The organism is Streptomyces sp. SLBN-31 (genome assembly GCF_006715395.1).
GTDB lineage: Bacteria > Actinomycetota > Actinomycetes > Streptomycetales > Streptomycetaceae > Streptomyces.
Genome location: NZ_VFNC01000003.1, coordinates 964,014 through 1,327,760, shown reverse-complemented (window position 1 = coordinate 1,327,760; position 363,747 = coordinate 964,014). Strand labels below are relative to the sequence as shown.

Sequence of the window (363,747 nt, the reverse complement as noted above, 5' to 3'; positions counted from 1 at the left end):
AGCCGCCCTCACCCTGCTGCTGGCCTGCGGGGCCGCCGGAGCACCGCGATGCTCACCCCGAGTTCGTCGAGGCGCGGCGGCGGCGCGGCGTGACCCGGGCGCATCTGCGCGAGCGGGCGCCGGAGCTGCCCGCCGGACTGGAGGCGGTGGCGCGCGGTCCGCTGCTGGTGCTGGAGGACGAGTATCCGGACGCCTGGTGGATGCCGGGCAACCCGGCACAGCTGTCGTCACGACGGGCGCCCTGCACCGGCTGACCGACCACCAACTAGACGCCGTACTGACGCACGAGCAGGACCACGCGCGGGCCCACCACGACTGGCTGCTGCATCTGTCGACGGCGCTGGCCACGGGTTTCCCCCGGGTGCCGTTGTTCGCCCACTTCTGCGACCAGACGCACCGGCTGGTCGAGCTGGCCGCCGACGACACGGCGTCACGGCGGTGCGGGCACCTGACGACCGCGCTGGCGCTGATCGAGCTGAACCAGCACCGGGGCGTACTGTCCTGCTCCTCCAGCCACCGTCTGCTCGGCGAGCGCGTGGACCGGCTGCTGCAGCCGCCGCGCAGGCTGGGCCGCCGCCACCGGGCGCTCACGGCGACCGTCGCCGCGCTGGTGCCGTTGCTGCCGCTGCTGATCGTCTTCGGCCCCGGGCTGACGGCGCTGGCCTGACCCGCGTCGGGCTGCCGTCGCCCTGGCGGGCCGGAGTTGCGCCGACCAGGGCGGGCCGTTCCGCCGGTCCCCGGCGCTGCACCGGTCTCGCGCCGAGGAACCCTGTGACCAGCCCCCGCACCAGGGCGAGGCCCAGCGCGGACCACACCTCGGCTGGCAGGAACGCATTCGCGGCCGCCGCCCCGGCGCGCCGGAGTTCCGCCGTCCCGCGGCGCGACGGGATCCAGCCCCGGCGTGCCCGGTCCGCCCCTACATCCAGTCGTCCGGCTCCGGCTCCTCCTCCATCTCGGGCCAGTCGTCCTCGGCGCTCGGACCGGTGTCCGCCGCGGGCGCCGCGCCGGGCGCCCCGCCCAGCGAGGCCAGCACCGCCAGCACCCCCTCGCCGTACGTCACCAGCTTCTTCTCGCCGACGCCGCTGATGCCGCCCAGCTGTTGCACGGAGGTCGGCCAGGCCGTGGCGATCTCCCGGAGCGTGGCGTCGTGGAAGATGACGTAGGCCGGGACGCCTGCTCCCTGGCCTGCTCGGCCCGCCAGGCGCGCAGCGCCTCGAAGGCCGGCTGGAGGGCCTCGGGAAGCTCGGCCGCGGCAGCCTTGGCCTTGGAGCCCTTCGCGGAGGACGCCGAGCGTGAGGTCACCGGCTTCTTCGGCTCCTTGCGCAGCGGTACCTCCCGCTCGCGCCGCAGCACCGACCCGCTCGCCTCGGTGAGCACGAGCGTGCCGTAGTCGCCCTCGACCGCGAGCAGCCCCTGCGCGAGCAACTGCCTTACGACACCGCGCCACTCGACCTCGGTGAGGTCCTCGCCGATGCCGAACACGGCGAGCTGGTCGTGGGCGAACTGGATGACCTTGGCCGTGCGCCTGCCACAGCGGATGTCGACGATCTGCACGGCGCCGAACTTCTGCCCCCGCTCCCGCTGGCAGCCGCACCCACCGTGGACAGCACCTTCTGCGCGGCGGACCGTGCCGTCCCCAGGTCTCGGCGGGTGCGGCAGGTGTTCGCAGTTGCCGCAGTCCGCCGCATCCGGGTCCTGCCCGAGTAGGCGAGGAGCTGGCCGCGCGCGCACCGGGCGCTCTCGCACAGCGCCAGCATCGCGTCCAGTGGGCGGAGGGCCGCGGCGGCGGAAAACGCCTCGTAGCCCTCGGACGACTGGATCATCTTGCGCTGCTGAGGACGTCGTTGAGTCCGCGTAGCCATCCAGGCCCGTGGAGGTGCAGCCGTCGCGTCCGGCGCGGCCCGTCTCCTGTATAGTAGCCCTCGACCGGACTTGGGCAGGTCGAGGTGGGCGCGAAGAGGAACGTTCCGGCTTGTCGATGCCCATGTCCGAAGGCGATGGTCGCGACCACGACCAGGCCTTCCTCGCGCAGGAACCTGGACTGGTGCGCCGCGCGGGTGCCCCGCGTCAGGCCCGCGTGGTAGGGCACCAGCCTCGATGCCGTTGTCGGTCAGGAACTCCGCCGTCGCCTCCACGACTTGCGGGAGAGGCAGTACACGATGCCCGCGTCGCCGGCGTTGCTCCTCGCGCAGGAACGCCAGCAGCTGCTCTGCTGTCGGGTCGGCCTTCGGCACGATCCGGTACTGGATGTTGGGCCGGTCGAAGCTGGCCACGAAGTGCCGGGCGGTCGGCATGTGCAGCCGCTGGGTGAGCTCCTCGTGCGTGGCGCGGGTGGCCGTCGCCGTGAGCGCGACGCGCGGTACGTCCGGCCAGCGCTCGCCGAGCAGGGACAGGGCGAGATAGTCCGGGCGGAAGTCGTGGCCCACTGGGAGACGCAGTGGGCCTCGTCGATCGCGAAGAGGGCGATCTTGCCGCGGGAGAGCAGGTCCAGGGTGGCGTCCAGCCGCAGCCGCTCGGGGGCGAGGTAGAGCAGATCGAGTTCGCCGGCCAGGAATTCGGCCTCGACCACCCGCCGCTCGTCGAAGTCCTGCGTGGAGTTCATGAAACCCGGCGCGCACGCCCAGCGCCCGGAGCGCGTCGACCTGGTCCTGCATCAGCGCGATGAGCGGGGAGACCACGATTCCCGTGCCGGGTCTGACCAGGGACGGAATCTGGTAGCACAGCGACTTGCCGCCGCCGGTGGGCATGAGGACGACGGCGTCGCCGCCCGCCACCACGTGCTCGATGACCGCTTCCTGCTCGCCGCGGAAGCTGTCGTACCGAAGACGCGGTGGAGCGTGGCCAGTGCCTCGCTGTCGCCGGTGTGCCACAGGCGTGTGTGCCTCGGTCGTCACAACCGTCCCGCCCATCCCGTGCATCGCTCGTCCCCCGTGCGTCGTCCCTCGACCACTGCCTCCACGATAGGGGCCCGGACTGACAGCGCCGGAGTTGTCCACAGGCCGGCGCCGGGCGATCGGCGCTCAGCCCAATGGCCCGCGTCGCGTGACACCGCCGTACCGGCCGGGGACATGCTGCTCGGGCGGGACGGGGGCGGGCCGCGTCTCCCCGGACGGGTGGCCCGCGCGTCCCCCGACCAAGGAGCCGCGTGATGTCCCGTCGGCCCCTCAAGGCCGCCCTCACCGTGGCGGTGGCCGCTGCCTTCTCGCTGGCCGCCGTTCCCGCACAGGCCGCGCCCGACCCCGCCCCCTCCGTGTGGACCGGCGTGGCCGACACCTACGTCGCGACGGCCCGCTACGCCCACGAGGGCTTCGCCAAGGACGGCCGGTACGTCCCCGTCGGCGGGTGCGACGCCGCCGCCGAGGGCGGCGCCGACTACCGCTACGTCAACCTGTCGAATGTCGGTTCACTCGATCCGGGGAAACCGGCGGCTCTGATCTACGCGGACAGGTTCACCGACGAGATCACCGGCATGGACGGCGCCGACGCAGGCCGCAGGCTGGTCGCGGTGAGTGGATCGTCCAGAACACCGGCCGGACCGCGCCGAAGCTGTTCGGCGAGACCCTCCAGAAGGGCCGGCCTCTCCGGCTACTTCACGCTGCGCGCCTGGCTCTACGAGCCCAATGACAACGGGCTGTTCGCCGCGTACAACCCGAGGTGGCCTGCTGGCGCCTGCCCCGCACATGGGCGGGCCCCGGCTCCCTCTCCGGGAACCGGGGCCCGCCGTGACGCGGTGTGCGGATCAGCGCACGAAGACGCTCGCCTGACTCGCGAGGTCCAGAAGTACTGCGGCGCCACACCGAGCACCAGCGTGACCACCACACCGAGCCCGATCGCGGTCATCGTCAGCGGCGACGGAACGGCGACCGTCGGGCCCTCCGGCCTGGGCTCGCTGAAGAACATCAGCACGATCACGCGGATGTAGAAGAAGGCCGCCACCGCGGACGAGATCACACCGATCACGACCAGCGGCGCCGCCCCGCCCTCCGCCGCCGCCTTGAACACGGCGAACTACCGGCGAAGCCGGATGTCAGCGGGATACCGGCGAAGGCCAGCAGGAACACCGCGAACACGGCTCTCGCCACCAGCGGCGAACGACGGCCGAGCCCCGCCCACTTGGACAGGTGTGTCGCCTCGCCGCCCGCGTCGCGCACCAGCGTGACCACCGCGAACGCGCCGATCGTCACGAAGGAGTACGCGCCCAGGTAGAAGAGGACGGACGACACGCCGTCCTTCGACGTGGCGATGACACCCGCGAGGATGAACCCGGCGTGCGCGATCGACGAGTACCCAGCAGCCGCTTGATGTCGGTCTGGGTGATCGCGACATCGCACCGCCCGGCATGTGACGATCGCGACGGCCCACATGACCGGCCGCCAGTCCCAGCGCATGCCCGGCAGGACGACGTACAGCAGGCGCAGCAGCGCGACCGAACGGCCCGCCACCTTCGTCGCCGCCGCCAATGAACCCGGTGACCGGGGTCGGCGCGCCCTGGTAGACGTCCGGCGCCACATGTGGAACGGGACGGCTCCGACCTTGAACAGCAGGCCCATGAGGATCATCGCGCCGCCGATCAGCAGCAGCGCGTCGTTGCCCAATGGTGTCCGCGAGCGCCGGGTCGACTTCGTGGACGGTGCCGGTCGACGACCTGCGCGATCCGCGCGTACGACACCGACCCGGCGTAGCCGTACAGCATGGCGATGCCGAACAGGGTGAACGCCGAGGCGAACGCGCCGAGCAGGAAGTACTTGACCGCGGCCTCCTGCGACATGAGCCGCTTGCGGCGGGCAGCGCGCACATCAGGTAGAGCGGGAGGAGAAGACCTCCAGGGCCACGAACAGGGTCAGCAGGTCGTTTGGCCGACGGGAAGACCAGCATTCCGGAGATCGCGAAGAGCAGCACGGGAACACCTCGGGTGGTGGTAAACACCGGCCTTCACGAGCCGCTTCTCGCTGTCGCTGCCCGGCACGGACGCGGCCTGCGCGGCGAAGGAGTCGACCCGGTTGCCGTGCGCCGCCGGGTCCAGGCGCCGCTCGGCGAAGGTGAACAGGCCGACCAGTCCGGACAGCAGGATCGTGCCCTGCAGGAACAGGGACGGCCCGTCGACCGCGATGGCGCCCATCGCCGCGATGTGCGCCTTGGTGGTGCCGTATCCGTCCGACGCGAGCGCGACGACCGCGGCGAAGGCGGCGACGAGCGCGACGAGGGACACGAACACCTGGGCGTAGTAGCGGGACTTGCGCGGGACGAACGCCTCGACGAGCACCCCGACGATCGCCGCGCCCACGACGATCAGGGTGGGCGACAACTGCGCGTATTCGATCTTCGGTGCGTTGATCTTCGAAATCGGTTCGGCTGCGGTCGCCGCCGTTGTCCACAGGCTGTGGACGGCTGCTGCGCTCACTTGGCCACCGCCTCCACCTCAGGCTTGGGGTCCGTCTTGTGTACGTCGGACAGGGTCGACTTCACGGCCGGGTTGACGATGTCCGTCACCGGCTTCGGGTAGACGCCCAGGAAGATCAACAGAACGATCAACGGGGCGACCACCAGGAGCTCGCGCACCCTGAGGTCGGGCATCGCGGAGACCTCCGGCTTCACCGGGCCCGTCATCGTCCGCTGGTAGAGGACGAGGGCGTACAGCGCGGCGAGAACGATGCCGAAGGTGCCGATGATGCCGATCGCCGGGTAGCGCGTGAACGTGCCGACCAGGACCAGGAACTCGCTCACGAACGGCGCCAGTCCCGGCAGGGACAGCGTGGCCAGCGTGCCGATCAGGAATGTGCCGGCGAGCACCGGGGCGACCTTCTGCACACCGCCGTAGTCGGCGATGAGCCGCGAGCCGCGGCGCGAGATGAGGAACCCGGCGAGCAGCATCCACGCGGCCGTGGAGATCCCGTGGTTGACCATGTAGAGCGTCGCGCCGGACTGGCCCTGGCTGGTCATCGCGAAGATGCCCATGATGATGAAGCCGAAGTGCGAGATCGACGCGTACGCCACCAGCCGCTTGATGTCCCGCTGGCCCACCGCGAGCAGCGCGCCGTAGACGATGCTGATGAGGGCCAGTACGAGGATCACCGGCGTCGCCCACTTGCTGGCCTCCGGGAACAGCTGGAGGCAGAAGCGGAGCATCGCGAAGGTGCCCACCTTGTCGACTACCGCCGTGATGAGCACGGCGACCGGCGCGGTGGACTCCTGCATGGCGTTGGGCAGCCAGGTGTGCAGCGGCCACAGCGGCGCCTTGACGGCAAAGGCGAAGAAGAAGCCGAGGAACAGCCAGCGCTCGGTGCTCGTCGCCATGTGCAGCGAGCCGTTGGCGCGGGCCTGGGCGATCTCCTGGAGGCTGAAGTTCCCGGCGACCACGTACAGACCGATCACCGCGGCCAGCATGATCAGCCCGCCGACCAGGTTGTACAGCAGGAACTTCACGGCCGCGTACGACCGCTGCGTGGACGCCGCCTCCTCGCCGTGCTCGTGGGCACGGTCCCCGAAGCCGCCGATGAGGAAGTACATCGGGATCAGCATCGCTTCGAAGAAGATGTAGAAGAGGAAGACGTCGGTCGCCTCGAAGGAGATGATCACCATCGCCTCGACGGCCAGGATCAGGGCGAAGAAGCCCTGCGTCGGCCGCCAGCGGCGGCTTCCGGTCTCCAGCGGGTCCGCGTCGTGCCAGCCCGCGAGGATGATGAACGGGATCAGCAGGGCGGTCAGCGCGACCAGCGCCACCGCGATGCCGTCCACGCCCAGTTCGTAGCGGACTCCGAAGTCCGCGATCCAGGCGTGCGACTCGGTCAGTTGGTAGCGGCCGCCGTCCGGGTCGAAGCGGACCAGGACGGTGATCGCGAGGGCGAGTGTGGCGAGCGAGACGAGCAGTGCCAGCCATTTCGCGGCGGTGCGCTGCGCGGCCGGCACGGCGGCCGTGGCGATGGCCCCGATCGCGGGGAGCACCGCCGTCGCTGTCAGCAGAGGAAAGGACATCGGTATCAGACCGCCCTCATCAGCAGGGTCGCGGCGACGAGGACCGCCGCACCGCCGAACATCGAGACCGCGTAGGAGCGCGCGAAGCCGTTCTGCAGCTTGCGCATGCGTCCGGACAGGCCCCCGACCGAGGCGGCCGTGCCGTTGACGACACCGTCGACCAGGGTGTGGTCGACGTACACCAGGGAGCGCGTGAGGTGTTCGCCGCCGCGGACCAGGACGACGTGGTTGAAGTCGTCCTGCAGCAGGTCGCGCCGGGCGGCCCGGGTGAGCAGCGAACCGCGCGGGGCGACGGACGGCACCGGGCGGCGGCCGTACATGGCGTAGGCGATGCCGACGCCGATGATCAGGCAGACCATTGTCGCGCCGGTGACGGTCGCCGCGCTCAGCGGGGAGTCGCCCTCGCTGTGCCCGGTGACCGGCTCCAGCCAGTGCAGGAAGCGGTCGCCGATGCTGAAGAACGCGCCGCCGAAGACCGAGCCGATCGCCAGCACGATCATGGGGATCGTCATGACCTTCGGGGACTCGTGCGGGTGCGGCTCGGCGTGCTCGCCCCGGTGCTCGGCGGCGGGCTCCGCGCTCGGGGCCTCCGGGGAGCGGGTGGGCCGGTTCTTCCAGCGCTCCTCTCCGAAGAAGGTCATCAGCATCACGCGCGTCATGTAGAACGCGGTGATGGCCGCGCCCACCAGGGCGCACGCGCCCAGGATCCAGCCCTCGGTGCCGCCCTTCGCGAAGGCCGCCTCGATGATCTTGTCCTTGGAGAAGAAGCCGGACAGGCCCGGGAAGCCGATGATCGCGAGGTAGCCGAGGCCGAAGGTGATGAAGGTGACCGGCATGTACTTCCGCAGGCCGCCGTACTTGCGCATGTCGACCTCGTCGTTCATGCCGTGCATGACCGAACCTGCGCCGAGGAAGAGGCCGGCCTTGAAGAAGCCGTGCGTCACCAGGTGCATGATCGCGAAGACGTAGCCGATGGGACCGAGACCGGCGGCGAGGACCATGTAGCCGATCTGCGACATGGTCGAGCCGGCCAGCGCCTTCTTGATGTCGTCCTTCGCGCAACCGACGATCGCACCGAACAGGAGCGTGACGGCACCGACCACGGTGACCACGAGCTGTGCGTCGGGCGCGGCGTTGAAGATCGCCCCGGAGCGGACGATCAGGTAGACGCCCGCGGTCACCATCGTCGCGGCGTGGATGAGGGCCGAGACCGGGGTCGGGCCCTCCATCGCGTCCCCGAGCCAGGACTGCAGCGGCACCTGGGCGGACTTGCCGCAGGCGGCGAGCAGGAGCATCAGGGCGATGGCGGTGAGCTTGCCCTCGGAGGCGTCGGTCGCGTGACCGAGGACCGGTCCGAAGGCGAAGGTGCCGAACGTCGTGAACATCAGCATGATCGCGATGGACAGGCCCATGTCGCCGACGCGGTTGACCAGGAAGGCCTTCTTCGCCGCCGTCGCCGCGCTGGGCTTGTGCTGCCAGAAGCCGATCAGCAGGTACGAGGCCAGACCGACGCCTTCCCAGCCGACGTACAGCAGCAGGTAGTTGTCGGCGAGGACCAGCAGCAGCATCGCCGCGAGGAACAGGTTCAGGTAGCCGAAGAAGCGGCGGCGGCGCTCGTCGTGCTCCATGTACCCGACCGAGTACAGGTGGATCAGCGATCCGACGCCGGTGATCAGCAGGACGAACGTCATCGACAGCTGGTCGAGGCGGAAGGTGACGTCCGCCTGGAAGCCCGCGACCGGGATCCAGCTGAACAGGTGCTGGGTCAGGGTGCGGTGTTCGGCGTCCTTGCCGAGCAGGTCGGCGAAGAGGATCACACCGAACACGAAGGAGGCCGTCGACATCAGGACGCCGATCCAGTGGCCGACGGCATCGAGCCGCCGGCCGCCGCACAGCAGTACGGCCGCTCCGAGCAGTGGCGCCGCCACCAGCAGCGCAATCAGGTTATCCACGATTCTTTCCGACCCCTCAGAGCTTCATCAGGCTGGCGTCGTCGACCGAGGCCGAGTGGCGGGTGCGGAACAGGGACACGATGATCGCGAGTCCGACCACGACCTCCGCGGCGGCGACGACCATCGTGAAGAACGCGATGATCTGGCCGTCGAGGTTGCCGTGCATCCGGGAGAAGGTGACGAACGCGAGGTTGCACGCGTTCAGCATCAGCTCGATGCACATGAAGACGACGATCGCGTTGCGCCTGATCAGCACGCCGGTGGCGCCGATCGTGAACAACAGGGCCGAGAGATACAGGTAGTTGACGGGGTTCACTTCGACGCCTCCTCCCGCTTGAAGGTGGCCGGTTCGATCGCGGTGCGCTCAAGGCGTTCCTCCGCGCGCTGCTCCAGCGCCTTGAGGTCGTTGAGCGCCTCGGCCGACACGTCGCGGATCTGGCCGCGATCGCGCAGGGTCTTGCTGACCGTGAGCTCCGACGGGGTGCCGTCGGGCAGCAGGCCCGCGATGTCGACCGCGTTGTGCCGGGCGTACACGCCGGGCGCCGGGAGCGGCGGTACGTGCTTGCCCTCGCGGACGCGCTGTTCGGACAGCTCGCGCTGCGTCTTGGCGCGCTCGGTGCGCTCGCGGTGCGTGAGCACCATCGCGCCGACGGCCGCCGTGATCAGCAGCGCGCCGGTGATTTCGAAGGCGAAGACGTACTTGGTGAAGATGAGGGCCGCGAGGCCTTCCACATTGCCGTTGGCGTTCGCCTGGCCGGTGCCGTTGAACTCCTTCAGGGAGGCGTTGCCGATCCCGGCGAACAGCAGGACCCCGAAGCCGACTCCGCAGAGAAGTGCCAGCCAGCGCTGGCCCTTGATCGTCTCCTTCAGCGAGTCCGCGGCCGTCACGCCGACGAGCATCACCACGAAGAGGAACAGCATCATGATCGCGCCGGTGTAGACGACGATCTGCACGATGCCCAGGAAGTAGGCGCCGTTGGCGAGGTAGAAGACCGCCAGGACGATCATGGTGCCGGCGAGTGACAGCGCGCTGTGCACGGCCTTCTTCATGAAGACGGTGGACAGGGCGCCGATCACGGCGACGGTGCCGAGGACCCAGAACTGGAAGGCCTCTCCGGTGGAGGTGGAGTAGGCGGCGAGTTGCGCGCTCATCGGCCGATCACCTTCTCCGACGCGGGCTCTTCCTCGCCGAAGGTCGACGCGGCCTCCTGGACGACCTCGCCCTTGGAGACGGCGGTCTGTTGGACTGTGCCGGGGGCGGCCTCGGTGACCAGGCCCCGGTAGTAGTCCTGCTCGTCCGTCCCCGGGTAGATCGCGTGCGGGGAGTCGACCATGCCCTCTTCGAGGCCGGCGAGCAGCTGCTCCTTGGTGTAGATGAGGTTGGCGCGGCTGGAGTCGGCCAGCTCGAACTCGTTGGTCATCGTCAGCGCGCGCGTGGGGCACGCCTCGATGCACAGGCCGCACAGGATGCAGCGGGCGTAGTTGATCTGGTAGACGCGGCCGTACCGCTCGCCCGGCGAGTAGCGCTCCTCGTCCGTGTTGTCGGCGCCCTCCACATAGATGGCGTCGGCGGGGCAGGCCCAGGCGCACAGCTCGCAGCCGACGCACTTCTCCAGGCCGTCCGGATGGCGGTTGAGCTGGTGCCGTCCGTGGAAACGGGGAGCGGTGGTCTTCTGCTGCTCCGGGTACTGCTCGGTCAGCCGCTTCTTGAACATGGCCTTGAAGGTCACGCCGAAGCCGGCGACGGGGTTCATGAAACCGGGCTTGGTCTCCTTGGGCTCCTCAGCCATCGGACGCCTCCTTTCCATCCGAAGATCCGTCACTGGGAGTATCCGGCCCACCACTGACAATCAGCTCCCGCTCTCGGCGCGAGCTGCGCCTCGGCACCGGCGGGAGCTCCTGTCCGGGCAGCGGCGGCACGTGGGAATCCGCCCGCCATCGGGTCGAATCCGGCGGGCTCCGCGGCCTCCTGCTCGCTCGCCTTGGCCTTCTCGCGGAACATGTCGGCGACGAAGGACAGCAGGAGCAGAGCGAGGACGGCGCCGCCGATGTAGAGGGCGATGTCGGCGAAGTCGTAGTTCTCGTTCCTCAGCGCCCGCACCGTCGCGACCAGCATCAGCCAGACCACGGAGACGGGGATGAGGACCTTCCAGCCGAGCTTCATCAGCTGGTCGTAGCGCCCCCGCGGGAGGGTGCCGCGCAGCCAGATGAAGAAGAACAGCAGCAGCTGGACCTTGATCGTGAACCACAGCAGCGGCCACCAGCCGTGGTTGGCGCCCTCCCAGAAGGTGCTGATCGGCCAGGGGGCGCGCCAACCGCGAGGAAGAGCGTGGTCGACACGGCCGAGACCGTCACCATGTTGACGTACTCGGCGAGCATGAACATCGCGAACTTGATCGACGAGTACTCGGTGTTGAAGCCGCCGACCAGGTCGCCCTCGGACTCCGGCATGTCGAAGGGGGCGCGGTTGGTCTCGCCCACCATGGTGACGATGTAGAGGATGAAGGAGACCGGCAGCAGCAGGATGTACCAGCGGTCGTGCTGCTGCTCGACGATCGTCGACGTCGACATCGACCCGGAGTAGAGGAACACGGAGGCGAACGCCGCGCCCATGGCGATCTCGTACGAGATCATCTGCGCGCAGGAGCGCAGACCGCCCAGGAGCGGGTAGGTCGATCCGGAGCTCCAGCCGGCCAGGACGATGCCGTAGATGCCGACCGAGGCGACCGCGAGGATGAAGAGCATCGCGATCGGCAGGTCGGTGAGCTGCATCGCGGTCCGCGTGCCGAAGATCGAGACCTCGTTGTCGGCCGGCCCGAAGGGGATCACCGCGATCGCCATGAAGGCCGGGATGGCCGCGACGATCGGCGCGAGGACGTACACCACCTTGTCGGCGCGCTTGACGATGAGGTCTTCCTTGAGCATCAGCTTCACACCGTCGGCGAGCGACTGGAGCATGCCCCAGGGGCCGTGCCGGTTGGGGCCGATGCGCAGCTGCATCCAGGCGACGACCTTGCGCTCCCAGACGATGGAGAACAGCACGGTCACCATCAGGAAGGCGAAGCAGAAGACGGCCTTGACGACGACCAGCCACCAGGGGTCGGTGCCGAACATCGAGAGGTCTTCAGCGGCGAAGTACGGGCTCATCCCTCCACCTCCTTCGGGGCCTCGCCGACGGTCGTCGCCGGGCCGATGCGGACGAGGGCGCCGGGCAGCGCCCCGGTGTCGGAGGCGACTCCCCCGCCGACGGAGTTCAGCGGGAGCCAGACCACCCGGTCGGGCATCTCCGCGGTCTGCAGGGGGAGTTCGACGGCTCCCGCGGGTCCGGTCACGGCGAGGAGATCGCCGTCCTTGACGCCCACCTCGGCCGCCGTCGCGGCCGACACGCGCGCGTGGGCGGCGTGCCGGGTGCCGGCGAGCGCCTCGTCGCCCTCCTGCAGGACGCCCCGGTCGAGCAGGAGGCGGTGCCCGGCGAGTACGGCCTCCCCGGCCGCGGGCCTGGGCAACTGGCCCCCGGTCTCCAGAGGTTCGGAGGCGCGCGGCCCGTCCCAGGGACCGAGCCGGTCGATCTCGGAGCGCACGGTGCGCAGGTCCGGCAGACCCAGGTGCACGTCCATGGCGTCGGCCAGCATCTGCAGCACACGCGCGTCGGTCGGCGCGAGGCGGCGGGTCATCTGCTCGGGCTTGAGCGCGGCGTCGAAGAAGCGCACCCTGCCCTCCCAGTTGAGGAAGGTTCCGGCCTTCTCGGCGACCGCGGCGACCGGCAGGACGACGCTGGCGTGTTCGCTGACCTCACTGGGCCGCAGCTCCAGCGACACCACGAACCCGGCCTCGTGAAGTGCTTCACGCGCGCGTGCCGGGTCTGGCAGGTCGGCGATCTCGACGCCCGCGACCACCAGGGCCTGCAGTTCGCCGCTCGCGGCGGCCTCCACGATCTGGCTGGTGTCGCGGCCGTAGCGGTGCGGGAGTTCGGCGACCCCCCAGACCGCGGCCACCTCTTCACGCGCGCGTGGGTCGGTCGCCGGACGGCCGCCCGGCAGCAGGGACGGCAGCGCGCCGGCCTCCACGGCCGCGCGCTCTCCGGCCCGCCGCGGGATCCAGACCAGCTGGGCCCCGGTGGCGGAGGAGGCGCGTACGGCGGCGGTCAGACCTCCCGCCACTGCGGCGAGCCGCTCGCCGACGACGATCACGGCGCCCTCGGCGCGCAGCGCCTCGGCGGCCTTCGCGCCGTCGTCCTCCAGGCCGACCCCGCTCGCGAGCGCGTCGAGCCACTCGGTCTCGGTGCTGGGGGCGGCCGGCAGCAGCGTGCCGCCCGCCTTCTCCAGGCCGCGCGTCGCGTGCGTGGCCAGCGCGAACACCTTCTGCCCGTGCTTGCGCCAGGCCTTGCGCAGCCTCAGGAAGACGCCGGGCGCCTCCTCCTCGGCCTCGAAGCCGACCAGCAGGACGGCGGGCGCCTTCTCCAGGGAGGTGTACGTGACACCCGTACCGTCGAGGTCCCGTCCCCGGCCGGCGACCCGCGCCGCCAGGAAGTCGGCCTCCTCGCCGCTGTGCACGCGCGCGCGGAAGTCGATGTCGTTCGTATCGAGCGCCACGCGCGCGAACTTGCTGTACGCGTAGGCGTCCTCGACGGTGAGCCGGCCGCCGGTCAGGACGCCGGTGCGGCCGCGCGAGGCGAGCAGGCCCTGAGCGGCGATCTGCAGCGCCTCCGGCCAGGAGGCCGGTTCGAGGTCGCCCTCGGCGTTGCGCACCAGGGGGGTGGTGAGCCGGTCGCGCTGCTGTGCGTAGCGGAACGCGAAGCGGCCCTTGTCGCAGATCCACTCCTCGTTGACCTCGGGGTCGTTGGCCGCCAGGCGCCGCATGACCTTGCCGCGCCGGTGGTCGGTGCGGGTCGCGCAGCCGCCGGAGCAGTGCTCGCACACGCTCGGCGAGGAGACCAGGTCGAAGGGACGGGAGCGGAATCGGTACGCCGCCGAGGTGAGCGCGCCCACCGGGCAGATCTGGATGGTGTTGCCGGAGAAGTACGACTCGAAGGGGTCGCCCTCACCGGTGCCGACCTGCTGCAGCGCGCCCCGCTCCAGCAGCTCGATCATCGGATCGCCCGCGACCTGGTTGGAGAAGCGGGTGCAGCGCGCGCACAGCACGCACCGCTCGCGGTCGAGCAGGACCTGTGTGGAGATCGCGACCGGCTTCTCGTACGTCCGCTTCTTGCCGTCGAAGCGGGAGTCGGCCTGGCCGTGCGACATGGCCTGGTTCTGCAGCGGGCACTCGCCGCCCTTGTCGCAGACCGGGCAGTCCAGCGGGTGGTTGATGAGGAGGAACTCCATCACACCGTGCTGGGACTTCTCGGCGACCGGCGAGGTGAGCTGCGTCTTGACGACCATGCCGTCCGTGCACGTGATGGTGCAGGACGCCATCGGCTTGCGCTGGCCCTCGACCTCGACGATGCACTGCCGGCAGGCGCCGACCGGGTCGAGGAGGGGGTGGTCGCAGAAGCGGGGGATCTCGATGCCGAGCTGCTCGGCGGCCCGGATGACCAGGGTGCCCTTGGGCACGCTGATCTCGGCGCCGTCGATGGTCAGCGTGACGAGGTCCTCCGGCGGGACCGCCGCCTCTCCCCCTCCGGAGGGAGCACTGGTGGTCACGGTCATGCGTTCACCTCCGGGCGGTCCGCCCAGGCCGTCGACTTGGCCGGGTCGAAGGGGCAGCCCCGGCCGGTGATGTGCTGCTCGTACTCCTCGCGGAAGTACTTCAGCGAGGAGAAGATCGGCGAGGCGGCGCCGTCGCCGAGGGCGCAGAACGCCTTGCCGTTGATGTTGTCGGCGATGTCGTTCAGCTTGTCGAGGTCGTCCATGGCGCCCTTGCCGGCCTCGATGTCACGCAGCAACTGCACGAGCCAGTAGGTGCCTTCTCGGCACGGCGTGCACTTGCCGCAGGACTCGTGGGCGTAGAACTCGGTCCAGCGGGTGACGGCGCGGACGACGCAGGTCGTCTCGTCGAAGCACTGCAGAGCCTTGGTGCCGAGCATGGAACCGGCGGCGCCGACGCCCTCGTAGTCGAGGGGCACGTCGAGGTGCTCGTCGGTGAACATCGGCGTCGAGGAGCCGCCCGGCGTCCAGAACTTCAGCCGGTGGCCCGGCCGCATGCCGCCGCTCATCTCCAGCAGCTGGCGCAGCGTGATGCCGAGCGGGGCCTCGTACTGGCCGGGGCTCGCGACATGGCCGCTGAGCGAGTACAGCGTGAAGCCGGGGGACTTCTCGCTGCCCATCGACCGGAACCATTCCTTGCCCCGATGGACGATCGCGGGAACCGACGCGATCGACTCGACGTTGTTCACAACAGTCGGGCACGCGTAGAGGCCCGCCACGGCGGGGAAAGGGGGACGGAGCCGCGGTTGACCCCGGCGGCCTTCGAGCGAGTCGAGCAGTGCGGTCTCCTCACCGCAGATGTACGCGCCGGCGCCGGCGTGCACGGTGAGTTCCAGGTTCAGCCCGCTGCCCAGGATGTTCTCGCCGAGGTAGCCCGCCGCGTAGGCCTCGCGCACGGCCTCGTGCAACCGCCGCAGAACGGGGACGACTTCACCCCGCAGATAGATGAAGGCATGCGAAGACCTGATGGCGTAACACGCGATGACGATGCCCTCGATGAGGCTGTGCGGGTTCGCGAAGAGGAGCGGGATGTCCTTGCAGGTTCCCGGCTCCGACTCGTCGGCGTTGACAACTAGATAGTGCGGTTTTCCATCACCCTGCGGAATGAACTGCCATTTCATTCCCGTCGGGAATCCCGCGCCGCCGCGGCCGCGCAGACCGGAGTCCTTGACGTACGCGATCAGGTCGTCCGGCGACATCGCCAGCGCCTTGCGCAGGCCCTCGTACCCCTCGTGCCTCTTGTAGACGTCCAGCGACCAGGACCTGTCCTCGTCCCAGAAGGCCGACAACACGGGTGCGAGCAGCTTCTCCGGGCTGGTGTCCTTCAGTTCGGGTGCCAAGGTCATCACTCCCCCTCCTCGGCGGCGGGCCCTGCCGGGTGGGCTGGGTCGGAGGCCGACGTCTCCTGCGGCGCGTCGTGCGAGCTGAGGTGCTCGGTCGGCGACGGCTCGTGCACTTCCCTGTCCTGCGGCTCGTCGTGCGGGCCGCCGTCCCGCGGATGGACCACGCGCGCGGGTGCGGTCTCTCCCCTTGCCAGGCGGAGGCCCACGAGCGACGCCGGTCCCGCACTGCCGCTCTCCTCGACGGCCCCGGGCCGCTCGTCGGGGAAGCCGGCCAGGATCCGCGCGGTCTCCTTGAAGGTGCAAAGGCGTGCCCCGCGCGTGGGCTCGACGTCGCGTCCGGCGCGCAGGTCGTCGACGAGGCGCTTGGCGCTGGCCGGGGTCTGGTTGTCGAAGAACTCCCAGTTGACCATCACCACCGGCGCGAAGTCGCAGGCCGCGTTGCACTCGATGTGCTCCAGGGTGACCTTGCCGTCGCCGGTGGTCTCGCCGTTGCCGACGCCGAGGTGCTCCTGGAGCTCCTCGAAGATCGCGTCGCCGCCCATCACCGCGCACAGCGTGTTGGTGCAGACGCCGACCTGGTAGTCGCCGCTCGGCTTGCGCCGGTACATGGTGTAGAAGGTCGCGACGGCGGTGACCTCGGCCGTGGTCAGCTCCAGCACGTCCGCGCAGAACTGCATCCCGGTGCGCGTGACATGGCCCTCCTCCGACTGCACGAGGTGCAGCAGTGGCAGCAGGGCCGAGCGGGAGTCGGGGTAGCGGGCGATGATCTCGCGCGCGTCCCTCTCGAGCCGTTCACGGACGTCGGCCGGGTAGGCGGGCGCGGGCAGTTCGGGCATGCCCAGGCTGACGCCGTGCTCCGAAGGACTGGTGGTCACCGGTCGACGCCTCCCATCACGGGGTCGATGGACGCGACGGCCACGATGACGTCGGCGACCTGGCCGCCTTCGCACATCGCCGCCATGGCCTGCAGGTTGGTGAAGGACGGGTCCCGGAAGTGGACCCGGTAGGGGCGGGTGCCGCCGTCGGACACGGCGTGCACCCCGAGTTCGCCCTTGGGCGACTCGACGGCCGCGTAGGCCTGTCCCGGCGGGACGCGGAAGCCCTCGGTGACCAGCTTGAAGTGGTGGATCAGGGCCTCCATGGAGGTGCCCATGATCTTCTTGATGTGGTCGAGGGAGTTGCCGAGCCCGTCCGGTCCCAGGGCGAGCTGGGCGGGCCAGGCGATCTTCTTGTCGGCGACCATGACCGGGCCGGGCTGCAGCCGGTCCAGGCACTGCTCGATGATGCCCAGCGACTGGCGCATCTCCTCCAGGCGGATCAGGAAGCGTCCGTAGGAGTCGCAGGTGTCGGCGGTCGGGATCTCGAAGTCGTAGGTCTCGTAGTCGCAGTAGGGCTGCGCCTTGCGCAGGTCGTGCGGCAGGCCGGTGGAGCGCAGGATCGGTCCCGTCGCGCCGAGGGCCATGCAGCCGGCCAGGTCCAGATAGCCGACGTCCTGCATACGGGCCTTGAAGATGGGGTTCCCGGTGGCGAGCTTGTCGTACTCCGGGAGGTTCTTCTTCATCTTCTTCACGAACTCGCGGATGTGGTCCACCGCGCCGGGCGGCAGGTCCTGGGCGAGTCCGCCGGGCCGGATGTACGCGTGGTTCATGCGCAGGCCCGTGATGAGCTCGTAGATGTCGAGAATCATTTCACGATCACGGAATCCGTAGATCATGATCGTGGTGGCGCCGAGCTCCATGCCGCCGGTGGCGATGCACACCAGGTGGGAGGAGAGCCGGTTCAGCTCCATCAGGAGCACCCGGATGATCTTGGTGCGCTCGGAGATCTGGTCCTCGATGCCGAGGAGCTTCTCGACGGCGAGACAGTAGGCGGTCTCGTTGAAGAAGGACGTCAGGTAGTCCATGCGCGTCACGAACGTGGTGCCCTGCGTCCACGTGCGGAACTCGAGGTTCTTCTCGATGCCGGTGTGGAGGTAGCCGATGCCGCAGCGGGCCTCGGTGACCGTCTCACCGTCGATCTCCAGGATCAGGCGCAGCACTCCGTGGGTGGACGGGTGCTGGGGCCCCATGTTGACGACGATGCGCTCGTCGTCGGCGCGGGCCGCGGACTGGACGACCTCGTCCCAGTCGCCACCGGTGACCGTGTACACGGTGCCCTCGGTGGTCTCGCGGGCCGATGCTGACTGCGTGCTCACGAGTACGACCTCCGCTGGTCCGGAGCCGGGATCTGGGCGCCCTTGTACTCGACGGGGATGCCGCCGAGGGGGTAGTCCTTGCGCTGCGGATGGCCCTGCCAGTCGTCCGGCATCATGATCCGCGTCAGCGCCGGGTGACCGTCGAAGACGATCCCGAAGAAGTCGTAGGTCTCACGCTCGTGCCAGTCGTTGGTCGGGTACACCGACACCAGCGAGGGGATCTTCGGGTCGCTGTCGGGGGCGCTGACCTCGAGGCGGATGAGCCTGTTGTGGGTGATCGAGCGCAGGTGGTAGACGGCGTGCAGCTCGCGGCCCTTGTCGTGCGGGTAGTGGACACCGCTGACGCCGGTGCACAGCTCGAAACGCAGGGCCGGGTCGTCGCGCAGGGTGCGGGCGACGCGCAGCAGGTGCTCACGCTCGATGTGGAAGGTGAGTTCGCCGCGGTCGACGACCGTCTTCTCGATGGCGTTGTCCGGGAGCAGGCCCTGCTCCTCCAGCGCGCCCTCCAGCTCGTCTGCGACCTCGTCGAACCAGCCGCCGTAGGGGCGGGCGGCCGGCCCCGGAAGGCGGACCGAGCGGACGAGGCCGCCGTAGCCGGAGGTGTCGCCGCCGTTGTTGGCGCCGAACATGCCGCGCTGGACGCGGATCTCCTCACCGCCCTCGCCCCGCTGGCCGGGGAGGTTGGAGGCGCCGAGGTCCTTCTCGGGGTTCACGCCGTTCGACGCCCCGTTCGCACCGTTCGCGTCGCTCACCGCAGCAGCCCCTTCATCTCGATCGTGGGCAGGGCCTTGAGCGCCGCCTCCTCCGCCTCGCGAGCCGCCTCCTCGGCGTTCACGCCGAGCTTGGAGGTCTGGATCTTGTGGTGGAGCTTGAGGATGGCGTCCATCAGCATCTCGGGCCGTGGCGGGCAGCCCGGGAGATAGATGTCGACCGGGACGATGTGGTCGACGCCCTGGACGATCGCGTAGTTGTTGAACATGCCGCCCGAGGAGGCGCAGACCCCCATGGAGATCACCCACTTGGGGTTCGGCATCTGGTCGTAGACCTGCCTGAGCACCGGCGCCATCTTCTGGCTGACCCGGCCGGCGACGATCATCAGGTCCGCCTGGCGGGGTGAGCCGCGGAAGACCTCCATGCCGAAGCGCGCCAGGTCGTAGCGGCCGGCGCCGGTGGTCATCATCTCGATGGCGCAGCAGGCCAGGCCGAAGGTCGCCGGGAAGACGGACGCCTTGCGCACCCAGCCCGCGGCCTGCTCGACGGTGGTCAGCAGGAAGCCGCTCGGCAGCTTTTCTTCGAGTCCCATGTCGTTAAAGGCCCCTCAGTCCCATTCCAGGCCGCCCCGCCGCCATACGTACGCGTAGGCGACGAAGACGGTGAGCACGAAGAGCAGCATCTCCACGAGCCCGAAGATCCCCAGGGCGTCGAAGGTGACGGCCCAGGGGTAGAGGAAGACGATCTCGATGTCGAAGACGATGAAGAGCATCGCCGTCAGGTAGTACTTGATGGGGAAACGCCCGCCGCCGGCCGGCGTGGGGGTGGGCTCGATACCGCACTCGTAGGCCTCGAGCTTGGCCCGGTTGTACCGCTTCGGACCGATCAGCGTGGCCATGACCACGGAGAAGATCGCAAAGCCTGCCCCGAGGGCTCCCAGTACGAGGATGGGCGCATACGCGTTCACCGCTCCTCGCTCCTCTCAGTCGGCACTGACTGCTGGCGTTGGTGCCGGACTCACACCGGCCTCCCACGCCCCTCCAACCTCCGTTCGTCCCAACGAAGATCGAGAACATGTGAAGCAGGTCACAAGCCCGACTGCCTCGCATCTTATGCCTGCCGCTCTGTGATCTGCGACACGGGGTATTGCACAACCTTTGTGATCTCCACCACCTGACGAAGGATCATGAAGTCGGATGAGCGGTGATCTTCGTACGCGAAGCGCCAGAGTGATCACCAGAGGTGACATTTTCGCTCGTCGGCGCAGCTCGGAGGGGGCGTCTCCATATCAAGAGAGTTCCGCTGCATGCAAATTGGTGCTGGACCCACCGCCTTGATAGTGGAGCCGGTTCACACCTCGGAGTGAGGTCTGCGGCGCGATGTGAACGCGTGCATCCGTTCACGAGCGAGTCCGCCTCGCGATCCCGGCGCAATCCCTTCGTGATCTACGCGCGTGACGCACGCATTGCCGTGACCGTTGCGTGACCTCCGCCACATCCATGAGAGGCGTCTGAGAACCGGGCTTGGCCAACTGTCCCAACCGATGGTAGGTCGGGGGCAATTCGGGCGTACTGGCGAAAGAGCGTGATCACGGGCTTGATGGGTCGCGTCCGCAATGTCCGTTACGGCGTCAATAAGGAAACCCTGGCGAGGAATTTGGGGGGTCCATTGAGCAACTGTGGCGCACCACACGTTTCTTGAAGGTATGGAGGAGCCCCTGATACCGGTTGTTCTCATGTCCCACACCGCTCACATACGCAGCCACCGGAAACCCCGCCGCAGCGCGACGACGAACCTCGCCGTGCGTGCCGGAGTTGCCGGTGGCGTACTCAGCATGGCGGCGGCGGGTGCGGCCTCGGCGAACGCAGCCGAGACCACTCAGACCCTGCAACTGCCCACCCTGACGGCCGACCTGGCCGCCCAGGTCGCCCAGTCCGCGGACGCCACTCAGCAGGCGGCCGCGAACTACGAGCTGCAGGCCGAGCGTGACGCGGCCGCCGCAAAGGCCGCGAAGCAGGCCAAGGCGGACCTCGCCGAGGCGAAGAAGAAGGCCGAGGCGAAGAAGAAGGCCGAGGAGGCCCGTAAGGCCGCCGCGGAGCGCGCCGCGTCCCGCAGCTCCGAGCGGACCACCCTGTCCGCCTCCGTGGGCTCCAGCGCCTCCACGAGCTCCTCCACGGCCACCGGTTCGGCCGCGGCGGTCATCGCCTTCGTGAAGGCACAGATCGGCGACGCCTACGTCTCCGGCGGCACCGGCCCCAACTCGTGGGACTGCTCCGGCCTCATGCAGACCGCGTTCAAGCAGGTCGGCATCAGCCTGCCGCGCGTCTCGCAGGACCAGTCGACGGCCGGCACCCAGGTCTCGCTGAGCAACCTGCAGCCCGGCGACATCCTGTACTGGGGCAGCGCGGGCAGCGCGTACCACGTGGCGCTGTACGTCGGTGACGGCATGTTCGTCGGCGCGCAGAACCCCTCGACCGGCGTCGTGGAGAAGCCGCTCTCCTACGACCCGCCGACCGGCGCGGTGCGGGTGCTCTGACACCGGGACACATCAGGACACAGAACACGACACGGAAAGGGCCGCTGCCGCTCGGGGGCAGCGGCCCTCCGTCGCACCCACGGCCGGAATCGCACTCAGTGCCCGAATTGTCCCCGGCGGGCAGGGCATTGACGGGGCGTCGCGCACACATCGGCGGCCCGGCGGGACGAATGTCCGTCCCGCCGGGCCGCCGATGCAGCACCCGCGGAGGCTAGGCCTTCGGCGCCACCTTGCTCAGGCCGTTGATGATGCGGTCCATCGCGTCGCCGCCCGTCGGGTCGGTGAGGTTGGCGAGCATCTTCAGGGTGAACTTCATCAGCAGCGGGTGGGTGAGGCCGCGCTGGGTCGCGATCTTCATGACCTTCGGGTTGCCGATGAGCTTCACGAAGGCGCGGCCGAGCGTGTAGTAGCCGCCGTAGGTGTCCTTCAGGACGCGCGGGTAGCGCTGCAGGGCGAGTTCGCGGCTCGCGGGGGTCGGGCGGGCGTGGGCCTGGACGATGACGTCGGCGGCGATCTGGCCGGACTCCATGGCGTAGGCGATGCCCTCGCCGTTGAACGGGTTCACCAGACCGCCGGCGTCGCCCACCAGCAGCAGACCGCGCGTGTAGTGGGGCTGCCGGTTGAAGGCCATGGGCAGGGCGGCGCCACGGATGGGGCCGGTCATGTTCTCCGGCGTGTAGCCCCAGTCCTCCGGCATCGACGCGCACCAGGCCTTCAGCACCTCGCGCCAGTCGAGTTCCTTGAAGGAGTCGGAGGTGTTGAGGACGCCGAGCCCGACGTTCGAGGTGCCGTCGCCCATGCCGAAGATCCAGCCGTAGCCGGGGAGCAGACGGTCCTCGGGGCCGCGGCGGTCCCACAGTTCCAGCCAGGACTCCAGGTAGTCGTCCTCGTGGCGGGGGCTCTCGAAGTACGTCCGGACGGCGACGCCCATGGGGCGGTCCTCGCGGCGGTGCAGGCCCATCGCCAGGGACAGCCGGGTGGAGTTGCCGTCGGCCGCGACGACCAGGGGCGCGTGGAAGGTGACCTCGCGCTTCTCCTCGCCGAGCTTGGCGTGCACGCCGGTGATGCGACCGGTGCGCTCGTCGACGATCGGGGCGCCGACGTTGCAGCGCTCGTACAGCCGCGCGCCCGCCTTCTGCGCCTGACGGGCGAGCTGCTCGTCGAAGTCGTCGCGCTTGCGGACGAGGCCGTAGTCCGGGAAGGAGGCGAGATCCGGCCAGTCGAGCTGCAGGCGGACGCCGCCGCCGATGATGCGCAGGCCCTTGTTGCGCAGCCAGCCGGCCTCCTCGGAGACGTCGATGCCCATGGCCACGAGCTGCTTCACCGCGCGCGGGGTGAGGCCGTCGCCGCAGACCTTCTCGCGCGGGAACTCGGTCTTCTCCAGCAGGAGTACGTCGAGGCCGGCCTTGGCGAGGTGGTACGCGGTCGTGGAGCCGGCTGGCCCCGCGCCGACCACGATCACATCGGCGGTGTTTTCGGAGAGGGGCTCGGTCACGGCGGGATCTCCCCAAGGTTCGGAATATGCGTGCCGACCGGCACTGGACATGGGCAGTCTATTCAGCAGCATTGATCACCCGGCTGAAGGGCTGCCCCGTGAACCGAGCTCTCCCCGTAGTAAGGCTGCGTGTCCCCACCGACGAGGACGCGATCGCCTGGCACCGGGTCTTCGACGACCCGGACGTCATGGAGTTCCACGGCGGCGAGTCGGCGGAGCTGTCGGTCTACGAGGAGCTCACCGCCCGCCAGCGCCGGCACGACGCCGAGCTCGGCTTCTGCCTGTGGACCATGACCGACGAGTCCGGACGGGTCATCGGCTTCACCGGCGCCCAGCCGTGGCCCCGGGACTGGGGTCCCAGGGGCGAGATCGAGATCGGCTGGCGGCTGGGGCGGGCGTTCTGGGGCAAGGGGTACGCGACGGCGGCCGCGCAGCTGACGCTGGAGCGGCTGAGGGCGGCCGGGGTGGGGAGCGTGGTGGCGATGGTCAGACCCGGGAACGAGCGGTCCGTCGCGGTCACCAGGCGCCTCGGCATGGAACTGGAGCGGACCTTCCCGCACCCGCGGTTCGACGAGGAGGCCCTCTGCTTCCGGCTCGACCTCGATCAGTAGTCACTCAGAGTAACTGACTGTTACAGAAAGACACTTGGCGCTTCCGGACGGCACCCCCGGGCGGTTACCCTGCCAGTACCGCTGGGGGTGACATCTGTGCACATAACGCCCAAGACACCCGAAGTACGAGTTCCGAGGCTGGTCGGACTGATGGCCATGGACGCGCGCGAGGCGGCGCAGTCCCGAGGCCTGTTCCTGAACTCGCCCGACCGGCCGGACTTCCACATGGCCGTCGTCGACTACGTCGTACGCCAGTACCCGCAGCCCGGCGCCGAGGTGCCGCGTGACTCGATGGTCTACGTGTGGTTCGACTTCGGCGAGGGAGAGGGCGGCGGGGGCGTGCGTGAGCCCCGCATCCCCCGGCCCCCGACGGGCGGACTGCAGCGTGAGCTGGACCGGCCGAACGACCCGTACGCCGTGGTCAGCTCTGCTTGAAGCCGCGGTGCAGGGCGACCACCCCGCCCGTGAGGTTGCGCCAGGCCACCTTCGACCAGCCCGCCTTCCTCAGGTGCTCGGCGAGGGCCGGCTGGTCGGGCCAGGCACGGATGGACTCGGCGAGGTAGACGTAGGCGTCGGGGTTGGAGGAGACCGCGCGGGCGACCGGCGGCAGGGCACGCATCAGGTACTCGGTGTAGACCGTGCGGAAGGGCGCCCAGGTCGGGTGCGAGAACTCGCAGATCACCACCCGGCCGCCGGGCCTGGTCACCCGGTACATCTCCCGCAGGGCCCCGTCGAAGTCCTGGACGTTGCGCAGCCCGAAGGAGATGGTCACGGCGTCGAAGGTGTCGTCCTTGAACGGCAGCCTCGTCGCGTCGCCCGCGGTCAGCGGCAGCCAGGGGTGCTTCTTCTTGCCGACCTGGAGCATCCCGAGCGAGAAGTCGCACGGGACGACGTACGCGCCCGTGCGCGCGAACGGCAGTGACGAGGTGGCCGTGCCGGCGGCCAGGTCCAGGATCTTCTGCGCGGGCCGGGCGTCGACCGCCCTGGCCACCTCCTTGCGCCACACCCGGTCCTGGCCGAGCGACAGCACGTCGTTGGTCAGGTCGTACCGTTCCGCCACGTCGTCGAACATCGAGGCGACTTCGTGCGGCTGCTTGTTCAGGGAAGCGCGGGTCACGCCCGCCATTCTTGCAGTACGGCCTCCGGGAACCGCTCAGGGGAGGAGCTTCGGGCGCTTCTTGGCCGCCACGTCCTCCACCCAGCCGCACAACAGGACGAACACCGCGATCAGCACCAGGCCCGCCCGAAGGTGTGATAGGTGACGACGCGGATGAGGGCGACGGCCCGGAGGGTGTCGAAGTAGCGGTCCCGTACCGGGCGCCGGGGTTCCGCGGCGGGCTCGGGGAGCGCGTGCTCGGGGGCCGCGGGGAGCGTCGCGTTCCTTCTGTGCGTACGGCAGGGTTCGGGGGCGTTCGGCGAGGCGCTGGCGGGGTGAGTGGAGCTCCGGGGCCTCGCCGGGACGGCTAGCGCCGCCTGTGCACGAGGCGTCCGGCGCACACCGTCGCGATGCAGGTGCCCGTCTCGTCGAACACGGAGACGTCGGCCCGGCCGGACTCGACGAGTGCGCGCGGCTGGGCACCGGACAACACGAGGACGTCGTTCCGCTCGGCCGCCGCACGCAGTTCGGGCGAGTCCACGTACTCCTCGACGACCGCGACCGCGCCCAGCTTCAGCACGGCGTGGACGCGTTCGCGTGGTGACGGGGCGTCCGGAAGGGGGCCCTCGTGGACCCGTCCGGGCCCGAGCACCCCCGGCCAACTGCGCATCCGTGCCCCGGGGAACCGCGCCTCGATCTCCGCCAGCGGACCCACCGCCGCGATCCGGTCGCCCTCGACCACCACGGCACCGTCCCCGAGTGGCGCGGCGTCCCAGCTGGTCCGGACCTCCTGCGCCGCGTGAATCGTCAGCACGGCTACGTCAGTTGGAAGCCAGCAGCTTCAGCTCCGGGTGTGCCGTCCCGCCCTCGATCGCCGTGGACGAGATGTGGGACATCACCCGCTCGTCGACCGGGTCGTTCGCCGGGTCGTCGTGGACGACGAGGTGCTCGTACGTCGTCGAGCGCTGGGCCGGAACCCGCCCCGCCTTGCGGATCAGGTCGATGATCTCCATGCGGTTGGAGCGGTGCTTGGCGCCGGCCGAGGAGACGACGTTCTCCTCCAGCATGATCGAGCCGAGGTCGTCCGCGCCGTAGTGCAGGGAGAGCTGGCCGACCTCCTTGCCCGTCGTCAGCCAGGAGCCCTGGATGTGCTGGACGTTGTCCAGGAACAGCCGGGCGATGGCGATCATCCGCAGGTACTCGAAGAGCGTGGCCTGCGTACGGCCCTTCAGATGGTTGTTCTCGGGCTGGTAGGTGTACGGGATGAACGCCCGGAAGCCGCCCGTGCGGTCCTGGACGTCACGGATCATCCGCAGGTGCTCGATGCGCTCGGCATTGGTCTCACCCGTGCCCATCAGCATGGTCGAGGTGGACTCCACGCCCAGCCGGTGCGCGATCTCCATGATCTCCAGCCAGCGCTCGCCGCTCTCCTTCAGGGGCGCGATGGCCTTGCGGGGCCGCTCCGGCAGCAGTTCGGCACCCGCGCCCGCGAAGGAGTCGAGGCCGGCCGCGTGGATGCGGGTGATGGCCTCGTCGACCGTCACCCCGCTGATCCGGGCCATGTGCTCGACCTCGCTCGCCCCCAGGCTGTGGATGACGAGCTGCGGGAACTCCTTCTTGATGGCGGCGAAGTGCTTCTCGTAGTACTCGACGCCGTAGTCCGGGTGGTGGCCGCCCTGGAACATGATCTGCGTGCCGCCGAGTTCGACCGTCTCGGCGCACCGGCGCAGGATGTCGTCCAGGTCGCGCGTCCAGCCCTTGTCCTTGTCCTTCGGGGCGGCGTAGAAGGCGCAGAACTTGCACGCCGTGACGCACACGTTCGTGTAGTTGATGTTGCGCTCGATGATGTACGTCGCGATGTGCTCGGTACCCGCGTACTTGCGGCGGCGCACGGCGTCGGCGGCGGCGCCGAGCGCGTGCAGCGGGGCGTCGCGGTAGAGGACGAGCGCCTCCTGTGGGGTGATCCGCCCACCGGCGGCGGCACGGTCGAGGACGGCTGTGACATCAATCGAGGTGAGGTCGGCCTTCTCGGTCACCGGGGTCCCCTTCGCAGGCTTCTTCGAGGGTGTGGACGGACTCGGCCAGCCTACGCCAGCCCTCCGACAAGCCCGACGTCAGGCCGCGTAGGCACCCGCGAGCAGCCCCAGGAAGGCTCCGCCGATCAGGAACGGCCCGAAGGCGATGGCCGTCTTCCGCCCGGCCCGCCGCGCCACCACGAGTACGCCGCCGTACAGGGCCCCGAGCAGGAAAGCGGCGAGTGCCCCGAGCATCACCGTCGCCCACCCGTACCACCCGAGCACGGCCCCGAGACCGAGGGCCAGCTTCACGTCCCCGAAGCCCATGCCGCCGGGGTTGATGAGGAACAGCGCGAAGAACCCGGCCCCGAGCGCGAGAGCGCCGTACAGCGCGTGCGGCCAGTCGCCGGCGTGCTCCGGTACGAACGCCACGACGCCCAGCAGCGCCACCGCGAGGCCCGCGAGCGGCAACGTCAGGACGTCCGGCAGCCGTTGCACCCGGAAGTCGACCGCGGCGAGCAGGACGCCGAGGGGTGCGAGCAGCAGCCACACGGCGAGTTCGGGCCGGGTGCCGGTGGCGGCGGCGAGGGCGGCGCAGACGAGGGCGGTGGCGAGGGAGAGGGCGAGGGCACCGGGACCGTACGGCTCCGGCCGCCGCGTCCGTACGGCGGTCCCGCCCGCGTCGCCCGCCGCTTCGGCGCACCCCCCGCAGCGCCCCGGCCCGAGCCAGCCGCCGAGCGGGTGCCCGTCCGGGCACGCGGTACGCCAGTCCTGTTCGGCCGTTACGGAGAACCGGTAGGCCGCACGCGGCAGCAGCGCGCCCGCCACCGCACCCCACAGCGCGGCGACGCCCACGAGCAGCCAGCCCAGCAGGTCCCCCATCGGCTCCCCCTCTTCCCCGCGCCGCCTCCCGTGCCGCGCCCAGTGTCAGACACCGCCGAGCATGGACGCCAGGCCGCGGTCGAGGGCGGGGCCCAGGGGTTCGCCGCCCGGCGCGGCGATCTCGTACGAGCGGAGCAGGAAGCGGCGCAGGGCGGGCGTGTCGAAGAGGACCACGGCGACACCGGCGGGGGTGCGGAACTCGACGTAGGTGCGGGCGGGACCACCTGGGCGGATGTGCACCGAACCGACACCGGCGGGGGCGCCCAGCCCCTCCTCCAGGAGGGCGCGGGCGAAGGTCCAGGTCACCTCCTCGTCGTCGAGCGAGATCCAGGCGGGGAAGACGAGGTGGACGGCCAGCGGGTCGGCGCAGGTGTAGCGCAGGGTGACGGGGACGGCGAGGTCGTCGTCGTCGGGGGTGAGCAGGTGGGCGCCGGTGGGCTGTTCCAGGGTGATGGACACGAGGGTCTCCGATGTCGGGCGGGGCTGATTCCGCCACGTCCTCGTACGCCCGGATGTACGAGGAGCGGCAGCCGCGTCTCGTCCGTATGCCCGCTCGTTCTCCCGGAACGCCTGGGCCGCCGAAGACCTTGTCGCCGAGGCCCACCTCCGGGTGTGGCGGCGGCGCTCGGCGAGGGGTCCGCCTCCTTATCCGACCCGCGACAACCGAGCCGTCGGATTCCCCTCGGCCTCGCTCTCCGCCACGTACCTCAAGTCGTCCCCGGCCCGGGAGAGCCGGACCGTGTGGGGCGTCGGGTCGCAGCCCGCGTGGTTGGAGTCGGCGCCCGCCGAGGTGACGAGGAGTTCCTTCTTCTTCACGGACCTCAGGGTCAGGACGTCGTAGCAGACGCCCCCCAGCGGGTCGGTCTGGCGGAGTCTGCCCAGTTCCGCGCCCACCGCGGCCTGGTGGACGGTCAGCCGGAAGGTGCCGTCAGGGAGGGTGCCGCCCAGGGCTGTGGCCTGCCCCTCCCAGGTGCCGAGGTAGGCCGCGGGCACGTCACCGGCGGTGCCACCCGGCGTCGTACTCGACGCACTGGGCGCACCGGAAGCGGTGGGAGAGCCGGAAGCGGTGGGAGCGCTCGAAGCGCTGCCGCCCACGCTCGGCGCCGGTGAGTACGCGCCGCGGTCACTGCCGCTGGAGGCGGAGTCGTCCTTGCCGTTGCCCGGCAGCAGGTCGAACACGAAGACCGACCCCACCGTCACCGCCGCCAGCGCCCCCGCGACCGCCAGGGCCACGGTGCAGCTCAGCCGCCGCCCGCGCCCGCCGTCCCCGGGGGCGGAGGTCGCCGCCACGGAGACGGACAGCTTGCCGGGCGGTTTCCCTACGGCGTCCGGTGGCGCGTCCCGCGGCTCCGGCCGCGCGTCGTCGACCGGCAGCCGGCCGGGAGCGGAGGGCGGCACCATCACCGGCGCCGGCCCGAACTCCCCCACCGTCGGCTGTCCGGCCCCTTCCCCGCCGGCCGTCACCGCGTCACCGACCGAGGGACTGCTGAACCCCACCGGCCCGGAGGCCACCTCCTGCACATCGAGGTTCAGCAGTTGTACGGCGCTCCGGCTCACCTGCTCCACCAGCGCCCCCGGCAGCCATCCGCCCGTCACCAGCCGCGCCGCCCCCTCCGGAGCGAGCTGCCGGGCGACCTCGCCGGGGGCGGGCCGGGCCGCGGGGTCCTTCGCCAGGCACGCCTGCGCCACCTGGCGCAACTCACCGTCGAGGGAGTCGAGTTCGGGTTCCTCGTGCACGACCTTGTAGAGCAGGGCGGCGGAGGAGTCGCCCGGGAACGGCGCCTGCCCGGTCGCCGCGAACACCAGCACCGCGCCCAGCGAGAAGACGTCGGCCGCGCCCGTCGCGCTCTTGCCGACGATCTGCTCGGGAGACATGTAACCGGGCGAGCCGATGGAGACGCCCGTGGAGGTCAGGGACGCCGTGCCGTCCGTGGCGCGTGCGATGCCGAAGTCGATCAGCAGCGGGCCGTCGAGGGTCAGCAGGACGTTGGAGGGCTTCACATCCCGGTGCACCAGGCCGAGTTCGTGCACGGCGGCCAGCGCCTCCGCCAGCCCCGCGCCCAGCGCCCGTACCGAATGGGCGGGCAGCGGCCCCTGGTCCGCGACCGCCGCCGCCAGCGACGGACCGGCCGCGTACCCCGTCGCCACCCATGGAACCGCCGCTTCCGGGTCGGCGTCGAGCACCGGGGCCGTCCAGGCGCCGCCCACTTTCCGGGCGGCCTCGACCTCGCGCCGGAACCGGGCGCGGAACTCGTCGTCGAGAGCGAAGTGCGGGTGCACGATCTTCACGGCGACCGTGCGTCCGCCCGCGCTGCGGCCCAGGTAGACGCGGCCCATGCCGCCGGAGCCCAGCCGGCCGAGCAGCCGGTAGGGACCCACGGCGGTGGGCTCGTCGGCTCCGAGCGGTTGCATGACGTCCACCCCTCCCCCGCATCCCCCGTAACGACGAGAAAAGGGTAGTGCGCCGTTCCCGCGCCGCTCGGGGTCGTAGCAGACGCTCGGTCCCGGAGCGGACGCTCAGGGCTGGAGCAGGTCGACCTTCACGTCCGCCGGGAAACCGGTGGTCGGCCCGACGCGCCGGGCGAACTCCTCGACCGCCGCCAGCTGCGGGGCGCCGAACCGGAAGTCCAGCGTGGTGAAGTACCGTTCCAGCACCCGCTCGTCGAACTCCTCCCAGCGGGCCGCCTGCTCGGCGACCTTGCCGACCTCCTCCAGGGAGAGGTTGCGGGAGGCGAGGAAGGCCTCGTGGACCTTGCGGGTGATCTCCGGCTCGCGCTCCAGGTAGTCGCGGCGGGCCGCCCACACCGCGAAGACGAACGGCAGCCCGGTCCACTCCTTCCAGAGCGTGCCGAGGTCGTGCACGTCGAGGCCGTAGCGCGGGCCCTCGTGCAGATTGGCCCGCAGCGCCGCGTCCCCGATGAGTACGGCCGCGTCGGCCTCCTGCATCATCAGGCTGAGGTCGGGCGGGCAGGTGTAGTAGTCGGGCTGGACGCCGAAGCGCTCGGCCAGCAGCAGCTGGGCGAGGCGGACGGACGTGCGCGAGGTGGAGCCGAGGGCGACCCGGCGGCCGTCCAGCTGCTCCAGCGGCACCTGCGAGACGATCACGCAGGACATCACAGGGCCGTCGCAGCCGACGGCGATGTCGGGGAAGGCGACCAGGTCGTCCGCGTTCTTGAGGAACTCGACGAGGGTGATGGGCCCGATGTCGAGGTCTCCCTGCACCAGCTGCTCGCTGAGCTTCTCAGGGGTGTCCTTCGTCAGCTCGAAGTCGAGGAGCGTGCCCGTCCTCGCAAGCCCCCAGTAAAGGGGCAGGCAGTTCAGGAACTGGATGTGGCCGACGCGCGGCCGGGTGCGAGAATTGTCCACATCGCGAGGCTAGCCCCTTTGAGGTACGCTCCAGTCTTCGCCCCCTCGGTCAACCGGGTTCCGATCTTCAAACTTCCGGGTGACGTGATCTTGGCCTCTATTGCTTTCGGCTGCCCGCGTGCTAGGCTCGCCGCAAGTTGCAGTTTGGTTTCCCTTGCAGTACAGAGCCTGCGGAGCATGTAACCGCGGGCTCTAACGTTTTCAGACGTATGCAGTGCGGCATTAGCTTTCACATGCAGGTTCTGGAGCAGGGCAACCCTTTGGGCCCAAGGAGGGCTTATGGCTACCGGAACCGTTAAGTGGTTCAACGCCGAAAAGGGCTTTGGCTTCATCGCCCAGGAGGGCGGCGGCCCCGACGTCTTCGTCCACTACTCCGCGATCAACGCGAGCGGCTTCCGTTCGCTGGAGGAGAACCAGCAGGTCTCCTTCGACGTGACCCAGGGTCCGAAGGGCCCGCAGGCGGAGAACGTCACCCCCGTCTGAGGCGAGCCTCGTCTCTGATCCGGACCTGATGCAGTACCCAAGGAGCCCCGCGCCGCAAGGCGGCGGGGCTCCTGCCTTTTGCCGGCGTTCCTACACGTGCTGCATGACCAGGACGAACGTCGTCCCGGGGGCCAGCGCCTCGTAGGAGTGCGGCACGTCGCCGCGGTAGGTCATGTAGTCCCCGGGCGCCAGCTCGACCTCCTCCCCCGCGGGCCCGGCCTTCACCCGCCCCGCGCCGACGATCAGGTGTTCGACCGTGCCCGGGATGTGCGGCTCCGACTCCCGTGCCGCCCCGGGCTCCGCCCGCAGGTGGTAGATGTCCCGCCGGGCGCCGGGCGGGCTGGCGGACAGCAGCGTGGCCACGTAGTCGGCCTTCTCGGAGGCCACGGTGGGTCCCTGACCGGCACGGATCACCTGAACGGCGGGCGCCGGCGGTTCCACCAGCACACTGAACGGCACCCCGAGCGCCACGCCCAGCGCCCACAGCGTCTCCACGCTGGGGTTCCCGCTCGCCCCCTCCAGCTGCGACAGCGTGGACTTCGCGATGCCGGCGCGTTTGGCCAGTTCGGACAGGGAGAGCCCGGCGCGCGTGCGCTCACGGCGCAGGGAGGCCGCGATCCAGTCCAGGGGGAGCCGGGCGGGCGGGGGCGGTGCGTCGGACATACTTGTTCGCTCCATCGGTACGATCGTTCGCCTTGACGAACACGTCGACTGCTGTCCATTGTAGAGAACATGCGTACGGCAGAGCGAACACGGAGCGGGGCGGACAGGACGCGCCATCGGGACCTGGTCCGGGACGCGTCACTCGTCTGGGTGGCCAGCGGTGTCGTCGGGGTGTCCTTCGGCGCGATCGCCGTGACCGGCGGTCTGCCGGTCTGGGTCCCGGTCGTGATGTCCCTGCTGGTCTACGCGGGCTCGGCCCAGTTCAGCGCGGTCGGTGTCCTGCTCGCCGGGGGCGGCCCGCTGGCGGCGGCGGCCACCGGCCTGCTCCTGAACACCCGGACGGCCGCCTTCGGCCTGGCCGTCGCCGACGTCCTCGGCCCGGGGCGCCTGACACGCCTGGCGGGGGCGCACCTGGTGACCGACGAGACGGTCGCCTTCGCCCTCGCCCAGGCCGACCCGGCACGGCGCCGGGCCGCGTTCTGGGTGTCGGGGATCGGCCTGTTCGCCGTGTGGAACCTCGGAGTCCTGGCCGGCGCGCTGGCCGGGGACGCGCTCGGCGACACGGCGCGGTTCGGCCTGGACGCCGCCTTCCCGGCCGTACTGGTCGCGCTGGTTCTGCCGACGCTGCGCGCCGACGCCCGGGTACGGCGGTGCGCGGTGCCCGGCGCGGCGCTCGCCCTCGCCCTCACCCCGGCCGTCCCGGCGGGGGTGCCGGTGCTGGTGGCGCTGGCGGGACTGGCCCCGTACGGCCGCAAGGAGGTACGGGCGTGAACGCGACGGTCGCTATGATCCTGGCCCTCGCGGTCGGGACGTACGCCTTCCGGCTGGTCGGGCCCGCGCTGCACGGGCGTATCGAGCTCCCGGCGCGCGTGCAGGAGCTGCTGTCGGCGGGCGCGGTCGTGCTGCTGACGGCCCTGCTGGCGACGGGGGCGCTGACGGAGGGCGGCGGCTTCGCGGGCTGGGCGCGGCCGGCCGGGGTGCTGGTGGGGGGTGTGCTGGCGTGGCGCCGGGCGCCGTTCGCGGTGGTCGTGCTGGGGGCGGCGGGGACGGCGGCGGTGCTGCGGCTGGCCGGGGCGGCCTGAGGAAGCGGGTCCCGGGTCGTTGTCAGTGGCCGCCGCTACGGTCTCGAGCATGAGCGACATCGAGACCGGGACCGAGATCGACAACGGGTTCGTGACCGGCACACGGCTGTTCTACGACGCCATCGCCGAGGACTACGCGGCCATGTTCGAGGGCTACCTCGTGTCCACGCCCCTGGACCGGGCGATACTCGGCGCGTACGCCGAACTCGTCGGCGGCGAGGGCACGGTGGCGGATCTGGGGTGCGGGCCGGGGCGCGTCACCGCGCACCTCGCCTCGCTCGGCCTGCGGGTCTTCGGCCTCGACCTGTCGGAGTCGATGCTGGCGATCGCCCGCCGGGAGAATCCGGCTCTGCGGTTCGAGCAGGGCTCGATGCTGGACCTGGACATCCCCGACGGGTCCCTCGCGGGTGTCGTCTCCTGGTACTCCACCATCCACACGCCCGCGGACCGGCTGCCCGACGTCTTCGCCGAGTTCCACCGGGTGCTCGCGCCCGGCGGGCACCTGCTGGTCGGCTTCCAGGTGGGTGACCGGCCCCGGCACCACGACCGGCCCTTCGGACACGACGTGTCGCTGGACTTCCTGCGGCGCCGGCCGGACGACATGGCCGAGCTGTTGCGGCGTGCCGGATTCGCGCTCCACTCACGGACGGTGCGGGAGGCGGACGAGGCCCTCGGCGAGCCGACCCCCCAGGCCTTCCTGCTGGCCCGCAAGCCCGACCCCGCCGCCCTGGAGGCCTCCTAGAGCGCCCCGGCGATGTCCAGTGCCGCGATGTAGCCGAACGTCATCGCCGGGCCGATGGTCGATCCGGCGCCCGCGTAACTGTGCCCCATCACCGCGGCGCTGGCGTTCCCGGCGGCGTACAGGCCGGGGATCACCGAGCCGTCGGCGCGCAGCACACGCGCCCGGGCGTCGGTGACCATGCCGCCCTTGGTGCCCAGGTCGCCGGGGACGATGCGGAAGGCGTAGTACGGGGGCAGCCACAGCGGCGCGAGGCAGGAGTTCGGCAGGACGGACGGGTCGGTGTAGTAGTGGTCGTAGGCGCTGTCGCCGCGGTGGAAGTCGGGGTCCTTCCCCTTCAGCGCCTGGGAGTTGAAGCGGTCGACGGTGGCGCGCAGGGCGGCGGCCGGGATGCCCACGGCCGTGGCGAGGGCGTCCAGGGTCCAGGCCTTGCGGACGGCCCCCGAGCCGTACCAGCTGTCGGGGAAGGTGAACGTGGGGGCGACGTCCTTGAAGAGGTAGCGGTTGCGGTAGTTCTGGTCGACGATCAGCCAGGCCGGGATGTCGGGGGCGGTGGGGTCGAGCCGGTACATGGTGTGCACGACGTCGCTGTACGGGCCGGCCTCGTTGACGAAGCGCGCGCCGGCCGCGTTGACGAGGAGACCGCCGGGAAGGGTGCGTTCGGCCAGGCAGAAGTAGGGCTGGTCGGGCAGCGGTATGGCCGGCCCCCACCAGGCGTCGTCCATCAGTCCGAGCGCGGCGCCGGCCCGCTGCCCGGCCCGGATGCCGTCCCCGGTGTTCTCCTTCGCGCCCACGGTCCAGTCCGTGCCGATGGGCTGCTGCTGGTACTGGGAGCGCATGGCGGCGTTGTGCTCGAAGCCGCCGGACCCGACGACGACGGCGCGGCGGGCGCGTACCAGGACGGGTCCGCCGTCGCGCGTGACCACGGCTCCCGTGACGGCGCCGCCCTCGACGTACAGGTCGGTGAGCGGGGTGCCGAGCCAGACCGGGACGCCCGCGTTCATCAGCCCCTTGCGCAGCCCGGCCGCGAGTGACTGCCCCATGGTCAGCGGCTTCTGCCCGAGCGCGGCCGCCTTGGTGCCGCGCGCCAGGCACTCGGCGGCTACGGCGGCGCCCCTGGCGCTGACCGCGGCGAGGGCGAGCCACTTGTAGTCGGCGCTGAAGACGACCATGCCGGTGGGGACCTGCATGTACGGCGGGTTGAGCCGGGCGAGTTCGGCGCCGAGGAGGTTGCCGTCGAGCTGGTCGGGTTCGATGGAGCGGCCGTTCGGCAGGCCGCCCGGGAGCTCGGGGTAGTAGTCGCTGTACCCCTCCATCCAACGGAACCGCAGCGGGCTGTTGGCCATGACGAAGGAGATCATGTCCGGGCCGTGGGCGAGGAAGGCGCTCTGCCGGGCGGCGGGCACGTCGGACCCCACGACGGCCGCGAGGTAGGCGGCGGCCTTGGCGGGGGTGTCCGGTACGCCGGCGGCGAGGATCACGGGGTTGTTGGGGATCCAGACACCGGCCCCGGAGCGGGCGGCGGAACCACCGAAGGTGGCCGCCTTCTCCAGCACGACCGTCGTCAGGCCGTGTTCGGCGGCGGTGAGGGCGGCGGTCATCCCGGCGGCACCGGAGCCGATGACGACGACGTCGTACGTGCCGAGGAGGGGCACGTCGGCGGCGACCGCGGTGCGGGCCCCGGCCGCGAGGGTCAGTCCGGTCGCGGCGGTGGCACCGAGCACCTGTCTCCGCGTGGGGCGCGCATCGATGGGGGTGGTACGTCTTGCGGGTTCCGCGCTCGTGGCCATGGCAGGTCGCTCCAACCGGGCGATGGACGGGGTGGGTTGCGCGGTGCGGAGAGGTGCGGGTACGGGGTGGGGAATGTGGCGCGGGGGTCTTGGTAAGTCAAGAGCCGTGCCGGCCCGAGGCCGGCGTGGCGAGCGAGGCAGTCCTGCCGGGGCCGGTCGCCTTCCCGCCCCGGCGCTTGCTCGGCAGCCGGGTCGTCCGGGCTGAGCGGCTGCGCGGAACGACAGCGTCCGCCGCCCGGGGAGCCGGGGGCGGACGCTGCCGCATGGGGGTCGGACGGGGCAACGGCTCGCGGCAGGCCGTCGCCTCGGCTCAGCGCTGGTACAGCCCTTCGATCTCAGCCGTGAACTCCTTCATCACGGCCTCCCGGCGCAGCTTCATCGAGGGGGTCAGATGGCCGTCCTCCTCGGTGAAGTCCCGGGGCAGGACGGCGAAGCGGCGGATCGACTCGGGCCTCGACACCAGCTTGTTCGCCTCGTCCACCGCCCGCTGCAGGATCGCCAGCAACTCGGGGTCGTCCACCAGGAGTTCCGCGGGCACCGGGTGCTTGCCGTTCATCCGGCGCCAGTGGCTGACGCCGTCCATGTCCAGGGTGACGAGGGCCGCGATGTAGGGGCGGCCGTCCCCGACCACCATGACCTGCGAGATCAGCGGGTGGGCGCGCAGCCAGTTCTCCAGCGGGGCGGGCGCCATGTTCTTGCCGCCCGCGGTGATGAGGATCTCCTTCTTGCGGCCGGTGATGGTGAGGTAGCCCTCGTCGTCCAGGCGGCCGATGTCACCGGTCGCGAACCAGCCGTCCGTCGAGGCCGGGATCACTCCGCCGCCGTGCGGGTCCCAGTAGCCGCGGAACACCTGGCCGCCCTGCAGCAGGATCTCCCCGTCGGCGGCGATGCGGACCTTGGTACCGGGCATGGGCCAGCCGACCGTGCCCAGGCGGGGCTTGAGAGGCGGCGTGACGGTGGCCGCGCCCGTCGACTCGGTCAGCCCGTAGCCCTCGTAGATCTCCATGCCGGCCCCGGCGTAGAAGGCCGCCAGCCGCTGCCCGAGCGGGGATCCGCCGGAGATGAGGTGCCGGACCCGGCCGCCCATGGCGTTGCGGATACGGCGGTAGACCAGCGGGTCGTAGAAGGCGCGGGCCGCTTTGAGGGAGGCGCTCGGGCCCGGGCCGGTGGCCGCCGCGCGGGCCTCCAGCGCCTCGCCGTAGCGGACGGCGACCTTCGCCGCGCGGTCGAAGACGCCGGCCCGGCCGCCGGCCTCCGCCTTGGCCCGGGCGTTGTTGTAGACCTTCTCCAGCATGTACGGGATGCACAGGAGGAAGGTCGGACGGAAGGTGCCCAGGTCGGTCAGGAGGTCCTCGGCCTGGAGGCTGGGCGCGTGTCCCAGGCGGACGCGGGCCCGTATGCAGGCGATCGCCACCATGCGGCCGAAGACGTGCGACATGGGCAGGAAGAGCAGGGTGCAGGGGTCGTCCGACTTGGACTTGAAGATCGGGTAGAGGAGTTCGATCGCGTTGTCGACCTCGGACAGGAAGTTGCCGTGGGTCAGGACGCAGCCCTTGGGCCGGCCGGTGGTGCCGGACGTGTAGATGACGGTGGCGAGCGTGTCGGGCACCAGCATGCCCCGGCGTACGGCGACCTCCTGGTCGGGGACGGGCTGTCCGAGTTCCGCCACCCGCTCCAGGTGCCCCTTCTCCACGATCCACAGGTGGCGCAGGTCCGGGAGCCGGCTGAGCTCCGGGCCCAGCGCGGCGGCCTGTCCGGCCGTCTCCGTCACCAGGGCCACCGCGCCGGAGTCCTGCAGGATCCAGCGGGTCTGGTAGACGGAGGACGTGGGGTAGATGGGGACGGTGACCAGGCCGGCGGCCCACGCGGCGAAGTCCAGGAGCGTCCACTCGTAGATCGTCCGGGCCATGACGGCGATCCGGTCGCCGGGGACCAGACCCTCCTGGATGAGGCCCTTGGCCAGCGACAGGATCTGCTGCGCGAACTCCGCCGCCGAGACGTCCGTCCAGCCGCCGTCCTCCCGGCGGCGGCTGAGGACCCGGGCGTCCGGCGCCGCCTCGGCGTTGTCGAAGGGCAGGTCGGCGAGCGAGCCATGGATGCGCGGCGGTACGAGCGGCGGTACCGACGTCTCGCGCACCTCGCCGTCCAGTCGTCGGATCTCGGGCTCCACCAGCTGGGGGACGCCGTCGTAGTCGGACGCGGACGGGTAGGGCACGGGCACGGACATGGCAGCTCTCCTGGGGCGGGCAGCTCGGTACCGCTCTGCAGTGGTACGTGCGGTGCGTACCGAGTTGTTCACCGGCGGCGGGCGGCTGGGATGTTACCGCGGGTTACAGCAGAAAGGATACGGCGCACGCATGGCGACTTCGTGATGATTCGGGAATGCTCCCGAGCCGGGCCTGTGCAACCTTTACGGCGACGTGCGCCTCTCTCCTCTACGGAACGCTCTGGCGTCCCTAGCCGTAGAGCCGCTCGATCCCTTCCGCGAACTCCTCCGCGATCGCGTCCCGCCGCAGCTTCATCGACGGCGTCAGATGGCCGTCCTCCTCCGTGAAGTCGACGGGGAGGACCGCGAAGCGGCGGATCGACTCGGGCCTCGACACCAGCTTGTTCGCCTCGTCCACCGCCCGTTGCAGGACCGCCAGCAACTCGGGGTCGTCCTGGACGAGTTCGGCGGTGACGGCCGGGTGCCTGCCGTTCATCCGGCGCCAGTGGCCGACGCCCTCCATGTCCAGGGTGACGAGCGCCGCGATGTAGGGGCGGGCGTCACCGACCACCATGACCTGCGAGATCAGCGGGTGCGCCCGCAGCCAGTTCTCCAGCGGGGCCGGGGCCACGCTCTTGCCGCCCGCCGTGATCAGCATCTCCTTCTTGCGGCCGGTGATGTGGAGGTAGCCCTCGTCGTCCAGGCGGCCGATGTCGCCGGTCGCGAGCCAGCCGTCGGTGGTCGCGGGGACGACCCCGCCCGCGTTCGGGTCCCAGTACCCGCGCAGCACATGACCCCCGGACAGCAGGATCTCGCCGTCGGCGGCGATGCGGACCTTGGTGCCGGGCAGGGGCCAGCCCACCGTGCCCAGGCGGGGCTTCAAGGGGGGTGTGACCGTGGCCGCGCCGGTCGTCTCGGTCAGGCCGTAGCCCTCGTAGATCTCGATGCCCGCGCCGGCGTAGAAGGAGGCGAGCCGGCGGCCCAGCGGGGAACCGCCGCAGATCATGTAGCGCACCCGGCCGCCCATGGCGGTGCGGATACGGCGGTAGACCAGCGGGTCGTAGAAGGCGCGGGCCGCTCTCAGCGCGGCGCTCGGGCCCGGGCCCGGGCCCGACTGGCGGGCCTCGCGCGCCTCCCCGTACCGGCGGGCCACGGCGGCCGCGCGGTCGAAGGCGGTGACCCGGCCGCCCGCCTCGGCCTTGGCGCGGGCCACGTTGAAGACCTTCTCCAGCATGTACGGGATGGTGATCAGACAGGTCGGCCGGAAGCTCGCCAGGTCGGGCAGCAGTTCCTCCGACTTCAGGCTCGGGGCGTGGCCCAGGCGTACCCGCGCGCGGATGCAGGCGACCGCCACCATGCGCCCGAAGATGTGCGACATCGGCAGGAAGTGCAGGATCGACGCCTCTTCGCTGGTCCGTGACCGGAACACCGGGTAGAGGAGTTCGACGGCGTTGTCGACCTCGGCGAAGAAGTTGCCGTGGCTGATCGCGCAGCCCTTGGGGCGGCCCGTGGTGCCGGAGGTGTAGACGACGGTGGCGAGGGTGTCGGGGGCCAGCATCCCGCGCCGTACGTCGACCTCGTGGTCCCGTACCTGCGCCCCGCGTTCCGCCAGCCGCTCCACGTGCCCCTTCTCGATGACCCACAGATGCCGCAGGTCCAGCAGCCGACTGAGCTCCGGGCCCAGCGCGGCGGCCTGGGCCGTGGTCTCGGTGACGAGTGCGACGGCACCGGAGTCCTGCAGGATCCAGCGGGTCTGGAAGACGGAGGAGGTGGGGTAGATCGGGACGGTGACCAGGCCGCAGGCCCAGGCGGCGAAGTCCAGCAGCGTCCACTCGTAGATCGTCCGGGCCATGACGGCGATCCGGTCCCCCGGCGTCAGCCCCTCGGTGATGAGGCCCTTCGCCGTGGCGAGCACCTCCTCGGCGAACCGGGCGGCCGTCACATGGGTCCACCCGCCGGACCCGGTGCGGCGGCTGAGGACCTTGTCCTCGGGGGCGACGCGCGCGTTCTCGAAGGGCAGGTCGGCCAGGGAGCCGTAGGTCGTCGGCGGGACGAAGGGCGGTACGGACACCTCGCGAACCTCGCCCTCCAGCCGCCGGACGACGGGCTCCACGAGGACCGGCGTGCCGTCGTAGGCGGTGGCGTGGACCGCCGGACCGGCGGCGGGGCGCGTGCTGGACACGGGCGACTCCAGTGGTCAACGGAGTTGCCCTGCGGGGGAGTTGCCGCAGGTGGGGAGAGGCGATCGTACGGCTCTCGCGTGAGGGCGCGGTGAGGGTTCGGCGATGGTCCGGCGGCGGGGGTGCGTCGGGGATGTGCAGTGTCGTCGCTTTTCTCGCCGATCAGACGTTACCAGGGGGTATGTTGAACAATTTTCACCTCCTGACCTCGCCTTACCTCGGGTAACCTGACTCTGGAGTAAGAAGGCTTTCGCATGGGAGATGGACATGGCCGACCGCTATCTGCGCTTCGCCGACACCGCCGCCGGCCGCTTCCTGACCCGCAGACTCGGACTGCCGCAACCGGCGCCGCTGCTGCGCTGGTCCCCCGAGCGCCCCGCGCTCGAAGGCGGCCTGCTCCACCTCACCGCGGGCCGGTCCGGCCTCGGCCTCGAACCCGTCCTCGCCCGTACGGGACCCACAGCCAGGTTGGCCGACGCCCCGGCCGCCGTCGTCCTCGACGCCTCCGGTGTCCGGGACGTCGACACGCTCGCCGAGGTGCACGCGGCCCTGCACCCCGTGGTGCGGTCCGTCGCGGCGAGCGGCCGGATCGTCGTCCTGGGCGCGCCCCTCGACCCCGCCGACCACCACCAGGCCGCCGCGCAACAGGCGTTGGAGGGGTTCGTGCGCTCGCTCGGCAAGGAGATCGGCCGCGGGCGGACGGTGAACCTGGTGCGCCTGACGGACGCCGCGGCCGCCGAGTCGACGCTGCGTTTCCTGCTCTCCCCCAAGTCCGCCTACGTCAGCGGACAGGTCATCGCCGTCGGGGCCGGCGAGCAGCCGGACGCCGGCCTGGACCGTCCCCTCGCCGGCCGCACCGCCCTGGTCACCGGCGGCGCCCGCGGCATCGGCGAGGCGGTCGCCGAGACGCTGGCCAGGGACGGCGCCCGGGTGGTCGTACTGGACGTGCCGCAGGCCGAGGAGGACGCGGCGCGCGTCGCGGCCCGCCTCGGCGGCAGCGCGCTCGCGCTCGACATCACGGCCGCCGACGCGGGTGAGCGGATCGCCGCCGCACTCCCGGACGGGCTGGACGTCCTCGTCCACAACGCGGGGATCACCCGGGACCGCCGGCTGGTCAACATGGCGGCCGAGAGCTGGAGTTCGGTCCTCGACGTCAATCTGGCGAGCGTGCTGCGCACGACGGACGCCCTGCTGAAGGAGGGGACGCTCAGGGCCGGCGGGCGGATCGTCGCCACCGCGTCCATCGCCGGCCTGGCCGGGAACGCCGGGCAGACCAACTACGGCGCGAGCAAGGCCGGGATCGTCGGGCTGGTCCGCTCGCTGGCGCCGCGCGCCCTCGCCGAGCACGGGGTGACGGTCAACGCGGTGGCGCCCGGGTTCATCGAGACGAAGATGACGGCCGCGGTCCCGCTGTTCATCCGCGAGGCCGGCCGCCGGATGAACTCCCTCGCGCAGGGCGGTCTGCCGGCCGATGTCGCCGAGACCACGGCGTGGCTCGCGCACCCGGGCTCGGGCGCGGTCAACGGCCAGGTCGTACGGGTCTGCGGCCAGAGCCTGCTGGGGGCGTGATGTCCGTCGTCCTCGCCCAGCCCCCCGCCCTCGCCCCGCTGCTGGCCCGCGGCGCCCTGCTCTCCCCCTTCAAACGCCCCCGCCCGGACGCCGACTTCCCCCACGACCGGCTCGTGCTGCCCACCCTGCGCATCGACCTGGCACACCTGGCGGCCTACGAGCGGGTCTGCGGCTTCGCCACCGGCGAGGACGCGCTGCCGCCGACCTATCCGCACATACTGGGCTTCCCGCTGGCCATGCGCCTGATGAGCGACCGGGGCTTCCCGCTGCCGCTGCTCGGCCTCGTCCACACCTCCATCGAGATCACCCGGCACCGCGCGCTGCCCGCGACCGGGGAGTACGAACTCGCCGTGTACGTCGGCGGACTGGAGCCGCACCGGCGCGGCACCGAGGCCACGGTGATCACCGAGGTGCGGGCCGGCGGGGAGCCGGTCTGGGAGTCGCGGAGCACCTATCTGGCCCGGCACCGCACCCAATCGGCCGGTGAGACGCCCAGGGGCGAGCGGGAGGCCCTGCCGGAGGTCGCCGAGTGGCGGCTGGCCGCCGACATCGGACGGCGCTACGGCGCCGCGTCCGGCGACCGCAACCCGATCCACCTGCACCCGCTCACCGCCCGCCTGTTCGGCTTCCCGCGTGCCATCGCCCACGGCATGTGGACGGTGGCCCGCTGCCTCGCCGCGCACGGCGCGCCCCAACGCGTCCGGGTGCGGGCCGAGTTCAGGGCGCCGGTGCTGCTGCCGGGCACGGTGACGTACGCGGCGCGGGACGGGCGTTTCGAACTGATCGGCGACGGCGGCCGGCTGCATGTGAGCGGCGCCGTGGAGGACCTCACGACCGACGGACGCTGACCCCGCCCAGCAGACCCCAGGCGTCGATGCGGACGGTCGGACCGCCCGGTTCGCTCGGGCCGTCGTCCTTCACCCCGCCGAGGCGGATGCCGTGCACCTCGACGCGGACGTCGGGGCGGACCCTGAGGCTGACGCCGCCGATCAGGCTGAGCTTGGTGATGCGCAGTTCGGCGCCGTCCGGGATGTCGACGTCGGTCAGGTCGATGTCGGCGCCGCCGATGAGGGAGGCGGTCAGGGTGCGCTCGTGCAGGGTCTCGCCGCCGAGGCGGTGACCGCCGATGAGGCTCACCTTGACGTCGGTCTTCCGCGGGTCCTCGCCACTGGTCTTCGTCATGCCCACGAAGGTACGGGCGGGGGTTCGCGCTCCCCCAGTGTCCGCCGTCCGCCCTTGGGGATGACAGTTGTCATGCCGGGCGGGGCCCGGCGGCCTCCGGCACCTCCTGCGGGGGCGACCAGGACCGGCCGTCCATGAGGTTGCCGAGGCCGGCCCAGGCGAAGTTCATCAGCGTCGCCGCCGCCTGTCGCGCGCTGACGCCGGGGGTCGCGTTGGCCCAGGCGGCGAGGGACTCGGCGGCCCCGACCAGGGCCTCGGCGAGACCGGCGACCTCGCGCTCGGGCAGGTCGGGATTGCGGTGGGCGTCCCTGGCCGCGACCACGATCAGCTCGGTGACGAACGCGACGATCTCCTCGCGCATCGCCGTCACCTCGGCCGCGAACGGCTCGCGCGTGCGCGCCTGGAGGTGCAGCACCGCCCAGCCGTCCGGGTTGTGGCCGGTGTGCGTGAAGAACGCCCGCAGCCCTTCCCAGAGTTGGCGGTCGGCGGGAAGCCCCGGCCGCACGCCGCCGCGCACCGCCTCGACGAGCGCCTTGGCCTCCCGCCGGATGCAGGCGGTGAAGAGGTCTTCCTTCGAATTCAGGTAGAGGTAGACCAACGGCTTGGACACGCCCGCCAGTTCGGCGATCTCGTCCATCGACGCGGCCATGTATCCGCGCTGCCCGAAGATCCGCACGGCGGCGTCCAGCATCTGCTGTTCCCGAACCGCCCGTGGCATCCGCTTGGTCTTCACCGCACCCATGAGGCACAGACTAAGTTGCGAACGGGCGGCCGTGACCCCTCGCGTGGCCGCCAGGGCGTGAAGCTAGGAAGCCTGGGGAGCCTGGCCCTGCGCGCGGGCGGCGTCGTCGGCCTCGTCCTCCTGGGACGCGTTCGCCTCGAGGTTGGCCTTCATCCGGTCGACCCGCGCGACGACCTTCGCCGAGGCCCGGTCCCGCTCCTTGCGCAGCACGACGAAGCTGATCGGGGCCGAGAGCACCAGGGCGAGCAGGACCATCCAGATGCCGTTGGAGGCGCCGAAGCCGCGCGGGACGATGCCGGTGTAGACGAGGCCCCAGACGACCACGAAGCAGCCCGCGAAGACCCCGAGGCGCATCAGCGTGTAGCGGAGCATCTCAATCCACTCTTCCGTCAACGGTACGAACATTCCCAAAGGGCACCGTCCAGTGAAGCACGTCCGGGTCCCGATCTTGCGGGCGGGGCCTCAGCCGAGCGGCAGCAGCATGATGATGTCGTCGCGGTCGTCGCCGGGCGCCACACGGATCGCGCCGGGGACGCGACCGACCTCCTTGTAGCCGCAGGAGCCGTAGAACCGCTCCAGGCCGAGGCCGCCCCGGCAGGTGAGCCGGATCGCCTCGATGCCGTCGAGCCCGCGGGCCGCGCCCTCGGCGGCGGCGAGCAGGTCGCGGCCGTAGCCCCTGCCCTGGTGGCGGGGGTGCACCATCACCGTGTAGAGCCACAGCCAGTGCGCCATCAGCCGGTGCGTGTTGTGGGTGAGGAAGGCCGTCGCGGCGACCCGCCCGTCCGCGTCGTGCCCGACGAGCAGCCGGGTGCGGCCCTCCGCCATCGCGACCAGGTGCTTGACCAGGTCCGGCCGGATCACCTCCGCCGTCACGGGCGGCACGAACCCGACGGAGCCGCCGGCGTTGGACACGTCCGTCCACAGGCCGAGGATGCCGTCGCGCAGGTCGGGAGTGACAGCGGGGTCGAGAGTGAAAGTAAGGGACACCCCAGCATCGTAGCCCTTACGCCAGGACGCGCGCCGCCACTTTCAGATCGGACAGAAGCCCGTGGTAGGCCGACTCCCGATCGTCCGCGCGCAGCACGGACGACGGGTGAACGGTGGGCACCAGCCGCTCCCTGCGCCCGTGAATCTCCTCCTCCAGCACGGTCCCGCGCACCTGCGTGACCCGGAACGAGGAACCGAGCAGCGCCTTGCCGGCGGTGGCGCCGAGGACCACGATCAGCTCCGGCTCGACGACGGCCAGCTCGGCGGCGAGCCACGGCCCGCACGCCGTCATCTCCCGCAGGGACGGCGCCTTGTGAATGCGCCGTTTGCGCGGCTCGGCCTGCGTGAACTTGAAGTGCTTCACGGCGTTGGTGACATACGCCTCGCCCGGATCGATCCCGGCCTCGGCGAGCGCCCGGTCCAGAAGCTTCCCGGCGGGCCCCACGAAGGGCCTCCCCTGCCGGTCCTCCTGGTCCCCGGGCTGCTCCCCCACGAGCATCACCCGCGCGTGGGCGTCACCCTCCCCGAAGACGGTCTGGGTGGCGTCGCGGTACAGGGGGCAGCCCCGGCATTCAGCGGCGGCCCGCCGGAGGGCCGGCAGCCCACCCCGCTCAGGAACGAAGGGCTCTGCGGTGTACGCATCCTCGGGGGCCTTGTCAGCCATACGGTGCGGGTACCCCCCTCAGGGGCGCGGGGAACTGCGCGACAAGCCCCCACCCACCCGCACCCGCCGCACAACCGGTTCAGACCCGCATCGGCTGCGGCGCTTCCCTCCGCGCCGAGTCGGGACCGTCGTACTCCCGGATGATCTCGTACCGAGTGTTCCGCTCCACCGGCCGGAAGCCCGCGTCCCGGATCAGATCCAGCAGATCCTCACGGGTCAGCTTGTTCGGCGTGCCGTAGTTGTCCGCGTCATGCGTGATCTTGTACTCGACGACCGAGCCGTCCATGTCGTCCGCACCGTGCTGCAACGCCAGCTGCGCGGTCTGCACGCCGTGCATGACCCAGAAGACCTTCACGTGCGGGACGTTGTCGAACAGCAGCCGCGACACCGCGAAGGTCTTCAGGGCCTCCGCGCCCGTGGCCATCTGCGTCCGCGCCTGCAGCCGGTTGCGGATCTTGCCGTCCTGCATGTCCACGAAGTCGTGCTGGTAGCGCAGCGGGATGAAGACCTGGAAACCGCCGGTCTCGTCCTGCAGCTCACGCAGGCGCAGCACGTGGTCCACGCGGTGGCGCGGCTCCTCGATGTGGCCGTAGAGCATGGTGCACGGGGTCTTCAGACCCTTCTCGTGCGCCAGCCGGTGGATGCGGGACCAGTCCTCCCAGTGGGTGCGGTGGTCCACGATGTGCTGCCGGACCTCCCAGTCGAAGATCTCGGCGCCGCCGCCGGTGAGGGACTCCAGACCGGCGTCGATCAGCTCGTCCAGGATCTCGCTCGCGCTCAGCCCGGAGATCGTCTCGAAATGGTGGATCTCCGTGGCCGTGAAGGCCTTCAGCGACACGTTCGGCAGGGCGGCCTTCAGCTCCCGCAGCGAGCGCGGGTAGTAGCGCCACGGCAGGTTCGGGTGCAGACCGTTGACGATGTGCAGCTCGGTGAGGTTCTCGCTCTCCATCGCCTTGGCGAGCTTGACGGCCTCCTCGATGCGCATCGTGTACGCGTCCTTCTCGCCCGGCTTGCGCTGGAACGAGCAGTAGGCGCACGAGGCGGTGCACACGTTCGTCATGTTGAGGTGACGGTTGACGTTGAAATGGACGACGTCGCCGTTCTTGCGCGTGCGCACCTCGTGGGCGAGGCCGCCCAGCCACGCCAGGTCGTCCGACTCGTACAGCGCGATGCCGTCCTCGCGGGTCAGCCGCTCACCGGCCCTGACCTTCTGCTCCAGCTCGCGCTTGAGCCCGACGTCCATGGCAACACCTTTCTCCGACAGCCCGACCAACGGTATCCCTAGACCTCTTCGGGCAGCTCTCCGACCCGGTTCTCCCACTTGGTGGAGAGCACGATCGTGGTCCGGGTCCGGGAGACGCCCTTCGTCCCGGACAGCCGCCGGATGATCTTCTCCAGGCCGTCGACGTCGGTCGCCCGCACCTTGAGCATGTAGGAGTCGTCGCCCGCGATGAACCAGCAGTCCTCGATCTCGGAGAGGTCCTTCAGCCGCCGTGCCACGTCCTCGTGGTCGGCCGCGTCGGACAGCGAGATGCCGATCAGCGCGATGACGCCGAGGCCGAGCGAGGCGGCGTCGACGGTGGCGCGGTAGCCCGTGATGACCCCGGCCGCCTCCAGCCGGTTGATGCGGTCGGTGACGCTGGGCCCCGACAGACCGACGAGGCGCCCCAGCTCCGCGTAGGAGGCCCGGCCGTTCTCCCTCAGGGCCTGGATGAGCTGCCTGTCCACCGCGTCCATGCGATTCGATGCCTTCCGCTGAAGAGTTCCCGAAGTGATGAGAGGTGCCGGGCCGCCGCGGCCCGTTCCCTACCGGTCGGCGCTCGCGCCGCCCAGTTCGCCGTCCCAGCGCCGGTACAGCCGGTGTGCGACGCCCGCCGCGTCCAGCACCCGCCCGGCGACGAAGTCCACCAGGTCCTGGATGTGGGTGGCGCCCGCGTAGAAGCCGGGCGAGGCCGGCACCACGCTGGCGCCCGCGTCGTCCAGCGCGACCAGGTGCCGCAGCGTCTGGCCGTTCAAGGGGGTCTCCCGTACGGCCACGACCAGCGGACGGCGCTCCTTGAGGGTGACGCTCGCCGCCCGCTGCAGCAGGTCCTTGGACAGGCCGAGCGCGACACCGGCCACGCAGGCCGTCGAGGCGGGCACGATCAGCATGCCCTTGTTCGGGTACGACCCCGAGGACGGGCCCGCGCCCAGGTCCCCGGCGGCCCAGTACCGCACCCCGTCCATGTCCGGCGCGAAGGCGCCCGGCTTTCCGTCGGCGCCCCGTCCGAGCCATTCCCGCAGGTCCTCGCGCCAGTGCGCGTCCCTGAAGGAGATGCCCGTCTCGTCCAGCAGGGTGAGCCGCGAGGCCCGGCTGACGACCAGGTCCACGCTCTCGCCGGCGTCGAGAAGTGCGCGCAGCACCGACGCGGCATAAGGCGTGCCCGAAGCGCCGGACACCCCTACGATCCAAGGTGTACGCGGCGTCTCTCCTGGCTTGGCTGGGTTCACGACTCCGAGCCTAGCTGGCGTCGCGGGGTGGGAACCGGCCGAGGGGGCCTGACCGTTCATCACGGTGACGGGCGGACGAGTGGGGGATGCCATGTCGGGTTCGGAGCTTCAGTGGTCGCGCCGGGACCGGGTGAAGGCCGCGGCCACGCTGATGGCGAGCTGGGTCGCGCTGTTGTGGCTGCTGGAAGTGGTCGACGTCGTCAGCGGCCACGCGCTCGACGGACTCGGCATCATGCCCCGCCGGGCCTCCGAGCTGGTCGACGTCGTACCGGCCGCGTTCATCCACTTCGGGTTCGCCCATGTGGCCGCCAACAGCGTGCCGCTGCTGGTGATGGGCTTCCTCGCGGCGCTGGGCGGGCTGCGCAGGTTCGCGGCCCTGTGCCTGGTCATCATCGTGGCCGACGGTCTGGGGGTGTGGCTCGTCGCCCCGGCGCACACCAACACCGCGGGCGCCTCCGGCCTGATCTTCGGCCTGTTCGGCTTCCTGCTGGTCAGCGGCTTCGTGGAGCGCCGCCCGCTGGGTGTCGTGGTCGGTCTGCTGGTGGGCGCCGTCTGGGGCACCTCGATCCTGCTGGGCCTGTCGCCGCTGCATACGGGCGTCAGCTGGCAGGCCCACCTGATCGGTCTGGCGACCGGAGTGGCGACGGCGTTCTGGTTCCGCCGCCGGCCGTCCCGACCTCCCGCTCCCGCGATACGGGCCTGAGGCCGGGCGGCTCGCGGAGCCCGCTCAGACGGTCAGCCCCCGCACCAGCAGGTCGAGCAGCGCGCACACGAAGAGGGCGATGCCGATGAAGCCGTTGACGCTGAAGAACGCCCTGTTCAGGCGGGACAGGTCGTGCGGGCGCACGATGGAGTGCTCGTAGACGAAGGCGCTCGCGACGATCATCAGTCCGACCCAGTAGAAGCCGCCCGCGTCCGTCACCACGCCGTACCACAGAAGCAGGGCCGTGGTCAGCGCGTGGCACACTCGCGCGCCCCGGATGGCCGCCGGGATGCCGAAGCGGGCCGGGACCGACATCACGCCGATCTCCCGGTCGGTCTCCACGTCCTGGCAGGCGTAGATCAGGTCGAAGCCGCCGATCCAGATGCCGACGGCCAGGCCGAGGATCACCGCGTGCCAGTTCCACTCGCCGCTGATGGCGAGCCAGCCGCCGATCGGGCCCATGGCCTGGGCGACGCCCAGGATGGCCTGCGGGAAGTTCGTGAACCGCTTGCCGTAGGGGTAGACGACCATGGGGACGACCGCCACCGGCGCCAGGGCGAGGCAGAGCGGGTTGAGGAGGGCCGCCGAGCCCAGGAAGACCACGACCGCGATCAGCGCGCCGGTCCAGGCGTGCTTCACCGACATCGCGCCGGTGACCAGCTCGCGCTGGGCCGTGCGCGGATTGCGGGCGTCGATCTCGCGGTCGATGATCCGGTTCACGGCCATCGCGAAGGTGCGCAGCCCCACCATGCAGACGGTGACCAGGAGCAGCCGGCCCCAGTGGATGTTCCGGTCCCACTCGTACATCGCGGTCAGCGCGGCGATGTACGCGAAGGGCAGGGCGAAGACCGAGTGCTCGATCATCACCAGCCGCAGGAACGCCTTGGTGCGTCCTGGCTGCGGGATCGCGGCGGAGGCGCTGCTCACAGGCCGTACTCCTTCCAGCGGCGGTCGACCTTGGCCGCCGTCTCGGGGTCGGACAGGACCATCTCGGGCCAGCCGCCGTCCCGGGTGTAGCCCTCCTCGGGCCACTTCCGGGTCGCGTCGATGCCCGCCTTGCCGCCCCAGAACTGCTGGTAGGAGGCGTGATCGAGGTGATCGACAGGTCCCTCGACGACGGTGAGGTCGCGGGAGTAGTCGGTGTTGCCCAGGGCCCGCCAGGCGACCTCGTGCAGGTCGTGGACGTCGCAGTCGGAGTCCACGACCACGATCAGCTTGGTCAGCGACATCATGTGGGCCCCCCAGACGGCGTGCATGACCTTCTGGGCGTGCTTGGGGTACTTCTTGTCGATCGAGACGATCGCGCAGTTGTGGAAGCCGCCGGCCTCGGGCAGGTGGTAGTCCACGATGTCCGGCACGATGATCTTCAGCAGCGGGAGGAAGAACCGCTCCGTGGCGCGCCCCAGCGGCCCGTCCTCCGTCGGGGGGCGGCCCACGACGATCGACTGGAGCAGCGGGCGCTTCCGCATCGTCACGCAGTCGATCTTCAGGGCGGGGAAGGGTTCCTGCGGCGTGTAGAAGCCGGTGTGGTCGCCGAAGGGTCCTTCGGGGAGCATCTCGCCGGGCTCCAGCCAGCCCTCCAGGACGACCTCCGCCTGCGCGGGCACCTGAAGCGGCACGGTCTTGCAGTCGACCATCTCGATCCGCTTGCCGGCGACGAACCCGGCGAACATGTACTCGTCGATGTCGCCGGGGAGCGGCGCCGTGGAGGCGTACGTCACGGCCGGCGGGCAGCCGAAGGCGATCGCGACCGGCAGCCGCTCTCCCCGCCGCGCGGCCACCTGGTAGTGATTGCGGCTGTCCTTGTGGATCTGCCAGTGCATGCCGATGGTGCGCCGGTCGTGGCGCTGGAGGCGGTACAGCCCGAGGTTGCGGATGCCGGACTCGGGGTCCTTGGTGTGCGTCAGACCGAGGTTGAAGAAGGAGCCGCCGTCCTGGGGCCAGGTGAACAGCGCCGGCAGCCGGTCGAGGTCGACGTCGTCCCCGGTCAGCACGACCTCCTGCACCGGCGCACTGTCGGACTTGACCTTCTTCGGCGGTACGTGGGTCATCGCGCCGAGCTTGCCGAAGGCCTCGCGGACGCCGACGAAACCGTGCGGCAGCTCGGGCCGCAGCAGTCCGCCGATCTTGTCGGAGATCTCCGCGTACGACTTCAGGCCGAGCGCCTTCAGCAGCCGCCGGTCGGTGCCGAAGACGTTCATCGCGAGGGGCATGTCGGAGCCCTTCACGTTCTCGAAGAGCAGCGCCGGTCCGCCCGACTTCTGCACCCGGTCGACGATCTCCCCGACCTCCAGGTACGGGTCGACCTCGGCCTTGACGCGCTTGAGGTCGCCCTCGCGTTCCAGTGCCCGGAGCAGGGAGCGAAGATCGTCGTAAGCCATGCGTCCCAGTATCGGCCACCCGCTACCCTGACCCCGTCACCGGGGCCGCACAGCGCCCGTCACCGTCTTCTGGGGGATCCCGCCACGATGTTCAGGTATCTGCCGTTCCTGCTGGTCCTGGCGCTGTGGATCTACGCCTTCATCGACTGTCTGAACACTCCCGAGGAGCAGGTGCGGGGGCTGCCCAAGGTGGTCTGGGTCATCATCATCCTGCTGTTCGGCGAGGTGCTGGTGGGACCGATCGCCTGGCTGGTCGCCGGCAAGCAGCGGGTCGCCCCGGCCGGCGGCTCCACGCCCTCCGAGTGGCACCGCGGCACGGCGGCGCAGTGGGTGGCACCCGACGACAACCCCGAGTTCCTGAAGTCCCTCAAGGAGGAGAACAAGAAGGACGAGGCGTTGCTGAAGGACTGGGAGGCGGACCTGCGCCGCCGCGAGGAGGAGCTGCGGCGGCGCGAGCGGGGCGAGGAGCCCAAGGGGGACTGACCCCGGCATACAGGATGTACGTCGGCGGGCTTCACGGTACGGACATCGCGCCCCTGTGCCGGGACCGGCCCGGACCGGACACTTGGCTCGCATGACGACAGCTCCCGCCGACTCCGCCGGCACCCTCGCCCCCGCGTACGGTGACAAGGTCATCGCCGTCGAGACGGCGGGCTCCGAGCCCATCCCCGACGCCGAACGCCATGGCTCCCCGCTGCAGTTGCTGTGGACCTGGGCCTCCCCGAACAGCCCAGCAGGCGTGCCGCCCGGTCCACGGCCGTCACCTCGCGCGTGCCGTGCACGGAGACGCCCACCAGCCGCGCCCCGGGCCCCGGGCGGAACCCGGCGAGGGCCGAGCGGGCCTCCACCTCGGGCTGGTTGAGGGCCGCCCGGTCGGCGAGGTCGGCCAGCAGGGCCGCCGTGTGGTCGTCGCCCCAGGGCCGTACGACGGCACGGCCCGACAGGCCGCGGGCCACGATCGCGCGGTTGGCCGCCTCGGTGATCCGTACGAAGGGCATGACCCGGTGCAGGGCCAGCAGCGGCAGCCCCAGGCGGCGGGCCTCGTCGACGACCTCGGCCGGCATGTGCGGCAGGGAGCGGCCGATCTCCACCGCCAGCCCGGCCGCACCGCGTGCGGCCAGTTCCCGGACGTAGCGGCGGCGGACCTCCTCGTCTGCGCCGGTCAGCCCGAAGCCGTTGGTCAGCAGCAGTTCGCCGCCGTCGAGGAAGTTGGCGCCCTCGTAGACCTCGCTGGAGTGGACCCAGCGAACCGGGCGGTCCAACCCACGATGTCCGGCCAGGAGTTCGGGTTCGGCGGCCCGTACGGGGTCGAGGTCCAGCACTTCGCGGAGGGTGAGGGCGGCCACGGGCACCTCCTGGGCGTGGACAGTTCGTCCGGCGGCGGGTTGCCGGGAGAGTACTTTCCGCACGTTGCCCTCGTGTTTCGGCCACAGGAGAGTGGGACGTATGGATCAGGCACAGGCACGCACCTGGCTCGCCACCGCCGTCGAGGAGGCCCGCGCAGGGCTCGCCGAGGGCGGCATCCCGATCGGCGCCGCGCTCTACGGCGCCGACGGCACGCTCCTCGGCCGCGGCCACAACCGGCGCGTCCAGGACGGCGACCCCTCGACGCACGCGGAGACGGCGGCGTTCCGGGCGGCGGGACGGCAGCGGTCGTACCGCGGCACGACGATGGTGACCACCCTCTCCCCCTGCTGGTACTGCTCCGGCCTGGTCCGCCAGTTCGGCATCTCGCGGGTTCTCGTCGGTGAGGCGAGGACCTTCCACGGCGGGCACGACTGGCTCGCCGAGCACGGCGTGGAGATCGTGCTGCTGGACGACCCCGAGTGCGTCGGCATGATGCGCGACTTCATCAAGGACAACCCGGCTCTGTGGAATGAGGACATCGGTGAGTGACGCCCCCGCCCCGCGCATCCCGACCATCGATCTGCGGCCCTGGCTGGAGGGTGGCTCGGACGCCCGCGCGGCCATCGCCCGGACCGTCGACGAGGCCCTGCAGACCGCCGGGTTCCTGCTGGTCACCGGGCACGGTGTGGATCCGGTCCTGCGCTCGCGGATCCGGGAGGCGGCACGGTCCTTCTTCACCCTGCCCGTCGCCGTGAAGCAGCCCTACGAGGCGAAGGTCGGCGGCCGCGGCTGGCTCGGGCCGGGCGCCGAGGCCAACGGCTACTCGGAGGGCACCGAGACCCCTCCGGACCTGAAGGAGTCGCTGACCTTCGCGACCCACGAGCCCTTCGAGGACCCGGTGGTCAACGCGGAGTGGTACGCGCCCAACGTGTGGCCCGCGGAGGTGCCGGAGCTGCGGACGCTGTGCGCGGAGTACCTGGAGCGGATGGCGGAGCTGGAGAAGCGGCTGCTGTCGCTGCTCGGCGAGGCGCTGGGCCTGGAACCGGACTTCTTCTCCCGGCACATGGACCACCCGACGTACGGGTTCAACATCAACTGGTACCCGGGGACGGACGTCGTGGGGGACCCGCAGCCGGGCCAGTTCCGTATCGGCCCGCACACCGACTTCGGGACGGTGACGATCCTGGACCGGCAGGCCGGCAAGGGCGGCCTGCAGGTCTGGACGGACGACGGCGGCTGGGAGGACGCGCCCTACGACCCGGACGCCTTCACCATCAACATCGGTGACCTGATGGCCCGCTGGACCGGCGACCGGTGGCGCTCGGGACGGCACCGGGTGCTGCCGCCGCCCGCGGACGCGCCGTCCGAGGAACTGATGTCCCTCGTCTACTTCGGCGAGTGCACACCGGGCACGCTCGTGGAGTCCGTGCCGGCGCCGGTGGGGCGGGTGGCGTACGAGCCGGTCGACTCGCACGTGTACCTGCGGGAGAAGCTGGACTCCATCACGGTCGGCTGACCAGCTTCTCCCGCGACCCCTGCCGCTACACGCCCGCGTAGGAGTGCTTGCCCGAGACGAAGATGTTGACGCCGTAGTAGTTGAAGAGCCAGCAGCCGAAGGCGATCAGGGCCAGGTAGGCGGCCTTGCGGCCCTTCCAGCCGGCCGTGGCGCGGGCGTGCAGGTAGCAGGCGTAGGCGACCCAGGTGATGAACGCCCAGGTCTCCTTGGGGTCCCAGCCCCAGTAGCGGCCCCAGGCCGACTCGGCCCAGATGGCGCCCGCGATGATCGTGAACGTCCACAGCGGGAAGACGGCCGCGTTCAGGCGGTAGGAGAACTTGTCGAGGGACGAGGACGCGGGCAGGCGCTCCAGGAACGAGGTGGCGAAGCGGCCGGGCGTGCCGCCGTTCTCCAGCTTGGTCTCGTAGGAGTCCTTGAAGAGGTACAGCAGTGTGCCGGCCGCGCCGACGTAGAAGACCGCGCCGCACAGGATGGCCGTGGAGACGTGGATGTACAGCCAGTACGAGTGCAGGGCGGGGACGAGCTGGTCGCTGGCGGTGTACAGAACCGTCACGGCGATGCCGAGGTCGAGGAGGACCGTGGTGACCAGGAACAGGCCGAGCCAGCGCACGTTCTTCCGCAGCGCCAGCAGCGTGAGGTATACCGCGACCGCGACGGCGGAGAAGGTGATGTTGAACTCGTACATGTTGCCCCACGGCGCCCGCTCCACCGAGGCCGCGCGGGCGACCACGCCGGCGAGGTGGATCAGGAAGGCGAGCACGGTGAGCGAGATGGCGATGCGCCCGTAGAGGTCGCCCTGCGCGTCCCCGCCGTGCGCCCCGGGCCCGTCGGGCACGTCCCGCGCCCCGGCGGAGGACCGCACGACGACCTTGGGCCGCTCCAGTACGGCGGTCCCGCCGGCCTTGTTGACGGTGACGGCCGGGGCGCCCTTGGCCTTCTGCGTGCCGTTCGTGAGCGCGCTGGCCGTGCGGGCGACCTTGCTGCGGCTGCCGAAGAGCCATTCGGCGATGTAGGCGAAGAAGGCCAGGGTGTAGACGGCCATCGCGGAGTAGATCAGCGTGTTGCTGATGTTCGCGAGGTGTTCGTTGGTCGCGGTGGCCAACTCGGTTCCGGCGGAGAGAATCACTTCTTCTCAGCCCCTTCGGCAGGTACGACGCTGGGGTCGGGGGTGGTGGTGGCGTCTGGGTCGGTGGAGTCCTCGTCGGGCCCGGGGGCGCCCGGCGCCCGGTCGTAGAGGGTTTCGGCGAGGTCGGCGAGTTCCTCGGGGACCTTGGCGGACTCGCTGCGGCCGAGGCCGGCCATCTCGACGACCGTCACGCCGTCGGGGCCGCTCACCGCGCGCACCCAGACGCGACGGCGCTGGATGAACAGGGAGCCGGCGAGGCCGAAGATGGCGACGAGGGAGCCGGCGAGGGCCCAGCCGGTGCCGGGCTGCTGGACGATCTGGAAGTTCGCCCACTCCTTGGTGCCCTCGTAGGTGATGGACCCGGCGCCGCCGGGCAGCCGCATGGTCTGGCCGGGCTTGAGGTTGTCCCTGAGCTGTTGGCCCTTGGCGTCCTTGTAGGCCTTCACATGCGACTTGTCGAGCTGGTACACGCTCTGCGGGATGCCGGAGTCGACACCGAGGTCGCCGTGGTACGGGGCCAGGTTGAGCACGGGGTTGAGGAGCCCCGGGAAGGTGGAGGCCGTCTCGCTGCCCTTGGTGTACGTCGGCAGCAGGAAGGCGGAGATGCCGATCTGCTCGCTGACGCCCTTGGCGTTCTTGTAGCCGTCGAGGACCTTGACCACGCCGGTGGAGGTGACGTTGGAGTCGAGGGGGAGCAGGGGCACGGCGTCGCGGTAGACGACGTTGCCCTTGCCGTCGCGGACGGTGATGACGGGGGCGTAGCCGTGGGCGGTCAGGTAGACCTTGGCGTCGCCGATCTCCAGCGGCTCGTTGACCTTGACGAGGTCCTTCTCGTCCTTGCCGTAGGCGCCCTTGCTGTAGGTGAGGGCCGCCTGGTAGGTGCGTGCGGTGCCCCGGTTGGGGCCGCTGGTCTCGTAGGTGCCGGTGAACTTGTCCAGGTTGAAGCTGAACGGCACCAGGTCGTCGGCGGTGAAGAGGCTGCCGGACTTGAAGTCGTCGTACTGCGTCATCGTGTTGGAGAAGCCGTCGCCCTCGACGACCAGCTTGTTGCCCTCGGACTTGAACAGCTGGCCCCAGGCGAAGGCGATCAGCATCACGATGAGCGCGATGTGGAAGGCGAGGTTGCCGGTCTCGCGCAGGTAGCCCTTCTCGGCGGCGACGGCGTCCCCGGCGACGTGCGCGCGGAAGCGGCGCTTCTTCAGCAGGGCGAGCGCGGCCTCGCGGACCTGCTCCGGCTCGGCCTCGGTCCGCCAGGTGGTGTAGGCGGGCAGTCGGGTCAGCCGCTTGGGGGCGCCCGGCGGGCGGCCGCGCAGCTGGCCGACGAACTGCCAGGTGCGGGGCACGATGCAGCCGATGAGGGAGACGAACAGCAGGATGTAGATCGCGGAGAACCACACCGAGCTGTAGACGTGGAAGAGGCCGAGCCTGTCGTAGATCGGTGCGAGCGTCGTGTGCGTCTTGCGGAAGGTGTCGACCTTGGTGACGTCGATCCCGGACTGCGGGATGAGCGAGCCGGGGATCGCGCCGAGGGAGAGCAGCAGGAGCAGCAGCAGGGCGACCCGCATGGAGGTCAGCTGCCGCCAGAACCAGCGGACCCAGCCGACGACGCCCAGGGAGGGCAGGTTGGGCGGCTCCTCCACGGGAGCGGTGGACAGCTGGGAGCCGGCCGCGCCGAGGTCGTCGTCGGCCCGCTCGGGGGGCGTACCGGTTTCGGTCTTGCTCATCGATCAGATCCCCACGGTGAAGCCGGCGGACCAGGACTGCATGTCCTGTACGAGGGTGTCCCAGACGCCGGTGACGAGCAGCAGACCGGTCACGATCATCATCGTGCCGCCGATCCGCATCACCCAGACATAGTGGCGTTTGACCCAGCCGAAGGCGCCGAGCGCCTTGCGGAAGGCGACGGCGGCGAGCACGAAGGGCACGCCGAGGCCGAGGCAGTAGGCGACGGTCAGGATGGCGCCGCGGCCGGCGCTGCCCTGCTGGGAGGAGAGAGTCAGCACGGAGCCGAGGGTGGGGCCGATGCAGGGGGTCCAGCCGATGCCGAACAGCGCGCCGAGCAGCGGGGCGCCGACCAGTCCGGTGGCGGGCTTCCGGTGGAAGCGGAACTCGCGCTGGGTCATCCAGGGCATCAGGCCCATGAAGAAGACGCCCATGAGGATCATGAGCACGCCGAGCACCTTGGACAGGATGCCCTTGTTCTCCTGGAGGGTGTCGCCGAAGTAGCCGAAGAGGGCGCCGCTGGAGACGAACACGGCGGTGAAGCCGAGCACGAACAGGGAGGCCCCCGCGACCATCCGCCCGCGCCGGGCGTCGGCCAGGTCGGTGCCTGCGACCCCGGTGACGTACGACAGGTAGCCGGGTACGAGCGGCAGGACGCACGGGGAGAAGAAGGAGACGAGGCCGCCGAGGAGCGCGATGGGCAGGGCGAGCAGCAGTGCGCCGTTGAGCACCGTGTCGTTGTAGCCCGTCGCGGCGAGCGTGGTGACTGAGGTCACGTCACTTCTCCGCGAGGACCGGGTCGATCATCGCGCGCAGTTTGTCCTCGCTGAGCGCGGCCAGCGAGCGCGCGGCGATCTTGCCCTGGCGGTCGAGGACGAGGGTGGAGGGGATCGCCTGCGGGTTGAGCGTGCCCTTCTTGAAGCGGAGCATCAGCTTGCCCGTGGGGTCGTAGAGGCTGGGGAAGCTGACACCGTACTGCTTCTCGAAGGCGCGGGCGTTGGCGATCTGGGCGTCGCGGGTGTTGATGCCGACGAACTGGACGTCCTTGGCCTTGAGGTCCCGGGAGACCTTCTCCAGGTTGGGCGCCTCGGCGCGGCACGGGGCGCACCACGAGCCCCAGAGGTTCAGAACGACGACCTTGCCCTTGTAGGAGGCGACGTCGAGCGAGCTGCCGTCGATGGTCTTGCCGGACAGGTCGGGTGCGGCGGACCGCTCCCCCTTCTTGACGGTGGAGATGCCGTCCTTGCCCATGACGAAGTTGGTGTCACCGCCGCCACCCGACGTGCCGCCCGAACTGCACGCGGACAGCGTGAGGGCGGCGGCCGCGGCCGTCGCGGCGAGCAGGGTGGCACGGCTTCGGTTCGAGCGCAGGGGGGTGCGGCTGGTGGCACTCATGTGAAAAGTTTCGCATGCCCGTTCCGGGGATCTTGCGCACCCCCCCAGCGGCTTCGCCGCCCCCCGGAATCCGCACGTCAGGCGGCCTTTCCGGTGGGTGTGGAGGACGCGGTGGAGGTCTCCTGCAAAAACGTCTTCCAGCCGCCGGCCGGCTGCTGTCCGACGTCGAGCGTGCGCAGCTTGGCGAGCACCTCCGGCTTCTGTACGTCCATCCAGTCGACGAACTGCCGGAAGGAGACCAGCCGTACGTCCGCGCCCTTCTCCTTCTCCCGGGCGATGTGCTTGAACGCCTCCTCGACGGCGTCCATGTAGATGCCGCCGTTCCAGTGCTCGAAGTGGTTGCCGACGAAGAAGGGTGCCCGGTTGGACTCGTATGCCCGCTTGAAGCCGGAGATGTAGGCGTTCGCGGACTGGGTGCGCCAGGCCGGGTAGTTGTGGGCGGGCGCCTGGGTCGAGTTGATCGACTGGTTGGCCAGCATGTTGTAGTCCATCGACAGGACCTCGAAGGAGCGGCCCGGGAACGGGATCTGCTGCAGCGGCAGGTCCCAGATGCCCATCTTCTTGTCGGGCCAGACCTGACGGCCGCCGGGCGAGGAGGCGTCGTAGCGCCAGCCGAGCTCCTTGGCCGTGGGCAGCAGGTTGTTCTGGCCGAGCAGACAGGGGGTGCGGCCGCCGACGAGTTCCTTCTCGTAGTCGAAGGGCAGGGAGGGCAGGTCGCTCCAGCCGGTGTTGGTCCGCCACTCCTTCACGAAGGACTTGGCCTGCTGGATCTCGCTGCGCCACTGGGCGGGCGTCCAGTTGCCGACCGTGCCGTAGCCGGAGCAGAAGTGGCCGTTGAAGTGGGTGCCGATCTCGTGCCCTTCGAGCCAGGCGCGGCGGACGTTGGTCAGCGTCGCCTTGACGTGCTCGTCGGTGAGGTAGCCGATGTCGGAGGCGCCGCGCGGGTTGTTCGGCGGGTTGTAGAGCCGCTTCTTCGACTCGGGCAGCAGGTACAGCCCGGACAGGAAGAAGGTCATGGACGCGCCGTGCTGCTTCGCCAGGTCCAGGAAGCGCGGGAAGAGGCCGTTGCCGACCTCGCCGGCGCCGTCCCAGGAGAAGATGACGAACTGGGGCGGGGTCTGGCCGGGCTCCAGCGGCTCGGGCTTCCTCGGCTGGTGGGGCTGCTTGCCGGTGAAGGAGGTCGAGCCGTCGCCGATGGGCCGGGCCGGATGGGACGTACCGCCGGGTTTGCCGCCGCCCTTGGAACCCCCGGCGTGCTTCGGCCCCTCTGACGGTGTGAGGGAGCCGCAGGCCGTGAGTCCGGCGGCGGCCGCGGCGCCCGCGCCGAGACCGAGCATCCCCCTGCGAGAAAGAGCGCGCATTCCATCCCCGATTCGTCATGTACTCCGGTGGTCACCCATTCAGAGGACATGACGAACAGGGAGGTTCCGCTCGATCACAGCGATCTCGCAACAAATGTCACGAGTGTGTATGAGGACCCGTCACGCGCCGAAGGCCTTGGTCTTCCCCGGCGCCGGCTTCGCGCCCGCCCGGAGGTGGGCCGGGACGAGATCGATGGCGGGCTCGCTGTAGCCCACGGACACGATCTTGTCACCCTGGTACGTGAAGCTCGTCAGCGAGGCCAGCGTGCACTGCCGCTTGCGCGGGTCGTGCCACAACCGCCGCCGCTCGACGTACGACCGCACGGTCCAGATCGGCAGTTGGTGGCTGACGAGCACGGCCTCGTGCCCCCGCGCCTGCTCCTTGGCGGACTCCAGCGCCTGCATCATCCGTACGACGATGTCGACGTACGGCTCGCCCCACGACGGCCGGAAGGGGTTGGTCAGGAACTTCCAGTTGGCCGGCTTCCTGAGCGCGCCGTCCCCGACGCCGAAGGTCTTGCCCTGGAAGACGTTGTCGGCCTCGATGAGCCGCTCGTCGGTCGCGAGGTCGAGTCCGTGCGCCTTGGCGACCGGCGTCGCGGTCTCCTGCGCCCGCTCCAGCGGGGAGGAGCACACGTACGCGATGTCGCGGGAGGCCAGGTGCTCGGCGACCCGGTCGGCCATCTGCCGCCCCAGCGCGGACAGGTGGTACCCGGCGAGACGGCCGTAGAGGATGCCGTCCGGGTTCTCGACCTCGCCGTGCCGCACGACGTGCACGACGGTGATGTCCTTGTTGTTCGTCTGCTCGCTCATACCGCCGTGGCCTCCGCCGCCGCTCGGGCCGCCGCCGGGAGGGCGTCGGCGATGCGCTGCACGGCCTGCTCGTCGTGGGCCGTGGACACGAACCAGGACTCGAAGGACGAGGGCGGGAGGTAGACGCCCTGCGCCAGCATCGAGTGGAAGAACGCGGTGAAGCGGAAGGACTCCTGCCGCTTGGCGTCCTCGTAGTCACGGACGTCCCGGTCCGCGAAGAACACGGAGAACATGTTGGAGGCGTTCTGCAGCCGGTGCGCGACGCCCTCCTTGCTCAGCGCCTCCGTCACCAGCCCCTGGATCGTCTCCGACACCGCGTCGACCTTGGCGTAGGCGGCGTCGTCCAGGAGCCGGAGCTGGGCGAGACCGGCGGCGGTGGCGACCGGGTTCCCGGAGAGGGTGCCGGCCTGGTAGACGGGCCCGGCGGGCGCGAGGTGCTCCATGACGTCGGCGCGGCCGCCGAAGGCCGCGGCCGGGAAACCGCCGCCCATGACCTTGCCGAAGGTCATCAGGTCGGGCCGCACCCCGTCGATGCCGAACCACCCTGCCCGGCTGGTGCGGAACCCGGTCATGACCTCGTCGGAGATGAAGAGGGCGCCGTTCTCGGCACAGGCGTCCTTCAGGCCCTGGTTGAAGCCGGGGCGCGGCGGAACGACGCCCATGTTGCCCGGCGACGCCTCGGTGATCACGCAGGCGATCTCACCGGGGTGCCGGTGGAAGGCCTCGTTGACGGCCTCCACGTCGTTGTAGGGCAGGACGATCGTGTCGCCGGCCTGGGCGCCGGTCACACCCGGCGTGTCGGGAAGCGCGAAGGTCGCCACCCCGCTGCCCGCCGCGGCGAGGAGCGAGTCGACGTGACCGTGGTAGCAGCCGGCGAACTTGATCACCTTGCTGCGCCGGGTGAAACCGCGGGCGAGCCGGATGGCGCTCATGGTGGCCTCGGTGCCGCTGCTGACGAGCCGGACCTGCTCGACGGGCTCCACCCGGGCGACGATCTCCTCCGCGAGCGCGACCTCGCCCTCACCCGGAGTGCCGAAGGAGGTACCGCGCGAGACGGCGCCCTGGACGGCGGCGATCACCTCGGGGTGGGAGTGCCCGAGGATCATCGGGCCCCAGGAGCAGACGAGATCGACGTACTCCCGCCCGTCCGCGTCCGTCAGGTACGGGCCCGAACCGGACACCATGAACCGGGGCGTACCGCCCACGGCGCGGAAGGCGCGCACCGGGGAGTTCACGCCGCCGGGCGTGACGGCGGACGCGCGGTCGAACAGCGCCTGCGACACGGGGGCTTCGTAGGAATATGGCAGTTCGCTCATGACCAGCGACTTCTCCGACCTTCTCGGGACTGCTCGGGACCACTCACTTCGGCTCCGGTTGCCTGTGACCTCCTCAGGGTAGGCCAGCGGGTACGGACGGCCGGGAGGGCGCTGCTGACCGGACGGACAGCGGCGCCCCGAGTCGATCTGCGAAACTGGGTCCTGATACACACAGCTCAAACGGCCTTCTCGTACGTATGCATGGACGAAGGCGTGTTCAGGGGCTGCGAAGATCCTGCGGACAGGTGTTTCAGCGCACGTTTCGGCGGGCGGCCGTGGGGGAGGTCACTGACACGATGATCGGGTTGCGCGGCGGGGGCCACGCGTCCTAGAAAAGCAGTCGGGTGGAGATATGCATCGCGGTGGCGGACTGGGCGAGGGGACTGACGACCTGGGTCCTCGACGTGCCCGGCGGGGAAGGCACCGACGCGAGGCGGAGGAAGCTACCGAGACACGTCAGGGTCAGGGTGTACCGAGTGAGCCCGAGCAGTTCGAGCGGCGCGGCGACCGCCGGCTCGACAGCCTGCGGGACGGGAGCAGGAATGGTGGTCGGGTGGGGGTGACGTACAAGTACTTCGGCGCGCCGGACGGTGCGACCGCGGCCCGCGTCCCGATCTCGATGCGCCCCGAGGAACTCGGCGGCGACGAGCTCGGCATGAACGGCATGTTCACCAAGATCAAGCCGGAGACGATGGCGGCGATGGTGCTGACGGGCATCGAAGGCGTGCCCCTGCACAAGGTTCCGCCGCTGGAGCTGGTCGTCCTGCACCCCGACTACGCGGTCGTCAAGCTCCCGATGACGGTGGTCGACCCCCTGCGCGGCATAGGCGAGGAGGCGGTGGGCGCGGCGGCGTTCATCTGGTCGACGGTCCCGGACCGGGGCGGCCCGCGGGACGCCTTCAACGTCTACCAGCTGCTGCACGAGTGGCAGGACTTCAGCCATCGGCTGCATGAGGCGGGGCATCAGCCTTATTGCCTTGTCTGGCCGTGACCTGGGGCTTCTTTTGGTGCGGGCGGGGCTTTCGGGTCCCGCCTTTGTCATGTGCCAGGCCGGTCACCCCTCGTCTTCCGTCCTCGCCGAGGGGATCGGCGGGCCGGCCGTCGACGCGCTCGAGCCAGCCCCTTGCGACCGACCGGGGAGAGCCACCCTTCGTCCCCGCCCTCTGAACCACGAGCCACTCGCCGGTCTCGGCCGACCTGGGGGTGAGGGGCAGGTCACCCGAGACCGCACGTACTCGTCACGGCCAAACGTTGGCCTTTGCCCGGAAAGTGTCGGGATCGCTCTCCACAGGTAGTACGCACAGCAGATGACCGCCAGGAATTCGTAGCACGCGGCACTCCTGCCACCGCGAAACCTGCTCGGCGCCCAGGGCGATCAAGCGCGCGGTCTCCGATTCGACGTCGTCGGTCTCGATGTCGAGGTGGATACGAGGTGCGTCGTCGACCGCCTGGACTGCGGTGATCACCCCTGGCAGGGCCTGGTGGAGCGTGGTGAACTGCGGTGCCGGTGGAAACGGTTGGGCGGTCACACCGAGAGCGGCCGACCAGAAGTCCGCTGCCCGGGCAGCCTCGGCCTGGGGTGCGTCGATCAGTACGGCGTATACGCGGCTTCTGTGCATCGCCGTCACCGCATCACCGGGTCGGCCGGATTGCCGTAGTAGGCGTCGGGGCCGTGCTTGCGGGTGTAGTGGCGGTTCAGGAGGTGAGGAGGTGGTGGTGTCGTCGGTGAGAGGGACATGGTGTGGAGGGCTATGTCGGCGACGGCCTCGCAGATGATCGCGTGTTCCAGGGACTTGCGGGCGGTGGCGCCCCAGGTGAAGGGGCCGTGGCCCGCGACGAGGGCGGCGGGGACCTCGACGGCCCGCTGGTCGTCGCCGTCGAGGAGGTCCACGATGACGTGGCCGGTGTTGTACTCGTAGTCCTTCGCGCACTCCTCCTCGGTGAGGTCGCGGGTGACCGGCACGGGGCCGTTGAAGGTGTCCGCGTGGGTGGTGCCGAGGACGGGGATGTCCCGGTGGGCCTGGGCGAAGGCGACCGCGTGGGTGGAGTGGGTGTGGGTCACGCCGCCGACCGACCCAAATGCCAGGTACAGGCAGCGGTGGGTCTCGGTGTCGGTGGACGGGCGCAGGTGGCCCCCGACCACCGCGCCGTCGGACAGGCGGACCGTCACCAGGTCGTCGATGGTGAGTGCCTCGTAGGGAACCCCGGAGGGCTTGATGACGAACACGCCCGCCTCGCGGTCGATCCCGCTGACGTTTCCCCAGGTGAGAGTCGCCAGGCCGACCTGGGGGATGGCGAGGTTCGCCTCCAGGACCTCCTGGCGCAGGCCCTCCCGGACAACTGTGGTCATCGTGGTCTCCTTCGTCACAGGGCCTGGGCGAGGCGGTGGTAGGCGGCGTTCCAGCGGATCTCCTGGGCGAACCGCGCCGTGGTGGTGTTCTCGTCGATGGTGAGCAGTTCGACGCCGGTCATGGACGCGTAGTCGGTGAGCGTCTCCAGATCGACGGCGGAGCTGAGCACTGTGTGGTGCGGGGCGCCGGCCAGCAGCCAGCTCTCCGCCGATTCCGCCAGGGACGGACGTGGCTTCCATACGGCCCGGGCGACCGGCAGGCGGCGCAGGGGTTCGCTGGGGGCGACGACGTCGACGGCGTTGGCGGTGAGGCGGAAGCGGTCGCCGAGGTCGGAGAGGCCGACGACCACGGCAGGCCCTTCGGAGGCGTTGAAGACCAGGCGGACCGGGTCCTCGCGGCCGCCGATGGACAGGGGGTGGATCTCGCAGCGCGGGCGGTCGGCGGCCACGGAGGGGCAGACCTCCAGCATGTGGGCGCCCAGGACGCGCGGGGTGCCGGGGCCGAGGTGGTAGGTGTAGTCCTCCATGAAGGTGGTGCCGCCGGGGCGTCCGGCGCCCATGACCTTCATCGTGCGCAGCAGCGCGGAGGTCTTCCAGTCGCCCTCGCCGCCGAAACCGTAGCCGTCGGCCATCAGCCGCTGGACGGCGATGCCGGGCAGCTGGCGCAACCCGCCGAGGTCCTCGAAGTTGGTGGTGAAGGCAGTGAAGCCGCCGTCGGTGAGGAAGGCGCGCAGGCCGAGTTCGAGGCGGGCCGCGTACAGCAGCGAGTCGTGGCGGATGCCGCCGGGGCGCAGGGCCGGGACGACGTCGTACGACTCCACGTACTCGTCGGCGAGTTCGGCGGCCGCCTTGTCCTCGACGTCGTCGACCACGGCGACCAGGTCGTTGACGGCATAGGTGTTGACGGAGAAGCCGAACCGCAGCTGGGCCTCCACCTTGTCGCCCTCGGTGACCGCGACGTCGCGCATGTTGTCGCCGAAGCGGGCGAGCCGGAGCGTCCGCGAGGCGTGGCGGCCGACGGCGGCCCGGGCCCAGGCGGCGACGCGCCCGATCACCCTCGGGTCGGTCGCGTGACCGGCGACGATCTTGCGGTCGACGCCGACGCGGGACTCGATGTGCCCGAACTCCCGGTCGCCGTGAGCGGCCTGGTTGAGGTTCATGAAGTCCATGTCGATGCTCGGCCAGGGCAGCGACAGGTTGTACTGGGTGTGCAGATGCAGCAACGGCCGGTCCAGGGCACTGAGTCCGGCGATCCACATCTTCGCCGGGGAGAAGGTGTGCATCCAGACGATCACGCCCACGCAGGCGTCGGAGGCGCTCGCCTCCTGGCACATCCGGCGGATCGACTCGGCATCGGTCAGGACCGGCTTCCACACGATCCTGACCGGGACCTTCCCGGGGCGGCCGAGGATCTCGGAGATGCTGCGGGACTGGTCGGCGACCTGGCGCAGCACATCGTCGCCGTACAGGCCCTGGCTTCCTGTGAGGAACCAGATCTCCTGGCTGTCGTAGGGCCTTTCGGAAGTGGTCATGAGGGTTCCCTTCACAGTGGGTCAGGCGGAGGCTTCGGCGCGGATGCGGCGCAGGCGGTGCATGACGTCGTTGGTGCCGCGGCCGAAGTAGTCGTGCAGCACGTGGTACTCGGAGTAGAGGCGCTCGTAGGCCGCCGCCCGCTGCGGGTCCGGCAGGTAGACCCGGCGGTGCACCTTGCCCATGGCGTGGGCCGCGGCGCGGATGTCGGGGTACGCCCCGGCGGCGACGGCGGCGTGCATCGCGGCGCCGAGGGCCGGACCCTGGGTGGAGCCGATGATGCTCAGGGGGCGGCGGGTGACGTCGGCGTAGATCTGCATGAGCAGGGCGTTCTTCGTCAGGCCACCCGCGATGATCAGTTCCGTCACCGGTACGGCGGCGGACTCGAAGGCGTCGATGATGGTGCGGGTGCCGAAGGCGGTGGCCTCCAGCAGAGCGCGGTAGATGTCCTCCGGGCGGGTGGAGAGCGCCTGGCCGATCAGCAGGCCGCTGAGGTCGTGGTCGACCAGGACGGACCGGTTGCCGCTGTGCCAGTCGAGGGCGATCAGGCCGTGTTCGCCCACCTTCTGCCCGGCCGCGAGGTCGGTCAGGTACTCGTGCGGGGTCTGGCCGGCCGCGGCTGCGCGCTCCGCGTACTCGGCGGGCAGGCCCGTGCGGACGAACCAGCCGAAGATGTCGCCGACGCCGCTCTGCCCGGCCTCGTAGCCCCAGAGCCCGGGGAGGATGCCGCCGTCCACGACCCCGCACATGCCGGGCACGACACCCTGCTGGTCGGAGCTCATGACGTGGCAGGTGGAGGTGCCCATGATGGCGACCATCTGGCCGGGTTCCACGGCGACCGCCGCCGGGGCGCTGACATGGGCGTCCACGTTGCCGACGCAGACGGTGATGCCCTCCGGCAGCCCGGTCCAGGCGGCCGCCTCGGCCGTCAACGCCCCTGCTGCGTCGCCCAGTTGACCAATCGGGTGGTCCAGCTTGTCGGTCACGAAGCCGGCGAAGTCCGGGTGCAGCGCCGCCAGATACCCGGGCGACGGGTAACGGCCGTCCTGATACTGGCCCTTGTAGCCCGCCGTGCAGGCGTTGCGGACGTATGTCCCGCACAGCCGCCACACGATCCAGTCGGCCGCCTCCAGCCACCGCTCGGTGCGCCGGTAGACCTCGGGGTCCTCCTCCAGCACCTGGAGGGCCTTGGCGAACTCCCACTCCGAGGAGATCTTCCCGCCGTACCGCTCGAGCCACGGCTCCTTCGTCTCGGCGGCCAGCGCGTTGATCCTGTCGGCCTGATCCTGGGCGGAGTGGTGGCGCCAGAGCTTGACGTAAGCGTGCGGGCGGTTCTCCAGGCCGGGGAGTTCGCACAGCGGTGTGCCGTCGGCGAGGACCGGCAGGACCGTGCAGGCAGTGAAGTCGGTGCCGATGCCGATGACTTGCTCCGGCCGGACTCCGGCGCGGGCGAGGGCCTCGGGTACGGCGTTGCGGAGTACGTCGATGTAGTCCGAGGGCACCTGGAGGGCCCAGTCGGGGGGCAGCCGAGTGCCGTCGGGCAGGGTCCGGTCGAGGACGGCGTGGGCGTAGACGTGCTCCGCCGACGCCAGTTCCGTGCCGTCGCTGACCCGTACCACCACGGCACGGCCGGACAGGGTGCCGAAGTCGACGCCCACGACACAGGGTTCTTCAGACACAGGCGGCCCACCTTTCTCGTTCGGTATTTCAGTCATCGGTCGGAATGCTGGACAGAAGGACGGGGGCCCGGCCGCGACCGGGCCCCCTGGCGGATCAGTTGACCCGCACGACCTGCCACAGTTCGTCATCGGCGCCGTTGTCCGCCGACTGGACGATCAGCGCGCCGTTCGCGGTGGAGGCGGAGGCGACGTCCGCGACCAGGCCGCTCGCGGAGTTGACGAGCTTGAAGTAGCCGCCTCCCGCGTCCGTGAGCGTCCACTTCTGGGAACTCGCGCTGGAGGACGAGTTCTGGACGACGGCCGCCCCCGACGAGGTCGAGCCGTTGTTGTCCAGGAACAGACCGCTGTTGACGTTCTTCACGGTCCACGCCCCGCCGCTCTGCGACTGGAACGACCACAGCTGACAGTTGTTGGCGGTGTTCACCCACTGGCCCGCCTGCTTGCCCGCCGTGGTGGAGGCGCCGGGGATCTCCAGGAACTTGCCGCTGTTCTTGTTGACCAGCCGGTACTGGCCGGTGGACAGGGTGGGCAGTGCGGTCTGGGTGAGGTTCCAGCGCTGGCAGGCGCAGCCGGTGTCGGACCACTGCCCGGCGGCCGTGCCGACGGTGGTGGAGGCGCTGGGGATCTCCAGGAACTTGCTGCTGATCCGGTTGGTGGCGGTGAAGCCGCCCGCCGGGTTCGGGGCGATGGCCCACTCGTGGTCGAGGGTACCGTTGTCGTCCCACTGCAGGACCTTGGCGCCGTTGGCGGTGGACTGGTTCTGCACGCCCAGGACCTTGCCGCTGGCCACGTTGAAGATCTTGAAGTAGCCGGAGGTCTGCTGGACGAACTTCCACTGCTGGTCGGTGGCGTTGTCGGCGTTCTGCTGGGTGGCGCCCACGCCGTTGGTCGTGGAACCGCCAACGATCGTCAGCATCAGATGGCTGTTGGCGTTGGACATGGTGTACGTGGCGCCGTCCGAAATGCCGCCGCCCAGGTCGATCGTGCCGTAGCTGACCGGGTTGAGGCCGGTGCTGGTGAGGTGGCCACCGCTGAGGACCAGCAGGCTGTGGCCGTCGGCCAGCGGGAGCAGGCCTCGGCTGTAGCCGCCGGGGACGGTGGAGGCGATGCGCGTCCAGGTGTTCGCGGCGCCGTTCTGCGTGTTGAGGAACAGGTCGTCGCTGCTGTTGGCGCTGACCACGAGGGTGCCATTGGCTCCGCCGGTGGGCAGCCAGGTGATGTACGGGGAGCTCTTGGGCTGGGTGCCGTCGGTTGCCTTGAGCGCCATGCCGGTGGCGGAGCGGAACGCCTCAGGGTCGGAGGAGACCTTGTAGTAGACGGCGAAACCGCCCTCGGGGGCGCCCCAGAACTCGTACGTCATCACGTAGTTGCCGTTGGGGAGCTTCGCGACCACCGGCATGCCCGGGCGGTCGCCGTACGTCGAGGTGGCGACGTCGTTCACCACGGAACTCCAGGTCAGGCCGTCCGTGCTGACCTGGTGCACGATCTTCTGGCCGTTGTTGGGGTCACGCTGGTCGGAGTAGTACACGATCAGCTTGGAGCCGGACACCATCAGGAACGGCTCCCACACGGGCGTCTGGCCGTTGGTGGGGTCGGCCTTGCCGCCGGTGGCGATGGTGCTGACGTACGACCAGCTGGTGCCATGGTCGGTGCTGGCGTACAGGTCCAGCTCGGTCGAGGAGAGGTCGCTCGGGATGGAGTTGCCGGCAGCGAGGATCGTGCCGGCCGGGAAGTTGCCGACGGCCGTGGGGAGTTCGTACAGGAACGGCTGGTAGCGCATGCCGAAGCCGTTGTGCGTGTCGGTGATGCTGGAGATCTGCGTCCAGTTGTTGCCGTTGTCGGTGCTGCGGTAGATCGGGAAGACCGGGGTGCCCGAGCTGTACTGCTCGAAGGTGGCGAGCAGGGTGCCGTCGGAGGATCCGCTGTACTGCAGGCGCACGGCGCGCGGGTAGAGCGAGCCGGGGGACGGGGCGTTCGACGGCGGGGTGTACATCGTCTGCGAGGCGCGCGAGATGGCGTGCGCCGGGCCGGCTGCGGGCAGGACGAGGGCGACGGCGGCTGCGAGCAGGGCCAGCAGCAGGGTGATCGCCTGGGTGCGGGGTACGGCGCGGAGTATGGCGCCTTCCCTGGTGGTGGACATGGGCGGCTCCCAAGGAACGTCCGGGAAGAGGGGGTGGTGCGGGGCCCGCCGCTTTCCGGGGAGAACAAGGAGCGGCGGGTGTCCGAGGGGTGGGTCAGCCGGCGCGGCGCAGCCGGATGACGTTCCAGGAGACCGGCGGCAGGCTCGCGGTGAGGCGTCCGTCGGTGACGGAACCGGTGCCGGCGGCGTACGGCCGTACCCGGTCGGGGTCGTCCTGGGTGTTGGCGGCGCGGATGTCGGGGTCGCTCAGCACCGAGTGCTCGACCGGCATGTAGCCGGGAAACGAGCGCAGGTCGAGGGCGAGTTCGACGTTCTCGCTCTGGTGCCGGTTGACGGCGAAGACGGTGAGCTCGTCGGCGCCGTCCGCCTCCGCGAGGTGCGTGGCCACGGCGTCGACGACGGAGACCTCGCCGAAACGTTTCGTCTCATACGTCGGTGCCACCGGCTCCACGCGCAGGACCGTCCCGCGGGCGTGCCGGGCGGCCTGGGCGAAGGGGTGGAAGGTGGTCTGCCGCCAGCTGGGACCGCCGGCCTCACTGCGGATCGGGGCGATGACGTTGACCAGCTGGGCGAGGCAGGCGGCGGTGACGCGGTCGCTGTGCCGCAGCAGGCTGATCAGCAGCCCGCCGACGACGACGGCGTCGGCGACGTTGTACTCGTCCTCGATCACGCGCGGGGCGACGGCCCACTCGGTGGGCTTCTCCGCCGCCTCGAAACGGGTGTTGTACCAGACGTTCCACTCGTCGAAGGAGAGGTTGATCCGCTTCTTGCGGCGCAGCTTGGCCCGGATGTGGTCGGCGGTGGCGACCACCGAGTCGACGAAGTGGTCCATGTCGACTCCGGAGGCCAGGAAGCTGCCGAGGTCGCCGTCCAGTTCCTCGTAGTAGGCGTGACAGGAGATGTAGTCGACCTGGTCGTACGCCTCCTCCAGGACCGTGGCCTCCCAGGCGCCGAAGGTCGGCATGGAGGAGCTGGAGCTGCCGCACGCGACCAGTTCGAGCTTCGGATCGATCATGCGCATGGCCCGGGCGGCCTCGGCGGCGATGCGGCCGTACTCCTGGGCGGTCTTGTGGCCGGTCTGCCAGGGGCCGTCCATCTCGTTGCCCAGGCACCACATGCGGATGCCGAAGGGGTCGGGGGCGCCGTTCTTGATCCGCTGGTCGGACCAGGCGGTGCCGCCCGGGTGGTTGCAGTACTCCAGCAGGTCCAGGGCCTCGGCGACGCCCCGGGTGCCGAGGTTGAGGGCCATCATCGGCTCGACGCCGGCCTTCTCGGCCCAGCGGTGGAACTCGTGCAGGCCAAACGCGTTGGTCTCGGTGCTGTGCCAGGCGAGGTCGAGACGGGTGGGGCGGTCGGCGACCGGGCCGACGCTGTCCTCCCAGCGGAAGCCGGAGACGAAGTTGCCGCCGGGGTAGCGCACGGCGGTCACGCCCAGCTCGCGCACCAGGTCCAGGACGTCACGGCGCAGGCCGTCCTCGTCTGCAAGGGGATGGCCGGGCTCGTAGATGCCGGTGTAGACGCAGCGGCCCATGTGCTCGACGAACGAGCCGAAGGTACGGGGACTCACGTCGGCGACGCGGAAGGCGGGGTCGACGGTCAGGGAGGCGTGCAGCATGAAGGTCGCTCCGGGAGGTGCGCGAGAAGAGGGGGGAACGGGCGGGCCCGTCAGGTCAACAGACGGGCGCGCCGGATCACTTGAGACTTCCGACGGTCAACCCGCCGCGCCAGTACCGCTGAAGGAGCAGGAAGGTGACGATCAGCGGCAGGATCGCCACCAGGGAACCCGCGATGACCAGGGTGAACAGCGCGTTTGCGCCGGACTGGATCATCGCCCCCTCGTACCAGGACTGCAGGCCGACGGTGAGCGGGAACAGCTTGTCGTTGTTGAGCATGACCAGCGGTAGGAAGAAGTTGTTCCAGGTGCCGACCATGGAGAACAGCAGCACGGTGACGAGCGCCGGCTTCAGGGTCGGCAGCGCCACCGACCACAGCACGCGCAGCTCGCCGGCCCCGTCCATGCGGGCCGCCTCCAGCAGCTCGTCCGGCAGGGACTCCTGGACGTAGACCCGTACGAGGTAGACGCCGAAGGGGTTGAGCAGCTGGGGCAGGATGACCGCCCACATGGTGTTGGTCAGCGCCACCTTGCTCAGCAGCAGATAGGTGGGGATGGCCAGCGCGGTGGCGGGCACCATGATGGCGCCGAGGAGGCTGGAGAAGAGCAGGTTGCGGCCGGGGAATCGGTACTTGGCGAAGGCGTAGCCCGCGAGGGTCGCCACGGCGGTGGCACCGACGCCGCTGACACCGGCGTAGACCGCGGTGTTGCCCATCCAGCGCAGGTACTCGCCGTCGTTGTACGTGAACAGCTGCTGGAGGTTGGTGAAGAAGGAGCCCGGCGAGTGGAACCAGAGGGCGGCGGTGGAGAACAGCGCGTCGTTGCCCTTGGTGGCGGCGACGACCAGCCACCAGAACGGCAGCAGGAAGTACAGGATCATCGCCACCATCACCACGTTGACGGTGACGCGTCCACGGGCGGCGGACGGACGACGGCCGGTGGCCGGGGCGGCGGTTACGGCGGGTGCGGCGACGGTGGTCACTTCAGTCCGCTCCTCTTGCGCGTGGCGAACAGGAAGAAGTAGGAGCCGATGAAGACCACCGCTCCGAGGGAGAAGGAGATGGCGGCGGAGTAGTTGAACTCCGAGTACTGGAACGCCAGGTTGTAGGCGTACAGGTTCGGCGTGTAGTCCGGTGTGATCACCGAGGAGGCGCTGTGCTCCAGGACCCGCGGCTCCGTGAAGAACTGCAGGGTGCCGATGATGGTGAACATCAGCGCGAGCACCATCGCCGAGGAGATCATCGGGATCTTGATGCGCAGGGCCGTCTGCACCTGGCCGGCGCCGTCGAGCTTCGCCGCCTCGTAGACCTCGCGGGGCAGGCCCTGCAGGGCGGCGTACAGGACGATCATGTTGTAGCCGGTCCACTGCCAGGTCACGATGTTGCCGAGCGAGGTCAGCATCAGACCGTGCGACAGCAGGTCGACCTTGCCGAGGCCGAGCGAGTTACTGATCGAGTTCACCGGGCCGAAGGTCGGGCTGTAGAGGAAGCCCCACATCAGGGCGCCGATCACCGCGGGAACGGCGTACGGCATGAACAGGGTCATCCGGAAGACCTTGGCGAGCTTGCTGGTGACCTCGTCGATGATCAGCGCGCCCAGCAGGGCGAGGCCGAGCATCAGCGGGATCTGCACCACACCGAAGACGACGACTCTGCGCACGCCGGCCAGGAACTTCGGGTCGGTGAAGGTCTGCTGGTAGTTGGCGAACCAGCTGAAGTGGTCGCCGCCGACCAGGGTGGCGGTCCTCAGGCTGAGCCAGAAGGCGTAGCACAGCGGGGCCACCAGGAAGGCCAGGAAGAGCAGGAGGAACGGGCTGACCAGCAGCAGGCCCATGCCCTTGTGCCGGGTGCGGGCGGACAGCCCGCCGGGGCGCCGGCCCGCCACGGGAGTGCGAAGTCCCCTCGCGGGGACGGCACTTGGCGGTGCCGTCGCGGTGGATCCCTGCTGTCGGAGCAGGCTCATCACTTCTCCTTGCGCGTGGTGCGGGCCCCCGCCGGCGGCGGAGCTGTCGGGCGCGGGCGCGCCGACGGGGGCGGTGGGGAGTCGGGACTCGGGCCGGTTACTTGCTGACCTTGAATCCCTGCTTGCCCGCGTAGGAGGTCACCTGCTGCTGGACGTTGTCGTTGACGGACGACCAGGCGGTCTGGCCCTGGAGGGCCTTGCCCACCTCACTGGTGTCGGTGTTGTAGGCGTAGTCCTGGAACGGGCTCCAGTCGAAGGTCGAGATGCCGTTCGCGGCGGGCACGAACACCGAGTTGATCTGCTGGCCGCCGAAGAAGTCGTACTTCTTGGACTTGAAGTACGCCCCGTTGAGGATCGGGTTGGACAGCGGGAAGAGGTAGGCCTGGTCGATGCCGATCTTCCAGGCTGCCTCGGAGGTGCCGAACAGCTCCCGGGCGACCTCCGTGGCCTCCTTGGGGTGCTTGGTCTGCGAGGTCACCGAGAAGCTCGAACCGCCCCAGTCGCCCTGGGCGCCCGCACCCGCCGTCCACTGCGGCAGCGGGGCGACGCGCCACTTGCCGGAGGTCTTCGCGGCGACGCTGGAGAGGTAGCCCGGGCCCCAGCCGGCCGCGATGTAGGTGGCGTACTTGCCGGTGCCGAGTCCGTTGTAGAAGTCGGTGGTGGCGTACGAGGCGGTGTCGACCAGCTTGTTCTTGACCAGGTCGCCCCAGTAGTCGTACACCTTCTTGGCGTTGTCGTCGTTGAGCTTCACCCCGATGTTCGGCAGCTTGCTCGCCGAGTACTTGTAGGGGCGGGAGCCGGCCTGCCACATCAGGCCCTGGCGCCAGCCGGCGGCCGTCTCGTCGCTGCCGAAGTCGGTCATGTAGGCGCTGGGGTCGGCCTTGTGCAGCTTGGCCGCCTCCTCCTTGTACTCCGCCCAGGTGGTCGGCACCTTCAGGTTGTACTTCTTGAAGAGGTCGGCCCGGTACATCATCGCCATCGGGCCGCCGTCGACCGGGATGGCGTAGACGTGGTCGCCGTCGGAGGCCTGGTTCCAGGCCCAGGACACGTAGTTGCCCTTGTCGGCGTTGGCGCCGTACTTGCCCATGTCGAGCAGGCCCTTGGTGAGCTGGATGGTCGGCAGCTCCTGGAACTCCAGCATGACGACGTCCGGGGCGCCCTGGCCGGCCTTCAGCGCGGTCTTCAGCTTGGTGTACTCGTCCTGGCCGACGCCGGCCTGCACCCAGTCGACCTGGACGTCCTTGTGGGTCTTGTTGAACTGGGCCACGACCTGCTTGAACTGCGGGTACCAGGCCCACACCTTGATGTGCACGGGGCCGCTCTGCGTACCGGTGGAGCTGCCGCCACCGCCGCCGCAGGCCGCGAGGAGCACGCCGGCGAGGGCGGCGGAGGTCGCTGCGAACGCTGTTCGACAGACGGAACGGAGCTGGGGCTTTCTGCTGGACGACATGAGCGATCTCCTGGGTGTGGTGCCCGAGGGCAGGACGGAGGACGGGAGGTGCGGGAGGTGCAAGGAGGCGCGCCGGGCACGCGGAGGACCGGCGTGAAGGCGGTGAGCTCGGGTGAAGGGCAGGCGCTTCGGGCGCAAAGCGCTCAGAGAGTTACCCGCCTACGGATGCCGGCGGGCGGACGTCGGTCGACGCGGGAGGGTGGGTGCGTGACGTCGGTGAGGGGGAGACGGCTCGGTGATCAGCGCGGCGGGCGCGCCGGGCAACGGCTCAGACCGCGGTGAGTAAAGAGTGATGCCCGGTCAGGACGGGTGCGGCTCCCGGCCCGTGAGAGGTTGCTGGTCCCACTGCGGCTCCTACTGTTCATCCCCGTGATCGCTCTCGGGGATCCGGTCCGTGGCGCGGCGACGTCACGGACCCTGGGTACTTGATCCGACCGGACCAAGCCCTTCTGCTACGCTCTGCAGCGCTGCAAAAGTGTTAACCGAGAAGTTGCCGCGCTGCAAGAGGCACAGGGGACCTCTTGGAGGAAAATTTCAGCGCTGAAACCGACATCCGGGATGAAGGTGGCATATGGCAAAGGGCGTCACACTCCGCGACGTCGCGGAGCTCGCCGGCGTCTCCAGCCGGACCGTGTCCAACGTGGTCAACGGCTACGCGCCCGTCGCCGAGGCCACCCGTCTCCGGGTTCAGCAAGCCGTGGACAAGCTCGGCTACCGGCCCAACGTTCTGGCCCGCAACCTCGCCGCAGGCCGCTCGGGTCAGATCGCGGTGGTGGTGCCGTACCTGGACACCCCGTACTTCGCCGAACTGCTGCAGGGCATCATCCGTGCGGCCCGGGTCCAGGGCTACAACGTCCTGATCGACCAGACGGACGGCGACGCCGAGCACGAGAAGCTTTTCCTCAGCCGCGGCTCCCAGCACCTGCTCTTCGACGGCGTCATCTTCAGCCCGCTCGGCCTCGCCCAGTCCGACCTGACCGAACGCGACCCGAGCCTGCCTCTCGTCGTGCTCGGAGAGCGGGTCAGCGACGGCAGCTTCGACCACATCGGCATCGACGACGTCGCCGCCTCGCTGGAGGCGACCGAGCATCTGCTCGGCCTCGGCCGGCGCCATGTCGCCGCGATCGGCGACCAGCCCTACCGCACCGGCGAGGCGGCCCAACTGCGCACCCGGGGCTACTGGTTGGCCCACGAGCGGGCCGGTCTGCCCGTCCGCGAGGAACTCGTCGTCTCCACCCCACGCTTCAACCGCGCCGACGGCGCGACGGCCATGGCCCACCTGCTCGACCTGGAGGAACCGCCCGACGCGGTCTTCTGCTACAGCGACCTGGTCGCCCTGGGTGCTCTGCACACCCTGGCCTCCCGTGGACTGCGCGTCCCCGAGGACGTCGCCGTCGTCGGTTACGACGACATCGAGGACGGCCGCTACTCCAATCCGTCCGTCACCACGGTCTCCCCGGACAAGAAGGTGATCGCGGAGACGGCGGTGGAACGACTGCTCAAGCGGATCGGCAGCTCGACCCCCGTCCCGGGCATGGAGATCCGGGCGCCGCACCGGCTGATTCCACGAGCCAGCACCATCGGGCGACAGGCGGCGGCAGCTGACGGGTCGTGAGCATGGGGGCGTATGCGGAGGCCGGTACCTCGCGCCCCGGCCCCCGTCGGCGACTGCGCCTACGACCGCGCATGACAGCGCCAGGAAATACTGAGAGGCCGCGAGGGCACATTCAGGGCACATGAGCCTGGGAAGCGGCGTTGACCCGCGAGAACCACCGAGAGGAGTTTTCCCGGGTCAACTCGCATTCCACGGACAAATCCCAGGTCAGCGCCCTCCCGCCCCCCAATCGCTGCACGAGTGGCAGGACTTCAGCCACCGCTTGCACGAGGCGGGGCACCAGCCGTACTGCCTGGTGTGGCCCTGAGCCCTCCCTGGTCGACCCCTTCTTGATCACTTCGTCGGGCGGGTCCCGGGGTAGGGGCTCAGGGGGACCGTCCACTCGACGTGGGTTCCGGTCGGGGCGCGGGGGGTGATGGCGAGGCTGCCGTCCAGTTCCTCGGCGCGGGTGCGCATGTTGGTCAGGCCGCTGCTGCGGGTGACGTCCGGGCCGATGCCGCCTCCGTTGTCGGCGACGGTCAGGCGCAGGACTCCCTCGGCCGCCGCGACGGCGATCTCCACCGCGGTGGCGTGGGCGTGCCGGGCGGCGTTGGACAGCGCCTCGCGCAGCACGGCCAGCAGGTGGTCCGCGTGCCACGGGGACACGTCGGTGTCGATCAGGCCCGTCATGCGCAGGGCCGGCGGGAAGCCGAGCGTCGTGGTGGCCTCGTCGACCAGCGCGGTGAGCCGGGAGCGCAGCCCGCTCCCGCGGCTGGGCCGGTCCCGGTGCTGGAGACCGAAGATGGTCGAGCGGATGACCTTGATGGTGTCGTCCAGGTCGTCCACGACCCGTTGCAGCCGCTCGGTGGCCTCCGGCCGGCCGCTGACGCGGACGAGGACGGACTGCAGGGTGAGCGCGTCGGCGAACAGCCGCTGGATGACGAGGTCGTGCAGGTCACGGGCGATGCGGTCCCGGTCGCCCAGCAGGGCGAGCTGTTCGGCGTCCCGGCGGTGCTCGGCGATCTCCAGGGCCAGGGCGGCCTGGTCGGCGAAGGACTTCACCATGTCCACCACGGCCTCGTTGAACTGCCCGCCGCCCGGTTCGTTGGCGACCTGCAGCACCCCGCGCACCCGTTCCCTGCCTCCGACCGGCACGAAGAAGCCCGGTCCCAGCGGCACGACGGAGGCGCTGCCGCCGGTGGACCGGGGATCGTCGCTGAGGCCGTCGCTGCTGATGGTCTGCCCGGTCGCGTAGACCTTGGACGCCAGCGAGGTGGCCGTCAGGGCCAGGCCCAGCACGTCCTCGGCCCTGCGCCCGGCGGCCGTCTCCACCACCAGCTCCTCACCGTCCCCGACCGGCAGGGCCAGCGTCACCAGATCCGCCCGGGTCATCTCCCGCACCGTGTCGGCCAGTGACCGCAGGATCCGCGTGGGAGGCTCCCCGGACAGCAGGGCGCGGGTGAGATCGGCGCCGGCGGCCAGCTGCCGCTCGCGGTGCCGGCTCTCGTCGTACAGGCGTGCGTTGTCGATGGCCACCCCCGCGGCGGCCGCCAGGCTGCGCAGCACCGCCTCGTCCTCGGCGTCGAACTGCCGTCCGTCCCGCTTGTCGGTCAGGTACAGATTGCCGAAGACCCTGTCCCGCACCTGCACGGGAGCGCCGAGGAAGGTCCGCATGGGCGGGTGTCCCGAGGGGAATCCGACGGCGTCCGGATGGGCGCCGAGCTCCTCCAGCCGCAGCGAGTGCGGTTCGCGGATCAGCAGGCCGAGGATGCCGTGCCCTTCCGGGTAGTGCCCGATCCGCGCGATCGTCTCCTCGTCCATCCCCACGGTGATGAACTGCCGGATGCGCCCTTCCTCGCCCAGCACGCCCAGCGCGCCGTACTCGGCGTCCACCAGCTCCACGGCGGACTGCACGATCCGCCGCAGCAGGTCCCCGAGTTCCAGGTCGCTGCCGATCGCCACGACGGCGTCCAGCAGGGTCTGCATCTGGTCCCGGCTGTCGCGCACCCGCTGGACATGCTCCTGCAGCTCGGACAGGAGTACGTCCATTCTCAGCCCGGGCGCCGAGCCGTCACCGCCTCTGCCCGTTCGGTCGTTCACCGCGCCGCCCTTCACACCCACACCGGCATACGCCTCCAGCATGCCCGTATCTCCCTACGCTCGCCCAATACCACCCATGCCGGCTCGCCAACCGTCGGCGCGAAGCGCCCGGTTTCCCGTGCCCCGCCATCGGCACGAAGTGCCCGGCTCTCCGCTCCCCCCATCGGCACCAAGCACCCGGATGTCGCACGAAGCGCCCGGATGTCCGCGCCCCCGCCGTCGGCACGAAGCGCCCGGATGCCCGCTCCCCGCCATCGGCGCAAAGTGCCCGGATGCCCGCTCCCCGCCATCGGCGCGAAGTGCCCGGGTTTCCGCTCCCCCGCCGTCGGCGCGGAGCGCCCGGGTTTCCCGTGCCCCGCCATCGGCGCGAAGTGCCCGGCTCTCCGCGCCCCCTCCATCGACACCAAGCACCCGGATGTCGCACGAAGCCCCCGGATGTCCGCGCCCCCGCCATCGGCGCGGAGCGCCCGGGTTTCCCGTGCCCCGCCATCGGCGCGAAGTGCCCGGCTCTCCGCTCCCCCGCCGTCGGCGCGGAGCGCCCGGATGCCCGCTCCCCGCCGTCGGCACCAAGCACCCGGGTTTCCCTTGCCCCGCCGGGGCAACCCGAGGGGGAACCGTACGGACGGCGCCGGCCCCGGGGTGCCGCCGTTCCGCCTGGGGTGGGGAGAAGGTCATGAAGGCGCTCGCGTACCACGGCTTTGGGCAGTGCTGCCGGGAGGACGTCTCCGCCGGGCGACCTCCCGGTCCCCGCGAGGTCGATGCCGGCGTCCGGTGACCGGCCCGTGTTCGCGCTCGCGCTCGCGACACCGGTCGTCCTGCTGGGCATGTTGATGGGGATGTCCGCCTTCGAGGACTGGCTCTTCCCCCGGTCGCCGGGCCGCACCGCGCCTCCGGCGCCCGCCGCGGCGGGAGGCGCCGCGTCGGACCGGCGGTCACCGCATGCCGCGGGGCCCGTGCCCGCGCCCCGCGTCGGGGACGTACAGCACGCCCCCGTCGCCAACCCGCCTCGTGACCGGGCCCCCCGTCACCGCGCCGGAGGCCGGCGGCGCCGGACTCTTCCCGCGCGGGCGGCCATGTCCGGCGGTGGGCACCGACGCCTCCTGCGGCGACCGCCCCGGCCCGAGACGGCCGGGCGTCCGATCCCGTCGTAGACCAGAACAGCGTCATGGCACCCGCGACTGCGCGGAAGCCTCCGCCTGCTTCAGCGGTGCGGCGTCGGCGCCGAGGCCCGATCGCGAGGTCGACCGCGGCCGCGTCGACGCACGTCAGCCGGGCTGCCTCCGCCGGGGACGCCCGCGGGGCCCGCCCGGGCGGTGTCAGCTCTTGCTGAGCCGTGGCCCGCTGTCGTCCGTGCCGTGCAGCACGGCCAGGCGGTGACGGTACTCGTCCTCGTCGATCTCGCCCCGCGCGAACCGCTCGGCGAGCAGCTGCTCGGCGGTGGACCTCGCCGGGCCGCGTGGCGGGGTCCCGGTGGACGTCGGGGAGTCGTCCGACCGGGCCAGGGCGCGGAAGAGCAGGACGCCGAGCGCGATGAGCACGGCCCAGAAGAGGATCATGCCGACCGACATCGTGAACCAGCCCCACCCGCTGACTTGGTGGTCATACCAGAACATCACGGCACTCACCCTCTCGCGGCCGGACCGCCACGGACCGGACACCCGCGACCGCTGCCCGACGTCTCATCCCCACCATCCCGCCCACCCGGGGCACCGGGATGGGCCGGTGGGGACAGCGCCCCGGGCCGATGGGCCCTCCCGCGCGGTCCGGCGGTCTCAGCCGGACAGGGGGACGTCGTCGTCGCCGATGCACTTCCCGTGCTGCGTGACCGGGTCGACCACCCGGCTCATCGCCACCAGCACCTCGTCCGTGCCGGCGAACCGGCCGGAGATCGTGACCTCGACGGCGGGGTCGCGGCCGTAGGTGACGAGGACCCTGCGGGTGCTTCCGGGCCTTGCCGGGCGCCACACCCAGTCCACGCCGTCGACACTCAGGCAGGCGTCCGTCGTCGGGGCGGGTGGCTCGACGCCGCACCGTGCGGTGACCTCGCCGCCGCCCCATACGCCGACGCCGGGCAGCGAGGTGCCGTCCCGGCGCCGCCCGCCGACGCCGTCCGGGTACGCCCGCGCGATCCGCGCGCACTGCGGTGTGCCGCCCGCGGAGGCGGCCTCGATGCCGAAGTCCGGCGCGCTCACCTCACGCGCCACGAGCACACCCCCGACGACGACCCCGATCCCGCCCACCACAGCGGCCACCCGCCGCCCACCCCGCAAGCCCCTCACAACCCCGATCCTCCCCCACGGCCGACCCACCGCGCCGAACAGGAAGTCTCCCACCGGCACCGTCCCCGCCCCTCACCGCCGTGTCTCCGCACGCGTGCGAGGAACCGCCGTCCCGAGTCCTCGCCTCGGCCCACCGGGTCCCGTCCCCGCCCCTCACCGCCGTGTCTCCGCACGCGTGCGAGGAACCGCCGTCCCGAGTCCTCGCCTCGGCCCACCGGGTCCCGTCGCCCCCCAACGTCCGGAGCGCCGCCGACCCGGCGCCCCACTTCGGCCACCGGCCCTCCCTCTCACCCTCCGTCGCGCACCCCACCGGTGGGAATGCCGCCGACGGTGAAGCCGATCACCGCGCCGCCTCCGTCGCGTTGCAGGGCGAAGGGGGCGCCGCCGTGGGCCATGGCGACCTCGCGGACGATCGACAGGCCCAGTCCGGAGCCCGGCAGGGACCTCGCGTCGGCGGCCCGGTAGAAGCGGTCGAAGATGCGGATGAGGTCGGGGCCGGCGACGCCGGGGCCGCGGTCGAGGACCTCGACGCGGACGGTGCCGGGGCGGGCGGGGCCGTGGACGGCGATCTCGATGGGGCCCTTGCCCTCCCGGTCGAACTTGGCCGCGTTCTCGACGAGGTTGGACAGCGCGCGGGTCAGCATGCCGGGCCGGCCGTCGGTCGTGGTGTCGCCGCTCGCGCGGACGGTGATGTCGCGGCCGGTGCGGCGCCGCGCCAGCCCGGCGACGTCCTCGGCGATGTCGGCGAGGTCCACCCGCTGGGGCGGCTCGGTGTCCGACTGGCCGGCCGCCAGGTCCACCAACTCGTTGACCAGGTCGGTCAGTTCGCGGGCCTCCTGGCCGAGGTCGGCGACGAGTTCCTCGCGGGTGGCGGGCGGCAGCTCGTCGATGCGGCGCAGCAGGGAGATGTTGGTGCGCAGCGAGGTCAGGGGGGTGCGCAGCTCGTGGCCCGCGTCCTGGACCAGCCGGCGCTGGTCCTCCTCGGACTGGGCCAGCCTCCCCAGCATGCGGTCGAAGGCGCGGCCGAGGCGGCCCACCTCGTCGTAGCCGGCGACCGGTACCTCGATGCCGAGCTGCCGGGTGCGGGCGACGTCCTCCGCGGCCGAGGTCAGGATGATCAGGCGGCGGGTGATGCGCCGGGCCAGCCACCAGCCGAACAGACCGGCGGCCGTGACGACCGCGCCCATGAGGATGAGCGTGCGCTGCTGCAGGGCCCGCAGCAGGTCCTCGGTGTCGCTGAACTCCTGCGCGACCTGCACCGCGCCCCGCCCGGTGCCGAGGGAGACGGTCGCGATGCGGTAGACGTCCGCGTCGACGTTGACGTCCTTGTGCTCGATCATCTTCCCGGCCGCCCGGGCGGCCGCGATCCGGCGGTCCTTGGCGATGACCGGCAGCCCCGGGCTCCCGGAGTCGACGACCTTCCCGTCCGGCCCCAGCACCTGCACGTCCGTCCGTGCCGGACGGACGATGTCGTGTCCCGGCGCCGAGGAGGAGAAGTCGTCCGGGGTCATCCGGTGCTGGCGCACCTCGTCGCGCAGGTCCTGCACCACCTGGTCGAAGACGGACTCCTGGTCGACCCGGACCAGCCGCGCGGCGGCGTTGTACGACAGCACGCCGACCAGCACGGTGACGGCCGCGGTGACCGTCGCGAACGACACGGCGAACGTGGTGCGCAGGGAGACCAGCCCGGGCCGCCGTCTGGCCAGCAGCCGCCTGAGCCGGCCCACTCAGTCCTCCCGCAGCACGTAACCCACGCCACGGACCGTGTGGATGAGCTGTGGTGCGCCGGGCTCGTCGAGCTTGCGGCGGAGGTAGCCGACGTAGACGGCGAGGTTCTTGGAGCCGGGGCCGAAGTCGTAGCCCCAGATACGGTCGTAGATCGTCGAGTGGTCGAGGACTATGCCCGCGTTGCGTACGAGCAGTTCCAGCAGCTCGAACTCGGTGCGGGTGAGCTCCAGCTCGCGTTCCCCGCGCCAGGCGCGCCGCGCCTGCACGTCCATGCGCAGTCCGGCCGCCTCGATCTGCCGGTCGACGGAGGCGGGCGGGACCTCCTTCGGTACGTCGGCGACGGCGCCGTTGTCGGGGGCCGTCCGGCGCAGCAGGGCGCGCAGCCGGGCGAAGACCTCCTCGACGTCGAAGGGCTTGACGACGTAGTCGTCGGCGCCCGCGTCCAGGCCGGCGATGCGGTCCGCGGTCTCGACGAGCGCGGTGAGCATCAGGATGGGGGTGCGGTCCCCCTCGGCGCGCAGCACCCGGCAGACCTGGAGGCCGTCGATGCCGGGCATCATCACGTCGAGGAGGAGCACGTCGGGTGGGGTGCGGTGGGCCTGCGCCAGCGCCTCGACGCCGTCGGCGACCGCGGTGACCTGGTAGCCCTCCAGGGTCAGGGCGCGTTCCAGGGCGTGACGGATGGCGCGGTCGTCTTCGGCGAGCAGCACAGTTTGGGGCACGGGACCAGTTTGCCAAGCACGGCCGCTGTTCAGCCGGGTGAGCTGCGCTACCATCGGCCTTTTTTACCGCGCTCTCACCGTCACAGAGGCAACCGCGACCCTACGCCTACCGTCTTCTCACCGTAGGTCGCGGGCCGCCCCGGCCTCACACGGCGGACGGGCCGGCCGGCTGCAGCGCCGCCAGTTGCTGCGCGAACGGCACCACCTCGAGGTCGTCCTTGGCGGGCCGTGCCGCCGACAGCCCCGTCATCAGCGCGGCCAGTTCGCCCGCCGCCCGCTCGACGCGTCCCTCCAGCCCTTCCGCGCCCCAGTCCTCGGACGCGGCGTAGACCCCGGTGGGCACGACCACGGCCCGCAGGTAGGCGAACAGCGGGCGCAGCGCGTGTTCCAGCACCAGCGAGTGCCGGGCCGTACCGCCGGTCGCCGCGATCAGTACCGGCATGCCCTCCAGCGCGTCCTTGTCGAGGACGTCGAAGAAGGACTTGAACAGCCCGCTGTAGGAGGCGGAGAACACCGGGGTGACGACGATCAGTCCGTCGGCGCTCGTCACGGCGTCCTGCGCGGCGGACAGGGCGCGGCCCGGGAACCCGTTGGTGAGGTTGTGCGCGATCTCCACGGCGAAGTCGCGCAGCTCGACGACCTCGACCTCGACCGGGGTGCGCCGGTCGACGGCCGCGGCCAGCCGGTCGGCCAGCAGCCGGGTGGACGAGGGCACGCTCAGCCCCGCCGAGACGACGACGAGCTTCATACGGTGGTCTCCTTCCGTGCGGCGGCGAGCAGGGACGTGTGCGTGGGCGCCTCGGGCGCGTCGGCCGGGCGGCCGACCGCGAACTCCTTGCGCAGTACCGGCACGACCTCTTCGCCAAGCATGTCGATCTGCTCCAGGACGGTCTTCAGCGGCAGCCCGGCGTGGTCGACGAGGAACAGCTGGCGCTGGTAGTCACCGGCGTACTCCCGGAAGGCCAGCGTCTTCTCGATCACCTGCTGCGGGGAGCCGACGGTCAGCGGGGTCTGGTCGGTGAAGTCCTCCAGGGAGGGCCCGTGGCCGTAGACCGGGGCGACGTCGAAGTAGGGGCGGAACTCGCGCACCGCGTCCTGGGAGTTCTTCCGCATGAACACCTGGCCGCCGAGGCCGACGATCGCCTGTTCGGGCGTGCCGTGGCCGTAGTGCGCGTACCGGGTCCGGTACAGCTCGACCATGCGCTTGGTGTGGTCGGCGGGCCAGAAGATGTTGTTGTGGAAGAAGCCGTCGCCGTAGTAGGCGGCCTGCTCGGCGATCTCCGGCGAGCGGATGGAGCCGTGCCAGACGAAGGGCGGTACGCCGTCCAGCGGACGCGGGGTGGAGGTGAAGCCCTGCAGCGGGGTGCGGAACTTGCCCTCCCAGTCGACGACGTCCTCGCGCCACAGGCGGCGCAGCAGCGCGTAGTTCTCTATCGCGAGGTTGATGCCCTGGCGGATGTCCTGCCCGAACCAGGGGTAGACCGGGCCGGTGTTGCCGCGGCCCATCATCAGGTCCACCCGGCCGTCGGCCAGGTGCTGGAGCATCGCGAAGTCCTCGGCGATCTTCACCGGGTCGTTGGTGGTGATGAGGGTGGTGGAGGTGGAGAGGATCAGCTTCTCCGTCTGGGCCGCGATGTAGCCGAGCATGGTCGTCGGGGACGAGGGGACGAACGGCGGGTTGTGGTGCTCGCCGGTCGCGAAGACCTCCAGGCCCGCTTCCTCGGCCTTCAGCGCGATGGCGACCATGGCCTTGATCCGCTCGCGCTCGGTCGGCGTACGGCCCGTCGTCGGGTCCGGCGTGACATCGCCGACGCTGAAGATCCCGAACTGCATGGTCGCTCAACCTCCAAGTTGTTGACCGTTAAACTATACCGTCGAACGAGGGCCGGGCTCCCGGTATTCCGCGCGTTGTCAGTGCCCCGTCCTACGATCCGGACATGGCCGCCCCACGCCGTGACACCCGAGGCATCGTCGGCGCCGCGGACTTCCTCGCGCGCGTGGACTTCCGCCGCCCGGACGCCGCCGAGCCGCTGAGCAGGTACGTCGAGCACTACTGGCTGATCGACTGGGACCTGCCCGAGCCGTACGTCTCGCACGTGGTCCCGCACCCGGCCGTCCACGTCGTCTTCCAGCGGTTCGAGGGGCAGGAGCCCTTCGTGGAGGTCGCCGGTGTCCAGCACGGCCTGTTCACCCAGAAGCTGGAGGGGCGGGGCCGGGTCTGCGGCGTCAAGTTCCGCCCGGGCGCCTTCCGTCCCTTCGCACCGGACAGGCCGGTGAGCGAGTGGACGGGCCGCCGGGTCCGCTCCCCCGCGGTCTTCCCGGACGCCGACCTCGCGGCGGTCCTGGCTCCCGACGACGAGACGGCCCGCGTCGCCGCCCTCGACGCCTTCCTCCTCGCCCTGGACCCACGGCCCGACCCTCAGGCCGATCTCGCCACGGCCCTGGTCGAGCGGGCGCGCACCGACCGCGGCATCCGCCGGGTCACCGAGCTGGCCCGGACCGAGGGCATGTCCGTACGACTCCTGCAGCGCCTGTTCGCCGGGTACGTCGGCGTGGGCCCGAAGTGGGTCATCCTGCGCTACCGCATCCACGAGGCCCTGGAGCGCGCCGAGACGGCGGACCGCATCGACTGGGCGTCACTCGCCGCCGACCTCGGCTACGCCGACCAGGCCCACCTGGTACGGGACTTCACGGCAACGGTGGGCGTGCCGCCGGCGGCATACGCAGCACAGGGCCTGCACTGACCCGCAGCCGCCGAACGCGCTCGACGGCCTCGGCCGACCCCGCACCCGCGCGACAGCGCTCCCCCACCCCGCCCGGCCCAGCACCCACCGACTGCCCTTGACCGCCGCAGCCGACCTCGCCCCGCCCAAGCGCTGGACCAGCCCGAAGGGCCCTCCGCCGCGTCATGCGGCCCGGCGCACTCCTCTGCGCTCACTGCGCTCGGCCGAACCGGTCGTCCCTTCCCCGCGTAAACCGCTTGACCGTCCCGGCTCGTCGCTCGCTATTTTAGCTGCGTGACACAGATTCTTCGTAACGCAGTTAATGGCCCGCCGCTGACCTCCCGCGCCCGCTGGGCCGTCCTCGCGGTGGTCCTCGCCGCAGACGTCCTCGACCTCCTTGACGCGACCATCACCAACATCGCCGCACCGACGATCACCCGGGACCTGGGCGGGGGCGCCGGCCTCGTGCAGTGGCTCGGCGCCTCCTACGCGCTCGCCCTCGGCGTGCTGCTCGTGCCCGGCGGACGGCTCGGCGACCGGTACGGACGCCGCCGGCTCTTCCTGACCGGACTCGCCGGCTTCGTCGCGGCCTCCCTGGCCTGCGGGCTGGCCCCCGGCCCGGCGGCGCTGGTCGTCGCCCGGCTCGTGCAGGGCGCCTTCGGGGCGCTCGTCATCCCGCAGGGTTTCGGCATCCTCGGCGCGACCTGGCCCCGCGACCGGATCGGAACGGCGTTCAGCCTCTTCGGGCCGGTCATGGGCCTGTCCGCCGTCGGCGGGCCGATCCTCGCCGGGTTCCTGGTCGACGCCGACCTCGCCGGTCTCGGGTGGCGCCCCATGTTCCTGATCAACCTGCTCCTGGGTGGCGGCGCCCTCATCGCCGCCGCCCGTCTGCTCCCCCGGGACCGCGGCGACGCGTCCGTCGCCGTCGACGGTCCCGGCTCCGCCCTCCTCGCGGGCGCCATGCTGGGCCTGCTCGGCGGGCTGATCGACGGCTCGGACGGCGGCTGGGGAACCCGGCCCCTCGCCCTGCTCCTCGCCGGCCTCGCCCTGTTCGCCGCCTTCTGCCGGCGCCAGCGCACGGCCCCCGAACCACTGATCCGGCCGAGCCTGCTGCACAACCGCGGCTTCACCTCGGGCCTGGTCCTCGGTGTCCTCGCCTTCGCCGCGGTCGCGGGCCTGCTCTACACCGTCTCCCTCTACCTCCAGCGCGGCCTCGGCCGCTCCCCCGCGGGCACCGCGCTCGGCCTGATCCCCCTGTCAGCCGGGATCGTCGTCGCGTCCATCGCCTGCTACCGCCTGATCCACCGCCACGGCCGCCGACTGGTCGTCGTGGGGCTGCTGTCGATCCTCGCCGGCTGCGGCTGGCTGGCCCTGGCCGCCGAGGGGTCCGCGTGGGCCCTCGTCCCGCCGCTCCTGCTCGTCGGCCTCGGCATGGGCACCTGCTTCGGCACCGTCTACGACGTCACCATCGGCGACATCGCCCCCGAGGAGGCGGGCAGCGCGAGCGGCTCGCTCAACGCCGTGCAGCAACTCGCCAACGCCGTCGGGGCGGCGGCCGTCACCACGGTCTACTTCCACACCGTCGGCGGCGGCGAGACCCACGCCCTGTACGCGAGCCTCACCGCCGTCGCCGCGTCCCTCATCCTGTGCCTGCCCCTCGTACGCCTGCTGCCCCGCAAGGCCCCGGCCGAGCAGCACCACTAGGGGACCAGCACCAGCCGCCCCCGGAAGCCGCCCTCCGCGAGGCGGGCGTGGGCCTTGGCCACGTCGTCCAGGGGGTAGGTCTCCGCGACCCGGAGGGTCAGCACGCCCTGGTCCACCAGCGCCGCGAGCTCGGCCAGGCGGGCGCCGTCGGGGCGGACCGCGACGGACGTCGTCCGCACCCCGCGCACCGAGGCCGGCTCCCCGCCGGGCCGTACACCGACGTAGGCGCCGCCGTCCCGCACCCACTCCAGGGCCGCCTCCCCGAGCACCGCGGCGTCCAGCACGGCGTCGACGGTGCCCGCTCCGACGGGACCGGAGGTGAAGTGCGCGGCGCCCAAGGACCGTACGAGCTCCTCGTCGCCCGCCCTGGCCTGCGCGGTCACCGACACCCCCCGGCGGGCGGCGAGTTGGACGGCGAAGCCGCCGACCGCGCCCGCCGCGCCGGTGACCAGCAGGGACTGTCCCTCGCTCAACTCCAGCAGGTCCAGGGCCTGTGCGGCGGTCAGGGCGTTCAGGGGCAGCGTCGAGGCATGCACGGCGTCGACCGTGACGGGCGCCTTCGCGACCGCGTCCGTGTCGACGACGACGTACTCCGCGTGCGTGCCCACCGGCCGCACCATGCCGGGATCGAGGGCCACCACCCGGTCGCCTGCGCTCCACGCCGTGGCCACGCCCGTCGTGTCCACCGTCCCGGCGACGTCCCAGCCGAACCCGATCTGCTTGCCCGCGCCTCCGAAGAACCCCTCCCGCACGCCGGCGTCCACCGGGTTCAGCGTGGCCGCCGCGACCTTGATCCGTATCTGCCGCGCCCCCGGCTCGGGCAGTTCGGTCTCGACGACCTCGACGGCCTCGGGCCCGCCGAACGTCTGCACCACTGCTGCACGCATCTCAACTCTCCCCTGTTGATGGGTATTTGCGTTGCTTTCTTTCCGACAGCGACAACCCTAGGAAGAGGCACTATCCTTTCGGAAGTAGTTACCTGAGAGTGCCTATGTCCCCCGGAGGGAAGCCATGGCGACCACGACCGCAGCCCAGCGGCGCGAGCAGGCACGCGTCGAGTACGACGCCTTCATCAAGGCCTGCCCCACCAACGAGCTGCTCGGCCGCCTCAGCGACAAGTGGGTCAGCCTGGTCGTCGCGGCCCTCTCCCGCGGCCCCATGCGCTACAGCGACCTCAGCCGCAAGATCGCCGGGGTCAGCCCCAAGATGCTCACCCAGACCCTGCGCACCCTCGAACGCGACGGCATCCTCTCCCGGACCGTCACCCCGTCGGTCCCGGTCCGCGTCGACTACGAACTCACCCAGCTGGGCGGCAGCCTCGCCCTCCTGCTGACCGCCGTGAAGGACTGGGCGGAGACCCACATCGAGGAAGTCCACGAGGCCCGGGGCCGCTACGACACGCAGAACGCCTAGCGGCGCCCGGAGGTCGGGAGTTGCCGGGCGCTGATCCCCTCCCCTACTCCCGCCCCTGTTCCGCCACCTGTTCCGGCACCTTCGGGCTCGACGGCGCCGGATCACGGCGGCCGTCCGCCGGACGAGGCACGGTCGCGAGCCCGGACACCCGCCCGGGTGCCGGTGCCGGCAGGTCGTCACGCCGGGCCGCGCGCCGCAGGAGGTGCGCCAGGAACAGGTAGAAGCGGTCGGGAAGGAACACGGCGTCCGCGATGATCATCGTGGCCGAGAACAGCGGCAGCCCCAGGACCACCGCGATGGCGAGGTGCATGCCCAGCAGTGCGGCGAGAACGGGGTACTTGAGCCTGCCGAAGAGCACGAACGGGAAAGCGACCTGGGTGAGCACGGTCAGGTAGCCGACGACCGCCAGCACGAGCGGGTACTGGTCCACGACATGGGACAGCTCGGGCCATGGCCGGAAGAGGTCGAGGTTCAGCACGTAGTGGAGAGCGGTCCCGTCGTCCCAGAAGGATCCCTGGACCTTGTAGAGGCCGGCCGATCCGTACAGGAAGCAGACCTGCGCCGCGATGACGAAGACGCCGCAGTTGTGCACCACCGTGGCCAACGTGCGCCGCGCTTCCCTGAGCTGCTGAGCGGCGCGGCCCCCCGCCCGCCGCGGCGCGCCGTCCGCACGTGCCGCCCTGATCCGCTCTCGGCGCGCGTCGAGGGACCAGCGGCGACCGCACGCGGTGAGTACGAGGTAGAGGGCCATGAGCAGGACGAGGTTGTCGCCCCCGTCCGTCATGAAGATCGCTCTGGCGTGGAAGGAGGCGACCACTGCGGCGAAGAGCACGGACGTGGCCCGGGTCCGCCAGCCCATCATGAACAGCGTGGACGTCACGAGGGCCAGCGCGTAGCACAGCTCGAAGTACACGCGGCTGTCCGACAGGATCAGGAAGCTGTACCAGCCCGTCTGGTCGAAGAGCTGTGCGGCCAACGCGGGGGTCCACGGGGAGTCGGGGCCCCAGATCTCGTCGCGGTGCGGGAACTCGCGCAGGAGGAAGACCAGGTAGAGCAGCCCGTAACCGATGCGCAGTACCGCCGTGGCGTACAGGGACACCGGCCGGCCGGTGACGAGTGCCCAGAAGGCGTCGGCCCGGGTCAGGAGCCAACGGTGGACCGGGCCCGGGGCCCAGGCTCTGCGGCCCGCGGACCGATCCGGTGCGACCGCCGGGGCGGGGATTTCGCGGATTCGCTCATCTCCCATGAGGGCTCACCTTCCACCAGGGCAGGAGCCGGTTCTCCACCGGCGTCGGCGGCCGGTGCCCGGTCGCCGTACCGGGCGCGGCGATGGGCAGAGTGATGACCCGCAGCTGGATGAACTCGAACGGGCCGCGGTGCTGACCGGCGACGCGGTCGGCGGTGATGTTGGCCAGGTACTTCTGCATCATCACGGCCCGGGACGAGCGTGCCGTGTCGTCCTCGCCGTGCGTGTCGACGTAGGAGGCCCAGGCACGGCGCAGCAGGTTCTGAGCGGTGTGACTCGGAAACGGATCGTGCTCGACGGCGGCGCGGTCCAGGGCGGTCAGGTCGATCCACCGGCTGACCCGCGTCGAGCCGTCGGACGCCGTGTGCGCGGTTCTCGCCAGAACCTGCCGGTTGACGTTGTCGGGGTTGGGGGCGAAGAGCCGCCAGTTCTGTTCGAAGAGGGGATACACCCAGGCGTCGACCTGCCGGCTGTACCGCTTGGAGACGGGGTTGGGCGGCGCCACGTGCAGAAAGACGGCACCGACATGGACCAGCGCCGTCGCCAGACACAGGAGGACGGCGGCGTGCAGCCCCGCTCTCAGGGGCGCGGCAGCCGCAGGCTGCCTGCCGGGTGGAGCCGCGTCGTCCTGCCGCTCCCCGGGAAGCGGACCGGCATCGGACCGCCCGGTTTCCGTCACGCGCGCTGAATCAATTCCGCTCGACACCGCCCACCTTGCTTTCTCGTATCCGCTGTCCGGCGTCTGAGGTCTCTGTGGACCGGCACCGGCGGCGCGCGGCGGAATCCAGAGGATTCCGCCGCGCGCCGCCATTCGGTGCGGAGATCTCTCACCGCTGTGCGGAGATCTCTCACGGCTGCCGACTAGCCTTCGTGGCCTTCCTTGACGTCCTGGCCCTCGGGCTTCGGAGCGTTGCCGTAGCCGTAGCCGTAGCCGCCGTAGCCACCTTGGCCTTTGTGCTCCTCGGGCTTACCGGCGTAGCCGTGGCCGTTGTGCTCTTCGGGCTTGCCGCCTTGGCCGTGGCCGTTGTGCTCCTCGGGCTTACCGCCTTGGCCGTGGCCCGGCTTGCCGTGCGCACCCTGGTGCTCATGGCCCGGCCCGCCGTGGTGGCCAGGGCCGCCATGGCCCGGGCCGCCGGGTTGGCCACCCTGCTGACCTGCGACGTTTCCGGCGGTGTTGCCCGCCGTGTTCCCGGAGGTGACGTTGTTCCCCGCGGTGTTGCCCGAGGTGTTTCCGACGGTGCCGCCACCGGTCGTGACGCTGGCGATGGGGCCGCCCAGGAGACCACCGCTGACCAGGCCTCCACCGGTCACCCCGAGGGTGGTGCCGGTCGTCGTTCCGGTCGTGGTGCCGGTCGTGGTGCCGGTCGTGGTGCCGGTCGTGGTGCCGGTCGTCGTGCCACCGGTCGTACCGGTCGAGCACGAGTTGAGGAAGATCCTGTTGGTGTCGAGGGTCACGGCGCCATTGCGGGCCAGCGCACGGCCCTCGATGTTCGTCCCCGTGGTCACGTGGATGTCCGTCAGCGCCATGATGGTGCCGACGAAGGTGGAGTTGGTGCCCAGCGTGGCCGAACTACCGATCTGCCAGTACACGTTGCACGGCGACGCGCCGTTCGTCAGGAGCACTCGGCTGGAGGAAGCCGTCGTCAGGGCTGCCGGAATCTGGAACACCCAGACGGAGTTCGGGTTTCCACCGGCGTCCAGGATCAGGTCGCCGGTGAGTCCGACACCGGAGGAAGCGGTGTAGACGCCCGGGAGCAGCGTGGTGCCGTTGCCGATTCCCGCCGCGAGTGCGAAGTCCGTCGCCTGGCCGGCGGCGTTGTTGTACGCCGTGACCAGGTCGGACTTGGCCTGGAGCGCGACGGCGTCGGCGGCGTGCACGGCGCCGAGCACCTGGCCGGGCGGGAAACCGGTGATGGCCGGGTTCGGGTGCGTCCCGAGGTCGTGGCTGATGACCGTGGCACCGGTGTTGGTGACTCCCGCACCTGCCAGAACCGAGAAGCTCGCAGCGGTGGCCAGCGGTACGGGGGTGGCGATGGCGAGTGCCTGCGAGGGGGTCAGGACGACCATCGCGGCGGCAACCGTTGCGGCGAGAGCCGAGGCCAGCAGGCCCGGCAAGGTGCGGGGGCGAGCCCGCTGAGGGATCTTCAGCTTCATCGAGAAGAGGCCATTTTCTGTGGGGGCCGCGGCAAACCGGGCCTAATCAATCGCCCGGGGAGCCTTGATCTGGTCGTGCATATTACGGAGTAATCGTCAGGCGGCAACGAAAAACGGCGAAGAGTCTAAATCCCGAGAATTAAGCCCTCGAATGCGCGGTGAATATTTAGAAATTACTATTTCCGGCTTTCCGAGGTCCGCCCACCCGGAGGTGGACAGAGAAGCGGAAATGACAACGTCACAGTCCGTTTCGCCGATCCCGCGCCACGACGGCATGGCGCATGATCAACGAGCCATGTCCCGTGGGAGCCTTCGGACTTGACACGGGTGACGTGGTGACGTGGAACCGGAGGTACACACCGCGAGATGGCGGCGGACATCAATCCCACAGTGAGGCGACGTCGTCTGGGCGCCGAACTGCGCAGGCTCCGCAAGGACAGCGGGCTGACGAGCTCGCAGGCGGCCGAACGGCCCTCGGTAACGGTCGAGCAGGCCACCAGACACCTCAAGGTGCGCCTGCGCCGTCAGCACCGGATCTACGATCCGGCCTCCCCGCTGCGTCTGTGGGTCGTCCTGGACGAATCGGCACTGCACCGTGTCGTCGGCAGTCCCGAGATCATGCGCGAGCAGTTGGAGCACCTCAACGCACTCGCCGCCGAGCCTCACATCACCGTGCGGGTACTCCCGTACGCGGCGGGCGCCCACCCGGGACTCGCGGGACAGTTCTCCCTCCTGCGCTTCGCCGACGGCCCCCAGACAGAGGTCGTGTACCTGAAGCGCTTCACCAGCGACCTCCACCTGGAAAGAGAATCGGACCTGCAGCGCTTCGGCATGATGTACGACCGCCTCCAGGCCGGGGCCCTCAGCCCCGACGGCACCCGCGACCTCATCACCCGAGCCGTGAAGTGCCACATCGACGCGGCGTCGGGCCCCCGAGCCCACGAGGCAGGACGTCAGGGCCCTTCGTGACACCCGGGCGCCACGACTCGCTCGGCCGGGACCCCGGCCGCCGCGGTGGACGTGACGCTCGCCGGCCGGGCAAAAGGCCAGAGGGCCAAAGGGCCAGAAGACCAGAGGGTCAGAGGGCCAAATGGCTAGACGGCGCCGGTGCGCAGGCGCGCCACCTGGCGGCCGCTGAAGTCCGCCGTCCGCCTCATGTGCCCGACGATCACCTCGAGCTGGGTGTCGTCCAGGTCGTCGAAGAGGGCGAACCAGCCGCCGCTGAGCCGCTGCCACATCCGCCCGAACTCGGCGACCTTCTCCGGCACGGTCGCCACCAGCACCTTGCGCCGGTCGGCCGCGTCCCGCTCCCGGACGACGTACCCCGCCTTCTCCAGCCGGTCCACCAGCCGCGTCGCCGACCCGGTCGTCAGCCCCGTCAGCTCGGCGATCCGGCCCGTCGTCACCGGCGCGCCCTCCAGCGTGAGCAGATTCAGGCACTGCAGGTCGGTCGGGTGCAGACCGATGTGGTCGGCGACGGCCTGGTTGAACAGAGCGTACGAGGCCATGTAGCGCCGCGAGATGGTGGACAGCTCGTCCAGCAGCCGCTCCCGTGCCGTTTCCGTCATGCCTCGCTCCTTCGTCCGTCTGCGCCGCACAGAAAGCGTACGGCGCAGACACCGCCCGCGGTCGGCGTGCGGCGGCCGTCGGGCCGGCGGTCTAGAAGTAGTACTCGTCGCCCGTGTCCAGCACCAGCACCCGCTGCCGGTCGTTTTGCGGGTTGTGGTCGACCGTGCCACCGCTCCACACCGTGTCCAGCACCAGCAGCACCTCCGACGGCGCCTCCCGCAGCCGTACCCGCAGAGCCATCTGCTCCCCCAGGCCGTCCGCCGGCAGCGCCCCCACCCGGCACAGCACCACCCGCGGCCCCGACCGCGCACAGCCCTCCGGCAGCTCCTGCCGGTCCGCCAGCGCGGCCGACCAGCGCAGCCGCACCGTCACGTCCGGCGCGTCCGACGGCCCGTGGTTGCGCGGCGTGAACCGCACGCCGACCGTGCCGTCCGCCATGGACACGGCACCGTGATAGGCGAGATCGGCCTCAGGCCCGCCCGCCCCGACGGCACCGGCCGGAACCGCCGCCCCACAGACCGCCGCCAGCACCGCGAACCCCGCGAGAACCTTCCGCATACCCACTCCTCACTCCACCGTGGTCCTACGCATGTATCCCCCGCGAGACGCGGCGCAGGCGCCGTCCATCAGGTGACAGCGGGCATGCGAGGCTGCCCGCATGCTCGTCGTCCGCTCCGCCGCCCTGTTCGTCCTCGCCGCCCTGCTGGAGATCGGCGGCGCCTGGCTGATCTGGCAGGGCCTGCGCGAACACCGCGGCTGGCTGTGGATCACCGGCGGCGTCCTCGCCCTCGGCGCCTACGGCTTCGTCGCCACCTTCCAGCCCGACGCCCACTTCGGCCGCGTCCTCGCCGCGTACGGAGGCGTCTTCGTGGCCGGGTCGATCCTGTGGGGCGTGATCGCGGACGGCTACCGGCCCGACCGGTGGGACATCACCGGGGCGCTGATCTGCCTGGCCGGAATGGCCGTCATCATGTGGGCGCCGCGGAACGGCGGCTGACCCTCACCTACGCTGGACGGCAGCCGACCGCAGACCGACCCCAGGAGCCCCGCATGGCCACCGCACCGTCCGCCGCCTCCCGCATCGCCGTCGTGACCGGTGCGAGCAGCGGAATCGGCGCCGCCACGGCCCGGCAGCTCGCCGCGGCCGGCTACCGCGTCGTCCTCACCGCCCGCCGGGAGGACCGCATCGAGGCGCTGGCCAAGGAGATCAACGAGGCGGGCCACCAGGCCACCGCGTACCGGCTGGACGTCACCGACCGCGCGGCCGTCGACGAGTTCGCCACAGCGTTCAAGACCATCGGCGTCCTGGTCAACAACGCCGGCGGCGCCCTCGGCGCCGACCCCGTCGCCACCGGCGACCCCGCCGACTGGCGCACCATGTACGAGACGAACGTCATCGGCACCCTCAACCTCACCCAGGCCCTCCTGCCCAAGCTGATCGCGAGCGGCGACGGCACGGTGGTCGTGGTCTCCTCGACGGCCGGCCATGGCACCTACGAGGGCGGCGGCGGCTACGTCGCCGCCAAGCACGGCGCCCACGTCCTCGCCGAGACCCTGCGCCTGGAGATCGTCGGACAGCCCGTCCGCGTGATCGAGATCGCGCCCGGCATGGTCAGGACGGACGAGTTCGCCCTCACCCGCTTCGGCGGCGACGCGCAGAAGGCGGCGAAGGTCTACGAGGGCGTCGCCGAACCCCTGACCGCCGACGACGTGGCGCAGACCATCGCCTGGGCGGTGACCCGCCCCTCCCACGTCAACGTCGACCTCCTGGTGCTGCGCCCCCGCGCCCAGGCATCGAACACCAAGGTCCACCGGGAGTCACAGTGACCGACGACGCCGAGCGGCAGCGCCTCGCCCTGGAGAAGAAACGCGAACGCTACGTCTGGTACTACCTCGGGTACTTCCTCTTCGGCATCCACATCGTGGCGTTCGTGATGATCTACGCCGTGCTGCACGCGAAGTAGGCATAGAGTCACAGCCCGTGGACCGACACATACCTTTCGAGGCGCTGCACAACTTCCGCGACCTGGGCGGCTATGCGACGCCCGACGGCCACCGCGTCCGCCCCGGCCGCCTGTACCGCGCGGACTCCCTGGGCAAGCTCGCGGAAGGCACCGGGGACTGGACGCGCTTCCTGGCCCTCGGCGTCGGCACGGTGATCGACCTGCGCCACCCCTGGGAGATCGAGCGCCGGGGCCGCGTCCCGGCCCACCCCTCCCTCACCTACCACAACCTCAGCATCGAGCACCGCCCGTACGACCAGGCGGCGTTGGCCGCGGACGTCGACCCGGGCCCGTACCTGGCCGAGCGCTACATGGAGGTCGCCGGGGACGGGGTCAAGGAGATCCGCCGGGCCCTGGAAGTGGTGACGGAGGCGGCCGAGTCCGGCACGCCCCTGGTCTTCCACTGCGCCTCCGGCAAGGACCGCACCGGCCAACTGGCCGCACTCGTCCTGGGATTGCTGGGCATCCCCGACGACACCGTCGTCGAGGACTTCAGCCTCACCGAACTGGCGGCACCGGCACTGCTGGCGGACTGGCGGGCGCGGGAGGGCCGCGATCCGAACTGGCTGGGCTTCGGACGGGCGCCGCAAGGGGTGATGCGCCTGTTCCTGGCGGCCCTGAGACAGCGTTACGGCAGCCTCGACGCCTACGTCACGCAGGCCCTGTCCCTCGACGCCGAGGCCCTGCGCGCCACCCTCCGCACCCACCTCCTGGAACCCGGCCCGACCAGTTGGCCGCCCCTGACCTACCGCAGGGCGACCCCGGCCGACGCCACCACGCTGGTCCGCCTGCGCGACACGGCGGCCCTGTGGCAGCTGGCCCGCGGCATCGACCAGTGGAAGCCGGGCGAGAAGGACGAGACCCACTTCACCACCCGCATGAACGAGGGCGAGGTCTGGCTGGCCCACTCCGGCGGCCACCTGGCGGGCGCCTGGGAGCTGTGGTGGAACGACGAGGCGGCCTGGGGCCCCCGCCCCGCCGACGCCGGCTACATCCACCGCCTGATGACCACCCCGCACACGGCCCCACCGGGCACGGGCGGCCGCATGCTGGCGGAGGCGGAATCCCGCATCGCCGCAACGGGCCGCCCCTACGCCCGCCTGGACTGCCTCTCCACCAACCCCCGGCTCCGCGCGTACTACGAGTCGGCGGGCTACCGGGTGGTCGGAGAACAACCGGCCAAGACGGACGGCTCCGGCAGCCCGTACGCGGTGACCCTGCTGGAGAAGCGGCTGAGCTGACTCAGCCCTTCACACAGACGAACTGCTTCAGCTTCGCCACGACCTCGACCAGGTCCCGCTGCTGGTCGATGACCTGCTCGATCGGCTTGTAGGCACCCGGGATCTCGTCGACGACGCCGGAGTCCTTGCGGCACTCCACGCCCCGCGTCTGCTCCTCCAGATCCTTCGTCGAGAACCGGCGCTTGGCGGCGTTGCGGCTCATGCGCCGACCCGCGCCGTGGGACGCCGAGTTGAAGGCCTTCTCGTTGCCGAGGCCCTTCACGATGTACGACCCCGTGCCCATGGAGCCGGGGATGATCCCGTACTCGCCGGAGCCCGCGCGGATTGCGCCCTTGCGGGTGACGAGCAGATCCATGCCCTCGTAGCGCTCCTCGGCGACGTAGTTGTGGTGGGCGCTGATCTCGGGCTCGAACGTCGGCTTCGCCTTGCGGAACTCCTTGCGGATCACGTCCTTCAGGAGCGCCATCATGATCGTGCGGTTGTACTTCGCGTACTCCTGCGCCCAGAACAGGTCGTGGCGGTACGCCGCCATCTGCGGGGTGTCCGCGACGAAGACGGCGAGATCGCGGTCGACCAGGCCCTGGTTGTGCGGGAGCTTCTGGGCCACGCCGATGTGGTGCTCGGCGAGTTCCTTGCCGATGTTGCGCGAACCGGAGTGGAGCATCAGCCACACAGAGCCTGCCGTATCGGTGCATACCTCCACAAAGTGGTTGCCCGCTCCCAGGGTGCCCATCTGCTTCTCCGCCCGCTCATGACGGAACTTCACCGCCTCCGCCACCCCGCCGAAGCGCCCCCAGAAGTCGTCCCACCCGGCGGTGGCGAAGCCGTGCATGCGGGAGGGGTCGACCGGGTCGTCGTGCATGCCGCGGCCCACCGGGATGGCCTGCTCGATCTTCGAGCGGAGCCGCGACAGGTCGCCGGGAAGGTCGTTCGCCGTCAGCGACGTCTTCACCGCCGACATCCCGCACCCGATGTCCACCCCCACCGCCGCGGGACACACCGCCCCCCGCATCGCGATGACGGAGCCGACCGTCGCGCCCTTTCCGTAGTGGACGTCCGGCATCACCGCCAGGCCCTTGATCCACGGCAGGGTCGCGACGTTGCGCAGCTGCTGCAGGGCGACGTCCTCGACCGACGCCGGGTCGGTCCACAAGCGGATGGGAACCTTGGCGCCCGGTATCTCCACGTACGACATAACGTCCTCTTCCCCCGAAAACATGACAGAAGTTCTGAATCGCAAAAGCCTCGCCATGATCAACGAAAGGGACATCGGACCGGCGTCGGCGGTGTTGCGTGCGATACACATTGTCTGCAGGGGGCGCCCCTGCGCGGCAAGCGAATAACCAGCGGGGACACTGGTAGTGATCGCCCGGACCCCACCGTCGAAGGGAGCCCGACCGTGCAGCGGAAGGCCTACGTAACCGGCGTCGCCGCGCTGCTCGCGGCGCTGTTGGCCGGCTGCACCGGCGGCTCCGGCGACACCGGAAGCACCGACGACGCGAACCCGGGCAGCGCCGGCACGGCGACCGCGGTGGCCCAGCCGGGCAAGTACGACACGCTGCCGGAGCCGTGCGCCGCGCCCGGCCACAGCACGCTCGACTCGCTGCTGCCGGGCATCAAGCAGATCACGGACACCGAGCAGCGGGACAAGGCGTACGAGGGCGAGGCGACGCTCACGTACGACACCGACCGCAAGGCGGGCTGCCGTTGGAAGGTGGAGTCGGCCGACGCCACCGACCATCTCTTCGTCGACCTCGAGCGGGTGGTGTCGTACGACAACGCGGTGAGCGACGACGCCCAGGCGCAGGAGCTGTTCGCGAAGAAGCAGGAGGCGGCGGACCTTCCCGAGCCGTCGGCGTCGGCCGACGCCTCGGCGACCGCGGACTTCAGCAGCTCCCCCACCGCCTCGGCCAGCGCGTCGCCGTCCTCGTCGTCCTCGCCGTCCTCGTCGTCCTCCGCCTCCGCGTCCTCGTCCGCGACCCCGAGCAGTCTCCTGCCGCGGACCCTGTCGGATCTCGGCGACGAGGCGTTCGTGAACGACGTGCTGAGCGGGTCCGGTTCGACGGTCCAGCAGCGCACGGTGACTGTGGCGTTCCGCACGTCCAACGTGATCGTGACCATCGAGTACGAGGAGCAGCCGGCCACGGTCGGCACGGTCCCGGACAGCAAGGAAATGCAGGACAGGGCCCGGAATCTGGCCTCCAAGCTGGCGGACGCCCTGGCGGGTTAGCCGGTGTTCGACGCTGCCTCGCACCTCTGCGCAAAGCCCGCGAAACAAAACCGCACAGGTTCCTCACCGCGTACCGTGGCCCCTCGGACCTGAACGCCGACCGCAGGAATCACGAGCGTCATGAGTGAAGGAACCATGCAGCGAGCAGCAGAGCGAGATCAGCGGAGCCAGCGAGCGAAGGGGCGTGGCCGCGTCCTTGTGTGCGCGGCGGCGGTGCCGGTGGTACTGCTGGTGGCCGGATGTTCCTCGGACTCCGGTTCCGGTGACAAGAGCGCCGACAAGGGGTCCTCGGGTGGTGACACCGCGGCGTCCGCGGGCGTGAGCGCGTCTCCGACCGTGCAGGCGGCCGCGTACGCGAAGTTGCCGGACTCGTGTGGGGTGTTGTCGAAGAAGACGTTGACCTCGCTGGTGCCGAAGGCGGCCAAGTCGGGCAAGAAGGGCACGTCGAGCGACGCGGGGACGCGAGCGAGCTGTTCCTGGAGCAGCCTGGACAACAACGGTGTGAAGGGCTCGCAGTTCCGTTGGCTGAACGTCTCGTTGCTGCGCTTCGAGTCGGACGCCGCGCGCGGTGAGGGCAACCAGCTGGCGCACGAGTACTTCACGAAGCAGGTCAAGGACGCCCAGGCGGTCGAGGGCGCGAAGAACGCCAAGTGGCAGACGGTCGCCGGGACGGGCGACGAGGCGACGCTGGTGCATTACGACCTGAAGAAGAAGGAGGGGTCCTTCAAGCAGCAGACGGTCGTGGCGCGGGTGGAGAACGTGGTCGTGACCGTCGACTACAACGGCGCGGGTCTGGCGGGTGAGAAGACCCCGGACCCGAAGGCCCTCGCGAAGCTCGCCGAGCAGGCGACGAAGGAGGCGGTGGCCTCGGTGTCGGCGGCGAACGGCGCCGGCGGCGCGGGTTCGGGCACGGGTGCGGGCACGGCGAGCCCTTCGCCGTCGAAGTCGGCGTCGAAGTCCCCGTCGCCGTCCGCGTCGGCCTCGAAGGCCGCGAAGTCGGCTTCGGCTTCTCCTTCCTCCTCAGCGTCGAAGAAGAGCTGACCGTCACATCAGGACGTCAACCAGCAGCTCAGACGCGCTGTACGACGGAGCCCGGTCCTCTGCGGGGGTCGGGCTCCTGCCGTACCGACCACACGTGCGGCGCACACATGTGCCACCCTGTTGCGCGCAACAACACGCAATGGGAGGGGAGTACGGGTGGCAGCGCCACTGCAGCTGACTCGGATGCACCGCGTTCTCATCGGCGTGGTCGTGACCGGCGCCGTGATCATCGCCGGCATCGGCTTCACCGGTTCGTACGCGGCCGTCCGCGAGTTGGCCCTCAAGAAGGGCTTCGGGAACTTCGCGTACGTGTTCCCGATCGGCATCGACGCCGGTATCTGCGTCCTGCTCGCCCTGGACCTCCTCCTGACCTGGATCCGCATTCCGTTCCCGCTGCTGCGCCAGACGGCGTGGCTGCTGACGGCGGCGACGATCGCGTTCAACGGCGCGGCCGCCTGGCCGGACCCGCTGGGCGTGGGTATGCACGGTGTGATCCCGGTGCTGTTCATCGTGGCGGTGGAGGCGGCCCGGCACGCGATCGGCCGGATCGCGGACATCACGGCGGACAAGCACATGGAGGGCGTCCGCCTGACCCGCTGGCTGCTCTCGCCGGTGCCGACGTTCCTTTTGTGGCGGCGGATGAAGCTGTGGGAGCTGCGCTCCTACGAGCAGGTGATCAAGCTGGAGCAGGAGCGGCTGGTGTACCGGGCGCGTCTGCACTCGCGGTTCGGCCGGGCCTGGCGCCGCAAGGCTCCGGTGGAGTCGCTGATGCCGTTGCGGCTGGCCCGGTACGGCGTTCCACTGGCGGAGACGGCTCCGGCGGGGCTGGCCGCGGCGGGCATCGAGCCTGTCCTGCTCCCGCCGGCGCCCCGGGTCGAGGCCCCTGCGGCCGCGGAAGGCCGTGCCGCCGTGGCGGCGCCGGTTCCGCAGCGCGCGGCGGGGCCGGGCGGGCAGCGCCAGGAACTGGCCGGGCCGCCCGTCGCCGAGCAGCCGCCCTTCGAGCCGGAGCCGGAGGTGAGTCCGTGGCTGCACGCGCGGCCTCCGCAGCAGATCGAGTATCACGGCGGCTACGACCCGACCTACGACCCCTCGGACCAGTACGCCCAGTGGTACGAGGAGCAGCAGCAGGCGGACCAGTACCGCGAGCAGTTCGAGGAGGAGCCCCCGCTGCCCGGCCAGGAGCCCTCTCCGGAGGAGACCGGCACCTTCCCGATCCCGGTGGGCCCGAACCGGACCCGCGAGCTGGGGGAGGGCGGCGGCACCCCGGAGCCGGCGGCGCCGACGGAGGAGGACTTCTACCTGGTCTTCAAGAAGTCGATAGACGGCAGCTATCCGACGGCCGGCCAGCTGCGCGGTGACGTCGAGGCGACGTACGGCGTCGCTCTGCCGCAGCGTGAGGCGGAGCGCATGGTCAACCGTTTCACCAACCGCCACACGGCGGAACTGCAGGAAGACCACATCGCCTAGGACACGCGAGAGGGGGCGTCCGGTGCCTGGCACCGGACGCCCCCTCTCGCGTGTGTCGCGGCCTACTCGCCGAGCAGGCGCCGCACCCGGTCCTGGCCGACCGCGAGCAGCAGCGTGGGCAGGCGCGGGCCGGTGTCCCGGCCGACCAGCAGGTGGTAGAGCAGGGCGAAGAAGGTCCGCTGGGCGGTCTTGATCTCCGCGGGCAGCTCCTTGGGCGTGGCGTCGGCCGGGAAGCCGGCCTGCACCTTGGGCACGCCGTAGACGAGGTGGGTGAGCCCGTCGAGCGACCAGTGCTCGGCGAGGCCGTCGAGCAGCAGCCGTACGGACTGCTGGGAGGCCTCGTCGAGGGACTTCAGCAGCTCGGCGTCCGGCTCCTCGCGCACGATGGTCCGCTGGTCGGCGGGGACGTGCGTGTTGATCCAGGCCTCGGCCTTGTCGTAGCGCGGCCGGGCCTCGTCGAGGGAGCCGAGCGGGTTGGCGGGGTCCAGGTCGCTCAGGATGCGCAGCGCCTGGTCCTCGTGTCCGGCGGTGATGTCGGCGACGGAGGCCAGGGTCCGGTACGGCAGGGGGCGCGGGGTCCTCGGCAGCTCGCCGGCGGCCGTGCCCACGGCACGGGCGTGCGCGGCGACGTCGGCCGGGAGGGCGGTGCCGTCGGCGACCTTGGCGTCCAGCTTGTCCCACTCGTCGTAGAGGCGCTGGATCTCCTGGTCGAAGGCGATCTTGAAGGACTGGTTGGGGCGGCGGCGGGCGTAGAGCCAGCGCAGCAGCTGCGGCTCCATGATCTTCAGGGCGTCGGCGGGGGTCGGCACTCCGCCCCGCGAGGAGGACATCTTCGCCATGCCGCTGATGCCCACGAAGGCGTACATGGGGCCGATGGGCTGCTTGCCGCCGAAGATCCCGACGATCTGTCCGCCGACCTGGAAGCTGGAGCCCGGCGAGGAGTGGTCGACACCGCTGGGCTCGAAGATGACGCCCTCGTACGCCCACCGCATCGGCCAGTCGACCTTCCAGACCAGCTTGCCGCGGTTGAACTCGTTCAGCCGGACGGTCTCGGAGAAGCCGCAGACGGTGCAGGAGTAGGTCAGTTCGGTGGTGTCGTCGTCGTACGAGGTGACCGTGGTGAGGTCCTTCTCGCAGTTGGCGCAGTACGGCTTGTACGGGAAGTACCCGGCGGAGCCGCCGCTGCCGTCGTCCTCGCCGGCCGCGCCGGAGCCCTCCGCGGCCTCCAGCTCGGCCTCGTCGACGGGCTTCTGCTGCTGCTTGGCGGGCGCCTTCTTCGTGCGGTACTGGTCGAGGATGGCGTCGATGTCGCCGCGGTGCCGCATGGCGTGCAGGATCTGGTCGCGGTACACGCCGGAGGTGTACTGCGCGGTCTGGCTGATCCCGTCGAACTCCACGCCGAGCTCGGCCAGCGACTCGGTCATCGCGGCCTTGAAGTGCTCGGCCCAGTTCGGGTACGCCGACCCCTTGGGCGCCGGGACGGAGGTCAGGGGCTTGCCGATGTGCTCGGCCCAGGCCTCCTCGTCGACCCCGGCGATGCCCTTGGGCACCTTGCGGTAGCGGTCGTAGTCGTCCCAGGAGATGAGGTGGCGCACCTGGTGCCCGCGGCGGCGGATCTCGTCGGCGACGAGGTGCGGGGTCATGACCTCGCGCAGGTTGCCGAGGTGGATGGGGCCGGAGGGGGAGAGTCCGGACGCGACGACGACCGGTTTGCCCGGGGCCCGACGCTCCGACTCCTCGATGACCTCATCCGCGAAACGGGAGACCCAGTCGGTGGTCTCGGTGCTCTGAGCCACGATCGGCACGTCCTTCTTTCTGAACGGGTGACGCTCCATTGTCACAGACGGTCGTGCGACCGGGAAAACCGCTTTACCCCCCATGGGATACTGGCTGGGTATATCCATTCCCACGAGGAGAACGGCACCCCTTCCTATGGCCTCGGTCACGTCCCTCAGCGACTCCGTCCAGCAGCAGCTCGCGTCCGCCCTCTCGGCCACCCTGCCGGAGGCCGCCGGTGCGGACCCGCTGCTGCGACGCAGTGACCGGGCCGACTTCCAGGCCAACGGCATCCTGGCGCTCGCCAAGAAGGCGAAGGCGAACCCGCGGGAGCTGGCGACGCAGGTCGTCTCCCGGGTGGCGACCGGCGACGAGCTGATCAAGGACGTCGAGGTGTCCGGCCCCGGCTTCCTGAACCTCACGATCGCCGACCGGGCGATCACCGAGAACCTCGCCGCCCGGTACGCGGACGGCGACCGGCTCGGTGTGCCGCTGAAGGAGAACGCGGGCATCACGGTCATCGACTACGCCCAGCCGAACGTGGCGAAGGAGATGCACGTCGGTCACCTGCGCTCCGCGGTCATCGGCGACGCGCTGCGCGGCATGCTCGACTTCACCGGCGAGAAGACGATCGGCCGGCATCACATCGGCGACTGGGGCACCCAGTTCGGCATGCTCATCCAGTACCTGTTCGAGAATCCCGGCGAGCTGGCCCCGGCGGCCGACGTCGACGGCGAGCAGGCGATGAGCAACCTCAACCGGGTGTACAAGGCCTCGCGTGCCGTCTTCGACGCGGACGAGGAGTTCAAGGAGCGGGCGAGGAAGCGGGTCGTCGCCCTGCAGTCCGGCGACAAGGAGACCCTGGAACTCTGGCAGCAGTTCGTGGACGAGTCGAAGGTCTACTTCTACTCCGTCTTCGAGAAGCTGGACATGGAGATCCGCGACGACGAGATCGTCGGCGAGTCTGCGTACAACGACGGCATGCCGGAGACCGCCCGCCTCCTGGAGGAGATGGGTGTCGCGGTGCGCTCCGAGGGCGCGCTCGTCGTGTTCTTCGACGACATCCGCGGCAAGGACGACCAGCCGGTGCCGCTGATCGTGCAGAAGGCGGACGGCGGCTTCGGCTACGCGGCCTCCGACCTGACGGCGATCCGCAACCGGGTGTCCGACCTGCACGCCACCTCGCTGATCTACGTCGTGGACGTACGCCAGTCGCTGCACTTCAAGATGGTCTTCGAGGCGGCCCGGCGGGCCGGCTGGCTGACCGACGACGTCACCGCGCACAACATGGGCTACGGCACGGTGCTCGGCGCGGACGGCAAGCCGTTCAAGACGCGTGAGGGTGAGACGGTCCGGCTGGAGGACCTGCTGGACGAGGCGGTGCAGCGGGCCGCCGAGGTCGTCCGGGAGAAGGCGCAGGACCTCACCGAGGACGAGATCCAGGAGCGGGCCGCGCAGGTCGGCATCGGCGCCGTGAAGTACGCGGACCTGTCCACGTCCCCCAACCGGGACTACAAGTTCGACCTGGACCAGATGGTCTCGCTGAACGGCGACACGTCCGTCTACCTCCAGTACGCGTACGCCCGTATCCAGTCGATCCTGCGCAAGGCGGGCGAGACGAAGCCGGCCGCGCACCCGGAGCTGGAACTGGCGTCGGCGGAGCGGGCGTTGGGTCTGCACCTGGACGCGTTCGGCGACACGGTCTTCGAGGCGGCGGCGGAGTACGCCCCGCACAAGCTGGCGGCGTACCTGTACCAACTGGCGTCCCACTACACGTCGTTCTACGACAAATGCCCGGTCCTCAAGGCCGAGACCCCGGCGCAGGTGGAGAACCGTCTGTTCCTGTGCGACATGACGGCCCGCACCCTGCACCAGGGCATGGCCCTGCTGGGCATCAGGACGCCCGAGCGGCTCTGACCTCTCGGATCAGGACTGGGACTGGGGGAGTTCAGGGGACGGCAACGTCTTCATGAGCTCCTCCAGCGCGGCGATCCGGGCCTCGGCGCGGCCCTTGGCCGTCGTCAACCGGTCGTAGTGCCGGTCGACCTGTTCGCGGTCGTACCCCTTGCGCACCACCGCGAAGAGGTCGGAGGCGGTGGGCGGCGCCTCGGATGCCGGTCGCCGGAAGAATTTCAGGTCGGCCTCGCCGCGGGCGGTGGCGATGTAGCGCAGAGCCTCGTCCCGCGCTGCCTCGACGGTGGCGGGCAGGCTGTAGTCGCTGGTCGTCGCCTCGACGTACCGGTCGGCGAACTGCTCCTCCAGCCAGGTGGCCTCGGACTCCGCACCGCGGCGTCCGACGATCAGCCGGAGAATGTGTTCGTCGACGATGTTGCGGTCGTAGCCCTGCCGCACCACCTTGAAACGGACGGGCTCGGCCGGTGCGTCCTGGCTTCGCGGCCGGGGTACGGCAGCGTCGTCGCTCGTGGCCAGGGCGAGGGACTGCGCGTCGGGCTCGATGTCGGGCCACTCGTCCTGCGCCTGCTGCACCTCGTCCACCGCGTGCGCGGGTCCGGTCTCGGCGTCGGCGCCGGTCTCGGGGAGGAGCCGCAGATAGGGCATCGATGCGGGGGGCGCGGGCCACTCGAACCACTCGGGCGCATCCGTCCCGGCCTCGGAACGTTCGACGGGTTCGGGCCGGGCGGGTGTAACTCCGTGAGCTTCTTCGCGCGCCGCCGCGAGGATCCGGTCGGCTTCGGCCCGGGCGTCGGCGACGATCCGCCGGGCGGCTGCGCCGGCCTCCGCGGCCTGCTCGCCCGCCCGCCGGTGACTGAGCAGGGCACGGGCGGCGGCGGCCATGCGGGCTCTGGCAGCCGTCGTCCTGGCCGCCTCGGTGATCCTCTCCGCCTCCGCACGGGCCTCGGCCAGGGTCCGCTCGCCCTCGGCCCGTGAGGTGTCGGCCAGCCGACGCGCTCGCGCCTCGGCGGCCTCCTGGCGTGCTGCCAGATCGTGTTCCGCACGCGCGCGCAGGCGGATGATCTCGTCCGTGGTCGCCGCCAGGAGACGGTCCGCCTTCAGCATGGCCGCCTTCAGCAGTCGCCCGGGGAGGGCCGCGTCCCGTCCGAGCTGGGCCGCGTCGAGGGTTTCGCCGCCGGACGACGTCAGCGCGTGCTCGACCAGGACCGTGACCAGCGTCTCGTGCACGGTCGCGGCGTCGGGCGGCCGCTCCTCGGGGCGCTTGGCGAGGAGGTTCAGGATGAGGTGGTTCAGGCGGTCCGGTATCCCGCCGACCCGTTCGGCGGGCGCGACCGGCGCCTCGTCGATCTGCATGCGCAGCACGGCCCACGGGGTCGCGCTGGTGAACGGCGGCGTGCCGGTGACCGCGTGGTAGAGGAGACAGCCCAGCGAGTACAGGTCGCTGCGATGATCGATCTCCCGGTCGCCCAGGGCCTGTTCCGGCGACATGTACATCGGGGAGCCCAACGGTTCGCCGGTGACCGTGAGTTCACGGGCCCCGATGGTCTCCCCCATGAACTTCGCCACCCCGAAGTCGAGGACCTTCACGGTCCCGTCGGGAGTGAGCAGGGCATTGGCGGGCTTGATGTCCCGGTGGACGACACCGTGGCCGTGCGCGGCCTCCAGCGCCAGGGTGATCTGCGCGGCCCAGCCGACGGCGAGCGGCCACGGCACGGGGACGATGTCTTTGAGCCGCCTCCCCAGGGAGACGCCCCGCACCAGCTCCATGACCAGGTAGAGGGTCCTGCGCCGGCCGTCGACCAGGACCTCACCCCAGTCGTGCACGGTGACGATGTTCTGGTGGGCGAGTCGGCCGGCCAGCTGCACCTCGCGCCGGAACCGGGCCTGTGTCTCGAATTCGCCCACGCCGTACTGCGGATGGACGACCTTGATGGCGACGTCCCGCCGCATCCGCTCGTCCTCGGCGGCCCAGACCTGCCCCATCCCGCCGGAGCCCAGCAGACCGGTGATCCGGAACCGCCCGGCGAGCACCTCGTTCAGCACCGGTCATCTCCCCCGTCGGCGACCTGGCTGGCAGTTTCCTTCCGAGTATGCGCCTCAGTACCCGTGCGAGTCCCCCGAGCTGCCGTACGACCCGCCCGCCGCCCGGCGCAACCGTCGTACCTCCTCCTCCACTCGGCGGGTGACGTCACCGATGCCGGTGCTCTCCTCCAGGCCCGTGGCGCGGAGTTGGGCGGCGAGGGTGGTGAAGTAGTGGGCCGCGGCGAGGAGGTGGTCGTCCACGTCGATGCCCACGGACGCGGCGGCGCCCGCGGGGATGCGGTCGACCTCGTCCAGGACACGGTTGATCTCGCGGGTGAGCTCGTCGCGGACGTCCTGTGTGAGCCCGACCGCCCGCCCCACCTGGGCGAGGATCGAGTGGCAGGAGCGCGCGAGCTGCATGAGGAGCCGGTCGTCGCGGTTGAGGGAGGACGAACCCGGCGTGCCGGGGCCGAGACTGCCCGTCGCGATGCGCGCGCCCGCGACCTGCGGTTCGTAGCGGCGCAGGTCGAAGGCGGTCGTCGCGCCGAGCGCGGCCCGGAAGCAGGGGTGGACCTGGAACTCCGTCTCGTGCGGCTGGACCGCCAGCCCGTCGTCTCCGGCGTACACCACGTCGTTGCCGCGCCGCACTCCGAGGAAGCCCACCCCGTACAGCACGTCGATGACTCCCTGGAGGGTCAGCGCGTTGGCGTAGGCGGGGAAGTCGTGGTGGAGCGTGTCGACGGCCGCCTCGAAACGGCGGGTGAGGGCCGCGCGTGTGACGACGTACCCGGTGTTCTGGAAGAGCGGGAACAGCTGGCGCAGGAAGGGGTGCGCGACCAGGTACTCCGAGGTCAGGTCCTTGAGCTTCCACTCGGAGAACTGCCGGCCCGCCAGCGTCACGTCCCCCTCGGTGATCCGCTCCCGCTCATGGTCCAGCCAGGCCTTCTCCTGGCACAGGTTGAGGAACTGGATGGCGTCGCGCGGCCGGGGCAGACAGCGGCCGAAGAGATGGGCGGTGATCTCCTCCCCGGCCACGGTCTGCGGGAACAGTTCCTTCCACAGCCGCTCCTCGGTCAGCTCCTCCCCCACGGAGGCCCGCGCCCGGGCCAACGCCAGGTCCCGCAGAGCCTGTTCGGTCCAGGCGATCCTCAGCTCGTCGCCGTGGAACTTGTCGCCCTCACCGAAGGACAGCGAGTCGTAGATGTCGGCGCGCAGGAACAGCAGGAACCGCACCGAACGGCCGTACAGGCCCGCCGCGTGCTTGGCCGCCAGCAGCAGCCCGATCACCATGGAGTTGCTGTCCGGCTCGGCCGACCACACCTGTTCCAACTGGTCGACCATGAGGAGGAACGGCGGGTGTACGACGCCGTCGCACCCCAGATCACCGAAAGCCGCGGCCACACCCTGCTCGACGATCTCCAACTGCCGTGCCGCACGCGCCCCTTCGGACGGGGACTGGGCGAGTTCCACGCCCGCCTTGATCCCGAAGGCCTCCAGGGACAGCGAGGTCTGCAACCCCCGGGCGCCCTGGGCCAGCCGCTCCACCAGACGGCCGCCGCCGGGCGCCTCGCCGTTCTGCTTGAGGAACCGCCCGAGCGCCTTCACCGAGTCGGCCTTGTGGCACCCCGGATGCGCGCCCTTGGCGTGGTCGACGAGATACCGGGCCGCGTGCACCGCGAACACGTACCGCCAGATCAACGCCTTGGCCGAATCCCCCGGCAACCCCTGCAGCTCGAACCGCCGGATCTCCTCCCCCGCGGCCTCGTCGGGTGTGACGAGCACCTTCCCGCCCGGGTGCCCGCCCTCGCCGTCGGACATCAGCCGCATGCAGATGGCGCTCTTCCCGGACCCCTTGCGCCCGATGATCAGCATCTTGTGCCCGCTGAGCGCACCCCGGTACGCGGCGTTCGACAGGAAGGCCCCGCGCAGCAGCAGCCCCTCGGTCACATCCCGCTCGGCGTCCTCCCGCCCGAAGCGCAACCGCGCGAGCACCGGCTGGTCGGCCATCTCGTCCCCCTAGGTCCTCCTGACCCCCACGGTATCGACAACCACCGACAGGGACGACGACCCGGCCGCGCGCTACGGCAACCCGAACTCGCACCACACCGCCTTGCCCAACTCCCGCTCCCGCACCCCCCACTTGTCGCTCAGCGCCGAGACCAGCAGCAGCCCACGGCCGCCCTCGTCCGCGTCGTGCACGACATGCGGCACGCCGGGCCCGCTGTCGTGCACCTCCACGACCAGCACCCGCCCCTCGTTCCGCAGCAGCAGCCTCAACTGGCGTCCCGGCGGCACCCCATGGATCACGGCGTTGGTCACCAGTTCGCTCACGCAGAGCAGTACGTCGTCGGCGCGGTCCGTCCCGGCGAGGTCCCAGCCGGTGAGGGTCTCGGCCGTGAACCGCCGCGCGGCCTGCACGGATCGGCGCTCGCGGCGCAGGAACCGCTCGCGCAGGCAGGGGAGTTGAGTCCTGTCGTTCACGAGACGAGAGTCGCGGAGAGTGACTAGCGTTGATCACTCGGTGAACCCGTACAGATTTTTTGTACGGGCTCGCACCGGGTGACGTACGCGTGACGAGGGGGATGGAGACCTGCATGAGCGCCAGGAGGCCGCCGCGGCCGAAGAACCTCACGTCCATGAAGATGCTGGGCAAGCAGCTCGGCGCCGCGCGTCGCGCCGCGGGTCTCACCCAGAGCGCCCTCGCCGAACTCGTCAGGGTCGACGAGGAGACGATCGCGTCCATCGAACAGGGCAGACGGGCCCTGAAGCCGGACCTGGCCACCGCGCTGGACGAGATCCTCCAGACCAAGGGGACGCTGCCGGCGGGCGTGGCCAACCTGCCGGAGATCGACCAGTTCCCGATGTGGGCGGAGCTGTACATGGAGCATGAGCGGGAGGCGATCGCGCTGTCCTGGTACGACAACGCGGTCGTTCCCGGCCTGTTGCAGACCGAGGCCTACGTCCGCGCCGTCCTGCGCAACCGCGTCCCCGCGTACGACGAGGACGAGATCGAGACGAGCACGGCGGCCCGCCTGAAGCGCCAGGAGATCCTGCACCGCAGGAACCCGCCCACCCTGAGCTTCATCGTCTGGGAGCCGGTGCTCCACATGCGCATCGGCGAGCCGGAAGTGCGGCGAGAACAGCTGCGCCATCTGCGGTCCGTCGCCGAACTGCCGTGCGTGGCATTGCAGTTCCTGCCGCTGAGCAGCCCGTCTCACGCGGGGATGAACGGCCCCTTCACCCTCCTCGAAACACCGGACCACCAGCACCTCGCGTACACCGAATCGCAGCGCGGCAGCCAGTGGGTTTCTGACGCGGATGAGGTGTCCAGGCTGGCGCGCAAGTATGCGATGCTGCGGACACAGGCCCTGACCACACAGGACTCCGGGGACCTGCTCGACCGCCTGCTAGGAGAGCAATGAGCGCCGAAGCACTTCAGTGGTTCAAGTCGTCCTACAGCGGCGACGAAGGCGGCCAGTGCCTCGAAGTCGCCACCACCCCCCACACCATCCACATCCGCGACTCCAAGAACCCCGCGGACACCGGCCCCACCCTCCGCGTCACCCCGGCCGCCTGGGCCGCCTTCACCGCGAGCAGGTGACGAGCGCCAGCGTCGCGTAGGGCATCGTGACCGTGCCGCCGCGGGCGTCGATGGCGGCGCCCACCGCGTCCAGGATCTCGGCGAGCTGATCGGGGCGGAGGCGGGTGAAGGCGCCCTGGCTGGGCAGGACGTCCAGCCAGGCGTCGCGGGTGTACGTGAACTCCCAGTCGTAACGCCACTGTTCGGGCTCACCGAACGCACCGTTGGCTGCCCTGATGGCGTCGGCGGCCCGGGTGAGGAAGGTCTGGTAGCCGTCGACCATGGACCGGCCGAGCATCGCCCGGAAGTCGAACGGGGAGTCCGGCATGACGCGTTCGGCGGCGTCGGCGACGGCTTCCGCGAGGTCGGGCGGGGTCTCGGCGACGTTCCAGAACGGGACCAGCAGGCCGCCCGGCCGCAGCACCCGTGCCGCCTTGGCCGCGCCCGCTGCGAGGTCGACCCAGTGCCAGGCGGTCGCGGCGGCGACGACGTCGAAGCGCCGCTCACCGGGCTCCCAGTCCTCGAACGTCGCCACCTCCGTGTCCGTGCCGAGCCGTCGCGCCAACTCCGCCATCCGCGCGTCGGGTTCGACGCCCAGAACCTTGCAGCCGGCCGCCTGGAACTGCCGGGCGGCGATGCCGGTTCCGCAGCCGACGTCGAGGAGGTCTGGGCCCGGGGCGGAGGCGGCGATGCGCCGGATCAGGGCCGTGGGGTAGCGGGGGCGGGCCCGGTCGTAGCGCTCGGGGTCCGTGCCGAAGGACTCGGCGATGTCGCGGCTGCGGTGGGGCTCGGGTGCGCCCTCGGAGGACGGTAAAGTGGGCATGCGCCCACTATGGGTGGGCAGTCGCCCACTGGTCAATGGGCGCCCGCCCACTCGCCCGCGCACTCGCTTCGTACGGGAAGGACCGCATGCCGACCGGAGTGGCCATCCGCGACCCCCGCCAGCAGCTCTTCGACGCCGCCGAGCGCATCCTGCTGCGGGACGGCCCCCAAGCGCTGACCAGCAGGGCGGTGACCGCGGAGGCGGGGTGCGCGAAGGGGGTGCTGCACCGGCACTTCGCGGACTTCGACGCGTTCCTGGCGGAGCTGGTGCTCGGGCGGATCGGGCGGCTCGACGCGGTGTCCGAGGGCCTGCGGGCCGCCGCCGGGACCGGCGCCGTCACGGACCACCTGACCGGCGCCCTGGCCGCGGTGTTCGACGCGGTCGGGGTGGCCGTCGTGAGCCTGGTCATCGCCCGTGACGAGCTGCGCGCCCGGCTGCGTGCGGCCGGCTGCGCGGCCGGTATCCCGCTGCTGACGGAGGCGGCGGCGACGCTGGCCGCCTACCTCGCCGCCGAACGCGACCTCGGCCGTGTCGCGCCCGGCGCCGACCCGGCCGTACTCGCTTCCACGCTGCTCGGCGCGGCGCACCTGCTGTACGCGGACCGGGAGAGCCCCGCGCCGGACGCCTCGGCCGTCCGCGCGGTGGTGAAGACCGTCATGGCCTCCGCGCTGCGCTGACGGCTCGGCAGGCGGTCGGTGAGGCCGTTGTCAGTGGCCGCCCCTACAGTCTCCGGCATGGCGACACTCCCCAACCCGCTCCCCCGGCTCGACGCCCTCGGCCTCGAACTCCCGCCCGGCCGGCTGGTCGACGAGACCGACGAGGGGCCCTGGCACGAACCCCTGCTGTGGCTCGCGGCCGAGCAGGCGGTGCCCGGCGCTTGGGACGCGCTGCGGCGCACCGCGCCGGCGGCCGGTCTGCTGCCCGTCCTCGTCGAGGCCGGTGGTGACCTCGGGGGGCCGTGGGACTGGGAGTTGGCGCCCGGCGAGGTCTCGTACCCCGGGGACCACGACCCGGTGGACGTGCTGGCGGAGCACTGGGAGGAGTGCGCGGCGGACGGCGAGGAGTGGCCGGGCCCGGCACCCGCCGCGGACGTCACCGCTCCCGAGGCCGCCGCCTCAGCCCTCGCGGAGGCCGTGGTCGCGGGCGGCACCGGCTCGTTCAAGGAGCCCCGGCTCGCCCTCGTCCCGGCCCGCCGCAGCGCGGACATCCCCGCGGCGATCGGCTGGACGGGCCCGGCGAACCACGACGACGACGTGGCCCGGCTCTGCGCGGTGCTCCGCTCCTGGGAGGACCGCTACGGCATACGGGTCGTCGCCCTCGGCTTCGCCCACCTGCTGGTCTCCGTCGCCGCGCCGCCCGCCACGCTCGCCGAGGCGCGGGCCCTGGCCGCCGAACACTTCGCCTTCTGCCCGGACACCGTCATCCAGGGCCCCGGCACGCTCACCGAGTACGCCGAACAGCAGCTCCTCGGCAAGCCGTCCTGGCACTTCTGGTGGGACTGACCGGCCGGCTCACCCGAACAGCGCGCTCCCGTCGGGCACGACGATCCCGAACTCCTCCTCCAGCAGCCGCCGGGCCTCACCCTCGTCCGTCAACTCCCGCTCGCGCACAGCGCCGTCGGTTCGCGTCTCGGTCAGCGTCCGTCCGTGCAGCAGGAGATGCCGGTCGGCGTTCACGCTCTGCACGTACAGCCGCTGGGTGAACGGCGAGCGCGGGTTGGTGCCGATGTGCCAGTTGACCACCTCGAAGTCGGCGTGCTCGAACGGCTCCAGGGTGAACGCGTACTGCGCCTGCCAGGGACCGTCGGACGCGACGCCGCCCTTCTCCTCGCCGTACGCCTGAAGCACCCACAGCTCCAGCGGCCCCGGATGCTCCACGGTCACCAGCCGGTGCCGCCGCCCGGCGCCCTCGAACTCCGCACCGGCGACCAGCGGAACCGGCTCCAGCAACGCCCCGATCGCCCCGAACCCCACGTCCGCCAGATACGGCCCCGGCTCCCCCGGCACCTCCACCAGCAGCGCCATATGGGTACGCGGCCGGCTCTCGACCCGATCCGCCCCCACGACCACCCGCGCCGCCAGCCGGGTCACCCGAAAACCCAACGCCTCCAACGCGGCCGCGAACAGGGTGTTGTGCTCGTAGCAGTAACCCCCACGCGGACCGTCCACCAACTTGGCCACCAGATCCCCGAGTTCCAGCGAGGGCGCCACTCGCCGCAGGGCATCGAGATTCTCGAACGGAATCCCCCGCAGATGCGCCAGATGCACCCCGCGCAAGGTCCCCGGATCGGCCCGCGGCTCCCCCTCCCATCCGATCCTCCGAAGGTAACCGTCCAGATCGAACTTCCCCGTACGCACCATGCCCCGACTCTACGAACCCACTAGGGTGCAGAAGAACGTTTCTTCCGTACGGGGTGAGTACCGGGCGACCGGTTCTGGAGGAGTCGGCGAGATGAGCCAAGCAGTGGATCCGAGGCTGGCCTATGCCCAGGGTCCGGCACCTGCCGTGACCACCGCGGCGCCGAGCGAGCCCGAGCCGCAGCCATCGCCCTCGCCCAACCCATCGCCCACGCCTCCGTCACCTCAGCCACCGGTCTGGGGCGGTAACCCGGATGTCGGCGTCAGCTCGTCGTTCCTCCGGGGCCGGGCCGACGACTGCGACACGACCTCCCGACTGATCCGCGGGACCAGGGGCGCGGCCGAGGACGCGGACAGTGACCTCGCGAAGGCGGCACCCGGTTGGGCGTTCGCCGGCAGTCTCGCCGACATGCAGAGCCGCTGGGAGCTCCTGCTCACCTTCGTCACGGGGCGTCTGGACACGGCCGCGCAGAACTTCCGCGACAGCGCGGACGCCTACGACCGCACCGAGATCGCGACCGCCTCGCAGTTCGCCGGCCCGCACACCCCGCATTCGTTCCGCTGAGCCGGAGGAGCAGCATCGTGGTCACCTTCCACCAGCTCATGGAGCTCGACGTCAACGCCCTGGAGACGTTCAGCGACAACTGGGACGCCATTCACCGGAAGATCAAGGACGCGCGCACGGAGTTCCACGACGGCGTGGTCCAGCCACTGCACCGCGACCACTGGCAGGGCAAGGCGGGCGAGCGGGCACAGGCGTTCTGCGACCTGATACAGGTGGACATCGACGCCCTGGACAAGGAGGTCCGGGCGCTGCGCGACTACATCGACGCCGAGGCCGACGGCGGCCGGGGCACCGGTGGCACCAAGGGCCTGCGCGAGCACCAGCTCAAGGCCCAGGACATCCAACGGCAGGCGCTGGAGCACGGCATGACGATCAGCGCCGACGGCGCGATCGAGTTCTGCGTCGTCGACGACCCCGACGATCCGGACGTGCACAGCAACTACGAGCAGCACCAGCGCGTCGCCGACGGCCTGCAGAAGCAGCTCACCGAGGTGCTCGACCGGGCGACCGAGGACGACGAGTGGCTGGCCCGGCGGCTGCGCATAGCCTTCGGCACGATCCACAACTTCGAGAGCGAGAACCGCAGGTTCGACATCGCGGAGCCGGACCCCGGGGACCACGAGATCCGCAACAAGCTCAACAACGTGGGCGCGGCCTTCGCCAGCCCCTACTACGACTACCCGAACGCCGCCGGCCTGATCCAGCACTATCTGGACGCCAGCGGCACCGACGTCGAGGTCGACCCGCAGACCCTGATGGACCAGGTCCCGGCCTTCCAGAAGGATGTCGACCAGACCCTGCGAAGGGACGTCCACGGCCGCCCGGACGGCCCCTTCACCACGGAGTGGGGCAGCACCGCGCCCGATCCCGCGGACGGTCACAGCAGTGCGGACTGGTACTACGCGTTGAACCACTTCCAGTACCGGCTCACCGGCTACGTCCACGACGGGGAGGTCACCTACCGGGTCGAGGTCCGCAAGCGCTACGACTGGGGCGTCCCCAGCGAGCACCGGTCGAACGTCGGGGGAGGCGGCCAGGAGATGGAGCAGGCCGACATCGCCCACCTCAACACCGTCGGTCTGGCCCAGGACTTCAACGTCCGCGGCACCTCCGACGAGATCACGTCGTGCGCATGAAGGGCCAGCACACCCCCGGCAACGTCGGCCGCCGGCCTGTGCCCCGGACCGGGGACGAGCCGCACCGGGGTCGAAGCCGCGCGGCGAGGACGAGGCTTCGTGTCGTGCTGGTGCTGGTGGGGCTCGTCGGGGCCGCGCTTCTGTTCTTGCTCGTACGGGACCTCATGGCGTTCGACGACGCCGTGCGTCACCCCCAGGACGGCTTCTCCGACTGGCAGTGCGCGAGTCGGTCCGGCACCTGCGGTCCCTGAGCCCTCAGAGGATGCGCAGGCCCTCGCCCAGTCTCCTCAGGCCCTCGCCGATCTCCTGTGGGGTCTGGGTCACGAAGCACAGGCGGAGGGTCGAGGGGTCGGGGGTGCCGGCGTAGAAGGGGGCTCCGGGCACGTAGGCGACATCGTGGCGTACCACCTGGGGCAGCAGGGCCGTCGTGTCGTACGGCTCCGGGAGCCGGGCCCACAGGAACATGCCGCCCTCGGGGCGGGACCACGTCGAGCCGGCGGGCAGCGCGTCAGCCAGGCCCGCGAGCATCGCGTCCCGCCGCTCGCGGTAGACCCCGGCGACCCGGGCGACGTGCGCGTCCAGGTCCCGCTCGGCCAAGTAGCGTGCCGCGGCGAGCTGGTTGACGGTCGGGGTGTGCAGGTCGGCCGCCTGCTTGGCGACCGCGCAGGCCCGGCGCAGCCCGGCGGGCGCCCGCAGCCAGCCCAGACGCAGGCCGGGAGCCATGACCTTGGAGAAGGAGCCCAGCAGCACGACCCGCTCGGCGGCCCCCTCGTGGGAGGCGATCCACGGCACCCGCTCACCCTCGAAGCGGAGTTCGCCGTACGGGTCGTCCTCGACGATCCACAGCCCGCACCGCTCCGCCACCTCGGCGATCGCGGCCCGGCGGCCGGCGGGCACGGTGCGGCCGGTCGGATTCTGGAACGTGGGGACGGTGTAGAGCAGCTTCGGGCGTTCGCGCAGGACCAGTTCCTCAAGCGCCACCGGGTCCAGGCCCTGCTCATCGCCGGGCACCGGCACGATCCGGGCACCGGCGAGGCCGAAGGCCTGAAGTGCCGCGAGATAGCAGGGACTTTCGACCAGGACCGTGTCGCCGGGCTCCAGCAGGGCCGCCGCGAGCAGGGACAGCGCCTGCTGGGAGCCCGTGGTGACGAGGACGTCGTCGGTGTCCGTGGGCAGCCCGCGCGCCGACATGCGGCCGGCCAACGCCGCCCGCAGCACCGGCTCCCCCTCGGTGGTGGAGTACTGCAGCGCCCGCCCGGCGTCCTCGGCAAGCACCGCCCGGAACGCCTCCGCGATCCCCTCGGCGTCGAACAGCTCCGGCGCCGGCAGCCCGCCCGCGAAGTTGATCACCTCGGGGCGGGCGGTCACGGCGAGGATGTCCCGTACCGGCGAACCGCCGACCGTCCGGGCCCGCGCGGCGAGCGGCGGAAGCGGGACAGGGACGGAGACGGGTGGGACGACGGTCATGGTGCGGCTCCCTCTGCCAAGGCTCGTGGCCGCAGCTTAGAAAGAAAGATGCCCTCTACACCCGGCATTCCGCGATCCGGACGCCCGGCCGGCTAGGGACGTCCGACTCAGGCCTTCCGGCCGCTCGCCCCGTACACGTTGATGTCGTCGTCCGTCACGTCGTTGATGTCGCGGTAGCGGATCTTCTCGATGTCGTCGAGGGAGTCGAAGTACGCCTCCTCCACGGCCGGCGGAGCGGGCGCCGGGCCCGGGTGCCAGTGGTGGACGGGGACGACACCCGGCTCGTCCAGGACGACCCCCGGGGTCTCGCCGAAGAACCGCTCGACCTCGGCCCTGGAGCGGAACACGAACGTGAACCCCCGCTCGGTGTAGGTGCGTTGGACCGCCCGCGCCGGCTCGGGGTGCATCTCGTCGGTGAGGTGGCTGAGCACCAGGTGACTGCCGGCCGGCAAGGCCTCCATCAGCTCGCGCACCAGCGGGTAGGCCTCCGCGTCCTCGACGAAGTGCAGGATCGCCACCAGCAGCAGCGCGACCGGCTCACCGAAGTCGAGGATCTTGGCGGCCTGTTCGAGGATCTCGTCCGGCCGGCGCAGGTCCGCGTCGACGTAGTCGGTACGGCCCTCGGGGCTGCTGGTGAGCAGGGCGCGGGCGTGCGCCAGGACCACCGGGTCGTTGTCGACGTACACGATCCGGGACTCGGGGGCGATGTCCTGGGCGATCTGGTGGACGTTCTCCGCGGTGGGCAGCCCGGTGCCGATGTCGAGGAACTGCCGGATGCCCTGCTCGCCCGCCAGCCGGGTCACCGCGCGGCGCATGAAGTCGCGGTTGTGCCGTACGTCGAGGTAGCCGCGCGGGTTGGCCGCGAGGGCGGCGGCGGCCGCGGCGCGGTCGACCGGGTAGTTGTCCTTGCCGCCGAGGAAGACGTCGTAGACCCGGGCGGGATGCGCCTTGGTGGTGTCGATACGTCCTCTGAGCAGCGCGGGGTCCTGACTCAACGCGTCACCGGGCACGGGCGTCTCCCTGAAGAGTAGGGGCGGTCGTCAACAAGCTAACTCCCGAGCGGAGTTGATGGTGCCCGACCGCACGACTCACGGCAACGGGTCGCGGGACGAGCCGGGTGAAGGCCCGGAAGACGTCCCACGACACCCCTGCGGGACGCAGCGTCCCCGCAGGTCAGAGGCGATCCCACGGGATCGCCGTCCCGAATCCCGCGCGAGGTGTGGCGCCGCATGGAGATCACCGCCCAGGCTGGACACCGCCGGCCCCGGCACCCCCAGCACCCCCACGGAAAGGCCCGCACCGCCATGTCCGCCCGAGCCCCCCGCATCCGCCGTCTGCTCGCCGCCACCGTCCTCACGCTCGTCGCGCTCACGGTGACGGGATGCAAGGACGGCACAGGGGTGCGCGACGAGGGCCCGGCGACCGGTCACGCGCAGCCGCTGCGGCATCCGGCCCCCGAGCACGCGAAGAGGCCGTCCGGTCGGGAACACCGACCGGACGGCCTCGGGGCGCGGTGATCAGCCCGCGTACGCGACAGGCGCTTCCTTCGGGTTCGGGCCGTACTGGTTCGGGCCCGGCTGGCTGTCGAGGCAGGTGAAGACCAGCAGCACGATGCCGCCGACGGCCGGGACAAGCCCGATCAGCAGCCACCAGCCGGAGCGGCCCGTGTCGTGCAGACGACGGACGCTGACGGCGAGGCTGGGCAGCAGGATGCCGAGGTAGAAGATGCCGAGGAGGACGAAGAGGGCCGGGGTCTTCGACGCGGCGGCGATGATGGCCAGAACCACGTAGATGATGCCGACGAACAGAGCGTACATCCAGTATTCCTTGCGGCGCGAGCGACCGCTGAACACGGCGTACTTCTTCAGTGCCTCGATGAACCAGCTCACTTGTGTCCCCCAGGGATCGACGTTCGGACCATCCGGAACGGATCAGGCCAGGCGCAGAAGGTAGGGACACTGACGAGAACTCGTCAATTCGGTGAGCGTACGCACCGGTTGAGCACTTTTCGGACAGATCCACTGCGGGTCGGTTCCAAAACCCGTACAGATCAGGGGAAAACGCGGGAAGGGGGACGCCAGTTCACGAATCCGAGTTGTTTCCGTTGCCGAACCGATCGCGTTCCGATGCCGGTCGGTGGCCGATTCGAGGCCTGACGTATCCCCATCCGTAGCCCGGATCAGCGCAACCTTTGCGCCACTTCGGTCGCCCAGTACGTGAGGATGTTCTGCGCGCCGGCCCGCTTGATGCCGGTGAGGGCCTCCAGGATGGCCCGCTCCCGGTCGATCCAGCCCTTCTCGGCGGCGGCCTCGATCATCGAGTACTCGCCGGAGATCTGGTACGCGGCCACCGGCACGTCCACGCAGTCCGCGACCCGCGCCAGGATGTCCAGGTAGGGCCCGGCGGGCTTGACCATCACCATGTCGGCGCCCTCCTGAAGGTCCAGCGCCAGCTCCCGCAGCGACTCCCGCGCGTTGGCGGGGTCCTGCTGGTACGTCTTGCGGTCGCCCCGCAGCGAGGAGCCGACGGCCTCGCGGAAGGGTCCGTAGAACGCGGAGGCGTACTTGGCGGTGTAGGCGAGGATCGCCACGTCCTCCCGCCCGATCTGGTCGAGCGCGTCCCGGACGACCCCGATCTGCCCGTCCATCATCCCGCTGGGGCCCACGACATGGGCACCGGCGTCCGCCTGGACCTGGGCCATCTCGGCGTACCGCTCGAGCGTCGCGTCGTTGTCCACGCGCCCCTGCTCGTCGAGCACCCCGCAGTGACCGTGGTCCGTCGTCTCGTCGAGGCACAGGTCGGACATGACGAGCAGGTCGTCACCGACCTCGGCCCGCACGTCCCGGATGGCGACCTGCAGAATTCCGTCGGGGTCGGTGCCCGGCGTGCCGACGGCGTCCTTCTTCGACTCCTCCGGCACCCCGAAGAGCATGATCCCCGAGATCCCGGCCTCCACGGCCTCGGCCGCCGCCTTCTTCAGACTGTCCCGGGTGTGCTGCACGACCCCGGGCATCGCCGCGATCGGCACGGGCTCGCTCACGCCCTCGCGCACGAACGCCGGGAGGATGAAGTCCGCCGGGTGCAGCCGCGTCTCGGCGACCATACGGCGCATGACGGGGGTGGTGCGCAGCCGCCGGGGACGCGTACCGGGAAAGGATCCGTACTTCGTCATACCACTACGCTACGCCCGGCCCAGGCGCCCCTTTGCCGACGGAACGTCGGCGCCACTACGCCCAGCCTGCGGGCAGTCGTGGCGCCCAGGGCCGGCACCCGGCCCACGGAGAGGCGGCACCCCGTCACGCCGGGCTGCGGACCCACCCCCACCAACCTCACGTCGTCGTCCGCCGCCGCCGCGCCCCCGGCCTGCGCTCACTCGGCCGAGTCACCGCGTCCCCGCTTTCCAGCGCCGCAGCCCGCCGCCGCAACCCGAAGTCGGCCAGCGCCTCCGCCAGCTTGTGCACGGACGGCTCGGGAGCCATCACGTCCACCCGCAGCCCGTGCTCCTCGGCGGTCTTCGCCGTGGCGGGCCCGATGCACGCGATGACGGTCACGTTGTGCGGCTTCCCGGCGATCCCCACCAGGTTCCGCACGGTCGAGGACGAGGTGAACAGAACGGCGTCGAAGCCACCGCCCTTGATCGCCTCCCGGGTCTCCGCCGGCGGCGGCGAGGCCCGCACGGTCCGGTAGGCCGTGACGTCGTCGACCTCCCAGCCCAGCTCGATGAGCCCGGCCACGAGGGTCTCCGTGGCGATGTCCGCCCGCGGCAGGAACACCCGGTCGATCGGGTCGAAGACCGGGTCGTACGGCGGCCAGTCCTCGAGCAGACCCGCGGCGGACTGCTCCCCCGACGGCACCAGGTCGGGCTTCACGCCGAAGGCGATGAGCGCCCTGGCGGTCTGCTCGCCCACCGCGGCGACCTTGATCCCCGCGAAGGCGCGCGCGTCGAGCCCGTACTCCTCGAACTTCTCCCGCACGGCCTTGACCGCGTTGACCGACGTGAAGGCGATCCACTCGTACCGGCCGGTGACGAGCCCCTTCACCGCCCGCTCCATCTGCTGGGGCGTGCGCGGCGGTTCGACGGCGATCGTCGGGACCTCGTGCGGCACGGCCCCGTAGGACCGCAGCTGGTCGGAGAGCGACGCCGCCTGCTCCTTCGTACGCGGCACGAGGACCTTCCAGCCGAACAGCGGCTTGTTCTCGAACCACGACAACTGGTCGCGCTGGGCGGCGGCGGAACGCTCGCCGACCACGACTATCACCGGCCGGCCGCCGTCCGGCGAGGGCAGCACCTTCGCCTGCTTCAGCGTCTGCGCGATGGTGCCCAGGGTCGCCGTCCAGGTCCGCTGCCGGGTGGTGGTACCGGCCACCGTCACGGTCATCGGGGTGTCGGGCTTGCGTCCGGCGGACACCAGTTCGCCGGCGGCCGCGCCCACGGAGTCCAGCGTCGTCGAGACGACCACCGTCCCGTCGGAGGCACCGACCTCGCTCCAGCACCGGTCGGAGGCGGTACGGGCGTCCACGAACCGCACGTCCGCGCCCTCGGCGTCGCGCAGCGGCACACCGGCGTACGCCGGCACGCCCACGGCCGCGGCGACACCCGGCACGACCTCGAAGGGCACACCGGCGCGGGCGCAGGCGAGCATCTCCTCGGCGGCGTAAGCGTCCAGGCCAGGGTCCCCGGACACCGCACGGACGACCCGCCTGCCGCCCCGTGCGGCCTCCATGACAAGATGTGCGGCATCCCGTACCGCGGGGACCCCAGCGGTTGTTGACGCACCGTCAACAACCGCAAGCTGAGGTGTGCCCGTGCCCGGAACGGGGTCCGACGAAGGACCCGCGTCCGTGTACACCTCGGCGACGCCGTGTCTGGCGTGCTGACGCACCACGTCGAGCACGTCGCCCTCGGCGACGAGGACGTCCGCGGTCGCGAGCGCCTCCACGGCGCGCAGAGTCAGCAGTCCCGGATCCCCGGGTCCGGCGCCCAGGAAGGTGACGTGCCCGTGATCGAGGCCGGTGGGAAGGGTGGTGGGGCTCACTGTGCTCGCTCCCCCATCAGACCGGCCGCGCCCTGGGCAAGCATCTCGGCAGCGAGTTCGCGACCGAGCGCCATTGCCTGGTCGTACGTCTCGGGCACGGGACCGGTGGTGGACAACTGCACCGTGCGCGAGCCGTCGGTCGTGCCGACTGTCCCGCGCAGGCGCATTTCCTTGACGATCTGCCCGTCGGCCAGAAGGTCGGCCAGCGCGCCCACCGGGGCGCTGCAGCCGGCCTCCAGGGCGGCGAGCAGTGACCGCTCCGCGGTGACGGCGGCCCGGGTGAACGGGTCGTCGAGCGCGCCGAGCGCGGCGATCAGGTCCGCGTTGTCCGCGGCGCACTCGATCGCCAGTGCCCCCTGGCCGGGGGCGGGCAGAACCGTGTCGACCGACAGGAAGTCGGTCACCTCGTCGATCCGGCCGATGCGGTTGAGTCCGGCGGCGGCCAGCACGACGGCGTCCAGTTCACCGTCCCGCACGTATCCGATGCGGGTGTCGACGTTCCCGCGTATCGGCACGGTCTGTATGTCGAGCCCGTGGCTGCGCGCGTACGAGTTCAACTGGGCCATCCGCCGCGGCGAGCCGGTCCCGATCCGCGCCCCGCGGGGCAGGTCGGTGAACTTCAGCGCGTCCCGGGCCACGATGACGTCCCTGGGGTCCTCGCGCTCCGGTACGGCGGCGAGCGTCAGCCCCTCGGGCTGCGCGGTGGGCAGGTCCTTGAGCGAATGAACCGCGAAGTCGACCTCACCCCTGAGCAGCGCGTCCCGCAGCGCGGTGACGAAGACGCCCGTGCCGCCGATCTGCGCGAGGTGCTCGCGCGAGGTGTCGCCGTAGGTGGTGATCTCGACGAGCTCGACGGGCCGGCCGGTCACCTGGCTCACGGCGTCCGCGACTTGCCCGGACTGGGCCATGGCGAGTCTGCTCCGCCTGGTCCCGAGCCTCAGTGCCTTGCTACTCATGCTGGCCCTCGGTTCTTGCTGTTCTCAGAGTCGTTGTCGGCCCGGGAGACGGCGGCCACCGTCTCCTGGTCGAGGTCGAACAGGGTGCGCAGGGCATCCGCGTACCCTGCGCCGCCCGGTTCAGCGGCGAGTTGCTTGACGCGCACGGTCGGCGCGTGGAGCAGCTTGTCCACGACGCGTTTGACGGTCTGCGTGATCTCGGCGCGGTGCTTGTCGTCGAGGCCGGGCAGCCGCCCCTCCAGCCGCGCGATCTCACCGGCCACCACGTCGGCGGCCATGGTCCGCAGGGCCACGACGGTGGGCGTGATGTGCGCGGCCCTGAGCGCCGCCCCGAAGGCGGCGACCTCGTCGGCCACGATCTGCCGCACCTGGTCGACGTCGGCGGCCATCGGCGCGTCCGCGGAGGCCTCGGCGAGGGACTCGATGTCGACCAGCCGTACCCCGGTCAGGCGGTGCGCGGCCGCGTCGACGTCCCGCGGCATGGCGAGGTCGAGCACGAAGAGCACGGGCGCGGGCCGCGGGGCCTCCACGACGGGCTCGGGCTTACGGCGCTCGGGGATGCGGCCGACGGTGGCGGCGAGGGCGGCGAGCGCGGCGATGGCCTCGGCCTCCTCGGCGGGGTCGAGCACGGTGGCCGGCCCGGCCCCCTGCGGCCCCGGCGCGTTGTCCACCCAGGCCGCGTGCTGCTCCAGCTCGGCGGCGGGCATGCCGGCGACGGCAGCCTCACCGAGCACGGAGAAACCGGGGGCGGCCTGCACGGCGGGGAGGTCGAGCGGACAGTTCTCGTCGGCGGCCGCGCCCGTCAGTCCACGGGCGTTCGTGCCGGCCGGGGCGGCTCCCGCCCCACGCAGAGGCGGCACCTCGGCGGCGGGTCGCTCGTGCGGCCCCAGGTCGGCGGCGACGTCGTACGCGCCGTCGGCGACGCGGCCCCGCAGCGCCTTGGCCACGACCTCCGCGGTCAGCACCAGCCCCGTGGCCCCCGTACAGGAGACGACGACGTCGGCACGTGTCAGCTCGCCCGGCACCGCGTCCATCGGTACCGCCCGGGCCAGCACGTCCGTGTCGTCGCCGTCGGCGAGTATCTGCGCGAGCCGCTCCGCCCGCTCCCCGGTCCGGTTGGCGACCACGACCTCGGCCACGCCGGCCCGCGCCAGCGTCGCCGCGGCCAGCGAGGACATCGAACCGGCCCCGATGACCAGAGCCTTCTTGCCCCGCGCCCACTCCAGGACGTCGGCGCCGAGGGCCAGCTGCTCCAGCCCGAAGGTGACCAGCGACTGCCCGGCCCGGTCGATCCCGGTCTCGGAGTGGGCCCGCTTGCCGACCCGCAGGGCCTGCTGGAAGAGGTCGTTCAGCAGCCGCCCGGCGGTGTGCAGGTCCTGCGCCTTGGCCAGCGAGTCCTTGATCTGCCCGAGGATCTGCCCCTCGCCGACGACCATGGAGTCGAGCCCGCAGGCCACGGAGAACAGGTGGTGAACCGCCCGGTCCTCGTAGTGGACGTACAGATAGGGCGTGAGCTCCTCCAGCCCCACCCCGCTGTGCTGGGCGAGCAGCGTGGACAGCTCGGCGACACCGGCGTGGAACTTGTCGACGTCGGCGTACAGCTCGATGCGGTTGCAGGTGGCGAGCACCGCGGCCTCGGTGGCCGGTTCGGCGGCGACCGTGTCCTGCAACAGCTTGACCTGGGCGTCCGCGTGCAGCGCAGCCCGCTCCAGGACGCTGACCGGCGCACTGCGGTGGCTCAGCCCGACGACGAGGAGACTCATGCCGGCATCACGGCGGGGACGTCCCCGTCGGGCCCCTGGTCGGCGGACTCCTTGCGGGCGGCGGCGGCCGGGTGCGCGCCGTCGGCGGACGCGCTCTCCTCACCGGCCTTGCGCTGCTCGTGGAAGGCGAGGATCTGCAGCTCGATCGACAGATCCACCTTGCGTACGTCGACGCCGTCCGGGACGGACAGCACGGTCGGCGCGAAGTTCAGGATGGAGGTGACGCCGGCGGCGACGAGCCGGTCACAGACCTGCTGGGCGGCACCGGCGGGGGTGGCGATCACACCGATGCTCACGCCGTTGTCCTCGATGATCTTCTCGAGGTCGTCGGTGTGCTGCACGGAGATGCCCGCGACCGGCTTGCCGGCCATGGCCGGGTCGGCGTCGATGAGGGCGGCCACCCGGAAGCCGCGGGAGGCGAACCCGCCGTAGTTGGCGAGGGCGGCGCCGAGGTTACCGATACCGACGATGACGACGGGCCAGTCCTGTGTGAGCCCCAGCTCGCGCGAGATCTGGTAGACGAGGTACTCGACGTCGTAGCCGACGCCCCTGGTGCCGTAGGACCCCAGGTAGGAGAAGTCCTTGCGCAGCTTGGCGGAGTTGACCCCCGCGGCGGCCGCGAGCTCCTCGGAGGAGACCGTGGGTACCGAGCGCTCCGACAGTGCGGTCAGCGCGCGGAGGTACAGCGGAAGCCTGGCGACGGTGGCCTCGGGAATCCCTCGGCTACGGGTCGCCGGTCGGTGAGTTCGGCCAGTTGCCACGGTGCTCCTGCGGGTAGAGCGGGGCTGCAGGCGGTCACACGTTCCTGGACCGCCCCGTCGAATGCAGGCTATGTCTTTGTGAACGCGTGCACAAAGATGGTGTCCGATTTGCCCGGCCAACGTGACCGGGGTCACGCGCCCCCCACGCCCCGGCGCGGAACCGGCGCACGGACACAGCCGTTCCTCATTTCTTGGGGGCAAGACCGCACACGCTCCTCTTCGGATCCCCGCCCCCGAGACCGGACGCCTTCGATCCTAAGCGAGCGCCTTGCGCAGCCGCGCCTCGTCGACGCGCCAGAAGGTGTGCTGCGCACCGTCGATCAGGACGACCGGAATCTGCTCCCAGTACTGGTCATGGAGTTGTGGATCGAGCGCGATGTCCTTCTCCTCCCACGGCACACCGAGCTCACCGCACACCTTCTCCACCACAACTTGTGCGTCATCACACAGATGACAGCCCTGCTTCCGGACCAGAGTGACCAGTCGCTCCTGCGGGTCCGGCGCCTTCCGCCGAAAAATGGGACTCATACGAGCCATTGTGGCCGCGCCGCACCGCTTGTTTAACGGCCGGGCCGCGCAGAGTTCACAACCTCCAAACCTCTCGACTCCGAAGTCACCGAACAAACTGGCTATGCTCACGGTCATGGCCGCTCTCGGATGGCTCACTCCCCGTAGGCGCTCCGCCACGGCGCGGAGCGTGTTGGCAGGCGAGGCCTCGGCTGAGGCCGCCCGCAAGTCGTCGCAGGACTCGGAGACCCCCGACCTCACCGTCGAGGAACCCCAGTTCCCGGTGCTGGGCGACGACAAGGCAGCCGCCTTCTTCGACCTGGACAACACCGTCATGCAGGGTGCCGCCCTCTTCCACTTCGGCCGCGGTCTGTACAAGCGCAAGTTCTTCGAGACCCGCGACCTCGCCAAGTTCGCCTGGCAGCAGGCGTGGTTCAGGCTGGCCGGCGTCGAGGACCCCGAACACATGCAGGAGGCCCGCGACTCGGCGCTGTCGATCGTCAAGGGCCACCGCGTCGCCGAACTGCAGTCCATCGGCGAGGAGATCTACGACGAGTACATGGCCGAGCGCATCTGGCCGGGCACCCGCGCCCTCGCGCAGGCCCACCTGGACGCGGGCCAGAAGGTCTGGCTGGTCACGGCCGCCCCGGTGGAGATCGCGCAGGTGATCGCCCGCCGGCTGGGCCTGACCGGCGCGCTCGGCACGGTCGCCGAGTCGGTCGACGGCGTCTACACGGGCAAGCTGGTCGGCGAACCCCTGCACGGCCCGGCGAAGGCGGAGGCGGTCCGCGCGCTGGCGGCGGCGGAGGGCCTGGACCTCTCCCGCTGCGCGGCCTACAGCGACAGCCACAACGACATCCCGATGCTGTCCCTGGTGGGCCACCCCTACGCCATCAACCCCGACACCAAGCTCCGCAAGCACGCCCGCAGTCTGGACTGGCGGCTGCGGGACTACCGCACGGGCCGCAAGGCCGCCAAGGTGGGCATCCCGGCGGCGGCGGGCGTGGGCGCGGTGGCCGGCGGCACCGCGGCGGCGATCGCCATCAGCCGACGGCGCCGCTGAGTCCACCCGCACCACTTCCGAAAGAGGGGCGTCGCATCCGCGACGCCCCTCTTTCGTTTTCCGGACCGTCCGCACAAACAAGCCAATCCGCAGGTCATACCCCCGCACGCCGCTGTCCAGTCACATTGGCTGCACACGGCCACAACACGCCCTGTTCCCACCCGTAAGCCGAACCTTTTCGATCAACAAACGGTCACTCTCTTGTACTTGATCGGGCGCCAATTGGTTACAGAAGCGACGTAATCGATGATTTGAGCAACTCGGTGTAGCAGCGCCTGTACGAAGCGTTATTCTCCTCAGACGCAATCCGGTACCCCTCCGTCGCTACGACGGGTGAACGGTCCCGTACTGCACGTGATGGAAGCTCTGCCTCTGGGAGTCCCGTGTACCCACACGTCGGGGTTGACGCCTCGGGCCTGGCTACGCTGCGCGCAACGGTCCACAACCTGTTGCGCGACTTCGTCCCCACCGCGTACGCCGTCCCCGCCCTCGCGGGCGCCGCCGCCGCGCCCGTCGGTCCGTGCTACGCACTGGCCGACGGCAGCGCCGCGGTCGGCAGACGAGGCCGGTCGGCCGCCGGCACCACCGCCCGCCGCCCCGCCGCGGACAGCGACAGCGCCCGGATGATGGACCTGGTCGAGCGCGCCCAGGCCGGCGAGGCCGACGCCTTCGGACGCCTCTACGACCAGTACAGCGACACCGTCTACCGGTACATCTATTACCGCGTGGGCGGGAAGGCCACCGCCGAGGACCTCACCAGCGAGACGTTCCTGCGCGCCCTGCGCCGCATCGGCACGTTCACCTGGCAGGGCCGCGACTTCGGCGCCTGGCTGGTCACGATCGCCCGCAACCTGGTCGCCGACCACTTCAAGTCGAGCCGCTTCCGGCTGGAGGTGACCACCGGCGAGATGCTCGACGCCAACGAGGTCGAGCGCTCCCCGGAGGACTCCGTCCTGGAGTCCCTCTCGAACGCCGCCCTGCTGGAGGCCGTGCGCCGACTCAACCCGCAGCAGCAGGAGTGCGTGACCCTGCGCTTCCTCCAGGGACTCTCGGTCGCCGAGACGGCCCGTGTGATGGGCAAGAACGAGGGCGCGATCAAGACCCTGCAGTACCGGGCCGTGCGGACCCTCGCCCGGCTCCTGCCGGACGACGCCCGCTGAGCCCCGACACGCTCCGCGACACCCAACTCACGTTCAGTGAAAGTCCGTTGACTTCCCGATCCGATCATCCGTCGTCCGTAACCCAAGTGCCGCGCCGCTCGTTGTGCGGGATGCAGGCTCCCTGTGGTCACTCCCTGGCCGACTCCGATCACTCGATCGTGTGCTTGTTGTCGGGGCGTGCAACCCTCAGGACCCCCTGGGGAGTCGACCGTCATGACGAGAGGAGGTGCCGCCAGTGATCGCGAACGTATCGGCGCACCGGCGGGCGAACGCCTTCGCCCAGGCCCTGGACGAGCAGCCCGACCGGGACACGGCGGCTCAGCAGTCCGATCCACCCCCACCGGCGGCGGCACGGACGGCGCATGCCGAGCTGCTGGCCCTGGTGGTCGACCTCGGCGAGCTGCCCAAGCCGGAGCTGGACCCCGAAGTCAAGGTCGTCCAGCGGGCCCAGCTGGTGGCCGCGTTCGAGGCCATGCTGCAGGAGGGCGCTGGTGGCGAGGCGGCAGATCCTTCGGTGCCCGAGCAGCGCTCGCATCGCTCCCGGGGCACGCACCGGGCGAGCGGGCTGGGCAAACTGCGCCCCCGGTCCAGACTGACCAAGGGGCTCGCCGCGGGCGGGCTCAGCGTCGGCGTCGCCGCGGGAGCCTTCGGCGGAGTCGCCGCGGCCAGCTCGGACGCCCTGCCCGGTGACTCGCTCTACGGCCTCAAGCGCGGCATCGAGGACTTCAAGCTCAACTACCTCACCGAGGGCGCCGACCAGCAGGGCCAGGCCTATCTCGACCTCGCCTCGACCCGGCTGAACGAGGCACGCAGGCTGATGGACCGCGGCCGCGGCGGCCACCTCGACCACGAGTCCGTCGGCGAGGTCCGTCGCGCCCTGTCCGGCATGCAGCACGACGCCTCCGAAGGCCACCGCCTGCTGCACGAGGCGTACGAGCGCGACCCGCATTCCCTCGACCCCATCCAGGCCCTCTCCGTCTTCTCCCGCTCGCACCGCGAGGTCTGGGGCGCACTGCGCGACAAGCTCCCGGTCCAGCTCGGCGACGTCAGCGACGAGGTGTCGTCGGTCTTCGACGCCATAGACGAAGAGGTCGCCCCGCTGCAGTCCCTGCTCCCCCAGTCGCCCGCCCAGGGCGGCGGCGAGGGCAGGCGCAACGGTTCGGGTACGGCGTCCACGGGCACCTCGGGCCCCGGCCGCGGCTCGACCTCGCCGGGCGCCGGGAAGGGCTCCGCCGACGGGAGCCACTCCAGCAGCCCCAGCGGCTCGGCCACCACCGGCAGCGACGGCCTGATCGGCGGCAACACCGGCGGTCTGCTCGACCCGCCCAACTCCAGCGGCACCGCGTCCCCGTCGGCGACCGGCTCTCCCAGCGCCAACCCGGACGTGACCATCCCACCCCTCCTCCCAGGCCTCCTACCGGGCCTCGGCATCGAGGGCGACAACAGCAACTCCTAGGCGGTACGGCGGTGGGGGCGCCCTTCTGGGGAAGGGCGCCCCCACCGCCGTACCGGAGCACTCAGAAGAACACCGACCGGCGCTGTACCAGCAGCTTGTAGAGGGTGTGCTGGATCTGTTCCCTGACCTGGTCGGTCAGGTTGAACATCAGCATCGGATCCTCGGCGGCCTCCGGCGGATAGCCGTCCGTCGGGATCGGCTCGCCGAACTGGATCGTCCACTTGGTGGGCAGCGGGATCGCGCCCAGCGGGCCCAGCCAGGGGAAGGTCGGCGTCAGCGGGAAGTACGGGAAGCCCAGCACACGGGCCAGCGTCTTCGCGTTGCCGATCATCGGGTAGATCTCCTCCGCGCCCACGATCGAGCACGGGATGATCGGGGCGCCCTGGCGCAGGGCCGTCGAGACGAACCCGCCGCGCCCGAAGCGCTGGAGCTTGTAGCGCTCGGAGAAGGGCTTGCCGACGCCCTTGAAGCCCTCCGGCATCACACCGACCAACTCTCCCTGGCCGAGGAGGCGTTCGGCGTCCTCCGCGCAGGCCAGGGTGTGACCGAGCTTGCGGGCCAGCTCGTTGACGACCGGCAGCATGAAGACCAGGTCGGCGGCGAGCAGGCGCAGGTGTCGGCCGGCGGGATGGTTGTCGTGGACGGCGACCTGGAGCATCAGGCCGTCCATCGGCAGCGTGCCCGAGTGGTTGGCGACGATCAGCGCGCCACCGTCCTTCGGGATGTTCTCGACGCCCTTCACCTCGACCCGGAAGTACTTCTCGTACACCGGCCGCAGCAGGGACATCAGGACCTGGTCGGTCAACTCCTCGTCGTACCCGAAGTCGTCGACCTCGTAGTCGCCGGTGAGCCGGCGGCGCAGGAAGGCCAGCCCGTGCGCGATGCGCCGCTCCAGGCCGCCCTCGTCCCGCGGCCTCTCGGGCTGCTGTTCCTCACGCGTCACGGGAACATCATCCTGCGCCGGAGCCCTGCCGGGCAGGGGCTGGACCTCTCCGACCTGCGCGGGTTCCGCGGTCTTGCGCCGGCTCCCCGCGCCCCGGCGGCGCGGGGGCCGCTGTACGGCGCTCCCGCGGGACCGGTCGTCGTCGAACGGAATGACCTTGGCGTCCGCCATCGTTGATGCGCTCCTCAGTTGGCGCTTTGCGTCGGGGGGTGGCCACCGCCCGGGAGGGGCAGTGCGGCGATCCGGTCGACGGCCCCCGCGAGGGCCTCCGGCGGCAGGAGTCCGGGTCCGTGGCTGCGGGCGAAGTCGGCGAAGGTCTCCGCCGTCGTGTACTTCGGCCGGAACCCCAGCGTCTCCCGCATCTGGTCCGTGGCCACGACCCTGCCGTGCGTCAGCAGCCGGATCTGCTCGGGCGAGAAGTCGGTCACTCCCAGGGTACGCACCAGCGAGCCGGCCCAGGTGACGGCCGGCAGCAGCAGGGGCACGGTGGGCTTGCCGAGCCGCCGCGAGCACTGCGACAGCAGCAGGACGCCGTCGCCGGCGATGTTGAAAGTGCCGCTGTTGAGCGTGCCCCGCTCCGGCTCGTGCGAGGCGATGCGGAGCACCTCCATCACGTCGTCCTCGTGCACGAACTGCAGCCGCGGGTCGTAGCCGAACACGGTCGGCAGCACCGGCAGCGCGAAGTACGAGGCGAGCGGGGTGTCGGCGGCCGGGCCGAGGATGTTGGCGAAGCGCAGCACGCAGACGGCCACGTCGGGCCGCCGGCGGGCGAAGCCCCGGACGTATCCCTCGACCTCGACCGTGTCCTTCGCGAACCCGCCGGAGGGCAGGGACTTGGGCGGGGTCGTCTCGGTGAAGACGGCGGGGTCGCGGGGCGCGGAGCCGTACACGTTCGTACTGGACTTCACCACCAGCCGTTTGACCGTCGGCGACTTCTGGCAGGCACCGAGCAGCTGCATGGTGCCGATGACGTTGGTCTCCTTGACCGTGGCCCGACTGCCGCTGCCCAGCGCCATGGCCGTCACATCCAGGTGTACGACCGTGTCGGCGCCCGTCTCGGCGAGCACCCGCGCGATGGTGGGCTGCCGGATGTCGGCCTGGATGAAGTCGGCGCCCCCGAGATGGTGCTCGGGGGGGACGGCGTCCACGGCGACGACCCGGTCCACCCGCGGGTCACGCTGGATCCGTCGGACGAACCGACCCCCCAGCCTGCGGGCCACTCCGGTCACGAGCACGACCTTGCCCAAGATCAGCGCCTTCCTTCCAGCACATCCGGTAGTCGTAGCCTGCCGCGTTCCCCGTGTGCGGCCAACTTAGCGGGTCGGTGTTGCGCTGTGATGACCGCCCAATGCATGAAGTAACCACATCCACAGCACATACGACCGGACCCGGCCATGTGAACGTCCGTGAACCGAGAACGCATGTGGCCCCCCACCGGATGCGGTGGGGGGCCACATGAACACGCTGCTTGTCGCCGCGTCGCCTTACTTCTTGTTGCGACGCTGAACGCGCGTGCGCTTGAGCAGCTTGCGGTGCTTCTTCTTGGCCATCCGCTTGCGCCGCTTCTTGATAACAGAGCCCACGACTACCCTCGCTCACTTCTCATCACTCGGTGTTTGGGCGCCATGGGCCCACACGACCTACGAGGGGCTAGCCTACCCGCCCGAGCGCTGAGGTCGTAATCGAGGTGCCATCGAGGGGTCCGGGGAGATCCCTGAGTGCCCTGAGGATCCCCCTCGAACCCGTCGTCGTCAGGCGGTTTCCACCCCCACGTAGCTCTCGCGGAGGTACTCGTGAACCGCGTTCTCGGGGACGCGGAAGGACCGCCCCACCCTGATCGCGGGCAGATGACCGCTGTGCACCAAGCGGTACACGGTCATCTTCGACACTCGCATCACCGAGGCGACTTCCGCCACGGTAAGGAACTGAACCTCGCTCAGAGGCCTCTGCTCAGCAGCCATGACACACCTGAACCTTCCGCACTCGACGGCCACCGGCTTCCCCTTCCGGTGACTCTTCGTCGCTGCGTGCTCACTCCCCAATGTAGGGGCGGGTGATGCGAGTGGGGAAGAGGTGCACCCATCGGCGGCCTACTGTGACAGACACGCTCGATTGAGTACGTAGCGGGTAAGCGGCCGGTAGTAATCAGACCGCACAGCGTCATCAAGTGGAACGACGACGGACACGACCCCCTCAGCCTCCCCCACAAAGAGCGCGGGGTCATCCGTATCTGCCAGACCAATGGCCTCAAACCCCAGCTGACCTGCCCCGCAGACCCAGCCGTGGTCGCCGATGACGAGCTCGGGCAGCGGCCCGCCGACCTCGGCGGCCGCGGCCAGGGCGAGGCGAACCGGCAGCGGTGAATGCGTGTGTGCGCCGGTCGCACAACCGGGGCGGGGCGTCCCGGGTTCGCGGACGAACGCGACTCGCCGTACGTACTCAAGGTTGTACGTGCGTAGACCGAACCGGGTCGTTATGTCGACACGGCGACCATGCGCCGGTGTGAGGACGATACATCCCGCCGCCGACAGCGCGTCCGCCAAGGCGGCGTAGAACCCGAGCAGCCGGTGCGGGTGTCCGGTGCCGAGGAGCACAGGTGCCCTGCGCTGGGCCGCAGCCGCCAGACGCTCCGCGAACGCCTCCAGACCAGTCAGTGTCAGCTCAGGATCGATCAGATCATGGCCTGAGACATGATGCGGATCGGCCGAAACACCGCACTTCTGCGCCATCAACTCAATCACATCACGCTGTCTCCATGTCCATTCGGGATCGAGCCCGATCAGCACCCGGGGGTCGCGTGCCGCGAAGAGCCGGTAGCTCCGCAGACTCTCCTCGCGCGAGGTGGCCACCGGTCCGGCGAGGCGGGCAGCCAGCAGATGAGCGCGCAGGACTCCGGTGCTCAACACGCTTGCGATGGTGGCGGACCGGCCCGCCCGCGGCCACCCGAACAGGGAAACACCCCACAGTCGGCGTAATGGCCCTCACGACAGGGCCTAGGCCAGCAGGCCCCGCAGCGGGAACACCGCCCGCCGGGTCGCGAGCACCGCCTGGTCGAGCCGGTCCGCGGGGTCGTATCCCGCTTCCCACTCGGCCCAGGACACCGGCCACCGCCCGTCCGTCATCCGCCCCGGCGCCAACTGCCGGGTCCGCGCGAAGACTTCCTGCCGCCAGCTCTCGGGGATCACCGTCTCCGGCGCGATCTCACGCCCCGCCGCGATCCCCACCAGGTGCGTCCAGGACCGCGGCACGACCTCGACCACCGCGTATCCGCCGCCGCCCAGCGCGACCCACCTGCCGTCGGCGTACCGGTGCGCCAGGTCGTGACAGGCGACCTGCACCGCCCGCTGCGCGTCCAGCGACACGGCGAGGTGCGCCAGCGGATCCTCGAAGTGCGTGTCGGCCCCGTGCTGCGTCACCAGCACCTGCGGCCGGAAGTCCGCGATCAGCTCCGGCACCACGGCGTGGAACGCCCGCAGCCACCCCGCGTCCCCGGTCCCGGCCGGCAGCGCCACGTTCACCGCCGACCCCTCCGCCGAGTCGGCCCCCGTCTCCTCCGGCCACCCGGTCTGCGGGAACAGCGTCCGCGGATGCTCGTGCAAGGAGATCGTCAGAACCCGCGGGTCCTCCCAGAAGGCCGCCTGCACACCGTCCCCGTGATGCACGTCCACGTCGACGTACGCGACCCGCTCGGCGCCCAGCTCCAGCAGCCGCGCGATCGCGAGCGAGGCGTCGTTGTAGATGCAGAACCCGGAGGCACCGCCCGGCATCGCGTGGTGCAGCCCGCCGGTGAAGTTCACGGCGTGCAGCGCCTCCCCGCGCCACACCGCCTCGGCCGCCCCCACCGACTGCCCGGCGATCGTCGCGGACACCTCGTGCATGCCGGCGAAGGCGGGATCGTCCATGGTCCCGATCCCGTACGCCCCGTCCGCCGCGCCGGGGTCCGCCGAGGCCGCCTTCACAGCGTCGATGTAGTCCTCCCGGTGGACGAGCCGCAGCGTCGACTCCCCGGCGGGCTTCGCCGTCACCACCTCGACGTCCTTGTCCAGCCCGAAGGCATCGACGAGACGCCTGGTCAGGGCGAGCCGGACCGGATCCATCGGATGGTCCGGACCGAAGTCATAGCCCGTTACTGCCTCGTCCCACATCAGCTGTGCGCGGCCGCTCATGCTCGCCACCGTATCGGTCCGGCGGAGGTGCGAACGAGCGGGCGTACACGAGGGTCACCAGCACCAACACCATCGGTACGAGCATCGCCCCGCGGTAGCTCCACGCGTCGCCCAGCGCCCCCACCAACGGCGAGCCGACCAGGAACCCGACGTAGTTGAAGACGTTGAGCCGCGCCACCGCCGCGTCCGAGGCCCCCGGGAACAGCCGCCCGGCCGCCGCGAACGTCTGCGGCACCAGCACGCACAGTCCGAGCCCCACCAGCGTGAACCCGAGCATCCCGAGCCACGCACCCGGCGCCACGGCCACCACGGCGAACCCCGCGGCCGCCACCACCGCCCCCAGCCGCACCACCGCGACGGCCCCGAACCGCCGCACCCCCGCGTCCCCCAGCGCCCGGCCCAGCAGCGTGGTCACCATGTAGACGTTGTAGGGCACGGTCGACAGCTGCTCCGAGCTCCCGAGCACGTCTTTCAGGTACTTCGCGCTCCAGTTGGAGACGGTCGAGTCCCCGATGTACGCGAAGGTCATCACCAGGCACAGCGGCAGCAGCAGCTTGAAGACCAGGGACTGCGTCTCGCCGCCCTCCACGGCCACCGCATCGGAACCGGCACCCGCGTCGACGTACCACCGGCTCCCCACCAGCACGGCGGGCAGCAGCACCACGACGACCGGCAGATACGACACCCACAGCGCGAGATGCCAGTGCGCCCCCACCCAGGCCAGCGAGGCCCCCACGATCCCGCCCAGGCTGAACGCGGCGTGGAAACTGAGCATGATGCTGCGCCCGTACGACCGTTGCAGGCTCACCCCGAGCATGTTCATCGAGGCGTCCAGCCCGCCCACGGCCAGCCCGAAGGCCGCCAGCGCGATCCCCAGCTCGGCCAGCCGGTCTCCCGACCCGACGCCGATCAGCGCCAGCATCACCACCGGCTGCAGCCACCGCAGCAGCAGACTGGGCCGTATTCGCTTCACCAGCTGCTCGGTCGTCACGCTTCCGACGCCGGCCAGGATGGGCACGGCGGCCAGGAAGGCGGGCAGCAGCGCGTCGGAGACGCCGTACCGGTCCTGAATGGCCGGGATACGGGTCACCAGAAGGGCGAAGGTGGCGCCCTGCACGAAGAAGCTGAACGCCAAAGAGGCCCTGCCGCGCCGCAGCACATCTGTCATGGCGGCGAGCGTAGGGCCCCTGGCTACCTGTGGGTAGATCCAGCCAAAGATGAATTTTCCTCAGCTTTATCGGTCGGGCCGTCAGGCGGCGATCGCGATCTCGCCCCGGACCGTCTCCGCGGTCGCGTTCACCTCGGCGGTGAGCATCCGCGCCATGGGCTCGGCAGCGGCCTTGCGGCTGACGAAGAGTGCCAGGGTGATCGCACCGGCGAGGATGACCGATCCGAGCCAGACCATGGTGTCGACGGGCACGGTGTAGGCCCCCACGATCCGCGCCGCGCACTCCGCGAGCAGCGCCACACCCCACACCGCGGAGAAGACCCCCTCCAGCCGCCGGAACGCGGCCGACCCGACCGCCAGCCGCTCCCAGGCGGCCTCCCTCGCCGCGTCACCCCGCGTCAGGAAGGGCTTGAACGCCTCCGTCATCATCGGCCGGCCCATCACCACGGACACCAGAACGGCGATCCCGATCACGCTGCTGACCCCGCTGTCCTTGGCGAGCATCAGCCGCGGATCGCCCGAGAGGAAACTCAGCGCCAACGACACCGCGTTGACCACGAGGATGAGCCCGGCGAGCGAGTTCGCCTTCCGCTCCTTCAAGGCGCTCCACACGGTCCGCACGGCCGGCACCACGCTGCTCAGTGCCAGGGCGGTGAAGGTGCCGGCCCCGAAGGCCTCCTTGAAGAGGTAGTAGGACCCGACGGGCACCGCCACGTCCATGATCAGCGGCCGGAAGGAGTTCTGCTTGCTCGTCTTCGTCGTCATGCGTTCAGCTTCGCGGACGGCACCCGCACGGCAGTAGAAACGATCGTCCGGGGCTCGGCATGACATTTGTCAGCCGAGCAGACCTGCCAACTCACACATGTCGTCGAAGAGTTGGGTGGCCTGGGCGAGCTTGCCGACCGGCGTCATCGCGGTGAACCCGTACACGTCCATGCCGGCCGCGACGGCCGCCCGCACACCCAGGGGACTGTCCTCCACGACCACGCACCGCTCGGGTGCGACGCCCATCCGCTCGGCGGCGTACAGAAAGAGATCCGGCGCCGGCTTCCCCCGCCCCACGTCCTCGGAGCTGAAGATCCGCTCCTCCCCGAACCACCGGTCCAGCCCGGTCGTCCGGTGCCCCACCCGGATCCGCGCATGACTCCCGGACGAGGCCACGCAGTACGGCACTCCGTCCGCCGTGAGTTTCTCCAGCACCTCGCCCACGCCCGCCACGGGCTTCAACTCCCGCTCGAAGGCGGCGAAGACGCGGGCATGGAACACGTCGTCGAAGTCCCCGGGCAGCACCTGCCCCGTCCGCTCCAGGACCAGCTCGTGAACCCGGTGCATGGCCGACCCCATGTAGTCCCGTATGGAGTCCTCGTACGACGTCGGGTGCCCCAGCTCGGTCAGGTAGGCGGCCAGGAGCCGGTTGGAAATCGGCTCACTGTCGACGAGCACGCCGTCGTTGTCGAAGATGACGAGGTCATAGCGCATGGAGCCACTGTAAACGCAAAAAACCCCGCACCTGAAAGGTGCGGGGTTTTCCCAAAATTTGTTCGGCGGCGTCCTACTCTCCCACAGGGTCCCCCCTGCAGTACCATCGGCGCTGTAAGGCTTAGCTTCCGGGTTCGGAATGTAACCGGGCGTTTCCCTCACGCTATAACCACCGAAACACTATGAAGTTAGACCGGAAAAAACACGGTCGTTGCCTCAGAACTAACACAGTGGACGCGAGCAACTGAGGACAAGCCCTCGGCCTATTAGTACCGGTCACCTCCACACGTTACCGTGCTTCCAGATCCGGCCTATCAACCCAGTCGTCTACTGGGAGCCTTACCCCATCAAGTGGGTGGGAGTCCTCATCTCGAAGCAGGCTTCCCGCTTAGATGCTTTCAGCGGTTATCCCTCCCGAACGTAGCCAACCAGCCATGCCCTTGGCAGAACAACTGGCACACCAGAGGTTCGTCCGTCCCGGTCCTCTCGTACTAGGGACAGCCCTTCTCAAGACTCCTACGCGCACAGCGGATAGGGACCGAACTGTCTCACGACGTTCTAAACCCAGCTCGCGTACCGCTTTAATGGGCGAACAGCCCAACCCTTGGGACCGACTCCAGCCCCAGGATGCGACGAGCCGACATCGAGGTGCCAAACCATCCCGTCGATATGGACTCTTGGGGAAGATCAGCCTGTTATCCCCGGGGTACCTTTTATCCGTTGAGCGACGGCGCTTCCACAAGCCACCGCCGGATCACTAGTCCCGACTTTCGTCCCTGCTCGACCCGTCGGTCTCACAGTCAAGCTCCCTTGTGCACTTACACTCAACACCTGATTGCCAACCAGGCTGAGGGAACCTTTGGGCGCCTCCGTTACTCTTTAGGAGGCAACCGCCCCAGTTAAACTACCCATCAGACACTGTCCCTGATCCGGATCACGGACCCAGGTTAGACATCCAGCACGACCAGACTGGTATTTCAACGACGACTCCCCCTGAACTGGCGTCCAGAGTTCACAGTCTCCCAGCTATCCTACACAAGCCGAACCGAACACCAATATCAAACTGTAGTAAAGGTCCCGGGGTCTTTCCGTCCTGCTGCGCGAAACGAGCATCTTTACTCGTAGTGCAATTTCACCGGGCCTATGGTTGAGACAGTCGAGAAGTCGTTACGCCATTCGTGCAGGTCGGAACTTACCCGACAAGGAATTTCGCTACCTTAGGATGGTTATAGTTACCACCGCCGTTTACTGGCGCTTAAGTTCTCAGCTTCGCCACACCGAAATGTGACTAACCGGTCCCCTTAACGTTCCAGCACCGGGCAGGCGTCAGTCCGTATACATCGCCTTACGGCTTCGCACGGACCTGTGTTTTTAGTAAACAGTCGCTTCTCGCTGGTCTCTGCGGCCACCCCCAGCTCGAGGAGCAAGTCCTCTCACCAAGCGTGGCCCCCCTTCTCCCGAAGTTACGGGGGCATTTTGCCGAGTTCCTTAACCATAGTTCACCCGAACGCCTCGGTATTCTCTACCTGACCACCTGAGTCGGTTTAGGGTACGGGCCGCCATGAAACTCGCTAGAGGCTTTTCTCGACAGCATAGGATCATCCACTTCACCACAATCGGCTCGGCATCAGGTCTCAGACACATGAGCGGCGGATTTGCCTACCACTCGTCCTACACCCTTACCCCGGGACAACCACCGCCCGGGATGGACTACCTTCCTGCGTCACCCCATCACTCACCTACTAACCGCTTGGTTCGGCGGCTCCACCACTCCCCTTTGCCCGAAGGCTCCGGGGCGGCTTCACGGCCTTAGCATCACGATGCTCGATGTTTGACGCTTCACAGCGGGTACCGGAATATCAACCGGTTATCCATCGACTACGCCTGTCGGCCTCGCCTTAGGTCCCGACTTACCCTGGGCAGATCAGCTTGACCCAGGAACCCTTAGTCAATCGGCGCACACGTTTCCCACGTGTGAATCGCTACTCATGCCTGCATTCTCACTCGTCAACCGTCCACAACTCGCTTACGCGGCTGCTTCACCCGGCAGACGACGCTCCCCTACCCATCACAGCGGGCGTTGGCCCTCATGCTGCAATGACACGACTTCGGCGGTACGCTTGAGCCCCGCTACATTGTCGGCGCGGAATCACTAGACCAGTGAGCTATTACGCACTCTTTCAAGGGTGGCTGCTTCTAAGCCAACCTCCTGGTTGTCTCTGCGACTCCACATCCTTTCCCACTTAGCGTACGCTTAGGGGCCTTAGTCGATGCTCTGGGCTGTTTCCCTCTCGACCATGGAGCTTATCCCCCACAGTCTCACTGCCGCGCTCTCACTTACCGGCATTCGGAGTTTGGCTAAGGTCAGTAACCCGGTAGGGCCCATCGCCTATCCAGTGCTCTACCTCCGGCAAGAAACACACGACGCTGCACCTAAATGCATTTCGGGGAGAACCAGCTATCACGGAGTTTGATTGGCCTTTCACCCCTAACCACAGGTCATCCCCCAGGTTTTCAACCCTGGTGGGTTCGGTCCTCCACGAAGTCTTACCTCCGCTTCAACCTGCCCATGGCTAGATCACTCCGCTTCGGGTCTTGAGCGTGCTACTAAAATCGCCCTGTTCGGACTCGCTTTCGCTACGGCTTCCCCACCCGGGTTAACCTCGCAACACACCGCAAACTCGCAGGCTCATTCTTCAAAAGGCACGCAGTCACGAGAATGAAGACAAGTCTTCATTCCGACGCTCCCACGGCTTGTAGGCACACGGTTTCAGGTACTATTTCACTCCGCTCCCGCGGTACTTTTCACCATTCCCTCACGGTACTATCCGCTATCGGTCACCAGGGAATATTTAGGCTTAGCGGGTGGTCCCGCCAGATTCACACGGGATTTCTCGGGCCCCGTGCTACTTGGGTGTCTCTCAAACGAGCCGCTGACGTTTCGACTACGGGGGTCTTACCCTCTACGCCGGACCTTTCGCATGTCCTTCGCCTACATCAACGGTTTCTGACTCGTCCTGTTGCCGGCAGACAACAGAAGAGAGATCCCACAACCCCGCATGCGCAACCCCTGCCGGGTCTCACACGCATACGGTTTGGCCTCATCCGGTTTCGCTCGCCACTACTCCCGGAATCACGGTTGTTTTCTCTTCCTGCGGGTACTGAGATGTTTCACTTCCCCGCGTTCCCTCCACTTGCCCTATGTGTTCAGGCAAGGGTGACAGCCCATGACGACTGCCGGGTTTCCCCATTCGGACACCCCCGGATCAAAGCCTGGTTGACGACTCCCCGGGGCCTATCGTGGCCTCCCACGTCCTTCATCGGTTCCTGGTGCCAAGGCATCCACCGTGCGCCCTTAAAAACTTGGCCACAGATGCTCGCGTCCACTGTGCAGTTCTCAAACAACGACCAGCCACCCATCACCCTGCTCCGAAGAACAAGTTCACTGGGGCCGGCGACTGAGGAAAACCATTCCCTCAGACACCCAACAGCGTGCCCGGCCGGCAACCGTCCGGAGATCATGCGTTCCACGCTCTTGCGAGCAGTACTAGCAGCCTCCGACCCAGAAACCCGGCCGAGTAGTCAACGTTCCACCCATGAGCAACCAGTGCGGGACGTTCGCCCGCATGCTGGCCTCTGACCGAGCGAGCTCGGTAAGAAGTGCTCCTTAGAAAGGAGGTGATCCAGCCGCACCTTCCGGTACGGCTACCTTGTTACGACTTCGTCCCAATCGCCAGTCCCACCTTCGACAGCTCCCTCCCACAAGGGGTTGGGCCACCGGCTTCGGGTGTTACCGACTTTCGTGACGTGACGGGCGGTGTGTACAAGGCCCGGGAACGTATTCACCGCAGCAATGCTGATCTGCGATTACTAGCGACTCCGACTTCATGGGGTCGAGTTGCAGACCCCAATCCGAACTGAGACCGGCTTTTTGAGATTCGCTCCACCTCACGGTATCGCAGCTCATTGTACCGGCCATTGTAGCACGTGTGCAGCCCAAGACATAAGGGGCATGATGACTTGACGTCGTCCCCACCTTCCTCCGAGTTGACCCCGGCGGTCTCCTGTGAGTCCCCATCACCCCGAAGGGCATGCTGGCAACACAGAACAAGGGTTGCGCTCGTTGCGGGACTTAACCCAACATCTCACGACACGAGCTGACGACAGCCATGCACCACCTGTACACCGACCACAAGGGGGGCACTATCTCTAATGCTTTCCGGTGTATGTCAAGCCTTGGTAAGGTTCTTCGCGTTGCGTCGAATTAAGCCACATGCTCCGCCGCTTGTGCGGGCCCCCGTCAATTCCTTTGAGTTTTAGCCTTGCGGCCGTACTCCCCAGGCGGGGAACTTAATGCGTTAGCTGCGGCACCGACGACGTGGAATGTCGCCAACACCTAGTTCCCACCGTTTACGGCGTGGACTACCAGGGTATCTAATCCTGTTCGCTCCCCACGCTTTCGCTCCTCAGCGTCAGTAATGGCCCAGAGATCCGCCTTCGCCACCGGTGTTCCTCCTGATATCTGCGCATTTCACCGCTACACCAGGAATTCCGATCTCCCCTACCACACTCTAGCTAGCCCGTATCGACTGCAGACCCGAGGTTAAGCCTCGGGCTTTCACAATCGACGTGACAAGCCGCCTACGAGCTCTTTACGCCCAATAATTCCGGACAACGCTTGCGCCCTACGTATTACCGCGGCTGCTGGCACGTAGTTAGCCGGCGCTTCTTCTGCAGGTACCGTCACTTTCGCTTCTTCCCTGCTGAAAGAGGTTTACAACCCGAAGGCCGTCATCCCTCACGCGGCGTCGCTGCATCAGGCTTTCGCCCATTGTGCAATATTCCCCACTGCTGCCTCCCGTAGGAGTCTGGGCCGTGTCTCAGTCCCAGTGTGGCCGGTCGCCCTCTCAGGCCGGCTACCCGTCGTCGCCTTGGTGAGCCATTACCTCACCAACAAGCTGATAGGCCGCGGGCTCATCCTTCACCGCCGGAGCTTTTAACCCTCACAGATGCCTGCGAGAGTGTTATCCGGTATTAGACCCCGTTTCCAGGGCTTGTCCCAGAGTGAAGGGCAGATTGCCCACGTGTTACTCACCCGTTCGCCACTAATCCCCACCGAAGTGGTTCATCGTTCGACTTGCATGTGTTAAGCACGCCGCCAGCGTTCGTCCTGAGCCAGGATCAAACTCTCCGTGAATGTTTTCCCGTAATCGGGATGAACACCACGAGAGCGGAACAGTCAGGCGGAATGAGCCCGACCGTTCACAGCGTCCTCGCTGTGTTTTCTTCAAAGGAACCTCGCCACCAGGAAATCCCGGTGTCGGGGTATCAACATATCTGGCGTTGACTTTTGGCACGCTGTTGAGTTCTCAAGGAACGGTCGCTTCCTTCGTACTCACCCTCTCGGGCTTTCCTCCGGGCGCTTCCCTTCGGTCTTGCGTTTCCGACTCTATCAGATCCTTTCGGCGTCTGATTCCCAGTCAGAGGGGTTTGTCTTCCCGGCTGTTGGGCCGTTCCGACGAGTGAGACTTTAGCGGATTCCCGGCCCCCGCGCTAATCGGCGGCCTGCGTCCTTCGAACGCGGATTCCTCATTTCGCGAATACACATGCCAATAAAGCGACGGCAGCCTGATCGACAGCAGTCGAGTAGTGGTTGGTACCTGCGGAATGGCTGTCCGGGGACCGACCGGAGTCGGCTCTCACGTCGGACAACTCGAAGAACCCTACGGACCCGCCCGGGGCGTGTCAACTTGCGGACAGACGGCATCCCGGAGGCGTACGCTCGTTGCCATGACTACGCGTACGTGCACCCAGCAGTGGTGGGCCGCCTGACGGCGGCCGTACTCACGTATGCACAACGGCCGCCGCTTCGGCGGCCGTTCTTGTTTCTCCCTCCAGGGCTCCGGAGGGCCGGCCGCAGCAGCGGCGGCCCGACCGGAGAAGGAGTGGAGAGATGGCACGGGTCTTCAGCGGGATCCAACCGACCGGGCACCTGACCCTGGGGAACTACCTGGGGGCCATGCGGCGGTGGGCCGAGGTCGATCAGCATCAGGCCGACGCGCTGTTCTGTGTGGTCGATCTGCACGCGCTGACCATGGACCACGATCCGGCGCGGGTGCGCAGGCTCAGTCGGCAGGCCGCGACGCTGCTGCTGGCGTCGGGGCTGGATCCCGAGCTGTGCACGCTCTTCGTACAGAGTCATGTGGACGAGCACGCGCGGCTGTCGTACGTGCTGGAGTGCGTGGCGAGCGACGGTGAGATGCGGCGGATGATCCAGTACAAGGAGAAGGCCGCGAAGGAGGCCGCCCGGGGCAGAAGCGTGCGGGTGTCGCTCCTGACGTATCCGGTGCTGATGGCGGCGGACATCCTCGCGTACGGGACGGACGACGTGCCGGTGGGTGAGGACCAGGCGCAGCACGTGGAGCTGGCGCGGGATCTGGCGGTGCGGTTCAACCAGCGCTACGGACACACGTTCACGGTGCCGCGGGCGACGCTGCCGGCGGTGGCGGCGCGGGTGATGAACCTGCAGGAGCCGACGCGGAAGATGGGGAAGTCGGACGAGTCGGGGCTGGGGGTCGTCTACCTGCTCGACGAGCCGGACGTCGTACGCAAGAAGGTCATGCGGGCCGTGACCGACAGTGGGCGGGAGGTCGTCTACGACCGGGAGGAGCGGCCGGGGCTCGCGAACCTGCTGGAGATCCTCGCCGCTTGCACGGGCCGGGACCCGGAGGCCCTGAGCGATGCGTACGAGTCGTACGGCGCCTTGAAGAAGGACACCGCGGAGGCCGTCGTCGAGGTGCTGCGGCCCGTGCAGGACAGGCATCGTGAGCTGTGCGCCGATCCCGGGTACCTGGAGGGGGTGCTGCGGGCCGGTGCCGGACGGGCTCGGGCGATGGCCCGGCCGACCGTGGATGCCGCCTATCGCGCGATCGGGTTGCTGCCCGCCGTCCCCGAGGCGGGTGCGGAGGCGGATGCCGGTGGGGTGCTGAACGCGGTGCGGTAGGCACGCGGGCTGGTGGCGAGGCGCGACGCGAAGTGCTGGCGCATCGTGACCTCGCTGCCGAAGCCGGCGCGGCGGGCGACCTCGGGCATGGGCAGGTCGGTTTGTTCGAGGAGTTTCTGGGCGGCGGCGATGCGCTGGTCGAGGAGCCAGCGCAGCGGGGTCGTCCCCGTCTCCGCGGTGAAGTGGCGGGCGAAGCTGCGGGGGGACATGCCCGCGTGGGCGGCCAGGTCGGCGACCGTGAGCGGTTCGTGGAGGTGGCGCAGGGCGTGTTCGCGTACGGCGGCGAGGGTGTCGGCGTCGCGGTCGACGCGGGGTGTGGGGTGCTCGATGAACTGCGCCTGGGTTCCGGTGCGGAAGGGGGCGGTGACCATCGAGCGGGCGATGGTGGCCGCCGCTTCGGCGCCGTGGGAGCGGCGGACGAGGTGCAGGCAGAGGTCGATGCCGGCCGCGGTGCCTGCGGCGGTCCAGATGTTGTCGTCCTCGATGAAGAGGGCGTCGGGGACGACGGTCACGTGGGGGTGGTGGGCGTGCAGCAGGTCGACGAGGTTCCAGTGGGTGATGGCGCGGCGGCCGTCGAGGAGTCCCGCCTGGGCGAGGGTGAAGGCTCCGCCGCAGAGGGCGGCGATGGTGGTGCCGCGGGCGTGGGCGTGGCGGAGGGCGTCGAGGACCGGGGCGGGTGCGGGGGTGAGGTGGTCGTCGAGGCCGGGGACGACGATCAGGTCGGCTTCGGGCAGCCAGGCGAGGGTGCGGTCGGGAAGGAGGGACATGCCGCCGCGCATCGGGATGGGGGTGGTGCTGTCGGTGGCGACGCGGCGCAGGTCGAAGACGGGGGCGCCGCGGTCGGTGCGGTCGGTTCCCCAGACCTCGGTGATGACGGAGACGTCGAAGGCGCGGATGCCGGGGAAGGCTAGGAGTGCGACACGGTGGGCGGGGGCGCCCGGAGCACAGGCCATGCCTGGCAGTAAACCATCGATCGCTGTCTTTTCACCTGCTGGGGCGTGGAGGCCGACGGCGGCAGGATCGTGGGCATGGAGATCGCGGAGAACGCAGCACTGGTGGTCGTGGACGTGCAGAAGGGCTTCGAGGAGGCCGGCTTCTGGGGGCCCCGGAACAACCCGGGGGCCGATGACAACATCGCGGCGCTGATCGACGTATGGCAGTCGACGGGGCGGCCGGTGGTGTTCGTGCGGCATGACTCGTCGAAGCCGGAGTCGCCGTTGCGGCCCGGCTACGAGGGCAATGAGCTGAAGGAGTACGTCGAGGAGAGGAGGGGGAAGGGGGCCGGGCCCGAGCTGTTCCTGACGAAGAGCGTGAACTCGGCGTTCCTCGGGACGCCGGATCTGGGGGCCTGGCTGCGGGAGGCGGGGATCTCGCAGTTCGTGCTCGCCGGGATCCAGACGAACATGTGCGTGGAGACGACCGCTCGGATGGGCGGGAACCTCGGGTACGAGGTGGTGGTCGCGTACGACGCGACGTACACCTTCGATCTGGAGGGGCCGTTCGGCTGGCGGATGGGCGCGGACGAGGTGGCGCGGGCGTCCGCGGTGTCGCTGCACGGGGGCGGCTTCGCTCGGGTGGTGACCACGGAGGAGCTGGTGGACGCGGCGGGCGCGTGAGCGCCGCCCCCGGCGGGCGGGGGTCAGTCCTTCTTGCCGGTGGCGAGTTCGCGGCTGCGGTCGCGGGCGGCTTCGAGGGCGGCGATGAGCGCGGCGCGGACGCCGTGGTTCTCGAGTTCGCGGATGGCGTTGATGGTCGTGCCCGCGGGTGAGGTGACGTTCTCGCGGAGTTTGACCGGGTGTTCGCCGCTGTCGCGGAGCATGGTCGCGGCGCCGATCGCGGACTGCACGATCAGGTCGTGGGCCTTGTCGCGGGGCAGGCCGAGCAGGATGCCGGCGTCCGTCATGGCCTCGACCAGGTAGAAGAAGTAGGCCGGGCCGGAGCCGGAGAGGGCGGTGCAGGCGTCCTGCTGGGACTCGGGGACGCGCAGGGTCTTGCCGACGGCACCGAAGATCTCCTCGGCGTGGGCGAGGTGTTCGGCGGTGGCGTGGGTGCCGCCGGAGATGACGGACATGGCCTCGTCGACGAGGGCGGGGGTGTTCGTCATGACACGGACGACGGGGGTCCCGGCGGCCAGCCTCTCCTCGAAGAACGAGGTGGGGATGCCGGCGGCGCCGCTGATGATGAGGCGGTCGGCGGGGACGTGCGGGGCGAGTTCGTCGAGGAGCGTGCCCATGTCCTGCGGCTTGACGGTGAGGATCAGGGTGTCGGCGGTCTTGGCGGCTTCGGGGTTGGTGACCGGGGTGACTCCGTAGCGGGCGCGGAGTTCTTCGGCCCGCTCCTGGCGGCGGGCGGTGACCAGGAGGTCGGCCGGGGCCCAGCCGCCGCGGATCATCCCGCTGAGCAGAGCTTCGCCGATCTTGCCGGTGCCGAGGACTGCGACTTTCTGGCTCATGGGGTCATCCTCGCACCGGCGGTGCGGGGCCGGGGCGGCTGTCCGGCTGGCGGAACGCCGCCGCGCGGCCCGCTATGCCGTGCGCCTCCTGAGGGTGGCGGCGCCGAGGCCCAGGACGAGCAGGGCGCATCCGGCGACGATGAGGGCGTCGCGTACGAAGGCGGTCGTCATGTCGGTGTGGCGGAGGACCTCGTTCATGCCGTCGACGGCGTAGGACATGGGCAGGACGTTCGAGATGCCCTCCAGGACGGGCTGCATCTTCTCGCGCGGGGTGAGCAGGCCGCAGAGGACGAGCTGGGGGAAGATCACGGCCGGCATGAACTGGACCGCCTGGAACTCGGAGGCGGCGAAGGCCGAGACGAACAGGCCGAGGGCGGTGCCGAGGAGGGCGTCGAGGAGGGCCACCAGGAGCAGCAGCCATGGCGAGCCGATGACGTCCAGGCCGAGGAACCACAGGGCGAGGCCGGTGGCGATGGCGGACTGGACGATGGCGAGGGCGCCGAAGGCGAGGGCGTAGCCGGCGATGAGGTCGCCCTTGGCCAGGGGCATCGCCAGGAGGCGTTCGAGGGTGCCGGAGGTGCGCTCGCGCAGGGTGGCGATGGAGGTCACCAGGAACATGGTGATCAGCGGGAAGATGCCGAGCAGCGAGGCGCCGATGTTGTCGAAGACCTGCGGGCTGCCGTCGTAGACGAAGCGGAGCAGGAACAGCATCAGGCAGGGGACCACGAGGAGCAGGGCGATGGTCCGGGGGTCGTGGCGCAGCTGGCGCAGGACGCGGGCGGCCGTGGCGAGGGTGCGGGAGGCGTTCATCGGACGGTCTCCTTGCGGGTGCCGGTCGCGGCCGCCTGGTCGACGAGGTGGAGGAAGGCGGCTTCGACGGTGTCGGTACGGGTGCTGCCGCGCAGGGCCTCGGGGGTGTCGTCGGCGAGGATCTCGCCGTCGCGCATCAGCAGCAGGCGGTGGCAGCGCTCGGCCTCGTCCATGACGTGGGAGGAGACGAGGAGGGTGGCGCCGCGCTCGTCGGCGATGCGGTGGAAGAGGTTCCACAGGTCGCGGCGCAGTACCGGGTCGAGTCCGACGGTCGGTTCGTCGAGGACCAGGAGTTCCGGGGTGCCGAGCAGGGCCACGGCGAGGGAGACGCGGCTGCGCTGGCCGCCGGAGAGGTTGCCGGCGAGGGCGTCGGCGTGCGAGGTGAGGTCGACGTCGGCGATGGCGCGGGTGACGTTGTCGTGGCGGCGCTCGGCGGCGGCACGGCCGGGGTCGAGGATCGCCGCGAAGTAGTGGAGGTTCTGCCGGATCGTCAGGTCGTCGTAGACGGAGGGGTCCTGGGTGACGTAGCCGATGCGGGAGCGGAGGGCGGCATCGCCGGCCGGCCGGCCGAGGACTTCCAGGGTGCCGGTGACCTTGGCCTGGGTGCCGACGATCGAGCGCATCAGGGTGGTCTTGCCGCAGCCGGAGGGGCCGAGCAGGCCGGTGATCTGGCCGTGCGGCACGGTGAAGCAGAGGTCGCGGAGGACCTGGCGGCCGCCGCGGACGACGTTCAGGGCGTCGGCCCGGACGGCGGGTTCTTCCCGGGTGGTCCCCGGGGGCTCGGTGCGCGTGGACTCGTAATTCATCATGCGCTGAATAATCCTCTCGGCCGCGTTTCGGCGTCAAGGGCTGAAGGGGCCATGGCTCACGAGGGCCTGACCGAGCCGGGATCAGAAGGCGGCGACGATCAACAGGACGTCGTACGTCTCCTCGACCGTGCCGTCGGGGAAGGACCGCAGCAGGTGCTCGCGCTCCTCGGCGAGGAAGGCGGTCGTCGCCTCCGCGCCCTGCACCAGGAAGATCGAGTGGCTGCCGATGTTGGCCAGATGGGTGTCGACGGGGACCGTGCGGCTCCAGCGCACGACGCGGTGGCCGTGGGCGGGTATCTCGTGGACGCCCTCGAAGGCGAGGGCCGTGCGGACGGTGGCCGCGCCCTGTTTGTTGCCGTACTCGCCGCGGAAGTGGTGCCGGATGCGGTCGCCCTGCTCGGCGATCCACGGAACGTCGAACGCGTCCTGGTTCCACCACATCGCCAGCGCCCCGCCGGGCCGCAGCACGCGCCGTGCCTCGGCCAGCGAGCGGGCCGGCCGCGTCCAGTGCCATGCCTGGGCGTAGGTGACGAGGTCGACCGAGTCGTCCGCGAGCGGGAGGGCGTCGCCGTCGCCGAGGACGAGCGGCACGCCGGGCAGTGCGCGACGGAACTCGGCCGCCATCCCCTCGCCGGGCTCCACCGCGATCACCTCGGCCCCGCGGGCCCGCAGCAGGCCGGTCGCGATACCGGTCCCGGCGCCTACGTCCGCGACCCGGGCGCCCGCGAGGGAGCGGCCCGCCAGGTCTTCGATCGCGTCGAAGAGGGCGGGTGGATAGGAGGGACGGTTGGCGGCGTACTGGGCCGCGGCGGCATCGAAGGAGCGGGCGCGGGTGGTGCGGGAGGGAGCCGTCATACGGCCATGGTGGCCCTGGTGGGGCGCGGGGGCGCCGGGTTTCCGGTGTCGGGATCTTCGGGCCTTCGGGCTTACGGGCTTACGGGCTTACGGGCTTCCCTATGCGGGCCATCGGCGTACGGGGCTTCGGTGCACGGGCCTTCGGTGCACGGGGCTTCGGTGCACGGGGCTTCGGTGCACGGGGCTTCGGTGCACGGGGCTTCGGTGCACGGGGCTTCGGTGCACGGGCCTTCGGTGCACGGGCCTTGCTGCGGCCGGCGCTTGCGGTGGCCGGGGCTTTCGCCAGCCGGGGCTTGCGGCGGCCGGGGCCGTCAGGAGCGGCGGCGCCTCTTGGACGGGTTGCCGGTGCGGCGGGTGCCGCGCTTGTCGTGCCGCTCGCGTGCCGCCTCGTACTCCTGCCGGTGGAGTTTCTCGCCGGGGGCCTCGGTGAGGGAGCGGAAGAAGTAGGCGAGGAGCGAGCCGACGAAGCCGATCGCCAGCAGGCCGCGCAGGGAGGCCTGGCGGTCGGGGTCGGGGCGCCGGGAGAAGGAGTCCCAGGTGTTGCGGAAGGCCAGCGCGCTGCACACGGCGAACATCACGACGACCAGGACGGCCACGAAGGCGCCGGTGTCGGCGATCCGCAGGCCCTCGTAGGCGAAGCGCAGCACCAGGCAGGAGGCGACGGCGGCGACGAGCGAGCCGACGGCCACGGCGGCGCGGCGCAGGGCGTAGCCGTTGTCGTGCTCCACCCAGGTGGTGCCGAAGAAGCGCAGGGGCTCGGGCCGAGGGCCTCCGGTGGAGCCCGCCTTGTCCTGGGTGCCGGGTTCGTCGCTCACGGGACGATTATGGCGGTGGGGTGGGGGCGGGCTCCGGCGGGGCTCTAGGAACCGCAGCGGGGGCGGATGTAACCGTCGCTGCCGGTCTTCACGTAGGTGTCCGAGATGAACTCGTCACTGCCGATGCAGTCCCAGATGTTCGAGGTGCCGTAGTACCCCGAGACTGTGGTGCCCGGGCTCTGACAGAGGATGGCGACGTAGGACCCTTCGGGCAGGACCCTGACGATGGGATAGCTGGTGCCGGGGCCACTGCGGACGTTCAACTTGAGGCCCGGGGCGATCGGGTAGGTGGTCGCGGCCGAGGCGCTGGTCGCCGTGCCCATCACCGTGAGAAGGGCGCCCGTCATGCCCGCGAGCACGACGGATCTGCGTCTCCTGGACGCCATGAGTTCTCCTCCTGCTTCGTTCGGATCAGGAGCAGCGAGGCGCCACGTAACCGTCGGTGCCGGTGTTCACGTACGCGTCGGAGACGTACTCGCCGCTGTCGATGTTGTCCCAGATGCTCGAGGTGCCGTAGTAGCCCGCGACGCTGGTGCCGGGGCGCTGGCAGAAGATCGGTACCGATGCGCCCTCGGGCAGGACGCGGACGATGGAGTAACCGGTGCCGGGTCCACTGCGGACGTTGAGACGGACGCCCGGGGCCACCGAGTAGTAGCGGACGGTCGTGGCTGCCGTGACGGCCGCCTTCTCGTTGCCGCCCTCGATCTCTTCCACGTGGTCAACAGACATGAAAAACCTCCCCCGTTGCTCCCCATGACATCCATGGGGCCCCATTGATTCCCCTGAATCGCGCCATGAAACACACGTACGCGAATCGCACGCGGAAGCTAGCACGCCGCCTCTGTCTCGTACGAGCCATCGACTAGGCTCCGTGCGTCGCGCGCGCGGACGTACAGCACGGGGGTGGTTCCATGGCGCCACAGCACAACACCGGAGCGGGCGCGGAAGCGGAACTTCCCGAATACGCCGGTCACTACCGCCTGGAGTCCTGCCTCGGCTCGGGCGGCATGGGTGTGGTGCACCTGGCGCGGAGCACTTCCGGCATGAAGCTGGCGGTGAAGGTCGTCCACGCCGAGTTCGCCAAGGACCCCGAGTTCAGGGGGCGTTTCCGGCAGGAGGTGGCCGCGGCTCGGCGAGTCAGCGGGGCCTTCACCGCACCTGTGGTCGACGCCGATCCGGAGGCCGAACGGCCCTGGATGGCCACCCTGTTCATCCCCGGGTCCACGCTCTCCGATCATGTGAAGCGGAACGGGCCGATGGACGCCGCTCAGTTGCGCCGGCTGATGGCGGGGCTGGCCGAGGCCCTGCGGGACATCCACCGGGTGGGCGTCGTGCACCGGGACCTGAAGCCGAGCAACGTGCTGCTCGCCGACGACGGGCCGAAGGTCATCGACTTCGGCATTTCTCGGCCAAAGGACAGCGAACTGCGGACCGAGACAGGGAAGTTGATCGGGACGCCGCCGTTCATGGCGCCCGAGCAGTTCCGGCGTCCGCGGGAGGTGGGGCCGGCGGCGGACGTCTTCGCGCTGGGGTCGGTGATGGTGCACGCGGCGACGGGGCGCGGGCCGTTCGACTCCGACAGCCCGTACATCGTCGCCTACCAGGTGGTGCACGACGAGCCGGACCTGGCCGGCGTCCCGGCGAATCTCGCGCCCCTGGTGCTGCGGTGCCTCGCCAAGGAACCCGAGGACCGGCCCACACCCGACGAATTGATGCGGGAACTGCGCTCGGTGGCGGCCTCGTACGACACCCAGGCGTTCATACCGGCACAGCGGTCGCTGGAGCCGACCGAGCCGGACAGGGCCCCCGAGGAGCCGCCGGCGCGGCCCCGCCCGAGACGCGTCGGCAGACGGGCGGCTCTGGCGGCACTCGCCGGGGTGCTCCTGGCGGCGGCAGGGCTGGCCGCCGTGAAGCTGCTTCCGGAGGGCGAGGCGGCGCCGCGGACGGGGAGTTCGGTCTCGTCGTCCGCGTTGGGCGCGTTCAAGCCCTGGGCGGTGAAGCCGGCAGGCGCGACGAACGGCATGCCCAAGTGCTCGTACGGGGACCACGAACTCCTGTGTGTCCAGTCGGGGCTGGCCAGCGCCCTCGACCCGGCCGACGGCAGGGTGTTGTGGCGGCATCCCATCGCAAAGGGCCAGGCAGCCGACGAGGCGCCGGTGTTCTCGGGCGGGCTGGCCCACGTCGTCACCCGGCAGGGCAGGCGTCTGGAGGCGTTGGATCCCTCGACGGGCGAGCCGCGGTGGACGCTGGACCTGGCCGCCTACCGCAGCTTCGGATACGCGGGCGGGATGCTCGTACTCGTCGGCGCCGACGGCAAGTTCACCGGTGTGGACAGCTCCTCGGGCGCGACGAAGTGGAAACGGTCGGCAGCGGGGCTGCGGGAGACGTCCCTGGACTCGTTCGCCGGCAGTCCTTGGGTTCTGGCCACGAGCACGTCATACGACGGCTCGCACACCCGGGTCGTCGCCCTGGACCCGGGCACGGGAGAGGCGCGGTGGGACGCCCGGCTCAGCGGTGCCCTGTCTCCCGTCGGCGTCTCGAAGGGCAGGGTCTTCTTCGTCTCCGGCGACGACGCCCAGGGAGTGACCGACGCGGTGGTCCGTTACGACCCGGCTTCGAAGGCGGTCCGTCGCGTTTCCTTGCGGGTTCCGCTCACGCAGGCGCACGCGGGAGTGCGAGGGAACCTCGTCTTCCTGATCGGCACGGGCGGTTCGCTCGTCGCCGTCGACACGGCGGCGGGGCGGCGGCTGTGGTCCCTGGAAACCTCCGTCAGCCGCGGCTCGTCGCCGGTCGTGGACGGCGGCCACGTGTATCTGACGGCCGCTGACGGGCGGCTGCTGTCCATCGACGTCGCCCACGGCAGGCTCGTCGGGCAGACGCCGTCACGACTGGGCACGGACGAGGTGGTGGCCGCTCTTCCCGCCCCCCAGCTCTCCACCCCCCACATCTACGCCTCCGCCCCCGACGGCACCGTCTTCTCCGTCGACTCCCGTAACCCCGCCGCCTGGTAGCCCGGTCGCGCCGGAATGCGAAGGGGCCGCCCCCGTGAAGGAGGCGGCCCCGTGCTCGGGATGTCGTCAGCCCAGCTTCGACACGTCCCGGACCGCGCCCTTGTCCGCGCTGGTCGCCATCGCCGCGTAGGCGCGCAGCGCCGCCGACACCTTGCGCTCGCGCGACTTGGGCGCGTACGTGCCGCCCAGGGCCGCTTCCCGGCGCGCGAGTTCGGCCTCGTCGACGAGGAGCTCGATCGTGCGGTTCGGGATGTCGATGCGGATGCGGTCGCCGTCCTCGACGAGCGCGATCGTGCCGCCGGACGCGGCCTCCGGGGAGGCGTGGCCGATGGACAGGCCCGACGTGCCGCCCGAGAAACGGCCGTCGGTGATCAGCGCGCAGGTCTTGCCGAGGCCGCGGCCCTTGAGGAACGACGTCGGGTAGAGCATCTCCTGCATGCCGGGGCCGCCCTTGGGGCCCTCGTAGCGGATGACGACCACGTCGCCGTGCGTGACCTGCTTGTTGAGGATCTTCTCGACGGCTTCCTCCTGCGACTCGCAGACGACCGCCGGGCCCTCGAAGGTCCAGATCGACTCGTCGACGCCGGCCGTCTTGACCACGCAGCCGTCCACCGCGAGGTTGCCCTTGAGGACCGCGAGGCCGCCGTCCTTGGAGTAGGCGTGCTCGACGGAGCGGATGCAGCCCTCCGCCGCGTCCTCGTCGAGGGCCTCCCAGCGCTCGGACTGGGAGAAGGCCTCGGCGGAGCGGACACAGCCCGGGGCCGCGTGCCACAGTTCCACCGCCTCGGGCGAGGGGGAGCCGCCGCGCACGTCCCAGGTCTTCAGCCAGTCCGCGAGGGAGGGGCTGTGGACCGAGTGGACGTCCTCGTTGAGCAGGCCGGCGCGGTGCAGTTCGCCGAGCAGGGCCGGGATGCCGCCCGCGCGGTGCACGTCCTCCATGTAGTACGTGCGGTTCTTCGCGACGTTCGGGGCGACCTTGGCGAGGCACGGCACGCGGCGCGAGACCTCGTTGATCTCCTCCAGGCCGAACGGGACGCCCGCCTCCTGGGCCGCGGCCAGCAGGTGCAGGATGGTGTTGGTCGAGCCGCCCATGGCGATGTCCAGCGCCATCGCGTTCTCGAAGGCGGAGAAGGTCGCGATCGAGCGGGGCAGGACCGTGTCGTCGTCCTGCTCGTAGTAGCGGCGGGTGATGTCCATGACCGTCCGCGCGGCGGCGACGTAGAGCTGCTTGCGCGCGGTGTGGGTGGCGAGGACCGAGCCGTTGCCGGGCAGGGAGAGGCCGATGGCCTCCGTCAGGCAGTTCATCGAGTTGGCGGTGAACATGCCGGAACAGCTGCCGCAGGTCGGACAGGCGTTCTCCTCGATACGGAGGATGTCCTCGTCCGAGATCTTGTCGTTCACGGCGTCGGAGATCGCGTCGACCAGGTCGAGGGTGCGGACCGTGCCGTCGACGAGGGTCGCGCGACCGGACTCCATGGGGCCGCCGGAGACGAACACCGTCGGGATGTTCAGGCGCAGGGCCGCGTTCAGCATGCCAGGCGTGATCTTGTCGCAGTTGGAGATGCAGACCAGGGCGTCGGCGCAGTGCGCCTCGACCATGTACTCGACGGAGTCCGCGATCAGGTCCCGGGAGGGCAGCGAGTACAGCATGCCGCCGTGGCCCATCGCGATGCCGTCGTCGACGGCGATGGTGTTGAACTCGCGCGGGATGCCGCCCGCCTCGACGATCGCCTCGCTGACGATCCGTCCGACCGGCTGCAGATGGGTGTGGCCGGGGACGAACTCGGTGAAGGAGTTGGCGACGGCGATGATCGGCTTGCGGCCGATGTCCGCACCGGGTACACCGGAGGCGCGCATAAGGGCGCGGGCGCCCGCCATGTTGCGGCCGTGGGTGACTGTGCGGGACCTCAGCTCGGGCATCGTCGCTCGCTCCTTCAGACAGGTAGGGCTGCTACCGAGCCTACGCCGGTCATCCAGGGGTCGGGACGCGGTGTCCGGAATGCGGGACGATCGTCTCGTACGGCCCTGCCGTCGTCGTAGGGGTTCAGCAGCCGGTGGGGCTCAGCGCCCGGTGAGGTGCCCCTGCACCACCGGCGCCACCCGCGCGATGATCTGCTCGACGTCCGCCGAGGCCAGCGGCTCCAGCTTGATCACGTACCGCATCATGGCGCACCCCACCAGCTGCGCGGCCGCCAGCTCGGCGCGCAGCTCCGCGTCCGGCGCGTCCAGCTGGGCGGCTACGCGGCGCATCAGCTGGGAGGAGATCAGACGGCGGAAGACGGTGGCGGCGGTCTCGTTGTTGACGGCGGAACGCAGGATCGCCAGCAGGGGCGTACGGGTGGCGGGGTTCTCCCAGACGCCGAAGATGAAGCGGGTCAGACGCTCGCCGACGCCGTCCAGCGGACCGTCGGCAACCGCCTCCGGCGCGTTCAGCGCGGGTGCGAAGGCGACCTCGATGGCCGCCGCGAAGATCTGTTCCTTGGTGCCGAAGTAGTGGTGCACCAGCGCCGAGTCCACACCGGCCGCCTTCGCGATGCCCCGTACGGACGTCTTGTCGTATCCGCGTTCGGAGAACTCCTGGCGGGCCACGGTCAGGATGCGGTCGCGGGTGCCGGCGGACTCCGTACGGGTACGCCGGCCCCGGCGCCGGGAGGTGACCTCGGGCCCGGTCACGGCCGGGGCACCCGCACCGCGGACGCGAGGTGCAGGCGTGTGAAGGCCAGGGCCTCCGCCAGGTCGGCCTCGCGTTCGGCGCCGGACATCGCACGGCGGGTGTTGACCTCGATGACGACATGGCCGTCGAAGCCCGTCCGGGCGAGACGTTCCAGCAGCTCGGCGCAGGGCTGGGAGCCGCGGCCGGGCACGAGGTGCTCGTCCTTGGCCGAGCCCTTGCCGTCCGCCAGGTGCACATGGCCGAGGCGGTCGCCCATCCGGTCGACCATCTGCAGCGCGTCGGAACGGGCCGTCGCGCTGTGGCTGAGGTCGATCGTGAAGTGGCGGTAGTCCTCCTTGGTCACGTCCCAGTCGGGGGCGTACGCCAGCATCTCGCGGTCGCGGTAGCGCCAGGGGTACATGTTCTCGACGGCGAACCGCACGTCCGTCTCGTTCGCCATGCGCCAGATCCCGGTGACGAAGTCACGGGCGTACTGGCGCTGCCAGCGGAAGGGCGGGTGGACGACGACCGTGCTCGCGCCGAGCTTCTCCGCCGCCGCCTGGGCGCGCTGGAGCTTGACCCAGGGGTCGGTGGACCAGACGCGCTGTGTGATGAGCAGACAGGGGGCGTGCACCGCCAGGATCGGGATCTGGTGGTAGTCGCTGAGTCTGCGCAGCGCCTCCATGTCCTGGCTGACCGGGTCGGTCCAGACCATGACCTCGACACCGTCGTACCCGAGGCGCGCGGCGATCTCGAAGGCCGTCGCCGTGGACTCCGGGTACACGGAGGCCGTGGACAGCGCGACCTTCGCATCCGGGATGCACACTGGCTCCGCCATGCCGACAGATTACGGGGTGCGGTGGGCCGGGTGCGGGGCCCCTATTCGCCGTTGTGGGATTCACCACGGGCGCGTGCGGGTGTTTTGTGGCGTGTCGCGCCGTTCCCCGCGCCCCGGGTCGCTACGCCGACCCCATGTGATCGAGTCGGCGCAGGATCACGCCCTCGCGCAGCGCCCAGGGGCAGATCTCCAGGCTGTCCACGCCGAACAGGTCCATCGCACCCTCGGCGACCAGGGCGCCCGCCAGCAACTGCCCCGCCCGGCCCTCCGAGACGCCGGGGAGTTCGGCCCGCCGGGCCGTCGTCATTTCCGCCAGTTTCGGGACCCAGGCCTCCAGGGACTCCCGCTTGAGCTCACGCTGGACGTACAGACCCTCCGTCGACCTGGCCGCGCCCGCGAGCCGGGCGAGCTGCTTGAAGGTCTTCGACGTCCCCACGACGTGGTCGGGGGTGCCGAAGCGGCTGAACTCGCCGACGGTCCGGGCGATCTGGGCGCGCACATGGCGGCGCAGGGCCCTTATCGGCTCCGGGCCGGGCGGGTCGCCGGGCAGCCAGGCCGCGGTGAGGCGGCCGGCGCCCAGGGGGAGGGAGACGGCGGCGTCCGGTTCCTCGTCCATGCCGTAGGCGATCTCCAGGGAGCCGCCGCCGATGTCGAGGACGAGCAGCTTGCCCGCGGACCAGCCGAACCAGCGGCGGACGGCGAGGAAGGTGAGCCGGGCCTCCTCCGCGCCGGTGAGAACCTGCAGCTCGACGCCGGTCTCGTCCTTCACGCGCGCGAGGACGTCGTCGGCGTTGCCGGCCTCGCGGACGGCGGAGGTGGCGAAGGGGAGCAGGTCCTCGACGCCCTTGTCCTCGGCGGCCTGCAGGCACTCGTGGATCACGGCGACCAGCTTCTCGACGCCCTCGGGGCCGATCGCTCCGCTGTCGTCGAGGAGTTGGGCGAGGCGCAGCTCCGCCTTGTGCGAGTGCGCGGGCAGCGGGCACGCGCCGGGGTGTGCATCCACCACCAGTAGATGCACCGTGTTCGAACCCACGTCGAGGACACCGAGTCTCATGTACGGAACGCTACTGCCCGCTGGCCCGTACTCCGTCCTCGGTGGGGTCGGGGGAGCCTTAGGCTGGTCCTGTGCCAAAGACGAAAAAGGCAAAGGACGACAAGTCGGCGGCGGCAGCCACAGCCGCCGAGGGTCCTTTGCGGGCGAAGTCACAGAAGCCGTCGAAGACTCCGAAGCAGGTGAGGATGTCGAAGAAGGCCCGGGAGGCCGACGAGAAGGGCCTCGACTTCGCGCGCGCGTGGGTGGAGTTCCCTGATCCGGCGGACGACGAACAGGTCTTCCGGTGCGATCTGACATGGCTGACCTCTCGTTGGAACTGCATCTTCGGCAGCGGCTGCCAGGGCATCCAGGCGGGCCGCGCCGACGACGGCTGCTGCACGCTGGGCGCCCACTTCTCCGACGAGGACGACGAGAAGCGCGTCGCCGAGCACGTGGCGAGGCTCACACCGGACATCTGGCAGCACCACGCCGAGGGCACGGCGCACGGCTGGGTCTCCGAGGACGAGGACGGCGACCGCCAGACCCGCCCGTACCAGGGCTCCTGCATCTTCCAGAACCGGCCCGGGTTCGCGGGCGGCGCGGGCTGCTCGCTGCACATCCTGGCGCTGCGGGAGGGCCGCGAGCCGCTGGAGACCAAGCCGGACGTCTGCTGGCAGCTTCCGGTCCGGCGCACCTACGACTGGATCGACCGCCCCGACGACACCCGGGTCCTGCAGGTCTCCATCGGTGAGTACGACCGCCGGGGCTGGGGTCCCGGCGGTCACGACCTGCACTGGTGGTGCACGTCGGCGACCTCGGCGCACGGCGCGGGCGAGCCCGTGTACGTGTCCTACCGGGCGGAGCTGACCGAGCTGATGGGCAAGGCCGGCTACGACCGCCTCGCGGAACTCTGCGAGCAGCGACTGGCCGCCCAGCTCCCGTTGCTGGCTCCACACCCGGCCGACCCGACGAGCTGAGAAGCCGGATCGGCGGGCCGGTCGGACGGACCGGCGGGCTGAGAAGCCGGATCGGCAGGCCGGTCGGACGGACCCGCGGGCTGAAAAGCCGGATCCGCGGGCCGATCGGACGGACCGGCGGGCTGAGAAGTCCGCTGGACACGCCAGGCCAACGGGCCGGCAGGGTGAGAAGCCCGTCCGGCGGGTCGGGGCGACGGCGGGCGCCAGCGGCACAGCCCGCCGGGCAGCCGCCGGGGGCGACGGCGACGCATGCGCGATTGGCCAGGCGGCCGCCTCGGGCGACGGCAAGGGCGAGAGGCTGCGCCGGCCGGCCACCGCGCGCGGCGGCGACGGCAGGATGACCAGCGGGACGGCCACGGCAGGAAACCGCGACGCATGCACGGTCCCCCCGGGCCGCCACCGCGGACGACGGCAATGGCGGAAGGCTGCGCCGGAGGGCCACCGCGGGCGGCGACGGTCGTCGGTTGTCTCGCCGGGTGGCCACCGCGGGCTGCTACGTCGACGGGCTCGGGGTGCTGCTGTCGCCCGGGGGTGGTGTCGAGCCCGCCGGGTCGGAGGGGGCGGAGTCGGTGGGGGTGGGGTCGGGGGACGACGGCGGGTCGGTCGGGGTCGACGGTGCCGAGCTCGTCGGGTCCGGGTCGGACGGGGGCGGCGGGTCGGCCGGGGCGGTGGGGCCGGGGCCGGTCGGGTCCGAGGGGCTGGGCGCGGTGCCGTAGCCGTCGATGGTGACGACGGCGCCGGCCGGTGCGATCGCCACCCGTGCGCTCCAGTGGCCGGAAGGCTCGCGCAGATGGTCGACGTACACCTTGATCGTGAACGTCTCGCCCGGTGCGAGGGTTCCCGAGGACTTGCTGAAGTAGAGCCAGGAGGCGCCGGTGGTCGCGGACCAGCTCACCGGCGCGGAACCGATCGCGGTGAGGGTGACGAGGGTGGTGTCGCCGCTGTTGCCGGCCGACACGCGCAGATCGCCCGCGCCCTTCCCCCCTGCACCGGCGACCCCGATGACCTCGACGGAGACGTCCGTCCCGGCGCCCTTGCCGAAGCGTCCGTCGGGCTTGGCGCTGGCGTTCCCGGCGTTCTCGTAGCCGCCGGCCGCCTCGCCGTCGAGGGTGTCGACACCGTGCGCCTCGCTGGCGCTGGCGGAACGGCCGTCCGCGCCCTCCCCGGCCGGGGCGGCCCGGTAGGCGGCCCACAGCGCCAGCACCGGGGCCGCCACGACGGTGGCCACGACCGTCGTCGTCACGGCACGCGCCCGCAGCCGGTCGCGGCGGGCGGCCCGGTCCTTGGGGCCCATGGGGAAGCCGCGCCGGTCGAACCGGGGCACAGTCGCGCCACGCGTGCGTGCGTGATGCGCCAGCGCGACGTGCAGGGCCGCGCGGGGCGCCTCCAGCACCGGCAGTTCGGCCGGGGTGACCGTCGCGCCGGGCCACCGCCCCGGGATCGCGCGCTCGGCGGCGCGCCGGCAGACCGGGCAGTCGTCGACGTGCCGGACGAGTTCCTTGCGCACCGCCGAGCTGAGCACCAGCTGGTGGTCGCCGGCGAGCCGGGCGACGGCCGGGCAGCCGCCGGTCTCCACGACCGCGAGGGCCGCGCGCGTGCGCTCCACCTCACAGGCGGCGGAGGCGAGCAGTTCACGGGCGGCGGCGAGGTCCTGGCCGAGGACGGCGGCGACCTCGTGGGCGGCGAGGTGGTGGCGCACGGCGAGTTCGAGGGCCTCGCGCTGCTCCGGGGTGGTGCCGGCCGCCTCCGGCCAGGCGAGCTGGGCGAGTTGGCTCCGACGCTGCTCCTGGACCTCCTCGGAGACGGGCGGCCCCGGGGGTGCCTTCTCGCCGCCGTGTCTGCCCGCCGCGTGCGTGCCCTGACGTTTCTGCCTGGCCTCGGCGAGCTTGCGCAGGCACGCCCAGCGGGCCAGGGCGTACAGCCAGGCCCGGCGGTCACCGGCCGCCTCCGGGCCGCGGCGCTTCTCGGCGAGCGCGAGGACGTCGCCGAGGGCCTCGGTGGCGCTGTCGTGGTCGCACAGGACGGACAGGCAATAGGTGAACAGCCCGTCCAGATGCGGCTCGTAGCGCGCGGGCGGTCGCTGCGCCAAGGTACGCGCGGCGGCGCGGTCACGCGCCTCTCGGCGCGCCCGGTGTGCGCCGGTGATGCGGGTCGAGGTCTCCGGACTGCTGCTCATCATCCGTGGAAGGTAGGCGCCGGAGAGCAGGCCCTTCTGCCAACTTGAGCACATTTACTCCGTACGGGTGAAACGATCCCTCAATCGAGTACAGGAACCTTTCGCTCCATGGCCGGTTCGAGGCTGAGTGGCCGATTCACGTGGGGCGCCTTCCGCACCGCCGGCCGTGCTCCGGGGACGCGCCCCCACGCGTTGTCAGTGCCGCCGGTTACGGTTCTCGGCATGGCTGCCCGTACCAGGACCACCAAGGACCGGCCCTCCTACCGCTGCACCGAGTGCGGCTGGCAGACGGCCAAGTGGCTCGGTCGCTGCCCCGAGTGCCAGGCCTGGGGGACGATCGAGGAGTACGGCGCGCCCGCGGTCCGTACGACGACACCCGGCCGCGTCACCACCTCCGCCGTGCCCATCGGCCAGGTCGACGGCCGCCAGGCCACCGCCCGCTCCACCGGCGTGCCGGAGCTGGACCGCGTGCTCGGCGGCGGCCTGGTGCCCGGCGCCGTCGTCCTGCTCGCGGGCGAGCCCGGAGTGGGCAAGTCGACGCTCCTGCTGGACGTGGCGGCCAAGTCGGCGAGCGACGAGCACCGCACCCTCTACGTCACGGGCGAGGAGTCGGCGAGCCAGGTCCGGCTGCGCGCCGACCGCATCAAGGCGATCGACGACCACCTCTACCTCGCCGCCGAGACCGATCTGGCAGCCGTTCTCGGCCACTTGGACGCCGTCAAGCCGTCCCTCCTCATCCTCGACTCCGTGCAGACGGTCGCCTCCCCCGAGATCGACGGCGCCCCCGGCGGCATGGCGCAGGTCCGCGAGGTCGCGGGCGCCCTCATCCGCGCCTCGAAGGAGCGCGGCATGTCCACACTCCTGGTGGGCCATGTCACCAAGGACGGCGCGATCGCCGGCCCCCGCCTGCTGGAACACCTCGTGGACGTCGTCCTCTCCTTCGAGGGCGACCGCCACGCCCGCCTCCGCCTGGTCCGGGGTGTCAAGAACCGCTACGGCGCCACCGACGAGGTCGGCTGCTTCGAACTGCACGACGAGGGCATCACAGGCCTCGCCGACCCAAGCGGACTTTTCCTGACACGACGTGACGAACCGGTCCCCGGCACCTGCCTGACGGTGACCCTGGAGGGCCGCCGCCCCCTGGTGGCCGAAGTGCAGGCGCTCACGGTCGACTCGCAGATCCCCTCGCCCCGCCGCACCACCTCCGGTCTCGAGACGTCCCGCGTCTCGATGATGCTGGCGGTCCTGGAGCAGCGCGGCCGCATCAGCGCGCTCGGCAAGCGGGACATCTACTCGGCGACCGTCGGCGGCGTGAAGCTCTCCGAGCCCGCCGCAGACCTCGCCATCGCCCTCGCCCTGGCCTCCGCCGCCAGCGACACCCCGCTGCCGAAGAACCTGGTCGCGATCGGTGAAGTGGGCCTCGCGGGCGAGGTCAGACGGGTCACGGGCGTCCAGCGCCGGCTCTCCGAGGCACACCGTCTGGGCTTCACGCACGCGCTCGTACCGGGCGATCCCGGCAAGATCCCTCCGGGCATGAAGGTCCTGGAAGTCGCCGACATAGGAGACGCTCTGCGGGTCCTTCCGCGCTCGCGTCGCCGAGAGGCCCCACGGGAGGAGGAGGACCGCCGGTAGACTTTGCCCAGGTCTCGCCCGTCCGTACGACCAAATGTGCGACACGGGGGCGCCCCAGAACCTGCGACCGGAGGAGTGCAGTGGCAGCCAACGACCGGGCAGCAGCTCCCGGAAAGTCCGGCGGGAGTTCCGGTGCCGATGGCCTGATGCGCGCCTCTCTGAGCGCCGTGGCACCCGGCACGGCGATGCGCGACGGGCTGGAGCGCGTGCTCCGCGGCAACACCGGCGGACTCATCGTGCTCGGCTTCGACAAGACCGTCGAGGCCATGTCCACGGGCGGTTTCGTCCTGGACGTCGAGTTCACGGCCACGCGCCTGCGCGAGCTGTGCAAGCTGGACGGCGGCATCGTGCTCTCCTCCGACCTGTCGAAGATCCTCAGGGCGGGCGTCCAGTTCGTGCCGGACGCGACGATCCCCACGGAGGAGACGGGCACCCGTCACCGCACCGCGGACCGCGTCTCCAAGCAGGTCGGCTTCCCGGTGGTCTCGGTCTCCCAGTCGATGCGCCTGATCGCCCTCTACGTGGACGGCCAGCGCCGCGTGCTGGAGGACTCGGCGGCGATCCTCTCCCGCGCCAACCAGGCCCTGGCGACCCTGGAGCGCTACAAGCTCCGCCTGGACGAGGTGGCCGGCACCCTCTCCGCGCTGGAAATCGAAGACCTCGTCACGGTCCGGGACGTCTCCGCGGTGGCCCAGCGTCTGGAGATGGTCCGCCGCATCGCCACCGAAATCGCCGAATACGTGGTCGAACTGGGCACCGACGGCCGTCTCCTCGCCCTCCAGCTGGACGAGTTGATCGCCGGCGTCGAGCCCGAGCGTGAGCTGGTGGTCCGCGACTACGTCCCCGAACCGACCGCCAAGCGCTCCCGCACCGTAGACGAGGCCCTCTACGAACTCGACGCCCTCACCCACGCCGAGCTCCTCGAACTCACCACGGTGGCAAGGGCGATGGGCTACACGGGCTCCCCGGAGGCGCTGGACTCGGCGGTCTCCCCGCGCGGCTTCCGCCTCCTGGCCAAGGTGCCCCGCCTCCCCGGCGCGATCATCGACCGGCTGGTGGAGCACTTCGGCGGCCTGCAGAAGCTGCTCGCCGCGAGCGTGGACGACCTCCAGACGGTGGACGGCGTGGGCGAGGCCCGCGCCCGGAGCGTTCGCGAGGGCCTGTCCCGCCTGGCCGAGAGCTCGATCCTGGAACGCTACGTCTGACCGGGTCCTTCGCTAGTCGTTGTCCAGCACGAAGGACGTCTGCGTCTTCCCGTACCCCGACGCGGCCAGCTCCACGAGGTAGGTCCCGGCCCCGGCCGAGCCCGCCGGAGGCGTCGCGCACTGCGGAGCGCTCGGCTTGCGGTCCCACTTCACGGTGTAGGTGATGCTGGACCCGGCGGGGGCCCGGAACAGCAGGCTGCCCGCGGTCTTCGGGCAGTCCGCGGAGGACCAGTAGTCATCGGCACTGTCGGTCGACTTGGAGATCGTCAACACCGCGCGCTTGGGCCCGAGATCGACCTTGCAGTCGCCGCCGGAGGAGTTCTTCGCGGTCACCAGCAGCGTGACGGTGTCACCGGGACTGTAGGTGTTGTGCAGACTCCGCACGCTCAACTTCACCGCACCGGCGGTGCAGTTGGGCAACGTGGACCCGGCGGGCACGGTGTCCCCCTGCCCGACCCCACTACCGGCGCCCCCACCGCTCGTACCGCCCGCGCCCGAGGAGCCGCCCGCCCCCGCGCCGGAACCACTTCCGTCACCGCCGGAGCCCGAACTCCCCGCGGAGCCCGTCCCCCCGGCATCCGAACCGGAGCCACCGCCACTCGACTCGTCACGCCCGCCCGGGGCTTGACTGATCGCGGGCCCCGAACTGGACGGTCCCGCACTGATGGTGGGCGCGGGAGTCTTGCCGTTCGCCCCGTCGTCCTTCTTGCCGCCCCCGCCGCTCGAGGTCACGATCCACGTGATCAGCAACGCCAACAGGGCCAGTACGGACAGCAGTACGACCCTCCGGCGCCAGTAGATGGTGGAGGGAAGCGGCCCGACAGGATTGCGCAGAGATCCCACGGCGCAAACTGTACGAGAGATCGAGGCTTTCGCTTGCCGTACCCGCCGCCCGCAGCGCAACTTTTCCGGATCATCATCCCGGAGGAGACGACCAGGCGCACCCGCGCACGCACCGGAGCGGGTCGTGACGGTGGGGCGCACCCCGTCGCGCACGCCTCCCGCGCACGTTCCACTACTTCAGCGGGAAGGCGCCCCGTCGGCGGCGGGCTCCCCGCACCGCCACGACCCCGACCCCGACCCACCACACGCCCCTGGCGCCACACCGGCCAAACCGCCACAGGCCATGGCAGGATCGGAAAGCCATGACTGCGCTCACGAACCCCTCCACGGCCACCGCCGAGCCCCCCACCCCCGAGACCGTCCCGCAGATCGCCACCCCGGAGACGGCCGCCGCCCCCACGGCGCTGCACTCCCCCGTCATCGACTGGTTCACCGAGAACGCCCGCGACCTGCCCTGGCGCCGCCCCGAGGCCGGCCCCTGGGGCGTGATGGTCAGCGAGTTCATGCTCCAGCAGACCCCGGTCAGCCGCGTCCTGCCGGTCTACCAACAGTGGCTGTCCCGCTGGCCCCGCCCCGCCGACCTCGCCGAGGAGCCCCCGGGCGAGGCCGTCCGCGCCTGGGGCCGCCTGGGCTACCCGCGCCGCGCCCTGCGGCTGCACGGCGCGGCGGTGGCCATAGCGGAACGCCACGGCGGCGACGTACCCACCGACCACGCCCAGCTCCTCGCCCTGCCCGGCATCGGCGAGTACACGGCCGCGGCGGTCGCCTCCTTCGCGTACGGCCAGCGCCACCCGGTCCTCGACACCAACGTCCGCCGGGTCTTCGCCCGGGCCGTCACCGGCGTGCAGTACCCGCCGAACGCCACCACCGCCGCCGAACGCAGGCTCGCCCGCGCCCTTCTGCCCGACGACGAGCACACCGCCTCGCGCTGGGCGGCGGCCTCCATGGAACTCGGCGCACTCGTCTGCACCGCCAAGAACGAGTCCTGCCACCGCTGCCCCATCGCCGCGCAGTGCGCCTGGCGCCTGGCGGGCAAGCCCGAGCACGACGGTCCCCCGCGCCGCGGCCAGACCTACGCCGGCACCGACCGCCAGGTCCGCGGCAAACTCCTCGCCGTACTCCGGGAAGCCCACGCACCCGTCCCGCAGTCGACGCTGGACCGGGTGTGGCACGAGCCGGTGCAGCGGGCGCGCGCGCTGGACGGACTCGTCGCGGACGGACTCGTGGAGCCCCTTCCCGGTGGTTTGTATCGGCTGCCGTTGACGTAGAGCGCCGAAACATCACAGCCACCACAGAGCCGAATCACCCCAAACAGCCGCCAACTGGTGTGCTGCTTTACCCCGTTCCTACGTCCGTTACACAACCGACGTACAGCCGATTGCCAGCCGAGGGCTGCCGCGCACAGCGCCGTGACAACGCCTCCGTAGCTTCATTCCCACGGAACGGACCGACGGCGAGGGGCCGACGGAAACGGGGATCAGGAGGCGGTTCGACATGGCGCAGGGCGAGGTGCTCGAGTTCGAGGAGTATGTCCGCACCCGGCAGGACGCGCTGCTGCGCAGCGCGCGCCGGCTGGTCCCGGACCCGACGGACGCCCAGGACCTCCTCCAGACGGCGCTGGTGCGGACGTACGGCCGCTGGGACGGCATCGCGGACAAGCGCCTCGCGGACGCCTATCTGCGCCGCGTGATGATCAACACGCGGACCGAGTGGTGGCGGGCGCGCAAGCTGGAGGAGGTCCCGACCGAGCAGCTGCCGGACGCGAGCGTCGACGACTCCACCGAGCAGCACGCCGACCGCGCGCTCCTGATGGACATCATGAAAGTTCTGGCACCGAAGCAGCGCAGCGTCGTGGTGCTGCGACACTGGGAGCAGATGTCCACGGAGGAGACGGCCGCCGCCCTCGGCATGTCGGCCGGCACGGTCAAGAGCACGCTGCACCGGGCGCTCGCCCGGCTCCGCGAGGAGCTGGAGAGCCGCGACCTGGACGCACGCGCGCTGGAGCATGAGGAGCGGGAGCGTTGCGCGGTCTGACCCCCGCCGGGCCCGAACCGGGCCGGGGGAACCTTCGGGCGGCGTGCACGGCGGTGGCCGTGCTCGCCGCCGTCGGGCTTTTGGCGTCCGCCTGCGCAACGGGCGGCACCGGCGCCCGTGACGAGGGTCCGGCGCACGCGGACTCGGTCGCGGGCGCCGCCGCCACGCCCTCGTCCAGCAGCCCTGCCCCGTCGAAGGCCGCCAAGCGGGTGGACGCGGTCAAGCTCGTCAAGGACGACCCCACGGTCTCGGCGGAGGTCAAGCGCGAGCTGAAGCCGTGCGTGGCCGACGAGTACCCGGTCGACGTGTCGTACGGGGATCTCACCGGAGGAGCGGCCGACGACGTCGTCGTCAATGTGCTGACCTGCGGGGACGCGGTGGGCGTGGGCTCGTACGTGTATCGCCGGCAGGGCGGCCGGTACGAGAATGTGTTCCAGGCCGAGGAACCCCCGGTCTACGCGGAGATCGACCGCGGCGACCTGGTGGTGACCAAGCAGGTGTACGAGAAGGGTGACCCGGTGTCGAGCCCGTCCGGCGAGATCGTGACGACGTACAGCTGGTCATCGGGCCGCTTCACCGAGCGGTTCCACACGCGCAACGACTACAGCAACGCGGTCGGAGGCGGCGCGTCGCCCTCGTCGTAGGGTCGGCCTCGCCGCGAGGACGAGTGAACCGATCGGCCCCCGCGGAACGATTCATCTGCAGCAGGCCGTACACCTCCACCACGACCGAGACAAGAACTGAGAGCACCGGGATGGCAGACCAGACCCACGTCCTGTTCGTCGAGGACGACGACGTCATCCGCGAGGCCACCCAGCTCGCCCTGGAGCGGGACGGCTTCGCGGTCACCGCGATGCCCGACGGCCTGTCGGGGCTGGAGGCGTTCCGGGCGAACCGCCCGGACATCGCGCTGCTCGACGTCATGGTGCCCGGACTCGACGGGGTCAGCCTGTGCCGTCGTATCCGCGACGAGTCGACCGTGCCGGTGATCATGCTGTCGGCGCGCGCCGACTCGATCGACGTGGTCCTCGGCCTGGAGGCGGGCGCCGACGACTACGTGACCAAGCCGTTCGACGGCGCCGTGCTGGTCGCCCGGATCCGCGCGGTGTTGCGGCGCTTCGGTCACGCCGGCGGCGGCGAGAAGCCCGACGAGGGCGCCGACGGGATGTCCGGCGGGGTGCTGACCTTCGGCGAACTGGAGATCGACACCGAGGGCATGGAGGTGCGCCGGGCCGGGCAGCCGGTGGCGCTCACCCCGACCGAGATGCGGCTGCTCCTGGAGTTCTCCTCGGCGCCGGGCACGGTCCTCTCCCGCGACAAGCTGCTGGAGCGCGTATGGGACTACGGCTGGGGCGGGGACACGCGCGTGGTCGACGTCCATGTACAGCGGCTGCGTACGAAGATCGGCCAGGACCGGATCGAGACGGTCCGCGGCTTCGGCTACAAGTTGAAGGCCTGAACGGGGACGGCGACGGACATGCGGGGGACCTTCCGGAGCCCGGGGACACGTGAGGCGGGCGGTATCCGTACCGGCCTGCGCTGGAAGCTCAGCGCCGCCATCGCGCTGGTCGGTGCGCTGATCGCGATCACGCTCAGCCTGGTCGTGCACAACGCGGCCCGGGTGTCGATGCTGGACAACGCGCGCGACCTCGCCGACGAGCGGCTGCAGATCGCCCAGCGCAACTACGAACTGTCCGGCCGGCTGAACTTCCCGAACCTCCAGCGGGACGACCCCGATCTGCCGAGGGCGCTGCGGGAGAAGGTCGACGAGGGCCGGCGGGCCACGTACGTCACCGAGCGGCACAGCGGCGTGCCGGACATCTGGGCCGCCGTCCCCGTCAAGGACGGCCATGTGCTGTCCCTGCACACGGGGTTCACCGACCGCAGCACGGACATCCTCAAGGACCTCGACCAGGCGCTGGTCATCGGGTCCATCGCGGTCGTCCTCGGCGGCAGCGCGCTCGGCGTGCTCATCGGCGGCCAGTTCTCGCGCCGGCTGCGCAAGGCGGCGGCCGCCGCGAACCAGGTCGCCAAGGGCGAGACGGACGTGCGCGTGCGGGCCGCGATCGGCGGTGTGGTCCGGGACGAGACCGACGACCTGGCCAGCGCCGTGGACGCCATGGCGGACGCGCTGCAGCAGCGCCTGGAGGCGGAGCGCCGGGTCACGGCGGACATCGCGCACGAACTGCGCACGCCGGTGACGGGTCTGCTGACGGCGGCCGAGCTGCTGCCGCCCGGCCGCCCCACCGAGCTGGTCCTGGACCGCGCCAAGGCGATGCGCACCCTCGTCGAGGACGTCCTGGAGGTGGCCCGGCTGGACGGGGCCTCCGAGCGGGCCGAGCTGCAGGACCTCCTGCTGGGCGAGTTCGTCACCCGGCGGGTGGCGGCGAAGGACCCGGACATCGAGGTGCGGGTGGTGCACGAGTCGATGGTCACGACCGACCCGCGCCGCCTGGAGCGCGTCCTGTTCAACCTGCTCGCCAACGCCGCCCGGCACGGCAAGCCGCCGATCCAGGTCACCGTCGAGGGCCGGGTGATCCGCGTCCGCGACCACGGGCCCGGCTTCCCCGCCGACCTGCTGGCCGACGGCCCGAGCCGCTTCCGCACCGGCAGCAGCGACCGGTCGGGCCACGGGCACGGTCTCGGCCTGACGATCGCGGCCGGCCAGGCGCGGGTGCTGGGCGCCCGGCTGACCTTCCGCAACGTCCGCCCGGCCGGATCCCCGGACCATGTGCCGGCGGAGGGCGCGGTGGCGGTCCTGTGGCTCCCGGAACACGCGCCGACCAACACGGGCAGCTACCCGATGCTGCCGTAGCCGCTGCCGTACCGCCGTCAGACCGTGGCGACGAGCAGCTCTTCCCCGCGTGAGGGCCGCAGGCCGTCCGTGCGCTCGGTGAAGTACCGCTTCTCCAGGTCCGCCGCCGACACATGGCGGGCCTGGTGGAAGCCCGCCTCGCGGGCCAGGGCGAGTATCCGTGCGGGCCGGTAGAAGCTGAGGAAGGGGGTGCCCGCCGCGCGGGCGCCCTCCATCGCCACCCGCAGCTGCGCCTGCTGCTCCGGCTCCACGTCCTCGACGGGCCGCAGGAAGGTCGTGACGAACGTCGAGCCCGGGGCCAGCCCGGCGACCAGCCGGAAGGTGGCCGTGACCGCGTCCTGGCTGAGGTACATCGTGACCCCCGCGGAGGCCACGACCGCGGGCCGTGCGGGATCGAGTCCCGCCTCGCTCAGCCGCCCCCACCAGTCGCCCTCGAAGTCGACGGGCACGAACCGCAGCCATTCCGGTATCTCCAGGCCGAGGCCGGCCAGCCGTCGCCGCTTCCAGGCCTGCGGGCCCGGCCGGTCGACCTCGAAGACCCGCAGGCCCAGCCGCTCGGCGTCCGCCGCCCGCCGCTGGGCGAACGTGTCCAGCCCGGCGCCGAGGACCACGTACTGCCCCACCCCGTGCTCTGCCAGCTCCCCCACCAGGTCCTCGACGAACCGGGCGCGGGCGACGATGGACGCCCGGGTTCGGCGCGTGGCGTCGACGTCCATGTCGGGCCGCTCCCGCCATCCCTCCCCCGGGTCCGCGATCCGCAGCCCGACCTCGTCCTCGATGACGTGCGGCGGCGCGTCGGCCCGCAGGTGCAGGGCCCGCCACAGGGCGACCCGCACGGCGGTGTGCTCCGGTGCGATCTTCTCCCCGACGCTCACCCGAAGTCCTTGGAGAAGTCCAGCTCCTCGCTGCGCTCGGTCAGCGAGTACCAGTTGCCGTTGTCGTCACGGAAGATCGCCTCGATGCCGTACGGCCGTTCCTGCGGGGCCTGCAGGAACTCCACCCCGCGCGCCCTGAAGGTCTCGTAGTCGCCGCGGCAGTCGTCGGTACGGAACGCGCCGGCCCCCAGCACCCCCTTGCTGACGAGTTTCTTCAGCGCCGCGGCGGACTCGGGATCGAGTCCGGGCCCGTCGAGGCTCATCAGGGTGAGTTCCAGGTCGGGCTGGTCCTTCGCCGCGACCGTGACCCACTTCATCTCTCCCATGGAGACCTCGTTGCGGACCTCGAAGTCCAGTTTCTCGGTGAAGAAGGCCTTGGTGCGCTGCTGGTCGAAGGTCCACACGGTGCTGATGCCGAGACCGAGGATCATGACTGTGCTCTCCCTGTTCGGTGCCGTCGTCCTGTCCGCCACCGTAGGCAGGGCGGGGTTCAGGGCGCTTCTTCGGAGTTGCTCTGCCTGCGCGGGAACCCGCCGGCCCACAGCATCGCGTAGCAGCCGGGTATGAGCGCGGCTCCCCTGCCGACGTGCTCGGTGCGGTACTCGCTCGGTGTCAGGCCGGTGCGGGTCTTGAAGCGGGCCGAGAACGTCCCGAGGCTGCTGAAGCCGACGAGGTGGCAGATCTCGGTGACGCTCAGGTCCGCGCTGCGCAGCATCTCCTCGGCGCGCTCGATCCGGCGGTGCGTCAGGTACTGCCGGGGCGTCTCGCCGTAGGCCTCCTTGAAGGCCCGCAGGAAGTGGAAGCGGGAGTACCCGGCATGCGCGGCGACGGCGTCGAGGTCCAGCCCGGGATCGGCCCAGTCCCGGTCCATGGCGTCCTTCGCCAGCCTCAGCTGCCGCATCTTGTCCATACCGTGATGGTGGCACGCGGCACTGACAACGACCCGTGGCGTGCGGGGGACGCGGCGACCGACGGCGGCCCGTGCCCGGCCCTCGGGTCCTGGACATGACGAAGGCCCCCGGGGCGGACACCTGCCGGGGGCCTTCGGGTCACTGCGGGATCAGACGGCCTCGACGACCGGCGGCTGCACCGCCGCGTCCTCGGTCGAGCCCTCGCTCTTCGGTCCGGTGCCGCGCAGCGCGACCTCCTTGACGAACACCGCCGCGATCAGGGCGACCACGGCCACCACCGAGCCGAGCAGGAACGCCGAGTGGACACCCGCGGACACCGCGTGCTGGTATGCCTCGCGCGCCGCCGCCGGCAGCTTGGCCAGGCTCTTGGCGTCCAGCGACGCCGACTTCTCGGTGATCTTCGAGCCCAGTGCTCCGGCCCGCTCGGCCATCACGTGCTGGACGCGGTTGTTGAACAGGGCACCCATGATCGCGACGCCGAAGGAGGAGCCGAGCGTACGGAACAGGGTGGTCGAGGAGGACGCGACGCCCATGTCCTTCATCTCGACGCTGTTCTGCGCGACCAGCATGGTGATCTGCATCAGGCAGCCCATGCCCAGGCCGACGACCGCCATGAAGACGCCGGAGGTGAACCGCGTGGTGCCGGTGTCCATGGTGGACAGCAGGTACAGCCCGACGATCATCAGGACGCTGCCGACGACCGGAAACAGCTTGTAGCGTCCGGTGTTCGTGGTCACCCGGCCGGCGACCATCGAGGTCACGAGCATGGCGCCCAGCATCGGCAGCAGCAGCAGACCGGAGTTCGTGGCGGAGGCGCCCTGCACGGACTGCTGGTACAGCGGCAGGTAGAGCGTGGCGCCGAACATCACGAAGCCCGTGATGAAGCCGATGATCGACATCAGGGTGAAGTTGCGGCTGCGGAAGATGTGCAGCGGCACGACCGGCTCGGCGGCCTTGGTCTGCCAGAACACGAACCCGATCAGCGCGGCCACGCCGATGCCGATCAGCTCCATGATCCGCGCGGAGGTCCAGGCGTACTGCGAGCCGCCCCAGGTGGTGACCAGGACGATCGAGGTGATGCCGACGGTCAGCAGGATCACGCCGAGGTAGTCGATGCCGGCCTTGGCCCGCTTCTTGGGCAGGTGCAGCACCGCGCTGATCAGGCCGAGGGAGACCACGCCGAGCGGCAGGTTGATGTAGAACGCCCAGCGCCAGCCCCAGTTGTCGGTGATGGTGCCGCCGACCAGCGGTCCGCCGATCATCGCGATGGCCATGACGCCGGCCATCATGCCCTGGTACTTGCCCCGCTCCCGGGGCGGGATCAGGTCACCGATGATCGCCATGACGCCGACCATCAGACCACCGGCGCCGAGGCCCTGCACGGCCCGGAAGCCGATCAGCTGGCCCATGTCCTGGGCCATGCCGCTGAGCGCCGAGCCGATCAGGAAGATCACGATCGAGGTCATGAACGTCGTCTTGCGGCCGAACATGTCACCGAGCTTGCCCCAGACCGGGGTGGCCGCCGCGGTGGCCAGCGTGTACGCCGTCACCACCCACGACAGGTGCTCGAGGCCGCCGAGCTCGCCCACGATCGTCGGCATCGCGGTGCCCACGATCATGTTGTCCAGCATCGCGAGCATCATGGTGATCATGAGCGCGAGCAGGACGACGCGCACACTCTTCGGCTGTTTGTCCGGCTTGGTCTCTACCGTCTCTGTGTCCGCCATCGATCCCACTCCCCTACAGTCCTGCACACTTCCTCCCGGGCGGGCACTTACTTGCCGCCCGGCTAGTTGACTACACTGAGGAAAGTAGACCCGTAACTAGCCGGGCGTCAAGTAAGTTTTCTAGTCGGGCGACAAGTAAGTTCGCAGGGGGCGTGAGGAGCGCGACAATGGGCGGCACGATGGACGGCACCAAGCGGCAGCGCCGCGGCAACACTCGCCAGCGCATCCAGGACGTGGCGCTCGAACTCTTCGCGGAACAGGGCTACGAGAAGACCTCGCTGCGCGAGATCGCCGAGAGCCTGGACGTCACCAAGGCGGCGCTCTACTACCACTTCAAGACGAAGGAAGAGATCCTCGTCAGCATCTTCGAGGACCTGTCCGAGCCGATCGAGGAGCTGATCGAGTGGGGAAAGCTCCAGCCGCACACGCTGGAGACCAAGCAGGAGATCATCCGCCGCTACAACGAGGCCCTGTCCCAGGCCCTGCCGCTCTTCCGCTTCATGCAGGAGAACCAGGCGACGGTGAAGGAACTGCGCATCGGCGAGATGTTCCGCAACCGCATGATGGGCATGCGCGACATCCTCATCGACCCGGACGCCGCGCTCGTCGACCAGGTCCGCTGCATCAGCGCGGTGTTCGCGATGCACGCCGGGATGTTCGCCCTCAACGACCTGCCGGGCACCGACGAGGAGAAGCGCGAGGCGGTCCTGGAGGTGGCGACGGCCCTGGTGGTTCAGGCCCACCAGGGCACGCACGCCGAGGACTGACGGCTCAGACGCCCAGGCCCTTGGAGCGCAGGAAGGCCACCGGGTCGATCGCCGACCCGTAGTTGGCGGTCCTGCGGATCTCGAAGTGCAGGTGCGGTCCGCTGGAGTTGCCGGTGTTGCCGGACAGGGCGATGTGCTGGCCCGTCCGGACGACCTGGCCGACCCTGACGTCGATCCGCGAGAGGTGGGCGTACTGCGAGTACGTGCCGTTGCCGTGCCGGATGACGATGGCGTTGCCGTACGCCGGGCCGTCACCGGCGCCGTTCGAGCCGGCCTTGACCACGGTGCCGCCGTGCGCGGCGACGACCTCGGTGCCGCTGGCCACGGCGAAGTCCTGGCCACTGTGGGTGGACTGCCACATGCCGCCGGCCTGGGCGAACTTGGCGGAGAGCGTGTACTTCCGGACCGGGTGGACCCAGGAGGCGGCCCTCTTCGCGGCGGCCTTGGCAGCCGCCTTCTTCTTCGCGGCGGCCTTCCTGGCGGCCGCCTTCTTCGCGGCCTCGGCCTTCTTGGCGGCCGCCTTCTTCGCTGCCGCGGCCTTGGCCTTCGCGGCCGCGGCGGCCTTGGCGGCCTTGGCCTGGGCCGCCGCCTGCGCCTCGACGGCGCTCGCCACGCCGGAGACGGAGGCGGAGGCGGAGTTGGTCGCCGAGGTGGTGTCGGCGGCGACCGCGACCCCGGCACCCAGCACGGCCGACATACCGAAGCCGGCGGCCAGGACGGCCGCACGGGTGCGCAGGGCGGACGTACGGGAAGAACGGGACGTGACACGCGGGGACATCGAGACCTCAGGGGATCGGGAGCAGAAAAGAACCACCCGGTGCGCAAGCAGCCGCCGGATGGGCAGATCCTTGGTAACCCGAGCCCACATCAATCCCAAAATGGGACATCTACGACGCACTCTAGTAATTGAGCGCGAAACTTGATGTTCTACGACGAAAAAGGCCCTGCCGCAGCACTATCGGCCGTAGTACCGGCCCGATCCCCTGTGCGGCATGTCACCGGCTCCGAAAGTATCGGTGGCCCCATGTGACGTACATCTCTGGTCACTTACCCGTCGGTAACCCTACGGTTCCCCTCGCGCCACCCTTGCCCTCGAACATGCACAGGACAACGACATACGGACGCGAGAGGACCCCCCATGACAAGCCGACGCCCCTGGGCTCGCCGCACAGCCGTCATCACCGTCTCCGCCTCGGCCCTGGTGGCGCTGGCCGCCCCCGCGAACGCGGCGACGAGCACCGCAAGCGTCGACTACGCCACCTGGCAGAAGGACTGCCAGGGCGTGATGGACCAGGCCCTCCCGTACGTCAAGGAGCGCATCGCCGCCGCCGGGGCGGGCGAGAAGCAGGCCATCGTCCTCGACATCGACAACACCGCCCTGGAGACCGACTTCGGCTTCAGCTGGCCGCAGCCGGCCAACAAGCCCGTCCTGAGCGTCGCCCAGTACGCCCAGCAGCACGGCGTCTCCCTGTTCTTCGTCACCGCCCGCCCCGGCATCATCTATCTGCCCACCGAGTACAACCTGGAGCACGACGGCTACCAGGTGTCCGGCCTCTACGTCCGCGGCCTCGTCGACCTCTTCAAGGACGTCGCCGCCTACAAGACCGCCCAGCGCGTCGCCATCGAGAACAAGGGCTACGACATCATCGCCAACATCGGCAACAGCGCGACCGACCTCTCGGGCGGCCACGCCGACAAGGCCTTCAAACTGCCGGACTACGACGGTCAGTTGTCCTAGCCCGCCGAGCCGCGGGCATGCGAAAGGGGCCGGTGCCCGAAAGCACCGGCCCCTTCTGGCGTCGCCGTGAGGCTTACGCCTCCTTGCTCAGGTTCGGGCCCGCTCCGCCGGCCGCCTGCTCGATCGGCGGGACGTCCGGCAGGGCCGACTTCTCCTCGCCGCGGAAGGTGAAGGTCTTGGTCTCGCCCTCGCCCTCCGTGTCGACGACCACGATGTGGCCGGGACGCAGCTCGCCGAAGAGGATCTTCTCCGAGAGGGTGTCCTCGATCTCGCGCTGGATGGTCCGGCGCAGCGGCCGGGCGCCCAGCACGGGGTCGTAACCCTTCTGGGAGAGCAGCTCCTTGGCGGACTGGGAGAGCTCGATGCCCATGTCCCGGTCCTTCAGGCGCTCGTCCACCTTGCTGATCATCAGGTCGACGATCGCGAGGATGTCCTCCTGCGTCAGCTGCGGGAAGACGACGACGTCGTCGACGCGGTTGAGGAACTCGGGGCGGAAGTGCTGCTTGAGCTCGTCCGACACCTTGTTCTTCATGCGCTCGTAGTTGGACTTCGTGTCGCCCGAGGCCGCGAAGCCCAGGTTGAAGCCCTTCGAGATGTCCCGCGTGCCGAGGTTGGTCGTCATGATGATGACCGTGTTCTTGAAGTCCACGACCCGGCCCTGGGAGTCGGTCAGGCGACCGTCCTCCAGGATCTGCAGCAGCGAGTTGAAGATGTCCGGGTGGGCCTTCTCGACCTCGTCGAACAGGACGACGGAGAACGGCTTGCGGCGGACCTTCTCGGTCAGCTGGCCGCCCTCTTCGTAGCCCACGTAGCCGGGGGGCGAACCGAAGAGCCGGGAGACCGTGTGCTTCTCACTGAACTCCGACATGTCGAGGGAGATCAGCGCGTCCTCGTCACCGAAGAGGAACTCGGCGAGCGCCTTGGACAGCTCGGTCTTACCGACACCGGACGGGCCGGCGAAGATGAACGAGCCACCCGGACGCTTCGGGTCCTTCAGACCGGCACGCGTACGGCGGATCGCCTTCGACAGCGCCTTGACGGCGTCCTTCTGACCGATGACCCGCTTGTGGAGCTCGTCCTCCATGCGCAGCAGACGCGAGGACTCCTCCTCGGTCAGCTTGAAGACCGGGATGCCGGTGGCGGTCGCGAGGACCTCGGCGATCAGCTCGCCGTCGACCTCGGCGACGACGTCCATGTCGCCGGCCTTCCACTCCTTCTCGCGCTTGGCCTTGGCGGCGAGGAGCTGCTTCTCCTTGTCGCGCAGGGAGGCGGCCTTCTCGAAGTCCTGCGAGTCGATCGCGGACTCCTTGTCGCGGCGCACGCCCGCGATCTTCTCGTCGAACTCGCGCAGGTCCGGCGGAGCCGTCATCCGGCGGATGCGCATCCGGGAACCGGCCTCGTCGATCAGGTCGATCGCCTTGTCCGGCAGGAAGCGGTCCGAGATGTAGCGGTCGGCCAGGGTGGCCGCCTGGACCAGCGCCTCGTCCGTGATGGAGACGCGGTGGTGGGCCTCGTACCGGTCGCGCAGACCCTTGAGGATCTCGATCGTGTGCGGCAGGGACGGCTCCGCGACCTGGATGGGCTGGAAGCGGCGCTCCAGGGCCGCGTCCTTCTCCAGGTGCTTGCGGTACTCGTCCAGCGTGGTCGCACCGATGGTCTGCAGCTCACCGCGGGCCAGCATCGGCTTCAGGATCGAAGCGGCGTCGATGGCGCCCTCGGCGGCACCCGCACCGACCAGCGTGTGCAGCTCGTCGATGAACAGGATGATGTCGCCGCGGGTGCGGATCTCCTTGAGCACCTTCTTCAGGCGCTCCTCGAAGTCACCGCGGTAGCGGGAGCCGGCGACCAGCGCGCCGAGGTCCAGGGTGTAGAGGTGCTTGTCCTTGAGGGTCTCGGGCACCTCGCCCTTGACAATGGCCTGGGCGAGGCCCTCGACGACGGCGGTCTTGCCGACGCCGGGCTCACCGATGAGCACCGGGTTGTTCTTGGTGCGGCGGGACAGCACCTGCATGACCCGCTCGATCTCCTTCTCGCGCCCGATGACCGGGTCGAGCTTGGACTCACGAGCGGCCTGGGTGAGGTTCCGGCCGAACTGGTCGAGGACCAGGGACGTCGAGGGCGTGCCCTCGGCAGGTCCGCCGGCGGTGGCGGTCTCCTTGCCCTGGTAACCGGAGAGCAGCTGGATCACCTGCTGCCGCACCCGGTTGAGGTCTGCGCCCAGCTTGACCAGGACCTGGGCGGCGACGCCCTCGCCCTCACGGATCAGGCCGAGCAGGATGTGCTCCGTGCCGATGTAGTTGTGGCCCAGCTGAAGGGCCTCGCGGAGCGACAGCTCCAGGACCTTCTTGGCACGGGGGGTGAAGGGGATGTGCCCGGACGGGGCCTGCTGGCCCTGGCCGATGATCTCCTCCACCTGCTGGCGGACCGCCTCGAGCGAAATCCCGAGGCTCTCAAGGGCCTTGGCGGCGACACCCTCACCCTCGTGGATCAGGCCCAGGAGGATGTGCTCGGTGCCGATGTAGTTGTGGTTGAGCATCCGGGCTTCTTCCTGAGCCAGGACGACAACCCGCCGCGCGCGGTCGGTGAACCTCTCGAACATCGTTAATCGCTCCTCAGAGCGGTCAGGCAGTGGGGGGAACTTCCCCTCCCTGTCCTTCCGCAGCTTAGTCCCGCAAGCGGGGACCGCTCATTCCAACTGCCGACACCGTCGATGGCCTCCTGACCCCGAACGCCGACATCTGCTCCAACCCGATGGTGCGAGACGATGTTCCCGCAGGCCAGGCAGTTACCCCACTCGCCAGTACGCCGATGGCGAACGTGAGACCACCTTGCCTGCGTGTCGCCCCCTCCCACTAGGGATGTCTTACCCGCTGGGACTGACACTCCATGCCGCGCGCCCCCCGTCCCTCCGCTATGGGCGAACAACCTTGCGCCTCCCCGCACCCCCGCACGCCCCATTTTCCAAACTCTGCGCATTCGCAAGAACACCCAGCGTAACTCGACGGCACTTCTCGCGGTTGCAATTGGCATGGTTGGCAGCGACCCCCCGGTCATCTCGGATCTCACGGTCCCACTCCCCCGCCGGCCTCTCGAGGCGGGTTCGCGAATCCGCGACTGGTACGAGAACGAATTGGAGTGGCCGACGGTGCCCGCGCGGCCGGGTGCTCCGCTGCGGCTTTCCGTGGGCGAGCGCTTCGACGTCCTGGACGTGCCGGCGGAAGCGGGCCGGGCGGGCCTGCGCCATCTCGCGCCGTACTCTCCGGTGGCCCTCCAGGGCGAGCGGATGCGGCTGCTGGTGGCGGCGGGCAGCGCGGAGGAGCTGCCGGGGCTGCTGGACTGGCTGGAGTGGGGAAGCCTGGTGCCCGATCTGAGGGCGATCGGCGAGGGCGGCGTCATGGACGCGCCGTCACCACCGGACCGCGGGGACACCCTGCAGGGGGCCGCCGTATGGCTGCGGCCCCCCGAACCGGGGCGCGCGGTCGAGGCCTCGCTGCCGACGCTGTCGGCCGCGGGGGGCGTCGGTGGCGCCCCCGATCTCGTACGTCTCGTGGGCACGGTGGCAGCGCACTGCCACCGGTCGTGGCTGCGGCGCGCGTGCGCCCAGCCTCCGGCCGATGCTGCGGCCAGTGATCAGGCGTTGGCCTTCTCGTAGGCCTCGCGGATGGACGCGGGAACACGGCCGCGGTCGTTGACCTCGTAACCGTTCTCCTTCGCCCATGCCCGGATCTGCGCGGTGTCCTGGCTGCCACCGGAAGCGGCGCGCGCCTTTCCACGCCCACCCGAAGCACGGCCTCCGGTGCGACGACCGCCCTTCACGTAAGGGTCGAGAAGGCCGCGGAGCTTGTCCGCATTCGCGGTCGTGAGATCGATCTCGTACGTCTTGCCGTCCAACGCGAACGTAACGGTCTCGTCCGCCTCGCCGCCGTCGAGGTCGTCGACAAGAAGGACCTGAACCTTCTGTGCCACCGGATTTCCTTTCATCCATAACTTGAGGGCCTGGGGTCTGCGGCGTCCGCCGTTTCGCCGTCCCCTGTTATATGCAGTACTGCAGTACGTCGGAAAGCAAACCGCTTTTCCGGGAAAAACACAAACCCCTCGACAGCGGGACTGCCGGTCAGGCACAGTCAGGGAGGATGCGCGTTTCGGACATAGGGAACGTGGGCAAGGTGAGCGGCCGAATACTTCCGGTGATCGGTGATCACAGATGCAGAAGCATCCGGCTGTTGCCCAAGGTGTTGGGTTTCACCCGTTCGAGACCGAGGAACTCCGCGACGCCCTCGTCATAGGAACGCAGCAGCTCCGCGTAGACATCCGTGTCCACGGGCGTCTCACCGATCTCGACGAAGCCGTGCTTGGCGAAGAAGTCGACTTCGAAGGTGAGGCAGAAAACACGGCGAACACCCAGCCAGCGCGCTGTGTGCAGCAACTTCTCCAGCAACTGGTGTCCGACACCGGCGCCCTTCAGGCCCGGCTTCACCGCGAGAGTACGAACTTCCGCGAGGTCTTCCCACATGACGTGCAGGGCACCGCAGCCGACGACCTCCGCGTTGTCGTCTCGTTCGGCGACCCAGAACTCCTGGATGTCCTCGTAAAGCGTGACCGTCGCTTTGTCGAGCAGGATGCGGCCACGCACGTACGTGTCGAGGAGACGACGCACGGCCGTGACATCGCCGGTACGTGCCCGGCGGACGGTGATGGCTTTAGCGCTGACTTCCGGACCTTCGAGACCTTCGGGGCTCTCTGCTGACATGAGCGGACGCTATCGCCCGCCGTCGTCGGGCGCGGAGCCGGGGTTCTCCTGTTCGGCCGTCTCTTCCGGTCCTTGGACGATCCGTACCGCGTCTCGCAGGGCCTGTCGCTGTTCGTCGCTCATCATCCCGAAGAACGCGACGAGAGCGGCCGCGGGGTTGTCACTCTGGGACCACGCGTCGTTCATCAGCGCGGCCGCGTACGCGGCCCGTGTGGACACGGCCTCATATCGATAGGCCCGGCCTTCCGCTTCGCGGCGCACCCAGCCCTTCTGATGGAGATTGTCCAAAACGGTCATCACCGTGGTGTACGCGATGGACCGTTCCTGCTGAAGGTCTTCCAGGACTTCTCGAACGGTGACCGGGCGGTTCCACTTCCACACCCGCGTCATGACCGCGTCTTCGAGTTCTCCCAATGGGCGAGGCACAGCTCGCACAATAGTGGCAGAACTCGACATTCGCGTGCCGGACGGGCAGTTTTCCTGGCAAACGGGGACAAAAAGGGCGTACGACTCGGATGTCGAGCCGTACGCCGGTGCCTGACGCCGGAGAGCGGGGCCGCGTTCAGCCGTCGGTCTTCGCGGCCTCCTGCCGCACTCCCTCGGTGCGTGCGAGGGCGGCGTCGACGACCGCGTCCTCCTTGGCCTTGTTGGCCCCGCCCTGGGTCTTCACGATCACCCTGATCACGCCGATGAAGAACACGGCCATGACGACCGGGGGCACGAGCGCGGAGACGTAGTCCATGCCTCCAGGGTAGCCAGGGGGCGACGGACGGCCGGGGCGGGGGCGGGTGCGGCCGAGCGCGGGCCGGGAGCGGGCCGGGAGCGGGCCGGGAGCGCCTTCCCGTCTCAGCCCGCGACGAGCTGCGGGGGCGGGGTCGCCGAGGTGGGGGGCGGGGTCGGCCGGCGGCGCGGGAAGACCTCGCCGGGGGTGGGGATCGGGCGGCCCGGCTTGGGCTCGGCCGGGGCGGGAGCGGGGGCGGGCTTGGGAGGCGCCGGCTTCTCCGCGGGCTTCTTCTCGGGCTCGCGCGTGGGGTCCGGGCCCGCTCGGCCGCCGGAGTCCGTCCCAGCGCCCTCCAGGGCGCCCGAGAGGCCTCCTCGGAGCGCCGTCAGGCGGGTGCGGGAGGCGGGGACGGCCGGGGTCGTCGTACGGGCCGTGGCGCGCGTCAGGCGGGTTCGCACGTCCTGCTCCGCGAGCACCTGGCAGCGTCCCAGCAGAGCGGCGGCGACCGGGTTGCCCCGCAGCGCCCTGAGCGCGGCGAGGTCGTCGGGGCCCGGCCGGTACCCGGTCCCCAGCGTCTCCTCCAGCAGTGCCAGATAGCCGACGGCGGTTCCGGGCAGGGCGGCGCGGTAGCGGGCGAGGTCGGCCACCAGGAAGGCCCGCAGCCGGGCACCCTCGCGCATCGCCTCGTCGAGGGACTCGGCGAGGCGGAGGCAGTCCTGGACCTCCTCGGCCGAGGCGGGGCTGGGGTGGAGGGCGAGGGCGAGGGCGCGGCGGAGCACACGCAGCTCCTCCACGCCGAACGCCATGCCGCCTCGGGATCCGTATGGCGTGGGCATGCGGCGACGATACGCGCTAATCAGACAAATTCGACATACGGGACCGGTGTGGCGCACGAGAGCCACCCGGTTGCCGTGCGGGGCCGCTCGACCCGGCGGCGGGCGCCGGGCCGCACGGCGCGCAGGTCGTGCAGGCGCGCACCGAGAAATTCGCCGCCAAGGTCAAGACACTCGAAGTCGGCGACCCGAGCGACCCGCAGACCGTCATCGGCCCGGTCATCGACTCCTCGCGGCCGGAGACCCTCACGGGTGCCGTTTCCCGGTCGGCGCACCGGCCGCCCTGCGCGACCGCCTCACACCACCGGGGTGCGCCCGCCGAGCCACCGACCGACCTGGCGCACACGCCGGGTCCGACCGCGCCCTCGCCCGGCCGGACCCGTCCGTCCTCACATCCGCGACACGTTCCGCTCGTACACCAGGCGCAGTCCGATCAGGGTCAGCCACGGCTCGTGCTCATCGATCACGGACGACTCCCCGAGCACCATCGGCGCCAGTCCGCCCGTCGCGATCACCGTCACCTCGTCCGGGTCGTCCGCGAGCTCGCGCGCCATCCGGCTCACCACTCCGTCGACCTGGCCCGCGAACCCGTAGATGATGCCGGACTGCATCGCCTCGACCGTGTTCTTGCCGATCACGCTGCGGGGCCGCGCCACCTCGATCTTGCGCAGCTGCGCGCCCCGCACGCCGAGCGCCTCGACGGAGATCTCGATACCGGGGGCGATGACCCCGCCGACGTACTCCCCGCGCGCGGAGACCGCGTCGAAGGTCGTCGCCGTACCGAAGTCGACGACGATCGCGGGGCCGCCGTAGAGCTCGACGGCCGCTACCGAGTTGATGATCCGGTCGGCGCCGACCTCCTTGGGGTTGTCGGTGAGGATCGGCACCCCGGTCTTGACGCCGGGCTCGACGAGCACGGCGGGCACGTCCCCGTAGTAGCGCCGGGTCACCTCGCGCAGTTCATGCAGCACGGAGGGGACGGTCGCGCAGATGGCGATGCCGTCGATGCCGTCGCCCAGCTCGTCGCCGAGCAGCGGGTGCATCCCCATCAGGCCCTGCAGCAGCACCGCCAGTTCGTCCGCCGTGCGGCGCGCGTCCGTGGAGATGCGCCAGTGCTCGACGATGTCCTCCCCGTCGAAGAGGCCCAGGACGGTGTGGGTGTTGCCCACGTCGATCGTCAGCAGCATGGCCCGTACCTACTCCGCCGCTCGCAGGTCGAGACCGATGTCCAGGATCGGGGAGGAGTGGGTGAGTGCTCCTACGGCGAGGTAGTCCACGCCGGTGTCGGCGTACGCGCAAGCGTTGTCCAGGGTGAGCCGTCCCGAGGCCTCCAGGGCGGCCCGTCCGTGCACCAGGGCGACGGCCTCCTCGCACTCGCCGGGCGTGAAGTTGTCCAGCAGGATCAGGTCGGCTCCCGCGTCGACGACCTCGCGCAGCTGGTGCAGCGTGTCGACCTCGACCTCGATCGGCAGGTCCGGGAAGGCCTCCCGCACGGCCTTGAAGGCGTGCGCGACACCGCCTGCGGCGACCACGTGGTTGTCCTTGACCAGTGCCGCGTCGGACAGCGACATCCGGTGGTTGACACCGCCTCCGCAGCGGACGGCGAACTTCTCCAGGGACCTGAGACCCGGCGTCGTCTTGCGGGTGTCGCGGACCCGGGTCTTCGTGCCCTCCAGCGCGTCCGCCCACGCGCGCGTGGCGGTCGCGATACCGGACATGCGGCACAGGAGGTTGAGCGCGCTGCGCTCGGCGGTGAGGAGGTCACGCGTGCGCGTGGTGACCGACAGCAGCTTCTGCCCCGCCTCCACCCGCTCGCCGTCCTCCACGTGCCGCTCGACCTCGAACTCGTCCGTGCACACCACGGACAGCACCGCTTCGGCGACCCTGAGGCCGGCCGCGACGCCCGCCTCGCGCGCGGTGAAGTCACCGGTGGCGACGGCGTCCTCGGGGATGGTCGCGACGGTGGTCACGTCCACGCCGTGGTCGAGGTCCTCCTGAATGGCGACGTTGGCGATGTCCTCGACCTCGACGGGGTCGAGGCCGGCGTCGGCCAGGAGCTGGGCGAGCGCGGGGTCGAGCCCGCACTCCAGGTATTCCGCGTCGGCGTCGGCGCCACCACAGGCGCAGCCGTCGCCGCAGCCGCCGTTCGAGGCGAGGGGGAGTTCGGGGGTGCTCACTTCTGTCACTGCTCCTGAAGGGGCTGCCGGGGCTGCCGAGTCGGCCGGGTCGGGGGGAAGTCTGGGCTATCGGTGGTGTGTACGGCGAGTGTGCGGTCCGGATTCAGCCGTACGACGATGTGGCGGCGCCATGCCGCGTCGTCGCGCTCGGCGTGGTCCTCGCGCCAGTGGCAGCCGCGCGTCTCCTCGCGCAGGCGGGCCGCGGCGACCAGGACGCGGGCCACGCACAGGAGGTTGGTGGCCTCCCAGGTGTCGACGCCCGGCTCGGAGGTCTTGCCGTTCTCGTCGAGGGCGTCGCGGGCGTCCGCGTGCAGCCGCTGGAGCTGGTCGGCAGCCTTCTCCAGGGACTGGGCCGAGCGCAGGACCCCCGCTCCGTCGGCCATGATCCGCTGGATCGTGAAACGGTCCTCGGGGGCGAGGAGCGGGTGCGCGGGCCTGTCCTGGTGCTCGACCGGTTCGGGCACGCGCGCGTGGAGGCCGTCGGCTGCGTGCGCCGCCGCGATGTCGGACGCGATGCGCTCGGCGTAGACGAGGCCCTCCAACAGGGAGTTGGAAGCCAGCCGGTTGGCGCCGTGCACGCCGGTGCAGGCGACCTCGCCGCACGCGTACAGGCCCGGGACGGTGGTGCGGCCGTGGGAGTCCGTGCGGACGCCTCCGGAGGCGTAGTGGGCGGCCGGGGCGATCGGGATGGGCTCGGTGACCGGGTCGATGCCGTTCGCGCGGCAGGCGGCCAGGATCGTCGGGAAGCGGTGCTCCCACATGTCGGCGCCGAAGTGCCGGGCGTCGAGGAACATGTGCTCGGCGTCCTGCTCCTGCATGCGGCGCATGATGCCCTTGGCGACGATGTCCCGGGGCGCGAGCTCGGCCAGTTCGTGCTGTCCGACCATGAACCGCACGCCGTCGGCGTCGACCAGGTGGGCGCCCTCGCCGCGGACGGCCTCGGAGACCAGCGGCTGCTGGCCCTCGGCGTCGGGGCCGAGGAACAGCACGGTCGGGTGGAACTGCACGAACTCCAGGTCGGAGACCTCCGCGCCGGCGCGCAGGGCGAGCGCCACGCCGTCACCGGTGGACACCGAGGGGTTGGTGGTGGCGGAGAAGACCTGCCCCATTCCGCCGGTCGCGAGGACGACCGCGGGGGCGTGCACGGCGCCCACGCCGTCGTGCTGTCCCTCGCCCATGACGTGCAGGCTCACGCCCGCGGTACGGCCGTCGGCGTCCGTCAGCAGGTCCAGCACGAGCGCGTTCTCGATCGTGCGCAGCCCACGCGCGCGTACCGCCTCCACGAGCGCCCGGGAGATCTCCGCGCCGGTCGCGTCACCGCCCGCGTGCGCGATACGGCGGCGGTGGTGGCCGCCCTCACGGGTGAGCTGCAGATCGCCCTCTTCGGACTCGTCGAAGTGCGCGCCGGTCGCGATGAGGCGTCGTACGGCGTCGGGGCCCTCGGTGACGAGGATGCGCACGGCCTCCTGGTCGCACAGGCCGGCGCCCGCCACCAGGGTGTCGTCCAGGTGCTGTTCGGGGGTGTCGCCCTCACCGAGGGCCGCGGCGACGCCGCCCTGCGCCCAGCGGGTGGAGCCGTCGTCGAGGCGGGCCTTGGTGACCACGACCGTGTTCAGACCGGCGGCCTCGCAGCGCAGCGCGGCGGTCAGGCCGGCGACCCCGGAGCCGACGACCACGACGTCGGCGGAGATGGCCCAGCCGGGTGCGGGCGCGTGCAGTTTTATGCCTGTGCTGGTCACGAGGCGGCTCCGAAGGTGAGAGGAAGGTTGTCGATCAGCCGGGTCGTCCCGACCCGGGCGGCGACGGCGAGCACGGCCTCGCCGGTGAAGTCGTCCCCGATGTCGGTGAAGTCGGCGGGGTCGACCAGGGCGAGGTAGTCCAGCTGGAGCGGCGGCGAGAGGCGCGCGGCGTCGTCGAGGACCTGCCGGGCCGCGGCACGTACGGCGGAGGGGGCGCCGTGGAAGGTGCCGCGCGAGGCGTCCTCGCCGAGGGCGGTGGCGGGACGGGACTTGGCGACGGCGTGCGCGTCGGCGGCCGCGCGGGACTCCCCGATCGCGCTGAGCGCTTCGGCCCGCGCGTGCGTGGCGGGCGCCGCCAGCGCCCGCGCGCGCAGCGCCTCCTGGGCCGCGTGCCGGTCGCGGCCGGCGAACAGCGCGCGGGAGAGGTTGAGCGCCGTGCGCCGTTCCGCGGGCGAGAGGTAGCGGTTGCGGCTGGAGAGGGCGAGGCCGTCCTCCTCGCGCACCGTGGGAACGCCGACGATCTCGACGCCGAAGTTCAGGTCGCGTGCCATGCGGCGGATCAGGGCGAGTTGCTGGGCGTCCTTCTGCCCGTACAGGGCGACGTCCGGGCGGGTGAGGTGCAGCAGCTTGGCGACGACGGTGAGCATGCCGTCGAAGTGGCCGGGGCGGGAGGCGCCCTCCAGGCGCTCCCCCATCGGGCCGGCGCTGATGCGCACCTGGGGCTCGCCGCCCGGGTAGACCTCGTCCACGGAGGGCGCGAACACGGCGTCCGCGCCGGACAGCCCGGCGAGCTTCACGTCGGCGTCCAGGGTGCGCGGATAGCGGTCCAGGTCCTCGCCCGCGCCGAACTGCAGCGGGTTGACGAAGACGGTGACGACGACCTCGCCGTCCGGACCGGCGATCTCCCGGGCGGTGCGGATCAGGGTGGCGTGCCCCTCGTGCAGGGCGCCCATGGTCATCACGACGGCGCGACGGCCGGTACGCGTGCGTGCGTGGAGTTCTTCGGCGGTGCGCAGCAGGGTGGTGGTCATCGGGCGTCTCCCTCGGCGCCGTCGGTGCCGGTGGCGAGTACCCCGAGGAGGTCCTCGGCGAGCTCCGGCTTGAGCAGGCCGTGGGCGAGTGCCCGGTCGGCGGTCGCGCGGGCCATCGCCAGATAGCCGGCGACGGTCTGCGGGGCGTACTTGCGCAGCTCCGTGACATGGGCGGCGACCGTGCCGGCGTCCCCGCGCGCGACCGGGCCGGTCAGGGCAGCGTCGCCGGAGCGCAGGGCGTTGTCGAGGGCGGCGCCGAGCAGCGGGCCGAGCATCCGGTCGGGGGCCGAGACCCCTGCCTCGCGCAGCAGTTCCATGGACTGCGCGACCAGTGTGACCAGGTGGTTGGCGCCGAGGGCGAGCGCCGCGTGGTACAGCGGGCGCATCTCCTCGGCGATCCACTCGGGTTCGCCGCCCATCTCGATGACGAGGGCCTCGGCGGCCAGTCGCAGCTCCTCCGGCGCGGTGACCCCGAAGGAGCAACCGGCGAGCCGCTGTACGTCCACGGGGGTGCCGGTGAACGTCATCGCCGGGTGCAGGGCCAGCGGCAGCGCGCCCGCGCGCAGGGCGGGGTCCAGCACCTTCGCGCCGTAGCGCCCGGAGGTGTGCACGAGCAGCTGCCCGGGCCGCACGGCCCCGGTCTCGGCGAGGCCCTCGACCAGGCCGGGCAGGGCGTCGTCCGGCACGGTCAGCAGGACCAGGTCGGCGCGCTGCAGCACCTCGGCGGGCGGGACGAGGGGGACGTCGGGCAGCATCTCGGCGGCGCGCCTGCGAGAGGCGTCGGAGACTCCGGAGACGGCGACCGGGCGGTGTCCGGCGAGCTGGAGGGACGCGGCGAGTGCGGGGCCCACACGACCGGCGCCGACGACGCCGACGGTGAGCCGCGCGGGGCGGTCCCTGGGGTCTGGCTGTTGGCTTGTACTCACGCGACGGCGGCCTTCCCGTTCCAGTCCGCTCCGGGTACCGGACGATTTCTCGTCATGTTAACGCGATCGGTTCGAGGGGCGTCCGCTTGTCCACAGGCTGTGGGTTATCGCACGTTGTTCGCACGGCCCGAACGCCTGTGGAAATCCGGGTGCTCGCGCGGAGCGGGGACGGGCATGATCCGGGCCATGAGCGATGCGGTGGAGCAGGACGGGCAGGCAGGGGAGCCGGTGTCCGAGGAAGAACGGGTGTCCGAGAGGGAGCCGGCCAAGCCGGCCTCCGAGGAGGAGCGGGCCAGGCGTCGGCGCCTACGGCGCGTCAGCGCTCTGCGGGGCGCGCGGCGCGTGCTCGGGCGCCCCGGTCACCTGAACACGCTCCGGGAGCGCCTTGCGCTGCTGGACGGGGTGGGCGACGTCCACGATCTCGACCAGCCGTCGGACATCTACGGCGACGGCGTCGTCGAGGCCCTGGAGACGAAGGTCGCCGGGCTGCTCGGCATGGAGGCCGCCGCGTTCTTCCCTACGGGCACGATGGCCCAGCAGGTGGCCCTGCGCTGCTGGGCGGGCCGCACCGGCGACCCCACGGTCGCCCTGCACGCCCTCGCCCATCCCGAGGTGCACGAACGCGACGCGTTCAGCCGGGTCAGCGGACTGCGCCCGGTGCGGGTGACGAGCGAGCCGCGGCTGCCCACCGCCGACGAGGTGCGCGACTTCGAGGAGCCCTTCGGAGCGCTGATGCTCGAACTGCCCCTGCGGGACGCCGGTTTCGTGCTGCCCTCCTGGGAGGAACTCACCGCGGTCGTGGACGCCGCGCGCGAGCGCGACGCGGTGGTGCACTTCGACGGCGCGCGCCTGTGGGAGACCACCGCGCACCTCGGCCGCCCCCTGCAGGAGATCGCGTCCCTGGCCGACAGCGTCTACGTGTCGTTCTACAAGTCCCTCGGGGGCTACGGCGGTGCCGCCCTCACCGGCCCGAAGCCACTCATCGACGAGGCGAAGGCCTGGCGGCACCGCTACGGCGGCCAGATCTTCCAGCAGTTCCCGACCGTGCTGTCGGCCCTCGCCGGACTGGAGCGCGAGCTGCCCCGGCTGCCCGAGTACGTCGCCCACGCGCGCGTGGTGGCCGCCGCGCTCCGCGAGGGGTTCGCGGCGGCCGGCCTTCCGTGGGCGCGCGTGCACCCCGGGACGCCGCACACGCACGAGTTCCAGGTCTGGCTGCCGTACGACGCCGACGTGCTCTCGGAGGCGGCGATCCGGCAGGGCGAGGAGACGAGGACCGTTCTCTTCGCCAACGCCTGGGCCGAGAAGGGTCCTGGCCTCGCCGCAACCGAGGTGAGCGTCCGCGCCGAGGCCCTGGAGTGGACGGCCGACGACGTGCGGGCGGCGGTCGCGGAGTTCGCCTCCCGCCTCACCGAGGAGACCGGCGAGGCGGGAACGGCCGGCACGACCGAAAGCGTCAGCGGGTAGAGCGCTGCCGCCGAAGCAGCCACCGGCCCAGTGCGAGCCGCGTCCGCCCGTGGGCCGGGCGGCCGGCGACGAGCGCGCGGAATTCGCGCTCGTCGCGCCACTCGCGCACGACCTGCCAGTCGTTCGCGCCCGGCGCGGGCGGGGCGGGCTCGCCGGCCTGCCGGGCACGGTAGGCGTCGAGGAAGTACTGCTGCGTGATGCTCATGGCCGATGGCCCTCTCGGGACGTGGAGACGGGAATGCGTGGGCTCCGCGGCTGCCCCGGAGTCCCAGGCTGCGCCGCGCCGGCCGGGAAGTCGTGCCGATTGACGGGCGCCGTCAATCGGGGTCGGCGTTGTCAGTGGCGGGGTGCACCATGAGGTCATGAGCGTGCGCATCGACATCGCGGGGCTGCGGCCGGAGAGGGTCGCCGTCGTCCCCTCACCCCTGGCCGAGCTCTGCATGGCGCTGCACGCGCTGTCCGAGCCGGGCCACCACCCCGGGCTGCAGGGCTGGGTGACCGGCGTGACCGCCCGGCTGGACTCGCACCTGGCCGACCGGTTGTGCGAGGCCGACTTCCTGTGGCGGACGACGTTCTCGGACCTCTTCCTGCCGTACGCGGGCATTCCGGGCGCGCTGCCCGGCGCGACCCTCGCCGAGGAACTGGACCTGCTGGACAAGCTGTCGGACGAGCAGTTCGTTGACGCGGCCCTGGAATTCTCCTGCGCCCTCCCGTACGGCCTGCCGGGCCCCGGCCCGCTCTCCGACGCGGATCTGCGCCGCCGCGCTCTGGAGCTGGCCGCCGCGCGGGGACCGCAGCAACTGCGGTTCGGCGAAAGGCTGCTGACCGACCCGCCCCGCATCCGGGCCTGGCTCAGGCAGTTCCTGCAAGACTGCGACGAGGCGTTCTTCGCGGAGACCTGGTCCCGGCTGCGCCACCAACTCGCGGCCGACGCACGCCACAAGACGGATCTGCTGCGCCGCAGAGGTCTCACCGAGGCACTGGCCTCGGTCTCCCCGGCCGTGACGGTGGACGAGACGGCCGGTCTGATCACGATCGACAAACTGGGCAGCGGCCGTACGGCCACGGCGGGCCGCGATCTGCTCCTGGTGCCGACGAGCCTGGGCTGGCCGCACCTGATGGTCCTGCACCGGTACGGCTGGCAGCCGGTGCTCCACTACCCGGTCGGCTCCCCCGAGCTCGCCGCCCCGCCCTCGGTGGAGCAGCTCACCCTGCGGATGACCGCGCTGTCCCACCCCGTGCGGATGAGACTGTGCCGCAGCCTTGCCCGTAGCGCGTTCACGACGAGCGAGCTGGCCCAGATACACGGCATGACGGCCCCCGAGATATCCCGGCACCTGGGCGTCCTGAAGAAGGCGGGCCTGATCACCACCCGCCGCCGCGGACGGTACGTCCAGCACCAGCTGGACGTGACGGTGGTGGCCCGTCTGGGCAGCGACTTCCTGGAAGGCGTACTCAGGTAGTCCACGGGGCGGACGCTCCCCGCGCAGCCCGTCAGTCGAACCGGATGTGCCGGACGCCCACCCCGGCCTGCCGCAGCCTCGTGCGCAACGCGCCCTCGTTGTTGGGCCGCAGCGTCAGCCCGGCGAGCACGGCGATACGGTCCGCCGTCTTCGGGACGGTCGACCGGTCCGTCCACAGGTGCTCGGCGAACTGAGGTTCCCGCAGCCGCTCCAGACAGTGGTCGAGCTGCCGCACGGCCCAGGTCTCCCGGCCCAGACCGGCGTTCTTCCCGCCGACGAACGCAAGGAGGTGCCCCAGGCCGCGCTCACGCAGCCGCTTGATGACGGTCTCGCGCTGGGCCAGCAGCGTGAAGTGGCGTACGTCGTGGCCGAGTTCGCGCAACCGGCCCACGGTCTCCTCGAAGTAGCCGGAGTCCGTGACCGTCATGGGAGCGATGACGACCCCCTCGTGCTTGGTGAGGGCGAGGTCCAGCACCTCCACCACGCCCTGCCGCCAGGCCGTCAAGTCCTGGAAATCGCCGCGCAGTTCGGGCGGCAGCATCCGGCGCAGACCGAAACCGGCGTGCTCGGGGTCGCAGATGACGCTGCCCGGCAGGCGCCGCTGGATCTCGTGCGCCGTCTGGGTCTTGCCGCCCCCGAAAGGGCCGTTGATCCACAGGAGCATGCGCAGACCCTAGTGGCCGCCGGTCACGCGGGCATCACGCTCGCGTGGATCATCCGTGCCCGCCGGCGCGCACCAGCCCCGTCTCGTACGCCAGCACCACCACCTGCACCCGGTCCCGCAGCCCCAACTTGGTCAGGATGCGGCCGACATGGGTCTTCACCGTCGCCTCGGACAGTACGAGCCGGGCCGCGATCTCACCGTTCGACAGCCCCTGCGCGACCAGCACCATCACCTCGCGCTCGCGCTCTGTGAGCCGCTCCAGTTCCTTGTGCTGGGGCTCCTTGCCGGCGCTCGGCAGCATCGGCGCGAACCGGTCGAGCAGCCGGCGCGTGGTCGACGGCGCCACCACCGCGTCGCCGCTGTGCACGGCACGGATGGCGTGCAGGAGCTCACCGGGCGGCACGTCCTTGAGCATGAACCCGGAGGCGCCCGCCTTCAGCCCGGAGAAGGCGTACTCGTCGAGGTCGAAGGTCGTCAGGATCAGCACCTTCGGCGGGTTCTCCTCCTGGCAGATGCGGCGGGTGGTCTCCACTCCGTCGAGCTTGGGCATCCGGACGTCCATCAGGACGACGTCCACGGACGTCGAACGCAGCACCTGGAGCGCCTCGACCCCGTCGCCCGCCTCCGCGACGACCTCCATGTCCGGCTGCGCGGCGAGCACCATCCGGAACCCGGTGCGCAGCAGCACCTGGTCGTCGACGAGCATCACGCGGATCGTCATCGGGGCCTCTTCCGTTCGCGTCGGCTGGGTCGTTCCACGGGCGTTACAGGTGTCACCGGCGTGCGTACGCGCATGTCAGTGCGCGGATTTCAGCGGCAGGAGCGCACTGATGCGGAACCCACCGCCTGGGCGCGGGCCCGCGTCCAGGGTGCCGCCGACCATACCGACCCGCTCGCGCATCCCGATCAGGCCGTGCCCCTGTCCGTCGGCGCCGCCCTCCTCGTACAGCTCGTGCGGGGCGCCCTTGCCGTCGTCCTCGACGAGCAGTCCCAGGCCGTCGTCGAAGTACACCAGCCGCACGCTCGCGCCCGCGTTGGGCCCGCCGTGCTTACGGGTGTTGGTCAGCGCCTCCTGGACAATGCGGTACGCGGTCAGCTCGACACCGCTGGGCAGCGGGCGCGGAGTGCCCTCCACCTTGAAGTCGACGGGCAGGCCGGAGGTGCGGCACTGCTCGATCAGCTCGTCGATCTGCTCGACGTCGGGCTGCGGGACGTATTCGCCGACCTCCTTGTGCTCGCCGGTGCGCAGCACGCCCAGCAGGCGGCGCATCTCAGCGAGCGCCTGGCGACCGGTGGAGGAGATGGTCTCCAGGGCCTTCTTCGCCTGGTCGGGGGCGGTGTCGAGGACGTAGGCGGCGCCGTCGGCCTGCACCACCATCACCGACACGTTGTGCGCGACCACGTCGTGCAGCTCGCGCGCGATCCGGGCGCGTTCGGCCGCCACCGCGACCTTGGCCTGCGCCTCGCGCTCCTTTTCCAGCCGGGCGTTGCGCTCCTCGAGCTGCGCGAAGTAGGCACGCCGGGTACGGATCGAGTCGCCGAGCACCCAGGCCAGCGCGAACGGCACCGTCTGGAAGATCACCACCGCGACATGGCCCACGGTGCTCGAGTGCTCCACCGGCCAGCGGATCTCCGCCGCGGTCGCGGCGCACAAGCCCACGGCCAGCCCGACTCGGGAGGCCCAGCGGGTGCCCATCACCGCCACCGTGTAGACGATCACCAGCATGGCGAAGTCGGCGGGCATCGTCGCCACGTCCAGCGCGAGCTGTGCCACGCCGAGGCCGATGGTCAGCAGAAGCATCTTCTCCGGCAAGCGCCGCCGCAGGGCGATCACCAGGCACAGCAGCAGCGAGATCGGAACGATCAGGGCCGGAGAGAGCGTGCCCCGGGTGTCCCCATGGCCGGCCTCGCTGACCAGCGAGATCCCGAACAGGATGACGGCCCAGAAGGTGTCGACCCCGGTCGGGTGTCTGCGGAGGAAGTCATAGAGGCGCTGCACGTAACCCAGCGTAGGGAAGGGAGATGCGTGCAGGGGTCAACCGGAGGGCCGATCCGCGTCGGGCGCGCATACTCCGCAAGGTGGAGGCTCCGTTCGCCTGTGCGCTTAGCCTGGGCCGGTGACGGAAGTGGCGGCGGGCGAGTGGCACGGCTGGCGGGCGGCGACGCGGGCGGCCCTGTACGGGCCGGAGGGCTTCTACCGCAGGCCCGAGGGACCGGCCGGGCACTTCCGTACGTCCGTCCACGCCTCGCCGCTGTTCGCCGAAGCCGTGGCGAGGTTGCTGTGCCGGGTCGACGAGGCTCTGGGCCGGCCCGCCCGGCTGGACTTCGTCGACATGGCGGCGGGACGCGGCGAACTGGCCGTCGGCGCCCTGACCGCCCTGCCCGCCGACGTGGCCGCACGCACGTGCGTGTACGCCGTCGAAGTCGCCGACCGCCCCGCCGGTCTGGACGAACGCGTGCAGTGGCTGTCCGAGCCGCCGCACGGCGTCACCGGCCTGCTGTTCGCCAACGAGTGGCTCGACAATGTGCCGCTCGACATCGCCGAGGTGGACGCCGACGGCGTGCCCCGCCGGGTCCTCGTACTCCGGGACGGCACCGAGCGTCTCGGCGAGAGGGTCGACGGGGCGGAGGCGGAGTGGCTGGCCCGGTGGTGGCCGCTGAGCGGTGGGGCGGGGACGCCGGGGGACGGCGAGGCCGGGTCCTCGGGTGGCGAGGAAGGGCTGCGGGCCGAGATTGGGCTTCCACGGGACGAGGCCTGGGCCGGGGCGGTCGCCTCGGTCGACCGGGGGCTCGCGGTCGCCGTGGACTACGCGCACACCGTGGCCGCGCGCCCCCTGTTCGGGACGCTCACCGGGTTTCGCGCGGGGCGCGAGACGGCACCCGTGCCGGACGGGTCGTGCGACATCACGGCGCACGTCGCACTGGACGCGTGCGCGGCGCGCGGGGAGGCGACGGTGGGGGCGCGCACGGCGCGCGAAAGGGAAGACCGAGTGGCGCACGAGGCGCACTCAGCGGCGCACACCACCCCCCGCGCGCTCCTCATGCGTCAGCGCGACGCGCTGCGCGCCCTCGGCATCACCGGCGCTCGCCCCCCGCTCGCACTGGCGTCCACGCAACCCGCGGCCTACGTACGCGCCCTCGCGAGCGCCGGCGAGGCCGCCGAACTCACCGCTCCGGGCGGCCTCGGCGACTTCGGCTGGCTGCTGCAACCGGTGGGAATCCCGGCCGCGCCGATCGACTGACGGCCCGCCCCAAGAGGAGCCGGACCAACCGACGACCGGCAGGGCACACGACCGTCCCGCCCCGCGACCGCTACTTGTCGATGTCCCCGACCACGAAGAACAGCGACCCCAGGATCGCCACCATGTCCGCGACCAGCGTCCCCGGCAGCAGCTCCACGAGGGCCTGGATGTTGTTGTACGACGCGGAGCGGAGCTTCAGCCGGTACGGGGTCTTCTCGCCCTTGCTGACGAGGTAGTAGCCGTTGATGCCGAGGGGGTTCTCGGTCCAGGCGTAGGTGTGGCCCTCGGGCGCCTTGAGGACCTTCGGGAGCCGCTGGTTGATCGGCCCGGGCGGGAGGTCGGCGAGCCGGTCGAGGCAGGCGTCGGCGAGGTCGAGGGCGTTGTGGGTCTGCTCCAGGAGCACCTCGAAGCGGGCGAGGCAGTCGCCCTCCTGCCGGGTGACGACCCTCAGGGTGTCCTGCAGTTCCCCGTAGGCGAGGTACGGCTCGTCGCGGCGCAGGTCGAAGTCCACGCCCGAGGCGCGCGCGATCGGCCCGCTCACCCCGTAGGCGTGCACCGCGTCGGGCGTGAGCGGCCCGACGCCGCGCGTGCGCCCACGGAAGATCTCGTTGCCGAGCACCAGGTCGTCGAAGCGGTCCATGCGCGAGCGCACGTCGGCGACGGCGGCACGCGCGCGTGCGGCCCAGCCCGCCGGCAGGTCCTCCTTCAGACCGCCGACGCGGTTGAACATGTAGTGCATCCGGCCGCCGGAGACCTCCTCCATGACGTTCTGGAGGACCTCGCGCTCCCGGAACGCGTAGAAGACCGGGGTGATGCCGCCGAGCTCCAGCGGATAGGAGCCGAGGAACATCAGGTGGTTGAGCACCCGGTTCAGCTCCGCGAGCAGGGTGCGCGTCCACACCGCGCGCGTGGGCACCTCCATGCCGAGCATGCGCTCGACGGCGAGGACGACGCCCAGCTCGTTCGAGAAGGCCGACAGCCAGTCGTGGCGGTTGGCGAGCATGATGATCTGGCGGTAGTCGCGCGCCTCGAAGAGCTTCTCCGCGCCGCGGTGCATGTAGCCGATCACCGGCTCCGCGTGCGTGATCCGCTCGCCGTCCAGCACCAGCCGCAGACGCAGCACGCCGTGCGTGGACGGGTGCTGCGGTCCGATGTTGAGCACCATGTCGGTGCTCTCCGCGGCGCCGCCGATTCCGACCATGGTCTCCGTCGTGGGAGTCATGGACACAGTCTCTCCTACGTACGCTGGCGGTATGGAGACGGGGAGCCCGCAGGACGCGGGCACGCGGGGGGACGGGACGACGGAGCCGGTGTGGCGCGGACTGCCGCCCGGCCTGCTGCGGATGCGGCGCCTGCTGCTGGTGGTGTGGCTGGGGCTGATCGCCCTCGTCCTGGGAGTGCTGCTGTACCTGTTCGCCGGGCCGGCCTGGGCGGCCCTCGCCGTGCTGCCGCTCGCACTGACGGCCTGGGGCTGGGTGCTCCTCGGCCGCAACTGGCGCTCCTGGCGGTACGCCGAACGCGCCGACGACCTGCTGATCAGCCGGGGCGTGCTGTGGCGCGAGGAGACCGTCGTGCCCTACGGGCGCATGCAGCTGGTGGAGGTGACCTCCGGGCCGGTCGAGCGGCACTTCGGGCTGGCCAGCGTGCAGCTGCACACGGCGGCCGCGGCGACCGACGCGACCATCCCGGGCCTCGAACCGGCGGAGGCGGAACGCCTGCGCGACCGGCTCACCGAGCTCGGCGAGGCCCGATCGGCGGGCCTGTGACCACGCAGGACGTCGACGACGCCGTACGGGAGAAGAAGCCGGTCGCCGAGCGGCGGCTGCATCCCGTGACGCCCCTCAGACGGGCCTGGGCCCCGGTCGCGGTGGTCATCGGGTGGGCGCTGCACGATCCCGACCAGGCGCAGCACCAGCTGACCAGGCTGACGACCACGGCCCTGCTGATCGCGCTCGCCGTCCTGGTGCCGACCGCCGCCCTGTACGGCTTCCTCAGCTGGTGGTTCACGCACTTCGCGGTGACGGAGAGCGAACTGCGCATAAGGACGGGGCTGTTGTTCCGGCGCACCGCGCACATCCGGCTCGAGCGCGTCCAGGCCATCGACGTCACCCAGCCGCTCCTGGCGCGCGTGGCGGGCGTCGCGAAGCTGAAGCTCGACGTCATAGGGGCCGACAAGAAGGACGAACTCGCTTTTCTCGGGGAGCGCGAGGCGCGTGCGCTCCGCGCGGAACTCCTGGCGCGCGCCGCCGGTTTCGCCCCCGAGACGGCGCACGAGGTCGGAGAAGCGCCGGCGCGCGAGCTGCTGCGCACTCCCCCGCTCCAGCTCGCGATCTCCCTCGTGCTGACGGGCTCCACCTGGGGCGCCCTCGCCGCCGCCCTCGTCGTACCGCCCGTGCTGTGGCTGGCCACCCACAGCGTGTGGACGGTCCTCGCGACCGGCGTGCCCCTGCTCGGCGCGGCCGCCACGAGCAGCGTGGGGCGCTTCGTCGGCGAGTACGACTGGACGGTGGGCGAGTCGCCGGACGGACTGCGCATCGACCACGGACTGCTGGACCGTACGCACGAGACGGTGCCGCCCGGGCGCGTGCAGGCCGTGCGGATCGTGGAGCCGCTGCTGTGGCGGCGGCGCGGCTGGGTCCGGGTGGAACTCGACGTGGCCGGGTCGTCGAACTCCGTGCTCGTGCCGGTCGCTCCGCGCGAGATGGCCGAGGACGTCGTCGCGCGCGTGCTGCCCGGGGTGAGCGTGCCCGCGGCCGCGGCGCTGTCGCGGCCGCCGCGCCGGGCCCGGCGATGCGTGCCGGTGTGGTGGCGCGGCCACGGACTGGCCGTCACCGAGGCGGTGTTCGCCTCCCGGCACGGCCTGCTGCGCCGGCGCCTGACGCTCGTACCGCATGCGAAGGTGCAGAGCGTGCGGCTGACGCAAGGGCCCTGGAAGCGGCTGTGGCGGCTCGCGGACGTGCACGTGGACACAGGGGCCAACAAGTCCGTCACGGCCCGGCTGAGGGACGCCCAGGAGGCTGCGGAGCTGCTGCGGGCTCAGGCGGAGCGGTCACGGACGGGACGACGCGACGCCCTGCCGGATCGGTGGATGGCCTGACCGGCGCCCGGGCGGCCCGATCCCCGCCCGGGCACCGCCGCGGGGCCGAGCGGCTAGGAAACCGCGCTGCGTACGCCCCGCAGCCCCTGAAGGTCGATCTGTTCCGTCTCGTCGTGCGCCGTCAGGTCGATCACCTGACCCACACCGCGCGACTCCTCGTCGGCGGGCTTGAAGTCCGCCTCGGCCTCGGCCTTGTGGAGGGCGAGGGCCTCCTGGCCGACCACGTCGGCGAGGTCCTCGTTCTGCACGGACTCCAGGTCGCCGGACGACGACTCGTTCTTGGTGCCGAAGAAGTCGAACCCGCCCTCGACCGAGGGGCGCCGCACGGGCGCGGCCGGCACGACGGCCACCGCGGTCGGCTCGACGAAGTGCCCGGTGGGCTGCTGAGCGGAGGGCGCGGGCGTCCGGGCCGGAGTGGTGGCGGTCGCGCGCTCATGCCCGTCGACCGCCTCGGGCTGCCCCTGCGCCTCGTCCTCCCGCGCCGCGGCCTCCGTGTCGTCCTCGGCGGCCCCGGTCACCGTGGCGACCGGCTCGGCGGCGCCCTTCGCGGCGGTCTCGGCCGCGTGGGCCTCGGCACCGTCCTTCGCCCGCACCGGCCCGCCCTTCGCGCCTTTGGTCCTCCCCGGACCGTCACCCTTCCCGGGGCCGTCCCCCTTCGGCGAACCGTCGCCCTTCGGGGAACCGTCGTCCTCGGGGCCGGTGCCGTCCTCCGCACTCACCCCGTCGTGACCCTCCGGAGAACCGTCACCGTCCTCCTCGAGGTCCTCGTCGTCCTCGAAGTCCACTTCGAAGCCGTCCTCGAAGTCGCCCTCGAGGTCGTCTTCAAGGTCGTCCTCGGAGTCCTCGTCGAACTTCTCCAGCGCAGCCTTCGCCCGAAGGAACAGCTGCGACCCCTCGGGCGAGAAGACGGCGGGAGTCTCCGCCGTACCGTCCGCCGTGACGTCCGCCTCGCCGTCCGCCCCGCCGGACGCGGCCTCGCCCCTGGCCACCGAGGCAGCCACAGCCTCGGCGTCCGTCGGAGACTTCGTCCCCTGCGCCGGCACCGGCGGCAACGCGCGCGCGGGGGTGGGTTCCCCCGCCTCTATCTCGAGCAGCCGGCGGCCCTCCAGGGCGCTCGCGCGCTCGGTCTCGGCGGTGGCGTACCGCCGCAGCAGGGCCGCGTGTTCGTTGCGCAGGCCCGCCAGTTCCGCCCGCTTGGCCCGCAGCCGCTGTTCCAGCTTGGTGCGCAGCTCGCGGGACTCGTCGAGGTCGGCCTCCAGTTCCGCGACCCGCTCCTCGTGCCGCCACTCGTCGCTCGCACGCGCGCGCGTGAGGTCGGCCACCTGTTTGCCGGCCTGCGCGTCCCAGCGGCGCATGACGGCCGCGCCGACGACGGCCGTGGCGGCGGCGAACGCGGCGACGACACGGAGCGCGGCCGTAGAGGAGAAGACCCAGGGACCGAAGGCGCAGACAAGGGAGACGCCTGCTATCGCCGACGGAGGCAACAGCCTGTGCAGAGGCGGGGAATGGCGGTGACGTCCACGTGGCATGGCCAGAAACTTACCGCGCGTAGGCGACCCATGGCGCCCCGCCCCGCAAAAACACAGCCATAACGAAACGTTCACAGGGCATCAGGAAATGGCTCCCGCCAATTCGGCAAGATCATCATCTGCCGAACCCGGCGAATCCCCTCTCACCGGTCGCTCAGCCGCCCGCTGATCCACTGGAGAGTCGCGGGAATCTCGCGCCGCCAGGTGTTGAAGTTGTGACCTCCGCTGTCGAGGATGATCGACGAGATCCGCGTCAAGCGGGTGGCCCGCACACGCTCTATGAACTTCAGGGTGTCCTTGTAGTTGGATTCCCCGATCCGGCTGCTGGTGACGAGCAGTGAAGTGTCGGGCGCGGGAAGGTGCTTGAGGCTCCACCACAGATCCGCCCGTTCGCGCAGATTCCTGTCACCGCGGAAGAGATCGCCCGTGGTCGGGTCCAGGGGCGCCTTGTAGTACGGCGACAGCCCCGCCCCGGCCGCGTAGGAGCCGGGATGGTGCATGGCGAGTTTCAGCGCGCAGTAGCCGCCCGTGGAGTCGCCGATGATCCCCCAGCCACCGGGTTTTCTGCCCACCCTGTAGTGCGCGATTACGGCATCCGGCAGATCCTTGGCGAAAAACGTCTCCGTCTGCGGGCCGCCCGGGATGTCCACGCACTCCGTGTCCCTCGGCGGCGCGACCGTCGGCCGCAGCATCACCAGGATCATCGGTTGCATACGGCCGTTCTTCGCGAGCGTCTGCGCGGTGCTCGGATAGCGCAGTTTGTCCACGAGCGCCTGCGCCGTACCCGGATATCCGGTGAGAACGACGGTCGCGGGAAACGTACGGGTCCGGTACCGCGGCTGGAAGTACTCCGGCGGCAGATACACGTACGCGGGCGTGGCGATGTGGGTGCGGCGGCCGACGATGTCGACCTTCTGGATCTGCCCGCCGGACTGCGGCGGTGCTCCGGCGGCCCCACGCACGTGTGCCGTGTCGATCACCTCCAGCGGGCCGCCCGAACCGCCGAGCGCCGTGTGGTTGACCACCACGCCCTGGTCCTTCTCCTGACCGAGCAGGTCGGCCCAGCTGGCGTAGAAACCGAAGGCCTGGTTGGCGGCGAGGCCCAGGGAGGCGAAGAGGGCCAACTGGGTGCCGAGCAGCAGGCACACGCGCCCGCTGACGGCCCGCCAGTCCCGTCTCGCCAGACGTGGCCACAGCCACACCGTGCCGACGAACAGCAGCACGGCGAACGCGACCGCCAGCCACAGCACCTTGTTGCTCGTAAGACCCATGACCTGCTTCCTGCCTGCGGTTCTCAACCGGCTCCCCCGCGCCTTCGCAAGGGCTTGTCCGGGACTTTCCATGGCCTTTGGACCGGCTTTGAGGAGAGGCTGGAACCTGGCTCCCCGAGACACCGTCCTAGAGGGCGCAATGTCGCCGGATGCCCCGATCGGCACCGGATTCAAGGTCTCTCGCAGAACTACGGGATGCGATGTCTGTCAGGACAGATGAGGAAATGTCGGGCGGGGTTCCCTCTCGATCACGCAACGCTCGGCGCGTACTGCGAGGTCCGCGCCCCGAGGCCGTCCCCGTCCTCGTCGCCAGAGCCTGTGCGCTCGTGGGCGTCCTGGACATCGCCGCGGGCGTCTTCCCGCGCTTCCGGCACAGCCGTATGCACACCATCGCCGAAGTGCTGCCGGGAGCGTTCGGGCCGTTCGCGGCCGCGCTCTCGCTCTGCGCCGGCGTGCTGCTGCTGCTGCTCGCGCACGGACTCAAGCGAGGCAAGCGGCGGGCGTGGCGGGCCGCGGTGGCGCTGCTGCCGGCAGGTGCCGTCGCGCAGTTCACGTACCGCCACTCCCTGATCGGAGTGGTCATCTCGCTGGCACTGCTCGCTCCGCTGCTGCGCCACCGCGACCAGTTCAACGCGCTGCCCGACCCGCGCAGCCGGTGGCGCGCGCTCGCCAACTTCGTCCTCATGGGCGCCGGATCCCTCGTTCTCGGGTTGATCATCGTCAGCGTCCACCCGAATCGCATGGTCGGCGACCCGAGCCTGGCCGATCGCATTACGCACGTCCTCTACGGTCTGTTCGGCTTCGAGGGCCCGGTCGACTACCAGGGCAACACCTCCTGGACCGTCGGTTTCTCCCTGGGCGCTCTGGGTCTGCTCACCGCGGTGACGACGATCTACCTGGCGTTCCGCCCCGAGCACCCCGCGGCCCGCCTGACCCCGGAGGACGAGGCACGTCTGCGCTGCCTGCTGGAGAAGCACGGCCGGCGCGACTCCCTCGGCCACTTCGCCCTGCGGCGCGACAAGGCCGTCGTCTTCTCCCCCAGCGGCAAGGCGGCGGTGACGTACCGCGTCGTCTCCGGTGTGATGCTCGCCAGTGGCGACCCCATCGGCGACGTCGAGGCCTGGCCAGGCGCCATCGAGCGCTTCATGGACGAGGCCAAGGCCCACTCCTGGACGCCCGCCGTGATGGGCTGTTCGGAGACGGGCGGTGAGGTGTGGACCCGCGAGACCGGCCTCGACGCCCTGGAGCTGGGCGACGAGGCGGTGGTGGACGTCGCGGATTTCTCTCTCGCCGGCCGCGCGATGCGCAACGTGCGCCAGATGGTCAAGCGCATCGAGCGCGCCGGTTACGAAACCCGGGTACGACGTGTACGTGACCTCGGCGACACCGAGCTGGCACGGATCCGGCAGGCCGCCGAGGACTGGCGCGGCACCGACACCGAACGCGGCTTCTCCATGGCCCTGGGCCGTATCGGCGATGCCGCCGACGGCGACTGCCTGATCGCCACCGCCCACAAGGCCGACGACCAGCCGGGCGAGTACGGCGACCTGAAGGCGATCCTGCACTTCGTCCCCTGGGGCGATGACGGCGTCTCCCTCGACCTGATGCGTCGCGACCGCTCGGCCGACCCGGGCATGAACGAACTCCTCATCGTCGCCGCCCTCCAGGCGGCCCCGAAGTTCGGCATCACGCGCGTGTCGCTCAACTTCGCGATGTTCCGCTCGGCACTCGCGCGGGGCGAGAAGATCGGCGCCGGCCCGGTGCTGCGGGCCTGGCGCGGACTGCTGGTCTTCCTCTCTCGCTGGTTCCAGATCGAGTCGCTGTACAAGTTCAACGCGAAGTTCCAGCCCCGCTGGGAGCCACGCTTCGTGGTCTACCGCGCTTCGGCAGACCTGCCCCGCATCGGCTTCGCCGCCATGCAGGCGGAGGGCTTCGTCAACCTCGCCCTGCCGCTGCCGCGCTTCCTGCGCCGCCGCAGGTCCGCGCCGGGCGTGTGCACCCACTCCGTCGCGGAGCGCGACGTACGCGCCGCGTGAGGGACCCCGAGCGCGTGGCGTGAGCGCCGGCCGGACGGGACGACCGGACGGCCGTACGCCGCGAAGGACAGGCCCGGACGGAAGCCCCGCCCCTCCAGCCCGAGGGGCTTCCGTCCGGGCCGTCGCGTTCCAGGGCCGACCGTGGCGTCTTACGGCCCGGTCCGGGGCCTACGCTGAACGTATGAGCAAGCAGAGCGGACGCGGGCGCGTCGCGGGCCTTCCCGAGTGGGACCGCTGCGCGGTCATGGGAGTCGTGAACGTCACCCCCGATTCCTTCTCCGACGGCGGCCGCTTCTTCGACACCACGGCCGCCGTCAAACACGGTCTCGAGCTGGTCGCCGAGGGCGCGGACATGGTCGACGTCGGCGGCGAGTCCACCCGCCCGGGCGCCACCCGCGTCGACGAGGCCGAGGAACTCAGGCGCGTCATCCCCGTGGTGCGCGGACTCGCCTCCGAGGGCGTCACCGTCTCCGTCGACACCATGCGCGCGTCCGTCGCCGAGCAGGCGCTCGCCGCCGGCGCCCGCCTCGTCAACGACGTCAGCGGCGGGCTCGCGGACCCCGCGATGATCCCCGTCGTCGCCGCTTCCGGCGCCCCCTTCGTCGTCATGCACTGGCGCGGACTCCTGGAGGGCGCCAACGTCAGGGGCGCGTACGACGACGTCGTCACCGAGGTCGTCGACGAACTCCGCGCGCGCGTGGAGGCCGTCCTGGCCGGCGGCATCGCCCCGGACCGCGTCGTCGTCGACCCGGGCCTCGGCTTCTCCAAGGACGCCGGACACGACCTCACTCTCCTGGCCCACCTCGACCGCCTGCTCGTGCTCGGCCACCCGCTCCTCGTCGCCGCCTCCCGCAAGCGGTTCCTCGGCCGCGTCCTCGCAGGGCCGGAGGGCGCGCCGCCGCCCGCGCGCGAGCGCGACGCCGCGACGGCCGCCGTCTCCGCGCTCGCGGCGCACGCCGGCGCGTGGGCGGTGCGCGTGCACGAGGTGCGCGCCACGGCGGACGCGGTACGGGTCGCGCGCGCCGTGGAGGAGGCGCGCACCGCCGAGCACGCGCCCCGCCCGGCCGCCCCCGGCGCAGAGGGAGCCCGGTGAGCGCCCCCCACACGGACGTCGAGCAGGTCGAGGCAGCCAACACCGCCTTCTACGAGGCCCTGGAGCGCGGCGACTTCGAGGAACTGTCCTCCCTCTGGCTCACCCCCGCCGACCTGGGCATCGACGAGGAGTACCACGACCCGGCGGACGCCGGCGTGGTCTCCTGCGTGCACCCCGGCTGGCCGGTGCTGACCGGCCGCGGCGAGGTCCTGCGGTCGTACGCCCTGATCATGGCGAACACCGACTACATCCAGTTCTTCCTCACCGACGTGCACGTCTCCGTCACCGGCGACACCGCACTGGTCACCTGCACGGAGAACATCCTCAGCGGCGGCCCCGCGCCCGAGGGCGGCGAGGAGCTCGGCCCGCTCGTCGGGCAGCTGGTGGTCGCCACGAACGTGTTCCGCCGCACACCCGACGGCTGGAAGATGTGGTCGCACCACGCCTCCCCGGTTCTGTCCGAAAACGACGAGGCCGAGGACGAGGACACCCCCACCTGACGGGGTAGGCGACCCTCCGAGAAGACCCGCAGGCACCCTCGCGGGCCACATCGGCACCCGCCGGGGGCAAGAAGTGGTTGGAATCACCACGTGCTGGGTAGGGGCGGCTACCAACCCGTGAGCCGCCGGGTTCCCCAGGGGAAACACACGACGAAACCTCCTGGTCCCGGCACTGGCCCGCCCCCGTGGCCGGGGCCTGTCAGTGTCCGCGGGTAGATTCGTTCGAGGCCGGTGTGCCGCCCGCACACGGCAGTGACCGGCCGTCACCGACGATTGCAGGAGTGATTCGCGTGGATCGTGTCGCGCTGCGCGGCCTGAAGGCCCGCGGGCACCACGGTGTGTTCCCCAAGGAACGCGAGGAGGGCCAGACCTTCATCGTGGACCTCGTCCTCGGGCTGGACACCCGGCCGGCCGCGGCCGACGACGACCTGGCGAAGACCGTGCACTACGGCATCGTGGCGGAGGAGGTCGTGGCCGTCGTCGAGGGCGAGCCCGTCAATCTCATCGAGACGCTCGCCGAGCGCATCGCCCAGGCCTGTCTGAAGCACGACGGGGTCCAGGAGGTCGAAGTGTGCGTCCACAAGCCGGACGCGCCGATCACGGTCCCCTTCGACGACGTGACCGTCACCATCACCCGGAGCCGAGTATGACCGCGTTCTTCACCGAAGGTCACAGCGACCCGACCGTACAGCCGGTGCCCGCCTCCGTCGTGCAGCAGGTGGACGCCGCCGACACCACCCTGCACAACCCGAAACGGGCCGTCATCTCCCTCGGCTCGAATCTCGGCAACCGCCTGGAGACCCTCCAGGGCGCCATCGACGCCCTGGAGGACACCCCGGGTGTCCGGGTCAAGGCCGTGTCGCGGGTGTACGAGACGGAGCCGTGGGGCGTAGAGCCGGGCAGCCAGCCCTCGTACTTCAACGCGGTGGTGCTGCTGAAGACGACCCTGCCCCCGTCCTCGCTCCTGGAGCGGGCGCACGCGGTCGAGGAGGCTTTCCACCGCGTACGGGACGAGCGCTGGGGCGCGCGCACCCTCGACGTCGACATCGTCGCGTACGACGGTGTCCTCTCCGACGACCCGTTGCTGACCCTTCCGCACCCCCGCGCCCACGAACGCGCCTTCGTCCTCGCCCCCTGGCACGACGTCGACCCCGACGCCCAGCTCCCCGGCCGCGGTCCGGTCGCCGGCCTCCTGGACACCGTCACCCGGCACGGCGTGGAGCCTCGCGGGGACCTGGAACTCCACCTGCCCGAGTAGTCGTTAAGGTCAAGACGACAAAGCCGGGACGAACACGTCCGCGGGCGTGGGACGACCCGGTCCACGGGTAGGGCCCGTCAACCGGGGGAGCTGAAGGGACACCGTGAGAGAGCTGCGCATCAGGGTGCTGGCAGGCGTGTTCGTCGTGGCCGGAGTCCTGTCCTGGGCGGGCGCCCGCCTGTGGAACTCGATCGGGACGCTCCCCAGTGTCCCCCTGGCCGCCCCCATCGTCCTCGCCCTGATCGCCGTGGTCCTGCTGGCCACGGCGCTCTCGATCCGCGGCCGCCTCAAGGCCCAGCGCGAGCGCCGGCCCGAGGCCAAGGGCGTCGACCCCCTGATGGCGGCCCGCGCGGTCGTCTTCGGCCAGGCCAGCGCGCTGGTCGCGGCGCTGGTCGCCGGCATGTACGGCGGCACCGGTGTCTTCCTGCTGGAGCTCCTGGACATCCCGGCCCGCCGCGACCAGGCCATCTACGCCGGCTTCTCGGTCGTGGCGGGCATCGCGGTGATAGCGGCGGCCGTGTTCCTGGAGCGCGTGTGCAAGCTCCCGGACGACGACGAGACCGACAACGGCGCAGCCTCTCCGGCCTGACGGCCAGGACACCGACACAGCCACACCGACGCCGGGGCATCGACACCGCGGCACCGACACTGGGGCCGAGGCCCCGGCGGGCCCTACTTCGCCATGATCAGGCTCATGGCCTCGTTGCGGGTCGCGGGATCGCGCAGCTGCCCGCGCACCGCCGACGTTATGGTCTTGGCGCCCGGCTTGCGGACACCGCGCATGGACATGCACATGTGCTCGCACTCGACGACCACGATCACGCCGCGCGGCTCCAGGATCTTCATCAGCGAGTCGGCGATCTGCGTGGTGAGACGTTCCTGCACCTGCGGACGGCGGGCGTAGACGTCCACCAGCCGGGCCAGCTTCGACAGTCCCGTGATCTTGCCGTCCGCCGACGGGATGTACCCGACGTGGGCGACGCCGACGAACGGCACGAGGTGGTGCTCGCACGAGCTGAGCACCTCGATGTCCTTCACCAGGACCATCTCGTCGTGCCCCAGGTCGAACGTCGTCGTCAGCACGTCCTCGGGCTTCTGCCACAGTCCCGCGAAGATCTCCTTGTACGCCCGCGCCACCCGCGCCGGCGTCTCCTTGAGACCCTCTCGGTCCGGGTCCTCCCCGACCGCGATCAGCAGCTCACGGACGGCGTTCTCGGCACGCTTCTCGTCGAACTCGCCGATGCTGCCTTCGCCGTCCAGCGTCACGGGGTCGGTCATGTGGATTCTCGTTCCTTTGCGGGTCACGCGTGCGGGCCACGCGCCTCGTCTGCGGCCTGGCTGAAAACGCCGCGCCCCCCAGGCTAAAACCTGGGGGGCGCGTACAGCCATTCCGGTCCCGACGGACGGAAGGACGAGGTCAGCTCTCCGGGCGGTCCTCCGGGATCGCCTCGGTCGCCGGGGCGTGCTCCGTCGCCGTCGACTTGGCGGTGGAGATCGCCGGGGTCGCGCCGTTGGCACCGTTGGTCAGTGCGAGCTCCCTGGGGGAGAGCACCGGCGGGCGGGTGGACGGCGTGCGCCGCGAGGAACCGGTCCAGGCGGGCCGGGGCGGGCGCTTGACGATGGGGGCGAAGATCTCGGCGATCTCCTCCTTGTTCAGCGTCTCCTTCTCCAGCAGTTGCAGGACGAGGTTGTCGAGGACGTCGCGGTTCTCGACCAGGATCTCCCAGGCCTCGTTGTGCGCGTTCTCGATGAGCTTCTTGACTTCCTCGTCCACCAGCGCGGCGACCTCTTCCGAGTAGTCGCGCTGGTGAGCCATCTCACGTCCGAGGAACGGCTCGGTGTTGTCGCCGCCGAACTTGATGGCGCCGAGCCGCTCGGTCATCCCGTACTGGGTGACCATCGCGCGGGCCGTGGTGGTGGCCTTCTCGATGTCGTTCGCCGCGCCCGTGGTCGGGTCGTGGAAGACCAGTTCCTCGGCCGCCCGGCCGCCCAGCATGTAGGCGAGCTGGTCGAGCATCTCGTTGCGGGTGGTCGAGTACTTGTCCTCGTCCGGGAGCACCATCGTGTAGCCCAGCGCACGGCCGCGGCTCAGGATGGTGATCTTGTGGACCGGGTCGGAGTTCGGGGAAGCCGCCGCGACCAGGGCGTGTCCGCCCTCGTGGTACGCGGTGATCTTCTTCTCCTTGTCCGACATGATCCGGGTCCGCTTCTGCGGGCCCGCCACCACACGGTCGATGGCCTCGTCGAGCATCGAGTTGTCGATGAGCTTGCGGTCGCTGCGGGCCGTGAGCAGAGCCGCCTCGTTGAGGACGTTGCTCAGGTCCGCACCGGTGAAGCCCGGAGTACGGCGGGCGACCGCCGCGAGGTCGACGTCGGGCGCGACCGGCTTGCCCTTCTGGTGGACCTTGAGGATCTCCAGACGGCCCTGCAGGTCCGGCGGGTCGACCGCGATCTGGCGGTCGAAGCGGCCCGGGCGCAGCAGCGCCGGGTCGAGGATGTCCGGACGGTTGGTGGCCGCGATGAGAATCACACCACCCTTGACGTCGAAGCCGTCCATCTCGACGAGCAGCTGGTTCAGCGTCTGCTCGCGCTCGTCGTGACCGCCGCCGAGGCCGGCGCCGCGGTGGCGGCCGACCGCGTCGATCTCGTCGACGAAGACGATCGCCGGGGCGTTCGCCTTGGCCTGCTCGAACAGGTCACGGACCCGGGAGGCACCGACACCGACGAACATCTCGACGAAGTCGGAACCGGAGATCGAGTAGAACGGGACCCCCGCCTCACCGGCGACGGCACGCGCGAGCAGCGTCTTGCCGGTGCCGGGGCGGCCGTAGAGCAGCACGCCCTTGGGGATCTTGGCGCCGACGGCCTGGAACTTCGCCGGCTCCTGCAGGAACTCCTTGATCTCGTGGAGTTCCTCGACAGCCTCGTCGCAGCCCGCGACGTCGGCGAACGTCGTCTTCGGCGTGTCCTTGGTGATCAGCTTGGCCTTGGACTTCCCGAAGTTCATGACCCGGGAGCCGCCGCCCTGCATCTGGTTCATCAGGAACAGGAAGACGACCACGATCAGAACGAAGGGAAGCAGCGAGAGCAGGATGCCCAGGAAGGGGTTCTGCTTGGACGGCGACACGGTGTAGCCGTCCGGGATCTGCTTGTCCTGGTATTTGGTCTGCAGCGTGTTGGCGATGGCCACGCCCTGGTCGCCGATGTAGCTCGCCTGGATCTTCGAGCTGCCCTCGACCTTTTCGCCAGACTTGAGCTGGACCTTGATGGTCTGCTCGTCACCGGTGGTCAGCTTGGCCTGTTCCACCTTGTTGTCGTTGATCGCTGCGACGACCTGGCCTGTGTCCACCGTCTTGTAGCCGCCGGACGAACCGACGACCTGCATCAACACGACCACGGCAAGGACGGCCAGCACGATCCACATGACCGGCCCACGGAAGTATCGCTTCACGTCCATCCACACGGAGCGGTGCCGCCCCGTCCCTCCTGCCATAGTGAGTTTGATAAGACAGTTCTTCTGACGGTACCCCAGCATTGTCGCCCGAAGCCGCACGGCCGGGCTGGCTGACCCGTCTGCATGCTCCAACGGCGCGAAACCCGCTGGGGTTCCCGATCGTCCTACAAAGACGGCCCTCTTGGCCCCGAGGGTGGCCCCAGGGGCTGGTCAGCCGCCGTAGACGTGGGGCGCGAGCGTACCGACGAACGGGAGGTTGCGGTACTTCTCGGCGTAGTCGAGGCCGTAGCCGACGACGAATTCGTTCGGAATGTCGAAGCCCACCCACTCGACGTCGATGGCCACCTTGGCGGCGTCCGGCTTGCGCAGCAGGGTGCAGATCTTCAGGGACTCGGGCTCGCGGGAGCCGAGGTTGTTGATCAGCCAGGACAGCGTCAGCCCGGAGTCGATGATGTCCTCGACGATCAGGACGTGCTTGCCCTTGATGTCGGTGTCGAGGTCCTTGAGGATCCGCACCACTCCGGAGGACTGGGTGCCCGCGCCGTACGACGACACGGCCATCCAGTCCATGGTGACGGGGGTGGACAGCGCCCGCGCGAGGTCGGCCATGACCATCACCGCGCCCTTGAGGACACCGACGATGAGCAGGTCCTTGCCCGCGTACTCCGCGTCGATCTTCGCGGCCAGCTCGGCCAGCTTCGCGTCGATCTCTTCCTTGGTGATGAGCACCTGCTGGAGGTCGGCACCCATGTCTTTCGCGTCCACCCGCATCACTTTCGGTCGTCCCACCGGCTGCCCGGGCCCCGGGAGGGGTCCGGCCCCCACAAAAGGGATGAGATTCAGCCTTGCCGAATCACCAGTCTGCCACCCTGGCGCTGGGCGACGACTTTGCCGGGCAGGTTGATGGCCCCCTGGCCGCGCCAGCCGGTGATCAGCCGGTCGACTTCCTCGATGTGCCGGGCGAACAGGGAACCCGCGGGGGCGCCGGCCTCGATGGCGGCCTGGCGCAGGATGCGGCGGCGCACGGCGGGCGGCAGGGCGTAGAGCTTGGCGCACTCCAGCAGACCGGCGGCGTCCCGTACGGAGGCCTCGGCCTGGCGCGCCCAGGTGTCGAGGGCGTCCGCGTCGTCGCGGGAGAGCTGAGCCGTCCGGGCGAGAGCCTCGACGACGCCCTTGCCGAGCGCCTTCTCCAGGGCGGGCAGGCCCTCGTGGCGCAGCCGGGAGCGGGTGTAGGCGGGGTCGGCGTTGTGGGGGTCGTCCCAGACGGGCAGGGACTGGACCATGCAGGCCTTGCGGGCGGTCTGTCGGTCGAGCTGGAGGAAGGGGCGGCGGTAACGGCCGCCGGCCCCCGAGACCGCGGCCATTCCGGACAGGGAGCGGATGCCGGAGCCGCGGGCGAGGCCGAGCAGGACGGTCTCGGCCTGGTCGTCGCGGGTGTGGCCGAGCAGGATCGCGTCGGCGCCGTGGCGGGCGGCGGCGGCGTCGAGGGCGGCGTAGCGGGCGTCGCGTGCGGCGGCTTCCGGGCCGCCTTCGCGGCCGACGGTCACGGTGATGGAGTCGACGGGGTCGAGGCCCAACTCGCGCAGGCGCAGGGCGACTTCCTCGGCGCGCAGGTCGGAGCCGGGCTGCAGGCCGTGGTCGACGGTGACGCCACCGGCGCGGATGCCGAGCTTGGGGGCCTCGAAGGCGAGGGCCGAGGCGAGGGCGATCGAGTCGGCGCCGCCGGAGCATGCCACGAGCACGAGCGGCGAGGACCGGCGCTCGTGCGGGCGCTGCTCGGCGACCACGGTCCGCCCGGAAGCAGCGGAGGACCCGGAGACAGCGGAAGATCCGGAGGCCGCGGGCGGCTCGGAGCTCAAGTCGTTGAGGATGTCGTGCAGGACGCGGCGGACCGCCAGGCGTATCGCCGCGACCGCAGGATGGGGACCCATGTCCGGTTCCCTTCATGAAGTTTTCGGGGGGTGAACCCGAGGCCGGTCACTCAGAGTGTGTAGATGGTGACAGAACCGGGGCGTTCCCCGAGCATCGCACGCCTACCCATGGCTCACGGTCCCTCGGACGGGTGATTGAAGGGGCGTTCGCCTGCCGTCGGCCGGATTCGTTTCACGACCTTCCCAGGACGCTCACGACTCGCTCTTGCGGTGCACCCGCGCGACCCAGTCCGCCGGTTTGGCGATCTCCGCCTTCGTGGGGAGGGTGTTGGGGGACGTCCACACGCGGTTGAAGCCGTCCATGCCGACCTCCTCGACGACGGCCCGTACGAACCGCTCGCCGTCGCGGTACTGCCTGAGCTTGGCGTCCAGGCCGAGCAGCTTGCGCAGGGCGATGTCCAGCCGCGAGGCGCCCTTCGCGCGACGCTGCTGGAACTTCTCGCGGATCTCGGAGACGCTCGGCACGACGGCCGGTCCCACCCCGTCCATCACGAAGTCGGCGTGGCCCTCCAGCAGGGACATCACGGCGGTGAGCCGCCCGAGGATCTCCCGCTGGGCGGGCGTCTGCACGATCTCCACGAAGGAGCGGCCTCCGTCGTCCTCCTCGCCCTCCGGGCGTCCCCCGGCGAGCGACTGGGCGGCCTCCCGGACGCGCTCCAGGACGGTCATCGGGTCGACGTCCGTCTCGGCGAGAAAAGACTGGATCTCGCCCTCGAGGTGGTCGCGCAGCCAGGGCACCGCGGTGAACTGCGTGCGGTGGGTCTCCTCGTGCAGGCAGACCCACAGGCGGAAGTCGTGGGGCTGGACGTCGAGTTCGCGCTCCACGTGCACGATGTTGGGCGCCACCAGGAGCAGCCGGCCGCCGCCGTTCTCGCCGGCCGGGAGGTCGCGGGTGGACGGGGCGAAGGTCTCGTACTGGCCGAGGACGCGGGAGGCCAGGAACGACAGCAGCATGCCCAGTTCGACACCGGTGACCTTGCCGCCGACCGCGCCGAGGACCGCTCCGCCCGGCGTGTTGCTGCGCCGCTCCTGCATCTTCTCCAGCAGCGGCTTGAGGATCTCCCGGAAGCCGGCGACGTTCGCCCTCACCCAGCCGGGGCGGTCGACGACGAGGACCGGGGTGTCGTGCGTCTCCTCCGTCCCCAGACGGGTGAAACCGCGGACGTGTTCCTCCGAGGCCTTGGCATGCCGACGCAGTTCCGCGACGACCTCTCGGGCCTCGTCGCGGCTCACGTCGGGGCCCGGCCGTACGAGCCGGGTCGCGGTCGCGACCGCGAGATTCCAGTCGACCATCTCGGCACCACCGATGCTCGTCATGCGTCAACCGTACGTGAGCGTTCCCTCTTGGGGCAGGGCGTGACGGTCGGCCGGGTGGCCCGTGCTGATGAGTTGACCGGCGGTGCGGCCGGAGTGCGTGGGTTCACGCCGTCAGCGGCAGCCGCACGCCGCCAGCGCCGTGGCGGTCCGGTCCAGCGCCGACTGCGCCGCCGCCGGGCTGGTGGTGTCCGACGCCAGGAACGCGAACGCCAGCAGCCGGCCGTCCTGGTCGACGACCGTCCCCGCCAGGGTGTTCACGCCGGTCAGCGTGCCCGTCTTCGCCCGTACGACGCCTGCCGCGCCGTCCGTGTAGCGGCCGGTCAGGGTGCCGGTGAAGCCGGCCACCGGGAGACCGGTGAGGATCGGGCGGAGTTCGGGGTGGGCGGGGGCGCCCGCCTTCGCCAGCAGGGCCGTCAGGAGGTTTGCCGTGAGCCGGTCGTCACGGTTCAGGCCGCTGCCGTCGTGGAACCGGGCGCCGCGCAACGGCAGTCCGAGCTTCTTCAGTTCGGCGGCGATCGCGTCGGCGCCGCCGTCGAAGCTCGCCCGGCCGCCCGTCGCCACCGCCGTCTGGCGGGCCAGAGCCTCGGCGATGTCGTTGTCGGAGTTGGTCAGCATGCGCTCGACCAGCGCCGAGAGCGGGGGTGAGGAGACCGCGGCCAGCGACTGCGCGCGCGTGGTCGCCTTGGACGGTCCAGGAGACGTCATTCGGATGCCCCGGGCGCCCAGGAAGCCGGCGAACTTCGCCGCCGCGTCCGCCGCCGGGTCCGCCACGCGCGTGGCCGGGCCGCTGACGGAGTCGTCCGTGCGGCCCTCGTCGGCCATGAGGGCGCTGACGGGCGCGAGGTTGTCGTTGACGCCGATGGGGTGCAGGCCGGGGCCGGTGTAGAGGGTGGTGTCGTAGGAGAGGGTGACCTTGGACAGGCCGCGCTTCTTCAGAGCCTTCGCGGTGGCGACGGCCAGGTCGCGCAGGCTCGCCCAGCCCTGCGCGTCCTTGTGGGCCGTCAGGGTGGGGTCGCCGCCGCCGACCAGGACGAGTTCCCCGGTGTCGGGCTCCAGGGCGGTGCGGGTGGTGAGGCGGTGGTCGCCGCCCATCGCCGACAGGGCCGCGACGGCCGTGGCGATCTTCGTCGTGGAGGCGGGGGTCAGGGCGTCGTCGGCTCCGGTGCCGTACAGGCGCCTGCCGGTGGCGACGTCGACGACGGCGGCGGTGCGGTGGCCCGCGAGGGCCGGGTCCCCGAGGAGCGGCCCGAGGACGTCGGCGAGGGCCGGCCCGTTCGGGGCCGACTTCACGGTGTTCGTGGAGCCGCCGAGACCCACCAGGACCGAGGCCGCGCTCGGCGCCGGACGGGGCGCCCCCGCCGTCGTGTCGGACGATCCGGATGTATCGGCATTACGGCCGTGATCTGCGCCACCCGTGCGTTCCAGGGCGACCGCGCGGTCGCGCTCGGCCGTACGCTGACCGTTGGCGTCCCAGGGGCCGGCGACGGTCACCACCCCACTGGCCAGCACCAGCCCGAGGGTCGTCGCGCCTGCTGTGTACTGCCAGGTCCTGACCGACCGCGGACGCGGAGCCCGCAGCGCCGCGAGTCGTGGACCCACGGCCCGTCGCGCTCGCGCGAGTCGCGGCCTCGCGACGGCCAGGGCTCGTTGCAGACGCGGCCGTGCGGCGTTCGCGGCTCGTTCGAGCGGTGGGCGTACGGTCCCGGCGGCCCGTGCCAGAAGCGGTCGTACGGCGTTCGCGGCCCGCGCCACGTGCGGTCTCGCGGCCCGCCAAGGCCTCAGTTCAGGCACGACCACCAGCCCCTTTCGCGATCACACACCTGCGTGAGGGACACTTAACCACCAGAACTATGTGTTGATCATGGAGGAGCCACCGGTGGAGTTCGACGTCACGATCGAGATCCCGAAGGGTTCGCGGAACAAGTACGAGGTGGACCACGAGACCGGTCGGATCCGCCTGGACCGTCGACTCTTCACTTCGACCGCCTACCCGACCGACTACGGCTTCGTCGAGAACACCCTCGGCGAGGACGGCGACCCGCTGGACGCACTCGTCATCCTGGACGAGCCGACGTTCCCGGGCTGTCTGATCCGCTGCCGCGCGATCGGCATGTTCCGGATGACGGACGAGGCCGGCGGCGACGACAAGCTGCTGTGCGTCCCGTCGACGGACCCGCGCGTGGAGCACCTGCGTGACATTCACCACGTGTCGGAGTTCGACCGTCTGGAGATCCAGCACTTCTTCGAGGTCTACAAGGACCTGGAGCCCGGCAAGTCCGTAGAGGGCGCCGACTGGGTGGGCCGCACGGACGCCGAGGCCGAGATCGAGCGTTCCTACAAGCGCTTCAAGGACCAGGGCGGCCACTGAGCCCTCAGCATGACAAACGGGCCGCACGCGTACGCGTGCGGCCCGTTTGTCATGCTGTGCGCATACTGGCCATTGCCGTACGCGTCGTACAGGGAGCGTTACTCACGTGACGGAGGCGGAGGACCGCAAGCCGCAGTCGGACGAGGCCAGGGGCACGTTCGATCCGGAGATCACATCCGAGTTCGCGATTCCCGCGGGACTCGTCGCCCCCGGAGTCGCGGTCGAACCGGAGACGACCTCGGAGTTCGCCGTACCGGACGGGCTGGCGGTCCCGCAGTCGGCGGGTGCGGACTCCGAGGGGTCGGCGTTCAGCAGGCCGAGCACCTACAGCTCCAAGCAGGCGCCCGTCGCCTTCACACCGGCGACCGGCGTGCCGGTCGTCAGCCTGACCAAGGACGTGCCCTGGCAGGACCGGATGCGCACCATGCTGCGCATGCCGGTGGCCGAGCGGCCCGCGCCGGAGCCGCCGCCCAAGGCGGAGGACGGTGGCCCCGCCGTCCCGCGCGTGCTCGACCTGACCCTGCGTATCGGCGAGCTGCTGCTGGCGGGCGGCGAGGGCGCGGAGGACGTCGAGGCCGCGATGTTCGCGGTGTGCCGGTCCTACGGGCTGGACCGCTGCGAGCCGAACGTCACCTTCACCCTGCTGTCGATCTCCTACCAGCCCTCCCTGGTCGACGACCCGGTGACCGCGTCGCGGACCGTGCGGCGCCGGGCCACCGACTACACGCGGCTGGCGGCCGTCTACCGGCTCGTGGACGACCTCAGCGACCAGGAGACCCACATCTCCCTGGAGGAGGCCTACCGCCGGCTGGCGGAGATCCGCCGCAACCGGCACCCCTACCCCACCTGGGTGCTCACCGGGGCGAGCGGGCTGCTCGCCGGGGCGGCCTCCGTGCTCGTCGGCGGTGACCTGGTCGTGTTCCTCGCGGCGATGCTGGGCGCGATGCTCGGCGACCGGCTCGCGTGGCTGTGCGCGGGGCGCGGGCTGCCGGAGTTCTACCAGTTCACCGTCGCCGCGATGCCGCCGGCCGCGATAGGGGTCGCGCTGACCGTCGCCCATGTGGACGTCAAGGCGTCCGCGGTCATCACAGGTGGGCTGTTCGCGCTGCTGCCGGGGCGGGCCCTGGTGGCGGGCGTGCAGGACGGGCTGACCGGGTTCTACATCACCGCGTCGGCGCGCCTGCTGGAGGTCGTCTACCTGTTCGTCGGCATCGTCACGGGCGTGCTGGTCGTCCTGTACTTCGGGGTGAACCTGGGCGCCAAGCTCAACCCGGACGCGGCCCTGCGGATCGCCGAGCGGCCGCTGTGGCAGATCGCCGCGTCGATGCTGCTGTCGCTGACGTTCGCGGTGCTGTTGCAGCAGGAGCGCTCGACGGTGGCGTGGGTGACGCTGAACGGCGGCGTGGCGTGGTGCGTGTACGGCGCGCTGCACTATCCCGGGGGGCTGTCGCCGGTCGCCTCGACGGCCGTGGCGGCAGGGCTCGTCGGGCTGTTCGGGCAGCTGCTGTCGCGCTACCGGTTCGCGTCCGCCCTGCCGTACACGACGGCGGCGATCGGGCCGCTGCTGCCGGGTTCCGCGACGTACTTCGGGCTGTTGTCGATCGCGCAGAACGACGTCGACAAGGGGCTGGTGTCGTTGGCCACGGCCGCCTCGCTCGCCATGGCCATCGCCATCGGGGTCAACCTCGGCTCGGAGATCTCGCGGCTGTTCCTGCGGATCGGCTCCGCGGAGAAGCGGCGGGCCGCGAAGCGGACGCGAGGTTTCTGAGCTTCCGTTGCGCCGGCTCAGTAGCCCTGGTTCTGGTTGTCGTACGGGTACTGCCCACCGTCGTACTGCTGCTGGGGGTACTGCTGCTGGGGGTACTGCTGCTGCGGGTAGCGCTGGTCCGGGTAGCGCTGGTCCGGGTACTGGGGCTGCGCGTACTGCTGGTTCGGGTCGTACGGCTGCTGGTACTGCTGGGAGTGGTCCTGGTCCGCCGGCGGGATGCGGCGCAGCTGGGTCGTCGCGTCGTCCATGACCACCGGGAAGGGCTGCGTCTGCTCCTGGACCGGCTCCTGGACCGGCTCGGACGCCTCCCGTCCGGCCTTCCGGTTCTTGGAGCGGGCCCGCAGGAACTCGATGATGATCGGGACCACCGAGACGAGGACGATCAGGATCAGGATCGCCTCGATGTTGTTCTTGACGAAGTCGATCTTGCCGAGCCAGGAGCCGAGCAGGGTGACGCCGGCGCCCCACAGGACGCCACCGATGACGTTGAAGGTCAGGAACGAGCGGTACTTCATGCCGCTGACGCCGGCGATGATCGGCGTGAACGTGCGCACGATGGGCACGAAACGGGCCAGGACCAGGGACTTGGGGCCGTATTTCTCGAAGAACTCGTGCGCCTTGACCACGTTCTCCTGCTTGAACAGGCGGGAGTCCGGACGGTTAAACAGGGACGGGCCGACCTTCTTGCCGAACATGTAGCCCGCCTGGTCGCCGAGGATCGCCGCGACGCAGATCAGCGCGATCGCTCCCCACAGGGGGAAGTTCAGCTGGTTCGAGGTGATCAGCAGACCGCAGGTGAACAGGAGCGAGTCACCGGGCAGGAAGAAACCGATGAGCAGGCCGGACTCGGCGAAGACGATGAGGAGCAGGCCCCAGATGCCGAACGTGTCGAGGAGGTAGTTCGGATCCAGCCAGCTCGGGCCGAGGGCAAGCGTCGTCACGGTTCCGGGCTCCTGAGGGGTGGGGAAAGATGCGGCGTCCTTCTGCGGGCGCTCAAAGCTATCAACGTTGTGTGTCCGCCCCAGGTTCCACCGGTGCCTCCAGGATGCACTGTGCGCCGATCCGGAGAAAGCTGTGAGGTCATGGGAATCGATGAATACGGCGGCGGCCAGGAGCCCCGCCCGGACGTACTGGTCGTCACGACGAACGACGTGCCCGGTCACCGGGTCGTGGAGGTGCTCGGCGAGGTCTTCGGGCTGACGGTCCGGTCCCGGCACGTGGGCAGCCAGATCGGTGCGGGACTGAAGTCGATGGTCGGCGGTGAGCTGCGGGGGCTGACCAAGACGCTCGTGGAGACCCGGAACCAGGCCATGGAGCGGTTGGTGGAGCAGGCACGCGCGCGTGGCGCGAACGCGGTGCTGATGTTCCGCTTCGACGTCAGCGAGGCGGCGGGCGTGGGCACGGAGGTGTGCGCGTACGGCACGGCGGTCGTCCTGGCCCGGGAGTGATCCCCCGGGCCGGAACGAGGGTCACGCCTCGTGGCGGGCGGCGTTCGCGATGATCGCGTCCCTGAGGTGCTCGGCGAGGCCGGGGTGCATGGCGTCGTAGTACGCCTTGAAGCGCTCGTCGGAGACGTACATCTCCGCGAAGCACTGGTGCATGTCGTACGACACCTCGAAGAACCAGCGGCTGACGTGCTGCCGGTGTTCCTCGGCCAGGTCCATCGCCGGCTCCCCGGTGGCCGGGGCGCCGGCGGTGACCAGGGCCGCGTACCGCTCGCTCCAGTCGTCGACCTCGGCCTGCAGGCGCTTCCAGTCCTCCTTGCCGTACGACGCGGCCCGGCGCTGGGACTCCGCGTACGCGTCGGTGCCGCCCCAGCGTGCCTCGGCCTCCTCCGCGTACTGTTCGGGGTCCTTGTCGCCGAAGACCTCGAAGCGCTCCTCGGGGGTGAGGTTGATGCCCATCTTGCGTGCCTCCATGGCGTGCTCCACGGCCTCGGCCATCTTCTGCAGCTTCTCGATCCGGGCGGTCAGCAGCTCGTGCTGGCGGCGCAGGTGCGCGCGCGGGTCCGTCTCCGGGTCGTCGAGCAGGGCCGCGACCTCCTCGAGCGGGAAGCCGAGCTCCCGGTAGAACAGGATCTGCTGCAGCCGGTCGAGGTCGGCCTCGCTGTAGCGCCGGTGGCCCGCGTGGCTGCGCTCGCTCGGGACGAGCAGCCCGATGGCGTCGTAGTGGTGCAGCGTGCGCACCGTGACGCCGGCGAAGCCCGCGACCTGTCCTACGGAGTAGTCCACTTCCTCCCGCTCCCTTCTGGGTACGCACTCCACGGTGGCTCCTCACGTCGCGTGAGGTGCAAGCCCGATTCTCCCGGGACGTTCGGGCGCGGAGGCCCGCCCGGGGTGAGCGTGGGAACTCGGATCCGGCGGCACTCGTTGATCGGCTGACGCGAGGAGACACTGCCATGCCGCTCCACAAAGGTCCCGACCAGCCCGACGAGCGCGCGCTGTCCGTCAACCCCTTCTTCGGCGAGGCGAATCCGGTCGGCGGCATGACCGAGGCCCCGCCCCGGCACCGGCTGCCCGACGCCCCCATGGCGCCGTCGTCGGCCTACCAGCTGGTGCACGACGAGCTGATGCTGGACGGCAACTCCCGGCTGAACCTGGCCACTTTCGTCACCACCTGGATGGAGCCGCAGGCCGGCGTCCTGATGGCGGAGTGCCGGGACAAGAACATGATCGACAAGGACGAGTACCCGCGCACGGCCGAACTGGAGCGGCGCTGCGTGGCGATGCTGGCCGATCTGTGGAACGCACCGGACCCGTCGGCCGCCGTGGGCTGTTCGACGACCGGTTCGAGCGAGGCGTGCATGCTCGCCGGCATGGCGCTCAAGCGCCGCTGGAGCCGCCGGAATCCGGCGCCGGGCGCCCGGCCCAACCTGGTCATGGGCGTCAACGTCCAGGTCTGCTGGGAGAAGTTCTGCAACTTCTGGGAGGTGGAGGCCCGCCAGGTCCCCATGGAGGGCGACCGGTTCCACCTCGACCCGCAGGCCGCGGCCGAGCTGTGCGACGAGAACACCATCGGTGTCGTCGGCATCCTCGGCTCCACCTTCGACGGCTCCTACGAGCCCGTCGCCGACCTCTGCGCGGCCCTCGACGCCCTCCAGGAGCGCACCGGCCTGGACATCCCGGTGCACGTCGACGCCGCCTCCGGCGGCATGATCGCGCCCTTCCTCGACGAGGACCTGGTGTGGGACTTCCGCCTCCCGCGGGTGGCGTCCATCAACACCTCGGGGCACAAGTACGGCCTGGTCTACCCGGGTGTCGGCTGGGCGCTGTGGCGCGACAAGGAGGCGCTGCCCGAGGAGCTCGTCTTCCGGGTCAACTACCTGGGCGGCGACATGCCGACCTTCGCCCTGAACTTCTCCCGGCCCGGCGCCCAGGTGGTCGCCCAGTACTACACCTTCCTGCGGCTCGGGCGGGAGGGCTACCGCGCCGTGCAGCAGACGACGCGCGACGTGGCCCGCTCCATCGCCGAGAGGGTGGGGGAGCTCGGCGACTTCCGGCTGCTGACGCGGGGCGACGAGCTGCCGGTCCTCGCCTTCACGACGGCGCCGGGCGTTCAGGCGTACGACGTCTTCGACGTCTCCCGGCGGCTACGGGAGAGCGGCTGGCTGGTGCCCGCGTACACCTTTCCGCCCCACCGCGAGGATTTGTCGGTGCTGCGGATCGTGTGCCGCAACGGCTTCTCCGCGGACCTGGCCGACCTGTTCGTGGAGGACCTGACCCGCCTGCTGCCGGAACTGCGCCAGCAGCCGCACCCGTTCACCCGGGACAAGGACGCGGCGACGGGCTTCCACCACTAGACAGGGCCTAGGGTCCGGCGGTCCGCTCCCCCGTCGCATACGGGTTCTCCTGCCCGTCCAAGAGGATGCCGACGAACGGCTCGCCCTCCCCGGCGAAGGTGTGGGCGCCCCCCTCGATCCGGCCGATCAGCCCCTGGGTCCACTCTGCCTCGCCGTCGGCCGTGTGGATCCAGAGGTTCATGATCTCGCCGATGTGGCCGAGCTGTTCGGGGCCGCCCTCGGGCAGGTAGTGCTCGGTGACGGCCGCGCGCCACTCCTCGATGCGCCGGACGCGCTCCTTCAGCAGGGACACCACCTCGGCGCGCGGCAGGTCGACCATGAAGCCGATGGCCGCAGACTTCACGTCCATCTTCTGGTCGTAGGCGGTCAGTGCCTCGCGCAGCAGCCGGAGGAACTCCTCGGTGCCCAGGTCGGTGATCTCGTACTCCGTGCGCGGCGGACCGCCGGCCGTGGACGGGGCGATCTCGTGCGCGTGCAGAAGCCCCTGCTTCGCCATCTGCTTCAGCGCGTGGTAGATCGAGCCGGGCTTGGCGTTGGACCACTCGTGCGCGCCCCAGTACTCCAGGTCGTTGCGCACCTGGTAGCCGTGGGCCCGCCCGTGCTGGCGGACCGCGCCGAGCACCAGGAGACGGATCGCTGACATGGGGCCAGCGTAGGACCCGGGAAGGTCACCCCCAGCTCTTGCCCTGCTCCAGGGCGACCAGCTCGAACGCCGTCCTGCCGTCCAGCGACTCCCGGATGATGTCGGCGTGGCCCGCGTGCCGGGCGGTCTCCCGGATGAGGTGCAGGCACAGCCAGCGCACGGAGACCCGGGCGTCCGGCGGGAACCAGGGGTCGTTCGGGAGGGGGAAGGTGTCGTCCAGGCTCGGGACGGAGCGGACGTAGGCCTCGGTCTCGGCGGCGATCTTCTCCCAGAGGGCGAGCTGGGACTCGACGCTCTCGCCGTCCATCAGCCGGAAGGTCTCGTGCCAGTTGGACTGGTCGCGCTGGATCGCCGGCGGCTCCTGCTTGGCGCGGGCGATCCAGCCCTGCTCGACCTCGGCGACGTGCTTGAGCAGACCGGACAGCGACAGTTCGCTCGCGCTGGGGCGGGACGCCGCCTGCTCCTCGCTCAGCCCCAGCAGCGCCCGGCGGATGCCGCCGCGCTGCTCCTCGATGAACGCGAGGAGCGCTCCCCGCTCGTCGCCTCGTGCCTCCGCGGGAACGTGAGTGACCATGAGGGCCGCCTTTCGCCGGTGGCAGGAGGTCCGTCCCCCTGCCGACACCGACGAAGCTACGGGCCATCGAGGACAGCTTCTGTCCTCGATGGCCCGCTGCGCGGAAACCGGCCGGGTCTAGAAGGGGAAACCGCTCCGTCCATGCTGCACCGAGATCCACTTCAGCGTGGTGAAGGAGTCGATCGTGGTCTCGCCGTTCAGACGGCCGACGCCGGAGCTCTTCTCGCCGCCGAACGGCACCAGCGGCTCGTCATGGACCGTGCCGTCGTTCACGTGGAACATGCCGGTGTCGATCTGCTTGGCGAAGTTCACGCCGCGCTCGATGTCACCGGTGTGCACGGCGCCGCTCAGGCCGTACGGCGTGTCGTTGACGATGCGCACCGCCTCCTCCTCGCCGTCGAAGGGGATGAGGAAGGCGACCGGGCCGAAGACCTCCTGGCGCAGCAGGGCCGAGTCGGCGGGGACGCCGGTCAGCACGGACGGCTCGACCAGGTTCTCGGTGGTCGTGCCGCGCAGCAGTACCGTCGCGCCCTCGGCGATGGCCTGCTCGACGGTGCCCGTGAGGGCCTCCGCCTGCGAGGAGTTGATGACCGGGCCGATGACGGTCTGCGGGTCGCTCGGGTCGCCGACCTTGAGCGTCTTGACCTTGGCGACGAACTTCTCGGTGAACGCGTCGGCGATCGAGCGGTCCACCAGCACGCGGTTGGCGGCCATGCAGACCTGCCCCTGGTGGACGTAGCGGCTGAAGACGGCCGCGTCGACCGCGTAGTCGAGGTCGGCGTCGTCGAGGACCACGATGGCGCTGTTGCCGCCGAGTTCGAGGACCGAGCGCTTGAAGTGCGAGGCGCAGACGGTGGCCACGTGGCGGCCGACCTTGTCGGAGCCGGTGAAGGAGATGACCTTCGGCACCGGGTGCTCGATGAAGGCGTCGCCGATCTCGGCGATGTCGGTGATGACGACGTTGAGGAGCCCGCCCGGCAGACCCGCGTCATCGAAGATCTTCGCGACCAGGGAGCCGCCGGTGATCGGGGTGTTCTGGTGGGGCTTGAGGACCACGGCGTTGCCGAGCGCCAGGGCGGGGGCGACCGACTTGATCGACAGCAGGAAGGGGAAGTTGAAGGGGCTGATCACACCGACCACGCCGACCGGGACCCGGTAGAGGCGGTTCTCCTTGCCGTCCACCGGCGAAGGAAGGATCCTGCCCTCGGGACGCAGCGCCCACTGGATCGACTCGCGCAGGAACTCCTTGGCGAGGTGGAGCTCGAAGCCGGCCTTCAGGTGCGTGCCGCCGAGCTCGGCGATGATCACCTCGGTGATCTCCTGCTCGCGATCCTCGATCAGGCGCAGCGCCTTCTCGAAGACGGCGCGGCGGGCGTACGGATTGGTCGCGGCCCACTTCTTCTGCGCGCGGGCGGCCGCCCGGTAGGCCTCATCCACCTCGTCGACCGTGGCTATGGTGATGGACGCCAGCTTCTCGCCGTCGTACGGGTTGAAGTCGATGATGTCCCAGGAGCCCGTGCCCGGGCGCCACTCACCGTCGATGTACTGCTGAGCCAGGTCGGTGAAGTACGACGACATGTGATCCCCAAATCACTCGCAGACACACGATCAACGTCACGGTCTGATCTGGTGTCATCGTACTTGTGACACAAGTGAGTTGGGGACACTGAGCGAAGTTCTGGGGAGGACCCGGGAAGAACCCGGGCGGATCCCTAGGAAAGCTGGAGGAGACCCCGGAGAAGGTCGCGGCTCTCGTCCGGTCCCGGGCTGTCCTGCTGGAGCTCCTTGAGGGCCTTCTCGTACTGGGCGACGTCCTCGTGTTTGTCCAGGTAGAGCGCGCTGGTGAGCTGCTCCAGGTAGACGACGTCCGTCAGGTCCGACTCCGTGAAGGACAGGATCGTGAACGCGCCGCTCTCGCCGGAGTGGCCGCCGAAGCTGAACGGCATGATCTGCAACCGCACGTTGGGATGCTCGGAGACGTCGATCAGGTGCTGGAGCTGACCGCGCATCACCTCCCGGTCGCCGTACGGGCGTCGCAGGGCGGCCTCGTCGAGCACGATGTGGAAGTCGGGCGCGTTCTCGGAGACGAGGTACTTCTGCCGCTCCAGGCGCACCGCCACCCGCTTCTCGACCTCGGCCTCGCTCGCCCCCTTCATGCCGCGGCGGACGACCGCACGTGCGTACGCCTCGGTCTGCAGCAGCCCGTGCACGAACTGCACCTCGTAGGCGCGGATGAGGGAGGCGGCGCCCTCCAGGCCCACATAGGTGGGGAACCAGCTCGGCAGGACGTCGGAGTAGCTGTGCCACCAACCCGCCACGTTGGCCTCCCGGGCGAGGGAGATGAGCTGGGTTCGCTCCGCCTCGTCGGTGATGCCGTACAGCGTCAACAGGTCTTCCACGTCACGCGTCTTGAAGCTCACCCGGCCCAGCTCCATCCGGCTGATCTTCGACTCCGAGGCGCGGATCGAGTAACCCGCGGCCTCGCGCGTGATCCCCCGCGCCTCGCGCAGTCGCCTCAGTTGCGAGCCGAGCAGCATGCGCCGCACCACCGATCCGGGCTCTCCCACGCTCACGTTCGCCAGCCTCCCCAACCGCCTTCAGGGGCCGCAGTCTGCCACTAAATCACTCCGAGCAGTACTCGTCCGATTACAGAGAAGCAAAGAACCCAAAGATTCTGCACAGGAAGAGAGAGGGAGTTGGCAAGTACGGGGAGAGAAGATGGCGGAAAAAATGGCCAACAAGCGGTACGGGAACGTCCAATTCGGTCACGTGCACGTGCATCTGCACCTTGCATCTGCACCACACATCCGAAACCATGGTCTCGCGCAACCGCTGCATCGTGCACGCTTGGACCGCGAATTCCCGGGAGTGCCTCGCATGGGGACGAATGGATCGACCATGCTCGAGCCGTTACGGCAGGGCCTTCCGCCGCTGGACATCGCGGCCGTGTCCAACGCCGCCTCCTGTGCCCTTCCCGCCCGCTACGAAGCGGTGCGCGAGGCGAGGGGCTTCACCCGCAGAACACTGGACCAGTGGGAGACAGGCGACCGCTTCGACGACGTCTGCCTGGTGGTCTCCGAGCTCGTCACCAACGCGCTGCGGCACGCCCTGCCGGCCGGCGCGGTGCGTTCCGCGGAGCCGACCCCGTGCGTACGGCTGCATCTGCTGCGCTGGACCGAGCGGCTGGTGTGCGCGGTGCGCGACCCCAGCCAGGACAGCCCGGTCGAGCGCGAGACGGAGGACTTCTCGGCGGAGTCCGGGCGCGGACTGTTCCTGGTCGACTCCTTCGCCGACGGCTGGGGCTGGCACCCGCTCGCGGGCGCACTCGGCGGCAAGGTGGTCTGGGCGCTGTTCCAACTGCCCGAGCCTCACTCGGAGTTGGCCGAGTGAGGCACCGCGGCGTTTTCTGAGGCCACTGTTCTACGCGCGTCACGGACCCGGCCCCGACCGTCACCGACGGTCGGCGTCAGCCCACGAGGTGGTCGAACTCGCCGTCCTTGATGCCCAGGAGCATTGCCTCGATCTCCGCTCGCGTGTAGACGAGCGCGGGCCCGTCGGGAAAGCGGGAGTTGCGCACGGCCACGTCGCCGCCGGGCAGCCGGGCGAACTCCACGCAGGAACCCTGCGAGTTGCTGTGCCGACTCTTCTGCCAGGCCACCCCGTTCAGCTCCGTGGCTGCCATGCCGTTGTACACGTCGCGGTCCACAGGTCGCTCCCCGGTGGTGCGGTGGCCCTGGGGCCATTGATGCAATGGTCAACTGCTTGGGATCATAGCCCTGTTCATGTGCAGATGCATGAGCAGATGCACGTGCACGCGGGGTGTTCCTGTGGTTACGGATGTGAACTGCGAGGTGCTACATCCGTTCCAGCGCTTGCCCCAGGCTCGGCATCACATGCGCCCTCCAGCCCCCGCCCATGATCGAGCGGGCCATCAGCTGGACGGGATCGTCGGGATCGAATCCCTCGTGCACAAGGAAGAGACGCGTTCCGCGGCCTTCCTGTTCCAGTGTCCACGTGACGGTCCAGTCGGCCGGGTTGGCCGGATCGGCGTCCGCCCAGCGCAGCGAGAGCATCCGCTCGACGTCGTACCCGAGAACCATCACGTCGACGATGCCGGAGAAGTTCACGTTGGGCCGGGGTACGGCGGTCAGGCGGTAGCGGTGACCGACCTCCAGCCGGAAGTCCTCGCTGCCCTGCATCTGCCACTGCACGAGCAGGGCGGGGTCGGTCAGGGCCCGCCAGACCTTGGCCGGCGGGTGCGGGAAGAAGCGGTCGACGCGGACGACGGTGAGGTCGTCGTCGGGCTCAGGCTCGGGGCCGGTCATGCCGGATCACCGTCGGGCATGCGGTCCAGGAGGTCGCCGAGGTCGTTCAGGCGGTCGCGCCAGAAGCGCTCGTAGGGGTGGAGCCAGTCCTGCACGTCGGCGAGCGGGGCCGCCTCCAGGCGGTAGATGCGGTTGCGCCCCGAGCGCTGCTCGGAGACCAGGCCGGCCTCGCGCAGCACCCTGAGGTGCTCCGACAGGCTCGGGCGGCGCATGTCGAAGTGCTCGGCCAGTGTTTGCACCGGCTGCGGTCCGCCCTCTCGGAGGAGCCGCAGCACCTCGCGGCGGGTGGCGTTGGCGAGCGCGGCGAAGACGCGGTCCGCGTCCGCCTCGACGGCCCCGGCTGCAGTCATCCCGGCCTTCCTAGTGGTGTGCCTCCGTCAACAGCATCAGACCGTTGCCGTCGGGGTCCGCGAAGGAAGCCATCCGGCCCCACGGCCGGCCCTCGGGCCCGGTGACCGCGATCCCGGCCTCCGTGAGCCTGGCGCAGTCCGCGTCGACATCGGTCGTCACCAACATGATCCCCCGCGCCGAGCCGGGCTCGAAGCCACCCATGCCGGGCCCGGCGAGCGTGAAGACGGTCTGGGCGCCCTTGGGGGCCACCTGGAGCCACCGCCCCTGCGGCAGGTCCAGGTCGGCGGTGACCTCGAAGCCTAGGACGTCCGCGTAGAAGCGCAGGGCGCGGTCCTGGTCGGAGACGGGCAGGGTCACGAAGGAGGCGTGGGTGATGTTCATGGCAGCACAATAGGTAGGAGATTCCCTACGCGTCAACCGTAGGGAATCTCCTACCTATGCCACTTCACCAGCGGGCTTACCGGGCCGCGGAGGGCAGCAGCGCCATCTCCCGGGCGTTCTTGATCGCACGGGCCAGCAGGCGCTGCTGCTGGGCGGTGACGTGAGTGACCCGACGGCTGCGGATCTTGCCGTGAACGGGTGAGGAAGGCGTGGCCGGCGGCGCGGTCGCGGAAGACGACGGGACCGTAGGCGGGGTGGATTCCCTTGCGCATGGCGGTGGTTCAGCGCTCCTCTCGGAAGTCGACGTGGCGGCCGGCGACCGGGTCGTACTTGCGCAGGGTCATGCGATCCGGGTCGTTGCGGCGGTTCTTGCGGGTCACGTACGTGAAGCCGGTGCCCGCCGTGGAGCGGAGCCTGATGACCGGGCGGAGTTCGTTGCGAGCCATGCTGATACCTTACTGAAAATGAATTCCATTAGCGACAATGCTTCGGCTGTCGCTTCAGGAGAGGTATGTCACCCATGTCCGCGCACTGCATGCTGACCGGGGCCCGGCCGGGCTTCGGCAACCGCGTCTCCCACTCCCACCGGCGCACCTCGCGCCGCTTCGACCCCAACGTCCAGAGCAAGCGGTACTGGCTGCCGAGCGAGGGCCGATACGTACGGCTGCGGCTGAGCGTGCGCGGGATCAGGACCGTCGACGCGACCGGCGTCGAGGCGGCCGTGGCCCGGATCCGGGCGCGCGGGGTGCGGGTCTGATGGCGAAGAAGAGCAAGATCGCGAAGAACGACAGGCGGCGACGGATCGTCGCCCGCTACGCCGAGCGCCGGGCCGAGCTCAAGGCGGTCCTCCGCCAACCCTCGTCGACCGAGGAGGAACGGCTCGCCGCCCGGCGGGAGTTGGGGCGCCAGCCTAGAGACGCGAGCGCGACGCGCGTACGCAACCGGGACCAGGTCGACGGGCGGCCACGCGGATATTTCCGGGCGTTCGGGCTGTCCCGGGTGAGCTTGCGGGAGCAGGCGCACGCCGGGTTCCTGCCGGGGGTGCGCAAGTCGTCCTGGTAGGTGTCACGGCGGGCCCGTGAGAGGTCCGGCGAATCTCACAGCCGCTCCCCATGGGACGGACGGAGGTCCCTGATAGCTTGCTGCGGGCGTCGCGGCCACTCGGCCGGACGTCCGGCCACCGCCCGCTACAGCCAGGGAGCTACCAGTGACTTCGGCGACCTTCACGCGTCCCGCCCGTACGCTGTCGCGCCGGCGGCTGCGGATCGCGGCCGCGGCCGCGGGGCTGACGGGCGCGCTCGTGCTGACCGCGTGCAGCGGCGGCGACTCCGGGGACTCCTCCTCGTCGAGTCCCAGCGCGTCGGCCTCCTCGGCCACGGGCTCGGCCACGGGCGGCGGGAGCGGTGCCGCGACGGACTCCTCCGACGAGCTGCAGGGCAGCTGGCTCGCCACCAAGGGCGGCAAGGCCGTGGCCCTGGTGATCACGGGCAAGCAGGCCGGCCTCTTCTCGACCGGCGGTTCCGTGTGCAGTGGTACCGCGGGCAAGGAGGCCGGCATGGAGATGATCCATCTGACGTGCACGGACGGCAGCAAGGAGCGGGCGACCGGGATGGTCGACTCCGCTTCGAAGAACTCGCTGCACATCACGTGGTCGGGCAGCCTGGGCAAGGAGACCTACACCAAGGCGGAAGGTGGCAAGCTGCCGTCCGGGCTGCCGACGGCCGCTCTGGGGCAGTAGGTTCGGCGGCACCACTCCCCTGAGCACCAGAGGAACCACATGCGCACCACCCCGCTCGCCGTCGCCGCCCTCGCGGCGGCTCTGCTCCTGACCGCCTGTGACAGCAACGGCGGTGACGACGGCGACAAGAACAAGGCCGATGCCGGGTGCACGCTCGGCGTGGACGTCGCAGCCAGTGCGGCCCCGGCCGCCGGGGACACCGGCAACGTCACCGTCACGCTCACCAACCGCGACGCCAAGTGCGTCCTGAACGGGTTCCCGGCCGTCGACCTCCTCGCGGGCGGCGACACGAAGACCGTCCCCGCCGACAAGTCCGCCAAGCCCCGGAAGCTGACCCTGGCCAAGGACGCGACCGCCTCCTTCACGATCACCTACACACGCGGTGGCACGGGCGGGAAGCAGAGCCTGCCGGTGAAGTCCGCGAAGTTCACCCTGCCCGGCTCCACCGCGGGTCACAGCTTCACGTGGTCGTACGGCGAGGTCGCCCTCCAGGGGAACACGCCGAACGCCTCCGTCACGCCCTTCACCCAGGCGGGCGACTGACACGCCGTCTCACGGCAGCCGCGGCCGGGACGCGATCCGCGCCCGGTCGGCGGCCTCCGCTCCCTCCGTCCAGCCCTGGGCGTCACTCACTCCGCGCATCCGGGTCGTGGTCGTGCTCGGGAACATGCGGTCCGTGTGCGCCGTGACGGCGACCTCCCGCGAGGCCAGGACCGGCAGCAGGTCGTCGGTCACCTGGGTCTCGGCGGCGGCCGCCAGACGTATGCCCATCCGGTGGGCGTAGGCCGCGAGGAAGGACTGCCGGAAGGTCTTGGTGCGCTTGCGGCCGCCCGCCCTCTGCGCCGTCTCGGCCGTCGTCATCGCGTGCGTGGCCTGCACCAGCAGCGAGGTGTACAGCAGCTCGACCACCTCGAGGTCGGCCTCGAATCCGACGACCGTGGAGAAGCCCCACGCTTCGTTCCACACGGCCCGGCAGTGGTTGGCGGTGGCCACCACGTCCAGCAGGACCGCCTTGGCCTGCTCGTACGGCGCCTCCACACCGATCCGGCAGGCACCCGGGGTGTCCGCGGCCGGCGCGCGGGCCGCGAGCAGCGCCTCGTCGATGCTGTAACGGGCGGTCAGCTCCTGCGCCTTGGCGGTCAGCGCCTCCGCCTCCTCGGGGAATCCGGTCGCCTCCGCCTTGGCGAGCAGCGCGCGGATCCGGGCGAGCATGCGGGACTCGGGGCCGCCGCGGTGGGCGGTCGCGGAGCCGTGCTCGCGGTCTTCGAGGGGTTCCAGCGTCGGCAGGCGCAACAGCAGGCGGTACAGCTCCAGAACCGTGGTCGCGTGCGTGAACCGGTCGGTGCGGGCCGGGGCGTCCGTCGTGAGGTCGTCCAGCTGTGCCGTCCAGCGGGGGCCGCGCGGGCGGTCGTCCGGCACCTGCTCCCGGATCAGCGCCGACACCAGGCGGACGTGCACGTCGTCCAGTTCGCGCCGCACGACCCGGACCAGGTCGGCCGGCTGCCAGCCGCGCTGCCACGCCGACGCCACGAACTCCCGGCCGCGCCGCGCCAGTTCCCCGTCCACCGCGGGGTCGGCCGCGAGGAGGGACGCGCCGGTGTCGAGGGCGGAGTCGGACTCGGCGTAGAGGGCGGCGGTGAAGGCACGGTCGACGGTGCCGGTGTTGGACGTGGTGCTCACTCTTCGATCGTGACATGCGGGTCCGACAAGCGGGCGCCGCCCTGGTGGTACGTGAGACCCGGGAGCCTGTCGCCGCCGAGGGACCGCACGTCGGCGGCGACCAGGTGGCCGAGCTCCTCGACGCCCCCCACGTCGTACGCCCCCTCCGCCAGCCGTCGGCGCAGCAGCACCGCGAGCCGTTCGGCGACGTCCGCGAAGGCGTCGTGCTCGGCGAGGAGGCGGACCGTCTCGTCGACGAGCCCGCGAACGTCCGCGAGGGAGAGGGAGGCCGGGGCCGCGGTGGGGGTGGGGCCCGTTGCCGAACGCGCGGTGGACGTGGTCACGGAAGGTGAGTCAATCACCGTTTCGCGCGCACCACATGGCGTCGGCCGGACTCGTCCCGTCTCACTCCTCGAAACTCGCTCGCCCCCGGGGAGGGCGGTTTCGAGCATGGCCGCATGGTGGACATGTCTTCGTACGCGGCCTTCCTGGTCGCCGCCTTCGCCCTGTGCGTCACTCCCGGCCCCGACATGATGTTCATCGTGGCGATGGGCGGCCGCGGCGGCCCACGGACCGGCGTGCTGGCCGCGGCCGGTGTGGCCTGCGCGATGTTCGTGCACACGGTGGCCGCCGCGCTCGGGCTTTCGGCGCTGTTCCTGTCGCTTCCGGCGCTCTATCACGCGCTGCGCTGGGCGGGCGCGGCCTACTTGCTGTACCTGGCGGTGAAGGCGTTCCGGGACCGGGGAACGGCGGTCGAGGAGGGTGGAGCGGCGGGACCCGGGCGGCGGCGCGCCTTCTGGCAGGGGACCGTCACCAATCTGCTCAACCCCAAGGTGATCCTCTTCAACGTCGCCTTCCTGCCGCAGTTCGTGGACCCAGGCCTCGGCCATGTGCGCGAGCAGTTCCTGGTCCTCGGGCTGACGATCACGGTCATGGGGTTCGTGGTGGACGGCTCGGTCGGACTGCTGTCCGGCAAGCTCTCGTCCCTGCTGCGCCGCAGTCGGAGGGTGGCGCGCGGGCTGAACATCTTCACCGGGACGGTCTTCACGGGCCTCGCCGTCCGACTGTCAACTCAGGGTTGACGCCATGCGGGTGTCAACCTACGGTTGACACATGTCGACGAATCCCACCGTCACGTCATCCGTACGTCTCGACGACCTCATCGCGGCGATCAAGAGGGTCCACTCGGAGCCCCTCGACCAGCTCCAGGACGCGGTGATCGCCGCCGACCACCTCGGCGAGGTGGCCGACCACCTGATCGGCCACTTCGTGGACCAGGCCCGGCGCTCCGGCGCCTCCTGGACGGACATCGGCCAGAGCATGGGCGTCACCCGGCAGGCCGCGCAGAAGCGGTTCGTGCCGAAGGAGTCGACCGACCTCGACCCCAACCAGGGCTTCGGCCGCTACACCCTGCGGGCCCGCAACGTGGTGATGAGCGCGCACAACGAGGCCAAGGCCGCGCCGCACACCGAGGTCGTGCCCGCCCACCTGGTCCTCGGCCTGCTCGCGGAGCCGGAAGGACTGGGCGCCAAGGCGATCGCCGCCCAGGGCGTCACCCTCGACTCGGTGCGAGAGGCCGCGACCGCCGCCCTGCCGCCCGCCGCCGAGGCGGCACCCGAGCTCGTCCCCTACGCCTCCGACGCCAAGAAGGTCCTGGAGCTCACCTTCCGCGAGGCCCTCCGCCTCGGCCACAACTACATCGGCACCGAACACATCCTGCTGGCCCTGCTGGAGTTCGAGAACGGCACCGGGGTCCTGTCCGGACTCGGCATCGGCAAGACCGCGGTGGAGGCCGAGCTGGCCAAGGCCCTGGAGAAATACCTGCAGGCCCCGCCCGAGTCGAGCTGAGGCCGTTGTCGGACCCTCCTGCGAGACTCGGTGGCATGACCGACCGCTGGGCACTCGCCCCGGCCGAGGACGGTGGCGCCGAGATCGCCCCCCTCGGCCCGGACGGGCTGCTCACCGGACCTGTCCTGTGGGAACCCGACCTCGCCACAGCCGTGCGGGCCCGGCCCGAGGTCGCGCGCTGGGTCTGGCGGTCCACGGCCGAGGTGTATCCGCGCCTGCTCGCCGCGGGGGTGCGAGTGGAGCGGTGCTACGACGTCGAGGACGCCGAGACCCTGCTCCTCGGGCACGAGGGGCGGCACGGCGAACCACGGTCGGCGGCCGCCGCCCTGGCCCGGCTGCGCGGCGGCCCCGTACCACCCGACCCGCCCCAGCGCGCCGCCGTACCGGGCTCGCAGTCCTCGCTCTTCGAACCCCGCGCCGTCCATGTGCCGCTGCCCGACCTCGTCGAGGTCTACGCCGACCAGCAGCGCAGGCACGAGGCGACCGCCCACCCGGAGCGGATGCGGCTGCTGACCGCGGCCGAGTCGGCGGGCATGCTGGTCGCCGCCGAGATGAACCGCGCCGGACTGCCGTGGAGCGCCGAGGTCCACCGCCGCGTGCTGCACGAACTGCTCGGCGAGCGGTACGCGGGCGGCGGCGAGCCCCGGCGGCTGGCCGAGCTCGCGGACGAGGTGTCGGCCGCCTTCGGCCGCCGGGTGCGACCCGACCTGCCCGCCGATGTCGTCAAGGCCTTCGCGCAGGCCGGCATCAAGGTGCGCTCCACCCGGCGGTGGGAGATCCAGTCCATCGACCATCCGGCCGTGAAACCACTGGTCGAGTACAAGAAGCTGTACCGCATCTGGGTCGCGCACGGCTGGTCGTGGCTGCAGGACTGGGTGCGGGACGGGCGGTTCCGGCCGGAGTTCCAGGCGGGCGGGACGGTCACGGGCAGGTGGGTCACCAACGGCGGGGGCGCCCTGCAGATCCCCAAGGTGATCCGGCGCGCGGTCGTCGCCGACCCGGGCTGGCGGCTGGTCGTCGCGGACGCCGACCAGATGGAGCCGCGGGTACTGGCGGCCATCTCCCGCGACCCCGGGCTGATGGAGGTGGCGGGACGGGAGACGGACCTCTACCAGTCCGTCTCCGACCGGGCCTTCTCCGGCAACCGCGACCAGGCCAAGCTCGCGGTGCTCGGCGCGGTGTACGGGCAGACCTCCGGCGACGGCCTGAAGAACCTCGCCGCCCTCAGACGCCGCTTCCCCAAGGCCGTCGCGTACGTCGACGACGCCGCGCGCGCCGGCGAGGAGGGCCGGCTCGTGCGGACCTGGCTGGGGCGGACCTGCCCGCCCGCGGCACGACCGGGCGAGGACGCGGCGGAGGAGGCGGGCATCCCGCAGGACGACCCCGCCGAGACCGGCGCGAGCTCGGGCTCCGAGTGGGTGCCGGGGTACGCCTCGACCAACGCCCGCGCCCGCGGCCGGTTCGCCCGCAACTTCGTCGTGCAGGGCAGCGCGGCCGACTGGGCCCTGCTGCTGCTCGCCGGGCTGCGGCAGGCCTGCGCGGGCATGGCCGCCGAGCTCGTCTTCTTCCAGCACGACGAGGTGATCGTGCACTGTCCCGAGGAGGAGGCTCAGACGGTCGTGGCGGCGATCCGGGAGGCGGCCGAGACGGCGGGACGGCTGACCTTCGGGCAGACGCCGGTCCGGTTCCCGTTCACCACGGCGGTCGTCGAGTGCTACGCGGACGCCAAGTGAGCGGACGCCGGCCGAGTGGTCACCGGTGCAGCAGCTCCCGCAGTTCCGCCGCCACCGTCTGCTCGTCGGTGCCGTTCAGGGCGTCGAGGGCCACGCGCCACTCGGCCCGTGCCTCCTCGGCACGGCCCCGTTCGCGCAGCAGGAGCCCGTACTGGTGGCGGGCGAGACCGCCGGAGTAGCGGTCGGCGCGGGCGTCGGCCCGGCGCAGCAGTTCGGCGCACTCGTGCTCGGCCCGTTCGGTACGGCCCAGCAGGCGCAGCGCGCGCACCAGCCCGAGCCGGGTCTGGGACTCGCCGTGCCAGTCGCCGTGGCCGCCGAGGATGCGCAGGCTCTCCTCGAAGTGCGGCAGGGCGGCGGCCGGTTCGCCGAGGGTGAGATGCGCGTAACCGATGTTGCAGTGCGCGGAGTGCTGCACGATCACGGCACCGATCTCCTCGCCGATCACGAGGGAGCGCCGGTGCTGCTCGATGGCGGCCCGCGGGTCGGTGTGCTCGTAGAGGTTGCCGAGGTGGCTGTGGGTCACGGCCTCGCCGTAGGGGTCGTTCAACTGCCTTGAGTACTCGAGGCTCCGGCGCAGTGCCCGCTCGGACTCCGTGTACCGGCCGAGGCCTTCCAGCAGCAGGCCCCGGTTGTTGAGGCAGCGGCGCACCCAGGAGATCCGGCCGAGCCGGCGCCAGATCGTCAGGGCGCGGTCGTTGAGGGCGAGGGCCTCGCTCTGGCGGCCCGTCAGGAAATGCACGCCGCCCAGATCGCCCAGCGCGTACGCCTCGGCCGCCTCGTCACCGAGCCGCCGGGCCAGCCTGAGGGCGGTACGGCCGAGGACCTCCATCTCGGCGACCCGACCGCTGCGCTGGACGTAGGGGAAGAGCAGGCGGATCAGGCAGGAGATGCGGGCGATCAGCCGCTCGTCGGCGTCCGCCGCCGCGTCGGCGTACCGCTCCACCAGGGTCACCACGTTCTCCAGCTCCATGTCGCCCCAGGCGAAGGCCTGTTCACCGGACTCGAAGGGAGGCAGTGCGGCAAGCTCGATCGCGTGGTCCGGGGGCTGGACGGCGGTCGGGCGGCGGCGGTCGTCGCGGTCGAGGCCGGGTTCGACGATCGCGGTCAGGGCGAGTTCGGCGACGGCCGCGTACCAGCGCAGGGCGATGTCGGCGGCGGCCGCGGTCGGAGGGCCGGAGGGCGCGGTCGGAAGGGTGCCGGACGCATTCGAAGGGACGCCGGACGCGTCCGGGGACTCTTCTGCGGCCTCGGCGAGTTCGCGGGCGAAGGCGCGGACCAGGTCGTGCGGTGTGTACCGGCCGTACGCCGTCTCCTCCAGGAGGGCCACGTCGATGAGCCGGTCCAGGGCGGCCTCGGCGCGGTGCGCGTCGATGCCGGCGAGGCGGGCGAGCAGGGGTGCGCCGTACGCGGGCAGGTCGAGCGCGCCGATGCCGCGCAGCACTAGGGCGGCGTCGCGGTCGGCCTCCCGGTCCGACGCGGCGAGCGCGTCGTGGGCGACGGCGAGCGAACGGCGCACGCTCAGGTCGTCGTACTCCAGGTGATGCAACCGCCCCTCGGTGGCGGCCAGTTGGTGAGCCAGCACGTCCGGGGTGAGCGCGCGGCGGGCGGCGAGGCGGGCCGCGACGATGCGCAGGGCGAGCGGGAGACGGCCGGTGAGTTCGACGAGGGGGTGGGCCGCGTCGAGGCCGTCCCGGCCGGAGACCACCCGCAGCAGCGCCGCGCTCTCCTCCCGGGTCAGAGGGGTGAGCGGGTGGCGGCGGGCTCCGTCGAGGACGGTGAGGGACGAACGGCTGGTGACGATCACCGCGCACCCGGCGCCGGCCGGCAGCAACGGCCGCACCTGCGCGGCGCTCGCGGCGTCGTCCAGCACCATCAGGGTGCGCGTCGGGGCGAGCAGGGAGCGGAGCAACGCGGCCGCCGCGTCGGGGTGTTCGGGGATGTGACGCGGCTCGGTGCCCAGGTCGCGCAGCAGGGCGGCGAGGGCCTGGGCGGCGGTGAGGGGTGTCATGCCGGGCGTGGCGCCGTGCAGATTGACGTAGAGCTGCCCGTCGGGGAAACGTTCCCGCAGCTCATGGGCGACGTGCAGGGCGAGAGCGCTCTTGCCGACGCCGGGCATGCCGCTGATGACGGCGACGGCGGGGGCGTCACCGGCGCCGAGGGTGCCACGCAGGTCGTCCAGGACGGCGGAGCGGCCGGTGAAGTGAGGTGGGGGCGGCGGAAGTTGGGCGGGGAGAGGGAAGGGAGAGGGATGGGGATGGGCGGGGCGGGGGGCCGGGGGCGGAGGGGGCGATGCGGTGTCTTCTTCGCGCGTAGCGGCGGGGGTGGGCGGGGGCGGGGCGGCTTGGCTGGGGGTGCCGGAGTCGGCATCGGTACCGGCGTCGGTGCTGGTACCAGCATGGGTACCAGCACCAGGGTCGACGTGGAGCGCACCATTGCCCGCACCGGGGGAATCACCAGCACCCGCACTCGCACCTACACCTACACCCGCACCCGCGACCTCACCCCCCGCATCCGCCCGCCGCAGCACCTCCACATGGGCCTCCCGCACCAGCGGGCCGGGTTCCACGCCGAGTTCCTCGACGAGGCGGGTGCGCAGGTCGCGGTGGACGGCGAGGGCCTCGGCGCGGCGGCCGGTGCGGTGGAGGGCGAGCATGAGCTGGCGGTGATAGGACTCACGCAGCGGATGCTCGGCGGCGAGCGCCGCCAACTCGGGCAGGAGCCGGTCGAGGCGGGCGCCGCCGAGGGCGAGCTCGGCGTCGTAACGCCACTCCAGGAGGAGCAGCCGGGCCTCGGCCAGGCGCTGTACGTAGGCGTAGCCGCCCAGGTCGGACGGCAGGCCGTCGAGCGGGGTGCCGCGCCACAGGGCGAGCGCGGAGGCGCACTCGCGCACCACCCGCTCCCAGTTGCGCGCGGCGTGCGCTCCCCGGGCCGCCGCGACGTGGCGCTCGAAGATCTGGACGTCCAACTCGCCCTGCTCGACGCGCAGGACGTACCCGGGCGGCACGGTCCGCAGGCGTTCGGGGTCGTCCAGCAGCCGTCGTAGCCGGGCGACGTGGTTGTGGAGTGAGGCGTGCGCGGAGGCGGGCGGCGCGAGGCCCCACAGCGCGTCCTTGAGCGAGTCGACGGAGACGACCCGGCCCGCCTCCAGGAGCAGCGCGGCCAGCAGGGTGCGGACCTTGGGGCTGCCGATCGCCGTGACGCCGACGTCGTCGGCGGGCCGGATCCCGTCGGCGCCGGACTCGGCGGCGGCGCCCTGGACGTCGTAGAGGACCGGTGGTCCCAGCAGCCCGAACCGCAGCTCGTGCCGACTCACGCCGCCCACCGCCCACCGTTCTTGGCGGAAATCCGCCCTCTTCCCGGCGGTTTCCCGCCACCCGTTCCGCGACCGGTCCCGGTCGGAATCCGCTGCGGTTCCGCCGCCGTGCCCCTGACGGCCGGCCGCTTCGCGCCAGTCGGCCGAGGACGGCACGGAGGACCGTTGGCCACATGTTAGCGATCCGTTGGTGCGACCTGATGTGATCATTTCATCGGAACCGGCCCGGGGGTGCGCGCGTAGGACGCGTTGCTCGGGGGAGTGTCGCCGCCGCGGCCGGGTCCGGGGGACGTCAGAGGGTCCCGGTCGGCGGAGGTGAACGACCGGGGCCCTCGTCCCCTCCCTCTAGGACCTCAGATCACCGGCGGGCGCCCCAGGCGCGACAGGCGCCACACCGTCCGCCATCGCATGGGCCGTCGTTCGCCCGCCGGTTCGCGTACGCCTTCCAGGAAGCCGCCGAACCAGGCGCGCAGGCCGGCCCGCGACCGGGTGCGCAGGAGGGTGAGGAGCACCCAGACGCCCAGGTGGACGGGGATGAGCGGCAGCGGCAGCCGACGGCGCGCGAGCCACACCCTGTTGCGGGCGTTCACGCGGTAGTAGATGGCGTGCCGGGCGGGCGAGGTCTTCGGGTGCTGGAGCAGCAGTTCGGGGGCGTACAGGATGCGCCAGCCCGCGTCGGCGGCCCGCCAGGCCAGGTCGGTCTCCTCGTGGGCGAAGAAGAACGCCGCGGGCCAGTGGCCGATCTCGTCGAGCATGGCCGTACGGAAGGCGTGGCCGCCGCCGAGGAACCCGGTGACGTATCCGCCGCGCATCGGGTCGGATGCGCCGACCCTCGGCACATGCCGCTGCTGGGTCTCGCCGTGCTCGTCCGCGATGCGGAAGCCGACGATGCCGAGCCGGGGGTCGGCGGTGAACAACTCCCCCACGCGCCGCAGCACATCGGCGTCGACGAGCAGCCCGTCGTCGTCCAGTTCGACGACGACGTCCACGTCCCCGAACTCCCGCAGGCTCTCCAGCGCGGCGTTGCGGCCGCCGGGGCAGCCGAGGTTCTCGTCGAGTTCGAGGAGGGTGACCTCGCCGGGCAGCGAGAGCCGCCCGGCGAAGTCGGGCAGCGGGCAGCCGTTGCCGACGATCACGATCCGCGTCGGGGCGAGGTCCTGCTTGGCCACGGACTCCAGCAGCGCGTCCACCTCGGCGGGCCGATTACCCATGGTCACGACGGCGACGGCGATCCGCGGCGCTTCCCTGTCCCGCATGCCCTCACCCCGTCCGGTGGTCGCCGATATCGGCCGCGATGCTAGCCGTTCACGGTGAGGACTTCCTGAGTACGCCGTTTCGTATGCCAAGTCTTGGCACGACTCGCGCCCCTGTGCACCCGTTCATACGTCGGCGGACGCCTACGGCGACCAGACACACGGACGACTACGCCTTCGTACGACGGTTCTCCCTGCGTCGCACGAACTTCAGCCCCGACCAGTCGTCCCCCAGCGCGGCCACCTTCACGTCGACCACGCCGAGCGGGAGGAACAGCTCCCGCAGGTCGTTCTCGGCGATGTCGCTGACGTGCCCGGCGGCTTTGCGCGGCCAGGCGATCCAGAGCATGGCGTCGTCGGCGAGGTGCCCTACGAGCGCCGGGGCCTCCGCCGCCAGCGCGCGGTGCTCCCGGTAGAAGGCGACCGTGACGTCGGCCCCGCGCGGACCCGCTGCGACGAGCTCGACGCCGTCGGGCAGACCGGGGATGTAGAAGGCGTCCGGTGCGTGCCGGAGGGCGAGGCGATGACCGGCCTTGACGCCGAGCTTCCTGGCGAGGGGGGTGCCGGAGTAGCCACCGGCCGCAGCACCCGTTCCGTCCATGTCCGCCCTCCAGCCGACCTCGGCGCACGTACCTGTCCGCAAATGCCGAAAACCCCAGGTCGAAAGCCTCTGACCTGGGGTTCCAATGGAGCCGCCTTCGGGATTCGAACCCGAGACCTACGCATTACGAGTGCGTTGCTCTGGCCATCTGAGCTAAGGCGGCGCGCCGTCCGCACTATGGTGCGATCAGCAACGTCGGTAAGTCTACACAGTTTCCGGGGGTGCTCCGACCACGCCCCGGGGGCGGGGGTTCCGGGCGCGGGCCAGGGGCTATGAGCAGCGTTTCGCCTTGGCCGGCGGGGTTCCGCGGAGCAGGTAGGTGTCGATCGCGGAGTCGATGCAGTCGCTGCCGCGGCCGTACGCGGTGTGGCCGTCGCCCTGGTAGGTGAGGAGGCGGCCGGAGGTGAGCTGGGCGGCCAGGGACCGTGCCCAGCGGTACGGGGTCGCCGGGTCGCGGGTGGTGCCGACCACGACGATGGGGGCCGCGCCCTTCGCCTCGATGCGGTGCGGCTCGCCCGTGGCCTTCACCGGCCAGTACGCGCAGTTCAGGGATGCCCAGGCGAGGCCCTCGCCGAAGACGGGGGACGCCTTCTCGAAGGACGGCAGCGCCTTCTCCACCTGCTCGGGCGAGGAGAACGCGGCCGGCAGGTCCAGGCAGTTCACAGCGGCGTTGGCGAACATCAGGTTCGAGTAGCGGCCCTGGCCGTCGCGCTCGTAGTAGCTGTCGGACAGCACCAGCAGGCCCGCCCCGTCGCCCTCCTTCATCGCCGACGTCAGCGCCTCCCGCAGCTGCGCCCACGAGGCCTCGTCGTACATCGCCGCGATCACACCGGTGGTCGCGAGGGCCTCGCCGAGCTTGCGGCCGTCCGCGTCGCCGGTGGCGAGGGGGTGGGCGTCCAGCTTCCTGAAGAAGGCGCTGAGGTTGCGGCCCACCTGGTCGGGAGTGGTCCCCTTGCGGCCGAGCGGGCAGTCCGGCTGCCGTACGCAATCCTGCGCGAAGGACTGGAACGCCGTCTCGAAGCCCGCCGTCTGGTCGAGGTTCAGCCGGCGCGCGGGCAGCGTGGGGTCCATCGCGCCGTCCAGCACCAGCCGGCCCACCCGCTCCGGGAACAGCCCGGCGTACGTCGCCCCGAGGAACGTCCCGTACGACGCCCCCACGTACGTCAGCTTCCGGTCCCCGAGCGCGGCCCGCAGGACGTCCATGTCCCGGGCGGCCTCGACGGTCGAGACGTGCCGCAGCAATCCCGCCGAGTGTGCCCCGCAGCCCTCCGCGAACTTCTTGTAGGCGCTGACGAGTTCGCTGGTCTCCCGGCGGTCGTCGGGTGTCGTGTCGGTCTGCGTGAACGCGTCCATCTGACGGCCGTCGAGGCATTCGACGGGCTCGCTGCGGGCGACTCCGCGCGGGTCGACCGCGACCATGTCGTAGCGGGCGCGCACCTCTGCCGGGTAGCCGATGCCCGCGTACTGCTGCAGGTAGCCGATCGCCGAGCCGCCCGGCCCGCCGGGGTTCACCAGCAGCGACCCCAGCGGCTTGCCCTTGCCCGTGGCCTTCTTGCGGGCGACGGCCAGCTTCACGTCCCCGCCGCCCGGGTGGGCGTAATCGAGCGGCGCCCTCATCGTGGCGCACTGGAAGCCGGGGACACCGCAGTCGTGCCAGTTCAGCTTCTGTGTGTAGTACGGGGTCAGCGCGGACGGTGTCGACCGGGGCAGCGCGGCCAGCACCGCCTCCGCCGCGCCGCCGGCGGAGCTGGCCGGGCCCGAGGTGGAGCAGGCGGAGACGAGCATGGCGGCGGTGGCGAGGAGGAGGGCGGCGTTTCGGGGCCGACCTGGACGAATGCTGCGCCTGATGTGCATCAGGCGAGCGTAACCGTGCGCAGCGACTCGGATGCGGTGCGTGTGGAGCGTGGCTCGTACGAATGACCCGGTCAACCTCCCGTTGATGAGTCAGGCTCGGAAGTGGGCTCCTCAGCCGGCTCTGAGCGCCATCGTCATCGCCTCCACCGCGAGCAGCGGGGCCACATTGCGGTCGAGGGCATCGCGGCAGGCGGCGATCGCCTCGATGCGGCGGAGCGTGGACTCGGGTCTGCTTCCGCGGGCGATGCGCTCCAGTGCGTCCTCGGAGTCCGCGTTCGCGATGGCGACACGCGAGCCGAACTGGAGGGCGAGGACGTCCCGGTAGAACGCGGTGAGGTCGGTCAGCGCGAGGTCGAGGCTGTCGCGCTGGGTGCGGGTCCGGCGGCGCTTCTGCTTGTCCTCCAGGTCCTTCATGACGCCGGCCGTACCGCGCGGCATCCGACCGCCCTGGACCGCGCCCAGCGCCGCCTTCAGCTCCTCGGTCTCCTTGCCGTCCATCTCCTCGGCGAGCTGCTTTGCGTCCTCGGCGGCCGCGTCGACGAGCTCCTGGGCGGCCCTGAGCGCGCCGCCGACGTCCTCGACCCGCAGCGGCAGCTTCAGGACGGCGGCGCGGCGCTCACGCGCGGCCGGGTCGCTCGCCAGGCGGCGGGCCCGGTCGACATGCCCCTGGGTGGCGCGGGCCACGGCGGCGGCGACAGCCGGTTCGATCCCCTCACGGCGTACGAGCATGTCGGCCACGGCGTCCACCGACGGCGTCAGCAGGTTCAGGTGGCGGCAGCGGGAGCGGATGGTGGGCAGGACGTCCTCGACGGAGGGAGCGCACAGCAGCCAGACCGTGCGTGGGGCGGGCTCCTCCACGGCCTTGAGCACGGCGTTGGCCGACTTCTCGTTCAGCCGCTCGGCGTCCTCGACGAGGATGATCTGCCAGCGGCCGTTCGCCGGGGACGTGAACGACTTCCGTACGGTGTCCCGCATGTCCTCGGCGAGGATCTGCGTGCCGACGGCGGCGACGGTGGTGACGTCGGCGTGCGTGCCGACCAGGGCCGTGTGGCAGCCGTCGCAGAACCCGCAGCCGGGGGACCCGCCGAGCGCGCGGTCGGGCGACACGCACTGCAGGGCGGCGGCGAAGGCCCGCGCCGTCTGGTTGCGTCCGGCGCCGGGCGGGCCGGTGAACAGCCAGGCGTGCGTCATCCTGGACGCCTCGGGAAGCGGCGTGTCGGCGGCGACGGCGGTGACGAGGGCGTCGGCGTCCCGCGCGGCCGCGTCCAGCTGCGCGGCCACCTTCTCCTGGCCGACGAGGTCGTCCCAGACGGTCATACGTCGTCCCCCCGCCCTTTCGTCACGGTTCGTGTTGCGGGTTCCATTGTGCGGGGTGGCACTGCCAACGGGGCCGACGGCGCCGTAGGGACGGCCGCCACGAAGGTCGGCCGCCCCTGGCGGTGCCTCGGCTCTCTGGGTGCCTCAGCGCCCCCGCCCGCGACGCCGGCCCCGGCCCGCGTCGTCGTCGTGGCCGTCCTGGTGCGGTCCGAGCAGTTCGTCCGCCAGCGAGGGCAGGTCGTCCAGCGGGGTCTCCTCGGCCCAGTCGGAGCGGGCCCTGCGCCGCGGCGCACCCTCGGCGTCGACCTGGGGCATCTCGCGGGTACGGTCCTCGGTCCCGTCCGGCCGGGCAGGCCCCGCCGGCTCGTCCCGGAAGTACCCCGGCGGCACCCGGTCCGACGGGTCCTCACCGCGCACGGGAGGCAGCACGGCCGTCTCGTCGGCCGCACCCGGGGCAACCGGCGGCAGCACGGCCGTCTCATCGGCGGCGCCCGAAGGAACGGGCGGCAGCACAGCCGTCTCGTCCGCGGCACCCGGCACCACCGGCGGCAGCACGGCGGTCTCGTCCGCCGCGCCCGAAGGAACCGGCGGCTGCGGGAGCTGGGCCGTCACCTCGGAGTCGGACTCGCCCCCACGGCGTGCTCCCCGCGGCTCCTCGTCCCGCACCGGCCGCAGCACCGCCGTGTCCTCGACAGGTCCGCCCGAGGCGTTCGTCGGCGTCACCACCGGCGTCGGCCTGGTCGGCGCCTCCGGCGGCACCGCGGGCGCGGCCGGCTGCTTGGGACCGGCCTCCGCGGCGGCCGCGGCCTGCTCGGCGAGCCGGCGGGCCTCCTCGGCGCGCAGCAGGGCCTCCTCGGCCTTGCGCTGCTTCTCCAGCCGCCGCGCGTCCGCCTCGGCCTGCAGCCGGGCCTCCTCCTCGGCCTGCCTGCGCCGGCGCTCCTCCTCGGCCTTGCGGCGGGCCTCCTCCTCGGCGCGCGCCTTCTCCTCGGCGAGCAGCCGCTGACGCTCCTCCTCGGCGCGCCGGGCGGCCTCCTCGGCACGGCGCCGGGCCTCCTCGGCCTGCCGTTCGGCCTCGCGCCGCTGCGCCTCCTCCAGCTCGCGCCGCTTGCGCTCCTCCTCCTCGGCACGCAGCTTGGCGAGCTGCTCCTGGCGCTCGCGCTCCAGCCGCTCCTCCTCGGCCTTGCGGGCGGCCTCCTCCTCGGCCTTGCGGCGGGCTTCCTCCTCGGCCTTCCTCCGCGCCTCCTCCTGCTCCCGGATCTCCTGCTCGGACAGCGGCAGCAGCTGGTCGAGCCGGTGGCGTACGACGGTGGTGACGGCCTCGGGCTCCTGGCCGGCGTCCACCACCAGGTACCGCCCGGGGTCGGCCGCGGCGAGCGTGAGGAATCCGGAGCGCACGCGTGCGTGGAACTCGGCCGGCTCCGACTCCAGCCGGTCCGGCGCCTCCGTGAACCGTTCGCGGGCGCTCTCCGGGGAGATGTCCAGCAGGACGGTGAGGTGGGGTACGAGGCCGTTCGTCGCCCACCGGTTGATGCGTGCGATCTCCGTCGGGGACAGGTCGCGGCCCGCGCCCTGATAGGCAACCGACGAGTCGATGTACCGGTCGGAGATCACGACGGCGCCCCGTTCCAGGGCGGGCCGCACCACCGTGTCCACGTGCTCCGCGCGGTCCGCCGCGTACAGCAGGGCCTCGGCCCGGTGGGACAGGCCGGCGCTGGAGACGTCCAGCAGGATCGACCGCAGCCGCTTGCCGACCGGGGTCGCGCCCGGCTCACGGGTCACCACGACCTCGTGGCCCTTGGCCCGGATCCACTCGGCGAGCGCTTCGGCCTGCGTGGACTTGCCGGCGCCGTCGCCGCCCTCCAGGGCGATGAAGAAGCCGCCGGCGGCGGGCGCGGTCTCCGGGTCGTCGCCGCCCAGCAGGGCGTCGCGCAGGTCGTGCCGCAGCGGCACGCCGGAGCGGTCGTCGACCTTGGCCAGCACCAGCGCGGCCACCGGCAGCAGCAGCGCGCCGACCAGCATGAGGGTGAAGGCGGCGCCGCCGTGGGCGAAGACGAACTTGCCGTTCTCCAGCCGGTGCGGGCCGATCCCGGCGGCCACGACCGGCGCGATCACGGCGCCGAGGGCCACGGTGACCCGGACGACGGCGTGCAGGTGCTCGGTGGTGCGCGCGCGCCGGTGGTCCTCGGCCTCCTGGTCGAGGAGGGTGTGCCCGGTGTTGGCGGCGACGCCCGCGCCCATGCCGGCGAGCGTGACGATCAGCAGGACGGTGGTGACGTCCGGGACGAGCCCGGCGGCCAGCAGCGCGATGCCGGTGAAGGCGATGGTCAGCGCGAGCAGGCGGCGACGCGAGAGCGACACCAGGATCTTCGGCGCCGTACGGATGCCGACGACGACGCCGCCGGTCAGTCCGAGGACGAGGAGGCCGTAGGTCACCGGGCCGCCGTGCAGGTCCTTGGCGTGCAGCACGCACACCGCGACGGCGGCGGCGATCGCGCCCGCGACGGCGGCGCCGGAGAGCACCAGCAGCGGGATGGCTCCCGTGCGGCCCTTGTCGACGCCCGTGGCCGTCTTGGGCCGGCGCAGTCCCTCGAGCGGCGAACGCGCGCGCGGGGTGCGCGTGTCGGGCAGTTCGAGGAAGGTCACGACGGACAGGGAGGCGGCGAAGAGCCCCGCCGCCACGTACGAGGCGAGGGCGGCCTGGTGCTGGGCGAACCAGTCGAGGCCGGCGCCCAGCAGGTTGTTGAGCAGCCCCGCGACGACAAGCGCGGCGGCGGCGAGCGGGATCGCCACGAAGGTCGTGCGCAGCGACAGGCGGCGCAGGGCGTCCATGTGGTCCGGCAGGGGTCGTACCGTCGCGCCCTCCGGCGGCGGGGCCGGCAGCAGCGCGGGCGCCGCGCTCTCACGGCAGACCGTCCAGAAGCGCTCGGCCACGCCGGTCACGAAGGCGGTCACCAGCACGATCGCCAGCGCGTCGTCGGGCGTCCAGTCGATCCACAGCGGGGCGACGATGAGCGCGAGGACCCGCACGGCGTCGGCGCCGACCATCGTCCAACGGCGGTCCAGCGGGCCGTCGTGGGAGGTGAGCGAGGTGAGCGGGCCGAGGAGGACGGCGCCGAAGAGCAGCGTCGCGAGGATGCGTACCGCGAAGACGGTCGCCACTGCGAACGCCACGCCCCGGTAGCTGCCGCCGAACGAGCCTTCACTGATGGCCGCTTGGAGGGCCAGGAGCACCAGCACGAGGAGGGCTAGGGTGTCGCCGATCGACCCCACGAGCTGTGCGCTCCACAACCGCCTCAGCTGCGGACGGCGCAGCAGGGCGCGGACGGCGCGCTCGCGGGAGTCCGCGACAAGGGCGTCGTCGGGGGCCGGATTAGGGGCCGTTGGCTGCTCGGCTCGCGTCATGCTTTCAGCCTATCGGGACCGACCGACAACCCACCGGGCGCGCCCGAACGTGCGCACGCCCCGACACCAAAGCGATATCGGGGCGTTCGTTTTGCGAAGTCTCCGTGGGGAATGCCCCCGTGAGTCGGTCGCCGTTCAGTCGTCCGACGGCGTCTTCGAAGCCGCCGTCGTCTTCTTGGCGGCCGTCTTCTTCGCCGCCGTCGTGGTCTTCTTCGCGGCGGTCTTCTTGGCGGCCGTCGCCTTCTTGGCCGGGGCCTTCTTGGCGGGAGCCTTCTTCGCCGTCTTCTTGGCGGGCGCCTTCGCCCGCTTCTCGGCGAGGAGTTCGAAGCCGCGCTCCGGGGTGATCGTCTCGACGCTGTCGCCGGAGCGCAGGGTCGCGTTGGTCTCCCCGTCGGTCACGTACGGTCCGAAACGGCCGTCCTTGACCACGACCGGCTTCTCGCTGACCGGGTCGGTGCCCAGCTCCTTCAGCGGCGGCTTGGCGGCCGCGCGTCCGCGCTGCTTGGGCTGCGAGTAGATCTGCAGCGCCTCTTCGAGGGTGATCGTGAAGAGCTGCTCCTCGGTCTGCAGCGAGCGCGAGTCCGTGCCCTTCTTCAGGTACGGGCCGTAGCGGCCGTTCTGCGCGGTGATCTCCTGGCCCTCGGCGTCGGTGCCGACGACGCGCGGCAGCGACATCAGCTTGAGGGCGTCCGCGAGGGTCACCGTGTCCAGCGACATCGACTTGAACAACGAGGCCGTACGCGGCTTGACGGCGTTCTTGCCGGTCTTCGGGGTGCCCTCGGGGAGCACCTCGGTGACGTACGGGCCGTAGCGGCCGTCCCGGGCGATGATCTGGTGGCCCGTCGCGGGGTCGGCGCCGAGCTCGAAGTCGCCGCTGGGCTTGGCCAGCAGCTCCTCCGCGAGTTCGACGGACAGCTCGTCCGGGGCGAGGTCCTCGGGCACGTCCGCCCGCTGGTGGCCCTCGGAGTCCTTCTCGCCGCGCTCGATGTACGGGCCGTAGCGGCCGACCCGCAGCACAATGCCGTTGCCCACCGGGAACGACGACACCTCGCGCGCGTCGATCGCGCCCAGGTCGGTCACCAGTTCCTTGAGGCCGCCGAGGTGGTCCCCGTCGCCGTTGCCGGCCTCGGCCGCGCCGCCGATGCCGTTGGCCTCGCCGAAGTAGAACCGCTTCAGCCACGGCACGGCCTGCGCCTCGCCGCGCGCGATGCGGTCGAGGTCGTCCTCCATCCTGGCGGTGAAGTCGTAGTCGACGAGCCGCCCGAAGTGCTTCTCCAGGAGGTTGACCACGGCGAAGGACAGGAAGGACGGGACGAGCGCCGTGCCCTTCTTGAAGACGTAGCCGCGGTCGAGGATCGTGCCGATGATCGACGCGTACGTCGACGGGCGGCCGATCTCGCGCTCTTCGAGCTCCTTGACGAGGCTGGCCTCGGTGTAGCGGGCCGGAGGCTTGGTGGCGTGCCCGTCGACCGTGATCTCCTCGGCGGACAGCGGGTCGCCCTCGCTGACCTGGGGCAGCCGGCGCTCGCGGTCGTCCAGCTCGGCGTTCGGGTCGTCGGCGCCCTCGACGTAGGCCTTCAGGAAGCCGTGGAAAGTGATCGTCTTGCCGGAGGCGGTGAACTCGACGTCCCGGCCGTCGGCGGCGGTGCCACCGATCTTCACGGTGACGGAGTTGCCGGTGGCGTCCTTCATCTGGGAGGCGACCGTGCGCTTCCAGATCAGCTCGTACAGCTTGAACTGGTCGCCGGTCAGGCCGGTCTCGGCCGGGGTGCGGAAACGATCACCCGAGGGGCGGATCGCCTCGTGCGCCTCCTGGGCGTTCTTGACCTTGCCGACGTATGTCCGCGGGGCCGACGGCAGGTAGTCGGCGCCGTAGAGCTGCGTCACCTGGGCGCGGGCGGCGGCCACGGCGGTGTCGCTGAGGGTCGTGGAGTCTGTACGCATGTAGGTGATGAAGCCGTTCTCGTACAGCTTCTGGGCCACCTGCATGGTCGCCTTGGCGCCGAAGCCGAGCTTGCGGCTCGCCTCCTGCTGCAGCGTCGTCGTACGGAACGGGGCGTACGGCGAGCGGCGGTACGGCTTCGACTCGACGGAGCGGACCGCGAACCGCGTCTGCTCCAGGGCGGCGGCCAGGGCGCGGGCGTTCGCCTCGTCGAGGTGGAGGACCTGCTCGCTCTTGAGTTGTCCCAGGGAGTCGAAGTCGCGGCCCTGCGCGACCCGCCTGCCGTCGACGGTCTGCAGGCGGGCGACCAGCGACGACGGGTCCGAAGGATCACCCGCGCGGCCGGTCGCGAAGGTGCCCGTCAGGTCCCAGTACTCGGCAGAACGAAAAGCGATGCGCTCGCGTTCCCGCTCCACGACGAGACGGGTGGCCACGGACTGGACGCGGCCGGCCGACAGCCGCGGCATGACCTTCTTCCACAGGACCGGCGAGACCTCGTAGCCGTAGAGACGGTCGAGGATGCGGCGGGTCTCCTGGGCGTCGACCATGCGCTGGTTGAGATCGCGGGGGTTGGCGACGGCCGCGCGGATCGCGTCCTTGGTGATCTCGTGGAAGACCATCCGCTTGACCGGGACCTTGGGCTTGAGCACCTCCAGCAGGTGCCAGGCGATGGCCTCGCCCTCGCGGTCCTCATCGGTGGCGAGGAAGAGCTCGTCGGAGTCCTTCAGCAGGTCCTTGAGCTTCTTGACCTGCGCCCTCTTGTCGGCGTTGACCACATAGATGGGCTGGAAGTCATGGTCGACGTCCACACCGAGGCGGCGGACCTCGCCGGTGTACTTCTCCGGCACCTCCGCGGCGCCGTTGGGAAGGTCGCGGATGTGCCCGACGCTCGCCTCGACGGTGTAGCCGGGGCCGAGGTAGCCCTTGATCGTCTTCGCCTTGGCAGGCGACTCGACGATGACGAGTCGGCGGCCGCCGTGTGCGGTCTCGCTGGTCGGGGACAACTTCGCTCTTCTCTCCGGTCGATGCTGGGGCCTCCCCAGGCGTTCTTCCCGGGGCCGTGTCATGGTGACGCTGCGGAGTGTGACGGTACATCCCGCCCCCGTGTCAAACGGGAAAAGCCCGCAACGGCCACTCGAACGGTAACCCGAGTCGCGCCATTCCTGCCGCCCGGAGTGCTCAGCCGTCTTTTCGAGGCGAACCGGAGGATCACCTCCCGATTACCTCGTCCGCAGCTCCGGGGCCGCTTTCAGACTCGGGTGAGGCACCGGGCCGCGAGGGTCAGCGCGATCACCGACGCCAGGCTCGCGAGAGCCGCCGATGCGACCGGGTTCACACCGTGCGCGACGGGCTCGCCGTGCCGCACCCGGGCTACGGTCCACACCAGCAGCGCTCCGCCGAACAGCGCGAACACCACTCCAGCGAAGATCGCCGGTCCGCTCTCCATGGCTCCCCGTGCCCCTTTTCCACCAGTCCGCGCGTGCCCCGTCCGGGGAGACTGGCACGCGCGGGAGACGGCCGGGCGAACCCGAGGTGAACGCGGAGCCGACACGCCTGGGGATCACCGCCCGCCGTCGCGCCGACCCGGACCGGCCCGGACGCGCACGCCTCCGCGGCCGTCGGTCCCGGCACCGCGGCTCCCGGCGCGCGGGCCGTCCCGAATTCGGCGCAATGATCTCTGCCGGCGTGGCCAGCGGCCCTTCTCCCCGCTCAATTCGGCAGGGGTCTCCAACGCCCATGACCTGGTGAGCGGGCGTTTTCTCACGGCTTCCGAACGGATCTTTCCCGTCTTTCCCGCCCGGTGCGCGAACCGGTCGACGCACCCGGCGGAAGGGGAATCCGCCGATGCGTCGGTCCATAGGAAAATCTTGGCCTGTTTTCATATGCCAGTGGGGAATGCCGCCATGGACGCGCGGCGCGTCGCTCAGGCCGGCTCCAGGAACCCCTGCTCCACCAGCAGCCTGATCTGGGCCGGCGTCCGGTCGCGCAGCAACACCGGGTCCTCGCCGACCAGTTGCGCGATGGCGTCCAGGATGCGGCCCGCGCTCAGCGAGCCGTCGCACACGCCGGCGAAGCCCGCGCCGACCGTGTCGACCTTCGTGGCCCGGCGCATGCCGCGGTGCTGGCGCAGCACCACGTGCTCCGGGTCCTCGGCGCCGGGCAGCCCGACCTGTTCCTGGACGACCTCGGCGACGAGCCTGAAGTGCCCCTCCAGCAGGGCCGCGTCGTCGTGCGCGCGCAGGTAGTCCACCCGTTCGAAGTGCGCGCGGACCGCGTCGCCGAGGGGCTGCTCGACCGAGTGCGGCCACTCCTCCACGGTGATCGACGGCTCGGCGGCGGTCGTCCGGCGCAGGGTGATCCAGCCGAAGCCGACGGCCTTCACCTTGCGCGCCTCGAACTCGTCCAGCCAGGTGTCGTACCGCGCCTGGTACTCGACCGGGTCCCCGCGGTGGTCACCGGCGTCCCTGAGCCACAACTCGGCGTACTGCGTGACGTCCTGGACCTCGCGCTGCACGATCCAGGCGTCGCACCCGCGCGGCACCCACGACCTGAGCCTGTCCTGCCAGTCCTCCCCTTCCACGTGCTGCCAGTTGGCGAGGAACTGCGCGAAACCGCCCTCCCGCAGCCGTTCCCCCGACTGCTGAACGAGCGAGCGGCACAGATCGTCCCCGCCCATTCCACCGTCGCGGTACGTCAGCCGGGCGCCGGGCGAGATGACGAAGGGCGGGTTGGAGACGATCAGGTCGAAGGTCTCGTCGTCCCGGACCGGTTCGAAGAGCGAGCCCTCGCGCAGGTCGGCCGCCGGCGCGCCGGACAGGGCCAGCGTGAGCGCGGTGATGTGCAGGGCGCGCGGGTTGAGGTCGGTCGCCGTCACGCGCGTGGCGTGCTGGGCGGCGTGCAACGCCTGGATGCCGGAGCCGGTGCCCAGGTCGAGGGCCGACGCCACGGGCGTACGGACAGTGATGCCGGCGAGAGTGGTCGAGGCGCCGCCGACGCCGAGGACGACGCCCTCGTCCCGGTGGCCGATCCCACCGGCCCCGCCGACCGCGCAGCCCAGGTCGGACACGATGAACCAGTCCTCACCGTCGGACCCGCCGTACGGCCGTACGTCCACGGTCGCGGCGACCTCGTCGGCCCCGGCCGGCACCAGCCACCCGCTCTCCAGGCAGGCGTCCAGCGGCAGAACGCCCGCCACGCGCGCGTGCGGCACCGGCTGCTGCAGCAGGAACAGCCGGACGAGCAGTTCCAGCGGTGTGTCCCCGCGGGTCGCGCGGAGCGCGGGGACGATCTCGCTGCGGGCCAGCGCCGCGTACGCGGGGGCGCCGAGCAGGTCGAGCAGCCCGTCGGCGGTGAAGGACTGCGCGAGCAGGGCGTCCCGCAGCCGGGCGGCCACGTCGAGGCGGTCGGAGGCGGGCAGGGCGGGGAGGCTGGAGGTACTCACGCCCCCATTGTGGCCGGGACGAGCGGCCGCCCGCAGCTCCGCGTCAGCCCACGGCGAGGGGGCCGTGAGGGACAACGCCCCCGCAGCGCCTAGCCGGCCCACCGCCGACCGGGCCGTGATGGCTGCCGCCCCCCCGTTTCTCCTCAGCCCACCGTCGACAAGGCCGTGGCGGACGCCAACCCCGCGCTCCGCGTCAGCTCGCCGTCGACGAGGCCGTGGCCGACGCCGACTTGCAGCTGGTCTGCTTCGCCATCGCCTTGCCGACCTCGCCCTCCTCCAGGGTCTTCAGCGCGTCGTTCCCGCTCTGGCTCAGCTTGTCCAGCGAGGTCGCGATGTCCTTGAGTCCGTCGGCGAACTTCGCCTGGTCCTTGGTGTCGAGCTTGTCGACCTGCGTCTTCAGCGTGGCGTAGGACGTGCCGATGCCGTTGAGCTCCTTGACCGCGTCCTGCTGCTTCTTCGCACCGTTGTCGACGTCGGGCGCCCCGGCCTTCCGCACGGCGGCACCGATCGCCGTGTACGCGTCGGACATGTCCTGGAAGGCCTGCGCGTCGGTCTTGCGCACCTCTTCCGGCGTGCTGTTGTCCGAGGTCTCCTTCTGGATCGCGGCGTTGGCGGCCTCGATCTTCTTGGCCTGCGGCTGTACGGCGTCGCAGACCTGCTTGGCCCAGGCATCCAGCTTGTCGTTGCCCTTGTCGCTGCTGCTGCAACCCGACAGCGCCACTACCAGTACCGCACCGCCGGACAGTGCGGCAGCGAGCTTCTTGTTCACCGGATTGGTCCCTTCCATGGCTCTCGGCCCCGGAACATACACGCCGTACCGACGACACCCCCATTCCGGACGCCCGCTTAAGTGCCCTTTAGGGCCATTTGCACCAGGCGAGAGAAGGCTCACCGTGAGGCTGCACACATACGACGGGCACAGCCGGGCACACGGGGCGCACACATGCGAAGACGGGCGGGCGACGCGTCAACACGCGCCTCCCGCCCGCCCCTTGGAACCGGGCCTCGTAAGACCGTCTACGAAACCACCGCCGGGTCGGTGGGCTTGGCCACCTGCTCGGACTTGCCCTCCTCGTCGCCCATGGCGATCCCGCGCCGCTTGGAGACGTAGACCGCCCCGACGATGACGACGAACGCCAGGACCGCGATCCCGATCCGGACCCCGAGGCTCTTGTCACTGCCGTAGGAGAACTTGATCACCGCGGGCGCGATGAGCAGCGACACCAGGTTCATCACCTTCAGCAGCGGGTTGATCGCGGGACCCGCGGTGTCCTTGAAGGGGTCGCCGACCGTGTCGCCGATCACGGTGGCGGCGTGGGCCTCACTGCCCTTGCCGCCGTAGTGGCCGTCCTCGACGAGCTTCTTGGCGTTGTCCCAGGCGCCACCGGAGTTGGCGAGGAACACCGCCATCAGCGTGCCCGCGCCGATCGCGCCGGCGAGGTACGAGCCGAGCGCGCCGACGCCGAGCGTGAACCCGATGAAGATGGGCGCCATCACGGCGAGCAGACCTGGCGTGGCCAGCTCCCTGAGGGCGTCCTTGGTGCAGATGTCGACGACGCGTCCGTACTCGGGCTTCTCGGTGTAGTCCATGATCCCGGGGTGCTCGCGGAACTGCCGCCGCACCTCGAAGACCACCGCGCCGGCCGAACGCGACACCGCGTTGATCGCCAGCCCCGAGAAGAGGAAGACGACCGCGGCGCCGGCGATGAGGCCGACCAGGTTGTTCGGCTGCGAGATGTCCATCGACAGGGTCAGCGGGGCTCCCTTGCCGGTCAGCTTCTCGCCCACGTCCGCGACGTTCGTGGTGATCGCGTCCCGGTACGACCCGAAGAGCGCCGACGCCGCCAGGACGGCGGTGGCGATGGCGATGCCCTTGGTGATGGCCTTGGTCGTGTTGCCGACGGCGTCCAGGTTGGTGAGCACCTGGGCGCCGGCGCCCTCGACGTCGCCGGACATCTCGGCGATGCCCTGCGCGTTGTCGGAGACCGGTCCGAAGGTGTCCATGGCGACGATCACGCCGACCGTGGTGAGCAGCCCGGTGCCGGCCAGCGCCACCGCGAACAGCGCGAGCATGATCGACGTACCGCCGAGCAGGAAGGCGCCGTAGACGCTCAGGGCGATCAGCAGGGCGGTGTAGACCGCCGACTCCAGACCCACCGAGATGCCGGCGAGGACGACGGTGGCCGGGCCGGTCAGCGAGGTCTTGCCGATGTCCCGGACCGGGCGGCGGGTGGTCTCGGTGAAGTAGCCGGTCAGCTGCTGGATGACGGCTGCCAGCAGGATGCCGATCGCCACCGCGACGAGCGCGAGGATCCGCGGATCGCCGTCCTTGACCTTGATGGCGGCATCGGTGACGCCCTTGAGGTCGGAGTACTTGGACGGGAGGTAGATGTAGACGGCCGCCGCCACGAGCACGAGCGAGATCACCGCGGAGATGAAGAAGCCGCGGTTGATGGCCGACATCCCGCTGCGGTCCGCGCGGCGCGGGGCCACGGCGAAGATGCCGATCATGGCGGTGATCACGCCGATCGCGGGCACGATCAGCGGGAAGGCCAGTCCGGAGTCGCCGAAGGCCGCCTTGCCGAGGATCAGCGCGGCGACCAGGGTCACGGCGTACGACTCGAACAGGTCGGCCGCCATGCCCGCGCAGTCGCCGACGTTGTCGCCCACGTTGTCGGCGATGGTCGCGGCATTGCGCGGGTCGTCCTCCGGAATGCCCTTCTCGACCTTTCCGACCAGGTCGGCGCCGACGTCGGCGGCCTTGGTGAAGATGCCGCCGCCGACACGCATGAACATGGCGATCAGCGCCGCACCGAGGCCGAAGCCCTCGAGCACTTTGGGCGCGTCGGCCGCGTACACCAGCACCACACAGGAGGCGCCCAGCAGACCGAGCCCCACTGTGAACATGCCGACGACGCCGCCCGTGCGGAAAGCGATCTTCATGGCTTTGTGCGAGACGGCGGTGAGGTCCTTTTCGGGCTCACCTTCCGCCGGGGTCGCCTCCCGGGCCGCCGCGGCCACGCGCACATTGCTGCGTACCGCCAGCCACATGCCGATATAGCCGGTGGCCGCCGAGAACGCGGCGCCGATCAAGAAGAACACCGATCGGCCCGCGCGCTGATTCCAGTCGTCCGCGGGCAGCAGCATGAGCAGGAAGAACACGACCACGGCGAATACGCCGAGCGTGCGCAGCTGGCGCCCCAGGTAGGCGTTGGCGCCTTCCTGGACCGCTTCCGCGATCTTCTTCATGCTGTCGGTGCCCTCGCCCGCGGCCAGCACCTGGCGTACCAGGATGCCCGCGACCACCAGCGCGGCCAGCGCGACGACCCCGATGACCATCACGATGATCCGGTTGTCGTGGGTCAGGACTGCGGCTGCGAAGGTTGTGGGGTGGTCAAGCTGATGAGGGGTAGAAAGCCCCGCCATTCGTCCTCCTTGACGCTTGGGCTGAGCTCAAGATGTGGACGGATTCTAGGTACCCGCACCTGATCAAAACAGAGCACGGGAAACGGAATTAGCCTTCACATGCTCTTCAGCAAATGATCGACATCACGCCATGGAACCCGAAAGTGGTAACGCCCCAAAGGCATTGACGCCGCCATTTACTTGATCGAATTATCTCCTGATTGATCGTGAAGGAATTCACGAAATACATCTTGCCTGACCACTGTAGGCACGATCACCGGTCGCCGACATGCCGAAGGGCCCTACGCCGTAGGGCCCTTCGGTACAGAAACGGTGGGACGGGACTCAGGGGAGCACAGCGACCGGTGGTGTGGTCGGCCAGGTCATCCGGATCGACCCGCCGTGCTCCCCGGCGCTCACCTCGACGTCGTCGACGAGGCCGCTGATGACCGCGAGGCCCATCTCGTCCTCCTCGGTCTCCACGTCGTCGCCCACGCCGCCGGACGCCCGGTCTCCCGGGGTCGCCCGCGGCGCCTCGTCGCCGACCTCGATGGAGAACTGCTTCTCCTCCTCGACCAGCTTCACCTGCACCGGCGAGGTGATGCCGGCGCTCTGGTGCAGTCCGACGGCTCGGCTGCAGGCCTCGCCGACGGCGAGCCTGACCTCGTCGAGGACGGCCTCGTCCACTCCGGCCCTGCGCGCCACCGCTGCCGCCACCAGTCGGGCGGTCCTGACGTGCTCGGGCAGCGCGCTGAAACGGAGTTCAACGGTGGCCATGCATCCCCCTCGGAACTACGGGCGTGCGGTCGGGGGGCCGGGCCGCCGAAAGCCCGGACCCCCTGATGGATCTCGGTCCGCCTGGGAGCGGTCACTTCCCGCCCCATGGGGCGGTGGTCAGTCGGTCGCCGCCACTGCTTCCTCGACCGAGGTGTGGATCGGGAACACCTTGGTGAGGCCGGTGATCCGGAAGATCTTCAGAATGCGCTCCTGGTTGCAGACCAGGCGCAGCGAGCCCTCATGGGCTCGTACCCGCTTCAGGCCGCCGACCAGCACGCCGAGCCCGGTGGAGTCGAGGAAGTCGACGCCCTCCATGTCAACGACGAGGTGGAAACTCCCGTCGTTCACCAGCTCGACCAGCTGCTCGCGCAGCTTGGGCGCGGTATATACGTCGATTTCGCCACCGACCTCGACGACCGTACGATCGCCGACGGTACGGGTCGACAGGGACAGGTCCACGGATCCTCCAGCACCTTGCTATCGAGCGGTCGCCCCTCGGGACGTTCGGCTTCAGCCCCCGGACGGTTCGCCAGCCGCGATGGCATTCAATCACTTACCGGCAGGCGTGCACGACGCCTTGGTCCCATTGTCCGTCACGCCAGTGACACACTCGGTGCCGATGGCCAAGAATCACCGATCCGATAGATCCCCGACGGACACCGTCTCCCGGCCCGCGCCGGGCACGGTCCTGGACCGGCTCGCCTCCGGGCCGAGCCGGGCTTCGCGCATCACTCATACGGAGCACTTGCCCCCGCGCGAGGGTCGCCATGCCGTCTGGCCTGACCGGATTCGTTCGGAGGTGATCGCCGCCGTCCAGGCCTGTGGCATCGAGCACCCCTGGGCCCACCAGGCACTCGCCGCCGAGCACGCCCTGGACGGCGACTCGGTGGTCGTCGCCACCGGTACGGCGTCCGGCAAGTCCCTGGCGTACCTCGCGCCCGTCCTGTCCACGCTCCTGGACGGCTCCGAGGCCCCGAACGGCCGCGGCACCACCGCCCTCTACCTGGCCCCCACGAAAGCTCTTGCGGCCGATCAGTGCCGATCCGTGAAGGAACTTTCACAACCGCTGGGAAATGCCGTACGTCCCGCGCTCTACGACGGCGACACCCCGTTCGAGGAACGCGAGTGGGTGCGCCAGTACGCCAACTACGTCCTGACCAACCCGGACATGCTGCACCGCGGCATACTCCCGTCCCACCCGCGCTGGTCCTCCTTCCTGAAGTCGCTGAGGTACGTCGTCATCGACGAGTGCCACACCTACCGGGGCGTCTTCGGCTCCCACGTCGCCCAGGTCCTTCGGCGCCTGCGCCGCCTGTGCGCCCGCTACGGCTCCTCCCCCGTCTTCCTCCTGGCCTCCGCGACCGCCGCCGAGCCCGCCGTCGCCGCCCGCCGCCTGACCGGCCTGCCGGTCGTCGAGGTGGCCGACGACGCCTCACCCCGCGGTGAACTGGTGTTCGCCCTGTGGGAGCCCCCGCTCACCGAGCTGCAGGGCGAGAAGGGCGCCCCGGTCCGCCGTACCGCCACCGCCGAGACGGCCGACCTGCTGACGGACCTGGCCGTGCAGGGCGTCCGCTCGGTCGCCTTCATCCGCTCCCGGCGCGGCGCCGAACTGATCTCCGTCATCGCCCAGGAACGCCTCGCCGAGGTCGACCGGTCACTGGCCAGACGCGTGGCGGCATACCGGGGCGGCTACCTCCCGGAGGAGCGCCGCGCCCTGGAGCAGGCCCTGCACTCGGGCGAGCTGCTGGGCCTGGCCGCGACGACGGCCCTGGAACTCGGCATCGACGTCTCGGGCCTGGACGCCGTCGTGATCGCCGGCTATCCGGGCACCCGCGCTTCCCTGTGGCAGCAGGCGGGCCGCGCCGGGCGCGCCGGGCAGGGGGCGCTGGCCGTCCTGGTCGCCCGCGACGACCCCCTGGACACCTTCCTCGTCCACCACCCCGAGGCCCTCTTCAACCGGCCCGTGGAGTCCACGGTTCTCGACCCCGACAACCCCTACGTCCTCGCCCCGCACCTGTGCGCGGCCGCCGCGGAGATCCCCCTCACCGACGAGGACATGGACCTCTTCGGCCCCGAGGCCGAGGGCCTGCTGCCCCAGCTGGAGGCCGCGAAGCTCCTGCGCCGCCGTACCAAGGCCTGGCACTGGACCCGCCGGGAGCGGGCCGCCGACCTCACCGACATCCGCGGCGGGGGCGGCCGGCCGGTGCAGGTCGTCGAGGCCGGAACGGGCCGCCTGCTCGGCACGGTCGACGAGGGCGCCGCCCACTCGAGCGTCCACGAGGGCGCGGTCCACCTCCACCAGGGCCGCACGTACCTGGTCCGCTCCCTGAACCTGGAGGACTCGGTGGCGCTCGTCACCGAGGCGAACCCCCCGTACTCGACGGTCGCCCGGGACACGACGTCCATCTCCGTCCTGGAGACGGACACCGAGATCCCCTGGGGCGAGGGCCGCCTGTGCTACGGCTCCGTCGAGGTCACCAACCAGGTCGTCTCCTTCCTGCGCCGCCGCGTCATCACCGGCGAAGTGCTCGGCGAGACCAAACTCGACCTCCCTCCCCGTACGCTGCGCACCCGCGCCGTGTGGTGGACGGTCACCGAGGACCAGCTCGACGAGGCCCGCGTCAACCCCGAGATCCTCGGCGGAGCCCTGCACGCCGCCGAGCACGCGTCGATCGGCATGCTGCCCCTGTTCGCGACCTGCGACCGCTGGGACATCGGCGGGGTCTCGATCCCGCTGCACCCGGACACCCTGCTGCCCACGGTCTTCGTCTACGACGGCCATCCCGGCGGCGCGGGCTTCGCCGAGCGCGCCTTCCACACCGCCCGCGCCTGGCTCACCGCCACCCGCGAGGCAATCGCCTCCTGCGAGTGCGAGGCCGGCTGCCCGTCCTGCATCCAGTCCCCCAAGTGCGGCAACGGCAACGACCCCCTGCACAAACGGGGCGCGGTCCGGCTCCTCACGGTGCTGCTGCGGGGGGCGCCGGAGGAGAAGCCGGGAGATCGAGAGAGGGAGCCGGCGGTCCAGGACGGGGAGAGGCCGAAGGCGCGGGAAGAGAAGCCCGGAGACCGGGAGGAGAAGCCGGAGGCGCGAGGAGAGGCGCCGTCGGCACCGGTTCCGCGGGTCCCGCCCGCGCCCTGACCTCCGCCGCGAACGGCCCTCTTCCCGAGGCCGCCGTCACGTCCGAGATCTGGCCCACGACCACGCACCGCACAAGCCGCGCGCCCTCCGCCCGGGCCACCCGGTCGGCCCGGGCACAGGCCGCCGCGGTGCCGTCCGCCCACCGGTCCGCCGCCGCGAGCGCCGCCAGGTCCGCCCCGCCGGCCGCCCGGTGCCGGACCACGACGGCCTGCCCCAGAGCCAGTACGACACCGAACACCACGCACAGCGCGGCGATGGCCCCGAGGCTCCAGACGGTGGCCGAGCCGCGGTCGGAACGCCACGCCGTCCTCAGTCTCATCGCCCGTCCCCCACCGTCTCCTCGGCCACCGCCACGGCCTCCTCCCGTACCTCGAAGGGCAGCCCCCGCAGGGCCGGCGGCTTCGCCACGACGACGACCCTCACCTGGTCTCCCTCCCGGCCCACCGTGACCCGCGCACCGCGCGGCGCCGCCTCCCGGGCCACCCGTAGGACCGCGTCGGCCGGATCCTGGCGGGCCGCGGCACGCGCCCCGGTCCGCGCCGCGTCCACGCACTGGATCTGCGCGGCGACCACCAGCAGCCCCCAGACCAGTGCCATCGCGAACATCACCAGTACGGGCAGCACGACGGCCGACTCCGCCGTCACAAACCCCCCGTCGGCCCTCCGCCTACATCCGCGCATCGAGCGCCCGCTTCACGATGCCCTGCAGCTCCGCGCTGACGGCCCCGCTCGTCACCACCTTGTAGAGCACCGCCGCGAACGCCACCGCCGCCACGATGCCCATCGCGTACTCGGAAGTGACCATCCCCGCGTCCCTCCGCGCCGCCCGTGCCCTGCACACCAGGGCGCGCAGCCGCGCCCGAACCACCTTGCACATCTCAACCCCCGTAAGGATCCGTTCCGTTGATCAGCGACCTGCCGGTCAGCGACCGCTTCGTCGCCACCGCCTCGTCCTCACTCCACCCGCTTCACCCGGCACCACCTCCTCCCAGCACCCCACCCGCGAGCCCGATCACCACGGGCAGTACGCCGATCGCGATGAACGCGGGCAGGAAACACAGGCCCACCGGCGCGGTCACCATCACGGCCGCCCGCCGGGCCCGGCCCGTCGCGGCACGCGCCCGTTCCGCACGGACCTCCCCGGCCAGGCGGGCCACCGGTCCGGCCGCCGGCAGCCCGGACACATCGGCCCGTTCCAGCAACCGGGCCAGGGCACCCGCGCCCGGCAGCGCCGCGAGCCTCAGCCAGGCGTCGGACGGTTCCCCACCGAGCCGTACCTCCGCCGCGCCGCGCGCCAGCGCATCCCCGACGGGACCGCCCAGGGCCTCGCCCACGGCCTGCGCCGCGACCACCGGACCGGCGCCGGCCGCGATGCAGGCGGCCAACAGGTCCGCGGCGAGAGGCAGTTGTCGTGCCGCCTCGACGGGGTCGAAGTCCTCGCTGGTGGCGGTCCCCGCCTGCCTACGGCGCCACCACCACAGCCCGGCCGCCACAGCCATCCCCACCACGACGCCGGCGGCCCCGCCCACCAGCACCCACCCGGCGCACACCGCCCCCGCCAGAGGCCCCCATCCCCGAACGGCCTCCCGCACGTCGAACCGGGGCCCGGCAGTCGCCACCTCCACGGCGGGCACCAGCCCGGCCAGCCTCCGCAGCACTCTCCGCTCCCGCCGCACCGACTCCAGCCACCGCAGCGCCCACACGATGACCGGCACGATCCCCACGATCACCAACAGCCTGTGGAAAACTTCCGAACTCATCGCTTCCGCCTCCTCGTTCCGGTCCCGCTCCCCGTCTTCACGCCGCCTCGGCTCCCCGCACGATCCGCATCGCCCACCACATCCCCAGGCCCTCCAGCACGCCTCCGACCAGGAGACAGCCCAGGCCGGCCCCGGTGTGCAGAAGTACGCGCAGGGGATCGGCCCCCAGTACGGAGCCCAGGGCGAGCCCCAGGACCGGCAGTCCCGCGAGCATCAGTGCCGTGGACCGGGCGCCCGCCAACTGGGCGCGCAAGTCGGCACGTTGGTCCCGTTCCGCTCGCAAGGCCGCTTCGAGCCGGTCGAGTCCGGCGGCGAGGCCGGCTCCCTGGTCCACGGCGACCCGCCAGCACGCGGCGAGCCCCAGCAGTCCCTCGGCCCCCGGTTGCCGTGCTGCGACCGCCAGCGCTCCCGGTACGTCACCGCCGAACCGCGCCGCCGCCAGCACCGTCGCCTGCGCGTCCCCGAGGCCGCCGGAGTCACGGGCGGCGTGCGGCAGTGCTTCTCCCGGCTGCCGTCCGGCCCGCACTTCCCCGGCGAGCGCCCCGCACAGCCCGATCACCGCGTTCCCGCGGCCCTCGCGTGCCCGTCGGTCCCGGCCCGCCAGCCGCACCCGTCGCAGCAACGGCACCCCGGCCGCCCCCGCGACGACCGGTACCACCGACGCGCCCACCACGGCCAGCACCAGCCCAACGGCCAGCGCCCACCACTCGGCCCCCAGCCGCCCGCGGACACGCCGCAGTCGGCCGGTCATCGCCCGCCACGACGGCGGTCCCGTGCCCACCACCCCACCACCGGCGAACAACAGCTGCGCCCGCCGCGCCCCGGAGTGCCATCGGCCCAGCAACAGGGCCATCACCCCGAGGCACAACACGGCCGCCCCCATCGCAAACACACCCGCTCCCATCAGCACGTCCTCCCGCTGCCGTCCTCGCCCTCACCCGTCACCACGTCCTCCCGCTCCCGTCCTCGCCCTCACCCGTTCGACCGCCCTCACGGCCGCCGAGCAGTTCCCGCAGCCGCACCCAGCCCCGCTCGCGCACGAACTCCTCAGCGCCCCATCGCAGCGCCGGCACCGTCCGCACCAGACCCGACCCGTCCCGTTCCAGGACGTGCACCTCGGCGATGCGCCGCCGGCCGGTCCGGTCCCGTACGAGGTGCAGGACCACCGACAGCGCGGCCGCCAACTGGCTGTGCAGCGCGGCCCGGTCGAGTCCGGCCGCCGTACCGAGGGCCTCCAGCCGGGCGGGGACGTCGCCGGCGGCGTTCGCGTGGACGGTGCCGCAGCCGCCCTCGTGCCCGGTGTTCAACGCGGCCAGCAGATGCACCACTTCAGGGCCGCGCACCTCCCCCACGACGAGCCGGTCCGGGCGCATCCGCAGTGCCTGCCGCACCAGGTCCTCGAGGGCGACCAGTCCCGCGCCCTCCTGGTTGGCGGGTCTGGTCTCCAGCCGTACGACGTGCGGATGGTCCGGTCTGAGCTCCGCCGAGTCCTCGGCGAGCACGATCCGCTCACCGGTCCCGACGAGGCCGAGCAGCGCGCTCAGCAGTGTCGTCTTGCCGCTTCCGGTGCCCCCGCTGACGAGGAAGGACAGCCGTGCCTCGACCAGGGCCCGCAGCACCCGCTCCCCGCCCGGCGGCACCGTGCCCGCCGCGACCAGTTCGTCCAGCGTGAACGCGCGCGGCCGTACCACCCGCAGCGACAGACAGGTGCAGCCGACGGCCACCGGTGGCAGCACCGCGTGCAACCGGGTCCCGTCGGGCAGGCGGGCGTCGACCCACGGCCGGGCGTCGTCGAGGCGCCGCCCGGCCACCGCGGCCAGTCGCTGCGCCAGCCGTCGTACGGCCGCGGGGTCGGCGAAGGAGACCGACGTCAGTTCCAGTCCGCCGCCCCGATCCACCCAGACCCGGTCGGGGGCCGACACCAGCACGTCGGTCACCGACGGATCGGCGAGCAGCGGCTCCAGCGGTCCGCTGCCGACCAGTTCGGAGCGCAGTCGCTCGGCCGCCCCGAGGACCTCGGCGTCCCCGAGGACCCGCCCCTGCTCCCGCAGTGCCTGCGCCACGTGCGCGGGCGTCGGCTCGGCCCCGCTCTCGACCAGCCACTGCCGTACGCCGTCGAGCAGCCCCGGTGCCGCGGTCATGTCGCACCCGCCTCGACGAGCGCCCGCTCCCAGAACTGTCGGCAGAACCGGGCGAGGGGGCCGCGCCCGCCGGCGCCGGGCGGCGCCTTGCCCTCGCCGGGGCGTACCAGGCCGGCCTCGACCGGTACCTCGCCCGCCAGGGGCAGACCGAGCAGCCGGGCCACTTCGCGGTCGTCGAGGCCGGGCGCGTACGGTCCGCGGACCGCCACGCGCAGGTCGCGCAGGATCATGCCCGCCGCGGAGGCCACCCGTCCGGCCGCGGCGACCGCCCGCAGTTCCGCCGGAACGACGAGGAGTCCCAGGTCAAGCTGGGAGAGTGCCTCGGCGACCCCGTCGTCGACCCGGCGCGGGAGGTCGACGACGACCGCGCCGCCGCGGCGCCGGGCGGCGGCGAGCACCGCCCGTATGGCCTGCGCCGGGACGGCCACGCAGTCGCCGCGGTCCCAGCTGAGCACCCTCAGGGAGTGCAGCTGCGGCAGCGACTCCTCCAGCGCGCCGCCGCCGACCCGGCCGCGGGAGGCGGCGAAGGCGGGCCAGCGCAGCCCCTCCGCTGTCTCGCCGCCGAGGAGTACGTCGAGTCCGCCGCCGAGCGGATCGGCGTCCACGAGGAGGGTGCGCAGCCCCTCGCGCGCGGAGGTGACGGCGAGGGCGCACGCGAGCGTGGAGGCTCCGGCCCCGCCACGGCCGCCGATGACACCCACGGTGAGGGCGGGCCTGCCGATCCCCTCGGCGACGTCGGCGATGCGGTCGACGAGCCACTGTTCGCCGTCGGGCAGCATCAGCACGTGGTCGGCGCCGATCTCGACGGCCCGGCGCCAGACACCGGAGTCGTCCTGGTCGCGGCCGACGAGCACCACCCCTCGTCGGCGGGCGGCCCCGCGCACCCGGCGGGCCGCGTCGTCGCCGACCAGCACCAGGGGCGCGGCCTCCCAGCCGCCCGCGCGTTCCGGCACGCAGTGGTGGACCTCCGGTGTCGCCCCGGCCGCGGCGCACAACCGCAGCAGGTCGTCCAGCAGGTCGACGTCCTCCGTGACGATCAGTGGTCCGGCCTGCCGCCCCGAGGCTGCGGGCGGCGGTTCGTGAGTGACGGCTCCGGCCACGGTCTCCATCCCCTTTCGCTGCTTCTCTCGCGCGGCCCCTGTGGCCCCGCGATTCCCAAACGTGTGAAGGACCGGCAACCGGTCCCCATATGAACGGCCGACAGAAACCGGCCGAAGCCGCCCGACAAACCGGAACCGGTCATGAACTCGGTCCGAGCGGGACACGCTGGAATCACGGTGCAGCGATGCGGGAAATCGTGTGGATCTTGGTCGATAACTGTGGACAACTCAGCGGTTGTGAATATCGCCATCCCCCAAACCGGTGAGTCCGGTACCGACTCCCGCGATTTCCCCAGAGGAGCCCCACGGCTACACAGAGTGACGGATCATGGGCATGCGGAAGAGGCGGTCGCGACCGCCTGGACACGGCGGTACAACCACCTCAAGAAAGGAAAAACCCACCCGGACATGCGACGACCCCCGCCGGGGGGGAGAGCGGGGGTCGTCTCCACGGCCGACTCGGGGGGGGAGGAGCCGGACCGGGTTAGCACGGTCGCGAACGATCCGTGACTTCCATGGTGTACCCGAGAGCCCTCTCAGGCAAACCCACACGCCCACCTTACGCCGAATGGGCTCCCCCTATGCTCAGAGTTGTGGAAAACCAGTCGTGGCCCCGCACAGCGGCCTTCTTTGACCTGGACAAGACGGTCATTGCGAAGTCGAGCACGCTCACGTTCGGCAAGTCCTTCTACCAAGGCGGTCTGATCAACCGCCGCGCCGCCTTGCGCACCGCATATGCCCAGTTCGTCTTCCTCCTGGGCGGCGCCGACCACGACCAGATGGAGCGCATGCGGGAGTACCTCTCCGCCATGTGCCGCGGCTGGAACGTCCAGCAGGTCAGGGAGATCGTCGCCGAGACCCTGCACGACCTGATCGACCCGATCATCTACGACGAGGCGGCCTCCCTCATCGAGGAGCACCACACCGCCGGCCGCGATGTCGTCATCGTGTCGACCTCGGGCGCCGAAGTCGTCGAGCCCATCGGCGAGTTGCTCGGCGCGGACCGCGTGGTCGCGACCCGCATGATCGTGGGGGACGACGGCTGCTACACGGGCGAGGTGGAGTACTACGCGTACGGCCCCACCAAGGCGGAGGCGGTGAAGGAGCTGGCCGCGTCCGAGGGGTACGACCTGGAGCGCTGCTACGCCTACAGCGACTCGGCGACCGACCTGCCGATGCTGCAGTCGGTCGGCAACCCGCACGCCGTGAACCCGGACCGCACACTGCGCCGCGAGGCCCTCGCGCGCGGGTGGCCGATTCTCGACTTCCACCGTCCGGTCCGGCTGAAGCAGCGGATCCCCACGTTCTCCGTGCCGCCCCGTCCGGCCCTCGTCGCGGCCGCCGCCATAGGTGCGGCGGCCGCGACCGCCGGCCTCGTCTGGTACGCGAACAGACGCCGAACGACCGCCATGTGACCCATTTGTTCCTGTTTGCGAGCAAAAGTAAAGAAGCGCAGGCAGGGGTTTCGCTTCCTCCGGTCCTGGAGTACAAAGGGGTTAACGGCCCGCGAGACCAAGGACATCCGAGAGGATCACCTTAATAACGCATTTGGCCCCACGGACCGAGCATGAACACCGAGCACCCACGCGACGTCGACCCGTCGATTACGGGCCAGCCGCACCAGGGACGGGCAAAGTTCCCGACCTGATGGGCAACATATCGAGGACGCTTGGTAACCCGGTGGACATGCCAGCGGCGGTACGAATTTCTTCGTACCGCCGCAACCCTTTTCCGGAAGTCCCGGCGCTTTTTCTAAGCCGCTCCGCGCTGCAGCGCCTCGCACACGGCCGTCGACTCCCGGGCGCCCAGTCCGACCGCCTTGCCGCAGTGCGCGATCCAGGCGGCCATGCCGTCCGGGGTGCCCGAGACATAGCCGTCGAGCGCCGCCAGGTAGGCCGCACGGCCCAGTTCGGCGTGGCCGACCTCGGCGGGGCAGACGGACTTCGGGTCGAGACCGCTGCCCACCAGCACGATGCGCTCGGCCGTGCGCCCGACGAGGCCGTTGTGGGACGCGAAGGGGCGCAGCGCGAGGAGTTCGCCATGGACGACGGCGGCCGTCACCAGGGCCGGGGCGGAACTGCCCGCGATGACGAGCTCGGCAAGGCCCTCCAGCCGGCCGTGGACCTCGTCCGCGCCCGGCAGCGGCAGCTCGATCAGCGGCTCGTCGACGGGCTCGCCCGCCTGCCGCGGACGTCCGACCTGCTCGCCATTGGTCGCCGCGGCCACCATGTGCAGCCGGGCGAGCACCCGCAGGGGTGACTGCCGCCAGATGGACAGCAGCTGTCCCGCCTCGGCGGTGAGCCTGAGCGCCGCGCCCATCACGCGCGCGTCGTCGTCACCGCTGAAGTCGGTCCGTCGGCGCACCTCCTCCAGAGCCCAGTCGGCGCCGGACAGCGCCGCCGAGCCGCGGGCGCCGCGCAGGGCCGCCTCGGAGGTGATCTCGTTGCTGCGGCGCCGCATGACCCGGTGCCCGTAGACCCGGTCCACGGCCTTGCGCACGGACTCCACTGACTCGGGCACACCGGGCAGCGAACCCAGGGCGGCGAGCGGATCGACGGTAGCGCCTGTCGTACTCATGAGTACGACACTAGCCATTCCGGGGGCGAACCCCACGAACGAGTGGTCTTCTTCACGTACGCATGCCACTTACAGTTATCGGATGACTACGCTTCGTGAACATGAAAATTGCTTTCGTCGGGAAGGGCGGCAGCGGCAAGACGACGCTGTCCTCCCTGTTCATCCGCCACCTCGCGGCGGCCGGCGCGCCCGTCCTCTCGGTCGACGCCGACATCAACCAGCACCTGGGCGCCGCGCTCGGCCTCGACGAGGCGGAGGCCGCCGCGCTTCCCGCGATGGGCGACCGGCTGCCGCTGATCAAGGAGTACCTGCGCGGCTCCAACCCGCGTATCGCCTCCGCCGAGACGATGATCAAGACCACCCCGCCCGGCGAGGGCTCACGGCTGCTGCGGGTGTGCGAGGACAACCCGGTCTACGACGCCTGTGCCCGGCCGGTGGAACTCGACGGCGGCGCCGTCCGTTTGATGGTCACCGGTTCCTTCACCGAAGCCGATCTCGGGGTCGCCTGCTACCACTCCAAGACGGGAGCGGTGGAGCTGTGCCTGAACCACCTGGTGGACGGGCGCGGCGAGTACGTCGTGGTGGACATGACGGCGGGCTCGGACTCCTTCGCCTCCGGCATGTTCACCCGCTTCGACATCACGTTCCTCGTCGCCGAACCGACCCGGAAGGGAGTCTCCGTCTACCGCCAGTACAAGGAGTACGCCCGGGACTACGGCGTCGTCCTGAAGGTCGTCGGCAACAAGGTGCAGGGCCAGGACGACCTCGACTTCCTGCGCGCCGAGGTGGGGGACGACCTGCTGGGGACCTTCGGACACTCCGACTGGGTGCGCGCCATGGAGAAGGGCCGCCCGCCCCGGTTCGAGCTCCTGGAGGACGCCAATCGCCGCGCCCTGCGGGTCCTGCGGGTCGCCGCGGACGCGACGTACGAGCTGCGCGACGCAGAGCGCTACACACGCCAGATGGTGCACTTCCATCTGAAGAACGCCGACGCGTGGGGCAACGCCCGCACGGGGGCCGACCTGGCGGCGCAGGTCGACCCCGCGTTCGTGCTGGGCGAGGGCGCCGTCGCCCCCGTGTGACGGGGGGCTACCGCTTGGCGGCCGGCGCCCCCGGCACGCCCTTCGGTGCCGGGGCCGGGCGGCCCTCCAGGAAGGACGCCCAGCCCTGCTTCGGGGCCTCGCCGACGTTCAGGGTGCGCAGCTTCGCCAGGACCTGCGGGTCCTGCGCGTCCAGCCAGTCGGCCAATTGGTGGAAGGACACGCAGCGCACCTCGGGCTTGTTGCACACCTGCTCGACGACGTCGTCGACGGCCCGCATGTAGGTGCCGCCGTTCCAGGACTCGAAGTGGTTGCCGATGACCAGGGGCGCGCGGTTGCCGTCGTAGGCCCGGTGGAAGCCGGCGAGCAGGCCCTCACGCATCTGGTCGCCCCAGTACTCGAACTTGGCGGGATCGCCCTGGGTGCGGGTGCCGGACTGGTTGACCATGAAGTTGTAGTCCATGGTGAGTTGTTCATAGCGGTGACCGGGGAACGGCACGAGCTGCATGGACAGGTCCCACAGGCCGTAGCGCTTGTTCGGCCAGACCTGGTTGTCGACCCCGCTGGTGTCGTAGCGGAAGCCGAGCTGGCTCGCGGCCTTCATGAAGTTCTGCTGGCCCTCGAGACAGGGGGTGCGCGCCCCGATGAGTTCCTTGTCGTAGTCGAAGGGCAGCGAGGCCGCCTTCTTCATCCCCGCGTTCGTCTTCCAGGACTTCACGAACTGCTTCGCCTGGGCGATCTCGTCCTTCCACTCGTCGACCGACCACTCGCCGACGCCACCGTTCTTGCCGCAGAAGTGACCGTTGAAGTGGGTGCCGATCTCGTTGCCCTCCAGCCACGCCAGGCGCAGCTGCTTCACGGTGTCGGCGATCCCCTTCTCGTCGTTGAAGCCGATGTCGGAGCGGCCCGGCGAGTGCTGCGGCGGCCGGTAGAGGTCCCGCTTGTCCTCCGGCAGCATGTACACGCCGCTGAGGAAGTACGTCATCGTCGCGTGGTTGGCCTTGGACAGCTCGCGGAAGTGGGAGAACAGTTTCTGGCTGTCCTCGCCCGCCCCGTCCCAGGAGAAGACGACGAACTGCGGCGGCTTCTGGCCCGGCTTGAGACGTTCGGGTCTCGGCAGGTGCGGCTGGGCTCCGGTGTAAGCGGTGGAGCCGTCGCCGATCAGGCGGAAGACCTGCTTGGGGGCGGCCTGGCGGCCCGGCTTGAGCTTCTGCGGGCCGGCGGCACCTTCCTTGGAACCGTTGGAGCCGATCGCGCAACCGGCGAGTGAGGTGGCGCACGCCGCGGCGATCACGGCGCACGCGGCGATCCTCTGGGTGGCGGCCATCTTCCGCCCACCTTCTTCCTTCTCTCAGGCCAACGCCGACGGGGCGTTCTCTGGTGGTGTGCCGGGCAGGCCCGACAGCGCCGCCAAGGTCGCACGGACCCGAGAAGGAATTAGTACGACAAGCCGCTGAAATAGCCGCTTCACCCATTCAAGTGATTGAATGCTCTATTTGCCAGAAAAGTCTATGCCTTACCTTTACTCTGAATTACGATTCGTTTACCGAGCGTTGAATCATCCCGCCGCTGTACGCCGTGACCCACGGCCGCGACCCGAGCCCCGCCATCGACGGGGACCACCTGATCCGCGACCGCTGCCCCGGAGGAGACGGGAAACATGTCAGCCTGCACACCCACCCGCGCCACCGACCCCACTCGGCCCGAGCGCACGAACCAGTCCCACAGCCCACCGACGCCCCCGCACCGCCGCTTCCACATCGACGGTGCCGATGTGTCCGCGTCCGTCGCGGTCTTCCTGATCGCTCTCCCCCTGTCCCTGGGCATCGCCCTCGCCACCGGCGCGCCGCTCCAGGCCGGCCTGGTCGCCGCCGCCGTCGGCGGACTCGTCGCCGGCCGGCTCGGCGGCTCCCCACTCCAGGTCAGCGGCCCCGCCGCCGGACTCACGGTGGTCACCGCCGACCTCATCCACCGCTACGGCTGGCGTACGACCTGCGCCATCACGGTCCTGGCGGGTCTCGCCCAACTGGGCCTCGGCTGCCTGCGCGTGGCCCGCGGCGCCCTCGCCGTCAGCCCGGCCATCGTGCACGGCATGCTCGCCGGCATCGGCGTCACCATCGCCGTGGCCCAGTTGCACATCGTCCTCGGCGGCACCCCGCAGAGCTCCGTCCTCGCCAACGTCCGCGCACTGCCCGCCCAGCTGGCGAACGTGCACCCGGCCGCGGTGACCGTCAGCGTGCTCACCCTCGCCCTGCTCCTGCTCTGGCCCCGGATCCCCGGCAGAGCGGGACGACACCTGCGCCGCGTCCCGGCCGCGCTGATCGCCGTCACCGGCGCCACCACGGCCGCCTCCCTCACCGGCCTGCACCTGCCCAGGGTGGATCTGCCGTCCTGGAGCAGCCACGCCCTGGCCGGACTTCCCCAGGGCCCGGCGCTCGGCCTGGCGACCGCCGTGCTCACCACCACCCTCGTCTGCAGCGTGCAGTCACTGCTCGGCGCCGTCGCCGTCGACAAGCTCGCCGCCGCCCGGCCGGGACCGACGCCCCGGGCCGGACGCTCCGACCTCAACCGCGAGCTGCTCGGGCAGGGGGCCGCCAACATCGTCTCCGGCGCGCTCGGCGGACTGCCGGTGGCCGGAGTGGCGGTGCGGAGCTCGGCGAATGTGAACGCGGGTGCCGTGAGCCGGAACTCCACGATGCTGCACGGCGTTCTCGTAGTGATCGCCGCGCTGCTGCTGGTCCCGCTTCTGCAGCTCATCCCGCTGGCATCGCTCGCCGCCCTGGTGATGGCCGTCGGCATCCAGATGGTGTCCCTGCACCACATCCGCACGGTGACCCGCCACCGAGAGGTGCTGGTGTACGCCGTCACCACACTCGGCGTGGTCGTTTTCGGCGTCCTCCAAGGCGTGCTGCTCGGGATCGCCATGGCCGTCGCCGTCTCCATGCACCGCCTCGCCCGCACCCGCATCACCCACGACGAGCAGGAGGGAGTCCACCATGTACGCGTCCGGGGCCAGTTGACGTTCCTCGCGGTGCCCCGGCTCAGCCGGGCCCTGCATCTCGTCCCCCGAGGCGCCCACGCCGTCGTGGAGTTGGACGGTTCGTTCATGGACCACGCGGCGTACGAGTCGTTGCAGGACTGGCGCAACACGCACACGGCCCAGGGCGGCACGGTGGAACTGACCGGCCGTCGGACCGGCCTGAACACCGGCGGGCCCGACCCCGGGGCCGACCCCGGGGCCGACCGCGCCGCCGAGCCCGGGACCACCACGGCCGCCGGTGATGCGACCGCCTCCGTCGGCTGCCGCTGCCACCCCTGGACACCGTGGCGCAACCACCAGTGCCAGCACCCCCGGCCCGCCCCGGCCGACGCTCACCAGGCTCCGGCGGCCGGCCGCAGTGGGCACCAACTGGCGCGCGGCATCAGCGCGTTCCAGCACAAGACCGCACCGCTCGTGCGGGGCGAGCTGGCCAGGCTCGCCCGGGAAGGGCAGCGCCCCTCTCAGCTCTTCCTCACCTGCGCGGACTCCCGGCTGGTCACGTCGATGATCACCTCCAGCGGTCCGGGAGACCTGTTCGTGGTGCGCAATGTCGGCAACCTCGTGCCGCCGCCGGGCGAGGGGAGCGGCGACGACTCGGTGGCGGCGGCCATCGAGTACGCGGTGGACGTGCTGAAGGTGCGGTCCGTCACCGTGTGCGGGCACTCCGGGTGCGGGGCGATGCAGGCGCTGCTCGACGCCGAGCCCGGGCGCGCGCGGACGCCGCTCGAGCGATGGCTGCGCAACGGACTGCCGAGCCTGGAGCGCATGGCCGACTCCGACCGGCCCTGGGCCCGGCTGGCGGGCCGGACACCCGCCGACGCGGTGGAGCAGCTGTGCCTGACCAACGTGGTACAGCAGTTGGAGCACCTGCGGGCGCACGAGTCGGTGGCGCGAGCCCTTGAGGAGGGGACGCTGGAGCTGCACGGGATGTACTTCCACGTGGGCGAGGCACAGGCATATCTGCTGACGGGGGCGCGGGAGGAGCAGGTGTTCGGCCATGTGGGGGTGGCCGATGTGACCTCGTGACCGCGGCGACGGCGACGACCGGACCGGTGTGAAGGGCGTTACACCGCTGAACCCCGCCCGGTCGGCCTCCGTGGGTACGAATGACCCCAGGCCACGGCAACCGAACCGACCCGACCGGCACCCCATGACAGGTCTAAACCAATTATCGGTCGACCCTTGTCATCGGCCCCTCGGGTCTGATGAGCTGTGGCCTGGGACACAACGGACACCCTGGGAAAGGCAGATGCCGTGAGCAACGAGAGCCTGGCCAACCTGCTCAAGGAAGAGCGCAGGTTCGAGCCCCCCGCCGACCTGGCAGCCAACGCCAACGTCACGGCGGAGGCGTACGAACAGGCCAAGGCTGACAGGCTCGGCTTCTGGGCCGAGCAGGCCCGCCGGCTGGCCTGGGCCAAGGAGCCGACCGAGACGCTGGACTGGTCGAACCCGCCGTTCGCCAAGTGGTTCAAGGACGGCGCGCTCAACGTCGCCTACAACTGCGTCGACCGCCATGTCGAGGCCGGCAACGGCGACCGGGTCGCCATCCACTTCGAGGGCGAGCCGGGCGACGGCCGCGCCATCACCTACGCCGAGCTCAAGGACGAGGTGAGCAAGGCCGCCAACGCCCTGCTGGAGCTGGGAGTCCAGGCCGGCGACCGGGTCGCCATCTACATGCCGATGATCCCCGAGACGGCGGTCGCGATGCTGGCGTGCGCCCGGATCGGCGCCGCCCACTCCGTGGTCTTCGGCGGCTTCTCCGCCGACGCCCTCGCCACCCGCATCCAGGACGCCGACGCGCGCGTCGTCATCACCTCCGACGGCGGCTACCGGCGCGGCAAGCCGTCGGCGCTGAAGCCGGCCGTGGACGAGGCGGTCGGCAAGGCGGGCAACGTCGAGCACGTCCTCGTGGTCCGCCGTACCGGGCAGGAGGTCGCCTGGAGCGAGGGCCGGGACGTGTGGTGGCACGAGATCGTCGACCGCCAGTCGGCCGAGCACACGCCGGAGCCCTTCGACGCCGAGCACCCGCTGTTCATCCTGTACACGTCCGGTACGACGGGTAAGCCGAAGGGCATCCTGCACACCTCCGGCGGCTACCTGACCCAGACGGCGTACACCCACCACGCCGTCTTCGACCTCAAGCCGGAGACGGACGTGTACTGGTGCACGGCCGACGTCGGCTGGGTCACCGGGCACTCCTACATCGTCTACGGGCCGCTTGCCAATGGTGCCACGCAGGTCATGTACGAGGGCACCCCGGACACCCCGCACCAGGGCCGCTTCTGGGAGATCGTGCAGAAGTACGGCGTGACGATCCTGTACACGGCGCCGACCGCGATCCGGACGTTCATGAAGTGGGGCGACGACATCCCCGCGAAGTTCGACCTGTCCAGCCTGCGGGTCCTGGGGTCCGTCGGTGAGCCGATCAACCCCGAGGCCTGGATCTGGTACCGGAAGAACATCGGCGCCGACGCCACGCCGGTCGTGGACACCTGGTGGCAGACCGAGACCGGCGCGATGATGATCTCGCCGCTGCCCGGCGTCACGGCCGCCAAGCCCGGCTCCGCGCAGACCCCGCTGCCCGGCATCTCCGCCACCGTCGTCGACGACGAGGCGAACGAGGTGCCGAACGGCGGCGGTGGCTACCTGGTGCTGACCGAGCCGTGGCCGTCGATGCTGCGCACCATCTGGGGCGACGACGAGCGCTTCATCGACACGTACTGGTCCCGCTTCGAGGGCAAGTACTTCGCCGGCGACGGCGCGAAGAAGGACGACGACGGCGACATCTGGCTGCTGGGCCGGGTCGACGACGTGATGCTCGTGTCCGGGCACAACATCTCCACCACCGAGGTGGAGTCGGCGCTGGTGTCCCACCCGTCGGTCGCCGAGGCGGCCGTCGTCGGCGCGACGGACGAGACCACCGGACAGGCGATCGTTGCCTTCGTCATCCTGCGCGGCACCGCCGCCGAGACCGAGGACCTGATCGCCGAGCTGCGCAACCACGTCGGTGCCACGCTCGGCCCGATCGCCAAGCCCAAGCGGATCCTGCCGGTGGCCGAACTGCCCAAGACCCGCTCCGGCAAGATCATGCGCCGCCTGCTGCGCGACGTCGCCGAGAACCGCCAGCTCGGTGACGTCACCACGCTGACGGACTCCACCGTCATGGACCTCATCCAGTCGAAGCTGCCGGCGGCGTCCAGCGAGGACTGAGGGCCTTCGTCCCGTGGGGGCGTCCGGCACAGCGCGCCGGACGCCCCCATTAGGTAAACTAAACAAAGCAAACGTGATCCTCCAGGTGTGCCGGGAAGTCTGGTCGGCGAAGAGCACTGCCCTGCCCACCGACCGGAGGTCTCCCCGTGTCCCCCGCCCGCAGCAGCACCCCCCGCAAGGTCCTCGGACGCCTCTCCCTGCCCGAACGGACCTACGTCGCGGACGCGCTGCGCACCGAGACCGTCGGTGGCGTACTGCTGCTCGCGGCCGCGGTCACGGCACTGATCTGGGCGAACATCCCCGCGCTGCACGACAGTTACGAGAGCGTCAGCCACTTCCGCTTCGGCCCGGCTGCCCTCGGACTGCACCTCTCGGTCGCCCACTGGGCCGCCGACGGCCTGCTCGCGGTCTTCTTCTTCGTGGCCGGCATCGAGCTGAAACGCGAGCTCGTCGCCGGTGACCTGCGCGACCCCAAGGCCGCCGTCCTGCCGGTCGTCGCGGCCCTGTGCGGCATGGCCGTACCGGCGCTCGTGTACACCCTCACCAACATCACCGGCGCCGGCTCCCTCCGGGGCTGGGCGGTACCGACCGCCACCGACATCGCCTTCGCGCTCGCCGTGCTCGCCGTCATCGGCACATCCCTGCCGAGCGCCCTGCGCGCCTTCCTGCTCACCCTCGCCGTCGTCGACGACCTCTTCGCGATCCTGATCATCGCCGTCTTCTTCACCGGCTCCATCGACTTCGCCGCGCTCGGCGGCGCCGTCGTGGGGCTCGCGGTCTTCTGGCTGCTTCTGAGGAAGGGCGTGCGCGGCTGGTACGTGTACGCCCCCCTCGCGCTCGTCATCTGGGGGCTGATGTACAACAGCGGGGTCCACGCGACCATCGCGGGCGTCGCCATGGGTCTGATGCTGCGCTGCCACCGCCACGAGGGCGAGGCACACTCCCCCGGGGAGCAGATCGAACACCTGGTGCGCCCCCTGTCGGCGGGTCTCGCCGTTCCCCTGTTCGCGCTGTTCAGCGCGGGTGTCGCCGTCTCGGGCGGGGCGCTGGGCGATGTGTTCACCAAGCCGGAGACGCTGGGCGTGGTGCTGGGGCTCGTGGTCGGCAAGGCGGTCGGGATCTTCGGCGGCACCTGGCTGACGGCACGTTTCACCAGGGCCTCGCTCAGCGGGGATCTCGAGTGGGCGGACGTGTTCGCGGTGGCCACGCTGGCCGGCATCGGCTTCACGGTGTCGCTGCTCATCGGGGAGCTGGCCTTCGACGGCGACGCCGTACTGACCGACGAGGTCAAGGCCGCCGTACTGACCGGGTCCCTCATCGCCGCGACCCTGGCGACCGTGCTGCTTAAGATCCGCAACGCCAAGTACCGCAGGCTGTGCGAGGCCGAGGAGCGGGACGAGGACGCCGACGGCATCCCGGACATCTACGAGGAGGACGACCCGGCGTACCACCTGCGGATGGCGGCGATCCACGAGAAGAAGGCCGCCGAGCACCGCCGGATCGCCGAGGAGAAGGCCGCCGAGCGAGGCGCGGTTGCCCAAGTGCCGGGCGGGGCAGGCGATGATGACAGCCGTCCGGCATGATCTGACGGGACGGTACAAAAGTTCCGTGGGAACGACGTACAAAAGTTCCGTGGGAACACAGACGGTAGGCAGAAGAGGGAGATCGCGATGAGCGCACCCGACGGCAGCCCGGTCGGCGCCGAACGCAGCATCGGCCAGTTGTTCGCCTCGGCGACGACCGAATTGTCGGCGCTGGTGCACGACGAGATCGCGCTGGCCAAGGCGCAGCTCAAGCAGGACGTCAAGCGCGGCGCGACGAGCGGCGGCGCGTTCACCGGGGCCGGCGCGGTCCTGGTGTTCTCGCTGCCGATGCTGAACTTCGCGCTGGCCTACGGGATCCGCACCTGGAGCGACTGGAACCTGGCGATCTGCTTCCTGCTGTCGTTCGCGGCGAACGTGCTGGTCGCGGCCGTGCTCGCGCTCATCGGCATGTCCTTCGCCAAGAAGGCGAAGAAGAGCCAGGGCCCGCAGAAGGTCGCCGCGTCCATGAAGGAGACCGCGGGCGTCCTGCAGAAGGCCAAGCCGCACCCGCGGCCGGAGCATCCGGCGATCGAGGACCGCGCCCCCGCGGCCATCGAGGCTGTGGCACGCTCGTCCTCATGACGGATCCCGCCACACCATCGGCGCAACCCACCTCGGTCGTACGGCCGGACGCCCTCCCCGACGGGACGAAGGTGACGCATCGCGACGTCGCCGCGAACGGCGCCCGCTTCCACATCGCCGAGGCCGGCGACGGCCCGCTGGTGCTGCTGCTGCACGGCTTCCCGCAGTTCTGGTGGACCTGGCGGCACCAGCTGACCGCGCTGGCCGACGCGGGCTTCCGGGCCGTCGCCATGGACCTGCGGGGCGTCGGCGGCAGCGACCGCACCCCGCGCGGGTACGACCCGACGAACCTCGTCCTCGACATCACCGGCGTCGTCCGCTCCCTCGGTGAGCCGGACGCCGCGCTGGTCGGCCACGACCTGGGCGGATACCTGGCGTGGACGGCCGCGGTGATGCGCCCGAAGCTGGTACGGCGGCTCGCCGTCACGTCCATGCCGCATCCGCGGCGCTGGCGCTCGGCGATGGTCACCGACGTCAAGCAGACGCGCGCCGGTTCCTACATCTGGGGGTTCCAGCGCCCCTGGATCCCCGAGCGGCAGCTCACCGCCGACGACGGGGCGCAGGTGGCCGAGCTGATCCGGGAGTGGTCCGGCCCCCGCCAGCCGGACGACGAGACGCTGGACACCTACCGGCGCGCGATGTGCATCCCGTCCACGGCCCACTGCTCGGTGGAGCCGTACCGGTGGATGGTGCGCTCCCTGGCCCGGCCGGACGGCATCCAGTTCAACCGGCGGATGAAGCGGCCGCTGCGGGTTCCGACCCTGCACCTGCACGGCTCCCTGGACCCCGTGATGCGCACCCGCAGCGCGGCCGGCTCCGGCGAGTACGTCGAAGCGCCCTACCGCTGGCGGCTGTTCGACGGGCTCGGGCACTTCCCGCACGAGGAGGATCCGGCCGCCTTCTCGGCCGAACTGATCAACTGGCTCAAGGATCCCGAGCCCGATCGGTGATCGTTCCGTCGCGCCCAGTATCCGGAACTGAACACCTGTCCTACGAACAGCCAATTGCCTGACGCATAGGCCAATTGGGGGCCGTGGGGGCGGTTATCGACCTTGGGGCAGGGGCAGACGTCCGGGTATGGGCTGGACGCACGACTACAGTGACGCAGTTCGCAATCGCCGCTCGGCCACCGGCCTGAGCCCCCACCAGCGAGGAGGCACCCCGCAGATGCAGGGTACGGACCTCCGGGTGGGCATTCCGCGCATCCTGCGCCGCCGGGCCCGATGGGTCTCGGTACGCCTGCGTCACCCGCGCGGCTGACGCCCCTTCATTCACCGGGTTCCCGTACGACGTCTACAGCGCGCAACTGTCGCTGTCGACCTGCTGGTTCGCGCTGCGCCCCTGGGCGATGTCCTCCTGGATCTCGTCCGCGGTGAGCGCGTAGCCGGTGTCGGCGTCGTCGAGGGACTTGGCGAACACCACGCCGTACACCTCCCCCTGGGGGGTGAGCAGCGGTCCGCCGGAGTTGCCCTGGCGGACGGTCGCGTACAGCGAGTACACGTCCCGGCGCACGGTGCCGCGATGGTAGATGTCCGGGCCGTTGGCCGGGATGCGGCCACGCACGCGTGCGGCGCGGACGTCGTACGAGCCGTTCTCGGGGAAGCCCGCGATGATCGCGCCGTCGCCGCTCCTGGCGTCGGTCGCCGAGAACTTCAGGGCGGGCGCCTTGAGGTCGGGCACGTCGAGGACGGCGATGTCGCGGTGCCAGTCGTAGAGGACGACCGTGGCGTCGTACTTCCTGCCCTCGCCGCCTATCTGGACGGTGGGCTCGTCGACGCCGCCGACCACGTGCGCGTTGGTCATGACGCGGCGGTCGCCGAAGACGAAGCCGGAGCCCTCCAGGACCTTGCCGCAGCTCGTGGCGGTGCCCATGACCTTGACGATGGACTTCTTCGCGCGCGTGGCCACGGGACTGTTGGCGAGGGCCGGGTCCGGGGGCCGGACGTCGGTGATCGGCTCGTTCGAAAACGGGCTGAAGACCTGCGGGAAGCCGTTCTGCGCGAGGACCGAGGAGAAGTCGGCGAACCAGGTGTCGGCCTGGTTGGGCAGCGCCCGGGAGACTCCGAGGAGCACCTTGGAGCTGCGCACCTCCTTGCCGAGCGTCGGCAGGGTCGTGCCGGCGAGGGCGGAGCCGATCAGCCAGGCCACCAGGAGCATCGCGACGACGTTGACGAGGGCGCCGCCGGTGGCGTCCAGGGCGCGGGCCGGGGACCAGGTGATGTACCGGCGCAGCTTGTTGCCGAGGTGGGTGGTGAGGGCCTGCCCCACGGAGGCGCAGACGATCACGACGACGACCGCGACCACGGCGGCTGTGGTGCTCACCTCCGCGTTGTCGGTCAGCGCGTCCCAGACGACGGGCAGTGTGTAGACCGCTACGAGACCGCCGCCCAGGAAGCCGATCACCGACAGGATGCCGACGACGAAGCCCTGGCGATAGCCGACGATCGCGAACCACACGGCGGCGACCAGCAACAGGATGTCCAGCACATTCACGGTGGACACCCTGTCATGACCGCCAGTCGAGCGGGACCTGCTTCTCCCGGTCCCAGGGGCGCTCCCAGCCGGAGTAGTGCAGCAGACGGTCGATGATCCCGGCCGTGAACCCCCATACGAGGGCCGATTCGACCAGGAATGCCGGACCTCGGTGCCCGCTGGGGTGCACCGTGGTGGCGCGGTTGGCCGGGTCCGTGAGATCCGCCACGGGGACGGTGAAGACCCTCGCCGTCTCGTTCGGATCGACCGCGGCGACCGGGCTCGGCTCGCGCCACCACCCCATCACCGGTGTCACCACGAAGCCGCTGACCGGGATGTACAGCTTGGGCAGCACGCCGAAGAGCTGCACGCCGGACGGGTCGAGTCCGGTCTCCTCCTCGGCCTCGCGCAGAGCGGCCCGCAGGGGCCCGTCGGTGTGCGGGTCGCCGTCCTCGGGGTCGAGGGCGCCGCCGGGGAAGGACGGCTGTCCCGCGTGCGACCTGAGGGAGCCCGCCCGCTCCATGAGCAGCAGTTCGGGACCGCGTTCACCCTCGCCGAACAGGACGAGCACGGCCGACTGCCGGCCCGCGCCGTCCTCGGGCGGCAGGAAGCGGCTCAGCTGAAGCGGCTGCACCGTCTCCACGGCCCGCACCACCGGGCCGAGCCAGTCGGGCAGGCCCTCCTTGCTGAGTGTCACCGGCCCGCCCTGCGTATCGCTCGCTCGTGTCATCGCCACCCCCGTCGTCCTGCCCGTTCCAACGCCCGGCAGGCCCTTGATCGTTCCTCGCGCCGGCGTGTCCGGTCCGTCATCCGGCGCCCAGCGGCGGCGCCGCCCTGCCGCCGGCGTCCAGGTAGGCCTGCGGCGGGTTGAGGCGCTGGCCCGGGAAGCCGCCCTTCTCGTACTTCAGGAGCTTCTTGGCCTTCTCGGGGTCCGTCTCGCCCTCGCCGTAGGCCGGGCAGAGCGGGGCGATGGGGCAGGCGCCGCAGGCGGGCTTGCGGGCGTGGCAGATGCGGCGGCCGTGCCAGATGACGTGGTGCGAGAGGTCGGTCCAGTCGCTCTTCGGGAAGAGCGCTGCCACGGCGGCCTCGATCTTGTCGGGATCGGTCTCCGCGGTCCACTGCCAGCGCCGCACGAGCCGCTGGAAGTGGGTGTCCACGGTGATGCCGGGGCGGCCGAAGGCGTTGCCGAGCACGACGAAGGCGGTCTTGCGGCCGACGCCGGGCAACTTGACGAGGTCCTCCAGCCTGCCGGGCACCTCACCGCCGAACTGCTCCACGAGCGCCTTCGAAAGCCCTGTCACCGACTTGGTCTTGGCCCGGAAGAAGCCGGTCGGGCGGAGGATCTCCTCGACCTCCTCGGGGTTGGCGGCGGCCAGGTCCTCGGGGGTGGGGTACTTGGCGAAGAGCGCCGGGGTCGTCTGATTGACCCTCAGGTCGGTTGTCTGGGCGGACAGAACGGTGGCGACGACGAGCTGGAAGGGGTTCTCGAAGTCCAACTCCGGGTGGGCGTACGGGTAGACCTCGGCGAGTTCGCGGTTGATGCGGCGGGCGCGGCGCACGAGCACGGTCTGCGACTCGCCCTTGGGCGGCGCCGCGACGGGCTTGGCCGCGGGGGCGCCCTTGACGGCGGCGGAGGCCTTCTTCGGGGCGACGGTCGCCTTCTTGACGGCTGCGGTCTTCTTCACGGCCGTCTGGTTCCCCGTCGTCTTTTTCGCAGCCGCCTTCTTCGTAACCGTCTTTTTCGCAGTCGTCTTCTTCGCGGTCGTCTTCTCCGCGGTCGTCTTCTTCGCGGTCGTCTTCTCCGCGGTCACCTTCTTCGCCACAGCCTTACCGCCCGCCACACTCCCTGTCCCTTTTGCCGGTTTCCTTCCGCCGCCGGAGTCTTGTTCGCCCACAGCGGAATCACGACGTGCAGCCACCCGTCCAGCCCCCTTGGCCTGTGCTCTCACCGGCGATTTGGACACCCGGCCAGCCTAGAGCCCGTCACTGACATCCGCCCCGGACCCAAAGGATCGGCCCCCAATTGGACCCCTGCCGCTTACCTCGGGACACCAGTGCGGCATCCTTGTGACAGATCACACTGTTTGGACCGTCCGGCAAGATGGGGAACACGGTCCCCTGGTACCAAGGGGGAGCAAGATCCCCTGAGCAGGTCGACAAGGAGAGAACTCGTGGACGACGTTCTGCGGCGGAACCCGCTCTTCGCGGCGCTCGACGACGAGCAGGCCGCGGAGCTCCGCGCCTCCATGAGTGAGGTGACCCTCGCGCGCGGCGACTCGCTCTTCCACGAGGGCGACCCCGGTGACCGGCTCTACGTGGTCACCGAGGGCAAGGTCAAGCTGCACCGCACCTCCCCCGACGGCCGCGAGAACATGCTCGCCGTCGTCGGCCCCGGCGAACTGATCGGCGAGCTGTCGCTGTTCGACCCGGGCCCGCGCACCGCCACGGCCACCGCGCTGACCGAGGTCAAGCTGCTCGGTCTCGGCCACGGCGACCTCCAGCCCTGGCTGAACGTCCGCCCCGAGGTGGCCGGCGCCCTGCTGCGCGCCGTCGCGCGGCGTCTGCGCAAGACCAACGACCAGATGTCCGACCTGGTCTTCTCGGACGTTCCCGGCCGTGTCGCCCGCGCCCTGCTGGACCTCTCGCGCCGCTTCGGCGTGCAGTCCGAGGAGGGCATCCACGTCGTCCACGACCTCACCCAGGAGGAGCTGGCCCAGCTGGTCGGCGCGTCCCGGGAGACGGTCAACAAGGCGCTGGCCGACTTCGCGCAGCGGGGCTGGCTCCGCCTGGAGGCGCGTGCGGTGATCCTGCTGGACGTCGAGCGGCTGGCGAAGCGGTCCCGCTGACGCTCGGACCCGGCCGGGTCGGCCGGGGGCTCCGCCCACGGACCCCCGTTCGGCCCGGGTGGCCTCGTCCTCGAACGCCGGACGGGCTGCTTCAGTACCCCCATGGCCGAAAAGGTGCTCTCCAAGGGGCTCGACCCGCAGGGCTACATCGAGCGTGAAGGCTCCCTGGGCCGCGTTCCGCACGCCTTCCGCCCCGTCGTCGCCGCGGCCCGCGACCGGCTGCTGCACGTCTTCGGCGCCCTGCTGCACAGCGCGTACCTCTACGGGTCGATTCCGCGCGGCACCGCGCGCGTGGGGCGCAGCGACCTGGATCTGCTGGTCGCCCTGCGCGAGGAGCCGTCCGACGCGGACCGGGACGCCGTACGGGCTCTGGGTGAAGCGCTCGACGCGGAGTTCCCGCAGATCGACGGGGTCGGCACGCTCCTCTTCGGCCGGGCGCGGCTGCTCAGCGACGCCGAGACGTACGACCTCGGGTGGTTCGTGGCCTGTCTGTGCACCCCGCTGCTCGGGGAGGACCTCGCCGAGTACCTGCCGCGCTACCGGCCCGACTCCCGGCTCGCCCGCGAGACCAACGGCGACCTGGCGCTGCTCCTTCCCCGCTGGCGCGAGCGCGTCGCGGCCGCCGACGCCACCGAGACGGCCCTGCGGCCCCTGGTGCGCTTCCTGTCGCGCCATCTCGTCCGCACCGGGTTCACGCTGGTCATGCCCCGCTGGAACGGCTGGACGAGCGATCTGACGGAGATGGCGGAGATCTTCGGCGCGTACTACCCGGAGCGGTCCGAGCAGATGCGCGCGGCCGCCGTACGCGGCCGTGAACCGACCGGCGACCTCGCCGTGCTGCGCTCCTACGTCGACGACCTCGGACCGTGGCTCGCCGACGAGTACACGCGCGTGCACGGCGTGAAATCCCCCCGGCCGGACTAGGCAGGGCCTAGATCAGCCCGTGCTCCTCCAGGTAGTCCATCTGCGCCCGCACCGACAGTTCGGCCGCCGGCCACAGGGAGCGGTCCACGTCCGCGTAGACGTGCGCGACGACCTGGGAGGGGGTGCGGTAGCCGTCCTCGACCGCCGTCTCGACCTGGGCGAGGCGGTGGGCGCGGTGGGCCAGGTAGAACTCGACGGCGCCCTGGGCGTCCTCCAGGACGGGACCGTGGCCCGGCAGGACGGTGTGGACGCCGTCGTCGACCGTCAGCGAGCGCAGCCGGCGCAGCGAGTCCAGGTAGTCGCCCAGCCGGCCGTCGGGGTGCGCCACGACCGTCGTACCGCGCCCAAGGACGGTGTCGCCGGTCAGGACGGCCCGGTCGGCCGGCAGGTGGAAGCACAGGGAGTCCGAGGTGTGGCCCGGAGTGGGGACGACCCTGAGCTCCAGTCCGCCGACGGCTATCACGTCACCGGCCGCGAGGCCCTCGTCGCCCAGCCGCAGCGCCGGGTCCAGGGCACGCACGCGCGTGGCGGTCAGCTCGGCGAAACGGGCGGCGCCCTCAGCGTGGTCGGGGTGGCCGTGGGTGAGGAGGGTGAGGGCGATGCGCTTGCCGGCCTGCTCGGCCGTGTCGACGACCGTGCGCAGGTGGCCCTCGTCCAGCGGGCCGGGATCGACGACGACGGCCAGGTCGGAGTCGGGTTCGGAGAGGATCCAGGTGTTGGTGCCGTCGAGGGTCATCGGCGAGGCGTTCGGGGCCAGGACGTTGACGGCCCGGGGCGTGGCGGGGCCGGTCAGGACCCCGCCCCTGGGCCGGCCGGGGAGGGTGCTCGCGTCGGTCATGCTCAGGCTCCACCGGTCGGAAGGTCGGTCGGGATGCGCTTGGTGAACTCGTCGTGACCGGGCCAGGTCAGCACGATCCGGCCGTCCTCCAGACGGGCCTGTGCCAGTACGGCGGTCATGTCCTGCGCGGGGGCGGCGGCGAGCGCGTCGGCGGCCGAGCCGTACGGGGCGAGGCGGCGCAGCGTGGCGATGGTGGGCGGCATCATCAGCAGCTCGCCCTTGTCGTAGCCCTCGGCCGCGTCCCCGGGCCGGATCCACACCGTGCGGTCGGCCTCCGTGGAGGCGTTGCGGGTGCGCTGGCCGTGCGGCAGGGCGGCAACGAAGAAGAAGGTGTCGTAGCGGCGGGACTCGAACTCCGGGGTGATCCAGCGCGCCCAGGCGCCGAGCAGGTCCGAGCGCAGCACCAGGCCGCGGCGGTCGAGGAACTCGGCGAAGGAGAAGTCGCGGGCGACCAGGGCGGCGCGGTCGGCCTCCCAGTCCTCGCCCGTGGTGTCGCCGACCACGGAGTCGGCGGAGGGCCCGGCGAGCAGGACGCCCGCCTCCTCGTACGTCTCGCGGACGGCCGCGCAGACGATGGCCTGGGCCGTGCGCTCGTCGACGCCGAGCCGCTCGGCCCACCACGCGCGCGTGGGGCCCGCCCAGCGGACGTGGTGCTCGTCGTCGCGCGGGTCGACGCCGCCGCCCGGATACGCGTACGCGCCTCCGGCGAAGGCCATGGAGGCGCGTCTGCGCAGCATGTGGACGACGGGACCGCCGTCGGTGTCCTTCAGGAGCATGACGGTGGCCGCGCGCTTGGGGACCACCGGAGTGAGCGTGCCCTCCGCGAGCGCGCGGATGCGCTCCGGCCAGTCCTGCGGAAACCACTGCCCATTCGCCATGGCCGGAGGCTATCCCGTGGTGCGCGAATGTTCGAGAGGTCCCCGAGGTCAGAGCGGTGGCTACGGAACCAGCTCGACCTGGACCTCGACCTCCACGGGCGCGTCCAGCGGCAGCACCGCCACGCCGACGGCGCTGCGGGCGTGCACACCCTTGTCGCCGAGGACCGCGCCGAGCAGCTCGCTGGCGCCGTTGATCACGCCGGGCTGGCCGGTGAAGTCGGCCGCCGAGGCGACGAAGCCGACGACCTTCACCACGCGCGCGATGCGGTCCAGGTCGCCGGCGACCGACTTGACGGCGGCCAGGGCGTTCAGGGCGCAGGTGCGGGCCAGGTCCTTGGCCTCCTCGGCCGTGACCTCGGCACCGACCTTGCCGGTGACCGGAAGCTTGCCCTCGACCATCGGGAGCTGGCCGGAGGTGTAGACGTACACACCCGACTGAACGGCCGGCTGGTAGGCGGCGAGCGGCGGGACGACCTCCGGCAGCGTGAGACCGAGTTCGGCCAGCCGGGCCTCGACGGCGCCCATTACGGCTTCTCCCGCTTCAGGTAGGCCACCAGCTGCTCGGGGTTGTTCGGCCCGGGCACGACCTGGACGAGCTCCCAGCCGTCCTCGCCCCAGGTGTCCAGGATCTGCTTCGTGGCATGGACGAGCAGAGGCACGGTTGCGTATTCCCACTTGGTCATGTGGCCGACTCTAGCCGTTGCCCGGCCACCATCCGTCGTCGAGTTGTCCACAGGCCGTCGCGTGATCCGTACGGCGACTGGTTAGGCTCGAATACGTGAGCAGGCTCCAGGTCGTCAGCGGCAAGGGCGGGACCGGAAAGACCACGGTCGCCGCCGCTCTCGCGCTGGCCCTCGCGACCGAGGGGAAGCGGACGCTTCTCGTCGAGGTCGAGGGGCGCCAGGGCATCGCGCAGCTCTTCGAGACCGAAGCGCTGCCCTACGAGGAGCGGAAGATCGCCGTCGCTCCAGGGGGCGGGGAGGTGTATGCCCTCGCCATCGATCCAGAACTGGCCCTTTTGGACTACCTCCAGATGTTCTACAAACTCGGAGGCGCCGGAAGAGCGTTGAAGAAACTCGGCGCGATCGACTTCGCCACCACCATCGCGCCGGGCGTCAGGGACGTGCTCCTGACCGGCAAGGCCTGCGAGGCGGTGCGCAGGCGGGACAAGAGCGGCCGGTTCGTCTACGACTACATCGTCATGGACGCGCCGCCCACAGGCCGCATCACCCGTTTCCTGAACGTCAACGACGAGGTGGCGGGCCTGGCGAGGATCGGGCCGATACACAACCAGGCGCAGGCCGTGATGCGGGTGCTGAAGTCGGCGGAGACGGCCGTGCACCTGGTGACGCTGCTGGAGGAGATGCCCGTCCAGGAGACCGTGGACGGGATCGCCGAACTACGCGCCGCCAGGCTCCCGGTGGGCCGGATCATCGTCAACATGGTGCGGCCCGAGGTGTTGGACGGGACGGAGCTGGAACTCGTACGCAGCGTGCCGCGTTCCACTGTCGCGAAGGCACTGTCGGCGGCGGGGCTGGGCGGCGCGCGACGGGGCGGGAACGCCGAGAAGCTGGTGGACCCGCTGCTGCAGCAGGCCGAGGAGTACGCCGAGCGGTACGCGCTGGAGCACGAGCAGCGCTCGGTGCTCGCCGAGACGGCCCTGCCGCTGCACGAACTGCCGCTGCTCGCCGAGGGCATGGACCTCGCGGGGCTGTACGAGCTGGCCGCCGAGCTGCGCGGGCAGGGCCTGTCATGAGCCGGAGCACGACGCGCGAGCGCAACAGCCGGAGCACGATCGGGAAGCAGGGGATGTCATGAGTCCGGACCCGGCAGGCGCCCAGGACAGCGCGCGCCAGCACCGCCTCTCCGCCGCGCGCGTCCTCGACGTCGACCCGTTGCTCGACGACCCGAAGACGCGGATCGTGGTGTGCTGCGGCTCGGGCGGCGTGGGCAAGACCACGACGGCCGCCGCGCTGGGCCTGCGGGCCGCCGAACGCGGCCGGAAGGTGGTCGTCCTGACCATCGACCCGGCCCGCCGGCTCGCCCAGTCCATGGGCATCGACTCGCTGGACAACACCCCGCGCCGGGTGAAGGGCGTCGAGGGCGACGGCGAACTGCACGCCATGATGCTGGACATGAAGCGCACCTTCGACGAGATCGTCGAGGCGCACGCGGACGGGGAGCGGGCGGCCGCGATCCTGTCGAACCCCTTCTACCAGTCGCTCTCCGCGGGCTTCGCCGGCACGCAGGAGTACATGGCGATGGAGAAGCTGGGGCAGTTGCGGGCGCGCGACGAGTGGGACCTGATCGTCGTCGACACCCCGCCCTCCCGGTCGGCGCTGGACTTCCTGGACGCCCCGAAGCGGCTCGGGTCCTTCCTGGACGGCAAGTTGATCCGGGTCCTGCTCGCGCCGGCCAAGGTGGGCGGCCGGGCGGGGATGAAGTTCCTGAACGTCGGGATGTCGATGATGACCGGCGCGCTGGGCAAGGTGCTCGGCGGTCAGCTGCTGAAGGACGTCCAGACGTTCGTGGCGGCCATGGACTCGATGTTCGGCGGCTTCCGTACGCGCGCGGACGCCACGTACAAGCTGCTGCAGGCGCCCGGCACGGCGTTCCTGGTGGTGGCGGCCCCGGAGCGGGACGCACTGCGCGAGGCCGCCTACTTCGTGGAACGGCTGGCGGCCGAGGACATGCCGCTCGCCGGTCTGGTGCTCAACCGGGTCCACGGCAGCGGCGCCGACCGGTTGTCGGCCGAGCGCGCTCTCGCCGCCGCGGAAAATCTTGTGGAGTCCCGCATTGTCGATCAGGACGGCGGGAAAGCTGGACTTCGTAACTCTCCCGACACGTACGGCAGTTCAGAATCTCCCGCATCCGAGCCCGCCGAGTCCGAGGCGTCCGGGGCCAACTCCCCCGGTCCGGACGATGAGGACCAGGGTGTCGACCGTCTCGCCGCGGGCCTGCTGAGGCTGCACGCGGAACGTATGCAACTGCTCTCCCGCGAGCAGCGCACGCGTGACCGCTTCACGGCGCTCCACCCCGAGGTCGCGGTGGCCGAAGTGGCCGCGCTGCCCGGCGATGTGCACGACCTCGTGGGCCTGCGGGACATCGGCGACCGGCTCGCGGCCAACCGGCCGGAGCTGCCCGACTCCGTCGTCGACTGAGTCGAGGCGCGCCCTCCTGAGGGGTGGCCTCCCGGTCGCCCTCCTGAGCGGTGCCCTCCCGAGGCGTGCTTTCCCGAGGCGTGCCCTCAGCTCACCGCCGCGTAGTTCTCGTACACCTCGTCGTCGTCGAGCGGCAGGATGCCCACCCCCCGCTCGTACTCCACCCGCGCCGTCTCCAGGAGCCGGCGCCAGGAGGTCACGGTGGGCCGCCTGCGCAGCAGTGCGCGGCGCTCCCGCTCCGTCATGCCTCCCCACACGCCGAACTCGACGCGGTTGTCCAGCGCGTCGGCCAGGCATTCAGTGCGTACCGGACATCCGGTGCACACCGCCTTGGCCCTGTTCTGCGCTGCTCCCTGAACGAACAGTTCATCCGGATCGGTAGTGCGGCAGGCGGCCTGCGCACTCCAGTCGGTTACCCAGCCCATACCGGCGCCGTCCTCTCCCGAATCGAGGCTCCCCCACGGCGGCAGCGGCATATTCACCGCCGCCAGTTGAGGACGTTACGGAAGGTGGGCACAGCGCAACACCCCCTTCGGGCCCAATCTTGAATGGCCCGAACGGACTATGCGTAAGCGGCAGATCACCCGGGGGAGTGAGCTGGTAACATGCGTGACCTTCCCGGCAAAGCGGGACAGTTCCGCTGAGTCACAACGGACGCCAGGTGACACAGAAGGCGGATTCGGACACGCCCCCACCAGAAAGTCGGGGAACTTCCGGAACGATTCGGGGTCGCCGGACGTATTGATACGTGGCCCTACTGCTGTGACAGTTGAGAGCAGCTTAGGCCAAGGCCTATACGCGTGTCCGGCGATTGAGAACGTAGGCTGCCCCCATGCCAAAGAAGCGCTCGGGCGGTGGCCTGTCCCCCACGCAGCAGGCCGCCAAGTTCCTCGGTGTCAGTGTGCTGGCCGGTGCCGTGATGGCCGGTATCGCGCTGCCCGCCGTAGGCGCGCTCGGACTCGCGGCCAAGGGATCGGTGGAGAGCTTCGACGAGCTCCCGGCCAACCTCAAGACCCCGCCGCTGAGCCAGCGCACCACGATCCTCGACGCCGACGGCGGCCAGATCGCCACGGTGTACTCGCGCGACCGTACGGTGGTCGCCCTCAAGGACATCTCGCCGTACATGCAGAAGGCGATCGTCGCGATCGAGGACTCGCGCTACTACCAGCACGGCGCGGTCGACCTGAAGGGCATCCTGCGCGCGCTGAACAAGAACGCGCAGAGCGGCGGCGTCTCCGAGGGCGCCTCCACGCTCACCCAGCAGTACGTGAAGAACGTGTTCATCGAGGAAGCCGGCGACGACCCGACGAAGGTCGCCGAGGCCACCCAGCAGACGCTCGGCCGCAAGATCAAGGAGCTGAAGTACGCGATCCAGGTCGAGGAGGAGCTCGGCAAGAAGAAGATCCTCGAGAACTACCTGAACATCACGTTCTTCGGCGAGCAGGCCTACGGCGTCGAGGCCGCCTCCCAGCGCTACTTCTCCAAGCACGCCAAGGACCTCAACGTCCAGCAGGCGGCGCTGCTCGCGGGCATCGTGCAGTCCCCGAGCCGCTACGACCCGGTCAACGACGAGACGGAGGCCACCAAGCGCCGCAACACCGTGCTGCAGCGCATGGCCGAGCTCGGTGACATCTCGCAGGCCGAGGCCGACAAGGCCAAGAAATCCCCGCTGGGCCTCGACCCCAGCCAGCCGAAGAACGGCTGCATCACCGCCGTGAAGGGCGCGGGCTTCTTCTGCGACTACGTCCGCGAGGTCTTCCTCAACGACCCGATCTTCGGCCGGACCAAGGAGGCCCGGGCCAAGGTCTGGAACCAGGGCGGTCTGACGATCCGCACCACCCTCGACCCGCAGGCCCAGAAGTCGGTGCAGTCGTCGATCAAGGACCACGTCTACAAGAGCGACGACGTGGCCACCGCCGCCACCCTGGTGGAGCCCGGCACCGGCAAGATCCTGGCGATGGGCCAGTCGCGGCCGTACGGCTTCGGCAAGCACGAGACGCAGATCAACCTGTCGGTGAACCAGTCCATGGGCGGCGGCGCGGGCTACCAGCCCGGCTCGACGTTCAAGCCGATCGTGGCCGCGGCCGCCATCGAGGGCGGCACGCCGGCGACGCAGTCGTACTCCTCGCCGTACGAGATGGACTACCCGAGCCCGGTGTCCATCTGCAACGGCCAGCAGTGGCGGGACGATCCGAACAACCCGACCAAGCTGACCAACGAGAGCGAGTCGGAGCACGGCCCGTACAGCATGAAGCAGGCGACCGCGAAGTCGGTCAACACCTACTACGTGCAGCTGATCAGCGACATCGGCATCTGCCCGGTCGTCGACATGGCCAAGAAGATGGGCGTGCAGCGCGCGGACGGCGCCAAGATGCGGCAGGCCCCCTCGATCGCGCTCGGCACCCAGGAGATGTCGCCGCTGACGATGGCGAACGCGTACGCCACCTTCGCCTCGCGCGGCATGTACTGCACGCCGATCTCCATCGAGTCCATCAGCCAGCGGGTCGGCGACAAGACGAAGTCGCTGCAGGTGCCCAAGTCGACCTGCTCGCGGGCGATGTCGGAGAAGACCGCCGACACCGTGACGACGCTGCTGAAGGGCGTGGTCGAGGACGGTACGGGTCAGCAGGCCGGCCTCAGCGACCGCCCGAGCGCCGGTAAGACCGGTACGACCGACAACCGCTACGCGGCCTGGTTCGTGGGGTTCACCCCGAACATGGCGGGCGCGGTCTGGGTCGGCGACCCCACCCACAAGCGCCAGATGAAGCAGATCACCATCGGCGGCGTTTACCACAGCCTGGTCTACGGCGCCGACACACCCGGCCCGATCTGGAAGGACGCCATGACCGGCGCCCTGGAGGGCAAGCCCGTCGAGTCCTTCAACCTCGTCGACATCCCCGACGGAAAAAAGGACAAGGGGAACGGTGACGGGAAGAACGGCGGCAACGACAACGGCGGAAACGGCAACGGCGGGAACAACAACGGCGGCACGGACGGCGGGACCACCTTCCCCACGCCCACCTTCTCCATCCCGGACAACCTGTTCCAGGGCACGACCAACGGGAACGGCAACGGGGGGCGACGCGGCTGACGCGGGAGCCCCAAGGAGCATGCAGGGCTGACGCAGGAGCATGCAGGGCTGACGCGGGAGCCGTAGCACCACGCAGGGCGGCCCCTGTCCCACCTCACCGGTGGGACAGGGGCCGCCCTGCGTTCGCGTACGGTCCTCAGCCGGCCAGCAGCTTCTTCACCACGGCGGCGACCCGGCCGCCCTCGGCCTGGCCCGCGACCTTCGGGTTGACGATCTTCATCACGGCGCCCATGGCACGCGGCCCCTCGGCACCCGCGGCCTTCGCCTCCGCGACGGCCGCGGCGACGATCTCGTGCAGCTCCTCGTCGCCGAGCTGCTTGGGCAGGTACGCGGCGAGCACCTCGCCCTCCGCCTTCTCCCGCTCGGCCGACTCGGTACGACCACCCTGCGCGAAGGCGTCGGCCGCCTCACGACGCTTCTTCGCCTCCTTGGTGATCACCTTGAGGACCTCGTCGTCGGAGAGCTCTCGCTTCTCCTTGCCCGCAACCTCCTCCTTGGTGATCGCGGTGAGCGTCAGCCGGAGCGTCGAGGAGCGGAGCTCGTCGCGCTCCTTGATCGCGGCGTTGAGGTCTTCCTGCAGCTTCGACTTGAGCGTGGTGGTCATGGGTTTGATTGTCGCAGGTACGGAACTCCCGACGCCCGCCCATTTAAGGGGAGGCAGGAACGGGGCGGCTCAAGTCACCTCGCCGGTCTGACACGATGGAGGTATGCGCGCTCGATACGGAGTACCTCTGGGGATCGCGGCGGTCGGGGCCGCCGGTGTGGCCTACGCGGCGGGCTTCGAGGCCCGCTCGTTCCGTCTGCGGAGGGTGACCGTCCCCGTCCTGCCCGCCGGGATGCGCCCGCTGCGGCTGCTGCAGGTCTCCGACATCCACATGGTCGGCGGCCAGCGCAAGAAGCAGCGCTGGCTGCGCTCCCTGGCCGGTCTGCGCCCCGACTTCGTGATCAACACGGGCGACAACCTGTCGGACCCCGAGGGCGTGCCGGAGGTCCTGGACGCGCTGGGCCCGTTGATGGAGTTCCCGGGCGCGTACGTCTTCGGCTCGAACGACTACTACGGCCCCAAGCCGCGCAACCCCGCCCGCTACCTGCTCGAGAAGGTCCAGGGCCGGCACGGTCTGAACGGCAACCCGCCGGTCGTCGGTGCGATCCACAACCCGTGGGAGGACCTGCGGGACGCCTTCGACTCGGCGGGCTGGCTGAACCTGACCAACACCCGCGGCACCCTGAAGGTCGACGGCATGGCGCTGGAGCTGACGGGCCTGGACGACCCGCACATCAAGCGCGACCGGTACGCCCAGGTGGCGGGCGGCCCGTCGGACACGGCGGACTTCTCCATGGGCGTGGTGCACGCGCCGTACCTGCGCGTGCTGGACGCCTTCACGGCCGACGCGTACCCCCTGATCCTGGCGGGCCACACGCACGGCGGCCAGCTCTGCATCCCCTTCTACGGCGCCCTCGTCACCAACTGCGACCTGGACACCGACCGGGTCAAGGGCCTGTCGCGGCATGTGTCGGAGGGGCGTACGTCGTATCTGCACGTGTCGGCGGGCTGCGGGACGAACCGGTACACACCGGTACGCTTCGCCTGCCCGCCGGAGGCGACGCTGCTGACGTTGGTGGAGCGGGCGTAGAGGGATCCCGCAGGCGCGGGACGGGGGGCCTGTCCGGGGCACAGAACGGACGGTTAACCCGCACGGCCCGCCCGCATCGCCGCAAATGCCCCCTTTGCCTAGCTTGGGGGCATGACCGCCCCGATACCCAGGGACATCCCGGACCTCCCCACGATCCCGGGCGTACCCGCGCTGCTGCCCTCCTCGGTCCCCGCCACAGCGGTGATGCCCCCCGTACGCCATCCCCTGACCGCGCTCTACCGCCTCCTGGTCGCCCTCGCGGCGGCCGGAGCGGTGACGATCGAGCTGCTCCTCGGCAGCCCGGTCCGGATCCTGAGCTACTTCACCATCCAGAGCAACATCCTGCTGGCCGTCGTCCTGACCCTGGCGGCTCGCCGAGCGTGGACGGCACGCCGCCCGCTCCCCTCGGCGCTGACCGGAGCGACACTCCTCTACATCACGATCACGGGCCTGGTGTACCACCTGCTGCTGGCCAGGGCGTCGAGCCCGTTCGCGATGACCGGCGAGACGGCCCCGCCGACCGGCTGGCACTGGGTCACCGACCAGATCCTCCATACGGCGACCCCGGTCGCGGCGGCCCTGGACTGGCTGCTGCTGACCGCCCCCGGCCGCCTCCACCTCCGCCAGGCGGCGACCTGGCTCCTGTACCCCCTCGCCTACCTGACGCTCTCCCTCATCAGGGGCGAGCTCATCCTCCCCGGCACGCCGGGCCGCTATCTCTACCCCTTCCTCGACGTCGACCTGCACGGATACAAGAGCGTCCTCGGCAACGCCCTCCTCCTCGGCCTCGCCTTCTTCGCCCTCGCCGTCCTCCTGGTCGCGCTCGACCACGCCCGCCCGAACCCCGTCCGCCGCCGCGCGAAAACCGGATTTCGTCTACAGCCACCGGTGGGCTAAAGTAAACGACGTCGCCGCGACAGCAGGACAGCAGCGACATCGGGGTGTAGCGCAGCTTGGCAGCGCGCTTCGTTCGGGACGAAGAGGTCGTGGGTTCAAATCCCGCCACCCCGACGCAGGTCAGAGGGCCATTCGCATGATCGCGAATGGCCCTCTGTCACGCCCGGGGGCCAAACAGGGGGCCAAAGCAAGCTGATCTAGCCCAGCGGCCGACGTTGGTCAGCTTTACTGCTGCTGTGGATCAGGGCATAGCAGGTCTAGCGGGGGCAGCAGTCGGGGGCCTGATCGGCGTCGTTGGCACTCTGGGGGCCGCCCGTCTAACCGGAAGAGATCAGAAACAGACTCAACACGAGCACTGGCGGCGACAGCAGCGGCGAGACGCCTACAGCCAGCTCGTGAGTCAGGCGTCTGAAGCCATTCGGCTAGGCAGTGACGCCCTAGATGCTTACGAAGGCCACCATCCGTCCTGCAGTGGGCTTGCCGAACAGTTCAGCGAGGCAGTCAGCAGGTTGAACACCGCTGAGATTCTGATCTCCCTCGAAGGTCCGGAGGAAGCAGCCGGTGAAGCTGGGGAGATGGTCACGACGTTGTGCAATTGGGAAGGCTGTCTAGAGAGGGCTATTGCCATACGGGAGGGGCATTTCGCCCCTCCCGGGCCGGAGTGGTCGGTGAGCCTACGGGAGCTCATGGAACATAGAGAGAGAGGGTATGAAGCCTTGTCCGCGTTCACCGAGGTTTGTCGATGCGTGCTGGATAGATGATTAAACTCAGGACCGGGTTGCCCCAGCTTCGCCTGGGAACGAGGGCGCGACCTCCCGACGTGTGGTTTAGCTGTCGGCGAAGATGTCGTCCATGGCTTCGGCGCCCTTCGTGATCACGGGCCTGAGTTGTTTGCGGTAGACCGCTTCGGTCGTCGCCTGGCTGCTGTGGCCGACCAGCAGAGCGATCGTCTCCAGCGGGATGCCGTGGTCGGAGAGCAGCGACACGAAGCTGTGCCGGAGCTCCCGCGGGGTCCACTCCGGCTTCAGTCCGGCCTTCTTCACGATGGCCTTGAAGTCACGCCGGACGTTGGCCGCGTCGAGCGGCTCGCCGCTCCGGGTGGTGAAGACGCGGCCGGTCGGGCTCCACTCCATCCCTCTCGATGCCCGCTCCTGCTTCTGCCATCGCATTTGCTCTTCGAGGACTTCGACCACCTGCTTCGGTAGAGCGATGGTCCGGCGGCTCTTCCTTGTCTTGGTCTCACCGTGCTTGCGCACCGAACGCCACACCGCAACGTGAGGCGGGATGCCGCCCGTCGTCTCCAGAAAGACGTGATCCCAGGTGAGGGGCCGCGCCTCTTCCGTGCGCACGCCGCTGAGGAGCGAGAGCACGAGGTAGGCGTACAGCCGTGACGGGCGCGCTGCGATGAGCACGGCTTTCGCCTGCTCCAAGTTGAGTGCCTTGCTCGGACGGCCCGGGCGCCCCTCCGGTGCGGTGACGAGTAGGGCGACGTTCCGTGCGGCCTTGTCCCTGCGCTGAGCGTGCGCGATGGAGCGGCGCAGGATGGCGAGCAGGTCACGCAGGCTTCGCGTCGCGAGGAATTCGGCCCTGTCGTCCAACCAGTCGTCGACGTCGTCCGCGCTGAGTTCCTTCAACTTGGCCTTGCCGATGAAGGGCATCAGGTGCTTGTTCGCCATCGAGCGGTTCTTGCCGATGGTGCCCTTCTCGTCGCGCCCCTTCAGCCCGCGCTCCAACCAGTCGTTCACCGCGTCGGCCACGGTGTAGTTGGCCGGCGCCTTGACACCGGTCTGCATCTCCTTCTTCAAGTCGCGGATCTTCTGGCGTACTTCGGTCTTCGTCTTGCCGTACACCTTCGGCCGACGGCGCTTGCCGTTCGGGGCGTATCCCAGGGAGACGGCTCCGACGTAGCTCTTCTTTACGGGGTCCCAATAGATGGTGTCCGCGCCGTGGCCAGCCTTTGGGGTGCGCTTCGGGGTCTCGCTCATCTTCTGTTGTGCCTCCATAGGGCAGGGCCGCGCCCTGACGGGCGCGGCCCGGCGAATCTGGGGTGATGGGGGAGTTCAGGCGGCGGCCTCTGCCTCGCGCTTGAGGAGTTCGACGTACTGCGCGATGTACTCCGGCGGCACGAGTCGGCGACGGCCGATGCGGACGGTCTGAAGGCGTCCGAGGCGTATCTCCTCGTAGACCATCGAGCGTCCGATCCTGAGGGCCTTGGCCGCCTCTTCGGGGCGGTAAAGGAGCTGTTCGGCGGGTTCAGCAACCGTGGTCATGCGGCGGTGCCTCCTCGGCAGGGTTCCGGGGGCGGTGGCCCCCTTCCTGTCAGGTCCGCTACTTCCGCTACCTCCGCTACCGCCCTGGTCAGGGGCATGATCGAGGTAGCGCATAGGGCTGCGGGTAGCGGATGGAGCCGCTACCGCCCCCGGGTTCGTGGCCGCGGGGCGGGTAGCGGATGGGGTGTTGCGGTAGCGGATGCGGAGCGGCTTGCCGCTACCCGGAAACCGCCTCTGAGCTGCCCGGTAGCGGAGGTAGCGGAAGTAGCGCACTTTCCGCGGGGGGTGGGCAGTAGCGCTGCCACGCGTCGTGCAGATCGCTCGCGTAGTAGCCCTTCATGACGCTTCCGCCTGCCTTGATGTTGCGGGCCGCGATGGGGGTGTTGTCCGCGGTCATGTACTCCCGCAGCATCCGTGACAGCCCACGGGCATCGAGCGGCTTGCCGCTCATGTCCGCCCATGGCGCCTCTTCGAGGCTGTGCAGCCTGTCGAGGATGGCGACGGTGGGTAGGCGGTCGATGCCGTTGAACACGTAGTCGCGCAGGTCAGTGAGCAGGCGGATGCCGATGCTGCCCTTGTCGCTGGTCTTGGCCGCGTTCACCAGCTCGATGCAGGCGGCGCGGGCCCGCTCCGGCCACGCGCCGCCCGCCGCGTCGGCCACGGCGAGCAGTGGTTCCCACACGTCCGCGGGCCGGTCGCTGATGCCCTCTGGGAGCTCCGGGAACACCCCGTCGACCAGGTGACGGACGGACTGTGCCCAGGTGGCGAGCCGGTCGCGCAGCGCGTGGCCTTCCTTCTCGTGGATGCGCTGCCGGAACGGTTCTACCTGCTCGTTCGGGGCACGGCGGCGCATGCGGACGATGACCGAGCGGGTGAGGATCGTGTCCGGCAGTGAGCCGAGCCCGGCGACCGCCACCCCGCAGAACGACGGGAACTCCTGTACTTGCTGGTTGGAGCCGTCGCCCACGCAGCGCCACATGACGCCGGAGCGGCGGTGGCCTGCGTTGAGGAAGCCTCGGAGCTGTTCGTTCTCTCCAGCCTTGGGGCCGAAAACGGTGTCGATTTCGTCGAACAGGATGGTGGGCCGTCCCTCCATCCCCGAGACCGCCCGGAAGAGCGCGGAGGCGGATGCATTGACCGCGACCATCGGTTGCGGCACGAGGGTTTCCACGATCTCCAGCGCGCGGGACTTGCCCGAACCCGGCTCCGGCGACAGGAACGCGAGCCGCGGTGTGGAGTCGAAGCAGTCGAGCAGGTGCGCGTGCGCGTCCCACAGCGTCACAGCGACGTACGCGGCTTCGAGGGGGAAGATGTTGAAGCGGCGGTGGAAGGCTTCCACCTCATCGAGCAGTGCGGAGCCGTCCATGGCGGGTGCCGGCGGATTGGCGCTCATGCCGCCTGCCTCCCTTCCTGGTTGGTGCGGAGCGGGCATACGTCGCGGTGGGCGGTGTGGTCGTCGATCAGGGCGAGCACCTTCCGGTGGCCAACGGCGCTCCGATCCCTGCCGCACAGGCATTTCGAGGTGGCCGTAGGCACGGCGCCGCGCGGTGCGCAGATGCACAGCCACGCGACCGGGAACCGTCCGTCGCCCGGGTGCGGGTCAGGACGAAGAGCAGAAGGGACGCCCTTACGGGCGGCGCCTTTCAGCTCGCCCACGGCGGGACCGGGCACGGCCAGTGCGGCGGCGCGCGGGCCGGTCGGGGTGGCGGGAAGGCTCTTCAGTGGGAGGCGGGGAGGGGTGCTCATGCCGCCCTCCGCTGACCGTTGCGGGCAATCGACCAGTTCAGACCGCTGCGAATGGTCGCCTCACATGATCGCGGCGACAGACCGGCCTGCTCCCCCGCCCACTGAAGAGCCTCCTCAACCTGCTCCCTGGGGAGGTCGCCCCACGCGATGAACCGCCCCAGGGCTCGCGCCGCCCGGAGCAAGGTGGCGTTGCGCTCGCCCTCCGGGGCCGTTCGAACGCTCGCGGTTTCCGCGTGCAAGCCCGCTGCGGCGTAGCGAGAGGCTTGAACCGCCGACGGTGCAGCCATCAGTGCCCGTGACGACTGACGGGCCGTCAGGCGGGCGCACAGCCATTCCGGCAGCGGCGCGGGCGGCGCGTCGTTGACGAGCGCGTAGGCGCCGGTGGGGGTGATGCTGCCGGGGGCGACGACGTAGCCGCCCCACGCGCGGGTGTCGATGCGCTTGCCGAGCCGTCCGGCCGTGTTGCCGAGCCGGACGCCGTGCGGGGCACTGAAGTACAGGTGGACCCCGCCGCTCGCGGTCCGCACCGTGCGGGTGGTGGGCACGGCCTGCCCGGCGCGCTCGCAGAGCGCCGTGAAGGTCGTCACGCCGTTAGGCGTGTCCGCACTGCTCTTCCGCTTGGGCATGTCGAGGTCGACAACGACCAGCCCGGACGGGCCGGTCGCGATCCCGACGTTGAACGGCAGATCGCCCCACGCGCGGCGGATGCGGTCTGGGTCGATGGTGGCGCGCTCTTCCCACTTGCGGTGACCGCCCGCGCAGTCCCCGATGCCGGGGCAGACGTCCTCACCGTGCAGGGCCGGACGCTTGTCGCCGGGACGGAGCGGGAGGACGGCCCATCCCCGCTCCGCGGCGTCCAGCGCGGCGAACAGGAGGTGACGGTTCATGCCGTCACCCCCGGCACGCTCGAAGGGGTGGCGTGGACCAAACGGCCCTCGCCGAATGACGCTCGTTGGGTCATGCTGGATGTCTCCTGCTCTCTTGGAGGGACTGGAGAACCGGGGCGGGCGCAGGCTTGTGGTGAGACGGCGCCCGCCTCGGGCGTAGCTAGCCGTGGAAGTGGTTGCGCTTGAAGACGGCCTTGCGGATGTTGACCGTGGTCCCCCTGCGGTGGCCGCTCGCGCTGAACACCTGCACGGCCACCCAGCCGCCGAAGATCACGGCAGCGAGGGTGATGAGCTGGGTGATGAGCGCGGTCAGGGCGGTGATGAAGGCGGTCAGCAGGAACAGCCCGCCGCACACCGCGGCGAACCCGATGCCCCCGAGGGCGATGTTCACCGCGGCGCGGGAGACGGGCGGCTTGGTCACGACCGGCTCGGGCTTGGCGGGTTCGAGGGTGTAGCCGGTGACGACGCGGCCGTCCGGCAGGACGATGCTCGTCACCGCCGGGATCGTGCCCGGCTGCACCGGTACCACCGGCGTCGAAGGCACCGGGGCGAGCGGAGTAGGCCGGTGGACTTCCACGGTCGCCTCACGACGGCCGGTCACGAGAGGCTTGGCGGGTTCGTTCATCACGGGTCTCCTGTCAGTTGCCGAGGGCGGACAGGGCATCGGCGGACGCCTGCACGAGGTTGTGGATGGGCTCATACGCGCCAGTCCCGGCGACGAAGAACCCGAACAGGAACAGCACCAGGGCGGCACCGCCCCCGGCAGACCGGGTCTTGACGGCGAAGAACGAACCGGCGCCGAACAGCAGCACGGCGGAGATGTTCAGGATCATCGTGAGCCTTCCGGTCAGGGGGTGTCCGTGCCCGCGCGGTAGATGCGGGCCCAGCGGTTGTAGAGCCAGCGGCCGACGCGTATGCGCTTGCCGGTGGCCTTGCAGCGGCGGCAGTCCTTGCCGCGCTTCATGCGGCCCTTGCGGTCGGTTTTCATCTGGAAGCCCCAGCCGTTGCACTTGCGGCAGTTGCCGAACGGCGAGGCAGCGCACACGGCGACGTAACACAGCGTTACGCCTAGAATCAGGGTGATAGCGAGCAGGACAGGGGTCATCACGGGCCCTTCCAGGCGGGTTTCGGGGGTTTCCGCAGGTGGGCCGCTATCCGCTAGCGGCCTGATCAGAGCGGGTTTGAGGCGCTAGCGGGGCCGCTAACGTTAGCGGTGTATGCCGCTAGCGATAGCGGCCCCGGAGTCTCAGCCCGCGTCCCGCTTTCCGTCACGCTCCGCAATCGCGGCGACGATGTGGGAGCGGTCGATGCCGCGCCGGTTGACAACCTTGCCCTTGACCCGGCGGCCCACCTGGATGGTGGAGACGCCGTGCGGCTTCAGGGCCGCGGCCAGTCCCTCGGGGTCCCAGCCGTCGTAGACCTCCTCGCGCAGCTCTGCGAGCCGGGCGACGACGGTCTCGGACCACACCTTGGGCTCATCGGCCGGCACAACCGCGAGGATGTCGCGCAGCAAGTCATACGCGCTGGTGACCGGCTCGGGTGCCTCCCCGAGCGCGTGCCCGGACAGCGTGCCCGCCTCCTCGCGCAGGCGGCGTGCGCGGGCGCCGATCGCGTCGGCGTCGCGACCGTCGACGTAGATGGCGCGCACGATCCGGGCGTCCGAGCCTTCACCGACGAAGTAGTGAATGCCCTTGTCACCCCAGGCGAACATGGTCGCCCGCACGCCGCGCTTGTAGGCGGACGTGCCGAGCACCATGTCGTTTTCGAGCTGGCCCATGACCTTCAGGCACCACCGGGCCGACGCGTTCGCGCTGATGCCGGTGGGCAGCGCCTTGGCGTCCGGCCGCTGGGTGGCGAGCAGCAGCACGATGCCAGTGGCCGGACCGCGCTTGACCAGGTCGGTTGCGATCTCCTCGAACTCCTTGGCGTGCTCGGGGTGCTCGAACAGCACCTGGCACTCATCCACTCCGATCACGATCGGGTGCAGACCCAGGGAGCGCTTGTCGGCAAGGGCGCTGGTCACCTTCGACTCCGGGCAGACATCCCGCGGAAGTGAGCGGATCACCTTGGTGCGGCGTCGCAGTTCCTCGCGCAGTGCCCGGAAGTCGTTCAGGCAGTACTCGATGGACTCGTCGTCGTCGCCCGCGGCATGGCGGTGAGAGACGGCGTCGCCGACCGGGTCGAGGTCGCCCGTGCCCTTCATGTCGTAGGTGTGCAGCTCCGCCCGCGGGTCCAGCGCGGCGATGAGCAGCAGCAGCCTGAGCAGGAAGGTCTTGCCCATGCGCGGGATGGCGCCGATGACGCCCGCGATGTACATCAGCGTCGCTTCGACCCAGCGTCCGCGCTGGTCGGTGCCGTAGGCGACCGGCTTGAACAGGTCGACCGAACCCGACTTGAGCAGCGGCCACTTGGGCTGCTTGGCGCGAGACATGTCCTGGTCGCCGACCCAGAGCACGAGGTGACCGGTGTGCTCGTCCGGCACCGCCTCGGGCCACACGCAGCCGAGCGGGCGGCGCAGGCCGGATGCGAGCCGGTCGCGGCGCTCGATGACGTCGGTCACCGTGACGCCGTACGGGAGGTTGCCCTCCGCGCGCCAGCCGGGGCCGTCGCGAGTGATGGGCGCGGTGAACTCGAACCCGTCGCGGCCCTTGGCCTGCGCCTGGTTGATGGCGGGGATGCCGAGCGCTCCGAGCGCACGCAGCACGATGTCACTGGTGAGCTTGGTGGCCTTGGGCAGCTCCACAGCCCTGTGGATGACCGGGTCATCGGCCTTGCGTCCGGCGAACCCGAGCGCCATCACGACCGCGCTCACCGACACCGCCTGAAGCCAGTCAGGGGCGAGCACGTACATCGCAAGCGCGGCGCCCAGTCCGACGAACATCGCGAGCACCGCCACGAGGGTGCGCAGTCGGACGCGTCCGTCGCGCTGTCGCGAAAGCTTCAGGTACTCCGCGGCGTCCTCACGGCGGACCGCGGCGAGTCGGACCGGCTCGCCCTCGCGGTCGGCCACCCACCGCATGGTGCCGCCCACGAACTTCGCGGCGCCCGCGGGGGCCTGGAGGGTGAGGCGGGCGGCGTAGACCGGGGCACGCAGCGCGTGATACCCGGCGGCGTGGGCGTAGTGGCGGGCCACCCACGCCGCGGCGGTCCGCAGTTCCGCCACCGACCGCAGCCACTCGGGAACGACCGCACGGCGGTGTGCTCCCGCGAGCCGACCGAGGTACCCCGGGCCGGTCGCCCGCGGGGTCGACTGGTCGACCATCACGGGTACCGTCGGGTCGGCCGACTCGGCACCCGACCGCGCGGCGTCGGAGTCGGCCGACGGGTCGGAGTCGGGTCGGGTAGTCGGGTCGGCCGACTCGGTACGGGCCGACCGCGCCTTGTCGAGGTCGACCACGCGTGAGTCGAGGTCGCGGAACGCGTCGAGGTCACGGCCGTTGTCGACGACATGGATTTCGTCGGCCGTCATCTCGGCTTCGAGCCGGTTGAACAGTTCGTTGTCGTCGTCGGGGTGCTTCACTGAGGGTCCCTTCCAGTGGGAGGAAAGGCGGGGCCGGTCCGTCGCTGTAGGAGGTGAGCGGACGGGCCCCGCCGGATCGTGGTGCGGTGTGTTCAGGCGGCGCGCTGTTCCTCGGGGTAGGCGCAGGGCACGCACATGCCGAGCGAGGTGGGGATGACGTATCCGGCGTCCTGTCGGCACACCGGGCAGGTGCGGCGGGCGCGGTTCGCCTTGGCGAGCGCGGCCCACTTGCCCGGCGTCATCGGCCGGACGGGCTTGGCGCGGTCGACGCGGTAGAGGTAGGCGACCAGCGGGCCGCGCCGATGGCGCGGTCGCATGATCTGCGCCGCGATGGACTGCCCACCGGGGCGTAAGCCGCGGGCCCGTAACTGCCGTTTGGTGGCGAGTCCGTCGGGGGCGCAGCGCCACGGATAGGTGGCCAGTCCGTGCCTCGCGCCGGTCGGGTCGAAGCATTTGGCGAACATCAGGCAGCCTCAGCCGTCGTGTCGTAGCCCTCCGAGTCGTCCACGGAGTGCAGCGGACGGCCATCGGCGCGCTCTGCCTTCAACTGCTCCCGCAGCTTGCGGGCGTTGGCCTGCGAGACGTGCACGGCGGTGCGGATGCGGTCCGCGGTCAGTTCCGCCTCGGTCCACTCCGCGGTGGCCGCGCGCGCGTCGGTCAGCAGCTCCTCGAAGGTGCGCTGTGTCTTGGCCTTGCCCTTGGGTTTGGGCTGTCGGCGCGGGCGCGGCTTGGCGTCGACCAGAGGCGCCGGCGGATTCTCCGCCGGGGGCCTTTCGGATGTCTCCTGCTCGGCAGCGGGGGCCAGTTCGCCCATGCGCAGCATCACGCGCTCGCGCCGCGGCGTCTTTGAGCGCCACTTGCGGCCGTAGCGCTCGCGCAGGTCCGCGCGCGCCAACTGCCGTTCCTTCTCCCGTGCCAGCGCCTCGGAGTAGGAGGTGACTTCCCACAGCGTCATGCGGCGCCAAAGCGCGAAGGTGGAGGGGAAGGCGAGCAGCCAGCGAGAGAACCGGATCTTCTCCATGCGGCGACCGGTGACGGCGCCGATCCGCACGGCGTAGATGTGCGCGCCGATCTCGGAGAACACCACCCACAGCAGCGGCATCGTGCCGTGCGCGACCTTGGCCGACAGGGAGTGTCCGGCCGCGATGTTGAGCCCGCAGGTGATCAACGTGAGCGCCCAGGGAACGAACCGCACCCACGCGAGCGCCATATCCATGCGGATCAACAGCAGGTTGGCCACGGTGAACACGGGAATGGCCACGTCGATACCGACTGGCAGCATCCACGGCTCTCCGAAGCCCCAGCGGGCCGCAGCAGCGGAGACCGCGTCGAAGGAGGAGATCAGACCGAGCGCGCCGACTCCAGCTGCAGCGAGAGCGCCGACTCCAGCAAGGCCCATCTCCGGCTTCGTCAGTGGCGGCACTGCCGGACGTACGACGGTCTGTGTCGCATCGGCGGTGGTCATGCCGCCGCTCCCTTCCGGGAGGACCGACGGCGACCGGCCGGGCGGGCCAGCGGGACGACGTTAAACAGCTCCGGGGCGTGCGCCTCGATCACCTCGGCGGCGATGCGGGCCACGTCGTCCGGGAGCTCCGGGTTGTCGGCGAGGATGTCGCGCGCGGCGTCCAGCCGGGCCGCACGCTCTTCTTCGGTCTCGCCCTCTTCCCCGAGCCACAGCTCAGGCGGGGTTCCGAGGGCCAGTTCGATGAAGTCGTTGACGGAGACGGCCTGATGACCGCCGATGTACGTGCGCATGGGGGCTCCTGAGTCGGAGGGACTGGAATCCGAAGCAGCCGCAGGCGTGTGGTGAGACGGCGACTGTTCCGAAGTCCCCTGCTGCAAGCGCGGCAGGGAGAAGGGCCCCGGGCCGGATTCGATCCGGCGCCCTCGTGGCGGGATGCCGGGGCGGTGCTACTAGCGGCCGTTGACTTCGCGAATCTTGACGTTCTCGGCGTATCCGTCACGGAGGCGGACGAGCGTGAAGGAGCTACCGCCGACATCCGTGATCAGGTGCGGCTCGCCCTTGTACTGAATCTGCGTGCCGACCTGGTTGACGTTGGGGTGACGAGGGTTGGTGATCCGGCGCATGGCTTCTCCTGGGAGGTGAAGGGGGTTCCGGCTCCCCTCGGCCCCGCTCGTACGAGACGAGCGGGGGAGGCAACCGGCCGCAGCGTTGCGGAGAGGTCGAAAGAGTGCGCGGGTCGTGCTCCGCGCGGACCGCCTTCTTGTCGCTGAGGACAGGCGGTAGATCCTCGGTCCACTGTTGAGTTCTCAAGGTGCGATTAGCGCGGGGCCCGCGGCGTGCGGCAGATGCCGCCTTCCGACTGCCGCAAGCGGCAGCAATACGGGCAATCCCGAGCCATTCGTGCAGCTCAAGCGCTTGTCATCCCAAGGTTCGGGGTGACCGGCTTACTAACTAGCTTGCACTAGTCTGCTGTGGTGCACGACCCTCGTGCAGTGATGCGCTCTAGTTCGCTGTGGTGGGTAAGCTCAGAGCATGACTGTCACAGGAGGGCCGAAGCCGAAAGCGGTGCAGGTCGCGGACGCGCTACGCGACGACATCAAGAAGATGAAGCCGGGGGACAAGCTCCCGTCGCAGCGAGAGTTGATGGACCGATTCGGGTTCGCGAGCCAGACCATCCAGAACGGGTTGGCCGCACTCCGAGCCGAAGGGCTCATCGTCTCGGCCGGGAACCTCGGTAACTTCGTCGGCGACGGGTCGGCCCCCACCGGCGACGTACGCGACGACATCAAGGAAATCCGCTCCCAGATTCAGGCGTTGGCTGAACGGGTCGCAGCGCTCGAAGAACGCTCCGCCCCGGGTGGTGCGTGATCTGCAACCAGCATGCAAGGAACGGGAGTTGTGAGGTAAGTGACAGCCAGGGGACGACGAAGTGGAGGTGGGGACATGTCCAGTGACACCCCTCTGTCCCCTTCCCTGTCCCCCCTGCTCGCGCGCGAGACTCGGAGTAGGCACTCAGAGGAGGGCGCATGACCGACGACAGGCCTGCATGGGCGCGGCGTATCGCTGCCGAACGAATGGCGCGCGACTGGTCGCAGCGTCAGGCAGTCAGGGCACTGCGAGCGCACGCTCCCACAGAGCTGCCCGCGGAAGACAGCATGATTCGCCAGTGGAAGCGCTGGGAGTCAGGCCAGATGCCGAACGACTTCTACCAACCGATCATCGCGGCCCTCTTCGGCACCGTGACGCACGCGCTCTTCCCGGCGCCCGCACGGCGGGACGGGGACAAGGAGATCTTGACGGCGTCCGGCATGGAGACGCTGGAGATCGTGAGCCGTCTCAACCGGTCGGACGTCGACAACGCCACGCTTGATGCTCTGCGGATCACGGCTGATCGGCTTGCCTCGGAGTACCCGTTCATGCCGAGCGAGCAACTTCTCATCGAGGGGCGGCAGTGGCTTCGCCGTGTCGTCGAGCTTCACACGAAGAGCCTCACCCTTGCGCAGCACCGCGAAGTGCTCGCACTGTCTGGTTGGCTCGCCCTACTGGTCGGCTGCGTCGAGTACGACACGGGCGCACGCCACGCGGCTGAGTCGACGCGACAGGCGGCGCTCTCGCTCGCGACCGAGGCTGACCATGCAGAGGTCGCCGGGTGGGCACACGAGATGCGGGCATGGTTCGCCCTCACGACCGGCGACTACCGCGGCGTCATCGCGGCAGCGCAGGCCGGAGCCGAGACGGCACAGCATCACGGCGTGGCCGTGCAGCTCGCAGCGCAGGAAGCCAAGGCGTGGGCACGGATCGGGGACCGCCGGCAAGTCGAGGTCGCCTTGGACAAGGGGCGGCGGTTGCTCGAAGGGATGCCGTACCCCGAGAACCTTGACAACCACTTTGTGGTTGACCCTGCCAAGTTCGACTTCTACGCGATGGACTGCTACCGCTTGGTCGGCGAAGACAAGCTTGCGCGCACGCTCGCCGAAGAGGTGCTGAGGGCGGGAACGGACTTCGACGGCACCGAGCGCTCGCCGATGCGCAACGCGGAAGCGCGGGTCACACTTGGAGTCACGGCGGCGCGTGATGGTGACTTGGAACAGGCACTCACCATGGGGGAGCGCGCCCTCGAAGGGGACCGTCAATCAGTACCGTCCCTGATCATGACCAGCCGCGAACTTGCTGCCGAGATGCGGCGCCGGTACAGCTCCGAGCCAGCAGCGCAGGACTACCTTGCACGGCTTCACGTACTCGCCGAACAGAAGCCCGGATTTATGCCTCGATGAATTTCAGGTTAGACCGCGACGCCTGCATGGCATCCAAGGAGCTGACGGCTTAGGCATGCGCTCAGCAACCCACTAAGCAAAGTATCGGAGCGGGCTACGCGTCGCAGCCCCGTCATTCTTCGCTGTTCAGATGCTCATCAATCCAATGGTCGACAATTCGTTCCGCCAGTTCAGACGGTTCCAACCCTTCCGACGCCCCCCGGCGCAGCATCACATCAAATTGATCAAATCGGAGCCGAACAAAGCACTGAGACGCAAAGAAGTCTCGAGTGAACAGAGCCCAATGGAACGCAGCAGACTCGTCCACTGAGTGTCCGGCGGGATTTCCTTCCATGACGCTTTTAACCATCCTCCAATCAGCTAGGAGCATCTCCTGCAGTTGAAGGTCGAGCGTCCCATCCTCCTGCAGGAAAGACTCCGGATCTCCAGGGCCAGGAACATGGCGCATCGCAAACAAAATCCTTGCCATCATTTTTAGGAAGTCATCCCAAGCCATACCGCTGGCCGCACTGACACTTACCACTCCCAAAAAGAACGACGGATCGACAATTCCCGACCAGCCTTGTCCACCTTTCCGGACGAACGATCTGACGAACTGTTCCTCATCAGCCTGCAACACAGCGTCAATCTCATCCATGCTCATCCGAGAGCGACCAGTCACTAGACTGAGGGGAAACCGAGCAAATACCTCTACGCCATACGGCAAATTAAACCCCCTCCAAAGGCCGATAGAGATCGCGATCACCGCAATAGTGGAGAAAACGCCGGCATTCAGCGAGTAGGAGTAGATGGATGCCAGGAAGGCTACGGCAAGTACAGTCAAGCCACTGACTGCAATCGTGAGCACAAATACCCATAGGCGACGCTCATACACCCAAACAATATCCCTAAGCGATCTCCTAGGCAGCCGAAAGCTCTCGCCAAGTAGCAGGAGCAATCGCTCGACAAGCGAGCCGTCCTTCACTTCAAGCACCTTTCCAGATCTCGATCGCGAGACTTACAAAGTCTTTTACCACATAGACAACTAGAAGGGCCAGTGTGCCAGCAGTGAACAACCATTTGAGAGCGTCAACGATTAGACCCTCCAGGCCGTGCAGGCTACCCAACCACTTAAAGCCACCCTCAGCCATTTGATGTACCCATACCCAGGCCAAAATGAAGGATAGGTCAATGGCCACACACAGAAGAGTGAACCCGAAGATTTTCAGCCTTCTCCACAAATTACGACCTGGGCTCCATTTGCTGGTTGCCCCCTTCGCATGACTCGAAGGTCCAGTCATCAGGTAAGTCCTTAACGTATCTCGCGTGAGACGCTCCACCATCGCTACTTACACTCTGCTGGACAGTGAAGGATTGTCTTGGGGAGCTGCGCCGACTGGCCTAAACGCACCTGGCACCCGTTGGTGAGCGCACTTGGCTGCGCCCTCCACCTCGCCGTGTGATCAGGTCCGCCTCGCTAGAGCAGGGCGTCAGTGAGGAAACGGCCGGGGCCAAACGGGGGGCCAAACGAGGCAGCAGCACCCGGACTGTCTAGGACGACCGTGGACGATGCCAGACCCGAACGGGCAGGTCAGCTTCCCGTAGGCAAGGTCACCAAGGGCCCGATCGCGTTCGAGAGCATGCGGTCCAGGAGTAAAGCGGGGCTCTCCTGCACCCTCCGTCATGGAGGGCCAACATGTCGCAGGGCCCCGTGGGGGGTGCCCTGCGACATGAATGCGCGGGACAGTGGCGGCAGAGCGCGAGCATCATGTCGGGGTACCACCGCGGCTGAGCGTCGCTTGCCGCTCATGACGTAGCCGACTGTGAGAGACCGCACGCTGACTTTGAACGCTGGCCTGGCGCCTCCTTGCGTACAGAACACACATGCGGCTCAAGATCTGTGAAGATCCTCGCAATCGGCTCTCTTCTGGTGTGAGATACCCCTGAAGAGCCAGCAGTGAACAGAGGACAGATGACAGATACTCCCGCCGACGGCAGCCCAGGCGAGAAGCCCCCCACGGTGGATAGCCCCGCCTTGATCCTTGCCAGGGCCCAGTCAGGAGCGAGGCTAGACAAGGCGCGAATCGACCGTAACAAGAACACTTGGCGGGACCTGTTAGTCGGCATTCCCATCACGCTTGCATTTTTCGGCACCGGCGTGGTGATCCTTATCAATTGGTCTGATTACGATCCGTTCGGCGGTGGCCCAAAGCCAATGCACTGGGGTTGGGGGGCGGCATCCATCGGTTTCGCGGTGATGGCAGCAATTATTCTGTCGGTGCGCGCCGCGAGTCAAAATGCCGTGTTGGAGGAGATTGAAACGGAGGAACGAGTCTTCCTAAGGGCGGCAGAACTGGAGCATGCGCCAGAAGTCGATGCTCCATTGAAAGTGAATCGCACTCTACTGCAAGAATATCACCGATTGTCCACCAGTCAGGCCCGGTCAGCTTTTCGGCTTGCTCAGTGGGTGATGGTGGCAGCGGCCCTGCTTGTGCTGGGTGGCGCTACAGCAGTCGTATGGGCACGTAACACCACTACAGCGGTTACTGTCGCTACACTGACTGGTCTGATATCCGCTTTGGGCAGCTACATCTCAACTACGTTGCTTGCGACATACCGAGTATCTGTGGAGCAGGCGCGTTTCTACTTCCGTGAGCCTCTTGCTGGCGGCTATTTGCTTGCTGCCGAAAATCTCGCGCAAAGACTTGATACCGGCGAGCGTACCGCAGCGCTGGGGCGCGTAGTCGATGGTTTTATCCAGGCAGCCATTCAGGTCCCTCAGGCAGTCACTCCGACAACGGATACGGGCCAACAAACCAACCCCGCGCAAAAGTCTGAAGAAGCCACTCCTAGCTGACGTCCAGAGGAAGCTATCAAACCGTCACTATCGACGGGACGCGCCCCACGTCCAACGAGCACTCTCAGGGCGTGATGGCCGTTGCATCGGCCAATCGCTCTGCGTTCTGCCCGGCACTCCATCCCGGGGGCCAAACGGGGGGCCAAACGGCATGACCGACTGAAGACGGTACTGGACGTCCACGGACGGTGCCCACAACGAACTCCCTGGCCAGCAAGATGGTTACGGAGGCCAAGACGGCTGCTGATGGCGTTCGGGACGAAGAGGTCGTGGGTTCAAATCCCGCCACCCCGACAATGAAACACCAGGTCAGACCCGTCGTTGAGGGATCAGCGGCGGGTCTGACCTGCTTTGGGGGCCTGTATTGGGAGCCATTCGGCTGCCGGTGGGGGGAGTGCAACCTCTGGCTGCATCGACAGACCCGGACCGGGCCCTTGTACCGCCGACGGCTCGTAGGGGCTGCGTCTCCTGGTCATGTAAGGGCCTTCGCCAGCGCGTTCCCTTCAGCGCTGTCACCGGCGCAGGCTGCCCCAGTCGGCGTGTCAGGAAGCGGGGGTGGCGGTTGAGGCGGGTTTCTTGCCCGGCTTGGTCGGCTGGTGCGTGAAGACCACCAGGTGCCACCTGCCCTTTCGCCGCGTCACGGTGAAGGTGTCCCGCAGCGGTTTACCCTCCTTGTCCTCGGCCACAAGGCGGGCCGAGCCGGTGTCCGGGCCCATGTCGTGCTCGATCTGCACGCCCTTGATCTTCCATCCCCGCCCGCCCCGGTCCGCGAGGATCTGCGTCGCCTCCTGCCTCGACCACTTCGCGTCCTCGACACCACCGGCGGCGATCAGGTCGGTGACACTGCGGGAGTTCAGTGCGGCCACGTAGGCTTCGACCGCTCCGCGCGCCCCATCGGCGGATGCCGAACTCGAAGGGCTTGAGGACGCGGACTTGTCGTCAGGGGACGAGCAGCCGGATGCGACGGCCAGGGCGGCCAGCACGGCCAGGAGTCGTCGACGTTCCACAGCGCACTCCTTGGTTGTTCCTGTGAGGGGGTCGGCAGCCTGTCAGGTGCGGTGTGCGTACCACCAGGTGCGCGGATGGTCGGAGAGCAGCTTGTTCAGGCTTTTGTTGTGGGTGTCGCCGGTGTGGTACGTCAGGTACGGCGTGCCCTGGTATTTCTTCGTGACGATCATCGTGTGGTCGATGTTGTCGTTGCGGTCCCAGTCGGCTTGCAGCACATCCGACTTGGCCAGCTTCCACACGTTGTCCAGGATCTTGGTTCGCTTCGAGTGCTTCTTCGCGAACCAGTACCAGTTCTCGGCGCCGGCCCAGGTGTAGCTGGTGGTGAACTTCGTCGGTCCGTAGAACCAGTACTTGTTGCTGGTCCGCTGGATGATGGCGCCGCCCTTGGGACCCCATCCGCCCTCCAGCATCGCCTGCGAGATGAAGTTGGTGCAGTCGTTGCCGTACGTGCGGAAGGCGCCGTTGTGGTGGTCCCAGTACTTGTCGGCGTAAGCCACCATCTTGTTGTAGCTGTAGCCGGCGGCAACCGACGGCTTGACGAGGTCGTCGACCGTGGCGTCGGGCAGCGGGGTCGTGTCGGAGGGGGCGTCCTTGCCTCCCTCGTCCTCGTCCGCCTTACCGCCCCCGTCGTCCGCGCCGGCGCCGGCGTCCACGTCCGAGACCTGTGTCGTCGGCGTCGGGCCACCCTCCGTATCGGCTTTGTCGGACGACAGCAGCCACGTGCCGTCGGTTCCCTGGGCGTACTGCACCGTGTGGGGCAGCGACAGTTCCTCGTACTCCGGCGCTCCCTTCTCGACCTCCTGGGCCGTGAACGGCGGGTAGAGGCGTGTGTGCTCGGTGAGTTGCAGTGTCGCTGTCCGACCGGAGACGGTGGTGTCGGTGACGTTCACGTCGACCCGCGCCTTTGTGTAGCCGCCGTCGACTTCCCTGTACCTCTTGCCCTTCTCCGCGAGGGCGGCGAGATCGTCCTGTGTGCGAGCGGCCATGGCGCGCGTGGCCTTTACGTGGACGACGGCGGCCCTCACCGGCGGACGGGACGTCGTCAGCATGTCGGCGCGCTGCTGCAGATAGCCCTCGGCGAGCTGAGCGAGTGCCGTGGTGTCGGCGTTCGCCGCCGTCGGAGCGGCCAGGTCGGCGGGCTGGGCGCTCGCGGGTACGTCGACGAGCGCGAGTATCGCCGCGGCCGTGGTCACGGCTGCGGCGAGGACCCGTCTGTGCTGCGCGACGCGCATGAATCCCCCTTGATCACGGCCGACTGGTCGGGTCAGCCTGTCGATCAGGAGGGCCGATTCGAACGGCACGTTCCCGTGAAGCGCATTCCCGATCCCGGAATGTCTGATTCCTGGTCAGGAAAGGAGTGAGAGACGCCAAGGGTTCGTCTCTAGGCGGAGGATGTCGGAGAGGGTCGCGGGGAGACCTGGGTGGCGCGTGTGTGTTGCTGTTTCAAGGCCGTCCACCTGGACGACTGCTGCGGGGTCTGTGCGCCCTGGAGTTCCGCGAGTTTCAGGAGGTTGGCCTCTGTGGCTGTCGGGAGGGTTTGGGCCTCGGTGCGGTAGTGGTCGGTTATCACCGCGGTCAGTTCAGCGGTGTTCATCGTCGGGTGGACGCGTTGGGCGATCTTGTTCAGGTTGCGGTAGGAGCCCTGGAGTTGGAAGGGGGGCTCGGTGCGGGTTGCGGGTGACTGGGCCGCCGAGGCCATGTAGGCGCGGTTGACGGCCAGGACCGTCTCGCGGGCCGTGAGGAGGTGGCGGAGGACCGTCAGGATCTGGTCCAGTTCGGCCGGGGCGCAGGGGTGGGTGAGGTGGGACGGGTGGGCCGTCGGGTCCTGTGACGCCAGGCGGAGGAGGAGGTCCAGGTCGGTTCGGGGGCGACCCGCCAGGGCGGTGAGGGTCGGGTTCGACGTCAGGGCGTTTTCTATGAAGCTCAGCTCGAAGACCGCTTCCTTGCCGGTCACCACGTCTCCGAGGTTCCACACGTCGGCGCGGTTGGCCAGCATGTCGGGGACGTGGAAGCGGGTGCCGGACTCGGTGTAGGGGTTGCCGGCCAGGCAGACGGCGAAGCGTTTGCCGCGCAGGTCGTAGGTGCGCGGCTCGCCGTCCCACACTCCCTCGACGCGGCGCGTGCTGTCGCACAACGGCACGAACTTCTGGAGGAGTTCGGGGGACGTGTGCTGGATGTCGTCCACGTGGAGCAGGGTGTTGTTGCCGGCCGCGAGGGCGAAGTTGATCTTCTCGACCTCCTGGCGGGCCGTGGCGTTCGGCGCCTCGGCCGGGTCGAGGGAGGTGACGCGATGGCCGAGTGCCGGACCGTTCACCTTCACCAGGACCAGGCCGAGGCGCTCCGCCACGTACTCCATGAGCGTCGTCTTGCCGTACCCGGGCGGGGAGACCAGTAGCAGGAGGCCGCCCGTGCCGGGGCCGGCCGTCGTGCCCAGCTGTTTGGCCAGGCTGTCGCCCAGGAGGGGGAGGTAGACCTCGTCGATCAGGCGGTTGCGGACGAAGGTCGTCATCACGCGCGGGCGGTGGTCGTCGACGCGGATGCGGGTGCGTTCCGCGGTCAGCAGGGCGGTCCGCCGGCGCAGGTAGTCGCGGTGGGCCGGGACCTCCGTCGTCCTGAACTTCGTTGTGCGGGACATGAATTCGTCGATACGGAGGGTCAGGGTGCCGGTCGCGGTGATGCGGGGGTGGGTGCCCAGCAGGCCGTCCACGGTCGCCGTCAGCGGGGCGTCCGACTCGTAGCGCGGCAGGGCGGGGCAGAGTTCCGCCGCGATCGCCTCGGCCAGGTCGGCGGAGGGCAGGTCGGCGTACCCGCTCGTCCTGGCGTACGCCGACAGCCAGGCCTCGACCAGCTGGCGGCGGGCGGGCAGGTCGTCGAGGGCGGTCAGGTCCTCGTCGTAGGCCGAAGTGCCGACCGTGCGGCGGAACTTGTCGAGGAACTCGCGGGCGCCGGCGCTCATCACGAACCCGTCGGGGCCTGTGGTGAGTTCTTCGAAGAGGTACGCCGCCGCCTCCGCGTCACCCACCGCCGCACCCAGCTCCGAGCAGAAGTCCGCGATCGCCGGGGCCGGTCCGAACGTCTCCCTCGCGCGGGCGAGTGAGCGTGCGCGTCTCGTCCACGTGTCACGGGCCTCGGGGGTGGTGTCGTGCGTCCAGAACAGGTGGGCTGCCGCCCGGGCGGTGGGCAGGTGGCGCAACAGGCCCGCCTCCGTGTGCAGTTGGAGGAGCGAGGTGAGGATCGCCGTCGCGTCGTGGTCGTGTATGCCGCGTTCGTGGCCTTCGTCGTACGACTCCTGTGCCGTGCGGCGGACAAGGGCGGCCAGGTCGGTCCCGGCGAGGGCGGTCGGGCCGTGTTCGGCGAGCAGGCGGGCGGCGAGGTGCTCGGCGCGGTAGACCTCGGGGGACTCCGAGGGCAGGGGGCGGTTCCAGTAGGGGCGGGTGGCGGCGAAGCCGGGGTCGGTCACCGGGGAGCGGTAGTCCGTGCCGGTGAGGGCGAAGGCCAGGCCGTCGGGGCCGTGCGGGACCAGCGCGAGGTCGAGGGGTTCGGTGTTGACGGCGAACCGGTGGCGGCCCAGGCGCAGAGTGCGGCCGTCGTCGGCGTACAGGTCGGCGCGGTCGCGCAGGGCGCGGCCGGCCTCCTGGTGGGCGGCGGTGAGGCGGCCCGCCAGTTCGTCCGCGCGCGCCCGGTCGCCGAGGGCGCGCAGGTCGTCGGCGGTGCGGCGGACCTTGGCGACCATCGGGTCGGAGGCGAAGTACGCCCCGATGGCCTCGGCGTCGGGGAGGGCGGTCGCCCGGCGGTTCACCGTCTCCAGGAGGCGTTCGGCGGAGGCGGTGAGCTGTTCGGCGCGGCGGGCGCGGTCGTCGGCGAGGGTCTGTTTGCGGGCGGCGAAGGTCTCGTGGATCTCGGTGCGTTTGTCCGCGAGTTCGGTGAGGAAGTCGTCGTGGTCGGTGAAGCGGGCCTCCAGGTTCTCCAACCGGACCAGCAGCAGTGACAGTTGGGTGTCGCAGGCCTGCGGGTCGGTTGCGGCGGCCAGGGCACCGGTGATCGACTGGGCGAGCAGGGCCAGTTCGGCGGCGAACTGGGCGCGGCCCTCCCGGTCCCGCAGTGCGCGGCGGCGGGCCTCCAGGACGGCTCGGGCCCGGTTGGTCCCGCCCAGCACCTCGGCCACCCGCTCCAGGACGGACGTACGGACCGTGGCGTCGGCGATGTCGAGGCCGGCCACCACCTCGGTGACCGTCCGCAGCCGCTCGGCCAGTTCGTCCAGCCGGGCGGTCAGCGGTGCCGCCTCGGCGGCCGTGGCGAGCGCGCCGGCCTCGGCCACCAGGGCCGCGATGTCCCGGTGGTGGCCGGCGAAGGCGTCCTCGCGGGCCAGCGCCGCCACCGCCCGCTGGCCGAACGACGCCAGGTCCGTCTCGGCCTCCGCCGCGAGGGCGTCGACGCGGGCGGTGTCCGCGTACCGGAGGTCCTTCAGCGTCAGCAACCGGCCCTGGGCGCGGCGCAGTTCGGTGAGGCCGTCGATCCAGGAGGCGGCGTCGCGCGGTGGCTCGCCGCGCAGGCGCCGTACGAGAGCGGTGGTGTCCTCGGACGCCTGCTCGATGGCGTCGGACGCCTGGCGGGTGAGGGTTCGGACCGTCTCGAACTCGGTCAGCACCTGCTCGGCGGTGGCGTGGAGGGCGTCCAACGGGGTGCGCAGGTCGCCCAGTTCGGGGTCGCCGAGCCAGTGGTGGGTGTCCGTGACCCGGACACAGGCGGCGGCCAGGGCCTCGTACACCTCGGTCGTCGGCGTCGTGCCGGCCGCGGTCGCGGTGACGGAGAGGCAGTCGGAGATGCCCCGGACGAGGTCGGCGTTGCCGACGCGGGCGAGCGGGCCGGTGCCGGCGGGGCGGGTGGCCGCGTGGGTGTCGCAGACGTAGGGCGAGGTCCACCGCTGCACGGGGTGGACGCGGGCGGGCTCGCCGGTGTGCGGGCGCAGCACGGTCAGCGCGCCGTCCTCGAACAGGGCCCAGCCGTCGCAGGTCAGCGGGGTGGCGACCTGCTTGCGGACCAGGTTGTACGACAGCAGGAGGCTGCGGCCGGTGGCGCGCGCGTGGTAGGCGAACAGGACGTCCTCACCGTTCGGTGAGCGCACCGTCCGCTCGAGTTCTAGGCCGTCGGTGTCGACGCCGTCGAAGGTCTTGTACGCCCCCGTGGCCAGGCAGTACCCGCCGGGGAAGACGATGCCCTGGTCCTCGGGGAGGCGGCGGCAGGACCGGCCGATGCCGTCGAGGCGGACGACGGTCCTGGTGAGGGTGTTGAAGACCAGGTGGCGGTGGGTCTCCTCCTTGTAGGGCAGGACGTCCAGGAGGATCAGCGGGCCCACGCGCGCGTACGCGATCTCCGCGTCGGCGAGGGACTGCAGCGGTTCGGCGACCGGTTCGCTGTGGATGCCGTCGGCGGTCTCGGTGTCGTCGTCGGTCCTGACGGTGAGGGCGCCGCCGACCGTGGTGACGAACACCTCGCCGTCGACGCAGACATGGGGGTGGCGGCCGAGGACGTGGTCGTCGCGGGTGGTCCGGGTCCAGGTGAAGTCGTGGGCCGGCGGGAAGACGTGGTCGCGTTCGCCGCGCGCGTCGAGGAAGGAGATCCGTCCGTCGGTCGCCACGCTCCAGCGCAGCACACGGATGTCGTCGGTCAGCTCGCCCGTCTGGAAGACGGCCAGCAACCTGTCGTCCAGGCGGCGGAGTTGGAGGAGGCGGGCGTCGCGGAAGTAGCGGTGGAGTTCGGCGAACTCGCGGACGAAGGCAGGATCGTCGAGGAGACCGGGGACCGCGTCCTCGGGCAGGGGGTTCAGGTCGCGGTCGTGGAGGGTGAGGACGTCGGCGACCGTGGGCGGGCGTCCCGGGTCGGAGGGCGCGGTGCTGCCTGTGGGCGGGCGTCCCGGGACCGGTGCTGCGGTGCTGCCTGTGGGCGGGCGTCCCGGGACCGGTGCCGCGGTGCTGCCGAGGAGCAGCGCGTCGCCGACGGCGACCAGGTCGCGGGGGACGCGGTTGTGTGGGGTGCGCAGGCTTCCGCTGCCGGTGAGCTCCAGCCCGGTGGAGCCGAACTCCTCGACGCGTCGGGCGTTGAGGAGTTCGGCGCGGCGGGCGAGTTCGGCGGCCTGGGCGGTGAGGCGGTCGCGCAGCACCTCGTAGGCGCCGTCGCCGTGGGCCTCGTACGAGCCCTCACGCGGGGTGTCCGGGCCGGTGGTCATGGTTGCCTCTCCACATGCTCAACAGATCGGTGCATCACTGTTCCGGAGCCGCCGTCCCCTCGTGCGGCGGCTCCGGAACGGTTCAGGGGGTGGCGCGGTGGGTCGTCTGCGGCGCCGTCGTGGCTAGTCGCGCAGTTCCCCGCGCCCCTTGGGGGCGGTGCCGTTCACGGACGCCAAGGGCGTGTCCGCGACGCCCAGTTCGCCCGCCCTGTCGAGGAGTTGGCGCAGCGCGACCGAATCCGCGCCGCCCGTGTTCATCAGCTTCAGCAGCAGCGCCGAGACGGTGAGGTTCTGTACGTCGGCGGTGGAGACCGAGCCCAGCACGCGGCTCACGTCCTCGGTGAAGCTCGCCGTGCCGTCGAGCCAGGGCTTCGCCAGCGCCTGCGCGGTGTCCGAGTTCTGGACGAAGCCGTCGACGCCCTTGCCCAGCGAGATCGCCGACATCAGCCGGTCGAAGAAGACGGACTCGCCGCCGACGATGTCGATGTCGGCGTTCTCCAGGCCGGTCGCCAGGACCGTTGCCTGCGCCTCGGCGACCTGCCGCTGCATGTCGAGGCCGGCCAGGCGGATCTCCTTCTCCGCGGCCAGCCGCAGCCGGTACTCCTCGTGCCCGCGGGAGGCGTCGTCCAGGGCGGCCATCGCGACCGCCTTCTGGCTCAGGCCCTCGGCCTCGGCCTTGAGCTTCTCGCCGATGCCGGTGGCCTCCGCGAGCGCCTTGGCCCGCGTGCCCTCGGCCTCGGCCCGCAGCCGCGCCTCGGCGCCCTCGGCCTCCGCGAGCGTCCTCGCCCGCGTGCCCTCCGCCTCCGCCCGCAGCCGGGCCTCCGTGGCCACGGCCTCCGCGCGGCCGGCCTTCTCGGTGACCTCGGCCTCCTTGTCGCGGACCTGCACGGCGGCCAGTCCCGCGGCCGCCTCCTCCGCCTGCACGCCTTCCGCGAGCCGCAGCTTGGCCCGCGCGTCGAGGTCGGCGGACTTCAGCCGCGCCTCGGCGAGGGTGAGCTGTTCGGCCGCCCGGTGCCTGGCCGCGGACTCGGCCGCCTCGGCGGCCTTGATGTCCTTGACCAGCTTCTCCTGCGCTTCGGCCTCCGCGGCGATGATCACCGACTGGCGTTCGCGCTCGGCCTCCTCGACGACGCGCAGCTTCTTGATGGCCTCCTCCTGCTCGGCGACCGTGCGGTCGACGGCGATCCGCTCCCGGATCACGTCCGCGACCGTCCGGCGCTCGGCCTCGACCTCCTTGTCCTTGGCGATCCCCGACAGGGCGGTCTCCCGTTCCCGTGCGATGACCTCCAGCAGGCGGTCCTTCTCGATGCGCTCGTTCTCCACGGCGATGACCCGCTCGCGGTTCTTCTGCGCCACCGCGATCTCGCGGGCCTGGTTCTCGCGCTGGACGCCGAGCTGTTCCTCGGTGCGCAGGAAGGCGGTCTGGGCGCCGAGCCGTTCCTCCTCCTGCACCTTCGCGGTGACGGCCTCCTCCTTGGCGCGCAGGGTCTCCACCTCGCGCCGCTGCCTGATCTCCGCCTCGGCCTGGCGGCGCTCGAGCTCCAGGATGGTCTCCCGGGCCTCGACGTTCTGCCGGGTGATCTCCTTCTGCTCGGTGCGCTCGTACTCGTTCGTGCGCACGTGCTCGACGGTGGTCAGCTCGGTGATCTTCCGGATGCCCTGGGCGTCGAGGATGTTCGCCGCGTCCAGCTGGGTCATCGGGGTCTGCTCGAGGAAGTCGATGGCCGCGTCGTCGAGGTGGTAGCCGTTGAGGTCGGTGCCGATGACCTGGATGATCCGGTCCCGGAACTCCTCGCGCTTGGTGTAGAGGTCGACGAAGTCCAGCTGCTTGCCGACGGTCTTGAGGGCCTCGGAGAACTTCGCGGCGAAGAAGTCCTGGATCGCCGCCGGGTCGCTGGCGGTGTGCGTGCCGATGGCCTGGGCGACCTTGATGACGTCCTCGACGGTCTTGTTGACCCGTACGAAGAAGCTGATGTGAATGTCGGCGCGGATGTTGTCCCGGCAGATCAGCCCCTCGCGGCCGGTACGGCGGATCTCGATGGTCTTCACCGAGATGTCCATGTACTCGGCCTTGTGCAGCACCGGCAGGACGACGGCCCCGGTGAAGGTGACGTCGACCTTCTTCGTCTTGGAGATGATCAGCGCCCGGCCCTGCTCCACCTTGCGGAACAGCCGGCCGACCACCAGCAGCAGGGTGAGCGCGATGAGCAGCACGACGGCGACGAGCACGCCGACGCCCACGGTGATGGCGTTCATGACATGAGTCCTCGAAGGATGAAGTGGGTGGGTGAGCCGAAGTCAGACGGAAGGGTGACGCCGGGGGTCGAGCGCGCTGTCGTAGGGCGCGACCCAGAAGAACTCGCCGGTCTCGTCGTACGCGTACAGAAGTCCGGTGCTGCCGCTGCGCAGGGCGTCGTCGCCCGACTGGCGCACCTGGACCAGCGCGCTGGAGCCGTCGGCCGGCCTGACCTCGGCCTGTCCGAAGCCGCCGTCCACCCGGCCGGTGCGGATGGTGCAGGTCAGACCGACGAAGTCGTACCGGGAGGGGCCGGGGGCGTCCGGGAGGAGGTGACGCAGGGGACGCACGAGCAGCCGGGTCGTCCGCCAGGCGACCAGCAGCGCGACCGCCAGGACCGCGACCCGGAACGCGGCCCGGGCGAGCCCGAACGGCATCAACGGGTCCAGCAACACCGTCGTACTGAGGCTGACGAACCAGGCGACCGCGGTGAGCAGGGAGAACGCGACCGTCACCGGCACCCCGCCCATCCCCCACGCCTCGAAGTGCTGGTGCCCGTGGAAGCCGTGGTGGTCGGCCGCGCCGACGGCGGTCAGCAGCCAGAAGACGACGACCACGACGAGAGCCGAGCTGAACAGGATGGTGGGAAACCCCGCGGCGGCCGCGAGAAACGCCCCCATGGTCCCCGACCCCCGTTTCCTCGTCTCCCTGGGTCCCGATGCCGGAAACCGGCATCGGGACCGACCGTGGTGCTCCCCGCGGCCCATGGTGCGCGCCCTGCGCACGCCCGCGCATTGCCGGTTTCCGGCAGTGTTCACTAGGGTTTCGATGCCGGAGCCGCGTCAAGGAACCGTCACCGGCGCGTCAGGAAACGGGGGACGGGGTGGCGGAGCGTGAGACGCCCGGCCAGTATCTGGACGGGTATGCCCAACTGCTGGCGGACGTGTCGGCGACCGGCCGGCGGCTGACCCGCGACGAGATAGCGGCCCGGCGCGCGCTGGGCGAGCAGGCCGCGGAGGCCGGTCACGGGCTGCGCGCCCTGATCGTGGCCCACCTCACCGCCACCCGGGCCGCCTGGCCGGCCACGCCCGGCTCCGCCGACAGCACGCTCGCCGCCATGACGCAGGTCGTCGACGCCTTCGCCGAGGGCTACGAGCACGCCCAACTGGTCGCCGTGCGCCGGGAGGAGGCCGCGCGCCGGGAGTTCATCGACGACCTCCTCTACGGCCGCAGCGACCTCGGGCGCCTCGCCGAACGCGCCGAACGCTTCGGCCTGCGCCTCTCGCACGCCCACGCCGTCGCGGTCGCGCAGGGCCCGACGGCCTACGACGAGGGCGCGCCGGTCCCCCGCCGGGTGGAGCACGCCCTCATCGCCCGCTTCGGCGAGCGCAACATCCTGCTCACCACCAAGGACGGGCGGCTGCTGTGCGTCGCGCCCGGTGACCAGGACGAGGTGCTCGCCCACTTCGCCAAGCACGCGTACGCCGCCACGGACGGCTGCCGCGTCGCCATCGGCCGGCCGCAGCAGGGTCCCGGCGGGGTCGTCCAGTCCTACGAGGAGGCCGTCAACACCCTCGAACTGGCCGAGCGGCTCGGGCTGGAGGGGCCCGTACTGCGCGCCGCCGACCTGCTGGTGTATCCCGTCCTCACCCGGGACCGGCAGGCCATGGCCGACCTGGTGCGGGACGCGCTGGGTCCGCTGACCGCGGCGCGCGGCGGTGCGGAGCCGCTGCTGGAGACGCTGAGCGTGTACTTCGAGTGCGGGTGCATCGCCGCGGAGGCCGCGCGGCGGCTGGCGTTGAGCGTGCGGGCGCTGACGTACCGGCTGGCGCGGATCCACCAGCTGACCGGGGCCGATCCGTGCGATCCCGGCCACCGGTACACGCTGCAGACGGCCGTCATCGGGGCGCGGCTGCTGGACTGGCCGGCGAAGGCGCTCTGACTACAGGGCGCTCCAGTCCAGCGTCCGGCTCGTCAGCCGGGCCACGTCCGACAGCAGGGACAGTCGCGCCGTGCGGATGCCCAGGTCGAGGTCCATGACCAGCACCTCGTTGAAGAAGGCGTCGATCGCCTCGACCAGCGGCGCGGACGCGCCCACCAGCGCGGTGAGATCGTCCTCCCGGCCCTGAAGGACACCGCGGACCGCCTCCGTCGCCTCGGCCAGGCGCAGTTCGGCCGGTGCCGTGAGCAACGAGCGGTCGGCGTCCTTGAGTTCGTCGGCGGGCAGGATGCGCACCACCCGCTGCAGCGCCGCCACCAACGCCCCGAACTCGGCGCTCTCGACGTGTTGTTCCAGTGCCGCCAGTACGCGGTCCCCGGTGGCCGGGCGGTCCGCCCAGACCAGTACCGCCTGCAGCAGACGGTGTTCGTGGCCCGCGTCGGTGAGCTGCTGCTCGTAGCGGCGGGCGATCAACTCGGCCGCCTCGGTGAGGCGGTCGGCGGGAACCTCGATGCCCTGGGCGGTGTAGCGGGCGGCCGCCGCGCGCAGGCCGTCGCTCACACCGACCGCGGCCGTCGCCGGCACCGCGCGCAGGACGTTGACCAGGCCGATGGCGGCCCGGCGCACGCCGTACGGGTCGGAGCTGCCCGTCGGCACCGCGCCGATCACGAACATGCCGGTCACCAGGTCGAAGCGGTCGGCGAGGGAGAGCACGGCGCCCGCGTCGGAGGCGGGCAGGGCGCCGCCGGCCGAGCGCGGCAGCTCCATCTCGGCCAGCGCCCGCGCGACCTCCTCCGGCTCGCCGGCACGGCGGGCGTACTCCTCCGCCATCACCCCGGCCAGCCCGGAGAACTCCACGACCATCTGCGAGGCGAGGTCGAACTTGGCCAGCTCACCGGCGCGCCGGACGATCGCCGTGGTGTCCTCGGGAAGCCCTGCGCGGCCCGCGAGTTCGAGGGCGAGGGCGGCGATACGGGTGGCGCGGTCGGCGACCGTGCCGAGGCGGTCCTCGAAGGTCAGCTGGTCCAGGCGGGCACGGAAATCGGCGGGCGCCACCTTCAGGTCGGCCCGCCAGAAGAACGCCGCGTCCTCGTAACGGGCGCGCAGCACGGCCTCGTTGCCCGCCCGCACCACGTCGTCGTCGCAGGCGCCGTTGGCGAAGGTGACGAAGTACGGCATCAGGCGGTCGCCGTCCAGCACCGGCAGATAGCGCTGGTGCTTGCGCATCACGGTGGTCAGCACGCTCGCCGGAAGGTCGAGGTAGCGCTCCTCGAAGGAACCGCGCACCGGGTGCGGGAACTCCAGGATGTCGGTGATCTCGTCGATCAGCCCGGCCTGCCCCGCGGCGTCGATCCGGCCGCCGACCTCGGCCGCCAGCCGCTCGGCGCCGCGCACGACGGCGTCGTAGCGGACCTCGCGCTCCAGGACGATGCCGTGCATCTTCAAAAAGTGCGAGTAGCCCTCGGCGGTCGTCACCTGGACGACCGGGTCGGCAGCGGTGCGGTGGACGCGGGTGGTGGTGCCGGAGGCCAGCGCGGAGACCGTCACGGGCAGCGGGGTGCGGCCGAGCAGGGCCAGCAGCCAGCGGACCGGGCGGGAGAAGGAGAGCGCGGGATCGTTCCAGCGCATGTTGCGGGAGGCGCGCAGCCCGGAGACGACCTCGCGGAGCAGGTCGCTGAGCACCTCGGTGGCCGGGCGGCCGGGCTCCTCGCGGGTGACGGCGACGTAGTCGGTGCCCTTGACGGTGACCGTCCGGACGGCGTCGGGCGCGACGCCCTGGCTGCGGGCGAAGCCCAGCAGGGCCTGCGTCGGGGCGCCGTCCTTGTAGGCGGCCGCCGCCTTCGGCCCGCGCACGGTCTTCTCGGTGTCCGCCTCGCGCGGCTCCACCCGCTCGACGGTGACGACGACCCGGCGCGGGGTGGCCATCACGGTGATCTGGCCGTGCCTCAGGCGGGTCGCGGCCAGCTTGGCGGTGACCGACTCGCGCACCGCGTCGGTGGTGGCGACGACGTCGGCGTACGGCAGTTCCTCCAGGCCGATCTCGAACAGCAGCGTCTCGGTGCCGGGCACGGTGGGCAGCGGGGCGCGCACGGCCGGGGCGCGCTCGGGGGTGATGCCGAGCGGGTGGCCGAGGGCGGTGCGGCGGGCGGCCCACAGCTTGGCCGACTCATGCGTCAGGCCGCGCATCAGGGAGAACGCCTTGGCGCGCTCGGTGGTGCTGATCGCGCCGCGCGCGTCGAGGACGTTGAAGGTGTGGCTGCACTTGAGGACGTACAGGTACGCCGGGACCGGCAGTTCCAGGTCGAGCAGGCGCCGGGCCTCGGCCGCGTACGCCTCGAACAGCCGGTGGTTGGTGTCCACGTCGGCGTCGTCGAGGTAGTAGCGGCTCATCTCGTACTCGTTCTGGCCGAACACCTCGCCGTAGGTGATGCCCGGCGCGTACGCGATGTCCTTGAAGTGGGAGACGCCCTGGAGGTTCATCAGGATGCGTTCCAGGCCGTAGGTGATCTCCACCGACACCGGGTTGAGGGAGACGCCGCCCACCTGCTGGAAGTAGGTGAACTGGGTGATCTCCATGCCGTCCAGCCAGACCTCCCAGCCCAGCCCCCAGGCGCCGAGCGCGGGCGAGGCCCAGTTGTCCTCGACGAACCGGATGTCGTGCGCGGTCAGGTCGACACCGAGCGCTTCGAGGCTGCCGAGGTAGAGCTCCTGCGGGTTGCCCGGGTCGGGCTTGAGGATCACCTGGAACTGGGTGTGCGTCTGCAGACGGTTGGGGTTCTCGCCGTAGCGGGAGTCGTCCGGGCGCACGCTGGGCTCGACGTAGGCGACGCTCCACGGCTCCGGGCCGATGACCCGGAGCGCCGTCGACGGGTTGGCCGTACCCGCGCCGACCTCCGTGTTCAACGGCTGCGTGATCATGCAGCCGTTGGCGCTCCAGTAGTTCTGGAGGGTGAGGATGGCGTCCTGCATCGTCAGCGGGGTCTGGCCGGTCGTCATGGGGCGCATGATGTCACAGGGCCGAATTCCGTGACCTGCTGTTTCTCGGTGCGGACGACTCGGTGGCGAGCCGCGTCAGTTGTTCCAGCTCTCGTCGTACGGGTCCTTCGGCGTCGCCACCGGGGTGGCGGAGGTGACCTTCAGATAGGGGACGGGGCCTTCGTTCACCGGGTCCCTGGTCTGCCGGGCGGTGTAACTCCCCGTGATCTCAAGCCACTTGTCGGGTTGCAGCACCGGAGGGAGCTTGCCGGTGAGGGCGATCTTCACCGGCTGGGCGTCGGCGGCGCAGCAGTTGAGGGCCATGCGGACGAGGTAGGGGGCGCCGGAGCGGTCGAGGGCGACGAAGCCGGTGACCTTGATCTCACGGCCCTTGAGGTTTCGGCCGTGGTCGTAGACGGCGCGGGTGGCGTAGTCGACGACGTTGAGGTCGAGCGGGCCGGTGGCGGGCAGCTTGTCGTAGCCGTACGGCTGCTGCAGGGCCGTACCGGTGCGCATCGCGCTGTAGGAGCCGAGGGCGGGCGGGGCGACCAGGATGAGCGCGAGCAGGGGCAGGACGAGCAGCCAGGAGATGCGGGGCTCGCGATGGGCGTGCCCGTGGTCGTCGTGGAGGTCCTCCGCCTGCCGCCCTTGGTCGTCGTGGACGACAGCCGCGTGCTGCCCGTGGCCGTCGTGCGCGTCCTCCGCATGGCTACCGCGGCCCCGCCACTCGTACCAGACCGTCGCCAGCGCCGCCACGACCAGCACCGCGCCGGAGGCCAGCAGCAGCGGCTGCAGTCCCGCCTTCACATAGCGCAGGTAGAGGTTGGTGAAGCCGGCGTGCAGCAGGGCCACGCCGGTCAGGAACAGGATCGCCGCCTGCGCCTGCCGGTTCACAGCAGCACCGCCCCGGTCAGCACCGCGCCCGCGATCGCGACGACGAAGGTGGCGGGCGCGAAGCGCAGGGCAAAGCCGCGGCCGAAGGTGCCCGCCTGCATGGCGAACAGCTTGAGGTCGATCATCGGACCCACCACCAGGAACGCCAATTTGGCCGTGAGCGAGAACTGCGTCAGCGACGCGGCCACGAACGCGTCCGCCTCCGAGCAGATCGACAGCAGGACCGCCAGGACGGCGAGCGCGAGGATCGCCACCAGCGGGTTCTCAGCCGCCGTGCGCAGCCAGCTCGCCGGGGCCACCGCCTTGAGCGTCGCGGCGGCCATCGCGCCCACCACCAGGAAGCCGCCCGCGTGCATCACGTCGTGCCGGACCGAGTTCCAGAACGCGGCGCCCTTGCTCGGGCCCTCGTAATGGGAGCGCTGCGGGGTGCGCAGCCAGTCCGTGCGGCCGAGGCGCTGCCACAGCCAGCCCATCACGCACGACACGAGCAGACCGGCGACGAGCCGGCCCACGACCATCTCGGGGTCGCGGGGGAAGGCCACCGCGGTCGCCGTCAGCACGATCGGGTTGATCGCCGGGGCGGACAGCAGGAAGGCGAGCGCCGCGGCGGGGGTCACGCCGCGCCGCACCAGCGCCCCGGCCACCGGCACGGACGCGCACTCGCAGCCCGGCAGCATCGCCCCCGCCATTCCGGCGACCGGCACCGCGAGGGCGGGCCGGCTGGGCAGCGCCCGCGCGAAGAACGCCGGCGGCACGAACACCGCGATGGCCGCCGAAAGCAGGACGCCGAGCACGAGGAAGGGCAGCGCCTGCACGAGCACGGCGACGAACACCGTCATCCAGCTCTGCATCACGGGTGCGTTCAGGGCGCCGCGGATGGGGCCCTGCAGCAGCACCAGCGTCAGCAGGAGCATGGTGAGCACCAGCGGCGACCTGGACTCCGACCCGGACCTGGGCGTCGGCCGCTGTGCAACAGGCGGTTCGGGGGCGGCGGCGCGCGTCGGCTCGTGGGTGTCCGGGCCCGTCGGGGCTGGTCTGGTGATGGCCACGGGCGAGGTACCTCCGGTGCTGCGCTGCGGCGGTGCGCTGGTCCTGCTCCCCCTCAGTACGGCGGGAGCGCCGTGGACGTTCAGTGACCGTACGGGTTCTTCGCTGGAACCACCCGTCCCGGTGGGGCAGTCTTTCCCCTCGTGGCGAGCGTTCCGAATCAAGGTCAGCCCGCCGGTGGCGGGTCCGCGCACATGGTGGTCTGCGGTGACGACGGACTGGCCCACCGGCTGGCCGCCGAACTGCGCGGTGTCTACGGCGAACAGGTCACCCTCGTCGTCCCGCCCTCCGAGCGCGGTGTCCGGCTGCCGGTGGTGGGCCGGGCCCGCGCGACGACGACGGCACTGCTCGACCGGGTGACCGCGGCCGTCGGCCGGGCGGGCGGGGCGGGCATCGCCGAACCCGTCGGCGCCCAGCAGGTCCTCGAGGCCACCGAGGCCACCGAGACCGTGCTCGCCGACGCCGGCGTGGAACGGGCCGCCGCGCTCGCCCTCGTGTACGACGACGACGAGACCAACATCCGCGCCGCCCTCACCGCCCGCCGCCTCAACCCCCGGCTGCGGCTCGTGCTGCGCCTGTACAACCGGCGGCTCGGCCAGCACATCGAGGAACTCCTGGACCAGGCCTCCGCGTTGGCCGCGGGCGGCTCCGACGCCACCGGCTTCGACGTCTCCACCACCGTGCTGTCCGACGCCGACACGGCCGCGCCGGCGCTGGCCGCCACCGCCGTCGCCGGCACCAGCAAGGTCGTGCAGACCGACGGGCTGCTGCTGCGCGCGGTGGAGCGCACGCCGCGCCCCGGTCAGCTCCCGGCGCCGGGTCTGGCCACGCTGGCGGTGCTCTCCAGCAACGACCCGGCCGGGGGCGACGGCGTCGGACTCGGCGCCGACCAGGAGCCGCTGCTGCTGCCCGACGCGGCGGCGGTGCGGGGTGCGACCGGGCGCGGGACGGTGGTGCTGGAGCAGGTGTCGTACTCCGGGCCCGCGCTGCCGCCGGCCCGCGGTGCCGTGCCGTTCGCGTCGCTGTTCTCGCGGCGGCTGCGGTGGTCGCTGGCGGGCATGGCGGCGTGCGTGATCGCGCTCGCCATCGCCCTGTCGGCGGTGACCCGGATGCACCCGCTGCGGGCCTTCTACCTGACCCTGCTCGACCTCTTCGCCATCGACGACCCCGCCATCGGACAGCCCATCGGCCGCCAGATCCTCCAACTCCTGTCCGGACTGGTGGGGTTGCTGCTGCTGCCGGTGCTGCTGGCGGCGGTCCTGGAGGCGCTGGGCACCTTTCGCACGGCCTCCGCGCTGCGCAAGCCGCCCCGCGGGCTGAGCGGGCATGTCGTCCTCCTCGGGCTGGGCAAGATCGGCACACGGGTGCTGACCCGGCTGCGGGAACTGCAGATCCCGGTGGTGTGCGTCGAGTCCGACCCCGACGCTCGGGGCCTGGCCACGGCCCGGCGGCTGCGGGTGCCCGTCGTCCTCGGCGACGTCACCCAGGAGGGCGTCCTGGAGGCCGCCAAGATCCACCGGGCGGAGGCGCTGCTCGCGGTGACCAGCGCGGACACGACCAACCTGGAAGCCGCGCTGTACGCCCGCTCCGTGCGGCCCGATCTACGGGTGGTGCTGCGGCTGTACGACGACGACTTCGCGACCGCCGTGTACCGGACGCTGCGGGCCGCCCATCCGCGGGCGTCCACCCGGAGCCGGAGCGTGTCCCATCTGGCCGCTCCCGCTTTCGCCGGGGCGATGATGGGGCGGCAGATCCTGGGGGCGATCCCCGTGGAGCGGCGGGTGCTGCTCTTCGCCGCGGTGGATGTGGACGGGCATCCGCAACTGGAGGGGAAGACGGTCGCGCAGGCGTTCCGGGCGGGGTCGTGGCGGGTGCTGGCGTTGGAGCGGGGGGTGTCGGCGGGCGGTCGGCAGGAGCCGGCCGCGGAGGAGGCGTACGAGGATGGTGGTCGGGGCGTCGCGGGGGCGGGGCTGGTGTGGGATCTGGACGAGGCGTATGTGCTGCGGAAGTCGGATCGGGTGGTGATGGCGGCGACGCGGGTGGGGCTGGCGGTGTTGCTCGGGCGGCGGCGGTGGGAGCCGGCGGGGGCCTGACCTGCCGGCTTGTGCTGAGGGCGGCGTCGGGGTGGCCGGGGTCTGGCCTGGCGCCCGGCGTTGTGGTCGGCCGGGGTGGGTTTCGCTGGCCCGCGCTTGCGGGGTGCCGCCGCGCCCACCCGTGCCGCCCCAGCGGCACGACTGCCCGCGGCTGGGGCGGCACTGCTGCCCGCGGCTGGGGCGGCACGACTGGCCGCGGCTATGCGCCTGCCAGGTGGCGTTCCGCGAACTCCAGTTCCAGGCGTACCTGCTTGATGCGTTCGTCCACCACCAGGGAGCCGTGGCCCGCGTCGTAGCGGTACACCTCGTGGACCGCGCCCCTGGCCTCCAGCCGCTTGACATAGTTCTCGATCTGGCGGATCGGGCAGCGGGGGTCGTTGACGCCGGCCGAGATGTAGACCGGGGCCGTGACCTTGTCCACGTAGGTCAGGGGCGAGGACGCCTCGAAGCGCTCGGGGACCTCCTCCGGGGTGCCGCCCAGCAGGGTGCGGTCCATGGCCTTCAGGGCCTCCATCTCGTCGTGGTAGGCCGTGACATAGTCGGCGACCGGGACCGCGGCGATGCCCAGGGTCCAGGCGTCCGGCTGGGTGCCGAGGCCGAGGAGGGTGAGGTAGCCGCCCCAGGACCCGCCGGTGAGGACGAGCCGGTCGGGATCGGCGAGGCCGGAGGCCACCGCCCAGTCGCGGACCGCCGCGACGTCCTCCAGCTCGATCAGGCCGACACGGTGCTTGAGGGCGTCGGTCCAGGCGCGGCCGTAGCCCGTGGAGCCGCGGTAGTTGACGCGGACCACCGCGTAGCCGTGGTCGACCCAGGCCGCCGGGCCCGCCGCGAAGGCGTCGCTGTCGTGCCAGGTGGGTCCGCCGTGGATGTCGAACACGGTCGGCAGCGGGCCGGTGGCACCGGCCGGCTTCTGCACCAGGGCGTGGATGCGGCCGCCGGGGCCGTCCACCCACACGTCCTCCACCGGGACCGAGCCCGGGGACCTCAGGCCGGGCGGGTCGAGGACGACCTCGCCGGTCGTGGAGCGCACCGCCGAGGGCTCGGCGGCCGAGGACCACAGGTACTCCACGCTGCCGTCGGGGCGGGCCGAGGCGCCGGAGACGGAGCCGGGCGGGGTGGGGATCCGCTCCAGGGAGCGGCCGGCCAGGTCGTACCGGAAGAGTTCGCTGCGGGCCTCGAAGCTGTGCACGATGAGCAGGCCCGCGCCGTCCGGGTACCACTCGGCGCTCACGTCGCCGGGCAGCTCCAGGGCCAGGTCCGTCTCCTCGCCGGTCGCCACGTCCCACACCAGCGGCTCCCAGCGGCCCCGGCGCTGGTGGCCGATGAGCAGGCGGGTGTCGCCCTCGACCGGGGCGAAACCCAGCACTTCCAGGCCCAGTTCCTCGGTGCCGTCCTTGGTGTCGTCGAGCTCGGCGACGGGGGTGCCGTCGGGGCGCAGGACGCGCAGCGCCGAGTGCATGGCGTCGCCGTGCTCGGTGTGCTCGATCGCGATCAGGGTGCCGTCGCGGGAGAGGTCGCCGACGCCCGCCGACTCCCGGTGGCGGTAGATCTCCACGGGGGCCGAGCCGGCACGCACGAGGTGGATCGTCGTGCCCTCCTCGTCGGTGGAGCGGCCGACGACCGCCGTGTCGCCGTCGCGGCCCAGGGCCAGGCCCGCCGGGTAGGAGGCCTCCAGGCCCGGGGCGGCGAGTTCGTCGGGGCCGCCGTCGAAGGGCTGTCTGCGCCAGACGCCGAACTCGTCGCCGTCCTTGTCGTCGAACCACCAGATCCACGCGCCGTCCGGGGAGAGCACGCCGTCCGTCGTGCCGTTCGGCCGGTCCGTGACCTGGCGCTGGGCGCCCGTGGCCCGGTCCCAGGCGTACAGCTCGTACGTGCCCGTGGCGTTCGACACGAACAGGGAGCGGTCCGGGGCGTCCTCGGCCCAGTCGGGCAGCGACACCCGCGGCGCCCGGAAGCGCTTCTCCCAGTCGGGCATGTCCTCGTTCCGCTTGGGGGCAGCGGACCCGTTGCTCTCAGTCATGGCCCCATACTGCCTGCTCGCACGGACAATTCGCCGCCAGGGTCCGCAGGCTGTGGACAACTTCTACCGCGCCCTTACCGAACACAGGTCCAGACGGTCGGCCGGTGGGCGCACCGGAGCGAACCCCGCGGCCGGGCGCGGCGTGGCCGCCCCGTACCGTGGAAGGCGTGTACCGGTTTCTGCTGACGCCCCGGTGGTGGGGGATCAACGTCTTCGTGCTGCTCGCCATCCCCTTCTGCATCTTCATGGGGTCGTGGCAGCTGAGCCGCTTCGAGGGCCGGGTGCAGGACCACCGCGAGGCGACCGCGCAGGCCGCCGACAGCAAGCAGGAGGCCGCGCGCCCCCTGCGGGAACTGCTGCCCGTGGACAAGGCCACGTCGGGCCGGCAGGCCACCGCGACCGGCCGCTGGGGCAAGCAGCTGCTGGTGCCGGACCGCACCCTGGACGGCAGGCAGGGGTACTACGTGCTGACGCTGCTGCGCGTCGACGGCGGCAAGGCGCTGCCGGTCGTGCGGGGCTGGCTGCCGGGGTCGGCCGACGCGGCCCGCGCCCCCGCCGCGCCGAGCGGTGAGGTCACCGTCACCGGCGCGCTGCAGGCGTCCGAGACGCCCGGGGACAACGGGGTGAGCGCCCGGGGCGGCCTGCCGGCCGGGCAGACCGCCGCGATCAGCGCGGCGTCGCTGGTCAACCTGGTGCCGTACGACGTGTACGACGCCTGGGTCACCCTGAACAAGGGGGACTCCGGGATGAAGGCCGTGCCGGCGACGGCGCCGGCCGGCTCCGGGCTGGACCTGAAGGCCTTCCAGAACCTCGGTTACACCGGCGAGTGGTTCGTCTTCGCCGGGTTCGTGGTCTTCATGTGGTTCAGGCTGCTGCGCCGCGAGGTGGAGTTCGCGCGCGACGCGGCGATGGGCCTGGTGAGCGAGGCCGAGGCTCAGGACCCCGCGAGCAGCCCCGTGTAGTAGACGATCCCCGCGCACGCGTTCGGCACCGTGGCGGTGGCCGTCGGCGATCCCGCCTGCGTCGTGTCCGCCACGATGACACTGCCGTCCGCCGTGCCGTCCGTCCTGAGCATCTGGGTGGTCACGCCGCTGTCCGTGCCCGAGGACGTGCTGCCGGTGGTGCTGCTGGTGGTCTCGCCCGTGGGGGACGGGTCGGCGGTCGGGCCGCCGTCCGTGGTGCCGCTGCTGTCGCCGCCGGTGGTGGGACAGCTCTGGGAGGGCACCCAGGCGAACTTCACCTCGTAGGCGGCGCCGGGCTGCAGGATCAGTGAGGCGAGCTCGGTGGACGGGTCGGGCAGGCCGGCCGCCGCGTCCCCGGACACGTGCCGCATGGTGCTGATCTTCGTGGCGTCCGCGGCACCCGCCGTCTGGAAGCCCACCGAGCCGGGGCCGTCGACCGTGCAGGCGGTGGCGGAGGTGTTCACGACACGGAAGGTGCCGTAGACGGTGCCCGCGGCGTCCGGGGCGGCGGCGCTGCCGGTGGCCTGGCCGAGCTGGTCGGCCGTGCAGACCGGGGCCGTCGCGGAGGTCGCCGAGGGGTCGGTGCCGGCCGTGCCGCCGGTGCCGGCGCCGGAGTTCTTGCCCTTGCCGTCGCCCTTGGTGCCGTTCTTGCCGGGGTTTCCGGACTTGCCGGAGGTGCCGCCGGCAGTGCTCTCACTGCCGTCGGTTTTTCCCTGGTTCGCCCCGCCCTGGGCCTGTGAGGCCTGCCCGGCGACGGACGGGTTGACGTCCGAGCCGGTGGAGTTCGAGACGTGCACGAGGGCCGGGACGGCGGTGCCGAGGAAGAGTGCCGCGGCCGCCATGCCGACCATCGCCTGCCGCTTGCGGGCGCGCCGGGCGGGCACGGCCCGCCGCAGGTGCTCCAGTGTGCCGTCGCGCGGCTCGACCGTCTGCACCGCCTGGTGCAGCATCCTGCGCAGAGCCAGCTCGTCCGAGTCGAACCCGTCGGGGCTCTGGTCGTCGGGGCCGTGGTTCACAGTGTCGTTCCCAGCGTGCGATTGCGTGTGCTCTTGCTCGTGCGGTGCCGTCGGCTCGTGCCAGGCGAAGGGCTCGTGGCGGTCTCGGGAGTCGGGTCCCTGGGCGTCCCGGTTCATGCCGGTGCCTCCATCGCGACGCGCAGGGCGGCGATGCCGCGGGAGCCGTACGCCTTCACCGAGCCCAGCGATATGCCGAGCGTCTCGGCGACCTGCGCCTCGGTCATGTCCGCGAAGTAGCGCAGCACCAGGACCTCGCGCTGGCGGCGCTGCAGCCCCTTCATCGCCTTGATGAGGGAGTCGCGCTCGAGCTGGTCGTACGCCCCCTCCTCCGCGCTCGCCATGTCCGGCATCGGCTTGGACAGCAGCTTGAGGCCGAGGATGCGGCGGCGCAGGGCCGAGCGGGAGAGGTTGACGACCGTCTGCCGCAGGTAGGCGAGGGTCTTCTCCGGGTCGCGGACGCGCTTGCGCGCGGAGTGGACGCGGATGAAGGCCTCCTGGACGACGTCCTCGCAGGAAGCGGTGTCGTCGAGCAGGAGCGCGGCGAGGCCCAGCAGCGAGCGGTAGTGCGCGCGATAGGTCTCCGTCAGGTGGTCGACGGTGGTTCCGGCCGCCACGGCGTCCTCGACGCCGTCGCGCTGACTGGGTATGCGGGTGGGCCGCGCTGCGGGCATGGGCGCGATCACCGGCATGCCGCCGGGCGCGCCGGGCATGCGGGGTCGGCTGCGTGTCGCAGCGCTGAAGTCGAGAACCTGGGCCACGTCAGTTGGACACGCTTCCCCCCGTCAGGGTTGTACGTGCCGGGCGTCACTTTCGCGTCATGTGCCGTGACCGGCCGTCTCGCGTCAGGCAGCACAACCGACCGTGCGTCAAACGCCCTCATGCCTACCCGCTCTTCCCCTATGTCCTGAATGATCGAGATGTCCCCACACCTCGTACCGCGTCCCCGCCGGCTCCCGGAGGCGCTCGGCCACCTGAAGGACGTTCGGCCCCCTGAAGGGCGTTCGCAAAGACGCTCCCCGCCCTTCGCGCGGTTGCGGAAGGACGGGGAGGAAAATCTTCGGACGCCGACGGGGTCCACAGCAAGTGGTCCGGACCATGGACCGGCTCACACTTCGTTCACAGATCATACAAACCGCCCCGGACCCACCGCCGGGGCGTCTCGTGTCACACCCGCTCGGCGGCCACCAGCTCGGCGATCTGGGCGGTGTTGAGGGCCGCGCCCTTGCGCAGGTTGTCGCCGCAGACGAACAGTTCGAGCGCGGTCGGATCGTCGAGCGCGCGCCGCACCCGGCCCACCCAGGTCGGGTCGGTGCCCACCACGTCGGCGGGCGTCGGGAACTCCCCGGCGGCCGGATCGTCGAAGAGCACGACGCCCGGCGCGGTGGCCAGGATCTCGCGGGCGCCGTCCACGGTGACCTCGCCCTCGAAGCGGGCGTGGACGGTCAGGGAGTGCGTGGTGACGACCGGGACCCGTACGCAGGTGACCGCCACGGGAAGGTGGGGCAGCCCGAGGATCTTGCGGGTCTCGTCCCGCACCTTCATCTCCTCCGACGACCAGCCGTCCTCGCGCAACGACCCGGCCCACGGTACGACGTTCAGCGCGACCGGCTCCGGGAACGGCCCGGTGTCGTCGCCGACGGCCCGCCTGAGGTCACCGGGGTGCGTCCCCAGCTCCGTGCCGGCCACCAGCGCCAGCTGCCGGCGGAGCGTCTCGACACCGGCGCGGCCGGCTCCGCTCACCGCCTGGTACGAGGACACCACCAGCTCGCGCAGCCCGAACTCGGCGTGCAGCGCGCCGAGCGCCACGATCATCGACAGGGTCGTGCAGTTGGGGTTGGCGATGATCCCGCGCGGCCGGCGGCGGGCGCAGTGCGGATTGACCTCGGGGACGACCAGCGGGACCTCGGGGTCCATCCGGAAGGCGCCCGAGTTGTCCACCACGACCGCGCCCCGGGCGGCGGCCAGCGGCGCCCACCGCTCGGCGACCTCGTCGGGCACGTCGAACATGGCGACGTCGACCCCGTCGAAGGCCTCCTCGGTCAGCGCCACCACCTCGACCTGCTCGCCGCGCACGGCCAGCTTGCGGCCGGCCGAGCGCGGCGAGGCGATCAGACGGATCTCGCCCCAGATGTCCGCGTGCTGGGACAGGATCTGAAGCATGACCGTGCCGACGGCACCGGTCGCTCCCACGACCGCGAGCGTCGGCCGTCCGGTCCCAGACATCAGCGTCCGGTGCCCCCGTAGACGACGGCCTCGTCGCTGTCGGAGTCCAGGCCGAAGGCGGTGTGCACGGCGCGCACGGCGTCGTTGACGTCGTCGGCACGGGTGACGACCGAGATACGGATCTCGGAGGTCGAGATCAGCTCGATGTTGACGCCCGCGTCGGACAGCGCCTCGAAGAAGGCCGCGGTGACGCCCGGGTTGGTCTTCATGCCGGCGCCGACGAGGGAGATCTTGCCGATCTGGTCGTCGTAGCGCAGCGAGTCGAAGCCGATGCCGACCTTCGCCTTCTCCAGGGCGTCGATGGCCTTGCGGCCCTCGGTCTTGGGAAGGGTGAAGGAGATGTCGGTCAGCCCGGTGGACGCGGCCGACACGTTCTGCACCACCATGTCGATGTTGATCTCGGCGTCGGCGATGGCCCGGAAGATGACCGCGGCCTCGCCCGGCTTGTCCGGCACGCCGACGACCGTCACCTTGGCCTCGGAGGTGTCGTGCGCGACACCGGAGATGATGGCCTGCTCCACCTTCTGGTCCCCAATCGGCTCACTGCTGACCCAGGTGCCCTGCAGTCCGCTGAAGCTGGACCGGACGTGGATCGGGATGTCGTAGCGTCGGGCGTACTCCACGCAGCGGTGGAGCAGCACCTTGGAGCCGGACGAGGCCAGCTCCAGCATGTCCTCGAAGGAGATCCAGTCGATCTTCTTCGCCTTCTTCACCACACGCGGGTCGGCGGTGAACACGCCGTCGACGTCGGTGTAGATCTCGCACACCTCGGCGTCGAGGGCCGCGGCCAGCGCGACCGCCGTGGTGTCGGAGCCACCACGACCGAGGGTCGTGATGTCCTTCTTGTCGGCGCTGACGCCCTGGAAACCGGCGACGATGGCGATGTTGCCCTCGTCGAGCGCGGTGCGGATGCGCCCCGGCGTCACGTCGATGATGCGGGCTTTGTTGTGGACGGAGTCGGTGATGACGCCCGCCTGGCTGCCGGTGAAGCTCTGGGCCTCGTGGCCCAGGTTTTTGATCGCCATGGCCAGCAGTGCCATGGAGATCCGCTCTCCGGCGGTCAGCAGCATGTCGAACTCCCGCCCGGCAGGCATGGGAGAAACCTGCTCGGCGAGATCGATCAGCTCGTCCGTCGTGTCGCCCATCGCGGAAACGACGACAACCACCTGGTTGCCGTTCTTCTTCGCTTCCACGATCCGCTTGGCGACGCGCTTGATGCCTTCGGCATCGGCTACGGAGGAGCCTCCGTACTTCTGCACGACAAGGCCCACGTGCGCTCCTCGCTCAGTCCGTATATGTCGGCTCAGTTTAACGAGCGTCCGAAAATCCCCTCCGCGATACCGCATCGTGAGATCTCGTCCCGCTCGCGTTCCGGACAGCACCTGCCCCTCGAACGTCCGCGCCACTCCGAAAGTGCCCCGGGTCACAATGACGGCTGAGCTCGCAATTCACGGGGAGTGGTCGCGTGGGCACGGACGTACTGCTGGCGGGGATCGTGCTGCTCGGCTCGTCGGTGCAGTGGCTGACCGGCATGGGCTTCGCGCTGGTCGCCGTACCCGCGCTGGTGCTGCTGCTGGGGCCGGTGAACGGGGTGGTCCTGGCCAACTGCGCCGCCGGCGCCATCAGCGTCGTCGGACTCGCGGGCGGCTGGCGGCGGGTACGGGCCGCCGCGATGGTCCCGCTGTGCCTGGCCGCGGCCTGCACGGTCCCGGCGGGAGCCTGGCTGACCCGGCAACTCCCGGCGCCCGTCCTGCTGCTGGTGATGGGCGGCCTGGTGACCGTCGCCGTGCTGCTGGTGATGCGGGGTGCGCGGGTGGCCGCGCTGCGCGGGACGAGGGGGGCGGTCGCCGCCGGTGCCGTCGGCGGGTTCATGAACTCGGCGGCGGGCGTCGGCGGCCCGCCGATCTCCCTGTACGCGCTCAACGCGGGCTGGACGGTACGGGAGTTCGTGCCGAACGCGCAGTTCTACGGGGTGGTGGTGAACGCCTTCTCGGTGGCCGCGAACGGGGCGCCGCGGCTGGCCGGCGCACAGTGGACGGCGGTGGTCTGCGCGATGACGGCCGGCGCGCTCATCGGCAGGTCGCTCACGGAGCGCATACCCGAGAAGCGGGCCCGACTGCTGGTGCTGACGCTCGCGCTGACCGGCGGGGTGACGGCCGTGGGGAAGGGACTGTGGGGTCTGTGAACCCTCCCGCCTTTCGCCGTACGGCAGTTCGGATACCGTCGGCGGATGGAGATTCTGCGATACGTGGCGTTCAGCACCGACCCCGCGGGAGGCAACCCGGCGGGTGTCGTGCTCGATGCCACCGGCGTCGACGACGCGACGATGCTGGCGGCCGCGGCCGAGGTCGGCTACTCGGAGACGGCGTTCCTGGTGCCGTCCCAGGACGGCACCATGGACGTGCGGTACTTCAGCCCGCTCGCCGAGGTGTCGTTCTGCGGTCACGCGACGATCGCGACGGCGGTCGCGCACGCGGAGCGGCACGGCACCGGACGGCTGCTGCTGCGGACGAAGGCGGGCCCGGTCACGGTCACCACCGACCGCACGGCCGACGGCACGCTGGTGGCGACCCTGGTGAGCGTCGCCCCGCGTTCGGTGCCGGTCCCGGAGGCCGACCTGGCCGAGTTGCTGGCCATCCTCGGCTGGGACGCCGAGGACCTGGACCCGGAGCTCCCGCCGCGCATGGCCTTCGCCGGCGCCTGGCATCCGATCCTCGCCGCCACCGACCGCGAGCGGCTGGCCGAACTGCGCTACGACATGGACGCGCTCGCCGCCCTCATGGACCGTGGCGGCTGGACCACCGTCGACCTGGTCTGGCGGGAGTCACCCACGGTCTTCCACGCCCGCAACCCGTTCCCGCCCGGCGGTGTCGTCGAGGACCCGGCGACCGGTGCGGCGGCGGCCGCTCTCGGCGGCTACCTCCGCGAGCTGGAGCTGGTGGCGACGCCCGCGACGGTGACCGTCCACCAGGGCGCGGACATGGGCCGGCCGAGCACGATCACCGTGACGGTACCGGCGGAGCCGGGCACGGGCATCGGCGTGGCCGGCGCCGCCGTAACCCTCGGGCCGACGGGGACTAGCCCCGCTTGATGCCCAGCGGCCCGGCGATCTCCTCCGCCATCACCTTGCCCGCCTCGAACTCCAGGGTCTCGTCGCCCATGCTCTGGTCCGTGTCCAGGCCGTCCAGCTCCTCCAGGGGCTGGTTGAGCCGGACGTGGATGAGGACGGACTGCAGGGCGCGCAGGGCGGCGGAGGCCGTGGAGCCCCAGTTGGAGAAGTAGGAGAACTGCCACCACCACAGGGCCTCCGTGACACGGCCGGCGCGGTAGTGGGCCATGCCGTGGCGCAGGTCGGTGATGACGTCGGCGATGTCGTCGGAGAGCCGGGCCGGTACCGGGGCCTTGCGGGGCTCGTAGGGGTCGAAGACCTCGGAGTAGACGTCCACCGGGTCCAGCAGGCGGGCGAGGTTCTCGCGGAGCTCGTCCACGTCGGCGTCCGGGCCCGTGTCCGGCTCGTAGCGCTCGTCGGGGACGATGTCCTCGTGCGCGCCGAGACGGCCGCCGGCCAGCAGCAGCTGGGAGACCTCCAGCAGCAGGAAGGGAACGGCCGAGCCGGGCTCGTCGCCCTTGGCCACCTCGGTGACGGCCACCAGGAAGCTCTCCACCTGGTCCGCGATCTGGACGGCGAAGTCGTCCGGGTCCTGCGTCGCGTCGTGCAGCGTGGCGTCAGACATCTAGGAGTCGTCTCCCCTCGAAGGCGCGACCGAGGGTCACCTCGTCCGCGTATTCCAGGTCGCCACCCACCGGGAGGCCGCTGGCCAGGCGGGTGACCTTGAGGCCCATGGGTTTGATCATTCGGGCGAGGTACGTCGCCGTGGCCTCGCCCTCCAGATTCGGGTCCGTGGCCAGGATCAGTTCCGTGACCGTACCGTCGGCCAACCGCGCGAGAAGTTCTCGGATACGCAGGTCGTCGGGACCCACGCCCTCGATGGGGCTGATGGCCCCGCCCAGGACGTGGTAGCGGCCGCGGAACTCGCGGGTGCGCTCGATCGCGACCACGTCCTTCGGCTCCTCCACCACACAGATGACGGAGGGGTCGCGGCGGGTGTCGCGGCAGATGTTGCACAGCTCCTCCTGCGCGACGTTGCCGCACGTCGCGCAGAAGCGGACCTTCGCCTTGACCTCCATCAGAGCCTGGGCGAGACGCCGTACGTCCGTCGGCTCCGCCTGCAGGATGTGGAAGGCGATCCGCTGGGCGCTCTTGGGACCGACGCCGGGCAGCCGTCCCAGCTCGTCGATGAGGTCCTGGACCACGCCTTCGTACAACGGACTGCCCTTCCTGGAGTCTTTCAGGTTCGTACGGTAGTTGCCCGAGGCCCCGCTTAGAAAGGCGGTGCCGGCTCCTAGAACGGCAGGCCCGGGATGCCGCTGCCGCCGCCGAGGCCCTGGGCCAGCGGGCCGAGCTTCTGCTGCTGCAGGGTCTGCGCGTTCTCGTTGGCGGCCTGGACCGCCGCGACGATCAGGTCGGCGAGGGTCTCGGTGTCCTCCGGGTCCACCGCCTTCGGGTCGATCTTCAGCGAGCGCAGCTCGCCGGAGCCGGTGACGGTGGCCTGCACCAGGCCGCCGCCCGCCTGCCCGTCGACCTCGGTCTGCGCCAGTTCCTCCTGCGCCCGCTGCAGGTCCTGCTGCATCTTCTGGGCCTGCTGGAGCAGCTGCTGCATGTTGGGCTGGCCACCACCGGGAATCACGATCAGCTCCTGGTTTCGTCGTTTCATCCGTTGTGCTTCATCCGTTGTGCACGAGCCTACGTGTTCCGCGCAGCCATCGCCCCGCCACTCTTTCGAGTGAGATCGCCGCGACTCCCATACCTGATCAAGGCCCCCTTGCGAGCGGAAAAGAGACGAAAGGCGGGCCTTCGCCACCCATTGGGCGGTAGGAAGGGTCCCGCGTCGTCATCCAATGTCACGCAATGTGAGCGGTCGGCGTCGGTTCGGGATCAGTGGATCAGTAGGGAGTGCCGGGTGGGTCAGCCGGAGATGCAGCCCGAGGGTCCGCCTCAGGACGGGCGCGGCGAGGGCGCGGCCGGACTGCGGCCGGGCGATCTGGCCGGGCGGTCGTTCCCGCTCGGGGACTGGAGCGAGCCGGCCGAGCGGCTGTACGAGCTGTACCGGTGGGTGGAGCGCGGGGCGATGGAGACGGCGGCCTGGTACCTCGCCGACCGGGTGTGGAAGCGGCGCGGCGCGCGGGCGCTGCGGGCCGGGACGGCGGCGGGGGCGGTCACCGGGGCCGCGCTGCCGCTGCTCGACCTCACCGGGGTCCTCAGCGGGGCCGCCACCTGGGGGTATCTGGCACTGCTGCTGGCGGTGGCCTGCGTGGCCGTGGACCGGTTCTTCGGGGTGACGTCCGGGTGGATAAGGGACGTGGCCACGGCGCAGGCGGTGACGCGACGACTGCAGGCACTGCAGTTCGAGTGGGCGTCGGAGAGCGTGCGCGAGGTCCTCGGGCCCACCGAGGGGACCGCCGGGGAGGCCGCCGAGCGGTGTCTGGCGGTGCTGCGGCGGTTCTCGGAGGACGTGACGGAGCTGGTGCGGACGGAGACGGCCGACTGGATGGTGGAGTTCCGCACGGGGTCGGCGCCGATGGGAATCCAGTCGGTGGCCGCGGGCGGCGTACGGCAGGAGCCAGGGAGCGCGCAGGGGCGGTTGCCGCTGCCGCCCGGCGCGAACTCCCGCCCGAACATGCCCCGCCAGCGGCCGCCGGAGCCGCGGTGAGGGTTGCGGGGCGGGGGTGCCGAGTCGCCGTGGGGGTGCGGGGCGGTTTGCGGCTGCGGGTGGGGGCCCGTTCGCGGCTGCGGGTGGCGGGTGGCTGCTCGCGCAGTTCCCCGCGCCCCTGAGGCGTGTAGGTGCCCGGAGTGCCGAGAGGGGCCGGCGAGGGTGCCTAATCGCCGTGGGGGCGTGGGACCGTTCGCGTCTGCGGGTGGCGGGTGGCCGGGCGCGCCGTTCCCCGCGCCCCTGCGGGCGTGCGGGTGCCCGGAATGCCGGGAGAGGCCGGCGAGGGTGCCTGGTCGCCGTGGGGGCGTGGGACCGTTCGCCGCTGCGGGTGGCGGGTGGCCGGGCGCGCCGTTCCCCGCGCCCCTGAGGCGTGTAGGTGCCCGGAGTGCCGAGAGGGGCCGCGCCCCTGGGGGCGTGTAGGTGCCCTCAGTCCTTGGTGTACTTCAGCTTCTCCCCGTTGGTGGTGTTCACGCGCTCCAGGCTGCCGTTGGGCAGCAGGCTGATCTCGGTGGGGTCGCCCGGCTTGCAGTAGCCGGAGTCGCCGACCGTGACGACGGAGGGGCCGAGCTCCAGCGGGCCGTTGCCGCCCGGGGCCTGGGTCAACTCGGCCTGGAACACGCAGTGGTAGCTGCCGCTGGAGGTGGGGCCGTCGGCGACGAGGGAGAGGACGTTGTCACCGACCTTGCCTTGCCGGATGGTGATCCGGCGGGTGTTCTCGCCGTCCGCGTTGGTGATCGTGGCGCTCCAGCTGCCGAGGTACGCGGCGGGCACCGCGCCGTCGGAGGGCGCGGACGTGGTCGGTGAGGCCGACGTGGGCTGCTGCGTGGTCGGTCCGGGGGTCGTGGGCGCGCTCGTGGACGGCCCCGGCCCGGGCTTGTCGTCGGCCTTGTCGTCGCCGCCGCCGTTCATGATGGCGTACACCGAGCCGCCGGCCCCGAGCGCGACGACGAGGGCGACGGCGACCAGCACCGCCGTGGAGCGGCCGCTTCTGCGGGGCGCCTCCTGGGGGACGGTGGTCATCGGGCCGGTGTAGGGGCCGGGCCCGTAGGGCGGGGTGGAGCCGAGGGCGCCGTGGGGGCCGGGCTGGTGGGGGTAACCGTAGGCGGGAGGCTGTTGCTGGGGATACCCGTATCCGGCGGGCTGCTGCTGCGGGTAGCCGTATCGGGGTGGCTGTTGCTGCGGGTACCCGTACCCCGCCTGCTGCTGAGCACCGCCTGTGCCGGACTGTGCCTGCGGCTGCGGCTGTTGGGGATGGCCGTGGGCGGAGTGGCTCTGTGGCTGCGGGGTGGGCGGGGGCGTCGGGGCGGACCGGCCCGCGACCTGCGTCGGCAGGTGGTTCAGCGGCGCGCCGCCGGCCGGCTGTCCCGGCGGTGGCGGCCCGGCGGGCGTGTCGTCGCCGGTGGGGGCGTGCTCGGGCGGAACCTCGGGCGCCGCCTTGTCGAGGGACGGTACCGGGGACGGTGCCGAGGACGGGTCGACGGCCGTGGCGGCCGAGGCCCAGGCCCCCTCCCCCGTCCGCTCCGGGTCCTCCGTGTCCAGCAACCGCACCGCGTGCCGGCCGAGTTGGGCCACCAGGGCGCTGGGCAGCCACGGGTCCTTGGAGCGCCCGCCCAGCACGGTGTCCTCGGCACCCGTGCGCTCCAGGACCTGGTCCAGGCTCGGCCGGGCGGCGGGGTCCTTCTTCAGGCAGTCCCGTACGAGGTCGGCGATGCCCTCGGGCACGCCCTCCAGGTCCGGTTCCTCCTGGGCGATGCGGAACATCAGGGCGTGCACGCCGCTGTTGGCGGTGCCGAAGGGCAGGGCGCCGGTGGCGGCGTAGGCCAGGACGGAGCCGAGGCAGAAGACGTCGCAGGCGGGCGTGATCCGGTCGCCGCGCACCTGCTCGGGCGCCATGAAACCGGGCGACCCGACGAGCGCGCCGGTCCGGGTGAGCCCCCCGTCGGTCACGGTCTCCAGCGCCCGGGCGATCCCGAAGTCGATGACCCGCGGGCCGTCGATCGTCACCAGCACGTTGGAAGGCTTGAGGTCCCGGTGCACGATCCCGGCGGCGTGGATGTCCTTCAGGGCGTGCGCGAGCCCGGCGGCGAGGATGCGGACCGACCGCTCGGGCAGCGCCCCGTGGTCGTGCCCGACGACCTGCTGCAGGCTCGGCCCGGCGACGTACCCGGTGGCGACCCAGGGCACGGCGGCCTCGGTGTCGGCGTCCAGCACGGGTGCCGTCCAGTACCCGCCGACCTGCCGCGCGGCCTGCACCTCCTGCCGGAAGCGGGCCCGGAACTCCTCCTGCGCGGCCAGTTCCCGGCGCACCAGCTTGACGGCGACGGTACGGCCGCGGTCCGACCGCGCGAGATACACGAACCCCATCCCGCCCGCGCCCAACCGCGCCAGCGGCCGGTATGCCCCGATCCGTCGCGGATCGCCGGCCCCGAGCTTCTCCATCCCCGGCCCCCCGAAATCCCCCGATACCTGTGGAACGTGCCCACGATAGTGCGGGGCGGGGGCCCGATGGCCGGAGCGGTGTCTACGGTTCCGTAACAGGGGGGTCGAGCTTTTCGAGCACGTCGGCCAGCCGCTCCAGGATGCCCACCGCCTCGGCGAGTTCGGCCTCCCCGAAGGCCTCCGCCAGCCGGTCGGCGAAGGCGGCGTGCCCGGGGCCGATGCGCCCTACCGCCGCGTGCCCCTCTTCGGTCGGCGCGAGGAGCTTGGCGCGGCGGTGGGCGGGGTTGGGCCGGTACTCGGCGAGCCCGCGCTCCACCAGCAGGTCGGCGATGCGCTGCACGCTCTGCCGGGTGATGCCCATGACCCGGGCGATCCCGGCGACGGACAGCGGCTCCGCCAGCACCGCGCCGAGCACCTGCCACCGGGCGGCGGTGAGCCCGGCCGGCCCGGCCAGCTCCTCGGCGACGGCGAGGAACTGCCCGTTGAGCCGAAACACACCGAGCGCGCCGCGGCTGAGCAGTTCCTGCCGCTCCCGGCTCACTTCGCGGCCGCCTTCTCCAGCACGGCGTACGCCTCGGCGTCGGAGTCGTGGAACAGCCGGTACCAGGCGTCCAGCACCTCCCCCTCGTACACCCCGAGCAGCCGGAGGACCTCCCGCGCGAACGCGACGGGTTCGGTGGGTCCGGCGGTGATCAGGTTCCCGTCGGTGACGGCGTCGGCGTCGACGTAGTGCCCGCCGCCCGCGTATCCGGTCGCGGCGAGGTAGAAGGAGACCGCGCCGGTGTGGGCCCGCTCGTCGAGCAGGCCCTCCCGGGCGAGCCCCGCGGTGGCCCCGCAGATCGCGGCGACGGGCGTGCCGGCGTCGAGGAACTCCCGTGCCTTGCGGGCGAAGGGCGCCAGCCGGTCGCCGGAGTCCCACAGATCGGCGCCGGGCAGGATCAGCAGCTCACTGTCCTCGGGGCGTACGTCGTCCAGGACGAGGTCGGGTTCGACGCGCAGCCCGCCGATGCTCCGGACGGGCGCCGCGGACGCGCCCACCGTCCGGACCCGGTACCCGGCCCGGGCGAGATACGCCGTCGCGTACCCCGTCTCCCAGTCGGCGAGGGTGTCGTACACAGCCAGATGCACGGACTTGGAGTTCATGACAGCAGACTGTCGCTACGACAGTATGCTGTCAAGTATCCAGTCGGTGCCGATGTCGACAACCTGTCGCGGAAACCCCCGGACCGCAGACAGGACGCCGATGTCGCGCCCCCCTCGGCGCTGCCTACGCTCGCCCGCATGACCCCTCAGCCGAATCCCCGGGCCGGTGCCGCCGTGAAGGCGGCGGACCGTGCGCACGTCTTCCACTCCTGGTCCGCGCAGGAGCTCATCGACCCGCTCGCCGTCGCCGGCGCGGAGGGGTCGTACTTCTGGGACTACGACGGCAAGCGGTACCTCGACTTCACCAGTGGGCTCGTCTACACCAACATCGGCTACCAGCACCCGAAGGTCGTCGCCGCGATCCAGGAACAGGCCGCCACCCTGTCCACCTTCGCGCCCGCCTTCGCGGTCGAGGCCCGTTCGGAGGCGGCGCGGCTGATCGCCGAGCGGACCCCCGGGGACCTGGACAAGATCTTCTTCACCAACGGCGGCGCGGACGCCGTCGAGCACGCCGTGCGGATGGCCAGGCTGCACACCGGGCGGGCGAAGGTGCTGTCGGCGTACCGGTCGTACCACGGCGGTACGCAGCAGGCCGTCAACATCACCGGTGACCCGCGGCGTTGGGCCTCCGACTCCGCCGCCGCCGGGGTCGTGCACTTCTGGGCGCCGTACCTGTACCGGTCGCGCTTCTACTCCGAGACCGAGGAGCAGGAGGCCGCGCGGGCGCTGGAGCACCTGGAGACGACCATCGCCTTCGAGGGACCGGGCACGGTCGCCGCCATCGTCCTGGAAACCGTGCCGGGCACGGCCGGGATCATGGTGCCGCCGCCCGGATACCTCGCCGGGGTGCGCGAGCTCTGCGACAAGTATGGGATCGTCTTCATCCTCGACGAGGTCATGGCCGGTTTCGGGCGGACCGGTGAGTGGTTCGCCGCCGACCTGTTCGACGTCACCCCCGACCTGATGACCTTCGCCAAGGGCGTCAACAGCGGGTACGTGCCGCTCGGCGGCGTCGCCATCTGCGGCGAGATCGCCGAGACCTTCGGCAAGCGCGCCTACCCCGGCGGCCTCACCTACTCCGGGCATCCGCTCGCCTGCGCCGCCGCCGTCGCGACGATCAACGTCATGGCGGAGGAGGGCGTCGTCGACAACGCACGGCGGCTCGGCGAGAGCGTCGTGGGCCCGGCCCTGCGGGAGCTCGCCGAGCGGCACCCCAGCGTCGGCGAGGTCCGCGGCGTCGGCATGTTCTGGGCGCTGGAGCTGGTGAAGAACCGGGAGACCCGCGAACCGCTGGTGCCCTACAACGCGGCCGGCGAGGCGAACGCCCCGATGGCCGCCTTCGCCGCCGCCGCCAAGCGCCACGGCATCTGGCCCTTCGTGAACATGAACCGCACGCACGTCGTGCCGCCGTGCAACGTGAGCGAGGCCGAACTGAAGGAGGGCTTCGCGGCCCTGGACGCGGCACTGTCCGTGGCCGACGAGTACATGCAGTAGCCGGAACACGGTCGGCACGTACGGGAAGTAGCGGAATCGTGGCCGGCGGGCACCCGGCACACGGATAAACGGGCGAATCCCGAACGCGTAAGGTGGCGTGCTCGTAGGTATGGACGTGCACGCCACCCGACCGCCCCGAGGAGACCGCCCGACGATGCCCGGCAGCAGCGGCACCGGCGCCGTGACCCGCAGCACCCTGCGGCAGCAGATCGCCGACGCGCTTCGCGACGAGGTGCTGGCGGGACGGCTCCAGCCGGGGCAGGAGTTCACGGTCAAGGAGATCGCCGAGCAGTACGGGGTGTCCGCGACGCCCGTGCGCGAGGCGCTGGTCGACCTGTCCGCGCAGGGCCTGCTGGACGCCGACCAGCACCGCGGTTTCCACGTCCACGAGTACTCCGTCGCCGACTACCGCGGCATCGTCGAGGCCCGCAGCCTGGTGACCGACGGCATGTTCCACGTCCTGGAGGCCGACACCGGCCGTCTGCCCGCACCGGACGACGCCCGCGCCAACGCCGCCCTCGCCGGAGTGCGCCGACGTGGCGAGGAGGCGCAGCGGGCCTCACTGGCCGGTGAACTCACCGTGCTGATCGGCTACGACCTGCGCTTCTGGCACGAGTTGGGCAACCTGTTCGGCAACCCCTACCTGGCCGACTTCCTGCACCGCCTGCGGGTGCAGTCCTGGGTGTGCGCGGTGCAGCACCTGCGCCGGCTCACCGACCTGCGCGGCGCCCTGTGGTCCGGTCACACCGATCTGGTCGAGGCACTGTCCCGGCGCGACCTGCCGGCCGCGCGGGAGATCGTCGACGCCTACAACGCCCACGCCCTCGCCCTCATCGAACGGCTGGCGAACGGATGAGCGCCCTGGCCGGCGAGGAGCGGACGGCCGGGGAAGGGGAAGGGGGCGACAGCGGTACCCGGGAGACCGTCGCCCCCCTCGACCTCTCCGTGGTCATCCCCGCCTTCGACGAGGAGGAGCGGCTCGGGCGCACCCTCGACGCCGTCACCCGCTATCTCTGCGACGCAGACGGGCGCTGGGGGACGTGGGAGGTGGTCGTCGCCGACGACGGATCCGGTGACGGGACGCGCGAGGTGGTCGCCGCCCGTGCCGACCCCCGCGTCCGGCTCGTCGTCGCGGACCGGCACCGCGGCAAGGGCAGCGCGCTGCGGCTGGGCGTCGCCGCGACCCGGGGCCGGCGCGTGCTGGTCACGGACGCCGACCTCGCGTCCCCCATCGAGGAGCTGGAGAAGCTCGACGAGGCGCTCGGCGAGGGCAACTCGGCGGCGATCGGCTCCCGTTCGGTGCCCGGCGCCACGATCGGGGAGCGTCAGCATCCGGTGCGCCGGCTGCTGGGCCGCGCCGGGAACCTGCTGATACGCAGCGGCACCGTCCCCGGCGTACGCGACACCCAGTGCGGCTTCAAGCTCTTCGAGGGCGAGCGGGCCCGCGAGGCCTTCGCCGCCTCCCGGGTCGCCGGCTGGGCGATAGACGTCGAGGTCCTGCACCACTTCCACCGCGCGAACTGGCAGGTCACCGAGGTCCCGGTGCGCTGGTCCCACCAGCCCGGCTCGAAGGTGCGCGCCCTCGACTACGTCCGGGCCCTCGCCGAACTGACCCGCCTGCGCGCCCGCTGGGTGCGCCCGGCCGACCTGTTCGCCCTGCTGCTGTTCCTGCTGATGTCGATGGCCCTGTACTCGGGCCGTCTGTTCGACCCCGGGCACCGCTACCTCGTCGACTCGCTGCAGGACCAGAACCAGTGGGAGTGGTTCTTCGGTGTCACCGCCCACAACCTGGCCCACCTGGACAACCCGCTCTTCTCCGACGCCCAGAACTTCCCCGCCGGCGTGAACCTCATGGCCAACACGGTCATGCTCGGCCTCTCCGTCCCGCTCGCGCCGCTCACCCTCCTCGCGGGCCCGGCGCTCTCCCTCGCCGTCGCGATGACGCTGGGCCTGGCCGTCACCGGGTTCGCCTGGTACCGGCTGATCGTCAGGCGGGTCGTACGGCACCGCCCGGCGGCCTTCGCCGGCGCGTGTCTGGCCGCCTTCGCGCCGCCGATGGTCAGCCACGCCAACGCGCACCCCAACTTCGTGGTCCTGTTCATGATCCCGCTGATCGTCGAGCGCGCCCTGCGCCTGTGCGAGGGCGGCCGGGTGGTCCGGGACGGGGTCGTGCTGGGTCTGATGGCCGCGTACCAGGTCTTCCTGGGCGAGGAGCCGCTGCTGCTGGCGGCGCTCGGGATGGTGCTGTTCGCCGCCGCCTACGCCGTCGTACGCCCGGAGGCGGCGCGGGCCGCGTGGCACCCGCTGCTCAGAGGCCTGGGGATCGCGGCCGCGGTCTGCCTCCCGGTGGTCGCCTACCCCCTCCTCTGGCAGTTCACCGGCCCGCAGAGCTACGCGAACATGCCGCACGGCGACAACGCCGGCAACAGCCCGCTCGCGCTGCTCTCCTTCGCCGAGCGCTCCCTCGTCGCGGGCAGCGCGGAACGCGCGAACGCGCTGTCGATCAACCCCACCGAGCAGAACGCCTTCTACGGCTGGCCCCTGGTCGCCCTCGCCTTCGCGATCACGGTACGGCTGTGGGACCGGGTCCTGGTCAAGGCGCTGGCGGTGACCGCGGTCGGGGCGGCCCTGCTGTCGCTGGGGCCCACCTTCCGCATCCCGCTGACGGAGAGGACCTACCCCGGCCCCTGGGCGCTCCTCGCCCACCTGCCCCTCTTCGAGTCGGTCATCGAGGGCCGGGCCGCGATGGTCTGCGCCCCCGCGCTCGGCATGCTGCTCGCCCTCGCACTGGAGGGTCTGGCGGCCACCCGTCACAGGGGCACGCAGTACCTGGGCCTGCTCGGCGTCTGCCTCGCCCTGCTCCCGCTGGTCCCGGCCCCGCTCAAGACGGTGGCCCGTGCCGAGACGCCGGCGTTCTTCACGGACGGCACCTATCAGTCGTACGTCCACGCGGGTGAGTCGCTCGTCACGGTGCCGCTGCCCGACGCGGGCGACGCGACGCCCCTGCGCTGGCAGGAGGAGGCGGACTACGGCTTCAGGCTCCCCGGCGGCTACTTCAACGGCCCGTGGGGCAAGGAGCGCAGGGGCATCTACGGAGCCGCCCCGCGCTACACCTCGCAGCTGTTCAGTGATGTCCGTGACACCGGTGTGGTCCCCGAGATCGGCGAGAACTGGCGGGCCCAGGCCGCGCGGGACCTCGCGTACTGGAAGGCGGGGGTGCTGGTGGTGGCGCCGCAGCCGCACGCCGACGCCCTGCGCAGGGCGCTGCGGGAACTGATGGGCCGTGACGGGAAGTGGGTGGACGGCGTGTGGGTATGGGACCTGCACAAGGGCACCTGACCCGACGACCCGGTCCCACCCCGAGCCGCACCGACTACCCTTCCTTGACTGACCACCTCGCTAGGGAGCCCTCTTTGGCCTGTGACCTGTGGCTGGTACCGCTCGTCGACGTGTTGTGCCACACCCCCGACAATCCCTTCGCCGACGAACTCGCGCAGTACAACGACGTGCTCGCCGCGGCGGGTCTGCCGCCGGTGCCGGTGTACCAGTACATGCCGGGCCTGTCCGGCGAGGTCGCCCCGGTGGCCGGCTTCGACTACGACGCGCTGCACTTCCTGCGCCGGGTCTACCTGCTGCAGGTCTGCGGTCTGCCGGTGACGCCCGTCGACGATCTGGGCGGCGACTACGAGCAGTTGCTGGAGATGTTCGACTCCACGGCACAGCAGTCGCACCTGGTCTGGCACTACGACCACGCGGGCGCGTACGTCCCCGTGGACTTCCCGCAGCCCCTGTCCAACGACGAACTGCTGTCCGGCGGCGGCCCCTTGGGGTCCTCGCAGGCACTGCTGCGCGAACTGGAGTACGTCGCCCCGGCGATCGGCATCGATCCGGCCAACCCGCCTGCCGCCCCGGAACCGCCGCGCGCTCCCACGGAGCTGGAGGAGCCGGCGGTCCCGGCGCCGTACGACCCCAGCCCCTTCGCCCGCGAACGTCACGTCTGGCTGGGCCTGCACGCGGCGGCGACGCGGAGCCTGGCGCAGGGGTCGATGATCGTCTTCAGCTGAGCGGCCGTCCCGCTAGCGGAGCTGGGAGAGCCCCTTCTGCAGGTCGTCGGAGTTCATCACGGGCGTCATGTCGATCTCGGCGCCCAGGTCCATGAAGAAGGGCTCGCCGATGGACGGCATCTGGGAGCTGTCCTGGACGTCGATGACGAGGTAGGCGGTGCGCACGCCGTGGTCGATGGTGAAGTAGGCGGCCTCGGGCTTGAGATTGCCGAGGGTCTCCTCCATGAGCTGCGGCATCCTGCCGCTGCGGATGACGTCGTTGGCCTTCTCGGTGTTCATGGACGCCTTGAGCAACACGCGCATCGCACTCACCTTCTCCTGTAGACCGATACGCGGCGTTTTCATCGTAAGCCCGATATGCCTGGCCCGGGCGACCGGAGACTGAACCCCGGTCGCCCTGCGTCCGCCGCGCTCGGGTCAGAAGACCGGGGTCCCGGCCTGCGTCAGCTTCCAGTTCGTCACCGCGAAGTCCTTCGGGTCCAGCGTCCCCTTCGACGTCACGTAGTCGATCATCAGCTGGCGGATCTCGTTGGTGGAGCTGTAGGCGATGTCCGCCGAGGCGATGTGCGGGTAGCCCGAACCGCCGTTCGCCCGGTAGTTGTTGACCGCGACGACGAAGACCTGGTCGTCGGCGATCGCCGCGCCCTGGTAGGTGAGGTTCTTGATCCGCGAACCCTCCGGCTGCGCGATGTCGATCTCGTAGTCGACGCCCGCCGCGGTGTCGTACATGTAGTCCCAGAAGCTGTTGGCGTTGGTCAGGGTCGAGGTGTCGACCTTCGTGCCGGACGGGACCTGGTGGTAGTACTTCGCCGCGTACTCCAGGTAGTCCTTGAGCTGGGCGCCCGTGAGCTTCTTGCCGTAGAGGGTGTTGTCGTAGATGTAGAGGCCGGCGATGTCCTTGATGGTGACGCTCCCGGCCGGGATGTCGGCGGTGCGGCTGAAGGGCGCCGCCACCGAGATCAGCGGCAGCGCGGCGTCGCCCGCCGACAGGCCCGCCTTCACCGTGTCCATCTGCACCTGGTGGATGAAGTCCATGATCGGCACGTCCTTCCAGCAGGACTCCGCCGCCGAGAGGTCCTCCGTGCAGGTGCCCACCGCCGTGTTGACGTACTTCACGACCAGCTCGTGGTCGGCCTCCAGGAGCTTCTTGATCTCCGGGTCCTCGTCCACGGTGTTCGGGTTGAGGGTCTGGGCGGTCTTCTTGGTCACCTTCCAGCGCCCGTGGTGCAGTTCGAGCTCGAAGTCGAAGACGCTGAGCCGGTAGCCCCAGCAGTACGGCTCGGAGAGCAGGACGTCCTCGCCGCTCTCCTCGTTCTTCACCGTGTACGACGGCACCTCGACGTGCGTGTGACCCACGAGGATCGCGTCGATGCCGGGGACCTGCTCGGCGACGAGGTTGGAGGCGTTCTCCACGTACGGCAGCGCGTCGCCGTAGGAGGAGGAGCCGTCGAGGCCCGAGTGGTCGGTCAGGAAGACGACGTCGCAGCCGAGCGCGCGCAGCCGCGGCACGTACTTCTTCGCCTGCTCCACGAGCCCCGGGAAGACCATCTTCCCGCTGACGTTGTCCTTGTCCCACAGCGCGATGCCGGGGTTGGTCAGACCCAGGATGCCGACCTTGATGTCGGGCGCGCCCGGCACACAGATCCGCTTCACCGTGTACGGGTGGAAGGCGGGCCGCAGCGTCTTGGCGTCCAGCGCGTTCGCGCCGAGCAGCGGGAAGCGGCACTGCTGCTCGAACTTGCGCAGCACCTCGATGCCGTAGTTGAACTCGTGGTTGCCGAGGGCGGCGGCGTCGTAGCGCATGTGGTTCATGGCCACGGCCATCGGGTGCTTGGGACCGGGCTTGCCGTCGGTGCCCGTGATCGGGGCGACGCGCGCGAAGTAGTAGGCCAGGGAGGTGCCCTGGATGATGTCGCCGGCGTCGACGAGCAGGACGTGCTCCTCGCCCTTGGCCGCGCGCTGCTGCTTGATGAGCGTGGCGACGCGGGCGACGCCGACGGAGTTGCCGGCCTTGTCGCTGTAGGCGGCGTCCTTGTAGTAGTCCCAGTCGAAGACGTGACTGTGCAGGTCGGTGGTGCCCAGGATGGAGAAGGACCAGGTCTTCGGGGCCTTCCCGGGCAGCTGGCCGTCGGCGGCCTGGGCGGTGCCGGCGCCGACAGCCCCCGCCGCGGCGACGGCCGCTCCGGTGACGGCCGACTTCTTCACGAACTCGCGGCGGTTCATGGGACTGACGGGCATACGGGGCTCCTGGAAGCTGGCGTGGCGCGACGCGCGTAGACAAGTCGGACGTGCGGGGCTACTCGCGTAGAGCGTGACCGCTGCCCAGGCGCACGGAAAACCAGGAATTGGCCATGTCCAGTTCAAAGATGAGTCAGCTCGGCCTCGCGCTGCGCCGCAGCCAGCCGTCGTAGGTCATCAGCCAGGTGTTCCGTCGACTCCCCACATCCGCAGCGAAGCGCCGACCAGTCGTGCCTGCTGATTCCACGTCGATCAGTCGCATGTGCCGTTCCACTCCGGTCACTTCACTCGTCGAGTGGTGCATCGTCCAGTCAATCGGCAAGGTGGTCGGGCAGGTCGAACTGTCCTGTATTCCGATCTTCTGTTGGTTGCTGTACGTGGGTGCCGGCCGGCACACCGGACTAGAGACGCTCTTCAGGTTTCACCAACGCCGGTACTGCTCCAGCCTCACCGGATCCCACTCCACTACGTCCAGCACATCGTCGGCGTATCCCTTGGAAACGGGGCCACTGGCATCGAGAAACGCCCGGTAGACGAGCCACAACCCATCACGGACCGTTTCCACGCAGCGCATTTGGAGACTGTCCTCCACCGAATCCCCGTCCACCTCGCCCGCGACCAGAGCCAGCAGCAGCCACAGGATCTCCTGTTCCTGCGCCTCCGCCATGCCATCCGCCAGATGCGCCATGACGACCGCACAGACTGCGGGCGCCGGGGGCATCAGAATGGACTGGACAACCACGTGGTCGTCCAGACTTCGCACGGCACCAGAGGCGCCCCCGGCAAGGACGGTCTCCAAGGTGGTCAGCAGATGCCCGGCAGACTGACCGCATCCACACCGGAGCGCGTCCCAGTCATGCCGCTCCAACTCCGCCCGCGCGAGACTCACCTGCACCAACCTTTCACCTCGTGACCCGAAACGTTGTCAGCCATGCACCCTACGGCTCGTCGTACCACGCACCATCGGGCCGTCCTACGACGCCCGGCCCGAAACTGCTTCCCGGGTAGTCCAGCTGGCAATTCGCGCACACGTACTTCCCCACCGGTGCAAGGCCTGTGTCTGTACGCACTGCGACGTAGGCGGTTCCGAACCGTACCTTCTGCCAGTCACCGCCGAGCAGATGGACCACGTTGCCTTCGGCACAGTACGTCAGCGCGCATGCGGCGCCGGGGCCGGGGCCTGAAGACGCTACGGCCAATTCGCCGGTCTCGACGTGGACTCCGGACACGTAGGACCGGTCCGCGGTCTTGGCCGTCCGGTTCGCGACCGCCGCCTGGCTGGCGAGCAGGTTCCCTCGGGCCAGGCGCTCGTCCGGATTCCACTTGGCTGGAGACGCTTCCTGGTGTCCGTAGGAAGGTCTGGACTTCCCGCCCGCCTCACCACGGGACGTCGTGCCCCGGGGTGACCCCGCCTCAGGCTTGGTCCCCGATGCCCCCGCTTGTGGCGCACTCGGCTGGGCAGATGCCCCGTTCGCCTTCTCCGCCTCCGCCTGGGCGTTCGCCCGCTTCATGGCGGCGAGGTCCTCCATGTCGGAGGCTGCCTCGTTGACGGCCTTGGCGCCCGCGCCGGCCGCCGCGGCCGCGTCGGTGTCGGCCGCACCCCTTGCCGTGCTGACGAGGGCGCTCTCGCCCTCGCCCGCGACGGCACCGCCTTCGAGGGCTCCGACGCCGCTGCCTTCCAGGCCTCCACCGGAGACGACGCCGCCGGCTATCGAGCAGGCCTGATCGTGGTCGGGTCCGCTGCCGGTGAGCCAGAACTCGCAGACCGCCAAGGAGCGGATCGCCAGCCCGATGTCCTCGAAGGTGCTGTAGAGGAGGTCGGGCCCGGCATTCGGGTCGGGTGGTGTCGCGGGCGGGGTGACCCCGGGCGACGGTGCCGCGGCGGAGCTGGTGTTCGTGCTGCCGCTGGAGGTGCTGGTGGGTGCAGGAGCCGGCGACGGCGACGGCGTATTGCAGTCGATGACGCACGGGTTCATGTCCTTGTCGCGGTACCAGTCGTCGAACCCGGTCGGATCCGAGCCGGTCGCCGGATTGTCCGCCGCGTACGTGTACCCGCCCATCTGGTTCGGGTCGCCCGCCTGGAACAGGGGGTCGGGCGTGAGGAATCGGCCCAGTGCCGGGTCGTAGTTCCGCGCCCCCAGCAGGTCCAGCCCGGTCACCGAGTCCACCGGTTTGCCCAGGAAGCCGTGGTTCTCGTCCGCCGCAACCCACGTCGACGGCTTCGCGCCGCGCGGGTTCCCGTACGGGTCGTAGTACCGGCGAGTGACGGCGAGGTCGTCGGCGGCCACCGAAGTCGTCTCCGTGCCCTGCCCGTTGGCGATTTGGTACGTCACGTCCCCTGAGCTGGAGCGAGTCACCCGCGTCCCGTCCGGGCCCGAGTAGTACCGCAGCGCCGTGCACGTCTTCGCGGCCACGTCCAGCGTCAGCTGCTCTGCCCCGCCGAAGAGGTACAGCACTCGCGTCTTGTCCGTGCCGCCGACCGACGCCGTCTGCTCCAGCAGGTTGCCGTCCGCGTCGTACAGGTACTTGCTCGTGCGGCTCGTGGTGCCGGACGGCGTCGAGACCGTCGCCGTCCTGCCCTCTTCGTCGTAGGTGAAGGTCTGCGTCTGGCCCGCGGGCAGTGCGCCCGCCGTGGTCGTCGACCACGTCTGGCCCTTGCCGCCGCAGGTCGTGGCCGTCAGCTGGGTGCCCTTGGTGGCGCCGGCCCCCGGGTCGGTCAGGCACAGGGTGCTCTTGGCCACGTTGACCAGCGTCCCGGTGGACGTGACGCGCCACTTCTGGGTGGCGTCGGTAGAGCAGGTGTCGGCCACCACGCCCGTGCCGGACGTGGTCGCGTTGCCTGCGGTGTCCAGACAGAAGCCGCCCGCCTTGACCGTGCCGTCGGTGCTGATCGCCCACTTCTGAGCCGTCGACGACGAACTGCACGTGTCGACGTCGACCTTCGCCCCGGAGCCCGTCTCCTCGACGCACAGCTTGCCGCCGCCCGAGAGGCTGAAGCCGGTCGCGAGGAGGCCCGTCGTCTTCGTCGCGCGGCTGACCGTGTTGCCCGCGTTCTTGCCGGCGGAGTCCGTGTACGACGGGGTCTGCGTCGCCGTACCCGTGCCCGGGTTGCTGGTCGTCGTCGCGCCCGCCTGGTTCGCGTGCGCAATGGAAGTCGTGCCGTCGACGCCTGGGTACGACGTCGACTGGGTCGTGTCGGCCGCCGCGTTGCCGGTCGGGTCATGGTCGACCATGCCGGTCCGGTCGCCGAGCAGGTCATAGGTGTACGTCTGCCAGTAGGGCGCCGGACCGCCGACCGTCTTGGTCTTCACCGGCGCCGCGCTGGTCTGCACGGAGGCCGTGGTGCAGCCGCCGACCGCGCCCACCGGCGCGGTGCCGGAGCCGGTGATCCCCGCGGTGTCCGTCCAAGCGGCGGTCAGACGCTGGAACGAGTCGTAGGCGAAGCACTGGGTGTCGTGGGTGGTGTTGTCCTGGAGGTCGTCCGTGGCGGTGAGCTCACCGGACTGGTTGTAGCGGTAGTTGACAACGTCCAGGGCCGTGGTGGACGTCTGCGTCATGCTGCTGGTCTGGGTGGTGCGGCCCGTCGTCGCGTCGTACTGGGCGAAGGCCGCCAGTTCCTTGCCGGTGGGGCCGTAGTTGGCCTGGAGCACCCGGCCGAAGGGGTCGTGGACCGTGCCGTCGAGGTACGAGGGCGTGTTGGCGGCGTTGATGTAGCCGCCGAAGCCGTCCAGCGCGCCCTGGAGCGTGTAGCCGTAGCCGATGCGTTCGGTGGGCAGGCCGCCGTCCGCCTGGTACTGGGTCGTCGCCAGCAGACCGACGTTCGGTGTGTACGTCGACGACAGGGTGTACGTGACCGTGCCGCTGTCCTTGCCCGCCGTGCCCGGGAAGCCGTCGGCGGCGGGGACGGTCAGCGTCGAACCCAGCGGCTGGTAGGCCGTGTTGTAGCCGATGACCGCCTCGGTGTACGCGCTGCCCCTCGCGCCGCCGACGTAGCGGGTCGAGGACGTCGGGTAGCCCTTGGCCAGCGTGTCGTACTCACGTGAGATCAGTTGCTTCGCCGGGTCCGGGGTGGCGGACCACGGCGCCGAATACTCGGCCGTGACCCGGTTGTCCCAGTCGTAGGTGTACGACAGCACCTGGCCGCGCGGGTCCGTGGTCTGCAGGAGGTTGCCGAGCACGTCGTACCGGTCGAAGCTCGTCGTGCCCGTGTTGGGGTCGGACTGCGAGGTCTTCTCGCCGAGCAGGTCGTACTTGTACGACCAGGTGTTGCCCGCGCTGTCGCTGACCGAGTCGAGCTGCCCGGCCGGCGTGTAGGTGTAGCGAGTAGTGGCGTCGGCGGCCGGGACCGCGCCCGCCGTGCCCTGCTTCCACAGCACGGTGCTGCCGTCGCCGCCGACCACGGCGAGCGTCGAGTCGGTGCGCACGCGCAGCGTCGCGCCCGTGGTCGCAGTGAGGCCGGTGCTCCACTTGGAGGTGCCGGATGCGGTGTAGACGGCGAGATTGCCGTCGGTGCCGAACTGGGCGTACGCGCCCGGGTTTCCGTTCGTACCGCTGGACCAGACCGTCTTGCCGCTGGCGAGTGCGGTGAGGACCAGGTTGCCGTCGGCCTGCATGGTCAGACGCACGGAGTTGGAGGTCAGCGAGGTGCCGGACGGGATGATGCTGCCGCCCTTGAGGGTGACGGTGGCGCCGGTGTTCTTCACCACGGACTTGACCGTCTGTCCGAGGGCGTCGGTGAAGGAGGCGGTCGAGGATCCGCCGGCCGGCGGGGTGGTGTCGGTCTCGTCGGCGCCGGGGTAGGCGGTGGAAGTGCTCCACTGCTTGACGGCCTGATGCCACAGGGTGCTCGTGGTGGCGCGACCCTGGCCGTCGTAGGCGGTCGTGGTTTCGGCGGGGATCTCGTTCTCGTTGGCCGCGTACAGGCTGGCCGACGGGGCGTGGTCCGGTTCCGAGTAGGCGGCGTACGAGGCGCTCGGCCAGCCGTGGGAGTCGTAGAACGTGTCGGAGATGATCCGGCCGGAGTCCGAGTCGCCGTCGGCAGTCGTCTGGGCCTGCCGGGGCTGGAGCATCCCGTCGTAGATGCTGACCGAAGTCGAGTACGTGCCGTCCTCACGCAGGCTGCGCGTGGTGACGGAGGACGGGTCGCCGGGCTGGGTGATCGTGCCGCCGGGGGCCGGGACCGCGCCCGGGTTCACCGAGTACGCGAACGTCATGTCCGCGCTCTGCGTCGCCTTGTCGCGTCCGGGCAGCCAGACGGCGGTACGGCGGCCGAGAGCGTCGTACGCGATCTCGGTGACGCGGCCGTTGACGTCGACGTTCTTCAGCGGCAGGCCGCGCAGCGGATCGAGGCTGGAGGTGACCGTCCACGTCTGGTGCTGGGTGGAAGTGACCTTGGTGGGATTGGTGTTGCCGCCCGCACTCGTCCACTTGGGCGCGTAGTCGGTGTGGGTGGCGTTGCCCGCGGCGTCCAGGGCGTCGGTGACGCGGCCCGCCGTGTCGTAGGAGATGCCGCTGGTGGTACGCCAGTTCTCGGTTCCGTCGGCGGCGAAACCGGTGGCGATCCGGGTGCCGGTGACGTGCGGGTGGGTGACGGTGCCGTAGGAGCCGAGGTCGGTGACAGAGCCGTCACCGTCGTAGTAGATCTTCTTGTCGGAGAGCAGAGTGTCCTTGCCCGGCGCCGTGCCGCAGGGCCCGGAGACCGTGGTGATGCGGTCCGGGTAGGCGAGCAGCATGGTGTTGGCGCCCAACAGGGCGGGCGCAGCGTAGTCGGTCGCGACGCACTTCTCCTGCGCGGCCACGGAGACGTCACCGTGCGCGTCCACGGACTGCACGCGGCCCTGGTCGTCATACGCGGTGTCGCTGCGGGTGTGCCGCCAACTGCCGTCCACGAGCAAGGAATAGCCGTGCGTCTGGGTGGACTTGATCCGGCGCGCGGTGAGGTCGGGCAGGGTGTCCTTGTCCGGCTTGGTCTCCCCGGGATGGTCCTCCTGGGTCCAGGCCGTCCATGACGTGCGGTCTGCGTGCGCGGTGGTGGTGAAGTCGAACGGGCCGTTGACGGTGGAGGCGTTCACCGTGCCACCGGACGCGGTGTACACGTCCGACTGCAGTGCGGTGCCCGCGAGTTGGTTGGAGTCGGTGACCGTCTCGACGGTCTTGCCGCCGACGGTGGCGTCCAGGCTGACGGAGCGGCGGCTGCCGTCGGCCTTGTAGTCGCCGTCCATGCCCTGGAGGTAGGTGGTGGTCTGCTGGGTGACCGGCTCGGGGGCCTTGCCGGTGCGCACGGTGACGTCGCGGAAGCCGCGGAACTGGTCCCAGGTGCGGTACTGGTCGTCCGTCAGGTCGGAGTCGTCCCGGTGCCAGGCGGCCCCCGAGTAGGCGTAGGTGAAGAGGTGCGCCTCGGAGCCCGCCGGGATCTTGGAGGCGTCCGGGTTGTACTGCGCGGCGACGGTCAGGTCGGCGACGGTGACGCTGTGGACGGTGGTCTTGTTGAACCAGTCCGCGATCGGCTTGGAGGCGCCGGGCACCGTCCAGTACACGGGGTAGCAGGAGCTGGTGTTGGAGTCGGCCGACTTGATGTCGAGCGACTTGCCCGCGCACGGGTTCTGGTTGTACTCGACGGTGATCGACTCGCCGGTCTCCGTCTGCACGTTGGAGATGCGCGGCCGGTACAGCGGCGGCGCCGACGGGGAGTCGTCGTTCACCCGGTTGTCGATCTCGGTGCCGGTGAAGGAGACCTGGTTGAGGGTGATGTCCTTGTCGCCACCCGCATACGTGTCCCGGCCCGTGTGCCGGATGGACTGCAGCCACATCACGGCCTGGAGCGAGCCGGCGTCCTTGGGGTCGACCGTGGTGCCGGTGACCGGGTCGACCGCGCCGCCCGCGTCGGAGTACACCTGCCCGAGGTCGTAGGAGTCGACCGGGACCAGCTTGTCGGTGTCACCGTCCTTGACGTGCACCTTCGTCGTGATGGTGTCCAGACGGGTGGTGGACCAGAAGGTCGGTGCCGAGGTGACACATACGTCCGTGGGGACCTTGGTGGCGTCGTCCGGCAGCTTGGTCTTGTCGGTGGAGTCGCAGTGCAGGTCCCAAGGGACGTCCGGCCAGTGCGGCGCCGTGTTGTCATCCAGGTTCCCGGCCGAGCAGTCCGTGAAGGATGACGTCGTCTGGCAGCGCTGTTTGGAGGCGAACACGACCTGCGCGGACGGGGTGCGGCCCGCCTGCTCGTCGTCGACGGTGTAGCCGTACGAGATCGAGGTGAGCGTGCCACCGCGGGTGTACGAGGTGAGGGTGCCGGTGTCGTCCTTGTCGTCGGTCGCCGCCGCCTGGCCGCCGCCGAGGTCGTAGTAGCCGGTCTCGGTCGCGTAGTCGAAGCGCTGAACGAAACCACTTGGTGATACGACGAAGTCCAGGTTCCAGCGCCAGCCCTCGGGCTTGTCGCAGCGGGACTTCTTGCCGTCGGCGTCGCTGTGGCATGGGTCTGCGGAGCGCGGGTGCAGCACCGGTAGACCCCAGGCCGCGTGTGTGGAGTCGTCACCGGAGTCGGCTGCGGCCGTTCCCTTGGTACCGGGGCCGCTCGGCGAATGGTCGGCGCCGAAGTAGGCAGCGGTGCCGTCGGTGGTCAGAACGCGGAAGTAGGTGCCGTCGAACAGACCGTTGGCAGCTCCGGACAGCTCCTGTACGACAGTGCCGTCGTCGCCCTGGAGCCGGTACTCGCGGATCTCGTTCGGGACTCCGGAGGACGACGTCGGGACCAGGACACCGGAGTGCGAGCCGAAGGAGACGGTCGCGTTGGCGCCGCCCCAGCACTGGTCGCCCGAACCCTTGACGACCTTCTTGCCGTCGGAGTCGAGGAGGGAGCCGCAGGAGCGGTACTGCCGCTGCACGAAGCCCGGCTGGTAGCTCCAGCCGTCACCGATCCACGAGGCCTGGGAGTTGCGGGCCGAGGTCTCACCGTCGACGGACTGCGAGTCGTACGACAGCGCCACCGAGGGGCCGGTGTCCCCGACGCCGGCCGGCATGTCGATCGGGTACGAGTAGGTGTAGGCACCCGTGCCGGTGGCCTGCCAACTCCCCTCCGGAGTCAGCGAGGTGGCCGAGTAGTCCCCCTGCGAGCCACGGCTGCCGGAGGTGACGGCGATCGCCGAATCCGCGGTGGTCGTGGCGGTGAGCTGGTTGGCGGTGGCGCGGTTGACGGACTTCAGGGGCGTACGGGTACGGCACTCGGCGCGCTGCGGGGTCGTCAGGGCGCAGGCGGGAAGACGGGCGAGGGTGAGACGGGAGCCGTAGCCACCGCCGTAGGCCTTGGCGACGGAGGAGTAGTCGACGACCACGCTGACCTTGGCAGTGGGTGACTTGGCCCCGCCCAGCCCGACCAGCAGACCCGTGTCGGCGCCGGCCTTCAAAGCCTCTGCGCGGTCCGCGAGTTGCACTCGGACTTGCTGGGGCTTCGCCTTGCCGGACGAGGCCACCCACACCGGCAGGACGCCCGCCCTGACCGGCTTGCCTTTGAGGTCGACCGTGTGTGAACCGGCATGCGGCCAGGAGGGTTTCGTCGCCGAATATCGGGTCAGGGCACGGTAGCCGCGGGGACGCGGGGACTTCGGACGGCTCAGCTCGTGGTCACCTACGGCGGGGGTCACCGGCAGCGGTTTCGGCTTCCAGAAGTCGCCGTGGAAGACGTACGGCCCGACACCGTCCTGTGCGACGGCACCGGTCACGAGCAGCGCCATGGTCGCGAGCAGGGCGGAGACAAGCGTCAGCGTTCTTCGCACACCCACGTGAGAAGTACCCCCGTATGGAACGGACTTGGTAGTCCGTTGACTGAAAGGTCACGTGGTCGGCGTGATCCAGGATGGGAGGCTAAGAACGACGTTGAACGAACCTCAAGACTCTTTGCCAATGCCATGACAATTACGTGATTGTTTTTGGCATTTCCTGTGTACGTTCTGTGCCGGGGGAGCGAACATCACCGCCGCACGCCGTCACCGACGTCCTGACCCGACGCCCGGCGCACGGTCCTTTCGGGCGCGGATGGTCGCAGATCTCGTGTCTGCCCTGTCCGTCGTGCGAAGGAGTTGTCCCGTGCTGCCGTCATCCGCTCGCAGACTCGCGCTGCTTCCGGTTGCCGCCATACTGCTGACCGCACTCGCCTCCCCGGCCGGCGCGCTGGTCGCCGATGATCCCGGCGGCGCGGCAGACCCGTTGCTCGCCGCGCAGGCCCAGGCGGTCTCCGACGGCACGCCGGCCCCGGTCGACGCGCTGACCAGCGAGACCGACACCGTGACCGCCGAACCCGATGGCTCCTTCACCAGGACCTCGTCCGTGCTGCCGGCCAGAGTTCGGCAGGACGGCGGCTGGGTCCCCGTGGACGCTACGCTCACCGTCAACTCCGACGGCACGTACTCCCCCAAGGCGACGCCCAGCGGCGTGAGGTTGTCCGGCGGTGGAAGCGGGCCGCTGGCCACGCTGACCGATCCGGCCGGGCACAGCATGAGCCTGACCATGCCCTTCACGCTGCCCGCGCCGCAGGTCAGCGACCACACGGCGCTGTACTCCGCGGTGCTGCCCGGCGTCGACGTGTCGGTATCGGTGACGGATCAGGGCGGCTTCAGCGATGTGCTGGTCGTGCACGACTCGAAGGCTGCGGCCGATCCGCGTGTCCGCAGGCTGGCCGTGGCGACGGAGACCGACGGCCTGCGACTGGCGCCCACCTCGGTGGGCGGCATGACCGCGGAGGCACCGGACGGCTCGGTGTCGTACACGAGTCCGCCGCCATTGATGTGGGACTCCAGCACGTCCGACTCGGTTGCCGCGAGGCCCGCCTCCTCCATGCGCGCGGCTTTGGGCACCACACGGGCGGACACCTCCTCCTCCGCGGCCGGTCCCGGCCTCGGCGCGCAGGTCGGTCAGGTGCCGATGACCACGACCGACGACTCCCTCACCCTGGCGCCCGACACCTCGGTGCTCGACGGGCCCGACACTCACTACCCGGTCTACATCGACCCCTTCGAAAACCCGGTGACCAGCAAGTCCGGGGCCTTCGACGAGGTGTATTCGAGCTCGGCCTGCTCCGACGCTCCGCAGTACAACAAGCCGCAGACCAACGGCGAGGGCGTCGGCTACCAGCAGTGGGGCGGTGCCTGCGGGGTCGGCCTGGAACGGTCGTACTACGCGGTCAACACCGCTGGTCTCGACCCGTCCATGACCGTCGTCAAGGCCGAGGTGAAGGTCAGCACCACCTTCGCGGCCAGCGTCGACTGCTCCCACGACCAGCCGATCACCCTGCACACCACCGGCACCATCAACGAGAACACCGACTGGAAGCACCAGCCCGACACCCTTGACGACAACGGCTACCCGGCCGTGAAGACCACCGTGCCCAGCGGCGCCAACGGCAACAGCAACTGCAGCAACAGCACTGCGAGTTTCCGCGTGGACGACCAGATCCAGAAGATCGCCAAGGGCAACAAGAGCACCTGGACCTTCGGACTGTTCGGCAACGAGTCGAGGACCAGCTCCAACCTGGACTACCTGCGCATGTCGCAGGTTCTCACCCTGACCACGAACTTCGACATCCCGCCGGACACCCCCACCAAGCTGCGCACCACGCCCAAGCCCCTGGGCGCGGACGGCGACTGCGTCACCGGCAGCGGCGCGGTCGGCTGGATCGGCGCGACGACGTACAGCGACGCGGGCAGCAACATCCAGCTGCACTCGACCGTCACAACCCACATCTCCGGTGAGCACGCCGAGGCGCACTACCACGTCTGGGACCGCACCGACCTGGACTCCGCCGGTGACCCGGTGGACAAGGGCACCCCGGACAGCGGCATGGTCGCCTCCGGCACGGACGCCGACGCGCCGATCGGCTTCACCCTCAAGGACGGTCACGAGTACGGCTGGGCCGTCTACGCCCAGGACAACTCCTCCATCAAGTTGAAGTCGGACGTCAGCGACCATTGCTGGTTCGACACCGACTTCACCCCGCCGCAGACTCCGGCGGTCGCCGACAACCCACACTTCCCGCCCGTGGGCAGCGGGGCCGGCGACACCTATGCCGGCAGCGGAGTCACCGCCGACTTCTCCGTCTCCGCCGCCGACAACACCCCGGCCGACACCTGCGACCCGGCCGGCTGCAAGGCGAGCGGCATCGATCACTTCCTCTGGCAGCTCGACAGCCAGCCCACCGCCACCACCGGCCGCACCTCCAAGGTGACGTCCACCAACGGCGCCACCGCCTCCGGCAAGGTCACGATCCCGGTCACCGACTGGGGCGTGCACACCCTGTACGTCGCCGCGGTCGACCGGGCCGGCAACCTCTCCCAGAACCCGGTCAGTTACACCTTCACCGCGCCCTGGAACCCCAAGACCAAGATCGCACCCGGTGACATCACGGGCGACGGCAGCCCCGACCTGCTCGCCACCACCAGCACCGGCGACCTGGAACTCCTCCCCGGCGACAGCGACCCCGCCCAGGCCCCCGCCCCGGCGCAGGACGGTCCGGTCGACGGCACTCCGCCGACCGTCACCGGCCCGGTCATCGTGTCGACCGCCAAGGGCGCACCCACCGGGACCTGGAAGGACTACCTGGTCGCCCACCGAGGCAACCTGCACGGCGACACCCACGACGACCTGCTCGCGTACAACCGCAAGACCCAGCAGCTGTACGTGGTGAAGAACGACCTCGACCCGAAGGACGACGGCGCCTTCCCGCGCACACCCTGGTCCACCTTCCCCGGCTTCGTCGGCCGCCGCTACGACGTCGTCACCAAGGACGACTGCGAGGCAGCCGACACCGTGCCCGCCGCCCGCTGCACGGAGGCGGGCTACGATCCGGCCAAGCCCTGGGACATCTCCCAACTCGTCGTCGACGGGGACGTCTACGGCAACGCCGACCACCCCGCCGTCATCACCATGGAGAACAACAAGCTGTGGCTGTACCAGTCGTACGGCGTCAACCATCTCGGCCACCCGCTCCTGCTCGGCGACGGCGACTGGTCCGGCCTGACCCTGATCGCCCCCGGACGCGTCGGCGGCACCTTCTCGGTGGACGACGACGGAAACGGAAAGGTCACCGGTGGAGCCCCGACGCTGTGGGCCCGCGACGACACCACGGGCTCCGTCTACACCTTCCCGATCGACGTCGACGGCGGGACCCTGATGCCCAAGCTGCTGCACGCCCCGGTCCGCACCGCGTTCACGTCCGCCGTGAAGACGTCCTCCGGCGGCACGCTCTGCCTGGACGACGCGAACGCCCACACCGCCGACCACACCAAGATCCAGATCCACACCTGCAACGGCAGCCCGGCCCAGCAGTGGGTCCTGCACGACGACGGCTCCCTGCGCGTCCTCGGCAAGTGCCTCGACGCCACCGACGGCGGCACGGACAACGGCACCCTGCTGCAGCTGTACAAGTGCAACGGCAGCGGCTCCCAGAAGTGGACCACCGGCAGCACCGGCAGCCTGGTCAACCCACAGTCCGGCAGGTGCGTGGACGACCCGAGCGCCAGCACGACCAACGGCACCCAGGTCCGCCTCTACACCTGCAACAACTCCGCCGCCCAGAACTGGACGAGCACCGCCGCCGCGGGCTGGAACACGCACCCCGCCAAGGCCCTGTCCGTCGTCCTGCCCAAGCGTGACTACCCGACCCTCGCCTCCCCCGGCGACGTCAACAGCGCCACCGGCGGCCCGGACGGCAAACCCGACCTCTACACCAGCGACACCGCGGGTCGGCTGACCGAGTACCCGGGTGCCACCCCGTCCGGGACGACCGCCACCTTCGCCGACCCGGTCCCCCTGGGCACGGTCACCGACACCGCCACACACCGCTGGAAGCTCGACGACGGCACCGGCACCTCGGCGTCCGATCCCATCGGCGACGCACCGGCCAACCTGACGGGCGGAGCCTCCTGGACCGCCGACGCCGACCGCGGCACGGTCCTGAACCTCAACGGAACCACCGGCTACGCGGCCACTGCCGGCCCCGGCGTGGACACCAGCGGCAGTTTCACCGTCTCGGCGTGGGTCAAGCTGAACTCCCTCTCGGGCGCCAACTCGACGTTCGTGTCCCAGTCGGACGCCGCGTCCGTCGGCGCCGCCAACGGCCTGCAGCTCTACTACTCATCCGGAGCCCAGGTCTGGGCCTTCGGCCGCCACAACGACGACACCACCAGCACGGCCTTCACCGCCGCCTACGGCACCAAGGCCGTGGCGGGCAAATGGACCCATCTCGTCGGGGTCTACGACGCCGACGGCGGCCGGCTGCTCCTCTACGTCAACGGCCGACTGTCCGCCACCAAGGACTACGCCGGCGAGAGCTGGAGCGCCACCGGCCCCGTCCAACTCGGCCGCCGCCTCTTCCAGGGCTCCTACGGCGAATACGCCAACGGCCGCCTGAGCGACGTCCGCCTCTACCCGACGGCGCTTCCCCCGGAAGCCGCGACGGCGCCCGGCGGCAGTGCGGTGGTCACCCAACTCGATTAGGTCGCCCCGGCGAACAGCGCGCAGGAGCCGCCCCCGGGCGGGGCGGCTCCTGCATGTGTGCGGGTCAGAGGAACGAGTTGATTTCGATCGTCTCGTCCCGGCCCGGGCCCACGCCGATCGCGGAGATCGGGGCGCCGGACATCTCCTCCAGCGCCTTGACGTAGTTCTGGGCGTTCTTCGGCAGGTCGGAGAAGGACTTCGCCTTGGTGATGTCCTCGGACCAGCCCGGGAGGGTCTCGTAGACGGGCTTCGCGTGGTGGAAGTCCGACTGCGAGTACGGCAGCTCCTCGACGCGCTTGCCGTCGATCTCGTAGGCGACGCAGACCGGGATCTGCTCCCAGCCGGTGAGGACGTCGAGCTTGGTGAGGAAGAAGTCCGTCAGGCCGTTGACGCGGGTGGCGTAGCGGGCGATCACCGCGTCGAACCAGCCGCAGCGGCGGTCACGGCCGGTCGTCACACCCCGCTCGCCGCCGATGCGGCGCAGCGCCTCGCCGTCCTCGTCGAACAGCTCCGTCGGGAAGGGGCCGGAGCCGACGCGGGTGGTGTACGCCTTGAGGATGCCGATGACCCGGCTGATCTTCGTCGGGCCGACGCCGGCCCCGGTGCAGGCACCGCCCGCGGTCGGGTTCGACGACGTCACGAACGGATACGTGCCGTGGTCGATGTCGAGGAGCGTGCCCTGGCCGCCCTCGAACAGCACGACCTTGTCGTCGTCCAAGGCCTGGTTGAGCACCAGGACCGTGTCGGCGACGTAGGGCGCGAGCTTCTCCGCGTAGCCCAGCAGCTCCTCGACCACCTGGTCGACGGCGATCGCGCGCCGGTTGTAGAGCTTGGTGAGCATCTGGTTCTTGACGTCGAGGGCCGCCTCGACCTTCTGGGTGAGGATCGACTCGTCGTAGAGGTCCTGCACCCGGATGCCGACGCGGTTGATCTTGTCCGCGTAGGTCGGTCCGATGCCGCGCCCCGTCGTACCGATCTTCCGCTTGCCGAGGAAGCGTTCCGTGACCTTGTCGACGGTCACGTTGTACGGCGTGATGATGTGCGCGTTACCGCTGATGAGGAGTTTGGACGTGTCGACGCCGCGTTCGTTCAGTCCGTTCAGCTCGGAGAACAGGACCGACGGATCGACGACGACACCATTGCCGATGACCGGGGTGCACCCCGGCGAGAGGATTCCGGAAGGGAGCAGGTGGAGGGCGTACTTCTGATCACCCACGACGACGGTGTGGCCGGCGTTGTTGCCGCCCTGGTACCGCACGACGTAATCCACTGAGCCACCGAGCAGGTCGGTCGCCTTTCCCTTGCCTTCGTCACCCCACTGAGCACCGAGCAGCACAAGTGCGGGCACGCGCGTACACCCCTTCCGGGCGGGGCATGTCCAAGGTCAGGGGCGCACGCGTAGGGTTCACCGCCGCGTGCACCATGGCCGTCGTTGGCCGTAACCCGTCGGACCGGATGCCCCGGAATAGACGAAGCCCCTGGCGCAATAGCGCAAGGGGCTCTTGCACAAAGATGCTACCCGAGGAAGCGAGGCAGGACCGAGGTGGCGACTTCCGCGACTTCCGAGGCGAGTTCCGAACAGCTGCTGGTGGTCATCGATCCGGTGGCCCGACGGACGGACGGGGAGTCGGTACGCATCGCGAAAGACGTGCTCAGCGCGGGTGCGCAGACCAAGGTCTGCCTGCCGGACGGTCCGGAGGAGTTCGTCCGGGCCCTGACCCGGCGCGGGTCGAGAAGACTGGTGGTCGTCGGCGACGACCGGGCCCTGGTGCGCGCCGTGTCCC

At 70.7% G+C, this 363,747-nt stretch carries 321 protein-coding genes, 2 tRNA genes, 3 rRNA genes and 8 pseudogenes (1 of these 334 cut by a window edge); 110 read left to right on the top strand and 224 right to left on the bottom strand.

The window, feature by feature from the left end:
* Positions 1-667 (top strand): annotated as a pseudogene (locus tag FBY22_RS43800) (M56 family metallopeptidase); the annotation flags it as partial.
* A 249-nt stretch (positions 668-916) separates the two neighbouring features.
* Here FBY22_RS43800 and recQ read toward each other — a convergent pair.
* Positions 917-2,909, bottom strand: a pseudogene (gene recQ / locus FBY22_RS43795) (DNA helicase RecQ).
* Positions 2,910-3,148: 239 nt separating this feature from the next.
* On the opposite strand from recQ, the gene FBY22_RS45665 reads away from it, so the two are divergent.
* The gene (locus FBY22_RS45665) at positions 3,149-3,922 is read left to right on the top strand and encodes a hypothetical protein (RefSeq protein ID WP_260845405.1); all 774 of its coding nucleotides are present in this window, start codon (positions 3,149-3,151) and stop codon (positions 3,920-3,922) included.
* Between the two features lie 34 nt (positions 3,923-3,956).
* On the opposite strand, the gene FBY22_RS45660 is transcribed toward FBY22_RS45665, so the two are convergent.
* From FBY22_RS45660 to FBY22_RS43720, 16 genes and pseudogenes are all read right to left on the bottom strand, one after another.
* Positions 3,957-4,595 (bottom strand): proton-conducting transporter membrane subunit, encoded by a 639-nt coding sequence (locus tag FBY22_RS45660; protein ID WP_260845404.1) that lies wholly within the window; start codon positions 4,593-4,595, stop codon positions 3,957-3,959.
* A complete protein-coding gene (locus FBY22_RS45655) occupies positions 4,571-4,795 on the bottom strand; it encodes a proton-conducting transporter membrane subunit (protein WP_260845403.1) in 225 nt (74 codons plus the stop codon). Before FBY22_RS45655 ends, FBY22_RS45660 begins: the two co-directional genes overlap by 25 nt.
* Before the next feature lie 45 nt (positions 4,796-4,840).
* Positions 4,841-5,401 carry a hypothetical protein gene (locus FBY22_RS45650; protein WP_260845402.1) on the bottom strand — a complete coding sequence of 187 codons (561 nt, stop codon included), beginning with the start codon at positions 5,399-5,401 and terminating at the stop codon, positions 4,841-4,843.
* Complete coding sequence (locus FBY22_RS43780; RefSeq protein WP_142141853.1) at positions 5,398-6,972, bottom strand: NADH-quinone oxidoreductase subunit M; 1,575 nt, start codon at positions 6,970-6,972, stop codon at positions 5,398-5,400. The genes FBY22_RS45650 and FBY22_RS43780 overlap by 4 nt, the downstream gene beginning before the upstream one ends.
* Positions 6,973-6,977: 5 nt before the next feature.
* Positions 6,978-8,924 (bottom strand): NADH-quinone oxidoreductase subunit L, encoded by a 1,947-nt coding sequence (gene nuoL / locus FBY22_RS43775; RefSeq protein ID WP_142141852.1) that lies wholly within the window; start codon positions 8,922-8,924, stop codon positions 6,978-6,980.
* 16 nt (positions 8,925-8,940) lie between these two features.
* Positions 8,941-9,240: an NADH-quinone oxidoreductase subunit NuoK gene (nuoK, locus tag FBY22_RS43770; RefSeq protein WP_071384283.1), complete on the bottom strand. Its 300-nt coding sequence runs from the start codon at positions 9,238-9,240 to the stop codon at positions 8,941-8,943.
* Positions 9,237-10,076 (bottom strand): NADH-quinone oxidoreductase subunit J, encoded by an 840-nt coding sequence (locus tag FBY22_RS43765; RefSeq protein WP_142141851.1) that lies wholly within the window; start codon positions 10,074-10,076, stop codon positions 9,237-9,239. Before FBY22_RS43765 ends, nuoK begins: the two co-directional genes overlap by 4 nt.
* The gene (gene nuoI, locus FBY22_RS43760; protein ID WP_142154528.1) at positions 10,073-10,714 is read right to left on the bottom strand and encodes an NADH-quinone oxidoreductase subunit NuoI; all 642 of its coding nucleotides are present in this window, start codon (positions 10,712-10,714) and stop codon (positions 10,073-10,075) included. The genes FBY22_RS43765 and nuoI overlap by 4 nt, the downstream gene beginning before the upstream one ends.
* Positions 10,707-12,071 (bottom strand): annotated as a pseudogene (gene nuoH, locus FBY22_RS43755) (NADH-quinone oxidoreductase subunit NuoH). Before nuoH ends, nuoI begins: the two are co-directional and overlap by 8 nt.
* Positions 12,068-14,572 (bottom strand): NADH-quinone oxidoreductase subunit G, encoded by a 2,505-nt coding sequence (locus FBY22_RS43750; protein ID WP_142154526.1) that lies wholly within the window; start codon positions 14,570-14,572, stop codon positions 12,068-12,070. The pseudogene nuoH and the gene FBY22_RS43750 overlap by 4 nt, the downstream one beginning before the upstream one ends.
* Positions 14,569-15,915, bottom strand: a complete 1,347-nt coding sequence (gene nuoF, locus FBY22_RS43745; RefSeq protein ID WP_142141850.1) for an NADH-quinone oxidoreductase subunit NuoF — start codon at positions 15,913-15,915, stop codon at positions 14,569-14,571. The genes FBY22_RS43750 and nuoF overlap by 4 nt, the downstream gene beginning before the upstream one ends.
* On the bottom strand, positions 15,915-16,787 hold the full coding sequence (nuoE, locus tag FBY22_RS43740) for an NADH-quinone oxidoreductase subunit NuoE (protein ID WP_142141849.1): 873 nt from the start codon (positions 16,785-16,787) through the stop codon (positions 15,915-15,917). The genes nuoF and nuoE overlap by 1 nt, the downstream gene beginning before the upstream one ends.
* Positions 16,784-18,106, bottom strand: coding sequence for an NADH-quinone oxidoreductase subunit D (locus tag FBY22_RS43735; protein ID WP_142141848.1), 1,323 nt, complete (start codon positions 18,104-18,106; stop codon positions 16,784-16,786). The genes nuoE and FBY22_RS43735 overlap by 4 nt, the downstream gene beginning before the upstream one ends.
* Positions 18,103-18,858, bottom strand: coding sequence for an NADH-quinone oxidoreductase subunit C (locus FBY22_RS43730; protein WP_142141847.1), 756 nt, complete (start codon positions 18,856-18,858; stop codon positions 18,103-18,105). Before FBY22_RS43730 ends, FBY22_RS43735 begins: the two co-directional genes overlap by 4 nt.
* Complete coding sequence (locus tag FBY22_RS43725; RefSeq protein WP_023547484.1) at positions 18,855-19,409, bottom strand: NADH-quinone oxidoreductase subunit B family protein; 555 nt, start codon at positions 19,407-19,409, stop codon at positions 18,855-18,857. The genes FBY22_RS43730 and FBY22_RS43725 overlap by 4 nt, the downstream gene beginning before the upstream one ends.
* A gap of 15 nt (positions 19,410-19,424) precedes the next feature.
* Positions 19,425-19,784, bottom strand: a complete 360-nt coding sequence (locus tag FBY22_RS43720) for an NADH-quinone oxidoreductase subunit A (RefSeq protein ID WP_003992243.1) — start codon at positions 19,782-19,784, stop codon at positions 19,425-19,427.
* A 768-nt stretch (positions 19,785-20,552) separates the two neighbouring features.
* Between FBY22_RS43720 and FBY22_RS43715 the strand changes: the two genes are divergently transcribed.
* Positions 20,553-21,353 carry a C40 family peptidase gene (locus FBY22_RS43715; RefSeq protein WP_142141846.1) on the top strand — a complete coding sequence of 267 codons (801 nt, stop codon included), beginning with the start codon at positions 20,553-20,555 and terminating at the stop codon, positions 21,351-21,353.
* A 211-nt stretch (positions 21,354-21,564) separates the two neighbouring features.
* On the opposite strand, the gene FBY22_RS43710 is transcribed toward FBY22_RS43715, so the two are convergent.
* A complete protein-coding gene (locus tag FBY22_RS43710) occupies positions 21,565-22,899 on the bottom strand; it encodes a geranylgeranyl reductase family protein (protein ID WP_142154523.1) in 1,335 nt (444 codons plus the stop codon).
* Positions 22,900-22,946: 47 nt separating this feature from the next.
* On the opposite strand from FBY22_RS43710, the gene FBY22_RS43705 reads away from it, so the two are divergent.
* Together FBY22_RS43705 and FBY22_RS43700 are read left to right on the top strand one after the other, a co-directional pair.
* Positions 22,947-23,459: a GNAT family N-acetyltransferase gene (locus FBY22_RS43705; protein ID WP_174267442.1), complete on the top strand. Its 513-nt coding sequence runs from the start codon at positions 22,947-22,949 to the stop codon at positions 23,457-23,459.
* 96 nt (positions 23,460-23,555) lie between these two features.
* The gene (locus FBY22_RS43700) at positions 23,556-23,894 is read left to right on the top strand and encodes a PASTA domain-containing protein (RefSeq protein ID WP_142154519.1); all 339 of its coding nucleotides are present in this window, start codon (positions 23,556-23,558) and stop codon (positions 23,892-23,894) included.
* Here FBY22_RS43700 and FBY22_RS43695 read toward each other — a convergent pair.
* The 7 genes from FBY22_RS43695 to FBY22_RS43655 all read right to left on the bottom strand — a co-directional run bounded on the left by FBY22_RS43695 (position 23,881) and on the right by FBY22_RS43655 (position 30,818).
* Entirely contained in the window at positions 23,881-24,576 is a 696-nt protein-coding gene (locus tag FBY22_RS43695; RefSeq protein WP_142154517.1) for a demethylmenaquinone methyltransferase, read from the bottom strand. The genes FBY22_RS43700 and FBY22_RS43695 overlap by 14 nt on opposite strands.
* Positions 24,577-24,922: 346 nt before the next feature.
* The gene (locus FBY22_RS43685) at positions 24,923-25,369 is read right to left on the bottom strand and encodes an imidazolonepropionase-like domain-containing protein (protein WP_142154513.1); all 447 of its coding nucleotides are present in this window, start codon (positions 25,367-25,369) and stop codon (positions 24,923-24,925) included.
* Positions 25,370-25,376: 7 nt separating this feature from the next.
* The gene (gene mqnC, locus FBY22_RS43680) at positions 25,377-26,591 is read right to left on the bottom strand and encodes a cyclic dehypoxanthinyl futalosine synthase (protein WP_142154511.1); all 1,215 of its coding nucleotides are present in this window, start codon (positions 26,589-26,591) and stop codon (positions 25,377-25,379) included.
* 78 nt (positions 26,592-26,669) lie between these two features.
* Positions 26,670-27,452 carry an A24 family peptidase gene (locus tag FBY22_RS43675; RefSeq protein WP_142154509.1) on the bottom strand — a complete coding sequence of 261 codons (783 nt, stop codon included), beginning with the start codon at positions 27,450-27,452 and terminating at the stop codon, positions 26,670-26,672.
* A gap of 45 nt (positions 27,453-27,497) precedes the next feature.
* Positions 27,498-27,911 (bottom strand): SsgA family sporulation/cell division regulator, encoded by a 414-nt coding sequence (locus FBY22_RS43670; RefSeq protein ID WP_142154507.1) that lies wholly within the window; start codon positions 27,909-27,911, stop codon positions 27,498-27,500.
* Positions 27,912-28,097: 186 nt separating this feature from the next.
* On the bottom strand, positions 28,098-29,864 hold the full coding sequence (locus FBY22_RS43660) for a serine/threonine-protein kinase (protein WP_142154505.1): 1,767 nt from the start codon (positions 29,862-29,864) through the stop codon (positions 28,098-28,100).
* A gap of 105 nt (positions 29,865-29,969) precedes the next feature.
* Positions 29,970-30,818 carry a menaquinone biosynthetic enzyme MqnA/MqnD family protein gene (locus tag FBY22_RS43655; RefSeq protein WP_142154503.1) on the bottom strand — a complete coding sequence of 283 codons (849 nt, stop codon included), beginning with the start codon at positions 30,816-30,818 and terminating at the stop codon, positions 29,970-29,972.
* A 279-nt stretch (positions 30,819-31,097) separates the two neighbouring features.
* Between FBY22_RS43655 and FBY22_RS43650 the strand changes: the two genes are divergently transcribed.
* The gene (locus FBY22_RS43650) at positions 31,098-31,301 is read left to right on the top strand and encodes a cold-shock protein (RefSeq protein ID WP_003992177.1); all 204 of its coding nucleotides are present in this window, start codon (positions 31,098-31,100) and stop codon (positions 31,299-31,301) included.
* Positions 31,302-31,391: 90 nt separating this feature from the next.
* Here FBY22_RS43650 and FBY22_RS43645 read toward each other — a convergent pair whose 3' ends face one another.
* Positions 31,392-31,964 carry a helix-turn-helix domain-containing protein gene (locus FBY22_RS43645; protein ID WP_142154501.1) on the bottom strand — a complete coding sequence of 191 codons (573 nt, stop codon included), beginning with the start codon at positions 31,962-31,964 and terminating at the stop codon, positions 31,392-31,394.
* A 69-nt stretch (positions 31,965-32,033) separates the two neighbouring features.
* On the opposite strand from FBY22_RS43645, the gene FBY22_RS43640 reads away from it, so the two are divergent.
* From FBY22_RS43640 to FBY22_RS43630, 3 genes are read left to right on the top strand one after another with little or no spacing between them, the layout of a single operon-like run.
* On the top strand, positions 32,034-32,735 hold the full coding sequence (locus tag FBY22_RS43640; protein ID WP_142154499.1) for an AzlC family ABC transporter permease: 702 nt from the start codon (positions 32,034-32,036) through the stop codon (positions 32,733-32,735).
* Positions 32,736-32,749: 14 nt separating this feature from the next.
* Positions 32,750-33,046 carry an AzlD domain-containing protein gene (locus tag FBY22_RS43635; RefSeq protein ID WP_399213003.1) on the top strand — a complete coding sequence of 99 codons (297 nt, stop codon included), beginning with the start codon at positions 32,750-32,752 and terminating at the stop codon, positions 33,044-33,046.
* A 49-nt stretch (positions 33,047-33,095) separates the two neighbouring features.
* Positions 33,096-33,788, top strand: a complete 693-nt coding sequence (locus FBY22_RS43630; protein ID WP_142154495.1) for a class I SAM-dependent methyltransferase — start codon at positions 33,096-33,098, stop codon at positions 33,786-33,788.
* Here the strand turns inward: FBY22_RS43630 and kstD are convergent.
* The 3 genes from kstD to FBY22_RS43615 all read right to left on the bottom strand — a co-directional run bounded on the left by kstD (position 33,785) and on the right by FBY22_RS43615 (position 39,963).
* Positions 33,785-35,575, bottom strand: coding sequence for a 3-oxosteroid 1-dehydrogenase (kstD, locus tag FBY22_RS43625; RefSeq protein WP_142154492.1), 1,791 nt, complete (start codon positions 35,573-35,575; stop codon positions 33,785-33,787). The two genes, FBY22_RS43630 and kstD, sit on opposite strands and share 4 nt — an antisense overlap.
* Before the next feature lie 310 nt (positions 35,576-35,885).
* The gene (locus tag FBY22_RS43620) at positions 35,886-37,802 is read right to left on the bottom strand and encodes a long-chain fatty acid--CoA ligase (RefSeq protein WP_142154490.1); all 1,917 of its coding nucleotides are present in this window, start codon (positions 37,800-37,802) and stop codon (positions 35,886-35,888) included.
* A 229-nt stretch (positions 37,803-38,031) separates the two neighbouring features.
* Positions 38,032-39,963 carry a long-chain fatty acid--CoA ligase gene (locus FBY22_RS43615; RefSeq protein WP_142154489.1) on the bottom strand — a complete coding sequence of 644 codons (1,932 nt, stop codon included), beginning with the start codon at positions 39,961-39,963 and terminating at the stop codon, positions 38,032-38,034.
* 265 nt (positions 39,964-40,228) lie between these two features.
* Here FBY22_RS43615 and FBY22_RS43610 point away from each other — a divergent pair, with 265 nt between their 5' ends.
* Together FBY22_RS43610 and FBY22_RS43605 are read left to right on the top strand one after the other, a co-directional pair.
* Entirely contained in the window at positions 40,229-41,530 is a 1,302-nt protein-coding gene (locus FBY22_RS43610) for a 3-oxoacyl-ACP reductase (RefSeq protein ID WP_142154487.1), read from the top strand.
* Positions 41,530-42,378 (top strand): MaoC/PaaZ C-terminal domain-containing protein, encoded by an 849-nt coding sequence (locus FBY22_RS43605; protein WP_142154485.1) that lies wholly within the window; start codon positions 41,530-41,532, stop codon positions 42,376-42,378. Before FBY22_RS43610 ends, FBY22_RS43605 begins: the two co-directional genes overlap by 1 nt.
* Here the strand turns inward: FBY22_RS43605 and FBY22_RS43600 are convergent.
* The 8 genes from FBY22_RS43600 to FBY22_RS43565 form a co-directional block, all read right to left on the bottom strand.
* Positions 42,359-42,712, bottom strand: coding sequence for a hypothetical protein (locus FBY22_RS43600; protein ID WP_142154483.1), 354 nt, complete (start codon positions 42,710-42,712; stop codon positions 42,359-42,361). The genes FBY22_RS43605 and FBY22_RS43600 overlap by 20 nt on opposite strands.
* A gap of 70 nt (positions 42,713-42,782) precedes the next feature.
* Positions 42,783-43,454, bottom strand: a complete 672-nt coding sequence (locus tag FBY22_RS43595) for a TetR/AcrR family transcriptional regulator (RefSeq protein ID WP_142154481.1) — start codon at positions 43,452-43,454, stop codon at positions 42,783-42,785.
* A gap of 63 nt (positions 43,455-43,517) precedes the next feature.
* Positions 43,518-43,826, bottom strand: coding sequence for a DUF4229 domain-containing protein (locus FBY22_RS43590; protein ID WP_142154479.1), 309 nt, complete (start codon positions 43,824-43,826; stop codon positions 43,518-43,520).
* Positions 43,827-43,916: 90 nt separating this feature from the next.
* On the bottom strand, positions 43,917-44,441 hold the full coding sequence (locus FBY22_RS43585; RefSeq protein WP_142154477.1) for a GNAT family N-acetyltransferase: 525 nt from the start codon (positions 44,439-44,441) through the stop codon (positions 43,917-43,919).
* Between the two features lie 16 nt (positions 44,442-44,457).
* Entirely contained in the window at positions 44,458-45,105 is a 648-nt protein-coding gene (locus FBY22_RS43580; protein WP_142154475.1) for a UdgX family uracil-DNA binding protein, read from the bottom strand.
* A gap of 79 nt (positions 45,106-45,184) precedes the next feature.
* Positions 45,185-46,348 carry an aminofutalosine synthase MqnE gene (gene mqnE, locus FBY22_RS43575; protein WP_142154473.1) on the bottom strand — a complete coding sequence of 388 codons (1,164 nt, stop codon included), beginning with the start codon at positions 46,346-46,348 and terminating at the stop codon, positions 45,185-45,187.
* Positions 46,349-46,386: 38 nt separating this feature from the next.
* Entirely contained in the window at positions 46,387-46,842 is a 456-nt protein-coding gene (locus tag FBY22_RS43570; RefSeq protein WP_058923898.1) for an Lrp/AsnC family transcriptional regulator, read from the bottom strand.
* Positions 46,843-46,911: 69 nt separating this feature from the next.
* Entirely contained in the window at positions 46,912-47,595 is a 684-nt protein-coding gene (locus FBY22_RS43565; protein ID WP_142154471.1) for a UbiX family flavin prenyltransferase, read from the bottom strand.
* Positions 47,596-47,686: 91 nt separating this feature from the next.
* On the opposite strand from FBY22_RS43565, the gene FBY22_RS43560 reads away from it, so the two are divergent.
* Positions 47,687-48,298, top strand: a complete 612-nt coding sequence (locus FBY22_RS43560; protein ID WP_142154469.1) for a rhomboid family intramembrane serine protease — start codon at positions 47,687-47,689, stop codon at positions 48,296-48,298.
* Positions 48,299-48,322: 24 nt separating this feature from the next.
* Here the strand turns inward: FBY22_RS43560 and mqnP are convergent, their stop codons facing one another.
* Together mqnP and FBY22_RS43550 are read right to left on the bottom strand one after the other, a co-directional pair.
* On the bottom strand, positions 48,323-49,225 hold the full coding sequence (gene mqnP, locus FBY22_RS43555) for a menaquinone biosynthesis prenyltransferase MqnP (protein WP_142154467.1): 903 nt from the start codon (positions 49,223-49,225) through the stop codon (positions 48,323-48,325).
* Positions 49,222-50,679, bottom strand: a complete 1,458-nt coding sequence (locus tag FBY22_RS43550; protein WP_142154465.1) for a menaquinone biosynthesis decarboxylase — start codon at positions 50,677-50,679, stop codon at positions 49,222-49,224. Before FBY22_RS43550 ends, mqnP begins: the two co-directional genes overlap by 4 nt.
* 87 nt (positions 50,680-50,766) lie before the next feature.
* On the opposite strand from FBY22_RS43550, the gene FBY22_RS43545 reads away from it, so the two are divergent.
* Entirely contained in the window at positions 50,767-51,162 is a 396-nt protein-coding gene (locus FBY22_RS43545) for a PLD nuclease N-terminal domain-containing protein (RefSeq protein ID WP_142154463.1), read from the top strand.
* 91 nt (positions 51,163-51,253) lie between these two features.
* Positions 51,254-51,406: pseudogene (locus FBY22_RS45645) on the top strand (cytosine permease); the annotation flags it as partial.
* 241 nt (positions 51,407-51,647) lie between these two features.
* Here FBY22_RS45645 and FBY22_RS45640 read toward each other — a convergent pair.
* A pseudogene (locus tag FBY22_RS45640) lies at positions 51,648-52,001 on the bottom strand (PucR family transcriptional regulator ligand-binding domain-containing protein); the annotation flags it as partial.
* Between the two features lie 124 nt (positions 52,002-52,125).
* Here FBY22_RS45640 and FBY22_RS43530 point away from each other — a divergent pair.
* Complete coding sequence (locus FBY22_RS43530) at positions 52,126-52,575, top strand: nucleoside deaminase (protein WP_174267441.1); 450 nt, start codon at positions 52,126-52,128, stop codon at positions 52,573-52,575.
* Positions 52,568-53,542, top strand: coding sequence for an isopenicillin N synthase family oxygenase (locus FBY22_RS43525; protein ID WP_142154458.1), 975 nt, complete (start codon positions 52,568-52,570; stop codon positions 53,540-53,542). The genes FBY22_RS43530 and FBY22_RS43525 overlap by 8 nt, the downstream gene beginning before the upstream one ends.
* 25 nt (positions 53,543-53,567) lie before the next feature.
* On the opposite strand, the gene ccsB is transcribed toward FBY22_RS43525, so the two are convergent.
* The 7 genes from ccsB to hemL form a co-directional block, all read right to left on the bottom strand.
* Positions 53,568-54,668, bottom strand: a complete 1,101-nt coding sequence (ccsB, locus tag FBY22_RS43520) for a c-type cytochrome biogenesis protein CcsB (protein ID WP_142154456.1) — start codon at positions 54,666-54,668, stop codon at positions 53,568-53,570.
* Entirely contained in the window at positions 54,665-56,392 is a 1,728-nt protein-coding gene (locus FBY22_RS43515; protein ID WP_142154453.1) for a cytochrome c biogenesis protein ResB, read from the bottom strand. Before FBY22_RS43515 ends, ccsB begins: the two co-directional genes overlap by 4 nt.
* Positions 56,393-56,395: 3 nt before the next feature.
* Positions 56,396-57,166 carry a cytochrome c biogenesis CcdA family protein gene (locus tag FBY22_RS43510; protein WP_142154451.1) on the bottom strand — a complete coding sequence of 257 codons (771 nt, stop codon included), beginning with the start codon at positions 57,164-57,166 and terminating at the stop codon, positions 56,396-56,398.
* A gap of 1 nt (position 57,167) precedes the next feature.
* Positions 57,168-57,785: a TlpA disulfide reductase family protein gene (locus FBY22_RS43505; protein WP_142154449.1), complete on the bottom strand. Its 618-nt coding sequence runs from the start codon at positions 57,783-57,785 to the stop codon at positions 57,168-57,170.
* A gap of 77 nt (positions 57,786-57,862) precedes the next feature.
* Entirely contained in the window at positions 57,863-59,146 is a 1,284-nt protein-coding gene (locus tag FBY22_RS43500; protein WP_142154447.1) for a hypothetical protein, read from the bottom strand.
* Positions 59,147-59,266: 120 nt separating this feature from the next.
* Positions 59,267-59,959, bottom strand: coding sequence for a histidine phosphatase family protein (locus FBY22_RS43495; protein ID WP_142154445.1), 693 nt, complete (start codon positions 59,957-59,959; stop codon positions 59,267-59,269).
* Positions 59,956-61,275: a glutamate-1-semialdehyde 2,1-aminomutase gene (gene hemL / locus FBY22_RS43490; RefSeq protein WP_142154443.1), complete on the bottom strand. Its 1,320-nt coding sequence runs from the start codon at positions 61,273-61,275 to the stop codon at positions 59,956-59,958. Before hemL ends, FBY22_RS43495 begins: the two co-directional genes overlap by 4 nt.
* 352 nt (positions 61,276-61,627) lie before the next feature.
* Between hemL and FBY22_RS43480 the strand changes: the two genes are divergently transcribed.
* Positions 61,628-62,266: a hypothetical protein gene (locus FBY22_RS43480; RefSeq protein ID WP_174267440.1), complete on the top strand. Its 639-nt coding sequence runs from the start codon at positions 61,628-61,630 to the stop codon at positions 62,264-62,266.
* Between the two features lie 247 nt (positions 62,267-62,513).
* Here FBY22_RS43480 and FBY22_RS43475 read toward each other — a convergent pair whose 3' ends face one another.
* The 9 genes from FBY22_RS43475 to FBY22_RS43435 all read right to left on the bottom strand — a co-directional run bounded on the left by FBY22_RS43475 (position 62,514) and on the right by FBY22_RS43435 (position 73,998).
* Positions 62,514-62,894, bottom strand: coding sequence for a VOC family protein (locus FBY22_RS43475; protein ID WP_142154720.1), 381 nt, complete (start codon positions 62,892-62,894; stop codon positions 62,514-62,516).
* A gap of 5 nt (positions 62,895-62,899) precedes the next feature.
* Positions 62,900-63,625 (bottom strand): L-ribulose-5-phosphate 4-epimerase AraD, encoded by a 726-nt coding sequence (gene araD / locus FBY22_RS43470; RefSeq protein WP_142154439.1) that lies wholly within the window; start codon positions 63,623-63,625, stop codon positions 62,900-62,902.
* A 14-nt stretch (positions 63,626-63,639) separates the two neighbouring features.
* On the bottom strand, positions 63,640-65,157 hold the full coding sequence (gene araA / locus FBY22_RS43465; RefSeq protein WP_142154436.1) for an L-arabinose isomerase: 1,518 nt from the start codon (positions 65,155-65,157) through the stop codon (positions 63,640-63,642).
* A 21-nt stretch (positions 65,158-65,178) separates the two neighbouring features.
* On the bottom strand, positions 65,179-66,870 hold the full coding sequence (gene araB / locus FBY22_RS43460) for a ribulokinase (RefSeq protein WP_142154434.1): 1,692 nt from the start codon (positions 66,868-66,870) through the stop codon (positions 65,179-65,181).
* 58 nt (positions 66,871-66,928) lie between these two features.
* A complete protein-coding gene (locus FBY22_RS43455) occupies positions 66,929-68,974 on the bottom strand; it encodes an RICIN domain-containing protein (RefSeq protein WP_142154433.1) in 2,046 nt (681 codons plus the stop codon).
* Positions 68,975-69,068: 94 nt separating this feature from the next.
* The gene (locus FBY22_RS43450) at positions 69,069-70,589 is read right to left on the bottom strand and encodes an alpha-N-arabinofuranosidase (protein ID WP_142154431.1); all 1,521 of its coding nucleotides are present in this window, start codon (positions 70,587-70,589) and stop codon (positions 69,069-69,071) included.
* A 76-nt stretch (positions 70,590-70,665) separates the two neighbouring features.
* Positions 70,666-71,568, bottom strand: a complete 903-nt coding sequence (locus FBY22_RS43445) for a carbohydrate ABC transporter permease (RefSeq protein WP_222127844.1) — start codon at positions 71,566-71,568, stop codon at positions 70,666-70,668.
* On the bottom strand, positions 71,565-72,548 hold the full coding sequence (locus FBY22_RS43440; RefSeq protein ID WP_142154429.1) for a carbohydrate ABC transporter permease: 984 nt from the start codon (positions 72,546-72,548) through the stop codon (positions 71,565-71,567). The genes FBY22_RS43445 and FBY22_RS43440 overlap by 4 nt, the downstream gene beginning before the upstream one ends.
* A 97-nt stretch (positions 72,549-72,645) precedes the next feature.
* Positions 72,646-73,998, bottom strand: coding sequence for an ABC transporter substrate-binding protein (locus FBY22_RS43435; RefSeq protein ID WP_142154427.1), 1,353 nt, complete (start codon positions 73,996-73,998; stop codon positions 72,646-72,648).
* Between the two features lie 571 nt (positions 73,999-74,569).
* Between FBY22_RS43435 and FBY22_RS43430 the strand changes: the two genes are divergently transcribed.
* Entirely contained in the window at positions 74,570-75,613 is a 1,044-nt protein-coding gene (locus tag FBY22_RS43430; protein WP_142154425.1) for a LacI family DNA-binding transcriptional regulator, read from the top strand.
* A 333-nt stretch (positions 75,614-75,946) separates the two neighbouring features.
* Here the strand turns inward: FBY22_RS43430 and FBY22_RS43420 are convergent, their stop codons facing one another.
* The 7 genes from FBY22_RS43420 to FBY22_RS43390 all read right to left on the bottom strand — a co-directional run bounded on the left by FBY22_RS43420 (position 75,947) and on the right by FBY22_RS43390 (position 84,254).
* Positions 75,947-77,641 carry a GAF domain-containing protein gene (locus FBY22_RS43420; protein WP_399213001.1) on the bottom strand — a complete coding sequence of 565 codons (1,695 nt, stop codon included), beginning with the start codon at positions 77,639-77,641 and terminating at the stop codon, positions 75,947-75,949.
* 1,367 nt (positions 77,642-79,008) lie between these two features.
* On the bottom strand, positions 79,009-79,305 hold the full coding sequence (locus tag FBY22_RS43415; protein WP_142154716.1) for an SHOCT domain-containing protein: 297 nt from the start codon (positions 79,303-79,305) through the stop codon (positions 79,009-79,011).
* 159 nt (positions 79,306-79,464) lie between these two features.
* Positions 79,465-79,944, bottom strand: a complete 480-nt coding sequence (locus FBY22_RS43410; RefSeq protein ID WP_160159964.1) for a DUF3515 family protein — start codon at positions 79,942-79,944, stop codon at positions 79,465-79,467.
* Between the two features lie 314 nt (positions 79,945-80,258).
* A complete protein-coding gene (locus tag FBY22_RS43405) occupies positions 80,259-81,698 on the bottom strand; it encodes a HAMP domain-containing sensor histidine kinase (RefSeq protein WP_142154418.1) in 1,440 nt (479 codons plus the stop codon).
* A complete protein-coding gene (locus FBY22_RS43400) occupies positions 81,699-82,409 on the bottom strand; it encodes a response regulator transcription factor (RefSeq protein ID WP_142154714.1) in 711 nt (236 codons plus the stop codon).
* Between the two features lie 157 nt (positions 82,410-82,566).
* Positions 82,567-83,169 carry an FMN reductase gene (locus FBY22_RS43395; protein ID WP_142154416.1) on the bottom strand — a complete coding sequence of 201 codons (603 nt, stop codon included), beginning with the start codon at positions 83,167-83,169 and terminating at the stop codon, positions 82,567-82,569.
* A complete protein-coding gene (locus FBY22_RS43390; RefSeq protein WP_142154414.1) occupies positions 83,166-84,254 on the bottom strand; it encodes an LLM class flavin-dependent oxidoreductase in 1,089 nt (362 codons plus the stop codon). The genes FBY22_RS43395 and FBY22_RS43390 overlap by 4 nt, the downstream gene beginning before the upstream one ends.
* Positions 84,255-84,358: 104 nt before the next feature.
* Here FBY22_RS43390 and FBY22_RS43385 point away from each other — a divergent pair, with 104 nt between their 5' ends.
* Positions 84,359-85,165, top strand: a complete 807-nt coding sequence (locus tag FBY22_RS43385) for a helix-turn-helix domain-containing protein (protein WP_142154412.1) — start codon at positions 84,359-84,361, stop codon at positions 85,163-85,165.
* Between the two features lie 273 nt (positions 85,166-85,438).
* Complete coding sequence (locus FBY22_RS43380) at positions 85,439-86,848, top strand: MFS transporter (protein WP_142154410.1); 1,410 nt, start codon at positions 85,439-85,441, stop codon at positions 86,846-86,848.
* Here the strand turns inward: FBY22_RS43380 and FBY22_RS43375 are convergent.
* Positions 86,845-87,735 (bottom strand): NADP-dependent oxidoreductase, encoded by an 891-nt coding sequence (locus FBY22_RS43375; RefSeq protein ID WP_142154408.1) that lies wholly within the window; start codon positions 87,733-87,735, stop codon positions 86,845-86,847. The genes FBY22_RS43380 and FBY22_RS43375 overlap by 4 nt on opposite strands.
* Before the next feature lie 124 nt (positions 87,736-87,859).
* On the opposite strand from FBY22_RS43375, the gene FBY22_RS43370 reads away from it, so the two are divergent.
* A complete protein-coding gene (locus FBY22_RS43370; RefSeq protein WP_142154406.1) occupies positions 87,860-88,261 on the top strand; it encodes a helix-turn-helix domain-containing protein in 402 nt (133 codons plus the stop codon).
* Positions 88,262-88,304: 43 nt separating this feature from the next.
* Here the strand turns inward: FBY22_RS43370 and FBY22_RS43365 are convergent, their stop codons facing one another.
* The 3 genes from FBY22_RS43365 to FBY22_RS43355 all read right to left on the bottom strand — a co-directional run bounded on the left by FBY22_RS43365 (position 88,305) and on the right by FBY22_RS43355 (position 91,661).
* The gene (locus FBY22_RS43365; protein ID WP_142154404.1) at positions 88,305-89,507 is read right to left on the bottom strand and encodes an HTTM domain-containing protein; all 1,203 of its coding nucleotides are present in this window, start codon (positions 89,505-89,507) and stop codon (positions 88,305-88,307) included.
* Positions 89,497-90,186 carry a DUF5819 family protein gene (locus FBY22_RS43360; protein ID WP_260845399.1) on the bottom strand — a complete coding sequence of 230 codons (690 nt, stop codon included), beginning with the start codon at positions 90,184-90,186 and terminating at the stop codon, positions 89,497-89,499. The genes FBY22_RS43365 and FBY22_RS43360 overlap by 11 nt, the downstream gene beginning before the upstream one ends.
* Before the next feature lie 182 nt (positions 90,187-90,368).
* The gene (locus tag FBY22_RS43355; protein WP_142154403.1) at positions 90,369-91,661 is read right to left on the bottom strand and encodes an ice-binding family protein; all 1,293 of its coding nucleotides are present in this window, start codon (positions 91,659-91,661) and stop codon (positions 90,369-90,371) included.
* A 366-nt stretch (positions 91,662-92,027) separates the two neighbouring features.
* Here FBY22_RS43355 and FBY22_RS43350 point away from each other — a divergent pair, with 366 nt between their 5' ends.
* Positions 92,028-92,630, top strand: a complete 603-nt coding sequence (locus tag FBY22_RS43350) for a DUF5753 domain-containing protein (RefSeq protein WP_142154401.1) — start codon at positions 92,028-92,030, stop codon at positions 92,628-92,630.
* A 125-nt stretch (positions 92,631-92,755) separates the two neighbouring features.
* On the opposite strand, the gene FBY22_RS43345 is transcribed toward FBY22_RS43350, so the two are convergent.
* Both FBY22_RS43345 and FBY22_RS43340 read right to left on the bottom strand, forming a co-directional pair.
* Positions 92,756-93,229, bottom strand: a complete 474-nt coding sequence (locus FBY22_RS43345; protein ID WP_142154399.1) for a MarR family winged helix-turn-helix transcriptional regulator — start codon at positions 93,227-93,229, stop codon at positions 92,756-92,758.
* A 91-nt stretch (positions 93,230-93,320) separates the two neighbouring features.
* Positions 93,321-93,788 carry a hypothetical protein gene (locus FBY22_RS43340; RefSeq protein ID WP_142154398.1) on the bottom strand — a complete coding sequence of 156 codons (468 nt, stop codon included), beginning with the start codon at positions 93,786-93,788 and terminating at the stop codon, positions 93,321-93,323.
* Between the two features lie 100 nt (positions 93,789-93,888).
* Between FBY22_RS43340 and FBY22_RS43335 the strand changes: the two genes are divergently transcribed.
* Genes FBY22_RS43335 through FBY22_RS43325 form a run of 4 tightly spaced genes read left to right on the top strand, consistent with a single transcriptional unit; the run spans position 93,889 to position 96,474 of the window.
* Positions 93,889-94,227: a YnfA family protein gene (locus FBY22_RS43335; protein WP_142154396.1), complete on the top strand. Its 339-nt coding sequence runs from the start codon at positions 93,889-93,891 to the stop codon at positions 94,225-94,227.
* A 53-nt stretch (positions 94,228-94,280) separates the two neighbouring features.
* The gene (locus FBY22_RS43330; RefSeq protein ID WP_142154394.1) at positions 94,281-95,057 is read left to right on the top strand and encodes an SDR family NAD(P)-dependent oxidoreductase; all 777 of its coding nucleotides are present in this window, start codon (positions 94,281-94,283) and stop codon (positions 95,055-95,057) included.
* Positions 95,054-95,194, top strand: a complete 141-nt coding sequence (locus FBY22_RS44390; protein WP_174267438.1) for a hypothetical protein — start codon at positions 95,054-95,056, stop codon at positions 95,192-95,194. The genes FBY22_RS43330 and FBY22_RS44390 overlap by 4 nt, the downstream gene beginning before the upstream one ends.
* A gap of 17 nt (positions 95,195-95,211) precedes the next feature.
* Complete coding sequence (locus tag FBY22_RS43325) at positions 95,212-96,474, top strand: tyrosine-protein phosphatase (protein ID WP_142154392.1); 1,263 nt, start codon at positions 95,212-95,214, stop codon at positions 96,472-96,474.
* Between the two features lies 1 nt (position 96,475).
* Here FBY22_RS43325 and FBY22_RS43320 read toward each other — a convergent pair whose 3' ends face one another.
* Positions 96,476-97,669, bottom strand: a complete 1,194-nt coding sequence (locus FBY22_RS43320) for an RtcB family protein (protein ID WP_142154390.1) — start codon at positions 97,667-97,669, stop codon at positions 96,476-96,478.
* A gap of 204 nt (positions 97,670-97,873) precedes the next feature.
* Here FBY22_RS43320 and FBY22_RS43315 point away from each other — a divergent pair, with 204 nt between their 5' ends.
* The 3 genes from FBY22_RS43315 (at position 97,874) to FBY22_RS43305 (ending at position 101,212) form a co-directional block, all read left to right on the top strand.
* A complete protein-coding gene (locus FBY22_RS43315) occupies positions 97,874-98,704 on the top strand; it encodes a DUF3558 domain-containing protein (protein WP_142154388.1) in 831 nt (276 codons plus the stop codon).
* Between the two features lie 135 nt (positions 98,705-98,839).
* A complete protein-coding gene (locus FBY22_RS43310; RefSeq protein ID WP_260845398.1) occupies positions 98,840-99,745 on the top strand; it encodes a DUF3558 domain-containing protein in 906 nt (301 codons plus the stop codon).
* 156 nt (positions 99,746-99,901) lie between these two features.
* Positions 99,902-101,212 (top strand): DUF2637 domain-containing protein, encoded by a 1,311-nt coding sequence (locus FBY22_RS43305; protein WP_142154383.1) that lies wholly within the window; start codon positions 99,902-99,904, stop codon positions 101,210-101,212.
* Between the two features lie 62 nt (positions 101,213-101,274).
* Here FBY22_RS43305 and lysS read toward each other — a convergent pair whose 3' ends face one another.
* Positions 101,275-103,017, bottom strand: coding sequence for a lysine--tRNA ligase (gene lysS, locus FBY22_RS43300; RefSeq protein WP_142154381.1), 1,743 nt, complete (start codon positions 103,015-103,017; stop codon positions 101,275-101,277).
* 127 nt (positions 103,018-103,144) lie between these two features.
* Between lysS and argS the strand changes: the two genes are divergently transcribed.
* Positions 103,145-104,905, top strand: coding sequence for an arginine--tRNA ligase (argS, locus tag FBY22_RS43295; protein WP_142154379.1), 1,761 nt, complete (start codon positions 103,145-103,147; stop codon positions 104,903-104,905).
* A gap of 9 nt (positions 104,906-104,914) precedes the next feature.
* Here argS and FBY22_RS43290 read toward each other — a convergent pair whose 3' ends face one another.
* The 3 genes from FBY22_RS43290 to FBY22_RS43280 form a co-directional block, all read right to left on the bottom strand.
* Complete coding sequence (locus FBY22_RS43290; RefSeq protein WP_142154377.1) at positions 104,915-106,945, bottom strand: serine/threonine-protein kinase; 2,031 nt, start codon at positions 106,943-106,945, stop codon at positions 104,915-104,917.
* 54 nt (positions 106,946-106,999) lie between these two features.
* Positions 107,000-108,931, bottom strand: coding sequence for a P-loop ATPase, Sll1717 family (locus FBY22_RS43285; protein WP_142154375.1), 1,932 nt, complete (start codon positions 108,929-108,931; stop codon positions 107,000-107,002).
* A 72-nt stretch (positions 108,932-109,003) separates the two neighbouring features.
* A complete protein-coding gene (locus FBY22_RS43280; RefSeq protein ID WP_142154373.1) occupies positions 109,004-109,405 on the bottom strand; it encodes an ATP-binding protein in 402 nt (133 codons plus the stop codon).
* A 113-nt stretch (positions 109,406-109,518) separates the two neighbouring features.
* On the opposite strand from FBY22_RS43280, the gene FBY22_RS43275 reads away from it, so the two are divergent.
* Together FBY22_RS43275 and FBY22_RS43270 are read left to right on the top strand one after the other, a co-directional pair.
* On the top strand, positions 109,519-110,346 hold the full coding sequence (locus FBY22_RS43275; RefSeq protein ID WP_142154371.1) for a helix-turn-helix transcriptional regulator: 828 nt from the start codon (positions 109,519-109,521) through the stop codon (positions 110,344-110,346).
* A complete protein-coding gene (locus FBY22_RS43270; protein WP_142154369.1) occupies positions 110,343-110,525 on the top strand; it encodes a DUF397 domain-containing protein in 183 nt (60 codons plus the stop codon). Before FBY22_RS43275 ends, FBY22_RS43270 begins: the two co-directional genes overlap by 4 nt.
* Here the strand turns inward: FBY22_RS43270 and FBY22_RS43265 are convergent.
* Positions 110,509-111,327 carry a bifunctional 2-polyprenyl-6-hydroxyphenol methylase/3-demethylubiquinol 3-O-methyltransferase UbiG gene (locus FBY22_RS43265; protein WP_142154367.1) on the bottom strand — a complete coding sequence of 273 codons (819 nt, stop codon included), beginning with the start codon at positions 111,325-111,327 and terminating at the stop codon, positions 110,509-110,511. The two genes, FBY22_RS43270 and FBY22_RS43265, sit on opposite strands and share 17 nt — an antisense overlap.
* An 86-nt stretch (positions 111,328-111,413) precedes the next feature.
* Between FBY22_RS43265 and FBY22_RS43260 the strand changes: the two genes are divergently transcribed.
* Positions 111,414-112,004, top strand: coding sequence for a TetR/AcrR family transcriptional regulator (locus tag FBY22_RS43260; RefSeq protein WP_142154365.1), 591 nt, complete (start codon positions 111,414-111,416; stop codon positions 112,002-112,004).
* 57 nt (positions 112,005-112,061) lie between these two features.
* On the top strand, positions 112,062-112,829 hold the full coding sequence (locus tag FBY22_RS43255) for a DUF4253 domain-containing protein (protein WP_142154363.1): 768 nt from the start codon (positions 112,062-112,064) through the stop codon (positions 112,827-112,829).
* Positions 112,830-112,838: 9 nt separating this feature from the next.
* Here the strand turns inward: FBY22_RS43255 and FBY22_RS43250 are convergent, their stop codons facing one another.
* A complete protein-coding gene (locus FBY22_RS43250; protein ID WP_142154361.1) occupies positions 112,839-113,687 on the bottom strand; it encodes an arylamine N-acetyltransferase in 849 nt (282 codons plus the stop codon).
* A 91-nt stretch (positions 113,688-113,778) separates the two neighbouring features.
* Between FBY22_RS43250 and FBY22_RS43245 the strand changes: the two genes are divergently transcribed.
* From FBY22_RS43245 to FBY22_RS44065, 3 genes are all read left to right on the top strand, one after another.
* Positions 113,779-114,249 (top strand): hypothetical protein, encoded by a 471-nt coding sequence (locus FBY22_RS43245; protein ID WP_142154358.1) that lies wholly within the window; start codon positions 113,779-113,781, stop codon positions 114,247-114,249.
* A gap of 17 nt (positions 114,250-114,266) precedes the next feature.
* Complete coding sequence (locus FBY22_RS43240) at positions 114,267-115,385, top strand: hypothetical protein (RefSeq protein ID WP_142154356.1); 1,119 nt, start codon at positions 114,267-114,269, stop codon at positions 115,383-115,385.
* 104 nt (positions 115,386-115,489) lie between these two features.
* Complete coding sequence (locus FBY22_RS44065; protein ID WP_160159963.1) at positions 115,490-115,636, top strand: hypothetical protein; 147 nt, start codon at positions 115,490-115,492, stop codon at positions 115,634-115,636.
* Between the two features lie 4 nt (positions 115,637-115,640).
* Here FBY22_RS44065 and FBY22_RS43235 read toward each other — a convergent pair whose 3' ends face one another.
* Positions 115,641-116,852 (bottom strand): PLP-dependent aminotransferase family protein, encoded by a 1,212-nt coding sequence (locus tag FBY22_RS43235; RefSeq protein ID WP_142154354.1) that lies wholly within the window; start codon positions 116,850-116,852, stop codon positions 115,641-115,643.
* 107 nt (positions 116,853-116,959) lie between these two features.
* Complete coding sequence (locus FBY22_RS43230) at positions 116,960-117,862, bottom strand: SAM-dependent methyltransferase (RefSeq protein WP_142154352.1); 903 nt, start codon at positions 117,860-117,862, stop codon at positions 116,960-116,962.
* Between the two features lie 219 nt (positions 117,863-118,081).
* Between FBY22_RS43230 and FBY22_RS43225 the strand changes: the two genes are divergently transcribed.
* Complete coding sequence (locus tag FBY22_RS43225) at positions 118,082-118,369, top strand: hypothetical protein (protein ID WP_142154350.1); 288 nt, start codon at positions 118,082-118,084, stop codon at positions 118,367-118,369.
* Here the strand turns inward: FBY22_RS43225 and FBY22_RS43220 are convergent, their stop codons facing one another.
* The 7 genes from FBY22_RS43220 to FBY22_RS43190 all read right to left on the bottom strand — a co-directional run bounded on the left by FBY22_RS43220 (position 118,370) and on the right by FBY22_RS43190 (position 125,905).
* Positions 118,370-118,741: a DUF805 domain-containing protein gene (locus tag FBY22_RS43220; protein ID WP_142154348.1), complete on the bottom strand. Its 372-nt coding sequence runs from the start codon at positions 118,739-118,741 to the stop codon at positions 118,370-118,372. It lies immediately after the preceding gene.
* A gap of 290 nt (positions 118,742-119,031) precedes the next feature.
* The gene (hemB, locus tag FBY22_RS43215; RefSeq protein ID WP_142154345.1) at positions 119,032-120,024 is read right to left on the bottom strand and encodes a porphobilinogen synthase; all 993 of its coding nucleotides are present in this window, start codon (positions 120,022-120,024) and stop codon (positions 119,032-119,034) included.
* A 157-nt stretch (positions 120,025-120,181) separates the two neighbouring features.
* Positions 120,182-121,888: a bifunctional uroporphyrinogen-III C-methyltransferase/uroporphyrinogen-III synthase gene (locus FBY22_RS43210; RefSeq protein ID WP_142154343.1), complete on the bottom strand. Its 1,707-nt coding sequence runs from the start codon at positions 121,886-121,888 to the stop codon at positions 120,182-120,184.
* A complete protein-coding gene (gene hemC, locus FBY22_RS43205) occupies positions 121,885-122,844 on the bottom strand; it encodes a hydroxymethylbilane synthase (protein ID WP_142154341.1) in 960 nt (319 codons plus the stop codon). Before hemC ends, FBY22_RS43210 begins: the two co-directional genes overlap by 4 nt.
* Positions 122,841-124,607, bottom strand: a complete 1,767-nt coding sequence (locus FBY22_RS43200) for a glutamyl-tRNA reductase (protein WP_142154339.1) — start codon at positions 124,605-124,607, stop codon at positions 122,841-122,843. The genes hemC and FBY22_RS43200 overlap by 4 nt, the downstream gene beginning before the upstream one ends.
* The gene (locus FBY22_RS43195) at positions 124,604-125,368 is read right to left on the bottom strand and encodes a redox-sensing transcriptional repressor Rex (protein ID WP_142154337.1); all 765 of its coding nucleotides are present in this window, start codon (positions 125,366-125,368) and stop codon (positions 124,604-124,606) included. Before FBY22_RS43195 ends, FBY22_RS43200 begins: the two co-directional genes overlap by 4 nt.
* A 255-nt stretch (positions 125,369-125,623) precedes the next feature.
* Positions 125,624-125,905, bottom strand: a complete 282-nt coding sequence (locus FBY22_RS43190; RefSeq protein ID WP_174267462.1) for a glutaredoxin family protein — start codon at positions 125,903-125,905, stop codon at positions 125,624-125,626.
* Between the two features lie 106 nt (positions 125,906-126,011).
* On the opposite strand from FBY22_RS43190, the gene FBY22_RS43185 reads away from it, so the two are divergent.
* From FBY22_RS43185 to FBY22_RS43175, 3 genes are all read left to right on the top strand, one after another.
* Entirely contained in the window at positions 126,012-126,938 is a 927-nt protein-coding gene (locus FBY22_RS43185) for an HAD family phosphatase (protein WP_142154333.1), read from the top strand.
* A 383-nt stretch (positions 126,939-127,321) separates the two neighbouring features.
* Positions 127,322-128,098: an ECF subfamily RNA polymerase sigma factor, BldN family gene (locus tag FBY22_RS43180; RefSeq protein ID WP_142154331.1), complete on the top strand. Its 777-nt coding sequence runs from the start codon at positions 127,322-127,324 to the stop codon at positions 128,096-128,098.
* Positions 128,099-128,333: 235 nt separating this feature from the next.
* Complete coding sequence (locus FBY22_RS43175) at positions 128,334-129,554, top strand: DUF5667 domain-containing protein (protein ID WP_142154329.1); 1,221 nt, start codon at positions 128,334-128,336, stop codon at positions 129,552-129,554.
* 61 nt (positions 129,555-129,615) lie between these two features.
* Here FBY22_RS43175 and FBY22_RS43170 read toward each other — a convergent pair whose 3' ends face one another.
* The 12 genes from FBY22_RS43170 to FBY22_RS43115 form a co-directional block, all read right to left on the bottom strand.
* Complete coding sequence (locus tag FBY22_RS43170) at positions 129,616-130,668, bottom strand: lysophospholipid acyltransferase family protein (RefSeq protein ID WP_142154327.1); 1,053 nt, start codon at positions 130,666-130,668, stop codon at positions 129,616-129,618.
* 14 nt (positions 130,669-130,682) lie between these two features.
* A complete protein-coding gene (locus tag FBY22_RS43165; protein ID WP_142154325.1) occupies positions 130,683-131,744 on the bottom strand; it encodes an NAD-dependent epimerase/dehydratase family protein in 1,062 nt (353 codons plus the stop codon).
* Positions 131,745-131,981: 237 nt separating this feature from the next.
* Complete coding sequence (locus FBY22_RS43160; protein WP_003948845.1) at positions 131,982-132,080, bottom strand: 30S ribosomal protein bS22; 99 nt, start codon at positions 132,078-132,080, stop codon at positions 131,982-131,984.
* 168 nt (positions 132,081-132,248) lie between these two features.
* Entirely contained in the window at positions 132,249-132,458 is a 210-nt protein-coding gene (locus tag FBY22_RS43155) for a helix-turn-helix domain-containing protein (protein ID WP_016437488.1), read from the bottom strand.
* A 129-nt stretch (positions 132,459-132,587) separates the two neighbouring features.
* Positions 132,588-133,403 carry a phosphatase gene (locus FBY22_RS43150; protein ID WP_142154323.1) on the bottom strand — a complete coding sequence of 272 codons (816 nt, stop codon included), beginning with the start codon at positions 133,401-133,403 and terminating at the stop codon, positions 132,588-132,590.
* A gap of 87 nt (positions 133,404-133,490) precedes the next feature.
* Positions 133,491-134,663, bottom strand: a complete 1,173-nt coding sequence (locus FBY22_RS43145; RefSeq protein WP_142154321.1) for an acetoin utilization protein AcuC — start codon at positions 134,661-134,663, stop codon at positions 133,491-133,493.
* Complete coding sequence (locus FBY22_RS43140; protein ID WP_142154319.1) at positions 134,614-135,831, bottom strand: MFS transporter; 1,218 nt, start codon at positions 135,829-135,831, stop codon at positions 134,614-134,616. The genes FBY22_RS43145 and FBY22_RS43140 overlap by 50 nt, the downstream gene beginning before the upstream one ends.
* Before the next feature lie 81 nt (positions 135,832-135,912).
* Positions 135,913-136,596: a VC0807 family protein gene (locus tag FBY22_RS43135; protein WP_142154317.1), complete on the bottom strand. Its 684-nt coding sequence runs from the start codon at positions 136,594-136,596 to the stop codon at positions 135,913-135,915.
* A 69-nt stretch (positions 136,597-136,665) separates the two neighbouring features.
* On the bottom strand, positions 136,666-137,310 hold the full coding sequence (locus FBY22_RS43130; RefSeq protein ID WP_142154315.1) for an HAD family phosphatase: 645 nt from the start codon (positions 137,308-137,310) through the stop codon (positions 136,666-136,668).
* Positions 137,311-137,370: 60 nt separating this feature from the next.
* Positions 137,371-137,487, bottom strand: a 5S ribosomal RNA gene (rrf, locus tag FBY22_RS43125).
* Between the two features lie 69 nt (positions 137,488-137,556).
* Positions 137,557-140,679, bottom strand: a 23S ribosomal RNA gene (locus FBY22_RS43120).
* Between the two features lie 302 nt (positions 140,680-140,981).
* Positions 140,982-142,507 (bottom strand): 16S ribosomal RNA (locus FBY22_RS43115).
* Together the 16S, 23S and 5S rRNA genes form the textbook arrangement of a ribosomal RNA operon.
* 756 nt (positions 142,508-143,263) lie before the next feature.
* Here FBY22_RS43115 and trpS point away from each other — a divergent pair.
* A complete protein-coding gene (gene trpS / locus FBY22_RS43105) occupies positions 143,264-144,313 on the top strand; it encodes a tryptophan--tRNA ligase (RefSeq protein WP_142154313.1) in 1,050 nt (349 codons plus the stop codon).
* Here the strand turns inward: trpS and FBY22_RS43100 are convergent.
* Positions 144,229-145,266 (bottom strand): GlxA family transcriptional regulator, encoded by a 1,038-nt coding sequence (locus FBY22_RS43100; RefSeq protein ID WP_142154311.1) that lies wholly within the window; start codon positions 145,264-145,266, stop codon positions 144,229-144,231. The two genes, trpS and FBY22_RS43100, sit on opposite strands and share 85 nt — an antisense overlap.
* A 75-nt stretch (positions 145,267-145,341) precedes the next feature.
* On the opposite strand from FBY22_RS43100, the gene FBY22_RS43095 reads away from it, so the two are divergent.
* Positions 145,342-145,929: a cysteine hydrolase family protein gene (locus FBY22_RS43095; RefSeq protein WP_142154309.1), complete on the top strand. Its 588-nt coding sequence runs from the start codon at positions 145,342-145,344 to the stop codon at positions 145,927-145,929.
* Between the two features lie 23 nt (positions 145,930-145,952).
* On the opposite strand, the gene proC is transcribed toward FBY22_RS43095, so the two are convergent.
* The 7 genes from proC to FBY22_RS43055 all read right to left on the bottom strand — a co-directional run bounded on the left by proC (position 145,953) and on the right by FBY22_RS43055 (position 150,783).
* Complete coding sequence (gene proC, locus FBY22_RS43090; RefSeq protein WP_142154307.1) at positions 145,953-146,765, bottom strand: pyrroline-5-carboxylate reductase; 813 nt, start codon at positions 146,763-146,765, stop codon at positions 145,953-145,955.
* A 72-nt stretch (positions 146,766-146,837) separates the two neighbouring features.
* Positions 146,838-147,575 carry an ABC transporter permease gene (locus FBY22_RS43085; RefSeq protein ID WP_058923970.1) on the bottom strand — a complete coding sequence of 246 codons (738 nt, stop codon included), beginning with the start codon at positions 147,573-147,575 and terminating at the stop codon, positions 146,838-146,840.
* Positions 147,572-148,384, bottom strand: a complete 813-nt coding sequence (locus FBY22_RS43080) for an ABC transporter ATP-binding protein (protein ID WP_142154305.1) — start codon at positions 148,382-148,384, stop codon at positions 147,572-147,574. Before FBY22_RS43080 ends, FBY22_RS43085 begins: the two co-directional genes overlap by 4 nt.
* 81 nt (positions 148,385-148,465) lie before the next feature.
* Positions 148,466-149,239: a class I SAM-dependent methyltransferase gene (locus FBY22_RS43075; protein WP_142154304.1), complete on the bottom strand. Its 774-nt coding sequence runs from the start codon at positions 149,237-149,239 to the stop codon at positions 148,466-148,468.
* Positions 149,240-149,550: 311 nt separating this feature from the next.
* Entirely contained in the window at positions 149,551-150,054 is a 504-nt protein-coding gene (locus FBY22_RS43065; RefSeq protein ID WP_142154300.1) for an EamA/RhaT family transporter, read from the bottom strand.
* A gap of 44 nt (positions 150,055-150,098) precedes the next feature.
* Positions 150,099-150,440 (bottom strand): SH3 domain-containing protein, encoded by a 342-nt coding sequence (locus tag FBY22_RS43060; RefSeq protein WP_142154298.1) that lies wholly within the window; start codon positions 150,438-150,440, stop codon positions 150,099-150,101.
* Positions 150,441-150,465: 25 nt separating this feature from the next.
* Positions 150,466-150,783: an SH3 domain-containing protein gene (locus tag FBY22_RS43055; RefSeq protein WP_142154296.1), complete on the bottom strand. Its 318-nt coding sequence runs from the start codon at positions 150,781-150,783 to the stop codon at positions 150,466-150,468.
* A gap of 182 nt (positions 150,784-150,965) precedes the next feature.
* Here FBY22_RS43055 and FBY22_RS43050 point away from each other — a divergent pair, with 182 nt between their 5' ends.
* A complete protein-coding gene (locus tag FBY22_RS43050) occupies positions 150,966-153,065 on the top strand; it encodes a serine/threonine-protein kinase (RefSeq protein ID WP_142154294.1) in 2,100 nt (699 codons plus the stop codon).
* Between the two features lie 66 nt (positions 153,066-153,131).
* Here the strand turns inward: FBY22_RS43050 and ilvD are convergent, their stop codons facing one another.
* From ilvD to FBY22_RS43030, 4 genes are all read right to left on the bottom strand, one after another.
* The gene (gene ilvD, locus FBY22_RS43045) at positions 153,132-154,985 is read right to left on the bottom strand and encodes a dihydroxy-acid dehydratase (RefSeq protein ID WP_142154292.1); all 1,854 of its coding nucleotides are present in this window, start codon (positions 154,983-154,985) and stop codon (positions 153,132-153,134) included.
* Positions 154,986-155,126: 141 nt separating this feature from the next.
* Entirely contained in the window at positions 155,127-155,738 is a 612-nt protein-coding gene (locus FBY22_RS43040) for a TetR/AcrR family transcriptional regulator (protein ID WP_142154290.1), read from the bottom strand.
* A complete protein-coding gene (locus tag FBY22_RS43035) occupies positions 155,735-156,556 on the bottom strand; it encodes a sugar phosphate isomerase/epimerase (RefSeq protein ID WP_142154288.1) in 822 nt (273 codons plus the stop codon). Before FBY22_RS43035 ends, FBY22_RS43040 begins: the two co-directional genes overlap by 4 nt.
* A 121-nt stretch (positions 156,557-156,677) precedes the next feature.
* Complete coding sequence (locus tag FBY22_RS43030; RefSeq protein ID WP_142154286.1) at positions 156,678-157,610, bottom strand: Ppx/GppA phosphatase family protein; 933 nt, start codon at positions 157,608-157,610, stop codon at positions 156,678-156,680.
* 71 nt (positions 157,611-157,681) lie between these two features.
* Here FBY22_RS43030 and FBY22_RS43025 point away from each other — a divergent pair, with 71 nt between their 5' ends.
* Entirely contained in the window at positions 157,682-158,566 is an 885-nt protein-coding gene (locus FBY22_RS43025) for a hypothetical protein (protein ID WP_142154284.1), read from the top strand.
* Between the two features lie 493 nt (positions 158,567-159,059).
* Here FBY22_RS43025 and FBY22_RS43020 read toward each other — a convergent pair whose 3' ends face one another.
* Entirely contained in the window at positions 159,060-160,745 is a 1,686-nt protein-coding gene (locus FBY22_RS43020) for a BACON domain-containing protein (protein WP_142154282.1), read from the bottom strand.
* 219 nt (positions 160,746-160,964) lie between these two features.
* Here FBY22_RS43020 and radA point away from each other — a divergent pair, with 219 nt between their 5' ends.
* Both radA and disA read left to right on the top strand, forming a co-directional pair.
* Positions 160,965-162,374 carry a DNA repair protein RadA gene (gene radA, locus FBY22_RS43015; protein ID WP_142154280.1) on the top strand — a complete coding sequence of 470 codons (1,410 nt, stop codon included), beginning with the start codon at positions 160,965-160,967 and terminating at the stop codon, positions 162,372-162,374.
* A gap of 80 nt (positions 162,375-162,454) precedes the next feature.
* A complete protein-coding gene (disA, locus tag FBY22_RS43010) occupies positions 162,455-163,579 on the top strand; it encodes a DNA integrity scanning diadenylate cyclase DisA (RefSeq protein ID WP_142154278.1) in 1,125 nt (374 codons plus the stop codon).
* Positions 163,580-163,591: 12 nt separating this feature from the next.
* Here the strand turns inward: disA and FBY22_RS43005 are convergent, their stop codons facing one another.
* Positions 163,592-164,422, bottom strand: coding sequence for a hypothetical protein (locus FBY22_RS43005; RefSeq protein WP_142154276.1), 831 nt, complete (start codon positions 164,420-164,422; stop codon positions 163,592-163,594).
* 302 nt (positions 164,423-164,724) lie between these two features.
* On the opposite strand from FBY22_RS43005, the gene FBY22_RS43000 reads away from it, so the two are divergent.
* The 5 genes from FBY22_RS43000 (at position 164,725) to cseC (ending at position 169,271) form a co-directional block, all read left to right on the top strand.
* A complete protein-coding gene (locus tag FBY22_RS43000) occupies positions 164,725-165,690 on the top strand; it encodes an A/G-specific adenine glycosylase (RefSeq protein WP_260845397.1) in 966 nt (321 codons plus the stop codon).
* Between the two features lie 226 nt (positions 165,691-165,916).
* Positions 165,917-166,456, top strand: coding sequence for a SigE family RNA polymerase sigma factor (locus tag FBY22_RS42995; RefSeq protein ID WP_142154274.1), 540 nt, complete (start codon positions 165,917-165,919; stop codon positions 166,454-166,456).
* On the top strand, positions 166,444-167,100 hold the full coding sequence (locus FBY22_RS42990) for a hypothetical protein (protein WP_142154272.1): 657 nt from the start codon (positions 166,444-166,446) through the stop codon (positions 167,098-167,100). Before FBY22_RS42995 ends, FBY22_RS42990 begins: the two co-directional genes overlap by 13 nt.
* Before the next feature lie 110 nt (positions 167,101-167,210).
* A complete protein-coding gene (cseB, locus tag FBY22_RS42985) occupies positions 167,211-167,915 on the top strand; it encodes a two-component system response regulator CseB (protein WP_142154270.1) in 705 nt (234 codons plus the stop codon).
* 18 nt (positions 167,916-167,933) lie between these two features.
* The gene (gene cseC / locus FBY22_RS42980; RefSeq protein ID WP_142154268.1) at positions 167,934-169,271 is read left to right on the top strand and encodes a two-component system sensor histidine kinase CseC; all 1,338 of its coding nucleotides are present in this window, start codon (positions 167,934-167,936) and stop codon (positions 169,269-169,271) included.
* 17 nt (positions 169,272-169,288) lie between these two features.
* Here cseC and FBY22_RS42975 read toward each other — a convergent pair whose 3' ends face one another.
* The 4 genes from FBY22_RS42975 to FBY22_RS42960 form a co-directional block, all read right to left on the bottom strand.
* Positions 169,289-170,146, bottom strand: coding sequence for a class I SAM-dependent methyltransferase (locus tag FBY22_RS42975; protein WP_142154266.1), 858 nt, complete (start codon positions 170,144-170,146; stop codon positions 169,289-169,291).
* Positions 170,143-170,577, bottom strand: coding sequence for a VOC family protein (locus tag FBY22_RS42970; protein WP_142154264.1), 435 nt, complete (start codon positions 170,575-170,577; stop codon positions 170,143-170,145). Before FBY22_RS42970 ends, FBY22_RS42975 begins: the two co-directional genes overlap by 4 nt.
* A 59-nt stretch (positions 170,578-170,636) precedes the next feature.
* Positions 170,637-171,056: a helix-turn-helix transcriptional regulator gene (locus FBY22_RS42965; protein ID WP_142154262.1), complete on the bottom strand. Its 420-nt coding sequence runs from the start codon at positions 171,054-171,056 to the stop codon at positions 170,637-170,639.
* A gap of 150 nt (positions 171,057-171,206) precedes the next feature.
* Complete coding sequence (locus tag FBY22_RS42960) at positions 171,207-172,784, bottom strand: MDR family MFS transporter (protein WP_142154260.1); 1,578 nt, start codon at positions 172,782-172,784, stop codon at positions 171,207-171,209.
* Positions 172,785-172,951: 167 nt separating this feature from the next.
* On the opposite strand from FBY22_RS42960, the gene FBY22_RS42955 reads away from it, so the two are divergent.
* Positions 172,952-173,551, top strand: a complete 600-nt coding sequence (locus FBY22_RS42955; protein ID WP_142154258.1) for a TetR/AcrR family transcriptional regulator — start codon at positions 172,952-172,954, stop codon at positions 173,549-173,551.
* Between the two features lie 4 nt (positions 173,552-173,555).
* On the opposite strand, the gene FBY22_RS42950 is transcribed toward FBY22_RS42955, so the two are convergent.
* The gene (locus FBY22_RS42950; RefSeq protein ID WP_142154256.1) at positions 173,556-174,329 is read right to left on the bottom strand and encodes a M23 family metallopeptidase; all 774 of its coding nucleotides are present in this window, start codon (positions 174,327-174,329) and stop codon (positions 173,556-173,558) included.
* A 360-nt stretch (positions 174,330-174,689) separates the two neighbouring features.
* Here FBY22_RS42950 and FBY22_RS42945 point away from each other — a divergent pair, with 360 nt between their 5' ends.
* Entirely contained in the window at positions 174,690-175,289 is a 600-nt protein-coding gene (locus FBY22_RS42945; RefSeq protein WP_142154254.1) for an HAD family acid phosphatase, read from the top strand.
* Positions 175,290-175,362: 73 nt separating this feature from the next.
* Here the strand turns inward: FBY22_RS42945 and FBY22_RS42940 are convergent, their stop codons facing one another.
* Positions 175,363-177,888 carry an ATP-dependent Clp protease ATP-binding subunit gene (locus tag FBY22_RS42940; protein WP_142154252.1) on the bottom strand — a complete coding sequence of 842 codons (2,526 nt, stop codon included), beginning with the start codon at positions 177,886-177,888 and terminating at the stop codon, positions 175,363-175,365.
* A gap of 429 nt (positions 177,889-178,317) precedes the next feature.
* On the opposite strand from FBY22_RS42940, the gene FBY22_RS42930 reads away from it, so the two are divergent.
* On the top strand, positions 178,318-178,941 hold the full coding sequence (locus FBY22_RS42930; protein WP_142154250.1) for an SCO3374 family protein: 624 nt from the start codon (positions 178,318-178,320) through the stop codon (positions 178,939-178,941).
* Here FBY22_RS42930 and FBY22_RS42925 read toward each other — a convergent pair.
* From FBY22_RS42925 to FBY22_RS42880, 10 genes are all read right to left on the bottom strand, one after another.
* On the bottom strand, positions 178,920-179,255 hold the full coding sequence (locus FBY22_RS42925; protein ID WP_030959275.1) for an Lsr2 family protein: 336 nt from the start codon (positions 179,253-179,255) through the stop codon (positions 178,920-178,922). The genes FBY22_RS42930 and FBY22_RS42925 overlap by 22 nt on opposite strands.
* Positions 179,256-179,487: 232 nt before the next feature.
* A complete protein-coding gene (locus FBY22_RS42920; protein ID WP_142154248.1) occupies positions 179,488-180,039 on the bottom strand; it encodes an amino-acid N-acetyltransferase in 552 nt (183 codons plus the stop codon).
* 9 nt (positions 180,040-180,048) lie between these two features.
* On the bottom strand, positions 180,049-180,453 hold the full coding sequence (locus FBY22_RS42915) for a BlaI/MecI/CopY family transcriptional regulator (protein ID WP_142154706.1): 405 nt from the start codon (positions 180,451-180,453) through the stop codon (positions 180,049-180,051).
* A gap of 148 nt (positions 180,454-180,601) precedes the next feature.
* Entirely contained in the window at positions 180,602-180,781 is a 180-nt protein-coding gene (locus FBY22_RS42910) for a hypothetical protein (protein ID WP_142154246.1), read from the bottom strand.
* A 104-nt stretch (positions 180,782-180,885) separates the two neighbouring features.
* The gene (locus FBY22_RS42905; RefSeq protein ID WP_142154705.1) at positions 180,886-181,566 is read right to left on the bottom strand and encodes a hypothetical protein; all 681 of its coding nucleotides are present in this window, start codon (positions 181,564-181,566) and stop codon (positions 180,886-180,888) included.
* Positions 181,567-181,982: 416 nt separating this feature from the next.
* Positions 181,983-182,780, bottom strand: a complete 798-nt coding sequence (locus FBY22_RS42900; protein ID WP_142154244.1) for a type III pantothenate kinase — start codon at positions 182,778-182,780, stop codon at positions 181,983-181,985.
* 9 nt (positions 182,781-182,789) lie between these two features.
* Entirely contained in the window at positions 182,790-183,770 is a 981-nt protein-coding gene (nadC, locus tag FBY22_RS42895) for a carboxylating nicotinate-nucleotide diphosphorylase (protein ID WP_142154243.1), read from the bottom strand.
* A 5-nt stretch (positions 183,771-183,775) separates the two neighbouring features.
* Complete coding sequence (locus FBY22_RS42890) at positions 183,776-185,509, bottom strand: L-aspartate oxidase (RefSeq protein WP_142154241.1); 1,734 nt, start codon at positions 185,507-185,509, stop codon at positions 183,776-183,778.
* Entirely contained in the window at positions 185,506-186,540 is a 1,035-nt protein-coding gene (gene panC, locus FBY22_RS42885; RefSeq protein ID WP_142154238.1) for a pantoate--beta-alanine ligase, read from the bottom strand. Before panC ends, FBY22_RS42890 begins: the two co-directional genes overlap by 4 nt.
* Positions 186,537-187,466, bottom strand: a complete 930-nt coding sequence (locus tag FBY22_RS42880) for a Rossmann-like and DUF2520 domain-containing protein (RefSeq protein ID WP_142154235.1) — start codon at positions 187,464-187,466, stop codon at positions 186,537-186,539. Before FBY22_RS42880 ends, panC begins: the two co-directional genes overlap by 4 nt.
* 186 nt (positions 187,467-187,652) lie before the next feature.
* On the opposite strand from FBY22_RS42880, the gene FBY22_RS42875 reads away from it, so the two are divergent.
* The gene (locus FBY22_RS42875; protein WP_142154233.1) at positions 187,653-188,930 is read left to right on the top strand and encodes a low specificity L-threonine aldolase; all 1,278 of its coding nucleotides are present in this window, start codon (positions 187,653-187,655) and stop codon (positions 188,928-188,930) included.
* Here FBY22_RS42875 and FBY22_RS42870 read toward each other — a convergent pair.
* Positions 188,920-189,135 (bottom strand): hypothetical protein, encoded by a 216-nt coding sequence (locus tag FBY22_RS42870; protein ID WP_142154231.1) that lies wholly within the window; start codon positions 189,133-189,135, stop codon positions 188,920-188,922. The genes FBY22_RS42875 and FBY22_RS42870 overlap by 11 nt on opposite strands.
* Positions 189,136-189,292: 157 nt before the next feature.
* Here FBY22_RS42870 and FBY22_RS42865 point away from each other — a divergent pair, with 157 nt between their 5' ends.
* Positions 189,293-190,393 (top strand): DUF5937 family protein, encoded by a 1,101-nt coding sequence (locus FBY22_RS42865; protein WP_142154229.1) that lies wholly within the window; start codon positions 189,293-189,295, stop codon positions 190,391-190,393.
* Positions 190,394-190,424: 31 nt separating this feature from the next.
* On the opposite strand, the gene FBY22_RS42860 is transcribed toward FBY22_RS42865, so the two are convergent.
* The 3 genes from FBY22_RS42860 to FBY22_RS42850 form a co-directional block, all read right to left on the bottom strand.
* A complete protein-coding gene (locus FBY22_RS42860; RefSeq protein WP_142154227.1) occupies positions 190,425-191,057 on the bottom strand; it encodes an AAA family ATPase in 633 nt (210 codons plus the stop codon).
* 49 nt (positions 191,058-191,106) lie between these two features.
* Positions 191,107-191,778: a response regulator transcription factor gene (locus tag FBY22_RS42855; protein WP_142154225.1), complete on the bottom strand. Its 672-nt coding sequence runs from the start codon at positions 191,776-191,778 to the stop codon at positions 191,107-191,109.
* A gap of 75 nt (positions 191,779-191,853) precedes the next feature.
* The gene (locus FBY22_RS42850; RefSeq protein ID WP_142154223.1) at positions 191,854-193,056 is read right to left on the bottom strand and encodes a sensor histidine kinase; all 1,203 of its coding nucleotides are present in this window, start codon (positions 193,054-193,056) and stop codon (positions 191,854-191,856) included.
* A 118-nt stretch (positions 193,057-193,174) separates the two neighbouring features.
* Here FBY22_RS42850 and FBY22_RS42845 point away from each other — a divergent pair, with 118 nt between their 5' ends.
* Entirely contained in the window at positions 193,175-194,299 is a 1,125-nt protein-coding gene (locus FBY22_RS42845; protein ID WP_142154221.1) for an SAM-dependent methyltransferase, read from the top strand.
* A gap of 70 nt (positions 194,300-194,369) precedes the next feature.
* Here FBY22_RS42845 and FBY22_RS42840 read toward each other — a convergent pair whose 3' ends face one another.
* Positions 194,370-195,521 carry an NADH-quinone oxidoreductase subunit D gene (locus tag FBY22_RS42840; protein ID WP_142154219.1) on the bottom strand — a complete coding sequence of 384 codons (1,152 nt, stop codon included), beginning with the start codon at positions 195,519-195,521 and terminating at the stop codon, positions 194,370-194,372.
* Between the two features lie 31 nt (positions 195,522-195,552).
* Between FBY22_RS42840 and FBY22_RS42835 the strand changes: the two genes are divergently transcribed.
* Positions 195,553-196,065 (top strand): PH domain-containing protein, encoded by a 513-nt coding sequence (locus FBY22_RS42835; RefSeq protein ID WP_142154217.1) that lies wholly within the window; start codon positions 195,553-195,555, stop codon positions 196,063-196,065.
* Positions 196,062-197,396 carry a PH domain-containing protein gene (locus FBY22_RS42830; RefSeq protein WP_142154215.1) on the top strand — a complete coding sequence of 445 codons (1,335 nt, stop codon included), beginning with the start codon at positions 196,062-196,064 and terminating at the stop codon, positions 197,394-197,396. Before FBY22_RS42835 ends, FBY22_RS42830 begins: the two co-directional genes overlap by 4 nt.
* A gap of 53 nt (positions 197,397-197,449) precedes the next feature.
* Here FBY22_RS42830 and FBY22_RS42825 read toward each other — a convergent pair whose 3' ends face one another.
* Positions 197,450-198,925: a hypothetical protein gene (locus FBY22_RS42825; protein WP_174267437.1), complete on the bottom strand. Its 1,476-nt coding sequence runs from the start codon at positions 198,923-198,925 to the stop codon at positions 197,450-197,452.
* Positions 198,926-199,068: 143 nt separating this feature from the next.
* Positions 199,069-200,196, bottom strand: a complete 1,128-nt coding sequence (locus tag FBY22_RS42820) for an esterase family protein (protein ID WP_142154213.1) — start codon at positions 200,194-200,196, stop codon at positions 199,069-199,071.
* 224 nt (positions 200,197-200,420) lie between these two features.
* Here FBY22_RS42820 and FBY22_RS42815 point away from each other — a divergent pair, with 224 nt between their 5' ends.
* The 6 genes from FBY22_RS42815 (at position 200,421) to FBY22_RS42790 (ending at position 205,672) form a co-directional block, all read left to right on the top strand.
* Positions 200,421-202,232 carry a phosphatidylglycerol lysyltransferase domain-containing protein gene (locus tag FBY22_RS42815; RefSeq protein WP_142154211.1) on the top strand — a complete coding sequence of 604 codons (1,812 nt, stop codon included), beginning with the start codon at positions 200,421-200,423 and terminating at the stop codon, positions 202,230-202,232.
* A gap of 181 nt (positions 202,233-202,413) precedes the next feature.
* Positions 202,414-203,325: a dihydropteroate synthase gene (gene folP, locus FBY22_RS42810; RefSeq protein ID WP_142154209.1), complete on the top strand. Its 912-nt coding sequence runs from the start codon at positions 202,414-202,416 to the stop codon at positions 203,323-203,325.
* Positions 203,322-203,825: a nuclear transport factor 2 family protein gene (locus FBY22_RS42805; protein WP_142154207.1), complete on the top strand. Its 504-nt coding sequence runs from the start codon at positions 203,322-203,324 to the stop codon at positions 203,823-203,825. Before folP ends, FBY22_RS42805 begins: the two co-directional genes overlap by 4 nt.
* 290 nt (positions 203,826-204,115) lie before the next feature.
* On the top strand, positions 204,116-204,475 hold the full coding sequence (gene folB, locus FBY22_RS42800; protein ID WP_115906700.1) for a dihydroneopterin aldolase: 360 nt from the start codon (positions 204,116-204,118) through the stop codon (positions 204,473-204,475).
* The gene (folK, locus tag FBY22_RS42795) at positions 204,472-205,083 is read left to right on the top strand and encodes a 2-amino-4-hydroxy-6-hydroxymethyldihydropteridine diphosphokinase (protein WP_142154206.1); all 612 of its coding nucleotides are present in this window, start codon (positions 204,472-204,474) and stop codon (positions 205,081-205,083) included. Before folB ends, folK begins: the two co-directional genes overlap by 4 nt.
* Before the next feature lie 103 nt (positions 205,084-205,186).
* Entirely contained in the window at positions 205,187-205,672 is a 486-nt protein-coding gene (locus tag FBY22_RS42790) for a DUF3180 domain-containing protein (RefSeq protein WP_142154204.1), read from the top strand.
* 83 nt (positions 205,673-205,755) lie between these two features.
* Here FBY22_RS42790 and folE read toward each other — a convergent pair whose 3' ends face one another.
* The 6 genes from folE to dacB form a co-directional block, all read right to left on the bottom strand.
* Positions 205,756-206,361: a GTP cyclohydrolase I FolE gene (gene folE / locus FBY22_RS42785; protein ID WP_058924025.1), complete on the bottom strand. Its 606-nt coding sequence runs from the start codon at positions 206,359-206,361 to the stop codon at positions 205,756-205,758.
* Between the two features lie 139 nt (positions 206,362-206,500).
* On the bottom strand, positions 206,501-208,540 hold the full coding sequence (gene ftsH / locus FBY22_RS42780; RefSeq protein WP_142154701.1) for an ATP-dependent zinc metalloprotease FtsH: 2,040 nt from the start codon (positions 208,538-208,540) through the stop codon (positions 206,501-206,503).
* Between the two features lie 207 nt (positions 208,541-208,747).
* Positions 208,748-209,308, bottom strand: a complete 561-nt coding sequence (gene hpt / locus FBY22_RS42775; RefSeq protein ID WP_058924027.1) for a hypoxanthine phosphoribosyltransferase — start codon at positions 209,306-209,308, stop codon at positions 208,748-208,750.
* A gap of 68 nt (positions 209,309-209,376) precedes the next feature.
* A complete protein-coding gene (tilS, locus tag FBY22_RS42770) occupies positions 209,377-210,468 on the bottom strand; it encodes a tRNA lysidine(34) synthetase TilS (RefSeq protein ID WP_142154201.1) in 1,092 nt (363 codons plus the stop codon).
* A 192-nt stretch (positions 210,469-210,660) separates the two neighbouring features.
* On the bottom strand, positions 210,661-211,785 hold the full coding sequence (locus FBY22_RS42765) for a zinc-dependent metalloprotease (RefSeq protein WP_142154199.1): 1,125 nt from the start codon (positions 211,783-211,785) through the stop codon (positions 210,661-210,663).
* A gap of 111 nt (positions 211,786-211,896) precedes the next feature.
* Positions 211,897-213,582, bottom strand: a complete 1,686-nt coding sequence (gene dacB / locus FBY22_RS42760; protein WP_142154197.1) for a D-alanyl-D-alanine carboxypeptidase/D-alanyl-D-alanine-endopeptidase — start codon at positions 213,580-213,582, stop codon at positions 211,897-211,899.
* 79 nt (positions 213,583-213,661) lie between these two features.
* On the opposite strand from dacB, the gene FBY22_RS42755 reads away from it, so the two are divergent.
* Together FBY22_RS42755 and FBY22_RS42750 are read left to right on the top strand one after the other, a co-directional pair.
* A complete protein-coding gene (locus tag FBY22_RS42755) occupies positions 213,662-214,153 on the top strand; it encodes an inorganic diphosphatase (RefSeq protein WP_007452023.1) in 492 nt (163 codons plus the stop codon).
* Positions 214,154-214,259: 106 nt separating this feature from the next.
* Positions 214,260-215,921, top strand: a complete 1,662-nt coding sequence (locus FBY22_RS42750; protein WP_142154195.1) for a threonine/serine exporter ThrE family protein — start codon at positions 214,260-214,262, stop codon at positions 215,919-215,921.
* A 17-nt stretch (positions 215,922-215,938) separates the two neighbouring features.
* On the opposite strand, the gene FBY22_RS42745 is transcribed toward FBY22_RS42750, so the two are convergent.
* Positions 215,939-216,862, bottom strand: a complete 924-nt coding sequence (locus FBY22_RS42745; RefSeq protein ID WP_142154193.1) for a DedA family protein — start codon at positions 216,860-216,862, stop codon at positions 215,939-215,941.
* Between the two features lie 141 nt (positions 216,863-217,003).
* Here FBY22_RS42745 and FBY22_RS42740 point away from each other — a divergent pair, with 141 nt between their 5' ends.
* Positions 217,004-217,369, top strand: a complete 366-nt coding sequence (locus tag FBY22_RS42740; RefSeq protein ID WP_058924032.1) for a YbjQ family protein — start codon at positions 217,004-217,006, stop codon at positions 217,367-217,369.
* Positions 217,370-217,390: 21 nt separating this feature from the next.
* Here the strand turns inward: FBY22_RS42740 and FBY22_RS42735 are convergent, their stop codons facing one another.
* Positions 217,391-218,152 (bottom strand): MerR family transcriptional regulator, encoded by a 762-nt coding sequence (locus FBY22_RS42735; protein WP_142154191.1) that lies wholly within the window; start codon positions 218,150-218,152, stop codon positions 217,391-217,393.
* Between the two features lie 167 nt (positions 218,153-218,319).
* Between FBY22_RS42735 and FBY22_RS42730 the strand changes: the two genes are divergently transcribed.
* Positions 218,320-219,720 carry a glutamate decarboxylase gene (locus tag FBY22_RS42730; RefSeq protein WP_142154189.1) on the top strand — a complete coding sequence of 467 codons (1,401 nt, stop codon included), beginning with the start codon at positions 218,320-218,322 and terminating at the stop codon, positions 219,718-219,720.
* Between the two features lie 7 nt (positions 219,721-219,727).
* Here the strand turns inward: FBY22_RS42730 and FBY22_RS42725 are convergent, their stop codons facing one another.
* From FBY22_RS42725 to FBY22_RS42710, 4 genes are all read right to left on the bottom strand, one after another.
* Complete coding sequence (locus tag FBY22_RS42725; protein ID WP_142154187.1) at positions 219,728-220,363, bottom strand: PadR family transcriptional regulator; 636 nt, start codon at positions 220,361-220,363, stop codon at positions 219,728-219,730.
* A gap of 25 nt (positions 220,364-220,388) precedes the next feature.
* Positions 220,389-220,937 carry a DinB family protein gene (locus FBY22_RS42720; RefSeq protein WP_142154185.1) on the bottom strand — a complete coding sequence of 183 codons (549 nt, stop codon included), beginning with the start codon at positions 220,935-220,937 and terminating at the stop codon, positions 220,389-220,391.
* Between the two features lie 117 nt (positions 220,938-221,054).
* Complete coding sequence (locus FBY22_RS42715) at positions 221,055-222,515, bottom strand: aldehyde dehydrogenase family protein (protein ID WP_142154183.1); 1,461 nt, start codon at positions 222,513-222,515, stop codon at positions 221,055-221,057.
* A gap of 134 nt (positions 222,516-222,649) precedes the next feature.
* Complete coding sequence (locus FBY22_RS42710; RefSeq protein WP_142154699.1) at positions 222,650-223,474, bottom strand: helix-turn-helix transcriptional regulator; 825 nt, start codon at positions 223,472-223,474, stop codon at positions 222,650-222,652.
* A 361-nt stretch (positions 223,475-223,835) separates the two neighbouring features.
* Between FBY22_RS42710 and FBY22_RS42705 the strand changes: the two genes are divergently transcribed.
* Complete coding sequence (locus FBY22_RS42705; protein WP_260845396.1) at positions 223,836-224,327, top strand: ATP-binding protein; 492 nt, start codon at positions 223,836-223,838, stop codon at positions 224,325-224,327.
* Positions 224,328-224,403: 76 nt separating this feature from the next.
* On the opposite strand, the gene FBY22_RS42700 is transcribed toward FBY22_RS42705, so the two are convergent.
* The 7 genes and pseudogenes from FBY22_RS42700 to rpmG all read right to left on the bottom strand — a co-directional run bounded on the left by FBY22_RS42700 (position 224,404) and on the right by rpmG (position 226,440).
* Positions 224,404-224,619: a DUF397 domain-containing protein gene (locus tag FBY22_RS42700; RefSeq protein ID WP_142154697.1), complete on the bottom strand. Its 216-nt coding sequence runs from the start codon at positions 224,617-224,619 to the stop codon at positions 224,404-224,406.
* Between the two features lie 172 nt (positions 224,620-224,791).
* Positions 224,792-225,262: an SRPBCC domain-containing protein gene (locus tag FBY22_RS42690; protein WP_142154177.1), complete on the bottom strand. Its 471-nt coding sequence runs from the start codon at positions 225,260-225,262 to the stop codon at positions 224,792-224,794.
* A complete protein-coding gene (locus FBY22_RS42685; RefSeq protein WP_142154175.1) occupies positions 225,259-225,612 on the bottom strand; it encodes a helix-turn-helix transcriptional regulator in 354 nt (117 codons plus the stop codon). Before FBY22_RS42685 ends, FBY22_RS42690 begins: the two co-directional genes overlap by 4 nt.
* A 10-nt stretch (positions 225,613-225,622) precedes the next feature.
* A complete protein-coding gene (locus FBY22_RS42680) occupies positions 225,623-225,994 on the bottom strand; it encodes a VOC family protein (protein ID WP_142154173.1) in 372 nt (123 codons plus the stop codon).
* Between the two features lie 76 nt (positions 225,995-226,070).
* Positions 226,071-226,184: pseudogene (locus FBY22_RS42675) on the bottom strand (30S ribosomal protein S18); the annotation flags it as partial.
* A gap of 1 nt (position 226,185) precedes the next feature.
* Positions 226,186-226,266, bottom strand: a pseudogene (locus tag FBY22_RS42670) (50S ribosomal protein L31); the annotation flags it as partial.
* A gap of 9 nt (positions 226,267-226,275) precedes the next feature.
* Positions 226,276-226,440, bottom strand: coding sequence for a 50S ribosomal protein L33 (gene rpmG, locus FBY22_RS42665; RefSeq protein ID WP_020141033.1), 165 nt, complete (start codon positions 226,438-226,440; stop codon positions 226,276-226,278).
* A 74-nt stretch (positions 226,441-226,514) separates the two neighbouring features.
* Between rpmG and rpmB the strand changes: the two genes are divergently transcribed.
* From rpmB to FBY22_RS42645, 4 genes are all read left to right on the top strand, one after another.
* Positions 226,515-226,751, top strand: a complete 237-nt coding sequence (gene rpmB / locus FBY22_RS42660) for a 50S ribosomal protein L28 (protein ID WP_142154171.1) — start codon at positions 226,515-226,517, stop codon at positions 226,749-226,751.
* Complete coding sequence (rpsN, locus tag FBY22_RS42655) at positions 226,751-227,056, top strand: 30S ribosomal protein S14 (RefSeq protein WP_142154169.1); 306 nt, start codon at positions 226,751-226,753, stop codon at positions 227,054-227,056. Before rpmB ends, rpsN begins: the two co-directional genes overlap by 1 nt.
* A gap of 145 nt (positions 227,057-227,201) precedes the next feature.
* Positions 227,202-227,732 carry a hypothetical protein gene (locus FBY22_RS42650; RefSeq protein ID WP_142154167.1) on the top strand — a complete coding sequence of 177 codons (531 nt, stop codon included), beginning with the start codon at positions 227,202-227,204 and terminating at the stop codon, positions 227,730-227,732.
* A gap of 39 nt (positions 227,733-227,771) precedes the next feature.
* Positions 227,772-228,275, top strand: a complete 504-nt coding sequence (locus FBY22_RS42645) for a DUF4232 domain-containing protein (protein ID WP_142154165.1) — start codon at positions 227,772-227,774, stop codon at positions 228,273-228,275.
* Between the two features lie 9 nt (positions 228,276-228,284).
* Here the strand turns inward: FBY22_RS42645 and FBY22_RS42640 are convergent, their stop codons facing one another.
* Both FBY22_RS42640 and FBY22_RS42635 read right to left on the bottom strand, forming a co-directional pair.
* On the bottom strand, positions 228,285-229,412 hold the full coding sequence (locus FBY22_RS42640) for a DUF2786 domain-containing protein (protein ID WP_142154162.1): 1,128 nt from the start codon (positions 229,410-229,412) through the stop codon (positions 228,285-228,287).
* Positions 229,409-229,735 carry a hypothetical protein gene (locus tag FBY22_RS42635; protein WP_142154160.1) on the bottom strand — a complete coding sequence of 109 codons (327 nt, stop codon included), beginning with the start codon at positions 229,733-229,735 and terminating at the stop codon, positions 229,409-229,411. Before FBY22_RS42635 ends, FBY22_RS42640 begins: the two co-directional genes overlap by 4 nt.
* A gap of 114 nt (positions 229,736-229,849) precedes the next feature.
* On the opposite strand from FBY22_RS42635, the gene FBY22_RS42630 reads away from it, so the two are divergent.
* From FBY22_RS42630 to FBY22_RS42620, 3 genes are read left to right on the top strand one after another with little or no spacing between them, the layout of a single operon-like run.
* A complete protein-coding gene (locus FBY22_RS42630) occupies positions 229,850-230,473 on the top strand; it encodes a LysE family translocator (RefSeq protein WP_142154158.1) in 624 nt (207 codons plus the stop codon).
* 31 nt (positions 230,474-230,504) lie between these two features.
* Positions 230,505-231,239, top strand: a complete 735-nt coding sequence (locus tag FBY22_RS42625; RefSeq protein WP_142154156.1) for a Clp protease N-terminal domain-containing protein — start codon at positions 230,505-230,507, stop codon at positions 231,237-231,239.
* 35 nt (positions 231,240-231,274) lie between these two features.
* On the top strand, positions 231,275-232,972 hold the full coding sequence (locus tag FBY22_RS42620) for a bifunctional 3'-5' exonuclease/DNA polymerase (RefSeq protein WP_142154154.1): 1,698 nt from the start codon (positions 231,275-231,277) through the stop codon (positions 232,970-232,972).
* Positions 232,973-232,991: 19 nt separating this feature from the next.
* Here FBY22_RS42620 and FBY22_RS42615 read toward each other — a convergent pair whose 3' ends face one another.
* The 14 genes from FBY22_RS42615 to bldG all read right to left on the bottom strand — a co-directional run bounded on the left by FBY22_RS42615 (position 232,992) and on the right by bldG (position 254,737).
* A complete protein-coding gene (locus tag FBY22_RS42615; protein WP_399212910.1) occupies positions 232,992-236,294 on the bottom strand; it encodes a BTAD domain-containing putative transcriptional regulator in 3,303 nt (1,100 codons plus the stop codon).
* 344 nt (positions 236,295-236,638) lie between these two features.
* Entirely contained in the window at positions 236,639-237,541 is a 903-nt protein-coding gene (locus FBY22_RS42610; protein WP_142154149.1) for a glycosyltransferase family 2 protein, read from the bottom strand.
* Between the two features lie 166 nt (positions 237,542-237,707).
* Positions 237,708-238,139, bottom strand: a complete 432-nt coding sequence (locus FBY22_RS42605; RefSeq protein WP_142154147.1) for a DUF3052 domain-containing protein — start codon at positions 238,137-238,139, stop codon at positions 237,708-237,710.
* An 86-nt stretch (positions 238,140-238,225) separates the two neighbouring features.
* Positions 238,226-238,302, bottom strand: a tRNA-Thr gene (locus FBY22_RS42600).
* A gap of 107 nt (positions 238,303-238,409) precedes the next feature.
* Complete coding sequence (locus FBY22_RS42595) at positions 238,410-239,993, bottom strand: alpha/beta hydrolase (RefSeq protein ID WP_142154145.1); 1,584 nt, start codon at positions 239,991-239,993, stop codon at positions 238,410-238,412.
* A 111-nt stretch (positions 239,994-240,104) separates the two neighbouring features.
* Positions 240,105-241,310: a DNA polymerase III subunit delta' gene (locus FBY22_RS42590; RefSeq protein ID WP_142154143.1), complete on the bottom strand. Its 1,206-nt coding sequence runs from the start codon at positions 241,308-241,310 to the stop codon at positions 240,105-240,107.
* 144 nt (positions 241,311-241,454) lie between these two features.
* Positions 241,455-244,712 (bottom strand): dTMP kinase, encoded by a 3,258-nt coding sequence (gene tmk, locus FBY22_RS42585; RefSeq protein WP_142154141.1) that lies wholly within the window; start codon positions 244,710-244,712, stop codon positions 241,455-241,457.
* 135 nt (positions 244,713-244,847) lie between these two features.
* Positions 244,848-247,658, bottom strand: coding sequence for a type I DNA topoisomerase (gene topA, locus FBY22_RS42580; RefSeq protein ID WP_142154139.1), 2,811 nt, complete (start codon positions 247,656-247,658; stop codon positions 244,848-244,850).
* A 245-nt stretch (positions 247,659-247,903) separates the two neighbouring features.
* Positions 247,904-248,101, bottom strand: a complete 198-nt coding sequence (locus FBY22_RS42575; protein WP_142154137.1) for a hypothetical protein — start codon at positions 248,099-248,101, stop codon at positions 247,904-247,906.
* Positions 248,102-248,578: 477 nt separating this feature from the next.
* The gene (locus tag FBY22_RS42570; protein WP_142154134.1) at positions 248,579-250,096 is read right to left on the bottom strand and encodes a class I SAM-dependent methyltransferase; all 1,518 of its coding nucleotides are present in this window, start codon (positions 250,094-250,096) and stop codon (positions 248,579-248,581) included.
* A 193-nt stretch (positions 250,097-250,289) separates the two neighbouring features.
* Positions 250,290-250,883 (bottom strand): small secreted protein, encoded by a 594-nt coding sequence (locus tag FBY22_RS42565; protein ID WP_142154132.1) that lies wholly within the window; start codon positions 250,881-250,883, stop codon positions 250,290-250,292.
* A 230-nt stretch (positions 250,884-251,113) separates the two neighbouring features.
* Positions 251,114-253,522, bottom strand: a complete 2,409-nt coding sequence (locus tag FBY22_RS42560) for a sodium-translocating pyrophosphatase (protein WP_142154129.1) — start codon at positions 253,520-253,522, stop codon at positions 251,114-251,116.
* A gap of 324 nt (positions 253,523-253,846) precedes the next feature.
* Entirely contained in the window at positions 253,847-254,278 is a 432-nt protein-coding gene (locus FBY22_RS42555) for an ATP-binding protein (RefSeq protein ID WP_142154128.1), read from the bottom strand.
* A gap of 117 nt (positions 254,279-254,395) precedes the next feature.
* Positions 254,396-254,737, bottom strand: coding sequence for an anti-sigma factor antagonist BldG (bldG, locus tag FBY22_RS42550; protein WP_003975386.1), 342 nt, complete (start codon positions 254,735-254,737; stop codon positions 254,396-254,398).
* Positions 254,738-254,816: 79 nt separating this feature from the next.
* Here bldG and FBY22_RS42545 point away from each other — a divergent pair, with 79 nt between their 5' ends.
* Positions 254,817-257,417, top strand: coding sequence for a DEAD/DEAH box helicase (locus FBY22_RS42545; RefSeq protein ID WP_260845395.1), 2,601 nt, complete (start codon positions 254,817-254,819; stop codon positions 257,415-257,417).
* Positions 257,418-257,457: 40 nt separating this feature from the next.
* On the opposite strand, the pseudogene FBY22_RS42540 reads toward FBY22_RS42545, so the two are convergent.
* The 7 genes and pseudogenes from FBY22_RS42540 to ssd all read right to left on the bottom strand — a co-directional run.
* A pseudogene (locus tag FBY22_RS42540) lies at positions 257,458-257,736 on the bottom strand (Rv3654c family TadE-like protein); the annotation flags it as partial.
* Positions 257,733-258,098, bottom strand: a complete 366-nt coding sequence (locus tag FBY22_RS42535) for a TadE family type IV pilus minor pilin (protein WP_174267435.1) — start codon at positions 258,096-258,098, stop codon at positions 257,733-257,735. The gene FBY22_RS42535 and the pseudogene FBY22_RS42540, both read right to left, overlap by 4 nt.
* Positions 258,085-258,294 carry a DUF4244 domain-containing protein gene (locus FBY22_RS42530; RefSeq protein WP_142154126.1) on the bottom strand — a complete coding sequence of 70 codons (210 nt, stop codon included), beginning with the start codon at positions 258,292-258,294 and terminating at the stop codon, positions 258,085-258,087. The genes FBY22_RS42535 and FBY22_RS42530 overlap by 14 nt, the downstream gene beginning before the upstream one ends.
* A 91-nt stretch (positions 258,295-258,385) precedes the next feature.
* The gene (locus FBY22_RS42525) at positions 258,386-259,177 is read right to left on the bottom strand and encodes a type II secretion system F family protein (protein ID WP_142154125.1); all 792 of its coding nucleotides are present in this window, start codon (positions 259,175-259,177) and stop codon (positions 258,386-258,388) included.
* A gap of 37 nt (positions 259,178-259,214) precedes the next feature.
* Positions 259,215-260,081, bottom strand: a complete 867-nt coding sequence (locus tag FBY22_RS42520; protein ID WP_142154124.1) for a type II secretion system F family protein — start codon at positions 260,079-260,081, stop codon at positions 259,215-259,217.
* Positions 260,082-260,118: 37 nt separating this feature from the next.
* Complete coding sequence (locus tag FBY22_RS42515) at positions 260,119-261,318, bottom strand: TadA family conjugal transfer-associated ATPase (protein ID WP_142154123.1); 1,200 nt, start codon at positions 261,316-261,318, stop codon at positions 260,119-260,121.
* On the bottom strand, positions 261,315-262,427 hold the full coding sequence (gene ssd / locus FBY22_RS42510; protein ID WP_142154116.1) for a septum site-determining protein Ssd: 1,113 nt from the start codon (positions 262,425-262,427) through the stop codon (positions 261,315-261,317). Before ssd ends, FBY22_RS42515 begins: the two co-directional genes overlap by 4 nt.
* A 572-nt stretch (positions 262,428-262,999) precedes the next feature.
* Between ssd and FBY22_RS42505 the strand changes: the two genes are divergently transcribed.
* Positions 263,000-263,833, top strand: coding sequence for an HAD family phosphatase (locus tag FBY22_RS42505; protein WP_142154114.1), 834 nt, complete (start codon positions 263,000-263,002; stop codon positions 263,831-263,833).
* Positions 263,834-264,170: 337 nt separating this feature from the next.
* On the opposite strand, the gene FBY22_RS42500 is transcribed toward FBY22_RS42505, so the two are convergent.
* Complete coding sequence (locus tag FBY22_RS42500; protein ID WP_142154112.1) at positions 264,171-264,995, bottom strand: Fic family protein; 825 nt, start codon at positions 264,993-264,995, stop codon at positions 264,171-264,173.
* 101 nt (positions 264,996-265,096) lie between these two features.
* Between FBY22_RS42500 and FBY22_RS42495 the strand changes: the two genes are divergently transcribed.
* Complete coding sequence (locus FBY22_RS42495; RefSeq protein ID WP_142154110.1) at positions 265,097-266,077, top strand: ATP-binding protein; 981 nt, start codon at positions 265,097-265,099, stop codon at positions 266,075-266,077.
* A gap of 7 nt (positions 266,078-266,084) precedes the next feature.
* Here the strand turns inward: FBY22_RS42495 and FBY22_RS42490 are convergent, their stop codons facing one another.
* Positions 266,085-267,362, bottom strand: a complete 1,278-nt coding sequence (locus FBY22_RS42490; RefSeq protein WP_142154109.1) for a hypothetical protein — start codon at positions 267,360-267,362, stop codon at positions 266,085-266,087.
* 333 nt (positions 267,363-267,695) lie between these two features.
* On the opposite strand from FBY22_RS42490, the gene FBY22_RS42485 reads away from it, so the two are divergent.
* The 6 genes from FBY22_RS42485 (at position 267,696) to FBY22_RS45630 (ending at position 275,710) form a co-directional block, all read left to right on the top strand.
* Complete coding sequence (locus FBY22_RS42485) at positions 267,696-270,101, top strand: bifunctional SulP family inorganic anion transporter/carbonic anhydrase (RefSeq protein ID WP_142154108.1); 2,406 nt, start codon at positions 267,696-267,698, stop codon at positions 270,099-270,101.
* Positions 270,102-270,329: 228 nt separating this feature from the next.
* Entirely contained in the window at positions 270,330-272,285 is a 1,956-nt protein-coding gene (gene acs, locus FBY22_RS42480) for an acetate--CoA ligase (RefSeq protein WP_142154107.1), read from the top strand.
* Between the two features lie 146 nt (positions 272,286-272,431).
* Positions 272,432-273,868: a Na+/H+ antiporter NhaA gene (nhaA, locus tag FBY22_RS42475; RefSeq protein ID WP_142154105.1), complete on the top strand. Its 1,437-nt coding sequence runs from the start codon at positions 272,432-272,434 to the stop codon at positions 273,866-273,868.
* 87 nt (positions 273,869-273,955) lie between these two features.
* Positions 273,956-274,450, top strand: coding sequence for a phage holin family protein (locus FBY22_RS42470; RefSeq protein WP_142154103.1), 495 nt, complete (start codon positions 273,956-273,958; stop codon positions 274,448-274,450).
* Entirely contained in the window at positions 274,447-275,400 is a 954-nt protein-coding gene (locus tag FBY22_RS42465) for an alpha/beta fold hydrolase (RefSeq protein ID WP_142154101.1), read from the top strand. Before FBY22_RS42470 ends, FBY22_RS42465 begins: the two co-directional genes overlap by 4 nt.
* Before the next feature lie 127 nt (positions 275,401-275,527).
* The gene (locus tag FBY22_RS45630; RefSeq protein WP_142154100.1) at positions 275,528-275,710 is read left to right on the top strand and encodes a hypothetical protein; all 183 of its coding nucleotides are present in this window, start codon (positions 275,528-275,530) and stop codon (positions 275,708-275,710) included.
* Positions 275,711-275,743: 33 nt separating this feature from the next.
* On the opposite strand, the gene FBY22_RS42455 is transcribed toward FBY22_RS45630, so the two are convergent.
* The 3 genes from FBY22_RS42455 to nth all read right to left on the bottom strand — a co-directional run bounded on the left by FBY22_RS42455 (position 275,744) and on the right by nth (position 278,733).
* Positions 275,744-276,943, bottom strand: a complete 1,200-nt coding sequence (locus FBY22_RS42455; protein WP_142154693.1) for a MarP family serine protease — start codon at positions 276,941-276,943, stop codon at positions 275,744-275,746.
* A 13-nt stretch (positions 276,944-276,956) separates the two neighbouring features.
* Positions 276,957-277,652 (bottom strand): CoA pyrophosphatase, encoded by a 696-nt coding sequence (locus FBY22_RS42450; RefSeq protein ID WP_142154097.1) that lies wholly within the window; start codon positions 277,650-277,652, stop codon positions 276,957-276,959.
* Between the two features lie 76 nt (positions 277,653-277,728).
* Positions 277,729-278,733, bottom strand: coding sequence for an endonuclease III (gene nth / locus FBY22_RS42445; RefSeq protein WP_260845418.1), 1,005 nt, complete (start codon positions 278,731-278,733; stop codon positions 277,729-277,731).
* A 360-nt stretch (positions 278,734-279,093) separates the two neighbouring features.
* Between nth and FBY22_RS42435 the strand changes: the two genes are divergently transcribed.
* Positions 279,094-279,768 (top strand): Crp/Fnr family transcriptional regulator, encoded by a 675-nt coding sequence (locus tag FBY22_RS42435; protein ID WP_058924095.1) that lies wholly within the window; start codon positions 279,094-279,096, stop codon positions 279,766-279,768.
* Positions 279,769-279,870: 102 nt separating this feature from the next.
* Entirely contained in the window at positions 279,871-280,692 is an 822-nt protein-coding gene (locus tag FBY22_RS42430; RefSeq protein ID WP_142154092.1) for a nucleotidyltransferase domain-containing protein, read from the top strand.
* 7 nt (positions 280,693-280,699) lie between these two features.
* On the opposite strand, the gene FBY22_RS42425 is transcribed toward FBY22_RS42430, so the two are convergent.
* From FBY22_RS42425 to FBY22_RS42410, 4 genes are read right to left on the bottom strand one after another with little or no spacing between them, the layout of a single operon-like run.
* Positions 280,700-281,530 (bottom strand): MBL fold metallo-hydrolase, encoded by an 831-nt coding sequence (locus FBY22_RS42425; protein WP_142154090.1) that lies wholly within the window; start codon positions 281,528-281,530, stop codon positions 280,700-280,702.
* A 2-nt stretch (positions 281,531-281,532) separates the two neighbouring features.
* Positions 281,533-282,408 carry an NUDIX hydrolase gene (locus FBY22_RS42420; RefSeq protein WP_142154088.1) on the bottom strand — a complete coding sequence of 292 codons (876 nt, stop codon included), beginning with the start codon at positions 282,406-282,408 and terminating at the stop codon, positions 281,533-281,535.
* Between the two features lie 60 nt (positions 282,409-282,468).
* A complete protein-coding gene (locus tag FBY22_RS42415; RefSeq protein WP_142154086.1) occupies positions 282,469-282,933 on the bottom strand; it encodes a RidA family protein in 465 nt (154 codons plus the stop codon).
* A complete protein-coding gene (locus FBY22_RS42410; protein WP_019992579.1) occupies positions 282,933-283,091 on the bottom strand; it encodes a DUF4177 domain-containing protein in 159 nt (52 codons plus the stop codon). Before FBY22_RS42410 ends, FBY22_RS42415 begins: the two co-directional genes overlap by 1 nt.
* A gap of 95 nt (positions 283,092-283,186) precedes the next feature.
* On the opposite strand from FBY22_RS42410, the gene FBY22_RS42405 reads away from it, so the two are divergent.
* Positions 283,187-284,164 (top strand): ArsA-related P-loop ATPase, encoded by a 978-nt coding sequence (locus tag FBY22_RS42405; protein WP_142154084.1) that lies wholly within the window; start codon positions 283,187-283,189, stop codon positions 284,162-284,164.
* A 58-nt stretch (positions 284,165-284,222) separates the two neighbouring features.
* Complete coding sequence (locus tag FBY22_RS42400; RefSeq protein WP_142154082.1) at positions 284,223-285,569, top strand: ArsA family ATPase; 1,347 nt, start codon at positions 284,223-284,225, stop codon at positions 285,567-285,569.
* 86 nt (positions 285,570-285,655) lie between these two features.
* Here FBY22_RS42400 and wblA read toward each other — a convergent pair whose 3' ends face one another.
* Positions 285,656-285,994 carry a transcriptional regulator WblA gene (gene wblA, locus FBY22_RS42395; RefSeq protein WP_058924101.1) on the bottom strand — a complete coding sequence of 113 codons (339 nt, stop codon included), beginning with the start codon at positions 285,992-285,994 and terminating at the stop codon, positions 285,656-285,658.
* A gap of 407 nt (positions 285,995-286,401) precedes the next feature.
* Between wblA and FBY22_RS42385 the strand changes: the two genes are divergently transcribed.
* Positions 286,402-288,660: a transglycosylase domain-containing protein gene (locus tag FBY22_RS42385; RefSeq protein ID WP_142154080.1), complete on the top strand. Its 2,259-nt coding sequence runs from the start codon at positions 286,402-286,404 to the stop codon at positions 288,658-288,660.
* A gap of 136 nt (positions 288,661-288,796) precedes the next feature.
* On the opposite strand, the gene FBY22_RS42380 is transcribed toward FBY22_RS42385, so the two are convergent.
* Positions 288,797-289,264: a GatB/YqeY domain-containing protein gene (locus FBY22_RS42380; RefSeq protein ID WP_142154078.1), complete on the bottom strand. Its 468-nt coding sequence runs from the start codon at positions 289,262-289,264 to the stop codon at positions 288,797-288,799.
* A gap of 103 nt (positions 289,265-289,367) precedes the next feature.
* On the opposite strand from FBY22_RS42380, the gene FBY22_RS42375 reads away from it, so the two are divergent.
* The 3 genes from FBY22_RS42375 to FBY22_RS42365 all read left to right on the top strand — a co-directional run bounded on the left by FBY22_RS42375 (position 289,368) and on the right by FBY22_RS42365 (position 291,305).
* Positions 289,368-290,294, top strand: coding sequence for a metallophosphoesterase (locus FBY22_RS42375; protein ID WP_142154076.1), 927 nt, complete (start codon positions 289,368-289,370; stop codon positions 290,292-290,294).
* Between the two features lie 111 nt (positions 290,295-290,405).
* The gene (locus FBY22_RS42370) at positions 290,406-291,191 is read left to right on the top strand and encodes a Pr6Pr family membrane protein (protein WP_142154074.1); all 786 of its coding nucleotides are present in this window, start codon (positions 290,406-290,408) and stop codon (positions 291,189-291,191) included.
* A gap of 40 nt (positions 291,192-291,231) precedes the next feature.
* Positions 291,232-291,305: transfer RNA gene (locus tag FBY22_RS42365), tRNA-Pro, on the top strand.
* Positions 291,306-292,018: 713 nt separating this feature from the next.
* Here the strand turns inward: FBY22_RS42365 and xerC are convergent.
* The 12 genes from xerC to FBY22_RS44385 all read right to left on the bottom strand — a co-directional run bounded on the left by xerC (position 292,019) and on the right by FBY22_RS44385 (position 301,702).
* Positions 292,019-293,176 (bottom strand): tyrosine recombinase XerC, encoded by a 1,158-nt coding sequence (gene xerC / locus FBY22_RS42360; protein WP_142154072.1) that lies wholly within the window; start codon positions 293,174-293,176, stop codon positions 292,019-292,021.
* A gap of 75 nt (positions 293,177-293,251) precedes the next feature.
* Positions 293,252-293,461, bottom strand: a complete 210-nt coding sequence (locus FBY22_RS42355) for a helix-turn-helix domain-containing protein (RefSeq protein ID WP_142154070.1) — start codon at positions 293,459-293,461, stop codon at positions 293,252-293,254.
* Between the two features lie 217 nt (positions 293,462-293,678).
* The gene (locus FBY22_RS42350; protein WP_260845394.1) at positions 293,679-294,827 is read right to left on the bottom strand and encodes a DUF3631 domain-containing protein; all 1,149 of its coding nucleotides are present in this window, start codon (positions 294,825-294,827) and stop codon (positions 293,679-293,681) included.
* 376 nt (positions 294,828-295,203) lie between these two features.
* On the bottom strand, positions 295,204-296,094 hold the full coding sequence (locus FBY22_RS42340; protein ID WP_142154064.1) for a bifunctional DNA primase/polymerase: 891 nt from the start codon (positions 296,092-296,094) through the stop codon (positions 295,204-295,206).
* A 160-nt stretch (positions 296,095-296,254) separates the two neighbouring features.
* Positions 296,255-296,719, bottom strand: coding sequence for a hypothetical protein (locus tag FBY22_RS42335; protein WP_142154062.1), 465 nt, complete (start codon positions 296,717-296,719; stop codon positions 296,255-296,257).
* Between the two features lie 13 nt (positions 296,720-296,732).
* The gene (locus FBY22_RS42330) at positions 296,733-296,927 is read right to left on the bottom strand and encodes a hypothetical protein (RefSeq protein ID WP_142154060.1); all 195 of its coding nucleotides are present in this window, start codon (positions 296,925-296,927) and stop codon (positions 296,733-296,735) included.
* Between the two features lie 14 nt (positions 296,928-296,941).
* A complete protein-coding gene (locus tag FBY22_RS42325) occupies positions 296,942-297,199 on the bottom strand; it encodes a hypothetical protein (protein ID WP_142154058.1) in 258 nt (85 codons plus the stop codon).
* Between the two features lie 141 nt (positions 297,200-297,340).
* Positions 297,341-299,614: a cell division protein FtsK gene (locus FBY22_RS42320; protein ID WP_174267433.1), complete on the bottom strand. Its 2,274-nt coding sequence runs from the start codon at positions 299,612-299,614 to the stop codon at positions 297,341-297,343.
* A 92-nt stretch (positions 299,615-299,706) separates the two neighbouring features.
* Entirely contained in the window at positions 299,707-300,078 is a 372-nt protein-coding gene (locus tag FBY22_RS42315; protein WP_142154056.1) for an RRQRL motif-containing zinc-binding protein, read from the bottom strand.
* Positions 300,078-301,079, bottom strand: a complete 1,002-nt coding sequence (locus FBY22_RS42310; protein WP_260845393.1) for a DUF2637 domain-containing protein — start codon at positions 301,077-301,079, stop codon at positions 300,078-300,080. The genes FBY22_RS42315 and FBY22_RS42310 overlap by 1 nt, the downstream gene beginning before the upstream one ends.
* Positions 301,076-301,369: a hypothetical protein gene (locus tag FBY22_RS42305; RefSeq protein WP_142154054.1), complete on the bottom strand. Its 294-nt coding sequence runs from the start codon at positions 301,367-301,369 to the stop codon at positions 301,076-301,078. The genes FBY22_RS42310 and FBY22_RS42305 overlap by 4 nt, the downstream gene beginning before the upstream one ends.
* Positions 301,370-301,528: 159 nt before the next feature.
* On the bottom strand, positions 301,529-301,702 hold the full coding sequence (locus FBY22_RS44385) for a hypothetical protein (protein ID WP_174267432.1): 174 nt from the start codon (positions 301,700-301,702) through the stop codon (positions 301,529-301,531).
* Between the two features lie 409 nt (positions 301,703-302,111).
* Here FBY22_RS44385 and FBY22_RS42300 point away from each other — a divergent pair, with 409 nt between their 5' ends.
* Both FBY22_RS42300 and FBY22_RS42295 read left to right on the top strand, forming a co-directional pair.
* Positions 302,112-302,447 carry a winged helix-turn-helix domain-containing protein gene (locus tag FBY22_RS42300; protein WP_260845392.1) on the top strand — a complete coding sequence of 112 codons (336 nt, stop codon included), beginning with the start codon at positions 302,112-302,114 and terminating at the stop codon, positions 302,445-302,447.
* A 158-nt stretch (positions 302,448-302,605) separates the two neighbouring features.
* Positions 302,606-303,853: an XRE family transcriptional regulator gene (locus FBY22_RS42295; RefSeq protein WP_142154052.1), complete on the top strand. Its 1,248-nt coding sequence runs from the start codon at positions 302,606-302,608 to the stop codon at positions 303,851-303,853.
* A 112-nt stretch (positions 303,854-303,965) separates the two neighbouring features.
* On the opposite strand, the gene FBY22_RS42290 is transcribed toward FBY22_RS42295, so the two are convergent.
* Positions 303,966-304,817, bottom strand: coding sequence for a ubiquitin-like protein Pup (locus FBY22_RS42290; protein WP_142154050.1), 852 nt, complete (start codon positions 304,815-304,817; stop codon positions 303,966-303,968).
* Between the two features lie 987 nt (positions 304,818-305,804).
* On the opposite strand from FBY22_RS42290, the gene FBY22_RS42285 reads away from it, so the two are divergent.
* Complete coding sequence (locus FBY22_RS42285) at positions 305,805-306,689, top strand: TRADD-N-associated membrane domain-containing protein (RefSeq protein WP_142154048.1); 885 nt, start codon at positions 305,805-305,807, stop codon at positions 306,687-306,689.
* 542 nt (positions 306,690-307,231) lie between these two features.
* Here FBY22_RS42285 and FBY22_RS42280 read toward each other — a convergent pair.
* The 5 genes from FBY22_RS42280 to FBY22_RS42260 all read right to left on the bottom strand — a co-directional run bounded on the left by FBY22_RS42280 (position 307,232) and on the right by FBY22_RS42260 (position 316,839).
* Positions 307,232-307,696, bottom strand: a complete 465-nt coding sequence (locus tag FBY22_RS42280) for a hypothetical protein (protein WP_142154046.1) — start codon at positions 307,694-307,696, stop codon at positions 307,232-307,234.
* A 42-nt stretch (positions 307,697-307,738) separates the two neighbouring features.
* On the bottom strand, positions 307,739-308,929 hold the full coding sequence (locus tag FBY22_RS42275) for an amidase domain-containing protein (RefSeq protein WP_142154044.1): 1,191 nt from the start codon (positions 308,927-308,929) through the stop codon (positions 307,739-307,741).
* A gap of 149 nt (positions 308,930-309,078) precedes the next feature.
* Positions 309,079-313,923, bottom strand: coding sequence for a DNA repair ATPase (locus tag FBY22_RS42270; RefSeq protein ID WP_142154042.1), 4,845 nt, complete (start codon positions 313,921-313,923; stop codon positions 309,079-309,081).
* A 123-nt stretch (positions 313,924-314,046) separates the two neighbouring features.
* The gene (locus FBY22_RS42265) at positions 314,047-316,179 is read right to left on the bottom strand and encodes a flotillin family protein (RefSeq protein ID WP_142154040.1); all 2,133 of its coding nucleotides are present in this window, start codon (positions 316,177-316,179) and stop codon (positions 314,047-314,049) included.
* A gap of 42 nt (positions 316,180-316,221) precedes the next feature.
* Positions 316,222-316,839 (bottom strand): hypothetical protein, encoded by a 618-nt coding sequence (locus FBY22_RS42260; RefSeq protein ID WP_142154038.1) that lies wholly within the window; start codon positions 316,837-316,839, stop codon positions 316,222-316,224.
* Between the two features lie 203 nt (positions 316,840-317,042).
* Here FBY22_RS42260 and FBY22_RS42255 point away from each other — a divergent pair, with 203 nt between their 5' ends.
* Complete coding sequence (locus FBY22_RS42255; protein WP_142154036.1) at positions 317,043-318,101, top strand: CdaR family transcriptional regulator; 1,059 nt, start codon at positions 317,043-317,045, stop codon at positions 318,099-318,101.
* Here FBY22_RS42255 and FBY22_RS42250 read toward each other — a convergent pair whose 3' ends face one another.
* From FBY22_RS42250 to FBY22_RS42240, 3 genes are all read right to left on the bottom strand, one after another.
* Positions 318,102-321,095, bottom strand: coding sequence for a glycine--tRNA ligase (locus FBY22_RS42250; protein WP_142154034.1), 2,994 nt, complete (start codon positions 321,093-321,095; stop codon positions 318,102-318,104).
* 75 nt (positions 321,096-321,170) lie between these two features.
* The gene (locus FBY22_RS42245) at positions 321,171-321,968 is read right to left on the bottom strand and encodes a TIGR03943 family putative permease subunit (RefSeq protein WP_142154032.1); all 798 of its coding nucleotides are present in this window, start codon (positions 321,966-321,968) and stop codon (positions 321,171-321,173) included.
* On the bottom strand, positions 321,965-323,017 hold the full coding sequence (locus FBY22_RS42240; protein WP_260845391.1) for a permease: 1,053 nt from the start codon (positions 323,015-323,017) through the stop codon (positions 321,965-321,967). The genes FBY22_RS42245 and FBY22_RS42240 overlap by 4 nt, the downstream gene beginning before the upstream one ends.
* A gap of 192 nt (positions 323,018-323,209) precedes the next feature.
* Here FBY22_RS42240 and FBY22_RS42235 point away from each other — a divergent pair, with 192 nt between their 5' ends.
* A complete protein-coding gene (locus FBY22_RS42235; RefSeq protein ID WP_142154030.1) occupies positions 323,210-325,108 on the top strand; it encodes an NAD-binding protein in 1,899 nt (632 codons plus the stop codon).
* 199 nt (positions 325,109-325,307) lie between these two features.
* Here FBY22_RS42235 and FBY22_RS42225 read toward each other — a convergent pair whose 3' ends face one another.
* Entirely contained in the window at positions 325,308-327,128 is a 1,821-nt protein-coding gene (locus tag FBY22_RS42225; protein ID WP_142154026.1) for a prolyl oligopeptidase family serine peptidase, read from the bottom strand.
* A 167-nt stretch (positions 327,129-327,295) separates the two neighbouring features.
* Between FBY22_RS42225 and FBY22_RS42220 the strand changes: the two genes are divergently transcribed.
* Entirely contained in the window at positions 327,296-328,090 is a 795-nt protein-coding gene (locus FBY22_RS42220; RefSeq protein WP_174267431.1) for an SURF1 family protein, read from the top strand.
* Here the strand turns inward: FBY22_RS42220 and FBY22_RS42215 are convergent.
* The 4 genes from FBY22_RS42215 to FBY22_RS42200 all read right to left on the bottom strand — a co-directional run bounded on the left by FBY22_RS42215 (position 328,063) and on the right by FBY22_RS42200 (position 332,600).
* On the bottom strand, positions 328,063-329,223 hold the full coding sequence (locus tag FBY22_RS42215; RefSeq protein ID WP_142154023.1) for a hypothetical protein: 1,161 nt from the start codon (positions 329,221-329,223) through the stop codon (positions 328,063-328,065). The genes FBY22_RS42220 and FBY22_RS42215 overlap by 28 nt on opposite strands.
* Entirely contained in the window at positions 329,220-329,816 is a 597-nt protein-coding gene (locus FBY22_RS42210) for a SigE family RNA polymerase sigma factor (RefSeq protein WP_399212886.1), read from the bottom strand. The genes FBY22_RS42215 and FBY22_RS42210 overlap by 4 nt, the downstream gene beginning before the upstream one ends.
* Positions 329,817-330,270: 454 nt before the next feature.
* A complete protein-coding gene (locus FBY22_RS42205; protein ID WP_142154021.1) occupies positions 330,271-331,329 on the bottom strand; it encodes an aspartate-semialdehyde dehydrogenase in 1,059 nt (352 codons plus the stop codon).
* Positions 331,329-332,600: an aspartate kinase gene (locus tag FBY22_RS42200; protein WP_142154020.1), complete on the bottom strand. Its 1,272-nt coding sequence runs from the start codon at positions 332,598-332,600 to the stop codon at positions 331,329-331,331. Before FBY22_RS42200 ends, FBY22_RS42205 begins: the two co-directional genes overlap by 1 nt.
* A gap of 194 nt (positions 332,601-332,794) precedes the next feature.
* Here FBY22_RS42200 and FBY22_RS42195 point away from each other — a divergent pair, with 194 nt between their 5' ends.
* Both FBY22_RS42195 and FBY22_RS42190 read left to right on the top strand, forming a co-directional pair.
* The gene (locus tag FBY22_RS42195; RefSeq protein ID WP_260845390.1) at positions 332,795-333,514 is read left to right on the top strand and encodes a sulfite exporter TauE/SafE family protein; all 720 of its coding nucleotides are present in this window, start codon (positions 332,795-332,797) and stop codon (positions 333,512-333,514) included.
* 45 nt (positions 333,515-333,559) lie between these two features.
* On the top strand, positions 333,560-334,420 hold the full coding sequence (locus FBY22_RS42190) for a PhzF family phenazine biosynthesis protein (protein ID WP_142154018.1): 861 nt from the start codon (positions 333,560-333,562) through the stop codon (positions 334,418-334,420).
* Here FBY22_RS42190 and FBY22_RS42185 read toward each other — a convergent pair.
* From FBY22_RS42185 to FBY22_RS42175, 3 genes are all read right to left on the bottom strand, one after another.
* A complete protein-coding gene (locus tag FBY22_RS42185) occupies positions 334,407-335,063 on the bottom strand; it encodes a DUF5063 domain-containing protein (RefSeq protein WP_142154016.1) in 657 nt (218 codons plus the stop codon). The two genes, FBY22_RS42190 and FBY22_RS42185, sit on opposite strands and share 14 nt — an antisense overlap.
* The gene (gene recR / locus FBY22_RS42180; RefSeq protein ID WP_055536881.1) at positions 335,056-335,655 is read right to left on the bottom strand and encodes a recombination mediator RecR; all 600 of its coding nucleotides are present in this window, start codon (positions 335,653-335,655) and stop codon (positions 335,056-335,058) included. The genes FBY22_RS42185 and recR overlap by 8 nt, the downstream gene beginning before the upstream one ends.
* A 77-nt stretch (positions 335,656-335,732) precedes the next feature.
* Positions 335,733-336,077: a YbaB/EbfC family nucleoid-associated protein gene (locus FBY22_RS42175; protein WP_142154677.1), complete on the bottom strand. Its 345-nt coding sequence runs from the start codon at positions 336,075-336,077 to the stop codon at positions 335,733-335,735.
* Between the two features lie 273 nt (positions 336,078-336,350).
* On the opposite strand from FBY22_RS42175, the gene FBY22_RS42170 reads away from it, so the two are divergent.
* Positions 336,351-337,100 carry an SLATT domain-containing protein gene (locus FBY22_RS42170; RefSeq protein WP_142154013.1) on the top strand — a complete coding sequence of 250 codons (750 nt, stop codon included), beginning with the start codon at positions 336,351-336,353 and terminating at the stop codon, positions 337,098-337,100.
* Positions 337,101-337,526: 426 nt separating this feature from the next.
* On the opposite strand, the gene FBY22_RS42165 is transcribed toward FBY22_RS42170, so the two are convergent.
* The 3 genes from FBY22_RS42165 to FBY22_RS42155 all read right to left on the bottom strand — a co-directional run bounded on the left by FBY22_RS42165 (position 337,527) and on the right by FBY22_RS42155 (position 340,682).
* Positions 337,527-339,539: a serine/threonine-protein kinase gene (locus FBY22_RS42165; protein WP_142154011.1), complete on the bottom strand. Its 2,013-nt coding sequence runs from the start codon at positions 339,537-339,539 to the stop codon at positions 337,527-337,529.
* 82 nt (positions 339,540-339,621) lie between these two features.
* Entirely contained in the window at positions 339,622-340,080 is a 459-nt protein-coding gene (locus FBY22_RS42160; RefSeq protein ID WP_142154009.1) for a MarR family winged helix-turn-helix transcriptional regulator, read from the bottom strand.
* Positions 340,077-340,682, bottom strand: coding sequence for a type 1 glutamine amidotransferase family protein (locus tag FBY22_RS42155; protein ID WP_142154008.1), 606 nt, complete (start codon positions 340,680-340,682; stop codon positions 340,077-340,079). The genes FBY22_RS42160 and FBY22_RS42155 overlap by 4 nt, the downstream gene beginning before the upstream one ends.
* Before the next feature lie 138 nt (positions 340,683-340,820).
* Between FBY22_RS42155 and FBY22_RS42150 the strand changes: the two genes are divergently transcribed.
* The 4 genes from FBY22_RS42150 (at position 340,821) to FBY22_RS42135 (ending at position 346,240) form a co-directional block, all read left to right on the top strand.
* Complete coding sequence (locus tag FBY22_RS42150; RefSeq protein ID WP_142154006.1) at positions 340,821-342,176, top strand: aspartate aminotransferase family protein; 1,356 nt, start codon at positions 340,821-340,823, stop codon at positions 342,174-342,176.
* Positions 342,177-342,330: 154 nt separating this feature from the next.
* Positions 342,331-343,032 (top strand): GntR family transcriptional regulator, encoded by a 702-nt coding sequence (locus FBY22_RS42145; RefSeq protein ID WP_142154004.1) that lies wholly within the window; start codon positions 342,331-342,333, stop codon positions 343,030-343,032.
* On the top strand, positions 343,029-345,515 hold the full coding sequence (locus FBY22_RS42140) for a dolichyl-phosphate beta-glucosyltransferase (RefSeq protein WP_142154002.1): 2,487 nt from the start codon (positions 343,029-343,031) through the stop codon (positions 345,513-345,515). The genes FBY22_RS42145 and FBY22_RS42140 overlap by 4 nt, the downstream gene beginning before the upstream one ends.
* 74 nt (positions 345,516-345,589) lie before the next feature.
* The gene (locus FBY22_RS42135) at positions 345,590-346,240 is read left to right on the top strand and encodes a hypothetical protein (protein WP_142154000.1); all 651 of its coding nucleotides are present in this window, start codon (positions 345,590-345,592) and stop codon (positions 346,238-346,240) included.
* 12 nt (positions 346,241-346,252) lie between these two features.
* Here FBY22_RS42135 and FBY22_RS42130 read toward each other — a convergent pair whose 3' ends face one another.
* The 4 genes from FBY22_RS42130 to FBY22_RS42115 form a co-directional block, all read right to left on the bottom strand.
* Complete coding sequence (locus FBY22_RS42130; protein WP_142153998.1) at positions 346,253-346,543, bottom strand: hypothetical protein; 291 nt, start codon at positions 346,541-346,543, stop codon at positions 346,253-346,255.
* A gap of 114 nt (positions 346,544-346,657) precedes the next feature.
* Complete coding sequence (locus FBY22_RS42125) at positions 346,658-348,478, bottom strand: bifunctional UDP-sugar hydrolase/5'-nucleotidase (protein WP_142153996.1); 1,821 nt, start codon at positions 348,476-348,478, stop codon at positions 346,658-346,660.
* Positions 348,479-348,899: 421 nt separating this feature from the next.
* Positions 348,900-349,367, bottom strand: coding sequence for a hypothetical protein (locus FBY22_RS42120; protein WP_142153994.1), 468 nt, complete (start codon positions 349,365-349,367; stop codon positions 348,900-348,902).
* Between the two features lie 49 nt (positions 349,368-349,416).
* On the bottom strand, positions 349,417-357,255 hold the full coding sequence (locus FBY22_RS42115) for a ricin-type beta-trefoil lectin domain protein (RefSeq protein WP_142153992.1): 7,839 nt from the start codon (positions 357,253-357,255) through the stop codon (positions 349,417-349,419).
* Positions 357,256-357,559: 304 nt separating this feature from the next.
* Here FBY22_RS42115 and FBY22_RS42110 point away from each other — a divergent pair, with 304 nt between their 5' ends.
* Positions 357,560-361,963 carry a LamG domain-containing protein gene (locus FBY22_RS42110; RefSeq protein WP_142153990.1) on the top strand — a complete coding sequence of 1,468 codons (4,404 nt, stop codon included), beginning with the start codon at positions 357,560-357,562 and terminating at the stop codon, positions 361,961-361,963.
* 64 nt (positions 361,964-362,027) lie between these two features.
* Here the strand turns inward: FBY22_RS42110 and FBY22_RS42105 are convergent, their stop codons facing one another.
* Positions 362,028-363,311: an adenylosuccinate synthase gene (locus tag FBY22_RS42105; RefSeq protein ID WP_142153988.1), complete on the bottom strand. Its 1,284-nt coding sequence runs from the start codon at positions 363,309-363,311 to the stop codon at positions 362,028-362,030.
* Between the two features lie 195 nt (positions 363,312-363,506).
* On the opposite strand from FBY22_RS42105, the gene FBY22_RS42100 reads away from it, so the two are divergent.
* On the top strand, positions 363,507-363,747 hold the beginning of the coding sequence (locus FBY22_RS42100; protein WP_142153986.1) for a diacylglycerol kinase family protein. 605 nt of this gene lie beyond the right edge of the window; only the first 241 of its 846 coding nucleotides appear in the window; it begins with the start codon at positions 363,507-363,509; its stop codon lies beyond the right edge, outside the window.

What these genes read in the sequence shown, in the direction of transcription:
- FBY22_RS42525 (WP_142154125.1), bottom strand. Translation starts at nt 259,177, where the DNA reads ATGAGTTCGGAAGTTTTCCACAGGCTGTTGGTGATCGTGGGGATCGTG.
- FBY22_RS43600 (WP_142154483.1), bottom strand. Translation starts at nt 42,712, where the DNA reads ATGACGAAGACCAGTGGCGAGGACCCGCGGAAGACCGACGTCAAGGTG.
- araB (WP_142154434.1), bottom strand. Translation starts at nt 66,870, where the DNA reads ATGACTGAAATACCGAACGAGAAAGGTGGGCCGCCTGTGTCTGAAGAA.
- cseC (WP_142154268.1), top strand. Translation starts at nt 167,934, where the DNA reads ATGCGGGGGACCTTCCGGAGCCCGGGGACACGTGAGGCGGGCGGTATC.
- FBY22_RS43430 (WP_142154425.1), top strand. Translation starts at nt 74,570, where the DNA reads ATGGCAAAGGGCGTCACACTCCGCGACGTCGCGGAGCTCGCCGGCGTC.
- FBY22_RS43255 (WP_142154363.1), top strand. Translation starts at nt 112,062, where the DNA reads ATGGCGACACTCCCCAACCCGCTCCCCCGGCTCGACGCCCTCGGCCTC.
- argS (WP_142154379.1), top strand. Translation starts at nt 103,145, where the DNA reads ATGGCCTCGGTCACGTCCCTCAGCGACTCCGTCCAGCAGCAGCTCGCG.
- FBY22_RS42300 (WP_260845392.1), top strand. Translation starts at nt 302,112, where the DNA reads ATGACTGTCACAGGAGGGCCGAAGCCGAAAGCGGTGCAGGTCGCGGAC.
- FBY22_RS42865 (WP_142154229.1), top strand. Translation starts at nt 189,293, where the DNA reads ATGAGCGTGCGCATCGACATCGCGGGGCTGCGGCCGGAGAGGGTCGCC.
- FBY22_RS43285 (WP_142154375.1), bottom strand. Translation starts at nt 108,931, where the DNA reads ATGGCCGACCAGCCGGTGCTCGCGCGGTTGCGCTTCGGGCGGGAGGAC.
- FBY22_RS42205 (WP_142154021.1), bottom strand. Translation starts at nt 331,329, where the DNA reads ATGTCTGGGACCGGACGGCCGACGCTCGCGGTCGTGGGAGCGACCGGT.
- FBY22_RS43370 (WP_142154406.1), top strand. Translation starts at nt 87,860, where the DNA reads ATGGCGACCACGACCGCAGCCCAGCGGCGCGAGCAGGCACGCGTCGAG.
- FBY22_RS42430 (WP_142154092.1), top strand. Translation starts at nt 279,871, where the DNA reads ATGGCCGAAAAGGTGCTCTCCAAGGGGCTCGACCCGCAGGGCTACATC.
- FBY22_RS43440 (WP_142154429.1), bottom strand. Translation starts at nt 72,548, where the DNA reads ATGAGCCTGCTCCGACAGCAGGGATCCACCGCGACGGCACCGCCAAGT.
- FBY22_RS42595 (WP_142154145.1), bottom strand. Translation starts at nt 239,993, where the DNA reads ATGCACATCAGGCGCAGCATTCGTCCAGGTCGGCCCCGAAACGCCGCC.
- FBY22_RS42590 (WP_142154143.1), bottom strand. Translation starts at nt 241,310, where the DNA reads ATGACCGTCTGGGACGACCTCGTCGGCCAGGAGAAGGTGGCCGCGCAG.
- FBY22_RS42190 (WP_142154018.1), top strand. Translation starts at nt 333,560, where the DNA reads ATGGAGATTCTGCGATACGTGGCGTTCAGCACCGACCCCGCGGGAGGC.
- FBY22_RS43235 (WP_142154354.1), bottom strand. Translation starts at nt 116,852, where the DNA reads ATGACCGTCGTCCCACCCGTCTCCGTCCCTGTCCCGCTTCCGCCGCTC.
- FBY22_RS43355 (WP_142154403.1), bottom strand. Translation starts at nt 91,661, where the DNA reads ATGAAGCTGAAGATCCCTCAGCGGGCTCGCCCCCGCACCTTGCCGGGC.
- FBY22_RS43250 (WP_142154361.1), bottom strand. Translation starts at nt 113,687, where the DNA reads ATGGTGCGTACGGGGAAGTTCGATCTGGACGGTTACCTTCGGAGGATC.
- FBY22_RS42815 (WP_142154211.1), top strand. Translation starts at nt 200,421, where the DNA reads ATGTCGGGCGGGGTTCCCTCTCGATCACGCAACGCTCGGCGCGTACTG.
- FBY22_RS42470 (WP_142154103.1), top strand. Translation starts at nt 273,956, where the DNA reads ATGAGCGCACCCGACGGCAGCCCGGTCGGCGCCGAACGCAGCATCGGC.
- FBY22_RS45665 (WP_260845405.1), top strand. Translation starts at nt 3,149, where the DNA reads ATGTCCCGTCGGCCCCTCAAGGCCGCCCTCACCGTGGCGGTGGCCGCT.
- FBY22_RS43610 (WP_142154487.1), top strand. Translation starts at nt 40,229, where the DNA reads ATGGCCGACCGCTATCTGCGCTTCGCCGACACCGCCGCCGGCCGCTTC.
- FBY22_RS42515 (WP_142154123.1), bottom strand. Translation starts at nt 261,318, where the DNA reads ATGACCGCGGCACCGGGGCTGCTCGACGGCGTACGGCAGTGGCTGGTC.
- FBY22_RS43200 (WP_142154339.1), bottom strand. Translation starts at nt 124,607, where the DNA reads ATGAGTCTCCTCGTCGTCGGGCTGAGCCACCGCAGTGCGCCGGTCAGC.
- FBY22_RS42625 (WP_142154156.1), top strand. Translation starts at nt 230,505, where the DNA reads ATGTCGACGAATCCCACCGTCACGTCATCCGTACGTCTCGACGACCTC.
- FBY22_RS43385 (WP_142154412.1), top strand. Translation starts at nt 84,359, where the DNA reads ATGGCCGCCCCACGCCGTGACACCCGAGGCATCGTCGGCGCCGCGGAC.
- FBY22_RS42325 (WP_142154058.1), bottom strand. Translation starts at nt 297,199, where the DNA reads ATGACCCCTGTCCTGCTCGCTATCACCCTGATTCTAGGCGTAACGCTG.
- FBY22_RS42530 (WP_142154126.1), bottom strand. Translation starts at nt 258,294, where the DNA reads ATGTGCAAGGTGGTTCGGGCGCGGCTGCGCGCCCTGGTGTGCAGGGCA.
- FBY22_RS43085 (WP_058923970.1), bottom strand. Translation starts at nt 147,575, where the DNA reads ATGAACGCCTCCCGCACCCTCGCCACGGCCGCCCGCGTCCTGCGCCAG.
- FBY22_RS42295 (WP_142154052.1), top strand. Translation starts at nt 302,606, where the DNA reads ATGACCGACGACAGGCCTGCATGGGCGCGGCGTATCGCTGCCGAACGA.
- FBY22_RS42560 (WP_142154129.1), bottom strand. Translation starts at nt 253,522, where the DNA reads ATGGCGGGGCTTTCTACCCCTCATCAGCTTGACCACCCCACAACCTTC.
- FBY22_RS43055 (WP_142154296.1), bottom strand. Translation starts at nt 150,783, where the DNA reads ATGTCTGTTGACCACGTGGAAGAGATCGAGGGCGGCAACGAGAAGGCG.
- FBY22_RS42400 (WP_142154082.1), top strand. Translation starts at nt 284,223, where the DNA reads ATGAGTCCGGACCCGGCAGGCGCCCAGGACAGCGCGCGCCAGCACCGC.
- FBY22_RS42965 (WP_142154262.1), bottom strand. Translation starts at nt 171,056, where the DNA reads ATGGACAAGATGCGGCAGCTGAGGCTGGCGAAGGACGCCATGGACCGG.
- FBY22_RS42720 (WP_142154185.1), bottom strand. Translation starts at nt 220,937, where the DNA reads ATGGTCACTCACGTTCCCGCGGAGGCACGAGGCGACGAGCGGGGAGCG.
- rpmB (WP_142154171.1), top strand. Translation starts at nt 226,515, where the DNA reads ATGTCCGCGCACTGCATGCTGACCGGGGCCCGGCCGGGCTTCGGCAAC.
- FBY22_RS43030 (WP_142154286.1), bottom strand. Translation starts at nt 157,610, where the DNA reads ATGAGACTCGGTGTCCTCGACGTGGGTTCGAACACGGTGCATCTACTG.
- FBY22_RS42490 (WP_142154109.1), bottom strand. Translation starts at nt 267,362, where the DNA reads ATGGCCGCCACCCAGAGGATCGCCGCGTGCGCCGTGATCGCCGCGGCG.
- FBY22_RS42270 (WP_142154042.1), bottom strand. Translation starts at nt 313,923, where the DNA reads ATGACCACCGGCCCGGACACCCCGCGTGAGGGCTCGTACGAGGCCCAC.
- FBY22_RS43620 (WP_142154490.1), bottom strand. Translation starts at nt 37,802, where the DNA reads ATGTCCGTGCCCGTGCCCTACCCGTCCGCGTCCGACTACGACGGCGTC.
- panC (WP_142154238.1), bottom strand. Translation starts at nt 186,540, where the DNA reads ATGACCACCACCCTGCTGCGCACCGCCGAAGAACTCCACGCACGCACG.
- ftsH (WP_142154701.1), bottom strand. Translation starts at nt 208,540, where the DNA reads ATGGACGTGAAGCGATACTTCCGTGGGCCGGTCATGTGGATCGTGCTG.
- FBY22_RS43580 (WP_142154475.1), bottom strand. Translation starts at nt 45,105, where the DNA reads ATGGCTGACAAGGCCCCCGAGGATGCGTACACCGCAGAGCCCTTCGTT.
- FBY22_RS42210 (WP_399212886.1), bottom strand. Translation starts at nt 329,816, where the DNA reads ATGCCCGGCGCGCCCGGCGGCATGCCGGTGATCGCGCCCATGCCCGCA.
- FBY22_RS43050 (WP_142154294.1), top strand. Translation starts at nt 150,966, where the DNA reads ATGGCGCCACAGCACAACACCGGAGCGGGCGCGGAAGCGGAACTTCCC.
- folK (WP_142154206.1), top strand. Translation starts at nt 204,472, where the DNA reads ATGACCGCGTTCTTCACCGAAGGTCACAGCGACCCGACCGTACAGCCG.
- rpmG (WP_020141033.1), bottom strand. Translation starts at nt 226,440, where the DNA reads ATGGCTCGCAACGAACTCCGCCCGGTCATCAGGCTCCGCTCCACGGCG.
- FBY22_RS43530 (WP_174267441.1), top strand. Translation starts at nt 52,126, where the DNA reads ATGGATCAGGCACAGGCACGCACCTGGCTCGCCACCGCCGTCGAGGAG.
- FBY22_RS42860 (WP_142154227.1), bottom strand. Translation starts at nt 191,057, where the DNA reads ATGCTCCTGTGGATCAACGGCCCTTTCGGGGGCGGCAAGACCCAGACG.
- FBY22_RS43190 (WP_174267462.1), bottom strand. Translation starts at nt 125,905, where the DNA reads ATGGCTCGTATGAGTCCCATTTTTCGGCGGAAGGCGCCGGACCCGCAG.
- FBY22_RS43715 (WP_142141846.1), top strand. Translation starts at nt 20,553, where the DNA reads ATGTCCCACACCGCTCACATACGCAGCCACCGGAAACCCCGCCGCAGC.
- FBY22_RS43435 (WP_142154427.1), bottom strand. Translation starts at nt 73,998, where the DNA reads ATGTCGTCCAGCAGAAAGCCCCAGCTCCGTTCCGTCTGTCGAACAGCG.
- FBY22_RS43185 (WP_142154333.1), top strand. Translation starts at nt 126,012, where the DNA reads ATGGCCGCTCTCGGATGGCTCACTCCCCGTAGGCGCTCCGCCACGGCG.
- FBY22_RS42610 (WP_142154149.1), bottom strand. Translation starts at nt 237,541, where the DNA reads ATGCGGGACAGGGAAGCGCCGCGGATCGCCGTCGCCGTCGTGACCATG.
- FBY22_RS43640 (WP_142154499.1), top strand. Translation starts at nt 32,034, where the DNA reads ATGCGTACGGCAGAGCGAACACGGAGCGGGGCGGACAGGACGCGCCAT.
- FBY22_RS45630 (WP_142154100.1), top strand. Translation starts at nt 275,528, where the DNA reads ATGGGCTGGACGCACGACTACAGTGACGCAGTTCGCAATCGCCGCTCG.
- cseB (WP_142154270.1), top strand. Translation starts at nt 167,211, where the DNA reads ATGGCAGACCAGACCCACGTCCTGTTCGTCGAGGACGACGACGTCATC.
- FBY22_RS42235 (WP_142154030.1), top strand. Translation starts at nt 323,210, where the DNA reads ATGGTGGTCTGCGGTGACGACGGACTGGCCCACCGGCTGGCCGCCGAA.
- FBY22_RS42700 (WP_142154697.1), bottom strand. Translation starts at nt 224,619, where the DNA reads ATGGCAGCCACGGAGCTGAACGGGGTGGCCTGGCAGAAGAGTCGGCAC.
- FBY22_RS43675 (WP_142154509.1), bottom strand. Translation starts at nt 27,452, where the DNA reads ATGGGGGACCTGCTGGGCTGGCTGCTCGTGGGCGTCGCCGCGCTGTGG.
- FBY22_RS43265 (WP_142154367.1), bottom strand. Translation starts at nt 111,327, where the DNA reads ATGCCCACTTTACCGTCCTCCGAGGGCGCACCCGAGCCCCACCGCAGC.
- FBY22_RS43560 (WP_142154469.1), top strand. Translation starts at nt 47,687, where the DNA reads ATGTCGGGTTCGGAGCTTCAGTGGTCGCGCCGGGACCGGGTGAAGGCC.
- FBY22_RS42930 (WP_142154250.1), top strand. Translation starts at nt 178,318, where the DNA reads ATGGTTGGCAGCGACCCCCCGGTCATCTCGGATCTCACGGTCCCACTC.
- hemC (WP_142154341.1), bottom strand. Translation starts at nt 122,844, where the DNA reads ATGAGTAGCAAGGCACTGAGGCTCGGGACCAGGCGGAGCAGACTCGCC.
- folE (WP_058924025.1), bottom strand. Translation starts at nt 206,361, where the DNA reads ATGACCGACCCCGTGACGCTGGACGGCGAAGGCAGCATCGGCGAGTTC.
- FBY22_RS42355 (WP_142154070.1), bottom strand. Translation starts at nt 293,461, where the DNA reads ATGACCACGGTTGCTGAACCCGCCGAACAGCTCCTTTACCGCCCCGAA.
- FBY22_RS43505 (WP_142154449.1), bottom strand. Translation starts at nt 57,785, where the DNA reads ATGAGTGCCACCAGCCGCACCCCCCTGCGCTCGAACCGAAGCCGTGCC.
- FBY22_RS43570 (WP_058923898.1), bottom strand. Translation starts at nt 46,842, where the DNA reads ATGGACGCGGTGGACAGGCAGCTCATCCAGGCCCTGAGGGAGAACGGC.
- nuoI (WP_142154528.1), bottom strand. Translation starts at nt 10,714, where the DNA reads ATGGCTGAGGAGCCCAAGGAGACCAAGCCCGGTTTCATGAACCCCGTC.
- FBY22_RS43515 (WP_142154453.1), bottom strand. Translation starts at nt 56,392, where the DNA reads ATGAGCAAGACCGAAACCGGTACGCCCCCCGAGCGGGCCGACGACGAC.
- FBY22_RS42685 (WP_142154175.1), bottom strand. Translation starts at nt 225,612, where the DNA reads ATGACTGCAGCCGGGGCCGTCGAGGCGGACGCGGACCGCGTCTTCGCC.
- FBY22_RS43500 (WP_142154447.1), bottom strand. Translation starts at nt 59,146, where the DNA reads ATGCGCGCTCTTTCTCGCAGGGGGATGCTCGGTCTCGGCGCGGGCGCC.
- FBY22_RS43415 (WP_142154716.1), bottom strand. Translation starts at nt 79,305, where the DNA reads ATGTTCTGGTATGACCACCAAGTCAGCGGGTGGGGCTGGTTCACGATG.
- FBY22_RS43170 (WP_142154327.1), bottom strand. Translation starts at nt 130,668, where the DNA reads ATGGCGGACGCCAAGGTCATTCCGTTCGACGACGACCGGTCCCGCGGG.
- FBY22_RS43245 (WP_142154358.1), top strand. Translation starts at nt 113,779, where the DNA reads ATGAGCCAAGCAGTGGATCCGAGGCTGGCCTATGCCCAGGGTCCGGCA.
- FBY22_RS42185 (WP_142154016.1), bottom strand. Translation starts at nt 335,063, where the DNA reads ATGTCTGACGCCACGCTGCACGACGCGACGCAGGACCCGGACGACTTC.
- FBY22_RS42370 (WP_142154074.1), top strand. Translation starts at nt 290,406, where the DNA reads ATGACCGCCCCGATACCCAGGGACATCCCGGACCTCCCCACGATCCCG.
- FBY22_RS42125 (WP_142153996.1), bottom strand. Translation starts at nt 348,478, where the DNA reads ATGCCCGTCAGTCCCATGAACCGCCGCGAGTTCGTGAAGAAGTCGGCC.
- FBY22_RS42285 (WP_142154048.1), top strand. Translation starts at nt 305,805, where the DNA reads ATGACAGATACTCCCGCCGACGGCAGCCCAGGCGAGAAGCCCCCCACG.
- FBY22_RS42970 (WP_142154264.1), bottom strand. Translation starts at nt 170,577, where the DNA reads ATGATCCTCGGTCTCGGCATCAGCACCGTGTGGACCTTCGACCAGCAG.
- FBY22_RS43020 (WP_142154282.1), bottom strand. Translation starts at nt 160,745, where the DNA reads ATGATGAGCAGCAGTCCGGAGACCTCGACCCGCATCACCGGCGCACAC.
- FBY22_RS42555 (WP_142154128.1), bottom strand. Translation starts at nt 254,278, where the DNA reads ATGGCCACCGTTGAACTCCGTTTCAGCGCGCTGCCCGAGCACGTCAGG.
- FBY22_RS42855 (WP_142154225.1), bottom strand. Translation starts at nt 191,778, where the DNA reads ATGACGATCCGCGTGATGCTCGTCGACGACCAGGTGCTGCTGCGCACC.
- hemB (WP_142154345.1), bottom strand. Translation starts at nt 120,024, where the DNA reads ATGACGAAGTACGGATCCTTTCCCGGTACGCGTCCCCGGCGGCTGCGC.
- mqnE (WP_142154473.1), bottom strand. Translation starts at nt 46,348, where the DNA reads ATGGACGTCGGGCTCAAGCGCGAGCTGGAGCAGAAGGTCAGGGCCGGT.
- folP (WP_142154209.1), top strand. Translation starts at nt 202,414, where the DNA reads ATGAGCAAGCAGAGCGGACGCGGGCGCGTCGCGGGCCTTCCCGAGTGG.
- FBY22_RS42605 (WP_142154147.1), bottom strand. Translation starts at nt 238,139, where the DNA reads ATGGACGGAACGGGTGCTGCGGCCGGTGGCTACTCCGGCACCCCCCTC.
- FBY22_RS42335 (WP_142154062.1), bottom strand. Translation starts at nt 296,719, where the DNA reads ATGAACGAACCCGCCAAGCCTCTCGTGACCGGCCGTCGTGAGGCGACC.
- FBY22_RS43660 (WP_142154505.1), bottom strand. Translation starts at nt 29,864, where the DNA reads ATGCAACCGCTCGGAGCCGACGAGCCCACCGCCGTGGGTCCCTACCGG.
- FBY22_RS42385 (WP_142154080.1), top strand. Translation starts at nt 286,402, where the DNA reads ATGCCAAAGAAGCGCTCGGGCGGTGGCCTGTCCCCCACGCAGCAGGCC.
- FBY22_RS42155 (WP_142154008.1), bottom strand. Translation starts at nt 340,682, where the DNA reads ATGAACTCCAAGTCCGTGCATCTGGCTGTGTACGACACCCTCGCCGAC.
- FBY22_RS43455 (WP_142154433.1), bottom strand. Translation starts at nt 68,974, where the DNA reads ATGTCCACCACCAGGGAAGGCGCCATACTCCGCGCCGTACCCCGCACC.
- FBY22_RS43420 (WP_399213001.1), bottom strand. Translation starts at nt 77,641, where the DNA reads ATGGACGTACTCCTGTCCGAGCTGCAGGAGCATGTCCAGCGGGTGCGC.
- FBY22_RS42690 (WP_142154177.1), bottom strand. Translation starts at nt 225,262, where the DNA reads ATGACCGGCCCCGAGCCTGAGCCCGACGACGACCTCACCGTCGTCCGC.
- FBY22_RS42520 (WP_142154124.1), bottom strand. Translation starts at nt 260,081, where the DNA reads ATGGGAGCGGGTGTGTTTGCGATGGGGGCGGCCGTGTTGTGCCTCGGG.
- FBY22_RS43075 (WP_142154304.1), bottom strand. Translation starts at nt 149,239, where the DNA reads ATGACGGCTCCCTCCCGCACCACCCGCGCCCGCTCCTTCGATGCCGCC.
- tmk (WP_142154141.1), bottom strand. Translation starts at nt 244,712, where the DNA reads ATGACGCGAGCCGAGCAGCCAACGGCCCCTAATCCGGCCCCCGACGAC.
- FBY22_RS42265 (WP_142154040.1), bottom strand. Translation starts at nt 316,179, where the DNA reads ATGAACGCCATCACCGTGGGCGTCGGCGTGCTCGTCGCCGTCGTGCTG.
- FBY22_RS42740 (WP_058924032.1), top strand. Translation starts at nt 217,004, where the DNA reads ATGGGAATCGATGAATACGGCGGCGGCCAGGAGCCCCGCCCGGACGTA.
- FBY22_RS42150 (WP_142154006.1), top strand. Translation starts at nt 340,821, where the DNA reads ATGACCCCTCAGCCGAATCCCCGGGCCGGTGCCGCCGTGAAGGCGGCG.
- FBY22_RS43145 (WP_142154321.1), bottom strand. Translation starts at nt 134,663, where the DNA reads ATGAGCGGCCGCGCACAGCTGATGTGGGACGAGGCAGTAACGGGCTAT.
- FBY22_RS42275 (WP_142154044.1), bottom strand. Translation starts at nt 308,929, where the DNA reads ATGCGCGTCGCGCAGCACAGACGGGTCCTCGCCGCAGCCGTGACCACG.
- FBY22_RS42960 (WP_142154260.1), bottom strand. Translation starts at nt 172,784, where the DNA reads ATGGCGGACACAGAGACGGTAGAGACCAAGCCGGACAAACAGCCGAAG.
- FBY22_RS42900 (WP_142154244.1), bottom strand. Translation starts at nt 182,780, where the DNA reads ATGCTGCTGACGATCGACGTGGGCAACACCCACACCGTCCTGGGCCTC.
- FBY22_RS43130 (WP_142154315.1), bottom strand. Translation starts at nt 137,310, where the DNA reads ATGCGCTATGACCTCGTCATCTTCGACAACGACGGCGTGCTCGTCGAC.
- FBY22_RS43725 (WP_023547484.1), bottom strand. Translation starts at nt 19,409, where the DNA reads ATGGGACTCGAAGAAAAGCTGCCGAGCGGCTTCCTGCTGACCACCGTC.
- FBY22_RS42715 (WP_142154183.1), bottom strand. Translation starts at nt 222,515, where the DNA reads ATGTCGTCGTACTTCACCGACCTGGCTCAGCAGTACATCGACGGTGAG.
- FBY22_RS43080 (WP_142154305.1), bottom strand. Translation starts at nt 148,384, where the DNA reads ATGATGAATTACGAGTCCACGCGCACCGAGCCCCCGGGGACCACCCGG.
- FBY22_RS42680 (WP_142154173.1), bottom strand. Translation starts at nt 225,994, where the DNA reads ATGAACATCACCCACGCCTCCTTCGTGACCCTGCCCGTCTCCGACCAG.
- FBY22_RS42825 (WP_174267437.1), bottom strand. Translation starts at nt 198,925, where the DNA reads ATGCCACGTGGACGTCACCGCCATTCCCCGCCTCTGCACAGGCTGTTG.
- FBY22_RS42485 (WP_142154108.1), top strand. Translation starts at nt 267,696, where the DNA reads ATGTCAGCCTGCACACCCACCCGCGCCACCGACCCCACTCGGCCCGAG.
- FBY22_RS43035 (WP_142154288.1), bottom strand. Translation starts at nt 156,556, where the DNA reads ATGGCGGAGCCAGTGTGCATCCCGGATGCGAAGGTCGCGCTGTCCACG.
- FBY22_RS42725 (WP_142154187.1), bottom strand. Translation starts at nt 220,363, where the DNA reads ATGTCAGCGATCCGTCTCCTGGTGCTCGGCGCGGTCCGCCAGCACGGG.
- FBY22_RS43480 (WP_174267440.1), top strand. Translation starts at nt 61,628, where the DNA reads ATGCATCGCGGTGGCGGACTGGGCGAGGGGACTGACGACCTGGGTCCT.
- FBY22_RS43590 (WP_142154479.1), bottom strand. Translation starts at nt 43,826, where the DNA reads ATGCTCCGCTACACGCTGATGCGCCTCGGGGTCTTCGCGGGCTGCTTC.
- FBY22_RS43330 (WP_142154394.1), top strand. Translation starts at nt 94,281, where the DNA reads ATGGCCACCGCACCGTCCGCCGCCTCCCGCATCGCCGTCGTGACCGGT.
- FBY22_RS43375 (WP_142154408.1), bottom strand. Translation starts at nt 87,735, where the DNA reads ATGCGTGCAGCAGTGGTGCAGACGTTCGGCGGGCCCGAGGCCGTCGAG.
- FBY22_RS43000 (WP_260845397.1), top strand. Translation starts at nt 164,725, where the DNA reads ATGACTGCGCTCACGAACCCCTCCACGGCCACCGCCGAGCCCCCCACC.
- FBY22_RS43060 (WP_142154298.1), bottom strand. Translation starts at nt 150,440, where the DNA reads ATGGCGTCCAGGAGACGCAGATCCGTCGTGCTCGCGGGCATGACGGGC.
- FBY22_RS42920 (WP_142154248.1), bottom strand. Translation starts at nt 180,039, where the DNA reads ATGTCAGCAGAGAGCCCCGAAGGTCTCGAAGGTCCGGAAGTCAGCGCT.
- FBY22_RS42730 (WP_142154189.1), top strand. Translation starts at nt 218,320, where the DNA reads ATGCCGCTCCACAAAGGTCCCGACCAGCCCGACGAGCGCGCGCTGTCC.
- FBY22_RS42575 (WP_142154137.1), bottom strand. Translation starts at nt 248,101, where the DNA reads ATGGAGAGCGGACCGGCGATCTTCGCTGGAGTGGTGTTCGCGCTGTTC.
- FBY22_RS42620 (WP_142154154.1), top strand. Translation starts at nt 231,275, where the DNA reads ATGACCGACCGCTGGGCACTCGCCCCGGCCGAGGACGGTGGCGCCGAG.
- araA (WP_142154436.1), bottom strand. Translation starts at nt 65,157, where the DNA reads ATGACCACTTCCGAAAGGCCCTACGACAGCCAGGAGATCTGGTTCCTC.
- FBY22_RS43780 (WP_142141853.1), bottom strand. Translation starts at nt 6,972, where the DNA reads ATGTCCTTTCCTCTGCTGACAGCGACGGCGGTGCTCCCCGCGATCGGG.
- FBY22_RS42820 (WP_142154213.1), bottom strand. Translation starts at nt 200,196, where the DNA reads ATGGGTCTTACGAGCAACAAGGTGCTGTGGCTGGCGGTCGCGTTCGCC.
- FBY22_RS43100 (WP_142154311.1), bottom strand. Translation starts at nt 145,266, where the DNA reads ATGGCCTGTGCTCCGGGCGCCCCCGCCCACCGTGTCGCACTCCTAGCC.
- FBY22_RS42765 (WP_142154199.1), bottom strand. Translation starts at nt 211,785, where the DNA reads ATGACGAGCATCGGTGGTGCCGAGATGGTCGACTGGAATCTCGCGGTC.
- FBY22_RS43595 (WP_142154481.1), bottom strand. Translation starts at nt 43,454, where the DNA reads ATGGGTGCGGTGAAGACCAAGCGGATGCCACGGGCGGTTCGGGAACAG.
- FBY22_RS42425 (WP_142154090.1), bottom strand. Translation starts at nt 281,530, where the DNA reads ATGACCGACGCGAGCACCCTCCCCGGCCGGCCCAGGGGCGGGGTCCTG.
- hpt (WP_058924027.1), bottom strand. Translation starts at nt 209,308, where the DNA reads ATGCGGGTGGACGCGAAAGACATGGGTGCCGACCTCCAGCAGGTGCTC.
- FBY22_RS42330 (WP_142154060.1), bottom strand. Translation starts at nt 296,927, where the DNA reads ATGATCCTGAACATCTCCGCCGTGCTGCTGTTCGGCGCCGGTTCGTTC.
- FBY22_RS43350 (WP_142154401.1), top strand. Translation starts at nt 92,028, where the DNA reads ATGGCGGCGGACATCAATCCCACAGTGAGGCGACGTCGTCTGGGCGCC.
- FBY22_RS42950 (WP_142154256.1), bottom strand. Translation starts at nt 174,329, where the DNA reads ATGTCCCCGCGTGTCACGTCCCGTTCTTCCCGTACGTCCGCCCTGCGC.
- FBY22_RS42465 (WP_142154101.1), top strand. Translation starts at nt 274,447, where the DNA reads ATGACGGATCCCGCCACACCATCGGCGCAACCCACCTCGGTCGTACGG.
- FBY22_RS42645 (WP_142154165.1), top strand. Translation starts at nt 227,772, where the DNA reads ATGCGCACCACCCCGCTCGCCGTCGCCGCCCTCGCGGCGGCTCTGCTC.
- FBY22_RS42710 (WP_142154699.1), bottom strand. Translation starts at nt 223,474, where the DNA reads ATGCTGCTCGGCTCGCAACTGAGGCGACTGCGCGAGGCGCGGGGGATC.
- araD (WP_142154439.1), bottom strand. Translation starts at nt 63,625, where the DNA reads ATGACCACAGTTGTCCGGGAGGGCCTGCGCCAGGAGGTCCTGGAGGCG.
- FBY22_RS43450 (WP_142154431.1), bottom strand. Translation starts at nt 70,589, where the DNA reads ATGCTGCACGCCTCCCTGACCGTCGACCCCGCCTTCCGCGTCGCCGAC.
- FBY22_RS42260 (WP_142154038.1), bottom strand. Translation starts at nt 316,839, where the DNA reads ATGGGGGCGTTTCTCGCGGCCGCCGCGGGGTTTCCCACCATCCTGTTC.
- FBY22_RS42870 (WP_142154231.1), bottom strand. Translation starts at nt 189,135, where the DNA reads ATGAGCATCACGCAGCAGTACTTCCTCGACGCCTACCGTGCCCGGCAG.
- FBY22_RS43345 (WP_142154399.1), bottom strand. Translation starts at nt 93,229, where the DNA reads ATGACGGAAACGGCACGGGAGCGGCTGCTGGACGAGCTGTCCACCATC.
- FBY22_RS42145 (WP_142154004.1), top strand. Translation starts at nt 342,331, where the DNA reads ATGCCCGGCAGCAGCGGCACCGGCGCCGTGACCCGCAGCACCCTGCGG.
- FBY22_RS42310 (WP_260845393.1), bottom strand. Translation starts at nt 301,079, where the DNA reads ATGACCACCGCCGATGCGACACAGACCGTCGTACGTCCGGCAGTGCCG.
- FBY22_RS42995 (WP_142154274.1), top strand. Translation starts at nt 165,917, where the DNA reads ATGGCGCAGGGCGAGGTGCTCGAGTTCGAGGAGTATGTCCGCACCCGG.
- FBY22_RS42505 (WP_142154114.1), top strand. Translation starts at nt 263,000, where the DNA reads ATGCTCAGAGTTGTGGAAAACCAGTCGTGGCCCCGCACAGCGGCCTTC.
- FBY22_RS42835 (WP_142154217.1), top strand. Translation starts at nt 195,553, where the DNA reads ATGGAGACGGGGAGCCCGCAGGACGCGGGCACGCGGGGGGACGGGACG.
- kstD (WP_142154492.1), bottom strand. Translation starts at nt 35,575, where the DNA reads ATGGCCACGAGCGCGGAACCCGCAAGACGTACCACCCCCATCGATGCG.
- FBY22_RS43140 (WP_142154319.1), bottom strand. Translation starts at nt 135,831, where the DNA reads ATGACAGATGTGCTGCGGCGCGGCAGGGCCTCTTTGGCGTTCAGCTTC.
- FBY22_RS42630 (WP_142154158.1), top strand. Translation starts at nt 229,850, where the DNA reads ATGGTGGACATGTCTTCGTACGCGGCCTTCCTGGTCGCCGCCTTCGCC.
- rpsN (WP_142154169.1), top strand. Translation starts at nt 226,751, where the DNA reads ATGGCGAAGAAGAGCAAGATCGCGAAGAACGACAGGCGGCGACGGATC.
- FBY22_RS43155 (WP_016437488.1), bottom strand. Translation starts at nt 132,458, where the DNA reads ATGGCTGCTGAGCAGAGGCCTCTGAGCGAGGTTCAGTTCCTTACCGTG.
- FBY22_RS42165 (WP_142154011.1), bottom strand. Translation starts at nt 339,539, where the DNA reads ATGGAGAAGCTCGGGGCCGGCGATCCGCGACGGATCGGGGCATACCGG.
- FBY22_RS43645 (WP_142154501.1), bottom strand. Translation starts at nt 31,964, where the DNA reads ATGTCCGACGCACCGCCCCCGCCCGCCCGGCTCCCCCTGGACTGGATC.
- FBY22_RS43095 (WP_142154309.1), top strand. Translation starts at nt 145,342, where the DNA reads ATGGAGATCGCGGAGAACGCAGCACTGGTGGTCGTGGACGTGCAGAAG.
- FBY22_RS42375 (WP_142154076.1), top strand. Translation starts at nt 289,368, where the DNA reads ATGCGCGCTCGATACGGAGTACCTCTGGGGATCGCGGCGGTCGGGGCC.
- FBY22_RS42545 (WP_260845395.1), top strand. Translation starts at nt 254,817, where the DNA reads ATGGCATTCAATCACTTACCGGCAGGCGTGCACGACGCCTTGGTCCCA.
- FBY22_RS42535 (WP_174267435.1), bottom strand. Translation starts at nt 258,098, where the DNA reads ATGCGCGGATGTAGGCGGAGGGCCGACGGGGGGTTTGTGACGGCGGAG.
- FBY22_RS42350 (WP_260845394.1), bottom strand. Translation starts at nt 294,827, where the DNA reads ATGGACGGCTCCGCACTGCTCGATGAGGTGGAAGCCTTCCACCGCCGC.
- FBY22_RS43395 (WP_142154416.1), bottom strand. Translation starts at nt 83,169, where the DNA reads ATGAAGCTCGTCGTCGTCTCGGCGGGGCTGAGCGTGCCCTCGTCCACC.
- nuoF (WP_142141850.1), bottom strand. Translation starts at nt 15,915, where the DNA reads ATGACCTTGGCACCCGAACTGAAGGACACCAGCCCGGAGAAGCTGCTC.
- FBY22_RS43630 (WP_142154495.1), top strand. Translation starts at nt 33,096, where the DNA reads ATGAGCGACATCGAGACCGGGACCGAGATCGACAACGGGTTCGTGACC.
- FBY22_RS42705 (WP_260845396.1), top strand. Translation starts at nt 223,836, where the DNA reads ATGCTCGAGCCGTTACGGCAGGGCCTTCCGCCGCTGGACATCGCGGCC.
- FBY22_RS43320 (WP_142154390.1), bottom strand. Translation starts at nt 97,669, where the DNA reads ATGTCGTACGTGGAGATACCGGGCGCCAAGGTTCCCATCCGCTTGTGG.
- FBY22_RS43275 (WP_142154371.1), top strand. Translation starts at nt 109,519, where the DNA reads ATGAGCGCCAGGAGGCCGCCGCGGCCGAAGAACCTCACGTCCATGAAG.
- FBY22_RS42140 (WP_142154002.1), top strand. Translation starts at nt 343,029, where the DNA reads ATGAGCGCCCTGGCCGGCGAGGAGCGGACGGCCGGGGAAGGGGAAGGG.
- FBY22_RS42215 (WP_142154023.1), bottom strand. Translation starts at nt 329,223, where the DNA reads ATGAACCGGGACGCCCAGGGACCCGACTCCCGAGACCGCCACGAGCCC.
- FBY22_RS43310 (WP_260845398.1), top strand. Translation starts at nt 98,840, where the DNA reads ATGCAGCGAGCAGCAGAGCGAGATCAGCGGAGCCAGCGAGCGAAGGGG.
- FBY22_RS43475 (WP_142154720.1), bottom strand. Translation starts at nt 62,894, where the DNA reads ATGCACAGAAGCCGCGTATACGCCGTACTGATCGACGCACCCCAGGCC.
- FBY22_RS43650 (WP_003992177.1), top strand. Translation starts at nt 31,098, where the DNA reads ATGGCTACCGGAACCGTTAAGTGGTTCAACGCCGAAAAGGGCTTTGGC.
- FBY22_RS43225 (WP_142154350.1), top strand. Translation starts at nt 118,082, where the DNA reads ATGGAGATCACCGCCCAGGCTGGACACCGCCGGCCCCGGCACCCCCAG.
- radA (WP_142154280.1), top strand. Translation starts at nt 160,965, where the DNA reads ATGGCTGCCCGTACCAGGACCACCAAGGACCGGCCCTCCTACCGCTGC.
- FBY22_RS42840 (WP_142154219.1), bottom strand. Translation starts at nt 195,521, where the DNA reads ATGACTCCCACGACGGAGACCATGGTCGGAATCGGCGGCGCCGCGGAG.
- hemL (WP_142154443.1), bottom strand. Translation starts at nt 61,275, where the DNA reads ATGAGCGAACTGCCATATTCCTACGAAGCCCCCGTGTCGCAGGCGCTG.
- trpS (WP_142154313.1), top strand. Translation starts at nt 143,264, where the DNA reads ATGGCACGGGTCTTCAGCGGGATCCAACCGACCGGGCACCTGACCCTG.
- FBY22_RS42945 (WP_142154254.1), top strand. Translation starts at nt 174,690, where the DNA reads ATGACAAGCCGACGCCCCTGGGCTCGCCGCACAGCCGTCATCACCGTC.
- wblA (WP_058924101.1), bottom strand. Translation starts at nt 285,994, where the DNA reads ATGGGCTGGGTAACCGACTGGAGTGCGCAGGCCGCCTGCCGCACTACC.
- ilvD (WP_142154292.1), bottom strand. Translation starts at nt 154,985, where the DNA reads ATGCCCGAGCTGAGGTCCCGCACAGTCACCCACGGCCGCAACATGGCG.
- xerC (WP_142154072.1), bottom strand. Translation starts at nt 293,176, where the DNA reads ATGAGCGAGACCCCGAAGCGCACCCCAAAGGCTGGCCACGGCGCGGAC.
- FBY22_RS42495 (WP_142154110.1), top strand. Translation starts at nt 265,097, where the DNA reads ATGAAAATTGCTTTCGTCGGGAAGGGCGGCAGCGGCAAGACGACGCTG.
- FBY22_RS43605 (WP_142154485.1), top strand. Translation starts at nt 41,530, where the DNA reads ATGTCCGTCGTCCTCGCCCAGCCCCCCGCCCTCGCCCCGCTGCTGGCC.
- FBY22_RS42875 (WP_142154233.1), top strand. Translation starts at nt 187,653, where the DNA reads ATGAGCGATGCGGTGGAGCAGGACGGGCAGGCAGGGGAGCCGGTGTCC.
- FBY22_RS43270 (WP_142154369.1), top strand. Translation starts at nt 110,343, where the DNA reads ATGAGCGCCGAAGCACTTCAGTGGTTCAAGTCGTCCTACAGCGGCGAC.
- tilS (WP_142154201.1), bottom strand. Translation starts at nt 210,468, where the DNA reads ATGGGTCCCCATCCTGCGGTCGCGGCGATACGCCTGGCGGTCCGCCGC.
- FBY22_RS42420 (WP_142154088.1), bottom strand. Translation starts at nt 282,408, where the DNA reads ATGGCGAATGGGCAGTGGTTTCCGCAGGACTGGCCGGAGCGCATCCGC.
- FBY22_RS42315 (WP_142154056.1), bottom strand. Translation starts at nt 300,078, where the DNA reads ATGTTCGCCAAATGCTTCGACCCGACCGGCGCGAGGCACGGACTGGCC.
- FBY22_RS42250 (WP_142154034.1), bottom strand. Translation starts at nt 321,095, where the DNA reads ATGACGACCGGCCAGACCCCGCTGACGATGCAGGACGCCATCCTCACC.
- proC (WP_142154307.1), bottom strand. Translation starts at nt 146,765, where the DNA reads ATGAGCCAGAAAGTCGCAGTCCTCGGCACCGGCAAGATCGGCGAAGCT.
- FBY22_RS42910 (WP_142154246.1), bottom strand. Translation starts at nt 180,781, where the DNA reads ATGGACTACGTCTCCGCGCTCGTGCCCCCGGTCGTCATGGCCGTGTTC.
- FBY22_RS42225 (WP_142154026.1), bottom strand. Translation starts at nt 327,128, where the DNA reads ATGACTGAGAGCAACGGGTCCGCTGCCCCCAAGCGGAACGAGGACATG.
- FBY22_RS43765 (WP_142141851.1), bottom strand. Translation starts at nt 10,076, where the DNA reads ATGAGCGCGCAACTCGCCGCCTACTCCACCTCCACCGGAGAGGCCTTC.
- FBY22_RS42130 (WP_142153998.1), bottom strand. Translation starts at nt 346,543, where the DNA reads ATGCGCGTGTTGCTCAAGGCGTCCATGAACACCGAGAAGGCCAACGAC.
- FBY22_RS43750 (WP_142154526.1), bottom strand. Translation starts at nt 14,572, where the DNA reads ATGACCGTGACCACCAGTGCTCCCTCCGGAGGGGGAGAGGCGGCGGTC.
- FBY22_RS43335 (WP_142154396.1), top strand. Translation starts at nt 93,889, where the DNA reads ATGCTCGTCGTCCGCTCCGCCGCCCTGTTCGTCCTCGCCGCCCTGCTG.
- FBY22_RS42565 (WP_142154132.1), bottom strand. Translation starts at nt 250,883, where the DNA reads ATGGAAGGGACCAATCCGGTGAACAAGAAGCTCGCTGCCGCACTGTCC.
- FBY22_RS43545 (WP_142154463.1), top strand. Translation starts at nt 50,767, where the DNA reads ATGTTCAGGTATCTGCCGTTCCTGCTGGTCCTGGCGCTGTGGATCTAC.
- FBY22_RS42955 (WP_142154258.1), top strand. Translation starts at nt 172,952, where the DNA reads ATGGGCGGCACGATGGACGGCACCAAGCGGCAGCGCCGCGGCAACACT.
- FBY22_RS44385 (WP_174267432.1), bottom strand. Translation starts at nt 301,702, where the DNA reads ATGCGCCGGATCACCAACCCTCGTCACCCCAACGTCAACCAGGTCGGC.
- FBY22_RS43340 (WP_142154398.1), bottom strand. Translation starts at nt 93,788, where the DNA reads ATGCGGAAGGTTCTCGCGGGGTTCGCGGTGCTGGCGGCGGTCTGTGGG.
- FBY22_RS42450 (WP_142154097.1), bottom strand. Translation starts at nt 277,652, where the DNA reads ATGACACGAGCGAGCGATACGCAGGGCGGGCCGGTGACACTCAGCAAG.
- FBY22_RS43710 (WP_142154523.1), bottom strand. Translation starts at nt 22,899, where the DNA reads ATGTCCAGTGCCGGTCGGCACGCATATTCCGAACCTTGGGGAGATCCC.
- FBY22_RS43390 (WP_142154414.1), bottom strand. Translation starts at nt 84,254, where the DNA reads ATGCAGTTCGGGATCTTCAGCGTCGGCGATGTCACGCCGGACCCGACG.
- FBY22_RS42940 (WP_142154252.1), bottom strand. Translation starts at nt 177,888, where the DNA reads ATGTTCGAGAGGTTCACCGACCGCGCGCGGCGGGTTGTCGTCCTGGCT.
- FBY22_RS42305 (WP_142154054.1), bottom strand. Translation starts at nt 301,369, where the DNA reads ATGCGCACGTACATCGGCGGTCATCAGGCCGTCTCCGTCAACGACTTC.
- FBY22_RS42500 (WP_142154112.1), bottom strand. Translation starts at nt 264,995, where the DNA reads ATGAGTACGACAGGCGCTACCGTCGATCCGCTCGCCGCCCTGGGTTCG.
- FBY22_RS42340 (WP_142154064.1), bottom strand. Translation starts at nt 296,094, where the DNA reads ATGAACCGTCACCTCCTGTTCGCCGCGCTGGACGCCGCGGAGCGGGGA.
- FBY22_RS42380 (WP_142154078.1), bottom strand. Translation starts at nt 289,264, where the DNA reads ATGACCACCACGCTCAAGTCGAAGCTGCAGGAAGACCTCAACGCCGCG.
- FBY22_RS43135 (WP_142154317.1), bottom strand. Translation starts at nt 136,596, where the DNA reads ATGACGACGAAGACGAGCAAGCAGAACTCCTTCCGGCCGCTGATCATG.
- FBY22_RS42905 (WP_142154705.1), bottom strand. Translation starts at nt 181,566, where the DNA reads ATGGCGTTCGGCGTGGAGGAGCTGCGTGTGCTCCGCCGCGCCCTCGCC.
- FBY22_RS43550 (WP_142154465.1), bottom strand. Translation starts at nt 50,679, where the DNA reads ATGGCTTACGACGATCTTCGCTCCCTGCTCCGGGCACTGGAACGCGAG.
- ssd (WP_142154116.1), bottom strand. Translation starts at nt 262,427, where the DNA reads ATGGAGACCGTGGCCGGAGCCGTCACTCACGAACCGCCGCCCGCAGCC.
- FBY22_RS43635 (WP_399213003.1), top strand. Translation starts at nt 32,750, where the DNA reads ATGATCCTGGCCCTCGCGGTCGGGACGTACGCCTTCCGGCTGGTCGGG.
- FBY22_RS43260 (WP_142154365.1), top strand. Translation starts at nt 111,414, where the DNA reads ATGCCGACCGGAGTGGCCATCCGCGACCCCCGCCAGCAGCTCTTCGAC.
- FBY22_RS43365 (WP_142154404.1), bottom strand. Translation starts at nt 89,507, where the DNA reads ATGGGAGATGAGCGAATCCGCGAAATCCCCGCCCCGGCGGTCGCACCG.
- FBY22_RS42415 (WP_142154086.1), bottom strand. Translation starts at nt 282,933, where the DNA reads ATGGGCGCCGTCGAGGCCCGGCTGGCCGAACTCGGTCTCACGCTGCCG.
- FBY22_RS43495 (WP_142154445.1), bottom strand. Translation starts at nt 59,959, where the DNA reads ATGAGCGAGCAGACGAACAACAAGGACATCACCGTCGTGCACGTCGTG.
- FBY22_RS42410 (WP_019992579.1), bottom strand. Translation starts at nt 283,091, where the DNA reads ATGACCAAGTGGGAATACGCAACCGTGCCTCTGCTCGTCCATGCCACG.